Below are 461373 nucleotides of genomic sequence, written 5' to 3' on the forward strand. Positions count from 1 at the left end.
GGTCCCCAAATAGATATTAAGTTGATTTTAACGATGTGAGGATGCAGTGACAGCTAGGATGTTTGCTTGGAAGCAGCAATTCATTTAAAGAGTGCGTAACAGCTCACTAGTCGAGCGTTCTTGCGCGGAAAATAATCGGGCATCAAATATCTTACCGAAGCTTTGGATACCAGTCTAGGACTGGTGGTGGTAGGGGAGCATTCTAAACTGCAGTGAAGGTGTGTCGTGAGATGCGCTGGAGTGTTTAGAAAAGCAAATGTAGGAATGAGTAACGATAAAATAGGTGAGAAACCTATTCGCCGTAAGACTAAGGATTCCGGGATCTATGTTAATCAGAACCGGGTTAGTCGGGGCCTAAGGTGTAGCCGAAGGGCGAAGCCGATGGGAAACAGGTTAATATTCCTGTACATGTATCAGCTGTGATGGGGTGACGAAGGAGCGTAAGGTTCGCCCACTGACGGAATAGTGGGTTGAAGGGAGAAGGCGTTGAAGATATAGGCAAATCCGTATCTGAGCTGAGACCTGATAGTACACAAGTCCCTTGGGATGAGTGATAGTGACTGTAAGCATACTTCCAAGAAAAACCTCTAAACTTCAGGCTGACACATCCCGTACCGTAAACCGACACAGGTAGTCGAGGAGAGTATCCTAAGGCGCTCGAGTGATCCGTGGCTAAGGAACTAGGCAAAATGGTCTCGTAACTTCGGGAGAAGAGACTCCCCTCGTGAGAGGGGACGCAGTGAAGAGGCCCAGGCGACTGTTTAACAAAAACACAGGACTCTGCAAAATCGTAAGATGAAGTATAGGGTCTGACACCTGCCCGGTGCTGGAAGGTTAAGGAAGGGGGTTAGTGCGTAAGTGCGAAGCTCTTAACTGAAGCCCCAGTAAACGGCGGCCGTAACTATAACGGTCCTAAGGTAGCGAAATTCCTTGTCGGGTAAGTTCCGACCTGCACGAATGGTGTAACGATCTGGGCGCTGTCTCAGCCACGAGCTCGGTGAAATTGAAGTATCGGTGAAGATGCCGATTACCCGCAACGGGACGGAAAGACCCCGTGAACCTTTACTACAACTTCACATTGAGCTTGAATACAGGATGTGTAGGATAGGTGGGAGGCTATGAAGCTGTCACGCTAGTGATGGTGGAGCCGACGTTGAAATACCACCCTTCCTGTATTTAGGTTCTAATCCCTAAAAGGGAAACAGTGTGTGGTGGGTAGTTTGACTGGGGTGGTCGCCTCCAAAAAAGTAACGGAGGCTCGCAAAGGTACACTCAGCATGGTCGGTAATCATGCGAAGAGCGTATTAGTATAAGTGTGCTTGACTGAGAGACCGACGGGTCGATCAGGAACGAAAGTTGGCTAAAGTGATCCGGTGTTTCCGCATGGAAGGGACATCGCTCAAAGGATAAAAGGTACTCCGGGGATAACAGGCTGATCCTACCCAAGAGCTCATATCGACGGTAGGGTTTGGCACCTCGATGTCGGCTCGTCACATCCTGGGGCTGGAGAAGGTCCCAAGGGTTGGGCTGTTCGCCCATTAAAGTGGCACGCGAGCTGGGTTCAGAACGTCGCAAGACAGTTCGGTCCCTATCTGTTGTGGGCGCAGGAATATTGAAGGGAGCTGATTCTAGTACGAGAGGACCGAATTGGACGTACCGCTAGTGTACCGGTTGTGGCGCCAGCTGCACCGCCGGGTAGCTATGTACGGCAAGGATAAGCGCTGAAAGCATCTAAGCGCGAAGCCATCCCTAAGATGAGTATTCCAGCACGTAAGTGTAAAGGACCCCAGAAGACTACTGGGTTGATAGGTTATAGGTGGAAGTGCAGTAATGTGCGTAGCCGAGTAATACTAATTGTCCGACAGCTTCCTTTTTTTTAATTACTCTTTAATCATTCATATGTAAGCTCAATGAGCTCGAACAGAACGAAAAAATTACTTCCCATCTATGTCATTTAGCTTTTAGTCTTTAGCTGTTGGTCTTTGGCCAAACCAACTAAAGACCAAAGACTAAAGACCAAAGACTTTATAAAAGAACAACATCAAACGAACGCGTTTGAGATAAGAATTTCCGGTGATTATAGCGTAAGGGTTCCACCTTTTACCATTCCGAACAGAGAAGTTAAGCCTTACTGCGCCGATGGTACTGCACTTCGTGTGTGGGAGAGTAGGTCGTTGCCGGATCAACATAACTAGCCTTGTAGTCGTAAGATTGCAAGGCTTTTTTGTTTTGTACACTTAGTGGCCCTTAGAACCTTATCGTTCAGACAGCTTGCAAGCTGTCTCTCTCAACAAAACAATCAAGTTGGTATTGTTTTTGATTCATATTTATCTATCATCTTGTGCCTCTGACCATTGGCCCCTTCATTCATCATCCAACATTCATCATCCAACCTTCAACATTTTTTTCAATCTCCTTTGCAGCGTTTCTCAAGTTCCCATACTCTTAACTATAACACAAATTATTTCTTACTCAATTTGTATTCAAATCACAGGAGAATAGTCAAACTTTTAATAACTTGCTCATTAGTATCTAATGGGCAATTATTTTTTAGCATATGAACCGAATTATACTTTTTACTCAGGCGTTAATTTTTCTATTTGCTTGTGGCCTATATGCACAGCCTACTAATGGGTTGATAGCTTACTTTCCTATGAATCATATTATTGAAGATGTAATTGATTCTAGACCAGTTATAATGATGGGAAGTCCAGTTACTTCTATTGAGGATAGGGCCGGCAATGGATGTGCTTTGCATTTTGATGGAAACGCAACTGGAATTATTAAAAATGCTGTAGATTTTTCACCGTCTGCGACTCGATCTCGTTCTGTGTCTTTGTGGTTCAAGTATGATGATGTTTTATCGAATAGTTTTGGTTCGATGTATAGAAAGATTTCTGAAAGTGGGATGGAAGATTTTTCAATAAGTAGATATGAATATAGTGATTTGTTGTTTACTTCTATTGATTATAACCAATTGACTTATGGCTGGATGAATGGATTTATTGCAGATACTAATTGGCATCATGTTGTTGCAACGATTGAAGGCTATGCTAAGTCTATTTACTTTGATGGTCACCTTAGGAATAGGTATTATAACCTCGATTTAGGATATCAAGTTAATGGCGACCTGTTGATCGGAGAGGGATTCGTAGGAGGAATTGATGATATTTATGTTTATGATAGAATCTTGTCCGATCAAGAGATTTATGATCTGTATATTCATGCTAATACGTGTGCACCTTTAGATACTGTAAATAATAAATTAGTTATCGGCAAGATTTTTGAAGATTTAAATGGAAATGGAACCTTAGATCTAGGTGAATATGCTAAAAATGGTTTTGATTTTCATTTAGCACCTTCAGGTTTAGATTTTAGATCTGGTTCCGGGGGGAAATTCAGCATGTATGCAAAGAAATATCAGTTACAAACGATGGTAGCTTCTAATAATATTTCAGAGCAATATGAATTTTCATTACCACAATCTCCAATTGATCTGACAAATTATCAACCTTACATTTATGATTTGGGGTGGATAGGTGTTCATTCGAAACCTGCTGCAACAAAAGACGTTATCGGTATATTATTTTATGACTTTAATGGAAATAATATATTTGATGGTAACGATTATGGATTAAATGATTTTACGGTTGAATTTCAACCTTCAGGTGTTTCTGTAATAACTTATGTCATGGGAATAATTTCCCAAAGATTAGATTCAGGAACTGTTCAGACACTGACCATCCCGATATCAATGCAGGATGAATGGTTTTTTTCAGCTGTACAAAATCCTTTGAATTTAATAGGTTATCTACCAGATAATTATGAGTTAGGTTATATTGGAATACATAAAAAGGAATATCCCTTATCAAGTTTTATTACAACTTTCCCCAATACTCTTGCACATAGTCGTAATGGTGAGATCAGCATTAAGCTCATCAATCAGGGAAATATTTCTTTGAATGGATCATTGATCTTAGATATTTCGGGTACGCAACTTATCAGAAAATTTGTTTTTCCCACCAATTATACCGAGTTGATGTTAAATGATTCAACTATTAGATATAATTTTCCTATATCGGGCCTGAATCCCCTGGAAGATATAACTTCAGGTCTAACTGTCTTTTCGCAGGCAGCACCAGGATCAAGGGTGTTAATTAATTACACATATACTGATATAAGTGGATTTACATTGGCAGGTTCCGGCTTTATTACTATTGTCGCTCCCCATGATCCCAACTACATAGCAGTGGATCACGAAAAGATCTACAAACAATTTATTTCTGATCAAAATCAGTTAAGTTATACCGTTCATTTTCAGAATTTGGGAACTGCTCCAGCGGAAAATGTTGTGATTAGACAAATTTTACCTCAAGGATTAAAAAGCGACAACATTAATATCATAAGTTCAAGTTCGCCCACGAATTTTGAAAAAGTAATGAATGGAAATGAATCCGAATTGATATGGACTTTTGAAAATATAAACCTACCTTCTTTCTCAGAAGATAGTATTGGGTCCAGCGGGTATGTTTCATTTAGTTTGTTTCCTGAAACATTAGAAAAGAATGACTCCATTGTTTTGGATGCAGATATATATTTTGATTCCCAACCTGCCATCCAAACAAATGAGGCTATTACTTCTCTGATTTGTAAAGGAGAAGTTGGACAAAATATGGTCGATTTTATTTCTTTTGCAGCTTTATGTTTCGGAGATATAAGTGGTGGCGTGCTTATGAATGCGAACATTGATACAGCTTCCATGTCAATTATTTTCAATAATTTAGTACAAGTTCCCTACACTACAGATACACTTCATTTGCTAGCAGGTAATTATTCGGTATCAACTACTGATGAACTAGGTTGCTCACAAAGTCAATTCGTAATAATCAAGCAACCGTCAAAACTCAATTCTTCTATCATAGATCTTTCAGAAGATAAAAAGGAATTACTTGTGGGAGGAGGCACTCCGCCTTATTCAATACTATGGAATAACGGTTACACTGGTTATGAATTGGATAATTTACCTGTAGGAACTAATATTTATACTATTACAGATGCTAATGATTGTACTTTGGAAGGCTTATTTGATAAATCGATTCTTAATATTAATGAATCATCTGCATATCAGGATATTAAAGTTTATCCCAATCCCGTGAAATCATTGATCAGTATTGAATGGAAGGGAGTAGATTTTAAGTCGGTTATATTAGATTTACAAGGCCGGGAGATAAAATCCTTTGGATTGAGCAATAATAAAGCCGTATTCGATTTTTCAGAATTAGGCACCCAGGTATATTTGTTAAAACTAACATCTATAAAAGGGTTTAACAAAATAATCAGATTAATTAAAATATGATCTCAAGTTTCAGTTTTGATAATTTATTTGAACTTATTTACTAGACCCAAACATCTGAGATTTATTCTGATTTCTAACTTTTAATTTCTAACTTCTTATTGAGTAATATCAAAACTTCAAGGGTTTATTTCTAACTGCCATAACTTAAGATTTCTCTTTAATGGCAACCCATGTCTTCCTTTGATTGATAATCATTGTTTGGAAAACACATACCGGAATTAACACGCTCTGGTACATAACGCTTGAGATTGGCATCCCGAAGTCCATCTTTTAGAAATGCGACCAATTGCTCTTTTTCTACTTCTGATAAGTTGAGTGGTTTGAAGAATGGTGAAAGCTGGCTGGCAGGTACGCGCCCATTTTCGGGAACAGCATCATTAAAATATTCTACTACTTCCTTAAGTGTTTGTTTGCTGGATCCATGAAAATATGGCCCTCCATCTCCAAGATTATATAATTGTGGTACTCTGAATTTGTAGAAATCTTCCGCTTTATTAGTAAAGCCGCCGCGACCTTTATTTCTAAGATCATTGATATCTGTTTTTAATCCACCATTTTCAAATAGATCTTTAACGCCCACTGCTGCAAAGTTAATTGACCCAAGATTAGGTTCTGAATGACACCTTACACATCCGGCTTTTCCAAAAAACACGATTGCTCCTGATTTCTGTTGCTCAGTCATGGCATTTTTATCGCCCTTTAACCATTTTTGAAAAGGCGCCTGGTTGGTAAGTAAGGCTCTCAGATAAGCTGATAAAGCAAAACTAGCAGCTTCATTTGAATACCTTTGTTCTATTGGCATCTCTGGAAATGCTGCATCAAACATTTTTTTATAACCAAATGCCTTGATACGCTCTTCGGTATATTTCATTCTATGTGTGATAAGGCCCTCTATGTTCTGACTTTCCAAACTGCCATAATGGGTATTGTTGCGCGCAGTACCAGGGTCAGATACTCCCCATTGGTCCTCAGTTCCTATATTTACTCCTTTTGAGCCAAAGGAACCATTCCACATCGAATTCGTCACAAATGCGGTATTCAATACTGCAAGTGGACGAGCTCCCTGAGCATCTATTTCCGAATCGTCATAAATACCATTCTTTGTTCTTCCGTCACCAAAATTGCCAAAACCTACTCCTCCATCAGCTATACCCTGGAATCTTCCGGGTCTGAATCCTTTTTCTGGTACATGACAAGAAGCGCATGTATATGTATTTAGAGATTGGTAATGTTTTGGCTCGATTGAGAATGCTGGTTCGAAAAAGAGTAAATTTCCCAACTCAACCTTCTCTTTTGTCAAAGGATTTTCGGGGGACTGAGGTATATTCGAATAATCAGTTTCTGATGGCAATAAATATTTAGCCGGGTCCACTATGAGTGATGACAATTCATTGTCAAGAGGAGAAAAAACCTCCTCAAACATGCATCCTGCAAGCAAAATGCAGAAGGAAATGATAATAAATTTATGTTTCATTACAAGGATTAGTTATAATTGTCGCACAAAAATACATCATTTTAAATTGATTAAGGATACTTTTTTGTTAATGATTTAATTAAATGGTTACTTTAATACTTCTTCGCATTTAGTTGAACCTGTGAAACTTAGGTGTAATAGTCTTTTAGGGAATTCGGACTTCAAAACAAGTTGTTATTTTTAATTCAAAGAACCTATATTTATTGGGAATTTCATATAAATGGCCATAAGTAAGTAACATGGTTTAAGTTTTAACTTAAACATTGTTTATTAATGGCAAAACGTGTAACTTTGAAACTCTAAATAAACATGATTTTTAAATGGCAATTCCATTTTCTCAAGATCTACTGATAAAGGTTGATGCACTCAAAGCAAGATACCCTGACGGTAAGCAAAAAAGTGCTTTAATCCCACTTTTACATATTGCACAAGACGAATCCAATGGTTGGCTTGACGTGCCGGTAATGGATTATGTAGCCGAATTACTGGACATTACACCGATTGAAGTATATGAAGTGGCTAGCTTTTATACGATGTTCAATCTTCAACCTGTCGGTAAGCATATACTTGAAGTTTGCCGCACAGGTCCTTGTATGTTGAATGGTTCTGATGATATAATCGCTCATATCCAGAAACGATTGAATATTAAAAATGGTGAAACCAGTGAAGATGGAATGTTTACTTTGAAAACTGCTGAATGCTTGGGGGCGTGTGGATATGCTCCAATGATGCAATTAGGCAAGTTCTATAAGGAACATTTAACCATAGAGAAAGTAGATGCGCTGATCGATGAAATGGGCGGCCATAAATAATTAGATTTCCAAGCAGAAAAGATATTATGTCTCAAAAATTATTGCTGAAAGACGCACACATAGAAGGAATCAGGTTTTATGAGAGCTACATAAAACAAGGAGGTTACGAAGCTGCTGCGAAAGCACTTAAGATGACCACTGACGAAATCGTGGAAGAGGTGAAGACTAGTGGACTGAGAGGACGTGGTGGTGCAGGTTTTCCCACAGGTATGAAATGGAGTTTTCTTGCTAAACCTGAAGGTGTTCCAAGACATCTGGTGTGTAATGCTGATGAATCTGAACCAGGAACATTTAAGGACAGATATCTAATGGAATTCCTCCCACATCTATTCATAGAAGGGATGCTTATCAGTTCTTACGCACTAGGTAGCAACGTTTCATACATTTACATCCGTGGAGAATATTCTTGGATCCCTGATATTTTGGAAGAGGCGATAGAAGAAGCTAAAGCCAACGGGTGGTTGGGTAAAAATATACAAGGTACCGGATTTGATTGTGAGATCTATGTGCATAGAGGAGCAGGTGCTTATATATGTGGAGAAGAAACAGCGTTGATCGAAAGCCTTGAAGGCAAAAGAGGTAATCCAAGGATCAAACCTCCATTTCCAGCTGTACAGGGTGTATGGATGAGACCTACAGTAGTTAATAATGTAGAAACAATTGCTGCCGTAGTGCCCATCATTCAGATGGGAGGCGCAGAATATGCAAAAATAGGGGTAGGTAGAAGTACAGGGACTAAATTGATCTCGGCATGTGGCAACATAAACAAGCCTGGTGTGTACGAGATTGATATGACCATTTCAGTGGAAGAGTTTATTTACAGCGATGAATATTGTGGTGGAATTCCGAATGGTAAAAAGTTGAAAGCTTGCATTCCTGGAGGTTCTTCAGTTCCAATTTTGCCTGCTAATTTATTGTTGACAACATCTACAGGAGCTCCCAGATTAATGAATTATGAAAGTCTGTCTGAAGGAGGTTTTGCGACAGGTAGTATGATGGGTAGTGGTGGCTTTATAGTGTTGGATGAGGATCAATGTGTGGTCAGACATACGATGACACTTGCCAGATTCTATAATCATGAATCTTGTGGACAATGCAGCCCATGCAGGGAGGGAACAGGTTGGATGTACAACATTCTGAAAAAGATCGAGAACGGCCAGGGAGCAATGAAAGATATAGATCTACTTTGGAATATTCAGTCCAACATAGAAGGAAATACGATCTGTCCTTTGGGCGATGCCGCTGCATGGCCGGTAGCTGCTTCCATCAGACACTTCAGAGATGAATTTGAATGGCATATCTTAAATCCGGATGAATGTCTTGAGAGAAATTATGGATTGGCGCACTATGCAGATCCTTTGGAAATAGCGATACCCGGATAATTATAAAATCAATTGACCAATTTTAAAGTATTGGAAAGAAGATATGAGTGAGATAATAAATTATACAGTTACCATTGACGGAGAGACCATTCAGGTCCCTGCAGGTACTTCTATACTGAATGCAGCACGTGCTATTGGAGGAAAGGTAGTACCACCGGCTATGTGTTATTATAGCAAATTGGATGATACGGGTGGCAAATGTCGTACATGCCTGGTCGAAGTAAGCAAAGGTTCGGAGAAAGATCCACGCCCTATGCCAAAATTGGTGGCCAGCTGCCGAACCAATGTGATGGATGGAATGGAAGTACGTAATCAGATGAGCGATAAAGTCCAGGAGGCTAGAAAAGGTGTCGTGGAAATGCTGCTTATTAATCATCCGCTAGACTGCCCGATTTGCGATCAAGCCGGAGAATGTGATTTACAGGACCTAAGTTTCGAACATGGTCTGGCTCACAGTAGATTTGAATTTGAAAAAAGAACTTTCGAGAAAGAGGATATAGGAGCGTTTGTCTCTCTTCATATGAACAGATGTATCTTATGTTATCGTTGTGTATTTGTCGCACAGCAGTTGACAGATGGCAGAGTGCATGGGATTCTTGGAAGAGGTGTTCACTCAGAGATCAGTACCTATATATCAAAAGCGATTGAGAATGATTTCAGCGGTAATGTGATTGATGTGTGTCCTGTGGGCGCTTTGACTGACAGAACTTTTAGATTTAAGAGTCGTGTATGGTTTACTAACCCGATGAATGGGCACAGAGATTGCGATAAATGTTGTGGTAAAGCAACGTTGTGGATGGTGGGAGATGAGATCTATAGGGTCACTGCGAGAAAAGATGAGCATGGTGAAGTGGAAGAATTCATCTGTAATACCTGCAGATTTGAAACGAAAGAAACTGCTGATTGGGTTATAGAAGGGCCAAGACATATTGACAGACATTCTGTTATTGCTCAGAATCACTATGAGTTGAATCCCGGTATGCCTCAGAAACTAATACAATAAAACGTAATAAAATACAATTCCACCTATGACGGATTGGACGATAATAATTGAAAAGGCCATTTTAGTAGTATCCATATTTGGGATATCATTGGTAGTAGCCATGTATTCCACCTATGGCGAAAGAAAGATCGCTGCATTTTTTCAGGACAGGGTAGGTCCAAATAGAGCGGGACCATTTGGCTTATTGCAACCGCTTGCAGATGGTGGAAAAATGTTTTTTAAAGAAGAGTTTATCCCAGATAAGAGTACTAAGTGGCTCTTTATAATGGGGCCTGGTATTGCGATGCTCACAGCTTGTATGACGAGTGCCGTGATACCATGGGGGCCGGATGTGGTACTTGCTAATAGAACTATCAGTCTTCAGGTTGCCAATCCTGACATCGGAATTTTATACATCCTTGGAATCTTGTCACTGGGTGTATTTGGAATGATGATCGGTGGCTGGGCTTCCAACAATAAATACTCATTGTACAGTGCTATTAGGGCATCTTCACAGGTCATCAGTTATGAGTTGGCCATGGGACTTTCCATTATAGCCATCATCATGATGACAGGATCATTGAGTTTGAGTGATATCGTCGCTTCTCAACATGGTATTAATTGGAATATATTCTATCAGCCTTTAGGCTTCGTTATCTTTATGACAACTGCATTGGCAGAGTGCAACAGGGCACCATTCGATATGGCGGAATGTGAAACTGAGTTGATCGGTGGATATCATACAGAGTATAGTAGTATGAAGCTCGGATTCTTCCTATTCGCAGAATACATCAATATGTTTGTTTCATCAGCCATCATCGCTACGTTGTTCTTTGGAGGCTACAACTTCACTGGAATGGACAGTATTCACAATCCTATATTATTGTCTACCTTAGGAGCACTAGTATTCTTTGCTAAGATCTTCTTCTTCATCTTTGTATTTATGTGGATCAGATGGACGTTGCCGAGATTCAGATATGATCAATTGATGCACTTAGGATGGAAGATGTTGATTCCATTGGCAATAATTAATATGTTATTGACAGGGTTTTTTACACTGTGGTTTCATTAGAAAAATGCTATTAGCGCATTGCCATTGGCTTTTGGATCTCATCTAGAAGTTAGAATAGCCTATATCTTTAAGAATAGAAGGCGAGTAATTATTAAGGGTAAATCGATAGTTTTAAAGATTGAACTTTAGAGCTCACTCGTGGTATTTTAATTTTTAAGCCTCCTCCACTTAAAAAAATTCCATCCTCAATGAAATCATATTCCCAGCATTTTCGTTAACGGAAAATAGCTTAGGCATTAGGGTATCCCTTAATGTCAATTTTTAAACCATAAAATTAAAGTATGAAAGGATATATCGTTTTACTGATAGGACTCGTGTCGAGTGTGATTTTCTATGAATGTAAATCTCTTGCATCAGGAGCAAATAACCTGAATGCCTTTACAGTGGCTCAGGACAAAGAACTTGGAGATCAGGTGGCTGGTGAGATCGCCTCTAAACCTACGGAATATCCGATTCTACCTGAAGCGGGTAATCAGGAGATATACAATTATATCCGCGGCATGAAAAACACCATCATTAATTCAGGTAAAGTAAAATACAAAAACGAATTTCCATGGGAAGTAAAGATCATCAAAGACGATAAGACACTGAATGCATTTTGTACACCTGGTGGACACATCTATGTTTACACTGGATTGATTAAATTTTTAGATTCAGAAGATCAATTGATGGGAGTTATGGGACATGAGATCGCACATGCGGATGGAAGGCATAGCACAGAGCAACTTACAAAGCAATATGGTATAGCTTTCATAGCAGATGCCTTATTGGGAAATAAAACAGCCTTAGGCCAAATTGCTGAAACTGTTGTTGGTGGACTGGCAGGACTTAGCTTTAGCCGGGCCAATGAGTCGGAAGCTGACTCAAAATCAGTTGAGTATCTTTGCGGATCCAGTATCAATGCTGCAGGTGCAGCTGGATTTTTCAAGAAAATGGAAGGAGAAAAGCAACCACCTACCTTCCTAAGTACACACCCTGCACCAGCAAATAGAATCGCTAACATTGAGAAGAAAGCACGGAATTTGAATTGTGCCGGTAGCCTGACTAACACAAGTGTTTATCAGAAGATGAAGGCAAAGTTGTAGAAGAAATATTTGAAATTTAACAATATGAGAAAGCGCTCCGGAAGGGGCGCTTTTTTTTCGGCCCAAAGGACTTTAGAGCTTAACATTTAAAAAAGAGTTTGTATTCTTTTTTGATATTTTTCTTAATTTATAATAATGTCAACACTTTCATGGTTCTTCTAATTTCTCCACCCTTTATACTATCCTACTGGGTTGACATTATGAAAATCAATTAGGTAAAGTTCGGCAGGAAATTATTATATTGATAATCAGGGTTATAAATATTATTTATTTTACAATAATGTTGGTTGTGGTATTGAATATCAAGTTGTTAGGTTAAATTTTAAGCTTTCTAAGTATTTCAGAATTTCTTTATTTCGCAGAATAAATCATCAGAGTTTCATTCTAACTTTTGATTTCTTAATTCTAACTTTAAGTTGAATGGTCTTAATGTTTCATGGAAGCTTTTTTTTGCTTCGAAACTTGGGATACTTAATTAAACGGCCACTCTTTACTCATATTCGCTTTGATCATATACACGATCGTTCCGAGGAAGATTACTGTAACTCCTCCCAACATCATCGTCGGTCCGGTTGCCACAAATAATGCCAACCACATCGCAATGGCCAGATAAACCGGCACCGGAAAAAACGGCATTCTGTACGGAAAATCTGACTCCTTTCTTGACTTTCTTAACAAGATCAATCCCCATGCCTGGCTGACGAATTGGATCAAAATACGCATAGCTAGTATCGCACTAATTACATGGCTCAATTTGAACAATAAACTGAAGACGAAAGCTACTGCCCCTAGGAATAACAACGAGACATAAGGAAAATGTTTTGTCGGATGTAACTTGGCAAAAACAGGAAAAAATGCCCCGTCCACAGCTGCTGCATATGGTATTCTGCTATAACCAAGCGTTGCGGAAAATACTGATGCAAATGCCACCCAAAGAATTAGTAGTGTCAAAATATTGGCTGCAGTGTCACCCATCAGCTGCTGCATGAATACACTCAATACTGCTTCTGAATCTTTAGCGATATTCCACGGAATTACACTCACCACGCTGATATTCATCATCATATATAGAAAGGCAATACCGGCGATAGAGATAAACATACTCTTCGGAATATTCTTTGAAGGATTCGTGATTTCACCTCCCAGATGGCATACGTTGTAATATCCCAGATAACTATAAACGGATTTAATACACGAATATCCAAGAGCTGCCACAAATGCATAGTTGAGTTGCAGCCCGTCATTGATGTGTTTGATTGGTTCCAGAAAATTGCCATGAGCGATGCCTCCACCAATGATCCACAGCAATGCAATGATGACACCGACCCATAGAAAAACACTGATTTTTCCTATTTCTTCGATCTTTCGGTATAACAGCACCACGATCAGAATCACAACTCCACCACTTACCAATTTTGCTTCGATCGTAGAAAGAGGATATAAATATTTGAGGTATGCCGCGAAACCTATAGAAGCAGAGGCGATCACCAACGGAGCCTGAATCATGGTCTGCCAGACAAAAAGAAAACTCATGAGTTTACCTGCCTTGTTTTTATCGTATGCTTCTTTAAGGAAATTGTAAGATCCTCCTGCCTTTGGAAATGCAGCCCCAAGTTCACTCCAGACCATGGCATCCACGAAAGACAATACTGCACCGGCTATCCAGGCGTATAAAAAGTAAGGCCCATTCATCATAGATATCACCATCGGCAAGGTGATAAACGGTCCAATGCCGACCATGTCTATCATATTGATCGCAGTGGCCTGGGCAAGTCCTAATTTTCTCTCAAGTTTTATTTCGGACATGTGTCGAAGCTTAATAGAAATGGTTATAATTGTAAATATAATGCGACAGGTGCAATTAATATCTGTAATTTTAAGACTTCATTTCAAATCATTTAGCTTCTTATTACGTTCAAGTGATTATAAAATTAATTAGTTATTAATATGAGAATCGTCATAGTTTTCTTTTGTATCATATTTATGAGTCTAGGACTTACATTGGAGGCTCAAACTCAGCGTATAGACACCGTTTACTTCGGTGGTAAAAAAATGCTTAGAATAATTACTGAAAAGGGAGACACTGCCTATCTAGACCAACTGAATGAAGTATCGATTTCATCAAAGCAACAATTTTCGAGTAAAGAGGAATACGATAAATATATGCGCTATAGAAGGTATGCGGCCATCGTGTACCCATATGCCCTGGAAGCCATGCGTATCTATCATGAGTCAAAGGAATCTACTCGTGGTATGACAAATCGTGAACGTAAGAAATTCATGAAAACGCTCGAAAAGGAAATGGAGGATCAGTTTGAAGAGCCTTTGAAAAAATTAACCAGGACTCAGGGCATGATCCTGACCAAAATGATAGAAAAGGAACTCGACGAGCCTTTCTATGATGTCATTAAAGAGATAAAAGGCGGATGGTCCGCATTTTATTACAATACTACGGGAAGGTTTTATGGATATCACCTCAGGGATGGATATATAAGAGGTGAGGATGTCATCCTGGATATGGTATTGGATGATTATAGGCTGAGTGTAAAGAAGTAATTGATATTGGTTGACAATCAGTTATAAACCATTTTCCTAAAAGATTGTCTTACCTTTGTTTTTTATTACACAGACCATGTCAGATATTCGTCTTACTTCCCCTGAGAAATTACAGGACTGGCTTCTAGCCAATAATGAACCAAAATTCCGACTGGGACAGATCCAGGAATGGATATGGATGAAGCAGGCAAGGGGTTTTGATCAAATGTCAAATTTATCCAAAAGCCTCAGAGAAAAACTCTCTGCTGATTTTGAATTTAAATGTCTGACAGTGGACATGCAGCAAAATAGTAACGATGGCACCATCAAAACTCGCTTTAAACTATGGGATGGGAATCTGATCGAATCTGTCCTGATACCTGTTCCTGCGGATAATAGATTTACAGTATGTGTATCCACTCAAGTAGGATGTTCACTTACTTGCAAGTTTTGCGCAACCGGACGCATGGGCAGGATACGAAATCTTGACTATCCGGAGATTTACGATCAAGTCGTCATGGTGCAAGAACAATGCATGCAGGTATTCAATCATCCATTGACAAATATCGTATACATGGGCATGGGCGAACCATTGCTCAACTATTCCAATACATTACAAAGCATCCACTACATCACTTCTCCCAAAGGCCTTGGTATGTCACCTTCCCGCATCACCGTAAGTACTGCCGGCATCGCTAAGATGATCAGGAAACTGGCGGATGATGGAACCAAAGTCAATCTGGCACTCAGCCTGCATGCTGCCAATGATGATAAGCGCAATGAAATAATGCCAATCAATGATCAGAACGGGATCGACATTTTGATGGACGCATTGGAATATTTCTACACTAAAACAAAGAATCGGATCACCTACGAATATCTTGCTCTCGAAGGATTCAATGATAGCGTTGAAGATGCCAAACAGTTAGCTGCACTTACTAAAAGATTTCCCGTCAGAGTAAATGTTATCGAATACAATACAGTGGCAGGTATTGACTTTCATAAGACCAGTGAAAAGCAACTTAACCTATTTGCCAACACATTGACTCGACATGATGTCAATCTTACAATCCGGAAAAGCCGTGGAAAAGACATCGATGCAGCCTGTGGACAACTAGCCAATGCAGAGGTGGTGTGAATTAATCAGGATTTGATTAATAAAATCGCTTACTTTTGATTTTTTAAATTCAAGATCAACATATACATATTGGAAATTACTAAGAGTAAGGTAGTAGGATTGGAGGTATTATGGATATTGGTAGCAGTAATCATAGCAGCTATCGTCATTACGCCCATCTATTTTAATGCAGAGCACTTTCCATTTTATTGGACGAATGGCATCTTTGTCTTTGCATTTATAACTTATACAAGGCTGATGTTTTTCATTAATAGTTCGATGTTAACGCTGCATGTTAGTGTCAAACTTTTCTTTCTTGCCACCGCAGTTCCGTTTACTTTTCTTTTGATTGATATGTTCAATGACTTTCAGGTATATCTTGATAACAATGGTACAAAACCATTTTTCGGTCATTTGCTTGATCAAAAGCAGATATCAATGGAGATATACCTGCGCAATGAGATTTTGCTTTTTGGGGTAGGTGCCATCATCACTTCCATTATTTTTCCGGTCTTCATAGTCATAAGTATATGGCGATTCAGAAACAGGGGCAGACATATATGATTATTTGATGACAATGAGTCTATGCATTCTTCTGACGCCATTTTCATCTGTCAACCTTGCCATATAAGCACCTGATGGCACATCCTCCGCCCGGAAGCTATTGTTTTCAACCTTAAATTCATATTTAACTCCGAGCACATCGAACAATTCTGCTTTGACATATACTTCTTTGCTTTTGATAAATACAAACTCAATAGTTGGATTTGGATATAGCAGGAATCCATCAAATTCTTTATCAATAGTTGTGATAGGATTTGCAACAACCAAAGCCTTATTTGAAGCGGTTAGCTCTGATATTCTCCCATCAGCATCTATCTTTTCATAATTCGTGTATTTGAGTAATGTCTTATATTTTCCTTCAAAATTATCTTTAACTCTAAATTTTAGTATTCCAAGTGGTACATCATGAACAATAGCATTCACCCCAAGATTTTTAACAATGCCAAAGTGCAATTTCCCCTTTTCCTTTTCCAGTACAAAATTAGGAGGACTTTTTTTGTCAAGCCATCTCTTTTCAAAAACGACATCTGTTAAGGTCAGCAATGTTGTGTCGAATTCGACGGAATAGGCCATTCCAAAGAGCGAAAAGTTATTATTCTTAGCAAATATCATTTCCAGTTCAAATTCTTCCCCACCTTTTAAACTGTCTTCCAGATCACCAAAAGTGAGGTCGTTTCCTTCGACATTATATCCTCCCCAAGTAGAGTAAGTCTGATTCCTGGAAAAGAAATTATTAGTGACAGCATTAAAATCTTCTTGATTGATGCTGCCGCTTCCGTTACAATCTATGTGTTTATAGTTTAAATTCTGAAAAGTGTTTTTGGACCACTCATCAGAATAAAATGGATTCCAGAAATCTGCATATAATTCCCGCTTCGCTCCTGAACTTTTTAAAGCCGGTCCTATATTTAAAATGTCCAGATTATTAACTATTCCATTGTGGTCTGTGTCTCCCGGCCAGACGCAATCTCCTATGCATTTCTCATTATGCTCCTCTGAATCAAAACATTCATATGCAATATCTTTAATAAGTGAGATATTTGACAGCATAGTATCCACTCTGCTGAAATGATCAGTGGTAAGGTCCGCCTTATGATAAGTCATAGCAAAATCAAGTCTGATGGATTGGCCATTATTTAAAGTACCTAGGTCAAAATTCATGAATCCCCTGGGGTCAATAAAATCCTTACCAAGTGTCTTCATGCTCCATCCTGAGGGATTCGATGGGGAAGAAGGATAAATATATTTTGTGTTATTTGTAGAGTTGAGATCATATCCATTCCCGCCATAAGTGAGATTGACATTGTTTAACCATCGATTGCTGATATAATTATAAAAATTCAAGGGCGAACCGGGATCTGTCGCAGCTGCATTATTTGCCGCTTTATCATAGACGATCGTTCCGTCCATCCTTCTATTCAGGCAGGTAAGAGATGTCATGGGGGACTTCTCTCTATATGCATTGTAATGTGCTCCGGGCTCTACGCATGGATTTAGGTCGATTTCAGTCTTATTATACACATACACTGAATTCGTTGCAGAAGAACTTCCGATGTAATCATCTTTAATGCAACCCAGGTCAAAATCAAAGTAAATTCCAAATTTAGCATCCTTCACATTATTATTAGTATTATAAATAGTAATGGTAGAGAAGATCGTGTTGTTCAGTATGGGGTTTATGTCTGAGGCAAATGCAAAATTCAGCGTCTGAATTTCCATATTTGCATTGGCTCCATGATATAATGACCAATTCATATCACCGGGGATTTTATTGGGACATGCCGGATCAGGTATTGGATAATCACCTGAATATGGATCATAGATGCCATCTTTATTTTGGTCATAAAAAGGGGCCAGATCCCTATCCGGCCAAATTATACCATCGTAATTTTTGGAATATTTGTTGCCTCGTCCCGGCCAGGAAAGAATGTGATCGGAGGGCTTTGAATCAATTTTTTTATTGTCATTATAATCATCTATAAGAGCAAGGACTTCCCAGCTTCTGACTTGCCATATTTTATTGTATTGAGGATAGTAATCGCTCCCGTTTTCTACAGGTCCTGGTATATTATTAAATTTATTAAACGGCGGGACAATATAATCGTTATTTGTTATGAACATCCCTTTTAATGCGCCATCTGCATATCCGCCCAGGATGGTTGCAAGAGAAAAGATAGAACTTACCGGATAATCTTCATCATCTGAAGGGTTGATTACTAAACCCCCCTGACCATTATAAACGGGCAATTGGATCAATCCTCCTGTATTATTACTCCATGCTTTTACATGATTGCAATAAGTAGAAACAAATGTAGATTTTTTACCATAAGTTCCCAATGCGTAACTCATTATAATGCAAAATAGAATTAGTTTCATTCCGATGTTTATTTATGTATCACTAAGCGCTCAATGGATGTAGACCCGTCTGATTTCCTTAATTTAACGATGAAAGCGCCATTTGGCATCTGGTCTGTGGCGAAAGAGTTGTTTGTCACTGAAATGTTTGATTGTTTACCAAGATAGTCTATTAATGTAGCCTGCACAAAAGTATTATAATTATTTTTTATGAAAACCATTTCCTTTGCAGGATTCGGGTAAAGTATTAATCCTGTAAAGTTGTTTGGGGATGCAGTATTTGGGTCGTGTATGACTATAGATGTTGGAGAGGAATAAAGTGGTAAAAGCTCGCCACTGGCATTTATTTTTTCATAATTACTGTATTTGAAAATGGCTAAATGTCTACCGGTTATTTGTTTTTTAACCCTAAATTTTATTCTTCCCAGATCTACATTCTTTACTTGAACATCATTACCGAATTTTTTTACAACCCCAAAATGAACTTTTCCTTTTTCAGCCTTGACGATTGAATAAGGGCCTCCTTTTTTATCAAGCCAGCTAACTTCAAGTATGCCCTGCACATAGTCAAGCAATTCTGCATCATATTCTACTGTAAAACCAAGTCCATATAAGCCTAAATATTTATGTGGGCTAAGAATCAGGTCTAAGACAAATTCATCTCCGACATTGAGACTGTCATATTCCAATCCAAATGTAAGATCCTCTCCTTCGCTATTATATCCACCCCAGGAAGTATTGCTATAATTGGCTGAGAAAAAGTTGTTTTTCACTATTTCCAGATCGTTCGTCGTGATCGTCCCACTACCATTACAATCCAGATATTTCATATTTGTCAGATCAGGTGTAGTCTGATTCCAATCTTCTGCATAAAAAGGCCCCCACCAATCTGAATTTTGATTTCTCTTAACACCTTTATCGTTGAAATTGGCTCCGATGTTTAGTATGTCAAGATTATTTACGATACCATTGTTGTCAGTGTCACCCGGCCAGACGCAATTATTGTCGCATCTTCTTTCAAGATCATCAGAGTTGATGCAGCTGTTGTAAAATTTCTGGATCGAACTAATATCCACAAGCATACTGTCCACACGGCTCAAATGGTCAGTAGTGAGATCAGCTATATGGTATGAAAAAGCAAAGTCAAGCACGACACTTTGATTTTTAACTATTTTGTCAAGATTGAAATTCATAAATCCTCGAGGGTCATTCATAGCAGCACCTTGCGACATCATGCTCCAGCCGTTTTCATTTGATGGAGAATCAGGAAAAATATAATTAGTCAGAGAGGTTGAGTTTATATTAAATCCGCTGCCTCCATAGGTTAAACTTGCATCGTTCAAATATTTTGTACTAATGTATTTATAATATCCATCCGGTGAATTTGGGTCATTACTTCCTCCTTTTGAATCTTCCTTGTCATAAATAATAGAGCCGGTCATAGCGCGATTCAGACAAGTGATAGATTGCATTGGGGATCTGACGTTGAATGAATTGTAACTTTTTCCTCCGATATTGCAAGGGCTTTGATCAGTTTCGAATTTATTATACACATAGATCGTGTTATTTATAGAAGATGTTCCTATATAATCATCGAGCATGCAGCCCAGATCGAAATCATAAAACAGCCCAAATTTCGCGTCCTTTAAAACAAGATTTTGATTAAAAACTTTTATTCTGGCGAATATGGTGTTGTTCAATAATGGGATGTAATCAGAAGCAAATCCGTACATAAGGGTTTGTATTTCAAGATCTCCGCTGCTTGAGTGATAAAGAGACCAGGTCATTTCACTTGGTATCTTGGCGGCACAACTTGGTTCAAGGATAGGAAAGTCACCAGCATATGGGTCATATTTTCCATCGTTGTTTCTATCATAGAATGGCGCCAGATCTCTATCCGGCCAGGTAATTCCATTTAATTCTTTGGCATGATCATTTCCGCGGGCGGGCCATTCCAATACATTCAAAGTCGGCTCGTGATCTATAATTCCATTATCATTATAATCATTAATAAGGGATTGGACCTCCCATTTGCGGACAGTCCAAAACCTGTTATAGCCCGGATAGTATTTTTTAGCTGTTTCCAGAGGTCCTGGTATTTTTACAAATTGAAGGTAAGGATCGTTGACAAGATTGTTGCTGCTGTTAAATAGTCCCCGAAGATTTCCATTGGCATATCCGGCTACATTTGGAGAGATTGAAAAAATGGAAGAAGTTGGATTGTCTGTTTCATTTTGAGGATTGACGATGAATCCTCCATTGGCTGGAATATTGGAAGGTATTTGAAATAGTCCGCCGATGGTATTGCTCCATCCTTTGACTCCATTGCAATAAAACGAATTATATGCAGGTACCTGTGCATGTAAGCTGCACGATAGAATTGTTATAAATGTGATAAGACTTCCTTTCATGGCCCTCAAACTCTGTTGAAAACTGCAGGTATTTTTGACAAATCAAATTAGATATTTTGTTAAAAAAAACCTGCTTTAGCGAAGTTAATATAAATCACTGTAAAAATCTAATACTCAGTAGTTTAATTTGAGAAAACTAAATGTTAAAGTTTTTTAGATCATGGATGTTCATAATTTGCCAATTTATAATTGGTTGCTTGTTTGAAAAATTAAATTACTTTATTATAATTAATTTTCCAACGAATATCCTTCCTGACTCGTCTTTGGCATGTATAATATAAAAACCTGAAGGAATATTTTCCGTGGAATATTGATCATTGTTAAGTTTCATAATATAGCAATTGCCATAATTGTCAATTAATTTAATTTCATTAAAATCTCTGTTTGATTCTATGGTAAAGCTATTTGAAGTTGGATTTGGAAAAGTATGAAGTCTTGTTATTAAATTTTCTTTGGTAGAAATCGTTTTAGTAATAGAGATCGTTTTAGGCGATGCGGTCAATGGAGAAATTTTTCCTTCTGAACTGATCTGTTCATAGTTTGAAAATTTAAAAATTGAGATAAAATCTTCATTTACTCCATTTTTTGTAAGAAAACGCATTTTTCCAATATTCGCGTTTTTGAATTTGGCCTCCTGATTATTAGTTTTGACGAGAGCTATATGAACTTTGCCATCCTCCATCTGAATTAATTCGAAAGAATTGTCAGGGCTTCCAATGGACACGTATAGTTGGTTAAAAGTCATGAGTGTAAGTTTTGTTTCGTCGTATTCTACTGTAAATGCAAGACCTGCGAGGCTGATTGAATCTGTTTGCCCCAGGACTATATTTAATTCAATTATTTCAGAAGGTCCAAAAATATCTTTCTTCGATACGAAGGATAATTCATTTCCGGGGTCATTATATCCACCCCACTCGGTAAATTCTTTGTTCTTTAAATAGAAATTATCAACATTTATTTGATAGTCAATAGCATCAATTATCCCGTCACCATTGCAATCAAAATGTTTGTAATTAATGTTTTCAGCACTAATATTATTCCATTCTTCTGCAGTAAATGGAGCCCACGATTTTGTCGTATTGAGCCTCCTGATTCCTGCAGTATCTTTTGAAATTCCAATATGTAGGGCATCGAGATTATTTACAATACCATTGCGGTCAGCATCACCAGGCCACACACAATCTGATTCGCACGGTTGATGTAATTCATCAGAATTAAAACATCTTTCATAAAATGATTGAACCATTGGAATATGCTCCAACATACTATCTACATTGCTATAATGTGCTATTGAAGTATCCGCTGGATGGTGTGTATATGCCAGATCCACAATAGCTGGTGAATCTTTGTAAATATCTCCAAGATCAAGATTCACATACAATCTAATGTCCAATCCAACCTCTGCTAATTCCGCCATAGACCAGCCATTGGACTTGGTAGGTGATTCACTATATAGATAATTGATGAATTCTGTTGAATTCGGATTATATCCGTTTCCTCCATATGTCAGTGGTGTGCCGTCCGGCCATTTATTATTCATCAGGTCATATAATTTCAAATTTGTTAGAGTGTCTGATAAACTCAATCCATAAGGATTTGACATCATTGAGCCCAGCATTTTTTTATTTAAAATAGTAATTGATTGGTTTGGAGTCGCTTTTTTAAAAGATTTATTAGGGTAACAAGATTTCAAATCTTCACTTGTTAAATTATAGGCATAGATCGAATTTGTACTTTCCGAAGTACCTACCATGTCATCTAAGGGGCACCCAAGGTCAAAGTCATTGTATAGAGACATTCTGGCTTGTTTAAGAGTATCTAAATAACTATTAATAGTAAGCCGGACGAATAGTGTATTATTGATCTGCTCAATAGAATCAGATTGAAAAGCGTAAATTAATTTTTGCACTTCAAGACCTTCCGGACTTCCATAATCTGAGAAATAAACTGACCAAAGCATTTCATCTGGAATTTTTTCTTTGCAATTCATTTCCAAAACAGGATAATCTCCTTCGAACGGATTATAAATACCATCATTATTTCTGTCATAAAATGGTGCGTAATTATTTTCATTCCAATCTAATCCATCTAATTCGAGCGAGAGTGGATTCTTATTGCCTGGCCAGGTGAGTATGTTCAGAGAAGGTATATTGTCTATTTGTTGATTATCTTCATAGTCATTAATAGTTGATTGAATCTCCCATTTCTTTACAGACCAGACTTTATTGTATTTATAATTAATAGAGCCTTGATCAGAAAAAGGTCCGGGAAAACCTCCGGCCAAAAAAAAATCATCTGATCGAATACTTGTTGACATCACACCTAATTGGCCATCAGTAAATCCAGCAATATTTATTCCCGAACGGTAAATAGTGGAAATATAATCTGTCAACTTATTTTCGCTTACAGCAAATCCAGAAGAATTGCTTTTTTCAGTAGGGCAGAAAATAGCTCCTATAGAATTTGTATTAGCAAGAATGCCATTGCTATTAATGGTTATTATTGCTGGTTTATTTTGGGAGAAAATAGGCGCACTAAAGATTACTAGAAATAATGTGACAATTTTTTTCATGGTAGTATATTTTGCATTAATCCATAAATAAGCCATTCGATTAAAGGGCTTTAATCGACGGATTTAATAAAATTAAAAATTGTAGCCATAAATGTTTTATGGCATACTCGTGTTAGTTAATAGATGAAATTGAACTACTGATCTGTGTTATATATTTTGATAACGACCACAAAAAGTGAAACGCTGTTTATTATATTAATAAAAAGATCAAGTTTGACTTACAAACTTGAATCCTAATCTGATTTTAAAAGACTCGTGCGAAATTATTACTTAAAATATTTATCTATAAAACTTATAATCTTCACCAAATAATCCTGAGCATTCTCAGGTGACCAATTCCCATGTCCATCACCCATGTACATGGTAGCTTCTGATTCTACGCCATTTGCATCCAGTGCTTTTTGCAACAGAGACATCTGCGTGACGGGAATCAAAGGGTCCACTGAACCATAGAAAGAAATGGTTTTTGGGGAATCAGTTGTCACACGTTTGGCAGGACTTACCTCAGCATATAAAGCAGGGTTTTGGGAATAGGTGACATTTCCTACGAGTCCACCAAGTATTGCGTTATATATCGGATGATTTATATAGGCGGTATCTGTCAGATCAGTCGGCCCGACAGTATTACAAATGCCTTTTACAAAAAGATTCGGGTCGAATGCATAACCGTATAACATTGATAAATGAGCTCCGGCAGATGCGCCAAAGAGAAAATATTGCTTAGAGAGATTGTACTTGGGCAATTGAATTTCGTCTATTGCTTGCTGAATATCATTTATCTGCTTTGGATAACCCGGACTTCCCGGAGTAGCGAGCTGATAATTAAGGTTCATGACAGCATGGTCGGGATAAGTTGATTTTAGCCCATTGAAAAGGTCATTAAAGTCAGCTTTATCTCCTGCACTCCAGCCTCCGCCATGTATTAGTATGAAAACTTTGGTGCTGTCTGAGTTTCTGTTTACAGGCAGATAAAGGTCCATTTTTTGTTGGGAATGGATTCCATATGAAAGATCAGTGATTGTAAAAGATTTTTTCGGATCGTAACTAGTTACATTATTGATGGAATCTTCTTTCACGCAACCCAGAAATAGGGACATTACAAAAGAGATGGTTATTAATAATTTAGATCTAATCATTGGTTGGTTTTTCTGAAATAATGTTCCGAGTGATGCTCCCAATAGTTAATAACTTTCTTTCATGGTCAATAATTGTATCAGAAAAGGCGAAATCTGGAAAATTTATAATGGATAAAATGTAATTTAATATAAAAGTAAAATCAATTCTGGTAAAATATAATTTTTTCATCCTTCCTTTTCACCAAATATATTTTATAATTGATTAATATTTAATAAATTATGCATTATTTCTGCACAAAAGCGTACCTTTGCACCGCTTTTCAAAAATAGGCACTTAATGATAAAAGAAATCCGCAACATAGCGATTATCGCCCACGTCGATCACGGTAAAACTACCCTTGTCGATAAAATCCTACACCAGACAAATCAATTCAGAGATAACCAATCTTCCGGTGAACTGATCCTCGACAGCAATGACCTTGAGCGCGAACGTGGTATTACCATCGTTGCTAAAAACGTTTCTGTCATGTACAAGGGCGTTAAGATCAACATCATCGATACTCCAGGTCACGCCGATTTCGGTGGTGAAGTAGAGCGGGTATTGAAGATGGCTGACGGTGTGATCCTTTTGGTAGATGCATTTGAAGGCCCTATGCCTCAGACACGTTTCGTGACGATGAAAGCACTTGCACTCGGTCTTAAACCGATCGTAGTTGTAAATAAAGTAGATAAAGAAAACTGTCGTCCTGACGAGATCCACGAATTGATCTTCGACCTTTTCCATGCTTTGGATGCTACTGAAGACCAATTGGACTTCCCGGTAATCTTCGGTTCGTCTAAACAGGGATGGATGAGTGAAGACTGGAGAGTTAAAACTGATGATATTACTCCCCTTTTGGATTCGATAGTTGCAAATATACCTCCTGCGCCTTTTCAGGAAGGTACACTTCAAATGCAAGTTACTTCACTCGATTATTCAAACTTCGTAGGTCGTATCGCCATCGGCCGTGTATTGAGAGGTACTATTAAAGAAGGTCAGCCAATCACACTAGCGAAAAGAGATGGTAGAATGTTGAAAGGCCGTATCAAAGAATTACACACTTTCGAAGGTCTTGGCAGGGTGAAAACAACTGAAGTAATGAGTGGTGACATTTGTGCTGTTGTTGGCTTGGAAGGATTTGAGATCGGAGATACCATCTGCGACTTCGAGAATCCGGAAGCATTGGCAGCGATCCAGATCGATGAGCCTACGATGAACATGTTGTTTACGATCAATAACAGTCCTTTCTTCGGTAAGGATGGTAAGTATGTAACATCAAGACATATCAGAGAGCGTTTGATGAAGGAAACTGAAAAGAATCTTGCGCTTAGAGTAGAAGATACAGAATCACCTGATGCCTTCATGGTATATGGTAGAGGAATTTTGCACCTTTCAGTATTGGTGGAAACTATGCGCAGAGAAGGATACGAATTACAATTGGGTCAGCCAAGAGTAATCGTAAAAGAAATAGATGGCAAGAAACATGAGCCGATCGAGACATTGATAGTGGACGTTCCTGCTGAATTATCTGGTAAGGTGATCGAGCTTGCTACTCAGAGAAAAGGTGAATTGACCATCATGGAGCCAAAAGGTGATCTTCAGCATTTGGAGTTCAACATTCCTTCAAGAGGTATCATGGGTCTTAGAAACCAAGTCCTTACTGCTACAGCAGGTGAGGCGGTGATGAACCACAGATTCAAGGCATTCGAGCCATGGAAAGGTGATATCACAGGAAGAAATATGGGTGTATTGGTTTCTATGGAGACAGGTCCTTGTACGGCTTACTCGATCGATAAATTGCAGGATAGAGGAAGTTTCTTCGTCAATCCGGGTGAGGAGATCTATGAAGGACAGATCTTGGGTGAGCACATCCGTGAGAATGACCTTGTGATCAACATCGTAAGAGCAAAACAGATGACCAACTTCCGTGCAGCGGGTAAAGACGATGCTACGAAGATGCCACCTGCTAAGAAGTTCTCATTGGAAGAAGCGATGGAATACATCCAGGCGGACGAATATGTAGAGATCACACCGAATGCTCAGCGTATCCGTAAAATCGTATTAAACGAAAGCGAAAGAAAGAAAAACGCTAACCCGGCATTGGCAGGGATTAAAATGTAAGTTCGAATTATTATAAATTATAAAGGCGATGGGAGAGATTCTGTCGCCTTTTGTTTTTATGTGGATTTTTTAGGCTGTAGGCTGCAGGCTATAGGCTGTAGGCCGCTCCGTAAGAATTCTTGTGCAATAATGGTGAAGGTTTCCCATTGAATCCATTTCAACCCATTCTCGACTTCTTATCAGTCAATTTTCCGAAAGTGATAAATAAAGCAGTAAATATCAAATTTGCACGCTGGCGCCAGTCTATGACTGGTGACCTTGCGAAGACTTAATAATAACTTTAGGTAATGTCACCAGTCACAAAAAGGCGCGAGAGAGGAGCTGTCCGCTTTAGACAAAGATTTGCTAAAATGTATCGAGGACATCGAAAAGCTCGACCAAGATACCAAACAACATCTGTTTTTCCTCATTAACAATGTCATCCAAAACTATAAAACTAAACTCGCTTTCGCTAAATAAAAAAAGCCCCGCATCTGCAAGGCTTTTAATTAGCTTCTTATCCACCGATCTGATCAAATTCTTTATTCACCTCCCATCCCCGCAACTTCCACCAAATATATAATGAACCTATGGGTATGGCGGCGGCCGAATAAAAATCCTGGTAGCCAAGCATTAAATCACTTCCAAGGAAATAAAAACTTAATAACTTCCAGTCAAACCCGATATTCTTATCAGCAAAAAATGTTGGAAAATTGATAAATACAGGTAATAAATACTTCCACCATTTGTTGTAAATATTGGCCTTATATATCTTCCAAATTGTAAATAAGTTAAAACTTAAAAACAAAATGCCTAATAGTTTGACGATTAATACCATTTTTTCAAATTTTTATTCATAGGTTATGCCATGGCACTTAAATGGTATAACTAATACTGTATCTTTTTTATGAATCCATATTTTTAACTCCCCCTCCCTTTTGACAATTGTATCGCCTTTTTCTAAATATTTTTTGTAATATATCCCCCAACTTCCACCAGAATCATAATACTTTTCATCCCTACCTGTAACAGGACTAACCCCATAAAGAGTAAAAGAACGTCCTTGGATAGGAATCTTTTTTAAAATTAAATTAACTCGTTGATTCTTATAATAATTTACTGCATTTTCACACTCATCACCACAACCCGAGAGCACAAGTACCCATATAAAACTTAATAAAAATTTCATGGTTGAGGAAGTTTAGTGAATAATACCCCTGTTTTACTAATACTAGTTCTCGCCCCCAATGGAATCCCACCCCCTGCACCTATTCCTGCTGAATTAGTATGAAATCCTGGAGCTTTTTTAATTGAACCATTTTGAATTTGAACAGATCTAGAGTATCCGCCAATTAAACCCAGGCCAACTGATCCACCTGCAGCCGCACCGCCAATATATTCTAAAGAGCTTGGTCTGCTTAAATCCGTTCTTTCATGAATATTTATTTGCACTGACAGATCGAATCCTGGAGCTGAAACCCCTGATCCGCCACTTGCTCCCGCATGCTGGCGCCAGTATCCCATCAATTCCATTCGACCCATTCCCAATGTTCTTCCAATCAAATATCCGATAAATATAAATAAAACCACAAATATCTAGCTAGTACGCTGGCGCCAGTCTCTGACTGGTGACCTTGCGAAGACCTACAATCATTTGTTTTTAAGGAAAACTATAAGATCAACTTAGATTATCACCATTTAAAAACTGGCGCCAACAGCGTAATCTAAAAGTTCATCTACTTATAGGAAACATTAAGCTCTACTTTCATGTTTGTATTATAACTAGCGAAATTGTAATTTTGTATATTCGCTTAGCAGGATAATAGGCAAAGACTGGCTTTAGCGGGGGAAGTTACATCTGATAAACCAATTACAAGAAGACAAGAAGAAGAAAGCCTAATAAACAATGACATAATGCTGACTAGGCTTATTTTTCAGAAATTTTTTAATCAAAATTTACAAATTTTAAATTAAGTTATTATGTACACAACATATCATTTAACATCAGCACAGGAAGTAAGTACAGATATACTGGATGCCATAAAAGCTACCTTTAAATCAAAGCCCATAACCATTATTGTGGAAGAGGATGACAGCGATTTTGACCTTTCTGTGGATATGAAAGCCGTGTTGGACGAACGATTACAGGAAGATGAAAGCACTTATATCTCTGGTGAAGATTCTATTGACCAGCTCAATAAAAAGTATGATTTATAAAATCATCGTTTCTCCACGTGCTCAAAAAGAGATTGAAAACGCCATTGATTATTATGCTATGTACAGCGTAGATGCACCAATAAATTTTCTTGCCGTTCTGAAAGAAACCTATACCACATTGGAAAAAACTCCATTTTATAGAGTTCGTTATAAAAATGTCAGAGCATTAAAGATTAAAAGGTTTCCGCATTCCTTGTATTTTATCATCGATGAAGATAACAATACGGTTAAGATTCTTTCCTGCTTCCACAACAAAAGAAATCCAAATAAAAGACCGTAAATTTAATTAAAATCACATATATCTAGCTAATACGCTGGCGCCAGTTTTTAACTGGCGACCTTGCGAAGACATAATATTAACTTTAGAAATGTCCCTCGTTACAAACTGGCGCAACAGGGCAAGTTAAATCTTGTACCACTAACTGAAACATTAAGCCCTACTTTCATGTTTGTATTTTATCAATCGAAATTGTAAATTTGTTTATTCGATTCGATAGGTCAACGTTCACAGACTGGCGCGAGCGGAGAAACATTTCACTTAACAAACAAATGTTTTTGACATTCTTTGAACAAATTATTAAAACAGTAAAATAGCATGAGACACGTAACTGTATATACCACAGACAAAGAATACAACCACTTTTTAGAACTGGCTAAAAACCTGCATTACGTTAAAAAAATTGAGACGGATGATGAGTCTATAGAAGATAATGTTTTGGATAACATTAAGGCAGGGCTAAAAGAAGTAAGCCTTTTCAAAAAAGGAAAATTAAAAACTACATCCGCTAAAGATTTTTTGAATGAGTTATAGGCTTGAACTATCTGCTAACTTTAAAAAGGAAGCCAAAAGACTTAGCAAAAAATATCCTTCTCTTAAAAACGAGCTGGCAAAACTGTTTGCCGAATTGGAAGAAAACCCAACTATTGGCAAATCACTAGGCAATGACATTTTTAAAATCCGTTTAGCTATTGCCTCTAAGAACAAAGGAAAATCAGGCGGTGCAAGGGTTTTGTCTTTTGTAAAAGTTACACAAACTTCTGTTCTACTTTTCTCCATTTATTCCAAAGGCGAAAATGATAACCTAACAGACAAGCAAATACAGGAACTTATTAAGGATTATGTGTAGAGTGAAAGCCCATACTAGATCGAGCTTTGTGCTTTTAACCTCATTGGTGTCATTACACCTTCAATTCCTTTCAACCCATTCCCCATTTCTTTCCACACAATTTATCCAATAAATATAAATAAAACCATAAGTATCTAGCTTGTAAGCTGGCGCCATTCTCTGACTAGTGACCTTTCGAAGACTTAAAATCATAAATTTTTTGATTCGGAGCTTTTATTTTTAAAGGAAAGCTTTGATAACTTTATTTTGATAACAATTTTGTACTGTGATTCTATTTTAATAGTTTTGGCAAAAACTAAAATACTATGTTGCGCTACCTCATAATTATTTTTTGCATCCTTTTTATCTCTCAGGTCAATTTTGCCCAAAGGAATAAAAAAGAAGTTGTAAAAGTTGTAGATGCCTCTGCCAAAAGAGACACTACACCGAAAGATAAAAGTGCAAAAAGTGAAGGTCCAAAGCCTTATAAAACTGTCATAGACTCGTCCGCAGTAAGCCAGTATGGACTCATTACAGTGCACAGGGTCAAAGAAAAATGGTATTTTGAGATCAGTGATTCTATTTTAAATAGATCAATGATGGCAGTAACAAGGTATTCCAAGACTGCTGCTGGCGGAGGTATATACGGTGGCGAAGAAGTGAAAAGACAGATGTTACACTGGGAAAAAGGTCCGGCCAATAAATTATTTATCAGAAGCAATACCATTGTGGTGAATAGCCCCGACAGCAGTAAACCAATTTTCCAATCGGTGCTGAATTCCAATTCGGATCCGATTATAGCTTCCTTTGACATAAAAGCTATAAAAACTTCCGCCAATAACAAATCCTATGTGATAGATGTCACAGATTACTTCAACGGCGACGAACAGAGCTTCGGACTTGGTTCTGTTAGAAAGCAATTACTCAAATTGAAATCTATTCAAAAGGAATCCTCCTTTATCAATAGGATCTCCGCATACCCCATCAACATTGAGATCCGGACGACGAAGACTTATGACATCGTCCCCCTATCTATTTCATCTTCACCATCTCCATCTCCCGGAAATTATTTGCCATCCGGAATTGATGCAGGATTTGTGACTATGGAATTAAATACTTCTATCATTTTATTGCCAAAGGATGTGATGAAAAAGCGCATGTTTGACAACAGGGTCGGATATTTCTTCAATCAACGCGGACTATTCGATGAAAACTCTCAGAAAGCGGATAAAGAAACTTTCGTAGTCAGATGGAGGCTTGAGCCAAAGAATGATGCTGACAAACAACGACAGCTCAAAGGAGAGCTTATAGAACCTGCTAAACCAATAGTATTTTATATAGACCCTGCCACTCCGGTCAAATGGAGAAAATATCTGATCGACGGTGTAAATGATTGGAATGTAGCTTTCGAAAATGCCGGTTGGAAAAATGCAATTCGTGGTGAAAATTGGCCTGTAAATGATACGACGATGAGTCTGGAAGATGCACGATTCTCGGTAATCAGGTATTTTGCAGCAGACATTCAGAATGCCTATGGACCGAATGTAAGCGATCCCAGAAGCGGAGAAATCCTGGAGAGTCATATTGGCTGGTATCACAATATCATGCGATTACTGCGCAATTGGTACATGATCCAGGCAGGTGCTACTGATCCCCGAGCAGGAAAAATTGAATTCGATGATGAACTGATGGGCGAGTTAATTAGATTCGTTTCCAGTCATGAGGTCGGACATACTTTAGGCCTAAGACATAATATGGGCGCCAGTAGTGCGACACCTGTCGAAAAACTCAGAGATAAAAATTGGGTTGCAGCCAATGGACATACTTCTTCAATCATGGACTATGCCAGATTTAATTATGTCGCACAACCGGAAGATGGAGTTACAGATTTGTACCCGAGGATCGGAGATTACGACAAATGGGCGATCAAATGGGGTTACAGCAATATCAATTCAAGTAGTGAAGAAGATGAGCGCAGCCAGTTAAATAAGATGATCATTGAGGCCTACAAGAATCCAAGGTTACATTTCGGAACAGAAATAAGTCAATATGATCCCCGATTTCAGACAGAAGACCTGGGTGACAATGCGATGAAGGCATCAGCCTATGGTATTAAAAACCTTCAACGGATCCTACCAAAGCTGGTCGAATGGAGTAAAAAAGACGGTCAAAGTTATGCCGAACTAGAAGAAGTTTATGATGCTCTGATAGGGCAGTATAGAAGATATATGGGTCATGTGGCTAAGAATGTTGGTGGTGTTTATGATGATCCTATGACATCAGACATGGTGGGTCAACCTTTTAGACCTGTCCCTAAAGCGACACAGAAAGAAGCGGTTTCTTTTCTTAATAAATATGCATTTACAGCGCCATTATGGCTCATGGATATGAACATCATCAGCAAGATCAGGCCGGAAAGTGGTATTGAAGTAATCAATTCAATACAAGAAAGTGCCCTCAATACCGTGCTTTCACCTGATAAGCTAATCAGGCTAATGGAATTTGGTAATAAAGATGGATACTCTGTGGATGAATTATTGACTGATTTAGAATCCACGATTATTTTAAAAGGTGGGGAAACAAACATTTATGATCGGAATCTTCAGAAAATATATATTTCTAAGATGATAAGTTTATTGACGCCGGGCAGTCAATCTTCTATCGGTATTAGTGTTGGAACACCTTCCGGAAGGAAACCACTCACTGTCAATCTTAATGATTCAGATGTACCTTCCATCGTCCGAGGGCATCTTACAAAACTCCGAAAAATTGCAAGTGCGAGGGCCATTGAGCCGAGGAGCGCTGTCGAAAAATACCACTACGATGACCTTCAGATGAGGATATATAAGGCATTGAAGGGAGATAAGGGTGATTAGAATTCCCCTCTCGAGGGGTGGCCAAAGGCCGGGGTGGCTTTTAATCGTCTGTGAATATTTCCTAATCGGAACTATTGATTCGACTGTTTATAAGCTTGTTGACGATATTATCACACGTCCTATCTAACAACTTATACACCTCCTGAAATCCGTCATATCCACCAAACCATGGATCTGGAACGTTAACGGAATTGCCCTCGTTCAATTCATTTAGAAAGAACCGGACTTTGGAATTATGAATATCGGATTTAGCAAGGCGCATCACATCAGAATGGTTTGAGCTGTCCATGACATAAATGATGTCGAAATCATCAAAATCCTTGGTTTGAAATTGCCTTGCTTTCAGATCACGAATATCGAGTCCATTTTCTGCTGCTACTTTGATGGTATACTTGTGTGGTGGTTCACCAACATGATAATTGGCAGTGCCGGCGCTATCGACTTGGATGTCGAGACCCGCTTTTTCAATTTTATCACGAAGAATCCCTTCAGCCATTGGGCTTCTGCAGATGTTTCCGAGGCAGACGAGGAGGATTTTCATAGGTTCATAGGTTAAAAAGTTAAGAGGTTAAGGGGTTAGAAGGGTTGGAAATAAGAATATTCAACTTTCTTATGAGGCCGGCTAGCATACTTTTAATGTAGTTTAGTTTTTTGAAAACTTCGGAATTAGTGGCTTCAAAAACTTTGCGTTTGTAGTAATTACAGGTCTTGCAACAATTCTAATACCTATAACTCTAACGCCACTAATTCCTGGCCCAATTTATGCAAGGCAAATTCTATTTTTTTTATTTGTTCCTTTCTGGGTTTTCTGTGTCCTGTAGAATAATGTTGAATTTGTTTTTGATTTATTCCGGTAATTCTCTCCAGAGCTGCATTTGTAAATATCTTGCTGTAATAGTTTAAAAAACTCTCCAGATCATACTTATAAGATAATGAATATTCACCTCTCAGGGCTGTCGGTATATTCTTATCTTCATTTAATTCTTTGATCAAATTAATAGATTCCAAAATTGACTCTTGAGCTTCTTTAGGCGTATCACCCATTCCATATATGCCCTTAATATCAGGGGCATAAGCAGAGAAGCCTTCAGCACTTCGTTCGATAATAATTTTGATTAATTTCTTATTGCCCATGTATATAAAGTTTATTTTTTCCGCCCTACTTTTTCAGTCGTAATATTTAATATAATTTATGTGCAAGCATGTGCCTTCCCCTCTCGAGGGGTGGCCAAGGGCCGGGGTGGCTTCCCATGTCTATATTTTTTCCTCAAACCTTCTCCCATTTCCTTTGAGCCATGAAATGGCACAACTCTAATGACACTGTCCTTTACATAAATATAATGACTTCCCTTTATTCTGTCAAGTGTCCATCCATTCCTTTTAATAATACGGTGTACTTCTGAAGACTTCATAGTTTTCAGCTTTTTAGTTGATTCAAAGATAGTATAATTACTATCATTTAAACGCGTTTTTATTAGAAATGTTTAAAAAATTAGTTGAAGATTAGCGATATGAGGCATAAAATTATTCCTAGTCTGCAGGGGGTGTTATGGTTTTGTTCTTTTGGTTTGGACATTAGTCGATTATGAAAAGAATCTATTAGAAATAATGGTTGGCCATGATAAGCCACCCCGGCCCTTAGCCACCCCTCGAGAGGGGAAGTCACAACCATCCCTTTCTTTCGTTGAAAATAATATTATTGATTTTCAATTATCTAACTGCATAAATTAAACTTAATTTTCCTCACTTTAAGCATTCAAAAAAATAGAAATATTCAGAAATTTAATTTATATATAAACAAGTTATACAACTAACGACACTGTCGCTTGGGATCACTGGTTAACTGGTGCACTATCCACTGGTGCACTATCTTTCTATCCTTCTAACCTCCTAACTTCTTAACCTCCCTCAAATACTCCTCCTCCTTCCCCCGCATCACCTTCACCTCCTTAGTAGTCTTATCCCCAAATCCACACAGATGTACACAACCATGGATCATGACGCGGTACAATTCATTTGATGGATCTGTTTTTTCTTTAGAGGCGTTGTCGAGGACACGTTCAGTACTGATGTAGATATCTGATTGAATTTCATCCTCGTCATAATCGAACGTGATGATGTCCGTGTAAAAGTCATGGTCGAGATGGTTTTTATTAACCTCTAATATGTATTCGTCATCGCAGAATATAATGTTTACATAATCAAGTGTCTTCGAATGATCCTTAAAGATAGCAGTGGCAACCGTCCTGAATGAAGCTTTGGAAAATTTGATCTTTGGGGGATTTCCTTCGATGAAGAAGTTGATCTTTGACATAATTGAAATTGAGAATTATCTGATGTTGAATATCAATTCTACTGTAGCACCATTATTCCTGAAATGTATGCTGTCACAAAGTGATCTCATGATCAATACGCCTCTTCCTCCTGTCTTTTCAATATTCTCTGCACAACAAGGATCGGGAACATTGCCCGGTTCAAAGCCACGACCTTCATCTTCAACACAGATTAATAGCTGTGTGCCTGCAAGCTTTGAATGCAAGACAACTTGCTTTCTTTCGTCTGTTTGATTGCCATGGATGATGGCATTATTGACAGCTTCAGTGACACTGATCAATATTTTTGGAAATACATCTTCATTGAGATTATATTTCTCTTTGAGTTCTTTAGCAAAAGGTTCTACCTGGCTAATGCTTTTAAGCTTACTCGATAGTCTTATTATCATTCCTCTACTCATTTGCCTGAAAGTTGGTTATAATATTGTTCTACTAAACGCTTATAATACGGAGTAAGTGCCGGATATACCGGTCTGAATTCATCTATGTTAGCTTCTCTTTTCTTAATGTATTCCTGCATAGAAGCCGGAACTTTACTTTGTTGCTGAATAGCCTGACTGGCCTTGCGTTTCTCATCTTGTTCCTGTGATCTCTGTGCGCGTTCTTCTTCAAGCAATCTCACCATGATCTGCTCTTGGCGAGTGATCATTTCATTGGTTAAACGCTTATTGACAAGGTCTTTCTCAATTTGATCCATGGCATCTATGATATCCTGGATCTCTTTCTTACCTTGTCCATTTTGCTTCATTTTACTATCGATATCTTGCAGCGCTTTCCTTACCTTAGCTTGTTCTGCCGCCATTCCTCCGAATCCTTCACTTCCGGGTTTCTCCCCTTTTTTCATCTTACCCAGCGATTCCTTCATCGCCTCATTCATCTTTTGTTGACCTTGGGTGATCTTATCCATCTGAGGCATATTTCCTTCTTTCCCTTCCTTGCCATCCTTGCCTTCTTTTCCTTCCTTTGGACTTCCTGTACCTCCCGGTTTATTACACATCTGACTCCCAGGCATGGAGGAAGAGGCCTGCTGCTGCATTTGTTCCATTACCTCACTAAGCATAAGAGCCAGATCATTCAGGTTGGTCATAGACAGTTGCTGATTGTTGGCGGCAACCGGCTTTAATCTCTCTTCGAGATTGTCCATACTTTGATCCAGATTGGTATTGATCTCACCTACCTTTTTTAGTATAAATGTTTCAATCTGATATACTCGCTTACTTAAAGCTACCAAACTGTCATCCACCATTTTAAAGTCATTTTTGATCTTCATCTGATCTCTGGTTAACGACACATATTTAGGAGTATTTATAGCGGTAGCATTGAACTGATTCAACAATCCTTCCTGATTGAACGAAAGACCTATGATGTTTTCAAGTAATTGACGGACGGCTTTCATGTCGAGTTCTATCTGTTCCTGATCAGAAGCGGCCATATCATTTTTCATGCTTTTAGCCATGTCCTTCATTTTCTTAGCAGCACTTTTCTGACTTTTTGAAGCAGATTTTTTATCCTTTTTATCTAGTGACTCTTCAGATTTTTGAAGATCCTGATCAGTTTTTTCTTGTTGTTCTTTTTGGTCATCCAGCTTCTTAGGAGCTTGTAATTCCTTATTTTCTTTCTGGATCTCCTCCATTTTTTTCTTTACATCTTCAAAGTCTTTTTTGACTTCTTCCTGCTCCTTCTTAAGTTGTTCAGCATCTTTCTTATCATTTTCTGCTTCATCTGCCAACTTTTCCTCCTTCTTAGCAAGTTCGTCCAACTTATCCGCTGTATCTTCCACTTTATTCTCTAACTCCAGTTGCTTCATCAATTCCATCAGACGGTCCAGATTCTTGTTCTTCTGTTCTGTTTGCTGAGACATCTTCTCAAGTTGTTGCATAGACTCTTTCTTATCGAGTTTGTCCATCAACTCCTTGATCTTGTCCATTATTTTCTGCTCTTCAGGATCCTGAAGTTCCTTGAGCATTTCGTCCAACTTGTCCTGCTTTTCTTTGATCTCAGGGCTTGGTGGTTTTATCTCCTCTTCATTCTTTCTCTTTTCTTCCAGTTTTTCCTGAGTTTCTTTCAACTTCTCTTGTAGTTCTTTTTGTTTCTCTAAAAGTTTGTTGAGCTGCTCCTTATCCTGCCAGTTAAGTGATTTTTGTTGAAGTAATTTTTCTTTCAATTTGTTAATTGCCTCATTGATCTTCTTAGATTCATTAAGTGTCTTCTGAAGTTCGCTTTGGATTTCCTTGGTAGATTGTTCAATGTTTTTTTCCATCTCTTTGACAGATGGTTTTTTGAAAGTCATGACTGATGTCTTGGAAGATTTTGCACCTTTCACAGCATCATTGTCAAAGACTTCAAAATAATAAGTCATGTCATCGCCCGGATTCAATTTTAATGATTCTATATCGAATAAATAGCTGTAAAATCCTTGTTTATCTTGTGGCTTTGGAATTGCCAATACGCGTGTCTTTACTTTACCATCTTCGGATCTGATCTGCTGCACCATGTTTAACTTAGTCAATCCGTAGTCGTCAGAAACATTACCACTCAGATAAACAAGTTTCTGATTGGTAGAATCCGCATATTTTTCCAAAGTGATTACGGGATATTCATCCTGTACCACGTGGATGGAATAGGCTAATGAGTCAGAATGGGGAAGTGCGTCGTTGCCGATTAATATTTTATAATTCTGATCGTTGAGGGCAGTCTTGAGGAAGGTAAATTTGTCAGCTCCTTCAGGTTGCGCATTTGCAGTAGCATTCCCTTCAAATGACATTGTTACTTTATTGGCCAATCTAGTCTGCACTTCCCAATAGATCTTCGTACCAAAAGGCACTACAAGATCACCACTTCCTTGCATGACCTCATCCTTACGTCCCACGTATGCCGGATAGTCTAGCTTGATCTGCAGATTGGTCAAACCAGCTTTTTTAAGCACATTTAACTCATAAGGTTTACTGTTAAATCCTGCTGCTTTAAGTTGGAAATTTATATCATCCTGAACATTCGCAAAAGTATATGAAAACACTCCTTTGCTATCTTTAGTCAGGCGATAGGGTGTTTCATTATACACTACGTCCAATTGGTCAGGGATGGCATTTCCCTCCAACTTCACCTCAAGTACATAAGAGTCAAACTCTGCTACATTCAAATTTTTATTAACTAAATTGAAAGTAAAAGGAGCCTCTCTTTCGAATTCTTTATTATTTTGTAATAATCTATCTACCGGCTTTCTGATCAAAGAAGGCGCAGCAAATAGCAATACTAACAATGCTAGCACAGGTGGCACTGCGTACTTAAGATATCTGCGATTATTATTTAAGTCAATGGCATTTTTGAAAGAAACAGGCTGAAGTTCTTTTGTCTTTTGTTCAATTCCGGCAATTATAAGTGCGGAATCAGAGCCAGAATGCGCCTGAGAACTCAACTGCAATACGTTCAATAATTTATCCTGAACGTTGGGAAAGTGACTGCCAATGATGGTTGCAGCTTTTTCTTTAGTAATTGTTGCTCCAAGTTTGAAGTATTTCGCTCCGGGAACCAATATCCATTTAAATAAAGTAAATAATGAAGCTGCAAGGAATGAATAAAATAAAACTTTACGACCGGTGGTGCCGAAATAGAAATAATTTTCCAGCAAAGCTATGGTAATAAAATATACGGTCACAAATCCTGTGAGGTATAAGAACCCTCTGATGATCTGGTTCAGATAATACTTTCTGATGAATTGATCCAGGCGCTGGATCAATAAATTATAGTGCAATGCCTCTTTTTCCATGTTCTATTTTCCAAATTAAGCAACCGCATTCTACTGCGATTCGTTTCAACTATTACTAGTTTAACGAATTTGTGCTCAATAAGTTAGTTAAAATTACTTTTTAGCCATTCTTTTACGCGTATCCTTGTCGAAAAGCTGAGACTTACCTTTAGTAAACTTACCGTTTTTCTTCGGTTTGGACACAGCTTGTTCATTCATAGGACACCCGGACTTTCTAGCGCAGGAAGTAATCGATGTCCCCATCACTGTCAAAGCCATTACAAAACTCAAGTATACAAAAAATCGCTTCATATTATAATAAGTGTTTAAGCTCAAAGATACTATATATCTTTAGTAAGCAAATTTTAAACCATTCAAAGTTGGAATTGGTTCAGAATCAGGTGTTTTTATCAAATACTTTTACATTTGAAAGTCAATGTTTTTGGTAGTATGGCGACTAGGTAGTTGCGAATATTGGCGAAGAAGGGGCATTTTCAAAATTACATTGTAATAAGGGATAATTCATTTTATCTCAAAAAGATAAGCTAAGATTAAATAGAACTTAAATAAAACTAAAATTGGGAAAAAGGATACAAATACCCTTTTCCCCAATCTAGAAATTAATTATTTTTATTCAATTAAATTATTTACAAAATAGTACGCTTTACTCCGATATTAAAACTCAATGTACTTGACTTTGTTGTAAGTACACCAGGTGAATCACTTCCTGCGAAATTTAAATTATCAAAATAAACTTGACTATAAGTAGAATAAAAATAATATTGATTGAGCGTATTAAAATATATAGCCCATTTACGGCTCAATGACCTTTCAATCGTAAATCCATAATCCAGAGATACATTATTTGACCTTATATTATGATAATAAATATCATAATCAAGAACTGCGTCCTGACCAGTAAATTTTTTTCTAGTCATTCTACCGCTATGCCCACTGAATGCTTCTGTATCATTCATTATAATACAATATGCTCCCCCTAACACAGGTACAAAGGACCACTTGTCATTAATTTTTATATTATAATTAATTGCAAAGGGAATTCTTAATATATCATAGTACGTTTTTATTTTAGGGAAATTTTTTTCAATTCCAGTAAGCAAAGCACTATCATACCTATACGATGAGGCCATTTTTTGATAACTGCAACCCGCCATTAGTTCAAATTTACCTTTAAATAAAATATAGCCTACTCTTAATCCAATATTTGGCTCATAAGAATAATTGGTATTTTGCGACCCTTGATGTATATCCGTCTGCTGCGTCCCTATCAAAGAAGTTCCACCTTCTATACGAAAATTTAAATTTTGAGCATCTAAAGTGTTTAGTGATGTAAATAGGAATACAACTATTAAATATTTCATTGGTTAAATTTTCCTGATTCTAACTTGAATTTTATATTAGCTAAGTCAAAAATGATAGGATATTCTTCCAATCCGACTTCAATGTTAGAAAAGTTATCATAAGGAATTCCGTAATATCCAAGTTCATTGAATCCACCATAAATTGGATTTTTGCTGTAATACACAACAGTTGTTTCTCCTCCTGTAGGACAGCTTATAACAGTATAAGTTTTTCTATTCTTTTTCTTTACATTATCTTTTTCATAGAACATTATATGCACAAATTCACCAGGAGTAATAAAATTTTGTGGTGAACCAAATGCAAATAACTGGGCTAGACCTTCACTTTTAAAATCTTTTATTGTATACCATACATTTCTGTATTTAGCCTTTAATAATGGAGTAGCGGCCAAAATAAGATCTCTGTTACAATTATTTCTTAAATGCAATGCTATGTATGAAACTTCAGCTTTTCCATTCCAAAAGTTGTCAAAACGTAATTTCAAATTAACAGCTTTTATTTTAGCAATTTTGGTATCGGTTCTTATTTCTAAACTTTCATCATTAATATGAGAATCTACGACGGTTCCTTCATCATTGACCGTTTCATTTATTGAAACTACCCAAACTAGATTACTTTTTGCGTACGTACTATCTACATTTACCAGTTTCACATATCCATTGGCTTGAATTTGATATCCAGGTATATTATCATCATCAAATTCGTCATATCCAACTACGATTGTAGGTTGCTGGTTTAGATTTACTGTTTCATAAAAAGGAATGTAAATTTGTGGATAAAGTTTTGCCCCGTTATACGAATACCCATTGATCATAGAATCAATCTTGACTTATGAAGTATAAACAGGCATTGTTGAATAGAAATTTTTTAACAATGCAGTCTGCGTTATACTATTCTTGTGAAAATTGATGCTTGAATTTAGTTGCGAAGAATTGTAACCAGAAAAGGGTGTAAAAAGGTCTTTAAAAAGTACATTATCATCACCATCAAATTTTAAATTAACCTTATTATGAACGAGTGTTCTAAATGATGAATTTTTTGATAATTCAACAATGCCTAGTGCCAAAGAATTAACGACTCCATCATATTCCTGGTCTTGATAAGTTGCTAAATCAAATGCTGGATCTCTAATTTCAATATTGTCACTTGATTTGATTTCTTCACAGTAAGGAAGAGAATTTTCCTTATTACAAGAAACTAATGCCATGCAGAGCATCATGCCCACGGCTAATTTTAATTTAAAATAGTTCATACTTAAAAAATTACAAAATTTATAGATTTCGCTACTCTTTTAAAGGTATTTTCACTTACAACTATTCTTTTATAACTGGGTAATTTAGGTAATTGGGGAGAGGTAATTCCAAGCCATATTTTTCTCAGTGACTAAAGATTTGAAATAAAGAAATAAAGAAATAAAGAAATAAAGAAATAAAGAAATAAAGAAATAACGTTAACGCGTTATTAACATATGGGTTCAAAACTTATTAATTACAATTTCAATCAATTTGCTTTCTAATGCGGTACAATATTATTATATACATAAATTACACATTATCAGTACAATTATCGATACGTAAAATTCATCAACTCTTTTTTTTACTGTTATTCAGCACTTTATGAGAATTATTTTATAAAATTTTCAGAATTATATAAACTACTTATTGGAATAAAAATTACCTTTGCGCCTCATTATTCAATAACTATATAAAAACAAGTCGTGAATACACTAAGTTATAAGACGGTTTCAGCTAAAAAAGAGACTGTTGAAAAAAAATGGTACGTAGTCGATGCGGAAAATGAAGTAGTTGGTCGTTTGTGCTCTAAGATCGCTCATGTATTGAGAGGTAAACACAGACCTGACTTCACTCCACACGTTGACTGTGGCGATTTTGTAATCGTGATCAATGCTGATAAAGTAAGATTCACAGGTTCAAAATGGCAGCAAAAGGAGTATGTAAGTTACTCTATGTACCCGGGTGGGCAGAAAAAAGTGAAGGCTCACAATTTGCATGAAAACAAACCAACGAAAGTTGTAGAAGCTGCTGTAAAAGGAATGCTTCCTAAGACTAAACTTGGTAATGCAATGATCAAAAAATTATTCGTCTATGCAGATGACAACCACAAACACGCTGCACAGAAACCTGAAACATTTAATTTCTAAGTAAACTATTCAAATGGAAATCATAAACGCAATAGGTAGAAGAAAGGCAGCGGTAGCTAGAATTTATCTTTCTAAAGGTGAAGGTAAGATCACTATCAATGGCAAGGACTACAAAGACTATTTCCCTCAGCATCATATTCAACTTAAAGTCGTAGAACCTACTGGAACTGTAGAAGTAAACGGCATCTATAATATCAAGGTGAATGTATTCGGCGGAGGAATCAAAGGACAGGCAGAAGCTGTAAGAATGGCTATCTCCAGAGCTTTAGTGAAAATAGATGAAGAGTTCAAAAAACCTCTTAAGTCTAAAAAACTATTATCTCGTGACCCGAGAGAGGTAGAACGTAAAAAATACGGTAAGCCTAAGGCTAGAAAAAGCTTCCAGTTCAGCAAACGTTGATCAGGATTATTCAAAAGATCATTATACAACCTATTCTCGTATAAAAATATTTCAATGGAAAAACCATCATATAAAGAACTATTGGATGCCGGAGTTCATTTCGGACACCTTAAAAGAAAATGGAACCCTAAAATGTATCCTTACATTTTCATGGAACGCAAGGGTATCCACATCATCGACCTTAACAGAACAGCTGATTGCTTAGAAACTGCTGCTGCTGCGATGAAACAAATGGCTAAATCAGGTAAGAAGATCCTTTTTGTTGCGACAAAGAAACAAGCAAGGGACATCGTCGGTGATGCAGCTAAAAGTATTGGTATGCCTTACGTTACTGACCGATGGTTGGGAGGTATGATGACCAACTTCTCTACGATCCGTCGTTCAGTGAAGAAAATGCACAACATCGAGCGTATGCTAGGTGACGTAACCCTTACAAGCGTGACTAAAAAGGAGCGGTTACTTATGGGACGTGAGAAAATAAAAATGGAAAGAGTATTCGGTGGTATTGCCAACCTTAACAGACTTCCATCAGCAGTTTTCGTTGTGGATATCGGACATGAGCACATCGCGATCTCTGAAGCACACAAACTTGGAATGAAGACATTTGCTATGGTAGACACCAATGGTGACCCAAACCAGGTAGATTATCCTATCCCAAGTAATGACGATGCTTCAAAATCAATTTCATTGATCGTAAACTATGTTACCAGCGCTATCAAAGATGGTTTGGAAGAACGTAGAACAATGAAGTCTGAAAATGAGGGCGAAGAAGAAAGCGAAGGATAATCAATAGATTATTTCCCTTTCTCTAACCTATTTTAAAATATTAAAACATAAAAAATGAGTGTAGAAATAACAGCTAGCGCAGTTAAACAACTACGTGACATAACCGGTGCGGGTATGATGGACTGCAAGTCAGCCTTGATCGAAGCAAACGGTGATTTCGAAGGTGCTATTGAAGTTCTTCGTAAAAAGGTCAGAAATTGTCGCTTAAAAGAGCTGACAGAGAAGCGAAAGAAGGTGTAGTTATCGCACTTGTAGCTCCTGACAACAAAAAAGGTATTGTAATCAAATTAAGCTCTGAAACAGATTTCGTTGCTAAAAATGAAGACTTTATCAATCTTACTAAGAAATTCGCTGAGGCAGCATTGGAGAACTTCCCTGCTACTAAAGAAGAATTGCTTGCACTTCCATTCGAAGGCATCACCATCGGTGAGAAAGTAATCGAACAAGTAGGTGTCATCGGTGAGAAAATTGAATTGGCTAACTACGAGACGCTTACAGCAGATCAGGTAGTTTCTTATATCCACAGTGGTAACAGAGCTGGTGTATTAGTTGGTCTTAATAAGGCTTCTGATGCGAACGCTACTGCAGGTAAAGACGTCGCTATGCAAATAGCTGCTATGAAACCGGTAGCTGTTGATAAAGATGGTGTCAATGCTGACATCATTGCTAAAGAGATCGAAATCGGAAAAGAAGTAGCACGTTCTGAAGGTAAACCTGAAGAAATGTTGGAGAAAATCGCACTTGGTAAATTGAACAAATTCTACCAGGAAAGCACCTTGTTAAACCAGTCTTTTGTAAAAGGAGATGGGAAGCAATCTGTTAGAGACTATCTGGCTTCTATAGATAAAGACTTGACCGTGACTGCATTTAAGCACGTTGCACTAGGTTAAAAAAATTAAGCGAATGAATTTTCATTCGCTTTTTTTTACCCTTTTTTGAACGAAAAAATGCTACGGAGACTTTCCCCCTTCGGAGGGGGGTAGGGGGAGGCTTCTCCAACCATCAATTTTATAAAAAAAAACACAAACATGGCCTTACCATACAAAAGAGTCCTAATAAAACTCAGCGGAGAATCACTCATGGGTGCACAGGGTTTTGGAATAGAATCTGAGCGTCTCTCTCATTATGCGAATGAAATAAAATCAGCAGTTGATCTCGGAGCCGAAGTGGCTGTCGTCATCGGAGGAGGAAATATCTTCAGAGGCCTACAGGCTAAGTCTTCCGGCATCGAACGTGTCACAGGCGATTACATGGGTATGCTTGCCACAGTCATTAATGGCATGGCACTTCAAAGCATGATGGAAACCAAGGGTCTTTATACCCGATTGGTTTCTGCGCTGGAGATCCGCGAAGTTGCCGAACCATACATCAGAAGAAGAGCGATCCGTCACTTGGAAAAGCGCAGAGTAGTAATCTTTTCTGCAGGTACCGGAAGTCCGTACTTTACAACGGATTCAGCGGCTGCATTGAGAGCGAACGAGATTAGCGCAGATGTGATACTTAAAGGAACACGTGTCGATGGCATCTTCACAGCTGACCCGGAAAAAGATCCGACAGCTACGAAATACGACAACATCACCTTTGATGAAGTTATCAGCAAGAATCTGAATGTGATGGATATGACGGCATTTACGCTATGCCGTGAAAATAATCTTCCTATCATCGTATTCGATATCAATACACCGGGCAATCTTGCCAGGATCTTGAGTGGTGAGAAATTAGGAACGTTGGTATCGAATTAAGTTTTGTAATTATTGATTAAAAAAATAGAGAGGTAAGAATTCGTTTTTGCCTCTTTTTTTTTGTGAAGTGCTTTGGAATGTACGCTATTGTTGGTTGATCGTAATATTGCAATATTACAATTGGAATATTTCAGTTGTTACTTTTTCACCTAATTCAAGAAATCTTGAAGCCATTTTACATTTTTATTTATTTATGCCTCCAATTTTAATTCGGTTAATTTTTGGTTAAAATGAACAACTTAAGATAGTATTTTTTACTTTTAACTGTCTTATCTAAATAAGGTCAGGTTTTATTAATAAAGCAGTCATGTCCAGTTTAACCACACACGGTGTCAATATTAATGTCAAAGTTTCCTATCACACAGTCTCCAACTTTGAAGGCAGGCCAGGTTATGTTTTCATTTATCACATCGTCATCAGTAATAATAATTCTTTTCCAATCCAGCTTAAAAGTAGGAAATGGATCATCTTCGACAGTGAAGGGACCACAAGGTTTGTAGAAGGTGAGGGCGTTGTAGGTTTACAACCTATTATACAACCCGATCAAAGTTTCGAGTATTCCAGTTTTTGCAATTTGAATACCCAACTAGGCTCTATGTCCGGCTCCTACTTCCTCGAAAACCTGGATGACAAAAGTTCATTTGAAGTTACCATTCCAGTATTTGAACTGGCGACACCGGGGATAATGAATTGAATTAGTATTACATTTTTGAAATTTTATAAAACATTCAAATTATCAACCTCGCTAAAAGCCCACCCCGCCTTTCCGCGCCCCAATGTCATTAAGTTAACCAATTGAAATCAATAATCTATTACATACAATATTTCGGTGCGCTGCACCTGATAGGCTATCTAATTTATTTCTATAAATATCCCTGTGCGCTGCACCTTTGCTTATCTGCCAGGTGCAGCGCACGACTATATTTATAGAATTCGTATTAAGGTTGCTCCAAGGTGCAGCGCACCGAGATATTTTGGATGAACATATGGCCTTAACTTAATGACATTGTTCGGCACCCCTACGAGGATGGGTCGATTCATCGCAGATTTCGTTTCCTATAAGCAGTTCAGTTGGTTGTTATTTCCCCTTCTTCCACCAATTCCATTATCTTAGTTGAATTAAATGAATAATACTATTACGATGAAAGGAATTTACTTAACCTTGGTATTACTTTTTTGTGGAGCATTTACAGTTATTGGTCAGCACAATGTCAGAATCATGATCAGCTTGGATCCAAAAGCAATTATTGTCAACCGCGGTTTGGATAAGGGTATGACAGGAATTTCGGCTATTAATGAAGTAAGCTATAAGAATCAAATTCAATCTATTGATAAACTATATACAGGAAAGATAAGCCACCGGAATATATTGTTATTACAATTTGGAGCGACAACTAATACTGACATACTTTTAGAAGAATATAATGCACTTCCTGAAGTTGCAAACGCAGAAATAGATCATACCGGTAGTACCGCAGGAGTGGAAGGGTTCACACCAAATGACGCTAATTATCCTAAGCAATGGGGCATGAATAATGATGGAACCTTTGCCAATGCATTCTCTATTGCCGGAGCTGATGTCGAAATGCAAAAGGCATGGGAAATAGAACAAGGGGATCCTAATATCACCGTATGCATTCTCGACAGTGGCGTCAAGCTTGATCATCCGGAATTTCAAGGTCGTCTCTGGACAAATACTAAGGAGATTGCAGGCAATGGATTGGATGATGATGACAATGGACTAATCGATGACTTCTATGGGTGGGACTTCGTAAATAGTGACAATGATCCAACAGATGATCTTGGTCATGGAACCAATGTGGCGGGCATCACAGCTGCATCGGGCAATAACAATATTGGCTATGCCGGAGTAGATTGGAATTGTAAAGTCATGGCAATTAAAGGTATTGACGCAAATAGTTCAGGGTTTTATTCCTGGTGGATATCAGGCATTTATTATGCAGTGGACAATGGTGCGAATGTTATCAATATGTCTTTGGGGGGAAATTCCAATTCCACCATCTTGAAAGACGCTATTAATTATGCAGTGGACAAAGGAGTAGTAGTGGTGGTTTGTATGATGAATACTAATTCTCAGAATTCCTTTTATCCTGCAGCCTTCCCTGCAGTAATCGCTGTGGGATCGACTGATCCTGATGATACAAGAACGGCACCATTCTTCTGGAGTGCTTCGAGTGGTAGTAATTATGGTGCGCACATCTCTGTCGTTGCTCCGGGTAATTTTATATTTGGACTGCACTATAAATCTAATACAAATTATACTTCGTATTGGGGTGGAACTTCGCAAGCGACGCCCTTAGTAGCAGGAATAGCCTCTCTACTATTGGCGCAGAAACCATCAAGGACACCTGCGGAAATAAAAAGTATTATCCAATCTACTTCAGAAGATCAGGTGGGAGATCCACTGGAAGATATAGAAGGTTGGGATAAATATTATGGATACGGCAGAGTAAATGCATTCAAAGCTTTATCCCAAATATTAAGTCTAAAAGACCCATTAGCAAAAAACGAACAGGCATTCGTTTATCCAAATCCTGCAAAAGAAACCTTTAAAGTTGATTTTCCTTCTGGCGCAGAACATGTTCAAATCATTAATTTCTTGGGTACAATAATACTGGAAAAACATCTTTCAGGACAATTATTAGAAGAATTTATTATAACCCAAACAGGAATGTATTTTATTGTGATCAGCCTTGGAAATCACATAATCACCACCAAATTATTAGTCACAAATTAATTTTATTTTAAATAATGAGATACCTATTTCTATTCTGTATTCTAATTATTTCCGGAATACTATTTGCACAAAATAAATCAACTTTTATATATTCAATTAAGGGCTCGGACACCCTCCGCATGGACGTTTATTCCCCTTCCAACCTTGATAATAATGATAGTCTGCCTGTCTTATTGTGGATGCATGGAGGAGGATTTTCCGGAGGTAGCAGGGACAATGGTGATGAAGTAAAGTTGGCCAAATATGCCGCTAATCATGGCTATATTGGCATCTCTATTTCTTACAGACTTACCAGGAAAGGAAGCGAAACTGGCTTTGGATGTGATTGTCCCGCGAAGGATAAAATAGAAACTTTCAGAAATGCAACTATTGATTTTCTTGATGCTGCTCAATATTTAATTGATCATAATCGAGAACTCAAAGCAAATGTTAATCAAATTATTGCCGGAGGCAGCAGTGCAGGAGCAGAGGGGGTGTTGAGTGCTGTTTATATGAAAGATTATTATGTCACAGACAAATCAAAATATCAGGATATTCATTTCGCGGGATTATTGTCCTTGGCAGGTGCAATGGTAGATCCGTCATACATTTCACTAAGAACAGCTGTTCCAACAGTGCTTTTTCATGGTTCGGAGGACAATTTGGTTCCCTTTGCCAAAGGCGCACATCACCAATGCTCAAACTCTAAACCCGGGTTCTTAATTCTTTATGGATCTGAGGTTATATCAGCAAAATTATATGCCCTTGATAAATCCTTTTATTTCAACGAAGTAAAAGGAGGAAAACATGAAATATCCGGAATTCCATTCGATCAATTAGATGATATTTTTACGTTTTTTAATGAAACTATTTTCAGAAAAAACATTATTCAAACTAAAAGAATAATTGTTAAATAAATGATAGAGAATGAAATAGGACGAATAATTATTTCTGAACTGAAGGCAGATCATTCAGCATTCATCCTTGAATTAGTAAATTCTTCAGGTTGGAAAGAATTCATAGGTGAACGTAATGTTCATTCTATAGAGGATTCAAAAATTTATATTATTAATATTTTGGCAAATGATAATATAAAATACCATGTAGTTTCGATTAAATCAGAAAACATTCCGATTGGGATTGTGACATTTATCAAACGTGATTATTTGGATCATCACGATATAGGATTTGCATTTTTACCTGAATATTCCGGACATGGATATGCTTTTGAAGCCAGCAAGCATTTATTAGATATATATAAATTAACTCATCCAATAATTCTTGCAACTACGAAAACGAGCAATAAAAAGTCTATTAAATTACTGGAAAAACTAGGGTTCCTCTATTCGCATGATATAAATCAAAGTACTGAAGACGATCCACTGATTGTCTACCAGGTTTAAATCGCATAATTGTTCATTAAAGACTCTTTCAGCTATTTCTTAACTAATTTACCTTCTCCAAGAATCCAGCTTGGCTTCACAGGTTGAATTAATTTGAGTTTAAGGTCGTTAGCTGCGAATTTAGTAATGTGATTTACTACTTCATCGAATGAATCAGAAAAAAGAATTAATTCCAGATCTTCTTCACTGATGGTTTTTTCTAATCGCATTACTTCGATATGTTCCTTGATATCTTTGTAAAATTCTGTACCCATCACAATTATGGGAAACTTGTTGATCTTTTTTGTTTGAATCAAGGTTACTGTTTCGAAGAACTCGTCCAACGTTCCAAACCCACCGGGCATAATGATGAAAGCAAATGAATATTTCCTGAGCAATTCCTTTCTCACAAAGAAGTAATCCAGCGTTACGAATTTATCTAGATATGGATTGGGTGCTTGCTCGTGTCCTAGTTGGATATTACATCCTACGGACAATCCATTCGCATCTCTGGCTCCACGATTCGCAGCTTCCATGATTCCCGGCCCTCCGCCTGTCATAATAGTGAAACCCAATTGAGATAATCGTTTGCTCACCTCTCTCGCCATTATATAATAAGGATGATCTTCTTTAAATCTTGCAGATCCGAAAACTGTAATGCATGGCCCATTAAAATGGAGTACTCTAAAGCCTTTTATGAATTGCATTACGACGCCCAGCGTGTATTTTAATTCGCGCCATCTGGCACGTGGTCCTTGCATGAAGCTTTTCTCTTCTCTATAAAATGGTCCTGTCATTATTCTTTATTTATTAGTACCAATTGCTCAAATATTTCAATAATCAACTCTAAACTTACAAAATCAATACTATTCCAATACCATAGAAATTTTAATAAGTATTATCTTGTGAAATTATTAACGCATTTTATTACATCCTTTAAATTATTTAAAATTGAAAACGATAAAATTTATAAGGCATCATCTATTCTTTATTTTGCCTTTTTTGCCAATATTATTTTTGTTTAATTCCTGCAAAACAGCTACTTATACCAATGTCGATAAGGTTCTTCCTGCAGTATATACGTTGCCCGCACAAATGATGACCTTGAATTTAATGGATAGATCCATTATTGGCAACGGTATTACACCGCCCAAATATGGAAGTTCGCTCTCAGTCATTGATAATGCTCGAAATACCATGATATCTGATATCAAAAACGGCATGCCAGTAAGTAATGCTAAAATACTTGCTGCCAGATTAGATGGACATCCAACTAGAACAGCAGATATGATTAAGCCCAAAAATATCACTGCTTATTCCAACAATTCCGACGGCTTATTTTGCCTTGAACAATTTGATTTTCAGGAGCAAAGAAACTATAAAGATATTCGTAAAAACCAATTGGATAAGGATGGTAAATCCTATACTATCGATGCTGTTTCGGCGACAAGGCTTATTTACTTGCGCACTTTTTGGAGGCTGTATGATGGTAAGACCGGGCGGATCCTTATGGAAATTCCACAATATACAGAAGATAAATTCGAAACTGAAGGGCTCAGCCGGCAAGGAGTTAATGCACATCTTGATACAACACAAACAGTTACAGTATCTACATTGTCAAGGCAACTAAGCAGAAGTCTCATCCAGGACATCAATCCTAAACAGGTTACTTCAAGTTGGACTTATTATAAAAAAGGAAATTCGATCATAGAATCCTCTGCAAACATGATTAAGAAAGGTGATTTCAGAAATGCAACCACTTATCTTGCCAACAATGTAAAATCGATTTCTTCTGAAAAGTTAAAGTTTCGCGCTAATATCAATCTTATCACTTCGTATTTTTTTAACAAGCAAAAAGATGAAGCTTTGCAACTAGCCGCATTTGAATATAATCGGACTAACAAACGGGAGTTTAGAGAATTGTATGATAAGATTTATATTAGGTAGGTGTGTCACCTGGCTTATTTTCAATTATTAATCCTTGAATAAATAACTTGGATTGGGCCACCCCCGCTTTGCATACCCCCGCCTAAAATGTCGGGCAAGCCTCCAAAAGAGGGGAAGTTTCCGCATATTTTTGTTTAAAATTGATAGTTCATCGATTCTAGAAAACAATAAGTGAAAAACACCAAATAGAATACAAGTACATTGATCAAAATCTCCCTTAAATATAAGTCTGTCAAATCCAGACTTCCTCCTTTCCCATATTTTAGTTAAATTACGTCATTATTATCTTTTCAATCCATTTACCATGGTAACCTCTCTGAAAATTATTTTTAGTATTTTAATGCTTTGGATCATATACGTGGTCATCACTACGAGTTTACAAAGCAGCTTATTCGATCAGTGGGATTATCTCAGCTCCATACCTTGGATGCGGGCGACGTTGTGGGATTTCTACGCAAATGTTTTCGTGATATATTGTTGGATCTTATATCGCGAAAAGAGTATTGGAATTAAATTAATTTGGCTTATTTTGTTGGTATTTCTCGGTAGTATTGCGAGTTGCGCTTATGTACTTATAGCACTCTTCAAACTTAAGCCTGGCGAAGGTGTCAGAGAGTTATTTATTAAAAATTAATTTTAGATTATGTGGTGGTTAGTACTTTATTCTTTACTGGCTTGTAGCTTCATTATGTCGTTAGTTTGGCTATGGGCAACTAAGAATAAAAACGCTGGTGTTGTAGATATCTTTTGGTCATATAATTTCCCTGTCATTGCATTCATTCTTTTGTGGATGGCACCAGGATATGAGATGCGTAAGGTGCTGTTTTGTTCGATGGTTATCATTGCCGGATTGAGATTGGGCACATTTCTAGCATACAGGATATTTAGTCACATCGATGTTGAAGAAGGTCGATATCAAGAATTACGTAAAAATTATGCTCCAAATGTTAATAGAAGGTTTTTCCTTTTCTTTCAGTTTCAAGCCGTCTCTAATGTCATTCTTGCATTACCATTTTTTATAATTACAATAAATCCTAATCCCGATCTATCTTGGTTGGAGTATACCGGATTTGGTATTTGGATCATCAGTATTTTGGGTGAGACGATAGCTGATCAGCAACTATCCTCTTTTAAAAAGAATCCAGATAATAAAGGAAAAGTTTGCCAAGAAGGACTTTGGTATTACTCAAGACATCCCAATTATTTCTTTCAATGGTTGATGTGGGTTTCTTATTTTGTTTTTGCATTAGCATCCCCATATGGATATCTGGCGATCATAAGTCCTGCCATTATTTTACTTTTAGTATTGAAAGTGACCGGTATTCCTCCTACCGAAGCTCAAGCAGTTAGATCTAAAGGTGACGCATACAAGGAATATCAAAGGACTACAAGTGCATTTTTTCCGTGGTTTAAGAAGGAATAAGAGTTTGTTTTTTGAAGTTTGAAGTTTGGAGTTTGAAGTTTGAATTTTTTGAAACATTAAGGAGTTAAGGGACATTAAGATTTGGCGTTTATATTTTCATTCGTTAATGATTTTGAAATATTTGTTCTGAAAATAAACCATCTTCATTTAATTAAGAGTATAATAGAGTATTATGCTCTACAAATTAACTCGGCTAATTTTATTAAAAATAAAATAATCTAAATATCCTTTATTTTCGTACTTATTGCGAATATAAATTACAAAAAAAGTACGAACGGATTATGTGGTATGATAAAATGCTGGAGCAAGATAAAATACCTGATATTTTGCTTCGAAAACAAATTAGAAAATACGTTAGACAGAGACTAGCTGACGAAAACAAAGGAAATGTCGAAGCCCAACAGCTGCATTTATTAGAGTTAATTGACTTTCTTAAATCATCTCCAATAGCGGTAAATACATCTGACGCAAATGAGCAGCATTATGAAGTGCCTACAGAATTTTACAAGTATTGTTTAGGTAAAAATTTGAAATATTCTTGTGCCTATTGGGATGATGGAGTTACATCACTTGATGCTGCTGAGACAAGAATGTTGGAATTGTCATGTGAAAGAGCAGAATTAAAAGATGGTCAGAATATTCTGGAATTGGGCTGTGGTTGGGGTTCTTTATCCTTGTTCATGGCTGCCAAATATCCATACAGCAAGATCACGGTAGTTTCTAATTCTCAAACACAAAAAGAATATATTGATGATCAGGCTGATGAAAGAGGATTGAAAAACCTGAAAGTAATTACTGTTGATATGAATATTTTTGACACGGACGATCGTTTTGATCGAGTGGTTTCTGTAGAAATGTTTGAGCACATGCGCAATTATAAAAACTTGCTAGCCAAAATTTCAACATTTCTCAAGCCGGAAGGAAAACTTTGGATTCATATATTTGTACACAAAGAATACGCTTACCTGTATGAAGTTAAAGATGAAAGTGACTGGATGAGCAAATATTTTTTTACCGGGGGTATCATGCCCAGCGATGATTTGATGTTATACTTTAATGACGATTTGGTAGTGGAAAAACATCTTCATGTCAAAGGTACTAACTATGGAAAAACGGCTGAAGCATGGTTGGCAAATATGGATATGAAAAAAAATGAAATTATGCCCATTTTCGAGCAAACTTATGGAGTTGACCAAGCAGTGAAGTGGTGGGTATATTGGAGATTGTTCTATATGGCATGTGCTGAATTATTTTTATATAACGACGGCAACGAATGGTTTGTTAGCCATTATTTATTTCATAAAACGAAAGCATGATACGATTAATCTTATTGATCTTACTTTTTCTGGCTTCATTGCTCACTGTATTTAGAGCACCTACAAATCTGCTATGGATGACGGCGATAGCAGTTTCTGAATATTGTTGGATACTCATATTCGCTACATGTCTGATTTTGACTTGGGGATTTATCGACATGCCTTATAAAACTATTGGAACTGTATTGGGGCTCATTGCGCTTTTATTATTTATTTCACCAATCGTGAGGGCTACTATAGTATCAACAGATCTGAAAAGTGAACTTACACAATCTCTAAAATGCAGCGACTCAGATCTTCCTGAAAGAAGTGCCTTTTCAGTTGCAAAATTATTTTCAATAAATAAAAAAGTTGAATTCCAATCGTATGTCTATCAGAATGATAGCGGACAGGATTATAAATTAGATTTTTATCCAAGTCAGATTTCCGGAGAAAGACCATGTGTCATGGTGGTACATGGAGGTTCCTGGAGTAGCGGTGACAGCCAACAATTACCTGAACTCAATAGTTACTTGGCATCTATTGGATACAATGTAGCTTCGATTAATTATCATTTATCGCCAAAATATCGCAGTCCCAGACCGGTTAACGATGTTAAACTAGCACTTAAATATTTAAAAGAAAATTCAGATAAATTTAATATCGATACGTCCAATTTTGTATTAGTTGGACGTTCAGCAGGTGCACAGATTGTTTTGATGGCTGCATATACACTTAATGATACCGCCATTAAAGGAGTTGTTGACTTTTATGGTCCGGCTGATATGTCATGGGGATACACCATTCCAACTAATCCACTTGTGATGGATTCGGAAGGAGTCATGGAGGATTATCTGGGCGGAACCTTATCAGAAGTTCCAAATGCTTATGCTGAAAGTAGTGCAGTGAATTATGTGAATAAAAATTCCACCCCAACATTAATGTTACATGGTAAGAATGATGTTTTGGTGGCTTATGAACATTGCGCCAGACTTGAGAAAAAATTAATAGCTTCCGGTGTCAAATATTATTGGTTGAAACTTCCATGGGCGACGCATGGATTTGATTACAATCTTCGTGGCCCTGGCGGCCAACTGTCTACTTATGCGACAGAGGCTTTTATTAAAAGTGTAACAAAGAAGTAGCTGAAAATTGCAAATAACGAAAAGGTGTTTGTGAATAGGCTGTTTATTTGTCTATTAGTATACTAAATTTTATATAGCATATTTTTGGCCAATTTAATAATTACGTTTCGTAAAAATTCTCTTAAATAAGAAAATTAAATTTTCTGTTAACCAGTTAATTAAGTTAAGCGCATCAATGACTCTTCCCTTTGCCACATCTTTTTTATTAAATTAAGAACATGCTAGCCATTGGTTTTTATGAAAAAAAACTCTAATTTCTCTAGCCACTAATAGCACGAATTTGCACGAAAAAATTCGTGTTAGATTCAAAGCATCATTCGCGTAGTTATCTCCGATGCTACTAGCGCCTTAGTGGCTAACAATATTATTTCTGAGCGCATTCCCAAAAGAGAGTCTAAAATTTAAGCCTTAGCTTTTCGAAGAGGGATTTGTACTGTAAGGCATTTTATATCGTATTTGATCATAAAATATCTGTGTCATTTGCGTTTCATTTTTCTCAAGTTATCTTTTTGATTTTTGAAACAAACCATTTCAGGTAAACTAATTTCTAATTTGAGAATGAGTAATAGTTATACTTTTTGGTTTAATTCTAACTGCCTAAACTTGAGTAAATAAATTATCTTTGGACCTATTCTTAAATAGAGAAAGATGAGATATATTTTAATAATAATAATAGTTTTGACAGGTCAATTAATTGCTGCACAAAGCTATAAATCCTATTTCACTGGCAATAACGCTGACAAAGAAACTCAACCTTCAGGAGGAGTGTGCATGATGGGTGGATCTTCTGAAGATGACAATGCCATGAAGTGGTTTTTATCCAGAGCAAATGGTGGAGATGTACTTGTATTGAGAGCAAGTGGTTCTGATGGGTATAATAAATACATGTATTCAGATCTTGGAATAACAGTCAATTCTGTAGAGACAATCGTCTGTCTCAATAGCGCATCTGCGCAAGAATCTTACATTCAGGAAAAAATAAAAAACGCTGAGGCCATCTGGTTTGCTGGCGGAGATCAATATGATTACATCAGTTACTGGCAACATACGGCCATTGATAGTCTTATTCGCCAGGGAATCAAGGAAAGAGGAGTTGTCGTCGGTGGTACCAGTGCCGGAATGGCCATCATGGGTGGTTATATGTATTCCGGTCAGAAAGGCTCAGTTACTTCAGATGTGGCGCTCGGAAATCCATACAATAGTAAAGTCACCATTGAATCCGGTAGATTTTTAGAGAATAAATTTCTTGAGGAGGTAATTACTGATACACACTATGATAACCCTGACAGAAGAGGCCGACAAGTGACATTTCTTGCAAGAATATTAGAAGATACGGGAGTAAGGGCTAAAGGTATTGCTTGCGATGAATATACAGCTGTTTGTGTCGACACCACTGGAATAGCGCGCGTATTTGGTGAGTACCCGAGCAGTAATGACAATGCATATTTTATTCAATCAAATTGTGGATTATCTGAATATACACCCGAGACCTGTAAAACTAATTTACCACTAAACTGGAATCGGAATAATAAAGCGATGTGGGTATACAAGATAAAAGGGACAAAACTTGGTGAAAACACCTTTGATCTTAACGTCTGGGCCACAGGACAAGGCGGTGTGTGGGAGGATTGGTATGTCAATAACGGGGCACTAGGAATGAAGGCGAGCGCTCAGGTGGATTGCAGTATTTTGGCGAATGAGGAGATAAATACTCCGAACACCATAAATGTCTATCCGAATCCGGTGAAAGACGAATTAAATATCGAGTTAAATGTTCAGACAGTTTTAGGAGTCACGATCTTTGATTTGAGTGGCCACATTATCTTAAATAATCAAAACAATAGACAGGGAAAAGTTAGAATAGATTTATCTGAACTTAAGCCCGGAGCATACGTATTACAAATTCTTGGATCCTCTGGTTTGCATACTGATAAATTGATCAAGTTGTAAAAGTCTAATGGCCAGCCTTATTGTTGCTAGTGATTCTCTTTTTGCGGTCTTACAGATTTCTGACAGCTTTTACTACACACGCTCATGAAAAAAATGTATAGAAAATGTAGCCTAAAACGCGAACGAAGACTGTCGTAATGTATTATTATTCAGCCTATTGTAAACTTAACGGTTCGCAACGGTTAGGAACGGTTCCGAACGGTTAATGACACGTATTACTGAAAGCCAGTCATAGTAACCCTCTTGACAAAAAATGCATAAAAAAGTAGCCAAAATCGTAAACGGCGACCGACCTATAATACTGTTATTCAGTCTATTGTGAACTTAACGGTTCGCAACGGTTGGGAACCGTTCCGAACGGTTAATAACATTCACTTCTGAAAGCCAGTACTAGTAACTCTCTTGACAAAAAATGCATAAAAAAGTAGCTAAAATTGTAAACGGCGACCGACCTATAATACTGTTATTCAGTCTATTGTGAACTTAACGGTTCGCAACGGTTGGGAACGGTTCCGAACGGTTAATGACGTTCACTTCTGAAAGCAAGTCCTAGTAAATCTTTTGACAAAAAATGCATAAAAAAGTGGCCAAAATTGTGAACGGAGACCGCCCTATAATATTGTTATTCAGTCTATTGTGAACTTAACGGTTCGCAACGGTTGGGAACGGTTCCGAAAGGTTAATGACATGTACTTATGAAAGCAAGTCCTAGTAAATCTCTTGACAAAAAATGCATAAAAAAGTGGCCAAAATTGTGAACGATGACCGCCCTATAATATTGTTATTCAGTCTATTGTAAACTTAACGGTTCGCAACGGTTGGGAACCGTTCTGAACGGTTAAGTATTGATCATATTCCAAACAACATTTAGCTATGATTCCTTTACAAATAGTATGACGATTTACATTTAATCCAAAACATTGATTTCAACAAATAAAATTTATTGCCGACCTTGCGTCGACATTTAACTGAAGAAATTATATAATACCTCCAATGGATCTCGAACAACGCAAACAAAATTCCGAAACACGCATCTTTAAAGCTGTATTTCCGAATACCACCAATCATTACGATACCTTGTTTGGAGGCACTGCCATGCAACTCATGGACGAAGTGGCCTTCATCGCTGCCACCAGATTCAGCAGGCAGAGGATGGTCACGGTCAGTAGCGATCGCATAGATTTTAAAAAACCGATTCCGGCAGGCAATATCGTCGAACTAATTGGTCGCGTGACTTACATCGGCAATACAAGTGTCAAAGTGAAGGTGGAGATATTCATCGAACAAATGTATTCAGAACACAGAGAGAAAGCAATCTCAGGTGAATTTACATTTGTGGCCATTGATGAGCATAAAAATCCAATTTCTATTTTGAATAATTAAATTAGTTTGCTGTATTTTATGTATTTTCAATATGTTGTGCGCTCACTGCTACAATAATTTGGATAAAGAACTAAAATGAAAAGAATAATTTATATAATTGCTATCAATACAATTGGATTGTGTTCCACTTTTTCTCAAAATATTGATTCTTTTAAATGGTTGGAAGGTAGTTGGAAAATTGAAACAGGAACTGGCACTAATCTTGAAACATGGAAGATTAAAAACGACAGTACCTTATCGGCACAAAGTATCTTTGTCTATGGCAAAGATACAGTTCCACAGGAGAAAATCGAATTGAAGTATCGTAATGAAAATTGGTATTACCACCCTGTTCTTGATGGTCAAGATGAAACTAACTCAGTCCAGTTCAAAGTAATTTTAGTGAAGGGAACAGAGTTTATAAGTGAAAATCCGGACCACGATTTTCCGCAAAGAATTTCCTACAGAAGAATTAAGGACCAAATTTTTGCAAGTATTGAAGGAAAGAATGATGGAAAATATATGAAGCAAAATTTCGACTTCAAGAGGAATTAACGTTTTCACTTCATGATTTTTATCTCATTTTGACCCTAGTATTATGAAATTGTTCAATTGTTAGTTGTGACTTAAAAAAGCCACCAGGAGTTGCTTAGACTCCCGGCAACCAAAGTAAGGTTGATGCTAATTTAATATCTTTATAATCAAGTGAGAATTTCTAATACCCTTTTCAAAAAGGCCCCTTATGTGAACTAAAATGTAAATCAATTCAGAATTATACGGCTCATTAATGGTCAAATAAATAATTCTGTTTCACATTATTTGTTCTAAATTCCATGAATGTGAATTCAAGTATGTAACACAACAATGCATATGACTTTGAGAAATGAAATACTTAATGAAAGTGGAGCTTGAAATAAAAAATTGCAATCAAGGAGATGCATCTGCCAAAGATGGCGAATTATTTCTAAAGATAAATAAAATTAATTTTACTCATGGATATATTTTTGATTAAGTTCATTGATATAAATGATCTTGTGATTTTTTAGGAATTTTCAAGTAAGAAACATTTGGTAAGAATCTGAGAGTTGGAATAAATACAATAAAAGCAGTACCAAAGACGCTTCCCTGGCACTGCCTTTTTAAAAATCCACCAATTTTTCTATTTAAATTGTTCTTAATTGTTAAAACTAACCTTGATTGTAAAGTGCCATATTTGAAAGTGCTTTTATAATTTGTAGCAAACTTCATATTTTGCACTAGTAAGCATTAATGTCGAAAACATCTTTCTACACCTTTTTCGAGCCCAGCATCATAACTTCTGATACCAAGATCTCAGTGATGTAGCGCTTTTCGCCGTTCTTATCGGTATAATTTCGATTTACGATCTTACCTTCTACTGCGACTTCTTTTCCTTTGAAGATATATCTCTCAATGATGTCGGCTGTCTTACCCCATGCGACCAGATTATGCCAGGTAGCTTCATCGACCAATTCTCCGGATGAATTTTTATATTTTTCGTTGGTCACTAATCTTAGATGGGCCACTTTTTTGCCACCATCAAGTGTTTTTACTTCCGGATCCAGACCGACGTTGCCGATCAATTGTACTTTGTTTTTTAGTGCATTCATGTTGTGAATAATTTAAAGGTTTAAAATTCTGGCTACAAGCCGTTTATTATTAAAAAATTAGAAATTAGAAATTAGAATGAGTCTCCGAAAGTATACTTGCCTTACGAATCACCCGATCACCAATAAAAGGTAGAAGTTAGATTTTAGAAGGTAGATGGTTGTTTCGTAAAATATCCACATCACTTATCACTTTATTACCCCATCACCCGATCGCCCAATCACCTGATCACTCTTTTCCAACTCTTAGCAAGAATGCTAATTAAATAAATCGTTTCCTCCTTTGAGAAATTGTTTCTTGCCATTTGACATTACAAAGATGAGGAAGCTGTCAAGACTTAATCGGTAGTTAAACGTTTGTAGTCGGAAGTAAACGTTTGTAAGCGTTTGTACACGGAAAGGATTGGAATTTTTATTTATTAATTGTTAATTATTATTTGGGGAATTCGTTGATACCATTGACTATTGTGGAATTTAGTAAATTTTTTCAGAACTTTACTTGATTTCGGAAACTAGAATAACTTTGAAAAAAAATTAAATGTTTCGTAGATTATTTACTTTTATAGGATCACTTTAAGTATTAATTGAAATTAAAAAATAAAGCATTATGTCAGTTTTCGACCGCCGTTCCTTCCTAAAAACTTCAGGTGCCGGAATTATTCCGGCCTTTATTCCATTTCATGGTTTATTTCATGGACACCTTACACCAGGCGATAATAATACACGAACCGTAAAATTCTTCGGAGATGGTGAGATGTTCGAACCGGCAGAATATTTACAAGAGTTACAAAATGCGAATGCAAAATCAATCATCGTCAAAGACAGATATGGCACCGGTGGGGCAGTTGAACAACTTGAGAAGAAATTCGCAGAACTAACGGGCAAAGAAAAGGCGATCTGCTTCCCAAGTGGAACCATGGCAAATGAATTGGCGATAGATGTATTGTGTGGTGATAAGACGAAGGCATTTGTACCTGAAAACAGTCATATTTATCGAGATGAGGCAGATTCAGCACAACAAATATTCGGAAACAGGTTGATGCCATTGGGTGAAGGACACCACTTTTTCACACTTGAACATTTGAAAGATGCAATTTCAAAAATAGACAAAGACGAAGCTTTTAAAACAGGTGCAGGAGTCTTGACGATAGAAAATCCTGTGAGAAGAGCTGATGGACGCGCCGTACCACTGGAAGAAATAAAAAAAATAAGCGAATATTGCAAAAGTAAGCAAATCAAAATGCACCTGGATGGAGCGCGGATATTTATTGCTTCCGCATGGACAGGAGTTCCGGTAAAGGAATATGCATCATATTTTGATACCGTTTACGTCTCATTGTATAAATATTTTGGTGCTTCAGGCGGTGCAGTTCTCTGTGGCAGTGCCGAAGTGATTGACAAAATGGCACTTTTGATCAAAGTTCATGGAGGAACGATCTATAGCAACTGGCTGAATGCAGCAATGGCCATTCATAGACTGGATGGATTCGAAGAAAGACAAAAAGAAGTTATCGTTCGTTCAAAAGAACTGATTCTAGGACTGAATAATATCAATGGGCTGCAAATGTCAATGTTGGATAATGGAACTAATATTCACTTGCTTAAGTTGCCCAAATCAATTGATGGAGCTAAATTTCAAGATAAACTCTTGAAAGAATTTAATATTAAAATAGGTCGTCCCGATGAACAGAATGAATTAAAAATGACTATGAATGAAACACTTTTGTATATGGATGTGAAAGATATTGTGGATGTATTTAGAAAATTTATTTAACTAATAAATCTTCCCTGAAGTCATAATGAAAATATATGCTGAAACAGAAAGACTAGTTCTAAGAGCGTTTGTAGAAGAAGACGCAATTTCATTTTTTGAAATGGACTCAGATCCATTAGTCCACATTTATTTGGGAAATAATCCGATTACTACAATAGAACAAGCTGCGTCGACCATTGCCAATATCCGCAAGCAGTATGTCGATTTTGGAATAGGGAGATGGGCTGTTATTGAGAAATGTAGCGGTGCATTAATAGGTTGGTCCGATTTAAAGTTTATAGATTACAAAGATAATGAGCATATCAATTTTCATGATGTAGGATACCGTTTAATGCCAAAATACTGGGGCAAAGGATATGCAACAGAATCGGCTAAAGTTTCTATAAAATATGGCTTTGAGGCAATGAATCTTGAGGAAATCATTGGCACTAACCACGTCGATAATCTTGCCTCCAGAAAAGCACTTGAAAAATGCGGCTTAAAATTTGTTGAAACCTTTGATTGGAAAGGAAATCAGTGTAATTGGTTTAAGATAACTAAAAGTGAGTATGAAGATGAGCATAACAAATAACTATTTTTTTAGCAAATTAAATTCATATTAATTATCAAGGTAAATTACATTTAAATATGGGTAAAGAACATCATTTTAATCTCACTACGTTCTGGCAAGATACAGATGGTCAAGGAACAGCTAATGTTAGAAAATATTCCCGCAATCATACCGTTTCTATTAACGGCAAACCTGATCAGCATCTCACGACTGACAATGCTGCAGTGGGCGACAAATCAAAGCTCAATCCTGAAGACTTACTCGTGACTGCCATTTCTTCCTGCCATATGTTATCCTATTTATATTTATGCTCCTTAGAAGGAATTGTAGTCCATAATTATATCGACCATGCATCCGGAATTATGATTGAACAAAAAGAAGGCGGTGGCCAGTTTAAAGAAGTGACATTAAATCCTGAAGTAATTGTCACCGACGATTCGATGATTGAAAGGGCTATTGAACTCCACCATAAAGCCCATGAAATATGCTACATTGCTAATTCAGTTAATTTCGAGGTGAAGTGTATCCCTGTTTGCAAAATTATGCAAGTGCAATAAAAATCTGTGTAATCAGTGTAATCGATACAATCCGTGATTCAGACAAAAAGTAAGGTTCACGCAAAGGGGAAGAAAGAAGCGCGAAGACAATGACATTATGATGAAAAGTAGAACACAGATTTTTAAGATTGTCATGGTCCGGATATGATTTTTATAGCCTCTGCGTCCTTTGCGTGTCTTCACTTAGCGCCTTTGCGTGAACCTAAAATCGAGCTAAATATTGTTGAAAGATATTGATATTGGTCCGTGTCATCAGTGTAATCGATACAATCCTTGATTCAGACAAAAAGTAAGGTTCACGCAAAGGGGAAGAAAGAAGCGCGAAGACAATGACATTATGATGAAAAGTAGAACGCAGATTTTTAAGATTGTCATGGTCCGGATATGATTTTTATAGCCTCTGCGTCCTTTGCGTGTCTTCACTTAGCGCCTTTGCGTGAACCTAAAATCGAGCTAAATATTGTTGAAAGATGTTGATATTGATCCGTGTCATCAGTGCAATCTGTTTAATCCGTGATTCAGACAAAATTAGGGTTCACCCAATGCGAAAGGAAGAAGCGCTGAGGACGCTAAGCATGGATTTCAATTTATTATATGATGATGAAAAGTAGAACGCAGATTTTTAAGATTGTCATGGTCCGGATATGATTTTTATAAGCTCGACGTCCTTTCCGTGTCCTCACTTATCGCCTTTGCGTGAACCCAATACATTCCTTATTTCTATCAACGTACCGCAGTCTTACATGATGCACGTTTCTTGAAAGAAGTTAATGCATTTAAAGAGATAAAATTATAAATTGAATTTTGAAGTTTGAAAAAATTAATTTAAAATACTTACATTCTAAAGGTGATATTTTACCATATTTATACTCATAGTAATAAATACATTTGCTCATGCATGCAGTAGCTGAAAGAAAGGAAACAAATCAATTGAATGATATCAGAAATTTTTATCTGGAATTGTTCCCGAAATGTGCTTCCTATATTGCCTTACGGGGCGGCAATTTAGAAGATGCTAAGGACCTATTTCATGATGCGCTGATATTGTGGATGGAGAGAAGAACTGCTGTTAAAGATGTAATTCAAAATGATGAAGCTTATATAATGACACTGGTTAAAAATCTGTGGTTCAGAAAAAATAAAAGAGAAGAAAATGAATTGAAATCAGCTCAAAATACATCCGGTCCCTTGATGGAAGATGACTTTTATGCGAACAAGAAGCAATTAAAACTAATTAATTTCTTATCCATTACCGGCAGAAAATGTATGGACCTCTTGCGTTCATTTTATTTTGAGGATAAATCAATTCAGGAATTAGCGAAGGAATATAAATTTGCCAGCCTTCATTCTGCAAGTGCTCAAAAATACAAATGCATAGAAAAACTAAGATCAGTTGTAAAGGAAAAATCAATACATTATGACGACTTCGAATAAGATAACAAAACGTATCGAACGCTACATAGAAGGGAAGATGCCTGAACTCGAAAGGTGGAAATTTGAACTTGATTTATTACTCGATCCTAGGCTCAATAAATTGTTTAAAGAACAATTGTTCGTATTAAAACTTGTAAGACATTTTCATCGAAATGAGTTAAAAAAATCATTTGATAAAATCTATTTTGATCTATACAATGATTTAAAAAATCCGGAATTCAGAAATAAAATCAATTCAATTTTCTAAAATTTAATTCACATGATAAATATGGGATTAGTACCCATGGTGATAGATCATTCCACCATGGGAGAGCGAGCTTATGACATCTACAGCCTATTACTGAAGGAGCGGATCATTTTCCTCAGCGGGCCGATCAATGATGCTATGGCGGGATTATTAGTGGCCCAATTATTGTATTTAAATAGTGTTGAAAGTCACCGTCCGGTCCACCTATATATCCAAAGTCCAGGTGGTATAGTCTATTCCGGTTTTGCAATTTATGATACTATGAGATCAATGGCTTGCCCTGTATATACTTATGCAGTGGGATTTACAGGGAGCATGGCAACTTTTTTGCTTAGTGCGGGCGTAAAAAGATTTGCTCTTCCGCATGCCACTATCCACATGCATCCGACCGGTGGAGGTGCGCAGGGTTATACAGAAGATGTGCGAATAGCGACGAGGGAACAGGAACGTTTACAAACTCAATTATTTCACCTGATGGGTCAACATACAGGCCATAGCTGGGAAGAATTGGAAACATTTTTTCTCAGGGATAAATATTTAAATGCACAAGAGGCTTTGGAATTTGGGTTGATAGATGAAGTAATGGGCGATTCGAGTCAATTATTGAAGGTGGAAAGCAGAACACATTTGGTGCATTTTACCAAAAAGTAAAAGAAATAATTGTAATTACACAATTAATTTATTTTGAAGTCAAATACAAATTTCAATAAATAGATTTACTTTCCGACCTCTGACTTCTGACTTCTAATTTCTGACTTCTAATTTCTACTTTAGAATGAGTAATAATAAATAAATCAGCGTTCACATATAACTCCGAAACTTCAATTATTGGCAGTATCTTTAAGGCAAATGCGCAAATTATTATTTGAATTTGAGGATCTTTCCTGGTTTCCTGATACGATCAGAGAAAGTATGACCGATTATCTGCGTTATTTTTTGAAAGTTACGAAATTCTATAAACCTGTAATTCCATTTATCTCGGAGATTTTAAAACAGACAAACCTTCAGAACATCATTGATCTTTGTTCAGGTAGCGGAGGACCAGTCGAAGAAGTTCTATCCGGATTAAATGCTACAAGTGAGGGAAACATCAAAGTAACCTTGACAGACAAATTTCCTAATATCAGTTCATATACTTTATTACAAAACAAATATCCAAAAAGTATAAGCTTTGAATCTACTTCCATAGATGCGAAAAATGTCCCGGAGGAATTGAAAGGTCTACGGACAATTTTTTCAGGTATTCATCATTTTGATGAGGTTAGTATTGGCGAAATCATTCACAATGCTATTCAAAACAATGCGCCCATAGGTATCTTCGATGGTGGTGATAGAAATATATTTATGATACTCGGCATAATTCTTTTTCATCCATTATTATTCTTCCTATTTACTCCATTTTTCAGACCCTTTAGAATTTCAAGGTTAATTTTTACTTATTTAATTCCGATCATTCCTTTTTGTACAGTGTGTGACGGTATCGTATCTATCACCCGACTTTATGCACCCGAACATTTAGAGCGAATAGCGAGAGTACATGATGAAGCAAGATATACATGGAAATCAGGAAAGGTCAAGAATTCATTGGGAATGAATGTTACTTATCTGATTGGTAGCCCCAAAAGATAATATTTTTATATATTTAGTAATTAAATGTATATAACATTTAATTAGATGACTATGTGGGCAAAATATTTATGGGAGTTGGGCTCCCTTATCCTAGCTTTTATGACTTCAGGCCATTTATATGCTGCTTTTTTGAAAGATAGCTTTTCCACTCTTGACCCAACATTAATGGAAGATATGAAGAGGGCTCATCCGAAGTTATCCAAAGATTTAAACATGTGGGATTCGTGGATTAGCTTTAATGCGACTCACAGCAGTGGAGGCATGTTTATTGGTCTGTTGAATTTCTATTTGGCGCTCAATTATTTTGAAATATTCGGAAAAGATCATATTTATTTATTATTCAATTTGATAACCATCTCTTTATACTTTCGGAAATCCATGAAGTATTGGTTTAAGCCCATCAGAATTGGCATTACAATGGTTTTCGCATACAACTATATAGCTTACCCGATAATTTTATTGAATTAAATCCTTTTGAATAAATTAAAATATGACATTACACATTTAGCTATTGATATTTTATCTTTGAGCATTAAATGATATTTAAATAACATGGAAAATGTTTTTTCTATCAGGCTGGTAGATAAAAAAGATGCTGAAGGAATTCTGGGAATATATGCTCCATACGTGCGTGACACCATAATTTCTTTCGAATATGATGTACCAACATTGGATGCATTTTCAAAACGTGTAGAAAATATTTCAGAAGAGTATCCCTGGGTTGTTTGTCTATTGGGTGATCGTATTATTGGATATGCCTATGCAGGTCTTTATCGTTCAAGAAGGGCTTACCAATGGGGTGTAGAATCGACGATTTACATGGAAGAATCATTTCATGGGCGTGGTATTGCCCGAATTTTATATAATACATTGTTTTCAATTTTAAAGATTCAGGGTATGCTGAATATTTATGCGGTGATAAGTTTACCTAATGAAAAAAGTACCGGATTTCATAAAAGTTTAGGTTTTAGCGAAATTGGAATTTTTAAAAATGTAGGTTATAAATTCGATTCATGGCATGACGTTCAATGGATGGATCTATATCTTGGAGCGCATACCGGGAATCCTCCTAAAGTAAATAAATGGTCATTAATAAGAGATTCCAACGAAATAAGCTTGCTGTTGAGAAATGCAAATCTGGAATTTCAAAAACTGTGAATTTTATTTTTTAATAATTACAAATTTAGCTATTTATGACTGAATTTAGACGAACAAATTCTGAAAATATTGATTTCCGCAATTTGGTAAAAGAGCTGGACAAAATTCTTGCTGTGCTGGATGGAGATGATCATGCCTTTTTTGATCAATTCAATCAGTTGGATACAATAAAATATGTAATTGTAGTTTATCTTGAGGAAGAGGCTATTGGTTGCGGAGCCATCAAGGAATATTCAGAGGGCATTGGCGAGTTAAAGCGAATTTATGTTCTTCCGAAATTTCGTAGTAAAGGTGTTGCCACATCTATTTTAAAGGAATTGGAAACCTGGGCAAAAGAACTTAATTTTGAAAAAATAATTATGGAAACCGGCTTTAGACAAGTTGAAGCAATTCAATTATATATAAAAAATGGATTTCATTCAATACCGAATTATGGTCACTATGCAGAAGTTGAAAATAGTTTTTGCTTTGAAAAAATTATCATTTAGAAATAGAATATTAATATACCCTTAATCTTTTATAACAAAATGATGAAATCCAACTATTATATACTCATCCTAATTTTATTCTCCTCCACCCTGACTTTTGCGCAGAAAAAAATTGCTTTGGATAGTGTTTATACTATTCAGGATAGTGTGATGATTCCGACAAAAAGTGGCATTAATATTTGTGCTGTAATTGTGCGGAAAAAAGGAAATTCCCAACCATTGCCTTCCATTTTATTTTACACTACGTATTATCAGGGGAAGGGCGATACTTTATTCGGAAAAAAGTCTGCTGACCATGATTATGTAGGCATCATAGCTTATGCAAGGGGTATTCGCACAGACCTGAGGTATTATGCACCATTTGAAAATGAGGGAAATGATATTTATGACATCATTGAATGGATCAGCAAACAATCCTGGTGTAATGGCAGTGTCGGAATGTATGGCGGTAGTTATACTGGATTTGCTCAATGGGCTGCTACCAAAAAGTTGCACCCTGCATTAAAAACCATTGTACCGCAAGTTGCGGTGATGCCCGGTTTTGATTTTCCAATGGAAAATAATGTTCAGATGAATGCCACACTTTACTGGCCAAATGATAATATTTACAAAAATCAACAGATAAAGCGAAGTTTGCCTTTCGAATGGTTTAAGCAGGGTTTATCATTCCGAAGTTTGGATAGTTTGTCCGGTATAGAAAGTCCTATATTCAAAAAATGGATCAACCATCCGGCTTACGATTTTTATTGGCAGTCTGTGGTACCTACTCCGGAAGAATATGGAAAGATCAATATCCCTATTTTAACAACCACAGGTTATTACGATGGCTCACAAATCGGCGCAATTCAATATTTCAAGCAACATACTTTTTATAATAAAAATGCTGATCATTATCTTGTAATAGGTCCTTATGATCATTGGGGAGGCCAGCGTTATCCATCCAAAAACTTAATGGGATATAAAATAGACAGTGTCGCCAATGTTAGTATGAGTGAATTGGCATATGACTGGCTCGATTATATTTTAAAAGGTAAACAGAAACCTGAAATCCTACAAGACAAGGTAAATTATGAGGTGATGGGAGCGAATGAATGGAGACATGTGATCAATTTGGATGCAATGAGCAACGATTCAATTACAATGTATTTGAGTAGCGAAAAATCTGCCGGCAATTACAAATTAAATACCTTAGAACCGGGAATGGATTATGTTAGCCAGAAAATTGATTTCACTGATCGAACCACAGAAAACAATTTTTATACGCCTGATATTATTTTTGATTCTCTTGATGCTGGTAATGGTTTAATATTCAAGTCGGGCATTTTTAACCAGGAATTTGAAATAAGTGGTTCGTTTACCGGCCATTTATTTGCTACGATCAATAAGAAAGACATGGATATTTCATGTGCATTATATGAGCAGAAAGCAGATGGGACGTATTTCTTCCTTACACGCTATATCGGTCGTGCCAGTTATGCAAAAGATAATTATGAGCGACAGTTACTAACTCCCGGCCGAAAAGAATCAATTTTATTCTATAATACCAGGATCGTTAGTAAAATAATTGAACGAGGAAGTAGATTGGTCATTTTATTAAATGTCAACAAACATCCATTCGAGATAATTAATTATGGTTCGGGGAAAGAGGTCGCTGACGAAACGATCCATGATGCAGGAGCGCCTTTAGAGATCAAGTGGCATACAGATAGCTACATTCAAATTCCAATATTTAGAGATTGGAGGCCGAAGAAGAATTTTGAAAGATGAAGAGGATGAAGTCTGAGGATAGAAGTCAAAAATAAGATATACCGGTAATTATCTTAATGTAATTGACAAAGCAGCTTTCGCAATTTGCACTTTTACTGATCATTGCCATAAGTTTACGTAAAATAAATAGGTTTGTATTTGGAAAATTTAAATTACCTTTTCAAATAAATCTCTTTAAATGAAATTCCTACCTATACTCTTTCTTATGATTGCTTTAAATTCACCAATTTATGCGCAGAAATTAAATTTTTCATTCAACCATGTAGCCATTTCTGTGACAGACCTCGAGCGCTCATGTACATTCTATAAAGAAGTTTTGAAGTTGGAAGAGATCACAAATAAAACAAAAGTAGAAGGAATTCGATGGTTTACCACCGGTAATGGAATAGAGTTGCATCTTATATCGACTATAAAAGAAAGAGTCAAAATAAACAAAGCTGTACATTTTGCTTTATCAACTAAGGATTTCGATAAATTTATACAAAACCTTGATGGTAAAAAAATACCTTATTCAGATTGGCCCGGAACTCCTCAGAAAATAAATGTTCGGGCAGATGGTATTCGTCAAGTATTCCTGCAGGATCCTGATGGATATTGGATCGAAGTAAATAGTGTGTCTCAGGAATAGCTGTTTTAATTAGTAAGTATGACATTCTGATCTGATTTAAATTTGTCTATAAATAGTTATATTTTTATGAATTTAACAGGCAAAAAAAAATTACCAATTGACAAAATATTAAAGTTAAGTAACTTAAAAACTAGGATTAAAAATGAGGTTTCTTTTGCTGTATTTATTTGTATTCGCCGGGTCAATTGTTTTTTCTCAGGGGAGTTTGTCGTATTACATTTTAGCCGACAATGTAAATATGCGTTATGGAGCTTCATCCTCATCACAAATTATTGAAACTGCAGAATTTGGAAGAACATTTCAGTCGCCTGTATTTGTTACATCAGACTGGCTTGGATTTTATTTTGACCAACTAGATGATACAATATTTATAAACAGGAAGTTTATTGGGCTCGAATCAGATTTTTTGTGGACTATAAAATCTAAGCAATCAATAAGTGGACGTGGCAAGTATGAGTTACTAAAAATAAAATTACGAAATGATGATTATGCAGGAAGTCAGGAACTGCTATTTGATATACTTAATAATCATCCGGAATTCTTGAATACTTTTAGTGAATCTTGCGAACAACTGAATGTGCTGGCATTAGAGATGTATTTCAATGGTTATCCTAATTCAATTCAATCAGAACTCATAAAAAAAGTTATAGCTGATGTAAAAGATAAAAATATAAAGGCGATGGCTACATACATAGCCCTGAAGTATTCTTTACTTCAAAAGCAATCATTTTTAAGTGAGTTTTACATCAAACAAATTATCGCCGGAGAATTACCAAATTTATATTTAAAAGGATGTGACTATTCCACCTATTTTAGCACATATCCAATTATCGAATCCAAAAAAGTAATCTGTGCTTTTTTTCTCTTTTGCAACGAAGATCGTGGTAAGTTAATGATGGATTATATTGAGAGTCAAATAACAAAAGAGAAATCCTTAAAGTCTGACTTCTGTTCAGATCTGTTAAAATCAATCAATGGGAATAATTTTGATCAACATTGGGAATACAAGAACAAATGATTCCAATTGTTAAACAATTTACATTGATTTTAAGTAGACCCATGAAAGTCTTTTATCATTTTGCATTAATTTTATTGTTTACTACCAACTATTTATTTTCACAAGAAATTCAAAATAGCTCTTCCAATGCCATAACTGACACCCTAACGGAGGTAATAATCACGGCTTATCCAGGTAAATTATCCGCCTTCACAAGTCCTTCTTCTGTGGCTCTTCTTGATTCATCCATCATGAAATACCGATTACAAAGTGAATTACTCCCGGTAGTCAATTCTATTCCCGGAGTCCGCATGGAGGAGCGTTCACCTGGAAGTTACCGGTTTTCTATACGCGGAAGTTTATTGCGTTCCCCTTTTGGGGTTAGAAATGTAAAAGTTTATCTCGAGGAATATCCGCTCACAGATGCCGGAGGAAATACTTATTTGAACATGTTGGATTTTAACGATCAAACTTCTCTGGAAATCATTAAAGGCCCCGATGGCAGTCTTTTTGGGGCAAATACCGGAGGAGTTGTTCACATTCTTCCTACAGGAGTAAATACGGATACTCCCTCCGAGATAAAGCTTTCAACAGGCTCTTACGGTTTATTCACCGAACAGTTGTCAGGTAGTGAAAGGTTCGGACCCCATCTAAGATCTATTCAACAGTCTTTCCAAAGATCGGACGGATACAGAGATAATTCTGCAATGCGTCGGGCCACGATCCGCCTATCAGATAGATGGCAATATTCAGAAAAAGGAACTTTGAAATTATTCTTGTTTGCTGCAAATATGCATTATGAAACTCCGGGTGGCCTTAATCAAATACAACTTGAATTTAATCCAAGATCGGCAAGATATGCCACACCGACATTGCCCGGATCGGAAGCACAAAAGGCAGGCGTATATCTCAAATCTATCTTCATGGGAGCGAATCACCGATATGAATTTAATTCGAGACTGAGTCATAAAATTTCAATATTTGGGTCCAGAGTTGACTTCAAAAATCCATTTATTACCAATTATGAAATCCGTGGAGAAAATACATACGGATTGCGTACGAGTATAGAATTGGTCAGTAAATTGAATTCAAAAAGTCTTTTAAACTGGAACTGGAATACAGGACTGGAATGGCAACAAACAGCTGCTGAAATAAATAATTATGATAATAATGGTGGTGAAAAAGGAAATCTGCAAAGTGGAAGTAGTATTCTAAGTACCCAGCATTTTTATTTCACAAGATTTCAAAGTATCTGGTTTAATAACTGGGTAGTGGAAGGTTCAGTAAGTCTTACCAATGCCCAGCATGTATTCAAAGAAGTTCCAAAATTAAAAACCGATTTTGATCCGCAATGGATGCCCAGACTGGCCAGCAGTCTAAGATTGGGAAGGCAGGTATTACTAAGAGCATCTGTGAGCAGGGGATATTCTCCACCTACTACAGCTGAAGTTCTTCCTTCCAATAATTTCATCTATCAAAACCTGAAACCTGAAAGTGGGTGGAACTATGAGGCGGGTCTTCGATTTAATAATAAGCGGTTAAAAATAGATGTGGCTGCATTTCATTATCAATTGGAAGATGCAATTGTCAGGCAGGTAGATAGTTCGGGAGCAGAATTTTTTATCAATTCGGGAGGAACTAATCAAAACGGAATTGAATGTTCGATTAATTATAAATTAATTAAATCGAGTATTTCGAGGACGCTAATTCATTCAGTTTCTCTTTTTAATTCAACTACAATTAATGATTTTAAATTTAGAGATTACTTCTCTGGCGAGGATAATTTTTCCGGAAATAAACTGACCGGAGTACCTGATAAGGTTATTGTCTCAGGGATATTTATCGAATTTCAGAAGGGATTTAGTTTGTCTATGATGCACACATATGTAGGAAGTTTACCACTCAATGATGCCAATTCTGTATCTGCCAAATCTTATGATTTGCTTCAGGTTAAAATAGAAAAAAGTTTTAAATTTGGTAAATCAGTAATTAATCTCAATGGAGGTGTAGACAATTTATTGAATGCACGATACAGTTCCGGCAATGATATCAATGCTTTGGGAGGACGTTATTATAATCCGGCTCCGGGGCGAAATTTTGTAGTTAGTTTGAAATTGAAATTGTGACAATGTGGTTTGGAGTTTGTTGTTTGATGTTTGTTTGATATATTCGTAAAACATTTTAAAAAATATATTTATGAAAAGGGCAGTTTTAATTTCTGGGTTGGTACTAATGACCTCTTTACTATTCCATGCCTGCAGCGGACCTTCAAAAGAAAAAGTAGCAGTTGTGTCAACAGATACACTTCAGGCTGAAGAGGAAGTAATGTCAGAGGAGGAATTAAAAATCAAAGAAACAGAGTTATGGGAATTCCTCATCTCAACAGAAGGCACATACGGCTGGGAAACAAAAACCGATAAAATATCGCTCGACTTTTTTGAAGACGGTAGATTGCATATTCAAGGCCCTGATGGAGAAGCTACTATGTGGGAAGGCAGTTGGAAGTTGAAAGGAGACAGATTGTCGATGGTGCGGCCGGATTTGAAAAGTACGGAAACGGAGAGTGTGAGCAGAGATGGGGACAAACTGATGATTGGTGCGGTGGAGTATACAAGGTATAAGGCGGAGTAGTAATGGGTAATGAGTAATAAGTAATGGGTAATACTCACGGAGCGCCATTCTAATTTCTAACTTCCAATTTCTAATTTTTTATAAGAAATATAACATGAATGATGAAATGAACCCACTTAAATCTTCCTTCCTTCCCATCTCAAATCATGACGCTGAGATACTGATACTTGGTTCGCTACCGGGAGAAAAGTCTTTGGAATTGCAGGAGTATTATGGTCATGCGCAGAATAAGTTTTGGAAGTTAATTGCGGCAATAACAGAGCATGAATTACCTCAGGATTATGAGGAGAAAGTCAAATTGTTGAAGATATCCAAAATTGCACTTTGGGATGTGGTACATTCAGCGCATCGAATTGGAAGTCTCGATACCGCTATATTGAATGAAATCCAGAACGACCTTGAAATTTTTATTAATGATCACCAAAATCTAAAAATCATTGCTTTTAACGGGAGAAAGGCAGAATCACTTTTTAATAAATATTTTCAGAAGAAGGACGAAATAAATTATGTTTTATTGCCGAGTTCCAGTCCTGCGAATGCTAGGATGTTGATGGACAGGATGGTTGAGCAGTGGAAGGAGAAGTTGTTTGGCGAGGGTTGAATTATAGAAATTGAAGACTGCTTGCCTCTCATTATTAGAAATTTGAAGTCGCTGAACTAACTTCGCAACTTGTTGCGAAGTTATAAATTCCATACATAATAAAATATTTTTCAGAAATGTCCAGTTTTTTAATTAAAAAACTGGACATTTCTATTACCTTTGTGACTTAATGAAAGTCATGAAGACCACTGATATTATTACATCGAAGCTCAATAGATTTCCTCAGGGTTATGTCTTCACCTATGAGGACTTTCATTTGGAGGTGGAAAGAAAGGAAGCTGTAATAAAAGCACTCAATAGGATGGTTGCCTCCGGCAAAATAGAAAAGCTTTCAAAAGGTAAATATTATAAACCGGAAAGGACACCATTTGGTGATCTTCAACCTAACCAGGAGCAAATTGTGAAAGACTTGCTGGAAGATGATGGCAAGCTTATCGGATATCTGACTTGTTTAAGTATCTATAATAAGTTGGGATTGACGACACAGGTGAGCAATACTATTCAAATAGGAAAAAATGTTACCGCCCCGGCTTTCAAGAGAAACAGATATAATATTTCATTCATTAAACAAAAGAATACGATTACCAAAGACAATATTCCTATGTTTCAAGTACTGGATGCAATTCGTTTCATTAAAAAAATTCCCGATAGCACCATTGAGCAATCACTCAAAAGATTAATTGCAATAATTGAAGAAGTGCCTGCTTTGGATCTATATACCATAGTAAGATTAGCACTTAAATATCCTCCTGCAACAAGAGCATTACTTGGAGCCATTCTTGAGGATTTAGGACATATAGGATTTATACTAGGTTTGTACAAATCTTTAAATCCTATTACAAAGTATAAAATAAAAGGAGCAGATAAAATATTACCTAATACCCAAAATTGGAATATAATATGAATCTCCACGAAAATAAAAAATTATTCAGACAAGCTGTTCAGACAACGGCACAGCAGAAAGGAATTCCTGAAATTTATATTGAAAAGGACTATTGGGTGACACATGCGTTGTACACCATTTTCACAGATCCCCTTGGAGCAGATGCAATATTTAAAGGAGGTACAGCTTTGTCCAAATGTTATAAATTGATTGATCGCTTTTCAGAAGACATAGATTTAACTGTACTAAGAAAGGATGGAGAGTCTGACGCACAAATGAAAATCAAGATAAGAGAACTTGGAAAAGTTTTAACCGCTCAACTACCGGAAGTAGAGATTGGAGGTGTAACGAATAAAAAGGGTAACATAAGGAAGACTGCTCATACTTATGAAAAAGAATTTCAAGGAGCATACGGACAGATCAGGGATGTAATCGTTTTGGAAGTCACCTGGTTGGGTAATTTTGAGCCTTATGAATCCAAATTTGTTCGGACGTATATATCGGAAATGATGGAAAGCACGGATCAAGGAGCCTTCATTGACCAATATGGATTGAGACCATTCGAAGTTAAAGTGTTACATCCCCGTCGTACACTGTGTGAAAAAATCATGAGCCTTGTCCGATTTTCGTATTCAGATGATGCTATAAATGATCTTAAAAAGAAAATCAGACACGTTTATGATATACATCAACTATTGCAAAATAAAAAGCTCAATTCATTTTTCCAAAGTGGAGATTTTGAAGAAATGCTGAGTAAAGTTGCCCAGGATGATAAGACTAGTTATAAAAGCAATAATCAATGGTTGAAAAATCATCCGAAAGATGCGATGATATTTAAAGATCTTGAAGATATATGGAATGGATTAAGTGAAACCTATAATGGTGATTTTAAGAATTTAGTTCATGGTGATTTACCAAATTTCTTAGATGTGCTTGCAACGATGAAAATGGTTAAAGAGAAAATTGGTTCTATTGGCTGGCCGATTAAAGTGGAAAAAATTTAGGAGTGTCGAAAGAATAATATTTTTTTACTTTAACATATTAAGATCAAATTTCATCATGTACAGTAATAGATAGGTTGATAATAAAGACTTCTTATTGGGCTAATTATTTATATTCTTAATACAATAATAATGAATTACGCAGAGCAACTTGAGACCGTTGAATGGAAAACACGAAGAAAGCTGATACTTGAACGAGACAATATGACATGCCATAAGTGTTTGAACAATAGTTATCATGAAAATTTAATGTTTGGAGTGTTGGAAGCGCAAACAACTTTCAAATCAAAAATTTGGGATTATATAAATGCTAAAATAATATTTTGTAATACTCCTAACCGACTTGATTTTAAGCAATTAAGTGGGAAAATCTGTTTTTACAAATTTGAGGATAATCATCAAATATTATTTAGTGTAATCGATATTGATTTTCCTTTTCAACCTGAGCAAGTAAGAAGTAGTATAATTACATACGCTTCGATTTATCATAATGAAGAGAGATATAGCTTAAAAAATAATATATCTTCTGCTTTTAAATATTCAACACTATCAAAAGAAGATATCAACCAACAGATGGATTTAAAGAAGTGGCTTTATTTAAGAAACTTAAACATCCATCATAAATATTATCAGGAAGGCAAAATGGCGTGGGAGTATCCTGATGAGGCCCTTGAAACTCTTTGCTGGCCATGTCATGAAAATCTTCATAAGAATTCGGTTATTGATATTTTAGACATCAATGGAAAATTGTTGTCCAAAAGGGAAGTTTGTACAAGATGTTATGGTGCAGGTTGGTTTCCACAATATAAACATGTAGAAAGTGGAATTTGCTTTAAATGTAATGGGTCTCGCTTTGACTTTTATTGAAAGAAGATGAAGTGTTTTGAAGTATAAGCTCCTTAGTGTCTATGACCTAAAACATTTTTATTACCTTTATTTTCTTTACATCATATTAAGCGTCAAATGGCCAAACAAACCAAAACAAAATCAATCGAAGAAACCCTGTGGGATTCTGCCAACAAACTAAGAGGCAGTGTAGAACCGGCAGAGTATAAACATGTCGTCCTTGGATTGATCTTTCTCAAGTTTGCAAGTGATAAATTTGAGGCGCATAGGAAGGAGCTGATTGCGGATGGTAAGGAGAAGTACATTGAGATGGCTGACTTTTACAATATGCACAATGTCTTCTTTCTGGATGAGATCTCCCGTTGGTCTTACATCATGATGAATGCGAAACAGAATGACATCGCACTTAAGATAGATACTGCGCTGCACAATATTGAAAAAAACAACAACGCGCTAAAAGGAGCTTTACCGGATAATTACTTCTCGCGTCTTGGACTTGACATCACAAAGCTGTCATCCTTACTCGATACGATCAATGAAATAGACACACTCAAAGACAAGTCTCAAGATATCGTCGGAAGGGTGTATGAATATTTCCTTTCGAAATTTGCACTGGCAGAGGGCAAGGGAAAGGGAGAGTTTTATACTCCTAAAAGTATTGTGAATCTAATTGCAGAAATGATCGAACCATATAAGGGAATCATCTATGACCCTGCCTGTGGTTCCGGTGGTATGTTCGTTCAGTCCATTAAGTTTATAGAAAATCATTACGGGAGTAAAAAGGAGATCTCCATCTATGGGCAGGAATATACCAATACCACCTATAAACTTGCAAAGATGAATCTCGCCATCCGGGGCATATCAGCAAATCTTGGAGAAAAAGCAGCAGACACATTTGGTGATGATCAACACAAAGACCTGAAAGCTGACTTTATCATGGCCAATCCTCCATTTAATCAAAAGGACTGGCGCGGTGCAGATGAACTCAAAGACGATCCACGCTGGAGAGGATATGAAGTTCCTCCAAAAAGTAACGCCAATTATGGCTGGATCCTCAATATGGTCTCCAAACTTTCGGAAAATGGAGTTGCAGGTTTTATCCTTGCAAATGGTGCGCTCAGTGGAGGTGGTGAAGAGTATAAGATTAGGAGGAAGTTGATTGAGAATAACATCGTTGAGGCTATTATGGTATTACCGCAAGATATGTTTTACACCACGAACATCAGTGTAACTGTATGGATTCTTAATAAAAACAAACAAGCTCACAGCAGAAGTATTGGAGATGAAGAGAGGCATTATAGAAATAGACAACAAGAAATTCTATTTATGGATTTGAGGCAGATTGGTGAGCCTTTTGAGAAAAAATTTATCCAGTTTAGTGAAGAGCAAGTCAAATTCATCGCAGCTACCTATCATGATTGGCAACAGGAGAATAACTCATATACTGATGTTCCGGAATATTGTTATTCGGCAAGCATAGAAGAGGTTATAAAAAAAGATTTTTCTTTGGTGCCGAGTAAATACATTGAATTTGTAAACCGGGATGAGCATATTGATTTTGATGAAAAAATGAAATCTCTTCGATCAGAATTCAAAGATCTTTTTCATCAAGAGGAAACATCCAAGCAGGACTTATTAAAGGTATTTAAAGAGCTTGGATATGAGTTATAGTGCTTTTGCCAAAAAGACAATTTATAAAAGAATAGGAGATTTTATTCAATTAGTTGATATAAGAAATAAGGGATTAAAAGTTCAAAACCTTTTAGGATTAAGTATTTCAAAAAAATTTATTCCGTCAGTAGCTAACATTATAGGTACCGATATGGAAAATTATAAAATAATACTAAAAAACCAATTTGCTTGCAGTACAATGCAGGTGAGGCGAGATAAGAAAATGCCGATTGCACTTCTTAAAGAAGTTAACGAAGCAATAATTTCTCAAGCTTATCCGGTGTTTGAAGTTGTTGATTCTTCAATGTTAGATCCTGAATATCTCATGATGTGGTTTTCCAGGGAAGAGTTTGATAGAGAAGCTTGTTTTCATGCAGTTGGTGGCGTGCGAGGTAGTTTAGAATGGGAAGATTTTTGTGACATGAAACTACCTGTGCCCTCCATTCAAAAGCAGCGAGAAATAGTCAAAGAGTACAATGTCATTCAGGATCGGATACAACTAAATAATCAAATTATAAAAAAGTTGGAGGAAACTGCGCAGACGATATATAAGAGGTGGTTTGTGGAGTTTGAATTTCCTGATGAGGAAGGGAAGCCTTATAGGAGTAGTGGTGGAAAGATGGTATGGTGTGAGGAATTAAGAAAGGATATTCCTGAGAAATGGGAAATTAAGCATTTTCATCAAATTATAGAATATTTTATTTCTAAAAGAGGAAAAAGTAAATCGATATTGAATTTACAAAATTATAGTGAAGAGTTTAAATATCCTGTTATTTCAGCAATGAATATTAACAATGGCAAAATTGTTAAACATGATACTATTCCCTATGTGAATAAGATAAACTATAATTCATGGATGAACCCAGAACTAGCAGTCGATGATGTTATCTTAACTTCAGAAGCACCACTTGGAGAAACATATTATTTGGCTATTAATTCCAGAATTGCATTAAGTCAGAGGCTTTTTGCTATCCGAACAAAAAAACAAATTATTTCAGGTTGGTATTTACATTTATGGCTAAATACGCCCCTTGCAAAACAGGAGTTAGAAGGTAGGTCATCAGGAACCACAGTTTTTGGAATTAAGTTATCGGAATTAAAAAAAGTAGCTATATTAATTCCTATCAGAAATATTGAAGAGAATTTTACTAACAAAACTATTGCGATAGCAAAAATGAATGAAACAAAAAGTTCACAAAATCAAAAATTAAATGATTTCAAAACCTTTTTGCTTTCAGATTTAACTAAATTAGAAAATTAATCATATGAGCCTTAATACCAGTTTAAAAGGTCGCTTAAGAAATACAAATCTTCCTTTGACCCATGCTCTTCATCCGCTTTTTGAGGCAGTCGTCAATTCCATCCATTCTATTGATGCAGCAATAAATATGGGTACTTACTCTTCAACTGTTGAAGGAAATATCACAATTAGTATAATAAGGTCTCCTCAATCTTCCGCATTTGAAGATACAAAATCTGATATTATTGGCTTTGAAATTATAGATAATGGAGTCGGTTTTAATTCAGATAATCATAAATCATTTCAAATTTTAGACTCTGAACATAAAATCTCGCTTGGCTGTCGAGGGGTAGGAAGGTTATTATGGCTTAAGGCATTTAGCCAAGTATGTGTTAAAAGCTCATTTGGAGAAAATTTACAAATTAAAACTAGACAATTTGATTTCAATGTTGATAATGATATCCATAATGAAAATATCGATATCACACCAAACGCAAAAATTGAAACTTCAATTAAATTGAAAAATATTCGCAAAGAATATTCAAAATACTTAAAGAAGTTGCCTCAATCAATTGCCCATGATCTACTAGAGCATTGTTTATGGTACTTTATTAGAGAAGGGGGTGCCCCAGAAATAATTATTGTAGATAATAATGAAAGAATTTCATTACAAAAGGATTATGAGAATTTAATGATAAATGCATCTGACAAAGATTCTTTTGAGATTAAATCAACTGTTTTCGAAATTACTCATGTTAAGTTGAAATCCTCCTTACAAAACAAACATAGTATTAATTATAGTGCTGCAAGTAGAGTTGTTAAGGAAGAGAATCTACAAGGGAAAATCCCTGGCTTATTTGGCATTTTGAATGATGGAAATGAGAACTTTGCCTATTTGTGTTTTCTTACTTCTAGCTATTTAACAGAAAAAGTGAATCCAGAAAGGTTTGGATTTAATATTTCGGAAACAGTAGAAGGAATTTACGCTGATTTAGAAATATCATTTAACGAAATTAGAGAGAACGCTTTAGTAATTATAACAGAATATTTAGATAAATACTTGCAAGAAAACAAATTAATAGGTATCAAGAGGTTAACGGATTTTGTTCATTCAAAAGCACCTAAATATAGGCCAATATTGGATCATATATCTGAAAAAGAAAAAATTGTTGATCCAAATATCACGGATAAAGAATTGGACATTAAGTTGCATCTACTTCTAATGGCATTTGAAACAGAATTACTAGCAGATGGGCATGATTTAATGGTGCCAAATGGCCTTAAAAAAGAAGATTATAATAAACGTATTGATAAATATTTATCAAAAGCAAGTGATTTAAAAAGATCAGATTTAGCAAATTATGTAGCGCATAGAAAAGTTATTCTTGACATACTTAATTATGCAATTCAAAAAGGCAAAGATGGTAAATATTCAAAAGAGGAAGTTTTACACAAACTTATCATGCCTATGCAAAAGGTAAGTGATGAAGTTAGGTTTGAGGATAGCAATTTATGGCTTGTAGATGAACGTTTGGCATTTCACAATTACTTAGCTTCCGATAAAACTATAAATTCTATGCCAATCACTGACTCAAAATCTAATAAAGAACCTGATATACTTGGTTTAAATGTGTACGATAATCCCTTATTAGTCAATGATGGAGACAGTTTGCCACTTGGAACTATTACAGTTGTTGAGATAAAAAGACCTATGAGAAATGACGCAAAAGCGGGTGAGGAAAAGGACCCTATTGAGCAAGCTCTAAATTATTTGAATAGAGTTAGAGAAGGAAATGCAGTTACTGCTGCAGGAAGACCTATTCCAGATTCTAAGCATATCCCGGGTTTCTGTTATGTTATTTGCGATATTACACCTACGATTAAAGAAAGATGTGATTTTTTAGATTTGAGAATTACATCTGATAAAATGGGATATTTTGGACATCATAAAAGATACAATTCATACATAGAAGTTATATCTTTTGATCGTTTATCAAACATGGCAAGAGAGAGAAATAAAGCATTTTTTGACAAGTTAGGGTTACCTTCATCATAAATATGAAATTCACCGAACAAAAACTTGAAAATGCTTTTATTGAACTCCTTTCGCAGGAGGGGTATCCGCATTTTACCGGTGATACCATTATTCGAGCTCCGGAAGAAGTAATTATTGAAGCTGATTTAATAACCTATTTTCTCAATCGATATGAAAGCAAACGACTGACCTTGAATGAAGCAAAATCTATCATACTTCAACTTAAATCCCTTCCTTCATCAGATCTTTATGAAAGCAACAAAAAAATAATCAATTGGCTTTCAGATGGCTTCATCCTGAAAAGAGCAGACCGCAACGACAAGGATATTCATATTGAGCTGATTGATTACAAAGGACTGGATGAACAATTCGTCAGTAATGATCTGGATGTCATCGGTGATCCAAAGGTGGCTACGACTTCAGATTTTAATATTTATAAGTTTGTTACCCAATGTGAGATAGTTGGTACGGAAAAAAGAATTCCTGATGGCATCGTGTATATCAATGGACTTCCATTAGTAGTATTTGAGTTTAAGAGTACGATCAGAGAAGAAGTCAATCTGGAAGATGCTTTCAAACAATTAACCACCCGCTACAAAAGAGATATTCCGGAATTATTTAAATACAATACGTTTTGTGTCATCAGCGACGGTGTCAATAGTAAGGCAGGTTCATTTTACGCATCCTACGATTTTTATTATGCATGGAGACGAGTAGATGGTCTGGCAAAAGATGTCAATGGCATAGACAGCATGTTTACCTTGATAAGCGGCATGTTCGATAAAAACAGATTGAGGGACATCATCCGCAATTTTATTTATATTCCCGATTCTTCAAAAAAGAATGAAAAGATCGTTTGCCGATATCCCCAGTATTATGCTGCTAAACGACTTTTTGATACTATAAAGTCCGCTCAGAAACCGGAAGGCAATGGTAAAGGTGGGACTTACTTCGGCGCTACCGGATGTGGCAAGAGTTTTACGATGCTGTACCTCACGAGGCTGATCATGAAAAGTATTCACTTCAACAGCCCGACCATCGTACTCATCACTGACAGAGTTGATCTGGATACTCAGCTTTCTGAACAATTTACGAATGCTAAGGGATTCATCGGAGATAATACGATCATTAGTGTGGAAAGCCGTATGGATCTGCGCAAACATTTGCAAGGAAGGCAGAGTGGAGGCGTATTTCTGACCACCATCCATAAGTTTACCGAAGATGCGGCCCTTCTTACTGACCGAAGCAATGTCATCTGCATCTCTGACGAGGCGCATAGAAGCCAGGTCAATCTCGATCAGAAAGTCAAAATCACTTCAAAGGGTGTGAAAAAGACTTTTGGCTTTGCTAAATATTTGCATGATTCATTGCCCAATGCCACTTTTGTAGGATTCACAGGTACTCCAATAGATGCTACGCTGGATGTATTTGGTAAGGTGGCTGATACATACACCATGACGGAATCAGTCAATGATGAGATCACAGTGCGCATCGTCTATGAAGGCAGGGCTGCCAAGGTCGCACTACACAATACGGAGTTGGAGAAAATAGAACAATATTATGCAGAAGTTGCCGCTGCAGGTGCCAATGAATATCAGATTGAAAAAAGCAAGGAGACAGTCGCCAATATGAATTCTATTTTGGGTGACCCAAAGCGTTTAAAAGTATTGGCGGAAGACTTTGTACATCATTATGAAACTCGTGTTTCAGAGGGATCTACAGTAAAGGGAAAGGCAATGTTTGTTTGTAGTACGAGAGAGATCGCATACGATTTTTATAAAAATGTAATAGAACTATTAAGTGCGAGGGTCCTGGGAGAAAAGAGCTCCGGCTCTTTTCCTGATGCCAACTACGCGGACTCCTTCACCACCAACTTTGGTTTTCCGGAAGAATGGCACACAGGTAAGTTACCCCATCGAAACAAACTAGGCCTGATACAATTCATTACATTCAGGTTAGCAGACAGTTTGCATCAGGAAGCATTAAGATGTAGTGAGGAAGAATTAAAAAACTTTAAGGGAGATGATTATGAAATCCAAAAAAGAAAAAAATATGAAAAGTATTTAGATCGAGGATTGGGTAGTTGTGCATTAGCCCATCCAGAAATGGCCCAAGTAATGCAAGACGCGCTAATGTTTCACGATGGTGATCGATATAATCTTCTGGCTTGGAGTATTATGCCTAATCATGTACACGTCCTGATTAAAGACAACAGCGATCTATCCAAGATCCTCCAATCCTGGAAATCTTTCACTGGAAAATGGGCGCTAAAAAACAATAAAAAATATGGTTTAAACATCCCAAAAGATGCTACAGAATTTTGGATGTCGGAATCCTGGGATCGATTTATAAGAGACGGCGATCATTTTAACAATACTATCAATTATATTTTGAATAACCCGGATAAGGCGCATTTACCGGCTGGAAGTGCGGCGTATAGATTCAGAGGATGCACGATAAGGAGGGAAGGAAAGGAGGAAGTGGGGGGAGATGGGGTGAAGCAGGAGCAGGAGGATAAGTGGATGAAGCTGGAGCAGGAGGATAAGTGGATGAAGCTGGAGCTTCATCCTTCCCAGGTGAGGATGGTGATGACGCGTGATAAGGATGATGATGAGGTTCTGTATAATTTGCTGGGGACGAAGGAATATAAAAAAGAACTTGATCGGCAATTTAAAGATGAAAACTCGAATTTCAAAGTTGCAATTGTGGTGGATATGTGGCTGACTGGGTTTGATGTTCCATGTTTGGACACTATGTATATAGATAAGGCGGTTCAGCAACATAATCTTATCCAGACGATTTCCAGAGTTAACAGGAAATACAAGAATAAAAATAAGGGATTAATAGTAGATTACATCGGCATCAAAAACCAGATGAACATGGCCCTGGCCAAATACAATACAGGGGACAAAGATAATTTTGAAGACATTGCAGAGTCACTTATTATCGTAAGAAATCATCTGGATCTGTTAAATAAGTTGTTCCACACTTTTGATAACATCAAATATTTCATTGGCAATACAATGGAACAGCTGAATACACTCAATCTCGCTGCTGAATTTATTCAAAAGACCAAGGAAGAAGAAACCCGGTTTATGGGATTGGTCAAGCGGCTGAAGGCAGCGTATGATATTTGTTCCGGAAGTGAGCTCGTAACTCAACATGAAAAAGACCTGACACATTTTTACATAGCTGTGAGGTCTATCGTATTTAAACTCACCAAAGGAGATGCTCCTGATATTTCTCAGATGAATGCAAGAGTCAGGGAAATGATCAAGGATGCACTGGCCAGTGATGGAGTGGAGGAAATACTGAAACTCGGTGAAGATGGAACACAACAAGATATTTTTGATGCTGACTACCTTGCTAAGATCGACAAGATAAAATTGCCAAATACGAAAATAAAGTTATTGCAACAGCTCCTTGCAAAGGTGATCAAGGAGATGAAAAAAGTCAACAAGGTAAAAGGTGTTGACTTTACCAAAAAAATGCAAACACTCGTGGATCGCTACAATCAAAGAGATGCCAACGACATCCTTCGCAGTGAGGTTTATGAAGAAATGGCTGAACAATTGACCAATCTCATCATGGAAGTACACAAAGAGTTCTCAGCAGGTGAGGCGTTGGGTATTGACTTTGAAGAAAAGGCATTTTACGATATCCTTAAGATGTTGTGTGCCAAATATGACTTCAACTATCCGGAAGACAAACTCATCGTTCTCGCAAAAGCAGTTAAAAATCTAGTTGAAACTCAGGCTAAATTCCCTGATTGGAATAAAAGGGAAGATATTAAAGCAACATTGAAAGTAGGTCTAATCCTGTTGCTTGATGAATTTGGCTACCCTCCGGTGGCACGCGATGAGGTATATGTGGAGATCTTTGAGCAGGCGGAGAATTTTAAGAAGAATAAGTAATTAAGATGGAGTTTATAGATAACTTAAATAACTTAATAGAAGAAGAAAAAGTGCTTGGAATAAAATCCATTGATAAACTTAAAAGCTTGGGTCATAATTTTGATGTAGTTTATCTTCCCAATTTCATGCCTACGAAAAAGGTGGACTATTTCTTTGTAGCAATGGAGCCATCATTTGGCAAATGGGGTACAGTGGATAACGCAAATAAATTAATTTCCAAAGGTTTCAGAAATTTCATTTTTTCGAAAGGAGACTACTTATTACATTTTGCCATAAACAAATATTTAACATCTAACTACCATATTACAGATGTCTCGAAGTCAGCGATGAATATTGATTCTGCCAATGTAGTCCGAAAGGTAATGTATAATTTTTGGAGACCCCATCTAAAAAAAGAATTCGAAACTCTAAAAACTGATTCTGCTAAAATTATTTCAATTGGAGATAAACCAGAAATTGAATTACAAAGGATTTTTCCTAATAGTGATATCCATAAAATCATTCACTTTTCTGGTGCTGCTCAAAAAGCAAGGAAAGAATTTGTTGAAAAACATAATGATGAATTTCAATTATTTGCAGCTAGCTTTATTAAGGAGGAAGTTCAAATTTTTAGCCAAGAATTATTTAATTCAAAAATTGAAGATAATGAAGTTAAATCCTTTATCCAAAAACATAGCTTCAAAAGATTAGTAGATATTAAGGAATCTGATTTAAAGCTTCTTTTTAATTATAAAATGAATTTTGAAAAAATAATAAAAAATTAATATGAAATCAACAGAAAGAAATGAAGTATTAAAAAATGCTTTTGAAACTAAAATTCCTCAACTTAAGAAACTGGTTAATTTTCTCGTTAATAATTCTCAATTTAATCATGATTATCAACTCAATAATTTAAAAGGTAGTCTAAATCCTAATGCTCCATTTGGAGACAACTTTCGTCGAATACTTCTTGAATGTTTATACACATCATCCCAACCAAGTCTGAAATTAATTGGCAAGGCAATGAAAGATTTGGAACCACTTTTTATGGAGCTTAATTATACAAAAAAAATAAATCAAAATACTTTTTTTGCAATACTTGAAAAGCATTTCAACACCACAAATATGGATGAAAGAGTACTTTTTGAAAGTTTGTATTCGATTCCAGGGATGGGTCTCAAAATAGCTGCACTAACAGTTCGAAATTTAAACCTTACATTCAAATACGATTTATTAGAAATGGAAGGATATAAATTTGATGAAAATAAACTTATGATAGCAGTAGATGTGGTAATAACATCTGCCCTAAATCAAATTTTAGGCTTTCACGGAAAAAATATAAAGTTTGAAGCAAGTAGAGACTTTTATTTGTTAAATGAATTGTTTAGAATGAAATCATTAAATCCGGATAGTCCAATTATATTTGAAGATTTATGGTTTTGGGGATTTTACAATCAAACTAATGGTTCGGACAAGGTAAGGAACTTCAATAAATTTAATCCAGATAAACTATACGCTGAGAAATATAACTTCGCTCGTGATTTTAAGGAAATTGAATCTCTTTCAGAAGAGTTTAGGGCAATAATAAATCATGAGCAATAAAATTGATTCTTTTGTAAATTATTTTCAGTCTACTTGATAAAGCATTAATTTAAAAGGAATTATTCTTTAAAATTAATGCTTTACATTACAATTATAATTTACTTTCATGAAAAATATAATTCTTATTTTAACATTTGTTACAACCGGCTGTACTCATAAATACTTTTACCCGCTCACACCGAATGTCCCTATGCATAGTGGCGCAGGAGAGTTGACCTTAGCCGGAAATTATTCATTTAATGATCGCATAGACGGAGTGGAAGGACAGGTAGCGTATTCAGCGACAGACCACATTGGTGTAATGGGTAATTTTATTTATGTAAAAGGTGTGGAGGATAAAATTAATGATTATGGCTTAGGTAAAATGGGTGAAGTCGGGATCGGATATTTTACAAATAAAGGTAGATTACATCTTGCAGTTTACGCCGGCGGAGGTTTGGGTGACCAGCATCACCACTACAGATCTGATAGCATCGGTTATTACCAGGCTGATATGAATTACAACCGGATTTTTATTCAACCTTCCATAGGTTATAAATCCAGAATTTTTGAAAGTGCTTTTACGACGAGATTCAGCAGGCTGGATTACAGTAAATTTACTTCTGACATTGATCCTGTGCTTGATCCATACAATTACGATCTTGTGAACCTATTGAATTCTGATCGCCCATATTATTTATTTGAACCGGCTCTTACTATTCGAATTGGATCAGATAGGATTAAATTCCAGGGAAATCTGGGCTTGTTGTATGAGTTAAGAGACAAAGGGACTTTTGTAAGGTCGGCGCTGAGTGCCGGGATTCATGTAAGGTTGGGCCGTAAAACTTAATAATTCTAATTGAAATTTAATACAACATTTATTTTCTAAAATATTGTCTTCAATAAGAATTAATATTTCTTTTTTATATTATTGTCGACTTCCTTAATTCTATATTCAGCGGATGGATCTCTTCCAAATCATTTTTTTCGACATATTCGACGATCATTTCTCCAATAGTGGAGGTATAGTAATTATTGACAGGGTCGATGTCCTTGGTGACAAATTTATGTTCAATCGTCCAACTTACCGCCTTTCTTACCAGAGCCGCTTCTTCCGTTAATTCAAGATGATCCAGCAACATGGCTGCAGATAATATTGAACCAATCGGATTGGCGATATCGAGTCCTGCTGCTTGCGGATATGAGCCGTGAATAGGTTCAAACAAAGCAGTTTTTACTCCAATAGATGAAGATGGCAATAGTCCGAGGGAGCCACTGATGACACTCGCTTCATCGCTAATGATATCGCCAAACATATTTTCTGTGAGAATGACGTCAAATTGTCTCGGATTGAGGATGATCTGCATCGCAGCATTGTCCACATATAAATAATCGACAGTTACATCAGGATAAATGGCAGACAAATATTGAACGACTTTTCTCCATAACCTTGATGTTTCAAGGACATTGGCTTTGTCAACGAGTGTTAATTTCTTGCGACGTTGTTGAGCAGCTTTAAAAGCTAGATGAGCTATACGTTCTATTTCTGCACTCGTGTATACACAGTCATCTGAAGCACAATCTCCTGCTTCATTTAATTCCTTTTTTCCAAAATAAATACCTCCCGTCAACTCACGATAAATTACAAAATCTACCCCTTCTATAATTTTAGTTTTCAGAGGTGAGAGAAAATGCAAACTGCTATAACTTGTCACAGGACGGATATTGGCAAACAATTGGAGTGCTTTTCTTAGGCCCAAAAGACCTTGCTCCGGTCGAACCTTAGCTGTAGGGTCGTTGTCATATTTGGGGTGTCCAATGGCGCCAAATAAGATGGCATCACTGTCCAAACAAATATCCAGAGTAGCTGCGGGTAAAGGATCTCCTGTTTTGTCGATGGCGTGTGCACCTATCAAGCCCTCAGCATATTCAAATTTATGGTTGAATTTTTCAGCGATGGCATTCAGCACTTTTAATGATTGATTAGTCACTTCAGGACCGATGCCATCACCTTTTAAAATGGCTATTTTCTTAAACATAGTTTAACTTTTTAAGCTGTTTGATTTTCAAACTGGATAATGTCCTCTTTTATTGATAACAAATAGTCTATGTCATCATAGCCATTCAACATACATTCCTTTTTGTAATGATTGATTTCAAAATTTTCAAATTCGTATGTTGCATCAATTGTAATTGTTTGATTTGGTAAATCAATTGTCAAGGTTGATTCGTTCCCCAAAGAAAATATTTTGTCAAGAAAATCTTCACTGACTGTCACAGGTAGAACGCCATTATTAAGTGCATTATTCTTAAATATATCAGCAAAAAAACTGCTGACCACTACTTGAAATCCTGCATCCAAAATAGCCCAAGCTGCATGCTCTCGAGACGAACCACATCCGAAGTTTTTTCCTGCGACAAGAATTTGCCCTTTAAACTTAGATTGATTCAACTGAAAATCTTTTTTTGGTCTATTTACATCATCGTTTTCATACCTCCAATCACGGAATAAATTTACTCCAAATCCATCCCGGGTAGTACCTTTCAGGAAACGTGCGGGTATAATCTGATCGGTGTCGATGTTCTCGATGTTGATTGGGACAAAGGTGGAGGTGATGGCGTTTAGTTTGTTCTTAGGCATGTGTTTGTGATGTAGATATTTGTATTCTTGTTGATGAGGATAGCCTCCCCCTAGCCCCCTCCAAAGAGGGAAATCAGTGCTCCGAAAGCAATTATTCATTATTAATTAATTGACTTACGTCGGTGACTCTGCCGGTAATAGCAGCAGCGGCGGCCATTAATGGGCTTGCCAAAAGTGTGCGGGCACCGGCGCCTTGTCGTCCTTCGAAGTTGCGATTACTAGTGCTGATGCAATATTTTCCGGCAGGAATTTTGTCTTCGTTCATAGCAAGGCAGGCACTGCAGCCAGGCTGCCGCAATTGAAATCCGGCTGCTTGAAATACCTTGTCAATGCCTTCTGCAATTGCTTGTTGCTCGACTTGTTTGCTACCCGGAACGATCCAAACTTCGACATCGTCAGCTTTTTTCTTGCCTATAACAAACTCAGCGACCAAACGAAGATCTTCGATCCGACTATTCGTGCAGCTTCCGATAAAGACATAATCGATCTTCTGTCCACTGATGGCTGCGCCGGGTTTTATACCCATATATTCCATCGCTTTGACAAAAGATGCTCTGTCTTTTTCATCCACTGATTCCTTACTTGGCACAAAGTCATTGACCCCAATACCCATCCCGGGATTAGTTCCGTAAGTGATCATTGGTTCAATATCAGCAGCATCAAAGAAGAACTCTTTATCAAAAACTGCATTTTCATCACTGAAAAGCGACTTCCATTCTAACAATTTTTGATCCCATTCTTGTCCTTTTGGAGCAAAAGTTCGTCCTTCCACATAATCAAATGTAGTCTGATCAGGAGCAATCAATCCGCAACGAGCACCCATTTCAATACTCATATTGCACACAGTCATTCTTCCTTCCATCGAAAGGCTTTTGAATGAATCACCTGCATACTCTACTGCATATCCGGTAGCGCCACTTGCAGAGATCTTTGATAAAATGTACAGCACAATGTCCTTGGATAAAACACCCGGTCCTAATTTCCCATTTACGTTTATCCGCATTTGTTTTGGCTTTGTCTGCAATACACATTGTGTGGCGAAAACCATTTCCACCTCGCTTGTTCCGATGCCAAAGGCTATTGAGCCAAATGCACCATGCGTGCTTGTATGACTATCTCCGCAAACGATAGTCATCCCCGGTTGGGTAATGCCCAATTCCGGACCTATTACGTGCACAATACCTTGATAAGGATGGCCAAGACCGTACAACTCAATGCCATGATTTTTACAGTTATTTATCAAGGTATCCACCTGAATACGTCCAAGTTCTTCTTTGATGGGTAAATGCTGATCCTTGGTCGGTACATTGTGATCCGCTGTGGCGACTATACTGTCCGGCCGAAAGATCTTTAATCCACGTTTTTCTATTCCGGCAAATGCTTGTGGGCTTGTGACTTCGTGAATGAGATGTTTATCGATGTATAGGACTGAGGGGCCATCTTCGATGGTTTTGACTAGATGTCGGTCCCAGATTTTTTCGAAAAGTGTTTTGGACATTGTGGGTTAATTATTTACGTAAGGTATGAATAGTAGAACCATTTTTAATTGAAAAATATAATAAATTTCTGATAAGTCCACCCCCTTGGCCCCCTCCAAAGGGGGACATTCGTACTGATTCATATTTTGTGTTAAATTAGGAACTTTAGACGGCTTGGCGGGAAAAGATTTTGGCAAGATTGCTAAGGTCTTCGTCGTTGACTTCTTTTTTGAGGTCGGCAACTTTTACAAATTCATGATATAAGTTGTCCACCTGATCCCTGTCAAACTGGAAACCAAGTTTTTGAAATCTGAATGCCAAAGCACTTCGGCCACTTCTGGCGGTCAATAATATCTTGGAACTGTCAGCACCTACGTCATCAGGATTGATACTTTCGTACGTTAGGGCATCTTTCAGGAAGCCATCCTGATGAATTCCTGAGGAATGGGAGAATGCATTACTTCCCACGATCGCTTTGTTTGGCTGCACCGGCATGCGCATGACATCGGAGATGATGCGGCTCATCGGATTCAGTTGACGGCTGTCGATGTTGGTGTGAAAACCAAGGGAACGGTGTTGTTGAATGATCATGGCAACTTCCTCCAATGAAGTGTTTCCGGCTCTTTCGCCTAATCCGTTGATGGTACATTCGATTTGTCTGGCTCCTGCTATTGCGCCCGCAATTGCGTTAGCAGTTGCCATCCCAAGGTCGTTGTGGCAGTGACACGAGATCACTGCTTTGTCGATATTTGGCACATTATTGGCCAGATATGCTATTTTTTCTCCGTATTGATGTGGCAGGCAATAGCCTGTAGTATCAGGAATATTAACTGTAGTGGCACCTGCTTTTATAACAGCTTCGATGACCCGAGCGAGGTATTCATTGTCAGTGCGGCCGGCATCTTCTGCGTAGAACTCTACGTCGTCTACAAAGTTTTTTGCCCATTTAACAGCCTGAATAGCTCTTTGTAAAATCTCATCTTGAGTAGCGTTAAATTTTGCTTTTATGTGCAGGTCAGAAGTGCCGATACCTGTATGAATTCTTGGACGATGTGCATATTTCAATGCTTCTGCAGCAACTTCAATATCTTTTTGGACGGCTCTGGTAAGTCCGCAAACTGTTGCATTTTTAATTACTTTAGATATTTCCTTTACAGATTCAAAATCACCCGGAGAGGAGATCGGGAATCCAGCCTCTATGATATCTACACCAAGGCCTTCTAATTTAAGAGCCAGGTCTATTTTTTCTCTACTGTTCAATTTACATCCCGGTACTTGTTCGCCGTCGCGTAGCGTGGTATCAAAGATGAAAATTTTATTTGTTGCCATTTATATTAATATTAATGTTTAAAATTGTCTGATCGTAATCAGTAGGTTGATCTTTGAACGACGAAAATAATGGTTGTTGCCAAGTCTTCGAAAACATAAACTTGCTGAAATACGATATTTAAAACACGAATATTTTGTCAAAAGCTTTGTAAACAGGGCATAATTAAATTCAAATTTTACGATGTCAAACAATATAAATGAACCGATTTTCATGCTGATCATGTCGCTTTCAGCAGCAGAAAAACGGCATTTCAAATTGTACATCTCCAGAAATCAGGCAAATGAATCAGCAAAGTTTGTTAAACTCTTTGATGTAATCGATGGCAGTGCGTCTTACAATGAAGAGCATATTTTAAAAAAAATACCTGATATAAGTCGACAGCAATTGCCCAATATTAAAGGGCATTTGTATGGTGAGATTCTGGTTGCACTGCGATTGCTCCATACTTCCAAAAATGTAGAGATCCAGATCAGGGAGCAGATGGATTTTGCTAAAATATTGTACAATAGAGGCTTGACGCAACAGGCTTTAAAGATATTGGCCAAAGTAAAGCTCGTAGCAAAGGCACATAGTCATTTTATTATTACCCTGGAAATTCTCCAATTCGAAAAAGATATCGAATCAAGACACATTACCAGAAGCCTTAAAGGACGAGCTGAAGAGCTTATTGGTGAGACTAATTTTGCAATTAATCAGATAAATGAGGTGACAAATTTATCAAATATTGCTTTGAAACTTTACGGATTATTTCTTGAAAATGGTCCTGTAAAGGATGAAGTTCAAAGTCGGGAAATTGAACGACAATTCAAGGATAATTTATTCAGCATTAAGGAAGATCAAATCAGTTTTTATGGCAAGGCATACCTGCATCAAAGTTATTGCTGGTATTATATGATCACGTTGGATACGACGCGATATTATCGTCATGCTGAAAAGTGGGTTGATCTTTTTACGAAACATCCGGAGGCAAAAAAAGAGAATCCTTTTTTATATCTCAAAGCAGTGCATAATCTCCTGAATGCTTTATTTATTCTGGGAAGGCATCAAAAAATGAATCTAGAAATAGAGAATTTAGAGCAATTTTATGCCCAAAGTTCTACGTTCAATGAAAATCTGGAAAAGCAAACTTTTGTGTATTTATATACTGCAAAATTAAATAAGCATTTTCTGGAAGGAACCTTTACGGAAGGCTTAGAATTAATCAAACCAATTGAAACGAAACTCGGTCAATACCATCAATATATCGACATCCATAGAGTCTTGGTCTTTTATTACAAGATCGCCAGCCTTTATTTTGGGTCAGGTGACAATGAACAAGCAATAGAATATTTGAATAAAATAATTAATTTGAAAGTAGGACATCTGCGCAGTGACATCCAATGCTTCGCAAGACTACTTCACTTGATAGCTCATTACGAATTGGATAACTTACAGTTGGTAGAACATTTGATTAAATCGGTGTATAGATTCCTATCCAAAATGGAAAGCCTTGATGCCGTTCTTACTCAGATCTTTGAATTTCTAAAAAAATCTCTTTCATCTAATCCGCATGATGTAAAAAAATCTTTTGTTGAGCTGAGAAATAAATTGGAAATAATTAGCACCAGTAAATATAACCGTCGATCTTACCAATATTTAGACATAGTAAGTTGGTTAGACAGCAAAATTGAGAATATGGCTGTCGAGGAGGTGATACGGAGGAAGTTTATGAAAGGATGATAGGTTGATAGGATATCAGTATATCAGTATATCAGTATGTCAGTATATCAGTATGTCAGTATATCAGTATGTCAGTATATCAGTATATCAATATATCAGTATATCAGTATGTCAGTATTGCAGTATGATGGTATGCAAGGATGATGATTGGGTATTGAGCACGTGGCTAATTGTCTAGTGTCTAGTATCTAGCTTCTGACAACTGACCTTTGACCTTTGTCCTCATTTTTTTAGAACAATTGCCGACAATCACCTTAATTGACTGATGGCTTACATACATTCGATGATTTATAAAGTATAAGTATCTTAGCACAAATAAGTAGAACAAAAATCAGACCAAGCGATCTAAATTGGTTCGCTTGGTATGATAAATTAAGACATATAAACGAGTTAGCACTCACCCTAAAAGACCGACACGACAGTAAATTAACGAAATAAAAATGACAGATGAAAAGCCAACGCATAGACAAAATCAAAAGAGATGCAACCAACAGCACAAAGCCAACGCTTTGCAGCACATTTGCTTTTGCCCCAACCGCAACCGACAAGCATATTCTGACTTATTTATCTTTAACCTATTTTGCAATATTGCTAGTTAGAATATGAAAATAAAAAACATAAGAGAATTTCGGACTTGGGTAAAAGATGACGACCCTGATACAAAAGGCAATAATAAAGTTGACGAAAATTTTCTTGGTCTATATGATGAACATAAGACTAAATCTGGCTTTTTCAAGATAATTCATGGTAAAATTGACAATGGATTTGACAACAAACTCAAAGGATTATTAAATCTTGCACAAGATACACAAGGGGTGTATGAATTTATACAAAATGCTATTGATTGCGAGTCTACAACCTTTGGTTTATTCTATGATAATGAAAATCTTATTGCATTTAATGATGGGCTATCATTTAAAAAAGAAAATGTTATAGCCATTCTTAATGAGGGTGATAGTAATAAATCAGAAGGTGATATAGGTAGATTTGGAGTTGGGTTCAAAATAATTCACAGATTAGTAGGTGAACATGATGGATTTGAAGAAATAAAACAGAATGAAGGTCCAATTATATTCAGTTGGAACAACAAACAACAAATCGCCAGTTTCATTGATGATGATGAGTTGAATTTAGAATTTGACGATAGCATTGAAAGTGAATCACCTTGGCTATTTAAAATTTTGCTGACCTGTTTTCCAACACAACTTAACGATACTGTTTATGACCTAAAGAACAACGAAACGAAAGAATTACTAAAGAAATCAGAAGTAATTAACCTTGTTAAATTTATTAAGTACTTGTTAGTTCAAAACAACTTTGACATAAAAGATTTTTCAAGAGGCTCGCTTTTCTATATTAAACTTGGCAAAAATAAAAGTCAAAAATAAAAGATGACTTACAAAAACTTGAAAAAGGAATTCAATACACATTAAACTTTCTTCAACATAGCACAAAAAATCGCCCATTTTCAAAAATTTTCTTGCAAAGCGATGTATTAGAAGTTAGTAAATTAAACACTGAAATAATCGAAATTGATTCAACCAATGAAATATACCGCCAAATTATTGATTATAATAGTACGACACCGATTCAAATAATTTTTGGTTACGAATCTAATCCACAAAATGAAGTATTAAAAAAGAAGACATCAAACTTTTTTAAGTTCTTTCCAATGGAAAAGGAAGCTGTTGGTTTTAATTTTATTATTCACTCAGATGCTTTTATAATTGAAAAAAGTAGAAGAGAACTTCAAGGTGATAGTCGAAACAACTTACTACTTAACTATCTCATATCTGAACTTAAGGTGAAATTATCCGACTATAGAGTCAACAATATTGAAAAGTATAGACAAATATTTTTGTCTATTTATTTGTCAAAAAAACCAGAGCAAACACCTGAACATTTTTCAAATCTTTATCAAGATTTAGTATCAATTACAAAGGATTTTATTCCAAATGATGAAGACGGTGTTAGTTCATCAATTGAAATTGTTGCAAAAAATGAAAATGTAAATATTTCATTTAAGCTAAGTGATTGGGGAATAAAAAAGAAATTCTTCCACTGGCAGGGAGAGGGCAATAAAAATTTACTTTATATTACAGTCTTAAAGGAATACAAAATTGAAAAATGGGATTTAATAACTTGCATTTCAAATGCAGATGAAGTTTCTTTCAACAATTGGTTCGTTAGATTATCAGCAAATTCCCAATCTGAATTTCTTGCTGAATTGGAGGTTTCTGATTTAAAAGCTGTATCAAAATTAAGTCTGCTAAAACTTTTCAGATTCTCTGACAATGAATTCTATTCTGCAAATGATGATGCCTCAAAAATTGATGGAGCAGATTCAGAAGAAAAACCACAAAATCTTGTATTCCATTCTACAACCACTTTCAAAATTAAAAGCGAATTAGAAAAATTAGAACATGTAACATCAGAAATTGATATAGAAAAAACTTATCCAAAATTATTCCAATCATTGGGGCTAAACTTGAAGCAGCCAGACCTTTTCAATGAAGTCAGAGCAAAATCACTAATCATTGAACTTGACAGCCATGAAAAGAAAAATGTTTTTCAAACATTTTCATCGCAACCAATTCCGCAGTTACAGTCAGAAAAGTATTTTAAAAACAGTTTTGGATTTGAGAGTTTGAGTAACCTATTAAAACCAAACAAAGAATATCCTGCATGGCTTAGGAAATTCTCCATACTTGAATCCGAATATTATCCCGAACTTGATTCATTCTTAATTAAAGACGATGTTCAGATTTTCAGTTTCATTTACGGCAACTGGGCAAGCATAATTACACTTGAAGAAGTAAAGAAAGATGTAAAAGCATTCTACAATAAAGTTGAAACATATAAAATTCTTTCTTCAAACCCGACACTGTCCTATACTAATCTTTCAATTGTTTTTGTGAATGAAACAATCGGCTTCCAAAATAGCAGTGCGGTTTACTTTCATAAAACTCTTAGCGATTGTCAATTTGAAAAAATCAAGAATGCTATCAAAACAATTTTTGATATGGAAATACCAAGCAAAAATGCTTTGGAATTTCTTTCAAAGGAAGGCGGAGTATTTAGGATTAGTGATAATGATAATTTATTGACAAGAACACTAACTTCTAAGACACCTATTGAACTTACCAAGGAAGATGTAATTGAATTTGTCAATTTTTCCATTTCAAAAATTCACGAAGAATTTTTTAAGCATTTCATAATTTCAGTAAAGGAGAAGGAAATTTATTTGATTGAACAAAGAACATCGGAGATTTTTCAAGTAAACAAAATTCGAAAGGAAGTTGTTGAACTTATTAAATCAACAGAATCCCTAAAAGCGAAATACAAAATTTTACCCTATGCTTTGAAAGACAGTTTCAGGGAAACAAAAGAAATTCTCACACAACAAAATGGTTTTTCCTCACTTCTATTAAAAGACAAGGAACTATTAACCAAACCAACAGAAATTTTCAAATACCTATCTGATTCAACTTCACAGAAAGAATACATCAGTGAGCAAAGTGAAATTCTGATTCCGATAAATACCGAAATTGATATTGAGAGTTCAGTTTATAAAATATTGGAATGGTGTTTAGGCACAGGAGAACATAAAGGGGTTTTTACAATTGAAGAAATCCCATTGGTGAGAAACAAATTCAAACTTCAAGTTGGTGAGAAAAAAATTGAAGTGGCAAAGTCCAAAGGCGAAATTACAATAGGGAATAAAGTATTTTCCTTAGCTGATTTAATTCCGAATAATATAGTAGATATTAGAAATGAATATACTTCTCATTTCTTAAAGCAATATTCCAAAGTAGCAAATGAAATTAAATTGAAATCATTTTTTGGGATAGAAGAAGATATAATGCCTCAAGAAGTTTATGATTCAATATTAGATTACAACACTAACCCTTTAAACACTAGGCAGGTAGAATTTCTCTTAATTTATTCTGTGGAAAGTAGCAGTGTTGATTTAACCTCTTTTGCTGTTGAAACTATTAGTGAAAAACAAAATCTAAGTAATCTATTTTACAAAAAATTCATTTCATTTATTAAACCAACTCAAATTCTACATGAAAAATATGCTGACATAGAAATTCAATATTGCAAAAGCACTATTTTATCGGAATATAAATTATCTGATAAAGGCGAATTGGACACTTCCTTTTTCAAAGAAGAACTTAACGATGCAGAAAAAATAAGTTTGTTGGAATTTGTGTTTGATGTTTGGAAAGCCGACAAAGAAAAATTTGCAGCATTAAATATTGACAGCATCTACAACTTTTTAGGATTTCAGAAGAATGAAAGGTTTTTAAAAGATGACTATACAGTAGCAAATGAAAAACTTCCTTCTTTTTTCAAAACATTTTTAGCGGAAGATGCTGAAAAGATTACTTTCAGCATTGTCATCGGAATTAACAACAAAGACAATTCAGCAATTGAATTGCGAAAATATTTTGAAAACAATACACCCGAAAAGTTATTTGAGGATATTCAAAACATAAGTTCCAAATTGCTTCATAACACTTTGCAGTGGTTACAGGAGAAAGGAATTGTTTTAAGCAAGGTGTTCCATCTTGAAGCATTGAAAATCATTTACGCACAGATAATTCCAACAGACAACACTCCCTTTTTATTCATTGATTCATTTGACACCGAAAGCAATCTTTGTTACAAAATCAAACAAGCCGAAACAGACAATTATTTAATTGGTGATTCAGAACTTGCCAAACTCAACGATTATGAAATTCCTTTGGAAAAGATTTTTAAACTTCATGAAGAGTCCAGTAAGAATTTAGTGAACCAAAGTAGTTATCCGCCAAGTTTTGTTTTCAATGAGAGTTTCAAACAATTGCAAATACCCGATGCAATTATCAGTATTGCCGAATTACAAAACCTAGAAGAATGGAAAGAGCAATACTTTATAGAGTGGAAGAAAATTAATGAGAAGTCAATTCTGGTTTATTTATTTGATGGAGAAATACCACGGCATATCAGTTTTGAAAACGAAAATATCTCATTAGAAAGGAAGGGTTATGAATTTGAATCAGACGGATTTTACTATATTTCTAAAGATGCCGATAATGTTTTGAAGTCATTAAAAAAGATATTGCCTCAAGATTTATACGAAGGGCTTGCAATTTTTAAAAGTGAATATGAACAACCAAAACCTGAAGATGAAAACAGTTTAGCCAAATCATTTTATGATGAAGTAAACGAATTCTTAAATGATTTTGAATCGGACATTGAAAACCGTTACTCATCAGAAATTATTGCAGAACTCAAAAATATGGCGTTAGGGCTTTACAATGAATCCAACATAACAGCAATGATGAATCTTATTGTCAAACTAAAAGTTTGTAAGAAATTGAAAATTGACTATTCAAAAAATTGGGGATACAACTATGTAGAAAGTAAAGGCACGAAGTATATCGTTTTTAGTGCAAGACGGGCTTTTGCATATATACACCCTGCTAAGATTATTGAATTGCGTGATAACAACAGTAAAATCCTTATTGACTTTGGAAAGAATTTGGAATTAGTTGAATTCAATTCATTAGAAGAATTATTTCGCTACAATACTGACCATCTGTTTTTTTACAGTGGAGAAAGAACTCCTGCTGAATTAGAAGCACTATGTGAGCAGAATCAATCAAGAAGCGGTTTTAGATTATTGTTGGTAGATAAAAATAAAGAGATAAGTGAGTTGACTGCTTTGTTTCAAATTACAAATCGGGAAACATATGACTAAAGTAAATCACAATAAGCATATTGAACTTATCCAATCAGAACTTATCTATCAAAAGAATGAGTTTGAAAAATTGCTTAAAAAACAAGCTGCAAAACTGTTCGTTGAAAACCAACTTTACTTATGCAGATACCAAGGGTTTGATGAAGCAAGAGGAAATTTAATTGTAAAATTTGACCACAAAATTTGCAATCCACCAAGGAAAAATGAAAACCTTCAATGCTTTGTTTCTGAAATGCAAAACGATGATGTGAAAAATTGGGGAGGCATTTCATACCAAAATATTAGAAGCAAATTCACAGCACAATTTGAATCTAAAACAGTTTTTTTCACTTTTGAAAATGGCCACACAATTGTTGGCTTATCAGGTGTCAAAATTGAAGATGTTCCAAAATATCAGAAAGATACTTTGGTGTTTTTAGCACCAACCGACCCACCTTTAGAATATCTTTTTAATCTTCAAAATTTTCTCAAAGAAACTCAACCAAGCACGAATGAGATTTTAGATTTAGAAATTGGAACGCTGAATTGGAATCCACAACCTTTGACAGTTGATGAAAGTATTGTAACACAAATTCAAACCGACCTAATTGAAAAAGAAATAATAATTATTCAAGGACCGCCAGGAACAGGCAAAACTTTTTTAATGGCACAACTTTGCAGTGCATTCTTAAAGACCGATTACAGAATTCTTGTAACCGCTTTGACAAACCGAGCATTGATTGAGTTGGCTGAAAAGGAGCATTTGAAAACGGCATTGAGTGAAGGGAAAATTTATAAGTCCACTTTGACTGCTGATGAAAGCAAGAACAAAAAAATAAAGGGCATTAAAGCATTTAAAAGTTTGAGCCAGCAACAGCCTCAAATGCTGTTAGCAACTTACTACATTATGAGCCAAATTGCAGCAAAGGCAATTCAGGACACTCACTTTGATTACATAATTATTGAAGAAGCAAGTCAGGCTTTTTTATCAACCATTGCTTTGGCAAGGAAACTTGGAAAGAAGTGTATCATAATTGGCGACATCAAACAACTTGAACCAATCTTTCACAAAGAGTACGCACCTGAAGACACAAATAATTATCATTGGATGATTTGCGGATTAAAAGCAATTAGTTTCTTTCTTCCAACTTCCAAGCAATACATTCTAACTGATTCTTACCGATTACCTCAAAACAGTGTTGATGTAACCAACTCATTTTATTCAGGCCAATTGAAAAGTAAATCAAGTGCAGAATTGCCTTTGAACCTTTCAAATTTTCCTTTGCTTAACGAATCCTTTCAAAGTAGTGGCGGAACTTCTATTCGAAAGTTTCAACTAGCTGATGGAAAAATTCCTTCAACAGAATGTTCTCAATTTATTATTGACCTTGTGAATCAACTCAAACAATTTGATATCAAATCAGAAATTGCAGTGTTGGCTTTCTATAGAGATTCAGTTCGCTTTCTACAGAAAGAAATCTATTCCAAATGTGCAGACACCGAAAATGTGTTGGTTGAAACTATTGATAGAATTCAAGGGTTGACAACGGACTTCACTATTTTCTTTATTCCGACAGAGAGTATTCCGTTTGCTTTACAAGCAAACCGTTTTAATGTGGCAACTTCAAGAGCTAAACTATGCACACTTATTATTACAGATAAAAACATCAACTCATTTTATCCACACATATATAATGATGTAAAGACCTATTTACAAAAAATAAAGGAGGTTTTTTCATCAAATCAATATTCTGCAACAACTCAAAACAACAATAACATTGAACAGGAATCAGAAAACAAAACAGGCTTAAAAGTTCTTGGAAAAATAGACCTTTCAAAGTTTGAAAAACCAAAAAAGGAAATAAACAAAGACAAGAAAAATATTTACATCATCGACACAAATGTTTTTGTTGACCAACCAGACATTATTTCAAAAATTGACCAAAAATATAGTATTGTACTATCTGCAAAAGTCATTGACGAATTAGATTACTTGAAAATATCGTTGGCAGAAGAGCAAAAGAAGAATGTTCAAAGGGCTTTGAGACTAATAAACGAGAGCATTGAAAAACGAAATATCAAAATGGACACAGCCGACCTTACCTTACTACCAAACGACTTTAACAAAAAATCTCCAGACAATTTCATTTTATCAGTGGCCATAAAATACAAAGACGAGAACCCAATTATGCTGACATCAGACAATGGTTTACAGATTAAAGCAAAAGGACTTTACATAACCACAATAACACTAAATGAATTTTTGAAACAATTGAAATATTAATGCCAACGCATTTGGTGGCACATTTGTATTTTTTCAACGCACAACCCAACGCTAATAAAATCCAAAAGAGCCACCAAGCCAACGCACCAAGACAGACACGAAATGATAACAAACAAACACGACAGAAAAGAAGGGCGAAGTGCTAACAGTACCTACCAAAAGGCGGGGCTTCGTGCTTTGCAGACACATTTGTGCAAGCCGAAAGTTCGGTACTCCGAATGAAGTTTTGTGGTAAAAATTCCGCCCTTCGGGTAGCCGCTAACCGCTATGTTTCATTTTAGAACCCAAAAGATTACAAAAAATTCGACTTATGTTCAAGTTTATATTACCTCTATGTTTAATTTTATCGCTTAATTCATTTGCTCAAAATTGTAATTGTGACAGTGTCTTTATAAAGTCCAAACAGTTGGTTGAAGAAAATTATGCAGGTTGGTTTGACAAAATTACTGAAAAGAATCGACCAGATTATATCATCTGGTCGGAGAAAAAATTTAATGAAATAAAAGGGGTTACAAATGACAGCATTTGTGCAAAGCAATTGCAAAATTGGATTTCTTATTTCAACGACAAGCATTTAAGAATACAATTTACAAAACCAAAATCGAATACAACTCAATCGAAAACTAGTGCTTTAAAAATATTGACTCATAACTTATCTGTTGATGAAGCTAATGATTATTTTATGAAAACAAAATCGCCCGACCCAATTGAGGGGATTTATAGTCATCCAAGTTATCAATTGGCTATTACTAAAATTAAACCCAATTTGTTTTATGCAACCATACTTTCTACAACCAATGAAAATTGGAAACCAAATGAAGTGAAATTAACCATTATAAAAAAGGGAAAAGAGTATTTGGGAACCTTTTATGACGGAGATAAATCGGATTTTTCCACGCATAAAGTAAAATTAGAGGACAATATTTTGGATTTTGATATTGCGTTTTTTGAAAAGCAATCACCCAACGTAAAAAACAAATTAGACTTAACAGAATATGAAATAAGCAAGGACAAAGATGCACCAAGCCTTCATTTTAAGGAAAATGTTGCTATTTGGAAGTTCCCTACATTTTATAGTAATTCCGAAGAACAAACGGCATATTTATTAGAAAAATACAAAGTACAATTAGAAAACACATCAGAATGGATCATTGATTTAAGAGGAAATGATGGTGGTGATTATAGAGTTGGGTGGCAATTGATTAATTATATTTATACAAAGCCTATCATTAAATATAATGCCGAAAGTCGCTTGACGAAACAAAATAATGAAATGTGGTTTAATTCTTTTATGAAATCATATTATGAACAATCCGATGATAAAATAAAGAAAGTAATAGACGAAGAAGTGGCCAAAATGAATCAAAATATTGGGAAAATGTATAATGGAAGTAATCTTCCATTTGAAACCATAACTATAAACAAACCATTCATAAATCCAAAGAAAATAGCGTTGTTAATTGATGAAAACACGGTGAGTAGTGGCGAACTTTTTACAATGCTTGCAAGGCAAAGCGACAAAGTTGTGGTAATGGGTAATAATTCCGGTGGAATGATGGATTATGGAAATATACTAAGATATAAAACCCAATGTTCAACCATTAGAATACAAGTGCCAATGGACAGAATGTTATGGATAGATACAGGTTTTTTTGTTGACAAAGAAGGGTTAAAACCAGACGTATATTTGCAAGTAAACAATTTGATAGAACAAGCAATTGACAGACTTAAAAAATAAAAAACGGAAATTTGCATCGTTTGGGCAATATGACTGACTTTGAGCTAAAATCAAGTTAAATTTTCCAGTTGTACTTTAGTGTAAAGTTGAAATTTTCTGATTTCATATCCGCCACCTTCACTAAGCCGTAAAAAGATGTATTCAATTTAAAAAAATAAAACCATGAGCAAATCCAATTCTAACTTGTCCGAAAGAGGAAATATTTTGGCAAATAACCCAGCAAGAGTGGATGATGATTTGTTCGCGAAAGCATGTCAAAATCTTTACTGCCCGGATAAAAACCCAAATGGGTCATTTCCTTTGAACGTTGCTGAAAACCATCTAATGGGTTCAATAATTAAAAGCCAACTGGGTTCAATTATTCAACAATATGAGATTCCTGATTGGGTACTCAATTACACCAATACTTTAGGTCACCCTGAGATACGAACTGAAATAGCAAAATTCATGGAGCTGCACCTTTGTAAATGCAGTATTCCTTATGATACCATTGGTCTGTCTGCAGGAGCTTCGGCCATTATCGAAGTTAGTTCATTTATGCTCGCCAACCCTGGTGACGTAGCCGTAATTCCTGCTCCATCTTATCCAATGTATACCAATGACCTTGGCGTGAAAAGTGGAATTGTCCGTTTTGATCTTCAGACACATTTTGAGATTAAAGAAATAGGATCGGAGGCACCTGTAAAGGTCGAATTACTAGACAAAACCTTGGATGAGTTGAAGGTTCAAGGAAAGTGTTTTAAGCTATTAGTACTTAGTTCTCCAGATAATCCAACCGGATGCATTTATACTGAACACGAATTGAGAAAGCTTGCTAAGTGGTGTATTCAGCATGAAGTTCATATGATTGTCAATGAGATTTATGGACTTTCCTTGATTGATACACAAGATGATGTTCTTAAGCAAGACTACAGTATGGAAGGAGCTTATTCTTCCTTTGCTAAATTGATGAACGAGTTAAACAGTGATTATCTGCACCTTTGGTACGCTTTTTCCAAAGATTTCGCTATGTCAGGCCTTCGGATTGGTATTGTACATTCTTTAAACAAGGCTTTTATGAAAGGGCTTGGAAATGTAAACATTCCCCATATGGTTTCAAATTTCACACAGTGGTTGGTCGGAGCAATGTTAAAGAATACCGATTTTATTGAAGAGTACATTTTGGAAAATAAAAAGCGTCTCACACAAAGTTATAAGCTGATGGTGACGACCCTGAGAAAACATGATATTCCTTATGTCCCAAGCCGAGGAGGTTTTTTCTTATGGATGGATTTGTCTAAATACCTTCATGAGGACAGTGATCATGGAGAAAAACAACTTTGGTTAGACCTTTACGAAAACACGGGTGTTCTTTTAACGCCCGGTATTGGTTTCCAACATCAAAAAAAGGGACTTTTTAGAATTGTATATACAGCGATATCCTTTGCTCATCTAGAAATAGCAATGGATCGAATGACCAATTACCTTATTAGTAAGGAGGCAAAAACTGACTATAAAATATAGTCGATCCTTATTTAATCATGACTGCTCTTCACCCACCTAGCATTGGACTTCGTTCCGTTTCACTTCCTTGAGAAGGTCGCATTTGCACCTTATCTTCATCGTTCACCCTCAGAAGGGGGAAATTCGCCCATCAACATTATAAATCATATATATCAGCATTACCTGCGTTCCATTTTCATCCAATTATCTTTTTGATTTTGGAAGCAAAACATTGCAGGTAACATCTTGGAGTTCAATTGCCTTTGACTTCAGTTAATGGATAAAGAAAATGAACATAATTTGATTTAACTCAATTTTACTTGCCAATATCTATACAAATACATCAATCTAAACGTTTCCATTATTTAACGTATTTTTGGACGATGAACAAGATCTGGATGCATATCTCTATTTGCCTCTGCCTACTGATGACTTTTACAGTCACACAAGGGCAAAACAGGTGTGGTTCAGAATATGTAGAACACCTATCAGCATTACACAACCCCAATTTTATTCAACAAAAAGAAGCTACAGAAAGGGCAATAGCCGATGCTATTCGGAATCCTTCACTCTCTCTTCGCAATGAATTGTATATCCCTATAGTGGTTCACGTGGTTTATTATGAAGATTTTGAAAGGATCTCTGATGAACAGATAGCCTCTCAGATAGAATTATTGAATGCTGATTTTTCTGCATTGCTCATTCCGGCCGGCATTCCTGATGAATTTGCAAATCTGTATGAAGATGTTGGAATTAGATTTTGCCTTGCCAAAAACGACCCGGAAGGTAACCCAACCAATGGAATAACGTACAATACGACCAATATTAAAAACATTGGTCTAAAAGTGGACGAATCCGGACGTAAAAAAGTGCAGCATGGTTTTCTTGGAGGTGCAGATGCCTGGCCTACTGACAAGTATCTAAATATTTGGGTATGCAGACTCGATGAATTTCTTGGATACGCAACCAGGCCGGGTGGTTCATTTTTTTCAGGAGAAGATGGTGTTGTAATTAATTATACAAATTTTGGAAATATAGGAACTGTTAACCCCAAAGGTCCATACAACTTGGGGCGCACCACAACTCACGAAGTTGGTCACTACTTTGGGTTATTGCACTTATGGGGCGAAAACGCTAATGGCTGCGGAGACGACCTTGTGGAAGATACACCACAGCAAGGAACACCTCATTATGGTTGTCCAAATTACCCACAGCTATCTTGTATGAATTCCAACATGTTCATGAATTTTATGGACTATACAGATGATAAGTGTATGTTTATGTTTACCCCCGGTCAGGGACAAAGGATGAGGGCTACGCTGGAAAGCACCAGAAATTTATTGTTGAATGGAGAAAACACTCATTGTGACCAGTTCAACGATCCTATAGAAGGACTGGCTAAAAGGATGAAACTATTTCAATCAGTAGTAAAAGATGAAGTTATATTGGTGCAGGACGCCGGTTATAAGGAAGTGATACATGTGACTATATATGACATGTCCGGTAGAGAATTGAAAAAACTAGTGAAGATATCCCAGCAGAAAATAATAATTGATCTTGAAAATGAATTTGCACCTGGAATGTACATTTTGAATGTCAGAACTAAAAAAGAGCACTTTGCGTTTAAGTTTTTAATAATAAAATAAAAAGCATGATCCATAAAATTTTGTCCCTTTTTCTATTTGCAAGTATCCTATTTATGATGTCTTGCAATTCAACTAAGAAAGTAGTACAAACCACTCCAACAGGTCCGAAGCCAACTGTGACAAAAGAATTTACTATTTCACAAGGTGCTTGTTTTGGAAGATGTCCGGTTTATGATGTGACATTGATGAGCGATTCTACATTGAAGTTGGTAGGTAAAAACTTTATGAATTATATAGGTAATTATGAAATGAAATTAAATGCGGAGAATTATACTGCGCTACACGAACTCTATAAAAAAATAAAACAAGATACCTTTCAGGACAGATACTCCAGTGATATAGTTGATTTGGCTTCAGTGACATATTATTTCTTCGATGATTATAATATAATGAAGAAGAAGGTCGTCACTCAGGGCATTTATCCTGAACCACTTCAGAATTTGGCCACCGAGGCTAGAAAGTATATCAATAGCATGAATTGGGTCAAAGATGTCACTGCAGATACTGTCAATCCGGATGAGCTCATTGTACAGATGAAGGCAGGTAAAAAGATTGATCTGATTATAGATGAACATTATAGATACAAACTATTCCTTAAGGAAGCGCTTGGTAAAGATTCAAATATCTACCTAATAGGATTCGATAAAACTACTATAGAACAAAGCCAACTCCTGAACCTATTGAAGAATAATCCAAATGTTATGTTTGTAGAGAAAAATAATAAGGTAGAATTAAGAAGCAGGTAAGGCAGATTATGAGCTTTGATTTGAGGTAGTTCACTTAAATTGTTTACTCAGTCAAGGGATCTACATACTAAATCAAAGAATTAAATGACGCACACAAGTCTCAGGCTTTTTATAATCTCTGAGCTAGTTGTAAGTTATTATTTGCCAGTAATTGATCGTAAATGATCCTAATAGATTAGACTCACAAGTTTGAAGTAAAGGCAATTTCACAATAAAAAAAATGGAATTTCAATAACATTGAAATTCCATTTTAGCAGGATTTTACTAGATATGCGTTTTTCCATGACTATTTTAAAAAACGCTTGGTATCCAGTCAAATATTTCAAATTGCGGTCATAAAATATTTGACTTTTATAAATCTGCCTATGTTGATTTGGGATTATACGGTAAAAAGGGAATTTCATATATTTATAAAATTCCCTCTAAAAATTTATTAAGCATCACCTTTTTTAGATTTTAATCTAGAATAACAACTTTTTGTCTTCTTTGATAACGTAAAGATAAATTCACTTTTGAAGCTATCTTTCATGCTTTACTGCTAATTTAATTTTTGGTTGTTTTACTGTATCCGTAGTTCATAATAAAAGCATTTTATCCAAAAATTGTTGGCCTTAAATTAAATTTTAACAGCAATTTAAGAATTTCACCTTTCAGTTTCAAATATTCACCTGCAAACATTTCTTGATCTTTAAATGAGGTAGTGCAATAGTAAATCTCCTCAAGAAATTTAATCTATCTCACCTTTTAAACTCCTAACTTCCTCACCTTCTCATCACTTCACTCTAAAATAATAGCCAAGTATGGCGCCAATGCCTTCATTAGGACTTACATTTGCAATATTAAAAACAGCCTTGTGAATATTAAAGTTCTTTATAAATCTTTCCGGCCATTTCAGAACATGTATGCAGTGCTTGTGGCAAGGCTGCTTGCGATGATGCTACTTTTTAGCATCTCCCGCTTTATATTTTATGTTATGAATATTGGGTTTTTCAACAACATGACTTTATCTCGTTACGCCCTAATTGAATTTGGAGGGTTGCGCTTTGATCTTACGGGTATTTTATACCTTAATAGTTTATTTATCCTGCTATCCATTCTACCTTTCCATTTTGTGTATCAGAGGATATATCAAAATGTATTGCGTTGGATTTTTTACATCACCAATGGAATTGGACTTGCTGCCAACATGATCGACTGTGTTTATTATCCATTTACTTTAAGAAGGACCACTCTGACTATCTTTGATCAATTCGAAAACGAACACAACAAAGGAACTTTCCTTTTTAGGTTTTTACTTGATTACTGGTATGCCGTTTTGATATGGGTAGTTTTGATTTTTGTCATGACGTGGTTATATCGACGAATAAAAATGGCAGGGCCTCAATTGAAGAATAAATATGTTTTTTTCTTCTCCGGCTTGGCAATGATTTATCCTCTTTTATATCTTTCTGTGGTAGGAATTCGTGGGGGATTCGCACACAGCACCAGACCCATAACGTTGAGCAATGCTGCTGCCTATGCCACGGATCCTAAGGATGTAAATATTGTGCTGAATACACCATTTGCTTTTCTAAGGACCTTGCAGGTCAAGGTCATAAAACGCATGGAGTATTTTAAAACAGAAGAGGAGTTGAATTCCGTCTATGCACCTTTGCATCCAGCAGGTTTGAAAGACTCTATGGACAAAAAAAATGTTGTAATTTTTATCCTTGAGAGCTTTAGTAAGGAATTCTTTGGATACTATAACAAAGACCTTGATGATGGAAAATACAAAGGTTATACACCATTTCTTGACAGCCTTCTGGGTCAAAGTCTTGCTTTCAAATATTCTCTGGCGAATGGAAGAAAATCCATAGATGCCATGCCATCCGTATTGTGCGGCATTCCTTCCATTGAAGTTCCGTATGTTTTGTCTCAATATTCCAATGATAAAGTTCAGGGTCTTGCAAACGTGCTGAGACAAAGTGGTTATTACACAGCCTTTTTCCATGGTGCACCGAATGGGTCTATGGGATTCCAGGCATTCTCCAAAACAACTGGTTTTAATGATTATTATGGAATGACAGAATATGGCAATGATGATGATTTCGATGGGCTATGGGGTATATGGGACGAGCCATTTCTGCAATATTATGCAGATAAACAAAGTTCATTCAAGCAACCTTTTTTTACCACATTATTTACAGTGTCTTCGCATCATCCCTATGTTTTGCCGGCGCAATATGAAAATACTTTCAAGGGTGGTAAACTTGAGATATACCGCACTATTCAATATACGGACTATGCATTGAGAAAATATTTTGAGAAAGTATCAAAGATGCCTTGGTTCAAAAACACCCTTTTTGTCTTCACAGCAGACCATGCATCAGCACAGATACATTTTGATAAATTCAATACTTCTTCAGGCTTTTTTGATATTCCGATCTTTTATTATGAACCCGGTAATGATTGGCATGAATACAGACAAGAGTCTTGCCAGCAAACAGACATCATGCCTTCCATTCTTTCTTACTTGCATTATGATAAACCATTTCTTGCTTTTGGAAGGAATGTGTTTGATAAGACCTCGGTGCCATTCGCATTTAATTATTTGAATAATAACTATCAGTATTTTGAAGGTAAATACATGTTATTCTTTAATGGCGAAAAATCCGTCGCTTTGTATGATTATCAAAACGATATCTATCAAAAGAATAATTTACTTGATCTGGAAAAAGAAGTTGTTGCAAACATGGAGAAGAAGGTCAAAGCTTTTGTGCAGCAATATAATAATCGGTTAATCGATGATAATCTAACTCCCGAAGGACCGCAAGCGCCAGTTAGTAAATAATAATCAGTGATCAGTGGTCAGTGGTCAGTGGTCAGAATTCAGTAATCAGTAATCAGTAATCAGCAGTCAGTAATCATTATAGTATGGAATAACCTTCTAACTTTAGATAAGTAATGGGTAATGAGTAATAAGTAATTGGCACAGATTGAATGAACTGCTTAAATTATTATAGGTAATCAGTGGTCAGTGGTCAGTGGTCAGTAATCAGTATAGTAGGGAATATCCTTCTAACTTTCTCACCTTCTCACCTTCTCACTTTAGATAAGTAATAAGTAATGGGTAATGAGTAATAACCTAATCGGAAAGATTGAACGAAATGCTTAATTTTTATCAGTTATCAGGGGTCAGTAGGGAATAACCTTCTAACTTTCTCACTTTAGATTAGTAATGGGTAATGAGTAATAAGTAATTGGCACAGATTGAATGAACTGTTTAAATTATTATAGGTAATCAGTGGTCAGTGGTCAGTACGATAATCACTTTCTCACTTTCTCACTTTCTCACCTTCTAACTATCTCACCTCCTTACCTCCTCATAAACCGAGATTGTAGATCTCAATAATACTTCCCAATTCTTTTTCAAAATTAATCTTAAGGTCGGTCAATTTGCCATTGCGGATGTCTAAAACCCAGCCATGCACCACCAAACCGCGCTCCCTATAAGCCTCTTGCACTGCAGCAGTTTTAATGAGATTCACACATTGCTCCTGAACATTCAGTTCGACTAGTCGGTCATATCTGCTATCCATATCTTCGATGGCATTAAGTTCCGTTCGATGAAGTCTGTAAACATCCCGTATGCTTCTAAGCCACGGATTTAAAATGCCCATATCAGCAGGCTGCATGGCAGCTTTTACTCCTCCGCAATTGTAATGTCCGCAGACTACTACATGATTTACTTTCAAATGTCGAACGGCGTAATTTAGCACTGACATCACACTTAAATCTACATTGTTGACGAGGTTTGCTATATTTCTATGGACGAAAGCCTCACCTGGTTTCAAGCCCATCATATCTTCAGCAGTTACCCGACTATCTGAACATCCTATGTAAAGGAACTCCGGATTTTGACCTTGTGAAAGTTTTTCAAAATATTCCGGGTCCAGATTTAATTTGTCTTGTATCCATTTTTCATTATTCGCGAAGACTTCTTTTATGAGCATAATATCAAAATTTTTGTTTAGCAGATTTTAAATTAAATAAAAGGATTTTCAATTTGTTTAGATGATTTATTATTTTAATTACGCTGGATCAATATCATCTTTCCTAAGTTATAAATGTAATTCACTTAAGTTTCGGTAGTCAAATTTTCATTTTTGAAGAAATAATTTAAATTTTAATAAAATGTTAGATGTTAGAAGCTTGTCCGCCGAACAAGGCGGGGTAGATTTTAGGTGGCTTTCCATCAATCACATGGATATTTTTTCTAATAAACCTATTAAAGAAGAAATATGAATCAATTGACTAAGCTCCATCTAACATCTAACATCTACCATCTACCTTTGTTTCTTAACCGCCGAAACTTTAGTAATTCATTTAATGTTTTTCTTATTGAAGCTATTTAACTAAATATTAAGCTGCTATACTAAAACTTTAGTTGTAAGTTTGTCGTTAATAACTAAAGTAAATTTTATATCATGAATGATTTAAGGCAGTTGACCAAAGCAGAAGAAGAAATAATGCAATATTTCTGGCAAATGGATAGATGCACCGTGTCAGATATTATCGCTCAGATGGATGAGCCAAAGCCTCCACATTCATCTATATCTACGATCGTTCGCATACTGGAGAGAAAAGGCTTCGTTGGTCATAAGGCCTATGGGAGAACCTATGAATATTTTCCACTCATCACAAAAGAATCTTACTCTAATCAATCTTTAAATAAATTAGTTAATGATTATTTCGAAGGATCCTTTTCGGGTCTTGTTTCGTTTATAGCTCAAGAGAAAGACATCGATCTCAAGGAAGTAACAGAGTTGATGGATATTTTGAATAAAAAGAAGTAGATTATTATGACTATTCTCACCATTGCATTAGTCGCTATATCAGTTTGGATGATCCTACTGATTCCTTATGGGATTTGGTTGAGGAAAACAACTTTTTTTTATGCTCAAAGGACCTATTTGCTTAGTTCTATCATAGTAGGAATACTAGCGGGTATCTTCAAAGCATACGGATTAAATTTAATTGGAAGTGGTTCACGAGGATTAATGAATGGTGATTTATTAAGATTCTCTCCTGAAATCATTTTTAGTCAGGCCAATAAAGCTTTCGATACCGGAGGGATGGTATCCTCTATAGTGAGTTCTCCTTTATTTACCTCTATTTATTTATTGGTATCACTTGGATTATTAGCCATTCTGATTTACAAGATTATCGAACTAATCACTATGGTGAGAGGCAATAGTGTAAGTAATATACAAGGAATGACTATTGTCGAATCTCCAGCGCTCCATACGCCTTTTTCATTTTTCCACCTTATTTTTTTAAGCAAAGAGAGGCAATTGGATGACGATTCACTTAGGACAATTATAAAGCATGAATCAGTGCATACAAAGCAGTTGCATAGCCTTGACATATTGTTGGTTGAATTTCTGCTGACCTTTACTTGGTTCTTTCCCATTCTTTTACTCTATAAAAAATACTTTAATACGCTCCATGAATATATTGCTGATGATATAGTAATTCGTGATATTACGACTCAGCAGTATGGGCTACTGTTGATATCCCAACGTATGGGTGACGGGAAGGCACTAACCCACAATTTTGCAAAATCTGCACTAAAAGACAGGTTCTTGAAAATGGCACAGACCCGAAGTAATAAAATGCAAATGATTGGCTTTTTGTCTTTTTTTCCTTTGATCCTTTTCTGTGGTGATTTGTTGAATAAATGGCAATTGTCAAATCTTGGTAAAGTTGTAATTCATCAAGAATTAAATGAAGATTCTTCTACTGTCAGGGAATTGTATTTGACACCTGGCGGAGAACTTAAAGTGGTGCCAAAAGTCACTAGATTCGGAGATGAATTTACACCGCAATATCCAGGTGGAGAATTGGCACTGACCGAATATGTATCGGAAAATCTAAGAATCCCAAAACACATAGACATGAAGGGCCAAAAAATATTTACCAGATTAAATTTTGACGAAGATGGAAAGATTATTTTGATTACCTATTTGAATAAACTAACACCTGAGGTAGAAGAAGCTATGGACAAGGTTTTTAGAGATATGCCTCTGTGGGAAGCTCCTATTGTAAAAGGTAAAAAATATAGGTCAGAAGTAGTTTTTCCAATTTCTTTTGGAAATTGATAACTAAATATAATATTGAATTGAATAGATCCGAACTTATTGATGAATTGTACAAAAATCATCAATTATTTAAAAACTACCTACTTTCCCTGAACGAGGAAGAGTACAACTATGCACCACCTGAGAAATGGACTGCTGGTCAGCATCTGGATCACCTCATCAGAGCAATCAAACCACTGACTCAAGCGATGATGTTACCTAATTTTGTATTAAAAACAATGTTTGGAAAGGCAAATAGGCAAAGTAAAACTTACGCAGCACTGGTTCATAAGTACCAGGATAAACTGGAAGAAGGAGGTCGAGCCTCTGGAAAATTTATTCCTCCACCCCAGACATTTGAAGACAGATCAAAATTAATTAGCCAATTTCAAAACCTTGTAAGCAAACTTAAAAAGCAGATCGATGAATATTCTGAGGCTTCGCTGGATGAGTTGATCCTTCCACATCCGTTATTGGGAAAGTTGACACTTAGAGAGATGTTGTACTTCACAGCATACCATGCTACACATCACCAAAGATTGGTAGAAAAATACCTTAGCTATAAAGGATAAATGCATTACATTGCTTTTAAATTTACATCTTAATAAAAGCATATGCAATATTTATTTAGGTTCTTTTTAGTACTCAGTGCAGTGGTCATTATCCAATACAATCGCCTGGAAGCTCAAGATGCACGACCTTTGAGTATCGGGGAGACATTGGAAATTAATTCAGATATCCTTGGTGAAAAAAGAACACTTAATATTTATCTTCCTCCCGGATATGATAATTCTCAAGATGTTTCTTATCCAGTTATCTATCTGCTCGATGGAAGTTTGAATGAAGATTTTTTACACATAGTTGGTCTGGTTCAATTTTTTGAAATGCAGATGGGTTTTCCTAAAACTATTGTAGTGGGCATAGGTAATGTAGACAGAAAAAGAGATTTTACATTTCATACAGACATAGCTTCTTTAACAAAGACGTACCCAACTACCGGAAAATCAGCTTTATTTATTGATTTTATTGAAAAGGAATTAAAACCATTTATTCGGAATAAATATAAAACAGGAAAACAGGAGATACTCTTAGGGCAGTCTCTTGGAGGATTGGTAGCAACTGAAATATTCTTTAAAAAGCCCGGATTATTCAATAATTATATCATCGTAAGTCCAAGCCTTTGGTGGGATAATGAGTCGCTCTTGAAAGCTGGTAAGACTTATTTGGATACTCATTTAGATAGTGAAATTAAGGTTACCGTGATCGTCGGCAAAGAAAGGAAACAAATGGAAGATGATGCTCAGGCATTGGCAGTATTACTTCAGAATTCTAAGCAAAAAAAACTTAAAGTGGACTTTATTACTATGCCCAAAGAGGACCATGCAACTATTCTTCACAATGCGATTTATGAAGTGTTTCTGCGAATGAACAAAGAGTTAAAAAAAAATAAGTAAGGAGCTAAGGAAAATTAAATCTCTATGATTTGAATAATTCATTATTTTTAGTTTTCTAATTTTAAATCGATCAAAATTATACATCATGGCTTCTTTCACTTCTATCAAATACTATTCATTAACACTCTTCTTCTTTACTATAATTACGTTTGGACAATTAAATGCCCAGACAATACCTGCTCCAATCTGTGGGTATAAAATGATGATGGATCAAATGGAAAGTAAGTTTCCCGGATATAAAGCTGCCGAACAGAGATCCTTTGAATATGCTCAATCAAATCCTGCTTTTGAAAGGAATGGTGAGGTATATAGAATTCCTGTTGTCTTCCACGTCATCTATAATAATGATAAGCAAAATATACCGGACGAATATATTTTGGATCAGCTCGATATTCTCAATCATGCATTTAGAAATAAGCATAATGATGTAGGACAGACAAGGCCTATTTTTCAGCCATTGGCGGGAGATGCTGAAATAGAATTCTACTTGGCACCTAAAGATCCAGAGGGTAATCCGACATCCGGTATTACCAGAACTAAGACTGATATTGAATATTTTGGAGATTTCAGCGTCATTTTGGGAGGGTTTGATGTTGAAAGTTTTGAGCGGATCAAGTACACTGATAAGGGAGGATATGATGGATGGCCTTCTAATAGGTATCTTAATATTTGGATCGCTGATGAAGGATTTGATTTTTTTGGGATATATATTCCAGCGGTTTTGGGGCTTGCTACTCCTCCGACTTTTCCTCAGTTACCGGATAATTGGCCGGAAGGCGCTGTTGATGGAATTAAAGATGGTGTCTTCCTTCAGTACCAAACCATAGGAGCTAATAATCCTTATAAAGATGACCTTATGGGTCTGGTGAGTCAGGGGAGAACAGCTGTGCATGAGATCGGACATTATCTAGGTCTGCGACATATAGATGGGGATGAAGGGTGCGGTACAGACGGCATAGATGATACTCCTGTCATGGATCTATCCACACAGGCAGCCGACTGCCCTGCTACTGATGTGAATACTTGCGAAGTAAATGAGCCCAATGATATGCCTGATATGTGGGAAAATTATATGGATTACTCCAATGATATATGCCAGACACTTTTTACAAAAGGTCAAGTGAGTCATATGCGAAAGGTGCTTTCCATACAGAGAGATACACTTATCAATGGAGCCCTTTCAGTTAATAAAGAGGTTCGTTATAAATTATCAATTAATCCTAATCCGGCAATGAATGAAATCTTGATTAATAACATTCCTGAAGGGGGGCAATTATCTATTTTTGATATTTTTGGTAACCGTGTAATGAATATCGAAATTTTAAGGACCAATAGGCTGGATATTTCGAATCTGTCACAAGGTATTTATAACGTTAGATACGTTGATGGTATTAAAACGTGGGAATCTAAACTAATTGTTGTTAAATAAAGATGAGATCAGCTCATTATTGAAATTGCCGGACCTTTTACCTTTGAAATAATGTCATTGTAGTATGATTCATACTGAGGGAGAATAATATTTATATCAAACTTTTTAGCTTGCTCTAAAGCATTCGCTCCAAATTCTTTTAACATCTCTGGGTTGGTTAGGAGCTTGAGTGCATTTGATGCCATATCATCCACATCACCAATATTGCTAAGGTATCCTGTCACACCATGGATATTTACTTCAGGTATTCCACCAGCATTTGAACTAATGACCGGCACTTCGCAAGCCATAGCCTCAAGCGCAGCAAGACCAAAACTTTCTTTTTCTGAAGGCATTAAGAATAGATCACTAATGGCGAGAATTTCTTCTACGGCATCCTGTTTACCCAGGAATCTAATATGTTCATAATTAGACCTTTCCCGCGCCATTTCTTCGAGTTCAGAACGCATTGGTCCATCACCAATCAGCAAAAGTTTACTCGGTATTTCCTTTTGAATTCTACAGAAAACATCTAAAGCATCTGCTACTCTTTTGACAGGCCGGAAATTGGAAGTGTGTGTGATGATCATCTCCCCATTTGGCGCTATGAGTTTTTTGAAATGATCTTTATTGCTTTTTTTGAATCTGTCAAAATTTATAAAGTTATGGATAACCCTAATTTCATGGTCTACATTAAAATTTTCTAAAGTTTGTCTCTTTAGGCTATCTGATACAGCAGTGACGCCATCGCTGACATCTATGCTGAATTCGACGATAGGAGCAAATGTTTTATTAATTCCTACCAGGGTAATATCCGTCCCATGAAGCGTGGTGACTACAGGTATCTTAATACCTTGACGTAATAGAATTTGCTTGGCCAGATAAGCAACGGTCGCGTGAGGAATAGCGTAGTGCACATGAAGGATATCCAGCTTTTCATATTTTACCACATCGACCATCTTAGAAGCAAGGGAGGATTCGTATGGCGCATATTCAAACAATGGGTAATCCATCGACTCCACCTCATGGAAATATATGTTTTGATGGAAAAAATTTAGTCTGACAGGTTTTTGATAAGTGATGAAATGAACTTCATGGTTATTATTAGCAAGGCCAATACCTAATTCAGTAGCTAAAACTCCGCTTCCTCCATAGGTTGGGTAACATACAATTCCTATCTTCATTACAAAACAAATTTAAAAGGTCAATGTCCAGGGTGTGGTTTATTAAATCCTCTAAGGATAAAGCTTTCGCATATTTAGCCATGTAAACAATTTCTTATACACAATGTTTCAAAGTATCAAAGTTGCGTAATAAAATTAAAATATTCTGTGGGTTTATATTCAATCAAAGACCTTTCTCAATTAACATCTATCAAAACTCACACCATTCGGATGTGGGAGAAGCGGTATGGTATATTAAAGCCTAAGAGAACCGAATCAAATAACAGGTATTATTGCGAGCCGGAAGTTACTTTACTTGGCAATATTGCTCTTTTAAATCATGAGGGATTTAAAATAAGTAAGTTAGCGGCCATGACCGATCAAGAGCTGAACACTCTGGCAGATAAGTTCAGAAGTAGCAAGGATGAAGAAACATCGACCATGGATAGAATGACGACGGCTATAATGCAGTTTGATGAAGTTTATATCACCGATTCCATCAATGCTTCATTGAAAGAAAAAGGAGTGCATGAGACCATGTTACATTTATTATTTCCGGTATCAGCGAGACTGAATTTACTTTCACTTACCGGGCATATCCAACAGATACATTTGGGGCATTATTTCAATTTGATAAAGAATATCTTTGTCTCTGAGACTGGAAGAATAGAACATAAAGTCCTTCCGGATGCTCCCCACCTTGTCATCTTTCCTTACTCCAGCAGTAAACAGTTTGTGAGTGTTGCTCTGCTAAATTATTGTCTAAAAGTCAATGGTATTCGTTGTACTGAACTCGGTCTCGATACGCCCCCGGAAGAGCTACAAATAGCTTATACTAATTTAAAACCTAGTGCATTTATCACCATAGTTAATGAACAAATGGCTAAGCAAAAATTTCTTAAATTGATCAATGACCTTGTGTCCTATATTGGAAATACGCCTTTATATATTATAGGTACTGAAAATGGTGAAAGTTCTATTAAATTCCCAGCAAGTGTTAAGTTTTTCCCAGACATTAAAAACCTTGTTTTGTTTGCTCAGTCTATGTTTCACACGGAAACAGTCTAAGGACTCAATTTTTTCATACTAAATGGTATAGATTGACATATTATACAATATCTTTACTAAATTCTATTAATAAAAAAAAGCTCATTGAGGCAGCTTTAATGTTCAATACAAATTTAATCTAATGAATAAATTAACTTCATTTTGTATGTTTACCGGTCTTGTAATAGGTATGATATCCTGCAAGAAAACTGAGTCCGCAGTTGTATCTAAGGTAACCGAAGATACTGTAGTGATCGAAAATACTATACCGCCTCTAGATACGAATGCTGATAAGGAGGTCGATATTAATACAGTAAATGGTGTTTTTAATTTAGAAAATCCTAGCACGGTCAACTGGACTGCTAATAATCCAACTTCAACGCATGTCGGAACCATAAACGTAAGTAAAGGGAGTCTGGAATTAAAAGCCGGGAAGATCACATCTGCTACCTTTGAAATTGATATGAAATCTATTCTTTCAACTGATCTTAAATCCGATGATAAAGAAAAGCTGGAAGGACACTTGAAGTCTGCTGACTTTTTTGAAGCGGATAAGTATCCTACGGCAATTTTTACTTTGAAGAAATCTTTGTTGATCAAAGGCAATGATAAAACTAGACATCATATAACCGGTGATTTAAAAATTAAAGAAGTAACCAAAACTATTGAATTTGATGCATATGTCATTGTCTCCAATAATGGAACTTTACTTACAGCCACCACTCCTTCCTTTGAGATCAATAGAGTTGACTATGGTATTAAATACAAAAGTGGCGTAATTAATACCGTCAAGGATAAGATCATTAGCGATAAAATTGGAATGGTGATCAACATCAGAGCTAAGAAGGCGTAATCAATAGATAGTTCGTGCATTAGGTGCAAAAAACCTTTACTTCTGTCATTTGAGGGTTCTCCCTTGTTGGCTATGAGTGTAGCAAAGGGTAGGTTTATTATGCAAAGTTTAAAAATTTTTTTTGGTTTTAGGTTTTTGTGGGGGGGTAAAGTAAAGTGGGCTAGTCCCAAGAAAATGATTTATATGGCTGAAGCCAAATTTTGTCTTTTTAGCTAACACTTCATAGAAATACCTTCATAAATTTGTAACTATTCGCTTGGTTTCAGATGATTTATTGGGACTTAAGTCGAAATAATTTAACAAATACAGTCCGTTGGCTAAAACCAACGGCAATTTATTTACAACAATAATTCCCTTTTTATCTTTTGATAAATTAAAAAGGAGGATTATTCTTAAAGCTTGATTTTTGATTTTTGTTAGAAGTTTGCTTAGGAAGAAGCATAGGAAACTTCATAACTTTTTATTGCGCCAAAACACTATATTTGTATAAAGCGCTTCGTATGAAGGTTACTTCAATTATACCAAATCTAATATGTGTATTAATATTGCACACTTGTGCACTTAGGACTCAAGGACAATCATCATGGGAGTTTAAAACTAATGTTAATGTCGGTGCTAATTTATTCTTAACAAATATTTTCGATAAGGCCGGTAGCAATGGATATAAATTCCCCGGAACAAGGATATATGTGGCTATGGGCGCCAGTGCTCAGAAGGGTAGGTTAATGCTCAATTATGGCCCTTCATTTTCCATTTATACCAAAACCATCGGTAGTAATCTCAACAAATTCGTCGATGATTTCCAGATGGATTTCACCAATTCAATAAGTATCGGTTATGGTTCGAAGGAACGCACCGGTTATTCAAAGCAGATACGCACATTGCACAATGGTGACTATTACAATATTGTTTTTAACAATAAATTTTTGGGATTCTTAACCACTAACATCATCTTAAATAACCACAGAAGGCACCAGGTAGTAGGTGCTATAAATCTTAGTTATGATCATGTTTCTATAAATTATTATAATGATGGGCCACCGTTCAATTCCATTGGATTAGGAGATGGGTTTGACAGATATTGGACGGGTGGAGGCCACATCATTTATCATGGCTCCCGGAATCAAAATATCATAGAATTTTCTTACGATCAGTTTACTGGATATGCCCCATTGTTGTATGAATTGTCCAATATATTAGGAATAAATGTGCCTATTTATGAAAGTGAAACAGGAGAGCAAAAAACGATTCTTAGAAACTATAATACATCAGCTTATCATGTGAAGGTGAATGGGGGTAGATATTTTAATTTTGATGCAGGAGTGATTGGAAATCTTGCCTCTAAGAATGGAAGATATTTCGGGATACAAGATATAATTCATTTAAAGGGGAGGTTGTCTCTGCACCCGAATAATGACAGAAACAGATTTTTCATTGGCGGAAGCTTTAAAAATAACTGGGATGTCAAGTTATAAGATACTAGCAATAATTGCACTATTTGTTGTCTCTTCTTGTAAGTCACCAACTTTGTCTTTTAAGAAGAATCAGATCAACGGTAATTTTATTAATACATCTTTTAGTGCCTTATATGGATCTATGGCCAAATTTCTGGCAGACTCTATAGCGAATGATACGATAAAATATGAAGCAAGATTTGAACAAAGATTGGTCAACATAGATAGAATTGGACAATTTAAAATAACCAATAGTCTTTCAGAACACAAAAGCCTAATTAAATCCATAGGTAGTTCACATATCATCTATTTGTATTTTTATGTCAATGGTGGTGTAGAAAAAGTTTTGTTTGTTTCTTCTTATTTCAATGAGAAAAAAGTATGTGTTTCAATTGGCCCAGCATATACAGGTCTAGTCTCCAGAGACAATATTCAACTGCTAAAAAGGTATAACATTAAAAAGAAAGGAACTCAGTTTTATTTGAGCCAAAACCATGTTACAGATGTAGATATAAGATTTTATTCTCAGGCAAAATTCAGAGATGAGGAAGGGAGATTTACAAATACTATAGTTTTCGATCAGGTAATCAGAAAAAAGGATATTTCTCCTGCCGAGTATCTGGTTTTCGATATTCCTCAGGTATTTCAGGATAGTTCAGCACTCAAATTTTCAATACAAAAATAAGTTTTATGGGACGCAGACATAAAAAGGTGAAGATCATTGACCTGGCTTCAAAAGAGTATGAAAATCGTTATAGACTGCCTCCACCTCGTCAACAAAGAGCTGCTGTCTCAATGGATTTTAACGATATATCCACAGTGCCGCTTGACTCTGCACCAACGAATCCTACAGCACCGACGATACCCATAGTTGTTGTATCTTCTGAGCCTTTGCCATTGTATTCGGAGGATGAGTTATTCATGGGTGACTTAGTTGATGGCATTTATCAATGTTTTGAATTGACCGATAGTGTTTATGTTTCACATTTTACTTGTGATACCTATTATCAATTGAAAAATCATATGTTTTTCGTGCATGCTTGAAGCATGGGTAATGGAAAATGAGTAATGGGCAATAAGTAAAGGTGTAAGACGAGATAATTGCTTAATTTCTGGACATTTTAAATTAATTGAATTATTGAAATGACCGATCAATCTCTAACTACAATTCAATAATATTAACTCGGTGCAAACTCTATTTTTTCTCTGTGCAACTCTGTGATATTAATCCATTAATCTTTGTGATATAGCTTTGGATTTGTGTCAAGGAAGTTGTATCAAAGAGTTTCACGGAAGTTTTTGGTGGTTGTTCCATTCTGCAGTTGCTTTAAATTTTTAAAACACTTTGCTATTTTACAGTTTTTGAGATTCACAAAGAGATTTGACTATTGTCAAATGCTGCACGGATCAATCTCTAACTACAATTCAATAATATTAACTCTGTGCAATCTCTATTTTTTCTCTGTGCAACTCTGTGATATTAATCCATTAATCTTTGTGATATAGCTTAGGATTGGTGTCAAGGAAGTTGTATCACAGAGTTTCACGGAAGTTTTTGGTGTTTGTTCCATTCTGCAGTTGCTTTAAATTTTTAAAACACTTTGCTATTTTACAGTTTTTGAGATTCACAAAGAGATTTGACTATTGTCAAATGCTGCACGGATCAATCTCTAACTACAATTCAATAAAATTAACTCTGTGCAAGCTCAATTTTTTCTCTGTGCAACTCTGTGATATTAATCCATTAAAATCTCCCCAAAACAAAAAAAGGGAATGTCGATCTTTATCGATATTCCCTTTTAAAATTTATTAAGCATCACCCTTTCCAAAATATTCATCCTGAGATAATCAGCAGGATCAAAATCTACACTTTCTTTAAGTGCGTTTTGATAATGTAAAGATGAGGTGATTATTACATTCATCCTTCACGGGATTCAGCCATATTATTTTTTGGTAGTTTTTCTGTATTGACAGATTAACCGCTTTTCTTTTTAACTTAAATCTGAGGTTGAATTTAACTGTCTATAAATGAGCTTTTTTTTAAAAGCTCGAAATGAAGAAAAAATTAATTAATTTTTAAAATATTAGAATTAAGAAATAAGCAGTAATTTCTAAAAATAATATTTTTTAATAGATTAATTAATTTGTAAATTAAGAATTAATAATTCAAAAGTAAATCTACTCAGACATAAAATTTTAGACTTCTTTTTGTAGATGTTTAGCTACAAAAAAGAAGCTAAAATATTACATAATTTACATATATATATAATTGTAATTGTTAAAATATTGATTAGCAATATTAAATACATATTCACAAATTAGATTCATTGATATTTTGAGGAGAATATTAAATATAGAAAATTAACAAATATAAGTTTATTTAATATATAGTCACGTATAATAATTAAAGATAGCTTTAGGACATTGAGCTTAATTAAAGTGATAAAATCAATTAATACTAGACCGGTTTTAAAACTGGTCTAGTATTTTTTATGAATCTTTATTGGGAATTGAATTTCAATTGAATGATTTAATAACTCAAGTTTCGGCAGTCAAATTTGTTTTTTTAAGGATAAATTTGAATAATAATAATTTTAGATGGTAGAAGGTAGATTTTAGATGGTTTTCCATTAATAATATGAAAATTTTGTCTTATAAATCAATAAAAGAAAAATTATGAATCAATTGACTAAACTCCATCTAACATCTAACATCTAACATCAGCCATCTGCCTTTGTTTCTTAACTGCCGAAACTTAAGTTTAATAATTAAAAAAAGCACCTCAGATGTTGGTCCGAGGTGCTTTTTTATATCAGAAAGCGGTTAATTATTTTATAATTCACTTTTTAAACTCACAATATTTGCCAAGCTATCAGCTAACTTCTTACGCTCCTTCTCAAGTACTTCTGCCGGTGCATTGTCTACAAATTTCTGATTTTCCAATTTCTTATTCAAGGAAACAACAAAACCTTCAAAATACTTGATTTTCTCAAGGATTTGTTCGCGCTCTTCCGATTTATTACCACTGCCTTCAGGTAATTCCACGAAGATTTTGATCGTGCTGATAAGCGCAGTTACTGTTTGTTCCTGTATTAAATCATTTTTGTCCTTTACTTCAACGAATGCGATACTTTCAATTAATGACTTGAATCCATTCAATGCAATATGCTTGTCATGATCTCCTTCGAAAAACACCGGTAGGATATCTCTTTGCTTAAGACCGTTTTTATTGCGGATGTCTCTGATTTGACTGACAAAATCTTTAAAGAATTTGAAACTTTGTTGCAAGCTTTCATTTTTTTCAATTACAGCCGGGTAAGTTGAAACGATGCAATCTTGCTCTTTTTCTGCATTGACATTTTGGAAAATTTCTTCAGAAATGAAAGGCATGAACGGATGCAGAATGATCATCAGATCACTTAATAATTCCCTGGCTTCCTTTAAAGTTTCGCTATCTATCGGGGCCTCAAATGCAGGCTTGATCATTTCAAGGTAGTAAGCACAAAAATCATCCCAAATCAGTGAATAAATAAGAATAAGGTTTTCTGAAAGTCGATAGGTGTCAAAATTGGATTCAGTTTGAATTAATGTTTCGTTGATCGCCTGCTTCATGAAATCATAGGAGAGTCTGTTTTTAGCCCGAATGGTTAAATCCAATTCTGAAGTTACTTCCCATGAAGTTACCAGACGAAGTGCATTCCACATCTTATTGCAAAAGTTACGACCTTGTTCGCACAGTTTTTCATCAAAAAGAAGATCTCCTCCCGCCGGAGATGACGACATCATTCCAAATCGCACTCCATCAGCACCATATGTATCTATTAGGGCCAGTGCATCGGGAGAGTTGCCAAGAGATTTACTCATTTTACGGCGTTGCTTATCCCGAACCATACCCGTGAAATAAACGTCATTAAAGGGTTTTTCTTGCTTCCATTCATAATTCGCCATAATCATTCTTGCTACCCAGAGAAAGATAATATCCCATCCGGTCACCAACACACTTGTGGGTACATAGTAATTATATTGCTCCTCATCATCAAAGCCATTAAATACAGTGATCGGCCACAACCATGAAGAAAACCATGTATCCAATACATCTTCATCCTGACGCAATAAACTTATATCAAAATCAGCCCCAAACTTGGACTTCGCCTTAGCATCAATTTCTTCTTTATCTAATCCTACGAATACATCCTCTCCATAATAATATGCGGGAATTCTGTGTCCCCACCATAATTGCCTTGATATACACCAGTCACGGATATTATCCAACCAATAAGTATAGGTATTGACTTGATTTTTTGGAAAGAAATTTATATCCCCTGATTTTACACCATCTAAGGCTGGTTCGGCAAGAGACTTCATATCTACAAACCATTGAAGGCTTAATTTAGGTTCTACTACTGCATTCGTTCTCTCAGATCGGCCGATATTTGTTTTATAGTCTATCGTTCCATCCACTAAATCTGCTTCTTCCAGGAGTTTTATTATAGACTTTCTCGCTTCAAACCTATCCTGTCCGATCAATATCTGCGCCTTGTCATTTAAAGATCCATCATCATTCAATATGTCGATGACTTCAAGATTGTGTTTTTTGCCGAGTTCGTAGTCATTGATGTCATGGGCAGGAGTGACCTTCAGTGCTCCGGTTCCAAATTCAATATCTACATAGTCATCGATGATGATGGAGATAGGTTTATTGATTAGTGGGATAAGCACGCGCTTACCAACCAAGTGTTTATATCGTTCATCATCCGGATGAACTGCAATAGCAGCATCTGCCATTATGGTTTCCGGACGTTGGGTAGAAATGACAATGCTTTGGGAGGGATCTTCCTCCAGTACATATTTTAATTTGTAAAGTTTGGCGTTTTCTTCACCATGTATTACTTCTTCGTTGGAAAGTACAGTCTGAGCCTGGGGATCCCAGTTGATCATGCGCAATCCACGGTATATCTTGCCACGATTATAGAGGTCCACAAAGGCTTTCAAAACTCCTTTGCTTCTCACATCATCCATCGTAAATGATGTCCTATCCCAATCACACGAGGCACCAAGCCTCTTTAATTGATTTAAAATAATGCCACCATATTTATTTGTCCATTCCCAGGCGTATTTCATGAACTCATCACGTGAAAGGTCGGACTTCTTTAGCCCCTTTTCTTCTCTTAACCATTTTACCACTTTTGCTTCAGTAGCGATGGATGCATGATCAGTGCCTGGGACCCAGCAAGCATTTTTGCCTTTAAGTCTAGCCCTTCTGATGAGGATGTCTTGAATAGTGTTGTTGAGCATATGTCCCATGTGCAGGATGCCGGTGACATTGGGCGGGGGGATGACGATTGAAAAAGATTCCCTTTCATCAGGTTCCGAATGAAAATAACCTTTAGATTCCCAATATTGGTACCATTTACCTTCTATCTCTTGCGGTGTATATGTTTTGCTTAATGAAGACATTGCTTTTCTTTAATTAAGGTGCAAAGGTAGGATATTTATTTTTTATAGTTTAAGCCCCTGCCTTCAATTAATATTAAAGAAAAAGGCAACAATGCTTTTGAACATTGTTGCCTCATTTTCAAATATGTGCATCAAGTAATTACTTTCTACGAGTAGGTTATTTTTGTGTTTTTTTAACAGTTGTTTTTGTGGCTTTTTTTGAAGCTTTTCCAGATTGTTTTTCTTCTTTAGAAATAAAACCATCTTTGTTAGTATCCAACTTTTCAAAGTTGTTTATATAATATTGGTTGCCACTTTTGTATGCTTCATCGTGGCTTATCTTGCCATCATTATTGGCGTCAAGCTTAGGATTGCTGTCTTTATTTTTCTGTGGCTGAGGAGTTGTATTAACATAGTTTTTTGAAGACTTAAGTTCTTCTCTGGACACACTGCCATCTTTATTGGTATCTATTCTATCAAAATTTCCAGTAAACCTTTCATTATTACTCTTCATAGCTTCATCCTTACTGATCTTGCCATTCTTATCCAGGTCTAACTTGTCAAACAATTGGCCGTTATTACTTTTTACAGGTTTTACGCCATGGTTGGTGTTTGATGGTTTGCCTTCCGCGATTTTTGTTTCCTGAGCAGATGCAACATTTAAAGTACCGGCGATTAAAACTAAGAATAAACTGTTTTTTACTACTTTCTTAATCATGTCTTTTAATTAATTTTTAAAATTCAAATAAAGGTTCCATCTTCTTAATGGTTGCCTTTTGAGGATAATGAACGTTTCGATGTTTTGTGAAATTTCATTTTAAATCACAATGATACGTTATCAAGTTTGAATACCAAATAGAAATGATGGAATTGTTAGATTTGTATCCGTAAATTTAAACATGAAAAATAAAAGGCGATGGTTACTGATTTGTCTGGTTATGACGCTGTTCGGTTTTTATTTTATACTCCCTGCGCAGTTGTTCAAACCAAAATATAGCACTATTCTGGAAGATAGGTCAGGCAATTTACTTGGAGCCCGAATAGCAACTGACGGACAATGGAGATTTCCTCCTGAGGCGGGAAGAGACACAATAGACCTCAGGTACATACAATCTGTAATCCAGTTTGAAGACAAAAGTTATTATTGGCATTTTGGGGTAAACTTACGGGCACTAATGAGAGCAGTAGTGCAAAATATTCGTCATAGGAGATTTATATCAGGAGCTTCTACGATCTCAATGCAGACCATTAGTTTGTATCGTGGGCACAAAGCACACAATATTTTAGACAAAATTTGGGAAATAATTTTGGCGATCAGACTCGAGTGCTCTTATTCAAAAGAAGAAATACTCAAAATGTATGCTGCTCACGCACCTTTTGGGGGTAATACAGTGGGTTATGGAGCTGCAACATGGAGATATTTTGGAAAACACAACAAGATTCTCACATGGGCTGAAGCTGCACTATTGGCTGTATTGCCTAATGATCCCGCACTAATTCATTTGTCTAAAAACAGAAATGCATTATTATTAAAGCGAAATCGTTTGTTAATATCAATGAGTGAATCCGGCATTTTAGATAAGGCCAATCTTGAATTATACCTTGAGGAGCCATTGCCGGACCGACCTTTTGACATGCCCAATATTGCACCACACCTTTTAGCTTCCATGAAGAAAGAAATTGGTAGGGATTATCTCAAGACTAGCTGTGATATTCAAATGCAGAAAAAACTATCTGCTCTCTTGAAAACAAATAGCAGTAGCTTACTCGCCAATCAGGTCAATAATGCCGCCATACTTGTCGCAGAAATAAATACAGGAAATATAATAGCCTATGTAGGCAATATCGAAGGAACAGGTCAGGATCATGGTGAACAGGTAGATATCATTCAATCCAACAGAAGCACCGGAAGCTTACTAAAACCATTTCTTGCCATGCTGGCGATTCAGGAAGGTAGAGTTACCACTAGAACATTGTTGACCGATATTCCCATTAATATCGATGGATTTAAACCTGACAATTTTACTTATGATTATGAAGGTAGTGTACCTTTAGCAGATGCCCTCCGCAAGTCGCTCAATATTCCATTTGTGTTATTGCTCAAGGACTATAATATCAGCAGATGCCTTCAGGGCCTGCGTAATTTAGGGTTGACAAAGTTAAGTAATTCAGCTGAGCACTATGGTCTTTCTCTCATTATCGGAGGAGGAGAATCCAGCTTGTGGGAGCTATGTGGAGCCTATGCTTCATGCGCCCGCATCCTTAAAACATTTACTTCTTCATCTGGAAGATATAGTTCTCATGACATTCATCCACTTATGATGTCTGAAAATAAGCAAAAATATGAAGCAGTGGAAAAAAGCCCAACGGTGATGGATGCTGGTGCTGTTTGGCAAGTCTTTGAAGAATTAAGCCAAAATACAAGGCCCGGAAGGTTTGAACAGTGGAAAGAAACTAATAAGAAAACAAAGATCGCATGGAAAACTGGAACTTCCATAGGATTTCGAGATGCCTGGTCCATCGGTGTTAGTAGTAATTATGTGGTAGGAGTATGGATCGGCAATGCTGATGGAGAAGGCAGGCCTGGAGTCATCGGACTTGAAACTGCAGCGCCATTGTTATTCGAAACCTTCAACATCCTTCCAGCCAGCGATTGGTTTGTAACACCTTTTGACGCTTTAAAGAAGAATGTAATATGTGCTAAAAGCGGATTGTCTCCCAACGAAGCGTGCAGCATAGATACGATTTGGACATGTAAGCACATTCAGCAACTCCCTGTTTGTCCTTATGATCAATTCATTTCTCTGGATGAATCCGGAAAATACAGAGTAAATGGCAGTTGTTACGATCCATATAAGATGACCAAGCAATCATTTTTTATTTTGCCGCCATCGCAGCAGTTTTATTATGCAAGAAAGCATCCCCAGTATAAGCAGCCACCCTCATTCATGGAAAACTGTCTCGATAGGAATCCTGTTTCTCACCATCAAATGCAATTTATTTACCCCAATAATGTTAAAAAACTGTTTTTACCGATGGATCTGAATGGTAAATTAAATCCGGTTACCTTTGAAGTGGCACATGTCGGGAGCCATTCTACCATCTTTTGGCACCTGGATAATCAGTTTCTTGGGACAACCAAAGATGACCATAAATATACGCTTGTTCTGCCGTCTGGCCATCATGAAATGACCTGCGTCGATGACAAAGGAAATAGCATCAGCACACGGTTTGAAGTATTGCTGTCCACTGGAAAGTAAAATTTAACATAATTTTATATTACGATTAATCATAATATTACATACCTTTATATAATAAAGCTAGATAGACATCGTTAATTATTTCCAATGCGTGTCGTTCTTCTCATCACCTTTCATTTTTATTTCCATCACTTTTTTGGACAATAAAGTATGCATTCATCAAATTTATTTTAGGGCATTCATCCTTTCAAAAAACTGTAATTTTTTAACCAAACAAATCGATTTATTATGTTCAAGAGTAAAGTTTTTATTTTTCTAAGTCTTATGTCTTTCGCCATGGTATCATGCACCCCTGATGCGGACGAGATCCTGGAAGCAACAAGTCTTCCAATGAAAGGCACCCAATCTGTGCCAACTAATACCTCAACAGGAACTGGAATCATCAATGCCAAATTCAATAAATCAACAGGTATTCTGGACTATACAGTTACCTGGAATGCTTTAACAGGTCCTGTGGTAGGAATGCACTTTCATAAAGCAGCTCGTGGCTCTAACGGACCGGTAGTTAAGAATATCCAATCTTCAGGAAGTGCTACAGGCTCAGTAACACAATCATGGACTGTGCCTGATTCACTGCAAACAACTTTAGAACAAGGTGGCTTATATGTCAATATACATACTGATGGTTATCCTGACGGAGAAGTACGAGGACAGGTGGAATTCTAAATATCAGAGCCTAGAATCTAGACAATTGACCATTAAAATCTATCTATAAATGTAATATAGAGAGAGATCTTAGATTGAGTAAATAAAAATGGTGAGCTTTTTGACTCACCATTTTTATTATTTTTCTTTAGCTTCCTGATCTTTTAGAAACTGATAATGTGTGGGAAAAGCTGCACTGCCGTTATGATAAAACTTGCCTGAGTAGGTCAAATTCATCTGATAGTTCTTGATGAAGTTGATAAAAAAGGCATTGAGTTCTTCTGTTTTGATATTTCTAGAGTTCGGTTTAAGATAATACCCTATATAATCAATTTTACCATTCTTGTTCCAGTATACATTCATCCACAACTTTATGCCTTTGATATCATAATCTAATTTAATAGCATAAACTTCCATCTCGGCTAACATATTCATCCATTTGTCATATGCAACATCCATATCATTCTGGCAAACCTTCATAAGGAGATTGGGATAGTTTTTATTGAGCGTGTTCATCATATCTTCATCATCTCCCAATAAGAACACCTTTGGCCCCAATGAGTCAACTGCAATTGATGCGTGACCTGATCCGATCGAAAAAACACTTAAAAGAAAGGTTAATAAAATCAGATGTTTTAATTTCATTCGATAATTAATTTAGGGGAAAACAACAAAGATAATAAATACAAACTTAATATTCTATTCAGCAACTTAAACGCTGTGTAGTCAAGAATTATCACATTGTGGTAGTTATATTATAGTTAAAAGATGGGCTTTAGATTCTAGACGCTAGAGATAGACACTAGATGCTAGAGGTCAAAGTCAGAGGTCAGACACTAAACCTATTTCCGTTGAGTGAATACAATTCAATTGTGTATTATTCTATTGAAAAAATAAAAACACTTTTAAACAGCCAATGGCCAAAAGCCGAATGCTACTTCACCTGTTCCGAAGTCTTCCCAAATCTACGTTCCCGATTCTGGTAGTCATTGATGGCAAGGTAGAATTGTTCTTTACCAAAATCCGGCCACATCACGGGCGTGAAATAAAACTCTGTGTAAGCCATCTGCCAGAGCAAAAAGTTTGAAACTCTGTGTTCACCGCTTGTTCTGATTAGGAGTTCAGGGTCAGGAATGTCATGGGTATATAATGAGGTGGATATCAGATTATCATTTATTTCTGATAATTGAAGTTTTTCCTCCTTGACAGCTATCGCAATTTTTTTAACCATAGTTGTTATCTCCTCTCGACCACTATAATTGAGGGCAAGAACCATAGAGAGGCCTGTATTATTGCTTGTTTCTTCTATACCTTTTTCTAAGGCTTTTCTACTAGCGGAAGGTAATCCATCGAGATTGCCGATAGCCTTAAGCGATATATTATTCTTCATCATAGTGGCTATCTCCTTATTGATCGTATCCACCAATAATAACATGAGTGCCTCTACTTCGAATTTAGGTCGGTTCCAGTTTTCTGTTGAAAAAGCATAAAGTGTGAGATATTTTATGCCCAATTCAGCAGCAGCTTCTGAAACTTGTCGCACGCTATTGACGCCATTTGTATGACCGAATACTCGTGCTTTGCCATGTTGCTTAGCCCAACGGCCATTCCCATCCATGATAACAGCTACGTGTTGAGGTAGTCTGGATTTATCAATAGAGTTCAAAAGGTCGCTTGCTGACATAGTTTTAAATAAATTCTTTCGGCAAAAATATCATTTTATATGGGTTTGAGGCGTTATCTTCATGTTCAAAATCAAATTTATCGACAAAGGAGTTGACGCACCCGTGATTTTCAACATGCATATTTTATTTCAAAAACGATTTTACCATATTTAAAAAGAAAAAATGAAGATTTTTCAGATAGTTATTTTTATTGTTTTAGCTGCGCTGGTTTATTTCATATATCAATTCATGTATATGAAGCCTACTTTTATGGTAGGTGAAAAAATTCCAGATTTTCAAACTAAAACCATTGATGGCAAAAAGTTCTCAATGGATGAATTGAAAGGCAAACTTGTACTCATGGAATTCTGGGGCACCTGGTGCGGACCTTGTAGAAAACAAATGCCGGAATTGTCTAAACTATACCGGACTTATCGCGATTCTTTGCATGGTACTTTCGAGATAGTAAGTCTAGCTATGGATGATGACACGACGGTGTTAAGAAATGTGATTAATCAAGATACAATGATTTGGCCATATCACTTGCGCGAACCACAGAATGGCGGTGAGATCACCAGCTTATTCCAAATCAAACAAATACCAACTTCTTACCTACTTAACGATCAAGGCCAAATCATTCGTGTAAATCCAACAATCGATGAATTGAAAGATCTTTTGATGAAAGTGGATAATGTACATTATAGTAAGATGAAGGCGAAGAAGAAGGAGGAGGAAGAGGGGAGAAAATAGATGCTAGAGGCTAGTGGTCAGTCTTCAGTGGTCAGTCTTCAGTATTTAGAAACAAGTAGTCAATAATCTCCGCAAAAAAAATAATAATTAACATTAACAATTAACAATTAGAATATTGATTTTAAAAGAAATAATAGCATATCTGGAAGATCACGCTCCGCTGAATTATCAGGAGTCATATGACAACAGTGGTCTGATCGTAGGTGATATCTATTCAGAGGTCACAAGTGCAATCGTGAGTCTTGATGTTACCGAAGAGGTAATAGACGAAGCTTTGGAAACAGGTGCTAACTTAATCATAGCACATCATCCGATTGTATTCAAAGGATTGAAGACATTTACCGGAGATCATTATGTGCAGCGGGTGGTGATGAAGGCAATAAAAAACGATGTCGCCATTTATGCCATACATACCAATCTGGATAATGTTTTGTTGGATGGGGTTAACAATAAGATCGCAGATAAAATTGGATTATTCGATACTTATGCTCTAGTCCCTTATCCATCCTTGACTGTACCTGAAAGACCAAGGGGATCCGGTCTGATAGGTGAACTGAAATCCGAAATGGAGTGGAGTGTGTTTTTACATACTTTAAAACAAAAGATGGAGATCAATGTTATAAGATACACGAAACCAATAAGTTCTACGATAAAAAAAGTGGCAGTTTGTGGTGGATCAGGATCATTTCTGCTTCCTCAGGCAATTACAGCAGGTGCCGACGTGTTCATCACTGCAGATTTTAAATATCATGAATTTTTTGAGTCAAATGACCGGATAATGATCGCAGATATTGGCCATTATGAGAGTGAACAATTCACAATTGAATTAATTAAAGACTTGATAATCAAAAAATTTAGTAATTTTGCGGTTCGTTCGACTAGAATAATTACAAATCCAATAAATTATTTATAAATATTATGGCAAAAAAGGAATTAGGCGTTAATGAAAAGCTTAGATTGTTATACGATCTTCAACAAATTGATTCCCAAATTGATGAAATTAAAATCTTAAAGGGTGAGCTTCCAATGGAGGTAAGTGATCTTGAAGATGAAGTTGCCGGGTTGGAAACAAGGGTGACTAAAATAGAAACAGCCGTTAAGGGCATGGATGATGAAATAAAAAATCATCAAAACAATATCAAAGAGTCAGAAGCACTGATCGCCAAATACGAAAAACAACTGGATAAAGTTAAGAATAACAGGGAGTTTGACGCATTGAACAAAGAGATCGAAATGCAAAGACTTGAGATGCAATTGTCAGAGAAGAAGACCAGAGAGATCAAGACCCAAAAAGATCTTAAAGCTGATACATTGGTTGGCGCAAAAGAACGCAAAGAAAATAAAGAGAAAGATCTTCAACAAAAATTAGTTGAGTTGAAAGAGATCATCTCCAAAACTGAAAAAGATGAAGATAAGCTTCAGGTTGTTTCAGAAAAACAACAGAAGAAAATCGAAGAGCGTCTGCTTAAGGCTTACCAAAAGATAAGAAATACTTATCGTAACGGTCTTGCGGTAGTTAGTGTAGAGCGTAATGCATGCGGTGGTTGCTACAATGCAATTCCACCTCAGGCTCAGATGGAGATCGGTCTTTCCAAGAAAATTTTGGTGTGTGAGCACTGTGGACGTATCCTAGTAGATAAGGCGACGATCCTTGCTGAAGAAATGTCAGAAGCATAGTCTCTGTATTTTCATAAAACATTAAAGCCTCAAATACATGAACTAATACTTGTGTTTGAGGCTTTTTTATTACACATCCTTTCTGACAATATATTCATCAGCTAATTTCACTTTACAAAAATTGCCAGATATTAAAGGTTATATATATTTTTTGATCCTGACTTTAGGAATGATGGCTCCCATGCCCATTTATTCCCAAACTAAAGTAATTAAATTTACTCCTGATGCCACCGCTGCCTATCAGATGGTCATGCAGCTTCGACTCAATGAAGCTCAACAGAAGATCAATCAAATTAAAAAGGAGGACCCCAATAATGCTGTTGTCTACTTCTTGGAAAATTATATTGACTTCTTTACCATATTCATCGGTGAGAACAGCCCAGACTTCAAAAAACTAAAAGAGAATAAGGACAAACGGTTGGAGATGATTAGTAAGACTGACCCAAAGTCTCCTTATTATCTGTATTGCAAGGCAGAGATCAATTTGCAATGGGCACTCGTCCGCTTGAAATTTGAGGAATATACAAAGGCATTTTTCGAAGTGAAATCTGCCTATAGTGATCTGCAGGACAATTCACGAAAATTTCCAGGATTTGTAGCCAATAAGAAGAGTTTGGGTGTGCTTCACGCAGCCATAGGTACCATACCTGATGAGTATAAATGGGGTGTATCCTGGATCGGTGGCATGAAAGGCACGATAGATCAGGGTATTGGAGAATTGGAAGCAGTGATCAATTACGGCAATAAAAATGAATTTTTGTTTAAAGATGAGTCCGTCGTCATGTACGCCTTCGTCATGCTTCACCTTAACAATAAACCTGAGAAAGCCTGGCAAGTGATCTCTACAAGTAAGATAGATCCTAAGACGAGCCCCCTGGCTTGTTTTGCCATAAGCAACATAGCTATCCGCACAGGAAGAAATGAATTGGCGATTAAATACCTGACTTCAAGACCAAAGGGAGCTAAATATTTCCCATTTTTTTACCTGGATTTCATGTTGGGTGTGGCAAAACTACATAGACTGGATGCAGATGCGGCGGACTATTTGGAGATTTATATCAAAAATTTTAAAGGTAGAAATTATATCAAGGAGGCCTATCAAAAACTTGCCTGGAGTTATCTGGCTAACGGTAATCTGACAGGTTATACGTTGAATATGGCGAATGTACTTAAGTACGGAAAGGATCAACTGGATGAAGACAAAACAGCTCAGAAGGAGGCAAAAAGTGGTATTTCGCCACATCCACTATTGTTGCAGTCACGACTTTTATTCGATGGTGGATATCTGGTCAGGGCATATAAATTATTGAATGCGACGAATGAATCCTATTTCAAATCGGTGAATGACCGGCTCGAATACAACTATCGAAAGGGGAGAGTAGCGCATAGTTTGAAGAATTATATCGAAGCTTTACAATATTATACTCAAACGATTGAAAAAGGAAAAAATTCATCGAGTTATTTTGCCTGCAATGCAGCCCTCAATGTGGGATTGATCTATGAGGCCCAGAATAAAACTTCCCTTGCTAAGCAATATTACAATTTGTGTTTGAGTCTTCAGCCATCGGAGTATAAGTCTAGTTTGCATCAGAAGGCGAAGGCGGGGTTGAATAGGATGGAGTAGGGGGAATTGTTAATTGTTAATTATTATTTTGATATTTCGTATAGAAGGGTAAGGTTTAAAATTTCATATCAAACTGTCCTTCTGTTATATTCAACAATCTTCAGTCCTTATCTGGGCTACCGATTTTTAATACAACTGTCCCAAAAAATTCACCGCTAATTATCCTATTTTGTTCATCAAAGTGATTAACTTTAATTGAATAAGGATGAGAAGAGTCTAAGCTATATCTACCAGTAAAATCCGAATTGAATTCTGAACCTCTATAAGCATCAAATAGTAAATTTCCACTGATTCCATAGTAAAATTCACCTTCTCCGGCGGGGCTAAGTAAAATTTGAAGTTGTTCTTTGACGTCATTTATGTATCTAAATCCATTTACTTCCATATGATTGTGACCTTGGACATTGTCCCATAAAATATATTTATTACCACCATTGGTGATGCCATCATTGTTTTCAGTGCATGTGGACCATGGCTTTCCGTCTATCTTGCAGCTGATGGTCATAGCTCCGGTATTAGTGACGGGAAATTGACTTCGGCATCGGTCTGGTTCTTTTTCACAACTAAAAAATAGTAATGAAAGAAGAATTGGTAAAAATAGTATTGCTTTCATGCTAAGAGAGATTTTAGGAAGAAAAAAATGGGTGATTTGAATTTCTCAATATTGAATTCTACTACTGGTAAATTTCCGACATATTAAATCTTTATCCAAATCGACCATTCTACGATTCTTTACAAATCAGCTGTTTACTGTCAAAATGCACCCATTAGTCTACATATATTAACTTTTGTAATCTATGAAACTTAACTAATGGCAATTAAATCCCACTAAGTAGAGTTTTTTTCACGAAGTAGAGCAATGATTCTCAAAGGTTGAGATAACAAGTACCACTGAGTTGCACGGAGAAAAAAAGAGTTTCACAGAGATTCAAAAGTTGCATACTAAATAGGTAGCCACCTACGGGGCAAGTCTTCATATCATGATTTGTTGTTACAAACAGGGCGGACCTACGGCCCAAATACCAATAATTATTATTTTGAATAATCAATGTCTAGGAAGAAGTATGAATTTATATGGGTTCTGGCGTCTTTAGGCGTTAAATGTTTGTAATTAATGTAAATCTGATGGTTCCATGCCCCGTAGGTGGCTACCTTTTTACCCAATGACATATGACTTGAAATAAATACAATGACACTTTTTTCGTTCTGCCTGAGCGGAGTTGTATTTTGCTCTAGTCCATTTTCATCATTTCTAGAACATCACACAAATTCATGATTTCAGTGATTTTACCGCTGTAATGGTAAAAATACCGTTGTTTTGACCATTACATTGGTAAAAAATACGATTTCCAGAACTCTATCCTTTAAAGGAATTAAGCTTTTTGGCACAAATGTTGGAGCTGTATTATTATACCTTTGCTTCATTCTACCTTCTGAACCGCACTCCTTTCCGACACCCCATTTTCATTCACCGCCTCAATACTGAAGTAATACGCTTTCTCACTATCCATCGCTTTGTAATAATATTCATTGGCATCGTGGACCATGATGCAGTTGTAAAGTTTGTCAGGCGATAATCCTGTGTAAATATTATATGCATAAGCGTTGGCAACGGGTGTCCATTTTATCCAGGCGCTTCGTTTATCCTTTTCAGTCCTGAGGACGATCAATTGTTTTACTTTACCAGGTTTGTCCCCCAGACCATTTCCAAAGACTCTTAATCCGCTGATGGCAAATTTACCTGTTGGCATGTGGATATTTTCAAGTTTGATATACCGTGCCCGAATAGGTTTTTCTAATTGTACGAAATCATGGGGAACATCTGTTTTATTTTGACTCTTGTCGACGATGACATTCCATTTTTTGCTATCCAAAGAAGCATAGATCTTATATTGATGAAATACGCCTAGTGATTTACCTAAAAACTCTGCTCCAACATCCTGATCCGCATAATTGACCTGAATGGCATTCACTTCTGAAATATTTCCAAGATCGCTTGATATCCATTCACCAGAATTAGCTGTTGCGGCGCTCCAGTATGTCCGTATACTTTCATCGACTACATTATTCGCTGTGTAGGCGCCAAGTGTAGAGGATACCATGACCGGTTTCTTATAATTCAGCAACATCCAACCGGTAAATCCACCGTCACCATTTGGTGAATAATTATCTGCTCTCGGCCCATCTGCCATAAAATGCGGATAGTCGCCAAACGCTGTATTGGTGTACATCATGCCATCCTTATCAAAGCCTGTTGGCCATAGGCCCAATCTTCTTTCGAAGTTATTCTTTACTGAAATAGCAATTGTTGAGGTGTGCCAATAATTGCCGTATTTATCTTTCAAAGTACTTCCATGTCCTGAACCACGTGCAAAACCACCCGGTTTGTAGCTGAAAGGATCAGATTGTGGAAAGAAAGGACCAAGCGGCATATCTCCGACGACCACGCCATCGGCATATCCGCTAAATTCTGTGCCGGGAGCGCCATATTGCAGATAGTATTTACCATTATGTTTGGTCATATGTGCACCTTCGATAAATGCATCAAGAAAGGTATTGTCCATGTATTCACCGAAGCGTTGCCAACCATAGCGCCATCCTTCGAGGAGGTACATCTCTTTTCTTGTCCCTTTGGGCATAAGTGTTTTTCTATTCAACTCTATACCATACAATGGAAATTTATTACTACTACCATTGTACATATACAACTTGCCATCATCGTCCGCGAAGAAGTCAGGATCCCATCCACCGATGTCAAATGAATCCACAGCTACTTTCCAGACATTATTTTTAGGATCTGTGCTCATCCAGATGGAGAAATTATTAGAATAAGTGGAGCCGAAGACGATCATCGTATCTCCCATGACTCCGACGGCCGGAGCGCACAATTCGTCTTTTACATTATTCCATGGTCTGAGAAATTTCTTTGGAATAAAGTTCCACTGAAGCATGTCACTACTCCACCAGTAACCCCACTGATTGGTGCTAAAGAGGTAATACTCATTTTTATAATTGACCATTACAGGATCGGCAGTGGCGCGATGTCGGCCCCATTCGCTGAAATTCTCGAAAGGCGTGTAACCATAGTCGAGGTTCATGGGATTGCAGTAGGTGGTCTGTTGGGCATAAGTCATCTGTGAAAACAGAAATAACAGCGTACAAAGTATAGAGGAATATTTCACAAAGCGGTATTTTTTGAATAAGGATTAAAAGTAAGAAAGTAAGGGGATTTGGGGAAGGAAAAAATTGGGTGAAAAAATATGAAGTAGGCGCACTGTCAATAAATATTTATTAGTATATTTACATACCCAAATTTTAAATCATGGAAACAAAATTCAAAAGCCTTTCTGTCTTTGCATTTCAGACTAAATTTCCTTCTGAACAAAGTTGTTACAAATATCTTTCTGAGCTCAAATGGTCTGCTGGATATCAGTGTCCTAAATGTGACAATCTTAAATATTGTAAAGGAATAAATGAATTCGATCGGCAATGTACTAAGTGCAGTCATCTTGAGAGTCCAACAGCCGGAACGTTATTTCACAAAATGAAATTTTCGATTCTTAAAGCTTTTTGGATCATTTATTATATTTCAACAAACAAAAAAGGAATCGCTTCGACTGAATTAAGTCGAAAGCTTCAACTTAGACAAAAAACTTGCTGGTTGTTTAAGCAAAAGGCAATGCAGGCAATGGAAAGCAGCGATAGACATCCGTTAGAAGGCAATGTTGAAATATGTAAATTTACTATAGGTTCCAAGAAAAGGATTGGCAAAAACAAAGCAAAAGAGACATCTAGATTAATTGTAATTGGGATTGAAAAGAAAGCAAAGGGTGTTAGCAGGATATATGCAAGGGAAATACCCAGGATATCTAATTCAGCGATTAAAAATTTTGAAGAGGATAAAATTTCAAATGATTGTTTTTCAATAAGAATGAAGACAAATAATAATGGAAAATTCGACCTCGTAACGAGAGTAGTTGACGGTTTAAAATCCTGGTTAAAAGGTATCCATCACCATGTGTCCTTACTTCAAAACTACCTTAATGAATACTGTTACAGGTATAACCGGCACTTGATGAAAGAGGAAATTTTTGATGATTTGCTTGTTCGGATGGTTAAACATGAGCCCAGGACTTATTCTGACATTGTTAACTATGTGCCTAATTCGTGAATTTTGGATACCTCTTGCCAATCAAAACCCCTTTCCCTAAGAAAATTAACATTTAACATTATTTTGCATTCTTCGCCATATTTTCCAAATCTTCTTCCATCGTAGCACAATTGCTTAATTTTTATAAAGCAAAGCCATCAGCCATCAGATTTTGGCTCTCAGCTATAGGCAGTAAGCATTAGCCGTGGTAACAACATTATACTACTCAACATGCTGCACCATATTTTCAATTGTCCATTTTCAATTTTCAATTCAACCCTTCTTTTGGAAGAAAACAATTCAGCCTTCCACAGCAGAACCATTAGCTATTAGCCATCATCCATAGACTGTATTCCACCTTCTCACCTTCTCACCTTTATTCCTTCATTTTTTATTTAGAACCATTCTAATTTACTTACGTTATGATACTAAAGTGTATCTTAAATCCTATTTTTGTTCCTATCAATTTTTAATAAATAGTAGATGACATCAGCAGCATATTGGCCCATCCTCATACAATTAATCGTAGCACTCAGTTTTGTAGTGGTGACGTTGTGGGGGACTCACATGTTGGGCCCAAAAAGGAAGAATAAACTAAAGGATTCCAACTGGGAATGCGGTATCGAATCACAAGGCAATGCAAGGCTTCCGGTTTCGATTAAATACTTCATGACAGCCATTCTCTTCGTATTATTTGACGTAGAAGTAATCTTTTTCTATCCTTACGCTGTTAATTTTATTGAGATGGGCATGGAAGGTTTTCTTGCTGTGCTTATGTTCATCGGATTTTTCATGATCGGATTCATTTATATCTGGAAGAAAGGTGCACTTGAATGGGACAGATAGTCCGTTATCATTATTGAACAAATTAAATATCTATTTAGATGTCTGATATAAAATTAGTAGATGCACCACCAGGAGTTGAAGGACAGGGATTCTTCGCGACCTCACTGGATAAAATGGTAGGTCTCGCCAGAGCCAATTCATTATGGCCTTTACCATTCGCGACATCATGCTGCGGCATCGAATTTATGGCGACAATGGGTTCCAACTATGACTTAGCCCGTTTCGGGATGGAAAGGATGAGTTTCTCTCCACGCCAGGCCGATATCCTCATGGTCATGGGTACAATTGCAAAAAAAATGGGTCCTATCCTCCAACAGGTTTATGTACAGATGGCCGAACCCAAATGGGTGCTTTCTGTAGGTGCATGTGCATGTAGTGGTGGCATCTTTGATACATATAGCGTATTGCAAGGTATAGACAAGGTCATTCCGGTAGACGTATATGTGCCCGGTTGTCCTCCTCGACCCGAACAGATCATGGATGGCATTCTGAAGATCCAGGAACTCGCCAAGAACGAATCCCTGCGCAGAAGACATTCACCTGAATACAAAGAATTGATGGAAAAATACAACATCAACTAAGATGACAGAATTGAGCAGCGAAGACATATTAAATGGCTTGAAATCAAAGTTTCCGGCTTTAGAAATTCCTTTTGCCGAAACATACGGTATGTTGACCATTGAAGTGCCAAGAGAAAATATTATCGAGGTGCTTCGCCATTTGAAAGATGACCCTGAAATGGGATACAGCTTTCTTACCGATTTGTGTGGCATACATATTCCAGCTGATGTAGAGAAGGAAATGGGAGTGATATATCATCTGCACAACTGGCAGTCTAACAGAAGGATTCGTGTGAAGACTTTTTTCAAAATTGGTGACCCTTCCGTCGACAGTGCCACTGTGCTTTGGTCCGGAGCCAATTGGATGGAGCGTGAAACATACGATTTCTATGGCATTACATTTAATGGACACCCGAATATGACGCGTATCCTCAATGTAGATGAAATGGACTACTTCCCGATGAGAAAACAATATCATTTGGAAGATGCTACTCGTGAGGATAAAGAGGACAAGTTCTTCGGCCGGTAAATTTTACTTTGGAGCGTTTCACTTTCTTCATAAATCATGTGGAGGATTTCAAAATTAATTCTGAACATTTAATTATTCAGACAACTGAAAAAAATATTATGAGTGTTGAAAAATGGCAAAATATAGGTCTAGATGGTAAAACCCATTCTTATGATAGCATCGAAGGAGAATTAGCAACGCTCAACCTTGGGCCTACGCACCCTGCGACACACGGTATTTTTCAAAATGTCCTCAAGATGGACGGGGAGCGCATACACAGTGCTGAGCCTACAATAGGATATATACACAGAGCCTTTGAGAAACTGGCAGAAAGACGACCATTTAATCAAGTAACTCCTATTACCGATAGGTTAAATTATTGTTCCTCTCCCATCAATAATATTGGCTGGCATCTTACGGTAGAAAAACTGGCTGGTATCACTGTCAATAAACGTGTTGATTACATGCGGGTCATCATAATGGAATTGGCAAGAATTACTGATCATTTAGTTTGTAATGCCGTCATAGGAGTTGATACGGGTGCTTTGACCGGTTTCACTTATATGATGCAATGGAGAGAAAAAGTATATGAATTGTACGAGGAAGTTTGTGGTGCCAGATTGACTACAAATATCGGTCGAATAGGAGGCTTTGAAAGAGATTTTAATCAGACATTTCACACGAAGTTAAAGGCGTTTTTAAAAGAATTTCCAAAAGCCTTTCAGGAGTTTGCGAATTTATTGGAGCGCAACAGGATCTTTATGGATCGGACGATAGGCGCAGGTTCTATCTCAGCTGAAAGAGCATTGGCTTATAGTTTTACAGGCCCAAATTTAAGAGCCGCCGGCGTTGATTACGATGTCAGAGTAATGGATCCATATTCATCTTATCAAGATTTTGACTTCAGCATTCCTGTAGGTGAAAGTGGGGATACTTATGACCGTTTTATGGTGCGACAGGAAGAGATTCTTCAAAGTTTGAAAATAATACAACAAGCATACGATAATTTGCCAGAGGGCAACTATCATAGCGATGTTCCCGAATACTATTTACCTGAAAAGGAAGAAGTTTACAGAAGTATGGAGGCGCTTATCTGGCACTTTAAGGTCGTCATGGGGGAAACGCCCATCCCTAAAGGTGAAGTTTACAATTGCGTCGAAGGTGGTAACGGTGAATTAGGTTTTTATCTTGTAAGCGACGGTGGACGTACACCTTACCGACTCCATTTCCGCAGACCTTGCTTCATTTACTATCAGGCATTTCCAGAGATGATCACGGGCGCTTTTCTATCGGACGCTATTATTACTATGAGTAGTATGAATGTGATAGCGGGGGAGTTGGATGCGTAGGTGAAATATTTTTCATTGATTTGTAAAGTTTACAAGATATCTGGTATCCTCTTTCTAGTATTGGTAAAATAATGTGCAATTTCCACTTTATTGCCTTTTGAAATGTCTGATAATAAAATTACTTTAGGAATATTGGCTTTTGCATACAATGATAATTCTACTCTAACTCTTTCTTTTTCCTTTCCATCAGCTTCCTCGCCGAACTTTCACTCACTACTTTTTTACCAGTTTTTTCTTCAATTTCTTTTCGTGTATTGCCCGCAATGGTGCCACCTTGATTTGCTATAATTTTATTTTCTGCAAATGTTGTAGGCTTCTTTTCTTTACTTATTTCCGTCGTAGTGGCTTCTGCAAGCATATTAAGCACCAATTCAAGATTGGTCATATTGTCTCTTAGATTTTCCTTTTTAAGGTCTTTATGCTTTTTGTATTCATTCACGGAAAGTCCACTCCAAGCCTTTGTGATTTCATCTGTAAGAATGGCGTATTCTCCTCCTTTTTTAACACCTCTTTCATCCCATTCATCAGTAAGCTCTTTGCGAACTTCTATACTTTTCAGTCTTTGATTTATCCAATCCTTAGTATATCCTTTTTTAAGATAAGTTTCCATTAGTCTATCGATACCAATTTCAGGATCTGCTATTTCGTCAATACGTTCGCGAGCTACCTTGGCTATCCATAATTTGAAAGGCTCTGCTTTGGGAGAGGGCACACTTTGAATTAGCCTGATTAATTGTTCAGTATCAGCTACATCTGTTTTATAGAATTTGCCATCAGAAGATTGCATTTTCAGTTGGTTACAATTTGTAACCAACTCACTTCCTTCTTTTGTAAGCCTATGTTTCAACACTTTCCAATAATTGTTTGGATTGGAGCTATCAGTTAATATACTTACTACATCCACAATAGAAAAGTACCACTTTTCTTCTTCTTCATTCCACACAGAGCGAATTTGTTTTTCTTCGAATAATTTGATGGCTTGTTTCTGTTCCATAAGATTGTAATTTTAATTAGTGATTTATTTATGTTCATTTAATTTTAAAAGTGGAGAATCTGATGCATAAGGGACCTTTCCTGAAGGAACTACTTTGGATGAATCAGTCAAATGAACCTCTTGATCATCGAAAAATATGTGAGCTCCAAACGCCTTTAAGACAGCATCTTTGGAAAGCCCTCCTAAAAAATATGCTTCATCCACATAAACACCCCATTTGCGAAGTGTCTTTATGACTCTCATGTGGGAAGGGGCATTCCGGGCAGTGACGATGGCGATTCGTAAAGGAGATAGTTCGATTGTTGTGGGCAATTCTTCCTGAATCTTAGAAAGTTTTATAAGCAACTTTGCGAAAGGTCCTTCACCTAATGGCACGTCCTGATGTTCTTGTTCGTATTTATGAAATGCTTCAATTCCCTCAGTTTTGTACCTGTGCTCTGAGTCATCAGAAAACAAAACTGCATCTGCATCAAAGGCAATTTTAACCATATTGTCTGTTGGTTTAAATTCAGTTGGTGGTTCATAGATATATGCTGCAGCACATTTTTTTGAATCAATGACGCTTTGAACATCGTTCATATCTTTGCTTAGAAATAGATCAATATCGAACGCATCTATATAAGGTGCCAAGGACTCACCGCCACTGAATGCCATTCTGGTGATATCTAAACTATACTTTTCTACGGAGTTCATTATCCTTACACCTGTTTCAGGACTATTGCGTGACATTACGATCACTTCAACAATTCTTTTATTCGCATTTTTGCTTAAATGAAGCAAACTCTGAACAAGGTGAAATGCTGTGCCCGGCTCCAATGGATCTTCTTCATGCTCCAATTGATATTTTCTAAAGCCTGAAATTCCTTCAGTATTAAAAATCTCATTTTCTTTTTCAAGGTTGAATAGTGCTCGACTGGAAACACCCACCACCAATATATCGGTAAACTCTATTGCCATTATTTATTGCTCTTTTTATTATATCTAATTTTTTCTTCTGCGACCTGCATCGCCTGTAGAGCAAGATCTTCGTCTAGCACCTGATAGTAAAGCTTATCAGAGAGCCAAGCTATTAATATTTCATTTTTTTGATCCTCATAAAAGTTAGCAAGAGATCGCACCTGGTCTTTTGTTGGCATTCGCTTGTCCTGCTCAATTTTACTCAAAAGTGCTGGATCTATGGACAGTTGTGCTCCAACTTCCCTAAGTAATAACCCTTTGATTTCTCTCAATTCACGCAATATAGCACCTATTGTTTTATTCATTTTCTATTGCTATTTGTAGAATTTTTAGATATTCTATATTTATACATGTATTATATTGTCTTGACAAAGATTGTCAAATATACAAATATTATTTTATTTTTCCTCAAAAGTTTCTGCTATTTTTTACATTTGAAGAAAACCCACCAATTCAATGTATTTAAATTAACTATTTAATTCTTAAACACTTTATTTGATGGTTGAAATTAATGATCTGGACGCCCTTACATCTGTGCTTAATAAACTCCAAGATGACACTCCGGCTGTCTGGGGTAAGATGTCTGCCCAAAATATGATTGAACATATTTCATCAATCGTTCTTTTTTCAAATGGAAGAAAATCAATACCCTTATTATTTCCTGAGGAAAAAGCTGCTTCCTTAAAAGCTTATCTTATAGATAGTGATAATGAGTTTCCAAAGAATTTTAAAGCACCATTAATTGGCGAAGAACCATTGGCGTATCGTTTTGAAAGTTTGGATGCTGCTAAAGCTGCCTTGTTTAAAGAACTTAAAAATTATTCCAATTACCATAACGAAAACAATGACGCAGTAATAATGCATCCCACCCTTGGACTTTTAGATCAGAGGGAATGGACCATATTTCACAACAAACATTTTACCCACCATTTCAAACAGTTTAATCTGATCTGAGATGACAAAACACACGACTAATTATTACAATACATTTATAGAAGTTGCACCCGACTATACTAAAAGTGAGAGTTTAGTGCCACCTATCAAAGGCGACAAACAAACTGTGGCCAATATCCAATTTGACATGATCCGTTCACAACCTTATACTTTCACATCGGACGATGTCATTTTCAATACATTTGCTGTGAAAAATGATATAGCCAATAGTGAACTCGTAAGTGAAAGGGAAAAATTCTTCTCCAAAGGCCAACCCTGCATGCGCGCCAGCCCATTGACCAAATCCTACGGATGGGGAGTGCATTGCAATATTGATGGCAAATTAGCATTGATCGGCATGGAGACAGATGCATATGAACAGTTTGTAAAAGATGACACGCTAGGTCATGTGAAGGCAATGCGGTCGAAGAGGGGATAGGGGTGGTTGTCTGAACCACTGATTGTCACTGATTAAATGATTTCACTGATCTTTAAGTAACGTAAGAAAATCAGTGTCATCCGAGCAATCCTTTTAAATCCGTGATTCAGACAACATAGGTAATGGGTAATCGGTAATAAGAGCTGGCTGAATTTCACGGATTAGGAGGCAGGCGATTTTGTTGATGTTGGATGTTGAATGTTGAATTTTGGATGAAAGAGCAGACGGAACTTCTTGATATGGATATCCGGCGATTATTGTGCTGTAAAAAATAAAGTCGATTACCGGCCTAAAGCTTACAGCCTAAAGCTAATTAGTGAATTCGCAATATCGTATCTTAGAAGGCCATTCTAATCCCGAATAAGATTATCTACTCCTTTTAGTCGTGATATTCTAGCTCGGGACTTCCACTACGCTCCAGTTTCTAACTTCTAACTTCAAATCAATGATTCAGACGATTATTTTTCCTACCTAATTACCATATAATGAGTATATTGCATTACCCTAAGTGATTATGAGGCCAGAAAGTTTGTCAAAGAGGATGGCAGGGATGATTTTATTTAGCAACAATTTTAATCATCATACAAATTCAATGAACATGAAAAATACTCAACAATTAAAAACAAGCTTTCTCTTTTTATTTATTTTTATTTATTCTTTCCAATTAATTAGCGCTCAAAATCCAACCTTATTTACAGTTAAAGGTCATGTGTCAGGATATGGTAATATCGGAGTGCCTCATGACGTAAGAATTTATGTCAATGGTATTCTTAACGATGCCGTCATAACAGGAAATGGCAATTTTAGTATTATCACGTCCGATTCTAACATCAAGGTGGAATTGAAGCAAGGAACTGACTGTCTGAATGGTGTCAATGTGGGTGATATCATTAGAATGCAAAATCATATAATAGGAAAAACGCAGCTAGATGAACCAAATAAATTATTGGCAGGTGATGTAAATCATGATCTAAAGCTCTCAATATTGGACATTATTATGATCAGAAGTCTTATACTGGGCAAAAATGACATATTTGTCAATAACCGCTCATGGTCTTTTGTTGATGCTGACTTTCCTATCAATACTTTAAATTGGAATCAGGTGAATCACTTCATTCAAGTAAATACTTCGGATCCAAAAGTTATTGAGTTTAAGGCGATCAAATTGGGTGATGTTGATCTTAATGCTCATGCTGATTAAAATTTCGACCTGATTAAAATCAAAGTCGCGCGGGATGGTTGAGTAATTATTGGATTTAAATTTATGGTTCAATTGATCGAGCTATAGGCTAATTATAAAATATTTTCTATTAGCATTTCTTTAAGAATTTAATTGCACTTGCTTGCAGGGCAGGACCATCAGCTATTGGCCATCAGCCATTTCACCATTTCAAATATTGCCCTTGATTAAAATCATGGGCTATTGAACGCGAAGGATGTAATATATTTAATAAATTTAACTGCGCTCGCTTGTTGAGCAGGGCCATCAGCCATCAGCTATTGGCCTTTTTACATCAGCCATATCACTCTCCCTAAATTCAAAATCAAAAATCCCCGCCCAATCTGTGCGCCATTTTCAATTTTCAATTTTCAATTCCTCAAATGAGGAATTTACCTCCTCTTAAACAAATCTCTTCCCGGGAAGATGCCACTCTCCAACAATTCCTCCTCGATGCGAAGTAATTGATTGTATTTAGCGATCCGGTCAGAACGAGATGCAGAACCTGTTTTGATTTGACCGGTATTCAATGCGACAGCCAGGTCAGCGATCGTTGTATCTTCTGTCTCGCCTGAACGGTGACTCATTACAGAATTAAAACCTGCTTTTGTAGCCATTTGAACTGCTTCAATTGTTTCTGTAAGCGTACCGATTTGATTCACTTTGACAAGAATAGCATTGGCTGCTTGTTCTTTGATACCTCTGCTTAACCTTTCTGTATTGGTGACAAAAAGGTCATCTCCTACGATTTGTACTTTTTTACCAACATCAGCAGTGAGTTTTGTCCATGACTTCCAGTCATCCTCTGCAAGGCCATCTTCTATTGAACAAATCGGGTATTTTTTAACCCATTTTTTCCAATAATCTACCATTTCATCACCGGAAAGTTTCTTTCCATCAGATTTTTTGAAGTGGTATACTTTATTTTTTTCATCGTAGAATTCCGTTGCAGCAGCATCCAATGCGATCATCACATCCTCGCCAGGAGTATAACCTGCTTTCTCTATCGCTGTTAATACCATTTCTATGGCTTCTTCATTTGATTTGATGTTGGGTGCAAATCCACCTTCATCACCTACATTCGTGGAATATCCTTTATCCTTAAGAACGATTTTTAAATTGTGAAATATCTCAACACCCATTCTCAATGATTCAGAGAAATATGGCGCTCCGATAGGCATGATCATAAATTCCTGAAAGTCAATGCTATTGTCAGCGTGGCTTCCACCATTCAAAATATTCATCATTGGTACAGGAAGTGTGCATGCATTGATACCTCCGATATAACGATAAAGTGGTTGACCGGATTCCATAGCAGCAGCTTTTGCTACAGCAAGAGAAACACCCAAGATGGCATTTGCTCCGAAATTTGCTTTATTTTTGGTACCATCGGCATCTCTCATCACCTGGTCTATCTCTCTTTGTTGAGAAACGTCCATGCCTACTACTTCCTCTCGGAGTTCATCATCAACATGTTTGCAAGCATTGATAACGCCTTTGCCAAGATATCTCTTTTTATCGTTATCTCTAAGTTCTACAGCCTCATGTTTGCCGGTAGATGCCCCGGATGGCACCGCAGCGCGACCTACAGCACCTTCTTCCGTTAATACTTCAACTTCTATGGTCGGGTTTCCACGTGAATCCAGGATTTCTCTTGATCTGATATCAACTATTGCACTCATTTTGCTATTTTTATTAAATTATAAAGTGAAAGTATGAAAAATTATCAGACTTTCCGAATACTTATTGTTAATTAAACACTAACCGCTGCTTCTTTATTTGAAAGGCTAGCGATCAATTGTACGAATTCATCGAATAAATAACGGCTATCAAATGGCCCGGGACTAGACTCCGGATGATATTGCACTGAGAATACAGGTTTATTTAACCATTTCAATCCTTCTACACTATGGTCATTAAGATTGATGTGTGACGCCTGAACTTCCGACTCAAATGACTCGATTGATGACCTGACAACGCCGAATCCATGATTCTGGCTGGTGATCTCACCAAGGCCAGTATTCACATTCAATACCGGATGATTGATACCTCTATGACCGTATTTTAATTTTTCTGTCTGCATACCTTCTGCCAAAGCCAATAATTGATGCCCCAGACAGATACCAAATACAGCTTTGCCGGAAGCCATTATTTTTTTTGAAGTTTCGATGGCATAATCCATAGAAGCAGGATCGCCCGGGCCATTGGATAGAAAATAGCCGTCAGGATTCCAGGCTTGGACCGCTTCGAATTCAGATCTGGCAGGAAAGACCTTCATATAGCAACCTCGGGCAGCCAATGAATCAAGAATGTTTTGTTTGCATCCGTAATCCATCACAGCCACTTTGAAAGGTGCATTCGGATCTCCTGCGTAATATGATTCAGGAGTAGAAACGGCACTTGCCAGTTCGCAGCCGTCCATGGAAGGCACTTGCTGCAACAACCCTTTTAGTTTGTGCTCATCCATCTCAGTGGAAGAAATAATGCAATTCATAGCACCTTTGCTTCTGATATGTCTTACAAGTGCTCTGGTATCGATGTTGGAGATACCTACAACTCCGTTTTCCTCCAGAAAATCCTGAAGAGAATTAGTCGCCAACTTTCTGGAAAAGAACTCAGAGAAATTTTTGACAATAAGCCCATTGATCTGGACTTTTCTCGATTGATTTTCGTTGGATGCTGCACCGTAGTTGCCTATGTGCGCATTGGTCATGGTGATGATTTGTCCGGCATAAGAAGGATCTGTAAAGATCTCCTGATAACCGGTCATTCCTGTGTTGAAGCAGATCTCTCCGGTCGTAATGCCGGCTTTGCCGATGGCATATCCTTCAAATTTTCTTCCGTCCGCTAGCAATAAGATGGCCTTTGGATTCTGTTCGTATGGTATCATTGGAAAAATTTGAACGCAAAAGTAAGCATATAATCAGATATGCGATAAAAGATCTCAAATGTTTTGAAATAAATTGAGTGACCCTTCTTTAAATACGGTCCTTAATAATTAAGGCACTATCCTTGGGTATTCTATTTTTACTATCCCAGAAAGCACTAACATTGGTTATCTTCCATGAACTATCATGATAAATCATTAGCCGGCTTTCACGACTTACACCATAGACTGGCTTATCGGAATATTCATTGTACTGCACCCAGGTAAGGTATGCCGCAGTGTCAGATAAAAATCTTGTATGTATTTCTTTGCGAAAAAAACTGGGATGAATAACTGTCTCGCCACTTTTATAATATTTTTCGATCCAACTTTTTCCTTGTCGATCGATCGCATTCCAGCCCTGTGCAGAACTGAAACTCCCATCATCATTATTCCAGGTCTGACTACTTATGGTGTCATGCAACCAACAATTCTTCCATCCTTCATAGTTACTGGCATAGAAATAAGCAGTTTCATTATCGATCACATGCATAATGGAATCAGTTTGCGATGACCAATAACTTTTATCTTTAGCTTCCTTGCTAGAATTTTTTTCGTCCGAACAAGAAATAAATATAGTGATAGTTAAAAGAAGGAAAAGGAATTTCATAGCCGAATTTTCAGCTAAGCTAATAATTTAAAGGATAAAAACCAACAAGATTGGGTAAATTGACCAAAATAATTAACTACAATGAAATCACCAGAAATGAAGATATACATAATGAAAACAGAAATCAAACACTAACTGCAATTGATATTGGATTAGATCGTCTATGCAGTCTGGAATTGATTTTTCTTCATCGCTAAATAATCTTCAAAACTTGCAAGACTCTCTTTAATCCCACTTGGCAAGATCTCTATAATTCTGTTAGACACCGTCTCCATCAATTGATGATCATGACTGTTGAAGATGATATTTCCCTTAAAATTCTTCATCGCATCGTTCAATGTGATGATAGATTCAAGATCCAGGTGATTGGTAGGATCATCCAATAGCAATAAGTTTGGATGTGAAAGCATCATGCGTGAAAGCATGCAACGTACTTTTTCTCCTCCACTTAATACACTCGTTTTCTTGAACACTTCTTCTCCTGAGAACAACATTCTACCTAAGAATCCACGGATAAACTGTTCGTCTTTTTCTTCTGAAAATTGTCTTAACCAATCTATCAAACTCATATCATGCACTCCTGTGAAAAATTCTGAATTATCATTCGGGAGGTAGGCATACTGGATGGTCTGACCCCAGGCGATCGTCCCTGAATCTGGCTCTTCCTTACCGGAAATTACATCGAAAAAGGCTGTCATAGCAGCTGCCCGATCACAGATAATACCGACTTTTTCTCCTTCATTCAATTGGAAGTTGACCTTTTCAAAAAGCATAACGCCATTTTTATCTTTCTTGCTCAGATTGTCAACTTTAAGGATGATGTCACCAGGCAGTCTGTCAGGAAGAAATGCGATAAATGGATATTTACGCGTGGAAGGCTTTATCTCGTCTAAATTGAGTTTTTCTAGTGCCTTTTTACGACTGGTAGCTTGTTTGGACTTGGATGCATTGGCGCTGAATCGCGCGATGAAATCCATTAGCTCCTGACGTTTATTTTCAACTTTTTTATTGTTTACATCTGTCTGACGCTTCATGATCTGGCTGGTTTCATACCAGAAAGTATAGTTACCGGAGAAGATGTTGATGGCGCTGTAGTCAATGTCCACAACGTGTGTACACACCATATCCAGGAAATACCTGTCGTGAGAAACTACAATAACTATATTTTTAAAATCTGCAAGGAAGTCAGACAACCAAGTTATCGTCAAAGCATCCAGGTCATTGGTAGGCTCATCCAATAATAAAATATCCGGATCACCGAATAGTGCCTGTGCAAGTAAGATCTTGATCTTATCCGGACCTCTCAGTTCGGACATATATTTGTGGTGTAGGACTGTTGGAATACCAAGATTGCTCAATAATTCTCCGGCATCACTTTCTGCGGTCCATCCGCCCATTTCACCGAATTCTGCTTCCAGGTCAGCAGCTTTTAAGCTTTCCGCTTCGGTCGCATCCGGATCCATGTAGATATTGTTCTTCTCGATCATGATGTCATACATCTTCTTATGACCCATGATGACTGTGTCGAGGACAGAATAATTGTCAAATTCCTGATGATTCTGGCGAAGAACTGCCATCCTTTTTCCTGGTTCGATATGAACGGTGCCGCGATTGGCCTGTATTTCGTTGGAAAGAATTTTTAGGAAGGTAGATTTACCGGCACCGTTGGCACCAATGACTCCGTAGCAGTTGCCTTGAGTAAACTTGACATTGACATCTTCAAATAGGATCCTCTTTCCGTATTGGAGTGCGAGGTTTTGGACTGTTATCATTCAGTAAGAAGGTTAAATTTGGCGCAAAGGTACGAAAAAAAGAGTATTAAAGTATTGGAGTGGATAGTATTAGAGTATTAGAGTGGGGATAGAATTTGGGGCTAGAATACTCCTAACTCTGATACAGGTTAACTCCAATACTGATCAACTATAATATTTTCTAAAATCTATTTTTCGCTCCATTTCTTCGGATTATTGATGATCTAATTTGAAATGCTTGGATATGCCCTTTCATCTCTGATAATTTCATCATCATAACTTCTCAACCAAAGCTTTCCCATCTGCTGATTTTTTGATTTATATATTTCCAAACATCGACACGCCACGATTGATTTATATGCACTCATCATATCCGAAATGCTTGCCGCACGGACAACCCTTGCGGTTGTCCCTGCGCGAACCGGAACGGTTTGCGCCCCCACCACCACGATGCCATGCAAATGATTGGGCATGATTTGGAAAACATCGAAATCACAATGGGGATAACGGGCTTTTAATTCCGCCCATTCATCATGCGCTATTTGGCCGCATTCATTGAATTGCATTACACCATTTATAACTTTACCAAAACGATGTCGCATTTCTTGGCAACAAATTGTAATAAAATATGCTCCCTCTCGGGAATAATCATTTCCTTTTAAACGTAAATCTTTACGGTAAGGTAAATGTGGGTTGGTTCTCATCTTGGGTAGATTTGATTGAATACAAATTTAAATTAATTTTCTTTAAATCTTACAATAAAGAGAAATTTTTTCTCAGTCCCGATATCTCTTCAACAAATCCCCATAAGCATCAATCCTTCGATCTCGCAGAAATGGCCATATCCTTCGGACATTCTCACTGCGCGACAGATCAATTTCGACAACCGTATTTTCTTCCTTTTCATCACTTCCGAGATGTAATAATTCACCTTGTGGTCCGGCAACAAAACTCTGTCCCCAGAATTGAATACCATTTGTCACGTCTGTCCAGTCAGGTTCAAGGCCGACACGATTGACAGTGATGATAGGAAGTCCGTTTGCCACAGCATGTCCTCGTTGAACGATCTGCCAGGCATCGTGCTGTCGATTTTTCTCTTCTTGAGTATCTGTACTTTCCCAGCCAATGGCAGTGGGATAGATCAATACTTCCGCTCCGGCAAGTGCCATGAGGCGAGCCGCTTCAGGGTACCATTGGTCCCAGCAAACGAGGACGCCAAGTTTGCCGACGCTTGTTTGCAATGGTTCGAAACCGATATCTCCCGGTGTGAAATAAAATTTCTCATAATAAGCGGGGTCATCAGGGATGTGCATCTTTCGATATTTGCCAACCATAGACCCGTTAGATTCGAAAACGACGGCTGTATTGTGGTAAATGCCGGCAGCACGTCTTTCGAAAAGGGAAGTCACGAGCACCACATTGCATTCTTTTGCGATAGCAGAAAAAGCTTCAGTAGATGGTCCGGGAATGGTTTCAGCCAGATCAAACATATCGGTTTCTTCTGCCTGACAGAAATAAATTCCGGTGTGTAATTCCTGAAGGACGACCAGTTGAGCGCCATTGGCAGCACATACGCGAATGCCGGCGATGCTTTTGGCGATGTTGTTATCACGGTTGCGGTCGCATGATTGTTGGACGAGGCCTACTTTGAGTATTGACATGATAGTTTTTTTAGACTATATAATTGTGAATTGGTCAAAGACTCCCCCTTGGCCCCCTCAAAAGGGGGATATGTGGAAAATTTGATCCTTATTCTATCTAACATACAGTTGCAAATTAATTATTATTCGATAATCCCCTCTGGGAATTGCATGGTAATACAGTGCAGCGAACCATGTTGCAAAATAATCGAATTACAATCGATGGCATGAATTTCTCTATCCGGAAAGCAGACTTTCATCGCTGCAATAGCTTTTTTATCCTTTTCTTCATCACCATATATCGGTAGTAACACTGCGTCATTTATGATCAAAAAATTGGCATAGGTAGCAGGAAGTCTGTGTCCGTCCTCATGATGATATCTGGCAGGCGCCATCGGAAGCGGTACTAAATTATACGGACTGCCATCTTCCTGAGTAAAACTCAATAACTGATCTTCCATCCTTTTTAAAGAATCATAATGTACGTCTTCAACATCATCACATTGAACATATGCGATCGTATCGGGTGAACAAAATCTGGCGAGTGTATCTATGTGAGAATCCGTGTCATCCCCTTCCAGATATCCATAGTCTAGCCATAGGATCCTATCAATACCCAATATTAATTTTAAATAGGTCTCAAGGACGTTTTTTGTAAATTGAGGATTGCGGTTTGGACTGAGTAAACATTCAGTAGTTGTCAATAAGGTGCCAGCTCCATCACTTTCTAAGGCACCACCTTCTAAATTGAGACCAAGTGATTGAACAGGAATGGACCCAAAAATACCTTGCTCTTTTAAACGTTTTGTGATCAGATTGTCTTTGTCTGCCGGAAATTTAAGTCCCCAGCCATTGAACATAAAATCCAGCAATAATGGTTGGCCATCATCAAGCACTGTGATAGCGCTGTGATCTCTTGCCCATGTGTCGTTGGAAGGTAATTCTATCAGGATCAGGTTTTTTTGGTTGGCATTTTTAAGTAAAGGGCCGACTTCTTCTACATTTTGACACACCACCAATGCTTTTTCGTAAATAGTCACAATGCTAATGATCTCCACGAAGGTCGGAATGACTTTGTCCAAATCATCAGCCCAATCACTATCCTTGTGCGGGAAGGTAAAAGAGATCGCACTTTGAGGCGCCCATTCTGCCGGAAAAACTCTGTTCATTGAATATTAATATGATTGGAGGTATAAAGGTATATATAAATATTAAATGAGGAAATTATCATAATTACCGGGATGAATAAAATGCGTTTCGGCCTCCGGGTATGCGTTTGTAAATGATTTTGAAATTAAGCCTTTAGCTTTTTGATTCCACTTACATTCAAAAGCAGTAATTTTATTGTTTCCTACTTCTATTAGGTCAATTTCCTGTTGAGCCAAAGTTCTCCAGAAATACAGGTTTTTTTTCTGTTTTGTATTATTCAGATATTTCCTTCGTTCGCTAACAAACCAATTTTCCCACAATTGTCCATTGTCGTTTCTTAGTTCAATTGAATTAAATTGATTGATTACAGCATTGCGCATACCATTATCATAAAAATAAATTTTATTACTTTTTTTCAATTCGTTCCTAAGATTTCTGCTGAAGGCCGTCAAACGAAATACTATAAAAGATTTTTCCAGTAAATCAATATACCTTTCAACAGTCTCACTATTCAATCCACATAATTGCCCTAATTCATGGTAGCTTACTAATTGACCGATTTGTAATGCCAGGGCTTGAACAAGCTTTTCTAATTTATCAGGTTTTTGAATTCTCTCCCATGTCAATAGATCTTTGAATAAATAACTGTCTGATAATTCCCTTAATAGTTCTTCTTCCTGTCCCGGGTTATTGACGATTTCGGGATAGTAACCATAAATAAGCCGCTGACTTAATAGCCTTTTTTCTTCTAATAAACTTGTCTCTCCGACCATTTCTGCAAAAGAAATAGGATAAAGGTTGTATTCCCACTTTCTTCCTGTCAAAGGTTCATTTATCTTATTAGATAGCTCAAAAGCAGAGGATCCTGTTGCTATTACTTTTACATTTTCCATGTTATCATAGATGAGTTTTATGCATAATCCTATATTTTCAATTCTTTGGGCTTTATCAATTATAATCGTTTTGTTAGACCCAATGATATTTTTTAAAAGAGTAGAAGTTGGGTCTTTTAGCATCGCTCTTATATCGGCCTCATCACCATTCCAATGCGCTACAGGGCTGTTTAACTCTTTTTGCATGAGTTTTAGTAATGTACTTTTGCCAACTTGTCGTGGACCTAAAATAATAATGACTTTTCTGTCTTTTAACTTTTCTGAAATAGTATATTGAAGAGTCCTTTTTATCATATTTAGTTATTTATCCGGTAAACATGTTATTTTTCGGATCGAACCGTAAAATTAATACTTATTTTCGGATTTGACAGAAAAATTAATACTTATTTTTCGATTTTTAATTTAATCTATAAAGTTTCCCTCTCTTAAACAAAAATGCCTTGAAAAATTTTATCTTTCAAGGCATTCTCTAATCTAGTATCTAGTGTCTAGCTTCTGATTACAACATATCTATACCCAAAGCATATTCCAGCACATCCGACATACGCTCCGCATAAATAAACTTGATACCATCAACATATTGTGCAGGGATCTCCATGACATTTTTTTCATTGTCCTTACACATCATTATTTCTTTCAAACCTGCTCTTTTGGCAGCAAGCACTTTTTCCTTAATACCACCTACCGGCAATACCTTACCTCTCAAGGTGATCTCTCCTGTCATGGCCAAAAATGGACGAATTGGTTTTTTAGCGAAAGCACTGCAGATCGCAGAAAGCATTGTAACACCTGCAGAAGGACCATCTTTTGGTATGGCACCTTCAGGTACGTGAATATGGATATCATTTGTATCAAAATCGCTATCCTTGATACCTATCTGCTCAGCATGCGCTTTGACATAACTTAGAGCAGTATTAGCAGATTCTTTCATGACCTCACCAAGATTACCTGTCAGAATTAGTTTGCCTTTTCCTTTGCTAAGACTTGATTCTATAAATAGAATTTCACCACCAACAGATGTCCATGCCAATCCGATAGCGACTCCGGCCGGCTGCAGTTCTGTATAAATATCATTACTAAACCGCTGAGCTCCAAGTATTCTACGGATATCTTCAGGAGAAACACTTTTATCAAACGGCTCTTCCATAGCTACCTTAAAAGCATAATTTCGCATTACACTGCTGATCTTGTGCGATAATGATCTTACACCTGACTCACGTGTATATTCACTGATCAAGGTCTTTAGCGTTTTGTCATTGAAAGTCAATGATTTTGGCTTCAATCCGTGATTAACCATGATTTCAGGAATCAGGTGTTTAGAAGCAATATTTATCTTTTCTTCAACGCTATATCCGCTTAGGTCTATGATCTCCATTCTATCCAATAAGGCTGGCTGAATGGTATTTAAAGAGTTGGCAGTTGCGATGAATAGAACTTTTGAAAGGTCATATTCTACCTCAAGGAAATTATCATTGAATGAATTGTTCTGTTCCGGATCCAATACTTCGAGTAAGGCTGACGATGGATCGCCTCTGAAATCTTTACCTATTTTGTCTATCTCATCCAGGATAAATACCGGATTGGAAGACTGAGCCTTGCGCATGCCTTGGATGATTCTTCCAGGCATGGCGCCAATGTAAGTTTTCCTATGTCCACGGATCTCTGCCTCATCATGTAATCCACCAAGAGACATTCTGACGAATTTTCTCTTCAATGCATTGGCAATAGATTTGCCCAAAGATGTTTTACCAACTCCCGGAGGACCTACCAAACAAATTATCGGCGCCTTCATGTCCCCTTTCAATTTTAATACGGACAAGTGTTCAAGAATTCTTTCTTTCACTTTTTCCAATCCAAAATGATCTGTGTCAAGGACCTTTTTTACTTTTTTCAAGTCAAAATTATCCTTAGTGTATTCTCCCCAAGGAAGGTCAAGAAAAGTTTCCACATAGTTGATCTGTACACCATATTCAGACATCTGAGGATTCATGCGTCTCAGTTTTGCAAATTCCTTATCAAATACGGTCTTTGTTTCCTTTGACCATTTCTTAGAAGCGGCTTTCTTCTCAATGGCCTTGTATTCTTCCTCAGAACCATTCTGGCCAAGTTCCTCCTGAATTGTTTTTAATTGTTGTGATAGGAAATAATCTCTTTGTTGCTTTTCAAGGTCTGTTCTGACTTTGGATTCAATTTGTCCTTTTAAGCGCAGTAAGTTAAATTCTTCGTCCATCTTACCCAGCAACATATTAGCGAAGTCAGGCAAGTAGGCTGTTTCAAGCATTTTTTGCTTCTCTTCTACAGAAGCAGAAAGATTAGATGCAATGAAATTCATCAGAAAAGTATTGCTTTCGATATTTCGAAGCATTACTGTCGCATCTGATGGTATGTTAGGTGAAAGTTCTACGATTTCTTTTGCAAGATCTCTGATCGAACTGATCTGTGCGTCGAATTCAAGATTGTTTTCTGCAGTTATATACTCCAGCAGTACAAATCTACTTTTGAGATATGGTTCAGTTTGATCGAATTGCTCGACCATAAATCTTGACCTCCCTTGAATGATTATCGTGACAGATCCATCAGGCATCCTAAGCATCTTGTGAATCTGTGCTATCACACCTATATTGTATATATCTTCAGGTTTTGGATTTTCCATATCCTGATTCTTCTGAGTGAGGACACCAATCATTTTACCGTTGGCATATGCATCTTCTACCGCTTTGATGGACTTATCCCTATTGACAGTAATCGGAATGACGATACCTGGAAAAAGCACCGTATTCTTGATTGCAAGAATCGGTAATTGCTCCGGGTAATCAAATTTCTTATCGATGTCACGCATGTCTATCTGGATGAATGGATTATTATCCGTTTCGTCTGCGACGCCTGATGCGTGGTTAAAATATTCAAACATATGCTATATTTTTATTGCCTTAAGGCATTTTATTCTTCTAAATGTAAGTGTTCAAATCTAATTGCAAATGATATGCCATTCAGGAATAGGCGTCAAAAAGACAGGGGACATTAATGAAGGACGAAAAGTAATCAGTAATCAGTAATCAGTAATCAGTAATCAGTAATCAGTAATCAAGTAAACAATTGAGGTCATAGATATTGTTCAAAGCAAATCTCACAATAACAAATAAGTTAAGCAAAGCTCATAATAAAATAAAAGTTATCAAATAAACCTGTATTTCAAGGGAAAGATATTTTTCATTTTTCACCTTAATCTTAAAAGCGCCATTTTGACAGTAGAACGTTATTTACATCCCGGATGTATGCCCAAAATATAATTCTTGACGATGTCGAGTTTGTCGCTTTGTTCTGATCCGGCGAAACCATCAATGAGTTGGTCGTTAATGATGGCAGCAGCTTCATGTGTATATTGGAGGGAAAGCGGGAGGTAGGTCCAATGCCATTTTTCCTCTTTGTACCCTGCTGGTCTGTCCTTTGAATAAGCGGTGTATGGTTGATAATAGCCAAATTTGGAAGCATTTTCGGTCATCCATTCATACCATTCCTTACCTTCTTTATCGAAATAATCATTGTCCAATCCGTTGATGTCGATGTCGGTACCCCAATGATGACGGGATGTTCCGGGCATTGCAGAAAATTCAAGGATCTTTTTCGCTCGGGTCAGTTCATTTGGATAAGTAGTGCAGGCGTCGATGGTCCCATTTATAGGAAAGATGCCGTACCATTTATTCTCCCAAAGATATTTCTGATAGGCAAAATTCCTGGTTGCAGAGAGAATACAAAAAGAATGTCCATCATCTTCTCCAGCAGCAGCCATTTTTAGAAAAGCCTCGTACGCCTCTGACTGCATCAGCATGCTGTCTTTGTCTGCATATTTTTGCTCAATAATGACAAAATTTGGGTCATCCAGTGGGTCAAACCTACCTCTTAAAAAATCTTTGCGGCTTACTGATTCTATTGACATATAGGTGGCTGGCAATTCATTTTGGCAAGAACAATGCGTGACAATGCAAATGGAAAGTAGTAACCTGATGAAATAACTCAATTGTATCCAAATTTACATTGTATTTGACAAAAATTAATTTGTAATCTTAAAATTCTCAAACTTCCCTTCCGTGACATCATAGAATACTGATTGGTCTGCTTTATTGACAATTTTAAAATTAAAAGTTCCTGAGATTCTATTGTTGCTGTGTTTCGTGATTGCAACTTTTGAACCGGCAGCATATTCCAGACTGGCAATACCGAAACCATAAGTTAATATATCACCGTTTTTTCCATCAAAAATACCAAGTGCTTCGCCGGCTTTAAGGTTTAAAATGTCTGATGCAAAATTGTAAGATCCTACCATATTTGACTTATTGGTAGTTTTGATAGCCATCAATAATGTTGATTGATAATTAGCAAACAAAGCCCCTGCTCCCATCATCAAAGAGTCGCCAGCAAAGGTCGCCACAGGCAATGAGTCGATAGATGGATATAGTTGAGTAATTAATGGATTAGCCAAAGATTTGGTGGATGTCACTGAAGTTCCATTAACCTTATATGTCATAGAAAAGATGGTATCCTTTCCATCTGTTCCGGGATTAATTGGATCATCTTTGTCGCATGAAACGAATGATAATAAAAAACCAAAAATTAATAGGTAGATAGGGAATTTTATATCCTTCATTTAAAGTAAATTTTTAATTAGTTAAACTTGATTTACGCCGGCTTTATATCCGAAAAACGATTTTTCTTTAATCAAAGATATAATTTTTTCAGGAACATACTTTTCCCATCTATGATCATCATTTTGTATCATTTTCAATACTTTTCTGGCACTGATCTTGAGATCCGCTTCTGTATAATGGGCTATATCAACGATCTGCTTGGTAGCAAGTAAATGCTCGTATAGATACTTCATGTCCGGATCGATCTTAATACCACGAGCGTTCATCAATTCTTTGGATCCCGGAAATCTCGAAGGATACACATATAATCTTACATTGCCGGGAAACATGCCGCTCAGTCCTTCGAGTAATTTTCCACCTCTAAATTTCTCAATTGTCTCATCAATATATCGCGCCATGTATCCTGCTGTAAGCGCCAAGCCAATCTTTGGAACTTTAAATTCCTCCATGTATTGGATCAGTTTCTGTTGGTTGCCACAGTTGGTAATACATACAATCATTCCCACATGATTCAATGCTGTCGCGCGTTCCAGAAAGTCATTTTCATCCGGTTCACCTTTTTCACCAAGGATATCGAGTGTGATCTCTGTCATTAATTTGACTTCATCATCTTTTAAACCTTCGTCCTCCAAAAATTGCTCATGGCTGGACCTGATAATGTCATAACTTGCGTATGTGATAGGTCTGAAAGCACCGCGAACTAATAACACATTTTTTTTGTATAAAAATTCTGATGGGTGAATATTGGTGCCATTAGCGTCAAACATAGCCACGTCTGAAAGCCCAAGTTTTACCAGTTTGAAACTTAATGCCCTATTATCAACATCTTTGAAAGAAGGCCCATTGAGCCGGATCATGTCGATCATCACCCTATTGTGAAGACCGTCATTCAACGATTGGAGCATAACGTCCATGTCATCTGAAAGAAAAAAACATGCGTACAGCAGGTTTACACCAAGGATACCGACTGCCTGCTGCTGCAATCTGTTGTCATTGTCAAGCATTTTTACATGGATGACTAAATCGTTAGGTGGACTATCAGGACTCTTTTGGAAACGTACACCCAACCAACCATCACCAGGAATGGTTTTGGCATAATTTGTAGCAGAAACGGTATCGGCAAATGCAAAAAAATTCGTGTTTAAGCGTGTTTTACCCAATCTGGCCACTAAAAGTGAAAATTCATGATCCAACATTTTGTATAGCCGGGACTCGCAGACATAACGGCCGCTTGGCTCTGTACCATAGATCTCATCAGAATATGTCTTGTCGTAAGCGGACATGGTCTTAGCGATGGTGCCTGCTGCTGCTCCTGCTTGAAAAAAGTACCGTGCGACTTCCTGTCCGGCACCTATTTCCGCAAAAGTACCGTAAAGACTGTTGTCGAGATTGATCTCCAAAGCCTTTTGCTCGGCTTCTAAAAATTCGTGTTGCATGAATAGTGGTTGTAGATGGCGCAAATATAACGCTTGATAAGTTGCAATCATTTAAATGTCGAGAATTCAGACCTTTAATTGCATATTTTAGTCTAAAAGGGAATTGGAATAGTTTTATCCGCTATACTTTTGCTGCAATGGAAACTCAACCTATAATTAAATACACCGCTTATGTCGATCGAATTTATATTTTTGCATCCTAATTAATATTCAACGTGAGTAAAACAGTCAAAATAATTCTGCTTGTATTGGGCGTACTTCTGATCGATCAGGTTCTAAAAATATATATAAAAACCAACTTTCAATACGGGGAGGATATGCCGCTCTTCGGCGCGAACTGGGCATATTTCAACTTTGTTGAGAACAATGGCATGGCATTCGGTCTTTCTCTTGGCGGTGAATATGGAAAGCTTGCATTGAGCCTCTTCAGGATAGTGGCAGTGGTATTTCTTTGGATCTACATCCAAAGACTTATAAAAAATAATGCTCATTTTGGCCTTTTGGTCTCTTTTGGTTTAATATTCGCCGGAGCAGTTGGCAATATCATCGATAGTACTTTCTATGGATTGATTTTTTCAGAATCTTTTTACCACGGTGGCTTAGCTCAGATGTTTCCTCCTGGTGGAGGTTATGCGGGTCTGTTGCATGGTAAAGTCGTGGATATGTTATATTTCCCAATCATCGATACGCACTTTCCAAGCTGGTTCCCGTTCTGGGGCGGACAGCGATTCGAATTTTTTAAACCTGTATTTAACATTGCTGATGCGTCCATAAGCACCGGTGTGGGTATTCTGTTAGTTTTTTATAATAAATTCTTCAAGGAAGAACCAAAGACACAATCAGAGGACACTTTGAATACTGCAGAAACTAAAACAGAGAACCAGGAATAAATCAATTTAATCGACTTCAAATAAATAAAAAAAGGGCATTGACCAATTAAGATCGATGCCCTTTTCTAATATAATCGAATAATTTTATTTCACGATAACCAGCTTTTTGTATGCAATGGCATCATTACTACTAATCCTGATCATATACACACCGGCATTCAAGCCATCGGTATCAACTCTGAATTTATTATTTCCGGAAATATCTGCATTCAGTGAAGTCTGCTCGCCATTCATTGAGACAGCTACGATCATTGAAGTCAACTTAATGTCTTTTTTTGATTCCAGATAAAAATATCTGTCTGTAGGGATTGGGAATATCTTGACACTATTCGCCAGCGCATCCACTTTGTGTGTGGCTACAGTCGTTGAAATCAAGTAAGGTCCGAATTCAGATGCACATCCACCGCTATCCGTTACAGTAAGTGTATAGCTGCCCAAACTAAGGCTGTCCAAGTCCTCTTCAGTGGAAAAGAATAAACCGTTTTTCTCCCAATTGAAAGTATAAGGTGCTATTCCTCCAGTCGCAGTTATGTTTATAACTCCATCATTCAGATCTGTCTTGACAGTGATCGAATCCACTTCAATACTTAACTCCGGTATTGGTGTATAAGGAATACTTCCCATGCCTGAGCAACCATTTGAGTTTGTCACCATAACGCTGTATACTCCCACCGGAGCCTCTGAGACATCGATACATGCATTGGTCCCACCTGTCGACCAAAGGAATACATATGGTGCTGCTCCTGTAAGGCTATCAATACAAATTACTTCATCACAATTAGCCCGAATGTATGATAAATGAACAGTAACCACTTCATTTACTATAGAACCTTGAATTACGACAGAACAATTATTAGCATCTGTGACAGTCACTGTATATGTTCCTACCGAAAGACTGTCTAAAGAATCCTCATTACTTCCATCAGACCATTCATAAGAATATGGTTCAGTCCCTGCGACATCGAAAGCTACTGTAAGTGTGCCTGTTGAATCTCCTTGGCAGCCCTGATTGGAAGCAACTAAGTGTGCATCAAGGGCACAAGCGCAGTTCTTCACCTGGATCACTATTGAATCTTCATCAGTACAACCTGATAAGTTTGTTGTACTATAATGGACGACATAGAACCCAATTGGAAGAGTAGAAGGATTAAACTGACTTCCTAATACACCCTGACCGGTCCACGTTCCTCCGGCAGGCGTCGCACTCAAATCTATCGCATCTCCATCGGTACATTGTGCATCAAGTTCATTAATAACTACCTCAAAAGAGTTATTCGTTACGACCATTTGATCTGAAAATGCAGTACAGGGCCCATTTCCATCAGGGTCACCCGCAGTAAGTGTCAAAGTGACGGTTTTGGCTATTTTATCATTTGTGCCCCAGTTATACTGAGTAACCACATTATTTGGATTGGCAAATGTCCCATCTCCTGAAGTTGACCACATTGGTGTGCTGTTAGCACCGCCTGCCAACATAACAGAATTGAAGTTACACACAGATTGATCAGTACCTGCATTGGCAGAGGCTGGATTAGTGCATCCACATGGACTTACATTGACTGTAATCGTAGTTGAAGAAATACATCCCGCATTGTTCGTGAAAGAATAAGTCAATGTGAATGTACCTGCACCCGATGTACCGGGATTAAATGAATTGTTGCTAACTCCTGTTCCTGTCCAAGTGCCACCTGCCGGTAAACCTTGGAGTGCCACTACAGGATCTGTCGTACATAGGTCCGGGACTATTGTTGCCTCTACCACTGCAGCATCCACTACATTATAGTTACTACTGGCTTCAGTGGTACATCCGTTTACACTCACTGTATAGGTCACAATATGATTGCCAAGGCCTGCCTGCTCAGGAAATATTTGATTTCCAATGACTCCATCTCCAGACCAAAAACCACCACCAATATTAGCACTTAAAGTAAACGGACCTTCATTTATACAGATAGTGCCTATGTTGTTGATTGTTACATCAGCTACATTGATGACTGTTATGTTGATGTCATCTGATACAGTGCAGCCCATTGATGTATAAATATAGGTAACCACATGTTGACCTGGTCCCGCTACTGAAGGGTTAAAGGTATTTCCTGTGACTCCCGGACCTGAATAAAAACCGCCAACTGGACTTCCAACTAATGTGACAGGCGGGTCAAATTCACATTGCTGTGGAACAGCATTAAGCGTAACAATCGGAGGATCAACTTCAGTGATTGTAATAGCGTCGCTTGTTTGACAGCCTTTGTTGTCAGTGACGGTTAATGTATAAGATCCAGGATCGAAAACTGTTATATCTTGTGTGATTGAGCCATTAGACCATAGATAAGTGTAGGAAGAGGTGCCGCCAGAAGCCACACCACTTAAGGCGATTGAAAGATTATTGCAATCTATTACAGTTCCGGGTGCAGTGACATCAACTGATAAAGCACTTGAAGGTTGTGTAACCGTATATGAACCGACTGTAGTGGAAGGAGTGCCATCTGTAACAGTTACAGTATATAAACCCGCAGCAAGGTTTGAAATAGTAGCTGTGTTGCCACCATTGGACCAGGAATAACTATAAGGTGCAATACCACCAGCCGGAATAGCTGTAGCTGATCCTGAAGTATTTCCAAAACAGTTAACATTAGTTCCGGCCACAGTAACTGTCAAAGGATCAGGAAGTGGAGCGAAAATACCTGAAAATTGTGCAGTAGTGATCCAGTCTCCATCGTCATTGTCATTGTTGTTTGCTATATTAGCAGCGGCATAAATTTTTATTGTTTGAGCTGATCCTGTAGCAGGTGAAATCCAATTAACCGTCCAGATAGCTTCATCCATGCCATTAAAAAGTTGTGCCGGATTGTGTTCCACATAATCCCTATTATTTTGCATCGAAATAGTGCAAGATGCAGAGGGCAAAATGAATGTACCAAACTTCTGATTAGAAGCATTGAGGATTGTAAATTGAAATCCTGCTTTACTTGCAAACCCATTTGGGTTTGAAACTTTGACAATCAAAGGGTAAACAGTATTGGGAGTAATTGAAGCCGGAAACCCTGTGATTTCTATTCCTCCGTCAAAATTGCCCGGATTATCACTGTTGTGACAATCAGTACACAGCCCATCACCAGGAGCTCCTGTTTTGCCATTCGGTGGATTGTCAGAGTATGACATAAAGACAATCGCTGCTATGAGTATGGAAATTATTCCTTGTATTTTCTTATTCTGAAAATTAAAAATCATATTATTAAATTAGAAAAGATAAAAAACTATTTTGATCCTAAAATTATTCAATTCAAAAAGAATTAATGAAAGCTTAGGTCAACCAGGACTAAATATTTTTGAAAGGGGGGAATATTTAATTTGATAAATATTATACTAAGAGTATATTTGAAAGATCAAAAGTCAGAACTTTCTTTCATTATTTCTAAATTATTTTTTGAAATGAAAAAATTAATAAAACTTTCTAAAATATCTACTCGAGCTCCAAAAGGTGCGAGTAAAGAGGAGTACGTCGAAAGAACTCTTAAGCTTTATGAAGAGATCGGCTATCTCCAGCACATTCTATATGCTGAAAAAAAACACAGTGTGCTTATAGTTTTTCAGGGAATAGATGCAAGTGGTAAAGATGGGGCTACGAAAAATGTGTTTTCGAAAAGCAGCCCACAGGGCATACGTGTTGAAGCTTTCAAAAAACCAAGCGAAGAGGAAATGAATCATGACTTTCTTTGGAGAGTGCACGCCAACGCACCTGAGAAAGGGTTTATCCAGGTATTCAACCGTTCTCATTATGAAGATATTCTGGTTCAAAGGGTGCATGGCTGGATCACTGAGGACCGTGTAAAAAAGAGAATGGCAGCCATTAATAGCTTTGAAGAACTTTTACAATTTGACAATAATACAGTTGTTCTCAAATTTTACATGCACATAAGTAAGGATATTCAACTCAAAGAGCTTAAAGAAAGACTAGAAGACCCTGCAAAAAATTGGAAGCACAATCCAGGAGATTGGGAAGAAAGGAAGCTTTGGGACGAATACATGGCAGCTTATGAATATGCTATAAATGAAAGTAATATTCCTTGGTTTATCGTACCCGTGGATCAGCGATGGTACAGGAATTATTTCATAGCAAATGTCATAGTTCAAGAGCTGGAAAAATTAAATATGTCGCTTCCACTTTTGGACAAAAAAACAATTCAGTTAGAAGATCATAATGAATAATAGGTCTAAGGAATGGCGGCAGTAAGTGAAAAGACAAGAATAGATAAATGGCTCTGGGCTATAAGGTTTTTTAAGACCAGGAGTCTGGCGACAGATGCCTGCAGTGGAGGTAAGGTTAAAGTCAATGGAATCAATGCTAAGGCGTCACAGTTAGTGAGACCAGGAGATTTAATCTTTTGTAAAAAGGAACACATAAATTATGAGTTAAAAGTAGTCTCTATCATCGAAAAACGTGTAGGGGCGCCAATTGCAATTACTTGCTACGAGAATCTTACACCTCCCGAAGAACTCAATAAATTTGAAAATTGGTTTGTAGGAAAGGTTAATAACGAGCACCGTGAAAGAGGTGCAGGAAGACCGACAAAAAGAGAGCGAAGGGAGATTGATGAATATAAGGTGAACCTATTTGACGAAGAAGGTGATGATGGTGCTTCAATTGATGCCGGTGATTCCGCACTATAACTGAATTTCTCTTGGTTTTTTCACTTCATTGGTGCTATTTATTTCAAAGATATAATTCAATCCAACTGCATAATAGAGATTGAATTTTCCTGTTCCATAACTCTTAAAAGGATAAAATTCAACGCCACTTTGAATTAACCAATTAAATGGCCCTGAACCCAATTTGATATCATAATACGGTTGTAAAGAGAAAAGTTGATCCTCCTTTCTCCTGAAGGAATAATCTAACTTTGTCATGATCGGTACTTTCTCCCCATACCAGGTGTACATCATTTTCATTCCTATACTGGCGCATATTACCTTGGATTTTAGGCCTATTGCTGCATTTCCCAAAGCTGACCATGGATCATAGCGATAGACTGTATATTTTCTCAGAGAAAACTTGTCAGTATATTTATTAAAGCTCTTCATGACTCCAGAACCATATTGAAGATAACCGAGTCTGCCAATCTTATTAAAACCATAAATAGATGCTTGTATTGCCCCTCCTTTGAGTTCAAAGTCCTCTGATGCATATGTGTAAGGGTCACCACTATTATCTGTGTCGATGTTCATGGGGTGGAGTTCTGAGCCGTATATACTTGTGCCTAAATGAATTCCTGTTCGGTCAGTGATGGCATAATTCCCATTCATATTTAGTCCTAAATCAGTACGCGATATATCTGCATTAAAAGATGTACTGAGGTCTCCTTTTGCATCGAGATAACCAATACTCTGTTGAATAATGTGAGAAGAGCTTGAGTAGGAGCAGCCGGAAAAAAGCTGAATAATCAGTAATAGTAAAATGAGGGGATATAATTGCTTCATAGAATGTGGATTTATCTTATTTTATGTTTTGTCTGAATATACTACCTTTAAGCTTTGACAAACTTAATCAAAGTAAGCGCATTGGAACACATTTTAGACGTTAATCCGGACAATCTGAATAGCTGGTTGCGCAGCTTTGATCGATTTATCCGGCTGGATTCCAATCAATACGCATATGATAAATACGCTTCCGCTGAAGGAATCGTTGCCTGTGGTATTGAAAGAGCTATAACAATCGAAGATTTTTCAGATAAAAGTTCAGTCTCAAGTCTCAAAAATTTCTTTGATGAAAATAAAGGACAATGGATCTTTGGCCACATGTCCTTTGAAGCGAAAGACCTTTTTGATATTACTAAGACAAATGCCAGTTCTTTTATTGATGTGCCTTGTGTATCTTTTTTTGTGCCCACACATGTATTTAAACTTCTAAATGATAAACTAATCATACTCAAATCAAATCTTCCTGTTATAGAATTGCAAAATCAGTTGGACCAAAGTTTGACGGCCGCCCAGCCAATTATAAAAACAAAAGGAATTTTGAACTTTGGTGTGGACCGTTCTCAATACATTGAACATGTGAATGAGCTATTACAGCACATACACCGTGGAGATATATATGAGGTCAATTATTGCCAGGCACTGCAATACAAAGGAATGGTCATGGATCCATATGCACTTTATACAAAAATGCAAAGTACATCTCAAGCACCCTTTGGGGCATTTTATAGAAATGGTGATGTATATCTTTGTTCAGCAAGTCCTGAGCGTTTTATGGCTAAAAGAGGCGATCAACTTATCTGCCAACCTATTAAAGGCACAAACAGAAGGTTGGATAATCCAGAAGAAAATATTGTACAGCAAGCCAAACTCAAAAGTAGTCTCAAGGAACGTGCTGAAAATGTCATGATCGTAGACCTTATGCGCAATGATATGTCCAGAATATGTCTACCCGGTTCAGTCCATGTAGAAGAACTATATGGTATCTATGCATTCAGGCATGTCAATCAAATGATCTCGACCATCTCCGGAACAGTAGATCAGGATATAAATTTTGTTGATGTAATATCTGCTTTGTTTCCAATGGGTTCTATGACAGGTGCTCCTAAACTCAGTGCGCTAGCGCTTATAGACGAATTGGAGCCATATCAACGGGGTTTATTTTCAGGAACAGTTGGATATATTGACCCTAATGGCAATTGGGATTTTAATGTGGTAATTAGGTCCATCGTTTATGATGATGCACATCAACTTGCTTCTATTTCTGCCGGGGGAGCTATCACTGCTTTGTCTGATGCAGCGGAGGAATATGAAGAAAGTTTATTGAAAATGGAAAGCCTGGTTGGAATTATAAATGGTGAATGACAAATTATAAGTGATAAGTGATAAATGTGGCCGGCATTTGTCGATTCTTGCCCATTTTTCGGGAGAAACTTTGTGTTCTGCTACACTGGCTCTCTGGAGTGAGACTTCGTTTCGTCTCACTTCCTCAAAAAAGACATTAGCCTTTGGCCATCATCCTTAATTTACAAAACAAAAACCTAACTTCAAACAAGACCGTCCAGCCTTCGCCCCATTTTCAATTCTCCATTCTCCATTTTCAATTTCTCTTCCTTCCTTTCTAACTTTTTTCCTACATTAGCATCACGTTATTTAAATGAAAAACCAAATTGAACTTCCCTGGATAGAAGCAGGGTACCAGTTATTTTCGAAAGAAGGACCAGCCGGATTAAAGGTGGATATTCTAGCACGTACTGTCGGTATTAGCAGGTCGTCATTTTATCACCTATTTGGTGACCTTGATATATTTCAGGAAAAACTATTAATGTACCATTCTGAAATGGCCTCCAATGTTGCAGAAAGTGTAAAATTGTGTAAGAATATAGAACCTGATTTTTTGTTGATGATGATAAAGTATCAGGATTATTTTTTTTTCAATAGGCAGCTCCGCATTCATCGGGAGAATGTAACTTTTAGAAAGGGATTTGAAGATGCGATCTCTAAAATACAAAAAGAAGCATCTGCGATATGGTCGGATATGGTTGGCTTGGAGCACAAACCAGAAATGGCAAGAAATATTTTTAGAATTGCAGCGGATATTTTGTTTCACCGCATTACCAGGGAAACTATGAACTATGAATGGTTGCTCGGGTTTTTGAAAGAAATAAAACTATTAATAAAAGGCATGGACAAAGAATCTAAATAGTAAATCAAACATCTTATATTAACTCAAGTTTCAGTAGTTAAAAAACGAAGGTAGATGGTTGATGTTAGAAGGTATTTAGTTAATTAATACATATTTTGTCTATTATTGATTTAAATGACGAAATTTTCATTTTATTGATGAATAATCATCTAAAATCTACCTTCTACCTTCTCCAGTCATCGCAAAACATTGTTAATCAATAATATGTAAATAATAAAATTATATATATCAATAACTCCCCCTTGGCATCACAGAAGCATCTTTTCGTTTACTGTCTCCATTCTTACGGCAGGTAAACTTAAGATGTTCTGACTACACTTTGTCCCTCTATCGTGGGACTTCGTTTCGTTTCACTTCCTTGAAAAGGTCGCTTTTGCACCTTTTCTTCGTCGTTCACCCTCTTGCAGAAGGGGATATTGTGCTAATCGACTTTTTTTCATAAATATCATAAATATCATCGGCATCTGCGTTCAACTTTATTTAAGTTATCTTTTTGATTTTGGAATAAAATGAATTACATCAGAGCTACCTTCTAACATTTTTATTGAAATTTAAATCTATCCTTAAAAGAAACGAATTTGTCTACCTAAACTTCAGTTATACTAATTTCGATCTTTGTACAGCACTGACTAAAATTGGAATTAAGGAGAATTTAATTTTGCCGCATATTTGGTAAAATTCATTTTAAAAGACTTCTTAATACAAATTTCATGAAAAAAAACATTACTTACTTAGTTCTGGTATTCCTAGTCCAGGCAAATTTTATTTATGCCCAATTTATAGTTAAGGATATCACCTTTGCATGCAATAGTGTGTCAAACGGAGGCGCGGTATCAGGATATAGCTTTCAGACTGGACCATATAGCATATGGTTTCCTGATTCAAATAATATTGTCACTGAAATTGGAGGTGTTGCTCCTGGATCTGGTGTAGCTGGTCAGGCCCGGTTTAGCGAAGATGGTAATATCCTATGTGGCACCAATTTAGGAAATGCTGGAGCCGAAATGGCCCTATTTAACAGAACAACTAATAATTGGACTAATTTGGGGAGCCTTGGTTATCAGGTAGATGGCAACGTGAGCGGCGGATTCGCTATTTCAGGTGATGGAAAAACGGTTGTTGGTCTTTCTTGGGCTGATACTACGGGCAACTTGGCATTTGCTCATGCAATCGCCTGGAATAATGATGAAGAGATCATGGACCTTGGAACCCTGTTTTTTGGAAGAAGCACCAGGGCGAATGCTATAAACGGTGATGGAAGTATTGTGGTAGGTTGGCAAGATTTTAACGGACCATGGAAATCTGCAGTTTGGAAAAAAAATCCTGCAGGTGGATACTTCCCCAATGAATATATTCTCTTAAATACGGATGGTGATCCAAATGATGAATTCAATCAAATGGGTGAATGCAGTGCCATTTCAGCCGATGGCAATTGGATAGGAGGTTACGGCGATTATGCCAATGAATACCAACCATGGATATGGAGTGAAGGGTCAGGTGTTATTAATTTGGGGACATTGCCAAACGTTGGTAGTGGTTATGTGTCAGGCATGTCAGCAGATGGCTCTATTGCAGTGGGATGGTTTGATGGACAATTGTGGGGTGATCCCCAGACGCCCTTCATCTGGACAAAGACGGGCGGAATTAGAGACCTGAATGAGTACATTAATACAGAATTAGGAGAATCTACTGATATTAACCACACTTATACAGCTGAAGCTATTTCACCTGATGGTCATTTTGTCGCGGGCTATGGTGTAAATAATAATACGTTTCAATATTTTGCATACCGAATTAGTCTTGAAAACACATCTGCTGTGAAGGAAATAAGTAAATCAAATGAAATAACTGTTTATCCTAATCCGACATCCAATTTAATTACAATTGAAAATAGCAATAATTCAACTTTGTCTATTACAAGTGCAGAAGGTAAAATAATCTTCAGAGGTAAAATAAATGGAAGATTTGTATTCGATTTGTCTAAGTATGCATCAGGAGTCTATGCTCTTAGGTTACAAACTGATGAAAAGGTACAAACACAAAAGATTATAAAGAATTAATTATAGTGTGTCATTAGAAGTTTGATTTTAGAATAACGGTGCATTACAGCCAACAAATTCTAAACAAACTATTTCAAGCGCAATGTTAGACAGAGTGAGCCCTTACGAGTCGACATTGCGTTTTTTTTTTTGCTTATTTCATTTCCTACAATATTTTGAAAAGAAGAGTTGTATGCGCTAAAATTAATACCATACTTCTCTATTCAATTTCTGATTACTCATTACTGACCACTGACCACTGACTTCTGACTTCTCACTTCTGACCACTGACCACTGACTTCTGACCACTACCCCCTCTTAGTGTATTTTATACACAATTCTAAACACTGTTTAATTATAATACATTACTTTTGACCTCTAAAATTTAATGCAATGTGCGGTATACTAGGAATATTTGACCTCAAACAATCGACAGACGAATTAAGGCCACAAGCCCTTCAGATGTCTAAAAAACAACGTCACAGAGGACCCGATTGGTCAGGTATTTTCGTGAGTAATAATGCAATACTGGCACACGAAAGACTTTCTATTGTGGATCCAACTTCCGGGAAACAGCCACTTTTCAGCAATGATGGTGTACTGGCCCTGGCAGTAAATGGTGAAATATACAACCATAAAGCACTCAAGAAAAATCTTAAAAACCCTTACCAATTCCAAACAGAATCTGACTGTGAGGTCATTCTGGCATTATATCAGGAGAAAGGGATCAACTTTATTGAAGATCTAAATGGCATCTTTGCTTTTGCATTATATGACCATGCAAATGATGCGTATCTGATCGCAAGAGACCACATGGGCATCATCCCTTTATATATGGGCTGGGATGCTCATGGCAACTTCTATGTTTCATCAGAATTGAAGACCTTAAGTGGTGTTTGCAATAAAATTCAGGAATTCCTGCCAGGCCATTATCTATTTTCTAAAGACGGTGAAATGAAGAAGTGGTATGATCGTGAATGGAAAGATTTCGACGCTGTAAAAGACAACGAAAGTAATATTCACGACCTGAAAGTAGCACTGGAAGAGGCTGTCCACAGACAATTAATGTCTGACGTACCTTATGGTGTGCTCTTATCAGGTGGATTGGATTCGAGTATCATAAGTGCTATAGCAAAGAAATACTCCGGTAGGCGTATAGAATCCGAAGATCTAAAAGATGCCTGGTGGCCTCAATTGCACAGCTTTGCAGTAGGACTTAAAGAATCTCCGGATCTCAAAGCCGCAAGAATAGTTGCTGACCATATTGGCACCATACATCACGAGGTTAATTTCACTATTCAGGAAGGACTCGATGCACTGTCTGATGTTATTTATCACATAGAAACTTATGATGTCACCACCATTAGAGCGAGCACTCCAATGTATTTACTTGCACGTGTTATTAAATCGATGGGTATCAAAATGGTACTTTCCGGCGAGGGCGCAGATGAGATCTTTGGTGGATATTTATATTTCCATAAAGCTCCAGATGCTTGTGCTTTCCACGAGGAAACTGTAAGAAAGTTAAACAAATTGCATTTGTATGATTGCCTTCGTGCCAATAAATCACTGGCAGCATGGGGTGTAGAAGGGCGTGTGCCTTTCCTTGACAAAGAATTTATGGATGTTGCCATGACAATCAATCCACAGGATAAAATGGCAGGCAATGGTAAGATGGAGAAATATATTCTGCGTAAAGCATTTGAGGATTATCTTCCGGCGGAAGTGGCATGGAGACAGAAAGAACAATTCTCGGATGGTGTAGGTTATAGCTGGATCGATACATTAAAGGAAATGACTTCTGCTCAGGTGTCAGACGAACAATTGAAAAATGCAGCTCACCGTTTTCCAATTAATACTCCGAGATCTAAAGAGGAATATTACTATCGTTCCCTATTCGCGAGCCATTTCCCAGGCAATGAGGAAGCAGCCTGTGTTCCCTCTGAACCTTCAGTAGCTTGCAGCACTGCTATCGCATTGGAATGGGATGCAGCCTGGAAGGGTATGTCCGACCCGAGTGGTAGAGCGGTGAAATCGGTGCATGAACAGGGGTATGAGTGATGAATAACGAACAGTGACTAATGAATAATGAGAGCAGGCAGGGTCGCTAGGTCTTGAATGTAATCGATTTTCGGAATGTTGAATGTTGGATTTTGAAGGTTGAATGAATTTACAAATTGAGGATTCATAATTATTAATAATGGATTGAGTATTTAGCTTTTACAGGAAAACATCAATCTTCGCGTTCAATAGCCTATGACTTTAGTCAAGGTTCTAAAATGAATAACGAACAGTGAATAATGAATAATGAGAGCAGGCAGGGTCGCTAGGTCTTGAATGCAGGTGATATTTGAAATATTGAATGTTGAATTTTGAGGTTGCTTATAATTTAAATGAACCATTTTACTGAATTCTCATTACTTGTCGTAATTTTGCGCCTTAATTCTAAAAAACACTATGGATCTTACATTTTTGAAAGAACTTGGCTTACAGGAAGTCAATGCAGGTACTTCAACAGGACTTCATTGGGTCGCTGCAGATAATTATATTGAAAGTTACAGTCCCGTTGACGGTAAATTGATAGGCAAAGTTGGCGTGACTACAGAGGCTGATTATGAAGCCGTGATCGTAAAAGCTCAGGAAGCTTATAAGCTATGGAGAAATATCCCTGCACCAAAAAGAGGAGAAATAGTTAGACAATACGGAGATACTTTGCGCACGCACAAAGATGCATTGGGTCGCCTTGTATCATACGAAATGGGCAAAAGTCTTCAAGAAGGTTGGGGTGAAGTTCAGGAAATGATCGACATCTGTGACTTTTCGGTTGGACTTTCAAGACAATTATACGGTTTGACGATGCATTCTGAGCGCCCGATGCACAGAATGTATGAACAGTGGCATCCACTGGGTATCGTCGGCATTATCAGCGCATTCAACTTTCCTGTGGCAGTATGGTCATGGAATGCAATGATCGCGTTGATCTGTGGAGATGTATGCATCTGGAAACCTTCCGAAAAAGCTCCTATGAGTGGAGTCGCATGTCACCTGTTATTAAAAGAAGTTTTAGAGAAAAATAATGTTCCTGAAGGGGTAGTCAACTTGGTAAATGGTGATTACAAAATCGGTGAAATGCTTACCAAAGATGGCAGAGTGCCTTTGATCTCTGCTACTGGTAGCACGAGAATGGGGAAAGTAGTTGGTGCCGCTGTTGCAAACAGATTAGGTAAATCACTTTTAGAACTTGGTGGAAATAATGCCATCATCATCACTCCAAATGCAGATCTTGATATTACGCTGACAGGTGCAGTGTTTGGGGCTGTTGGAACAGCAGGACAACGTTGTACTTCTACACGAAGGTTGATCATTCATGAAAGTTTGTTTGAAACGGTCAAGTCAAAACTTAAAAATGCTTACGGTCATCTGGTCATCGGCAATCCATTGGATGCAGGTGTTCATGTAGGACCATTAATCGATAAGGATGCTGTAGATCTATACAGTTATTCATTAGAAAAAGTTATTGAAGAGGGTGGTTCTTTTGTCGTGGAAGGTGGTGTGCTTTCCGGTACAGGTTATGAAAGTGGATGTTATGTCAAGCCTTGTATTGCTGAAGTAGAGAATAGTTACAAAATCGTGCAACACGAGACATTTGCACCTATCCTTTATTTGATTAAATATTCTGATCTTAATGAGGCAATAGCTTTACAGAATGACGTACCGCAAGGACTTTCATCGGCTATCATGACTACTAATATGCGTGAAGCAGAGTTGTTCCTTTCGAATAACGGTTCTGATTGTGGTATCGCAAATGTCAATATTGGTACCAGTGGTGCTGAGATAGGTGGTGCGTTCGGTGGAGAAAAAGAAACTGGTGGAGGTCGTGAAAGTGGATCAGATAGTTGGAAAGCTTATATGAGAAGACAGACCAATACGATCAATTACAGCACGGAACTTCCGTTAGCTCAAGGGATTAAATTCGATCTTTAACGAATATTTATTAAGCTGATATGGAATTGTTTACTATTTTTGTGTAATAATTCCATTTACATAACTACCATTACTTTTTGTGGTATACTTTTTGAAGTAAACATTCGATATCTACAAGGTCTCGCGTTGGAATTATGTTAAGAAAATTTTTACTATTAATTTGCTTTTACATTTGTTGTCACAGCTATGTGTCAGCACAGCAAGTATTTGTAGTAAAAATCCCCGGATATACAGGTTACGCTATACCATCTCAAAAAGGGATAGAATTCGACGATTTGGTCGGATGTACTGAGTGGACAAATGAAAATATTACATTACAATACAATGTTAGAATTGAAGCTAAAGGTGATCTGGGCATCAGACTAATGCTTTCCAATGACGGCAATGAGCCGGCATTCCTGAGTGTGAAATTTGGAGATAGGACGAGAGAACTTAAAGTACCTCCTACTGGTGGGAAGGCAAAGTTTCAAATGGTGGATGCAGGTGTATTTACAGCGGATTATCCTGGTTTCTATTCAGTATGGATAAAACCTATCTCAAAATCCGGTTTGTTTTATCCCGGCATTATGAATGTTCAAATGTATGCTCCTTTTGCTGACAAAATATCTTTTCCATCTGTCGCTGAGCGTAACGCATCTACAGTCAACCTTACTTATATATCAGGTCAAAACGAAAAGATCAATGGAATGTGTGTAAATACAACCGTTCCAAATAACTATGATTATCAGGGAACAAGAATCTCAGCCATAGCTAATGAAGTATTTAAAGTTGGTCTCGCCAATGAGGAATCCGGTAAATATCTATACGTTACCTGGAAAAATGTCAAGGGATATGTGAAACCAACTTTTCAATACAGTCAGTTTAAAAACTATTCAATTGATTCCAGCATGGAAAAAATGAGTAGGTTTATTGTTCCATATAATTGGGCGCCTGATCAGGTTATTTCACTTTCACTGGTTCATAAAGTAGATTCCTGCACACTAGCAGAATCATGGGAGGCTAGGATCTATAATGAGAAGAAGAAAAAATGGAATACAATAGCCGTCCTAAGTGGCGGCAATACTTCCGGTCTTGTCAAGGACTGGTATAGTGCAGTAGCCAATTCTGATCCCAATACAGGCAATGTAGAACACAAAGCTATGTTTTCTAGTCCGGTGGCATGGCTCTCCAATGGAAAGAAGAAAAAGATCACTCAAGCGCGCTTTGGTCACGATATGAAGGGGAAGGTGGAAAGAAAGGATTATGGTGCCGGGGTAGAAACTGATACTTTTTGGCTGAGTACCGGTGGGTTCTCTTACTCACAGGCTACCTTTGGCAAGATATATGAGACCAAATCCAAGGTCAATAGTGTCATTGATGAGCGTTTTTCTGCTAGTTTTTGATAACTAACGTGAATAATGGTTAAGCAACATTCAAATATACCTCTTTGGAGAGTTCGGTCGTGCTTAATTTAATGCTAGGTTTTTTAGGAAAGAAATGATATGCACAGAGGGCAGAAATCGCATTGTTCAAAAATCCTTGCAGAGCTCTATGTCTGGTGTGCTGTATGTTACATTGGTTTTTCAATTCGTCATTGACACATTCTATTAGGGCTCGTTTTCTCAGCAGCACCTTATCGTTATCAGATAAGTTCATAGACTTCATGTTTTTACGTCTTTTAAAGATCAAGTCTACACCATCATTCCATAGGAATTGGGCTAGTTTATCAGATATATATCCTCTGTCGCCGAAGAGTTTTCCGAAAACTTCTTTTACCATTACGGAGAGAATGTCTTGATTCCTGTCATCTACATTTGCCTTGGACAGGTAGAAGTTCAACAACTCACCTTTGTCATTAATGATCAGGTGAAGTTTAAACCCAAAAAACCAGCCCATTGTGCTTTTAGATTTAGTCGCAAAACCTTTGAAAACCTTGTTCTGCTTTTCTCTTTTTATGTGACAAACATTTAAGGTTGTTGAGTCAATAAAGCTAATTCCGGTGCATGCTCCCAAACATCTGTTTTTCAAAAACATCAACAATGGAACAAAAAAGTCGGTTTTGTGTCTGATTAAATCGCTCATATGTAACCAATCCAGGAAACAGATCTCTCCAATGAACTAAAACCAATTCATTATAGTATCTTTTAAAATTGGTATAAGAACTCAAATGAAAGCAAATGTAAATCGTCATCTTTTCTGATAGACACATTGATGATTTTCGATTTCTGAATTTCTTATTTCCAGTTGAAATAGCCCTTTTGCACTCAATTTCATCAAATCCTTTGCAAAAATCGTCAACAGTAATGAAAATTTCTATAACTTTGTGCTTATCCATAGGAGAATTATTTGATTTATATCGTTGTTTGTCAGACACTAATATATTAAATATTCTCCTATTTTTATAATATTTAGCCTTTTTTCTTATCCATTATTCACGTTAACTATTCTTTTTCCAATGCCCCCCTCGTTATATAATACTGCGCCAGCATATAAGTGGACATAATTATTATACCTGAATAAGCATACGACTTAGCAAACTTGTCAATAGCGAGTGCCGTATCTGATACAAGAAAAAAGATCGCACCCAGGAAGATCATTATAAAACTGACCCTGCTAACCATTCCATATCTATTCATGGCGAAAATGGCCATAATCGAAATGATTATCGCATAGCACAATACTGGTATTTTCAGATCACCAAGACCAGGAGACAAATAATTAAACAATGAAATGCAGAAGATACCAAAGACCAAAACTGCTATCAAGAATAAGACTTTATTATGAGTTATTTTTTGCTTAAAATCAAGGTAAAATGCAGTTATATAACTTAATTGAGCCAATAAAAATGCCACTAATCCTGCAATGAAAAAATTGGGATTCTTATCCACCATCATTAATAAAATATCGCCAATCAATGAAAAAATTAATCCTGCAAAAATCCTTTTTTGAAAAGCATTTGACAGATGAGTGACATTATAAACATAAAGTAAAAGTGATCCGGCGATCATTGGTTTGGTGATGCTGACCAACATAGAATATTCCATAGCGATGCCGCTAAGGTGCAGGACGAAAATGAAAGCAAATAAAATGCTAAATGAGTTGTGTTTCAACATGTTTTTGATTTTGAATTCGAAAGAACCAGATTAGCGATATAATCTGTATTATGATGAATAAAATTGAAATAAGAATAAAATTTGGAATGTTTAAGAACACAAATATTAGTGAAAGAGAAGAAACCAATCTTATTATTTCGAAGTGTCTCAGCCAAACATTCCGCTCGAAAAGTGCGCCACAACTGATGAGTGTAGCCATAATAAATATTGCACTTAATACATTTTGAGCAGCAGTCATTTTTTCAAAAAGAAATAACATAGCTGAGCCTGCAACCAACGCTACCACGAACTGAAGTAAGCTGTATGCCGCCCAATTATTGCCCGACCAAGCATCGTATTTCTTATAATTCTCTTTGTCTATCTCTGGTGCTGACTGATATCCTCCCAGGTATTCAGGCTGCCAGCCAGGTGCATGTACATAGACACCAATTTTATCTTTAAACCCTTTCGCTTTAGATGACATTCTGAACAGATCAATCCAGTAGTGAAAATTAGCCCATACCGGATTCCAACTGTCAAGAGGTTTTGTGATTCCATAGTAAACAGCCTCCTCTTCTTTCTGAAAAGTACCGAACATTCTGTCCCAAATAATAAGTGTGCCGGCATGATTTTTATCAATGTACTTTGGATTGGAGCCATGGTGCACTCTGTGATGCGAAGGTGTATTGATGATATATTCCAAGAATCCCATCGACTTAATAGCCCGGGTATGAATCCAGAATTGGTAAAGTGTATTAAATGAACTGATGGTCAGGAACATGATAGGGTCAAAGCCAAAAAATGCCAGCGGCAAGTAAAATACCCAGGAGAACCACCCCTGAAACCAAGATTGTCGTAGCGCAACTGACAGATTGTATTCTTCAGATTGATGGTGCACGATGTGTGAAGCCCATAGTCCGTTCACTTGATGACTCATTCGATGAAACCAATAATAGAAAAAGTCAACACCAATAAAAAGAAGTATCCAGACAAGAACGGTAGAAGGAAGATCAAAAAAGCGTAGATGCTCGTAGATATATTTATATCCAAAGAATACGGCAGTTTTCATGAAAATTCCAGTTACTTGCTGTCCTATGCCCTGGCTAAGATTTGAGATGGAATCGTTTAGTCTGTAATATTTTAATTTATGAAAATAGGTGTAGGCAAGCTCAATTCCGATTAACAGGAAGAAGATCGGTATGGAAAGCGCAATGTAATCGACTTTCATTGAATGAATGTTTTTTTCAAAAATACTCAATTCTTTCAACTTAAGTTATTAATGTGTTTGCCACAAGAATAATTCATATTTTTGTCTAACTTTTATTCAGTTTTATCGTTTAATCTCCATGGAAAAGAATATCCAACAAAATCTTATTTTATTTGATGGTGTATGCAATCTTTGCAACGGTTTTGTGCAATTTGTCATACGTCATGATAAGAAGAAAAAATTTAAATTTTCATCATTGCAGTCCTCCTTTTCTCAAGCATTGATCGCAGAAAATTATCCGGAATTAAAAGAAATGAAGACCATCGCATATATTACAAATGGGGAAATGATGGTCAGATCTACCGCAGCGTTATATATATTAAAAGACCTTGGAGGCATTTTTTCGTTGACTTTTGGTGCGATGATCATCCCTGCTTTTATACGAGATTTTTTCTATAATTGGTTGTCAGCGAGGAGGTATAAATTTTTTGGAAAGTCAGCTGTATGTATGGTTCCGACAGCAGAATTGAGGGAAAGATTTTTTTGAGGGAAATGAAAAATTTCAGCATATAATTTGTTAGCAATTTACGCTCTCCAAATTATTACTTTCAGGGAGCAAACAATTATACCGACCAAAAATAATAATTATGATCTTCATCCAGTTTGAATCCTGCTTTTGGATAAAGAGCATTTCCAGGAATATTTGTTCTAGCTGTTTCGAGCGAAATACCAATAACTTTCGTTTCTAAAGCAAGCTGCTTTGCTCTATCTAATAGCAAGTTAGAGATCTTCAATCCACGATAGTCCGGATGTAAATAAAGATCATTTAGCAACCAGATTCTATTCATATTAGTAGAGGAAAAAAGCGGATATAACTGAGTAAAACCTACCATTATTCCTTTTGTACGGGCGATATAAATTACAGATTCTTCCTTTATGATTCGCTCTGATAAGAAGAATGCTGCACCTTCCAAATCCGTTGCTTTACCATAAAATACTCGATAAGCGTCGAATAATAATGATAGCTCCTCCAGATCAGCAATATTTGCTCTTGTTATCTCAGTCATATTGATACTTTATTGCCTTTGAAGTAAAAGACTTTTGTCGATCCGATCTTAGTTACTCAAGTTTCGGCAGTTAAGAAACAAAGGTAGGTGGTTGATGTTAGATGTTAGATGGAGCTTAGTCAATTGATTCATATTTCTTCTTTAATAGGTTTATTAGAAAAAATATCCATGTGATTGATGGATCCCGCAGTTGCGGGACTAAAATCTACTCCGCCATCACTTCGTTTGTCGGACAAGCTTCTAACATCTAACATTTTATTAAAATTTAAATTATTTCTTCAAAAATGAAAATTTGACTACCGAAACTTAAGTTAGTTACCTAAGTTATTTTTTGAGTTTAATTAATTTTGAATTATTCTTTCAATTAAATAACGACCAATTAAACACATCCATTTCGCCAACAAATTCAAATCCTACTTTTCTATTTAAACGCCAGCCTCATCTCCTCACCTTTATCACCCTGCCGCCGCTTTGGCTTTGGCAGGCAAGCTTCTCACCTTCTCACCTTCTCACTTTTTCACCTAAATTTTTACCACCTTCACAACTTTCTGATAATTGATTTCCAAAATGTAAACTCCTGGTGATAAATTTGATGTCGAAATAGTTTTGGAACCATCATTGGAGGAAAGCATCACACGGCCATTTACATCAATAATTCTTAAGCTATTTATTTTATGTTCACTGTCGACCGTGATTTTATCATTAAATGGATTTGGATACACATTCACTCTAAAGTCATTGGAAGTTTTCGTCGCCAGGCTCACTGTATTTTCAGCATTGTAAGTTGGATCGAGTTCTGCAAAACTTCCTGTTCCATTAGGATATCTGCCATATGTTTTTTCTTCACCAAGAATAGGAAAAGTTACTTGGTCGAGGACAGTTCCATTAGCATCACTCAAAGCTACAGATTCACCTGATGCAGATAATTTGAAATTACAATGCAGCCCGGCCTGCTCCTGATCTTCATCGGCCCAAATAATCAGGTAAGAATTCGGAGCAATAGTGGCTGAAGGAAAAGTCCATTTGTCTAAAGCATCCAATTTATCACTCAATTTATAGTTTTCAAGATTGATAGTCGCATCACTATTGTTATACAATTCGATCCAATCATCATATTCTCCATCCTGATCTTGAATAGTTTTAGTATTAGAGGCCATTATTTCATTAATGACCAAACCACCTGCACTTAAAGTTATAGAGTGAAATTCATGCTCTGCGCGCACTGGTGAAAAGATACCTGCATTATCGTTTTCTGAATAAATGTAGAATTGAATGGGTCTGCTGATGCCATTGCTAAAGACCTTACCGAAAATACCATCTCCTGCCATGCCATCATCGTTAAGACCATCATCTAAAAGCTGAATTTTGGTAAATAATTCAGATCCATCATGTCTGTATGCTACAAAGCTATTTGTCGCGTCAGAAATATTAGCAATAATAGAAAACGCAGTATTTGTAACAACTTTTGAAGGGAAGAGAAGATCCGTGATTGCAGGAGGCAGAGCCGTAAATGCTGTATTTGTTTCTAAATAAGCTTTTCTTACTTCCATTAATTCGGTGATACCGCAAAAACTTTGGCCACCGCCGCCGCTGCCACTTATTGAGGTATTGAGGTTATTCAAAAATTTAGTATAAGAATAAGTACTGTTAATATCTAATTTGACATCCGGTGCAATTAAATCCTGCATGACCTGACCTCTTTGTGCATACAATCCTGAAGTGATCTGTTCCTCCAGCATCGTTTTACAATGGGCTATATACATTCTTTTATAAGTAGGATTGGTGAAAAGTGTATTTACAAGTGGCCAATTGCTGTCATTTTCTCGTAAATAAGGTGTCATATTCTGCATTTTAGTCAAACTATTACCACCCTGGCCACCGGTGCTGATCATGGAGAAAGCTCCAAAACTCATATTGAGATCCCAGATGACCGGTTTCATGCGCCCTAAATAATCCTTGATCATATAGTAATTCTGTCTGAATGGTCCAGTATAACTATCCAGATTGACTACGACATTATTGAAAGCCAGCATCCAAAGCGCCCTATCCACATCAAGGTATTTATCGATTTCTCCACCATCTTTTGAAAGATGATTACAAAATCCAGCCAGATCATTCCAGCCATAATCAGACTTCATTTCATAATAACTGAAATAATCTGAGCTGTCTTCAGAATAATATTTTAAAGAAGACCCATCCCCAAATACTGATAACGGATTGCACTTGACCCTTGTATTATCGTCATTAGCATATAAATATCTTTCCTGAAAGTCACCATCGATAGACTCTGAAGAGGAGAATACGCCGTAAAATTTATCATTGATGTAAACCCTTGCAAAATTAGAAAGAGGTGCTTCTGTGTAATTGCGCAGTAATTCATAGGATAAAACTTCTCTCAAAGCACTTGGGTCATTGCGTCCGCTCGCTAATTTAAGTGTCTCCCATCCTTGATAGTTCTGTTTTTTTACATGATCCAATTTTATATTGAGTGGATTTTTTGCATTTGAGGGGTTATATGTACTATTTCCTTTAAACTGCACACCGCAGCTATCCATGTTAATACCATTAATACTTACTGTACCTATCAGTCTTTCATCTAAATCATTGGAATAGTTTGCATCCATGATTTGATCCCAGTTGTTTTCGACAAATGATATACGGATCTCTGTGATGTGCGCTACGTCATAAAGACCCTGAGCGTTAGAACGGAAGAAAGAAATACATAGAAGTAAGTAAAGAAAATGCTTCATAAAAATGATATTTTTAGAAATTAGGCGATCTTTTTGGGCCTCCTTTTTTTCTGGTTTTTAAATTGTCGATATATAGTTTTTTCTGATCAGCATTTAGGATGCTTAAGATTCTTCTATGATGGTCAAACATTGATTTTTCAAAATTAACAGAATTTGCAGAAGCATGCCATAAAGAGTCACAATTATCTCCATTAGTCAGGCAAATCATCATTTTATCCCTGATATCATCAGAATTCTGGAACAAGGAGTCTCTCTGCTTTTCATGTTTTTCAAAAATCACAGTAAGTTCTTCTCTCTGTTTTGCATCAAGTTTCAGTTTTTCTGAAAGCCTGTTTATAATCATTTGGGCGGGAGGAGGACCGTCACGTCCTGGTCCGCGGGGCTTAATTAAAAGGAATATCAGTGTTAAGTTTAGCACAACCAGTACAAAAAAGCCGATTTTAAAAAAAGAAAGAGAAGATCTCATGGATATTGTATTGTGACATCAGAAGTAAGTTCCTGATGAGTTGTTTCAATATAGGTAATATAGGTATTTGATGTTTTATCATTTGATTGCTCAAGTACTTCCACAGCCACAACTATATTCAGTAAAATTACGATAATCATAGCCGCCCATGCCCATCGGAATTTTTTTCTTTCATTCTGCCTATTGTTCAGAGTTGCAATGATTTGATCCTTAAGGTCGATTTCCGCTACTGGAGCAGGCCATTGTTCCAGCAGATTGAATATATTTTTTTCGTGTTCCATATTTTTGGGTTTTAGCGCATTGTCATTTTTTAAAATTGGCGATTTGTAATCAGTAATCTGTAATCAGTAATGTGTAATCAGATTTTTCCCAAACAAAGTTATAAATAACCCCCCTCACCTCTTAACCTTCTCACCTTCTCACCTCCTTTAGTCTCTCTTTTTACCCTTTTCCCTCATTTCGGGATAAAATTTTGATATCTCTTCTTTTAAGATGGCTTTAGATCTTGTCAAAATTCCTTCGACCGCCTTTTCCGTAATATCCATAATTAATGCTATTTCTTTTTGAGATTTTGCTTCCATATATTTCAGAACAAACACAGTTTTATATTTGTCTGGCATTTTATCTAATGAGGTTGCTATAATTAAAGCATATTCTTTATTCTCTAGATGTTCGTAAGGGTTGAGTTGATCTTTGGTAGCTATGCTATCTTGAATAGAAAATATGGACAGAATACCTGAGGATTTGCGCTTTTTTGTTTGCTGTGCCCTTAATGCATCTAAACAGCTGGAGATAGCAATGCGATATATCCAGGTGGCTAAACTACTTTGTTGCTCAAAATTATTGATGGAATTAAAAATGGCGATAAATACTTCCTGTGTTTGATCCTCTGCCAAAGTACCATTCTTCAGAAAAGAATAGCAAGTATTATAGATCCGCTGCTGATATTTTTCGACAAGGATTTCAAATGCCGGAGGATGTCCGGATTGAAGTTCTCTTATGAAATCAGCTTCTTCTGACAGAATATTCAGATTTAAATTATCAACGTATTAAGTGGTTAAAGTTATGAAAAATTGGAGATTGTTAGAGATATTAAATGTACTCAAATACTTTCAATGCTTTTGCCGTCATCTCCTGCATCGCTTTGAAATAAATTAAATTATTCAAGCTGCTATTTAAAAACAAGATTCCTAAAAGTAAACAAAGGAAAAATATTATTTTGTTTCGTTATCCAATTTTCATTGATTTTTATCCAGATCTTTAAAAATAATATATTTAGTAAATTCAAAGGCATTTTGTAAAGCATAAGCATATTCCTCTGCACTCGGTCTTTTCTTCCATTCGCCTGTAATTGCGGAAGTAAACCTACCTTTAGGAATCGTCAATCTCCATAGATATTGATTGCTCTTTCCTTCAACTATGTATGGAGACGCATTAATATATGCATATAAGTCTTTGCCTGAGCCCCATAAACCATATTCTACTACATCAATGACAAGCAATTCATCGACTCCATTTGCTTTACAATAATCTTTTATAAAATAAGGGTAGAAATTACCTTCTACTTGGAGACTTACTAATTCCTCCACATTTATATTTCCTTGGATAATTTTTACTTTCTTTCCTCGTGCGCCAAAACTTTCCGCAAGACTCTTCTTCATTGTGATAAAAACATCAGAGATTAATATTGAATCGGAAATGTTTTTATTTCTTTTCTTCTGAACGCCATCTTCAATCAAATTTCCTGCAGCTCCCACAGCACTGAGACCATAATTATTATTTGGGTATTGACCAAATTTTGGTAAAACCGTAAATACAATCCCTAAAGTAGTTGGTTTGTCATAATAACCCTTTTGCATGGGTCTGCTAAAATTGCATGAGCTAATTAAGAGCGGAATTAGTAATAAAACAATTAACTTCATTGATTACAAATTATTCATTTTAATGCCGTATTGATTGTCATAATGTCACCGCCTTCGGGGTTCTTGAAAGAATTACATTCTATTTTTCTATAATAATGTCAACCTTTCAGGTTTTCAATTACGTATTACCTTATCACCCATAACCTATCACTTAAAGCTGTTAGCTATTGGCCATTGGCTATTGGCTCTGATGTGGAAGCGAGATAAATTTGTTGTTAAAGTAAAGATTCTGTGTAAAAATTGAATTATACTAAAGTATTTATCATTCATTACTCATTACCCATCATTAAAAGCTGTTAGCTATTGGCCATTGGCTATTGGCTCCGATGTGGAAGCGAGATAAATTTGTTGTTAAAGTAAAGATTCTGTGTAAAAATTGAATTATACTAATGTATTTATCATTCATTACTCATTACTCATTACCCATTACCCATCATTAAAAGCTGTTAGCTATTGGCCATTGGCTTTTGGCTCTGATGTGGAGGTGAGATAAATTTGCTATGAAAGCGTAGACTCTTTGTACAAATTGAACTATGCTTATGTATTTATCACTCATCACCTGATCACCTGATCACCCCATCACCTCATTAAAATTCTACCCCTTCGGCGCTGCATCCCTTATCTCCTGAGCAGCTTCATCAGCAAACTTGGCAAAGTTCTCATTGAAATCTCTTGCAAGCTGTGTCGCCTTTTGATCATAAGCTGCTTTGTCTGTCCAGGTATTTTTAGGATCCAGTATCTCAGAAGGCACGTCAGGACAAGATACCGGTATATTCAGTCCAAATATTTCATGTTTGTGGTAAGCTACATTGTTTAACTTTCCACGGATAGCCGCAGCGATCATAGCTCTTGTATATTTGAGTTTCATTCTGCTCCCTACACCGTATGGTCCACCTGTCCAACCGGTATTGACCAACCAGACATTGGCACTGTAGCGTTCCATTTTATCTCCCAACATCGCTGCATATCTGGCAGGATGTAATGCCAAAAATGGTGCGCCGAAGCATGCAGAGAAAGTGTTTTGTGGTTCCTTAATACCTGCCTCTGTTCCTGCCACCTTAGCGGTATAGCCGGAAATAAAGTGGTACATGGCTTGACCTTTGGTTAACTTAGAAATGGGAGGCAATACACCGTATGCATCACAGGTGAGGAAGAAAATATTCGCAGGGTGAGGCCCTTTGGATACTGGAAGGGCATTTTCGATGTGGTGCATCGGATAAGAAACCCTTGTGTTTTCAGTGATTGAAATATCCTCAAAGTCCGGCGTTCTGGTCCCATCAATAAAAACTATATTTTCGAGAATGGCGCCATGCTTAATAGCTTTATAGATCTCAGGCTCACTTTCTTCACTTAGATTGACCGTTTTAGCATAGCAACCACCTTCGAAGTTGAATACACCTTCGTTCGTCCATCCATGTTCATCATCTCCAATTAGATTACGTTCAGGATCAGCTGAAAGCGTGGTTTTACCTGTGCCACTTAAGCCAAAGAATATGCTCGTATCCCCTTGTTTCCCGGTATTTGCAGAACAGTGCATTGGAAATACACCTTTGTCCACAGGTAATAAGAAGTTAAGTACTGAAAATATACCTTTTTTTATTTCTCCTGTGTAGCCCGATCCACCTATTAGTACTTTCTTTTTAGTAAAATCTATAATTGAAAAATTGTGCTGTCTTGTACCATCTGTAGCCGGATCAGCGAAAAATAGCGGGGCGCAGATAATGGTCCAGTCAGGAGCTTGTCCTTCTTCATTGCGATCAGGTCTGAGAAACATATTATTTGCAAACATATTGCTCCAGGGGTATTCTGAAATAGTGCGGACATTTAATCTGTAATTCTCATCTGCACAGACGTAATTATCTCGGATGAAAACGTCCTTGCCATCCAGATATGCCAGCATTTTTTCTTCCAATTGTTGAAATTTGCCTGCATCGAACCTTGTGTTGAAACCGCCCCAATTCACTTCTGATTCGGTTTTATCATCACTCACGATAAATTTATCTTTGGGAGACCTACCCGTATATTCCCCAGTTTGGATGGATAGAGCACCTTTGTCAGATAAGAATCCCTGACCTCTGAGGATAGTTTCTTCTATTAGTAATTCTGGTGTGGCATTATAATATACCTTGCCTGGATTCTTGATGCCTATTTTATCCGTTAAGTTTTTTATATTGTTGTTTTCTTTATTACTCATATTTCTTTTTTTTTATCAAGTAGCCGTAAAATTATATGAAATATATAGAAAAAACAAACATAATTATGGTTGAAATCAGCGATCGAGGTTATTATTTTTAAATTTTAATGATTACTTTGCGCCCCCTAGCATCAATATATTAAACGGTCACAGGGATCTTTTCCAATAGAAAAATTTACTGGAAAAGTTTTTAATCTTTCATTTAAGAACAATATTCAACATGGGTCGAAAGAATTTAAGCGTCATTATCATCCTCCTTGCACTATTCATAGTTGGGATATTACAACTATCTCTTTCATACTTTGGGGCGAATATTCATTCTACCATCATCACTTCTTCCCATATTCTGGTCATGGCAGCATTCATTTTTTATGCCATACAGAAGAAAAATCTTACTACATGGATTTTAGTTTCTATGGTGATTGGTGCTTTAATCGGACATGAATTTCCTGATGTTGGTCAGAATATGAGGGTGCTTAGTCAGGTCTTTCTTAAACTGATAAAGACCATAATCGCACCCATCTTATTTTCAACACTAGTAGTAGGAATTGCCGGACATTCAAACCTAAAGCAAGTGGGAAGAATGGGCTGGAAGTCCATTTTGTATTTTGAGGTTGTAACTACTTTTGCTTTGATAATAGGTTTGATAGCCATCAATATATCCCAAGCTGGTGTAGGTATTGTTTTACCGGAAGGTATGCATGAGACGCTGCCCGAGGTGACAGTTTCTACTTGGCAAGACATCATTTTACACATCTTCCCTGAAAATATCGCCAAATCCATATACCATGCGGAGGTGCTGCCAATTGTGGTCTTTAGCGTATTGTTTGGAATCGGGCTTGCCATGCTGGATGAAAGGAAGAAAAGACCTATGCTTGAATTCTGTGAAAGTCTTGCAGAAACGATGTTCAAGTTTACAAATATCATCATGTATTTCGCACCTGTAGGTGTAGGGGCGGCTATCGCTTACACTGTAGGACATATGGGATTGGGGATTTTAGTAAACCTGATTCAATTATTATTGACACTTTATGCAGCATTGATCGTATTCGTGCTCGGAGTGCTGTTGCCAGTGGCATTGATAGCCAGAATTCCTGTCATAAACTTTCTGAAAGCCGTTATAGAACCTATGTCAATTGCTTTTGCAACTACTTCATCTGAATCTGCCCTGCCTAAAGCAATGCAGGCAATGGAGAGACTTGGTGTGCCAAGGAAGATAGTTGCTTTTGTTATTCCAACCGGTTATAGCTTTAATCTGGATGGAACCACCTTATATCTTTCACTTGCTTCCATCTTTGTCGCTCAGGCGGCTGGCATGCATATGGACGTACCAACACAAATATTATTGGTATTCACATTGATGCTTACCAGTAAAGGTGTGGCAGGTGTGCCAAGGGCTTCTTTGGTGATTTTACTTGCTACAGCAGCTCAGTTTAATCTTCCGACATGGCCTATACTAGTCATTTTGGGTATAGATGAATTGATGGATATGGCGCGCACTTCGATCAACGTAATGGGCAATTGTCTGGCATCTTGTGTAGTGGCAAGATGGGAAGGCGAATTCGTTCCGAGAGACCCTTCCTTGCCGTTGGAATCTGAACAAATCATTACCACTTAACTTATAATTCAGTAATCAAAATAACTTCATTTAAAGGTATTTTGAATTTTATTAAAATGTTAAGCGTTGTACAAAATGCTAATATAAATGACGCCATATTTTTTCAGAATTAGAAGCTTTCCGACGGAGGCATTGATAGCTGACTAGTATTTAGTCCCAAGCGAGCGAGATCCATCAATAAATTGAAAATGATAGGTTGTTATCACTTAAAATAAAAATTATGATTCAATTAGTTAGATACCAAATAGTTTCAAACATTAACCAATTACCTTCGTTGCTTAAGTGATAAAACTTGGACCAACTCGCTTTTTTAGTTGACAATGTTTTGGCTTAAAAACTAACTTCAATAAAGATATTTACGAAATATAACTTCACATAAATTAAACTGTTTTATGAAAAAATTATTATTAGTGTGCTTATTGACTTTAAATTATTTATCGAATATGACAGCACAAACTCCGATCCTGGACAGGGATCTTTTCTTTGGTAATCCACAGATCGCCGCCGGGCAATTAAGTCCGGATGGTAAATGGATCTCCTTTATGAAAGAATATAAAGGCATCATGAATGTTTGGGTAAAGGCTTTCAATGAGTCCTTTGACAAAGCGCGTCCATTGACTGATAGCCAAAGACCATTCAATGGGTATTTTTGGACAGATGATAGCAAATACATCTTGTATGTAAAAGACAAGGATGGCGATGAGAATATCAATGTTTTTGCAGTGAATCCAAAGGACCAAGGGGTAGATGGTAATGTTCCTGAATCCCGTAATCTTACACCATTGAAAGATGTGGCAGCTCAGATATATATGGTGAGTGATAAAGATCCTGACAAATTGATGGTGGGGCTGAATGACCGCGACAAGGCTTGGCATGATTTGTATGAACTTAAAATCTCTACAGGTAAACTTACGTTGAAATATGAAAATAAAGAGCGTGTCACAGGTTATGACTTTGACTGGGATGAAAATCTAAGGTTATTGTACAAGACCGATGAAAAAGGCAGTACGATCATGTATAGAATAGATAAGGATGGCAGTCTGGCACCTATCTATGATTTCTCAGTGACAGAATCTGCATATGTGAGCTCTTGGAATGAGGACAATACAAAGGCTTATCTGGTGTCAAATAAGGGTGACCTCAATCTATCGACATTATTCTTGATGGATCCATTGACTTCTAAATTAACCAAGATCGAAAGTGATCCAAAAGGTAAGGTTGACTTTGGTGGTATTCAAATAGACAGGAATACAAGAAAGATCATCTGCACGAATTATGTGGCAGATAAAACTGAATATATTTGGAGAGACAAAAATTGGGAAAGTAATTATAAATTTCTTCAATCCAAATTTCCGGGGAGAGAGATTAGCTTCCAAAGTTCTACCAAAGATTATTCAAAATTCCTTGTAGGAGTTGGTGGAGATAAATATGCTTCTGAAGCTTACTTTTTTGATGCTAAAACTAAAGAAACTATACATCAATATACTCCCAGACCGGAGTTGAAAAAGGTTGAGAAATATCTGACGGAAATGAAGCCTATCAGTTACAAAAGTAGTGACGGACTTATGATTCCCGCTTATCTAACTTTACCTCCGGGCGGAAAAACTAAAAATCTTCCTGTAGTGATTTTGGTGCATGGTGGACCTAAAGGACCCAGGGATTATTGGGGATATAATCCACAAGTTCAATTCCTTGCCAATAGAGGTTATGCTGTTTTGCAGCCAAATTTCAGAGCAAGTGGTGGTTATGGCAAAGCATTTCTAAATGCAGGAGATCTTCAATGGGGTAAACTTATGCAAGATGACATTACTTGGGGTGTTAAACATCTCATCAGTACAGGAGTTGCAGATAAAAATAAAGTCGCTATCATGGGTGGAAGTTATGGTGGGTATGCTACGTTGGCGGGACTTGCCTTTACTCCTGATGTCTATGCTTGCGGTGTGGATATCGTAGGCCCTAGTAATATCTTAACCCTACTTGGATCCGTACCAGCATATTGGGAAGCCGGAAGAGCATTCTTATATGGTATGGTAGGTGATCCAAATACCGAAGCCGGAATGGCAATGATTAAAGCGGCAAGTCCATTATTCAGTGCTGACAAAATCGTTAAGCCTTTGCTCATCATCCAGGGTGCCAATGACCCAAGGGTTAAAAAGGCAGAGGCTGATCAGATCGTAATTGCATTACGTGATAAAGGTAAAAAAGTTGATTACTTATTAGCTGATGATGAAGGTCATGGATTTGCCAAACCTGTCAATCGCATGGCTATGTATGCTGAAGTAGAGAAATTCCTTTCTACGGTACTTGGTGGAGTATATCAAAAAGATATGCCTGCAGATGTGACTAAACGTTTGGCTGAATTAAGAGTAGATGTTAAGAGTGTCACCTATACACCGAAAGAAGAAACAGCGGTTAGTACAAGTCTACCGGCAATCGACAATAAATTTGCCGCTACTTCGACTGACTATGATCTTGTTATAGAGGTTCAGGGACAGACTATTCCGATGGCAATGAAACGCACCATTACTCAAAAGGGCGATAACTGGATGATATCTGATGTAGCAAGCGGTCAAATGGGTGAAATGAAAGATGAGATCCTGTTTAACTCCACCTTTACTCCAATATCCAGAAATGTTGAGCAAATGGGCATGAAAATCCCTGTGACCTATAGCGCTAACAAAGTGGAAATGGAAGTACAGGGCAAGCCAATGTCTATGGACTTCAAAGGAGCTATGATTACAGATGGTGCCGGGATGGACATGATCATAGCAGGTCTGCCACTGAAAGAAGGATATACAATAAATGTTGAAATGCCGGATATGTCTACCATGAAATCTAAGCAAGTTACTGTTAAGGTAATTGGTAAGGAAATGCTTAATAATATCGAGCACACCATGGTAGAGGTCGTATCAGCTGACAATGAAAATGATAAAATTACATTGTGGATAAATCCTGCGACGAAAAGCGCAACGAAGATGGTTCAAATCCTGCCTGCTATGGGCAATGCGAAAATGACGACGACGATGAAGTAAATTGTTTTGATAAAATATGAGTCCCGGTTGTGTGTGCATGGCCGGGATTTTTTTTGTGAAGTGAGGAAGTGAGGAGCTTGCCTGCCAAAGTCAAAGCGGCGGCAGGGTGAAAATGGAAAATGGAAAATTGACAATGAGGCGAAGAGTGAGGAGTTTTTATTAATCTGGTCAGAATTATTTTTCAAAAAAGGGCTTCATGTTATAAAAATAAGGCTCGCAGAAGTTTTTGTTCAGAATATAGTTAAAGATTTAGGTAGCCACTTACGGGGCAATTTTTCTTATGATTATATAGTGTTACAATCAATCATGCCCTGCGGCCCAATGCTGAACGCAAACATATTTTAATATGTATAGAGGAGGGTAAGTTTCATTATGTTGATGTTGGCGCCTTTAGGTGTCACATGTTTGTAACAAAGTCATTTTTTTGCACAAATTCTTAACATAGGTTAATAAGTTTCAGATTTTCACATAAAATATGAACCCGAAAATTGCAATTAATAGAATTAAATATTATATTTGATTTCTAACCTATATTAATTACAATTAAAAACTTTGCATGATTACAATTTCACTTAATTACATTTAAATTTTACTAATTTAATTAGAAATTAATTCTGATTATATAATGCACTTTTCTAAGGATATCCCTTAGATACTGGTTTTCAATTGCTCTTAATAAGGGTTTGAGGTTTAGTTTACCCAAACTGCTTATGAAATATTTTAAAATTATATTGCTACTTTTTATTCCGATCTGCCTTGCTGGTCAGGATGTGGAACAAGAATTCAATTCTTTTAAAGATCGATGGAGTAAAGACCCTCTTAAATTATCAAGCAGCATAGGATTCAATTCTACCTTTTCCGGATCAAATGATGACAACAGTTACCGCATCCCTTTTGGTTATAACATATTTGGTAATATTAATTTTGATTTTCTTGGCATTCAAGCTCCACTAGGTTTCTTTTACTCCAATCAAAACACACAGTTTAATTTACCTGCTTACAGATTCATAGGCATAAGCCCTTCTTACAAAGGATATACCCTACACTTGGGTGATAGAAATATGCAATTCAGCCCCTATACTTTTAATAATATTGGATTCACTGGTGTAGGAATTGAAGCAGATAACAATGGATTGCATATAAAGAGCTTCTATGGCCGAATTCAGCGTGCCACGATCAAGGACATTAATACACACAATAATTTCACGAGTGCATTCAAGCGGATGGCTTGGGGTGCAAACGCTGAGTATAAGATCAAAAATAGCTTATTGGGACTGCAGTTATTTCATGCCAGTGATGATGTAAATAGTATTCCAATTGCGAATCCTGATTCTATAAAACCTCAGAGCAACTCAATTCTTGGTTTAAAATTCGAACAAAAATTTGGCATTATTAGCCTTAAATCTGAATATGCATTTAATGCTTTAAGTAGAGACGCAAGTTTGGAAAACACGAATGATAACAAACATTTATTGTCATTCGTAAACAAAGACAATAACTCTACCGGTATTTACAATGCATTTCGCTCCGCTATTGAGGTAACTATCAATAAATCCTTTGTCGGCTTAGATTTCGAAAGGATTGATCCCGGATACGAGTCTCTGGGAACCTTGTTCTTTAATAATGACATGGAGACTATTTCTTCCTTTCTGAGGATGCCGTTTTTGAAAAATAAATTGCAAACTAATTTTCGTTTTGGACTCCAAAGGAATAATCTCAAAAAAACTCGAATTAATTCCTACAGACGTTGGACGACCTCTGCTAATATAGCCTATCAGGCGAGTAAAAAAACTTCATTTAATGTTAATTTTAACAACTTTCAATTCGATCAAAAGACATATATAAATCCTACACCCTTTTTAGATGTAGATACCATTTTTATTACGCAGAATAATCTCAATGCAGGACTTGGATTTAACCATAATATTAATGACAAAAACAAGATCCTTATTTCCTTATCATACAATAATTCCAACTCAAGAAAAAATGATATTATTCAACAGAATGCTGATGTGACCAATATCTTGGGCAATGCCATGTATATGGTAAATTCAAGCAATGGGTTGAACTATGGTTTTACTTTAACTTATAGTAATCTGAATTATGCACTTGGAAATACCACATTAATAGGCCCATCTGCACAAATGTCAAAGGATTGGATCAAAGAAAAATGGTCTTCTTCATTTTCAGCCTCTTTTTTTTCCGGAAATGCTAATAAAATGAAAAACCAAATTCTTAGATTTTATCTCACTAATAGCTATTCATTGACAAAAGAATTGAAAACAAATTTTCAATTAATGTTTAATCACATTAAGAATAAAAATGAGACGCCAAACAATGACTTGTTCCTTAATCTAAGTATTAATTATACGATGGAAAGTAAAACCATAATCAAATCATTCAAGAAAAAGCAATTGAATAATGAGATATAATTACTCTGTATTTTTTAGAAACGTTTGTCTTATAGGATTGCTTCTTATATGCTATGTCTCGCGTGTGGTTTCCCAAAACACAAATGACGATAATAGCAGAAAGATTTCCCCACAAGATTATGAAGTAATATCATTTTTCGTAGATAATAATGAGGCTGTCAAAACTGCTAACGAGGTGATCAACAAAGCATTAAGTGTTGGAAAAGTTGTCGCTAATTTGTCTGCTGAAGATTTACTACATCCTCCAATTTTACTTCTGGATGAAGAAATAAACAATGTAAGATATGTGTTGGCTGTGGACGATATTCGCATACGTCCCGGAGGCATCGTGATGCAGGCATATGCTAAAATTATTGGGCCTAAAGATTCCATTTATTTTGGTGCACCAAATCTCATGTTTTCCGGAAGTGGTGGAATAATAGGTGATATGAAACTTGGACTTTTGTCGGATTATACTTTTGTGGTTGGGAAGGATAAAGCCCATGTGACTTTAAAGCAGATAAATAAAAATGAAGGTTGTTTTATTACGTTTGACTGTGATGGATTTAAAGAATTAGCTCTTGATGCTAATGTTAAATTTAATAGAAATATCATGGTCCCAGTGGATGCTAATGGTAACCCCAATAAGACCGGGACTGTGACAACTTCATTTGCTATGTATATTCGTGATTTTAATGACTGGATCGTAGATATTTCTATTCCTGATTTTGCCTTGACAAAATACCCCAAAGTTGCTTTTTCAATCAGGCACGCGATAATAGACTTTTCAGATTCGACCAATGATCCCGATATTATGTTTCCAGCCGGCTATCTTGATGATATGGACACACCTCCTGCTACCATAACTCAGGAAATTGGGTTACCAATGTTTGGGGACGAGAATGGTGGAGTCGCTGGCAATAATTCTGGTAATAGTAATGGTTCAAATAATAATTCAGGTAATAATTCTCAGCCAGGTGGTGTAAATGGAGAACCCAATTCAGAGAATGGACCTCTGGGTGGACAAATAGCACAACCATGGCGTGGATTTTATATCAAGCAACTTAAAGTCGTGTTGCCAAAAGAATTTATGAAAAGAGACGATGACACGCGTATAGGATTTGAAGCGAGAAATTTGCTCATAGATCGAACAGGAGTAAGCGGAGCATTTGCTGCCATTAATGTGCTCACATTGGAAGAAGGTAGAATGCAGAAATGGGCATTTTCTGTGGATAAATTTGAATTGAATGTTCTTAAAAGTTCACTCGTCGGTATGAAGATCCTTGGTCGCGTAGAATTACCTGTTGCCAAAGAAACACAGACATTGGCGTATACCGGAGAGTTTAATAAAATGAAAAACAGGTATGCTTTAACGGTTGGCTTAGTAGATGATTTACAGTTTCCCGCCTTTAGTGCTGTTGATGTAACGTTTACAGCGGGCTCTTTCGTCAGAATAGATATCATTGATGAAGAGTTTTATCCAAGTGCTAATTTGAGTGGCAGCTTGAGATTATTAAAAGTCGATAGTTCAGGAAAGAAAGATATCGAAGCACCCGGGTTAATATTTGAAGAGTTGGCGCTTAGTTCATTTGCTCCACATATAAATTTTAGGAAGTTATCACTATCAGCTTCTGTCCATATCAAGGGCACACCTGTTACTATCAAGGAATTAGGTTTTACCAAGAAAGATGATTTAGTTGGAATTTACTTGAGTGTTGATTGCAATTTGGATGGTGATTCCAGTGGTATTCAAGCAAGTTTAGGGTGCAGTATTTATGGGAAACTTGTAGAAACTAATGATAAACATAAGTTTAAGTTCGATCATTTGGATTTGAAAGATGGGGCACTTGGTGGCAAATTTCCCGGATTTGAATTTTATGGTAGTTTTAGGCCATTTGAGGGGAATGCTGAATTTGGAACCGGCTTCGAAGCAAAGTTAAAACTAGCTGTTCAAATGAAGCCGGGAAAGCCTGAAGCTGGTAGCGGTGATTCTGAAGGTAAAAAAGGTTTTTCTTTCGAAATAGATGCGTTTGGTATTTTCGGTGGTGTGAATGATTATAGGTATTGGGCCGTAGATGTGAATACTGATTTTACCCCTTGCATAACATTATCTGCGCTTTCAGTTTGTGGTTTTTCAGGTGGAGCTTATCGGCGGATGGCTATAACAGAAACAGGTGCTGACCCAAGTAAATTGGGAGTATCCATGCGCGGCAATCAGTACAAACCAAAACAAAATGTAGGATTGGGTATTCGAGCCGGAGTCAGGGTGCAGTTTAGCGGAACCAAGTCTCTTTCCGGATCAGCTATGTTTCAGTTTCAGTTTTCAGATCACGGAAGTCTTCAATTGGTATTTTTCGAAGGAAGTGTGGAGTTCCAGGTACCTATGGACAAGGTACCCGGCTTAACTAAAGTAGTTGGTGCAATATCTAAATATGCCAATTTAGGTGTTGACGATGTTGTTAAAAATCTAAAAGGTAAAAACGAATCAGACATATTAAATAACTGCGTAAATACTGCAAAAGCCACGGCAACAATAATGCTCAATTTTGAGGAAGAAAGATTTACTTCCGCCCTGGTATTTACCATCAGCCTTTACAATGGTTTGCTGGTTGGGTCGGGAAAGGCAGATATATTGGCAGACTTTAAAAAGAATGAATTTCATTTTAATATTGGGACCTACAGCGATAGAGTTTATTTAGCTGCAAAATTAGGTAACTTTAAAGCAGAGGTCAATACGTATACAATGCTGGGAAATGACATCACAGGTTTCCCTCCTTTAGATCCTGCCATAGCATCTTTTTTAAAACTCCCGGCTAATAAAATCGAATTAGATGCCAGATCTCATGAGCAGAATATAGAAACTGGTTCCGGCATGTTATTTGGTGCCGGGGTGAAAATAAATTATGAAGATTGTAAATGGGTTGGGGTAAATGTCCGCGCTAAAGTCGACTTTCTGGCTGGATTTGATGCCGGCTTTTTAAAATTTGATGATAGTAAAAGATGCAATGGAGAAAAATTTGGGATAGATAACTGGTATAATATGGCGCGTTTCTATTTACTACTAAATATGGAAGTTGGACGGCATAAAAAATGCAAGAAAGATTATCATCATTGGGGAGGTATTAATATCGGTGCTTTCTTAGAAGGCCAATTCCCAAATCCGGTTTACATAGAAGGAAAATTCACCTTCAGAATGTGTGGTTTTAATTTAGGTTATAATTTTAAAAGCGGCGAAAGATGCAATCTATAAAGTTCTTCATACTTATCACCGGAATCCTGGCATACCAGTCACTTATTGGTCAGGAATCAAATTTCAGAATCTATAATAAGGTTAGTGAAGAGGGTGTTATTATTTCACGAGTAGTGACCTATGATTCTCTGGATGTTATGGCGCTTAAAAAGGGTCATTTACTCTACGAATTATTATCTAATGGCAAAGTAATAAAATCGAGAGAATTACACATGGGTGATACTTCTCAACTCAGAGCACTTTTAGTCAAAAATCCGGAATATTACCTAAATGAAATGGTTGAAGTAATGCTCGACCCAGATCAACCTACCACCATTGATGAGGCTTATCCATTTTTAATTTTTCTATCATTCTACACATTTGAAGGTGCAAAATGGCTGGGTCTGGGAACAGAAGATAGAGTCACACCTCGACAGCAATATACGGTTAGATATACACTTATAAACAAAGCCGGAAAGAAAAGAAAATTAGGCGAAAAGCAGATAGGCCGTGACAAATGGCCAACGAAATATATGGTGCCGGATCCTCCATTACTTACCTGTGGAAATCATAGTGTTGAAATTAGATTGGATGCACAAAATACAAATGGAGTTTACTTTGGATTCAATGCACAAAGAAGAATAAAAGGTGAAAGTGAGTGGAATTATATCTCTGATTTTATCACCATCAATCCTTATTATGAATCCAAATATGGAAAATATAGGTATACGTATAAAATGATGGATACCCTGGAGGAAAATCATGTCCTTTACGAATATAGAATGGTCGGAATGGACTACTTTGGCACATATGGGACTCCCGGAAACAGTAATGAATGTCTGGGATGGGAGCCATTGACAAGTGATGCTGCACCTTATTTATATCGTATGGTCAATGACTCTACTGCAAATCTCGAATGGAGGATCGACGAATCTGTATTAAGTCAGGTTAAATCCATTGATTTGATGATGAGTTTGGAGTCTGAAACAGGTAAATTTAATACCTATATTTCCAATATTGATCTCACAAAAAGGGAATTTCAGGCAGCTATACCTTATCCTACAGGTTATTTTAAATACAGGACCATACCTTTCTATGGCGATACATTATATTCTGTGCCTTTTGTGATCCAGAGATGGGACAATGTCGCACCTGCGAAACCTCAAGGGTTTGAGGGGAAAATAGATTCTAACGGTATTGTAAAACTTAAATGGAAATTAAATAAGGAATCTGATTTCTGGGGTTATCGTATATTTTTTGCCAATAATAAAACTGATCAATTTTCATTACTCACTTCCACCATAGTGTCAGGAAATTCATGGAAGGACACCATTGATCTGAATAATTTAACTCCGGAGATTTATTATAAAATAGTATGCCTTGATTGGCGTGGAAATTTTTCAGAATTTTCAGATATTTTAACCATTGAAAAACCCGATACACTGCCACCATCTCCTGCTTTTATTAAACAAATAAAACAATACAAAAACTCATACGCCATATTATTATTGGCTGTCGGCGGAGGAAGTGCAGATCTGGCTTACCATGTCCTGTATAGAAAGGAGCCTGAATCAAAATCGTTTCAAATCATAGACACACTTGGCATTATGTTAGCGGATACTGTGCTCTATGATCCAAAAACAGAATATGAAAAAATATATGAATACTGTATTCTGGCAGTCGATAAACATGGTAACAAACGTTGGTCAGACACTGCATCTATTGAGGTGATCATGAAAGGTTTGTTGCCAAATTTAAAAACAATTGAAGCCGTTCAGGACACTACTTTGAATGAAGTTTTATTTACATGGACTAATTTAAAAGCACCCGATACTGAATTAGAAATATACAGAACGAATGAAAAAGGTGCTTTTACTTTATACAAAGTACTTCCTCTGAGTTTGGAAAAATTCACAGATAAACTATCTACCACGAGAAGGCATACTGATGCTTACAAAGTAAGGGTAGTGTATGCAGATGGTTCATTTTCGAAAATTAAAGATGTACCGGTAAAGATTAAAAGTTGATTAAAGATTAATTGAAGTGAAAGTCAAAAGCAGAAAATTCATGGAATTAAATTAGACAAATATGATCAGTCATCTTCTTAAAATAAATCGTCTAATTAGGCAGACTCAGCCCTACACAGTAACAGTGAAGGAATTAAATAAGTGTTTTTGCAATGGAAAATTAGTTATTGCTTTAATCTTTCTATTAAACTGTACAATATTCAAGATCAATGCTCAAGTTTTCCCGGTTCAAGCCAATATCACTGTTTCACAACCATTGGGTGTCAGTATCGCAGAATTACAACAAAGTACGACTCCCAAGATCCAAGCCTCATTTCTTCTTGCCGATCTTAATAAACCTACATATGCTGTTAGATTAAAACTAAGCATAGAGGGCAAAGGAATTATTATAAAAACTAAACCAAGTGTGGCACTTCCTCCTGTTAATTTATTCCCTGGAATACCTGTCATAATCGACCAACAATCTTTGGATCAATACCTTCAAATTGGGAACCTTGATATAATCGGAATCGACCCGGCCAAATTTATTCAAAGTGGATTGAGACTGCCGGAAGGAAGTTACAATATTTGCATAGAAGCATATGACTTAAACAATCCAAATGGACTACCAGTGTCGAACAAAGCATGCAACATTGTTCAGTTCGTCGAGTATGATCCTCCATTATTAATGCCACCCGATTTCCAAAATACGATCCTTTTTGAAAGCCAGCCTCCTGTATTTCAGCAAGGTTTATTTACATGGCAACCTATGCATTTTGGATTTTTTCCGGTAGAATATTATTTAGAAATATTTCGAGGATTGCCTGCAATGAACATGTTGCCCGGAGGAGCCATCATGAACCAAACTGCCCCATATATATCTATAAGGACGATGAATACCTTTTATTCATTAAGCCCTTTAGATCCGCCGCTCTTGCAAGAAGATGACTATTATGCAGTAGTCAGAATAGTTCCGATCAACTATCCTGCAATTTTTAAAAATAATGGAAAGTCACAGTTTGTCTTTTTTAATCTAAGAGATAATGTGGAAGAACAATGCACCTCACCACAACAATATAGAGGTGTCATAGAGCGACCGGGTATAGCCCTTAATTGGAGCGCATATAAGAATTGTGATCGATATGTAACAGAATACTACGATGAGGATATAGGTGAAAGGCAGTATCAGGAGTTGGTTATAAATCAGGGGGACAAGCTGACAGATACGATAAGGGAAGTTTACAGCAATCGCACCTACATCGTCAGGACGGGTTGTCGTTGCCAGGAGGATACTTTATATAGTGATACCATAAGACTTAAATATATGAGACCTCATGCTCGGGTGCCGGAGTTTGCATGTGGGATTCAGAACGATTCTGTGGTAGGTCTACCGCAGCTCTTACAGGTATTAAATGAAAACGACACTTTTGTAGCTGCGGACTTGGAAGTCATTGTGAGAAGGGCAATAGGAAGCAATGGCACATTTAGTGGGATAGGACATATTGTCGTGCCTTATTTTAAATATGCCCGTGTCAATACAGCTTTTGAAAACATAAAAATCAATGACGAGTACCGCATGATTGCCGGTGAGATACAAGTTATTGGAGTTGGACAGAACATCTTAAGCGATGATTTCCTGGAGTTTTTGGATAGTTTGAATAATACTTTGGAAGATTTATCTGAAATTATTGGAGATTTGCCCGATAACCTTGATTCTATTCAGGCAATGAAAGACATTTTAGCAAATGATATGCCGCCTTGGCTCATCGACTCCATTGCCATTGTAAATGCAGCCATAGCAAATGCCAGCAGTGATGCGGAGAGAAAAGAACTGGAGGCGCTCCTAGAGGCATTGAATAAACAATTGCAGGAATGGGAGTTGATGTATGTGAATATAATAATAGCAACAATAGAGGATTTGAGTGAGGACTATGACGCGAACAGAACTCAAATAACAAATAATTATAATCAGCAATTTCAGAGTATACAATCTGTGGCAATACTTTTGGATTCTGATGGTAGTGGTATAGGAGAAGAGGAAGAAAGTCCGCCAGGCAATGATGACTTTTTTAGCGGATTCACAATGATAGAGGCTGAGGAGTCAATTACTTTAGAAGAATATCGTGAGCAGAATCCTGAAGTAGGTCAAAAACTTATAAATTTTTCAAAAATAAAAGAAGATTATAGCAATTTAATAATTGTAGATAAGCTAAAGGAAGAATTAGGAGGTGACGTTGTAGGATTAGGTGAGGTAATCAGAAGCGGAAAAGTATTATTACTTGTCGGTATATTCATCAGGGTTGGAGAAGACATCGTTCCGAAGATAAAAGCTGAGTTCGAAGAAAGAAATTGGGATCTGGATTTAATAGCTGATAGTGAAGTTGTCATCACGGACAAAATCAAACAATACGTCGAGAAGGCCATCAATACTGTCTATTGGAATTTAAAATAAGGACAATGAAAAAAATCAATTTATACCATATAATGAGTTTTGTAATTGGGCTGATCTTTTTATTAAGCCCTTGCAGTGCATGGAGTAATAAACCCATTGGAGATAGTACTGCTGTTCCAGAACTGAGTAGCCCAGCAACAAACACAGAAGCAAGAGGTGAAAACGATTCTCTAAAACTCAATTTCGAAACTGTCATAAAAGAAATCTTCGATAAAAAGAAAGAAGAATTCAAACAAACGGTATTGAGCAATGAGCGCTTGAGGATGAGTGGCAGCAATACTTCAGGAGATTATATTTTTGATTTTAATTTTAATGAAGAGGTAAAGAAGTATATTTTATTTTATAAAAAGAAGCCTAATACAATTCCTGAGGTTACCAATGAATTTGATAGCATACAGGCTTTTAAATTGTTAAATCTCGAAATAAATAACTGGTCGAAACAAAGTCTTAATCCAGATATATACTGCGTTTATATTAAAGTAGACGAAAAAATGTTATGGACTAGTTCTTTAGATGCTTACAATTTAGGTAATAAAAACGAATCAGCAGTAGTTAAGTATCTAAAAGAAAATCTTGAAACTGATAGTAATATAGTGGTTCTTACGACATTTTATAAACACCTGACAGACTATTACACTTTTGCAGAAGAATTCTTAAATTCTAGATCAACAAGTGGAAAAGGAATTTTTTTAAATACTTATTTCTGCTATGATAGACTTTACAAAGACTCAGAAAACAAGTCTGACAAAATTTTACAACAGGGTTACTATAATTTATTTGCCAATGAAATAATTGACACCACAAAACATAAATGTGTGTCAATTCTTGCTGCATCAATGCGGAATGATTTTAATGGATTACCTGAATTCAAATGCTTTTCAGCTTTTGTGAATGCCATTATGATTGTCTTCGATGATAAAAATAATTACAAATGTGATGAGCCTATAGATAGTAGTGGAGGTAATTCAAATTCTTCAATAATTGTACACAATTTCACGAGTGAATCTATAGATAGTTTATTAAGCAATTTATTTGAGGGAAGAGAAAAAAAGGAATATGATGATGTAGGGTATCGCAGGGATATTAAGGCGGTATTAATTTTAACAGATAATGAAGATGATTTTGCAGCAGCAGATAGTGTAATAATTCCGAATGGATATAGGAAAATATGGATCCATAAAGAGAATAGTGTTTATTCTATCAAAAGTTTAGATGCAGATAATTATCCTGGATTTGAACCTCTACTTGGGTATTTAGGTATATCAGAAGCTTTGATTGTAGGCAATTTTATTATGGAAGCCAATTATGGCAGTATAAATGAAGTTGCAACTCAAACATATCTGTTCTTAGATATGCTAGCTAAAGGAATTCGAGGATTAAAAATACCTGATAAGTATTGGAATTGTGACAAACCTGAGATCTACAATGTATACTATCAGGATATTGCTTCTTATTTAATGAAGCCATATGTTTTACCTCGCCAATATTTATTTAACAAATTGGATTTGTTAAGTCCTAAATTCAAAACACTTGTCGATCTTCAAACTGATGAAGCGCAATTTGCATTTATGTGTGGTATGTGGGGAGGATTGTTAGAGATCTTAGCTGCTATACCCGATGTGCTAAAGATAGTGCCTGCAGTTTTGTCAGAACAGGGCCGTGATGAGATGGCAAAGGTTTGGAATGCACTCTCCAATTACTCCAAAGTGGATTCTGTAACCATGGAAAAAATCCACCAGGGATTTGGGTGGGCAATAGTAGATGGATTGTCAGATCAATTTGACCCCACTAAGCCTTGTAAATTTTCATACAACGTGGCGGAATTAGCCGTGCCAATAGTTATTGCATTGATACCGGGTGGTCAGGGTGCTGGTGTATCAGTGGCAGGTAAGATCTTGAATACTTTCAAGTCCATCATAAAATTCGAAGACAAGATCAATTGCATTAGCTTAGTTCTTAATAAGACGGGAAGTGTGGCGGTTCGTGTAGTTCGGAGGACAAACCGCCATATAGCTGAGGTCACACCATCTAATTGGTTTAAGAATATCAGAAAAAAGGTAGACGGCAAATTAGAGGAAGAAACAATTGATAACGATATTTTTAGAGCCGAATATGACGAACCATCAAACACGATAAATGGGGAAGAGTTGATGGATTTGAACAATCCAATTGTCAGAAACTTTTCTATTAGCAATGAATTAATCGACTTAATCAGGAGCAACTCAAAAAAATTCTTTTCCCCCGATGTCTTACGTCAATACAATGACTTAATAGCAGCCATCAAAGGTACTAATAGTATCAATGATTTTGATGATTTTCTCGATCAATTGGAAGGAACATATCCTCAGCTTAGGCAGATGATGGAAGAAGGAAGGCCTTTTACAGAGCGTTATTTCAAGTACAAATATCTGGATCAACTCGAAGAGTTGGGTATTTCCCAATCTCAACTAACAAGTTTAACAAATAAATTTCCGAATAAAAATTTCGAGATAGAGATATTATTATGTAATATTGATCCGACTAATGCAACGGCACTAGTAGATGATTTGATGACGGCTTCAGTTAGTTTTACTAATAAGTTGATGGGTGATGGGAAGTTGGTAAAGGGGTGGGAAGGCTTAATAGATTTTACTCATTTAAGAAAAGATATTGATATTCTTACTTCAGTTTCTAAAATTCTTGATAATCATCCATCATTTATGCAATCCCAAAATGATAAAGTAAAAAGCATTATTGATAAGTTAGGTGAAGCAGGAGCAAAATGTAATAGCTGCCCACCTTATACACAAAATCTAGTCAAACCATACATGAAAAGCATAGATCAACACTTAGATGATTTTGAGTACATGATTGCAAATTTTGGTGATAAAGAAGGTTTCACAGGAACAAATAGTCTGATTAATGAAATGGCAGCTTCCGGCCCGAAGGCTGATGGAGGTTCATTTTTGATGCACTATATAAAAAATAACCATTCAGAATTTCAAGGACTAACAAGGTTTGAATTTCGATTTAATGATGATTTGCTAAATAGGGCGGATGTTTTGGTTGGAAATATCAAATATGAAATGAAGAGTTGGTCAAGTGGAGGAAGTACTTGGAATTCATTTTTTGGAGGTACAGGAAATTCCTATCAACAATTTTTAAGCTACCTTAAAAACACGAATAGTTTGGACAACTTGAAATATGTCTTCCATGGTATTAAAGCATCTGAAACTCAAGTAAAAAATGCTTTTAGTGAATTGATTTCTAATGTTTCGAAAAAAGAAGAAATATTTAATTCTATGACATCGGAATTAAGACAGAGTTTGAATATTGAATTTGTGTCAGATTTGACTTCTTCTAAAATCGAAGAGATTGTAAATTCTATAGTGCGCATTTAAAAAAAGATTATGTTTAGCTTGAAATTAATTAATAAAATATCTAATAACGTAAGGAGTTATGTAGTTTTAGAAAACTCTTTTTTATGGAACAATTCCCTTGAATTACATAAATCAGAATGCCTAGAAGATTTTGAAATATTAAAGTCACCAAATAGTTTACAAGAAATAAAATACGAAGAACCTTATTTCTACATTAATGATTCCATTGGAAACTGTTACATTGGAATCACTGATATGCAACTTTTGAATAATTTGCATGTCAAAAGGATTCTTGGACTCAACACAATACTTGTCTCATATGAGGGGGGGACAAATATTTATGATTTAAAGTCATATGAAAATAAAAGACTTTTAGATTTTAAAATTTTTACTTTTCAGGTTGCAAATGACATGCTTTTCTATGTAAAAGATTTTGAAATAATAATGCATGATCTGAGTGATAATTTATTTACTTGGAGCTACTTATTAAAAGTACTAGGTTTATACTCCAGTATAACTAACGAAGAAAAGAATTATGAAGTCCGTAAGTTTTTAGGCATATATGATAATAAATTAATCATACAATTAACTAACGCTACACTATTATTTTTAGATATAAATAATGGAGATGTAAAACAACTCTTACAATTAAACAAAACGATAGCATTACCAAAAGGCGTTTTCTATGATGATAATTTTCCACCTTATATTGCTAATAATTATTTGGTTTGGTTAAATAATCAAAGGTTGTTAAAGATAGATTTGGATAGCTATGAAATAGAAATAATAAAGGATTATTTCAATGTTCCTAAGGAAGAACAATTTAGGTTTATGCATAGTACTTACTTTGAAGATAAAATTTATTTTGTAGCAGACTATGGATGGCAATATGTAACACCAAGTAGAGTTGGTGTAATGGATGTGAACACAGGTGGAGTTATTTGGCAGCAACAACTGGAAAAAACAGGTGGATTACCCGAACCTCCTAAAGTTACTAAAGATAAATTGTACATAAGAACTGCCAAAGGAGAAATATACATTTTTGAAAAAGAATCTTATTCGACATAAGCATTTTTTTATCATATCTCTGATGACCTCTCGGGCGCCAGTTTCTAACTGGTGACCTTATGGATATACTCTTCTATAAGTAAATAATCCGGGCACTGTTTGGCACATTTATAGCCTTTTAACTCGGAATAATTCTTAATTTTACAAATATCAACCCAAATCTACTCAAATGGGTACCAAATACAAATTTCTCAACCCATCAGGCATTTATTTTATTTCGTTTGCTGTAGTCGATTGGATCGATGTATTTACGCGGAATAAATATAAAGATATAATAGTTGAAAGTCTGAGGTATTGCTTTGAAAAAAAGGGAATGGTCTTATTTGCCTGGTGTATTATGACGAGTCATGTTCATTTGATTTTTGGAGTAAAAGGGAATATCAAACACAGCGATTTGATTCGGGACTTTAAGAAATTCACTTCAAAGGCGATTATCAATGCAATAATTCACAATACGCAAGAAAGTAGAAAAGAGTGGATGCTTGAAAAATTCGTAAAAGCCAGAACTAACAAGACAAATATATCCGGATATCAATTTTGGCAACACGACAATCTTCCGATTGAAGTTTTTACGCCTACGGTAATTGCTCAGAAGTTATACGAAACGGAATTAACTAATTGACTAACACCTTGCCGGATAATGCCGAGCTTTACAATTCCGAGCTAGGTTTCGTTTTGATCTGCCAGAGCAGAGCAAAATTAGGAAACACTATTCTGCATGAAAGTAGTTTGGCCATTTTTATTTGGACTATTACGAATTTCCATTCGGTATAAGAATGGATTGATTTTGTATATTTGGCTTCGAAAAGGCACGAGTTGCAAACTCGCGCCAGCGGGGGGAAAATGGGGAAAGAAGACTGACGGAATTACAGATGAATTTCAAGACATAGTTGTCATTGAAAATAAACTGAGTGAAGGTACAAGGTTGACCACTAATCAGAATGGAGGTAAAGCCGCAAGTTCTTTAGAAGTAAGAAGTATTAATGCTATAAACCAAAGCCCAGTAAGTGGTCTTCCACTACCTCAGAACTCAGTTATAACTACAAATAATAAATGGATGAAAATATTTGATTCCGAAAATGGGGACGCAATTTCTGATATTATTAAACTTTGATAATGGATAAGAGAGAATTAATTACAGCATTAAAAGATTTCCTGAAAATTGAAGGATTTAGAATGAATGCATCAGGAGCAGGTGCAGTTTCTTTAGTTAAAGAAGATGATTACTCAAAATGCGAAATAGTATTTTCATATCTTAAATACCCTGGTGTTTATAATATAGGCCCTTATATTACCGCCTGGAAGTCTTTTAAGCAAGTCGAAAACATTTTAAAACCTTACTTCGTACAATATAAAATAGGGTTACAAGATATTACCATATACTACAATAGCCGAAGAAATGAAGAAATGAGTAAGGTAGATATAGCAAAGCCAGAAGATATAGAAAAAGTATTACCAGAATTAAGAACTATGGTTTACGAGGATATATTACCATTTTTTGAAAAATATAAAACCTTGAAGGATGTAAATCAAAAGTTGGAAAGTTTAGAAATGGCAGAAATTTCTAAGTTTATTTTTCATCAGCCTATTCCGAGAATGATGATAATAAAACGTTTATGTAATACCTCTGATTGGGATCATTTTAGTAATTGGGCAATAGATGTTTATAAAAAAATGAGTGATGATTCAAATGAAAATCGAATTTATTTTAATATGTATAAGGCCTTGTACGAAGAATTAAAAAACACTGCACCGGTGGATTAAAAGAAATCACCTTGCTTGTGCGAGTTTGTAACTCATGACTTTCAAAACGAATTGTTTTCTTAAACTAATGCTCCCAAACCAAATCCACCTCACACATAACTACTAAATACAAGGCTCTCAATTCTCCCGGAATTTATTTCATATCATTTGCAGTGGTGGATTGGAAGGACGTTTTTACAAGTATCGTCATAAAGCTCCATCACCATGTTTACAACAGTGCTTCTATCTATTATTCAGGAAAGGGACTACTTGATGTGGTTATAACAGAATTCCCAATCAGTATGGTAGGATATTTAAGAATGGACTGATTTTGTATATTTGACTTCGAAAGGGCACGAGTTAAAAACTCGCGCCAGCGGGATTATGCTTACTTGAATAGTGGGAATAAGTTTGAATACTATTTCAGTGATGGATTAAAGGAGACTATGAAGGCAAAATTTCAAAGTATCTATACAAACTCAATGAAAGCTACTGAGTTATTCGATTTGAATCCCACATATTTTACAAATCAAGGAATTATTGACGATGTAATGTTACACGATTTAGCTGTTCAAGGTGTCTTAGTAAATCATCCTTCATTTATGAATTTTATAAAGTAGAGATCATGCTTGACTTAGTAATTAAAATAGAAAAAATAACGAGTTCCTATACAGTAATTCAAAACAATGTATGGTGCTGTGTAGATGGATATCTGACCCAATTTAGCCTTGTCGCGTTAGATAGAATAAAAAAAAGTGATGTTTGTCAAAACTACCAAACAATATCATTTTACAATAACACAATAGTTGCAATATTCAATAAAGGTATTCATTGCTACAATTCAGAATTGGAATTAGTTGATAGCTTTGACCTAAGAATAGGTACATACAATATTAGTCAAAATGGCCATGCAGTTGTTAGTGTAGAATATGATTATATATCATTTTTAGGTACAAGCGGAATATTTGATCTTACAGAGAAAAAGATATTATGGACCGGAATTAAAGGAGATAATCTAAAATTGGTAAACGACCAAATCTTTGGAGTATCAAAAAACAGAGTGTCAAATTTGAGTCCAATTGATGGATCATTAAATTGGTCTTTTGAATATGAAGAAAAACAAACAATTCCCGATATTTATTATGGAAATGAAGGAAATGTATTAATAGGTTTTGAAGGGAAAAATGAATTAAGTTTGATTAATGGTAAATCAGGCCAAATCGTTTGGTCTATTGATTCATTTAATAAAGGAGTTAAGGTTGATTATAGAAATAGCCTTATACATCAGTTTTTAATTGGTTACGTCAGATATAGTTTAAAAACCGGTGAGGTACTAAATAGAAATGTAAATCGTGAATATTATTCTGAAATAGAAATAGAATCGCAAAGGTCAAATTATGCATTAGGTGTAGATCATATATATACCACTGATTGGAAAAAGGGTATAATTGGAGCCTTTTGCCTAAATAAGCTGAAATTTGATTGGATTTATAGGATTAAAACAGGAAACTTTCCTGCCACTGCGAAATTAGTTTGGATAACACCCTATTTATTAGTGAAGGATTCAAACAACAATTTGTACGTCTTTAAAGAAAAAGATTCAACGCTGCTACAAGTTTCTAATTCGTAACTTTCAATAACAAATTATTTTCTTACCCCCAAGCTCACAAACCAAATCCACCCCGCATGATTACTAAATAAGAGTTCCCAGTTCTTTCGGCATATATTTCATGTCATTGCAGTGGTGGATTGGAAAGACGTTTTTCACGCATCGCCAAAAAATACTTCATTCTGAATCACGGATTCAAATAATTACACAGATAACACGGATTATTCCTGCCGACTTCAGTGAAATCCTTTAATCCGCTTAATCCGTGATTCAGAAAAAAAGCGAGAATTCAAAATAATATTAACTCCTCAACTTAAATGACAACTTTCAAAAAAGAATTATTTTCTTACTCTTAAGGTCCCAAACCAAATCCACTCAGCATGATTACTAAATACAAATCCTCAATTCTACCGTTCTATATTTCATATCATTTGAAGTGGTGTATTGGATAGACGTTTTTACATGCGTCGTCAAAAAATACTTCAGTCTGAATCACGCTTGTCTGCCCACTAAGGCAGGGATTCAAATGATTACACAGATAACAAGGATCATTCCTGCCGATTTCAGTGAAATCCTTTAATCCGCTTAATCCGTGATTCAGAAAATCTTAATAAATCTTAACTTTCCCACAATAGCCGGTTTTTACTGCTGGTCTTTCGCCTTGGCAGTTATTAACTAACCCTAGCATGAGTTATTACTCACATCCTACAACAGCAGATAATTTTTTATCATACGATATCAGCACAATTATCCCTATTTCCCAAAACAAAATCAACTCGCTAATTCAATTTTAAATAAAAATATTATTTTTGTTAATAATTATAAATTACAAAATATTTTTTTTATCTTTAAATTCTATTTAGGCTAGTCACTTATTCCTTATATTTTTATTCATCTGTAAACAATTAATTATGAAACAATTTATATTTTTTCAATCAAATATTTAGTTAAGCTTTAAGTTATCAGCTTAGTTTGAGTAATTTTTAAGAGGGTTTTATTTCACCATCTAATAACGCCAGTGCTATTTTTCTTCCGAACTTATGATTCAATCATAAGCGCTCAATCATATAATCAAATTATAAACTTTAAAATTAATATTATGAAAAAATTATTACTTTTTGTTGTCGTATCGCTATTTTCTACATTTATCACAAATGGTCAGAAATTAACTGTAATGAATGATTTGGAATCAGACAATACAGATTTAGATACTGAATTTCGCCACAGCTTCGATGGTGGTATTTTGTTCAGTTTTCGCAAAAAGTTTGAAATAGAAGACACTTACTGTACTTCCGATGGAACAATAGAAAACACGAAAGAAACGACAGAGAATCCGGGTGTAAACTATAATTCCGATCTAAAAGGGAATTACGATGTTGGAGATGGGTATATATACTATAAGCAAAGAATTAACACAGGTTCGAAAATTTATAGACTAAGTAAACAGACTTTAGATCTTGAATTATTTACAATCATTGATTTGCCCAGTAATACTTTTATTAACGATATTGACTATTATAATGGCTATTTCTATTACACAGTAAAGTCAAGTTTATATCGTATTAGCTTGGTTAATAAAGAAATAGAACTAGTTTCCAAATTAGGGTTTTATGAAGCAAAAGGTGTAAAGGTTTTTAAAGATAAAATTTATTTACTTGCAGATAATGATGATGGAAACTACGGCTTATTTGAATGTACTGGAACTGCTGCGTCTATAAAACTCATAAAAAAATTAAAGCCATTTAATGGTATATCAGATCAAACTATTCATTGGTTTGAATTTAAAGATAAATTATATTTTTCACTCTATTTTACGACAGATGAACCGGGTTCAATATATTTTACTGATGGCACGGAGAATGGCACCGGTAAATTGGTAGATTTGCATTATAATTCATTTAGTGATTTTTACAATTTATTTAAAATTGGAAATGTAGGTGACCGTTTTATCTTTTTTGAACATGTTCCTGATGGAGGCATTGTTAGCGTTAGGTTGTATGGCTCGGATGGCACACCACAAGGAACCGGAGAACTCCTGCCGGGCACTGTTTTGAAATTTCTATCATATAATTTTGAAGTTGTAAATAATGAATGTTATTTCATCAGTGAGAATACTCTTTATAAAACGGATGGCACAAAGAGTGGCACTGTTCAAGCACATAGCGAAAATATTAAAGAGTTTAATTTCTTGGAGGAAACATTATATTATGTAGCAGATGATTTTTCAGTTTATCGGGAAGATAAAGATGGAAATTCAAGCCAGGTAAAATATAATGGTTCAAGTTTTACTACTTACGAGAAGTTATTTAAATCCGGAAATAAATTATATTTTACCTCTTCAATTAGTGGTGATAGACGTTTGATAGCATTGGAAGAAACTTCAACAAATGCAACAGTTGAACCAATTACTAATAGAATTCTCATTTCACCTAACCTTATTTCTAATCAATTAACATTGGATGAATCCTTAGTTGGATATGATATAATTGTATATGATAATTTTGGAAATCAAAAATTGCAACAACCTATTAGTCAAGCTTATTTGGATTGCTCCGCCTTACCTTCCGGCATATACTTCGCCATATTTTTGGATAAAAAGAACAATAAAATATTTAAATCAAACTTTACCAAAATGTGATAAAAATTGATTGTGCTATTGTTCATTTAAAAGTATTGCTGATTCGTTAGTAAGTAAAATACATAGATATTCTATTCATACTTTACAGTTGGTGCCAGTCCATGAGTGGTAGCCTTCTGTAAAAGTATTAATCCCAATTGTTTTCTGCTACAACATATTGTTCCAAATTTCATGAATTTTTACTGAGCAATTGCTTTTTGGATGAATCACGCTGGCCTGTCCACAATGAAATTCAAGCGTGATTCCGATGAACTTGGAATATCTTAGGGCACCTTTGTCCCAAAGTAATCGAGAATCTAAAGTTGGGCACTGGTTATTGGAAACTTATCACCCACTACTGTGTTTAAACATAAAATGATTATATTTGTCTAATGGAAAAGTTGAACAATTATATACACATAGATGCATCCATTAGATTTGGTAAACCGGTGATCATTGGAACAAGGATCACGGTGGATGATATTCTGTCTTGGTTATCTTCCGGTATGACGATTGAAGAAATTGAAAGTGACTTTCCCTACATAAAAAGAGAACATGTTCTTGCAGCATTAGCTTTTGCTGCCAATCGGGAACAATCGCTTAGATTGTTGAAAGTAGTATGAAAATTTTAATTGATGCGAATATTTCATGGAGATTAAAAGAGGCTTTAAAGGATTTTTTTGAAATATGTACTCATGTAGATTCCTGTGAATTGAAAGTACCCGCATCTGACTTAGAAATATGGAATTTTGCTTTTGAAAATCAATACACAATTCTTACAAACGACCTTGACTTCATCAGACTATCTAATCTTTATGGTTTTCCACCCAAATGTATAATTATCCGTACCGGAAACCAATCATCTAAGTATATTTCAGAATTAATCAGACACAAAAAAGAGGACATAAGGAATTTTGAGAGCCATATCGCATTTGGAGTATTAGAGATTTATTAGTATAATAAATCTCAGGATGCCGGCATTTCAACGCACTTAAACTATTCAAATTAACTAATTCAATCTGAATCACTGATCAATCCGATTACACTAATTACACGGATTCTTTAACTACCCATGGTGAAATCCTTTAATCCGCTTAATCCCAGCCTTTAAGGGCAGGCAAGCATGATTTAGAATTTAAATTATTCCCACTCGCCACTGTTTGCAACTCGTGACTTTCATTTCGTATGTTTTTTAACCCTAAAACTCAATTCCTCCATTCAGCAAAGGATTTGATCAATCTTATTAAAATATAATCTCCAATAATTATCTTCGGATTCTGACTTCTGATTTCTCCTATTTAACTAATTGCAAAACATTGTTAATAAATTATATGTAAATAATAAAAAGTATGAACATCAAAGACTGCCCCTTGACCTCCTCTTCCAGAAGCTAAGGTTTATACACATCTTTTTTGTTTATTTCAAAGTAAACTTTGGCGACACCCCGACGTAGGTTAACCTACGCCGAGCCTCACGATCTAAGTTTTTACTTTAAATTTTGTACATCATTCGCTATGAAGTGCTGAGCGTAGGTTAACCTATCCCGAATCGTTCCTCTCGGGACTGTGAGCGTTCGGGTGACTGCAAATTTAATTTTGCTTATCAGCAACTCAATAACAAACAATTATATTAATATTCTAATTAAGCCTTTTATTGAAAAAATAATTATGTATAAACCCCCTATTACAAAAGGGGATATTGTGCTAATCGACATTTTACATATCACATTTTACCTTATCAAGTTATAATTTTGATTTTGGTAGCAAAGCAATACAGGTTAACTGACTTCAAATTTCTGATTTCTGACTTCTGACCTCTGACAACTGACAACTGACTACTGACCACTGACCACTGACCACTGACCACTGACTTCTAATTATGCTTCGCTGCCATCTCAAACACCAATTCCCCACCTTGCAATATCATACTGTGTCTGATGTATTTTTCCTTCCATGGGTATCCCTGCCATGTAATACTTTTGACATAGACATTTTTTGGACTTTGATTTTTAACCCTAATGGAGAATGTTTTACCATTTTCAAGTTTGATATCTACACTTTCTACCAATGGACTTCCTAATTGATACTCGTCTGAACCGGGGCAAACAGGATAGAATCCCATCGCAGAAAATAAATACCAGGCGCTCATCTGACCACAGTCATCATTTCCACTTAGACCATCAGGACCATTTTTATATTGATTCTTGATGATCATGCGGACTTTCTCCTGTGTTTTCCAGGGACTGTCTGTCCAATTGTATAGATAAGCAACGTGATGAGAAGGCTCATTGCCATGTACATAATTTCCTATGATGCCATCTCGTGTTATGTCTTCTGTTTGAGCGAAATACTTATCCGGTAATTCTTTGTTAAACAAATCGTCCAGATACTTTTCAAATTTTTGCTTTCCACCTAAAAGACCCATTAAGCCTGGAACATCCTGAGGAACATACAAACTGTAATTCCATGAGTTGCCCTCTATGAATCCCTGACCATCCGTGTCCAATGGGTCGAATTCTTTTTTAAAAGTTCCATCAGCTAGTTTAGGCCTCATAAACCCAACAGAGGGATCAAAGACATTTTTGTAATTATTTATTCTTGCAGAGAATTCTTTTAAGATATCATATCTGCCTAATTTTTTTGCCATCTCGTGAATACACCAGTCATCATATGCAAATTCAAGCACTTTGGAAACAGAGGCCCCGGACTTGTCCTCCGGTATGTAATTCATGTCGATATAATAGCCAAGACCATCAAACTTTCTATTTCTTGCTGTGGTCACACATGCCATAAGTGCTACATTTGGATCTCCTTTGTAGGTCTCTTTCATGATAGCATCAGCGATGACGGATACACTGTGATAGCCGATCATACACCAATTTTCATTGGCATAGTGACTCCATACCGGCAACATGTGCATGGCACTTTGTGAATAATGAGCCATCATAGACTGGATCATGTCATTGTTGCGCTGCGGCTGTATGATATTGAAAAGAGGGTGGAGTGCGCGGTAGGTATCCCAAAGGGAAAATATGGTATAGTTCTTAAAATTTTTGGCATCATGGATGTTCTGATCGATACCTTTATATTTTCCATCTACATCCTGGTATATAATAGGAGTGAGTAAAGAGTGGTAAAGCGCTGTATAAAAATTGACCATATCATCTTTGGCACCTTTCATTTCTACTTTGGCAAATTCTTTTTCCCATAATTTTCTGGCATTAGAACGAACTTCTTCAAAACTTTTACCACTGGTTTCTGCTCCTAAGTTTGCCAATGCGCCTGCAGGGCTTACTGACGATAGTGCCATTTGTACTTCTATGGACTCACCTGCTGCCATGTCAAAGTCGAAATACATACGGAGTTGTTTGCCTGCTTGTTCCGGGAAGTTATTTTGTTGGTCAAATTTCCCCCAAAAACCTCTGTAAACATCACTTTTATCGTATTTTCTACAACCATAATTAGCAAATGGTTTAGAAAATCTCATTGCAAAATTCACCGTCCTGGATCGTGCCCAACCATTAGTTTGTCGATATCCTACCACCGTATATTCATCAATGACTTGAACGAAGGTCCACACATTTTTGCCCTCATAATTGTATATGCCATGCATCAGATCCAGAATGATGTGAGACTTTCCTGCCTGATTGAAGGTGTATTTATGCACACCTACTCGCGGTGAAGCGGTCATCTCAGCCACTATGTCATCATCGTCCAGTTTCACTTTATAATACCCGGGAGAAGCCACCTCATTAGCATGGGAAAATCTTGACCTGTAACCGTCTTGAGGGTTTTGTGCAGTGCCGGGATTTAATTGCAACTCACCTTGCGTCGGCATGATGAGGAAATCACCCAGATCTGAATGCCCGGTGCCACTGAAGTGAGTATGACTAAAACCAACTATCGTCTTATCATCGTATTGATATCCTGCGCAATATTTATAAACATCAGGATTGTATTTGCCATCGACAGCATACTGCAACGTATCGGTATCGGGACTTAATTGTACCATACCAAAAGGTACCGTGGCCCCCGGAAATACGTGACCCATACGCTGTGTTCCGATAAAGGGGTTGACATAATCATATGGTATCATGTCAGAATTCTGGCCGATCAAATTATTGCAGGTTAAGAGTGTGAAACAGAATAGAAGGTAGCGCATACATTTTTTTGTAAAGATAGGAAAGATGTAAGAAAATTTTAAAATGGATATTGTAGGGACAGGTCGCGACCTGTCCTTACAATATCCATTTTAAAATTCATGTCACATGTATTGCTTTTCTTCCAAAATCAAAAAGATAACTTAAGAAAAATTAAAAGCAGGTGACGCAGATATTTTATGATCAATTATGATATAAAATGCATTATTACACAAATTCCTCTTCGAGAAGCTAAGGTTTAAATATTAGTTATTCAGCTTAAATATAAGAGTCTCTTTTGGGCATGCGCACAAAATAAATATTATTAGCCACTAATTCCACGAATGATGCTTTGCATCTAACACGAATTTATTCGTGTAAATTCGTGCAATTATCTGCGATGCTGCTACGCGGTCGTGGCTAAAGAAATAAGAGTTTTAAAAATGGTAGGAAATTTGACAGATCAATATCATTTTTCACATGGCAACAAATTAGTAAATAGGGCATTAATTTAGTTGTAATGAAGCGTAAAAAGCATAAATTAACTACCATGATTTTCAGGAAGTTGCGATTGGTTATAGAAGATGAAACTTCGATCATTGAGCCTAGTAAATAAAAAACATTTAAATAGATATAAAAATTTTAATAACTATGCTAACTAGTTGATATACAGTGATATAATTATTTATATTCACAAATTATATATTTATATTTTTGATAACCAAAGCAATAAACAACTCCGAACCTTTAGTTATTAAAAAGGGGTGATTATAATTTGCTTTTAATTCCTCATTCCAAAAAACCATATTCACTCAAAAATGCCGGAAAAGATCACTCTCTACCGGCATTTATTAGTTAAATTAAATAATTCATATTTATTGCAGTTGATAGAATCCTCGGGTAATTAAAGCCTCCCCTTCATCGTGCTATTTATAGCATCCATCTCTCTGGCTTTTTTTAATTTCTGATTGCCAAAATTATAGGTGACTCTTACATTCATCTGCCTGTTAAAATCATCATTCTCTACATTATTATAATATCCATCGCTTTGTTCGCCGGTTATTTTTTCAACATTAGTCCTTAATATGTCCTCAATTTCCACCATGAACGTCCAGGATTTCCATATCTTTTTGACATTTACATCCAGACTTTGCAAAGTTGCCAACTTGCCCAATTCTATTTGTTTCGGAGATAAATACCAATAATTAATTCCCAGAAATAAGTCTTTCTTCGAAGTAAGTCTGATATTATTATTTATTTGCAGAAAGAGATTGGTATTGGCATTGTCAACACTATAAGGAAACAATGTCTCAGTGATTCCTTCTTCCGGTAAATATGTAGGATCGCTAGTGACAGTGCCTTTGAAACTATCATATTCTAAAGCCGCCATATAATTGGCACTCCAGATGCCATCAAACCAGGATTTATTCATGCCTAAAGACAAACTAAGTTCTTCTTTGTTGCCATAATTGGTCCTTATATAACGCAAAAACCTTGTCTCCTCCATTGTTGCATTATTGATCTGAATTCCTTGCATCGGAATCTGACCTGATGCATCTTTGACTATTTGATATTGTACGATGGCATAATATGCATTTTTGAACATGTAATTCAACTCCTGATTATAATTTTTTGATGCAAGAACAAATGGATTATTTTGGAGATAGTTATTGGGTGTAAAATATCGTCTTATCGGATTTAATTCCCAGAATGTCGGCCTGCGCACCCTACTTGAAAATGAATAGGTTAGACTATTGTCCTCATTTATAGAATAATTTACATTTAAATAAGGTAATATATTGTTGTAATTTCTTTTGAATCCGATCGCCTTATCCAACACTCTACCTTCACTGTTTGTATTCTCAAATCGTGTACCTACTTTTGTTGAGAATTTTTCATTCATGGTCAATTCCACAGTGGCATAAAGTCCAATGATGTTTTCTTCGTAGACAAAGTGATTGGACCGTGCTTCATTGTTGACGTAGCCATTTTCTGAGATCATATCTTGCTTCGTATCATTATCCGTCTTCGTATTGTTATAACTACCCCCAAACATCCACGTGGTCTTGCCTTTGGTTTTGTGGACATAGTCCAGAAGCGCACCCACGTTGTCGATATATTGAGGAACAGATTGGTGAAAAATACTTGGTATTCCCCCGCCTGCAGGCGCGGATTCATTCGTACTGTTCATCTTACGTTCATACTTTAAAAATGAAATATTAGCGGACAATTTACTTCCAAGAGAATCGGTTTTGATCTCATAATTTAAGTTTGCAGAATGATTTCTAGTTAGAGCATTTTCCTTATTGGTGGTTCTGTTATCCAGGATTCCACTGGAATAGTTGTCGACTTCGAGAAGGGAATTGTAACTTTTATTGAACCTGAAATTATATGTCATACCAAGAGATTGCCTTTTCGTCAATGAATAATCGGCACTAATATTAACTCCAAAATTCAAATTTGGATCAGTTGAACTCCCGAATGTTTCATTTCGGAATTCATCATTGCCATTGGAAAGTGCATATTTTTCCTGGTCTTTAAAAGAACCTGCATTAATGCCTGTATTGATCGCCAACTTGTTTTTTCGAAAGTTGAAATTGGCTCCTGCCCCCGGATTGTTGTAATATCCTTGATTGTCTGATAATTTTAAGGTACCATTATAACCGTCACTCAATTGTTTTTTCATGACGATATTGATGATGCCGTCATTGGCTTCCACCTGAAATTCACTTCCTGGAGTGGTGATGACTTCGATGCGCTGGATCTGTTCAGATGGAATATTTTTAAGGTATTCCGTAATTGCCTCGGCATCCATGTTGGTTTTTCGACCATTAATATAGATGATGGCACTTGACTTACCCAGAATTTTTAAAGATTTTCCATCAGTACTTGATACCAACGGGGTCTCTTGCAATAAGCCAAATGCATTATTTCCTTTGGCCTTTGATGAAATAGAAACATCATAAACGAAACGATCAGATTTCTTTTGAAAAACTTTCTGTCGCACGACGACTTCGTTCAATTGTATTTCTTTGATCTTTATTTTGAGATTTTTTTCAAGATCTGATTCAATTTCGATACTCTGATTATAAACTTGTTCAAAATTGTAATTGACTATTAATTGATACATTCCCGGAGCTAAGTTTTCAAAAATATATTTACCCTGCTCATCCGATAAGTTGCTCCACTCATTGTCTGGACTTTTCAATATTATTTCAATGTAGTCCAATGGAGCAGAGGTAGTTGAGTCTGTCACTTGGCCATTTAAGCTGTATTGCCCGAACGCACGAAAGCTGCTCATTGCAATGAAAAGTAGTAGTAGATATTTCATATTATTCGTTTTAAATGTATTTGATCATTTATTAGGCGTGTAATGCTGTTGATTAGTTACATCCACTTCATACACTTACTGTTATTTACATAGTACTGCAAACATAATACTACTGTGTAAGACATAGTACATTGTTTGGGATATATTAGATAAGTTGGCTTATTCTAAGGCATGAATGGAGTAAAAATGAGGATGAAAATTTTCTTGGTATTAGGTAAAGAAGTGGATAATAAATAGACAGAATATCATCGTTCGAGATTAAAATGATCGTGTAAAAAAAAAGTAAGAAATTAGAAGTCAGAGGTCAGAAGTCAGTAGTCAGTAGTCAGTAATCAGTGTCCTCTCATAATATAGGTTGACAAGCTACTACCTAAAGCCTAAAGATTGTTAATAACTTTTATTGTTATTTAGTTGGCAGTAATTTAATTTTAATAATCAAGGTCAAGCGGAAGTGAGCAATGCTGGGGAGCAACTCACCAGGAATAACCTTGTAGGACAAAAAATGTCTTATAAATTGGGCCTCCTAATCTTTTTTAGGAGGTCTTCTTTTTGTGCTAAACCAAAGATATACATTTTTGGACTTTTTATGCCTTTATAAACCCATTGTCTAAATGTGTTTGATAGTTAAATATTTGCATCTCTGTTCGTATTTTTTGCTCACTAATCTCATTCTCAAACTCAAGCGGCGATTTCCATCCCAGCCTGTTTTGTTTTCTATTTGTATTATATTCATACTGTATCTCAGCTAACCCTTTGTTAAATTCTATTTCGTTCCGTCCTCTTTTGAGTGGTAGAAAATGATGCTTTATCATGCTGTTTCTTTGCTCAGCATAAGCATTGTCCAGACAATTGCCAGATACACTTATTCTCATTTTAACAAAGTCCAACAAGTCCATATAACGGTTTGAAAAATATTGTGACCCTCCATCCGTATGATGAATGCAATATTTGATTGCCTCAATGCCCCTTAAATTAATCAACTGCTCTAAAGGTCTTATGCCCTCAATAGCCCGCATTCTCTCACCTCCATATATCCCAACCATCATTGCACTATACAGATCAAACAGGCTGAATACAAAATATCTCTGACCGTCTTTATATACATAAGTTAAATCACCCACTATAACCTGATTAATATTATTGACTTTTAATCCGGCAACAAGGTTAGTATATTTTTTACTTCTTGAGCTGGCTTTGGTAGTCACTATTCTTGTATAAACCGGCCGGAGTATCAGGCCATAGTCGCTCATCAGCTTCTCAAACTTATTGACCCCGATATTATATTGCTCTTTAATATTGAGATTATAATACAAGGTACGGGATCCTGCATTTGCATCCTTTGTGGAGCGGTATTGATCGACTTGACTTTCTACTACTTCCATTGTAGCCTTCAGCTTACCCATTCTGGCCACCGCTTGAAAATAACCCTGCCGGCTCTTGCCAAAATAGGCGTAAACCTGTTCAGCTCGGATCTGTGCATCAGACAATCTGCTTAGCACATTTTGCATGATTTTCAATTCGTTTTTTTTTCGAACCTTTCTCCAAGCCTTTCCTTTGCAAGCTTTGCTAACTCTTCAAGATGAAGGATCCTGATCTGCTGTTCACCAATGATGGTTTTAAGCTTTTTGGCCTCCTTTTCTAGTTCCAAAACCCGATTGATTTCTGCAGGTTTTTGAATAAGAATCTGCACAGGAAGAGGCTCTTTACCATACTTCCGTATCCAGTTTCTTACATTTTCAGCTTTGACAAAATATAGTACACTTACTTCTTTGACAGAAATGGCACCTGATTCAATTTTGAAAACGATTTCTTTTCTAAATTCTTCACTAAATCTTCTACGTCTCCTCTCTTCTATTGTCATTTTTTAGTACTTTTATTCAAAGTTACTAACATCTTTTCTGTCAACGTATTTCATGAGAGTACACAGTGTCAGTCAGTAGTCAGTTTACCTGTAATGTTTTGCTTCCAAAATTAAAGAGATAACTAGGGAAAAAGGGAACGCAGATGACGCAGATTATTTATGATAAAGGATGTCGATATACGAATTTCTATTTTTTGAGGGGGGTAGGGGGAGGTGTCATTGACACACATAGCTTAACTGATTAATTAGCAGCGAATTAAATTTAGTTATTTAAGAGAATGAAACACCGAATCGAATGCGCTGTAAATTTATCATTTATCACTTATGAGAAAATTAGAAATTAGAAGTTAGAAATTAGTTAACCTGGAATTCTTTGCTTCCAAAAATCAAAATAGATAACTTGATGAAAAGGGAACGGAGATGACACTAATTTTTATAATGCATTAAAACTCCATATATTTTAGCCACTACCGCGAAGCAGCATCGCAGATAATTTCATTAATTTTCACGAATAAATTCGTGTTAGATGCAAAGCATCATTCGTGCAATTAGTGGCTAATAATTCTTTTTTGGGCGAATGCTCAAATGAGAGTATAAAGTTTAAATCAAAACAACTAATGTCAAATACTTCAACTGTAAAAACTTAGTTTTAGTTATATAGAAGAATGACGCTCCGAAGTATTGCTGATTACATATTACCGGTATTACTCATTACCCATTGCTTATATTAACATCATAATCCTTCAACGATGTCTCCAAATGCTCCGGTGAGATAAAATGAATTACATGGTAACCAAGGGATCTTGCCGCATCCGCATTTCTTTTATTATCATCGATAAAAAGAGTTTCTGAAGGTTCCAGCCCATAGCGGTCGCGAAGAAGATGCCAGATATCAGGGTTTGGTTTGGCCATGCCTTCTTCGCCACTGATGAGGCGGCCATCGAACCAATGAAGGAAGTCAAATTTATTTAAAGCAATTGGAAAAGTCTCTGCGCTCCAATTGCTCAGCGCATATAACTTGAATAAATCGAGATCTTTTAATTTTCTGAAAACCTCAACTGTGCCATGTATCCTATCGCCAAGCATTTCTTCCCAACGACCATAGAAATCGCGGAGGGCTTGATCCCATTCGGGAAAGAGTTCGATTCGCTCCTCTGTAGCTTGAGCAAGAGGCTTTCCTGCGTCCTGCTCTTCATTCCATTCGAATGTTGCGACTTCATTAAAAAAAGTATCCTGCCTTTCTTTTGATTCGAAGTAGTTCTCATAGACATACATTGGATTCCAGTCGATCAGGACACCTCCGAGGTCGAATACTATAGTTTTTATCATGATTTGAATTAAAGTTAAAGATAGTGGTCAGTGGTCAGTGGTCAGAAGTCAGTAGTAAGTGGTCAGTGGTCAGTGGTCAGAAGCCAGTGTCCAACAAATAGCATCGATAGCGGGCTTGCCCGACTAAAGAAGTGACGGCAGGAAAATTCCGATAGTAATGTCCCACAGATCAACATATTTGAGGAAATTCTAAATTCTAACTTTCTATATGATAATCAATATTATACAAATAGATATACATTACAGAAAGTGCGAGCTCAAAAGATATAATTAATAGAACCGACAAATACTATTTAGTCAGTAGTTCCTCCGTACTGCTTGTATCATTGCCGGTAGCTTTACCCAAGGCAATAGCTTTTTCGGCGGTTATTCTTGCATTTTCTTTATCTCCAGCTTTGAAATAAAGCCATGCCAAGGTATCATTGTTGGCATACTGAGATAGCTTGTTTACAGATGCCTGAGCCCAAACAATGGCTTGTTTGATCTTTGCAGGATCATCAAATGATTCATAAGCATACCAAGCAAAACTGTTCAATTCCTGAGAGTCAAACTTGTCTACATTTTCAGGAGTAAGATATTCGGTCAGTGCCTGATTATACTGCTCTGTTTCTTTATTTTTCTTGTGATAAAATGTAGCCAGATAGAAAGAAAGAATACCGCGCTCTTCAGGATAAACTGCGCTTAAATGTTGTTGAGCTGCAGGCAAATCAAGCTTTTTATTATAATCGCTTTTGAAATAATTGTATGCAAGATTACCAAGGAATTCGCTGTGTAATTTGGCAGTAATAGCCTCTTTGTTCTCAAGTAAAGTAGAATGATTCACCGAATTAGGATTGATGGCAAAAGCATTTAACCATTTTATATTTTCATCAGTGGTCAAATCTTTTTGAGTTTTGAAATATTCCTGAGCTACTGCATCTCCTTTTGGATCGCCAGTCTGATACAATAGATTGAGATAATTCGACAGGAGTGTTGCATCTCTGTCTCCGGCCTCAAATTTAGTTTGTAGAGTGGCATATTGCTGTTTGGGATCATTCGCTTGTTTGCCCAGGGATACGAATTCTACTGCATCCATGTAACCAAGACTAAGGTGGATCAATTTACCGCTTCCATCTATAAATAAATGAGTTGGATAAGCATTGACTTTGTAAGTTTTGGCAAGTCCGGTTCCCTCACCTTTTTCCATATCTATCTGAGCATTCACAAAGTTTTCATTGAAATATTTACCAACCTGAGCATCAGGAAAGATACTTTTTTTCATCATTTTACAAGGACCACACCAGGAGGTGTAAGCATCCAGATAAATCAACTTTTTCTCTTTTTTAGCTTTTTTAAGAATTGATTCCCAATTGCCTGTTTCGAATACTATGCCTTGCCCAAACATTGTGAATGAGCCCATAACTGTTAGTAGTATGAAAAGTATTTTTTTAGACATGATGTAAGTTTTGAAAGTTGAAAAATAATTATTTGGAATTGATCCTCAAGATGGTGTTGTCATATTTTGTGGTGTCCTGATTTTTTTTCTCAGCTTCAGATTTAGCCTTTAATGCTTCCTTTAATGCATTGTCTTTATCTTTGGACCAATCCAGAAAAATAGCATATTCAAGTCTTTTTGATGGATCGTCACTTAAATCCGCCTGTTTGCTATATAATAAAGCAGCTGCTGATTTCATATCTTTTTCACCAACATACAAAGTTGTTAGAGATTTAATGATAGGATCGATGTCGATGAAACTTTTTTCGTTAAGTGCTTTTCCTATTTCGCTTGCTATTGAAACATATTTAGGGCCATCCTTCGCAGCATCAGCTTGAATAAGAGTTGATTCCAATTGGAAGATCTTATTATTATCTTTATCAAGTACTTTTTTAGCAGTTTCTTGTGCAGAAGCAAGCAAGTCCGGGCTTTCGTATTCAATTGATTTGCGCACACTGGCTATAAGTGCAGCATACTTTCTTTTATTAAAATCTTGTTGAGAATAAATCTTTACGATCTTTTTTTCATTTGCTATTAATTGATCGAAAGGTTTTGAATCACTTGAAGTTGCTGCTTCATAAATGATTTTATAGTGAATATCACTGCTACCAGTCTTATTCTCATTCAAATAATCATTTGCTACTTTCAAACTGGATTTGTTTGCAGCATTCAATGCTTTGATGTAGTCCAAAATAAGTTGAGGACTTTTATCACCCTCCTCGTACTTTTTAGCATAGACCGGACTTCTATCAAATTTGTTGACTGCAGCAGTAGCCATTTGGATAAAGCCTGCCGCATCTGATCCTCCAACCTTATTAAATACCAAATTGCCTTCACCATCTATAAATACGAAAGTGGGATATGCTCTAATACTATATTTCTTTGCGAAGGCAGGTCCCTCACCTTTCTCCATGTCCAATTTGAAATTAATAAAATTCTTATTGAAATAGGTGCCGACTTCTGGTTGTGGAAATATATCTGCTGCCATTCTTTTGCAAGGACCACACCAGGAGGTATAAGCATCCACGAAAACCAATTTATCAGATTCTTTGGCCATGGCTTTTGCCTCGTCCCAACTCCCATGAAAAAATTCAATACCTTGACCAAAAAGGTTAAAGCCACTAAAGGTGATCAGAGCCAAAAGAAATATTTTCAAATTCATTATTATATTTTTAAAGAAAAGGGATGTATTATTATTTTCTGTTTTTTCTTTCAAATTCTTCTATGAGCTGTGCATCAGTCTTGTCCAATGTAGGTATAAGTAGTTTTATATCTTCGGCTAATTTATGATTAGGATAGGCTTTTAGAAAATCTTCGTAATATTTTTTAGCAAGTTGTTTGTCATGAAGATCATTGTCAAAAGTAAAGGCTTTCTGAAACATTGCATCTGCAACCCATTTTGAGTCAGGATATTTTTCAGAAATCAAGCTCCAGATACCTATAGCTTTAGCTGGATCTTTCCTTCCTTTGACTAGCGCGCCAGCTTTGAATAGTAATTCAGGTGTGGTGCTGTCTCCTTTTATTCCATTGGACATCAGCTTTGCATCTTCATAAATTTGTTTTGTGCTATAAGAAGAATCTTGCTCGGCAGAGTTAGTCAGAAATACACTATCTATATATTTCTGCACTCTTTCATGAGCGGCAGATGAGGATTCACTCCCCAGATTATTTCCATCTGGTACTTTTGGTTCCGGACGACATGCTGATAAGCAGAAAACTATCGTTGCAAAAGTAATTATCAAATATTTGTAAATCATGAACCTCTATTTATTTTGCAAAAATAGTCAATTTCAAAGTATTACTTGTTGGCAAGCTCTTTGATCTTCTCTTCAAGTTCATTTTCATCACCCGGAACGTAGCCTGAATGTGTCCAAACAATTTTCCCACTTTGATCTACTAAAAAAGTTTGAGGCACTGCCTGGAAGTTAAATGCCTTCTGCAACTCTTGATTGGGATCTGACAGTATAGTATATTCCCAGCCTTTTTGTTCTACCATAGGTTTGATCTTGGAGGATGATCTTGAATCATCAGTAGATATTGCAATTAATTCTACACCATAAGTTTTTTGCCAATCTTCATATAAATCATTAATTGCGTCCAGTTCTTTCTTGCAAGGTGCACACCACGTCGCCCAAAAAGAGATAACGGTAATTTTGCCGTCCTTAATATAATCTTTTAACGTGACGTTTTTACCATCAAGAGATTTGATTTGAGTGGTAGGAAGGTTTGATTGTGCAGATAGAACACCAGAATAAAATATTACAAGTGCAATAAAAAATAAGTTAAAAATTTTTTGGATTCGCATGAATATGATTTATTAGAATTTTTGATTTAATTATTGAGTTGCAAGGCACTATAACATAAAGGAAATACAATTTATAATAAACATCACTCTATTTAACTAGACTTTAACCATTATGATAGTGAAAATACCTTATTATGATTTTTAAGCCGCAAAACTAATTTATTTTTTACCAATTATTTATTGTTTGAATCGCTCATTTCAAAAAATAAAAATATACTTTTGCCTCAATATTTAAAATATTCGCAAACCTCTATATGCAAAAAGTAGTTTTTACCCTTTTCCTAATGGTGTTGTTTTGGAGCAAAAGTGATGGTCAGGGCATTACTGCCGGCAAGATCTCTGGAAGTCTCCAGACTAACCTGAATTTCTTTATGAAGGATGAGTCAATCAATGCTGCAAATACGCCGCAATATGAGACTCAGCTTTACGGTGCGGATTCCTGGCTCAATGTCAATTATAATGTCAAAGGCTTCGATGCGGGCATTAGACTGGACGTTTTCAATAATTCATATCTTTTTAATCCAAATGGAGGTTCTTACACGGCGGTCGGTATCGGAAACTGGTATGTCTCCAAGCAGATAGATAAATTGAACATAAAAGGTGGATATATATATGATCAGATCGGCTCAGGTATAATATATCGTGCTTATGAAGAAAGACCATTGGCCATAGACAATGCGCTATTCGGAGTGCGGGCAGTATATGAAATAGCGCCGGATTGGAAGATCAAAGGATTCACAGGTCAGCAAAAATTTCAATTTGATCGTTATGGAGCTATTATTAAAGGAGCAAGCATCGAGGGTTACTTATCTACTAATGATACTACAGGTAGGGCTTCACTTTCTATTTCTCCGGGAGTGGGCATTGTAGCCAGAACGCTCGAAAATTCAACTACTGACGCTATTAATAATGTATTAAAATATTATGAGCCTAAAGACAGTATTCACTCTTACAAGACGAATACTTATGCGATGACATTATATAATACCTTGAATTATGGTCCGATCAGCTGGTATGTGGAAGGTGCTTATAAAACAGCAGAGATCATGAGGTCGCCGACAGCGTTCCAGCATATTGGACAGGATTCTTCTGCAGGTAAATTCATTAAGGACGCAGGGACTGTATTCTATTCAAGTTTTAGCTATGCAGATCATGGACTGGGTATTTCGGTGGAAGGTAAGAGAACAGAGAATTTTTCATTTAGAACAGATCCAAATTTACTACTCAATAGAGGACTTGTTAACTACATCCCTGCGATGTCTAAGGTCAATACCTACAGACTTACTTCGAGATACAATCCAGCCACACAATTCATGGGAGAAGTAGCCTTCCAAGTTTGATGTTCAATATAAGTTCAATAAAAAGGTGAGTGCTTTGGTTAATTATTCACATATTAACTCGCTGGAAGATGTCAAGCTCTATAGAGAGATTTATGGTGAAGTAACTTATAAACCTAACAAGAATAATAACTTTATCATTGGGTTACAAAGACAGGTTTATAACCAGTTTGTCTATGAAGGTAAAGTCAATGCTCCGAATGTAGAGACTTATGTGCCTTTCTTGGAGTATCTTCATAAATTCAATAAGAAGACAGCTATTCGATTGGAAGGGTCAGCCATGTTCACTGATCAGGATTACGGAAGCTGGGTATATGGCCTTGCAGAGTTTACTATAGCTCCTCACTGGAGTTTTGTCGTCTCTGATATGTATAACTACGGGTTCAACTCTGAGAAAACCAAAAAGGCAAATAATTATCCTTCAATCGTTGCCTTTTATAACCGTGGACCTAATAGATTTTCTGTGGGTTACATCAAGCAGGTGGAAGGAATTGTTTGTACAGGTGGTATTTGCCGATATGAGCCTGCATTCAGCGGTGTTAGAGCAACATTATCTACCTCATTTTAATATTATTATAATTAAATAATGATGATCAATATTTTTAGACTTTCATGCTTCCTTTTCATTGCCGTTCTATTTAATGGTTGCTCAGAGACAGAAATAATAGTGCCAAAGGCGGGTGAAATTATTTCAGACAGAGTTGTTCTAATTGAGGATTTTACTGGAGTAAAGTGTCCAAATTGTCCAAATGCTGCTAGAGAAATCACTTCTTTAATGGGTAGATATCCCAAGAATGTTGTGGCTGTTGCTTATCATACAGAGTTTCTTGGATCCCCGATCACAGAACCTGCTGAGTACAAAAGTAAATATGATTTCAGAACTACGGATGGAGAAGCTCTTGAAGGGCAAATGGGATTCTATTTGGGTAAACCTGCTGTAAGTTTGGACAGAAAGATCTATAATCCATTGGAAGATTATATTCTTACGAGCACTGCAGTGCTGGGAAATATTGAAAATGAGCTGCGATCTATACCTAAAGCAAAGATCACGATCAATAATACTTATGATTTCAATACAAGAAAGCTAATAGCAAATATTACCATAGATCCGGTAGTTCAAACTTCCGGAGAGTTCAGAATACATGCACTTGTGACCGAATCGGATATCCTTGATTCTCAGGAAGATAATATTATTTTTGTCAAGGAATATCAACACAATCATGTATTTAGACAGATGCTGACTGAATTGGCAGGTGATCCTATCGGTTTGACACTTACTCCTGGGTCTCAGATTAAAAGAACATATGAATTTACCCTGCCTCCAGAGAATGGATGGTGGGTTGCTAAGAATTGTCAGGTGGTCGCATTCATTTCTGATCTTTCACAGAAGACTTATTCAGTTGGTGCTATCGTGCAGGCTGCAGAGCATCATGTAATTGATTAATAGTTCAACTTTTTTTAGGTTGCAGGGTATTTGAAATTAGAAGTCAGAAGTCAGAAGTCAGAAGTTAGAAGTCAGAAGTCAGAATGAGGCTCCGATGGTTCTGTCCAGCAATTGATGTAGTTTGGAATCATTGGGGTGGATCTGCCTTGATAACTGGATATTGCACTTTATGATATCAGTCTTACTTAAGAGCATAAAAAAAGGGAAATATTTCTTCAAATATTTCCCTTCTAAAAATTTATTAAGCATCACCCTTTCCGTAGTTGACATCGAATAATAAAACAATCTTTTATCTTTTAAAAAACTGGTGTTTTATTTTCCGTTTCGATATGTTACAAAGATGACATCATATATTCAAGAATATCTCATCCTTTTCAGCCATATTGAAAATTAGTAGTTTTACTGTATGTTTTGCGAAAGTAATCACATGGATAGTGGAGCTCTTTGTCTATATTTGAAGAGTAATAATGAATAGATATTCTTGTTGGGACAAAAGAATTTGTTCAGAAAAGAGTTCAAATTGAGTTATACTGCGAAATAGTTGTCAATTAAGTATTCGTATTTCGAATAAATAAAAAGAATGGGTCGTCTAAGTGCTTGGATTTTGAAAATTTTGGGTTGGAAGATACAGGGTTGGAACCCTTTATTACTCCGACAATATATATTGATCGTAATCCCTCATACATCCAATTGGGATTTTCCACTGGGATTGTTGACCAGAAGTGCGCTTTCATGGCACATTAATTTTGTAGGAAAAGATACCCTCTTCAGATGGCCATTTGGGGCAATCCTCAGATGGATGGGTGGATATCCGGTAGATCGACGCAAGAGTAATAATTATGTTGATGCCGTTGCTGAGGTATTTCGTAATAATCCTGATTTTCGACTCTCTATCGCTCCTGAAGGAACACGAGGAAAAGTAGAAAAGCTTAAGTCCGGTTTTTATTATATAGCTCAGAAAGCGCAAGTACCCATTATTTTGGTAGCCTTCGATTATGGTAAAAAAATTGTAAAAATTGGCGAACCAATCTCTCCAAATATAACGTATGATGAATTGTATGTTCTTATGAAGCAATTCTATCATGGTGTAACTGGCAAAAATAAAAATTTGGGCTTTGATTTTCAATGATAAATTTGTGATTTACAGCGTTTTTTGCTCTTTTATGTGATTATAAAGTCATCTTTTTGGATTTATTTGAAGGATTTCTAATTTTATTTATTTTAAATTATATGCAGCGAATTGACTTTGCAGAGCATCTTATCCAAGAATGAAATGGTTTATTTCCATTCATTTAATTTATTTCACAACATTAAAATAGTCAATCAATGTTTAAATCTACAATCGGAGTCCTTACTATCGGCTTAATCGCCATGCTCAGTATGAGCAATATGGGAGGCCGGGCAAAACAAGGAGGCGAAGGGAATACCGGAGCTCCGGGAGATAAGTCTTACAACTGCTCGGAATGCCATTCCGGGGGCGCCTACAATGTTTCTACAGCTATCACTCTTAAAGATGAGGAGGGAAATGTGGTGGATAAGTACAAACCATCTACGCTGTACAAACTTAGTTTTAGTTTTACTACCATTAGCGGATCCAATCCAAAAGGATATGGCTTCCAATTAGTTAGTATTGTGGATGGAGCTAATACCAATGCAGGTACGATGGCAAATCCAACAACAGATGCACAGGTTACCTCAAAAAATGGCAGAAGTTATTTTGAACACAAAAAACCATCTTTCAACTCTACATTTACCGTCGATTGGACATCTCCCGCTGGTGGAAGTGGTAATGTCGCTTTTTATGGTGTCGGGAATGCCAATAATACAAATTCCAGCACTTCCGGTGATGTAATCAAAGCAGCGGATCCTTTATTTATAACAGAACAATCTGCCTCATCCGGCTCTATCACGCTGTCGAAGCTATTCTTATTTCCTAATCCGGTTTCCAATGAATTAAGATGGAACGCACCCAGCGGAAGGTCTGACTTAAATTACACGATATACCGCCTAGACGGGACAATTATTGAAGTACCTCTGAGTAGCGCAGCAAACGGAAGTTTTGATGTAAGTAAATTTTCTCCGGGGTACTATATTTTAATGGCAAAAACAGCACATGGTGAAACTATAGCGAAGAATAGTTTTATAAAAATATAGTCGCAAATCGCCTATAAGAAATTTTGAAAAGAGATAGTTCGTTGTAACTATCTCTTTTTTTGTTAGTAACTATGAATTTATGATCCTCAAACCCTCCTCATATTCCTTATATTTATTAATATTGTGCTCTATTGCAGAAAAGCGATATACTACAGATTTAAGAAAATATGGGTGCATTAATAGTGATTTTTACCGGAGCCTTGGTCGTTTTATTTGCAGGATTATTTGCAAAAAGATCCATACTTCAGGGAATTGGTTTAGTTACCGCACTTGGCGGACTTGTACTGTCTTTAGTGGCATTAAACAGTGAAGTCTTTGACCTACGGCATATGTTGATCTTTGATCATTACGCATTGGCCTTTACAGCTTTAATGTGCCTGGCGACCTTTCTTGTATTTTTAGCTTCAGGATATGGATTCAGGCAACTTGGGGAGACACTTGGCGACAATTACGGCTTGATCCTATTCTCTTTGTGTGGGGGGATTTGTATGGTCTCTTTTCAAAATATGGTAATGTTATTCCTCGGAATCGAAATACTCTCTATTCCATTATATGTATTAGCCGGAAGCAGAAGAAACGACCTGGGATCAAATGAAGCCTCTTTAAAATATTTTTTGATGGGCGCATTTGCCACAGGTATTTTATTGATGGGTATGGCTTTATTGTATGGCGCTACAGGTACATTTGACGTCGTGGCTATGGGTGAAAAGTTGACTTCCGGAGGCCTCTCAGGATATGGATATATTGGATTCATGTTGTTAACTATCGGACTGTGTTTCAAAATTTCAGCTGCTCCTTTTCATTTTTGGAGTCCTGATGTGTATCAGGGAAGCCCTACGATCATCACTGCCTTCATGGCATCTGTTGTCAAAATTGCAGGATTTGGAGCATTGGTAAGAATATTTAGTATATCGTTTGTTGGTGTTGCCGGAGAATGGATGACGATGCTGGGAGCAATCGCTTGCCTCACTATGACTGTAGGCAATTTTGGAGCACTTATGCAGAGCAATTTCAAAAGGTTATTGGCTTACTCTTCTATCTCTCATGCGGGCTACCTTTTATTAGGTGTAGTCTCCCTCCAATACAATAGTGTGAGCAGTGTATTTTATTATTTAACAGCGTATTCCATAGCAACCATAGTAGCTTTTACAATTTTTATGTTGATAAGCGAACAAAAAGCTTCTGAGAACATTTCTGTGTTTAATGGCTTAGCTAAACGAAAACCATTGTTGGCATTTGCAATGACGGTAGCCTTGCTTTCAATGGCAGGTATACCTCCTTTAGCAGGATTTTTTGGCAAATATTTCTTGTTTACCAAAGCTTTAGAGGCCAATCCTGTCATGGTGATAGTAGCTGTCATCAATTCTGCCATAAGTATAGCATATTACTTCAAACCTATCACAGCTATGTACTTTACGAAAGAAGAAGATGTAGACAATGAAGTCCTTTTACCTGGCTTGATAAAGACTTCTATTGTGCTTTCACTCTGTCTGCTCGTCATTATGGTAATATTTCCGGGTTGGTTGCAAGGTCTAGTAGGATAGAAATGTTGAATATTGAAGGTTAAATGTTGAATTAAGCATGATTGAGATTGAATCGGCGATGCATGATTATTTTTATACTTTACCGGGAACTTTCATTCACAATTACGAATTTTGCCTAAAGCCTAAAGCCTAAAGCCTAAAGCCTAAAGCCTAAAGCCTAAAGCCTAAAGCCTAAAGCCTGTCATTTATCTAGCTATTGCCTTAGTTTGTAGAATTAATTTTACTACTTAGAATATCAATAGTATCATTACGAAAATATTGAATCAGATGTACAAATTGTTGATATTTCTTTTGATCCCTTTCGTTATTCCGAATCAGGCCATTGCTCAAGAAGTATGGACATTGGATCGGTGTATTAATGAAGCAGTGCAGAATAATCTCCAGCTAAAGCAGTCTGATCTGATGATTCGAAGGGATGCTATTAGTTATACCACGGCTAAGGCGGGAAGATTTCCTGATCTTAATGGTTCAACTTCCTTTTATGAGAGTTTTGGACGACAGATAGATCCGACTACCAATAGTTTTAACAATCAGAATTTCGGAAATCAATCATATAATCTACAGTCAAGTGTTACGCTGTTTAACTTTAATAGGATCAATAATACGATCAAACAAAGTCAATCTAACCTCAACGCTTCTGAAGCTGACAAAGAACAATTAGTCTACGATATCTCACTTAGTGTGGCCCAGGCATATCTTATTTTGTTGGTCTCAAAGGAAAACCTCGAAGTAGCGAAAAAGAGTATGGATCAAATTACTGAACAACTTCGGGTGACAGATAAAATGATTAATGCAGGTTCGAAAAATAAAAATTCACGCCTTGACATACTTGCTCAACAAGCTCAGAATGAAACCCAAATTATAACTGCTGAAAATGATATTGCGAATGGATTATTAAATCTGAAGCAACTAATGTTTGTAGATGCAAGTGTTAATATCGATGTAATAGCGCCTGCTGTGCCTATTCCTGTGGAGAATCCGGATATGATCGATTATGAACTGCTAGTCGCCAATTCATTGAAGACACAACCACAATTTCAATCATTTTCAAGTCAGATCAACAGTGCTTTATTGGGAGAAAAAATTGCAAAATCACAAGGACTCCCTAGTCTTGGTGCACAAGCATCTGCCGGAACTAATTATTCCTCTCTTAATCAACGAATCCTTAGTTTTAGTACAGTAGAACAACCTGTAAAGGTTAAATTTAATAATGAATTTGTAGATTTTGCAATTATCAACGATGTTCCTATCACAGGGAATAACCCCTACTTTTCTCAGTTAAATCAAAACTTTGGATATGGTATTGGAGTTGGATTACAGATACCTATTTACAATAAAAATGCTGCACGTTCAGCTATACAAAATGCAAAATTAAATACCGAATCCATACGAATTCAGGATACACAGGCTCGTCAGAAACTCAGAAGTGATATAATGAAATCCTTAACGGATGCACGTGCAGCAAGAAGAACGTTGGACGCATCTATTCGCAGCCAGGAAGCATTGGAAGGTGCATACAATGACGCCCAGAAAAGATTTGAAATCGGTACAGCCAATTCATTCGAATTAATATCCGCTAAGAATAATCTGGACAATGCTGAGCGCAGCATTATTATTAATAAATATGACTATACCTTCAAGATGAAAGTATTGGATTATTATGCTGGAAAACAAATTACATTTAACTAAAGAATACAAGCTAATAAATGCCTAGAAATAACAAAAGAAAATGGTGGATCATTGGTTTGGTCTCCCTTGTCGTCATCCTCATAGTTGCAGCTGTAATAAATGGAAAGAATAAACCTAAAGGCCAGGCTGTGACCTTTGAGAAAGTTTCGGAAAGGACCATCAAGGAGATAGTTTCTGCTTCGGGGAAAATTTTTCCTGAGAATGAGGTAAAGATCAGTTCAGATGTGTCAGGTGAGATCATTGCGCTTTATGTGAAGGAAGGAGATACCGTCAAGGCTGGACAATTGCTTGCTAAGATCAACCCAGATAGCTACCTGCCTTCTGTGCAAAGAGGACAGGCTTCTGTCAAAAGTTCAACTACGCAAGAGGCAGTTTCTCGGTCGCAAATTAACAGTGCCAAAGCACAGATAGAGGAGGTGAATGCCAGGTTGACCAATGCCAGACAAACTTATAAAAGAAACAAACAGCTTTTCGATGACGGTGTCATTAGTAAAGCTGACCTTGAAGCATCTCAGGCATCACTGGATGGACTTATAGCTAATGCCAAATCTGCTGAGGCTGGCTTAAAACAAGCTCAGGAAAATGCCACTGCCAGCAAGTATGGTACACAAAGCGCAAAAGCTTCACTGGATGAATTGAAGACGAGTCTAAATAAGACATTTATTTATGCACCTGTAGATGGTGTCATTAGTTCACTGAATGTGGAAAAAGGTGAACGCGTCGTTGGAACAATCCAGATGTCGGGTACGGAAATGATGACCATAGCCAACCTGAATGTCATCGAGGTTCAGGTAGAAGTTTCAGAAAATGATATTGTCAGAGTAAGTAAAGGCGATCTTGCAGAGATCGACGTAGATGCATTCTATGGTAAGAAATTTACAGGAGTGGTAACTGAAATTGCTAACAGTTCATCGACAGCATCTACTGCTGCAGCATCATTAAACAGTGATCAGGTGACTAATTTTGTGGTGAAGATTAGGATGGATTTTGATTCGTATAAAGATATGATTAAAAAAGGTCAGCCATTTCCATTCAGACCAGGTATGTCCGCATCTGTGGAGATAAATACTAATACGGAATCAGGCATTGTAACAGTTCCAATTCAATCAGTTACAACCAGAGAAGACCCTAAGATGAAAAGTGATACAGCCTCTAAAAAGAAAGCTAATCTTGTAGAAGTTGTTTTTGTTCAAAGTGCTGATACTGCCAAAATGGTGCAGGTTAAAACCGGTATTCAAGACGACGAATTTATCCAGATTCTCGAAGGATTAAAAGGAGATGAGATAATCATCACCGGACCCTATAGCACTGTTTCAAGGATACTAAAGCAAGGTGATAAAGTACATAAAGAAGAAAAGAAGACGGAAGATAAGGATTTTAAGAAGTAATTTTTAATTTTTAATTATTACTTCGCTGCAGCATTATTGATTGTTCATTATTCATTAAAAAAGTCCACTCCCTAACCCACAGAAACACAATTTCGTAACCTGCCTTCATGCTTTCGGCAGGCATGCTCAATTGTGTTCTGACTTCACTTTGTGCAAGTAGTGACTTGCACTTCGTTTCGTTTTACTTCCTTAAAAAGGTCGCTTTGGCACCTTTTCTGTGTCGTTCACCCTCTCCAAAGAGGGACATCTGCAGCTTATCATAGTTTTGATTAATGATGGATAAAAGTAAAATGTTCAAAGATAGCCTGATACAAGCATCTTGAAAAATTACAGGTTCGTCTATTTTTCATTTTTCAATAGAAAAGCCTCCCTCTACCCCCCTCCAAAGCTAGGGTTTATACACAAATATTAACAATGCTCATAAGTGATTGATAATTAATTAGATACATTGATATATTTCAGTATTTTTAGGATAATTTAATTGCTTTACTTACTTTTTTTTCTTGGCAAAAAAAAGTAACAAAAAAACCCAAGGCTAGACACCCCGCCTTCGGCACCCCTCTGCCAGAGGGGTAGCAAAATTCTTAACGCTCACTCACTCCGCAAAAGCTCAAAAAATTACGCAAAACCCTACAAGGCTTCGTTCCTCGCTGTGTAGGACTTTGCTATTTTTTGGCATTTTCTCCATTCATTCACTAAATTTTATAAGGCCACAGCTACACCGTTCAGTCATTTTTATAATGCAAACTATTTACTTCATAGTAAATTCTCCAGTTTTAATGCCTTCTGAAAAGATATGTATAAACCCTAGCCCTCCAAAGGGGGAAATCACTGTTCCTCATCATAATTTTGCTACTTATTGAATGGCATGGAGTGTTCAAGAATAGCCTGCAGTTAAGATCAAGCGTTACTGCGTGCTCTCATTATTCATTATTCATCAATCATTGTTCATTACTTTACCGCTTTTTCCTTCAGTAGATTTTTCAACCTCTGCGAAGCCTGTTCGGCCTTTACAAATTTTGGACTGATAGTTGAAGCTTGAGAATATTGCTTCTGAGCTTCAGCCAGCTTACCTTGTTTTTCTAAAACTATTCCCTTCGCGTAATATGCTTCTGCATAGATCTTATCCAATTCTGTAGCAATGGTCAAGAATTCAAGGGATTTATCCAGGGAGTCCATTTCCTGATACAATACACCAATATTAAAATAGGGCTGTGCGGTCTTTGGGAACACCAAATTCATCTTCTTATACCATGTGATGGCTTCATCGAGGTGGTTAAGGTTCTGATGGTGCATAGCCATTGCATAAAGTGCCTGATAAGAAGTAGAATCTATTTTTAGTGCAGTTTTGAAGTATTTCTCAGCATCTTTTTCTTTTATTTCGTCTGATAATGCTCCTGCTTTTATCCAACCATCTATTAGATAAGGATCGATCTCTGTTGCTTTTTTGAATGCGAGTAAAGCGCGCTTTGAATCACCTGATTCGTTCAGAACTGATCCCATTAGTAAGTAAGCATCAGCATTTTGTTTGTCTTTTTCCAGGATGGTTTTAATCGTCTGCATTGCTTCATCGTATTGCTTTAGGATCATTTCGTATTCGGTCAGTTTTAGTAAGGTCCGAATACTGTCAGGAAACATTCCGGAAGCTTTCTGCATCGTCAACAGCGCCATTCTAGACTGATAATAGTCCATATACGTATCTGCCAGTAAATGATAATATTTTGGCTTCAAGCTATCTATTTTCATTGCTGATGACAGGTCCAATATAGCTTCGTCATAACCCTCAACGTCGTAATAATACTGTGCACGGTTAAATAATGCATCAGCATTATTAGGGTTCTTTTCAACTATTTCATTGAGTGCATCCAGCTGTGGATCAGGTTTGGCTTTAGGCTTGTCATCTACTTTATCGCTTTTACAAGCCACCAGACTTAAAAGGAAAATGACAAAAACAGATTTAAATAGCAAAGTAATATTTGGCATAAAAGTATATTTCAATTTGAATAACGAAAAAAAAGTAAAGATAGAACCTTTCCAATAAAAATTAATTTTCAGAAATAAGACTGTCATTCACACGCACAAGAATAGCCCATATATAATAAAACAGTATATTTGACAAAAAAAGTCATGTATTTTACAGAGGAAATAATAGAGAAAATATTCGAACAAGAGATAGAGTCAGACAATGACCCGGTAATGGAGTTGGAGAATATCGCTGCCGATCAGCCGGCGCTGATATCTTATCTGGGTCAGGAGAATCTTGAACTGTTAACTGAAGAAGAATTTGATTATTGCGCTTTTCTGGTCACCATTATCTATAAGACATATGCACAGAGTGGTCTTGAAATGGCCATGATCGAACCTGATCAAATCGATGCAGCTGAAGAATTGAATTGGGAGAAAATCAATGCCTCGGAAGGAAAAAAATTCAAACAACGCATTGATTCTCTTTTTGAAGGATTCTCACAAGAAGATCTACTTGCCTTTGTGGAAGACGCACTCGAAGCGGATGACCTTCCCATCGTAACGAATGAAGGCAGGGAACCGATGTTCATAATATTAAAGACGATCATTGATGTGCTGGAGGAGAGTGTGAAAGTAAGATAGTATATCAGTATTTCAGTATAACAGTACAACAGAGCCTCAGTTGAGTAGTCGTGAGTATGATACTAGGTAGAATATCATTATGATAATATCGTTATGCACAAGAACTTTTTAGAAATGAGCTAGTAGAAATCAAAACTAGGCTAATTTACGTACATAGCTAAAACGCAAAGTACTAAAGTGCCAATCCGCTCCTTCTAACCTCTTAACCTCCTAATTTCCATGCCTCGCAAGCCATTCATAATCTTATCCATATTCCTACTTTCCTGGCTCGTCACGGCGCAGAGTTGCATGAAGATGCGTATCAGTGATACCAAGGCTGTTCAGGAGTTTAGAGAAGCGGGCGTTGTCCTGCATATTGAAGACTTTGATGTGGATGGATTTAATTTGCATGCAGTCCATACGGGCGATGATACGTTGCCGACATTATTTTTTATCCACGGTTCACCGGGGAGTTGGTATGCATTTGAGGTTTATTTGAAGGATAAAGACTTGCTCAAAAAATATAGAATGTATTCTATTGATAGGCCGGGCTTTGGTTATAGCCAGTTTGGCAATGATATGAATATGGAGGACCAGGCGAAAATCATATATCCATTTATAAATTCAATCAAAAACGGCAAGCCTCTTTACATTATTGGACATTCGCTTGGCGGTCCTATATTAGTAAAACTGGCGGCTGATCATCCGGATGATTTTAAAGGAATGGTCATACTAGCAGGTTCAATAGATGCGGACGAGGAGCCAAAGGAATTATGGCGTGGATTGTTGTATTATACTCCACTGCAATATTTCATGCCGGGTGCGTTTCGACCTAGCAGCAATGAGATTTGGGCATTCAAGAAGGAATTAAAAGACCTGGACGATGAGATCAGAAATATATCTTGCGATGTCTATGTGGTGCATGGTGACAAGGATACGTTTGTGCCTGTTGGCAATGCTTACTATGCTCAAAAAGCGATGATAAATGCCCGTTCATTTCATTTGAAAATATTAAAAGGGGCGCCACACTTTATTCCCTGGGAGCCTTGGTATGGGGAGGTGAAGGAGGTGTTGATGAATATGAATTGATTTAATTTTAAACTTGTTGGAAATAGAATTGTCCACTTTTAAAATGTATTTCTGATAATGTTTGAAGTTTGAAGTTTGAAGTTTGTCAAGGGTGTTATGATTGTTTTATTTCGACAATACAACTTTCATAAATCTGCCGAAACTATTCCCTTTTTTTATAAAAATTAGTGAGATTCCTTCTAATCATATTAAGGTTTTATTCTGCATTATCTTTTGCTATGAAAACTATTGACTTTGAGACAAATTCTGCAATGTTTGAAGAAAACTGTACAAAGCAATCAATCTTTCGCTTTTAGGCGTTTGATTTAATTTGTAATAGTTACGATCGGTTCTGTAAATTGTATCTGCCAAGGTAAAATATATTTCCATCTCAGGCGGTATAGGAATACCAAGTTCTTGCAATTCTTTTTTGCATCTTGATATATATTTATACACTTCATATTCTGCAGTGACATCTCCTCCTGACTGATTGTATTCGTTTATTTTGGCGCCTATCATCTCTACCTGTGAAAGGATACTTTGTTTATGACCTAATTGGGATTTATCGTATGATTTCATCATTGCGCCCGGAGCTAGATAAGCTTCTTTATTAAAGAAATTTGCCTCCATTTGTTTTGCAGATATTAATTCCGCAAGAATTGGTTTGTCACGATCGGATGCCTTGTTATACCTTACCTCCAAGGCATCTACTTCCTGAAGCAATTTATAATAATTATTCCTGTCATTGTCTCCGAGTTTATCAGCCCATCTTTGAATAAGATCAGTGTCCAGGCCTTTTATTAACCGTTCAACGCGTATCATTTCTGCAGGATTACCTTTAGCATGGTGCAACATTCTCGCATACATGAGAACTTCACTCTTGGCATGGATTCTTGCATCTATACCTGCAAAAGCTTTACTGTCCTTATGGTTCGCATATTTGGTAAGGCGACCTGCATGTGTAAATAAAGAAACTTTGAAGATTTTTTCATAATTGCTTCCATACATTTTGCGAAGCTTTGAATCCAATAATACTAGCATACGACCGGCATTTTCACTGGTGACATTGAAATCCAGGTCACTTGTAGGTGTACTGGATGCATCTCCCAATAATTCAGCATTATAACTATCCAGATCCTGAACTATTTTTTTCCTTATTCTTGTCATCCGATCGAGTATTTTCTTGCCTTCCGGAGTTTGATTTAGGAAATTATGAATTTCATCCCATGTTCCAATTTGTTCCAACCCAGCTACAATCTCACGGTCGGTATAAATATCCAAATTCTTTGGATCAATTGGGCCAGTGCGCTCTGGTGCTGCGCCATGACCATGAGGAGGGACGACGTCCACTTGTGTATTTTCATTGTCCTTAAATTCATTTTCATTGGGTTGTTGTTCAGTGGCCGTTTGGTCAGAAAGAAGATCTTCCGGTGTCACAGCCTTATGTTTGGCAGTAACCTTGCTGCTACTATGAAGTTTGGCCTCCTCGTTTTCTTTTTTATTCACTAATTCATTGTACTCTTTTTCTTTTCTATTCACAATTAAATCAGGGTCAATCGAAAGTGAATCCCGCGAACCATCTCTTTTGGTATATTCAATTTTAAATTCCCACTTACCATTTCCTGAGCTAGTTGCTATAAATCGGCTTTCCAGGATTTCGCCTGACTGATGTGTAAGAATGGAGGATTCCAGATATTGAGGGTTTTTTGGACTTTTTCCTCTAATCAAATGCCGAAAATCACCCATCGAAGCAAGTGAATCCAAGACGGAGTGTCCTCTGGAAGGATGAGTATGGTGCACTAAATCATAATTGCCATGACTATTAAAATCAACATTGAATGAAGATCCCTGCACTACAAAATATGTAGGAGGGTCAGTATTGTTATCTCGCCACAGTCCAACTTCGCGTTGGGGGTCATTATTGAAGACATCTTCCATAGTTCTTTTTCCTTGTGATTCGGATCTGATCAAATCCCCACCAGGATCCAGATATATAGCCCCTTCCGGAACATCATGCAGAATCACTTCCTCTCCGGAGCGGTATAGTTTCATATCACGAATATCGCGTAAGGCTTGTTGTGCCTCCAGCACAGTGTCCCTGGTTACTTCATTATTCAGCAGGGCATAAGCCTCCTCGGCGGCTTTTTGTTTTTTCGTTAGATCATGCAGATCTGCTTCCATAGATTCCAACTCTTTACGTTCAGAGCGTCCAGGTTTTTTTCCTTTTCGGGTCATTTCGTTTTGAATGGCATTGATTTTAGCCTCGATTGATGTTTTTTCAATATCTATGTGTGTTAATTCTGATGTTAAGGAATCTGACAATACGACAGGATCTGTTTGGTAATGAATTGGATCGCTAATTGCGCTGCCATGCTGCGGCATATCAGTATGTAATGTAGCAGAAGGTTGTTCGATTTGACCATTTGTGGAATTGACCGTATTTCCGTCATGCGCAATGACTGAAGGGTCTACGACGTCATTCTGATGAGATAATGTATCTGATGACGTGTTTTTAGGAGGAACAATTGTTTTTTTAACTGAATCCAAAGCCTTCTGATATGGTGCAGTTACTCTTGATACAACCATACTCTGGAACATTCCTTTAAAGTAATTTTCAAAACTTTCACCAGGTGGTACTCCTTTAGCGATATCAATACCAAGAGAATGGATACTTCCCAAAGCTTGTTCAGCAACTTCATTGATGATTTTGACCTTCATCACCTGTGCTGCAAACCCTGTACCTTTAGCAATTTTAGCAATACCCTTCGTGGCGAGTCCTCCCATCATCCCATCGACCATACCTGTGACAAAGTCCATGCCACAATTATTGAGATCATATCGCTCATTTTTCATAATCTTGTTTGTAACTACACTTGTAGCTCCACTGATTAATCCACTTGCTATGATTCCTCCCAAACCCGGCAATAATGCAGAGGCCGTAGCTGCCACCAATGCCTGAACGATCATGGTAGCAATTCCTTCTACTTTATCCCTTGTTTCTTCAAAATTGGCTCTGGTTTCTTTTGCATTTTTAATACCTTCTTCCAGCCCTGCCATTTCTTCCTTATCGATAGTGCCATCATCGAATTTTGCAATTTCAAGATCTACTTCTACCTCCCTCATTTCATTGGAGGCACTTAGGCCCGCAGTGCTTCCCATATTAGTAAGAGTGGCACCTAGTCCGGAATTTGCCTTACGCAATAACCGTCTATCCTCTTTGATGCGCGCTGTAGGGTCATCCCACAAAAGATCCTCTACATGTCTAAGATGTTTTTTGTCAAATACGTAAGTTTCTCTTTTGAAATATTCCCAATGTGCTTTGAAAACCTGTTTTCTGTTTTCCGGCAATAAATGAAGCAAATAATGAGTGGCCCACTCTCTATCTTTACTATTGATGATGTGGAGAAAAAACTGTATGTCTGATTCAATTTTCAAAAGATTTAAAAATTCATTTTTATCCTTTTCCTTGGAAGGCAAAAACATATAGACCAACATTTCTTCAAGATAATCATTTCCTTTTAATGACTTACGTAAAACATTGAAACTACCTTGAGATATACTATATCGTACATAACTTTTAAATGAATCGTAATCCCACAGCGAGCCTTCTGTTATTAATTGAAACCCTGGGTCGTTGGAATATTGGAGATTGTATACGACTTTGTATTTATTAAGTTTATCGTCATTGTAATTAATTTTTATGAAAGTATCTGTTACCAACTTTTTAGCGCTCAGGTCCATTTTGCAGAAAATTGGAAAGGCTTTTTTTTCATCTGTTTGAAATACATGGACAAATCTTTGAACTAGACTTTCTTTTCCCGAGAGAATATCGTCTACTTTTGAAAACTCTGACTCAATTTTTTTACCTTTCTCTTTGTCGCCAAAAGAGTAATTGAGTTCTTTTGTGGAGTTATAGAAGTCTTTGATTTCCTCTTTCAAGCTCCATCCAGATTTTGTTTTTTCTGCATTACCAAACGATTTCGTGTATTCTCCTTCTATTTGTTCTCCTGTCATTCCCTCATCTATTCCTTCCCTTATGGCATTTTGCAGGTCTGTTATGTTTTTGTCTCCAAAAAGTGCCATCCGAATTTTGTCTACAGGACGCACTCTGCCGTAGCAAAGTATTGCCTTGGCTTTAATGTTGTCATCCGACGTCCAGTCCATGTCATCATCGATACGTCCGGCTATGTACCAATTATTGACTGCTCCTGTGATAGGAAGCGCCCCCTTGCCTTCAGTGTCTGAAGCATAGTCGGTACTATATTCTGTTTCAAGTTTTTGTATACCTATGTCATATGCCTGCTTCATCGAGAAGTTCACATTTCCTTCATCGGTGCCTGCACCTTTTACAGCGATATAAAATTTATCTGCAGGACGAAGCTTTCCTGCTTTCAGATAGGCCCTTGCCATAGGCCATGTAAAGTCATCAAACTTAGTTTTTTGTTCAACAAATGTTTCAAGATCTTGACTATAAAGTTGATTAAATAAAGCGTTTCTTTCTTTTGAAAAAGGGAAAGTCATTTGCAGTAATCTGTACAATGGATCTCTTGCAGCGGTTAAGTTTATTTGATTTGCAACATTGCTGGTAGGAAATAGGCCATAATAACTACTGGCTCTCTCAAAATTCAATAGATCATGGATGCTTACCACCCAACCTGCCATATGTTCTCCGATTTTCTTTTTATATGCATCAAATTTTTGATAGCTAGCAAAACGTTCGGCCAATGAATTTGCAGCGATGGTATAATTTCCTTTCAACTCTGCCTTTCCTTTTTTGCTTATTTCATCGTAGATCGAAGCTTCTGATTGGATAGCCGCCTGTGTTTGAACATAATCAACAGTATTTGGCAAGTCAATTTTGAGAAAAAATGCATCAAAGATCCTGGCTTTGCCTTCATCGAGATACTCTTTATATTTAGCCAAATTCTGAACGACACTTTGGTGTTGAAGCTTTATTTCAGGATCTACAATATAATTGCTTTCTTCTTCTTTTGTTTGTTTTCCCGCCGTTGCAGCAGGAGTTGCTATTACTTTGAATTGAACTGCGGGCATGGCTGCCGCTCCATTTTCTAATTCAACCTCATGGTCTGCATCAGTTGCAACAGTAATTTGACGTTTACGATATTGTTTGGGCCGATAACTTTGCATTCCAAATACTGCTTTTCCAGCAATTTAGTGTTTTAATCAACTGAATTGTTACTTGCAAATGGCAAGATCTTGAGGCAATGGAATATTAATCTGCTTCAAGATTAAAAGTAATTGGAAGGGAATATTGAACCCGAACAGGAATACCATTTTGCATTCCTGGAGACCAGTCCGGCATAGTTTTAAAGAGTTCATAACAAACTCCTGTAATAGAATTGCAAAGTCCTCTGATGACCTTAATATCTGTTACTTCGCCATTCTTTTCAATTGTAAATTCCACGATGGCTTTACCAGTAATTCCATGTTTTTTTGCATCGTTTGGGTACTTTATGTTTGAATTTAAATATTCGTAAAATGCTCCTTGTCCCTTCTTAAATTGTGGTTTGGTTTCAGTGACTTTGATAATAGATTTGCCATCCTTTGCGATCACATCTTTTAGAACATATTCGCCTTTAATATACAAAACACTATCTTTTTTAATTCCGGTAGAATCATAGTTAAACGTCCATCCATTCAATTTCCCGTGTTCATACATTTCTGTACTTAACAATTCATTGAATCCATTATAATTTTCCCATAAACCGTCTTTTTCACCATTCAAATAATAACCGGTTTTGCCATCTACCAACCAGAGTCCTGACTGAACATTGTGGGAATATCTTCCATTCACATAAAGTGTCCCATCATCCAGCCATTCTTTATATGGCCCATGCTTTTCATTTTGATGAATAGAATTGTAGGTAATTAAGTGTGTAATTTGCTTTGTTTCCGGAAAATATATTTTTCGGATTAATTGGCTATCTGATAATTTTTCAAAAGTGGTATAATACGTTTCATCCAAAACTAAACTTCCAGGATCTAAATTACTTTTGAATTTACCGGCAAATTTACTTTGAGCGTGTAAAGAGTTGATCAGAATAAGCAGAATAGCTAGTATTCCCATGGGTGTTTTTGAAATTTTAAAACTCATTTCTATAGCTTTTTAAAAATTGAATACTTTTAATTTGGCTGAAATATAATCGAATTCAACTTTTTACCCCTTATCTTTACCATTCAAAATTCAAAATTTAACATTCAACATTTCCATGAAACTGCACAATAGAGTCAACGGCCGCGAACTGAAAGCAATATTGCAACAATCCGACGAAAAGCGGACTACCCTCTCTTTCTATAAATATTTTCATTTCGCCAATCCGGAACTGGTTCGAAATCATCTTTTCCTCACCTGGGATAAGATCGGTGTCATGGGTAGAATATACATCGCGCACGAAGGCATCAATGGACAGATATCCATACCGGATGCCCGAATGGAGGACTTTAACGCCTCATGCAGCGAACTGGAATTCATGAACGGCACCCGACATAATATCGCCATCGATGATGACGGTAAGTCTTTCTTTAAACTAAAAATTACTGTTCGCAAGAAGATCGTTGCAGATGGACTCGATGACTCCACTTTTGATGTCATGGATAGCGGAAAACATCTATCAGCTAAGGAAATGAATGCTATGCTGGCAGCAAAGGATACCGTTGTAGTAGACATGCGCAATCATTATGAAAGTGAAGTAGGTCACTTTGAAGGTGCCATCAGACCCGATGTGGAGACATTCAGAGAGTCGCTTCCAATCATAAGCGATATGCTGGCGGAGAATAAGGATAAAAACATCGTAATGTATTGTACCGGCGGCATCAGATGTGAAAAAGCAAGTGCTTATATGAAGCATAAAGGCTACCAAAATGTGTTTCAACTGGATGGTGGCATCATAGAATATGCCCGTCAGGTCAAGGAACAAGAACTCGTAAATAAATTCCTCGGCACGAATTTTGTTTTCGATGAAAGGCTTGGGGAAAGGATCTCCGAGGATATAGTATCCAAATGTCACCAATGTGGTGATGCTTGCGATAAGCATACCAACTGTGCCAATGACTACTGCCACTTGCTCTTTATCCAATGCGATAATTGCAAATCGGAATACGAAAATACTTGTTCATCCCTCTGCAAAGAATACTTACATATGCCGATCGAAAAGCAGATAGAAGCCGGAAAGAACAAGATTTTTAATGGTTCGAAGTTTGGAAAGGGGAGATATAATCCAAAAGTTGTCGGAGAAAACAATTTATTGAAGGCGTAAAACATTGCATTTGTCGACAAGTTGTATCCATTGGAAACTATTATGCATAACAAAGTAGTTTACATAGAAAATTAAACAAAACTCACATGGAATACAAACTAGCTTCATTATCAAAACGTTTCGTCGCCCTTTTCATTGATGCCACCATCGTCAGCGCATTGACAAAATTGGCTTTCTTCCCTTTTGGATTCAGTTTTAACTTGTTCAGCGATGGATTTAACTTCTGGAATGTTGCTGAATTTTCAGGAATGACAGCCTTCATCGGCTTAATTTACTTTGTTATCATGGAATCTTCTACCCGAAATGCAACGTTCGGCAAACAAATAATGCATCTGAAAGTGTATGATGAGGATGGAAATGGCCTCAATCTATCCAAAGCCATCATTAGAAACCTAGTGAAGGTAGTTTGTGGCAATACTTTTATCATCGGATACATAGTAGCAGCATTTACCAAAGACAAGCAGGCGGTTCATGATCTGGTAGCTTCGACAGTGGTAGTAGAAGATGCACCGGTGGCAGTATTAGAATGAAACAGTAGTGACGAGGCTTGCCCTTGTCCCTATCACATGAATTAAAAATATGAACCACTGCAAGGACAGGTCGCGACCTGTCCCTGCAGCTAGTGTTTAAACACGTCTTTTTTTTGTATATTTCAAAGTAAACTTTGATGACACCCCGACTTAGGTTAACCTAAGCCGAACCTCACGATCTGTCCTTATAGCTAGATTTTATACACATCTTTTCAAAAGGAAATATTATTGGAGAAAAGACAATGAAGTAATCGGTCTGCATCAAAATAATGACTGAACGGGGCTTGTCCTTGTCCGTATCTCATATTTTATGACTTGAGTTTCGAAGTTGCCTATTGCAATTGAGATCAATTCAAATAATTGGATCAACTTTAATTTTCTTAAATTTGTATAATCGGTTTCATTCGCTAAATTCAAACTTCGAAGCATAATTCTGACTTCTACCTTCTAATTTTTAGTGTTTCACAACAGCCTTCGGCAATCTAATCGTAAATGTTGTTCCTTTGCCTGGAGAAGTTTTTTTCACAAATATCTTTCCACCATGGTATTCTTCGATGATACGTTTGCTTAAGGAAAGGCCTAGTCCCCAACCTCTTGCCTTAGTGGTAAAGCCTGGTTTGAAGATGTTTCCTGCTTGTTTTGACGTCATACCTTTGCCCGTGTCTGATATATCTATGAAGACATTATTTGGATCTTCGTAGACTTCAGCTCCTATCACTCCTTTACCTTCCATTGCATCGAGGGCATTTCGGATGAGGTTTTCAAGTACCCAGTCAAACAAAGGAGCATTGACACTGATCTTGATTAGCTGGTCATTTGGAAATTGTGGAAATACAAATTCAACTTTACGGGGCGCCCTTTTACCCATATAAATCCTTGTATTTTCCAAAAGCTGGTACACATCGTTTTGCGTAAGCACAGGGATAGAACCTATTTTTGAAAATCGATCAGCAACTCTTTCTAGTTTTTGAACATCATTGTTGAGTTCGCTGAGAACTTCCATCTGATCAGGATCATCTTCGGCCATCACTTTAAGATGCTCTATCCATGCGATGATAGCTGAAATAGGAGTGCCAAGTTGATGCGCTGTTTCTTTAGCCATACCGACCCACAATCTGTTTTGCTCTGATTTTCTAGCAGCCGAGATGCCCAGATATCCCATGCCAATGAAGACAGAAAGCAGCAGAAGTTGGATGTAAGGGAAATAGGTTAAATAGGTGTACAGCCTGGAATTCTTGTAGTAAACCTTTTGGTTCACGAATTCATCTTTAATGTCAATAGGTTTGTAGCCGTTCGATTTAATCTCTTTCAATTGGTCTTTGAGAAATAGTGTATCTTCATTTAATTCATCTGAAAAATTCACTGCAGTAATGATATTGTCCTTATTATCCGTTAGGATGGCCGGGATTTTAAAATCCTGTGTTAATTGTAGAGATATGTCATTTGTCACATCAGAGGCTTTGGTCAAATCCTCAATGGCACGAGCATATAATTGTACACTTTTTTCCTCCCCTTCCTTGAGTTTGGTTGCAAGAAATGTAGTATACAACATAGAAATGACCAACACCAAAATGCCAATGATGATGAGATATGTTTTCCAGTAGGTCCTGAAATCAAATATTCTAAGCAAAAGAATTATTTCTTAGTTAAGATAAAGAATAGAACACTCCAAATGTAAATAATATTTTGTGAAAGCAGGTTTTTTTGAATGTAGGTGTGTAATTCATAGCAATGGAACGAAGATGAAAATAAAAATGGAACGCAGATGACGCTGTTAAAAGGGATTTCGCTGATAAACATAAATTAAGCATTGACAATAGAAAGTTGCTTACCGTATTTATATTAAAGGAGATTAGATTAAATAAGAAGTTGTCCAAATCTGCTCAATCTGCGTCATCCGTGTTCTATCCCATGTGTCTTATCCTCTGCCATTAAATTCAAAAATCCATCCATAATTCATCCCGAAAAGAAATAATATCTAATTTCGCCGGTGAGTAAAGGTTCATTTTAAAGATATTTGCACAAAATTCTCTATGAAAATAGCTGTAAACACAAGGTTTCTCATCAAAGGTAAAATGACCGGACTTGGACATTTTACTTTTGAATTATTGAAACAATTGGTGGTGCAACATCCTGAAGATGAATTTATCTTTTTATTTGACAGAAAAATTGACCCTGACTTTGTTTTTGCTTCGAATATAACACCTGTCATGGTCTTTCCACCTGCCCGAGCTCCTTTTCTTTTCTATTGGTGGTTTGAGTGGGCCATTCCTTCAATTGTCAAAAAATATAAGGCTGAAGTATTTCTTAGCCCCGACAATTTTATGTCACTTAGCTTGAATATACCAACAGTTCTCGTCATTCATGACCTTGCTTTCGAGCATTTCCCTGCAGATTTATCATTTAGTAATAGATGGTATTATAAACATTTTATGCCGCTTTTTGCCCGGAAAGCTGCGAAGATTGCAACTGTTTCATTGGCAACTAAATTGGATATTATTGGCCAATATAACATCCCTTCAGATAAGATCGAGGTAGTTGGTCTTGGCTTGAATGAAGGGTTTGAACGGCCAGAAGAAGGTATTGAACCGGAAGATTATTTTGTGCACATAGGAACAATTCAGCCAAGGAAAAATATAGTCAGGCTGCTGGAGGCATTTGAGGCTTATAAGATGAAAAGCGGAAATGCCACCAAATTGATCTTCATTGGCGGCAAAGGTTGGAAGGATGCCCCGATCTATGAGTATCTTAACAAAATGCAGTTCAAAGAAGACGTTATTTTCGAAGGGTATTTGACTAATCAGGAAATTTCTGAAAAACTACAAAAAGCAATCGCTTTGCTATGTGTCTCCTACTTTGAAGGATTTGGAATGCCAGTTATAGAAGCCCAGCAATGTGGTTGCCCGGTGATATGTTCGAATATTAGTTCGTTGCCGGAAGCTGCAGGAAGTGGTGCTTTGTTGGTTGACCCTTATGATGTCGCGGCAATAGCTGATTCAATGGCACTTTTGAAAAATGATGCAACTTTAAGGGAGACATTAATTCAAAGGGGGTTTGAAAATGTTGTAAAATACTCCTGGAAGTTGACATCCAAAAAGGTATGGAACTGTTTATCATCAGTTATTAATCAAACTGTTTTGTGAAAATAATGCTCGGAGGCTCGGAGGCTTGTCGAAGTTTTTAACTTCGATACAATATTTAGAAGTTTTAACTTCATCATAATATCTTTAAAGAGAATCCTCAAATTCAACTGAAATTATATCGCTATCAAAAAAGAATTAAGTTAAATTTATTCAACCCACTCCGGGGTTGTAAGCGTGCGCTATCTCCCCCCCGAGTTGCAATCGGGGCTATTGTCATTCAACCCCCGCCGGGGTTTTAAGTTATTATTGCATCAAAATCATAAGCTTTACGACAAAGGCATTTTACCAGAAGTTTTAAGAATTTTCACAAAATTTTCACAAATGAATTAGTATTAGATGTGAAGCATCATTAGTGCAATCAGTGGTTAAAGATATTATTGTTTTTAAAAGCTTGTCGGTGTTTAACTTGATACAATAATTAGAAGGTTTTAAGTTCTTCATAATACCTAGGAAAATGCCAAAACTTTCATATTCACAGCCTAATTAACAGGTTATCAGCCATTTATTATTAAATTCTTGGTATTAATTTAAACGTTTCTTCACCCTGGTTCACACCTGATTCACAACTTGATTTTAAATAAATCAAATAATTCTTCCATCATTTCGGCTTCAAACATTCTATATTTGCAAGCAAAAAATAGCCGACATGAGCCAGATATTAATAGAATGTGTTCCCAATTTCAGTGAGGGACGTGATATGAATGTAATTAATGCCATCGCTGATTCTATCAGAGCCGTGGAGGGGGTGACCTTACTGGATGTTGATCCCGGAAAGGCGACAAATCGTACAGTGTTTACCTTTGTTGGTCATCCGGATGCTGTGTGTGAGGCTGCATATATAGCTATTGGCGTCGCTGGCCAACTCATCGATATGAGTAAACACAAAGGAGCTCATCCTCGCATGGGTGCGACCGATGTTTGTCCACTCATCCCCATAGCCGGAATAACCTTGGATGAATTAATTCCTTATGCTCAGAAATTGGGACAACGAGTAGCAGAAGGACATGGCATACCAATATATCTATATGAGGCAGCAGCTGCTTCTCCTGATAGAAAAAGCCTGGGCGATATCAGAAGTGGTGAATATGAAGGGTTCGTGACAAAGATCAAAGACCCTCAGTGGAAGCCGGACTTTGGTGCAGCAATATTCAATGAAAGGTCAGGTGCCACCGTAATCGGGGCCAGAGACTTCCTGGTAGCTTACAATGTCAATCTCAATACAACTTCTGTTAAGAAAGCTAACGGCATTGCCTTCGATATTCGTGAAAATGGTCGCATCATGAAAGTCAATGGAGAGCCGGTCCTTGATGACAATGGTGAACATATCCGTCAACCCGGCAAACTAAAAAGTGTCAAAGGAATTGGGTGGTTTATAGAAGAATACGGCATCGCACAAATCTCTATGAACCTCACTAATATCAATGATACACCGCTGCATGATGCTTTCGAAGCATGTGTGGAAAGTGCACAAAATCGGGGTATCAGAGTTACCGGATCGGAACTTGTTGGTATGGTGCCAAAAAAAGTATTGATCGATGCAGGTAAATATTTCTTGCAGAAGCAAAAAGCATCTTCCGGACTTTCAGAATTGGAATTAATGAAATTTGCTGTAAGATCGATGGGGCTGGAAGAAATTGCTCCATATCCTCTTGACAAGAAGGTCATCGAATATGCGATTGCCAAGAAGGAAGACTCCAGACTTGTGAATCTTTCATTGACAGAGTTTGCTAATCTGACAGCATCAGAATCTCCGGCACCGGGTGGTGGATCTGTTTCGGCTGCTGTTGGGGCATTCGGCATATCGCTGGGGACGATGGTTGCAAATCTTACAGGAAGTAAAAAAGGTTTTGAAAAAAATTGGAAAAATTACAGTAAATACGCCGTAAAAGGACAAGAGATAAAACAAAAATTGCTTCAGCTAGTAGATGAAGATACCCAAGCCTTCAACGGTATTATCGAAGCAGTAAGAATGCCCAAATCCAACGAAGAGGAAATAGCTGCAAGAAAAGAAGCTATGATCTCTGCAACGAAACACGCCATCGAAATACCTTATGAAGTAATGAAAACAGCTGCGTTGGCCATTCCGATCATAGCTGCCATGGTAGAAAAAGGCAATCCTACCAGCCTTTCAGATGCTGCTGTGGGTGGACTTTGTCTTCAGACAGCCGTGACAGGTGCTTACTACAATGTAAAGATCAACTTGCAAGGTTTGGATGATGCGGATTACAGTGTGTTTATGACGGCGCAGGCTACCACATTGTATAGAAAGTCAATGGATGAACTTAGTGAGATCCAAAAGTCAGTGGAAAAGGTACTTTGATTTATGTCTGAAAAGAAAAAAGTGCTCGCCATTATAGGCAGTACCAGAGCTAATTCTTCCAATTTAAGATTGGTAAAATGCATCCAGCACATGACTGCTGATGTTTTTGAAATGAATATTTTCAATGAGATCGACACGCTGCCTCACTTCAATCCGGACCTTGACAAAGAAAACCCTCCTGAAAGCATTGTGAATTTCAGAAAACTGATATCGGAGGCAGATGGTGTGCTGATCTGTACGCCTGAATATGTGTTTACACTGCCCGGCAGTCTCAAAAATGCTTTGGAATGGTGCGTTTCTACCACTATTTTCTCTCAAAAGCCTGTTGGGCTAATCACAGCTTCCGCCAATGGAATGATGGGACACGAATCCTTACAATTGGTGATGAGAACCATTGAAGCTAAGTTTGCAGAAGATACCACACTCTTGATATCAGGTATCAGTGGAAAGATCAATATGGAAAATGAGATCACACATCCTCAGACAGCTTTATTGATTAATAACTTTATAGAATCTTTTTTAAAGTTTTTCGTTACCAATTAATTCTGGTTATAAATATGTTCATTATTCCAAAATGAAAAACCAAAATTTAATAACCTGAAATGAAAAGGTCCATTTTATTATCTTTACTTTATTGTACGAAAAGTTTTAAATAATTAAGATAAGTTGGCTTTTTACTACAATGTAATGAAACACCACTTTAAAAGACCAATATCAAAAAAATATGTACACATACAAAATACATTTAAGAAAAGAAGCTGAAGGCGGTTACACTGTTTCGGTTCCTGTATTGCCTGGTTGCATTACATACGGTGAAGATGTTGACGAGGCTATAGCAATGGCTAAAGAAGCGATTGAGCTTTTTATTGAAGAATTACAAGAAAGAGGCGAAGTTATACCTGATAATAGCAATACGTTGGAATTCTCTTTAACCCTCGAGGCAACATGAACCTATCCCCAAATCGCCTCATTATTTTTTTAGAAGAAAACGGCTTTATTTTCAAACGATCCAAAGGCTCACATCAATTGTATTACAACCCTGATTCAAAAAAAACGATTATCGTGCCTTTTCACGGTGGAAGGGACATGAAAAAAGGTACTTTTTATGCTATCATTAGACAAGCTGGACTTGATAAAAATGATTTAGTTTAAATTTATTCAATAAACTTATATCACCCATATAATTCAGAAGTTCAGATTTTTTAAAATCACATATTGGCACTTTTGTAAAGTTTAAATAAGGAAGTTTTTTGGTCGAAGCAAACCATACTTTCAGCGAAAACCTAAAATAAAATGGGTATTTTTCGTAAATTGCGCATCTTTTTTCAATCTAACCAAATTAATATATGAATAAAATATTTATGAAAAAGCAGTTGAAAGCAATCCTTATAGCAGGAGTTTTCGCTTGCGCCCTCCCTTTCGCCATGCAGGCTCAGGTCGAAGGCATTACTAAAGGGGTTACTGTGGAAGGCATCACAGAATATACAATTGAGAAAAATGGCATGAAAGTGTTGCTTTTCCCTGAACCATCCAAACCTACAATTACTGTAAATATCACTTATCTGGTAGGTAGCCGTCATGAAGGTTACGGTGAGACAGGTATGGCGCACCTTTTGGAGCACATGGTGTTCAAAGGTACTCCTAATCATAAAGATATTCCTGCAGAATTAACTTCTCATGGAGCGCGTCCAAATGGTACAACATGGTTGGATAGAACGAATTATTTCGAGACTTTCTCAGCTAAAGATGAAAATCTTGAATGGGCACTTAGCCTTGAGTCTGACAGAATGGTTAATTCATTTATAGCGAAAGAGGCACTTGAAAGTGAAATGACTGTAGTAAGAAATGAATTCGAAAGTGGTGAGAATGATCCAACCAGCATCCTGATGGAGCGCGTGTTGTCCACATCATTTCTTTGGCATAATTATGGTAAATCTACCATTGGTGCAAGAGCGGATATAGAGAATGTTCCTATCGAAAGATTGCAGGCATTTTATAAAAAATACTATCAACCGGACAATTCAGTATTGGTGGTAGCAGGTCAGATCGATGTGGAAAAAACATTGAAAATGATCAAGAAATACTTCGAACCAATTCCGAAACCGAACAGAAAAGAAAATCTTTTGTATCCGACTTACACTGCTGAACCTACTCAAGATGGAGAAAGAAGTGTCGTGCTTAGAAGAACAGGTGATGTACAGGCTGTCATGGCTGCATATCACATCTGCCCTGGTGCACATCCTGACTACGCAGCATTGGAAATGCTAACTTCTATTCTTACAGATAACCCTGGTGGTATAATGTATAAGGAAATGGTAGAAAGCAAAAAAGCAACTGACGTATTTGGCTTTAGTTTTGAATTAAAAGAGCCGGGAGTCATGATGTTTGGTGCATCTATACCTTTAGATAAATCATTGGAAGAAGCTAAGGCAACATTTTTAAGCAGACTTGACAAAGTATCAGGTATGACTTTTACACAAGAAGAACTTGATCGTCAGAAACAAAAAGCTTCTAAAGGCTGGGAAATGGCTTTCAATAACGTAGAAAGAGTTGGAACGAATCTTAGTGAATATATCGCACAAGGTGACTGGAGACTAACTTTCATCGGTCGTGACAATATTAAAAAAGTGACTTTAAATGATCTTAAAAGAGTTGCTAAGTTATATTTCAAAAGTTCAAACAGAACTTTTGGAGAGTTTATTCCTGACAAAAATCCTGATAGAGTAGAAGTACCGGGCGTGGTTGATTTTGCCGCTATTGTTAAAGATTACAAAGGAAATGAGGCAGTGAGCGAAGGTGAAATGTTTGACCCTTCTCCATCTAATATTGATAAAAGAACGAGTATAGCTAAAGCTAAAACAGGTAATTTTGAAATAGCTATGTTGCCAAAGGAAACCAGAGGTGATGTCGTAATAGCTAATATAACATTTAGAATGGGTGATGCAACAACCTTAAAGGGCAAGGCTGCTACTGGTGACCTCACTGCTTCTATGTTGAATAAGGGAACTAAGACGATGAGTAAGCAACAGATCTCTGATGCTTTCGATAAGTTAAAATCCAGAGTTTCCATCAGTGGAGGCGCATCTAACTGCAATGTTAGGGTAGAAACAACAAGAGAAAATCTTAAACCGACTTTGGCTATTATAGCTGATATCCTTAAAAACCCTGCTTTCCCGCAGAATGAGTTTGAAATACTGGTTAATCAGGAAGTAAGTGCTATCGAAGCTCAGAAAGGTGATCCTCAGGGTCTTGCCAGTGTAGAATATTCAAGAGCAATCGCAAATTATCCGAAAGATGATCCACGTTATACTCCTACGATGGATGAGAATATTGCAATGGTAAAAGCTGTTAAATTGGAAGATCTTAAGAAATTCCATACAGACTTCTATGGTGCTACAGATGCTACTGCTTCAGTAGTAGGCGATTTCTCGAAGGAAGAGATCGAAAAAATGATGATGGAAACATTCGGTACATGGAAAGCTAAGAATCCTTACAAAAGGATGGCAAGTCCATTTCAAGCTGCTACACCGGGTGAGAAAAACATTAATACTCCAGATAAATCCAATTCACTTTATCTTGCTGGTTTCAATGTAGAATTGAAAGATTCTGACCCTGAATATCCGGCTATGGTTTTAGCGAATTATATCATGGGTGGAGGATTCCTTAATTCAAGGCTTGCTACACGTATTCGCCAGAAAGATGGTTTGAGCTATGGAGTTGGTTCTCAATTTAGCTCAAGTGCTATGGACAAGGCAGGTAACTTTACTGTGTATGCGATCAGTGCTCCTGAGAATACAGAGAAAGTAAATGCTGCTGTCAAGGAAGAGATCGCGAGAGTTAACAAGGATGGATTCACTGCTGAAGAGCTTGAAGCTGCTAAGTCTGGTTTGTTGCAATCAAGACAGGTTAGTCGTGCGCAGGATGCTTCTTTATCAGGTACATTGAACAATAACCTATTCATAGGACGTACAATGGAATTTGATGATAAAATTGATAAGGCGATTCAGGCACTTACACCTGCACAAGTTAATGCGGCATTCAATAAATTCATTTCACCATCGAAATTGGTTGTGATCAAGGCGGGTGACTTTGAGAAAAATGTGGAGAAAAAACCTTAGTCAGTTGAATGAAGGATGAAAAATATAGCATTTTAAGTTAGTTTTGAATTCTTACATTTTTCTTTGATATAAATATAAAAGAGGAGGGCTGAACTGGTTCTCCTCTTTTTTTTAATATCAATTAAGAGGATGATTTTGTGTATTGACCCAATGTCTTTCCTATGAGTTTTAATTAAAAATAAAAAGATTAGGAGCCTGGGACTAAAGTCCAATCATACTTATCCTTCGATCCGTCGGTTAAAACCGACGGTAAGATATTGGTGGTCACCAATTGTATTTATCAGATGATTAGAGTAGCTTTTGAAGTAGTATATTCTATGATTATATAAACAACCATACCACTCTAAGCCCAGCAGGCTTGCCTGACTGTCTAGGCAGGGGAGACATACATCAGCGAGGTACGCAGTGCCTCGCATATTTCCAACAATCTTTTCAGAGAGGGCCAAAAGACCTTTGTAAGTGAATATTACAGAGAATTACCTGAAGTTTAAAGTTAAAATCACAATTTTTTGGCAGCATATTGGACAAGCTCACCGTTTACTATTCCAAGCTAAATCATTGACCAAATTTATCTTTCAATCTGTTTATATCAAAGCAATTTCTTGAGTCGTTTCACGTTTGTAAAGCGCCGTAGATATATATTAACAGATTGCAATGGAGGATTTTAGGACAATAATTAGTAAACTACTCAAATAAAATCTAAATTTGCGCCTCAAAAAATTGATTTTCAATAGATTGAAGGTCATTGGTTTTTGAACTTAAATTTCAAACATCCATTTATAATAATTTGATACAGATGCATTTAAATATTAAGTTTTTATTCACCTCATTTCTTTTTATAACAGCTTTTCTATCCTTTCAAAGTAATACTTTGGCTCAGGAAGACAAAGATAAGATGTTCGAAATCGGATCATTGAAGGTGGTTGGAGCCAAATTCAGTGATGAAAACGCTATTATGACCATCTCCGGACTCAAGGTCGGTGACATCATACAAGTACCGGGTCCAAAGATTTCCAAAGCAGTTAAAGCTTTATTAAATCTTAAATTATTCTCTAATGTCGAGATAATTAAAGAAAAAACAATCGGACAGGTCATCTTTATCGAAATAAAAGTAGAAGAGCGACCAAGGCTTTTAGGTTGGTCTTATACCGGTATTAAGAAGTCATATCACGAAGATCTTAACAAAAAAATAGATGGCTACCTACTCAAAGGAGGCATCGTCACAGAAAACAACAAACTGAACTCTATCAATGCCATCAAGGACTTCTTTATTGAAAAGGGCTATCTGGATGCTACAGCCACTGTCAGAGAGATCAGTCAGGACACCGCATTGAACCAAGTTAGACTAGTGTTCAATGTAAAAAGAAATTCAAGGATAAAGATTCAGGATGTCACATTTACCGGCAATGTCAATGCAAAAGCAAGCAAGTTGCGCAAGAAGATGGGCGACACAAAGGTCAAAAGAAAACTTTTCTCCTCTTCCAAGTTCAACAAAGATAAATATGAAGCAGATAAAGCTGCCGTAATAGCCTACTACAACACATTAGGATACAGGGATGCCAAAGTAGTTTCTGATTCTGTATGGAGAGAAAAAGACGGAGATATTCGTATAAATGTAAATCTCAGCGAAGGCAATAAATATTATTACAGAAACATCAATTTCAAAGGCAATACTTTGTATACTGATGAGCAGTTGAACAATCGCCTGGGTGTAAAGCTTGGTGACACTTACAATCAGGAAAAACTAGATGGTAGACTTCGTTTCAGCATGGATGGATCAGATGTAAGCTCACTTTATCTAGATGATGGATATCTTGCTTTTAATATCGATGCAGTAGAAACAGCTGTGGATAATGATTCTATCGATCTTGAAATGAGGGTCTTCGAAGGCCCTCAGTTTACAATTGATAAGGTAATTATCAAGGGAAATGACAGAACTAATGAATATGTCATCAGAAGAGAATTATATACTAAGCCTGGGCAAAAATTCAGCAGACAAAATCTAATCAGGTCTCAAAGAGAAATCGTCAATCTTGGTTATTTTAATCAGGAAGCCATTGGTATCAATTACCCTGTGAATCAAAAAGCCGGAACCGTAGATATTGAATACACTGTAGAAGAAAAACCAAATGATCAGCTTGAATTGTCGGCAGGTTATGGAGGATATCAGGGATTGATAGGAACACTTGGGGTTACGTTCAATAACTTTTCATTGAAAAATATAACTAAGAGTGAGACCTGGAGACCGCTGCCTCAAGGGGATGGTCAAAAATTATCTCTCAGAGCTCAGACTAACGGACGATTCTATCAATCTTACAATGCTTCATTTACGGAGCCTTGGCTGGGAGGTAAGAAGCCTACTTCATTTACAGTAGGTGGATTCTATACCAGATATGCCAATATAAATGGCTCAACGGGCGAAAGTGTTGGGTATTACTCTATCGTTTCAGGAACTGTGGGCGTAGGTACCAGACTGAAATGGCCGGATGACAACTTCCTGGTGAATGCATCTGTGAATCTACAACAAAATAAACTGCAAGATTATGGTGGACTATTCACGGTGTCAAGTGGAACGTTCAACAACTTTAATTTAAGGTTGACCTTAGCCAGGACTACTATCGCTGATCCGATCTTTCCTAGAGATGGTTCAAGGATATCTCTGACCGGACAGTTCACTCCGCCATATTCATTATTTTCAAATAAGGATTATGGAGCTCTTGATATCGCAGATAGATTCCAATTTCTGGAATACCACAAGTGGAGACTCGATATGGAATTTTATAAATCCCTTATAGGTAAGCTAGTACTTAAGGTTTCCGGTAAAATAGGTATGATAGGTTATTATAACGAAGATGTTGGACTCTCTCCATTTGAGCGTTTTGAATTAGGTGGTGATGGTCTATCCAATGCCAATACCGGTATCGTAGGTAAAGACATAATCTCTCTGCGTGGATACAATGTGGAAGATGTAAGAAGAGACAACAAAGTGACAAGTGATGGAGCTGCAGTATTCGACAAATTCTCACTGGAGTTAAGATATCCGATATCTCTCAATCCTGGTTCATCTATTTTCGTCCTCGGCTTTTTGGATGGAGGAAATGCATGGAATAAAATTAGAGATTTTAGGCCTTTCGACCTTAAAAGGTCTACCGGTTTAGGTCTTAGAGTTTTCCTTCCTATGTTTGGTATACTCGGTTTTGATTACGGTTTCGGATTTGATAAAACTAACCTAATCAATGAAGGAGCAAAATGGACGCAATTCGGTAAGTTCAGCTTTATACTTGGTTTCGAGCCGGAATAGAGGAAAAAGTATTAGAGTAAGATAGTATTAGAGTATGATAGTGTTTTCAAAGATCAACTGTAGGGATAGGTCGAGACCTGTCATCACAGTTGATCTTTGAAAATACGGAATAGGAGGAGCGTATTATTGTAGATAGTATAATAGTATGAGCGTAGGGATAAGGCTTGCCCTTGTCCGCATTAAGTTTAGCAACACAAATATCAGAAAGACAGAAGGTATGATTCGGGGACAGAAAGGGGGGGGGGGCTGCCTTTTCGAATTATATACATCATAAGGTCCGAAAGTCGTATCAATTAGGCCTGCCCTTGTCAACAGAGACAATAATCCATTCGACCCTGGCGTGAGCTTCTAATAAAATAAAATAACCATATTTCAATTTGAGATCAGATCTATCAGTAGTCATCATCGCCAATAATGCTTCTCTGCGCATTGGTGAAGTTATAGGCGCTGCACGAAGAGTAAGCAATGATATAGTTGTATGCGATTCAGGAAGCGATGACAATACTGTTGATATCGCAAATGATCTGGGCGCCAGAGTGATTCATCAAAACTGGAAGGGATATAGTGCTACCAAAAATATTGCAAATTCCTATGCCGAACACGATTGGGTGCTTTCACTGGATTCGGATGAGGTGATGAGTGAAGCATTAATTGACAGTATTGAAGGTTTGACATTTGAGGATCATAAAGTTTACTTACTTAATCGTTCTAATTATTTTTGTGGAAAGCAGATCAGATTCTCCAATTGGAGTCCTGATCATATTCCCAGACTTTTTAACAAGAAAGTGGCAAGTTGGACCGGAGACTTTGTACATGAAAAACTGAGTTTTGGGGACAATGTAAAGAAAGAGCTTCTGAATGGGAGACTTGACCATTATTCTTACGAATCTTATAGCCAAAGAATGGATAAGGTATTTAATTATGCCAAACTTTCTGCTCATGAAAGATTCCAGAAAGGAAAAAGGACCAATCTGATATGGACTATTCTGACTTCTATAAGTAAATTTATAATAACATACTTTATTCATCTTGGCTTTCTGGATGGGAAAGCTGGTTTTCAAATAGCACTCACTGATGCACTTGGCTCCTGGAAACGCAATAGAATCATGATGGAACTACAAAATAATAGGGTGCCGGAATGTTGCAAATGATATTTTAAGTCAATAATTTTAAGACATGATTTAATTAAACGTTAAGGAACAATTAAATCAAAGGTTCTATTCCGCTTAACTTTACTATATTATTCCAAATATTGTTTGCTTGTGTATCTTTGCACCTTAATATTTTAATCTTATCTATTAGGCATGAAGAATCTGTTTTTGATTTTCTCTTTTTTTGCATTTATTTTTGTTTCGAATATCAATGCACAGATCTATGACCCCGTGAAATGGAGTTCCAGCTCTAAGCAAATTAGTGATGACGAATTCGAACTCACATGGACTGCCAAAATCGAGTCAGGTTGGTATATTTATAGTCAATATATAGGTCCGGATGACGGTCCGAGTGCCACAGTAGTTGCTTTTGACAATCCAAAGGCTATTAAACTGATAGGTAAAAACATAGAAGGGGGGCATCTGAAGAAGAAATTCGATGAAATATGGGGTGTTGAAATCTCTAAATTCAGTGAATTAGCCACTTTTAAGCAAAAAATAAAAGTCCTGGATGACACAAAGCCGATAAAGGGCTATGTCAATTTCCAGACATGTGACAATTCCAAATGCCTTCCTCCAACAGATTATGAATTTAGTTTCAATCTGAAAAATAAGAAAAGCACTGGAATCGTCGGCCCAAATACTACTAAGGATGAGAAAGTAGCCGGGACTGATTCCAAAAGCGGAGATCCAGCAGAATTAGCAATAAAAACACCTGAAACACAAGTTGAAAATTCAGGTATCATGCAACCTGTAAATTGGACAGCTTCCATTTCTAAAGATGGGTCAGGCAATCCAGTCATAAGATTAATTGCGTCAATAGACAAAGGTTGGCATATCTATAGCCTTAACAATAAGGAGGATGGTCCTATTCCTATGAGTTTTATGTTGGACAAAGACACAAAAGGAGAAATAGATAAGAACATCATTGAAAATGCTAAGGATAAAACTAAGGCATTCGATAAGTTTTTTAATGTCAATGTCACTACTATTGATAACAGTGCAGAATATATTCTTACTCTGAAAAATACCGAAGAAGGAAAAATGATCTTTGGTACGGCTGATTATATGTCATGCAATGAAAAAACATGTGTTCCTTTGAATGCTTATTTCAGAATCTCGGCTGATAGAAACACAATTGAGATCATGAATAGCGAGTTTTCTGATGAGGACAAGAAGCCGGTCGTTTCAGGCGCTGATGCCGGTATTTTTCCCATCAACAACATACAATTGGACAAGCCATTATCCAATTGCACTACTTCGGCAGAATCTGAAGTCGCTAAATCTAGTTTACTTAACATTATCCTATTAGGATTCATCGGTGGATTGATCGCGCTTCTTACACCATGTGTGTTCCCAATGATTCCTTTGACGGTGAGTTTCTTCACGAAAGGAAGTAAAGACAAAAAGAAGGGCTTGACGAATGCGTTTTTGTATGGATTTTTCATTTTCGCAATCTATCTTCTACTAAGTCTTCCCTTCCATTTATTGGATTCTATCAATCCAAATATTTTAAATGATATTTCGACGAATGTATGGCTGAACGTGGCATTCTTCATCATCTTCATGTTTTTTGCATTCTCCTTTTTTGGATATTACGATATTTCTTTGCCAAGTAGCTTTTCCAACAAAGTAGCATCTGCTGAAGGCATAGGTGGATTTTTAGGTATATTCTTCATGGCATTGACACTGGCTCTCGTGTCATTCTCTTGTACAGGTCCTATTCTTGGGTCTTTGCTTGCAGGAGCTCTGAGTTCGGATGGTGGCGCCTGGCAGCTGACAGCAGGAATGGGTGGCTTTGGATTAGCCCTGGCTTTACCTTTCGCTCTATTTGCGGCGTTCCCGGGTTGGATGAATTCTATGCCTAAATCTGGTGGATGGTTGACGACAGTGAAAGTAGTGCTAGGCTTCCTTGAGCTTGCTCTCGCATTTAAATTCCTATCGAATGCAGATCTTGTAAAGCATTGGGGATTATTAAAAATAGAACCTTTCCTTATCATTTGGATCCTTGTCGCACTTGGTATGGCAGCATATTTGTTCGGTCTGATTAGATTTCCGCATGATACTAAGCTTAAAAAATTGTCTCCGGTAAGAGGAGGGCTGGCTGTTGTATCCTTAATATTTGCTATTTATCTGATGTCAGGTTTCAGGTATAATGAAGATACAAAGACCTTTACCTCACTTTCACTATTGAGCGGTTTGGCACCTCCTGTAGGGTATAGTTTCATCCATCCAAAGGATTGTCCTCAGAATCTAAATTGTTTTCATGACCTGGACGAAGGACTTGCTTATGCCAAAGCGCGTAACATGCCTGTATTCCTTGATTTTACAGGTTATGCCTGTGTGAATTGTCGTAAAATGGAAGAACATGTTTGGGTCAAAGAAGATGTTTATGCTATTCTTTCCAAAGAATATGTGGTCATCTCCCTTTATGTGGATGACAAAACAGAGCTTCCTGAAAATGAGCAGGTGACACTCACTTTTAAGACAGGCGGTCAGAAAAAGATCCGCACCAAAGGTGACAAATGGGCCTTCTTCCAGACGGACAATTTTAATAATAACTCTCAACCATGGTATGCACTTTTGACCAATACAGGTACTTTACTTAATACACCAGTTGGGTATACTCCTGAAGTGAAGGATTATGTAAACTTCCTTCAGTGTGGACTAGATGCATATAAGGCTGCAGAGGGGAAGGAGTTGATTGGGAAAGTAGAGAAATAGTATAATAGTATTGTTATGGGGTAGGGACAAGGCTTGCCCTTGTCCGTAATGAATAGAAAAACTATTTCTTTATATTAGTATTTCAGATGATCTAAGGCTTGCCCTTGTCCGTTATATATTTTTACCGTATTTTCAAAATGCCGAAGCTGCGCCGCTCGGGGCTAAAAGCATTGTAAAACATAGCGATACCCGGAATATCTGATCCTTCAAAATCGAGAAGAATTTCGCTGTTACTATACCTCTTAATTACTTCATCTATAAGTAATGAAGGTCCTGATAGTTTTTTGAATTCAGGATTAGCAAATTGGAGTAGGATAATAATCCGCTTTTCTGTTTTCACATAAAGCAAGCCGGCAAATATTTCATCTAGGTCATTTTTTGAAAGTAGTATATTGACAAGACCTTTTGAATTTAATAAGGAAAGATAGTCCTGTATGTAATTAGGACTTAGCTTTTCTGATGCAGAAAACTTGGAAAATGTGTATTCAAAGTAATATTTTAGAAAAGTCGTGATTGAGGAATCTTCACCTAAAGAGATATTGAACTCGTCTTTTTTCTTCAACACTTGCTGAAGGTTTTTTTTATAGTTGGACCTAAGTTTATCATATGGACCATTAAGCTTTAGCACAAAGTTAGTTTTATCCTGATGGAAGATCTGAGGAGCATATCCATTCATTTCATTGAATGCTAGTTTTGCCCTGATACAATGCTTGCTGATCATTTTATTTAACAATAACAAAAAAGATTCAGAGCTTTCTACATCTCCTATTACACCGAGCTGCTGTATCAAGTACGGAGTATAATACTGTTTGAAGCCACATATTTTTCTGTTGTAAGGCAATGGTAAAACCCATGTATAATCCTCACTAATGATCGCATCCCACTGCTTTCCGGCCACTTGATCCAATGACCAACTATATGCATAGGGTAGGCCTTGTCCTGATTTGTTTATCACCCCATCCCATCTGACATCATCTATATCGTCTCTGGTTAAAAAGATCATATCTTATTTTTAGTGATCCAGAATAAACCATCACGAATCGGTAGAAGCAACTTATTGACCTCCTTGTTATCATGTATTTTTTGGTTGAATGCTTTTATAGACAATGTGGTAGCATCATCGTATTTTTCTCCCAATACCTTTCCTTTCCAAAGTACATTGTCCGCTAAAATGACGCCACCTGGTCTTAATTTGGGCAGACACATATCGAAGATCGCAGCATAATCTTTCTTTGCCCCATCAATAAAAACCAGATCCAATGACTCTTCCATAGTAGGAATAATCTGTTTCGCATCACCAAAGTGAACCTTTATTTGATCTTTATATATACTCTGACCGATAAATTTATCATGGGTATCCGACAATCTTTCATCAATATCAATGGAGTGGACCAAACCTCCTTCCGCAAGTCCTTCTGCAAAACAAAGGGCTGAATAACCGGTATATGTACCAACCTCCAGAACGATCTTCGGTCGCAACATCCTGCTGATCATTGCTAGAAGTCTTCCTTGAAAAGCACCTGATATCATGGTAGCTCCATGGTGGTGCTGATGAGTATATTCGTCTAATTCTGTCAGTATTTGAGGGACCTCATCACTAATTGATCGGCAATATTCTTCTATTTGTTCAGGATCCCAGCCCATACAATTTCTTCTTTTTATAATTCTTAGAAAGAGGGTAGAGAAATACTGCAGCTAACAATATCGACATACCAAGATAAAAACCGCTATTAAGCTCTTTGTCTTCATGGAGGATTATGATGGCTAATATAACTCCATACACAGGTTCCAAATTGATAGATAGATTCACAATAAATGGGGTAAGTGCCTTCAAGGCTATGGCAGTAAAAACAAATGCCATTGCAGTGCAAACCACAGATAGCACAATCAGATATATCCAGTCATTTCCTGTTGGGACAAATATTTCCAGCCAACCCAATCCTTTGAATAATGGCAGCATCAAAGTTATGATGATGAGACCGAAAGCAAGTTGGACGAAAGAAAGCATTTTGACAGGCAAGTTGTCTACCAGTTTTTTTGAAAGCACTGTGTATATACTTGAAAGTAATGCAGCGAGAATTCCTACCCAGACACCAGCCTTCATATCCATCGCCGTATTGTTAAATATAAGTGCCATACCGGGGATGATGAGCAAGGCTACCACCATTTGCTGTATTTGAAACTTACTTTTGTTAATAAGTGGATCTAAGATCGATGTAAAAAAAGGCATTACTGACAATACAACTACTGCAATGGATGCATTGGCGATCTTGATTGAAGTATAGAAACATACCCAATGCAAGGCAATGATGACACCAGTCAATGCCATCATAGGCCAATAAGAACGATATTTAATTATCTCAGAAAGTCTCGGTCTGAAGAAAAACATTAACGCAACCAGCGTCATTATTAGCCTCCACCATACCAACGCCATCGGGCTGATATGTATCAGTGCTCCTAGGATAGCAGTAAAGCCATATGCCAGGACAGCTATATGGAGATAAATATATGCAGCTAAAGGAGTTGTTTTTTTATTCATTATTGGGGGTGAAATTAAGCAATATTAAGTTATTAAAAAATGCGGCTTTTGGTCAAGGATATTAATCCTAGATGCGCCCCAAGAATGTTGAAGTCTTAGTTTGAAATTTACCAGACAATCATTTCATTTTCTGAATACCAGATCAAATCTATAAAAATCACATAAGTTAATGACGTGCAGAAATAAGTTAAAAATTAATAATTTTGATGCGAAATGATTTATCTTTGCATTTTGGAAATCGATCTTCTGATAAGTGTCATTTATTCTTTTAATCGAAATTCCAAAATGAACAATATTATCCTATTAATACGACTTATATGAGTACTTTTAGTTTTTCTTCTTACGAATCTGAGGAAGTTTTATTAGATGAAACTACTACTATTGATCAGCAGGAATTGATAGTATATAATGATGATCACAATACTTTTGAATGGGTGATCAACTGTTTTGTTGATGTTTTACGTCACACACAGGAGCAAGCAGAGCAACTTTCCTATATGATCCATTTTACTGGAAAAGCATCGGTCAAGATCGGCTCTTATATTATGCTAAAGCCTTTTAAAGAAGCACTTACTGACAAAGGACTTTCTGTAGTCATCTCATAAAACACCTAATTGTCGCCTCTGGATAATTATAAATTTCATTTTACAGATCAATCTTTTCAACATCCATCTACTGCTAATGATAGTGGCTTAGTAGGTGTTTCATTTATATTGACATTGGAAGATCTTATCTGCGCATACCGTTTCGGTATTTTTCCTGTCAATGATCCTGCAGATCCTATCGCCTGGTGGAGTCCCAATCCCAGATGGGTGTTAGATCCTGTGAAAGTCAAAGTCTCTAAATCCATGCGCAAAGTGATTCGTGATCAGCCCTGGCAGATGACTGTAGATACCTGCTTTGCAGATGTCATGCGCCTATGTGCTCAAAGTAGGAATAGAAAAAGTGGCCTGGATACTTGGATCACGGAAGAGATCATTGTTGAATATACCAAATTATTTGAGATGGGTCGCGCTCATAGCTTTGAGGTTTGGAATGGAGCAGAATTGGTTGGGGGGTTTTACGGTGTCCTGACTGGAACCATTTTCTCTGGAGAGAGCATGTTTGCACATGAATCTAATGCGAGCAAATATGCCTTTATCATTGGATGTCAATTTTTTGAACATCTTGGCATAGAATTAGTTGATTGTCAAATGCACTCAGAACATTTGGAAAGTCTTGGTGCGTATCCTATTGATCGGGATATTTACCTTGACCTAATCAAGAGGAAAGGTTTTGAAAATAAAGGGTTGATTGGGAGCTGGACGGAGGTATTTCAAGGTTTTTTAGGACAAGCGTAAAATGGATACATTTAACGGAAATATTTCCATTTGAGCAGTTTGCCCGTTATTGGTTAGCCGCAATACATAAACTGAAATTGCATTTCACTAACTCAAAATCGAAATCAATCTTTGTAGCGTATGAAAAAGGTGGCGATTTTCAGCAAAACTGTTGATAGGTAGAACTATACATTAATTGACCACAAATGTGTTTAATGATCTATAAATCACCACTTATGCAGCGGGTCGTTATTATTTCTTCGTCAGTTTATATCTCAAATGTGTAGTAAAATCTGATGGAATTACTTCTACAATTTGAATATCATATTTGTCTTTGTCAATGCCGTCAAACAGTCGAATGCCACCTCCTAAAAAAACCGGTGCAATGTGAATGAAAAATTCGTCTACAAGTCCAGCGTTTAGAAATTGTTGAATTGTGTTCGCCCCACCTTGTATTCTTATGTCTTTCAGTTCTGCTGATTGTTTTGCTTTCTCCAAAGCACTTTCAATTCCGTCGTTGATGAAGTGAAAAGTTGTCGTTCCTTCTTGAACCCAAGGCTCGCGCTTTTCGTGTGTCAATACATAAACATCAGCTTTATATAGGTCATCTGGCCAACTAGCTTCGCCTTCCTCAAACATCCGTTTTCCCATAATGAATGCACCTGTTCGTTCAATTGTCTCTCTAATAAATTTTCCATCTGCTCCATCCTCTTTGCCTCCTTCAAATCCTAAGTATTCCCAGAAAGCTTTTTGATTAAACATCCACGAATGAATTTGTCCTGAAACACCACCCATAGGGTTTTTAGGACTTCTGTTATCTCCTGCGAAAAAACCGTCTAAGGATATTCCACTATCAAAAATTATTTTACTCAAATTTTTATTTTTCTTTTGTCTGTTGGTTTATACGAAACGCAAATATAAATAATACCGAGCGGAAAGTCGATTAGGCCCTAAGTTTCGGGAGTCTATTACGAATTTCCATTCTGTATAATTATTGATCCTGAAGTTTTACAATCCCCGATATCAAAGTAAAATGCGCAATCTACGCTACCTTTCCTCCTCATAACAAATCATTGAAGAATGCAATTTACATCTTATCCATCTTTAGCACTTGAAGTTTGTCCCTTACCATTATTTGAATAAAATAAACCCCTTTAGGTAAGTTGCTTTTGAATAATTTAGATGCATGTCCTTCCTGCTTCCATTCATAATGTTCCATTCTCTGTCCGAATAAGTTAATCACATCCGCGCTTACCAAAACTCCATCTTGGATACCGGATAACTTGATGTTGTAATGGTCGCTAGTGGGATTGGGATAAAGTATTGCAAACTTTTCAGATGCACCATTCTTAGTTGCAATGGTCTCATTACCCAGAGGTAATTTATTTTCAATACCTCCAGTATTAATATAAAATTCTGAAAGCCCACTCGTTTCGAATTCAATATAGTATCCATTGCCATAAGGTACTAGATCACTATTTTTGAAATTATAGAAATAATAAACAGGGTCGATCTCATTGCCGAACATTCCATCTTCTTCCGCAGAACTGATTTTTGTCACACCCAATTCATAGGCAGTGCTTGGTTTGTCATAGCCTTCCGGTGCATTCCGGCTTCTTTCACATTCTTCATCAGTGAAAAACAATCTAACTTTCAACGTGCCATTTGTCAGTGGTGATTCTGTTGAAATCTTAAAATTTCTGTCAAGATAATATTGAAGCTCGTCTTTCCTTTGTTCTGAGTCCGGATTGAAATAGACATTCACAGTTGTCTCACCTATGGCATTGTCTCCTGTGTATTTGAGAGAAGCCACCTTGTCGCCATTAATATTGAAATCTGTCCAATCATTTGTCAGAAGTTGACTTACTAAAGCATCACTGCCTTGGTATATATTCTGAGATTCATATATATGTACATCATCTATAGACAGACCCTCTGCTGTCATACTTTCGTCTGAACGCATAATAAATCTGAACTGAACACTTGATCGGTCGGCGATATCAACCAGATGAACTGGTATACTTGCCACATGCCAATAATTATATGTGCTGTCCCATTTTTCTTCCTTATTATACCAATTGGTGCCTTCCAGCATAGTTCCTAGAGTTTTCCACTCAAATCCGTCTTCGCTATATTCGACGCTGGCTCCATCATATTTGACCTCCAAATCATAGGCAAAAGAAAAAGATAACATTGGATCATTAGTGAAAGCTGATAGATCAAAACAAGGAGAAACAAGGTTTGACCGTTCGAATGCCAAATAATTATCTGTTAAGTTAGTAGTCCAGGCTTTATCACCATTAGCGGCACCTTTCAACTGATATTTCTGAGGAAGCCCCCATTCCCAGGTGCTTCTTTGTCCATCCGAATACCAATGCCCATTGTCAGTTTCAAAGGATTCGAGATAGGGGAAATTATTAATGTAAATGTTATTAGTAAATTTATAATTGTCAAGTGTATCATTGGCTCTGTAATTGTCTGAACCTGCATTTACCCAAGCCTTCAATTCATATTTTCCAGCTAAGGAAAGATCTGTTGGAGGAAATGAGTATGTCAAAACTTCATTACCCTCAATACTTCCTACAGCAAAAGGACCCTGAATGGCGCCATTGTTGATGGTATACCATGCTTGAATATTTTCAGCTTTGTTGACATCTGTATTTTCTATATTGATGACAATTCCTTCAGTTTTACTCAATCCACACACATTCAAACCTGGATGTTGTATATTTTGAATACCGATGTCATTGTTAGCTATATGCAGCGCCATATCATCAAAAGTATATCCTCCATAACTATTGATAGCAATGGCAGGACCACTGACCTCCACGTCAAATCTGATTTGACAAGAAGAAGAAAATTGCTGACCAGCTGCATAGAGTATTTTAGTCAACGGGATACCCAATACTTTTTTATAACTACCACCATTGGCCTCATTTGCATATAAATCATAGATCTGTATCCATTCGTCCAAGTCACTTCCCCTCGCCCATACTTTACTTGCGGCACGCTTAAGTGTGTCTGCATTGTGATTGAGGTAAGAGAAATCGAATTTAATATTATCATTTCCTTTATAATTAGACATATTGAGTGTAGCCATCAATTGATTGATGATGAGTGATCCATCATTTTTTCGGTCAATAGTCAAAGATTTATTTCCATTTTTATTAAAATCTCTCAAAACAAATGTTCTTGCCCTTCCCTGGATATCTTCAGTCAAAAAATCAAATCGTTCGATTCCGTCCAATCCAAAAGATGTACCCTCGTAAGTTGAGGTATTTGCATTCTCAAAGTCAACTTTAAAGGTTGTATTCAAGTCATTGGTGACCAATATTGGTTCGTTAGGCAATTGTCGAATAGTCTTTGACATGGTGTTATTGTCTAAATATGGAGTGTCAATATCACCTATTATTCCTGCAGTAATATTATACGTTCCTACATTAAATACATTTATTGGATTGGCAAAATTAAATACTTCGGAACTGCCCGGGGCCAGCACACCATTAAAATCCTCAATGATATTTCCAGCACCTGCATTATAAAATAGCTTGAAATTTGAAATCTCTGAAGTTCCCAAATTGCGAACGATCACTTTCACAGTTTCATTATTTGTGAGCGCTGTTGAGGTGTTTTGCCTTCCAGTTTGAGATAAGTTGATTTGCTCTATAACGAGATCTCTCGCCCATGGACATTGATTTCCATTAGCATTTACAAATAAGGAAAGACACCTTCTACCTACTCCGCCATCTGCCAGGACGGCAGCAGCAGAGATTAACTCCTTGCCATCTGGATCTAGTCCATCAAGTATATAAGTAGTGTCTGTTGTCTCTGCCACTTCTACCATGTAGAAACCGGATTTTTTATATATTTTGTAAGCTACAGCATCAATGACAGGAGACCAGTTTAATTGGGCGTTTCCACGACATAACGGAACTACTTTAAAGTTGGTCGGAATCGGACATATTGTAAATCTGCCACTCGTATCAGACTCGAATCCTTCCTTACTGACCATCAATCTTGCCTGGCCAGTCCTTACTTGAGCCATGTCGAACCTTATGGTTCTAAGGCTGTCTTCTTTATTAGCCAACAATTCCCAATTTTGCCCATCGTCATAAGAAATATTTATGTCGAAGGGCTTACCATTATTATATGGACATTCCCATTGGAAATATTCAAATTCGCCTGGTATATACTTTTCGCCCCCAAACGGTCCATTTATTAATATTTTTTTGCTTTCGGTACGGTAGGCTAATGCATAAGATTGCTCTCCCTGAATGGATCTTCCTTTTACCCTGATCTTATAATCTCCAGCCTTTGGTTCTATCCAACTGATCTGTTCGAGATTGTTTAGGCTATCTACTCCTCTTACAGCTGGCAGTGCAGCTTGAGAAGGATTAGGGTCAAGTGTCCATGGCAAAATAGTCCCTTCCGGGCCTATCAACTCAAGATCTAAATCATTAATGAGTTGATCCACCACTAGTGCATTACCAGAAGGATCGACCCAGCATAGAGTAACTACTGCCTTGGCTGCATTCGGCGGTACATGAAAAGTTATTTCATTCAAACCGTCCTGACTTATCTTATCTAAAGTATGCTGCCCACTAAGTGCTTCTCTGGCAGCTTTTGCAATATTTACCTTACCATACCCATTTGAGAATTCAGGTCCTTCAGTCAAAAGATCGTCAGCAGTATTGGTTAGAATAGCCTTGAGGAGATCCGATTTAGGATAAGTGCCTCCATGCGTTTTTTTGTAAGCTTCCTGCATTGCCGCAATAGCACTTGTGATGCTTGGGGCTGACATTGAAGTGCCTGCGGTAGTATAATAGTTGTTGAGGTCTCCAGCACTGGTCGTATTAGTTCCTTGTGATACAATTTCTGGCTTTATTCGACCATCATCTGTAGGGCCCTGACATGAATATTCAGTCACTGGAGTACCTTCTCTTCTCCAAATAGAACCTACTGTGATACCATTTTTAGAACATTGAGGCCCAGAAAGCACCGAGTTAAATGCCAATGGCACTCCTTCGCAAATCAAAGCGCCACTATTGCCACTCGCCCATACATGAATAAGGTCAGGAAAATGAACTGTGCTTTCATCAACTTCCTGAGCAAAAAGGTCATATTCTCCCATTCTTGTGCAATCAATCGTTTTTTCTATTGTTGCATAAGAATTATTAGTAACCCGGATATTATAATCTCTATAGAATAATTCAGCATTGCTTATGATGTCAAATGCATCTGCATTTACAATGGTTGCTTTATTTAAAAAACCTCTGTGTTTGTCCTGCACATTACCCGCTCCGATCATTGTACCTGCCGTATGTGAAGCATGAGAACCTTCATTAAATCTTGTAAAATTAATAACTCTGTCATTCAGATCTTCATGGTCGAATGCACCACTATCCCCATGCCCTATGACGACGCCTTCACCATTCAGTCCCAATCCACCACTTTCTATAGAGGCATTGGCCCCCTGAACTGCTTCCAAAGATCTTTTATAAAAATTTAGAAAAGTATAATTCCTGGGGCACAATTGAATGGATTGGACTACATCTTTTTCTGTGATGGCCTCACATGTGATAAGATCTGTATCTGCTATAATGTAAGTTTTATTGTCAAAGCTCCTACTCTCCACTACTTTTACGTTTGGAAATAATGCGGCTATTGATTCCTCATTATGAATTCCATATAAACATAACTTGACCCGCATCTTGGATTTATAGCCAGAGTCGATAACTTCACTGCCGATCTTGTATTTTCCAGGGATTTCAAATATGCTGTTGATGTGGGGCGAACTGATCAGTTTTTCAAGACATTCAGATGCTATTTGAACGACATAAGTTCGTTTGTCGAGCCGGTCCATCAAATGAATTTCACATTTTAATTCACCAGCTAAAGCACTTATAAGAGTTCGGTCAGCAATTTGAATGGTTATAATAAGATCTTTAGTGATACCTTTTGCAAGCTGGTAGCCACTCTTAGCAGGAGGGATATATGTTCCGTTTTTGAATAGAACCGGCTGATTTACCTGTCCTATTAATGGTAAAGGAAGGATAAAACATAATAGAGTATAGATCTTGTAGAACTTGCGCATCTTAATTCTTTTAAAAAATTAAATATACGCATTCAGAGAATAAAACAATATGGTCTGGTGCTACTTTAACAAAGCAATCTCTGAAATATTTCCTGAGACGACCTGATCCATTGTTACAAGGATCTCCGCATTGAGAGGAAGGTAAATATCGACTCTGGATCCGAATTTAATAAAACCCATTTCATGTCCACGTTTGACTTCATCTCCTTCTTTGAGATAATTTACGATCCTTCTAGCTAGGGCACCAGCTACTTGTCTGATCATAATATTACCTTTGTCATGCTGATAAACTACCGTAGTTCTTTCGTTTTCGGTAGAAGATTTGGGATTCCAGGCAGCAAGATATTTGCCAGGATGGTATCTACTAACGATGACTTTACCGGACACGGGATTTCTATTGACATGCACATTGATAGGCGACATGAAGATACTGACGAGCATTCTTTCATCCTTAAATATCTCACTTTCAATCACTTTTTCAATGACAACAACTTTTCCATCTGCAGGAGCGATCAGGATATTTTCATCGATATTGGGAGGCATTCTTTCCGGATTTCTGAAGAACTGTAAAACAGTGACCATCAAAAACAGAATTAAAGCATATGCGATCAGAATAAACCCTGGCAAGTACATGCTGAAAAGCCACCAGACAATAATACTGAATATAATCGAAATAAGAATGGTAGCCTTACCTTCTTTGTGTATTCTGAACATAGATTTTTATATAAATTTAGTGTAAAGGTAGATAAATGATATAATAAAGAGGAAAGAGTCGAAACGATCCAAGAATCCTCCATGGCCGGGGAGAAAAGTCCCGGTATCCTTAATATTGTAATTTCTTTTAAATTTGGACTCGATCAGATCACCAATTGTTCCTGCTACACCGATTATCAAAGCGATGAAAAGCCATTCCTTCCAATCGAACGCATTATTTAAAAGCGACATTGGATATGACATTATCATAGCAGTTAATATACCACCAAGTGTTCCTTCGACGGTTTTTTTGGGAGATACAGCTGGAAAAAGTGGTCTTTTACCAATAGCAGAACCTACGAGATAAGCCCCGGTATCATTCGCCCATATCAATGGAATTATTCCAAGTAATGGCAAATATGAGAATCCACCATCTTTAAAACCAAGTTCATAGGCAAACATACATGGGAATCCAATGTAGACTAACGCGAATAAACTATAAGAGGTCTTTTCTATAGGATTTTGTGTGGCCGAAAGCAGTTCGCTCGCCAAAATGATTAAGATCCAGCATACCAGACATGAGATCATTACTTCAGGAGCTACCTGGAGGTATTCCATTCTTATTAGAATCCCAAATACTACCGGCATAAAACAATTGAGCAGGGCTAGCCCGAATCTTAATTTATTTTTAGTATCGAATACTATTTTATAAAATTCATAACCACATAACAAACTTATTAAAAAGAATAATAATGTATACGACCATTGGGAAAGGACAAGGCTTCCTATGACGAAAAAGGTAAAAAATATCGCAGTATATAATCGTGTAGAAATATCCTTGATCATGAAAGTGCTTTATTTTTTATAAAATACTTTTGAAATAGGTGTGTGCTTAAAGCAAGGACCACCACGCTTCCGATGACCAACCAAATAGGAACATTGTAATTGTCCATTTTTTCCAACCTTGTCGCATCGTTCCTCACCGTATATTGCAATATTACTTGTACTGCATTGTTGGTAAAATGGGCTATCATTGGATAGATTATATTGCCCGACCACATCATCAGATATCCCAGAACCAGCCCTAGGATCATTCTAGGAAAAAATCCTTCAAATTGGATGTGGATAGCGCTAAATATGATGGCTGTCAACCATACGGTCACATGTTTGTGAAAAATTAATTTCTTTATGATAGTTTGTAAAAAACCCCTGAATATAAGCTCCTCACCAATAGCGGGAATTAGTGCAATTAAAAATACATTCACTAAAAGTACAAGTATGGAATCATTGTTGAGCATTAACGATACCAACTTCGCAGTCTGGTCTTCCATATTACGCAGGACGTCTGGAAGTGGAATCATTTTATTGACCTCAGAAGAAAATTGAACCAAAGGGTAAGAACACATTAATATGAAAACACCTATTAAAGCTGCATTCAAGTTGAACTTTGGAGAAAAATTAAAAAATACGTCACCTTCATGTCGCTTATAAAGTCGCATGGCTAAGAGCGCAGGTAGAATAAAAGCAAAAAGGTGCTGACTGAAAACGATGAGTCTATAAACCCATGCTACTTCGTTTGTTTTTGCTTTTGAAAGTCCTTCAAAGTTCATTACACCGATCTGCACTTTGGTTACCTGGCCTATCAGAGCAGACACACTTGCTGCGCATAAAGCACCGACCACTATAAAGGCAAGAAGAATCATCATCCATTTAAACCAAAATATTGGTTCTCTTAATGGTAAGGGACCTGTTTGTGATGTCATGATTTAGTTAAAATAAGCTAGATATCTTTTTTGATAGAAGACTTAATGCAAACTTGCAGTAAGGTATCTTCTGAAAACAAAGATAGAATATTACCTTTACCTAAGGTATTATTTTAAATGTCTCAAAAAAATCTAGCAGACAAGCCATGAGCTCAACAAAACTAAGTGTCAACGTTAACAAGATAGCCCTTATCCGTAATTCTCGTGGATCAAATTATCCTGATCTTTTGCAGATGTGTCTCGACCTGGAAGCATATGGCGCTGATGGGATCACGGTGCACCCTCGTCCTGACCAAAGGCATATTAGATATGACGATATTCCATTATTAAAGAAAAATATCAGAACTGAACTGAATATTGAAGGATATCCCTCAGATGAATTTATTCAATTGGTTATTGACAATACACCTGCGCAGGTCACCCTCGTTCCTGATCCACCGGGTGCACTCACATCTGATCATGGCTGGGATTTTGTAAAGAACAAAGATTTATTGGCAAATGCGATACCATTATTTATAAATGCAGGGATAAGAGTTTCATTATTTGTCGATGCTGATGAGGATGCTTCAAGCAGAGCCCATGATGCAGGAGCTGACAGGATCGAGCTTTACACTGGTCCATATGCGCATCAATATGCCAAGGGCGATAAGCAATCGATCCATGGACATATAGCTGCTTCTGCCAAAGCCAAGGCTTTAGGTCTCGGTGTGAATGCGGGCCATGACCTCAATCTGGATAATCTTGCATTTTACAAAAGCTCCTTAGTATTATTAGATGAAGTATCCATTGGCCACGCTCTTATAGTTGATGCTATGTATTATGGATATTCAAACGCCATAGCAATGTATCTTGACAGGTTGAAAAACCCCCAACATTATCATTTTCCAAAGTAAAATTCGCTAAAACATTTTGTGATCTTTAAATGATATTTCATTTAATACTGGATTATCTATAAATTCTTTTCTCAAATTGAATTTTAAGTTTAGTATTATCAATTTTAGATTTTTTTAATCTTATGGTTAACTTATAGGATATTACTAACTATCTATTTGTCAATAGAAATAACTGATTTGTCGAGGAAAATTAATTTATTATTCCTCTATTGTTAAAAAAACATTAATATTTATTTTGGGATTACAAATTAAGTTTCCTACTTTTGGAATTCTTATAATAATTAGTTAATTAAATAATCAAAATGTTCAGGCATGAAAAAAACAATGTTTACACTATTTATGCTGGTATTTGGACTCAGTGCTGCAATGGCACAACGATCCATTTCCGGTACAGTAGTTGACGCGAAATCAGATCCACTGATTGGAGCAAGTATACTTATAAAAGGTACTTCCAGTGGAACTGTCACAGATGTCAATGGAGCCTTTCAGATGAATGTTCCGGAAGGATCAGTTCTTGTTGTATCTTATACAGGATATGTCTCTCAGAGTATTACTCTTGGTGCTTCTAATACCATGGTTATTACTTTACAAGCAGATCAGCGTCTTTTGGACGAGGTAGTAGTTACTGCCTTTGGTATAGAAAGAAAGAGGAATGACCTTTCTGTTTCTGCTCAGAAAGTAACTGGTGACGAAGTCAATCAGGTAAGAAGTAACAACTTCGTCAACGCCTTATCAGGTAAGGTAGCCGGACTTGATATCAGAACCAACAACAACATGGGTGGATCTACCAATGTTGTATTAAGAGGTACTAAATCTATCACTGGTAACAACCAGGCATTATTCGTAGTAGACGGTGTTCCTGTCTCTAACTCAACTTTAAATACTGGAAACACTACTACTGGTAGAGCTGGTTATGACTATGGATCTGCAGCAGCAGATATAAATCCGGATGACATAGACCAAATTACAGTATTGAAAGGAGCTGCGGCAGCACTTTACGGAAGTAGAGGTGCCAATGGAGTTGTCTTGATCACTACAAAAAAGGGAAGAAAAGATAGATTCTCTGTTACTGTAAATACTGGTTTGACTTTTGGTAAAATCGACAAAACGACTTTTATCACACATCAGAAAGAATACGGAGCTGGTTACGGTCAAGATTTCTATGATTATGAGCCAAATCCGGGTTTCTTATCAGGTGATCTTTTCACACCTGGAGTACAGGCGCCTTATGTTCCGTTCACAGAGGATGGTTCAATGGGAGCTAAATTTGATCCTAATCTTCAAGTATATGACTGGAAGTCATTAGATTCAAAATCTCCAAGTTTTGGAAAAACAACTGCTTGGGTAGCTGCAAAAAATGATGTTTCAGAATTTTTCGAAACAGCAGTATCAAGTAATCAGAGTGTTTCTATCGAAGGTGGTAGCAATACTGCATTGTTTAAATTGGGATATACTCGTAATGATGAGAAAGGTATGTTGCCTAATAGTAATTTAGCTAAAAATATTATCAACGTAGGTGCAACAATAGAGCCAACTGATAAATTTAAGGTTAGTACTTCATTGAACTTTACAAATCAGACTGCAACAGGTAGATATGGTTCTGGATATGATTCTAGAAACTTGAATACCATGTTCAGACAGTGGTGGCAAACAAACGTAGATATTCTTGAGCAAAAAGAGGCTTATGAAAGATTTGAACAAAACGCTACGTGGAACCCTTCAGGTGTTGAAGTAGATGCTTCTCCAATTTATTGGGATAATCCTTATTTCTCTCGTTACAAAAACTACCAAAATGACTCTAGAAATAGGTTCTTTGGTAATGTTCAAGCTCAATATAAAGTCCTTCCTTCACTTAGCATAGTGGGTAGAGTAGGTGGAGATTTAGCTTTCGACCAACAAGAAGAAAGATTGGACAAGAAGTCGGTAGATAGAGGTGCTTACAGCATTTTTAATAGAAACAATAAAGAGTTTAACTATGACCTTTATGCTAATTACAACAAAGATCTAAGTTCTGATCTTAATTTGAATGTAGCAGTAGGTACTAACATCAGAAGAAGTTACCTAAGTTCTATATTCAGTACTACAAACACTGATTTGGTTGTTGATGGATTATATTCTATTGGAAACTCTGCAGGTGTTCCTGTACCTCCGGTAGAAGTTTATCAGCCTATCGGCGTAGATGGACTTTTTGGAACAGCATCTTTTTCATTTAAAGATATGCTTTTCGTAGATGGAACAATAAGAAGAGATCAGTCAACTACACTTCCTGAAGGAAACAATACTTATGTATATCCTTCAGTTTCTGCAGGTTTTTCTTTTGCTGAAGTGTTGAAGCAAGATTGGTTATCTTATGGCAAGATCAGAGCATCTTATGCTGAAGTAGGAAACGATGCTCCGGCATTGAGTATCTTTAGTGTTTATGATAAACCAACAGCATTTGGAAGTATTCCTTTCTTCTCTCTTCCAGCAACTAGAAATAACATTGACCTTAAACCTGAAAGAACTAAATCTACAGAATTTGGTTTGGATATGGCTTTCATGGATAATAGATTCGGATTTGAATTTACTTATTATAATGCTTCTACTTTTGATCAGATCATTCCGATCCAAATCACAGGTGCTACTGGTTATACTTCTAAGTTTATCAACTCAGGAGAGGTAGTAAATAAAGGTATTGAGGTAATTGCAAATATTACTCCAGTTAGAACTCAAGACTTTACTTGGGGACTTTCCTTTAACTTCTCTAAAAATAACAACGAAGTTATTTCTTTATTTGACGAGAACACAAAACAGATCGTTATTGCTACATTCCAAAGTGGTGTTAGCTTAGTTGCGCTTCCTGGTCAGCCTATGGGTACTTTGAAAGGTACTGGATTTGTTTACAAAGATGGCAAGAGAACAGTAAATGAAGATGGTTATTATGTTCAAGCAAAAGACCAAGTAATAGGAAATACTACTCAAAAATGGTTTGGTGGTGTCGGTACTAGTTTAACATACAAAAACCTTAGATTGGGTATGTTAGTTGATGCGAAAATAGGTGGTAGTATCTATTCTTTGGATCAGGCTTACGGTCAATACACTGGTCAAACAGAAGAAACTGCTGGATTAAACGATTTGGGTAATCCAAAACGTGCTCCTTTAGCAGAAGGTGGTGGAGTTATACTTGATGGTGTTAAAGAAGATGGAACTCCAAATGATGTTAGAGTTAGTGTAGAAAATGCTAACGATACTCCATTTGGTATTGCTAACAATCCAAATGAAGCATTTATATATGATGCAACATATGTTAAATTGAGAGAAGTTAATCTTACATACTCATTTAATAAAAACTTATTCGGAGCGAAGTCCTTTATCAAAGGAGTAGATGTGTCATTGGTTGGTAGAAACTTGTGGATTATTCACAAAAATCTTCCTGGTGCAGATCCTGAAGAAGTATATAGTGCTGGTAATATCTCAGGACACCAAGGAGGAGCATATCCTACTTTGAAAACATTTGGATTTAACGTTAAATTGAGTTTCTAAAAATTAAATAATGATGAAAAAACTATTAATATTCGCTTTGATACCGGCTTTCTTTTTGGGGGGCTGTGTCAATAGCTTAGATGATTATAACATTGATACGAAGAAGCCTTCTAAGGTAGATGCGGCACCTTTGTTTTCTAATTCAACTAAAGGATTGAATGATGTTTTGAACAGTGTCAATGTAAACACAAACGTGTTTAGATTTTATGTTCAGCACTTGGCGACGACCACCTATTTGGAAGAACCACGCTATAACATGGTTACTCGTACTATTCCTCAGGCTTTGTGGAATGCAATGTATGTGTCTTCACTTGCGGATCTGAAAGAAGCTAAAAGCATCATTGATGCCAACCAGATTCTTAATGCTGATGTCAAAAAGAATCAGATTGCTACCATAGATGTTATGCAAGTATATGCATATTCTGTTTTGGTTAATACATTTGGCGATATTCCTTACTCTGAGTCATTGGATATCAACAATCCTCAACCGAAATATGATGATGCTAAAACTGTCACTTTAGATCTATTATCTAGATTGGACACAGACATTGCAGCTATGAATGGTGATGCTGACGGATTTGGTACAGCTGATATCATATACGGAGGAAATGTAGGTAAATGGCAAAAATTTGCCAACTCACTTAGATTGAAATTGGCGATGGTAATTGCTGATGTTGATCCAGGTACTGCTGGTGCGAAGATTGCAGCTTCAGCTGCGCTTCCATTGATCACTGCCAATGCTGATAATGCTTTATTCAAATATGTAGGTGCACCTAACAATAATCCACTTTCTAATGATGTTCCGCCTAGAAGCGCACGTCAGGATTTTGTAATGGCAAATACTCTAGTTGATGAGATGAATACTTTGAATGATCCAAGACGCGCGGCGTACTTTACTACAGTAGGTGGTGAGTATGTAGGCGGAAAATATGGATTTTCAAATGTTTATGCTAACTTTTCAACTTTTAGTACTAAAGTTACTGCAACCACATTCCCTGGAAATATGCTAGATGCATCTGAAGTTAATTTCCTTCTTGCGGAGGCTGTTGAAAGAGGTTTCATCACTGGTGACGCAAAGTCATATTATGACGCAGCTATCACTGCTTCTTTAGCATATTGGGGTGTAACTGGTGTTGAGGATTATCTTGCGCAGGCTACTGTTGATTACAGTAATGCAGGTTCTGGAGCTTCTTGGCAAGAGAAAATTGGTACTCAGAAGTGGATTGCTCTATATAATAGAGGATTTGATGCATGGACTGAGTGGAGAAGATTGGACTTCCCAGTGTTAGTAGCACCGGATGCTTCAGGTGTTCCTCCTATTCCTAAGAGATTGATCTATCCGATCATTGAAAATTCTTTGAATGCAGCTAATACAAAAGCAGCAGCTGCTGCCATAGGTGGAGATGATTCAGCTACAAGATTGTTCTGGGACGTTAAATAATATTTTTCGTTTTTGAAATAAGAAAAGGGGTGGTCATGAAAATGACCGCCCTTTTTATTTATGTACATTTGCCCATTATTGTAATGCAAAAAGTATATATTTGTGATTATTAAATCAACTAAGATATGAGCCAGCGCGCCATTCCCCTCGTCGACCTAAGTAAATACAATGAAGGTTCGGCAGAAGATAAAAAACAATTCGTTTCCGAACTTGGCAGAGCCTTCCATGAAGTGGGCTTCGTCGGAGTGGTGAATCATGGCATACCCAAAAGCTTAGTCGATGAGTTTTATGCTTCGGCAAAGGCTTTTTTCGCACTTCCTGTCGATGTCAAACGAAGCTATGAGGTCAATGATCTTGCAGGGCAAAGAGGATATACTTCATTCGGTAAGGAACATGCCAAACAATCCAATGTAGGCGATCTGAAAGAGTTTTTTCAGATTGGCCAGACAGTGACAGATGGAGATGCCATTAAGAGTCAATACCCGGATAATGTGCATGTTATTGAAGCAGGAGATTTTAAAGATAAAGGAGATGAGCTTTATAAGGCTTTTGAAAAAGCAGGAAGTCAATTGCTGGCAGCTATCGGTGATTTCCTTGGACTTGGAGATGATTACTTTGCAACAAGGATTCACAATGGCAACAGCATTTTGAGAGCCATCCATTATCCGCCGATTACTTCTGAACCTGAATCTGCCATTCGGGCTGAGCAGCATGAAGATATTAATCTGATTACATTGCTTGTAGGCGCATCTGCGGGAGGACTGCAAGTACTAAACTTGAAAGGAGAATGGTTGGATGTAGTTCCTGAAGCGGATGAGATCGTAGTTAATGTAGGTGATATGCTTCAAAGACTCACTAACAACTATCTAATATCAACTACACATCGCGTCGTCAATCCACCTCGCGAAGAATGGCACAATCCTAGGTTGTCAATACCTTTCTTCCTGCATCCTCGCAGTGAGATGGATCTTACCTGCCTAGACAAATGTGTTACAGAGGATAATCCTTTGCAGTATGAACCAATTACTGCCGGTGAATACCTTAACGAAAGGTTAAGGGAGATCGGTTTGAAAAAATAATTGCTTTACTTTGATCAATTTTACAGCTTCAAACGTTCATATTTTACAACTTTAATAATATCGTAGCAATACGAAAAATATATTCAATATGTTATTAACATTATTATTATTAGGAATGGGGATGCCGGAAGGAATTCTAATTTTCTTTGCCTTATTATTATTATTTGGTGGCAAAAAAATTCCTGAACTTATGCGTGGCATGGGAAAGGGTATTAGAGAGTTCAATTCAGCAAGAGCCAGCATCGAAGATGAGATAAAGACTGGTATGAAAGATGCTGAAAAGCCAAAACCAGAGAATTGATCTGAATCTTTATTATTTATTAAATACGTTCAAGTACAACTGTATCATACTATTACTATGTTTCAAAAAATATTAATTTTAACCATCCTGTTTACAGGAAGCTCTATCACTTCAATTTTTGCGCAACAAAAATTCGGTCATCTCAATTCTGGAAATATGCTTGAATTAATGCCGGAAGTAAAAGAATCCGACAAGAAATTAGCAGTACTTGATGATTCATTAGGGGTTCAGTTAGATACGATGACAGCAAAATTTAAGCGCCATTACGATGCAGCTCTGAAAGCTGTGAATGAAGGCACAATGACCAAAATTCAGCAATCAACTACCGAACAACAATTGAATGAAGAGCAATCTTCCATAACTGAATTTCAAAAGGTAGGTCAGGTTATGTTGACTCAACGCAGACAAGCTTTGCTTGCGCCCGTTTTGGACAAACTTAACGATGCAATTGTCGCAGTAGGAAAAGAAAAAGGTTATTCTTTTATTTTTGATGTGAGTGGAGGTTCCATGTTGTATGTGACGGAAGCTGACGATGTCAGTGCTTTGGTTGCATCTAAGCTTGGTCTGACTCTTCCTCCTGCGGCTAAATAATTTAATTCAGAACGATCCGATTGCCTGGCAATTGAGATATTAGACCTTCCATAGTCAATGCCAGTAACATAGCTGCGAATTCACTATGTCTCATATCAAGCTTTTTTATTAGTTGATCGACATTGATTTCTCTATCAGGTAATAGTAGATTTATAAGAGATTGTTCCTTTTCTGATAAGGTCCTGAATAACTGTGTTTGAACTGAGCGGCTATGACCAAGCGTCTTGTCGTCCCAATTCATTTCCTCCAATACGTCATTAAAATTCTCAACTAATACGGCTTTGTTCTTTTTGATCATCATATTGCACCCACGAGATGCCTTATCATTTGGTTTGCCTGGCAGAGCCATTAGTGACTTATTATAGCTGAATGCATATTCTGCTGTGATGATGCTTCCTCCCTTTTCAGCTGATTCTACCACAATTAGGCCATCGGAAAGTGCAGCAATAATTCTATTTCTCATTGGAAACCTTTGACGGTCAGGGAGAATATCAGCGTATGCCTCAGTGATGAATCCTCCTCTGTAACACATCTCATGCATATATTGCCTGTGTGCTGCAGGATAAATATATTTATATCCACCAGCCAAAACTCCTACAGTTGGGATATCCATATTTATACAAGCTTTATGTGCAGTGATATCGATGCCGTAAGCAAACCCACTTATAATAGCAATATTTTCATTTTTCAAATGTTCAATTAAATCTTGAGTCCATTTTATACCAAAATTTGAAGGAGACCTAGTACCTACTATGCCTAGGGTTCTGCCTGGGTTTAAATCGACTGTGCCTTTGGAAAATAGCAAGAATGGACTATCATTGAAATTTAATAACCTTTTTGGAAATAATTTGTCCGAATAGAACAATGGCGTAACATCATGTTTTTCAATGTATTTTATCTCATTTTCGACCAGATGAAATTCATTAAAATGTCTTATTTTTTCAATGATAGAGCTTCCAATACCCGGTATTTTTGAGAGAGAAGCTGATTTAGATTGGAATATATCTTTAAAACTACCAACATAACTAAGTAATGTTTTGGCATATATATGTCCAATACCTGGAATCAAGCCTAGGGCTAAACCATAAAATACTTCTTCTTCTTTTTGTGAGAGTGGTTCGAGTGACATGAATTGTGGGTTTGGTGATTAAAGCTCAAATTTAATCTTAATTTTGCATTTAACTGATTGTATTAACAATGAAAATAAAATTATTTTTCTTCTTCTTATTATTTGCCTTTCGAATGTCCGGGATTTATGGCCAACTAGCCATAGATGTTGGATATATGGGTAGCACTTTTTCAAGTAATAAGTTCCGACCTATTATTAAAGCGTTCAATAGTTATCTTCCTAATTCGTCTAAAGCAATGAAGAAAATGAACTACATGAATGGTCTGCATTTTTCAATAAGTTCTACACAACTACCTGTCAATATCTATGCTGAGTACAATGGTACTTTTGTTTCTTTGAGTGGAAAACGCCTTATAAATAGCTCCAATAACCAGTATAATTATATTTTTAATTATTCTGACAATGCAGTCGGGGCAGGTCTTCTTTCAGGCAATGCGAACATAGTTAAGGTTGGTGCCAGCCTTTTATACAATTTTGTTTCGATTAAACAATACACGACAGATAATAGTAAAAGGCTTCTTTTGAAGGGTGATAATTTTTTATCTTTTAAACCTTACTTCGACTTTCGTTTGGGTGCAGAGGAAGACAGGGTCAATGCTTCTTTGAGACTTTTCGCCAATATCCCTTTAAAGAAAACAGATATTTCAGGAATTTCTACTGCAATGGATCCTGAAAACCGTGCTGGATTGGATCAAAGTGACCTCAATCAAAAATTGACTACTTTCGGTATCAGTTTTATCCTTCATAATAAGCGATATTGAGAATATGAGATATGTGAAGGAATGGTTCTTAGTTTTGTTTTTGATGATGATTTCTTTTTCAACCAAAGCCCAACTATTTAAATCTTCAGACACGCTCATCAGGACACGAGTCGCAGCGATCACAGCTACAGGCCTTACTGGATATGGTATTGGAATGGTACTGCTGAGTAAGGCTTGGTATAAAAACAGTTTAACTTCTGATTTTCATTTTTTTAATGATAATGGTGAATGGTTACAGATAGATAAAGTCGGTCATGTTTACAGTGCCTATACAGATAGCCGGATTGTGTATAATATGTACAAATGGGCTGGTGTAAGGGAGTCGAAGGCAGTTTGGTTGGGAATAGCCGGTGGTACTCTTGCACAAGTGAGCCTTGAAGTGTTTGATGGTTTTTCAGATAGGTGGGGTTTCTCATGGGGCGATATGACCGCTAATTTGGCCGGTTTGGCATTATTTGGAGCTCAGCAACATATTTGGCGGGATCAGAAAATTACTTTAAAAGTATCTTCGGATTTCAGAGCGTATAGCCATATACCTATCACTGGATCACAAAGTAGTGTTGATTATTTGGATAGGAGAGCATCCGATCTGTATGGGGATGCTATTTTTGCCAGATTGTTGAAGGATTACAATGCACAGACTAATTGGTTAAGTGTCAATCCAGCCGCATTTATAAAATCTAAACCTGCCTGGTTTCCTGCGTTTGTAAATGTTGCTGTCGGATACAGTGCTGAAAATTTATATGGTGGATTTGGTAATGCATGGGAGTTTGGGAGTAATAGTTATTTCTTGAATGAAGAGGAGTATCCAAGATATCGACAATATCTATTGTCGCTGGATGTAGATTTTACAAAAATACCTACAAGATCTCCATTTTTGAAAACGGTATTTCAAGTGCTGAACATATTCAAGGTGCCGGCACCTGCGTTGGAATATAATGGGCACAATGGATTGCAATGGCATTGGCTGTTTTTCTAGGTTTGAATTTACTGATGGATTAAATAGTGAGGAAAAATATAGCGTTAATTTGAGAATGAAAATTAATTTGAATTTATCGAGAATGTAATATTGCAATATTACGATGAAGGTTACTCTCGCGTGGATTTTGGAAGAATCAACCAGTAGTTGACCTAGTAAAAGTTATGATTGAACACAATGAATTATGTATTAGATATTAATGCTAATGTAATATTGCAATATTACGATGAAGCTTACTCGTGTATGACTTTCATGAGAGCAAAAAGCAACCGGTTGGAATAAATATAGGTTTTTAGGATTTGGATTGAATTTTTTTTCCTTATAAAATGTAATATTGCAATATTACGATGAAAGCTTTACTCTAGCATAGCCTTGTACCTAATGGCCAAACTACTGTTACTACCCCTAAGCAATCTCAAATGCTATTTCAACCCTTAGGCTTTTAACTAGTAAAAACTCGTTTTCTTAAATTAAATACCTCTGTTGTTGGTTTGATGAAATTATTCTAACTTTAATTTTGTTAGAAGCATTAAATCAGATTGAACATGCGAAGGTTTATTAAGCGTTTTTTTATCATACTATTGCTTGCAGGTGCAGGAATACTAGCTTTATTTACATTCACCAACTACAGTGATGGGGAGAGAGCCGGCAATATCACCAAATTATCTCGAAAAGGAATTTTAATTAAGACATGGGAAGGATCACTCGACATGGGCATATATCAAGGAGCAAAACCTAAGATTGGCAACGTCGAAAATACGATTTGGGATTTTTCTGTTGCGAATGCGGAAGTCGCCAGAAAGATTCAGGATGCAAATGCCCGTGGCAATAGGGTAGTGCTTCACTATGAAGAAAAATATATGAAGTTATTCTGGGTAGGCGATTCTAAATATGTCGTCACATCAATGGATGAAGTAATGGAACCTGGAACACTTAATCAAGTGCCAGCAAATGTTCCGCCACAACAGCAAGCACCGCAGAGACAGGAAGGTCTTGGTCAGCAAGCTCCTGCTGATAGGAAGGTGCAGGGGGAGAATTTGTGATATAATACTATTTTAATTCAAATCCTGATGCAATCGGTATATTCTGATTGAGAATACTTAGGATTATTACTCTTGAGGTAATCCACCCTCTAAATTTGCATCTATCCATTCTTGATTTATAACCATATTATCAAAATCTTTCCATATACGTTCATCGCCTTGGCATGAATAAGTGCTGCAAACTTTGGGCCGATTGGAATATATAGAGCATTCTCCTTTTTCACCTCTGTGACAGCAAAATCCATCCGCTTTATGGCGAATATAGTATGGGCGGCCCAAATCCCATTTTACATGACCACCCTCCACTTCTTCCTGATTTAACGGAAAAACTAATTTGCAGCAGATCGCATTGCATATATGAAGTCTTTCTGCACAATTAACTGGTTGAAACATAGCGGCTGCTTTATCGCTTCTCAGAGCAATACCTGCGTCCATGACATCGTTGGAGTCCATCATGTTTTTCTTAACTGACTCAATTTTTGAGTATAAAAATTTTGAAGAAAGAACGCCTTTTTCAATGAGCGCATCGTTAATTCCGAATATAAATGCTTCCATATCATTGATTCTCCCACTAATTTTAGATAAAGTACTATGTGTAAGAAGTTGACCTCTTATCATTTGGTGTTCAATATCGTTTTTGTTTTCTTCGCTCATTTCTGAATAATTAATTAACTAAAATCTTTTTACAATCAGGGTCATTTGGATCGAAAGGAATATTTACAAAAGAAATTTCAATTGGATCCATATTTTTAACTTTTATGGTGATTAGTGGCTTTTGCCATTTTTTTCGGAGACAACGGTTGTCCCATTTTTCTTTTAATGTATTTTTTTTTCTTGTGAAATTTTCTGACCTGTCTTGCTCTACTGCGCTATAAACACCTATAGGTAATTCAAAATAAAAACGTCCTTTTTCGTCAGTGTTAAAATTTGCAAAAGGTGGTTGCCCTTTGTATACATTTCCGATCACCAACTTAAAATATGTATCATATACAGCTTGGTGGTGAATTTGATGATTCGTGGATTCTGTAATAATCCCTCTTACCTCTGCTTTTGTTTTAATATATTGCATAGTTTGAGCATTAAGATTTATGAATGTACATAACAAAAAGGCAAGAGCTATTATTTTCATCGACTTGATATTGATATTTATCCTTTAGTAATTTGCCAATCTACTTGAGCACTTGTTTTCTCATCTGTTGCAATTTGTTTCAGTCTTGTCAAAAATAATGAATAATGTCCGACACCTACTGTATTTCCTCTATTCATAATAGATTCGGAATTATTTTCAACTCCATGTTGTTTCACTGTGTCTTCTCCTAATCCGGCATCTCTGATATGTTTGCTGGTTCTATTAGCTTCATCACCTTCATATTTTGGCAATGTGCCTTCGGTCCCCACGTCAGAATATTCATCTCCATAACCCATTAAGTGGCCAGTTTCGTGTGCCATTGTATGCTGATTTAAGGCAGCTCCCGTTGTATTTCGGAAGACGACTTCAACCCTTCTAAACTTCGAGCTAGCATCTGTCTTCCCAGTACCTGCTTGGGCAAAAGCAATGCCCTTACCTAATCTGTTTTCAAATTCTTTATTGACGGTTGCTGCCCTCTTCAAAGCTAGTCTTTGATTAAGAGAAGCAGAACCGGTTGAATTCGTGCGTCCTGTAACGGATATTTGCCAAGTAGGAGTGGGTGTTTCACCTTTATGGTCTTCTTTTATTTTATTGATTTGAGTTACCATCTTGTCGATCTGTGTAATCATAGCAGGTGTAGCTATTGAACTATTATTGTCAAATTCTCCGATCTGTTCTGCCATATAATTATGTGAAGTTCCATTGTTTTGTGTGCTCCCAAATGTGCGTGAGTCATGCATTCCGCCTAATGCCCCTCCCATGTAAGAGCGAATTCTATCTGGTCCTAGTTCATCAGGCATTTTTACAACTGTGAATTTATGATGCTCTCCCTTATCGACAAATTTTAGTTCAAAATCATTTTCTACATTGTATTTTTCGTACTCTGGGTTATCAAGTTTGAAACTTAATTTAGAGCTTTTTGTTGGCCACACTTTGTCAATATCTGATTGATAATCTTTTTTTACTTTCTCCTTTTCTACTGCACTCCATTTTAGTTTTTCTGGACTAGTTTTTTGTAGTTTTTCAATTGCCTTTTTCCAAGTTTTTAAACTATCTCCATCAGTACTTAGCACATGTTTTTCCTTACTTCCATCTGCTCGAGTTTCTGATCCGGAGAGAAAATCATAGGTACAATCTTGAAAGTTGATCTTAATATTCATCCATGTATTCATCCTTCCTACTGCAGGCGCAGGCCCATTTATTTTAATATCAGACGCAAATCCATTCCCTGATTGGCCTGTGTCTCCTATTATTGTGGCATTGCCTTTTACTTTTTTTAAATCCTTACCTTTTTCCGTTGGAGCACCACTATCAGCGGACATGTCCTTTCCTGTATGCCAGGGCCATTCCCATCTTTGTATTGCATTGGAAGGAATCATGTAAGTATCAGATCGGATTTCAGGATTTTCATTAGGATTCGATTTCCTTTGTGCCGCCTTAGCCCCCATATCATCCGCTTCCTTTTCCAATCCCTTGTCATCGTTGAGCGGCATTCCATTCACTTCATTATTAGCTTGTACCCGACCTTCTCTCTGTTGTTGTACATGGGTTAGTTCGTGCCCTAACAATTCCTGACCACTCTGAGATGATGGATCATATTGTCCGGGAGCAAAGTGGATGTCATTGCCTTGTGTATATGCCAAGGCTCCTGCATCGGTAGCGCTTTTTGAATCTGAATGAATATTGACATCTGAGAAGTCAGTTCCAAAAGAACTAGACATTTTGTTGAGAGTCTCGTCCGGCATACCTGATGCTGATGAACTCTTGAGTTGAAATACAGGTGGCTGTGCCTGACTTAATTGGTTAGGGTTATTCTTGTCTCCAGGTGGACTAGCATCACCTGTGTCATATTTATGAGTAGAGAGGCTTTCCTGTGAATTTTCAATCGAATCCTCATCTTGTTTTAATTGAGGAGGTAAATTAATTTGGTTGTTTGCCTGTAATTGAAACAGAGGTGCATTGATTGCAGAGCCTGACTGCTGATTTGTTTCAGTCGACACTTCATTTTGCTTATTTAGATTTTCTTTTTCCACCTATATTTACTGGAATTAAGATTCATTAAATTAGTGTATTTGGAAATTATTTAGTTACTAATAATACAGATAAGTGTAGTTGTGGAAACAATAGGTTTGCCTTGTTAGTATAAAAGAAAATCTGTAATGGTTGATTTGGCCAAGATATAATTATAAATTAGGAATTGGTAATGACCCATTTTGCTACTGGATCAACACTTGTAGAGGCGTTATTTAGTTTTTCTAAGATATAAACATAATTTCCTTTAGATACTTTTGAGCCTTTGTTCATGACATTATCTTCATTGTTTTCAATTTTCGATTTTTCGGCTTCGTCTTCTCCAATTATTTCTTTTATTTTATCGTAGTCTTTGTTTTTCCCGCCTAGTGATTTGTTGGAGGCTCCCTTCGTATCTTCATCTCTGTATTGGTCATCTAGCCCCATGATATGACCTGTCTCATGTGCAGCGACATTTTGTGATAATTCTTTTTCAGCTCCTGTTTTAACTGTCACTTCCACTCTTTGATATTCAGCTTCATTCTTTGCATCTTGTTGACCAAAAGCGAAAGGTTCAAATTTTATTTGGGATTTAGTTTTTTCATTTAGTCCTTTTGCCACTGTATTTGCCCTGTCATTAGAAAGCTTTTCATTGAATTTGGCAGATCCATTCTTAGATGCCCGACCAATGGCAAATCCTATTAGGTCAGGACACTTGTCTTTAAATTCGGCCTCCAGTTTTTGATTGACCCTTCCCGCTACCCTGTCAATATTAGATTCAACTGAACTATTTGGAGCCGATTGGGCATTTTCAAAAGTTCCTACCTGATCTGATAGCACTTTAACTTTTTTCTTTCTTTTTTCGTCATCACTTACATCTCTGCTGTCAAATGTGGCCTCTTCATCTCCTACAAATGATCTTAATCGGGGAAGAGAAGCAGCCATTTTTACAGAATTTATAACCTTATGAGGTGTTTCTGAACTAGCATCAGGAATCACATTTATCTTAAAGATGGCAGCTAACTTATGCTTTTCATAATCATTATTATTTAATTCAAACATTAGCTTTGTATTCTCAGATCCCCATGTTTTTTGCACCACTTGCTGATAATCGGCTATAAATTTTGTCTTCTGTGCATCACTCCATTCTTTGTCTTCTTTAGTTAGTTTGGCAGCCAATTTTTTAAATTTCTTTGGATCGTCAAATGATGCAATGGCGTCATCTTGACCCTTGGTCCTTTCTTTAAATATATCCATTGAAAAATTAATAAAGTTAATTTTGACATTTATTTTTACCTCCATACTTCCTGAATTTGGTCCATTCACTTTTATTGAAAGATCAAAATGAGATCCAAAAGAAGCAGTATTCATCTTCAATTCCTTTTTCTTGTCTGCGGTAGTCGGATCACGTTGAATGGTATTGGATGTGACTGAATGTAATTGTTTTCGTTGAATAGCTGTGGAAGTAGAATGAAACACTCTTTGCCCTGCGAGTTCATGACCTACCTCTTTTCTTTGGCTTACCTTGCTACCCATTTCATCTGCTTCCTGCTCCAAACCCTTATCATCATTGAGTGGCAAACCATTTACTTCATTATTGGCCTGCACGCGTCCTTCCCTTTGTTGCTGTACATGTGTCAATTCATGTCCAAGTAATTCCTGGCCACTCTGTGATGATGGATCATATTGTCCTGGAGCAAAATGAATATCATTACCTTGAGTATAAGCCAAAGCGCCCGCATCTGTGGCCCTTTTAGAATCAGAATGAATATTTACATCTGAAAAGTCAGAGCCAAAGGATGCCGACATCTTATTGAGTGTCTCATCTGGCATGCCTGATGGTGAAGAACTCTTAAGTTGAAAAACGGGAGGTGCTGCTTGAGCTAATTGGCTTGATTGATTGTTATTTTCGGTTGGAACGGCATCACCTGTATCGTAATTAAGTGTTGAGAAATCTTCTTTAGAATTTTCTTGCTTGTCCTCATCGGTTTTTAATTGTGTAGGATGTTGAGTGATAGATGAGATTTGCAAATTAAATGAAGGAGCATTAATAGCCGATCCAATTGCATTATTAGATTCAACCATCGCTGTATCTGTCCTTACTAGATTCTCTTTTTCCACCTTTGCATGAGGTAATTAGGTTACTTGAATTAGTGTTGGGGTGAATTTTTTAGTTCCCTAGGTTGCGAAATCAATCAAATGACTCAATTCTTGAAGTAGAATAGCAAACATTAGTAAATTTGTGTATAGTCCAAATATGCATCCTAACTTCAATTCCTCTCAAACTAGACTTTAAATTTTTTGAGTCTCTTTCATTTTCTTTCAATTGAATATTACTTCTAAAAGGAATGCTAAGTGCTATTGTATGGGAGCAGCAAAAACTGATGGATCCGCCATTGATCTTTCTCTTATAATTGGTAGGGTCTCATCAATGAAGGTTTGTATATCACGGTACAGTCCTGTCAGGTATTGGTCAGTCACTGGATTTGCATTGCCTAAATCCTGTACACGATCAGTTACCCTCGTCCTAGATTGAGCATGATATGGCCTAACGGGGTCTCTGGCAGCTGTGTGCATATGTGAGGTTGTCGAATTCGCTACGCGATCGGTACGGTACGAATGATTCGCAATAGTCTCATAGATTTCAATGTTCCTGCTTTCAACGCCAGCATTTCTTGCTGCTTGGCAATAGCGCTCCACATATTTAAAAAACTCATAATCCCTTAATGCTGTGGCAACGTCACCTGCTTCATGGATGATATGTTCCATCTCAGCTACATTAGAAATTGCACTCTGATAAGCTTCGGGACCACGAACTGAAACCCCACTGACTACTTGTCGGCCGGCTCCAGGACCAATGTAGGCCTCTGGTGTATGAAAGTTGGCTTCAATTTGCCTTGCGCTAATTGCCTCAGAGAGTTCTTCTATCATTGCTGGAGTCACATTTGGCGAATTAAGTTCTACCATCATGCGGTCAACTTCAGTCATCAAACGATTTCTTTGTGTAACATTTTGAGCTGGAGTTAAGGAAGCTAATCTTCGAATTTCTTCGAGATCCGACCTATTTCCAATTCGCGACATCACCCTTGTCATTGCAGCTTCGTCGTGTCCAGCATAACTTATCATTCTGGCAAAATTGTATCTTTCTGTCAATTCGGTCATTCTTATCTGCAATCGAGAACGCCCCGCTGCGCTCAACTGTGCCATAATTCGTTCATATTGAGATAATCTACCAGCTTCAGTATAGAAATTCATCCGTAACATCTGACTCCAGTTTTCGCCATACACAGCTTGCATGTACCCTTCTGCTCGAATCAGGTTTTCTCCTGCCGCATTGCCAACCACATTAAGATCTACGTCGCTGATAAGTTCAGTACTTGCGGTACCCACTCTTTGTGCGCCATATCGTTCTTGTAGCACAACCAAAATCTGCTCCCTATAGCTGGATATACTTCTGGCGGCATTTTGGAGCTCAGGAGTAGCATTGCCCAATTGTTCCATCAATTGCCTCCAATTGCCGTGATCCTGAAGTAATTGTAGGATTGCAGATTCGTCATGTGCTATTATACGGGCAACTAGAGGGTTGTTCGGCTCCATGAGGCGAGCTAATACTCCAGCGCGATGAGTAGCTGCTTCAATGTTGGATATCATATGTTGCCGTGCAGAGGACATAATTCGTTGAATGAAGACCTCTTGCGTCATTCCATCTGCAAACTGCCCTGAGGACGCAAGCGTTTGTGCTTCACGCCGAACTACTACTTCAAGCTGTTCTATACTTCTTGCTGCTCTAATATCTACTCTTATAGCTCTGAAAGCTGCTGCTGCACCTCCTATATCAGCCGCAGCTCCTACAATACTGATTGCAAGCCAAAACAAAGAAGGGTCTTCACTGGAAATCGCTTGAGCTGGGTCTAGTGCTGAGCCGCTAGCGGCATTTTGGTTTTGAAAGTTTTCGATGTCATTAAACGCTTGTCCAATACTCAGTCCAGCACCAGCCACTCCAGCTGCTAAAGCCAATCCTCCTGTACCCATAGTTGCAACTATGGCTAGTCCAATTTGGAATGCGGCCATCATGCCTTGCTCTATGGCATCTTGGATTCCTCTATTTATGATATGTTGGGACATGAGGATGTTAGCACCCGATTCTGGGGCAAATCCCATAGCTTGTTTCGTGGGTTCAATCATGAAGCCCATGTTCCAGATTTTTATTTCGTTGCTCATCACTGCCGCTCTCGCAGTCATAAAATTTTGTAATACTTCATTGGTAACCCCAGCTACATTGTTTCCAACAGTATCAGAATTGCCCGTAGCGATGGCTGATAAATTAATTGATTCCGACATTAGTATAGGGTAAATCAACCCTAATTCCCTTTTCCTTGCATCAAAGCGCTGACGCATGGCTTGAACTTCTCGAAGGATGTTCTGTCGTTCAGCGATATTACCACGCATGGCAAACCTTGACCCTGGTTCGCCTAACGGTTCCCGAAGATTATCTGCATCTTGCTGTCGGCTTTCATAAGTTGTCTTGAGGCTTACAAGGTCCCTGGCAGCTTGTCTGAGCCCATCCATTTGTCCCTGATTTGCTTCTCCTTGATATCTTGACTGCTCACGATGGGCGATGCGTGCATTTTGATTTAGAGTGTATAAAAGTACTTGTTTCCCTTTTGCTTCGAATCGGCTCGGCAAACTGGCTACAATTGAATCAAACTCAGCTTCAGTGTGTAAATTTACACTTTCCAACAAATTCTGTATTTCGCGATTTAGTACTTCTCTCCTAGCCCTAATCCTTGTCACTTCTTCTGGTCGTTCAGGTCCACGACGGGGTCCACTGACAATCCCCCCTGGGCCTCTGTCTCCGCTATAGGAATCTAAGTCGAAGCCAGTGCTAGCTTCATACTCCCCGGTCTGCAAGGATATTTTTTCATTTCGTTTAACTCTCAATTCTGGCCAAATACTCAATTTTCGTGCTATATCAGTATCGTCGGATGTTGGCGTGGGCCGCTCCATATTGGTGATAGTCGTTGGATCAAAAACAAATGGAGTTCGAGCAGCGTCAGCTTGGTCGGCCCTTGCCCCCAAGTCCTCATCTGTAATCATTTGAATAACAAATGAGGATTTCTTTTGGATAATATTAGATTGAGTGACTAGTTTGGAGGCTGTTTTTATGGAATCTTCTTTCATTTGCACAGCCATCCGACCTCCTTCATCCGCCTCCGCTTCCAATCCCTTATCATCATTCAAGGGCATACCATTCACTTCATTATTTGCCTGCACGCGTCCTTCCCTTTGTTGCTGTACATGAGTCAATTCGTGCCCAAGTAATTCCTGACCACTCTGAGATGATGGATCATATTGTCCCGGGGCGAAGTGGATGTCATTGCCTTGTGTATAAGCCAAGGCTCCAGCATCTGTGGCGCTTTTTGAATCTGAATGAATATTAACATCGGAGAAGTCAGTGCCAAAACTACTGGACATTTTATTAAGCGTTTCATCAGGCATACCTGAAGAAGAGGAACTTTTGAGTTGGAATACCGGTGGCTTCGCTTGACTCAATTGGTTCAAATTATTTTTGTCTCCAGGTGGATCGGCATCACCCGTGTCATAACTAAGTGATGAAAAGTCTTCTATGGATTTTTCTTGAACCTCTTCCTCTTTTTTTAATTTAGCTGGAGTATTATTTGTTGGATTTACCTGAAGTTGAAAGATGGGCGGATTAATAGCTATGCCAGACGCCTGATGCTGATCAGATGTTACTTCTGCTTGCTTGATTAGATTATCTTTTTCCAAAAGGTACTCTCAGGTAAGTGCTTTAATTAAACGAAGCAGAATTAATTATTTTACTATTATTTTGCCTTATGATATTTGTGTTCAGGCTATTTACTAGGTTACCAATTTAAATCAAATAACTAAAGTTTCGGCGATATAAATATTTTCTAAAAGTTTTGCTATGACTTAATCTAAGGTAGAAATTAGAAATTAGTTAATCTGGAATTCTTTGCTTCCAAAATCAAAATAGATAACTTGATGAAAATAGAACAGAGATGACACTAAATTTTTATAATAGATTAATACTCCATATATTTTAGCCACTACCGCGAAGCAGCATCGCAGATAATTTCACTAATTTTCACGAATAAATTCGTGTTAGATGCAATGCATCATTCGTGCAATTAGTGGCTAATAATTCTTTTTTGGGCGAATGCTCAAATGAGCGTATAAAGTTTAAATCTAAACAACTTATGTCAAATACTTGAACTGTAAAAACTTAGTTTTAGTTATATAGAAGACAATAGAAGCTTGCCCGACAAAGCTTTAGCGGCGGCGGGTCAGAATAAAACTTCGATGGTTGAACCCAGCAAATGAAACCATTTAAAATAAATTGAATAAAATAGAGAATTGAATTAACTGTTTAGAAATCAATATTATAGGTCTTTATATATTACAATAGTTATATATTTACACTATTGTTTACCAATGGTATAATCAACTCCGAAACTTCAATCAAATAAAAAAGGCAGATCTTATGACCTGCCTTCAATTTTACTTTTTACCTTGAGTTTTACTTCTTAGCAGATGGTTTCTTCGTAACACCCTTTGGAGTGGTTTTTGCACCTGTAGGTTTGCTTTTAGGATGTACTAGCTTCATTTCATCCACAATATGCTTCGCGTCACCGTATTTATCGATGATAAACAATACATATCTGATGTCAACCATGATATTTCTGCAAATAGATGCGTCGTAGTTATAATCACTCATCGTGCCTTCCCACACTCTATCAAAGTTCAAACCTATAAGATTGCCATAGGCATCAATAGCCGGACTGCCGCTATTTCCTCCGGTAGTATGATTAGTTGCTATGAATGCAACAGGTATTTTTCCATTCTCTGCATAAGGACCGAAATCTTTCTTTTCGTACAATTCAATTAATTTTGGAGGAAGATCAAATTCGTAATTCCCCGGTATATATTTTTCCATAACGCCGTCAAGGTATGTTTGGAATTCATATTTTACAGCATCACGCGGCGCATAACTATTGACCTTTCCATAAGTCACTCTAAGAGTTGAGTTGGCATCAGGATAAAATTTTCTGTCCTTAAATACTTCCATCTGAGCAGCCATATATCGCTCCATGCCAGAGGTTACCTTCCCTTCATACAAAGTAACATTTGGTGCAACCTTTACATTGTACTGGTCGATCATCTCCTTGTAAAAAATGTATGCAGGATCAGATTTGATTGAATTGGCCAAGTCTTCAGGTTTTTTTATCAACAATTCGTTCAATTTTTCTTCAGAATTGAGATATGATGCGTCAAACAATGCCTTTACATTTGCAGTGTATTGATCTGAGTTTGGAGCCAACGACTCCAGGCCTTTAAAGATGTATTCTTTATCTACATCATTATAATACATCTGTAGAAGAGCAGCAAATGTCTCTTCATCGATTTTTCTTTCATAATTTTTGAAATAGCCTGGTCCCCATGATTTTACAGCATCGGCTTTTTTCATCATTTCTTCCCCACCATTTTTCTCAAACGCATTTACCAGAGCGTCTAGTTTTGAATAGTATCTGAGCATCTCAATGTTTGTGCGAAGTATCTCGAGACTATATTCACGTATTTTAACATAGTCATTAGACTTTATCACATTGGCATTTAAGTCCTCCAAAACACCTCCATATTTTGCTTTTAATGCGGCATTGGAGTTAAGTAATCTATTATACTCCGCTTCGTACTTCTGCTTTTTGCCAAAGGCATCCGTTTTCTTCAACCCTTCCATTTCGCCCTGCCACTTTTTCCAACCATTGGATATTCCGGCAGCTTTAGTAACATATTTGATCTTGACAGCTTCACTTGCCACCATATATTTATGCATGATGTCAAGTGCTCTGGTTCGCAATGCCACTTTAACAGGATCGCTCAGGTCAGTGATTTGCTTTATAGATTCTGAAGGCAGATATTCATTGGTTGATCCTGGGAATCCAAAGACCATTGTAAAATCCCCTTCCTTGATACCATCCATGGATATTGGTAGAAAATGGCGCGGTTTGAATGGTACGTTGTCACTTGAATAATCGGCAGGCTTGTTGTTTTTATCAGCATAGATCCTGAACATGGAAAAATCACATGTATGACGCGGCCAGATCCAATTGTCTGTATCTACTCCGAAATTTCCTATTGAAGAAGGTGGAGCGCCAACCAATCTTACGTCCCGATATGTTTCTGTTACAAAAAGGTAATATTGATTCCCTTTATAAAATGAACGGACCAATATCTCCTGATAACTCTCCTTTGCGTAATTTTTCTTTAGTTGCTCCATGTTTTTGTCCACCATACTTTGCTTTTCTGAAGCAGACATTTTATCAGTTACACCTTTAAGAATTGAAGTGCTGACATCCGCCATCGAAATGATGAAAGTTGCCGTCAGACCAGGATTGGACAATTCTTCCTTTTGAGACTTGGCCCAAAATCCTTTGTCTACGTAATTGTTTTCCAAAGAAGAATGGCTTTGGATCTGACCATATCCACAATGATGATTGGTCAAAAGCAAACCGGATCCAGATATGATTTCTCCTGTGCAACCTCCGCCAAATTGAACTATGGCATCCTTCAGGCTTCCTTTATTGACACTATAAATATCTTCAGCTGACATCTTCATACCCATGGATTGCATTTCTTTTTCATTCATTTGTTGAAGTAAAAATGGCAGCCACATTCCCTCTCCGGCAAATATTGGAAGACTGGAAAAAACAAAAAGAAAAGTTAAAATTATCGACTTGATCATTCTATTATATTTTAATTGCCCAAACTTAATAAAATGAAAGTATTTTTGCCGGAAATTTGAAATAAAATATGAGTAAATATATATTAATCTTATCCATTAGTCTATTAATGTCAAGTTGTGCGAAACCAATTGCCGACTTTAGTATTATATCAAGTAGTAAAAAGGTGATCACTGAACAGAAGTTTGAAAATAAGTCTTCTAAAGCGACCTCTTATACATGGGATTTTGGCGATGGCAATACATCTACAGAAGTTTCTCCAGCGCATAAATATACACATAGTGGAAAATACGAAGTAACCCTTAAAGCAAGTGACGGAAAAAAATCAACAAATAAAAAGATGGAATTAAATATTGAACCGCCATTGCACTGCCAGGTGCTAGTGGAGACGGAATTTGGAAATATGTTAATACAATTGTCTGACGCGACACCATTACACAGAGATAATTTTATCAAATTGGTAGAAAGTGGTTTTTATGATGGATTGGCATTTCACAGAGTGATAAAGAATTTCATGATCCAAGGAGGTGATCCAAATTCTAAGGAAGAAAATGGACAGAATCTAGGAAGTGGTGGTCCAGGCTATACTATACCCGCAGAGTTCGTAGACTCTTTATATCATTTAAAAGGCGCATTAGCTGCCGCAAGAACCGGTGGTCCAGGCAATCCTGAAAAAAGATCTTCAGGTTCGCAGTTTTATATCGTGCAAGGCCTTCCTACTGATGAATCAGTGCTCACATCCAAGGAAGCACAAGGCAATTTCAGATATCCAACCAGCGTTAAAGAAGAGTATGAAACTATCGGTGGTACACCTCATCTTGACAGAGAATATACTGTATTCGGGAGAGTAATAGAAGGTCTTGATGTGATCGACAAAATAGCTGCTCAGCCCACAGCCCCTGGTGATCGTCCAATGAAACCTATTAGAATGAAGATTATTTCAATAAAATAAACTAACTTTACACAAATTTTTACGCTATGTCATCAGTGCACGTTTTTCCTAAATTTCCTCACGTTCGAAAATCACTTCATAATGAATTAAGGAGTCGTGTTCAGGAGTATTTTGAAAAAAATAATATCAAACAAACAGGTAACAGACCTCTTTATTTGAAAGCAATAATCTTGCTTTCTTTATTTGGTTTGACTGTATTACACTTATTTATATTCCAGCCTCATTGGGCTATCGCGTTGACAGAATGTGTAATTTTAGGTTTGTTAATTGCTGCTATTGGTTTCAATGTAATGCATGATGGAAGTCATGGTAGTTTCAGTGGAAGGAAGAATAGCAATAAATTGGCAGCTTATACCATGAGTATGCTTGGTGCCAGTCATTATTTTTGGAATATTAAGCACAATCTTATCCATCACACTTTCACAAATGTGGATGGTATAGATGATGATATCGAAGTGGGTAAATTAATGAGATTTGCTCCGACTCAGGAAAAATTTAAGGCACACAGATTCCAACATATTTATTTTGTTGGATTATATATGTTGATGTATGCTTATTGGGTATTTGGATCTGACTATAAAAAATATTTCAAGAAAAGAATCGGAGATTTTCCATTAACTGATATGACTACCAAAGTACATGTTAGATTTTGGATGGTAAAGATTTGGCATGCGCTTGTATTCTGTGCATTACCTATCTATTTATTCGGATTCTTTCCTTGGTTACTTGGTTTCTTGGTTATGAATATCGTAGCAGGGTTTATGTTAAGTATCGTTTTCCAATTAGCTCATACTGTAGAGCACACTGACTTTCCGGTGGCAGATGCAGATACCAATAAATTTCAGGATGAATTTGCAGCGCACCAAATTAAAACTACTGCCAACTTCGGCACTAAGAATAAGTTTGTGAGTTGGTACGTTGGAGGTTTGAATTTCCAGATTGAGCATCATTTATTTCCTAAGATTTCTCATACACATTATCCGGCTATTAGTGGTATCATTAAGAAGGTGTGTGACGAATATGAGTTGAAATATATCGAATATAAGACGGTGGCATCTGCTGTCCGTGCTCATGTAAACTTTCTTAAGCAAATGGGGACTGCAGGATAGTTTAATATAATTCCTACGTTGGCCTTGCAATTTTTATGTACTTTTGAGGGATTAAATATCTGTTGATCCTTAAAAATAGTACATGAATCCTAATCATATTTTAGGTTTTGATATCGGAGGCACCGGAATAAAAGGTGCTATTGTCGATGTTACCACCGGCGAATTAGTAACAGAAAGAGTTAAGGTGCTAACTCCGGACCCTGCCACGCCTGATGCCATAGGTCATGCAGTCCAGACTATTACAGAGCAATTTGAATACAAAGGAATTATTGGTTGTGGCTTTCCTGCCATCGTTAAAAACGGAATTGCTTTATCAGCTTCTAATATTGATAAATCCTGGATCAATGCGAATGTTGAAAATCTTTTGTCCAAGTATTCTGCATGTCCTGTTTACGTGGCGAATGACGCAGACGTAGCCGGTATGGCTGAACAGGCATTTGGATTTGCAGCGAATCAACCCGGTGTTGTCATCGTTCTCACCATAGGGACAGGTATTGGAAGCGCTTTGTTTTATAATGGAGTGCTGGTCCCAAATACTGAATTCGGTCATTTAAAATTCCACAAAAGCATCGCAGAACATTATGCTTCCAATATTGTAAGAAAAGAAAAACACCTAAATTGGGAAAAATTTGGTGGAAGGCTTGATGAATTTCTCAACCATCTTCAATTTATATTTTCTCCGAATCTTTTTATTATTGGTGGAGGCATAAGTAAGAAGTTTGACTTGTATAAACAGTACTTTACTTTAGAAACAAGTATTGTTCCGGCGAAATTTCAGAATGATGCCGGTGTCATCGGAGCAGCGCTGTATGCGCACCGAAAAAAGGAAAATTGAGTATAGTTAGTTAAGAATTTTAAACATTACTCATTACTCATTACCCATTATTATTCATTATTCATTATTCATTATTCATTACATCAGATGCGGGAAAAAAACCCTAAAAATGCCCCGAAAAGGTCAGGAAGTAGAACCACCACTAAACCGGAAGGTTTTGACAAATTCAGAAAGCAGACGCCTAAGCCATTTGAAGAAGAACGTCCTGAAAAAAGAAAATCTACTGTTCGCAAGGATGCATTGAAGCCAGCCTCACCTAAGATCCAACCTGTTGAGAAGGATGAAGATCCTACCCCTCGGCTCAATAAATATGTCAGCAATTCAGGTGTTTGTAGTAGAAGGGCCGCAGATACTCTCATAGCCAATGGTGAGGTCCAGGTCAACGACAATGTAATAAAAGAGCCAGGTTACCGAGTTCAGGAAAACGATAAAGTATCCTACAAAGGAAAGGTGATTAAACCAGTTGAACTGAGGATCTATATATTGTTAAACAAGCCACGTGATGTCATCACTACTCTTTCGGATGAAAAAGGTCGTAAAAGTATTCAAGACATCATCAAAGGAAAAGTCTCTACTCATGTGTTTCCTGTGGGAAGACTAGACAGGGATACGACAGGTTTGCTGCTTATCACCAATGATGGTGATCTCACAAAACGACTTTCCCATCCTTCTTATGAAGTCAAAAAGATATACCATGCTACGCTCAATAAGCCATTGGAAGAAGAGCATTTTGAACAAATTAAAAAGGGCATTCAACTCGAAGATGGCCCGATCAAAGTCGATGGAATCTCATATGTCAAGGGTGCTCCGCTTAATGAAGTCGGCATCACATTGCATTCAGGTCGTAACAGGATCATCCGTCGCATCTTCGAATTTGTCGGTTATGAAGTGGAAAAACTTGACCGCGTCTACTATGCAGGATTGACCAAAAAGGATCTACCCCGCGGTATGATGCGTTTCCTTACCAAAGAGGAGGTAATCAGATTGAAGCATTTTAGGGTATAAGTATTATAGTATTATAGTATTATAGTAGGGATAATGCTTGCCATTGTCCGCCATTAATGGTAAAGTTTGCCAGTATTAATAGTTAACCAGATTTTAGTGCACCAGTTAACCAGTTTATAGTTAATCAGTATTAGATTATTATAGTAAGATAGTATTTACAAAGATCAACTGTAGGGATAGGATGAGACCTGTCATCACAGTTGATCTTTGTAAATACGGAATTAGGTATTAAGTACTTAAATATAATTGAATGTCGGCAGGGATAAGGCTTGCCCTTGTCTGTAATACATTGAATAGTGCACCAGTTAACCAGTGGAAAGTACACCAGTTATACCGGTTGACTTTTTTATATTAATATTAACACCCATCAATTTGTAAATATCAAATGATGTAGAATTTTTTCTATACTTTTATTTTACAAAAATTAAAATTATGCATCATCAAAACTTCAAAGTAATCATCGCGTGTATGATTTTCCTTCAATTAATATCGACAACGTCGAATGGTCAACAATTGAATTATAAGGATTATCAATTTCCTAAAGTTGATTATAAAAGCTTACAATTAAATGAAAATTTAAATCTTGGAAACAATGCTTCAGCTACTGACCGCTCCACCAGGTTTTCTAATTCATTATTTTTAAATGGAAGTAGATATATCAACAATGATAATAAGCAATATTATAATAGCAGGACTTTTTCCAGCATAATAAATACAGCAAGTGCTTCCAACGCATTCAATACCACAGCTATATCAGACGAGATATTTAGAAAATATAGAGGTGACAATAAATTTTTTGAATATGGGTATCATGCAGGTATCTACAATAATATTCGTACAAAAACCAATGCATATAATAATCTGAGTGCTTATCTCAATATACCATTAAAGGTCGGTGTGGGCAGGATCAATATACTCAATGAAGTAATGCTGGCAGAATTCATCATCGATGATCTTAGGAGAGAGGATATACTGACAGACACAATCAGTCAGGATATGATATTTGCATTTGCAGGCGAGATTGCAAAGTTTAACTTTACCAGAATACTTGACAATAGGAATTTCAGACTTCAGGTTCTGAGGAGTCTCAGTATCTGGTTAAAGAGTAATTTTCCTGTTAAAGCGGCGTCGGATATAGAACTAACTACGATATTGATCGATAATTATTCTTTCGCAGGGATAGGATTTCGGTCGATAGGGTCCAGATTTGCGGTGGGTATTGACCCGAATATTTCGTATTCTAAATATTTTAAAGATGGAGAATATTCATTTTCATCTGGAGGTGCCCTTTCTATGGAATTCTCAGTGCAGAAACCTATTTCAAGATATTTACAATCTAATTTTTACACAATAATTAGTTTGGACATTAATAAGTCTAAGAATACTTTTTATGATTCAAAAGAAGCAACAATATCAAATGTTATAAGCCCTAAAGTACTGGTAGCTTACAAAATGGGTTATTATCCAAATTCAAGAACAAATGTTGAATTGACCACCTTGATGAATTATATATTTTATAAAATGGATTATGAAGATCAGCGTATTCTTGATATAAAAAGTACCAGTATTGCCCCCAAAATCATGCTTCAATCTTCTTATTTTATTAATTATAAATTAAGGCTATTTGCAAATTTTGAAGTTGTATACTTTCACTCATTTGTCAAAGATTTTCTAAATGATCCAAATATGAATTTTATCCCTGATGATTTTTCATATAACGTGTCAGATTGGTATATAGGGAGGACATTTGATCCATCTTTAACTGATAGGAATGGACTAGGAACTAGACAACTTCAGAATAAAGTCTCTTATGCCTTCAATGCCGGCTTCGTATTCAATATTTATTAATACATATATAACAAAAAAAGCCGTCGCATTTCCACGACGGCTTTCCTTTTATTATCAATCCTGATCGAATCAGGTATAAATTTATTGGATCACTAATCTCTTAGTCGCCATACCTTCATTCGTTCTCACGATAGCAGTATAAACACCAGGAGTCATACCTTTGATAGAGATCGGCAAGTTGATCTTACCTTGCTGCTGACCAAAGTCTTTCACCAGAACTGTTCTTCCTTGAACGTCTACCAATGATATTTCAACATTAGAAGATCTGTTTATCGTCAACTCTACTGTAGTAAGATCTTTAGCAGGATTCGGATATACATTAAGATCTGTATTTAAAAGGATTTTTTCTGTAGCAGAAATAACGAATCCTTCAGTGGTTGCATCTGCAATTGTTGCATCATTTGCATTCGATACCTGACCATCTTCATTAAGTAAAACGGCAGCTATCTTTAAGTTTTCTATATTCCAATCACCATTCAATGCTATATTGTAATTATATACATTCTTATCATCGATAGATGCAGAAGGCATATTCTTCAAAGAATTATCAAATGTTCTTGCGACATGCTTGTAAACCATTTGAGCTGCCGGAACAGTTCCTGGTAAACTTTCATAACCACCCATTGGGCCACTTGCTCCACCTGCATAATAGTTAGATTGATTGTACTCAGAAGTTGTACCTCTTACTTCTGATTCAATTACAGTAATATACATACTATAACCAGAAGGAATATCCTGAAGGAAATCTGCAGTAACAGATACATCCATTGTTCCTGCTACAGCGCCTTCACGTGCACCAATAGTAAGTACAGCTGCCGGTTCTTCTCTCAAATAGTTTAATCCTGGAGGCAAAGCAGCAGAAGGATCTACTACTTCTCTTCTGTCCACGATCATACCCGGGAAACCAGTAAAGCCATCAAATGAAGTAACCACATTATCATAAGGAGCTACGGTCATTACGTCTCCATTGTGTACAGCTATCGGAACGAAGTAATCATCATAAGAAGGAGAAATAGCGTCAAGGAATACTGCACCTCTTGGGCACCATCCGCACCATGTTCCTGTACCTTCTTCCAATACTACTTTTCTGTGAGTAGCCGGAAGTACAGCATAAGCTGATCCAACTATTTTATTATTACATAGCATTGAGTCCAAAGCACCATTAACCTTTGTAAGCTCTAAAACTATATCGTTAGCTCCATCTACTAATTTAACTTCAACAGGGATAGCAATAGATAAATTCTTTTTAGGAGCCAATTTAAGTCCCTCCAAAGTTTTAGTTTCAGATCCACTACCACCAGAGATAGTGTATTCAATGCTTGTGATAGTATCTTTTCCAACATTATATAATGTTGCAGCAGTTTTAATATTAGTTCCAGCGATTTGTAAGCCTTCAGTAACGACCAAATTCAACAAACCAGCCTCACTTCCATTATATACTTTAATGTCCGCAGCATCTGTAGTAAATGATACATCATCGATGTAGTACTTGTTACCTGAGTTTGCAAAAAAGTCAACTGAAGCTACAGAAGAAAGTGCACTTCTGAATGTTGCACCGCATTCGCCATCAATAGATATTGCCCACATATTATTAGAAATATCTATGTCCGCAGCAAAATTAAACCATTCTCCAACCGGGAACTTAAGTTTGTTGCTATAAGTAACTGCACCGGCTACTACTTGTAGGTCACCTTCAGGACTAAAATTAAAATCCATAGCCCATCCTGTACCCGCAGTAGTAGTAGACTGGAAATTAAAATATCCGCTATAACCCGGTTCTACATACATATTCCATTCAGCGTGGATCTTACCTTTATTGACATTGTTGCCAAGTTTTAGGATAAGGTCCATAGGACCACCAGCAGCTACCTTAGCTTCAATGATGAAACTATTAGCTCCACTTGCTGCTTTTGCATCTGTGATGAAAGCGTCGTCAGCAGCTCCACCAGTAGTAGATCCCCATGTTCTCCAATAGGTAGGATTATTTGTTACGACTGTTGTTCCGGCAGTGTACGCATCGAAATCATCGGTGTAAGTGACCTGTGCATAAGTGAACTGTAACGCCAGGACAGAAAATAATAATGTTAGAAGTCTGTTTCTTGTCATTTGTTTGTTTGTTATTAATAAATTAGGAATGAGGCGCTAAGGTAATAATTTTATGAATAAGTAAAAGAGAAAAATATAATTCGAAATAAAGTTGTCTTTACCCAATTAAAAATCGTAATACCTTCCATGCAAAAGAACATTTTAGAAGATTATTTTAATTTTTGTAATTTCGTCAAAATCCATTCAAAATAATATGATTATTAGATTACATATTTTTGTTACTATCATTTTTTCAATTGTTTTGTATTCTTGTAAAGAAGACCCAGTCAACATCAAACCTGAACTTTTTAACTTGGATATTAAAGGAATGGACATTTCTTTTTTACCTGAAATAGAGGCAACGAATACAATTTTCTATGATTCAGCAGGTGTATCAAAGGACTTTTTGGATATAATTAAAGAAAATGGTGTCAATACGGCAAGGATTCGTCTATGGAATATAGAAGGTTCTGCGCATTCGGGTTTGGAGGAAGTTTTACAACTTGTGGCTAAATGCAGATCACATGGCTTTAAAATATTTCTGGACTTCCATTATTCTGATACGTGGGCTGATCCCGGTGCACAAGCTATTCCTAAGAACTGGATTGGATTGAATGTGGAGCAGCTGGAAGACTCTGTCTATACTTTTACTAAAAATATCATGTCTAAAATAAAACCCGAGTATGTTCAGATTGGCAATGAGATCAATGGCGGAATGCTATGGGACCTTGGAAAATACACTAATGAAGGAAATTTTGTCAAACTTCTGAAAGCTGGTGTCAGAGGCAGTCGTGAAGCTAGTCCTGAATCGAAGATCATCATCCATTTTGCAGGATTGGAAGGAAGTGATTACTTCTTTAATATAATGAAAAACGCAAGTTTGGATTATGATGTTATAGGTTTGTCTTATTATCCTGTATGGCATGGAAAGTCATTAGCACTTCTGGAAACTACCATTGAAAGACTGCAAAAAGACTATAACAAGAAGGTACTGATCGCTGAAGTTTCTTATCCTTTTACATTACAGTATGCTGATTATACTAATAATGTCTTAGGTCTGGAAAGTCAGTTAGTCAATGGCTATGCAGCTACAAAAGTAGGTCAGCAAAATTTTGTTAAAGAGATCAGAAGCATTGTTGAGCGAACAAAGTCTATTGGGTTTTGCTATTGGGGTGGTGAATGGATCGCATTCAAAGGTGATAAAGCTACGGATGGCTCATCCTACGAAAATCAGGCCTTATTTGATTTTCAGCACAAAGCTTTGCCGGCATTTTCAGCTTTTCATTGAAAATTCATCTAACTTTGACACTTCGAAAATAAATTGAATGAATAAGTCAAAGCTGTTTTTACTGTTAACTATAGTGGCCATCTTCGCCATAGGTTGCAAGGAGGAGTCTGTTCAAACTCCCAAGCCCCGCTCTTTTCCTAGAGTAGTGTATCCTGAAAAAAATTATGTACAGTTTGATACTTCATTCTGTGAATTTACTTTTGAATATCCGGATTATGCCACTATCGTTCAGGACACCTCATTCTTTGGCGAAAAGCCTGAGGATGCCTGCTGGTTTAATATTTATGTCCCACAATTTCAAAGCCTTATATTTTGTACTTATTATCCTCTTGGTAAAAAGAATTCACTTAACAAGGTGATCAATGATGCCTATAAATTAGCCGGGGTGCACAATAAAAAAGCAAGTTTCATAGATGAAATACCTGTAAGCAGACCTGATCATGTCAGTGGGACAATATTTGATATTGAAGGGCCTGTAGCGTCTACTTATCAGTTTTTTCTGACAGACAGTACGACGCATTTTCTTAGAGGTGCTTTGTATTTTAATGTCAGAACCAATCAAGATTCATTGGCTCCGGTGATAGAATTTATGAAAAAAGATGTTCAACATATGATCAGTACTTTTAAGTGGAAGAAGTGATCCGGATCAGAAATTTAATTTTTTAATAGCAATTAATTATTTATGAATTTAAATACCACTAAAGGAAAGTATTCATTATTAATTAAAACATGTATTATTCTATTATTCGGGGTAAATAATCTGACAGGTCAAATCATTGCTATTCCTTCATCAGAACCAACTAAAGCCATCATCGAACGACTTATGATGAAGGTTGAAAATGAGAAATCTTACCATTCTTCCCACCAATATTTTACGAGAGCTCAAGTATTACAATTAATCAAAGATCTGGAAGGGAATAAAAACTTAAGTGCAAAAGATCATGAGGATATTCAGTTTCTAGTCAATGAATGTAAGGAAAGTGAGCAGCTTACGAGTGTTTTGTATGAAGAGAAATCAACTTCAGGCAATAGAAATTATCTCGATTCAACACGTACTTTTTATTCGCCGGATGAGAATGATTTAAATAAAACTACTCCAGCCTCAGAAGAAAATAAAAGACCCATCTTTGGATTGTTTTATAAAAGCCCTGCCAATTTAATTGAAGTTAATCAACAAGATTTCTACATTAGAATTAATCCGGTATTTAATTTTAATATTGGTTCTTCGAATAACAATGATGTGGGTAGTACTACTTTCAAAAATATTCGTGGTGCAGAAATACGTGGTGGCATTGCAGACCGGGTCTTTTTTTATGCTAATATACATGAAACACAAGAAGCTTATCCATCCTATGTCAATGAATGGAGAGGTAAGTTTGGCGCTGTACCCGGTGCCGGATTTAATAAAAGCTATACGCCCTCATTTCTTAAAAATGTAAATGGAGTAGATTATTTAAATTCACAAGGAGTATTGGGATTTAAAATAATTGACCAGATTGCTCTTCAGTTCGGTCATGGAAAGAACTTTATAGGAGATGGTTACCGTTCGTTATTTTTATCTGACGATGGTGCTAATTATTTCTATTTAAAATTAAATACAAAACTTTGGATCTTTGATTATCAAAATATATTTGCTGAATTAAATGCTACTGGTCAAAGAGGCGGTGATGAGTTAATTCCTAAGAAATATATCGCTGCGCATCATCTAAGTTTAAATTTGACCAAATGGCTAAATGTCGGATTGTTTGAATCTGTAGTTTTTAGTCGAAATAATAATTTCGAATTACAATATTTAAATCCAATTATTTTCTATCGCACAGTAGAGCAGATGGTAGGAAGTCCTGATAATGCCATGGTCGGTGCAGATTTAAAAATTAAATTGGGCAATTCAGTTAAATTATATGGACAAATATTGTTGGATGAATTACAAATAAAAAATATTGTCAAGCAAAATGGTTGGTGGGGAAATAAATACGGAATTCAAGCAGGAATGCAATATTTTGATGTAGCCGGAATTGATCATTTGGATATGCGGCTTGAGTATAATTTAGTACGTCCATATACTTACACTCATACTGATAGCTCGTCCAATTATACTCACCATTTGCAGCCGCTGGCGCATCCTATGGGCGCTAATTTCAGTGAATTTCTAATTAATTTCAGATACGTTCCAATTAAAAATTTAATTGTCCAACCACATTTGATGTATGCCATGATTGGAGAAGATCACAATGGAGTAAATAACGGCAGCCAGATCCAATTGCCTAATACTACAAGAACCATGGATTTTGGAATTCCCTTGGCCCAAGGCGATAAAGCAAAAATTCTATTAGGAGGAATAGATATTTCGTATATGTTATATCACAATTTATTTGCAGATTTAACGCTAGCCTATAGAAAAAAAGATAGCGTCCTCGATGAATATGACACGAAGGAAACCATGTTTTCGGTTGGGTTAAGGATGAATATTGCGCAGAAAAAGTATGTGTTTTAGGTGAGAAGGTGAGAAGGTGAGGAGGTGTAGTTAATATAAAATTAGAAATTAGAAGTCAGAAATTAGAATGGCGTTCTGGACGCATTACCCATTTGTCTGAACCACTGATTTTAATTGATTATTCTGATTGGGCTGATTACTTTCTAAATTTAGAAGTTAGAAATTAGAATGAGGGTCCGTTGCATTACTCATTACTTATTGGTTGTCTGAACCACTGATTTAATTGATTATTCTGATTGAGCTGATTACTGATTATTTTTGTAAGGATGGAATTGTAAGTTTTAATTAAATTTTAAGATCATAACTGTAATGACAGGTCGCGACCTGTCACTGCAGTTATGATCTTAAAATTTCAACAACGATTTAACACTTCATATGATGTTGGATTAATTACCGATTACTTATTGGTTGTCAGAATCACGCTTGCCTGACCATAAAGGCAGGGATTTAATTGATTACGCTGATTATTTTCTAAAGTAAGAAGTTAGAAATAGGAAATTAGAATGATGTTCCGGAAAAGTAATTACCAATTACTGATTACTGATTTGTCAGATACCCCATACTCTCCCTGATAAGCCCATTCGGAATATCCTTATTAATAGAAAAACTACCGATTCCATTCAATAATGAGAATAAAATCTTTCCTGATTCATTTTTCTTGTCATGTTGAAGATAATTGAATACTTCATCAAGATCTATATCTCTGATTCTAGAGGTATCGCATATGCTTTTTAGAAAATGTTGAATTTGCTCATGATGGTCTTTCAATATTAAACCGGTCTTGTAAGATAGATATGTTTCAGCTATCATACCGAATGCCACAGCTTCTCCATGAGTGATGGGTTGTTCATGCTTTAATTTGTAGGATTCAATGGCATGACCGATGGTATGACCGAAATTCAATGCTTTACGGACACTGCTCTCAAATGGATCCCGCTCCACTAGAGTCTTTTTGACAAGAATACTTTGATACAATAATTCTGTATTAATGAGTGGTCTAGAGGATGAAGTTTGAGCTTGCAGCAATTTAAATAATACACTATTGGCTATTAATGCATGTTTGACGATTTCAGAATAGCCACTCCGCATCTCTTCATCCGACAAAGTTTGGAGAAATGGAAGGTGGATAAATACTGCTTTAGAGTTTCGGAATAATCCAACTGCATTTTTCACATGATCGTAATCTATGCCAAGTTTACCGCCGATACTAGAATCTGTCATGGACATGAGGGTCGTCGGCATATGCACAAAGTCAAGTCCCCGCTTATAGGTACTGGCGATGAATCCTCCCATGTCGCCGACTACACCACCTCCTAGCAGAATAACCAATGATTTTCGATCTACTTTCAACTCCAGCAATTGTTGCCAGATATTACTGCAGGTTGTAATGTTTTTTTGAGATTCGCCTGCCGGAAATTTTAATACGTGAGTATCGCTTGGGCAAAGATCCCGGATCAATGGATAGCAATAATGTATTGTATTTTCATCCCCTAAAATTATATAAGAAGAATAGGAGCGATTTGCTAAAAAAGCTTTGAAATGACTCAACTCCTGATCTAGAAATAAAGGGCATCCGTCAACATTTATTATATCTGGTTTCATGCTGTAAAGATAGAATTTAGATGGTTGATGTTAGATGATATTTTGTTATTTGATTCATATATTCCTACAATAAAGTTTAAAGACAAAAGTATAATTTTATTGCTGAATCCTTCAATTGTGAATTCAACGTGTATAAAGATTCCTCGCTTCGCTCGCAAAGACGTTAAGTCGATGAGGTGGGATCAGAGATTCTGTCAATCCTACTGAAGGGAGAAATCTATTAAATAAAAATCAATTACTTTATTCGTATCCATCTTTTTATAAATTATTTATTAAAATATATAAGTTGTTTCGCAATTAGTTTTAAACACAACTCAACAATCGGAGTTTCATTCTAATTTCTAATTTCTAATTTCTAACTTTTGACTTCTAACTTTTGACTTCTCACCCCAAAAAGGAGGTCAATAAACCTAAAGTTGAGCAACTATTTCCGTTGACCATGCTTCCGCTCTTGCTTCAAATAATTGTTTTACATAGCTCCATGTCTCTTTGAATAATTCAGAATTTCTGTAATTTTCAAGATCTTCAGGGGTATTCCATTTACTGTATGTAAATAAAATATTATCCTTATCCACAGATCTGATCAACTTCAGCCCATTACAACCCGGGAAATTTCTAATTTTTTCTTTGATACTGTGAAAGTGTTCTAAGAACTCATCAATTGCATCCGTTCTGAAGGTCATTTTGACAATCCTTTCAATATTGTTAGCTGATTTCATTGTTAGATTTTTGCGCAGTCAAATGTAGGAATTAATTAGAAATAATATTGAACGGTAAGCAATAGGAATAGGCTTTAAGCCGGAAACAAGATTTGGTATTACTAACAACTTAAATTTTGCAAGCCAGCATTCTATATTTAATACCTAAATATTCTTTTTTGTAATAATGAGCCATCAGCCAATAGCCAATATCGATTTTATTGTAAATTTAAATCAATTACTCCCCCTTGGCGCCCACAGACAAGCTATGGTTTATACACAAGTATTTTTCCAAAAAGGGCCATTTCTAAAATAATAATATAAATATTTGATTATTAGTGGATTAAGAGCAAAATGAATTTGCCGAACCTAGGTTACCTACGCTCAGCACTTCATAGCGAATGCTGTACAAATTTAAAGTTAAAACTTAGATCGTGAGGCTCGAGTTACTTTAAACAAAAAGTATGTATAAACCCTAGCTCAGACAAGGGGGATATTGTGCTAATCGATATTTTACATCATATTTGATCAAAGATATCTTATAACTTTTCTCACCTTCCTATCAACAATAATTGCCTCAAGTCCAATCCGTGAGATTCAGTCCGCTCACCTTCTCACCCTCTCACCTTCTCACATCTCAAGAACTGCACGACAACATACTGCAACCCACCTTATGCCTCGCCCACTCGGGTCGCTTAGCAAACCACTTTTGATGATCCGGTTGCTCAGCATAAGGTTTTTTTAGCAACTCATATAATTCAAAAATGATGGAATAATCTGCCTGATCAGCAGCATCTATAGCGAGCTGAGCCATGTAATTGCGAAGGACGTATTTGGGATTGATACTGTTCATTTTTTCCATGCGCTCGACATAGGAAAGAGTTTCCTTTTGTAATCGAAATGCATAACTTTCAAACCAAAGTTGCCATTTAATTAATATCTCGCCTTTTATCTCTTCCAATTTGTAAAAGGCAGGTTCAATTATTTCATTAAATTTACCAAAAGTCGTTTTCGAATTAACGAAACTTAAATTGCGAAAAAAAATAGTCATATCAGTTTCGCTGAGTTGAAGCACTTCTCTAACGTCATCTACCAACTTTACATCTTCCTCATTCATAGAAAAAATACCCATTTTGGACAGCATCATTTTATTGAAAGCAGGTTCATATTTATCTTCATAATTTTCGAGTATTTCCTGCAATGGTTCGCCTTCCCCAATCACTGTAAATAGCGCATTTGCCAATTGATATAAATTCCAAAGTGCTATCTTTCCTTGCTGTCCATATCGATATCTTCTATGTTGCCGGTCTGTAGTATTAGGCGTCCAGTCTTCATCATAGGGTTCGAGCCAACCGTATGGTCCATAGTCGATCGTGAGGCCAAGTGCAGACATATTATCCGTATTCATGACGCCATGAACAAAACCTACACGCTGCCAATGAATGACCATATCAAGTGTTCTATCGCATAATTGGCTGAAGAAATCAAGGTATTTTTGAGCGCCCTCAGATGTTATGTCTTTGTAAAAATGATGAATCACATGATCCAATAACTTCACAAGATTCTCCTTGTCTTGCTGGGCAGCAAAGATCTCGAAGTTGCCGAATCGAACAAAACTTGGACTCACCCTACATACAATAGCTCCTTTTTCCAAAGCCGGATGACCATCGTAAAGCATGTCCCGATTGACCATATCTCCACTCAAAATTAAGGAAAGTGAACGGGTAGTGGGCACTCCTAGTGCATGCATTGCTTCACTACAAAGATGCTCTCTGACAGACGATCTTAGCACTGCTAGTCCATCTGCATTGCGTGAATAAGGTGTTTCACCTGCTCCTTTCAACTGGACTGCCCAGCGTTTTTGATCATTCACTACCTCAAATAGATTAATTGCTCTGCCATCTCCTAGCTGTCCGGCCCAATTACCGAATTGATGCCCGGCATAGCACATGGCATAGGGATCCGTGCCTTCATAAATTGAATTGCCTACGAATAATTGAAGAAACTCTTCACTATGGAGATCTTCTTTGCTTAATCCAAGTAATTGACCTACTTCTTCGCTTGCATGGATGAGTAGGGGAGCAGTTGCTTTCTTAGGTTTGACATATGAAAAAGCAGCATTTTTGACCTGGCGCCTGGAATTTTGTCTTTCAGGATCCGAAGGCAATTCTACTTGAAAGGTATTATCGATATTAAATTTCACAGAACTCAAATTTTGGTAATCAAATTTTCTTTATTGAAGGATGAATTTAAACGTTAATAAATGTTAGATGTTAGAAGCTTGTCCGACAAAGGTATAGCTAAGGCGGGGTAGATTTTAGTCCGTCATGTGCGGGATTCATCAATCAAATGATTGTTTTGCTTTTTAATTCAAAAAAAAGAAAAATTAAGATTCAATCACCTATCGACCATCTAACATCTAACATCATCCATCTACCTTTGCTTCCTAACTGCCGAAACTTGAAACACAGAACTCAAACTTTCAGTTTATCTGAATAGGAGGCTCTTAGTTTTTGCACTTTTGGATCAATAACGATCCTGCAATAACTTGCGCCCAAATTGTCATTGAAATAGTTTTGGTGATAATCTTCAGCCACGAAAAAAGTACCCAGCGGACTCACTTCTGTCACAATTGGATCAGGAAATGTATCTTTCAATTCTTCCATGACTTGCTCTATGATCTCTTTTTGTTCATCATTATGGTAATAGATCACTGACCTGTATTGCGTGCCACGATCTGCACCCTGCCTGTTAAGGGTGGTGGGGTCATGAGTAGTCATAAATATAGTAATCAGATCATGATAGCTGATTGTATCTGCATCAAAAGTGACTTGAACTACCTCGGCATGTCCAGATAAGCCACCACAAACTTCTTTATAAGTTGGATTAGGAAATCTTCCGCCGGAATACCCTGATTCCAATTTTTTGTACACCTTTTAATCGTTGGATTACAGCTTCCACACACCAAAAACATCCACCTCCGAAGGTGGCTATTTGAATATTTGACATAAGATATTTAATTTTTGTATTGATTAAATAGGTAATGGGGTAATTTAGTTCAAAAATTTTAATACACAAATTAACAAATATGACTTTGTGAGTCAATTATTGGAATTAATAAACTATTGTTTAAAGAAATCATTGAAAAATTTAATTTTAGGTTAATTTATATCAGAAAGCACATGGAACGTTACTTCAATGGAGGATATTTTTTAATAAAATCAAAGCCAATTGACTTTGGTTCGGATATAGGCAAAGTTGTAAGTACTTGTAGCGGTTGCATTAACTTTTCTGTTTTTGACAATTGGTGCTTGAGTTGGATGAGTTTTAAACTTGAACAAAAAGAAAAGATTGAGCTTGGACTAAATGACAAGAAAATTAAAGAAATTGAAGAATGGACTGATAGTCGGTTTAATAATGGATCTAATGTCTTTCCCGATATGAAAACTGCAACTGAGTTTAAGGAGTTGTTTTTTGATTCAATAAACGATATATAAATTTTTAGTTTATCGTTTTCTGAAACAGATGCTGATTTATTGATTAGCGATTTCGCTGAGGGAAATAATACAGAAGAATTTAACTTTAACAACGGAGACTTTGGGCTTAGAAAAAATTTACTTTTGAGGATAGAAGAAGACCAAAATATTAGTGAAGAATTCTTAGGGTATGATTTTATTGGTATAGAATGTGATGGTTCTTTCCATTCTTTTTATTGCCACGATATTACAAATAATCTTGTCGATAAATTCTCTTTGAATCTAAATTCATACGGATTATTTGAAAAATTAGAAAAACCAAATGAAATTAGAGAATACTTGAACAGCGAAGAAACAGGACTTGAACCCGTTCCTTGGTACATAGTAAAAGTTAAGCGACAAAAGGATTCAAGAAAGTAAAATAAATTTAAAAGTTCACGCCGGCGCGAGTTTTTAACTCGTGCCCTTCCGGTCCCCCATCTTCGCCTTCAATAGCCTGGAGTTTTAACTCAGGCAAAAAAATTCGTTCACTTTACCATACCTTTGGATTACAACTTACGTTACTTAGTTATGAAACAGAATTTTCTCCTACTACTTTTATTTTCTGTCATTGTTTCGATGGCTTCCTGTGACCTCTCAGAATCCGGTCCGCCCGATAGCGTTTCCGGTTATGCACCCGTCTATTTACAAAAGGTTGGTTCTGATACTATCCGATTTCTGCCTCCTGAACCCACAGTGAAAGGCGGGAAAATATACATTAAGGATGATATTCTTTATCAGGTTGAGCTCTATAAGGGTATTCACATCATTGATATATCAGATCCGGAACACGCCGAAAAAATAGGCTTTTACGAAATATTTGGTTGTACTCAAGTAACTATGCAGGACAACTATATGTACGTTAATTCATCAAATGATTTCCTGGTGATTGATGTTTCTAATATGATGGATCCAAAAGTAGTCGATTATAAAAAAAATTATTTTAAAGGTATTGCCTTTCCTCCACCGCCTGAAGGAGGGTACTTTGAGTGTATAGACCCCTCTAAGGGAATCGTAATTGAATGGAAAAGGGGAACACTGCAATCTCCTAAATGTAGGTTTTAATTTTAAAAACAAATCTTATGAAAAATATTGTCTTTTGTCTTTTACTCTCCCTTATGCTGTCGTCTTGTGATAAAGATTCATCATCAGAGTATCTGGGAAATAGCTCCGGCTCTGGTGTTGCAGGTTCTACTGCTACGATACTTACCTATAAAGGGTTTATTTACACAGTAGATAATAATTACCTTAGAACCCTAAGTCTCCTTGATCCCTCGCATCCTGTGGAAGTTTCGAGTATATTTTTGGGTGAAGGGATAGAAACCATATTTGCATATGAAGATCATTTGTATCTGGGAACGCGCAATGGTATCCAGTTGTACAACATTTCCGATGGGGCAAAGCCGGTATTCACAGGTAATTCCTTTCACTTTCCAGCCAGAGATCCTGTCGTAGTAGATGGTGTATTGGCTTATTCCACAACCAATTGGGGAAGTGAGGACGGAAATGGAGGCGGTACGCTTTCTGTCATAAGTGTTGTAAATAAAAATAATCCAATCACTATCAACCAACTTAATCAGGAATATCCTTGCGGACTTGGATTGAGCGGAGACATATTATATGTGTGTAATGCGCGTTATGGCCTAAATGTCTATAGGACCAATTCCAATGGTGAATTGAATTTCATTAAGAATCTGCCGACTGATCCCGTCTATGATTGCATAGCTTATGACAAACTTTTAATCTGCCAGACGAAGTCGGGGATCTGGTTATTTAATATTGAGGACAAGGCCAATCCGGTCTTTGTTCAGAGAATAAATAATTAAACAGAAATGAGTGGTCAGTGGTCAGTGATCAGAAAATGGAATAAGTAACCAATATTATGAAGAGTTTCGAAACTTTAAAAACTAATTAATTCCCATAACGAATTCCTGATGAAACACATATTCATAGCAACAATATTTACCCTTTTTTACTGGCAAGCGAATGCGCAGGATGGCATGAGATATTCAGAAGATAAGGTGATTCGTGACGGATTTCACATATCTCCGATCATGCCTACCACTAAAGGGTTTTCATTTGGTGTTGGATATTCAAGGCCTGTCAGATCCAAGCTTTTATTTCATGGGACGATAGCGTATATTCCTCAAAGTCAGCTGGATGGTGAGTCGATTGACGCCACAGGGTTTAGCATTAATCCATCATTATTATATTTTCCGGATCGAGTTGATAATTATAAGGGCATTGTATTTGGAATAGAAATGCCAATTCTCTACTACAAAATGCAAAGACATGATTGGAATTGGAGGACCTCTACCGGAGATGAAGAGACCTTTGTATATCAGGAATATCAATACACAAAGGCACATGCCCTACAGGCGGGACTCGGCGCCAAGGTTGGTTTCAGGACTCACAAGAGGAATTATCGATTATTCTGGCAGCCAACGATTACTTTTGGAGCTTTATATCAGAAACTTTATGGTTATACTGAAGTTGCACAAGACCAATTCAATGACTTTAATGCTATAGATGCGCCTTATGCGGGTCAGAATACCGGAATTACAGGTTACCTGAAGCTTGAACTAAGCTTTGGCTTGTATCGATATAAGAAAGAAACAATTAAAGTATTACAACTTTGATCTCGCTTTGCACTTGGTTGATCAATTGAAATATAAAAGTCTTGTTAAGGTTCGGTTAGATATGTCCGGAATATTTACATTTGTAAATGATGAAACGGTACGTATATATTTTAATTCTGATAATAGCTTCAAATGTATTATTTAGTCAGAAAACTCAGACTGTAATTACCAAAATTGCATTTGGATCGTGTGGTGACCAGTCCAAACCTCAGCCTATCCTAAATCTTGTGACAAAATATTCACCTGATATATTTTTATATTTAGGGGACAATATATATGCGGATACCAAAGACATGGACGAATTAAAAGCAAAATACGATATGCTTGGTGCCAAACCTGAGTTTAAGAAGCTCAAGGCTTCTACCAAAATTCTTGCTACGTGGGATGATCATGATTTTGGTTGGAATGACGTAGGTCGGCATTATCCATTTAAAGAAAAATCGAAAGAACTATTTATGAATTTCTTTGAAGAAGATAGCGCCTCAATAAGGCGTCAGCACGAAGGTATATACAATTCCTATGCTTATGGTCCAAGAGGAAAAAGAGTTCAGATCATTTTATTGGATACAAGGACGTTTAGAGATAACCTACGACCATATGCTGGTGAATTAAAAAATGATTCTCGATATTTCTACGAATTGGATTATGCTCCAGAGATATCTAAAGATTCCACATTGTTGGGCGCAGCTCAATGGAAATGGCTTGAAGAGCAATTTAATATGCCCGCTGACATTAGAATTATAGGCAGTAGTACTCAATTTGGGGTCGAATTTAATGGTTATGAATCCTGGGCAAATTTTCCCAACGAACAGAAAAAAATGCTGGACCTGATAGACAAGACGCAAGCGGGCGGTGTCATATTTCTTTCAGGAGATGTTCACTATAGCGAAATGTCAAGAATAAAAAGAGATGGCACCTATCCGATATATGACTTTACATCAAGCGGAATAACTTCAACATGGCATTTTGCCACTCCTAATAAAAACCGTATAGAAGGACCTGTAATGGAGAATCATTTCGGTTTGATGACTATCAATTGGAATCCTGGCCAAACAACAATCAAGATGGAATGTATAGATGTACATAATAACCAGCGTTTTGAATATAACATTCCTTTGAACTCTATACAACCTGGATTAGAGTAGTTTTGGAGGGACAAATTTAGCGCTGCATATCCGCAGCAATTTTTATAAGATTCTTTCGTATTCCATAACAAGTAAAATTTATTTAATAAAAAAAACTCCGATTGAGCGTCGTCTAATGGCTCCAAGTCATCTTACGTTTACGTTTTTTCATTAAATAAATTTCAGGAAAGCATTGGTACCATTTGCTTCATCGTAATATTGCAATATTACATATATGCACGCCAAAACATCCGACAACGCATTAATTTTCGGAAACTAGAATTTTGAGATTAGAAATATGGTGGAACTGATACGTCGGATGGCGGTCATTAGGATATGCTATGGACTCGGATTATAAGCTTTATCTCTGTGTCTATGAATGCAATTTATTTGCCACCAATTACACTAATGATGCTTCGCATCTAACACGAATTTATTCGTGAAAATTCGTGAAAATTCGTGAAATTATCTGCGTTGCTGCTTACGAGATCGTGGTTAAAAAAACAACTAAATTGGAGCGTTGTCATATGGCTACAATACATCTGAAGGCTTTGTTTTTCACTTAATAAATTTTATGAAAGCATTGGTACCATTGGCTTCATCGTAATATTGCAATATTACATATCAGCCAAAACATCCTACCATTGCATTAATCGAAATATTGCAATATTACATATATGCACAAATTCGCACCTGAAGCTTTTTCCTATAACCTTTATGAAGACTTCTTCTCTTTGTGCAACTTTGTTAAATCAATACTAGATTTCATTCAGAAATTAAAAAGTAACTTTTAACAAAGATTGCTACAAATTACTCTCTCCAACTCTGTGAATCCGTATCCTATCTCCCTTTGTGTTTTGTCACTTGTACAACACCTTCCCATATAATTTTTTTCATAAAATTACATTCCGCAGGCAACGGATTTATTTCTTCAAAGGTCTTTAGGGTATAAAAAGATAACTCTTAATTTTTCTGAATTGAGCTACTTTTAAACATAATTCAATAATAATCTATAGTGCATTGAATTATCAAAAAAAGCAGTCATTCAGGCCAAACACAAAATTTCAACAAATGAAAAAAATAAATATTATTTGGCTTTTTGCGCTCATAGCCTTAGCCTTTTCCTCTTGCCACAAGGATATCAATGAATTTATCCCGGACAAAGAAGGCCAAAACTTCAAATCCTCCTTATTTGGTTCAGTGGTAGAGACGACTATCACCATAAGAAATATTCTGCTAGAAAAATCTTTTGATAAATCCTTTGAGAGTACTACGGCTGCTTCTTTGAAAAAAGGTGCTGTGACACTTGATTTTCCTGCAGATGCAATTGCGATGGCTTCAAATAACACCCCTTATTCAGGTACAGTAATGGTCGCCATGAAGTATCTGGACCCAAATCAATCTTCCATATACACTCAGATGCCGGGAGATCTGGTAGGGATCAATGCTGCTAATCAAATCGCAGCGATGACGACTTCTGGCATGGTAGCTGTAGAATTACAAACTCCCTCAGGTCAACTATTGCAAGTGGCTCCAGGAAAGAAAGTCACCATGTCCAACAAACTTTCTGCTGTTATGCTTTCAAAGGCACCTTCTACTGTGCCACTTTGGTACTATGATGAAAATCTTGGCTATTGGAAGGAAGAAGGTGAGGCGAAATTAATTAATGACACATATGTTGGTGAAGTAACACATTTTACTTACTGGAACTACGATTCGCAATTGCCATCCATCATTTTGAGTGGTAAAGTAGTGGATCAAAATGGCAATCCGCTCGCAGGAGCAGATGTTTGGATGATAGCTAGGAGGCGACTTTGGCGGAGGCCATGGCATGACGAATCAAGATGGCACCTTTTCAGGTGACAAGGATGCAATACTGAATATAAAGGTTTCATTATACATCAATGGATGTACTTTGACTGAAGTATATAATGGCCAGGCGGGACCTTTTTCCTCTGATGTCACCATTCCGGATATTGTCTCTACTTTAGGTAATATCAACAACATCCATGTCACTGCCAATGTGGAGATTGCATGGAACCTGTGGAAAATGGTTACCTTAAAAGTGTCTACAGGGGGCCTGTCATATCATTCTTACACATCGTGAATGGGGTGGTGAATAGCACGGTGGTTAATTGCAATACACTTACCACTATAACTTTTGTTCCGATAGATATCGATGCGCTTATCCAGGGAGATCCAGAGACATCATCACAGTGGCGACTAATCTGATATAGATCTGGGCACAATCATGGCTTGTGGCAATATTCCGGATTTTCTGACAGTAAAGGTACCAACACTTTCCTTGATACCACATTCCTAATTGGTACTTAAATCATATCTAAGGCAATTCCTTATAGAAATAAATGCCAGGAATGGATCGGATTCATCCTCCAATATGAATTTTATTTATCTGGCAGGATAATACTCCAAATTAGTTAAGCCGGGAACTCTACAATTTCTTTCCAAATGAAACGAATTTTACAGCTGAAACACCTTTTAATACCCAGATCTATTATCCAGCAATAAATGGGGCACAGTAACATTGTTCAAGGAGGAAGTCAACCTGGAGATGTGATCACTGGAACATATGAATATATAGGGACAGAGGCTGGAACCACTATCACTCATCAAGTGAGCGGCTCCTTCAGACAAACGCTACAATAACTGATAAATCCATTAATCATCATTGGAAGATTCCAAACTCATAACACAATGTTTGCAACACGACAGAACTAGTCAAAGGTTGCTTTACGATCGCTTTAGCGGGCAGATGTACTCCATCTGCCTTCGCTATTGCAGAGATGAGTTCGATGCCCAGGAATCTTTACAAAATGGATTTATTAAAGTATTTAAGAATCTGGCATCTTTCAAAGGCGACTCGGCGCTTTATTCGTGGATCAAAACTATTATCATCCGAAGTGCCTGGATCAGATTCAAAGAAGGAAAAAAGATGAAGAATTATTTGTCGGGGATGAAATAGTATCTGATCAAGTCGGTGGTGAAGATCCTGAAAGCATGACTTACGAAGAGATGCTCAAGATCGTCCAAATGATGCCATTAGGATACAAAACGATCTTTAATATGGCAGTAATAGATGATATGTCGCACCTCGAAATAAGTAATGTCCTCGGTATAACAGAGTCCACTAGTAGATCTCAGCTCATGAAAGCTAGAAATTTCCTCAAAAAACAAATGCTCACGAAGCAAAATCATTACCTATGAAAAAGGAGAATTGGGAAAATAAATTTAAAGAACAGGCACAAGGACATTCTGTGCCTCCTCCTCCCCAAATATGGGACAATGTCGAATCAACATTGGAAAGAAAAAAGAAGCGCTTCGGCTTTCCTTTTTGGCTTCTAGGCATCATATTGGCATTTGTCGTAGGTTTCGGACTTGTTCAAATGAGCAATAATTCCGAAGTCCCGCTTGCTGAAATGGTCCAGGCGACTCCACCGTCCTCAGATATGAATGCTGAATTAAATGGAGACAATACCGGAAACAAAAAGGTAGAAGCAATTATACAAGTCCATTTAACAGATAATGAAGACCTTAGAAATCATAATTCCGAAATTGACGCAGTAAATGTTAATACCACAGCTAAAAATGCTACAAGAGCAACAACGATAAGATCAGGAAGCGACCAACGCAAGATTTATTCATCACAAACATTTTCGCCTTCAAATTCTAAAATCAATAATACAATAAGTAAGGCTACCATATCGGACCATAACCAGCAAAGGAGAGATGAAGGTTCTGCCGATGGTCATAACGCTTCAACTGCACAAGACAGAATTGAAAATGTACAAACTAATGTGGCTACAGGCAAAAATATAACTGAGCCAAAAAAATTAGCTAACACTACAATCAACAAAGAAATCTTAGAGCTTTCCTCCAACACCGCTGAAGATAAAATAACAAAAAACAATACCGCCAACCAATCATCTGACATAAAGAATGCAAGGACAGCAGTGTTGTCACCGGAAGAAGTCGCTTCTTTATCTGCAGATGAGTTGGAAGTAAAAGACCTCACTCTGGAGCCATTTCATTTTCCAAAGAATGTGAAATGTCCTACTTTCAGTAAAAAACGAATCATACCATTTGTACAGGTCGAAGTCGGTGCAGGGCCTTCGATGCGTCATTTGACCGCAGAAATTGAACCATCTAAAATATATATAAATAAGCTGGCTACAGAGCGACCATTTTATGTTTGTAATGCCTCTTTGCATGCAGGATTGATCCTCCGAAATAATATTACCGTTCATACCGGAATTAATTACACAATGGTCAAAGACAGATTTGACTATGAGAAAAGCGGTCTGACGCAGATCCTTATTACATTCGATGCTAACAACAATCCGATAGATACGATGATAAGAACAGGTACCCAAATAATTGAAGGAGAAAACAGGTTTCATCTGATCAATATTCCAGTTGGAGTAGGATATCAAAAGAAAATGGGTCGTTGGATGTTGGCAGGGGAAGTTGGCGTTGGTGTGAATGTTTCATTGAAGACATCAGGGAAAGTATTGTATAGTGATAATGCCGTACACAATTTGGATGAAGTAGATAATTTTTATAAAAAGAGTTTAGGTTTAAGTTTGAACGCGGCTCTGGCTATTCATTATTCACTTGGAGACCGGACATCAATATATTTAAAACCGCGTTACGACATGTTTATGAATGATTGGACATTAAAAGGTGCAGGATTTAAGGCATCATATGATTTATTGAATGTCAATATCGGTATCAGGAGGTGTTTTTAGTTATTTAATAAACTTAGGAAAGCGAGAGGTTTTTACATTGTAAAGACCCCTTTTTATATTTTGCCAATTAGGAATAAAAATATAATGATTGGAAATAGAAATCTCCACTTTGAAATGAATTTCACACTAATGTTTGATGTTTGTTGTTGATGCTTGAAAGTCAAGAAAGGTGCGAAATGTCTATATCACAGAGATTCACTGAGTCTTTTGATTGTTCATTTATTTTAGAAATTGGCAAGAATTTGGATTATACTTCGATAAAGCATTTTTTGAGAAACACAGAGGTTTGATCTGCGTCAAAAACTACATCGATTTAAAAGTAACTTCAATTGGAATAATTTTATCTCTGTGTATCTCCTGGTCTTCTCTGTGAAACTCCGTGATACCTTTTATCAATTCTTTGTGAAACTTTGTGAATCCTTTGTGATAATACTCTTTAACCAACTCTTTTTTTCATGAATCTTTCAAATATTTACCTTGCTAAAAAATGATAAAATTAAATTGACATAAAAAGCTATCCTTGTTATAAAATAGGTTTTATATTAGCATTCCTGGAAAAGGGAACCACAACTAAGTAAATATTTGTTTGTTTGAAGAATTAAATAAAATAAAGGAGATTAAATCATTGAGTGAATTAGTATTAACTATCGACGGAGTCGAGCCATTAGACTTTTTGGGAGAGAATAATTCCAAATTGAATTTTATAAAAACCAAATACCCGGATCTCCAGATCATTTCGAGAGGTAATTCGTTAAAAATAACTGGAGACAAAAAACAGACGCAAGAGCTAAAGGCAAAGGTTGAAGTGTTGGTTCGTTATTTGAAAGAGCATAAGGAGCTTCCGATGTCAGCCATGGATACGATCATGGCTGGAATGAATCCTTTTGACAATAAGTCAATAGAAACTCCCTCTTCCAACGGGAATATCATCTTACATAATAAAGATGGTTTCCCTATTCGTGCCCGTACAGTCAATCAGAAGAAACTGGTAGATGCCTCTGAAAGGGCAGATATTGTCTTCGCGGTAGGGCCTGCAGGTACAGGAAAGACTTATACCGCAGTCGCGTTAGCTGTAAAGGCATTGAAAAATAGGTTGGTTAAAAAGATTATCCTTACAAGACCGGCAGTCGAAGCAGGAGAAAATCTTGGATTTTTACCCGGAGATTTAAAAGAAAAAATAGATCCATATCTAAGACCTTTGTATGATGCTCTGGACGATATGATTCCTGCAGACAAACTTGCAAAGTTCATGACGGATAGGACTATTGAAGTTGCTCCACTGGCATATATGAGAGGAAGAACGCTGGACAATGCATTCATTATTCTTGATGAAGCACAAAATACCACTTCGCCGCAGATCAAAATGTTCTTAACAAGGTTGGGCCCGAGCGCCAAGATTATTGTCACCGGTGACCTTACTCAAATAGACCTTCCTTACAGTCAACAATCCGGACTTAAAAGAGCACTCGCACTGTTGACTGGAATCGAGGGCATAGCTCAGGTATTTCTGAACGAAGAAGATGTGGTCCGACATCGACTTGTCAGAGATATCATAAAAGCATATAATGCAAGTGATGAGGAGATAAGAGTTCGAAAAGACAAGGAAAGAGAGGAAAGAGAACAACAAAAGCTTGCTGCCCAAGATGCAATTCGAAAGATTGAACCAAACTGATCATATCTAATTTATTTATTATGCGTTTACTTTCTTTAACTTTCTTTTTATTGATGACCTTGGCTGGTTTGGCTCAGGAGACTAAATTATATGATGTCGAAGCTGATGCCTCAAAACAGATTGCTGCTGCCATTAAAGAAGCAAATGCTCAGAATAAAAATGTAATGATACAGGCTGGCGGAAACTGGTGTTCGTGGTGTATTAAATTTAATAAATTTACAATCGCTGATGCCCAGATTGATTCAATCATTAAAGCAAGTTATGTTTTAGTTCACCTGAATTATAGCAAGGAAAATAAAAATGAGGCTACTTTCGCAAGTCTTGGTTTTCCACAAAGATTTGGTTTTCCATCATTTATTATACTCGATAAAACTGGTCAGCGATTGCATACCCAGAATTCCTCCTATCTGGAAGATGGCAAGGGAAGCTATGATAGAAATACTGTTTTTGAATTTCTACAAGCTTGGACGCCATGGGCATTAGACCCACAGACATATCAAGCTACTAAATGAAAAATTTATTTACTTCATCGTTCAAAAAATAATTCTAAAGCTATGACATCAAAAGTTATCTATAAAGGAGGTCTTGAGACCGAATGTATTCACTTAAAGTCAAATGATTCAATCAGGACAGACGCACCGATAGACAACAACGGAAAGGGAGCTGCATTCTCACCTACAGATCTCTGTGCCACATCTCTGGCTACGTGCATGCTTACTGTCATGGGTATTTGGGCCAGAGATAATGAGGTTGATATGGATGGTGCATATGCTGATGTTACAAAGCATATGGGCAGTGACCCAAGGAGAATTACAAAGATCGATGTTAATTTGTTTATGCCAGATCATGAGTACACATCAAAAGTAAAATCCATTCTTACTCATATCGCGCAGACATGCCCAGTAGCGAAAAGTCTTCACCCTGATCTGATTCAAAATATAGTGTTAAACTGGAAATAACAGAAAACCAATGATAGATATCGCAACGATGCATTTTCTTGTCGATCTGAGTTTGAATAATTCAAAACAATGGTTTGATGAGCATAGGAAGGAGTATGATCTGGCAAAGTTGAATTTTATTGAGTTTGTTCAGCATGTGATCGATATGCATGGTGTGAATGACAAAGCGATTCGCGATATCAAGGCAAAAGATTGTTTGTTCAGAATTAATAGAGATGTGCGCTTTAGCAACAATAAATCTCCTTATAAGACTAATTTTGGAGCAAGCATAAGTATGGGAGGTAAAAAAGCTATGCGAAATGCAGGATATTATTTTCACCTGGAACCTGACAATGCATTTATGGGTGGAGGACTGTATGGTCCGGATGTGGACGTGCTTAATATTATGAGAAATGCTATTAGTAAAGATCTTAGTACTTTTGAAAAGATAGTGAAAGCCCCAAAATTTAAATCTATGTATGGGGCACTCAATGATAAAGATGAATATTCGTTGAAGCGGGTGCCAAAAGGATTTGATGCTGCAGACCCAGCCGCAGCATACCTAAAGCTGAAAGGATATGTAGCGATGGCTAAAATGGAGGATCAGGATTTACTTTCCAAAGATGCTGTTAAAAAAACTGTGGAGTCTTTCAAGGCCTTGCAGCCATTAATTGAATATATTAATCAGGCGGTTATTGTTTAAATCTTAAGTTTAGGTTGTTATAAGTAAACCCTAAAATACTCAATCAGAAGTCAGAAATCAGAAGTCAGAAATTAGAAATCAGAAGTCAGAAGTCAGAATAAGACTCGGATGGTTCTGTCCAAGAAATACATCAGATTATTCTATATGAAAAGATTCCTAAACCTGAGTAACAAATTGACATCTAATAATATAAATAATTTTATTTTTAATATATAGATTATATTTCATTGATTTTAAATACTTAAACTTGAGTTTTCATGATTTGTATTTGAAGAGCACCGAGGCTTTAATCTTAACCATACTTGATTTTCTATTATATAACGCCATTGGATATTTAATTATAGAATACAGTTTTGGTGAAAGAAATGATTAAGAAATCTCAAATCAATATTAAATTTAAAGTATTATAAAAATTGTTTGAAAAAATATAAATTTTACCCATTTCTACAATTTATAATTATCAATATTAACATAAAAATATTGGCATACAATTAGAATAATATTTTGCAATATTTGGATTTATTAAAATAATACATAAGAATATTACTTTTAATAGGTCATAATTTTGTAATTTTGTATCTATAAATATTCTAATAGAATGCATTATCATAGTGAAGGTAAAATTCCGCAAAAGCGGCATACTCAATTCAGACAACCAAATGGAACTCTGTATAGTGAGGAGCTTTTTTCAACAGAAGGTTTCCATGATAAATACTCCATTTTGTATCACATCAATCCTCCCACCAGAATAACCCAGGTAGGCGATCCAATTGATGTGGCCCCGGTCAAAGCTTCGAATAAAGAGTTAAAACACAGATGCCTGAATGGCTTTAAGGTTGCTCCTGTGGATGATTATTTAGAGTCTCGCAAGGTTGTCTTATTCAATAATGACTGCAGAATGTCACTTGCCGCACCTAAAACAGGTACAAAAGATTACTATTTTAAAAATGCAGATTGTGATGAGGTTATTTTCATACACAAAGGTAGTGGAACTCTTCAGACGAATTACGGAATACTCAAGTTTTCATACGGTGATTATGTTGTCGTACCTAGAGGAACAATTTATCAGATAAACTTCGATACAGAGGACAACCGTCTTTTAATAGTCGAATCTACTGCACCGATTACAACCCCACAGCGTTACAGAAGTGAATATGGACAGTTGATGGAACATTCCCCATTTTGCGAAAGAGATATAGTTAAACCAACTTTGCCGGAACCAATAGATGAGAGAGGCAACTTTAAATTTTTCATTAAGAAGAAGGATAAATTATATCCATATGAATATCTGGATCACCCTTTCGATGTCGTAGGATGGGATGGGTATCATTATCCATATATCTTTTCGATACACAATTTTGAGCCGATCACAGGAAGGGTACACCAACCACCTCCGGTACATCAGACATTTGACACCAAGGGTTTTGTCATATGTTCTTTCGTCCCTAGGTTGTATGATTATCATCCACTTTCAATTCCTGCACCTTATTTTCATTCAAATATTGATAGTGACGAAGTACTTTATTATGTAGATGGAGACTTTATGAGCAGAAAGCATGTTGAGCAAGGTATGATCACGCTGCATCCCGGAGGTATACCTCATGGTCCTCATCCGGGAACTATTGAAAAAAGTATTGGGGCCAAAGGTACAGAAGAATTAGCCGTGATGGTCGATACATTTTCGCCATTATTTATGACTAAAGACGCAGTCTCCATAGAAGATCCATCTTATTATAAAAGTTGGCTGGATTAAATAACCACAATTTTAATTGACTACCTAATAATATAATTACAAAATAATCCAATGGATACATTAACACAACAATCGACTGAAGTTGAAAAAGATTTATTGCCATTAAATGGCACTGACCACATTGAGTTTTATGTGGGTAATGCCAAACAGGCAGCTATTTATTACCAGGCAGCTTTTGGCTTTGAAATGGTTGCTTATAAAGGACCTGAGACCGGCGTTAGGGATATTGTATCATATGTGCTGCAACAAGGTAAGATACGCTTTGTGCTTACTTCTGCTCTGCATGCTGATCATGAGATCGCAAAGCATGTTGCATTACATGGCGATGGAGTCAAAGTTTTGGCTTTGTGGGTGGACGATGCAGTTGCTTCATATGAATTGACAGTAGGAAGAGGTGCAGAGTCTGTTTTTGAACCTGTCACGCTGGAAGATGAATTTGGTAAGGTAATCATAGCCTCAATAAAAACCTATGGCGAAACCATCCATACTTTTGTTCAGAGAAGTGAATATTCAGGAGCTTTCATGCCGGGTTTTATAGCTAAAAATTCTTTGCGTAAAGTCGAATCTCTTGGGTTATTGTTTGTAGATCACTGTGTTGGAAATGTTGAATTGGGCCAAATGAATAATTGGGTTAAATATTATGAGGATGTGATGGGCTTTAAACTTTTGATCACTTTTGACGACAATGACATTTCGACAGAATATACAGCTTTGATGAGTAAGGTCGTCTCTAATGGTAATGGATATGTCAAATTTCCAATTAACGAACCAGCAATGGGTAAGAAAAAGTCACAGATTGAAGAGTATCTTGATTTTTATAAAACTTCAGGTGTTCAGCACATTGCTGTTGCTACCAATGACATCATAGGCACCGTAGATGGCCTTAGAAATAATGGTGTTGAATTTCTTGTAGTTCCCAATACTTATTATGAGGATCTATTTGAAAGATTAGGTGAGATAGATGAGCCGATTGAAGAACTTAAAAGATTAAACATTTTAGTTGATAGAGATGATGAAGGATATTTGCTTCAGATTTTCACAAAACCTGTCCAGGACAGACCAACTGTTTTCTTTGAAATCATCCAGCGAAAAGGCGCAACTTCCTTTGGTAAGGGGAATTTTAAGGCTCTATTTGAGGCTATCGAAAGAGAACAAGAACTAAGGGGGACACTCTAATTAAGCAATGAAATATTAAAATGCTCTTCCGTACAGAAGGGCATTTTTTTTGGTCATTATCTGAGCATAAGAACTAAATATTTTATACAAAAAGCAAACCTAAGAGAAACCAAAGATTTTCTGTATAACCTGTATAAGAATTCCGTTAGATCAATTTTTCTTGGCAATAATGGTTTTTTTGCATGGCTATTTCAAAAGAGGGAGGATATAAGCGGACAAAGAGTTATTTATCTCTCTTTTTGCCTAAAATAAGTGATAAATGGGATTCAAATAGAGTAGTTAATCTATTAGTTTAAATTTTAAAAATGGTCATATAGAATTGAAAATCAGTTTAATATTATTTGTCCGCGATTTGTCCGCCCTAAAATAGTATAACTTCAAGGGCTAAAATTTACATTTGACTTATAGATTGATAGTCTTTTATAAAATTGATTTAACAGTCATCAATTAGATGACAAATTTTAATTCCTTTTAATGTTACTTTTTTCATCCCCATATTTAACAGGTGGAAGGATTGGAACAGATTTTAAATCATATTCCAGTCCCTAAGCCACTAGATTTGATCATTACCGTAATTTACACACACTTACTTATGAATAAGGCACTCTTTTAGTGCCTTATTTTTTTACAATGGTTTTTGTCTTTAGAGCGTAAAATGTTATCTTGTTGTTCTCTAGGTGACTAATCATTTGAGCATAATAATACCATCATATACGCTTACTAATTTGAAGTACAATAATATATATATTTTTTTCCTAATACTAATGATGGGATGTGATAGTCCAGATAAGGAGATAAAATACTACATCGATACTTGGAAGATTGAAGGCAAAATGCAAACAATTGCGTCAGATCAGGCTTATTTCAAGTTATTTTCATTGGATCGAAAGGAAGTGCATAAAATCATCTCCAAATGCAAAGAATACAATAAAAAATATCCTAATGAGAGGGTTCTGATAAGATTGGCAATCATAGAAACTTATTATATACGCTATGGTAAACAGATTCCAGACATGGAAGACTACAGAAATTTTTTAGTATTACTTCCTAAATGTCAGAAACTTGGAGACCAACAACTTCTAGCAGAACTATATACAATTATCTCTGATTATAGCCCGCTTAATGAATTCATGAATTATGTTCTAAAAGCTAATAGTCTAATGGAGAAGATTGGTATCCAATATTTTCCTGGATATAAGCAGCGATTATACTCGATAGGGTTTACATTATACCTAAATCAGGAATATCGCCAATCACTTATTTATTTGCAAAAGGCTTTCAAAATCACCAATAGCAATCTCAATTATAACTATAATGCTTCTTATGTACTTGTTAATGATTTGACTGCAGCTTGTTATAGAGAACTCAGTATGTATGACAGCAGCCTTTACCATTATAAATTGTTGCTCCAAAATGCCAACCTTCCTGTTCATGCTTCTAATCGTGAGATTCCTTTATGGCAAGCTATTACCAAAGGAAATATTGCGTTCCTATTGGCTCAGAGTGGATATAGTGAGTTGGCAAAGCCATACTTGCTCAAACACCTGCAGCAATCTCGTCAATACGAAGACAACCACAATATTGCAATAGTTTATAACAGATTGGGACAAATTGATTTATTTGAAAATAGATTGAATGGAAGTCTAGAGAATTTTCAAAATGCAATAAAATTTGCAAAAACTACCAGGTTCCTAAAACAAAGAAAAATTGCTGCCAAGGGATTAGCTGATATCTATCACCGTGTCCATAATACTGATAGCCTTTATAAATATTTCTACATTTATAAAGCATATGATGATACAATTAATGAAATGAAGGTAGCCTATAATCTGGAAACAGCGGAAGCAAAGCTAGCTTTTGATGCTGCTAAGGCACGACTAACAATTGCTAATAGTGACATTAAGAGTATGCGCTTAATTAGAAATTTCATTATAGTCTTTGTCATTATGATATCTATCATTGCCTATCTATATTTTACCAGAAGGATCTTTGAACAAAAGGACAGAGCAGAAAGATTGGAAAGTGACAAGACTAAAGCACTTAGTGATACAGAAAAGGCACTTGGAGAAATCCAAATATTTAAGAAGAAGATCATTGAAAATGAGGCCATGATCAGCAAGTTGCATGATCATATACTAGACAAAAATGATCTGCAACCTGAGATGGACCGAATAATTAAATATGCATTGATCGATAAAAACGAATTAGATAAATTCAATCTTGAATTTGAAATCGCTAACCCTCAGGTATTGCCTGGTCTGGATGGGCAATCGAAACCACTTTCACCTGCTGAAAGGCGCTTGGCTGCACTTATCTACCTTAAGTTAAACAATGAGCAGATCAGTCACGCGCTAGGTATTAGTAAGGATAGTGTTACAAGAAGTAAAAGAAGGTTGAAAAATGCCCTAAAACTCGACGCAGATCAGGGACTAGAAGATTTTATACTTCAATTCTGATTTTTATTAGGAAAAGATATTATCCAATTTTTCACTACATGATAAAGAGCAAAGGGTCTATTTTGTTATCTCCTTTTGATCATTTCGGAATATCCTTTCGAAATTATACACCAGCAAAATCAATAAGTTTACGCCTGTAGACAGAAAGTACTTTCGATTTTGAGACAAAGCCCAGATAGATACCGTTCTCGCAAACCGGAAGATTCCATGCACTGCTACTTTGGAATTTATCCATTACCTGTTCCATAGTATCTGAAGACTGGATGATCTCAGGAGCTCCATGCATTATTTGTGATACTTTGAGGTCGTATTGTGTTTGGTCAAACATGATGGTCCTGATGTCATCCAGAGTAACTACTCCTAAAAAATGTTGGGTGTCATCCAACACTGGATAAATGTTTCTTGTTGAATTTTCTACCGCAGTGAATAACATTTCTTTCAATGTCATATCCGGATTAATAGGAATAAAATTTGTCTCTATGACTTTGTCAAGTGCCAGCATAGTAAGCACAGCCTTATCTTTGTCATGTGTGATCAGAAACCCTTGTTGAGCTAGTTTTTGCTGATATACATTATATTCTGTGAAGTATTTATTTATACTGTAGCTGATAGCGGCGCATATCATGAGCGGCAACATTAACTCATATGTTCCTGTCAACTCAGATATCATGAATATGGCAGTGAGTGGGGCATACATTACGCCTGCCATTTGTGTGGCCATTCCTACAAGTGCAAAATTTGTTTCAGATACAAGGCCGATATTTGTGTAGTTGATCAACATTGCAACTCCATAACCCATGCAGCAACCTGTCACGAGGGATGGTCCAAATATACCTCCAACTTTTACCGCTCCTATCGTAGCGGAGGTAGCAAAAGCCTTGAGAGCCACAATAGTAAACATCAGTCCCGCCACCAGTAACTTATTTTGACTTCCAAACCAGCTATTATTGCCCATAACTATATGATGCTTACCTATAAGTAATGCCTTGATCGTTGAATATCCTTCACCATAAAGTGAAGGAAACCAAAATACCAATGCACCTACGATGCCAGCCCCAACGACAAGTTTCACCCATTTTTTCTCAATGTTTGCAAACATTATACCCATTTTTTTGTATACCGTCACGAAGTAAAGAGAAGTGAGGGAGCCAATAAGGCCGAGTAGGATATAAAAGGGAATGTCTTTAGGGGCAAATTTATCTTGTATAACAAATTTAAAAATAGTATCATCTCCATAGATCCAAATCGACGTGATAGCCCCAGCTGAAGATGCTAGGAGCATAGGCACAATACTTGCGATGGTGAGATCCAAAGAGAATATCTCAATAGCGAAAATGATAGCTCCTATCGGCGCATGGAATACAGAAGCAAGTGCGCCTGCTGTAGCGCAACCTATCATTAAGTTAACTGTCTTTTGATTTAAGTGAAAAAGACGGGCTAAATTAGATCCGATGGAGGATCCCATAAATACAGTTGCTCCCTCGAGACCTACTGATCCACCAAAACCTACTGTCAATGGGGCTGTGATCATTGGAGAAAACATTCCCCTACGGGACATCTTTCCATGGTTCTTAGAAATGGCAAATAAGGTGTCTGAAATACCTTGACCTGCCATTTTTCCTAGAATAAACTTAGAAGCCAAATAGGTCATTGTAAGTCCAAAAGCCGGAAAAATAAAGTAGAAAATTGTGAAATAATTCTGAACAAACTCTTGCTGGACTATCCATTTGATCTCATAAGTAATGTTCTTGATCACTACAGCACCCAATCCACTCACTAAACCAATTAGGACGCTGGCAAAAAGCACGAACTGCCTTTCTGGAACATGTTTTATTCTCCAGATCAGAAAAACTTTAAGCCAACTTTTTAGATACGACATTAAGGATTATAAAATATGTAACAAATATGCGTTATTTAAACGAATAAATGTCAAATCTATTGGATTTATAAGGCTATCCAGTCACGTGGATGTTGACAAACTTTCAATAATGTTTCCTCTGCACTTCCAGACACTGGCTGGTAGTCATAGTCAAAGCGCACCCTGGGAGGGAGGCTCATCAGAATACTCTCTGTCCTTCCATTGGTTTTCAACCCAAAGATAGTGCCTCGATCGTGTATTAAGTTGAATTCAACGTATCGTCCTCTTCGAATTTCCTGCCAATATCTTTGTTCACCTGTCCATTCTAAGGCTTTCCTTTTTTGAACGATAGGAATATAAGCCTCTATAAAGGAATTGCCATTAGCTTTTTGAAAAGCAAAAAGGTCATTTACTGCCAGATCCTTATCAGGTTTCAGATAATCATAGAATACACCGCCCACTCCTCTCATTTCATTATTTCTGTGACTGTTGACAAAATATTGATCACATTGATTTTTATATTTTGAATATAGTGAAGGACCAAATTGATCGATCGCCTTCTTGAGTGTGGAATGAAAATGGACAACATCCTCTTCAAATAGATAATAAGGAGTCAGATCAGTTCCACCACCGAACCATCTGTCAATGACCAATCCTGTATCATCATATAATTCAAACATGCGCCAATTCGCATGAACTGTAGGAATGAAAGGGTTTTCCGGGTGTAAGACCAGACTTAAACCACAAGCAAACCATGAGTGTCCGCTAATACCTAATTGTTTTTCCATTGCTTCGGTCACTAAGCCTTCGACAACAGAAGTATTTACCCCTGCTTTTTCAAATATATTCCCCAAAGACATGACGCGTGTTCTACCTCCACCTCCTTCAGGCCGCTCCCAAAGATCTTCATGAAAAGAAGCTCTTGCATCCTCTCCTTCTAAAGCTATGCATATTGTATCCTGAAGTCCATGGATATAATTTATCCAATCTTCTTTGGTAAAATAAGGCTGCTGCTCGTCAGTTATCATTTTTTATGCTATAAAGTGGAATAATCAAATTCTTTAACGGTATCGACGAAGGCACGTGCTGAATCTACAGGTACAGTAGGAAGAATACCATGCCCAAGGTTGGCGATATATCTTCCCGGACCGAAATCAGTGATCATTTTCTTCACTTCTCTTTTTATTACATCGACAGGTGCATATAGCTTTGCCGGGTCAAAATTTCCCTGAAGCGTTATGTTGTCACCTGCGAATTCTCTGGCAGTTTTCGGTGGAATACACCAATCTATTCCAAGACCTGCAGCTCCTGTCTCTGCCATCGCGCCAATAGATGCCCATGCACCTTTAGCGAATATAATAGTAGGAGCAAGGTCTTTCACTGCATGAACTATCTGACGTATGTATTGTAAGGAAAACTCTTCAAAATCCACCGGACTCCATAATCCACCCCATGAATCGAATATTTGAACTACATCTGCACCTGCTTCTATCTGACCTTTTAGATAAGAAATAGTGGTATCAGTGATCATTTGTAATAAATGGTGAGCGACTTCTGGTTGTGTATAACAAAAAGATTTTGCCTCATCGAATGTCTTGCTTCCTTTGCCTTGGACCATATAACAAAGCAAGGTCCATGGCGCTCCTGCGAATCCGATCAAAGGGACTCTGCCATTCAGCTCTTTTTTGATCATTTTGATCGCATCGAATACATATTGCAGTGTTTCATGAACGTCAGGTACCCTGACCCGACTCATATCTGCAATAGACTTAATTGGATTCGGTAGTATCGGTCCCTGGCTTTCTATGAGCTGGACTTCCAGTCCCATGGCTTGCGGCACGACAAGGATATCTGAAAATAAAATTGCCGCATCAACGCCTATAATGTCCACTGGTTGCAAGGTGATCTGGCAGGCAAGTTCCGGTGTTTGACAGCGTTCGAAGAATCCATATTTAGCTCTCAATACCATATATTCAGGAAGGTATCTTCCTGCCTGGCGCATCATCCAAACCGGCGGTCTGCTAGTGACTTCTCCTTTTAATGTTTTTAATAATAAGTCATTCATGCTTAAAATATTTTTTTATTTTCTCTAAAAATGCAGCCTGATTTGGCTCATCATTTAAGATGATTTCGTTCCTACTGTATGTTTGCAAAGCTTTTTTAGTGCTTTCGCCAAATGCAAAAAGTAGGGTTCCTACTTCATTTGGATTTTCTGAATAAAAGCTTTTGGCAGCACTTGGGCTAAAGAAAAGAATGCCCGAATATTTTTCAGTAATTGTTTTTTTTATTTTTTCATTTTTGTAAACAATAACTTCTTCGAGCTGCACTCCATGTTCTTTTAAATAATCCGGCAGCACATCCAATCTTTTATTCCCGCAAAAAAAGAATTTTTCAACTCTATCTCCTTCATTGACCAGACCCTTTGCTAAGGACAACCCGTCGTGCCCTGTGACAGTATTTTTCTGTGGCCCAAAATAGGAGGCGGCACTTTTTAATGTGCGGCCTTCTAAGGTTGAATAGGACCATTCTGGCGGCTTTGGAAGTAATTCTTGCAGTGCTTTCACTGCATTTGAACTTGTAAATATTGCCCTTATCTTCTTGTTGGATATTGAAATTAATTTTTCATTAAGATCAGTATCCTGCAAAGTTGTAATTTGTATGAAAGGAATGCATTCAATATCTATATCCGACGCCTTTGCATCTAAAATGATATCCGCTTCTAATATTTTAGTACTAAGGAGTTTAATCGGTAAGGTCTGCATCTCGGATTTCTTTGACGATAGCCAAGCCACCATTTTCTAAAACTTCTTTTCCCGCCAGAGTTCCGAGGTCAAGTGCTTCAAAAGCATTGATACTTTTACTTACTTTCACTATCTTCTTACCATCTATAGAAAGTATATTTCCATCGAAGTGTAACATATTACCTTCAGTTCTGGCATAAGCACTGATTGGAGTAGAACATCCTCCCATTAGTGTCTTAAGAAAGTCTTTTTCGACCTTGGTGCACAAAGCGGTATTGTCATCGTCGAATTCTGCACAAATAGTGCCTATTTCGTGATCTGTCTCTCTAAAAACTATAACAATAGCTCCTTGTGCAGGAGCAGGCAGCATCCAATCCAGTTCAATATGATCAGCGGGCAAAATTCCAAGTCGCTCCAGCCCTGCTTTCGCAAATATTGCTCCGATCCAGTTACTATTTTCAAGTTTTTGTAATCTCGTTTGGACATTGCCTCTTAGATTTTCGATTGTATCTTCAGGGAATTTATTCAACCACATTGCAGATCTTCTAGTCGAGCCCGTACCTATGATTCTCACTTTTTCCTCAGCATTTTTACCTTTAATAAGCACATCTTCATGCGGTCCCCTTTTTAGCACAGCACCCTGAGCGATACCCGCTGCCAATTGGGTAGGGACATCTTTCATCGAATGTACGGCAATATCTATTCTATTATTTAGTAATGCTGCATCCAGGGTTTTTGTAAATATCCCTTCGACACCCATAGCATACAATGGCGTCACTAGATCAATGTCACCTTCACTTTTGACTGGCACGAGTTCACATTTCAAGCCGAGGGATTCGATGAGTGACTTAACAGTATTGGCTTGCCACATTGCAAGTTTACTATCGCGTGTACCTATTCTGATTGGATTCTTAGTCATGAAATATATGGAGTTGGAATAAAGTTGTTGATAGAAAGCTACTATTTAGCAGTAATATTCATGAATTCGTTGATCGCTTCAAGATATTGACAACCTCTTTGATTCTTTTCTTTCAATTTATATGCCATTCCATTGACTACTTTTTGGATTATTTCATCATAACAAGGATCGGCCTTTGCTGTTTCGCTCAAAGCAAAGACAGGGTTATGGCTTATTTCGTAAAGTTTACTTTTAACTTCGTTAAGTACACTGGTTTGTTTGCGCACTTCATACCATTTGAAGAATTCTGCTTTACTTGATTCTATGATCTCTTGTGCTTTTGGTATCTCTGCAGCACGTTGCATCATGGTTTGATTGGTCAGTGAAGAAAGTTCATCTACATTGACAAGTGTGACGTTTGGAAGATCAGAGACTTTAGCCTCAACGCTAAAAGGAATTGAAAGATCTATAATGAGCTTAGAGGCAGAAGCATTAAGGTCTTCTTTTTTAATAGTTACATTGCCATTGGCAGATGAAACAATGATGATATCTGCTTTCTGCAGTTCTTCCTTCAATAACTCATAAGTAGCATACTTAAGTTTAAGCTCTTTCGCTAACAAAGCGGCTTTTTCTACAGTACGATTGATAAGTGTGATTTTGCTTATTCCAAGATATTGGACAAGGTTTTGGCATGTAGATCGCCCGATGTCTCCTGTGCCGACCAATAAAATATTTTTATCAGCATAACCATCAACATTTTCTTTGATATATTGAACGACTGAATAAGAGACAGATACTGTGCCATCGCTTAGTCCTGTATTGTTCTTGATTGATTTGGATGCTTGCATCATGTAGTTAAAAAGGCGCTCTGTAAAGGAAGAGATAAGACCTCTTTTTTTTGAAGACTGCACAGCTTTTTTGATTTGGCCGACTATCTCATAATCTCCCAGGATCTGAGAATCTAAGCCACTTCCTACTTCAAAGAAATGTTTAATAGCAGAAGCTCCACGTTTTACGTAAAACATCTGACGAAAGGCCACCTCTGATCCGGTGGATTGAGAGAGGATAAGTTGAACGAAAAGTTCAATATGATGAACACATCCGTATATCTCTGTCCTGTTGCAGGTAGATAAAACAAAAAAATCATTTAGCCCTAATGCCGGTGCAATATCAAGAATGATTTTATATTGTTCCTCGTTAATAGTGTAATGACCTCGTACATCAGCAGCAGACTTCCTGTAGTTGATTCCAACTACTGTAAAATCTTCAATCTGATTCACATAAAGGCCATTACTTAGCATTAAATCTTATTTTCTTTATACATCCTATGTACGTAACAGGTTTTAAATCGGATTTATTAACCGGATACGAATTTGCATTTATTCCAAAATATTTAATTTCACAAAGAAATTGCTTGTTAAGGATCGCAAAAGTAAGACACTTTGTAGTCACATCCAAGCAATATGTAGAATCGTATACTTTTATTGTTGTTAACAATTTGCATTTTATTTCAAATTGGGGTTTTTTAGATTTTATGGTCCAATAAAAGGGACATCCTGCTTAGTTAACGAGTAATTTTCAAAGGTTAGTGCTACATTGGATTGCTACATTCAGATTAAATCTATCTTTGTCAAATATAACTATAGAAATGAAAAATAGCGCAATACTTTTGATGAACCTTGGATCACCTGATAGCACTGATGTAAAAGACGTGCGAAGATATCTGAATGAATTCCTTATGGATGAAAAGGTAATAGATCAGCCATATTGGAAGAGGTTTCTTTTGGTTCGAGGCATCATTACGCCTTTTCGAGCTCCAAAATCTGCCCATGCTTATGAAAAAGTATGGACCTATAAGGGTTCGCCACTTGTCGTGATTACGGAACAGTTAAGAGATGCTATAGCTCAGCTTACTGATATACCGGTAGAAATCGCGATGCGTTATGGCAATCCAAATCCCAAAATTGCCTTTGACAATTTATTAGCTGCTAACCCATCTTTGGAAGAGGTAATTGTAGTGCCGCTATATCCGCATTATGCTATGAGTAGTTATGAAACAGCGGTCGAGCACGCAGTCAATATTCACGGACAGCATGAATATCCTTTCAAACTCAATATTGTACCGGCTTTCTATGATAACCCAAATTATATCAATGCATTAGCTGAAAGTATGAAGGAGTATGTCGAGCAGCCTTTTGATCACTTGCTTTTTAGTTACCATGGTATTCCACAAAGGCACTTACACAAAACTGACCCAACTGGCAATCATTGCTTTTCTAATTTAAATTGCTGCAATATGCCTTCCATTGCACATAAAACCTGTTACCGGCATCAGGTATTGGAAACTACACGATTAGTAACAGAAAAATTAAATCTTCCAAAAGACAAATTCAGCGTCTCATTTCAATCAAGATTAGGCAAGGGATGGCTGGAACCATTTACAGATTTTAGATTAAAAGAGCTCCCTGGAGAAGGTATTAAAAATCTTTTGGTAGTAAGTCCTGCCTTTGTCAGTGATTGTCTTGAAACACTGGAAGAATTAGTTATGGCAGGGAGAGAAACTTTTATGGAAGCTGGTGGAGAGACGTATAAAGTCATTCCATGTATGAATTCTCAAGAGCCATGGGTTAAGGGATTAATGAAGATCATTGAAGAAAATGGGGAATTGAAAATGGCTAATGGCTAATGGCTATTGGCCTGTTGTTTATTCCGGATTAGTTATATTTTATAGATTACACATTACCGATTACTGATAATGATAGCTACTGGCTGATGGCCGATGGCTTCGATGTGGAAAATTGATAAGTCCCATTACTTATTGCCCATTACACATTACCCATCACCAAGGGCATCTCACATTTTACATTTTCCATCTTTAATTACGACGCTTTCGTCTAAAAGACAACATTATATATGCTACTTTGGCTTTGAACCAGTATTTTTATCAATTAATCATAAAAATTATTCAGTGAAAAAATTATTTTATCTACTTCTTATACTTGCAGCAGCAGGACAGGTTCAGGCTCAAAAGACTTTTGACCTTGACGATATCTTCAAAAAAGGTACTTTCAGAACGAAAAGCCTTCCAGGATTTGCTTATATGAATGATGGCAAGTCTTATATCATCAATAAGGGCAATGCATTGGAAATCAACAATGTAATTGATGGAAAGAATATTGGTACTTATATCAATGAAGATCAGCTCACAATGATGACCAATAATAAAGAAAATGGAATTGAAGAATATCAGTTCAATAGTGATGAGTCTAAGGTGATGATTTATACTAATTCAGAAGGTATTTATCGCCACAGTTCTAAAGGAAGCACCTTTGTTTTTGACAAGAAAGGTAATAGTGGAGTAGCTATATTTGAGGGAAAGCCAATCAGTAATCCAACTTTTAGCCCTGATGGAAATAAGGTTGGGTTTACTTTTGAAAATAATCTTTATTATACTGATCTTTCAACCAATAAATCAACACAAATCACTAGTGATGGAAAATGGAACAACATAATTAATGGTATGTGTGATTGGGTATATGAAGAAGAATTTAGTTTTACCAGGGCATTTCAATGGTCAGAGGATAGCAAAAAAATTGCTTTTCTTAGATTTGATGAGTCGAACGTGAAGGAATTTACACTTGAATATTATAAAGATGAAATGTATCCAGAGCCATATTCTTTTAAATATCCAAAAGTTGGCGAGGAGAATTCAACTCTTGAGGTTAAGATCTATAGTCTCGACAATAACAAGACTGTTTCAATTGATCAAAAAGTGGATAAAGAAATATATTATCCAAGGATAAAGTGGACTAAGGATGTTAATACGCTTTGTGTTTTCAAAATGAATAGACATCAGAATAAACTTGAGTTGCTTCTTGCTGATGCCAATACCGGTAAGACCAGCCCGTTGATGACAGAGGAAAACAAATATTATATTGAGATCAATGACAATCTTACATTTCTTAAAGACGGCAAACATTTCCTTTGGGTAAGTGATAAAGGCGGATTTAATCAGGCATTTCTGTATGACATGAAGGGCAATATGGTTAATGCGATTACGCAACCAACCGCTGACCTCGCAGATATCTATGGATATGACGAGAAGAATAAAATGCTTTATTATCAATTAATATCGCCAACGCCGATGCAAAGAGAAGTCTATAAAGTGGGTCTGGATGGAAAGAAACCTGTATTGCTTTCTACTAAGACAGGAACCAATAGTGCTCAGTTTTCTCCCACATTCGAATATGCTACGATGATGTATTCCAATATAAATACTCCTATGTCATATGCACTGTACAATAGTAAAAATGCGTTGGTAAGAACGCTCGAAGATAATGATGCCGCTATAGAAAAATTCAAAGACTATAAAGCCGGAAAGGCGGAGTTTTTCAAATTTAATACCTCTGAAAATGTAAGTCTGAATGGATGGTGGATCAAACCAACTGATTTTGATCCGAATAAGAAATATCCGGTTTTCATGTTTCTTTATGGTGGTCCCGGCAGCCAGCAAGTTTTGGATAAATGGGGTGGAGGACAGGCTTGGTGGTTCAAAATGATCTCAGAGCGCGGTTACATCATAGCTTGCGTAGATAACAGGGGTACCGGCGGTCGAGGGGAAGAATTTCGCAAGATGACCTATCTGCAATTGGGTCACTATGAAACAATAGATCAGATCGAAGCTGCCAAATACCTTGGTTCATTACCATATGTAGACAAGACCAGGATTGGAATTTTTGGCTGGTCATATGGTGGCTACATGTCGTCACTTTGTCTATTTAAGGGCAATGACGTCTTCAAGTCAGCTATCTCTGTGGCTCCGGTGACGAATTGGAAGTGGTATGATTCCATTTATACAGAAAGGTATATGAGGACGGAAAAGGAGAATCCTGAAGGATATAAGAATAATAGTCCGGTATATTTTGCCGACCGATTAAAGGGAAATTTGTTTCTGGCTCATGGCATGGCAGATGACAATGTTCACTTTCAGAATAGTGCTGAATTGAATAAAATGTTGATCAGAGCCGGTAAATCTTTTGATTTTCACATGTACCCGAATAGTAACCATGGCATATACAGTGAAAACGCCACTCCACAACTTTATAATCAGATGACAAACTTTATATTTGAAAAAATATAAGTAACTTTACAATACATCTTTAAATATAGTTTATAATGAGTAGAATCAAGCCCAATGCGCAGATGGTCCTCATGTATGCATTGGGCCTGGTTTTGACAGGTATTCTGACCATTTTATCATGCAAGCCAACCCAGGATGTACATGTGGCATCACTTCAAAGCGTTAATTGGCTGCAAGGCCGGTGGACCAGCTCTCTGGAAGGTCAATATGAAAATTTTATTTTGATTGATGATAATTTCATTGAACGAGTTATATATCAGGTCGAAGATGGGCAACCTGTTATTAGCGAACGTGGGAAGATCTTTGAAAAAGATGCTACACTAGCGATGACAACCACTATCTTTAATACGAAGAATAATGAATTTTCTAAGTTTGAATTAATCGGACAAAACATCAATAGGGTCACTTTTAGAAATATAGAGGAAGATGATCCATATTTGATCATTCTCCAACTCATGGACGATGGTAAATTAGTCATCAGCGAAATGAATCAATTTGAAAGGTTGATCAAAAAGTATGAATTAACAAGGAATAACCTTCCATAGGATACAAGCTTTGAAAATTGAGAAATCAAGAAAATTCGAAATAGAACAAATGAAAGAAGAATCAGAAGCGAAGGTTTTAAGTAATAAAGCAGAGCCAAGAGGGAAGTTTCCACACATTAAAAGGGCGGGTGATTTGTTATTTGTTTCAGGCACTAGTTCGAGAAGACCTGATAATACGATAGCTGGTGCTGATGCGGATCAATATGGAGCTGTAACACTGGATATCAAGGTTCAGACTATGGCGGTCATAGAGAACATAAGGGACATACTTTCTTCTATGGGCGCAGGCTTGGAGGATTTGGTGGAGATGAGTGTATTTTTGGTGAATATGAATGACTTTAAGGTTTATAATGAGACATATGCGCAATACTTTGATTCCAATGGGCCGACGAGGACTACTGTCGCGGTCCATCAGCTTCCTCACCCTCATTTATTGATAGAAATTAAGGCGATTGCTTACAAAAAGGTGAAATAATCTAAATATAAGTTGATTTTTTTGCTGAGATCTTTATGGCAGTAGGGTTCATCGTAATATTGCAATATTACAATTGATAGGATCTGACCATAAAATTTTCTTAGATAAATTCTTGCTGAGCTTTATGATTATTTTTGGTGAGAGTGTTATGGTAGTAGGGTTCATCGTAATATTGCAATATTACAATTCATAGGATCTGATCATAATATTTTCTTTGATAAATTCTTGCTGATTTTTATGATTATTTTTGGTGAGAGTGTTATGACAGTAGGGTTCATCGTAATATTGCAATATTACAATTAAGAGCGTATGATCATAAAGTTTTCTTTGATAAATTCTTGCTTATCTTTTTAGTGTTTTGCAGAGACAAATATCATTAAATAAAATCAGAAGGCCTATTTATACAATATCTCTATATTAAATACTCCAAATCTTTCTCCCACAAAAAAAGTTAACAGCCAATGACCAACAGCTAAAAGCCATACTTACCTCACTACCGTCACATCTCCTTTAAACGTCTTTGTCTTCCCATCCAAAAATTCTACAATAGCAAACCAGGCAAAGACGCCACCTTCAACTTCCTTACCGCGAAAACTACCATCCCAACCCTTGTCATTCTCAGGAGCAAATTGCAATTCTTCAAAGACCTGCGCACCCCAGCGGTTGTAAACTTTGAACGAAAGTATCTTAGTAACTTCAGGTCCTGCCACGATGGAAAATATGTCATTGATGCCGTCATTGTTCGGGCTGAAGACATTCGGTACGAAAACCCTGCGGCTTTCATCCACTCTGATGGTCAGTGAATCTGAAGTGACACAACCATCTATTGAAGTGATGCTTGCTACATAAGTGGTTTGAAGGAAAGGTCTTGCCACAGGATTTGGACAGTCATTGCAACTTAGACCTGTTGGTGGATTCCATTTGATGTCATCAATAATAATATTGGAATTCGAAGCGAGTTGTATTTCATCTGAAAGTTTGATTGTGACATCATCATTTATAGACAATGTAGGGATGATCTTCCCGGTCAACAAGGCCTGTGTCGTATCGATACAGCCATTGCCGTCCTTCATTGAAATAAGGTATTGTCCGTCCTGCAATCCTTCAAAAGTCAATTCTTTTTCGAAAGTCCCATTGTTCAATTTAAACTCGTATGGAATGATGCCGCCCGCAGAATTAACTACTTTGATTGAACCAGTATTCAGTCCATCACAATTGGGATCGACCGTTGTAAATTGTAAAGATAAAGACGGTGGTTCATTAATATTAATCACGTAAAACAATGGACATCCATTGACATCTGATAGAGTCACATTATAATCTCCTGCTGCGAGTCCTGATATATTTTTCGTCAAACTTCCATCTGGCCAAAGATAGGAATATGGCTGCGTACCGCCAGTCATATTTACATTAATCGATCCGTTTTGGCCTCCATTACAACTGACATTATATCCACTGAAATCAGAAACATCTGCAGTCGCAGCCAACGCTAATGGTTCGTTAACTGTACCGATAATAATTACATCATTGCCGAACCCATCTGTAACTGTTATAAGATAAGTACCAGAACCAAGTCCTGTGATGATCTCATCTTGATTGATATTTACCAACATGCCTTGTCCATTGATAGTGCTATTAACTTTCCGCCAGTTATAATCAAATGGTGGAGTCCCTTGCTGAATAGAAAAAGTAAGCGTTCCGCTATTATCTCCAAAGCATTTGGCTGATTCCGGAACTGATGAACCTTTCATTTCACAAACTACTAAATTTAAACTCAAATTGACGATGGAGTCGCATCCCTGATCATTTTGTATCATCTCTGTAAAATCACCTGTCTGAAAATAAGGTGTCGTTCCGATATATATACTGTCACCGTCACAAATATTGAGAGCTATATTAGCAATATTGGCATTCGTCTGAGTTAGAGAAATATGTACCAAACTATCGCAACCGTGTTGGTCAGTGTATTTATAATCATATTCACCGGGTGCATCTACTTGCGTATTTTCATCGACAATATAAATGCCGCCTTCACATATTGTTGCATCGATATTTGTATTGACATTTCCCATCACAGTTACCGTTTTGCAGGATGGTGGAGCCTTGTCGCAGACGTTGGAAGCGGTCACACAGACTTCATACATGCCTTCCTTAGGCCATGTAATATTGATATCCTGTCCTCCATTTGGGATGTCAACACCATTCACTGTCCAATCAAAAATGGTAGCACCGACATCTCCTGAAGTTGTAAAATGGTCCAACTCATTAAAACAAGTAACACTCGGCCCATCGATAACACCTGAAGTAGAAAGGGGGGCCACTTGTGTGCTTCCTTCCAATACATCAAAAGTCCAGTCACAAACCGATCCATTACTTCCATCCATTACGATGTAATAATATTGCCCTATGGTCAAAGGGACAATATTCTGAAATATGGCGGAAGTATTTTCTGCCACAGCAGTATTCGCTCCTCCTCGGCAATTACTCACCAATTTATAATTTTTGCAATCAATCCCTTCATAGATGCCTAATTCAAGACCACGTTTCTGCGTACAATTCGAGACACTCATTCGGATTTTGAGATCTACGCTGCCTGCTATAAACGCGATCCACTTTGCATTGTGTAAATAGGTTGTACAAAATCCTGGAGGTGCTTCACCTTGGCCTCCTGTGCCATTTCTGCCTGTATAGCCATCTATATCACAAATGATGCACGCTTGTTTGCAGAATGAAGTCATAGTGGGAGGGTCTGTACATGGCTTGGGTTGGGCGAATGCTATTGATCCTTGTATTAGAATAATGAAAAGCAGAAGTATCTTGGTAATCGGATTGCTGGCCAAATTAAGATTGCAAGAATGCATAAAAAATATGTTTACGTTCTAAAAATCGAAATGGTTATAGAAGTAATTGCATGCTGTGTGTTAAAAGTAACCATTTTTAAAAGCTTAGACGGAGTTTTTATGTTTTTCCTTCAATAAATGATGATAATGTGTAATCAGTAATCAGTAATCAGTGGTCAATGGTCAGTATCGGTAATCAGTAATTGGTAATAACGCCAAGATTCAAATTACTTTTTACTCTATTTTTTATGCTTATAAAATCAGTGTAATCATGAAATCCTGTTAATCCCTGCCTTTGTTGGCAGGCAAGCGTGATTCTGAAAGATGGATATCATTCAACAGTAATCAGAAATACAAAATTAAAAGTAGGGCTTATTCATTCAACATTTAATCCTGTATCTAGAGCTGGACTTCCGTTTCTCTATAGCATCCAACATTCAGCATCCAAAATACTGCATTTCTAAAATCATTGCCTGGCCACCAGACCTTGCGCAACTGCCAATTCTTACTGTTCGCTGTTTACAGTTTGCTGTTCACTTCTAATCAAAATGCTGCCACCCCTGCGCCTTCAACCTATGAAAATTCCCCCCCGAAGTCTCCAGCATTATGCCATCTTTCTCCGGTAAAATTGTGCCTATTAAGTAAACATCATCCAGGAATTGAAGCTTATCTATATCTTCAGGGTCCAATGTGAAAAGTAATTCATAGTCTTCACCACCATTCAAAGCGCAAGTGATAGGATCCATCCGGAATTTCACTGCAAGTTCCTCCGTCATGGTATGAAGCGGCACTTTAGCTTCCTCAATCACCGCACCAACCTTAGATTGTCGACAGATGTGGAAGACCTCAGAAGCAAGGCCGTCAGATATATCGATCATAGAAGTTGGCTTGACACCGGCTTTTTTGAGCATATTGATGATGTCACCACGAGCTTCAGGCTTTAATTGTCTACCCACAACATATGCGTTGTCGGCAAGTTCGGGTTTGATTCCGGGATTGTCGAGGAACAATGCTTTTTCTCTTTCTAAGATCTGAATTCCTATAAATGCTGCACCAAGATCACCTGTCACACATATTAAATCGCCTAGTTGCGCAGTATTTCTATATACAATGTCTTCTTTTAATGCCCTTCCGATCGCAGTGACACTTATGATCAGTCCTTTGTTTGAAGAGGATGTATCGCCTCCTACGAGATCTACTTTGTAGTGTTTACATGCAGCTTTAATTCCGTCATACAGTTCATCCAGGCTTTCAAGACTGAATCTGTTGGAAACACCTATAGACACCGTGATTTGTTCTGGTATAGCATTCATGGCATAAATATCAGAAAGATTGACCACAACTGCTTTATATCCCAGGTGCTTCAATGGTGTGTACATTAAGTCGAAATGTATATTTTCGATCAGCAAATCTGTACTAACTACGATCTGCCCTTCTTTATACTCGATCACTGCTGCATCGTCTCCGATGGACTTGACAGTGGATTCATTGACTGTTTCAAATCCTTCCACTAGTCTGTTGATTAATTCAAATTCACCGAGTGAACCAAGTTCTGTCCTTTTTTCTTCTGGCATCTATTTTTTGTTGATGAATTCATTACACGCCTGCCAAAGTGAATCTTCGGGCAATGGTGCTTCGAAAGTATTTTCTTCATTACTCACCGGATGTTTGAAAGATAGTTTCCAGGCATGTAAACTAATGCTTCTGTCTTTATTTCCTCTTCGAGCTCCATATTTCACATCGCCTTTGATCGGACAGCCGACTGATGCCAACTGTGCCCTGATCTGGTGGTGTTTTCCGGTGACCGGCTTTAACTGGACTAAAGTATAAGTAGTTGTCTTGCCTAAAACTTTATAATGCGTCACAGCAAGATTTTCAGTGTCTGCGTCAGCATCTTCTTTAGTGTGGGATTTATTATTCTTTTTTGGAGAAGGGTCTATTTGATGGATCAGCGTTCCTTCTGTTTCGGGCATTTCCTTTTCTACCAATGCAAGATAAGTTTTCTCTACCTTCCTCGTTTTGAATAAATTGCTCAATTGTGCTGCAGAAGCAGGTTTTTTCGCAAGCAATATTAATCCGGATACTGGTCGATCCAACCTATGCACCAAATATAATTTATGGTGAAAATATTTTTCTGACATGTCGAGGAGGCTGGTATCACCCGTCTTATCAGGTTGTACCGGTTGGCCAGACAGTTTGTTAATCACACAAAATTGGTGATTCTTTACTAAAACTTGTTCGCTAAATTGCATTATTTGATTTCTTCGTAATCTGTGTATTCTTTGCCGGATTTTCCGGAAGAACTGTTTTGTTGTGGTGCTTGTTGGCTTCTGCGCTCGATCTCATTCTTTGCACCATTGAGTAATCCGATCTTATATAGTCTATAAAATGTATAGATAATGGCAAATAAAAATAAATACTTCAAAATGAATTATTATAGTGAAATACAAATTTAACCCTATTTAATCAAAACAGTTGACTTAAAGCTGAAAGTTATTTTTATCAACTTCTGTAGGACTTCCAACTAAGCTGGGTTTTTTCTTAAATCCTGCCGCCAATAATTTGATTTTAACTTTTTCGGAATGCCATATCAATGCAGTAAATGCAAGAATGAGAATCAGTCCAATTATTAGAAGAATTACAAGGTGTGGAGCCCAAATACTTCTTATTTGCCAGAATGCAAGTTGCATGACGACTGCCACTGCCAACCAGAAAAACATGAGTCCAATTTGATAAGGAACTGCCATATGTTTTCTGCCTGCGATGTAACAGATCAATGTTATTGAAAAATAACAAATCAATGTTGCATAAGCTGAACCAATATAACCAAGTCTAGGGATAAGTAGCCAATTAAAGAATAATGTGAGAATAGCCCCAACGATAGCGATAAAGGCTCCGGTCAGCGTTTTGTCTTTTAATCTGTACCAAATTGAAACATTGAAATATAAACCTGAAAAGATATTTGCCAAGAGCAAAACTGGCACTATAGCTAAGCCTTCATAATATTTAGGGCCAATAAATATTTTAAAAACATCTATAAATAAAGTTACCGCCAGAAAACCGTAAAGGCTAAATATCAAATAATATTTCGCTACATCAGCGTAAGTCTTGGTTGAATCTTTGTTTGCGGATTCTCTGAAAAAGAATGGTTCAGCAGCATATCGAAATGCCTGGGTAAATAGTGCGATCAACATTGCCAGTCTGTAATTGGCACCGTATATTCCAAGTTGGAATTCATTTTCGGCTAGTGTGCCGTTGAGAAACCATTTTAAAATGATTCTTCCAAACATTTCATTGAACATAGCGACGAGGCTAACGATGACGAGCGGCCAGGAATATTTGATCATGCGATTCAATAATTTCCAGTCTACATTTCCAAGTCCTTTGAAATATTTACCCAATAAAATAGAGGAAGTAAGTGAACCGAAGACTTGAGCAAGAAAAATATAGGCAATGATAAATTCTGGATCGAACCAGAAAGTGATTAGACTTACATTTTTGGCATAAAGCCATGGGCAAACGATGACGAAAAATATATTAAAAACGACATTGACAAATATATTGAACAACCTCGTCGTCGCGAATTGCTTTGCCTTCCCTTCAAATCGTAATCTTGAGAGTGGTATTTCACAAAAGGCATCCAACATCATAATGCCTGCCAATAATCTGAAATAAACTTCCTCTCCGGCATATCCAAGTGCAGGTGCTATCCATGGTGCAGCAAAGAAAATAATCAATGCCAAAAATATAGATATACTAAAAACTGTGGTGAGGGAATTGTCGAAGGCTGCCTTATCATGTTCCTTTTCTTTACCAAACCTGAAGTAAGATGCCTCCATTCGGCAGGTAAAAAGTATGAGCAGCATGCCGGTATAAGCCATCAACTCTGTAAGATGGCCCATTTTAGGAATGTCAATGATGACTGAGTAAGTGTACATCGGTGTCAGAAAAAAGCTGATAAATCTTCCGACAATACTGCTTAATCCATAGTAGATGGTTTCTCCGGCTAGCTTTTTTAATACTGACATTGTGGGTCAAAGATATAGAAAAAGACAATCTATGATACTGATGCAAACGAAAACATCCGACGCCGTAATCGAAGATACGCAAAGGAGTGTCGTTTAATGGGTCAAATAAATCTTACGGCGATGTTAATTTAGGTTGATAAAAATTAGGAAAATCGTTGTTATTATTGGCTTCATCGTAATATTGCAATATTACAAAAGAGCCTTCTAAAGTCATTTGACTTTTATATTAAAAAGTGTTTCTGATGCACGCCAAAACATCCGACGACGCTTGAATTTTCAGCAGCTTAATTTTTGAGATGATAAATATGATGGAACTGATACGTCGCATGGCGTTAACATTGATAATCATGCGTTTAAATTCACGATGAACTCCGAAGAGTCGTTTGATGGCTCCAAGACATCTGACAGCTTCATGATTTGTAAAGCTAAAGTGTTGCTATCATTGGTTCATCGTAATATTGCAATATTACAATTGAGTTAATAATAATTTATTTCCAAACAAACTGATAATTCCCCGATTCCAATTCCAATCTATCTACTTCAACGATCTTTCCATTTAACCACACTTTTTTGTTTAAAATAAGCGGCAATTGCAATGAAGCACTGGAATTAGGCGGAATCTCCACATCATAAATAATTTCTTTTCCAACTTTCTTCCAGGATGAAACAATCTCGCCATATGGACCGGTATGTTTTGCAGAAAATCGATCCAACCCTTTGACAAAATTTGGTTTCAATAACACATTCTTAAATCCGGGCTGCTCAGGATCCGGCTTAATCCCACCAAGTCCCTTATACATCCATGCACCTATCTCACCAAACATGATGTGGTTCATTGAAATATGCGAATCAGCATCTATCGGCCAGTTTTCATACAATGTTGTTGCACCATTTTTGATCCACCAACCCCAGGATGGATATGACTCCTGTGATGCTAAGGTATAAGCCAGATCCGCATATCCATTTTCGCTCAAAGCATTCAAAATGGCTTTAGTTCCCAATAAGCCAACGTCAAGATGAGATCCATCCGCCACCACTCTTTTGGCTAGATTGGAAGCAACTTTTTCTTTCATTTCATCAGGGACTAATCCCCAGTATAGCGGTACACAGAGTTCCGTCTGAATCCCGGAACCATATAGACCAGTCTCTTTCTTTAGAAATTTATTATTGAAAGCTGTTTTAATCTTCACCCCAAGTGTTGAGTATTTTTGATGATCATCTGCATGGCCTAATAATTTCGCCATTTTTGACAATATCATGACATCTGCATAATAGTAACAGGAAGACGTCAATTCTGCGGAAGCTTTTGATTTGACCGGCACCCAATCGCCCAATCCCCAATCAGTGAGACCATCCGGACTTATTGAAGTGATGTGATCGACATATCTTACCACAGCTTCATAATTGTCCTTTAGGATTTTTGTATCTCCATAAAATAAGTAAACATTCCATGGAATAATGGATATTGTACTCGTCCAGTCAGGACCATTGCCCCATTCATATCCCCAACCATTTGAGGGGATGATACTCGGTAATACACCATTTGGTTGTTGCTCATCACGATGGTCAGCCATCCATTTTTCATAGATCGTAATGCCGTCAAAATTATAAAGACCGGTTTCTATAGCTATTTGTGCATCTCCGGTCCATCCATTTTTCTCTCTTTGAGGACAGTCTGTTGGGTATCCAAATAAATTGGATAAATAAGAATTATTCGTAGCAGTCCAAATCTTATCAAGGACAGGATTTGAAGAAGATATTTCGCCTATTGGCGGCACATCACTATGCATAAAGTATCCGGTTAGGTCTTCCTTTTTCAACTCCAAAGGCTTACTGCTGATCAATTCCACATACTGGAAACCTTTATAATTAAAATGCGGCATAAATACTTCCTCACCTTTTCCAATGAGTGTATAAATGTCAGTTTGAAATGGATCTTTACCATCCGTCGGACGAAAGTGGACATCAATATTCGAAAGATCAGTGTGCCCATCCTTATACAATCTTTCGCTATGTCTAACCTTGACTGCAGTACCTTCAGCCCCTTTTAATTTAATTTTGCTGACACCTGAGATATTCCTGCCAAGGTCGAAAACCCAACATGTATCGTTGATCTTATTCATCGAAATGGGATTAATCGTGTCCACATTTCGAATGGGATGCATGGTTTGTGACACTATATTATCCGAAGGGGCAGATCTTAAAATGACTTCTTTCCACTTTGAATCATCAAATTCAGGCTTATTCCAGCCAGGTTGTTCTAGTCTGTTGTCGATGTGTTCTGCAGTATAAATACTATTAAAAATGACGGAACCTGTTGATGTCTTCCAGTTTTTTCCTGAACTTATTGTTTCTATCGAACCGTCGTCGTAGGTAAGTCTGATGTCTATGCAGAATGCAGGTCTCGCACGCCAAGGGGCCTCATGAAAGTACCATACTGCCGTGGATTGATGATTGTACCAACCATTACCTAATAAGACACCGACAGTATTTCGTCCTTTAATTAATTGATCTGTAATGTCATAAGTGACATATAAATTCCTTCTATCAAACCTTGTGTACATAGGATCAAGGTGGTGGTCTCCCGTTTTGTTTCCATTAAAATACAATTCATATAATCCAGCACAAACAATATAAGCTCTTGCTGATTTGACTTTTTTATTTATGTCAAAATTTGTCCTGAAATAGGGGGCTTCCTTTTTATCGATATTTCTTGTGTCGCTGATCCAGGCGCCTTTCCAGTTGGACATTTGCATCATGCCGGTTTCGAAATAGTTAATATTGGAAATGGAAGAAATACCATTTTGATCCCAAACTTTAACTTGCCAATAATACCGGGTAAAAGATTTCAATGCATCTCCTCTGTAATTAAATAATTGAGCAGCATCATCAATTATTGGTGTGTGAAATACTTCAGATTTTTGATTGTTTAGAACGTTCGAATCAGTTGCAATAAATATTTGAAATGCGCTCTGTTTTGAGCCTTGCCGAGGATCGATTATTTTCCATGTTAATCGTGGATGAGGGGAATCAATGCCAATGGGATTATTTAAATATTCACACTGCAGCTCCTTTGGAATCAATGTTTGTTGCGCTTCAAGAAAAGGCATTATGCAAAAGAGGAAATAAATTTGGAGACATAATGCTCTATTTAATGTAAAAGCCGGCATAAATATTTTTAAGGACAAGATAAATAAAACTCAATACTCACAAAGACCGTTATTTTCTATAAAAATTTATTTAATGATAAATTTATCCATCTATTCGGTAAAGAAATCAATGCCCTCGTCCTTGAAAGTTAAATTTATTTAATAACATACTTTATATTCAACTCTAGATTTAATCCTTTAAATGTTAAAGTCAGACCATGGATATAAATACAATCATTTCTATTGAAAAAAGAAAAAATGAGTTACCTGCGCTTTCTGATCATACCTTTTTGCGCTATTTCAACTTCATTGCACTTTACCTCGCTCAGGGTATACCGGAAGGTATGTTATACTTTGGCTTACCTGCATGGATGGCTGTTAATGGTAAAAGCCCCGGTGAGATCGGCGCATTTGTTGCTGTGGTGACGACTCCATGGACATTCAAAGTGCTGATAGCACCGTTGATGGACCGCTTTACGTATTTACCTATGGGCAAGAGAAGACCTTGGGTATTGACAGGTCAACTAAGTTTAATGGTATTTTTTGTGCTGATGTCAATAGTGCCGGATCCACTTAATAATATGACCTTATTTACTTTGGCAGCATTTATGGTGAGTTTTTCAGGTGCCTTGCAGGACGTGTCCACTGATGGGATGGCGATTGATATTATTCCAATAGAGCAACAAGCAAGAGCAAACGGATTTATGTGGGGCTCAAAAACCATTGGTATTTCTGCTTCGCTTTATATCGGTAGTCATCTCATTAATTCATTCGGATATCATACCGCAATACTAAGCCTGGCCTGCGCTGTATGCATCATCATGATCGTTCCTGCCACATTGAAAGAAAGACCTGGTGAAAAAATTCTTCCCTGGACCAAAGGAATTGCTTCATCAGTCAACCTATTGGCAAAGGTTAATAGTTGGTCAGAAATTGGCAAATCACTTTTAAGGGTAATGAAATTGCGCAACAGTCTGCTCATGATCTTCCCATTATTTTTTGCGACAACAGGCTTTGGTTTAATGAACACGTTATTACCCATTTTTACAATTCAGCAATTAGGTTGGACTAATATTCATTATTCTGAAATCAATGCTACTGCCTCATTAGCAGGTGGGATAGGTGGAATGATGATTTGTGGTATTTTACTTGATAAGTTCGGCAAAGTAAAAATGCTTAGCTTCTTTCTTGTTTTATTGATGCTGTTGCCGCTATCTATCATTTTACTTAAAAATTATTGGAATACTCCTGAATTCATTAACATCTATATTTCAACATATAATTTTCTGTATGTATTTTCCACGATTGGAATGTTTGCAGTGGCAATGAAGCTTTGTTGGAAAAAAGTTTCTGCAACACAATTTACTTTATTCATGGTGGCTGCCAATCTGGGATTGATCGCAGGGCCAGCAATAATTGGGTTTCTGAAAAATAAATTCTCGTGGGATTATATCTTTTTGACATTTTCCTTAATGATGATCATAACATTAATTTTGGTCCAGTTTTTAAGAACGGATGATCAGTTGCATGCGATCTCATTGATGGAAGAGCAAGAGCAAAACATTGTTCACGTATAATTTAAAACTAAAACAATATCTTTTTTATCCGAATTTATGCCCTGAGTGTTTGCAAAACAATTGTTTATATTCAAATTTTACTAAATTTGATCGACAGGCACACACAATGACATATAAATACAAAATATTGATAGTCGAAGATGAGATGATTATCGCCGCAAATATCTCTCTTCAATTAACTACACTGGGCTATGAAGTTACGGGTATTATCCCCAGGGGCGAAGAAGCTCTTATGCATTTCAGACAAAATAAACCTGATATCGTCTTATTGGACATTCAGCTGAAAGGTGATTTAGACGGCATTGAAACGGCGAAATTAATGCAGAAGGAAAGTGAAATTCCAATTATATATTTAACAGCCAATGCAGATGAGGCCCACTTCAATAAAGCTAAATCTACCAATCCGTATGCTTTTATTTCCAAGCCTTTCAAAAAATTAGATTTACAACGAGCAATAGAATTAACGATCAACCGAATTGGAGAGAAAAACACAACTGAAAATCAGGCACATTTAGATTCGGAGCAAGATCCCTTCATAATGGAAGATAGCATTTTCGTAAGGCATCAGGATAAGATGGTAAAGGTCCAGATCAAAGATGTCTTGTACATCGAAGCAGAACGAAATTATAGCAGAATATACGCCCAGGATAAGGAATATCTTCTGGTAATGACACTGAAAGACATTGAAGAAAGAATGCCTCAAAAATACTTTTTACGCATTCACAGATCATTCATCGTAAACATATCACATATCACTGAAATCGCTCCCACTTATGTGGTGATCGGCAAAAAAGCAATTCCTCTTAGTACTGAAATGAAAAAAAACCTGATGATGAGGGTACAAAAACTTTAAGGTCAGAGATCAGAAGTCAGAGATCAGAGTTCAGAAGTCAGCGTTCAGAAGTCAGAAGTCAGAAGTTAGAAATCAGAAGTTAGAAATTAGATGGTAAATAAATGTTAAGAAGGATATTTAATGAACATGTGAAATACAATGTAATTAATTATTACCCATTACGCATTACGCATTACCAATTACCAATTACCCATTACCAATTACCCATTACCCATACCCATTACCCATCAACCGATTACACATTAACTATCACATAAAATGAAGTATTTATTAATTTTTATATTATTCTCAGTTAAAATACTAAATGCTCAGAATACGGCTGTGGATAGTTTAGTTAAAGCAGTAAAACTTGAGAAAAGAGATACTGCTAAATTACGCATTTATAAAGAACTAGTGGGTCAATCCTCCAATGTTGATATTGCGTTGAGCCTGAAATATGCCAAGGAAGCAGTTGCGCTGGCTGAAAAAACAAACAATGCTGAATGGAAACCGGTCTTTTATGAAGCGCAGGGAAGAAATCATGCTAATATGGTAGAGCTGGATTCTGCAATGGCCTTTTTTGATAAGGCCTCAGCAGGGTATAAAGCTATCAATAATACAAGGGGAGAGGCAACAACAAAATTTAAGATCGCATGGGTTTACAAAAGAAAAGGTGAGGTCGATAAGGCGCTGAATTATGATCTGGCTGCGCTGAAATTGATGGAATTACTCGATGACAAAAGAGGAATATGCGATGCTATGTCAAGGGTCGCCGATGATTTGATGAGAATGGACAAATTAAAAGAATCCAAAAGTTATATTGAAAAGGCAATTGCTATTTGTGAAAAATACAACCTTGAATCTGAATATTATTTTGTCTACATGCAAGCAGGTGATTTAGCAATCAACTCTGGCGAGTTCATAAATTCATTGAAATATTACGATCTGGCTAAAGCAGAGGCATTGAAAGCACCTGATGATTTAGCTCAGTTATCAGATGTGGGCAATGCAAGAGGGAATGCTTTGAAAAAATTGAAAAGGTATGCCGAAGCCCTCAAAGAATATTCCTCCGCGCTAGCTTCAGCCCGAAAGGTAAATTATCAGAATGCCGTCTCAGCTTGTCTTGCTAATCTTGGCGAAGTAAATATGATCATTGGAAATTATGAAGAAGCGCTGAAATACCAATTGGAAACCATCAAACTCATGGAAGCCGGAGAGGAATTTACCAACTTAACTGAAAATTATCTTCACATTAGTAATACCTATGAAAAACTTGGAAATCTGTCAAAAGCGCTGGAATTTCAAAAAAAGGCCTTGGATAGTAGAAATAAAGCTGCATCTATCGAAAGCGATGCCGCAATGGCAAAAATGCTAACGCAGTATGAAACTGAGAAAAAAGAAGCCCGGATAGAAGACCAGGAAAGGCAGATCCACCAACAGCAAATTGTCCAATGGTTGGGTTTAGGATTTTTGATCCTTTTAATAGGTTTTATAATTTTCGGATTTATCACTTTCAGAAATAGTAGAAGAAAAAGTAATTTAATTGCCAGTAAGAATGCTGAAAATGAATTATTACTGAAGGAAATACATCACAGAGTAAAAAATAATCTTGAAATCGTATCAAGTTTGCTATCACTTCAATCTGCCCAAATAGACGATGACAGCATTAAAGATGCGATGATGGAGAGTCAAAATAGAGTGAAAAGTATTGGAATAGTGCACCAGAAATTATATCAGGGAACAAATTTGGGCGCAATTGAAATGAAAGATTATTTCATTAATTTAAGTGAAAGCATTCTCGATAGTTTTGGCGCAGAAGATAGAATTACACTTGAATTCGCGATGGATTCACTCGATATCGATATCGATACAGCAGTGCCCATAGGTCTTATTGTAAATGAATTATTGACTAATACTATTAAATATGCTTTTCCACATAGTGAAAAAGGCAAAGTACTGATCAAATTAGAAAAAAGTTCGACAGGAATTTTACGTCTTGAGGTTACTGATAATGGTATAGGAAAATCCGGTGTTATCCAAGGAACCGGCTTTGGAGGACAGTTAATTTCATTATTAACTCGTCAATTAAATGGTACAATGAAGGAATCGAACAATAATGGAACTCAAGTTATTTTCGATTTTGCTCAATTGAAATCGGCATGATTTTTATACTATTTTAATGCTTTGCTTCAAAAATCGAAAATATTAATTGAAAAACATGCAACGCAGATTACGCGGATGATGCTGATTTTGAAGATCAATTATGATATATATATTGTAGGGTTACGATTTTCCACTTTAAGCAAAGGATTATGCATAAGTTATTCGGCTTCAATTTTTTGACCCTTTTTTGGACATTCACCAAATTTAAATATTATTAGCCACTACCGCGTAGCAGCATCGCAGATAATTGCACGAATGATGCTATGCATCTAACACGAATTTATTCGTGCAAATTCGTGCAATTAGTGGCTAAAGAATTAAAAAGTTTAGAAATAAGAGTTTATTCCAAAGTTCTATTTAATTTTTCACATTACAATAATTCGATTAATAGCACATTAATTTTAGTTATATAGGAGAAGGTAGAAGGTAGATTTTATATGGCAATGCATCAATAAAATGAAAATTGCGAATCCTGCCTATCTGGGACCATCTACCATTGTTTCTCAACTACTGATACTTTAAATTATTATTTTAATCTTCTTTACAAAAGTCTCTGATAAGTAAATTAACCTTGTCGGACAATCTTTTGCCATGTTCGTCCTACATAGCCAAATGTTTATCTAATTTATTAGTTATTTAGATTTGAAATTAATTATAGTTTCAATAAAATAATTAAATAAATGAAACGAATTCTATTGCTATTAATGTTTGCCCCAATTTTTTTAATAGGCCAAACTCCACCAGCTTCGATGTTAAGCGTCAGCGAAATTACAGTAAAAATGGGCCATGAAGCTCAATTTATTCAAGGTGTTAAAATGTATAATGAATGTTATGCCGCAGCTAAAGGCACGGATAAATGGAACATATACAGGAGATATCAAGGCGAAGGTATAGTCTATCTAATCACCAGTTTTTACAAAAATTGGGTGGATATGAATAAAGATGACGCTGCAAGTAATTCATGTAGAAGTATTATTACTAATTTCATTATGCCCCATATGGAGAAGAACAATAGTATGGTCGCCAAGACCATGCCTGAGGTTAGCAAAACCAAACCGGTTGATTTAAAAATGATTTGGGTTACTACATATAGTGTTCACGATGGTATTGGCTTTGAGGCAGCATTGACAGACTTTTCAAACGTGATAAAAACTGCCGAAGGTGATACAAGATCCTATTGGTTTAAGCTCGTAGGAGGCTCAATGGATGATGGAGATTATGTTTCATCAGTGCCTTTTACCGGATATGAAGATATGGATATAGTTCGCGAAAATACCTGGAAAGTATATGAAAAATCTCAGGGTAAGCAAAAATCGGATGCTTTGCGGACTAAAGTTCTTGGGCTGATCGAAAATAGTTGGTCTTATTTATATGAGTTGAAAGATGACCTTAGTGTTAAATAACATAAGTTTCGAAAAAAATAATTTCTATAAAAAACCTTGATATCACTTAGATTAAAGTTAGAAATTAGTTAACCTGTAATGCTTTGCTTCCAAAATCAAAAATAACTTGATAAGGTAAAATGAGATATGTAAAATGTCGATTAGCGCAATATCCCCTTCTGCAAGAGGGTGAACGACGAAGAAAAGGTGCAAAAGCGACCTTTTCAAGGAAGTGAAACGGAACGAAGGCACGAAGAATGAGAGCCAAAGTGAAGTCAGAACATTTGAGAGGTACGATCAAATGCTTCTGTGATGCCAAGGGGGAGTTATCGATATGTATAATTTTTATTATTTGCATGTTGTTGATTAACAATATTTTGCAATGAGTTATATAAGAGAAATTAGAAATTAGAAGTCAGAAGCTTGCCCGACAAAGTAAAGCAACGGCGAGGAAATTAGATGTTTGAGTAGTGCAAATGAAACCAGGCAGATACTCATTAAAATTTGCTCCGTAATTTATATTAAATAGCTTTTTAGAATTTCAATATTCAATGAATAATTTATAGAGTAACATTTTGAATTTTTGAAATTAATTTATTACTAAACATTTACTCCTTCAAGCCCTGCCTCTTCATTGCGGATTGGCAGGGTGTTTTTCACAAATTAAATTTTATACCATGAATAAAAAAGTAGGTATTATCGGTGGTGCAGGATTCATAGGAAGTCAAATTACAAATGTATTCCTCGATAATAATTTTGAGGTAAAAGTGGGCACTACAAATATTTCTATGGTGGAAAAATATCAACACCTGATGAATTTAAATTCTTCCCATAATTTGCACATCAGTGAGCTTGATGTAACGGATAAAGAAGTACTTAGGACGTTTGTATCTGATTGTGATATTGTCATACACAGTGGAACTCCTTTCATCCTTGATGTGGAGGATCCTCAAACTCAATTATTTGACCCAACGATCAAGGGCACAGAAAATTTCCTTGAAATAATTCACGCAACTCCGGGTATTGGAAAAGTCGTATTCGTAGCATCAGTTGCTTCCTATAATACCAACTTTCCTATGCCGGCAGGAGGACGGGATTTTTATGGAACATTCGATGAAAACTCGGAGAAATTTACAAGCATAGAAAGTCATCCATATGCTCAGGCCAAGTTTATAGCAAATCAAGTTGTTGAAAAATTTATTGCCGAAAACAAAGATTTGAACTATGAGATAAGCTCTGTATCACCGGTTATGGTCATGGGCAAGTCCTTGTCTGGGCGGGAAGATTCTACTTCCGGGGGACTTCAATATTTAATTAAAAACATGATTGCACCGGATGCTTTTATTCAGTCTCTTTATGATAATGATGTTCCATTTTCGATAGTTGATGTGAGAGATGTCGCGCAGGCAATATTTAATTCAGCTATTACAAAAGGTCTTCATGGAAAAAATCATTTACTCGCAAGTGAAACATACAGAGTTTCAGATATTCATTCTATGATGAATGGCAGAAATGCTGCACATGGACCGACAAAAGTTTATAATAGTGATTTGGCCCAGCAGGATCTTAATATGAACTTCAGACCAGTCATTGAGACACTCCGCTACTGTTGTGAATAATTAAACAAAAATTTAAATTAATACGGATAAGCCGAAAACCGTTTAGAGTAGGCACAATAAATATAATTATAATGAAAATCAAAAACTATTTACTTTTCACTTCATTTTGTTTTATTGCTTTGTTTTTAATCATAGGATGTAACGCTCCTTCTGCAGATAAAGCAGCCAATACTAGTGAAGATTCAACAGCCCAGGTGGCTCCACTTGTCGACATGGAAGCTGTGAAAGCAGAAATTCAGGCAATTGAAAATACTTATGCAGCAGCTTACACTGCCAGAGATGCTAAGGCTGTAGTAGCTTTGTATTCAGAGGATGCAGTAAGTTTGAAGAATAATGCACCGCTAATAAGAGGAAGTGCAGCTATGTTGAAAGATCTTGAAGAAACTTTTGCAAAACCTTCCAAAGGTAATACTACCAAATTTGATGTAATAGAAGTTTATGGTGATGCCAAGACTGTGACAGAGATCGGAAAAACAACTGTAGTGGATTCCACAGGAAAGGTAACTTACTCAGGAAAATATATGGCAGTTTGGGAAAAAAGAGATGGCAAATATATATGCCTAAGCGATATCTCAAATGATGATGCTAAAGAGAAATAATCAGATTATTTAGAATTATAATAAGGCAGTGGACTATTTCCACTGCCTTATTTATTACAGTTGCAGAACAAAATAAATTTCCATAAAATCCCTGATATCATTCAATTTAAAGTCAGAAATTAGAAATTAGTTAACCTGTAATGCATTGCTGCCAAAATCAAAAATATAACTTGATGAGGCAAACTGTGATATGTAAATGTCGATTTGCACAATATCCCCTTCTGCAAGAGGGTGAACGACGAAGAAAAGGTGCAAAAGCGACCTTTTCAAGGAAGTGAAACGGAAAGAAGGCACGAAGAATGAGAGCCAAAGTGAAGTCAGAACATTTGAGAGGTACGATCAAATGCTTCTGTGATGCCAATGCGGAGTCTTTGAAGTAATTGCATTTTATTTTTTTTACGAATTATTGACTAACAATATTTTACGATTAATTATTTAGAAGAATTTAGATATTAGAAATTAGAATTTTTTTAACCTATAAATGCTTTACTTCCAAAGCAAAAACAATAACCTGAAGAGTATAATATTAAACGCAAATGCCGTTGAGTAGATTTCCCCCTTTTGGGGTAGGGTCATTCAGTTCTCCAAAATTTTAATATGTAACTCATTGATAAATTATTTTTGATTTGCTGCCAAAACCTATTTGTTTAAGCGACATTCGACACCCTGGTTACCGCCACCCCTCTGCCAGCTAGGGTTTATACACAAATAATTTTCATAGAAAATCCATTTGATTGTAGAGAATACATCTGATTGATTATTAGCTGATTATATGCAAAATGAATTTTGCAGACACACGAACTTAGGTTAACCTAAGCTCAGCGTTTCATAGCGAACGATGTACAATAATTAAAAATTAAAATTTTGATCGTGAGGTTCGGCGTAGGTTAACCTACGTCGGGGTGTCATCAAAGTTTACTTTGAAATAAACAAAAAGGATATGTATAAACCCTAGATCTGCCAGAGGGGAAGTTGCGACATCTTTTCTTCTTTTATTGAACGTATTGATATTCAGTACACTATATATACTAATTAAATAGAAGTGAATGACCCTGGCTTTTGAGGGGGGCAGGGGGAATCTTTTATATACCATCTTTACAATTAATTGACTACCGGCCTATTAAATTTAGTTATATAGAAATTCGCGTGTAATCCTTTACTTCCAAAATCAATTATTTAACATAGTTTCTTAATCACCTAAACTTTAATCATGTCTTATTCTCGATCGATTTGAACATATCTCTGTTTAAAACATTTAATATTGCCAATATTCATTTGTGTAGCTTTACAGCTTTTTTTATTACATAATTTATCTGAGGATTTAAATACCATATGCCAAAAGCAAAAGCAAAGAAACCGGAAGAATTTGTCCCAGCAAATAAATACGACAGATTTAACATCATTATAAAAGGAGCCAGGACTAACAATCTCAAGAATGTAGATCTGACTATTCCAAAGAACAAGCTCATCGTGGTGACAGGTGTATCGGGTTCAGGGAAGTCTTCTATCACAATGGATACACTTTACGCGGAGGGTCAAAGACGTTATGTCGAAAGCCTTTCTTCTTACGCCCGTCAATTTCTTACACGTGTGAAGAAACCCGATGTTGATTATATCAAAGGAATCTCGCCAGCCATAGCCATCCATCAAAAAGTGAGTTCGGCCAACGCCCGAAGCACCGTTGGCACACTGACGGAAATCTTTGACTACCTGAGATTATTATATGCAAGAATAGGGCGGACTTACTCTCCTATTACGGGCCTTGAAGTAAAAAAAGACACTGTTTCTGATATCGTTAATTTTATAAGCGAACAGGAAGAAGGCAGTCGTTATTCTATATTAAGTCCTTTTTATTACAATGAAGGTCATGAGCCATTAAAGGCAGTACTTGATCGTTATGAACAAAAAGGCTTCAATAGAGTATTTATTGATAGTCAAATGACGCGCATAGATGAGATCGTTCACGAAGAGGTAAAAGGAAAAAAGAAAACAAAAAAAGCTGAAGACAGTCTGGGGTTCATTGTCGTTGACAGGATTATTGTCAAAAAGGAGGACGAAGAGAATTTTAAAAGAATTGCCGATTCAATAGAAACAGCCTTGGCGGAAAGTATTGGACGATGTACCCTGTTGGACGAATCAGGAAATATTCGAGAATTTAGTACAAGATTTGAAGAAAATGGTTTTGTCTTTGAAGAACCATCTGTTGCATTGTTCAATTTCAATAGTTCTATTGGCGCATGCCCTGTTTGTGAGGGATATGGACTCGCTATCGGCATCGATGCAGATAAAGTAATTCCTAATAAGCACAAGACTTTATACGATCATGCTGTGGCTCCCTGGTCAGGCGAAAGAGGCAAAACTTATTTTACGCACATGATTCGAGGTGCTGAGAAAGTAGGCCTTTCCATACATAAACCTTACAATCAACTCAGCCAAAGAGAGATCGATATGGTCTGGGAAGGAACCAGGGAATTTGCAGGAATAGATGCTTATTTCAAAGACCTTATTTCATCCAGTTATAAGATCCAGGATAGGGTAGCGCTTGCCAGATATCGAGGCAAGACAGTTTGCCCCGAGTGCAAAGGAAAACGATTGCGCAAAGAAGTTTTGTTCATCAAAGTGAATGGTAAAGACATCGCCGATCTGGGTAATATGGACATTAATCAGTTGTATGATTTTTTTGCCAATATTGTTCTAGATGAACAGGATCAATCAATCGCCGCGCGCATCCTGATGGAGATCAATAGTAGATTATCCACCATGGTTTCTATTGGTCTCGGATACTTATCACTTCAAAGACCTGCCTCGACACTTAGTGGAGGAGAGACTCAAAGAATCCATTTGACCAGATTACTCGGGAGTAACCTCACCGGATCTATGTATTTGCTGGATGAACCATCTGTTGGTCTGCATCCGCGAGATACCGCCAACTTAATTTCTGCATTAAAAAAACTTAGAAATCTTGGAAATACAGTCATCCTAGTCGAACACGAAGAAGAAGTCATAAAACACGCCGACTTCCTGGTAGATATGGGTCCTGAAGCCGGCATCATGGGAGGGGAAGTAATATTCACAGGAAATTATACAGACATTGAAACTAGTCCTGTCAATAATAGCCTGACGATTGACTACTTACTTGGAAGGAAAAAGATAGAAGTTCCATCACAAAGACGCGTCAGCCGCAGTTTTTTGAAGATGGAAAAGGTCAACCTGCACAATTTGAAAGATGTCGATGTCACCATTCCTCTAAACTGCATCGTATGTGTAACGGGTGTTTCCGGTTCGGGCAAAAGTTCACTAATTAAAGGTGTACTTTACCCAACTTTGGAAAATGCAATTCAGAATGATTTAACTGAAGCTTCTACCAATTTCATTCAGCGACTTAGTGGTGATATCAAGCGGATCAACAAAGTGGAAATGATCGACCAACAACCGATCGGGAAATCCTCAAGATCCAATCCTGTTACGTATGTCAAGGCTTATGATTATATCCGGGATCTCTTTACATCACAACCGATGTCAAAATTGCGTGGTTTTAAACCGAAACATTTCTCCTTTAATGTGGAAGGTGGAAGATGCGAAACTTGCAAGGGCGAAGGAGTCACGGTAGTGGATATGCAGTTCTTAGCAGATGTAACATTAGTCTGTGAAGAATGTAAGGGTATGCGTTTCAAAAATGAGGTACTCGATGTCAAATACAAGGACAAGAATATTTTTGATGTATTGGAGATGGACATCATGGAGGCAGTCACCTTCTTCGAGGGCAATAACGAGATTATCAACAGGATAATGCCTTTATATGAGATCGGCCTTGGTTATGTTAGGCTGGGACAATCCTCCTCAAGTCTTTCAGGGGGTGAAGCACAAAGGGTTAAACTGGCAAGTTTTCTTACCAAGGAAAATAAAGTAGCACATACACTTTTCATATTCGATGAACCTACGACAGGTCTTCACTTTGAGGACGTCCGAAAGCTGCTCATCGCCTTCAACAAACTCATCGAAAAAGGCAATTCCATCATCATTGTCGAGCACAATATGGAAGTCATTAAATCGAGTGATTATCTGATCGACATTGGACCTGAAGGTGGTGCTGAAGGCGGGGAAATACTTTATCAGGGCGTGCCGGAAGGACTGCTGAAGGTAAAGAAAAGCCATACGGCGAAGTACCTTAAGGTTTGATGAAATTTTGAATGCTGAATGCTGGATGTTGAATGTCGTGAAAATAAGCAATCTACTAAAGGTCAGTTGAGAAATGCGCTGAGAAAAGAAAAAAAGCTCAGCGAAATCTGCGAGGAATTTCTTTTTTAGGTTCTCGCAAAGGCGCCAATGCCGAGATAATTTCAACACACATTGTTATGCATATAATTTACAAAAAAATAAGTCCAGAGCTCTGGGCCGTAGGTCCTACCTATTTGTAATAACATATGATGATCTGATCACTTGCCCCGCAGGTGGCTACCTACATCCGAATCAAATTTTTAGTGAAAAGAAAACTTGTGCTCACTCAAAAGCGAAAAGTATTATTGAGTCAGCCAAGGCAAGTTAGTCTCATATTAGAGTTCAAACTTATTCAGTGAAACTGAATGAACGTTGTATCATTTGACGCCGGTAAAATCCTTTTGTGACCTTAAAAAAAATTACTATTGAAACACTATTTGGAAAACAAAGTAAGTCACTTTCTTATGAATCAAAATCAAAAAACCTTTGTGTTCTTATATGTTTGTGTAAAAATCCTTCATTGACTATTATCTAAAAATCAAAAAAATTTCCCCATCTTTGTATGACAAATCGTCTCAATGAAAAAGAAAGCAAAACTCAAAAAATCCCGCACCCGCCTATACAATCCCCATGACGGCAGCACTCGCCCCGCTATACAAATTCATGAAGACAAGCGTAAGAAACAGAAGTACAAAAAAATTAATAAATTCGTTGATCCTGACGAAAACGGATAGCTTAAATGTATGGATTAGGTAAGCTGTAGCCGATAAATTTATTTACTATTTTCTAAGAAATCAATTACAGGTTTCAAGCTTTCTTTTGGGCTTTCCTCCATCGGCACATGACCACATTTATCCAGGAGAAATAAAGAATTATTTGGCAAATCTTTTTGGAATTTATAAGCATTTTCTACCGGGATTAATAAATCATTCTCACCCCATATAATTAGTGTTGGCTGTACAATATTCTTAATTTTTATATATGCATTTTCATCATCTTTCATCTTGAATCTATCCACAAATGCTTGGCGATTGCCTGCTCTTAATGTAAGATCAAAGTACCTGTCAACCAGCGAATCCGTTACTTTTGATTTATCGAAGTACACATTTTCAACACTGGATCTAACTATAAATCGTGGAGTTATAAATGTAAGTATTTTATTCAACACCGGCATCCTACCTATTTTAAATCCAACGGGAACACTCTTAGATTTTAATGGATATCCTGCAGCATCAATTAGAATCAATTTTTTCGCCATTTCCGGTTGCTCAAGGGTGAAATTCCATGCTATCTGACCACCCAATGAATTACCTGCCAAGACACATTGTTTAATGTTTAGTGCCGTTAAAAATTCTTTTAAAAATGCGGTATAATGTAACATCGAATAGTTACCATCTGGAAACGGCCCCGTCAATCCGTAGGCCGGAAGATCCATTCTTATTACTCTATTTGTTTTCTTCAAAATCTCAGTCCAGGCATCAAAAGTATGCAAACTGGATGCGGTGCCATGGATAAGTATGATTGGAATAGTGTCATTCAGGTCTCCTTCGTCGCGATAATGCACCTCCATGCCATCTACTAAAATGAAGGAAGAAGCTTTATTAGTATATTTAGGTTTTAATTCATTTAAGGAAATATCCCGATGACCAAATAAGAGAATTATTCCTATTATTATTAATGAAATAAAGATCAAAATAATCTTTGAAATTCTCATTAAATGACTTTTCAAGTTGTAATTATTCTGTTCCATCTGACTCATTTTTAAATGGAATTTGGTGCATTGCATGTTCTGCAATGGCAGCTATTGATAAGGATGGATTTACACCCGGATTTGATGAAATCATAGAACCATCAATAATATAAAGGTTTTTATATCCAAAGATTTTATTGTTTTTATCAATCACACCTTCTGAAATGTTTTCGCCCATGACAGCGCCTCCAAGTATATGGGCAGTTGAAGGAATACCTGCTAGCGTTTCCAGAGCAAAAGAAGTACTTACGCCATTTACAGCATTACTATATTCTTTAATTAATTTAACTGATTCCGGAATAAAAGGCGTTGGTTTTTTACCAGAACTCACGGATGAACTCATAAAACCAAATGCATTTAATTTAAATTTAATCGTGCTATCTAGGGTTTGCATAAATAGGAGAACGACTGTTTTCTTTGCCCAACTATTAGCAAAATAAATTTTAAAATATTTTATGGGAGATTTTATTAGTGATACTAGCACCATTGCCAATCGAGTGAAGACATTACTGCCCGTGACATAAGGAAGATGTACGAGCTTCCACGCATTGGAACCTTCAGAATATCTGCATATTTCCAAGTGACTATTTTCATCTGTGTCTAATATGCTTCCAATGGCGACACCTTTGGAAAAATTTGTTTCTTTTTCAAGACTAGATACACTCACCAGGGTCTCATTATTGGTTCGTATATCATGCCCTATTCTATCTGAAATATTGGGTAACGAATTAGTTTTTAATTTGAGCAGAAGTTTTATTGTGCCTAATACTCCTCCCGAAAAAATTACTCCTTTGCTCTTTAATATTTTACTTTTAGTAAAGAGTTTCGTACTTGTTTTTATGGACACTTCATACCCATTTTCACCATCTTCGGAATCTATTGGTCTGACATCAAAAACTTCATGTTCGGCTAGTATTTCAGCACCATATTTTTGGGCCAGGTATAAATAATTCTTATCCAAAGTATTTTTAGAATTATTTCTACATCCGGTCATACAAGCACCACAATAGTTGCACCCTGTTCTGTCGGGTCCCATGCCTTCGAAATAGGGATCCTCTTTGGTGACATTTTCTTCTCCAAAATATACTGCCACATTGGTAGCGTCAAATTTATCTTCCATCCCCAGTTTTTGTGCCACTTTTTTCAAACCTAAATCCCCGTCAAACAACTTCGGGTTTTTGGTGGCACCAAGCATTTTTAAGCTTTCTTTGTAATGCGGAGCTAGTTCAGTTTCCCAGTCTAAGAGTTTGCTCCAACTTCCTGTTTTGAAAAATGTTGATTTAGGAATGGGCAATGTATTAGCATATACCAATGAACCGCCACCGACTCCTGTTCCTGACAGAACAGCCACATGTCGGAAGATGGTTAATTTCATTATACCGAAGAAACGCACACTAGGCAACCAAAGCCATTTTCTGAAATTCCAGTTTGTCTTTGGGAAATCCTCTGCCTTGTACCATTTTCCTTTTTCGATCACTAAAACCTTATAACCCTTTTCGGATAATCTTAATGCACTGACCGAACCGCCAAAGCCACTTCCAATAATAATATAATCGTACTCCATTTTTTGTCTTGTAGTATTATTTATCATAACTCTAACACTGGTTAAATATAATAATTTAAGTTTCAGTAGTCAAGTTTTCCTTTTTGATGAAGAAATTTAAATTTTAATAAAAATGTTAGATTTTAGATGGCTTTTCATTAATAGCATGGAAATTTATTCTATTAAACCTATTATAGAAAAAATATGAATCAATTGACTAAACTCCCCGGCGTCACTTTGGCTAGTCGGGCAAGCATCTAACATCGAACATCAGCCATCTACCTTTGTTTCTTAACTACCGAAACTTGAGTATAATAATTTATAACCATTACCTTTGTGCTTTCATAAACATAACCTCCATGTCCAAAGATCAGCAGTATAATACCAAAAAGTCCATGGGGCAGCACTTTCTCAATCGGCAGGACATTGCTGATAAGATCGTAGATGCACTTGACTATAAGACCACTCAGGGCAGGGTGATGGAGATAGGTCCCGGGCCTGGGATTCTTACAGAATTACTTATTGGCAAAGGTGCAAAGTTGAAATGTGCCGAATTGGACTTTGATATGGTGGCGGTATTGGAGAAAAAATTTCCAAAACTAAAAGATCAAATTATTCAGGGTGATGTGCTGAGACTTAATTATAATGACGTATTTGAAGGAAAGGATTTTAATATAATCGGCAACTTCCCTTACAATATATCTTCACAGATCGTCTTTCAGATCATTCAATATAAAGAATTAATTCCTGAAATGGTCGGCATGTTTCAGAAAGAAATGGCAGAACGCATCATTGCTCCTCCTGGTAGCAGGACTTACGGTGTCATTAGCGTGCTGACGCAGGCATGGTACATTGGCACAAGGGTCATAGACGTGCCTCCTTCTGCATTTACACCTCCACCGAAAGTAAATTCTTTAGTCATCAAATTGACGAGGAGGACGGATGATAATGGAATTCACGATCCAAAAGCATTCATTCGGGTAGTCAAACAAAGCTTTGGTATGCGGCGTAAAATGCTGAGAAATAATCTTAAAGCACTATTTATAGATCAGAGTTTACTCGAAGGAGAGTTTTTTAACAAGCGTGCCGAGCAACTTTCACTTGAAGATTATGTTAACCTGACGAATTTATATTTATCACAAAAAGAACAATAAAACTATAGTAATATGACCTTGGAAGAAAAAATAAATGAAGATCTTAAAACTGCTATGAAAGCAAAGGATGCGGCAGGGCTAAGAGGTGTTAGAGCTGTCAAATCAGCTATTTTAATTGCTAAGACGGATGGTTCTGGCAATGAAATCAATGAAGAGAAAGAAATTCAAATACTCCAAAAATTAATCAAGCAGCGCAATGATTCTTTGGAGATCTATGAAAAACAAGGTCGTGAAGATCTAGCAGTCGTCGAAAGTGAAGAAATCGCTGTCATTATTAAATATCTACCTGCGCAGCTTGAAGGTGAAGCACTTGAAGCCGAACTAAGGGCTATTATCGCTGAAACAGGCGCCACCTCAGCCAAAGATATGGGCAAGGTCATGGGCGCAGCAAACAAGAAGCTTGCCGGAAAGGCCGATGGGAAGTCGATCTCAGAAGTGGTGAAGAAATTACTTTCTTAAAAAGTTAATATTAAAATATGGAAAGGGGAATGAGTACAAATTGTATTTATTACCCTTTTTCTTGGAAAGGCAGAAATTAGAAGTCAGAAATCAGAAGTTAGAAGTCAGAAATTAGAAATTAGAATGATCGTCCGTCGAGAATTTTCGTATCACCTGATCACCTATCACCTGATCACCTGATCACCTGATCACCCGATCACCCGATCACCCATCACCCGATCACCCGATCACCTGATATAGAATCATTTACAATTTATAACTCACCATTTACAATTTTTCCAAATTCTTGTTTAACTTAGTTGCCATAAATACACAAAGATGGATGCAACGCAGACAAAATTAGAAGGCTTATTGCTTGAATATGGTTCAAGTCATCAGAACGCGCTCAATAAATTTATACACTGGATATGTGTTCCTGCCATCATGTTTAGCCTTGTTGGTATCTTGATGTCAGCTCCAGTACTTTGGGGTGCAAAAACTTGGTACAATAACCTTGGTGCCATCGTTTTATTTATAGCATTGTTTTATTATTGGAATTTATCAAAACCACTCACTATTTACTTTGTATTTATATCTTTGGCATTATTGTTTGGCAATTGGAAGCTATTTGGCTGGTTGGGATGGAATACCCAACATTTATTTTATTATTCGATAGGAATATTCGTGGTCGCATGGATCGGACAATTCATAGGGCACAAGATCGAAGGAAAAAAACCATCATTTATCAAAGATTTACAATTTCTTCTCATAGGTCCTGCTTGGTTGCTTAGTTTTATTGTCAACAGAAAAGGCCTTTAACCGGAATTAAGGATTTAACCTCCTTTATTGGGGCTTGCCCAACAATAAAGGCGAGATTGGCCTAAGGTCGGGGTGTTTTTATCATATTTTGAAAATAATTTTTAAAAAACAAATTTCAACACCATGAATAAAATTGGCATTCGACAGTTTGTAATATATTTTTCAATTTTCATTTTTCAATTTTCATCAATTTTTGGCCAGTCCAACCCACTTAATCTCCCTCAAAAACTTTACTTCAACCAGGCTTATATTTATGAATATTCCTCCTCCGTGATTCCCGAAGGTGAATATGGACATTCGGGGCAGATTACTGTGTATTTTAATGAAAAGAATAATTGCTGGTTGTTTACAGATGAAAGTTATGGTGTAGGATATGCGGAAGTACAATGGGTCGTGGGTTTCCCAAATGGGATCTATCTTACTGCTATATCTGATGATTCAGGACAAAAAAGCCTATTAAGTGACACAATTAAATTTTCTAAAAAAATAGAAGAGCGCCTTAGTGAAATTGGTAGTTTCGAGGAAACTCATAAAAATACCGGAGAAATGCGCACCTATGGAAAGGATGCAATGGGTTTCCCGCTTTATAATGCCGATCATTATACAATAGTCAATACTAAGAATCGCGATGTCATTGATCAGTACATCACTAACAGCAGGATTATGGCCAATTCGCTTTATTTCTTCAATGATCGTAAGGCTGAATTAAAATTACCTTTAAAATTTCCTACGGATATCCCTATGGGCATGCTTGTATTGGAAGAAATAACTAAAACTATTGATGGTGAATTCCATTTAAAGCTCAAGGACGTAAAGAATATTGATTATGCAATTAATTTAAAAGAGTATTGGTGAAGTAACAGTGTTTAGTTAACCAGTACATAATGATTAGTATATTTTCAAAATAAACCAATCACTAAAGACTATCCGACAAAAAATTGCCGTGCAGAATTTAATCATGTTTTCGTGGCCCAGATAAAATGCTAATGTGCTAACGAGCTAATCTTCTAACTTGCTATTTTCCTTAACCATTCAGCTTGAATAATCCTTGCTTCAACATCAACCTGCAACTTTCTCCTTAAGAAAAATTATATTTGCAGACTAAAAATTCAAAAATGACTATACCTAAGATAGGTTTTTCAATAGGTGATATTAATGGCGTGGGTCTTGAGGTAATCCTCAAATCCCTTGTCAAATCTAATTTTTCAAACTATTTTGTACCGGTTATATACTGTTCTTCTATATTAATCCAGGATTATAAAAAATCGCTTGGCTTGGACGATAACCTTTTTTATTTTATGAAAGATGAAGACAGTCCGAAACCTAAAAAGATAAATGTATTTTCATGTTGGAAGGAAAATGTGGTTATCACTTATGGAGAAGTCAATGAAACTGGTGGTAAATATGCAGGGATTTCGCTGGATGCAGCTCTGGATGCAGTTAAAAATAAGCGTATTGATGCTTTAGTTACCGCTCCGATCCATAAAAAGTCAATGGAAATGTCAGGTTTTGGATTTCCAGGACACACAGAATTTCTGGCAGATAAGTTTTCCGGTAATAAAAGTCTGATGCTCATGGTCAATGATGATCTTCGTATAGGGGTGGTCACAGGCCACATCGCATTGCAAGATGTTGCAAAGAGTATCACTAAAGCCGCTATTATTGAAAAAACACAGATGCTCACCCAAACACTTAAAATGGATTTCGATATTCAACGTCCTGTCATAGCTATTCTGGGGCTTAATCCACATGCAGGGGATCAAGGTTTATTTGGTGATGAAGAAGCCAAAGTAATCCAGCCTGCTATCGATGAACTTAAGAAAGCAGGTCATCTGATCATGGGTCCTTATCCTGCTGATGGATTTTTTGGATCCGGTCAATTCAAAAAGTTCGATGCCATTCTTGCAATGTATCACGATCAGGGACTCGTACCTTTCAAAACACTAGCTTTTGGTGGTGGTGTGAATTTCACTGCAGGACTACCCATTGTTCGCACTTCACCGGATCATGGTACCGCTTTCGACATAGCCGGGAAAAACCAAGCTTCTGAAAGCTCCATTCGTCAGGCTACCAATCTGGCTATCGATATCTGCCGAAACCGCACAGAATTTCTTTCGCTCACCGCTAATAAACTCACTGCGCGCAAAGGAAAACTTGACGGTGAGGATGAGATCATCACGGATATGGAATAATTCTCAAAAAGAAAGATGAAAATTGAAAAATGGAAAATTGCCCACAGGATAGTTTCCAATTCTAATTTAGTTTCTATAAATCATAAAATGCCAACTGTAGGGACAGGTCGCGACCTGTCCCTACAGTTGGCATTTTATGATTTTCGTATATTATACTAAAAGGAATTATGTATTTGACCAATATTTTGCCGTATAATACCGAGCTGAAAGTCGTTTGACCATCCCGAAACTTCGGTATGGACTATTACGAATTTACATTCGCTATTATTAGCATCCAGTACTATAAAGGATATTGAATCAACTTGTCTTGCCAGGACATACTCGCTGAAATAGTAGAGAAATTGGGCTATTAAAATAAAAAAAAAGTCCAACCGATTAAAATATAAACATGTGCATGAAATCTGTTTTTGGGACTATCGGTTGGACAGAAACTGATAATTAGGTTAAATATTCTACAATAATACATGCAAAACATATGCCAAAAATCAATAATTTATATCTATTTGGTAATTAAGTTGCTAAATTTAATATAATTTTTATTTTAAATATGTAAACTACTTATATACAGTAAATTCCACTCTTCTGTTTTTAGACTTTTTTTCTTCAGTTGAATTATCATTTAATGGCTCACTTCTGCCTTTGCCCTCCGCAGTAATCCGCTTAGGATCAATTCCACCCTTTTTTACCAGATAATCTTTAATAGCAGTGGCACGTTCGAGGGATAATTGAATTAAACTCTGTTCTTCCCCCACATTATCTGTATGACCTGATATTTTCATTTTCAGGGCCGCATTCTTATTCAACACTTGAGTTATAAGATCTAAAGACTCATAAGATTCATCTTTTATTATAGCCGTAGACTGAACAAAATAAATATTATTAAGGGTAAACTTTTCCTCTTTATCCTTGGGTTCAAGATACAACGTAATTTCCTGCATTGTAATCTCATCTTTGTATAATTCAGAAAGTTTTACATCTTTATTTACACCTGTATATCCTAATTTTTTGGCTTTAATCATTATGTCATCTTCATCGGTAAATGAATAATAAATAGTACCATCGATGGTATTCAGCGTCTGTGTATAGAATCCATCAGATAGTTTACCATAGACTACCTCTCCATTTATTGGTTGGCCGGTTAGTGAGTTGACGACTCTTATGATCAAAGTTTTCTTGCGCTCATTTTCCTTCATTGGGTGAAAAGCGGATCGAAATATGTCACTGGTCCCATCTCTCTTACTAGTAAAATAAATATATCCGGTAAATTCATTGACAAAAGGCTGAGAATCATCATATACAGAATTGATTGGAGCGGGTAACAAACTAGGTTCACTCCAGTTTTGCCAACTTTCATCCAACCTTCTGGCTACATAAATATCATTGCCACCATAACCATCCGGCTTATTGGAAGAGAAATAGATAAATTGGCCATCTCTTGAAATAAATGGTGTGGTCTCTCTGTATATCGAATTGATCTTTGAACTCAACGGCAATGGCGAAGTAAAAAGATTGTCATCCACCTTGAAGCTTACGTATAAATCATTACTTCCAAGAGAGCTTTGTCTGTTCAATGACATGATTATGACCCTGCCATCTTCACTCATAGTAAGATTGACATCAGGACTCAATGAATAGTAATCGTATATAAACAGCGGTCTGGGAAATTGCCAATTGTTATCTCCCACATGTTTGATCGTAGAGAATCCTTTGTACATACTCCCATCCTTGTAAAATTCATTGATGACGATCAGTTCATTATTGTTAGGAGTAAGTGAGCAAACGCTGTTAGGAAGGGCACTGTTGAGTGGATAGTCTGGATGCTGGATATTGTTAAAATCTCCATTGCTCCAGGTGGCTACCCATACGTCCTGATTGAAAGCATTATCAGTGACACTGCTGACTTTTTTTCCTGAGAGCGTCTGGTAAATATTTGACAACTCATTTTGATAATCATTAAAGCTGAGTGAGGTGCTTAGATCAAGATTCTCATCCATCAGCGTCCTGTTGAAATCAGGATGTCCTACCCTCGTAAAATAGATTGTGAGCCCATCTTTACTAATGACGGGATTGATCTCATCGTATTTGCTTGAATTAATCTTTGTGTTAAGTTTCTCGACCGGACTCATTTCATAATCAGCGTTGGTAGTCCAGGGAAACACCAGACTTTGAAGCAAAAAACAAAGACTTAATAACATTATGTTATTTTTAAAATTGAAAAAAATAGAGAACAAATATATAAATAAATAATAATATGTCAGCTATTTTACAAAGCTACATTAATTTGTCCTATCACTCAATTCAATTGTAATTTAATATTATGATACTATGAAAGGGGGTGCTATTTAGCTTACGAGAAAAGGAACAAATATTCCCTCCCACATCAGAAAATAAACCTTGTTCCCTTTTTCATGTTAAATCATAACTTTGAAACAAGAATTTAAAAGCTTTTCCTAGAGTAAGTTCGACAATAGGAACATAATATTATTGTCGATGTTTTGGATTTATTGTTAATGATAAATAATTTTCAATTTGTCAACTACTCTTTCAAAGCATTAATTATCACAAATTTATATAATTAGAAATATAGTGTCAATCAAAATAAAAAAGAAAAATCCCCTCTTATCATTCACCGTCATTTTGTTACCCTTTGCCCTATTATTTGGATTGATCGGTATCATACGTAATGCACTTTATGATACAAAAGTGATCCGTCCTGTCAGATTTTCTGTTCCTACTATTGGTATCGGCAATCTGGTAGTGGGAGGCACAGGCAAATCACCTCACATTGAATACCTTGTTAAATTATTATCACCTTATATCGATGTAGCTTCTTTAAGCAGAGGTTATGGCAGAAAGACAACAGGTAATAGGGAAGTTCTTCAAAATTCTACTTCCGAAGAGGTAGGTGATGAAGCATTAGTGTTAAAGATGAAATATCCCGACCTTGGAGTTTTCGTTGGCGCTCAAAGAGCATTAGCCATTCCTGAGGTGATGCAAAAACGACCGGACACGAATTTGATACTCTTGGATGATATCTTTCAACATAGATCAGTCGTGCCTTTTGAAAATATATTATTGACAGAATATGATCTGCCATTTTACAATGATTTTTTGCTTCCTGTAGGAGCATTGCGTGAAATATCCAATGGTTCAAAACGGGCGGATACAATAATTGTAACTAAGTGTCCTCCTTCTATCAGCCAGGAACAAGAAGAAATGATGATAAATAAGATTAAACCGCTTCCCCATCAAAAAGTCTTTTTCTCAGCATTTAATTATGGCCATCCTTACAGACTATTCAATCCTAATCAAAGGGTAGCACTTACAGACAAATTGGATGTAGTTTTATTTTCTGCAATTGCAGGTACAGATTACCTTATGAATTACCTGAAGACTAAAGCCGGGACTATTCACTCATTTGAATATCCTGATCATCATTTTTTTACGAGTCAGGAGATGGGTACCTTAAAACAGACATTTGACGACTTGAAAGCTGACCAAAAAATTATACTCACTACAGAGAAGGATGCAGTAAGGCTCGCATTACATCGTAAGTATATAGTTGATAGTCAACTACCTATATTTATCTTACCGGCTGAAGTTACCTTCATTGGTTCAAACGGGAAGGAATTTGATGGGCATATCAAAAGTAGGCTTATGGAGTTTAAAGTATAAGTTAGATGTCAGAGGTAAGAAATCAGACGCTAGACGCTAGATAATGGGCCTTAGAAGTATCAACTTTGATCGATTAGCATCAACTAATACAAGAGTATGAATCTCATAAAGGTTCAATTATGTTGACAATCGATTACCGATTACCCATTACTCATTACCGATTTTAGCGTCAACAGCGCCACCGCTTCAATATGATTCGTCTGAGGAAACATGTCGACAGCCTGTAATTTATCAAGTTCATATTTTTCTGAAAGCAATTGAATATCTCTTGCCTGAGTAGACGGATTACAACTGATATAGACTATTTTAGGACATTCAAGTTTCAATAGTGTTTCTACGACATTTCCGTGCATACCCATGCGGGGTGGATCTGTGATGATCACATCCGGTCGTCCATATCTTTCGATAAATGAATCATTCATGACGTCTTCGACGTTTCCTACCACGAATTCAGCATTATTGATATTGTTCCAGATGGCATTTGATTTGGCATCTTCTATCGCTGGTTCAACATTTTCAACTCCTACTATCTTTTTACAATGTGCTGCGGCATATAGGGCAATACTCCCGAGGCCGGTATACAAGTCATATACGTTGTCAGTTGATTTCAGGTCAGCAAAATCAAGTGCTATATTGTAAAGATTGATGGTCTGGTTAATATTTGTTTGGAAAAATGATTTTGGGCCAAGCTTGTACTTGACCTTACCCAACATTTCTACGATATAACCCGGACCGTAATACGTGATGCAGGGAAGATCAAGGAAAGTATCATTTGCTTTTTCATTAATGACATAAAGTAGGGTAGTAATATCATCAAATCGGGCGAGCATGGCATCGAGTAACAATTTTATAGCATCCTGATCGTCATAGTGGAATGACACCATCACCATTATTTCTCCAAGTGAAGAGGTCTTGATCAATAAATTACGCATAAAACCTTCTCTCGCTCTCACATTAAAGAAAGGCCATTCCTGCTCTTTGGCAAACCATTTTACGAAATTACGAATCTCATTAGAAGGGTCTGGTTGGAGATAGCAGTGATTGATGTCTACGATCTTATCAAAGGCGCCAGGTCGGTGAAAACCTAGTCCGGGCTCTTTTAAAATGTCTCCTTCCAGACTCATCTCGTCTTTAGTCAGCCATCTTTTATTCGAAAATGTATATTCTAGTTTATTACGATAGTAATAAGGCTCCTCACAACCCAAAATAGGTAGAAATTCCTTTGGTTCAGTCTTGCCAATACGCAAAATTGCTTGTTCTACTTTATTCTGCTTTTCAGCCAACTGACCTTTATAACTGAAGTTTTGCCACTTGCATCCACCGCAGATACCAAAATGTTCACAAACTGGTTCTACGCGTTCTGGAGATGGAGTGATAAGCTTTTGCATGACTCCAATCAAAAAACCTTTTTTCTTTTGGAGCACCAATACATCCACCACATCACCTGGCACAGCACCCTCTACAAAGCAAACCTGTCCATCATCAGTTCGACATACTGACTTACTATCCTCTGCTATCCCTGTGATCGTCCTGCCTGTCAATATAATCGGATTGAATCTTCCTTTTCCTCTGCCCATGGTATTTTTTGATTGAAGGGTCAAAGGTAAGGGTTTAGGATTAGAAATGAGTATATTAGTCTTTGGTTCGCTTCGCTTTGGACTTTAGTAGAGCGCATTTGCGTATTTGCGTTTTGGCACTTTGTGTATTTGTGGAAAATTTCAGATTCATAATTCATATTTTCTATTTGAATTTCGACTGTAATTATATTTAGTAAAATAGCTTATGATGCATTTATTAATTCGCAAAAAACTTTCGCAATTTGCTGGGTGGAGACGACCTTTCAGGCCTGTCTGTTTTTTGTGTGCGATTTTTTTCCCTGACTAAAGCCAAGGGTTATTGAACGCGAAGATTTTAAGAAGGCTATGACTGGTAAATTACAACACCTTCTCACTTTCTAACCTCCTCACTTTTTCACATTGCAATTTTTAATTATCGCCTGCAGACCAGACCTGGCGTATATGCCCGCTCTCATTACTCATTACTCATTACTCATTACTCATTACTCATTACTCATTACTCATTCCTCACTAATTCCTCCCGATCGCACCCAAGATCGCAGCCATATTAACACCCACTACAAATCCATTCCTCTTATATCCATTTTGATCAAAGCTCCAGTACCAATCTGCTCTGAATATCCTGAATGCTCCAAACCCAAGGCGGTCTAGTCCTGCTCCTATCTCATAAACTGTTTTTGCTTCAGGTGTAATGAGTCCATTGAATGAAATGATTTCGTTGAAACCGGTCTTATTCAGCAATGGAATTTTCTTAAATAAAAATCCTTCCAGATTCCATTCAGCGAAAATAGTAGCATATTTGTCATTCGTACTATACTCATAGTAAGAGAGCCTTTTAAAGGAAGAAAGATAGGTGTCCAGAGGCTTGATGTCTACCTTATTTCCAGCGAAATGTGCAAAGTCCATCATATATTGAGGCTTATCGCCATAGAATATTCCTGAGAAAATATTCGCCTGGATATTGCCCAATACAATTAAAGGAATTCTGATATTTTTAATGTTGAAGTTAATTCTGTTGAATTTGGCATCACCAGACTTAAGTTTCCATGCATTGATCGCAGTCAACTCAAATGTTGGATAATCAGATGATACATTGAACTCCTCATCCGGCAATTTAATGATCTTATTACCAGGTTGCCAATTGACAGTTACTTTTGTAGTGTAAGCATTACTCTCTTTATCTATTGTAGTTATATCCCATTCATCCGGGTAATTAAACTTGTAATCACGCTCTTTCAATCTAATGCTGAAATTGGTATTATTCAACAATGTGGTCCTGTTCTGCGCTGTGATTGTTCCACCGGCACTTAGTCCGGGTGCGAGCGAATACCATCCATTCAGGCTTACATATTTATTATTGTAAAATCGACCGTGATTTTTCTTGTAAACCAAATTGGTAAAACCATTGGCTAATGGTCTTATTGGTTCGAGGGTATTGTAATTGTCCACATCGTTGCCTGACATTACACTTACCCGCCAACTGTGTGCACTGCGATGCCGCCAAGTAGCTTCGGAAGAATATCTTAATTTATTTTCTGAAAAACCATAGCTTGGGGTTAGCTTTAGATACAATTGGTCGTGGTATTTTTCCCATCTTTTTTGATATATCAGATTCGGATGGAAATAGAATCCCTGAACAGTATTAAACATGATTGATGCGAGCGTATTTGTAAGTCCAATACTGTAATTTCTATAAGAATTTCGGAAGGTATAACCGAGAATATTCTTAAATTTAAACTTATTAGCGATCCTATCCATTGAATCCAGATAAGGTTTTGATTCAAGAATAATTGCCAAACTATCCCGTTTTTGATAATCGAGCAACTCACCGTTTGTCAGTGCGATCGGCCGGAGAGAATCCCAATATTCATTTGATTTTTTTCCTGCCAGTTTGTCGAATTCAATGACCGTTTTCTTGTCCGGCATCACGGCATCCTTTGGCAGTAACTGATAGTCGTTGTACATGCCAATAAATGAACCTTCGAAGTTTATGCCAAAGAATCCCGCTTTGAAAGCCATAGATTGAGCGAGTGGCATCCACTTTTCAAAACCATCTATTTTCTGAAAAGTTTGTTTGATTATAAGGCTATCCATGATCTCAATACCGACGTTCGGGCCTTTTGTAAATAAATCCACCTGCTTCAAAGTGAAATATTCATCAGCAATGTAAATAGATCCAAAGAAGACCGCCTCTTCCTTTCGTTTAGGTTTGACAATAATTTTATAATATTTCTGAAGACCTTCATAGTAACTACCCTCTAGCTCATAGTCGTAATATTGAAAGGCAAAGTTGCCAATTGGGTTGACCACATTTTTCTGAAAAATTATATAGTTTTCTGTAAAATCTATGTTGAAAAACTGCAGAAAATTAAGTGCTATGCCTTTCGTATCGCCACTTCTTCGTGAGGAAAGGATGTTTTCTTTCTTATCAGAACCAATTTTTGTGTAATCTGTAACTGATTCAGCCAAATATAGGATTACATTGCCTGCAGAATCTCGTACCTCTGAACTATCGACGATGCCCATAGTTTTAAGCCTCGAGAAGCCCGCCTTGCTAAGCACGATTCCTTTTGTATAAGCTTGCGTTTTAAAATGGTCCTTTGTATCAGCAAGCTCCTTTCTTTTCTCCATTGCTTTTCTTATGATGCGCAATGCCGGATTTTCACCGGATTTGATGACCACCTCTGCGAATTCTATGATCTCTTCTTGCAGTGTAATGTTCAACCTTGCATTTCGTTGTGTGCTAACAAACTTGGTTTTACTTCCTACATAACTGATCACAAGGGTAAAAGTATCCGGTGTCGAACTTATGTTAAAATAACCTGATGCATTTGTGGTGACACCTTTGGTGGTATTCTTAAAGACGACTGAGGCTCCCGGTAAGGATTCGCCTTTATCATCCAATATTCTACCTGAGACCTGAGCATTTATCGCTGACACCACTAAAAATAAGGCCATAACCAAGAAAGTGGTCCAATACTTCATAAAATTCATATTTCTAATTGGCGGCAAGATAGTTATTTAAGGATTAATGTTGTTTTACAAAAATTGCGAGGTGTGTTTAGCAAATTGCACAATAAGTTGAGTAAATGAATAAATATTTATAAAAAGAGAGATAAGTATAAAGTAATTGATTTTTATTTGGCGGATTCCTCCCTTCAGTCGGAATGATAAAACTTTTGTTTAGAGGGGTATAAAATTAGCGTCTCCTAGCGAAGCGAGGGATTTGGATTTGCTAAGTCTTTTCTTTTTCTCTTTTTGCAATATGTTATACACAATATCACACCTTAATATTCTCAAATCAAATTTCTAAATGCTTATAAATACTTAGTGTAAATATGTACTAAACTAAAAAAGTACTTGAAAAAATGTATGTTTTTTAACTAAAATCTTTTACTGAAGGCTCAAACATAATCGTTTATAAATAATTATTAAAGGAGGAAGGGCATTTTAGTATCATAATAAATACTACCTTTGCGCCCTTATTCAAAAAATAACCATGCTCATGGCACATACAGAAGATAATTTCCTGAAAGATCTTATTGATGCAGAAGGACATCACTTAAGTCCTGTTTTACCTGTAGAAATTAAAAACTACTTGATTGACATCGATGGAACTATCTGTGATGACGTGCCCAATGAGGAACCTGAGAGAATGGTCACCGCACTTCCTTACTTTGACGCCCTTGAAATGCTCAATAAATGGTACGATGAAGGGCATATCGTGACTTTTTTTACTTCCAGAACTGAAGTGCACAGGGAGATCACAGAAGAATGGCTAGACCGTTACGGCTTCAAATATCATGGTATCCTTTTCGGCAAACCACGTGGCGGAAACTACCATTGGATCGATAATCACATAGTCAAAGCGACAAGATTCGAAGGTAAATTTACGGATTTGGTGACGGAAATGAAGGAGATCGAAGTGTTTAGGAAGTGAGAAGGTGAGAAGGTGAGATATTCTTATTACCAATTGCTATTTTTGTCTGAATCACGGATTTAAAGGATTACGGAATTTCACTGATTTTGTAATACATATGTGACATTGGTCTCTGCAAATAATGGAATTTTCTAAGGTTTTGGTATTTCGTGACATATTATTTTTTGCAAAAGCTTTCGCAATTTGCTGGAAGAAAACGACCTTTCAGACCTATGAATTTGGTGAAAAGGTGAGGAGGTGAGCAAATTTCCCATTGTTGAATCAATTTTCGAATAATCGCCTTTGTTTTAATCTAAACAAGAATTCCAGCTCTTTATTCAAAATCCAACATCCAAAATCCAACATTTCAATCATCGCCTGCTGCCCGGACCTGGCGCATCAGCCCGCTCTCATTACTAATTACCCATTACTCATTCCCTCACCCACGTCTCCTTTTCCAAATGTACCAACTCCACCTCTACGCCATAGGTAGCGACCAAATATCCATTCATCCACTCTGCCGCATACACACTGCGATGCTGGCCACCGGTGCAACCGAAATTGATGGTGAGATTGGAAAAACCACGCTCCAAAAAATTGGTGACAGTAATATCTATTAGCCCTTTGACATGCTCCAAAAATGAAGGCATTTTAGTTTTATCCTCCAGGTACGTTTTGACTTCGGCAGTCTGTCCGGACAATACCTTCATATGTTCGATCCTGCCTGGATTGTCCACTGCACGCATATCGAATACAAAGCCAATGCCATGGCCTGTATCATCAATTAAAGTCCTTTTTTTGTAAGAAAAACTCCTGACAAGAATTTTTAAACCGGTATCAGACACAATATTTCAGATTTATTTTGAACAATTTTATCAAGCAGCGTATGCAGATAAGGGCTTTTTTCAGCAAAATTTACATCTTCTGTGAAGATCTTGAGATTGTCTAAGGCGGGATCAATACTGGAGATGAAATGCGGCTTTTGCTCCACAAGACCTCTTAAACCATAAGCACCTAATACTTGGAGTAATCGCACGATCTTGATGGCATTAATATCCTCCTGAAGTTGGTCTACGGTATACCCGGATTGACTGGCGATTTTTTCGAGATAATATTGGATCAAGGCTTTTCTATTTCCCTCATCGAGTTTAAGTTTAGCCTGATATAACAAAGAAATAATATCATACACACCGGGCCCTCTGCGACCACCCTGAAAGTCAATAAAAGTCAATTTATCTTCTTGCACCATGATATTCCTCGACTGAAAATCCCGGTACATAAAGGTCAGAAAGTGAGCATTTGTAACACCTGTGGCAATATTTTCAAACTCTCTTTTTAATTTTTTTACATCATAACCTATGCCTACCTGACTGAGAAAATGTCTTTCAAAATACCTCAGATCATACAACACGTCACTATAATCAAAACTCGCTGATGGATAACATCTCAGATAATCGATACCTGAAGAAGCCTTAATATGAAGTTCGACGAGATCATCGATGATCTCCCTGAGCAACGCAACTTTTTCCTCCGTTTTAGCACCAATAAGCAAACTATAGGCATCCATCGAACCGCAATCTTCCTGGAGATATATCTTCTGATCATCACTAATAGCAAGGACTTTGGGAACATGGATACCTTTCTTGCTCAATGCATCTGAAAGGTAGAAGAATGCCTGATTTTCAGCAACATTTTCATTGAAAGTGCCTATGACGACTGTATGGATAAAAAATAAACGGACATAAACCCGGTTACTCCCGGCCATCGGCAATAACGTTACACGGTCAGGATCGAAATTGTAAAAATCAGTAGCAAAGTCCCTGATAGCGATCAACCCTCCCATTTATTCCTCTTCGTCGCTTTGGTAGTTATTGGTATTGAGCAAGGACCATATCGTATCCTTCAATTCGTCTATACCTTTTTCTGTCACTGCTGAAATAAATACAGTCGGAATACCCGCAGGCAAGGTAGGTGTCAACCATTCCTTCATTTCTTCATCGATGAGATCCATCTTCGTGACGGCCAGCATGCGCGGCTTATCCAACAATTCAGGATTGTAGAGTTGCAATTCATTCAGCAAGACATGATATTCCTTGCCGATATCTTCGGTCTCCGCAGGAACCATGAATAAGAGCAGCGAGTTCCTTTCTATATGCCGCAAAAACCTAATCCCAAGTCCTTTTCCCAGGTGCGCATTCTCAATGATACCGGGAATATCCGCCATGACAAAGGAGCTATGATCTCTGTATCGGACGATGCCCAGATTCGGTACCAACGTCGTAAATGCATAATCCGCAATCTTAGGTTTGGCAGCACTGACAGAAGCGAGCAAGGTAGATTTACCGGCATTTGGGAAGCCCACGAGACCGACATCTGCAAGCAATTTCAACTCCAGAACATTCCACACTTCCTGACCCGGTTCGCCCGGCTGAGCATATTTTGGAACTTGTTTGGTGGCAGACACGAAGTGCGAGTTGCCCAATCCACCGCGTCCACCTGAAGTGAGGATTACCTTTTGACCATTTTTCGTTATCTCACAAACTTGTTCGCCAGTTTCAGCATTCTTAGCCACAGTGCCAAGAGGAACTTCCAGGATGATGTCCTTGCCACTTCTGCCGGTCCTGTTGTTTTTAGAACCATTGACGCCATCTTCGGCAATGATGTGTTTGCGATATTTCAGGTTGATGAGGGTCCACACATTACTGTTGCCCTTGAGAACGATATTGCCACCACGGCCTCCGTCACCACCGTCAGGACCACCCTGAGAGTTCATCTTGTCTCGAAAATAATGGTGAGAACCTGCACCACCCTTACCTGAGCGACAACAAATTTTCACATAATCTATAAAATTCTGATCTGCCATTGTGGTGCAAAGATGCAAAATATTTTTTTGATGTGGGCGTATCCCTGCGGGTCGGGCTTCTGTGGGGTTCCGTACTTCGCTGCGCTGCGTACCGCCTCCTGTCGTCGTCGCCCTCCGTATCCCTTACGCTTAGAGGTCTGTGGGGATTTTGTTTTTCAATGAGGACTTAAGAATTAATTCAAATTTACATATTCGATTCCCTTGGTAGACCTGATATCCTGGGAAATATTATCATCATCTTTCATTAATATCCGATACCCTTTTTTTTGGAGTTCCAAAATTATTTTGGTTTCAGGCAAGTTTGGATATACAGTGAGATCTGTATAAAACATTGCTTCAATAGGTTTTGGATAATTAAATAAGACTCCTCTAGATATATTTCGTTCATTTAATTTCTTTAAATTATCCACATATTTCGGCTTTCTTTCCGAATTGTCAAATGGCTTAATTCTTTCTATTGAATATCTTATAGGTAGTGCAATTAATAAAAACAGTATGAAATTATAAAACCATTTTTTATAGCCATTTTTTTCAGCTGAAGATAGGACATTCCAAAATTCCGCAGTAATTAAAAACAATGCTGGCGCTATGAATAAAATATATGCTTGCATTTTGGTTTTTACAATTGTGAAGAAAATTAACGGTATAAAAATCCAAATTCCAATTGCCCACCAATTTTTTCGTTTATTTTTAAATATTTCCCAGGTAAACCAAGCAAGCGGTAAATATATTAATTCGCCATAATTAATTCTGATCTGGTTAAAAAAATAATATAATGGTTTTTTATGGTCATCAAGATATTCCGTAATATGCTTCATATTATAATGAGATTCCCAACTTGCCTCTATCGGAAAAACCTTGAATATATAAATCTGCCAAGGTAAAAATACCGAAATGCAAACCAGCACCATAATCGCAAAATACTTTACAGCTTCCAAGAATTTAAATTGTCCCGACTGCCATATGATTAGCACCCAAATGGGTAGTACGATAAGGGCTGTCAACCATTTCGTAAGAATTGCAAATCCGATTGCCACCCCAATAAGCACATTATAGGCAGGTTTTTTATGTTTTACAAAGCAAATAGTCAAGAATACCGCTAATTCAATAAAAAACATAAAGAATATATCTATGTGATCAGTGGCAAATCGGCCGCCAGCCATTTCAATGATCAGCCCATTGATGGAAAAAAAGAATGCTGCAAGTAATCCGGTTTTTTCACTGAAAAAGTATTTACCAATATAAAATATCAATCCAATTCCTATTGTTGAAAGTAATATGGATGGCAGTCTTAGCGCTATTTCGTTAACTCCAAATAAACACATACTTGCCGCCATTGTCCATAATGGAATTGGCTGCTTATGAACCCAAATATGATTCATATTCCAGGCTTTGAAATCGTATGGAAGTATTGGGTTATCGTAAAGCGTCGGAATCAATGGGTGCTTGATCAAATTTTTTGCAACAAGTGCATGAAATTGTTCGTCCCATTCATGTAAAAAGAAATCGTTTGCAACAAAAAGGCGTAAGATGAGGCCACAAAGCATTATGATAATTAACGCAAATTCATAATTTTTCCTCTTGTATTGTTGCCAAGAATATAAATATCCAACTATACAAATTGATAAAGTAAATATGCCAAAAATCATGAATGGTAATTAATATATAGATAACTCAAAGCTCACTTCGAAGATATTAAATATTTATTCATTTTGTGAGTTTTCAAAAATACCTTTTTTCCCCCTCTTGAATTTTCCCTCACAAGGATTTCCGCCACTTTGTCACAACTCCATGAATATCAATGACATAATTGCTTAACTTAATATTATCGTCTGACAATTCTGCATCTAACCTCAGCTTCCTTATATTTGGCTTGCTTTTTGATTTACCTTAAAAAGAAAAAACGAATAATATGACTTTAGATAATTTCACAATAAAAGCGCAGGATGCCATTATCAAAGCGCAGCAACTAGCCGCTGATAATAGTCAGCAAACAGTAGATACTTCACACGTCTTAAAAGGATTGATTGAAACTGATGCCAGCGTCATCAACTACCTGGTAAATAAATCTTCTGCCGATCTGAATCAGATCAAGGCCGACAATGAAAAACTAATCAACCTTATACCTAAGGTACAGGGCGGTGATAAACAGTTTCTATCCAATGACGCCAATGCTTCCATAGCAAAAGCTAAAACAGCGATGAAAGAATTCGGAGATGAATTCATCTCTCTGGAACTAATCTTACTTGGTATTCTCCAAGGTTCAGACAAGACTTCCAGGCTCTTAAAAGATGCAGGAATCACAGATGCCGGTTTGAAGTCTGCCATCGCTGAACTACGTAAAGGAAGTAAGATCGATTCTCAAAGCAGCGACAGTACGTACAATTCTTTGAATAAATTTGCACTCAACCTCAACGAGAGAGCCGAATCGGGCAAGCTTGACCCCATTATTGGTCGGGATGAAGAGATTCGTCGGGTAATGCACATTTTGTCCAGGAGAAAGAAAAACAATCCCCTTCTAGTCGGTGATGCCGGAGTGGGAAAGACAGCTATCGTGGAAGGGATCGCCTGGAGAATCGTCAAACAAGACGTACCGGAAAACTTAAAATCTAAAAAGATATACAGTCTTGATCTTGCCTCTTTGGTAGCCGGTGCTAAATACAAAGGTGAATTTGAAGAAAGACTCAAGTCCGTCATCAAAGAAGTTACAGATAGTGATGGCGAGGTCATCCTATTTATAGATGAGATCCATACCTTGATCGGTGCAGGTGGTGGCAATGGTGCCATGGATGCTGCAAACATCCTGAAGCCCGCCCTAGCCAGAGGAGAATTGCATGCCATCGGAGCGACTACTTTGGATGAATATCAAAAGTATTTTGAACAGGATGCTGCCTTAGTAAGACGTTTTCAAACTGTCATGGTCGACGAACCATCAGTAGAAGATACGATTTCAATCCTTAGAGGACTTCAGGATAAATATGAAGTTTTCCATAAGATCGATATTCTCGATGAGGCGTTGATCGCTGCGGCGGAATTGTCACACAGATATATTGCAGACAGACAGTTGCCGGACAAAGCTATTGACTTAATTGATGAAGCTGCTGCCAAGCTAAGATTGGAACTCAATTCCATGCCTGAAGAAATAGACGAATTGGATAGAAGAGTTCGCCAGTTGGAAATCGAGCGCGAGGCCATCAAAAGAGAAAAAGACGAGAAGAAACTCAACGCTATCTCTGAAAATATTGCCAATGCTAAGCAGCAGTTAGATTCTGTTATGGCTAAATGGAAAAATGAAAAGTCTATCATCGACGATATCAACAATCTGAAAGCCTCTATCGAAGAACTTGAGCGCCAAGCTGATAAAGCTGAACGTGAAAGCGATTTTGAAGCAGTTGCAAAGATCCGCTATGGCCAACTCCAGGAAAAGGAAGCAGAACTGAAAGATGCTGAAACTAAACTCAATGAAATTCCTGAGGACAGCAGATTTACTGCACAACAAGTCACAGCCAATGATATCGCCGATGTAGTAGCAAAGTGGACCGGAATTCCTGTTTCCAAATTACAACAAAGTGAAAAAGACAAATTGCTGAATATGGAGGCCGAGATCGGCAAAATGCTCGTCGGTCAGGCTGAGGCCGTTACAGCGGTAAGTGATGCGGTGCGTAGAAGCCGGGCAGGGTTGAGTGATGGCAGAAAACCTGTAGGATCGTTCATCTTTTTGGGACCTACCGGAGTTGGAAAAACAGAATTGACAAAAGCACTTGCAGAAGTTTTATTTGATGACAAAGATGCCATCATCCGGATCGACATGAGTGAATATATGGAGAAACATTCGGTTTCAAGATTGCTTGGTGCGCCTCCGGGATATGTGGGTTATGAAGAAGGTGGACAGTTGACAGAAGCTGTCAGAAGGAAGCCATATTCTATTGTGCTATTGGATGAGATAGAAAAGGCGAATCCTGATGTATTCAACGTATTACTGCAAGTATTGGATGACGGACATTTGACAGATGGCAAAGGTCGTCAGGTCAATTTCAAAAACACCATCATCATCATGACTTCCAATCTTGGTTCAAATATCATTCTTGAGAATTTTGAAGATCTGGGTGAAATAGACGTCAAAAAGCGGGACGAAGTTTTGGAAACAACGAAGATGGAAGTTTTTGAATTACTAAAACAGACCATGCGTCCGGAGTTCCTGAACAGGATCGATGAGACGATCATGTTCCTACCATTGACGAAGGACGAAGTTGAAAGAATATTATTGATCCAGATGAAAGGTATTAATAAATTGCTCAAACTTCAGGACCTCACGTTGACACTTACAGAATCTGCCATCGACCTCTTAGTAGATCTTGGTTATGATCCACAGTTTGGAGCACGTCCATTGAAAAGAGTTATGCAGAAGGAGCTCATTAATGAATTGTCTAAGCTTATTCTAAAAGGAGAGTTCATTGCGGGTGATACGATCGAAGTGGAAGGGACTAACCTTGGTTTGAAATTCCACAAAAAAGTGGGTGATGAGATGCAGGAAATGTTTACCGCGGATGTAGAGCGGCCGATGAAACCAGGCAAGAAGAAGTAATTGTTAATTATTATTTATTAATTGTTATTTGCGAAGATTGAAAGATTGGAAGAATGATAAATTATGAATGGTGAATTATAAATTTGGCTCGCCAAAGCGCAGCGGCGGCGGGGATAAATGGTTCGGAGAGAGTATATTTCTTCGGACCATTTTTGTCTGCCCATGATTAAAGTCAAGGGCTATTGAACGCGAAGAACGTAGGATAACTATAATTTTTAAACAATCCAAACCTTCTAACCTTCTCACTTTTTCCCCATTATTAAAATCAAGGGATATTGAACTCGAAGAATGAAGGGTGGATCTAGTTTGTTAAAATAATCTAAGCTAACTTTGAATCAAGCGCTGCCGCAAAATCCTATTTTGTCTTAACCGTTTTTTATCAATATCTAGAACGATAGTGACAGAATATCGCCTGATATTTAGATCTGGAATAAATGCCCGATCTCATTATTCATTATTCATTATTTATTATTTTTCCCAAGATTAAAATCAAGGACTATTGAACGCAAAGAATGAGGGATAGATCTATTTTGTTGAAATAATTTCAGCTATCTTTGAAATATGTGCTCCTGTAAAATCATTCTTTGCCTTTTTTATATTTTATCAATATTTAGAACGATAGAAACAGAATATTGCCTGATATTTAGATCTGGAAAAAATGCCCACTCTCATTATTCATTATTCATTGTTCAATATTCATTATTTCCTCCCCTTAAATTGAACCAACTGAATTCAATATGCATTTGCAATAATGTAACTTAAAAAGCAAGCAGTGAAAAATATAAATAAAAAGAAATTTTGGAATAAGCTCGGCAAATATGCAAAACAGGCAGGCGCTAAGCTAGTTTACGCAACATTATTAATGTATTATGCTTTTAAGCGAAAAGAGACGCCAACGTGGGCGAAAACAGCAATCCTTGGCGCTTTGGCGTATTTTGTTTCACCTATAGATTTCATCCCGGATCTGACCCCCGTGTTGGGCTTCACAGATGACTTTGCTGTCATGCTCACCGGTTTAATTACTGTTGGGACATATGTCGATGACCATGTGAAGCGTCAGGCCAAAGCAAAAATGGACGCATGGTTTGATGAGGAGGCGACATTGATTGCAATGGAGGATGTGGATAAGAAGTTGGAGAAAGGCTAGATTCTAGGTACTAGATACGAGATGGAATTTTCGATAGAATACTAAGATTCTTTTATCTATAGTTGGATTAAAAAATAGTCACTGTAGGGACAGGTTGCGACCTTTCCCTACAGTGACTATTTTTTAATTTGCTCATTTTACATTGTTGAAAAAGTATTGGAATATTGTCATTCTCTAATGCTCTAATACTGTATCCTGACATACTATTTAATTTTTCCTTACCTTAGTATACAATTGTTAGTTACAAAGCACAACCCTAATGAATATTTCAGATTCAGAACTTTTTGCTCAAATAAAGGCTGGTAATGAAAGCGCAGTAGAAATTGTATATAAACTGCACCGGGCAAAATTTACTTCATGGGCACTATCAAAATTTAAGGTTAGTAGCCAAGACGCAGAAGATGTTTGGCAGGATACAATCATTGTTTTCTTTGAAAATGTTAAGAATGGTAAACTTCTTGTATTAAATAGCAAATTGGGTACTTATCTTTTTGCTATAGGTAAGTATATTTTACTAAATAAATTGAAGAAAAATCAGAAAATGGAATTCCCAGGTTCCTTTGAGGAGGAAAATTTTGGTTCCAATGAACTTCAAGATTTTGATTTTCAACTCGACGAAAGTGATAAGACATTAAAGCCAAGTTTTGAGCAACTCGGGAACCAATGCAAAGAACTATTAATAAAAAGATTCTATTTAGAACAGTCAGTTGAAGAGATAACTTTGGCTTTTAAGTTTAGCAATAAAAATGTAGCTAGCGCATCATTGAGTAGATGCCTTAGTCAACTAAGAAAAATAATATCAATAAGCAAAAAGGGAAATGACGATGTCGAATAGGGAAAAGATAGAAAAATATTTTAATGGCGAATTAAATCCTTATGAGCTAGAGCAATTGTTAAGGGAGATACAAAGTAATGCTGCACTAAGTAAATTGTATCTGGAATATCAAACTGCCATTCAATCAATACAAGAAGCTGGCAAAGCAACCTTAAAAGATCGATTGGATAGCATTGGGAAGCAGATCGATAAAAGAAAACAAATTAAGAAAGCCTTTATTTCAGCAATTGTAATCTTGGGTTTTGGTTTTTCAATTTACCTATATATTGATTATTCAAAAAATATAAAAGAAGAAAGTCCCGGCACTCTCGAACCCAAACCAGAGAAACAATTAGAAATAGCTTTGATCGACAGCTTAAACGTAACTGATAGTTTGCAGGTTGATCAACTAAAAGAATCCAAAGAAAGGATTGCTTATCAACAGTCTAAAGAGGTCCAATCACCTACAAGCAATAATGAAAAATATGATAAATTATATAATGAATTCTATACACCATTTCGTGACGAATCTCTTGAACCCAGTGCAAGAGGAGATATTGATACAGATCCAATCATGAAATTTAAACAGCTTTATTGGAACGAAAAATATTTTGAAGCCACTATAGCTTATGAGAGGCTGCAAGAAGCGGCAAAAAACAATGACAACTTGAAGTTTCAGTATGCAATGTGTCTTTTAGAAATAAAGAGCTACAAGTTGGCTGAAAGTGAATTACATCATATAGTTAAAAACGAAAACACCCGATATTATGAGGAGGCGCAATATTATCTTGCACTGGTGCTCATCAAAAACCAAAAAGTAAAAATGCCCAAAATGATACTTGATGAAATCTCAAACAATAATCTGAATCCTTATCGCATTATGGCGAAGTCAATCCTAAAAAAATTATAGCACCTAATTTGACAGATAATGAATATCCAAAAAGTCACTCTTATTCTTTTTATCCAGTTGTTCGTTATATCATCAATATTTTCGCAAGACACAAATGATAGAGTGGTTTTGGATGCTTTGGATACCCTTAGGTCTCAATATTTAAGTTTTCAAAAAACTAGAACTTATTCAAGCTCACTCAAAGTACTACTGAGTATGGATTCGGTTATTTCTAAAAATCAGTTAAACGATTCCTTTAAATTAAAATGTCATTACTCATTAGGTCGAACATACTACTTTTTAAATATCGGTGACAAGGCAAAAGAATATTTTTTGAGGACGACCAAAGAATCAGCGCAATTACTTGATAGTACTAAAAATATACTTTATTTAAAATATTTTCTTTATTCTCAATATTTTATAGAACAAATGATTCTTAATGATAAAGTTGAAGAAGATATGATAATTGTCTATAAAACAATCAAATCAGACAGTTCTTTGTACCATAATTATGAATTGATTAATGACTTCTTTTACTCATTTATTATGTGTTATCAAGATAAGGGTGACTATGAATCAGCATTGAATATCACAGATGAGCACATTTCCTATTGTTGGCGCTTCTTCCCTCCCACAGACAAAAAACATGCGTATTATGAATTATTAAAGGCAGGGAGTTATAAACATTTGGATCAGACAAGTAATGCTGAAAAAGCTTACCGGAAATCAAAAGAATTGTATGAAAAAATAGGTGACCATTCGGCTTATTACCAAACAACTTTGAGAAATCTTGCTCTTTTGTATTCTGATTTAGACCTTTTGGCACTCAGCAAAGATTATTCACTAAAAAACTTGCAATCGGAGAACGATCAAAAAAACCGTAACTATTATAACATTATTGAATTGAATGAAATCATCGGAGGCTATTACCTTAAATTAAATATGCTAGACTCTGCATTGTTATTTTATACAATTGCGGATAGTATAAAAAGGAAAGAACTTAATGAAGCTATGTTTAATATTGGATTATCAACGTTATACGGATTGGCAGAAGTAAATTTTAAATTAGGCAAATATGCGAAGGTGTCGATACTTGCAAATGAATTGAATAATATTTTTTCAGTCCAAAAACTGCCATTTAATTATGATCAAGTTATGCTAAATTTATTAATTGCCAACACTCATTTGAATCAAGGAAAACTTGACTCCGCTCAAATATTATTTTTAGATAGCCAAAACAAAAGTGAAGATGCTCTAGGTAAGGGAATATATTATTATGAAAGTGTCTTTGGTTTAGCAAAGAGCCAATTTTTCAAAGAAGATTTTATAAATTCAAATGATAATTTTCTTTTATTTTTTGACTACTATAAAAGAAAAATTACTGAAGCTTCCTTTTTTCTCTCCGAAGTTGAACTTCAAGGTTACATTGAAAAATTTGAATCAGTTAATGACTATCTTTTTTCTCTTGGGGAAAATGTAAAAAAAGATTCAATTGTGTCAGGAGCCTATGATGCTTGGCTTTTCAAGCAAGGATTTGTCTTAAATACTATCCGGAACATCAAGTCCATAAAGGATACCGATCCAGTGATCCAATCTAAATACGAGGAGCTGGTACAAGCACAATCTGAATTGAGTAAGGAGCTTTCCAAACCAGTCAAATTTCAAATCAAACTTGATTCTGTGATGAATGTAAAAAATTTAAAGGAAAAGGAATTAGCTGCACTTTCTAATAATGTGGCCAAAGAGCTAAAACAAATTAGCCATTCTGACATCCTAAAGACACTCAATCATTCTGAAATATTGTTAGAATTTGTCACCTACAAATTTAAGGAAACGCCTTTGATAGATCAGGGCCGTTATGGTGTTTTTGTTTTGGAGCCGAATGCAAAAAAAGTGAATTTCATTTCCTTATGTTCTGCCTCTTTGCTTGATTCCATAGCCGGACAAGCTTTGGATTTCCTTTCAGTCAATGCACTTTATGACAATCCGAAACTTGTCAATCTTGTTTGGAATAAAATACTTCCATATTTAAAAGACAAAAAAAGAATTTATATTACAACATCCGGCATGTTAAATAAAGTAAATATTTCAGCTCTCAGGTTAAATGTCAATCAAACAGTTAGTGATCTTTTTGAGATTACCTATCTCAACTCATCCAAAGATTTACTATTTTTAGATCGAAACCAAAATACTTACACCTCATTTACCTCGGCAGTCCTTTACGGAGACATAGATTACACAAATTCTACAAGTGCATCTGAAGGAATTTATGCAACCGGTACGCTCAGAGGTCTTAATTATTACGATTTTTACATGACCGACCCTGGCGCTCGTAAAACAAAATGGCAAAAACTAAAATATTCAAAAGCCGAGATTGATTATATCTCACAAAAATTAAAAAATAAAGATTGCGATGTAAAACTTTTGGATCGAAATAATGCAAACGAAAATTATATAAAAAGCCATTATGGTCCTTTAAATAAAAACTATTCGCCTGAACTATTCCATTTTTCAACTCATGCCTATTTTCTTCCACAAAAGAAATCTAAAAGTAATACTGATGGCATATATACTACTTACCGTAGGATGGGAGATTTCTCCCTCATCCAATCCGGCATAGTTTTAAGCGGCGCCAATAAAAATTGGAGTGTGACTGATTCTTCTTATTATGATGATGGAATACTGACTGCCTTTGAGATCAGTCAATTAAATCTTCAGAAAACAAAATTGGTAGTTTTATCTGCGTGCGACACCGGTGTCGGCGAAATATCCAATTCTGAGGGAGTTTACGGTTTGCGAAGAGCCTTTAAAATAGCAGGAGTCGACAAAATCCTTATGTCACTTTGGTCAGTTGCGGATTATCAAACGATGGAATTTATGAATCTATTTTATGAAAATTTGTGCACTAAAAAACTTTCTCCCAGATTGGCCCTTTGTGCAACTCAGAAGACCATGAGACAAAAGAAATACGAGCCTTATTATTGGGCAGGATTTGTGCTTATTGAATAAACAAATTGAAATACTAATTAAGCCACATAAATATGAAAAAAACTTTGCTTTTCCTAATGATCTCTATTTGCATATTCTCAAAACTATTTTCCCAAGAAGGGCAAGATACTATTATAAAAAAACAATTAGATTCCTATTTTAATCAATCTTACGAATACCAGAAAACGCAAGATTACAATAGCTCATTAAATATTCTTCTTAAGGCAGACTCAATTATTTCAATGCAAAAATCTTTCGAAGTCGAAAGAATCCAATGTTCATTAAAGATAGGGAAATCTTATTATTCATTGAATAATATAGAGAAGGCAGCTGAGTATATATTATTGACCGCTAAAGAAGCGTCTGTAAAATTAACTGAAACACATGATAGCATATATTTGAAATATTTTATCGATTGTCAGTATTATTTTAACCAATTATTGTTACAAGCTTATATAGTTGATGAAACAAAAAGTGTTTATAATGCTATAAAGTCTGATAGCATATTGTATAATAAGTGTGATTTAGTTAATGCTTATATTATTAACTTTATATTCTTTTACTGGGGTTTGGGTGACTTTGAAAGTGCGAAAATTATAATAGATGAACATATAAATTATTGCGACCGATATTTTCCTAAATCAAGTGAACTTCATGCTTACTATAATATGCTCAAAGCAGTTTGTTTGAAACATTTAGATCAGATAAATAACTCCGAAGCTTCTTTTAGGAAGTCAAAAGAATTATATGAGGGCCAACCAAATAATATTTCATCCGCATATTATCCAACCGTTTTAATAAATTTGGCTAATATATATGCAGATATAAATTTGTTAACTAAGTATAAAAATTGCAATTTGAATATTTTGCAAACTAAGTTAAATAATTCCTTAATCAACTACTATGCTATTTTTGAATTGCAAATGGCTATAGGCTACGGGTACCTTAAATTTAATATGTTTGATTCAACTTTGTTTTACTATAACAAAGCTATAGAAATAAGGAGTGCCAATATACATGAAGTTATATATATGTACGATATCTTAGTACTAACAAGCTTTGCAGAATTATATTACAAAATGGGAGACTATTCAAAAGTACATGAAGCTTTGAATAGGGTTTTAAAAATATTCGATAGTCAAAGTCTACAAATGAGTATTGACCGTGTAACGGCTAACTTGTTAAATGCAAATACTTTTTTAAATGATACAAAGTATTCTTTGGCAATTAAGGAATTTTATAGCAATCAAATTACGTGTGATTCAGCCTATGGTAGAAAAAAATATTATTTTGAAAATATTTTTGGAGGAGCCAAAGTTCAATATTTTATGCAAGATTACGGGGTGGCGTGCGACAACTTTTATCAATATTTTGAATATTATAAAAAGAAAATAAATGATGCTTCATTTTTCCTCTCCGAAGTAGAACTTCAAGGTTATATTGAAAAGTTTGAATCAGTTAATGATTATCTTGTTTCACTTGCCGAAATTGTTCACGAAGACTCAATTGTCTCAGGAGCTTATGATGCCTGGCTTTTCAAGCAAGGGTTTGTCATAAATACGATTCGGAAAATCAAGTCAATAAAAGATACTGATCCAGTGATCCAATCTAAATACGAGGAGCTGGTGCAAGCTCAATCTGAATTGACTATGGAGCTTTCAAAACCAACGAAATTTCAGAGAAAACTTGACTCAGTTATGAATATCAAAAACCTTCGAGAAAAAGAATTAGCGGCACTTTCCAAAAATGTTGAAAAAGAACTAAAACAAATAAACCATTCTGACATACTGAAATCATTGAGGAATTCAGAAATATTGTTAGAATTTGTCACCTACAAATTTAAGGAAACGCCTTTGATAGATCAGAACAGATATGGTGTTTTTGTTCTGGAGCCTGGCACAAAAAAAGTGAATTTCATTTCCTTATGTTCTGCCTCTTTGCTTGATTCAATTGCCGGACAAGCTTTGGATTTCCTTTCAGTCAATGCACTTTATGACAATCCGGAACTTGTCAATCTTGTTTGGAATAAAATACTTCCATATTTAAAAGACAAAAAAAGAATTTATATTACAACATCCGGCATGTTAAATAAAGTAAATATTTCAGCTCTCAGATTAAATGTCAATCAAACAGTTAGTGATCTTTTTGAGATTACCTATCTCAACTCATCCAAAGATTTACTATCTATGGACCGAAGTCAAAATACTAAAACTTCATTTGCTACAGCAACCCTTTATGGTGACATAGATTATTCTCTTTCCGCAAGTGCAAGCGAAGGGACTTATGTAACCGGTACGCTTAGAGGGCTTAATTATTTCGATTTTTTCATGACTGACCCTGGCGCTCGTAGATCAAAATGGCAAAAACTGAAATATTCAAAAGCCGAAATTGATAATATCTCACTTAGATTAAAACATTATGGTTGCGAAGTAAAACTTTTAGATCGAATTAATGCAAACGAAAATTATATAAAGAGCCATTATGGTCCTCTAAATAAAAACTATTCGCCTGAACTATTCCATTTTTCAACTCATGCCTATTTTCTTCCACAAAAGAAATCTAAAAGTAATACTGATGGCATATATACTACTTACCGTAGGATGGGAGATTTCTCCCTCATCCAATCCGGTATAGTATTAAGCGGAGCCAACAAAAATTGGAATGTTACAGATTCGTCCTATTATGATGATGGTATACTCACAGCCTTCGAGATAAGTCAGTTGAATCTTCAGAATACAAAACTAGTCGTGCTGTCAGCTTGCGATACCGGACTCGGAGAGATATCCAATTCTGAGGGAGTTTACGGTTTGCGAAGAGCATTCAAAATAGCAGGAGTCGACAAAATCCTTATGTCACTTTGGTCAGTAGCTGACTATCAAACCATGGAATTCATGAAAATATTTTATGAGAATTTGTGCACTAAAAAACTTTCTCCCAGATTGGCCCTTTCTGCAACTCAGAAGACCATGAGACAAAAGAAATACGAGCCTTATTATTGGGCAGGGTTTGTGCTGATTGAGTAAGTATAACCTCCAGTAAAATCTTAGGTTTCTAGTTGCTTCTATTCTTTAGTTCACCTTCGATGAACTCTGATCTATTTCATCATATTAATAATTAATTGTCAAATCGTGTTAAGATTTGATAAATCAAAGTTATTAACCATATACAATGTCTAATTGCTCCTCGCATTTTAGATATAATTTATATGGACAATACATTTGAAAGTTTAAACTTTGACCGATGAAATTTTTATCTTCTATTTTTCTACTCGTGAGTTTTTTAAATTTGAATGCATCTAAAATCGCACCCTCGAACTCCTTATATTTTACGGAAAATAAGGGACAAGTCATGTATCAGAATGGTTCGAAGTCAGATGATATTAAATATAGTTTAGTCACTGAGAATATGAGAATTGACATTAAATCGAATTCCATTCACTATACTTTATTTCATCGAACTTTTGATGATGTGCAAGATGACTTTACATCCAGGAAGCAAGGTAAATCAAATTTACCAGAGCTTAGTTCCTCTGAATCCTACAGAGTAGATGTGATGCTAGAAGGATCGCGTTCAGCTGTAGAAGTAATTCCTTCCGTAAAATTAGATTATTACGAAAATTACTATTTGGAGGGCTGTGGTGTTGAGGGTATAACTCAAGTGGCTGCATACAAATCATTGCTGATAGAAAATGTTTACCCAGGCATCGATTGGAAGTTATATATAGATGGGAGCAAGTTTAAATATGATTTTATTGTAAGGAAGGGTGCAGATGCTTCATTAATTAAACTGAAGTATATAGGCGCTGTGGGTTTATTAAAAGACGCTGATGGAAATATTGAGGTTTCAACGCCTTTTGGAAGTTTTAAAGAAAATCGGCCTTATAGTTATGAAGACGATTCTAAAAGAGAAATTAATTCCGAGTACCAAATAAACGGAAATCATATTTCATTCAAGACCGGGACTTGTTCCGGGACAATGGTTATAGACCCTGAGATAGAATGGTGTACTTATTATGGTGGATTATTTGAAGATTGGATAAGTCAAATTGCATTCGATGAAAACAATAGTTTACTAATGGTCGGACAAACTTCCAGCCAGAATAATATTGCTACAATAGGCGCTCATCAAGTGAATTATAGTGGTGGATTATATGATGGACTTATAGTGTGTTTTGATGAAAAAGGAGTTAGAAAATGGGCTACTTATTACGGAGGAAGTGGTTCCGATATCTTTGCAGCTGTTCAGTATCATCAACAGGAATTTATTTTGGCGGGAATTACCTCTAGTAAAACAAATATTGCAACACCCGGTGCCAATCAGACTGTCCATGGAGGTGGGGTTTCAGATTGCTTCTTAGCAAAATTTGACCAACAAGGGTTAAGGCTTTGGTCATCCTATTTTGGTGGTGCAGATCTTGATGGTACTTATCCGGGATATCCTACAGAGATTTATTTAGGAATTACACTGGACCAGGATGGAAATATCTTTATGTGCGGTACTACCGCCAGTCAATTTGGGATAGCTACAGAGGGTACACATTCGCCTCTTTATCAAGGAGGTAAATGCGATGGATTTGTAGCTAAATTCAATAATAATGGTTCGAAACTATGGGGAACATATATAGGTGGAGTAGATGACGATGACCTTTATGCAATTGATCTGGATTTAAATAATAACATACTTGTTTGCGGAGAAACCAAAAGTGTGGAAGGAATTGCAACAGCCGGAACTCATCAGACCACTTTTACTGGTGATTATGACGCATTTATAAATAAACTTGATCCGGATGGAAACCGACTTTGGGGAACGTATTTTGGTGGCACAGCTTATGAGGCTGGAAATAATATTAAGGTTGATTTAGAGAATAATATATATTTAATCGGTACAACTACCAGTAGTTCTAAAATTTCTACCCCAAGTTCTTTTCAAACTGCAATTGGGGGAAACAACGATGGATATTTACAAAAGTTCAATTCTGATGGAGCAAGGCTTTGGGGGACTTACATTGGTGGTGCAGGTAATGATTATTTTTTTGGATTAAAAGCTGATAAAGAGAACAACATTGTATTATCGGGTATGACCACATTGGCTTATGCAAGAGTAGTAAAAGGCAATGCCCTCCAAACTTCTTATGGCGGTGGAACATTTGACTGCGTTATTGAAAAACTAGACAAGAATGGCAAACAGCTCTGGGGTAGCTACTATGGAGCAAACGGAAACGATAGGTCCTGGAATTTAAATATTGATTTATCGGGAGATATTTATGTCGGTGGCGGAACTTCAAGTTTGACCAATATATCAACACCAAATGCACATCAGACACAATTTGGTGGCGGCTTGGGCGACATTCTCTTGTTGAAAATATCGGATGAAACCCTTAAAAATGATGAAATTATTCAAAACCCGAAACTTACATTGTATCCAAATCCTACTTCAGGAATAGTTCATTTGATTGGAAATCAACAATTGAATCAATCAAGGGTGAAGGTCTATAATTTTTCCGGCAACCAAATACCAGTAAGGATTTTGGCTAATTCAATTGATTTTTCAGGGCTGCCTTCGGGGGTGTACTTTGTAAAAGCCTTTAAAGAAAATGAAAGTTATAGTGTTGGAAAAGTTATTAAGCTGTAGTCGCTATTTAGATGCTCCTCTAAAGGTGTAAATAGCTTCAATTCTGCTTTAAAAATAAGTGCTATTAAGTTCAATTAATTGATCAATAATTTTCTATTTAACTACCCAATTCCGTTAATTAACGGAGCCTAAATAGTTAATTACCTGATCTTAATTTTACTTAAACAGGGTAATTTTATGGTGACAATTTTACCAATCAATCTGAATTCTAATTAATGCTGAGTATAACTAATTTGAGGACATCAATACTGATTAAAACAGAAATATCAATCTTTTATTCTTAAATATTTAATAGGTTATTTATGAAAAAGTTAAGCTTAAATTATGCATCTTTTTTATTGATTTTAATAACTAATTGTACCGATTTTTATGCACAAAAAGGCATTGTCGTAAGCGGTGCAAATGTTTCTACATCGAGTGGCAGTATAAGTTCATCAATAGGTCAGGTTGATTATCAATCCTCTTTTACTGACAACAACCATGTTTCTGAGGGAATGCAGCAACCATACGAAATCACTGAAATTTTATCCACAAAGAAAATGCTACAATTAGAAATTAAACTGTATCCGAATCCAACCTCTGACATTGTAATCATTGAGATTATTGATTTACCGAAAAATACAATAAAATATGAGCTCACTGATATCGAAGGAAGATTAATATACAAGGGAGTGCTATATGGTAGTAACTCAATAAGCTTGAAAGAGGTGATTCCCTCCACTTATATCTTGCGAGTATTTGATAATAAATCATCACAAAAAACATTTAAAATTATAAAACAATGAAGCAGTTAATTATTGTATTAAGTTTCCTTGCCATAGGTCTCACCCAAGTATATGCTCAGGTACCACAAAAAATATCTTATCAATCTGTAGTTCGTGACGGAGATGGCAAGTTATTGAAAGAAACTGAGATTGGGATCAAGACCACTTTAAGAAAAGATAATCCCGATGGAGAAGTTGTTTATCAGGAAATTTATAATCCCAATCCTAAAACAAACATTAATGGTCTACTGACTTTTGAAATAGGCAGCGGCCTTAAACTAGCAGGGGAATTCTCATCTATAGACTGGTCGACAGGATCTTTTTATATACAAACAGAAATTGATCCAAAAGGAGGAACTTCATATTCTTTATCCTCTATAAGCCCGATCAATAGTGTGCCATTTGCGCTTTATTCGGCTTCTGGCGTAAAGGGAGATAAAGGAGATGCGGGAGACCAGGGAACAAAAGGCGACAAAGGTGATCCGGGCACAGGTGTCAAAATCGTTGGCTCAATATCTTCAGAAATTCAGCAACCAGGCAATTATTCAGGAGACATTGGAGATGTTTACATAGCTCAGAACAGTGGTCATGGTTGGATGTGGAATGGATCCTCTTTCATTGATATTGGCGAGATTAAAGGACCCAAGGGAGATAAAGGGGAACAAGGGATAGCCGGAATTCAAGGTCTTAAGGGAGATAAAGGAGACCAAGGAATCCAAGGACAACAGGGCAATACGGGCGCTCAGGGGGTACAAGGCGAACAAGGTCCTCCGGGTAATGCAGGAAATTATGTAGCCGGTTCCGGTATCAACATAGCAAATAATACGATAAGTGCATTAGACAATAGCACTACAAATGAAATCCAACAATTATCACTTTCAGGAACAGTTTTGTCACTTAGTCAGGGAGGTGGTACAGTCACACTTCCATCTTCAGGGGGTGGAGACAATTGGGGAACACAAACCGTCGTCGCCAATGCCACATTATCAGGAAATGGTACATCAGGCAACCCGATAAGTATAGCCTCCCAAGGAGCGACCAGTGGTCAGGTCTTAAAATATAATGGTACAACATGGACACCACAGAATGATCTTAATACTGACACAGATGCTCAAACTTTAACACTTAATGGACAAGACCTAAGTATATCAGGAGGTAATTCGGTGACATTGCCCGCAAATACAGGTTTACAAGGGAGTGGCGCAGAAAACAAGATAGCGTTATGGACAACCGGCAACACTTTGACCAATAGTTCAATAGCAGAAACTGTCGTTTCTGGTTCTAAAAAAATTACAATAAACCTTAATTATGCGGATGCAAAATTAAGTGTTGGCGGAGGGTATGACAACCATGGTATATATGGCCATACCTATTCTAGCGATCATTCTGGAGTTTGGGGTGCTGGCGCAACTGGAGTTACAGGCTATAATGGTGGAGACGGTATCGGAGTAAAAGGTAAAGTAAACACCGGTGGGATTGGAGTTATGGCAGAAGCCAATAGCGGAACAGGTTTATTTGTTCAGGCTTATAATGGTGTTGGAATAGATGTAAATGTTGCAGATGGAGGCACTGCCTTTAGAACTTTAAATGGAATGGTAGGAATTGGCACAAATAATCCAACTTCAAAACTCTCAATTATAGCATCAAACGGAACCGGAATTAATGTAGATGTTCCCGCGAATGGCGTTGCTTTTTCAACACTTAATGGCAGGGTTGGGATTGGCACTTCCAGTCCTTCAGCTTCTTTAGATGTTGTAGGGGAAGTTCAAATTGGTAATGTCCTTCTTCCAAATATTGGTACATTATCATTAAGAGATGGGGTCATTTATATGGAAGGCACACATGTTACTGCGGGACTTCCAGGCACTATTGAAAGAACTTCTACAAATAACATGGAAGTAGGATGCAGTTGGCTTCCAAATAGTAATGCAGGAGCGAATTTAGGATCTTCATCTAAGAGATGGGCAACAGTTTACGCTACTAATGGTCTTATAAATACATCTGACGGACGTCTAAAGGAGTCTATAAAGCCTTTAATTTATGGCTTGAAAGAAGTGATGCAAATGAAACCTGTGACCTACAAATGGAAGGACAAAAATATTGATCAATCAACAAAGATTGGATTTATTGCTCAGGATTTGCAGACCATTCTTAAAGAAGTTGTAAAGAGTGAAGAGGTAACTTTTGACGAAAATCGCAATCCCAAAATAATTGAATCTGAATATTTAGGAGTTTCTTATACTGAGATAATTCCGATTTTGGTCAAAGCTATGCAGGAGCAGCAGGACTTAATTACAGAATTGAAAACAACTTTGGCTGATCAGTTTACTTCTTTAAACGACATTCTCAAGATTCAGCAAGAAATGAAAGCTGAAATTGAATCTCTCAAGTCAGAAAAAGCAAAATCGGTTTCAATTAAATAATAAAATTAACCTCAATCTATTTACAATTAAATTAATCAAAAATGTATAATTTAAATTTAAACCCTGCACTTACACCTATCCGACCATTTAATTATTGTGACAAACTCAACTTACTCATTTTAGATTTAAAAAATGAAATAATGGGCATCCGTATAGAAATTTTGGAATTGCAAGCTCAATTGCATGATGCCCCTCCTCCACCCAAAGAGGATATAATCCAACAAATTAAAGAGCTGCGTGAACTACTGAGAATTAAAAATATTGAATTAGCAAAATTGAAAGAAAAGTATGAACCATGTCTAACAATGGACCAGGTGTTAATACCATGATTTCAATCCAATCGTTACAGGCATATAAATAAATTTAGACCTCTTTGAACAGAAGCAACAAGTGTATGCCAATCAACTCATAAATACATGAAGAAAGTACGCTATATTTGGACTATTTGCAACTTGCTAATATTTACAAATGGTATTTTATCGCAAACTATTATCGTTAACTCTATTGATGATGTTAATGATGGTGTATGCAACACTGTACATTGCAGTTTGAGAGAGGCGATCATGCTGGCAAACACCTACACCCAGCCTAATATAAGTTTCGAGATCAAACCTGCGACGCCAATGCCATGGACGATCCTACCGAAAACCAATTTGCCAGATATTAAAAATGAAAATAGCAATTTTCAATTTAGTATTATTGATACATATGGCAGTTCTATTGCTATAAGTGGCGAGTTGCTGCCTGGTAAGGTGACAGGTAGCGACTTTGGTCTCCAAGTAGATACGAAAGGAAAGGTGGACATCAAAAAATTAGTTTTTAAGAATTTTAGCACAGGCCTTATCTTGAAAAGAGTAGATACATTAATCATTGGAGGTGGTATAATGCCAGGGTTGGCTGAAACCGGCAATGATTTTTTGCTAAATCAGACCGATGTTTTACTTGATGGTTCATATAGTTTATGTTTGTTTTTAGGCAATTGTTTTGGAAGCGATAGATTACTGACAGAGGGTGTTGGCTTTGGAGAAATCGGAATAAAATCTAATACAAGCAATAGCAATTCAGGAAAATTAATCATTGGAAATAATGATATTTCAAACTTGCAATGTAATTGGTTCTCAGGACACAAAGATGCAGGGTTAAAATTAAATGGGCTGAGAAATGTTGAAATAACAGGCAATTTTTTTGATACAGATAGATCGTCAAGCCCACTAAGACCTGAAAGCATAAAAAACATTCAATTAATTGATTGTGAGCAAGTATTAATCAAGGAAAATTATCTTGGAGCCAATACAGAACAGATTACTCTGAAAAATTCGAAGAATGTACATATTGAGAGTAATTATTTTGGGTCTATTAATTATTACTTTGAATATCCAATGAGTTATGGCATTGTTCTGGATAATTGCGATGGAATCACGATAGGCAAAACAGAAAGTGATGGCGCCAATCAGTTTCATGGTCACATCGAAGCATCCATTAGCGCTATAAAAAGTAAAAATATTTCTATCATTTATAATCAAATTGGTCTTTGGAATGGTCAAGCTTCTGTTCCCACAATAAAAGACGGTATCCTCGTTGATGAATCTGAAAAGTTAGAACTATCCGGCAATAAATTTATAGGAACTACTGAGAATTGTATAAAAATAACAAAAAGCAACTTACTTAATATCTACAAAAACGATTTTACCGCATATCAGCAATTACCAATAGGAAACACAGGCATCTCAATATTTGAATCCAACAATATAAATATAGGAGATTCTGATGGACTGAAATCCAATATTTTTTCTCGACTTAATAAGGGTGTATCAGTTTCTCATTCGAATAGCAACTTAATCTTTAATTATCAAAATTCTTTTTATTGCAATACGCTTAAAGGTTTTGAATTGAACGATGATTCTAATGGTGCCATCACTCTCCCTTCAATTTATAAGAGAAAATCAAATATTGTATATGGTAGATCAATACCAAATTCTTTAATACAAATATACATTCATGGACCGGATTGTATAACTAACCCTTGTCAGGGAAAGACTTATAGAGGTTCAGTAAGTACAGATAATTTAGGCTATTGGGAGTATGATTTTAATAACTCCATGACCAACAGTATTACGCTTACGGTCACTAATAGTAGCCAAGGTTCATCTGAATTCTCTGATTGTTTTATCCCTATTGACATTCCGGAGTTGACAATTATTTTGGATCAAAGTAGTTGCGACTTGTCTGACCTGACCTCAAATATCATACCGAACCCTAACAATTGTTCGTATAAATGGACAGGCCCAGATTCGTTTTCTGATGAAAACAAAAATACAAAAGTTACAAAAGATGGGTGGTATACACTATCAATAACAAATCCAATTTGGGAGTATGTATTATATGATTCCATTTATGTCACATTGAATGAATCTACCTATAAGTTAATTGAACAAACTATCTGTGAAGGAAATATATTTGTAATAGAAGGTCATCAGTTTGATAGTTTTAATCCTGAAGGAGTTTTTATTTCAAACTATAAAAACTCAGTAGGGTGTGATTCAATTATCACCATACAGTTAAAATTCATACCTCAAATTGAAGTGCACTATTCTCCTTTAATTTGTCCATCAGAAACTATTAAAATTGGGGACACGTTCTTCGACTACAATCATCCTGCTGGAATAGTAACAATTGAATCATTAAATCCAAACCAATGTGATTCGATAATATTTGTTAATCTTCAATTCCTAGAAAATGGGATTTTGAAATTAGACACTACATTATGTGCCGGTGAAGAAATGTCGATATTTGGAGAAAAAATATCGGAAACAGAGCCGCAAAAGTTAATCAATCTGGAAATGTTATCTCAATCGGGCTGTGACTCACTTGTATTAATTAATGCTCATTTTCAATATAATAAAATATCTTTCTTGGATCAAGACTCAATTTGCCCAGGAGCAATCAATGGCCGAATTGAGATTAAGATTGATGCCTCAGGAATTGGACCGTATAATCTGTTCCTGGATGAAGTAAATATTGCCACTTTTTCTGATAGTATTTATGAAATCTCTGGTTTAGAGGGAGGGTCTTACACAATTAGTTTAACAGATGTTCGTGGCTGCAGAAGTGAAGTTGATACCTTTGATATTATAGAGTTCCCAATCAATGTTATAAGCACAGATGATCTCATAGAAATCGAGTTGAACCAATCTCATCAAATAGAAATAACTTCTTTGATACCTATTCAACAAATTACCTGGTCTCCACCCGATCACCTAAGTTGTACAGATTGTATTTCGCCATTTCTAATAGCTAAAGAAGATCAAATTTATACTTATCAAATTTTGGACTACAATGGATGCTTCACAGATGGTTCAATAGAAATCAAAGTTACTAACGAAGAAGTAAGTTCAGTTTTTAATCCAAATATTTTTAGCCCGAATGGAGATGGTATTAATGATCTTTTAGAGCCTAGTTATAAAAATGCTGAACTTGTTAATATGACTGTTTTTAATCGTTGGGGAGGAGTCGTGTACAATTCAAATGTTTTGTTTAGCTGGAATGGCGAAATAAATTCAGTAGATGCTGATGTGGGTGTTTATGTATGTTTAATCAGTTACAAAAACATGGAAGGGAGATTGCTAACAATTAAGAATTCAGTCACTCTAGTAAGGTAAAAAGTAAAAAAATGAATAGTCAAACTAAGTGCCAAAAAATATTCTATATGAAAATATCAAAATATCAAATAAAAAATAATTTGATAATTATCTTATTAATCATTACAAATATATGTTTGGGCCAACCAGGAGAAATAGATTTAAGTTTTAACTCAGAGGATACAGGATATTCTCTAGGAAGGGGATTTAGCAATGCCAATGTTCAATCTACCGCCTTACAAAGTGACGGAAAAATAATTGTAGTTGGCCAACTTCAGGGCAATACTTACAATGAAACCTTGATAAATAGCAATATTATACGCCTCAATCAGGATGGCTCAATAGATAATACATTTTCCAATTCTGGGATTCCAAATAATAAAATTAACGAAGTAGTTATTTTGCCAGATGATAAAATTATTATTGCAGGTCAGTTTACAACATTTGGAGTGCAAAATTGTGGTCGTATCGCGAGACTGAGTTCCAATGGAACTATTGATTTGTCATTCAATTCAATTGGGGTCAATTCAAGTATTGAAGAATTGGTACTTCAAGATGACGGAAAAATTATAATAGGAGGAAGTTTTTCTACTGGAAGCTCCAGTAAAGTATTACGATTAAACGGTGATGGAACTATAGATACAACTTTTAATTCAGGCACCAATACGAATAACACTGTGACAAGTATTGCTATTGATGAATCGGGAAATTATTATGTGGGAGGTCAGTTTACGACATTTAATGGGGTTGCAAAGAGTAAAATAGTCAAACTATTAAGTGATGGAAGTATTGACAACACATTTGCCATAGGATCTGGAATTACGAATGGCAATGTATATGATTTGATTATCAATAAGCAAAATGCCATCATGGTTCTTGGCTCTTTTAATGCTTATAATAGTTCGTCAGCCAATAATATTATAGCTCTTAACCCAAATGGAACAAAAAACGTGGGATTCAATAGCCCTTTTTCATCTGGTTTAGAAAGATATTTATATTCAATAGTTCAATTAGATGATGGGAGTTACATATTCGGAGGGTTTTACAGTAGTCCGGCTTCCTCATTTTTGTATAAAACATTTGAGAATGGCATTTTCGATTTGAATTTTGATGAATTTTTTCAAATATCAATAAAAGGGGGTGTTTTTTCAGTTAAAAAAACGGCCGATGAGGATCTTATTATAGGAGGTAGTTTTGAGAAATATAGAAAGTGGATCGGAAACGGCATCATAAAAATTAGCCAAAGTGGACAGAAATACATCAATTTTAATGCAAATAAGGGGATAAATGGGCCAGTGTCAAGTATTCGCGCTGTAACTAAAGACAATAATGGAAAATACCTTATCGCTGGTAATATACTTCAATATAATGACAAGTCATGTAGGGGCTTGTTGAGAGTCGATGAAAATGGGCAAGCTGATTCTGCATTTGATATCGGAGTTGGCGTGGACCTTGGAGAGGAAGATTTAATTATTTCGGTTGATGTGCAATCAGATGATAAAATAATAGCAGTAGGATCTTTCTCGCATTTTAATTATATATTAAAAAAAAATATCGTTAGATTAAATCCGGATGGAAGTATCGACCCAAGTTTCATTACAGCTACTGGAACAAATTCGTCAAACAATGGATTTGATGGACCTGTAACTACCGTTCATATTCAAGCGGATGGCAGAATTCTTTTAGGTGGTAGCTTCACTAAATATCGAGGTATCAGTTGTAAAAATATGGTTAGGTTGTTATCAAATGGAGACATTGATAATTCGTTTCTTATCGGATCTGGCTTTAATTATCCTGTCCAAATAATTAAAGAATTAACAAATGGTAATATTATGATAGGTGGTAGCTTTTCCTCCTATAATGGCACTACTTGCAATAATCTAGTCATACTGACTCAATCTGGCCTAATAGCTCCGGGGTTCAATTCAGGTCAGGGATTATCAGGAGCTTATAGTATTTATGATATTATAGAATTACCAACTTCAAAGTTTTTAGTGGCTATTCAAGGGGATACTTGGAACAATCAGAATTTAGATGGTTTAATTCGCTTAAATGCTGATGGATCAGTTGATGCTTCCTTCGATCTCAGTGCAAAATTTGATGGATCAATTAAAGATATTTCATTATTGGCCGACAATAAAATACTAGTAGGCGGCTTGTTTAATAAAAAGGGAATTCAATTTTGCAAAGGATTGGTCAGGCTTGAAAGCGATGGGCAAATTGATTTATCATTTGATACCGGTGCAGGTGTTGGAGTTGATCCTTTCGATTATGGAAATACTGGTGTAAGTTCAATGCAAGTCATGGATGATAACTCCGTTATAATAGGAGGCAATTTTTCTTCTTTTAATGGGATTGGGAAAAACAGGCTGGCCAAAATAAACCTATCTTCTGTTGGGTTACCCCTCACTTTAATTTCCTTCACAGGTCAGAAAGAATTAAACTTTAATCAAATTAATTGGACATCCTCTTTTGAAGTTTATTTCAAAGGATATGAAGTACAAAAAAGTAGAGATGGACATAATTTTGTAAAAATTGGGTTTGTGCTTAGTAAACATGCTAAGGATAATGAACAGAATTATTTATTTAGTGATACTCAAGTTAATGAAGCACTTAATTATTACAGGTTAAAAATGGTTGATGAGGACAATAGTTTTTCTTACTCTAAAATATTGTCAGTTTCAAATCTCGAGGAGGAACCAATATCACTTTTTCCTAATCCGGTTATAGATGATTTATTCATTTCGAAAGGTTACGAAAATAACAGTTTTTTAATATTAAATGCCAATGGGCAATTGATAAAAAAGGGAATTTTAGTCAATAATAAAATTAATCTAAAAGAACTCAATGTGGGCATCTATTATCTTCAGGTAAATTCTAATAATGGCAATAATTCCTATAAATTTGTAAAAATCTGATTTCTAAACTTATCTCTATTTGCAGCGTTGTAAAAACTGTTTAAATAACAAATCATGCAAATAGGCATCAGCACATTCGGAGAAGTCACTCCCGACAACCTCTCAGGCAAAGCGCTCAACGCTCATAAAGCCGTACAAGACATCCTCGAACAAATAAAACTTGCCGATGAAGTCGGTCTCGATGTATTCGCAGCAGGGGAGCATCACAGAAAGGACTTTGTCATCTCTGCACCGGAAATGATTTTGGCTGCTGGAGCTGCCATTACAAAAAATATCAGATTGTCAAGTGCTGTGACCGTGCTTAGTTCAACTGATCCTGTGCGGACTTTTCAGAACTTTGCCACCTTAGATTTAATATCCGGCGGGCGGGCGGAGATCATGGCAGGTCGCGGATCTTTCATCGAATCATTTCCATTATTTGGGCAGGATCTGAATGATTATAATGAATTATTTACAGAGAAATTAGGTCTTCTCATGGCCATCAATGATGATGAAATTATAAATTGGCAAGGAAAATTCCGAACTAGTCTAAAAGATCAAGGTGTCTATCCAAGACCCATTCAAGAAAAATTGCCCATCTGGATCGCAGTGGGCGGCACGCCCGAATCTGTCGCTCGAGCAGGACGATTAAATTTACCATTGACAATGGCCATTCTCGGTGGACCACCTGATCGATTCGCACCGTTAGCTAATCTTTATAGAAAATCAGCCAAAGATGCCGGTCATGATGTGGATGCTTTGCAACTTGGTATCAATGTTCATTTCTACGCTGCTGATAATTCAAAACAAGCCGGCGATGAGTTCTTTGGACCTTATGCCCAACTTATGAATCGAGTAGGAAAAGAAAGAGGTTGGTCGCCGCTGGATCGTTCGCAATTCGAACAATCCCGAGCATTCGGACCATTATTAGTCGGCAGTCCGGAGCAAATCATTGATAAGATGGTAGGGATGTATGAAATATTTGGAAATACCCGTTTTCTGCTACAAATGGTGGCCGGAGATTCCATTTCGCAAGAACAAATATTGCATTCAATTGAGCTATTAGGGAAAGTGATTGCACCGGAAGTTAGAAGAAGGGTAGCAGAGTTGAAGGCTAAATAAAAAGTTGGTTTAACTGCAGGGAAAGGTCGCGACCTTTCCTTACAATTAAACCAACTTTTTATCAGTCAACAGAATGCAACCCAATCTTCACAGAATAAAGCGCCAGCGCCACTCTGGTCTTTACATGAAGTTTTTCGAAAAGCGAATCTCTATAGCTCTCTACTGTTCTGGGACTACAAAACATTTTCTCTCCGATCTCTTTGTATGTTAGCTCAGTACAGGAAAATTTTAAAAATTCTTTTTCCCTTGCCGAAATACTGATTTCATCTGATGCCGTATCATTGCCTGAAGTGATATTTCGCACCAATGATGTTGTCGCCCAATCCGGAAAATAAAAACCGGTTTCTATGAGTTTCGTAAGGCCATTGTGCAATTCCATCGGATGAATATTCTTGTGCAGATACCCTTTGGCACCATTTCTGATCATTTTCACCAGAGATGTTTCATCATTATTCATCGTGAGTGCCATAACTTTTACAGAAGGGTGATTTTTGTGAAGCCATTCTGCTGTTTCATAACCATCCATTACCGGCATTGAAATATCTAAAAGTACGATGTCCGGAATAAGCTGTTCTGACTTGAATCTTTCGGTTAGTTTTTTACCGTTTTCCACTTCATACAATACCTCAAAACCATCAAAATCATTTATGATGCTGGTAATAGCTTTTGCGATCAATAAATGATCATCTACTATGACAACTTTATTCATTTTTCACGCTGTTATGTTCTTTAATGGAGCTTTGATAGTTAATTCAGTTCCAAGACCTGCAGCGCTCTTCAATGTTGATGTAGCACCAATCATTTCAACCCTTCTGCGGATACTTTCCAATCCGATTCCGGTATATTCTTTATTTAATAATTCGAATCCAACACCATCATCCTTTATAGTTACAGTCATGATTTCTTCGGCTATCTTGATCGCTATATTTATGTTTTTGCAATTGGCATGTTTTAGACTATTCTGAAGGAATTCCTGGATGATTCTTAGAAAGGAAGTTTTGGCCTTAATTAGTAATTCCGGAACAGGATCACTTTTAAATTGAGCGGTACACATACCGGATTTATTTACATTTTCACATTCATCAATGATCAAAGATTCCAGGCTATTATTATTCATTAGATCTTCGGTCAGATCTTTCGAAAGAGCTCTCAACTCCATTAATGCATTAGACAAAATATTATTAATATCTGTGATTTCCGAACCCGGATCAATTTCTTTTTTATCGAATTTTAATTTTTGCAAATAAATAGAAGCAAGAGTTAATTTTTGTGTGACGCTGTCGTGAATTTCTCTACCGATATGCTCAGCTGTTTCTCTTTGGCTAATGATTTGTGCTGTCAAAAGGTCCAATTGATGTTGCTGTAGAATTGTTTCTTTTTCTGCAATATCTAGTAAGCGGCGCTGCCGATATTGAATTACATAGGTAATGATGCCAATAATTAAAGCAGCTATTACAATACATATCGTGATGAAAAATACTTTTATTTCGGCTGTCCCCATATGAAAGCAATTGTAAATAAAAAGTACATTGAACAGCATAAAAAATACTGAATACTATTAAAAGTATAAAACAGTTCAGGAAATACCTCAAATAATGGTGTTCTCATTCCAAAAAAAGGTAAAGTACCAATGTAAAACAGCAGCACTCCTAGGCTAGTCCATAACATCATATTTTTTTTAAAGTCTATTAGCTCTTCTGACTTTGTAAGACTTTTAATATATGCAAGCAAGAATATCAAAAGCATTATACATCCTGTTGAATAGGCTAATGTCCCAAACAAAAGCTTATTCTCTCTAAGCCAGATTTCTTCTACAATCCACAATATCACGAACAAGCCAGTTCCCACAAAAGGCAAATATGAAATCTTACTATTTTTAAAATATTGATAGTATAGCCAAAAGAAGAAGAAGAACTGTATTGGTATTCCCCAGTATCGGTATATATCAATATTTATAATTAATTCCTTAAAGTAATGCAGATAAATTACACCTATTATATCTGTAACAAAAACGATTGCGAGATAAATTGGGAAATATTTCCAATAAGTATTTTTAATTTTTCCCCAATAATAAAATCCAACTAAGCTGGACATTAGTTCGAATACATTTAATACAGATGCATATTTAAGCCAAATCATATAATTCCAATTATAAAATTACATGCCAATTGGAAAAGTTCCCGGTGATGGAGGTGGGCCTAAGCCGCCATGATTTTTGCCACCATTGGTTGGCTCCATGAATAATGTTGCCTCAGGCTTTTTATCTTCCTTTGTTTGTGCTGATCTCTCAATTGCGTCAGCAGTCATTTTTGGTATGCTGGGATAGCAAACATCACTACTGGACGTCCAAGGGTTATAGTCGATCCATTTATCTTTCGCTTTGTCCCAATATGCAGGAACCATTGCCAAAGAATGTTTATTACGATAAGTACTATCCAAATTATCAAGGCCATCTCCCTCATTCCGTCCTATTCTAAGATCACCCGGATATTTGATAAAATAATATCGAATACCTAATTCAATATTGTCAGCACATTTATTTAGACATCTTTTGGACTCCATCATATAGACCAAAGCTTTTATTTTTTCCAGATCAAATACGACATGCAATGCGTCCTCTTTGTCCGTAAGTATTCCGGTCGTATCATATATGTGAGCTTTGCCTTTATCCTTGGCATATGCTTCAGACATTTTTTGGATGATGGCAGCGGTCAATGTAGAATTAATATCGTCTGCGCTATATTCTCGGCAAAGCTGTTCCCTGCAATTGTTATCGTCAGGCTTATCTTGAAATGGATTAAACCAATACATTATTGCAGTAGCAAGTAGAAAGCCGAAAATAAAAGATACGATCTTCATGATGTTTATATTTAATCTTTAATAAATTTTGTTAAATGTACCGCTATTTCTTCTGCGCTCCCTCCGTTAATTAACGGTAATTATATAGTTAATTATCTGTTTTCTTTAGTCAAATACCCATTGCTATTCAGTCCCACACCAACGCATATTTGTATGGTAATCGATCTAATGTTTAATGCGTCTTTAATCCTCCATCACTTTCTAATACACTGAATTGACAAATTCAAAAATACAGAAAATATTGTGGATTGGATATACTCATTTCTATTATCAAGTATTGATTAAAATTTATTTCTATAACTGTTATTTAAACATGTCCATATGAATGCGCTAATGAAAATTGAAACTTTGCCTTGCCACAAGTTAAGAAACCCTATTGGAGAAAATATCCCTATTTATAGGATGCAGTTAGGGTTTTCTATTGGAAATAAAACTAAGAACAAAACAAAAGGGTCTATATTTGTACTTTTTAATGCGGGAGATAAACCATTTTATCTGGAGAGGAAAATTAGCGAACTTGAAATTGGCCAAACATATTATTTTGATTTTCTTTCCTATAAAGTGAAGGAAATTAAGGATATACAATTCTTAAAATTAGCCATGACTGGCAATGGCAGTATTTGTTTTTCAAAGATTGAATTATTGATCAATGGTATAAGGAAGCCAATTTTTTCAAAAATATACGGAGCAAATGGACATTGTATTGATATAGATTCCGGAATTAATCGAAATGAATTAATCATAACCGGACCGGAACTAAGGCTCTCTGCGAATTGGAAGGAATTAATTATTTCAAATAAGATCTGGTTGCCAATTAAGTCAATTTCAAAAGAGATGATCGTCAGTCTTGTTGAATCAGCTGTTGGCAATCAACTACATTACATGTCCGGGTTTTCAAGAAATACCAATGGTATGATAGATACATTCCGAAGCCCTGCAATTGAAGTCAAATTTGTAAACTCAAAAACACTGCACTTTGAACTAGATCTTCAAAAAAGATTTACAATAGGGGGAGGTACTAACGATGTGCACTTCGATCTCCAATTCGCTTGTAAAGAAGGCATCATTCGAACTACTTTAAATAACCTGGTCATTAATAATAAATTTGAAACCGACATCCAGGAATTAATAAGAGCAAGAATACCTGTTCTTATTGAAGAATTATTTGGTAAAATGCCTTCAAAAGGTATGGAAGAAGGCCATCATATGAGTGGCTTAGTAAGTGATTGGCTCGCTTATGCCATTAATATTTCAACGGATGAGATGGATTTGCCACAGAGCTGTAATTTAATTAATGTCACTAGTGATTGTGAAGTATTAGTGCATTGATAATATACTTAAGTTTCGGTAGTCAAAGATTCATTTTTTTTTCTATTCAACTTATTAAAGAAAAAATATGAATCAATTGAATAAGCTCCCCGCCGTCACTTTCGCTAGTCGGGCAAGCATCTAACATCTAATCCCGCAGCTGCGGGACCATCTACCTATATTTCTTAACTACCGAAACTTAATTTTTATACTTTATTCAAGTTTATTTATTCAAAATTATTTAAGCAACGAAAACCTAGTATTATATAATAAAAAAAACTCCTTTTTTGTAGTAACGAAAAAGGAGTTTTTTTTATAACCAATATAAAACCTATTGCTTAATTATCATATTATTAAATGCATTCTGCAATTGCTCATTCGTTTCATTTTTCTTGAAATTCTCTACCACAGCATTAGACTTGCTTACCATCTCTTTACTTTCGGATTCTGAAAATTCTTTATTCTCCTTTGAAGATGAAGCAATGTCAAATATTGCTTTAGAAATAGCAAATTTCTTCCATTGTGATATTGACTCATTTTGCGCCAATATCTGAAGTTTCTCAAAGCCGCTTACCAATGTTGCTTTATCAGAACTTAATAACAATTCTGTATATGTTCCAAATAAACCAAATGCTTCGAATCCTTCTACATCATCAAGCTTACCTTCTATTAGTGTTAAAGCTTTCGGGTCGCCATTAGCCATATAAATCGCAGATATTGCATTTGTCATCACGCTGCTTTCTTCTTTTTCATATTTAGCCACTAAAGGTCCTGCTTTCTCTTTATTCATTCTGTTCAAACCAGTTAATGCAGAAGCCAAAACGGAATAACTAACTTCGTCATTTATATTCTTGATGAACACAGCTTCGTATTCCGGCTGAGGATTTTCAGTCAATAACTCAAGTGCATTTGCACGGACACCCGGATCTTTATCTGAACTAGCTAATTCTATAACTTTCGATTTAAATGCTGGATAAGCTGATAAGTCCACCTGGCTTAGTGCTTTAGATCTCATCACAGGGGATTTGTCAGAAAGGAAGCCCAGTATGATAGCATCAACTTCCGGAGTGAGTTCTGATTTAATTTTATCCAGCGCGATGATCCTGTCATTCAAAGTTTTGTTGTGTGTAGCCTGGTAGATAAATGCCTCTTTTGGCTTATCATATTTAATTTTTCCAAGAATTACATTATCTGCATCGAAGATTATATTCAACGGTTTTGATGGAACATCAAATTCAAATGTCTGTGTTCTTTTATTTACAAAAATTGATTTCCTGATTGGATTGTTATTTCCAGCCAAATAAATATCAACATTCACTGGCAATTGGAATATATGTTGCTGCTGCGGACCGCTTTGAGTTTGGTCAACAGAGAGAAAGATTTTATTTCCTGCAGCATTTACACTATCCTTTACAACCAATTCTGGTTGGCCACTACCAAAGTACCATTGATTGAAGAACCAATTCAAATCCTGACCCGAAACTTCTTCCATGGCAAGTCTTAGCTGGGCTGCTTCTACTGCTGTATATGCATTTTTCGTCAAATAAAGATTTAGCCCTCTAAAGAAAACATCGTCTCCAAGATAATTCCTCATCATATGAAGGACCAATCCTCCTTTATTATACGAATGTGCGTCGAACATATCTTCTCTATTATCATATGAATAATTGATTAGATCATGCATATTGCCTCTGGTAGAAGCCATATAACCAGCCAGTTCATTCAATCTGTGATAATCTGCAGCCTCACGACCGTTTTTATGTTCCTCCCATAGGTATTCACTGTAATTGGCGAAACCTTCGTTCAAAGTAAGATTTGACCAGCTTTCACATGTCACATAGTCTCCAAACCAATGGTGGAACATTTCGTGTGCTACAATACCTTCATTGTCACCATCCAATAATTCACGACTAGTTTTCTGACAAAATTCACCAAAAACTACAGCAGTTGTATTTTCCATAGCGCCAGACACATAGTCTCTTACAATCACTTGTGAGAATGTCGGCCATGGATATTTGACACCCAAAAGATCTGAAAAGAAAGTCAACATTTCAGGCGTGTTACTATAAATTGCCTTTGCATCCTTTTCGTATTTAGGTTCAACATAGTATTTCAGAGGAATGTCTCTCCATTTATCATTCACCACTGCAAATTCGCCAATAGCCATCATGAACAGGTATGGTGCATGTGGCTGTGTCATTTTATAATGATCTGTTCGGGTACCATTTGCATTTTTTTTAGAATCGAGCATTGTTCCATTAGAGAGTGTTTTGAAATTGTCACCAACTGTGATATACATCTCCTGAGTACATCTCTGATTCGGTACATCAATAGTTGGAAACCATTTGCTGTTGCTTTGTGTCTCACCTTGTGTCCAGATTTGGCGAGGCTTATTTTTGTCTTTTCCGTCAGGGTTTATAAAATATAGACCTTTGTCCGAAGTTATGGCTGCACTACCACCAACTTTTAGGTCATCAGGTTTAGCGACGTATTCAATCTTCACTTTTGTGGCTTTTCCGACAGGTATTTCTGCTCCAAGATCTATATCAAGTTTTGCATTATCATATTTATAGGTGAGCTTTTTACCATCACCATTAACGATTGATTTTATATCAAAACCTTTAGCGTCAAGGACTAATCTATTTCTCTTTTTTCCAACAGGACTTGCAGTGATTTCTGCCGTGCCAAGACAATGTTTTTTATCCCAATCGAAGCTCACCCACAGTTTGGTGTCTATTAGGTCAAATAATGTTGCTTCAGTAGCTTGGTAGGAAGGCAAAGTATCAGGTAATACAATATTGTTTGGAACATTGAAGGCATCATATTCTTCATCTTCATTATAATCATATCCGGAATCCACATCTTCCATTCCCTCTTCAGAATCAACCGCAGGTGCTATAGGTGCGACTGCAACTACAGGAGGGGTTGATGGCGCTTTGGATGTATTACAGGCAGCTAAGGATGTGCATGCCATTAGGCAAATTAATAGTAATTTATTCACTGAATTTATTTTAATTTAAAGTAAAATCTAAGATATATAGAACGCTCTTCGAGCAATAACGTTTTTAACCCGCTACATTGTATTCACGTAAAGCGCTATTAAGGCTGGTTTTTTTATCTGTACTTTCCTTTCTTTGACCGATGATCAGTGCACAGGGCACCTGATATTCGCCAGATGGAAATTGTTTAGTATAAGATCCGGGAATAACTACAGATCTTGGTGGAACATAGCCCTTTATCCTTTTCTCTTCAGGCCCTGTCACGTCTATGATGTAAGTGCTCTGAGTTAATACAACATTTGCACCAAGGACTGCCTCTCTGCCTACTCTTACACCTTCTACCACAATACATCGTGAACCAATAAATGCATCGTCTTCTATGATAACGGGACTTGCCTGAACAGGCTCCAATACACCTCCAATGCCTACTCCGCCGCTCAAGTGTACATTGCGTCCGATTTGTGCGCAAGAACCAACTGTCGCCCAGGTATCTACCATGGTTCCAGAACCAACATAAGCCCCAATATTTACATAAGAGGGCATCATAATAACGCCACTTTCCAGGAATGCTCCATATCTTGCTACTGCATGTGGCACAGCGCGTACACCTTGTGCTGCATAGTCCTTTTTTAAAGCCATTTTATCATGCCATTCAAAAGGTCCAACTGTAATGGTCTCCATTTGTTGGATTGGAAAATATAGAATAACCGCTTTTTTGATCCATTCATTGACTTGCCAGTCATCACCGATTGGCTCTGCAACTCGCATGGTACCTTTGTCCAAATGTTCTATTACAGTTCTGATAGTTTGCTTTACCTCTTCTTGCGCCAACATGGATCTATCTTCCCAGGCTGCTTCTATAATCGATCTTAATTCGTTCAATTTCAATTGTTTTATGCCGCGAAGATAAGTCTTTGAATATAAATAAAAAATTAGTTGTCCGAATGAAGTTTTAATGCTGTTAAATGAGTCGAAAAAGACGATGAAAAAGTATAATTCTATAATAGTAGATAGTATTAGAGTATGACAGTATTAGAGTATTAGAGTGCAATAGGATGATTGCGGGGAAAAGGCTTGCCCTTGCCCTTTTACATTGTTTAACTCTAATACTATTTAACTATTTTACTGGTCAACTATTTTACTGCCATACTGGTTAACTCTAATAACTATTTAACTAATAACAACTGACGTCATCGTCAGAGATCCCATAACCGCTTCATCATTAAAAAAGGCAGTGTTTTCATCTTTTTCCTGAAGAGCAAGTGCATATAATAAGGGTAAGTAATGGTCCGGACTTGGAATTGCAAGGTTAAAAGCTTTCCCTTGTTTTTCATAATTGATCAGAGGCAGATGATCCTTATTTACAATGAATTCTTTCATTGCATCATTTGCTTCGGTGGCCCAGTCGTATGCATAATTAGCTTCATTCATTTTGTCCCATGCAACCATGCCTAGATTGTGGACCATGTTGCCAGATCCTATTATGAGAATACCTTTTCTGCGCAAGGCATTTAACTGTTTTGCTAAGTTATAGTGATATTCTGCAGGCTTGGTATAATTTATACTCATCTGTATAACGGGAATGTCAGCATCAGGATATAAATGCTTCACTACGGACCATGCACCATGATCGAGACCCCATTTTTCATCAAGACCGATTGTGGTTGATGTAATTGCTGTTTTAATTTCGTTTGCAATCTCAGGGCTGCCCTTAGCTGGATATTGCACATCAAATAATGCTTTTGGAAAGCCACCAAAATCATGAATAGTGCATGGATGAGGCATAGCAGTAACCCACGTACCATTGGTCTCCCAGTGCGCCGAAATGCACAAAATTGCTTTCGGACGTTCTATTTTACTCCCAATGTTGTTCCATGTTTTGGTGAAATTATTCTCTTCTATGGCATTCATAGGACTTCCATGACCAAAGAAATAAACCGGCGTTCGGTCAGATGGGTTAAGTCCTTCTCCAAATTTTCGTAAAGCATCAATCTGGCTGACGATGCCGGCTGTTGATAATAATCCCATGCTTTTTATAAAGTTTTTTCTGTTCAAAATATATCAGCAATTTTATCTCACAGAGAACAGTAAGTTATGTGGAAATGTTGATAATTACGAGCTTAAAGCCTCATTAGATAATATAGATTAATTAAAGCTTCGAAAGGTCACGAGTTAAAAACTCGTGCCAGCGTTGGAGGTCACGCGTTTAAACCTCGCGCCAGCGTTGGGGACATAATTTCCATAAAGGTTCTGTAGGGACAGGTCGCGACCTGTCCCTACAGAACCATTTTGGAAATTCATGGTAAATGCCAGAAAAATTAACAAGAAAAATAATATGGAATTTGCAATTATTCCAAATGTTTAATTTTTTTTAAAAATCATATTTGAAACATTTCCAACATAATAAATTAGCGTTCCATTTCATTTATATTAGCGTAAAGATTTCGCTATTCACTATTCCTTGTCTAAGCCATTTCATGCCTTTACATTTTATATTTGTTCATGAAAAAAGCAAAATGAATTTTGCACACACACGAACTCTCACAGTCCCGAGAGGCACGATTCGGGATAGGTTAACCTAAGCTCAGCCTTCCACAATAAAGTGATGTAAAATACTACGCTATACTCAACTCAGAACTGGCAATTCTGTCGGCTCTCATTATTCGCTATTCATTATTCACTACTTAAGCCATTTCATGCCGGATCGTGCTCATTCCTTTCTTTCCCTTATCCACGACTAAATGATATGGAATGCGCTCCTTCATAGCTTCTACATGGGTTATAAGGCAAAGTGTTTTATTGCCAACAGATCGGATCTTTTCTAAAGCTCCGATGGCCATTTCCAGCGTGTCCGGATCCAGTGTGCCAAATCCTTCATCTATAAATAAACTTTCGATTTTACTGGTTTCCGAAGCAAAATCGCTTAGGCCCAAAGCCAATGCCAGGCTCGCAATAAAGGTTTCTCCACCACTTAATGTGGCACATGAACGCAACCCATTTGGTTCGAAATCATCATATATCATTAGATCTGCCTCTTCCTTAGACCATAATTCCTTTGTATCGAATTTAAATTTGTATCGGTCATTCATCAAGGCTAGATGTTTGTTGGCAAGCACAGCCAGATGTGACAAGGTAATTTTTTGAGCAATGTTTTTGAAATGATGTCCAGTGGCAGAACCGATCAATGTATTAAGTGTCCTTACCGGAGACCACTCAATTTCAATGTTCTCGAGATCTTTTCTTAAGATTTCCCCATGGGCAACATTGGCCTCATGCAAAGCGAGCTGGGATCTGATGCTGCCCAATTCCTGACTTTCTGTAGTAATTTTTGTATTTAATTCTTGATTCTCTGATGTGTAAGTTTCAATATCAACCGTTAAGTCTATCAATGAATTCAATTCATTGATACGGTCTTGACTTGCCTGATGCAATTTTGTATTTATACTGATATTTTGTTGAAGATTTTCAATATTCTTTTTCCAAAGAGATACAGAATTTTGCAATACGAACACTTGTTCTAATTGTTCAATTGAAGCAATTTTGCCAGCAACAATAAATTTATTTATTTCAATTTCGAGCGTTTCAATTTGTTGTTGATTTCTGGCATAAACAGTTTCTTTATTGGATAATTCCTGAGCTATTCCTCTAACTTGATTTTGGATAGTTTCAAAAGAAGATTCAATGGTTTCTGACCATTTTTGAACAGGAATATCCAATGGGAATTTGGCTTTTAATTGAATATTAGTTTCTTTTTCAGTTTTTTCCAGCGCTTCCATCTCCACTGAATAATTTATAGCTTCGTCCAAATGAGGTAGCTCCTCATTGAGCTTAAGCAGGGATTTAACAGAAATAATTGACGAATTAATTTCCTCCATTTTAAGGATCAGTATCTGCGGATCGCCAAGCGATTCAGTTATATTTAAACCTTGTTTTTTGATGTTAATTTCTTCAAGAATGGAATCTAATTTATTGCTTGAAGATGCTAGGTCTGTATTTAAATTTTCTATTGTTTTTTGGATTCCGGCTAATTGAGTTTCATATCTGACAATCAGGAGGTTATTTTCATCCATGGCTTTTTTGGCTTTTTCATAATCCAATTGATAATCATCCTTTGCCAAGTGTTCATGATGCCTTAAAGGTCCATCTGCTGCACCGCACAATGGACAGTCCTCATCGGCCTTTAATTGACTTCGGTGTTGCTCCATGGACCTGATCTTATTCTGCTGTAAGAGAATAGTTTCTTTATCCTTACAAGTATTTTCCAGAACTGAGCGAAGCTGAATATTATCTTTTAGTGCATTGATCAACCTTACATTTTCCTTTTCGGCCTCATTCAGATTTTCTTTGCTTAGTTTGATCTGTTGGCTAATCTCTCTGTATTTTTGGGTTTGATGTTGTAGGGATTCTATTTGCCGCTGTCTTTGAAGTTGATTTTCCAGCAGGTCATCATTGATAATGCTTATGCAAAGTTTTTCTTTCAGATCATTCACCCTTTTAGACAACTCTTTATGACATTCCAATAGCGTTTGCGTAAATGTTGTTACATCCTGTTTTTGGAAATTTTGAATTAATGATGCCTCCTTAGTTTGAGCAAGCTCTCTTTCAAGATTTATTCGTACATGTTTTTTATTTGTTGAAATAGAAGTTAAATCATTTTCGATGACGAGGACATCGTCTTTAAATTTTCTTAGTTGTGACAAAAATTGATTTTCCTCATTAGAAATTGAAATAATTTCTGCTGTTTTGGAATATATTTCATCTAATTTTACTTGAATTCGTGCGCCTTCCTCCTTTAATGCTGAAATTGTTTCCGTGATATTGTTTTGTTCCTGTGATAATAGTCTTTGATTATCAAAGACTGGTTTGATTGTCATTGCAGCGTCGAACTGTTCAATATCCTGACCATGTTTCAATTGAATTTCTGCCAGTGCTGCTTTTTCGAGTTCTAATTTTTTTCCTATTGATTGAATTGAATTATTTTCTTTTGTAAATGTATTTCTATTGTGAATGATTGTATTTAATTCAGTCGATCTTGCCTGATACAATTTAACCTGACCCTCTATCAGATTTATTTTTGACTGAAGATCTAAGACTTCTTCTTTAGACTTTATCGATAAATTACTTAATTTATTTTGGATCTGATCAGCAACAGCTTTTAATTCATTATTTTTAACAAAAACTGCCTGACCAATTCTGGTATAATTTTCTGTACCGGTTATTTTCTCCAGTATGTCTGCTTTCTCGCTGAATTTTGATTTTAAAAATGATGCAAAGTCTCCCTGAGCCAACATAATAGATTTATTAAATTGATCAAAGTTCATTCCAATCAATTCAATTATTTTGGATTTTGCCTGACTTAATCCGCTTTCCATTACTTTTAAATCATCATCATAAATTGACATTTTTGCCGTTTCCCAGCCACTGCTTCTTGGCTTATGTTTTATTTGCCATCGGGATGTATACTTTTTATGATTGATGGTAAATTGTACGTCAACACTTGCCTCTCTGGCGCCATGTGTTACAATTGCTCCCGACTCGTCTATACTTCCTATTGGTTTATTGCCAAACCTTTTTACAATTCCAAAAAGACCAAGTGTAATAGAGTCCAGGATCGTTGTTTTTCCGGATCCGGTGGCGCCTACGATCAGATAGACTCCTTCAGACCTTTCATTTATGTCGTCAAAATCGATGGTATGTTCTCCCGCAAGAGAATTTATATTTTTAATTATTAATTTATTGATTCTCATGGACGTCGTTTTCTATTTTTTCAAATGCTTCCATCAGACTAATTTTTACATCCTCTTCATAATTATTAAATCCAAGTATATTTTGCATGATAACTTTAGGTTGAAGATCCTCTACCATGTATTTATTCTCTTCAGCAATTTCTGTAACATCAGCATCCTTAGTACTAAATGATTTTTTTGCAACAATTAATTCATCCGAATCTAATTCCTGAAGAAATTCATTGAATTGTGCATAAGCTGAACCATAATTGGAATCTTCCACGACCCTAACTTCGATCAGGTCTTTAAGTGAAAATGATTTTTGATGATTAATTATTTTGTCTTTAATCTCTTCCACACTCCCTGTCCAGCGGATAAACTTTCTGAACATTGGTACCTCTAATTTCTCCCATTGGATATTTTTATCTTTTATTTCCAGGATCATAACTGATTTCCGATCATTCATCTCACTGAAACTCAGGATCACCGGTGAACCAGCATAGCGGATGTGTCCACTTTCTGAAAGTCCCTGTGGACGGTGTATATGGCCCAATGCGATGTAATCAAAACCATGATCGATCTTTATCAAAGACAAGCCACCAAGGTTTCCGACATGGATCTGATGTTCTACATCTGACGCTTCAGTGCCTTGAATAAAAAGATGTCCCATACCTATTGTGACGAGCCCGGGATGCATTTCTCTTGCCATGGCGTGAGATGCTGAATATTTGTCACTCATGGCTTTATTGATATTTTCTGCTAGTTGTTCACTAGACATGCCCGCTTCGAAGACTGCAAGTTCGCCTTGACGAATAAAAGGAATTGCGCAGATAACTGCTTGTTGTAAACCGTTTTTATCATGTAAAAGTATAATCTCCTCCTCATGCTTTTCTGAGGTGTGTCCAATCACCCTAATGTCTAGATTCTGAAACAGAATTTTTGGAGAAGAAATAAACCTTCCTGAATCGTGATTTCCGGCGATGATTATGACCTGACAATTTAGTTTGATCATTTTTGCCAACCATTTATTGTACAGATCTACGGCATCCTGTGGAGGATGTTTAGTGTCGAAGATGTCGCCTGCATGTAGGATGCATTCTATATTTTCTTTTTCAACGATGTCAGCGAGCCAGTCCAGGAATAAGACCATTTGGTCGAGTAGGTCTATTTTATTGAGGCGCAAGCCCAGGTGCCAGTCGGCGGTATGGAGTATTTTCATATGTATATTTAAAATATAACATTGACAATATATGATATTTATAAAATTTGGGCAAAAAAAATACGACACTTATTGGTGCAGCATTTGTAAAGTATTATTTGTGTAAGGTAGCTAGTTCATAAATGGATAGATTTTACATCATTATTATTCAATGAAATATTCAACCCACTCCGGGGTTGGGAGCTTGAATTCGTTTACCCCGGGTTCAACCCGGGGTCATTATTGTTAACCCCTATTGGGGTTAGAATTGCAACTATATTGGATTACAAAATTTATTGGCTTGATTATAGTTTTTTGATAGGATAATTTTTTAGATTATTCTCCAGCGAACCCCATTAATTCCTTTTTCAAAAGTTAAATAATCGCCTAAAGTCTGGAACTAAAGAAACTACCAGCTCTCATTTATAATTGACCATTTATAATTTATAATTATTCCCGGTCATACTGACAGCATGCATGCAGCTTATCATATGCTTTATCATCCCCTTTCACTTTATCTGTATCATAACCTACAGAAGCGATTTTATTATGAATGTCAGTCAATTTTGCCTTTTTGTCATCGTATTTTACGGTGATCATTTTGGTATCTTTGTCCCAAACTGCTGACTTTACCCCTTTGACAGATTTAGCAGCTGTTTCGATCTTCTTTTTACACATATAGCAATTTCCGGAAACCTTGAATGTCGAGGTTATTATACCTTCAGGTTGAGGTGTGTAGTTAATTTGTTTAGCAAAACCCACTCCTTCTGCCTTAATCTCATCTCCAACCATGATCTGACGGGGTTCGTAACCTGCTTTTTCCACCAAACCTGTATATTTGTCTTTATCTACTTTGACACCTTTTGCGACATTGAATGTCACCATGCCTTTTTCCAAATCGACGTGAAGGTCTTTTACTTCTTTGGATTTAGAGAATTTTTTCTCTACACCATTAACGCAAAAGCCGCAGCTCATGCCGTCTACTTTAATCTGGACGGGGGTTTGTGCGTTTGATACTGCACCAATCAATAATAGGATTAAAATAATATTTATTTGTTTCATTGGTTTATTTTTTTAGAAAGTGAGAAAGTGAGAAAGTGAGAAAGTGAGAAGGTGAGAAAGTGAGAAGGTGAGAATGTGAGAATGTGAGTCCACCCCCTTGGCCCCCTCCGAAGGGGGACAGCTGCTGCTCATCAAATTACCTTCTATTAAATCAACGGAATTGCAATGTTCAGAAACAGCCTGCGGTTTGGAGCTTGTGAATCTGCTCAATCGTTTATTATTCATTATTCACTTTTCATCATTCATTAATAAATATAACGTATTCCTCCACCTAATGTTTCATTAGGATAGTAGTTATTATTGCCATTTTGGAAAACTGATTTTTGGTAAAATGCTTCGAAGGCTATTCTTCCAAATGCATATTGAATGCCCGGCGCGAGATAAAAGGAAGAAGATTTTGCATTTAGTTGATCTACAAATTCTGTTTCAAGAAATACATTCAACTGACGGATCGGGAAAACATGTTTGAGTAATGGAACACCAAAAGCCACTTTTCCCTGAAAAAAATTGGAAGTAATATAAGGTGCTATATCTCTCACAATGCTGATTCCAAAATCTCCAATGATACCGATCTTCAAAGATTCCATACCGGCAATGATTCCACCATACGAACCCCAGATTCCTGAGCCGACTGGTTTGATATGCGCGTGCTGTTTGGCTACATAGAAACTATGGGCGCCCTTTACAGCCAACCGAATAGTTTTGCCCTGTAGGTCCTGTTTGAAATATTGGTATTTTCCGGCGATGCCGACATCGGAAAGAATAAAACCGTTTTGTGCCGAGCCAATATATTTTTGAAGTGGCAACATTAATTCGAAAGATAATTTATTGCTTACATTGTAATCTACGGAAGGCATAATGAATCTGCCGTCCAATTTATCTGCTTGCATGTACGAATAAACTACTCGCACTGTACCAACTTGTTGGCCCAGCATAATAGGTTTGTCAGCAAGGATAGGTGGTCCCTGACAATATGCAGATGATAATAGAAAAATAAGTATTATAATTTGAAATAACTTTTTAAAAAGCATTAGTTATTGTTAGTTGCTTTTGTTTAATAAACTGCAAAAGATTATTTTATTCAAATAAAATTAAATTGATCAAGAGTCAAATATTTATCAAACGTATGAATATTTATTAATCGCTTCAAAATCTTCTCCTTTGGTTTCATTTAAATTTTCAATATCAAAATCATCCTGAAGTCCTAACCAAAACTTTGCAGAATTTCCAAAAAATTTACTTAGACGTAACGCAGTATCCGCAGTAATTCTCCTATTGCCTTTTATTATCTCAGAAATACGAGTTTGAGGAATACTTAATTCCTTGGAAAGCCTGTAAGCACTTATTTTCAACGGTTCTAGAAATTCGTAAAATAAGATTTCCCCGGGATGAATATTAGCTAATTTTTCCATATAAAAAATTTTAATGATAATCAATTATTGTAACATTACTCGCAAATCCAGCCTTCCATATGAACATTATTCTCCATTGTTTATTAATTCGAATGCTATAATATGACTTTAAATCCCCAGATAGCTTTTCAAGTCTGTTTGATGGTGGAATTTTTAAATCTGCTAGATTTTGTGAACTATTCAACATCCTTAATTTACGTCTGGCTATCTTCTGCATTTCAAAAGGGAGTGACATTACTCTAGATCCGTTATAAATCATTTGAGTTTCTTTCGACCCGAACGAAATTATCATGATTGTAAATTTACTAACGCCAAAGGTAAGCAATATGTTTTTCTTTTTTTATTCTTCTTAAAGTAATTGTTCTTCATCAAAAAAAACAATCCACCTCACCACCAAAATTCTTCTTTACTTTGCAACCATGAATTATCTTACATTAGAAAATATTAAGAAATCTTACGGGGACAAAATATTGTTCACCGGCCTTTCAATGTTCATCAACGAAGGTCAAAAGATCGCCCTTATAGCCCGAAATGGCACAGGAAAGACAACATTACTTCAAGTCATAGCCGGACTGGAAGGCAGTGAAGGTGAAAATGCAAAGATCCAGTTTAAGAAAGATCTCCGCATCGAATACCTGACTCAAGAACCAGAGTTTAATCCGGAACATACGGTGATGGATGCCATATTCGCCAGTGAAAATCCTGTACTTCAGGCTGTCAAAGAGTACGAAAGTGCCTTGTTGCATCCCGAAAATGAAGACAGGATGCAGAAAGCCATGAATAAAATGGAGGATCATGAGGCTTGGGATATGGAATCCAAGGTCAAAGAGATATTGACAAAGCTTAAGATCGGTGACTTCGAACTTCAAGTCAAAAACCTTTCCGGAGGTCAAGTCAAAAGGCTTGCATTGGCGAAAGTTTTGATCTCTGAGCCGGAACTTCTTATCCTCGATGAGCCTACCAACCACCTGGACATGGAGATGATCGAATGGCTGGAAAACTATTTGCAGCATCCGGGATTAACATTATTGTTGGTTACCCACGACAGGTATTTCCTTGAAAATGTGTGCAACCAGATCCTCGAACTGGAAAACGGAAACATATATAAATACGCCGGAAATTATTCTGAATATCTTGAAAAGAAAAATGAAAGAGCAGAGAATGATGGTGTAGTCCTTGATAAAAACCGTAAACTTTTCCTGAAAGAACTTGACTGGGTGCGTCGTATGCCTCAGGCCAGATCGACTAAGGCGAAGTCAAGAATAGATAAATTTGATGAATTAAAACAGGAGTTATCTCAGCAAAGAGATGCCACCATGCTTCAAATCAATATAAAGGCAAACCGCCTCGGAAGCAAAATTATCGAAGCGCACAACATCGGAAAAGCTTACGATGGTAAAAAATTATTCAGTGGATTTAGCTATAAATTCAAACGATTTGACAGAGTGGGTATTATTGGGCCTAATGGTACCGGAAAATCCACTTTTCTTCAGATCATCACAGGTGGATTGATTCCGGATGATGGCAAGATCGTCATTGGTGAGACTGTGGTATTCGGTTATTATACGCAGTCAGGGATGAAACTTAAAGAGGATAGAAGAGTCATCGACGTAATCACGGATGTCGCTGAATATATTCCGACTGAAAAAGGTCATAATATCACTGCCGCCTCCCTTTTGGAGAAATTCATGTTTCCAAGGGAGCAACAACAAGTCTTCGCATCACAGCTGAGTGGTGGAGAAAAAAGAAGATTATATCTCCTGACTATTTTGATGGCCAATCCAAACTTTCTGATCCTGGATGAGCCTACGAATGATCTTGATCTGGTTACGTTGAATGTGTTGGAAGAATTTTTGACTACATTCCAGGGTTGTGTTGTTCTTGTGTCTCATGATAGGTATTTTATGGACAAATTGGTCGATCATTTATTTGTATTTGGTCAGGATAATAAGATCATCGATTATCCGGGCAATTACACCCAATATCGTGCTTATCTGGAATTGGAAGAGCAAAATCTTCGTGAAGCAAAAAACAATCCAGTAGAGGTCGTTGCGAAACCTGCTGCTATAGTTTCCTATGAGGACAAAAAGGAGATCCAAAAAGTAGAGCGGGAGATCAAGAAGTTGGAGGAAGAAAAAGCATCTATCACTGAGAAATTTAATGACATGACAATGTCAGTGGAGGATATACAAAAACATTCTACTCGTTTGAAGGAAGTGGAAAGTCAAATCGAGGAGAAAGAGATGAAGTGGATGGAATTGGTGGAAGGGGTGTAGGGGTTAGATGCTAGAGACTAGATACTAGAAGTCAGAAGTTAGAAGGCAGAAATTAGAATGGAGTGAAAAACTAGAGTTGGATTATAACGACTGTAAAATGCAGATAATCTTATTCGGGATAAGAATTTAACTCCGATAATCATAGGCATAAAATAAAATCATTTAGAAAGATTAAGAAAAATAAGTAAGCAAACTTAATAATCGATATTCGTGAATTTAATTTTTGTTAGTTGTAAAGTATTAGATTGCATTATATGATGAAAGAACCAAATGATAATAATATAGCAAAAACTAAATTAAGATTTTATTCTAGTTTTGAAGAGGCCGATGAAGACAATATTAAGAGGATTTTACTTCAGGAACCTCTTGAACGCATTAGAGAAACTGTAGAATTAATATTACGTGTCTATAACACAGACCATGAGCAGTTAAAAAAAAGAGGAGGTTATAGAACATTCAAAATAAGCTTTACAGAATGAATTTATTTATAGATAAACATATTGAAATTATAAAGCAACTTCTTTCATCGGATGTAGATTTCATTATCATTGGAGGGTATTCTGTAATATTTCACGGGTATAAAAGAACTACTGGTGACCTTGATATCTGGTTAAAACCAGATAATTTAAATAGAGATAAATTTATACACATTCTTAGAAATAACAATTTTGAAGATGGTCAAATTGATGCATTATCTGAGCTAGATTTTTCAAATCATTTACTAATTTCAATGGGTGAGGAGCCGGAAAAAATTGATTTTATAACTATCATAAATTCAGTCTCTTTTGAGGAGGCCAATTCCATGAAAATATTTGCTGAGTTTGAGGGATTGAAAATTCCATTCTTGCATTTAAATCATTTAATTTTATCTAAAATGAATACAGGAAGATCAAAAGACAAAACAGATATCGAAGAACTTCAAAGAATTAAAAATATAAGTAATAAATAAACTCCAAAACATCACACCTAAGTGGCCCCCTTTAAACCGGAATCATTGGACCCCTTTGTCCGGAATATTTAATAGACAAGGCACTTTATGTTTTCACAACGGAATAATCTTTAATGCGAATTGCTTTTTATAATGTTCTTTGATGATACTGTTGTTACGGTCCAAAGTTAAAAAAATGCAAAATCAATTCACAAATGTTTAGCCAAATGAAATTGAAAATTGGGAGTTGTTACTGATCCAAAGTAATAAAAAATCAAAACCCTTATTAAGATGGTTTTTAAATTTTTTGCCTAATTTTATCTTTTTATATTGAAACAACATTATGATACTTTATAGATCAATTGGGACTTGCCTATACTGTAATGAGACATTAGGTCAAAAAGAATTAAAGACTCATTTAAACAAACATATTGCCGTCTTAGACGAGGATAAAAATACTAATGATAAACTTTCATTTCTCATCAAAGTAACCGGTGAATATAAAGATGATCCTCACTTTTTGTACCTGTTGGTGGATGGTGATACAGAATTTGACCTTTTAGATTCGTTTTTACGGGAGATTTGGCTTGAATGCTGCGGACATATGAGCTCTTTTTCACTAAATAAAAAGGATATTTCACAATTTAATTTTGATAAATACTTGGACTTGGATAGTAATGCAAATGAGGAGGATGAAGATGGCGACGATGATTATTACGGATCTTCTGATTTATTTCCGGGAGAAATTCCTTTCAATGTACCAGTTAAAGATGTTTTGATAAAAGGAAGAAAATTATCTTACACATATGATTATGGTTCTACGACATCGCTAAACATCATCACAGAATATGTTTATAAGGCGGAACGAAAGGAATTCATTGAATTACTTTCAAGAAACAAGGATTTTAATTACAGGTGCGATGTTTGTAAGGAAACAGCATTTCTGATTTGCACTTTCCATAGTTATAGTGACCAAGGATTATTCTGCATGAAGTGCGCCAAAAAGCATAAAAAAACATGTAGCGATTTCAGTGATTTTGAAATGCCCATTGTAAATTCTCCTAGAATGGGTGTTTGCGCTTATTCTGGCGGATCTATTGACACTAAGGGTGATGGACCTTGGCAGGGAAAATATGAAATGGAAGAAGAATAATCCAGAATTGTCAGGTTTTATTTGCAATACTTAGTCAAGTCTTTCATGAAATGCTTATATTGGAAAGTACAATAATTTCCATTGATCTCAATAAAAAAAAGAGAATTAAATTCCGTATAAGAATTTAATCCTCTTTATTTTTTAATAATATTTTTACGAAATTTTATTCTTAATTCGCATTTATTTTCACCACCTTTTCAGCTGTATTGCCCTCATGATCTATGGCTACTTTGAAAGTAATAGCCAATTGTCGTGGCGAAACTACATTGTTGACAAGAAATGTATCAAATGCCACACTATTGCCATGCACATGGTCACTTGAGGTAAATATAGTACTACCATTGCTTAGATCCTTTCCAGTCAACTCATAACCATGTAAGGATGCAGTGCCAGTGGCAGTGCCATGCATAAATATTGTATCTCCGTTAGCATATTCCTGATTTTCCACCGGACTATGGATGTCGAAAGTTACTTTATTTTCTACTTCGTGGTCTTCTTCATCTTTGGTGCAACTAATGATGGAAATAGAAACTAATATCAGAAGTATATATTTTAAATTATTCATGTTTTATTATTTTTTTAAAAGTTATAAATTAATGTTGTGGAGAAGTTTTCTTTTAATCGAACATTTCCGTCTGTCATATGCTGTGATACAGGAAGCTGCACATTGAATCCAAGAGCCATCCTTTTATAATAAAAATCAGCACTTAGAGATGCATTTACACTATTGCCACCAGTGCCATATATCTCCCCTTCTACATCACTATCAGGAGCAGCATACTGATAGTTGAGTCCTGCCGCAGGTAGAATAGAAATGTTTTTCCATTCCTGCCAGAAGAATAATTTCATTCCTACATGTGAACGGTCTCCAAACTGGAAATCGTTTTTGTTTTTCAGATTGAAAGTATAGTTGCCTTCTGTATTAAGCCCGATCTTATCCCTGCGAATGGTATAGATCAGGTTAATAGGAATTGCAAAGGCACCCGTTCCGGGTTGCACATTCATGATGATGCTGCCATCACGCTCAGGGATGTCATACCTTCCTGTCGGTATTTTTATACCGCCACCTGCCTGTAATGCATGTTTCCACGATTTTTCTTCCGTCTCTACAGTATTGATCAGGATATAATTAGCCATAAGGCTGATATCACCTAGCCCCGAATAACTATTCCTTTGGCCTTCTTCGAGTTTGATCGTTCGTTGGTATGGAACAAAATAGAACAGTTGAAGGTGCTTCACCGGATTCCATCTGCCCCAGATCTCTGCATTATAATAGTATTCCGTACTATACTCCGGAAGCTGAGATGCAAAAAGTGGAGGATGTTCTGAATCAAAACTTCTGTATTGCGCCCTCAATCCGATAAAATTACCGGAAAACTGTGGTAAAATACCGAAAGAACGCGCAGTTAGTCCGCAACCACATATGTCGCAGCTTAGAGCCATCGTTGAGTAAAAACTTAGCCCTATGATCATTAAATATTTAATCACCTTAGAATTTGTTTATCAGTTTAGACTTATTATATAGGTGGGTTTATGCTCTTTTTTCAGATGCAACTTTCTATAATAATTAAAACTGTATGAAAGAATTGTAACCGTATAACATTCGAAGCAACTAAAAAGCTTCGTGTAAGTATATTAAGCGATGGGAGGCTTAATTAATACGTCATTAAATGAAATTGAATGATGGGTTGAAGTAAAATAAATAGGATTTCTTGTTTTTTCTAAAGACATAAAAGACGCAGTTCGAATATCTTGATAATTATCAAAAACATCCACACCCATCTTCATAATAATGGTCAGTTGACCTTTGTTTGATTCCTGATCCTGGTGATCATATTTGTTTATTACTTTTATTAAAACACACTTTCCGCTGCACATTAGTGACTCATCAAAGCGATTCTCACATTGAGTGGCGGAGATCATAACACGATTCTCCTGCCACCAAGTGACGATAGTCAGCTTAACTCCAATAGGGCTTAAGAGCAGTAAAGAAAGAAATATAGAAATCGCTATTTTCACGGCGCAAAGATAGCTGTTTCTTGTAAGATTAGTGGAGTTATTTATTGATTTAAGATGATTATTTTAAGAAGGCATTTGATTCTGATCTATGCTTGTTAATAAAGTCGGACCAGGAGGATAATAGCAGTCCGTTGGTTAAAACCAGCGGCAACTTATTTGACTTGAATTTCAATCATTTTATAAATGAAAATGCTCTTCGGAAAGTCTTTTTGCTACTCTCCGAAACGCTAATTATTTTGATTATAAATTTATGAAACTCTTATTATAGAATTACAATTAAATTTAATTCAATACTGTTAATTTCTGCTGATATTTTTCACCATATCTATCCACGATAAATACGATATATTGTCCACTTACATAGTTATTTAAACTTAACCGGTAGATACTTCCTGAGAAATCATCCCAACGAAGTTTTAGCAGCTGTAGGTTATTACCTTTAATATCGGTCACCTCTACAGTATAAATATTCGAAGTGTCTTTATCATTTAGTCTGATATTGAACCAATCCTTTGCAGGATTAGGATAGATGCTCAAGTCGATACCTCTGACCTGTAGTTTTTCGAGATTGGAGTATTCGATTTTACCATCATTTTCTACCATTTTTACCCTGTAATAATGTAGTCTTCCTTGAGGATATTTGTATAAAAACTGGTATTCATATTTATTATCCACTCCTTCAAATACTTTTTCTTCTTTGATATCATCAAACAAAAATCCATCAGAACTGTGCTGCAAAACAAATTTTTGAACACCAACAGGATTTTTAGCATACCATGAGAGTGAATGATATCCAGCTTTGACAGTTTCTGCCTTCAGTCTTAACACCTCCACAGAAAGTGGTGGCAATAAACAGTCGTCTGCCACATTTGGATTGACTAATGGTAAGGTCGACCATGTCTCATCGAATACTGCGTTGATCTCCGCTGCCGGAGCACAGAACCAATCCTTGAGCAATGTGGTATAAACCTGCCTGTAATCAAATTGCATGGTTACATTGGTATTTGAATTTACTACTGTCGGTATTACAGGATTACTGCCGACTATGCCACCATTTACATTACTACCGAATAGCAACGTTGGCGCTGCTATTCCATGGTCCGTACCTAATGAATCATTTGATTTGACCCTTCGGCCAAATTCACTGAAAGTCATGCCTAAGACCCGCTTGTCAATTTGAAGAAATGAGAGATCTTTCTGGAAGGCATCTACTGCTTTGGAAAATTTCTCTAAAATATTTGGCATTGTTCCTGTGGTGGGATCTGTAGTATTTATTTGATTAGAATGTGTATCAAAGCCATTAAGTGTAACCAAATACAACCTTGTTTTCAAACCACCTTTGATGAGACGTGCCACGATCTTAAGGTGATCAGCCAGTGTGTTGGAAGATGGATAACCTGTATATTGCTGTGTAACATTGTTGGATGCAGTTTGAATCGCAGTAGCATAGGCATTGGCTGACAGTGCGACCTGCCTGATATATGTTAGTTCATCACCATAATAAGTATCCGGAGCAGAATCCTGGATTCCATTGATGAGATTGTAAAAACTACTAGTATTTTCTAATGAATAACCCAGGACGCCATCATTGCCCCAGAAGACTTGGGATACACTATTGCCTATCTGAATGGCAAGTGGATCGGTCATACTTGGATTTGGGTATCCATTGGGAGCTCCAGGATATTCGTTTTCAAGGTAACGTCCTGACCAACCGGTGTTCAAAACTTCACCGCTATCCGAACCTGACATCCATATATCTGTTGACCTGAAATGAGAAAAATTCTGATTGGCGTAGGCGACTGACTGCACGATAGAGACCTTGCCTTCATCATACATATTTCTAAATTCTGCCATTTTGGGATGCAGACCGGTGGCGTTGTTTCCATTCAATCCAAGAATTGAGGACTCCGGGATGATGATATTACTACGTGCATTGGCAAGATTGGTATATTGATCTCTTGGGAATACCATATTAAGACCATCGCAACCTCCGGCGAACTGTATCATGACGAGTACTCTATCTGTTTCTACAGCCGGTAGCATATTCAAGAGTGATTTGCTGGTGAGGGCATGCATAGAAAGGCCGGGAATAATAGCAGGTATACTTACTATAGGTAATGATTTTATAAAACTTCTTCTTTTCATTTTCGACAGGACTTTTAATAGATTATAAAAAAAATTACATCAGCTGGTATTCCGGCATGCTCATGATGTATTTGTAAAGATTGGTCAGTCTGGTATTGACTATGTTGAGGTATGTCGGATTGCTTGGAGCACTGATATAGTTGGCCCAGGCTGTTGTCCAGTAGTTGTCAGTTGTTTGTCCTGTCAAAAGAAAATCTTTGAGGAAAGTCTTTATTGTTGCAGAAAGATCTTCCCTAAGCATGATGTCTATGACTTCTTGTATGAGTGCATTCGGATCTCCCGGATTGGAAAGCGTCGCTGTAAAATTGAGAATGTACAATTTCATCGAGTATCCCTGCACCGTATAACCAGTAGAAGCCATTTTATCTGAAAACTTATTCCGTTTCTGAAGCGTATTGGCACTTATCCAGATGCGATGAAATGCCGGAGACTGATAGTATGGATTCCATCCTGCCACATTCGGTGGGTTAGTGATTTCCTGATCTTGCAGAATTGCCTCCGTCCTTATTCGATTGAATACTTCATAATACTGAGCTACCTGACTTGTGGGTGGTAGAGGCATTGAAAATTCTCTGCACATTCCGACAAGATAATCCACAGGGCTTTTGATCATTCCACCATTAGCCAATACGTCATAAAAATGTTGACTCTTGAATAAAGTTTTGAGCACAGGTGCGATCTCATAATTACCGTTTTTAAACATGGTAGCTAGAGGTACGATCACATTATTTTCTATTGTAGCATCAATGTTGTAGTGAACGAAAAATCGATATATTTCTCTACAAATAAATCTTGCTGTCTCATCTCTTGCGAAAATCATCGTTAATAAAGCGTCTATCTCAGCGAGTGCCGCAGCCTCCGTGGCGCCACCTGTGATGACGGTTCCACCATAAAAACCGGGAAAAGTCTTATTGTTAGTGTCATGTTTAGACGGATCAAAGTAATAAACATCACTTGGGGGATTGGTACTAATAGTTCTGAAACCTGTTAGTACTTTGGCAGCTTGCTGCACATCAGATTCTGAGTAACCTGCCCCTACACCTAGTGTAAACAATTCTTGTAGTTCCCTGGCGTAGTTTTCATCCGGAGATGTTTTGGTGTTGTAATGACCATTGAGGTAACGTAGCATTTGAGGATCCAATGTTGCTTTTTTGACTAGATCCTTGTAGTTTCCAAGACAATTTTCACGGTAAGTCTTTACGTTAATGTACATCCAACGAGCTTTTTCCACTGCTTCGAAGGAGGTAACAAGCAAGTTGTGAAAAAATAGCGTCATTTTTTCAACGATGGATTGATTTTGGTTGAACATCTGAGAATGCCACCAATTATTCAGGGAGGAATTCCGGCTATATTCCAAATCGCCAAAGTTGGCATTGACCCATGTCTGACCTGCAGGAACATCAGGATCATTTTGATTATATGCTTGGGTATAGTTGTTGAGAGGAGGATCAGGTTGAACAATTAGTGGTGATATTAGTATATCGACAGCTTGTGTTATTGTCATGTTGGCGAAAAAATCAACGTCTGACTTTTTAGCACCGAACATAGTTCGTTTAACTAGATGGCGGACTTGTTTCTTTGTCCATGGGCCGCTGTATTGTGCAAGGCCAGATGTTGGCGTTGGTGACATCTGCAAAGCAAGAAGATTGTCGAGTTCATCCAACTTCTGCTGATTGGGATGATTCGCTACTTCTTTGATAGATTGTGGAAAAAGGCGCTCTCGTAGTGACATAGCACATGATTTATTAAATGAAAGTATAATATGATCCAAGGCAATACACCTGAATCAAAACCGGTCAAAATTAAAAGTGTGTGTAGAGTGCAACCAAACTGCTGCCAATGAATGCTAATAATGCTTAGGTAAGATCAAATTTTCTTTGATTATCTTATCGTCAAATGTACACAATATATTGAAGTAAAAAAGTTTTCAGACTAAAAATACAGTAAAACCATTAGAAAATGAATTATATCTAAATAGTTATGAATGAGTGAGTTGTGGGGAGGAGATGAATAATGAATAATGAACAATGAATAATGAGAGTGGGCATTTGTGCCAGTAAGGTTCTGCAGGCGATAAGCGGAATATTGGATGTTGGATGCTGGATTTTGAATGAAGAGTGGACGGAGCTTCTTGAATTTATATGAAGGCGATTATTGATGATTGCAATGTGAAAAGGGTAGGAGTTAGAGAGTGAGAAGGAGTGGTAATTTAGCAGTTATAGACATCCTAAAATCTTCGCGTTCAATAGCCCTTGACTTTAGTCAGGGAGAAAAGAAAATCAGAAGTCAGAAGTCAGAAGTCAGAAAAAAAATCACCTATTTCGAAAAATTATTAATATAAATATTCAATTTCTCCTGCATGCCGGATTGAAATTTTACAGTTTTATCCTGACCAATTTTCTTCGCAAGTTTCAAGGCTTCGGCTGCACATGGTGATGTGCCGGGGATATTTATTAATCTTGCCACGATTCTGTTGGCGTCATATGTTTTACTTTCCACGGAGATGTTCATTTTTCTAAGTGTTTCTGTGCATTCCAACAATTCTTGCTTCTTTGTTATTTCAGTTATTTTCTTTTGAGCTGCTTCATAACACTTGCTTCTCTTTGGAATGTATTTTAGACTTGCAGATTGAACATATAATTTATCGTCCGGGTAAGTTTTGGACATTACCTGCTCACAATTTTGTACATACTTTTCATTGAGAATTGCATTTATTGAATCAAGCTGAGCGGGAAAATTCTTTGCGTTATTTGCGAATTTATTCCAGGCATCCTGCATCGCTTCCAACTGACTGGGACCCTTACCTTTTATGATTCTTTCTGAGGTATACTTTTCATCTCCGTAATTAGAATAAAAATTGGTCGTGTACTTATAATCATAGTAATAAATTGATTCCATCCCTTCTATTACTCTATTGCCAATCTCATTAAATCTAACATCAAGTTTTAAAGAACTATGGCCATGAAAATTAAAGACTTTTGAAAAGGACGGCATATAGTTATTTTTTCCACCGTGCTGACCATTATTGATAACACTTAGTGCAAGGGTAAATTTATTTTCATCCACTTCATCCTGAGCAAATAAAAAATTCAACGAAAAAAATAACAATCCTGCGGACAGTATGAGATGCTTCATTACTTAGATTTAATTGAAATGACAATATTGTTACCATTGTATGTGGTACTGGTCGTAAGGCCTACATTGTTTAAATATTTTCTAAAATCACCTGCGAATTTTGAAAGTCTGAAATTATTTCCTTCATCATCTCTAAGTGGAACCTTAACAATATCGAAGAAAAGTTTGGTCGATGTAATACCCTGGATGTGGTAATAATTTTTGAATGAATGAGCCTGGATCCATGTTTCAATTGCTTCAGATAATAGGTCACCATCTTTTCCTACCTCGGATTCGAAATTGAATTTTGATCCTTCTTCAATTCCAATATTCATCGTCACTGTTCTTCCATTGCTTACGATGTCATTGAATTTTGAGTTTATGGTATTTAGGAAATTTTCAATTTCTTTTTCAAGTGCTTTTTGAACTAATTGATCAAAATTGTCCGTATAGAATTTCTGTGAAGTGGATACTTTATTTGCAAATGATTCACCTGAAAAAGCATCATATGCTGTCATGATCACCGTTGCACTATTTCCTGTGGACGACTTGTCTTTTGTGGCTTCCACTTCGACATATATATCTGCACCGGAATTGCGGATCACATCGTCTTTGTCAGACTCTTCCTGGCCATCCTGAAGCGCTGCGGTATTGGCTGATTGCTTTAATTTTCCTCTTAGATCAATGGTGTTTACTCCTCTGGAATCAAATCCTTCTTTAACCTTGGTTACTGCTATCCGGACCAACTCGTTTTTTTCATAAGCATCTCTCAATTGCACACCTTTCGGTGCAAAAGGAATGACCATGATTGTTGGTTGGATATTTTTATTCATATCTGCCTGCACTTCATTTTGTGCATGAAGCAAATTCACAAAAGAAAATATAATTAAAAATGCAATTATTCTCATGAGTTTTATTTAATTAATTTGGATTAAATTCCGAACTTTCTGATTAATCCCTGACTTTCCAGGTCTTTTCTTAAAGCAGACAGGTCAATTGTAATCAATTGCGTGATGGCAGTTATGCCTTTTTGATTGTTAGAATTAAGTGTAGATGATTTTACAATATATTTGACGTAATTACTATTAATTAATTGGTCAAATTCAGCCTTGTGCTTGGACATGAATGTACCTTCATTTTCGATGAGTGGGGTACGCAAATTGCAATCAGGAATTCCTTTAAATAGTATATTCTCAAAAGCATTTCTTTCGGCGAAATATACAGCACCTGATAAGTCTGAAGCTCTTGCAGTCGATCTCAGTGTAATAACTGATGAAGTAAAATTTTCGCATTCAACTTCGCCAGTCCTGGTGAATTGTAATTTTTTAGCAGGAGCACAGGAAATTAAAAAAGTAATTATTACAAGATAAATTATTCTCATTTCAGACCATTTAATTTTCCAAGCTTACTATTCATGTTGTCTATTTTTCCAAAAATTCCAACTTTTTCTGAAAGTCGGACTACGACTTTTTTACCCGCTTTAATCGCTTCATATATTTCTTTGTCTCCATCTTTCACTTCTCTTCTCTCTGTCCTTCCTTTCGCATCATCAAAGGCTTCATTAGTGGCTTTTAACTCCCCGATCTTAGTTCTTCTTTCTAATTCTTTGCCATTTACCTTTTCTACATTTACTGAAAATACTTCAAGTTTTTCGACATGCGTAAATCCAAGTGGAGAGTACAATAACAATTCCTGAGCTTTTCCTTTCTTTTCCTTCGTGATCGTAATTACTTCAATGTTTAATTTTAAAGCATCTAACAATGAATTATAAACCACAGGGTAGCGGTCATCTGCATTGAACGAGCCAACGACGCTGCCATTTTCAACATTGGAAACTTCGATTTTTTCTTTACTGGCTGTCAAAAGGTAATTAAGACCTTGTTCTTTTACTTCAAATTTATCATTGATGAATTGCTCTGATTTATATTTCTCTCTAAATTTCCCAATCAATTCTTTGTTGCTGATGTCGTAAAGTTTAACTCCACTCATCTTATTAAAATACAATTCCATCGTTGCGTTGAAATCCGGATCCGGTGTGTTTACACCAAGATTCATTACATTTTTTTGATCAACGATCTTATCACCATAGCCTTGACTTCCGATCTCATAATACAATTGTTTGCCAGCTGCAATAGCTTCAGCAGCGTCCTTGCCACTCTGGAAAGGTGCACGGCTGAAAATAATGGATCCGTCTTTTTCTGTATTCCCTACAAACAAACTTACCATCGTGGAATAGATGTAATTATTTAAGGTGTCCAATGTAAATACTGATGTATAAGCAGCTACGTAATTGGATCCTTTTCTCTCAGGTATTATTTTGAATTTATTTAATTTTTCCTTTGAAACTTCAGGATTCTGGACTTTAGAATAGCTTTCATCCAATAAGTGCAATTGTTCATTGACGAAGTAACGGTTGATCACTTCACCTTTTTGTTTGAAGAAACCTTCCATCTTAGGGCTATGCTCCAGTATCAATTTATCATACAAAGCTGCATATCTTTTTGGATCTTTAGTCTTAACTGCGTCAGGATTACCTCCGAACAAAGCCTTCCAATTTGTTATATTTATTCTGCTTTTAAATGGTGTAAAATGATCTTCCTCCAGTTTCAAAGTTGCCTTTGAATTTTGAACGATCTGTGACGTTTCCAGGTCAGTTGTCTTAGAACGTACCAATATATTTGGATTTAATTGAAAGAATACTCCGGTTACATTTTTATTTGTATCCAAACTCACCAAAATATTCGGTTTGTAAGTTTCCAATAGATCGTAACTGAATTGTCTCAGATATTTAGCTGTCTTTTCTTCCTTATTGCCATTCAATTGAGGAAGATAAGTAAGTTCTTTTTCAACATTGTAATTGTAAAAATACAGGTCGTAGCCATAGTTTTTACCAAGTTCGGTGATCAGATTTTTATTTACTTCTTGCCAAGCTGGCCCACCGTGGGCTTTTGTGAAGACGTAGGCTACACTTTTATCCTGTGCCACTAATGACAATGTGAAAGAAAGGATCAATATGAAAATGAATGTAAATTTAGTGTTCATTTAGTTTTTTGGTATTAGTTTACAATTGAGTTGTTTTCCGGCATTCATGCGTTTTGAAACTTCTTCACCGCCTTCCATGATCTCCACCACAGAAAAATTATCGTCTTCGACTAGCAGGATTTCTGCCATGCCGACTTTTTCATTTCTTTTAAGGGTCTTATCTCCCAGTTTCTCTTCTACTGTTTCGAAGATTTCCATTTTATATCCTTTTCGGACGTTTTGGTTTTTGCCGACAGCGACGAGTACTTCTCTTGCTTTATCGCCTTTAGATTTTAATATCCGAACTAAAGGAATTTGAATGCCGAAACATTTATCATTAAGAGATTGAATGAGGACTGAAGAATAATAGTTAATCGCTCTGGCACCTTTACCTTTGATATCCGTCTCGGCTTTGCAGAAGACTGTTCCGCCCTCTACTTCATAGACGATGACAGATACGGAGTTAGTTGCAGCCAAATATTTTGGCATCATAATATAATCCATCCCTTCCTGCTTGCCTTGATTAATAGTATAACCATCCATGAAGGTTTCATTTTTCTGCCTTTCCAGTTCTTCGTTAATTACTTTTTGGTTGCGTTTGTCGATAATGACAAAGTCCGGATTTCCTGAATAGGCATATATAAGTTGGCTGGAAAGGGAAGACAAGCTGTTAAAATCTTCTGTATTTAGGCCGAGACCTGCTGCCACTGCATTGTTTTTAGCAGTATAGTCCTTGAGGTCTATTTCGTATATTCCGAGCCGTTTTGGAGTGGACTGTCCATTCGTGTGGAAATGTATTCCAAAACAAAAACAAAAAATAAATATATATATGCTACTTGAAATGAGCGATTTGTATTGAATCATTTGTTAATAAGTGTTAATAAAGAGTTTAAGGGCCGCAAATGTAACATAAAAAAGTTTGGAAAGGGCCTTTCGGTTCTTTATGACCAATATTTTAACATTTGAATGTTGTAGCTGGATTTGATCAATATTTATATTTAGAAAAACGCAGCCACAGAATTGAAAACATATATAGAGGATTTACGAAAATAACCATCGATGTTAAGTTGCTTTAACCAGGAATTTTTCCTTTAAGTCAATTCTTATCCAAAGGATCTCAATAAAATAATGTGTGCAATAAGCACCAGGGATAGCAGCGGGCACGACCGACGCAGGAGGGATGTAAAGCGGATAGTCCGGTCCGCAGGAGGTGCCGTAAATGTGTGATGTATGATGTTTGATGTTTTTTATAAGGAGATAAGCTTTATTAAATGTGTCATTCAATTTCCTCACTTGAAAGTTTTATCGGGTACTCAAGGTCACGAGTTAAAAACTCGCGCCAGCCTACAAAAAACTCACATCAGCCTGCGTTAAAAACTCGCGCCCAATGTCATTAAACTAAGGCCATATGTTCATTCAAAATATCTCAGTGCGCTGCACCTTGAAGCAACCTTAATACGAATTCTATAAAGATTGTGGTGCGCTGCACCTTGAAGAAAAGCAAAGGTGCAGCGCACGGGAATATTTATAGAAATAAATTTGATAGCTTGTCAGGTGCAGCGCACCGAAATATTGTCTGCAATAGATTATTGATTTTAATTGCTTAACTTAATGACATTGAACTCGCGCCAACCTACATAAAAACCCGCGCCATCATACTTTAAAAACTTGGACCATCATTCGTTAAAAGCCCGCTTCACCTTCCCTTAAAAACTTATATCAGCTTTCAATAGAAATTTTTGCATCATTCAATAAAAATTCAAATTATTGACCTCGAAAGTACGAAGTTGGCAAAACTCAATTCCCACAATACTTCACATACGATATATTTATATTATATATATACTTGTAAATAAATTATTTATACTTTGCGAAAATATATCATATAAAACACATTAGAAATAATTGTAATGTGTACCTTTGATTTTCGAAAGGATAAAAAGTGCATGTTTTATTCTTTCTGCCTCCCTCAACAGTAAAAAGAAAAATATCAGAAACGGTGTATCCGCTTCTGTATTCATATTTTTTAATCAACAATATTTCAGTCTTATGAAGAACACTACAATTTTTAGCTTCCCCGTGAAGCCACAAGACGGTTATCGAAAGTATTTTTTCAATCGGTATGCTATCTTTTTATTACTACTCATGTGCTCCCTGGCATCGCCCAAGGCAGCTTTCAGTCAGTATTACAATGTTAACACAGGATGCAGCAACGTGCCGTACAATGATATTTCATTGACAGGTACAGCATTAACGCTCAATCCTGACAATATTACAGCTGATTCTAAATTGCCTTTCGATTTTCAATTTTTCGGGCAAAATTATGTACAGCCTGATATAAAGGTTAGCACACATGGCTACATAATTTGGAACACAAATACCGGACTATTGGCGATTGATAATCAATCACTTCCTATTACAGATACAGATCTAATTCCTGGTGGAGGAATATTTCCAATGTGGGATTACATGGGTTATTATATAGCACCTGGTACAGGATTACAAACTAAGATTGATGGTATAGCACCAAACAGAACATTTACAGTTCAATGGACTAATTTATCTAAGTTTCTAGTTCCATTTGCAGTGAGTACAGGAACTGTAGGCTTCCAGGTCGTATTCTATGAAAGCACTAATGTGATAAAATACATATATAATGACACCTATTTTGGTGACACTTACGAAGAAGGTAGCGAAGGTAACAACGGTGCCAGTGCTACCATAGGATTACAAAAAGGTAATGCTCCGGGTAGTTATTATCAAACTTCTTACAACAACTCTATATTGCTTGAGAATACTCAATGCGTATCCTACACACCTTCACAGACAACTAATGGCTGCACAATGGCTTGTAGCACAAGTAATATAAGTATTCCGGCAAATTGTCAGACATCTTTGCTCGCGGAAGACTTTCTTACTTCTGCCAATAACTGTGCCACTTCTTACATCATCCAATTGCTTGCTACTGAGACTGGACCTATCCTCGAACAGGGAGTAGATTCATTAATAGCTGATGGTATAGATATCAATAATGTTCCTTATCCATTGGTAGGGCAAACCTATGTAATCAAGATCATTGAAAATCTGACTTCCGGTTCTCCAAACATGTGTTGGAACTATCATAATTTTGAAGATTATCTACCTCCGGTCATTAACTGCCGCAATGCAGACACAGTAATTTGTTATGAACCTGCTGTATTGTATTCTTTAGAAGGAATTTCTGATTGCTCAGGTGCTATTACTGCACATGTGATCGATTCAGTCTATACACCTTATACATGTGAAGATGATGACTTTCTATTGGGTCGCATCATCAGATCTTATTATCTGGAAGATGAATCAGGTAACCAAAGTGCTGTTTGTAATGATACTTTATACCTAGCACCTCCTTCTTTGGATAGCGTGGTATTTCCACTAAGCGTACTTGACTTAAGTTGCAGCGTTCCTTTTGCAGAAGATGCTGATGGACATCCGTCCCCTAGTCAGACTGGATATCCAGTGATAGGTGATGCGAGAATTCCAATATATGTCAATAATCTATCCCTTGTATGTAATATTACTGCATCTTATCATGACAATGTCGTGCCTGCCGGATGCAATACTAAGTACATGCGTACATGGACTGTCTACTATTGGAGTTGTGACGGTGAACAGGAACTTAACTACCTGCAGACCATCATGGTCAATGATCTGACGCCTCCTGTAGTCACCGCTCCTGCAGATGTTACGATTGCAGCCGGGCCTAACTGCTCAGCGAGCTACTTAATTCCACCTGCCAGCATTGTCGATGACTGCGGTCATTTAGGTACTACTGTCGTGACACATCCAAATGGTGTGACTCCACAAAACGGTGGATTTACGATCAATAATGTACCAGTTGGTATCTACAACATTATATACAGCGTCAATGACGGATGTGGACATATATCCAGAGACACCATGGTATTGACTATACAAGATCTAATATCTCCTGCAGCTATCTGCAAAAATGCTATTGTATCTCTTGACAATACAGGAAATGGAAGAATGTTTGCTTCTTCAATCAACAACGGTTCTCACGATAATGGTTGTGGAGGTGTGACTATAAAAGTGAAAAGAATGTTACCTGATTGCAATGGTTTGCCAAACCAATCAGATGTATTCGCTGATTATATCGACTTCTACTGCTGCGATGTGGCTAACAATCCTATCATGGTCATCCTGGAGGTGACAGATGCAGGTGGTCTGAAAAGCACTTGTATGGCAGAAGTGACTGTACAAAATAAAAATAATCCGATCGTAGCTGCTACATTGCCGAATATCATAGTTCCGTGTGGTACAGTATATGACGTGAATAAACTTTATCTGACCTTTGGCAAATATGTAATAAGCCAGGCTGCCAGAGATTCTATTATAATAGACGGCGTCTATAAAGGTCTTGATGGTTTGATCACCGGAGTATGTGACGCTAATATAGTGGAATTAACACCTGAGGTAAACATTGGAACATGTGGCTTTGGCACGATCATAAGAAAGTTCAGCTACTCAGGTAATGGCAATACGCCTATCATCATCTTCCAAAATATTACGATTAATTCAGCTGGAGTAGAATTAAAAGCAAGTGATTTCATTGCACCATTGGATTATACTTCTACTAATGACGCTTGTGATCCGGGTGATATCATCGATCTAGGTCCGCTTTATGAGCCAAGATTGAAACCGGGTGTTGAAGGTTGTTATAACTTAATGACTAATTCTGAGGATCAGGTTTTTGCAGGACAGGGAGGAGCATGCTTCAAAATCGTCAGAACATGGACTATCCTTGACTGGTGCCTTGCTGAGGCAAAAGGACTTGCTTATGCTCAGGAACATGCTATACATTTTGTGCACTCCATCGTCATCATGAATACGACTAAGCCAACTTTTGCACCACATGCAGATCAGGCAGAAACAACTTTGATCTGCGATGGAAAAGAAGTTACAGTGACTACATCTGCTACAGATGATTGTCCATCAAACTATCTTGTATATAACTGGCAAATTGACTATAATTTCAACAATGTTAATGCTACATGGGATGCATCAGGCAATGGTAATTCATTCACAAGATTCATGCCTATAGGTCATCACAGAGTTCATTTCGCTGTAGTAGATGGTTGTGGAAACTTGACGGATCAATTCTTCTTCGTGAATGTGGTCAATAATAAGCAACCTACACCGCTTTATAAAAATTTGGTTGTAGACCTAATGGCCAATTTGACAGTGGCAATACCGGCTAGATTGTTCAATGCAGGTTCTACTGGTGCATGTCCAGGTAGCACTCCGCTTAGATTTTCTTACACGAGTAATCCTGCGGATAGTATAAAAATATTTGACTGTTCATTCGGTGTCGATGTGCCGTTTGGTGTAAATATTTATGTAATTGACAATAATGGCTTAGTTGATTTTGCGACTCCAAGTCTTACATTGAATGACAACATTGTTCAGTGTCCTGACAACATAACGCTTATCTCAGGTAGAATCGTTACTGAAGGTGCACAAGGTATCCCTCAGGTAGATGTGAATGCTCAGGCTAGTATGATGAAGCAAACTGACTCTAATGGTGAGTATAGATTTAATAATGTACAATCAGGTACCACATACAGCATAGAACCATCTGATGATAAAGATCCGCTTAATGGTGTCACTACAGGTGATATTATTAAGATTCAGAACCATATTCTGAATAAGAAAGTATTGGATTCTCCTTACAAGTTGATTGCAGCCGATGTCAGTGAAGATAAGCAACTATCAGTTTCAGACATCGTCATGATCAGAAGATTGATCCTAGCTAAGATCGACCAGTTTAGCTCAGGTAAGAGCTGGAAGTTTATCGATGAATCTTATACATTCCCGAATCCTGCAAACCCTTTGAATGCTGATTACCCGCAATCAATAGATGCAGCAACAACCGGTATAAAGAACGATGTTAACTTCATCGGTATAAAAATGGGTGATGTAAACGGGGACTTTACATTAAGTCTTGATGGTGGAAGTTTAGAAGTGAGAGAGAAAGCTTCACTTACGATGGAAGATATCTCAATGGTTCCGGGTCAAACGTACAATGTGGCCATCAGCAATGATGATCTTAATAAGATCGCAGGTATTCAGGCAGCTTTTGAACTTAGCGCAGGGGTAAGACTTGAAGGAATCTCAAGTAATTTATTCACAGTAAGCAATGAAAATTATTCATTGAATGGTAATAGATTAATGTTGAGTATCGCGGATATGAGAAATAACGAAGCTAGTAAAGAAGTATTTACCTTCGAATTGAGTGTGGATAAACCGATGAAGCTTTCTGAAGCTATCAGCCAGAATACTGAAGCTACTTTAAAGTCAGAGATTTATAATGAAGTTGGTGATGGTACTGCTTTTGAAATCAAATTCACCGGCAATAAATCAGGCTTAATTGTAGAGCAGAACGTACCGAATCCATTTACTGATCATACACAAATCTCTTTCATATTAGATCAGGAAGATCTTGTGACATTGAAAGTATATGATATCAACGGAAGAATCTTGAAATCTTCGAAAGGAAATTACGCTAAAGGCAGAAACACTATTTCAATCATTAACAATGAATTGGATGCCAATGGAGTATTATTCTATGAATTGACCACTGCACAAGGTTCAGTGACCAAGAAGATGATCAAATTAAAATAATTGTAGTTTAAGTTTTTCTAAGTCGGACTGTAAACCGTGCTTGTGCAAAAAGCCTGGAAGATTTCTTCCGGGCTTTTTTTATATCTGTTATCAGATTCTAGATTCTAGAGTCTAGCATCTATTTCACGTGTTTAGTGCATTATTCCACTTTTTTCATACTTTTGCATGCCTTAAAGACAAATATTTTGGAGAAACAGTACACCAATTCTATAATGATGATCCGTCCATCGAACTTCATGTACAATGAGGAGACGGCCGTCACCAATGCCTTTCAGTCTGATGACGAAGGGGGAAAATCAAATAGTATAGGTAATGCAGCAGTCCAGGAATTCGACAATTTCGTTCTTCAGCTTAAAGCAATCGGTGTCAATGTGATCGTAATGCACGACACTTTGAACCCTATAAAGCCTGATGCGGTATTTCCAAACAACTGGATCTCCTTCCACGGCAACGGGACACTCATCACTTATCCCATGGCTACTGCCAACAGAAGAATAGAAAGAAGAGAGGATATCATAGATGCTTTAGGACTTATTTTCAAGGTCAACCATCGATATTCTTTTGAATCATCTGAGGACGACGACCAGTTTCTGGAAGGAACAGGAAGTATGATTCTAGATCGTCCAAATAAAATAGTGTATGCTTGTCTAAGTCCGCGAACAAACATATTTCTATTGGACAGATTTTGTTTACTCATGAATTATCAATTGGTATCCTTTTTTTCCACTGACCAAAACAACAAGGAGATCTACCATACCAACGTGATGATGGCCATCGCTGATAAGTATGCCGTGGTATGTCTCGAGAGTATTAAGGATGAGGATAAAAGAAATGAGGTGATTCATAGTCTTGAAAATAGTGGAAAGGAAATCATAGAAATAAGTTTTGATCAGGTGCTTCAATTTGCAGGCAATATGCTGCAGGTAGAGGGTAGTGGCGGTCAAAAATATATGGTTATGTCAGAGCGTGCATACAATTCACTAAGCAAAGAGCAGATCAATGCAATTGAAATGTATGATAAAATCCTTTCCATTCCGATCAATAATATTGAGAAATATGGTGGCGGAAGCGTCAGATGTATGATGGCTGAAGTATTCCTTCCTAAGAAATAATCAAAGAAATAGCAAAATTTAAAACAAAATATTTATTTTTATTTATAAATAGCGACCTGTCACAAACTCGTTGCAACAATTAACTAAAAGACAAAGCATGAATAGTATAGGAAAAGAGCAGGTTAAAACCAAGGCAGATCCGTATAAAATTCTTCTTACTGAAGACGAGATACCAACTCATTGGTACAATATACTGGGAGATATGAAGACGCAACCTCAGCCCACGTTGGATCCTGAGAATAATCAACCGGTCACGCGAGAATACTATTCGAAGTTATACTCTCAAGGCTGCGTAGACCAGGAATTTTCTACTGAAAAGTGGATCGAGATCCCTGATGAAGTGCGTGATTTGTACAAGATCTGGCGGCCAACTCCACTTGTGAGAGCCAAAAGATTGGAGAAGATATTAGGCACTGATTGCAAGATCTACTATAAGAATGAAGGTGTTAGCCCAAGTGGTTCACACAAGACTAACTCGGCTATACCTCAAGTATATTATGCTGCAAAAGATGGTGTCAAAAAAATCATCACGGAGACAGGCGCAGGTCAATGGGGAAGTGCAGTAGCTTTTGCAGCACAGTTATTCGGACTGAAATGTGAAGTATTCATGGTTCGTGGCCCTTATAATCAAAAACCAAGTCGCCGTCGTCTAATGCACTTATGGGGAGCACATGTGACACCTTCACCTAGTGATCAAACTTCAGTAGGTAGAAAGCAACTTGCCGAGAATCCTGATTCAAGAGGTTCATTGGGTACCGCCATTTCTGAAGCGATCGAATATGCTTCACGAGATGCCGGATCTAAATATGTAATCGGCAGTATCCAAAATTTTGTTTTATTGCATCAGACAGTTATAGGACAAGAATGTATCACTCAATTTGGCAAAGTAGATGAATTTCCGGATACCATTATAGCACCACTGGGTGGAGGTGCGAATTTCGCAGGTATTGCTTTTCCTTTTATGGAAAGTGTGTTGAACGGAAGTAAAAAAATCAAGTTCATCGCCAGCGAACCAGCCACCTGTCCAAAACTTTCAGAGGGAGAGTTTAGGTATGATTATGGTGATGTAGGCAAGAAAACGCCTTTATTCCCAATGTATACGCTTGGGCATGACTTTATGCCTGTGCCAAATCATCTAGTAGGCCTAAGATATCATGGTGCCGGATCGATCATTTCTCAACTTACAAAGGATGGCTTTATCACGGCACTTAATCACGATCAGAAAGAATGCTTAGAAGCAGGTATTCTATTTGCAAAGGCTGAAGGACTTGTTCCTGCGCCGGAGAGCACACACGCTATAGCCTCAGTGATCCAGGAAGTTAACCTTGCTAAAAAGGAAGGTAAGCCAAAAACTATTTTGTTCAACTTGTGTGGTCATGGTCATTTCGACCTGCATGCGTATGAGAGTTTTATGGCGGATAATTTTCAGATATGAGATTTAGATGCTAGAGGTTAGATGCTAGAAGTCAGAAGTCAGAAGTCAGAATGAGGCTTCTTGGAGCAATTACTGATTACTTTAGGACAACTTGTCATTTTCTAAAGCGTGAGGAGGAAGAATTCTGAATTTAAATCATTAATCGGTGCATTGATCATTGATAACACAAAT

Annotated in this window: 351 protein-coding genes, 2 rRNA genes and 3 pseudogenes (1 of these 356 only partly in view); 217 read left to right on the forward strand and 139 right to left on the reverse strand. The window is 36.8% G+C overall.

Annotated features, from left to right (window positions below; translation table 11 throughout):
* The 3 genes from IPI15_RS07980 to IPI15_RS07990 all read left to right on the forward strand — a co-directional run.
* Window positions 1-1874, forward strand: a 23S ribosomal RNA gene (locus tag IPI15_RS07980); it begins 1033 nt to the left of the window's first position.
* Window positions 1875-2069: 195 nt separating this feature from the next.
* Window positions 2070-2183: ribosomal RNA gene (gene rrf / locus IPI15_RS07985) — 5S ribosomal RNA — on the forward strand.
* A gap of 374 nt (window positions 2184-2557) precedes the next feature.
* Complete coding sequence (locus IPI15_RS07990; protein ID WP_287419812.1) at window positions 2558-5356, forward strand: DUF7619 domain-containing protein; 2799 nt, start codon at window positions 2558-2560, stop codon at window positions 5354-5356.
* A 157-nt stretch (window positions 5357-5513) separates the two neighbouring features.
* On the opposite strand, the gene IPI15_RS07995 is transcribed toward IPI15_RS07990, so the two are convergent.
* Window positions 5514-6830, reverse strand: coding sequence for a cytochrome-c peroxidase (locus IPI15_RS07995; protein ID WP_287401650.1), 1317 nt, complete (start codon window positions 6828-6830; stop codon window positions 5514-5516).
* 320 nt (window positions 6831-7150) lie between these two features.
* On the opposite strand from IPI15_RS07995, the gene IPI15_RS08000 reads away from it, so the two are divergent.
* The 5 genes from IPI15_RS08000 (at window position 7151) to IPI15_RS08020 (ending at window position 12163) form a co-directional block, all read left to right on the forward strand.
* On the forward strand, window positions 7151-7642 hold the full coding sequence (locus IPI15_RS08000) for an NADH-quinone oxidoreductase subunit NuoE family protein (RefSeq protein WP_287401651.1): 492 nt from the start codon (window positions 7151-7153) through the stop codon (window positions 7640-7642).
* A gap of 26 nt (window positions 7643-7668) precedes the next feature.
* Window positions 7669-9024, forward strand: coding sequence for an NADH-quinone oxidoreductase subunit NuoF (gene nuoF, locus IPI15_RS08005; RefSeq protein ID WP_287401652.1), 1356 nt, complete (start codon window positions 7669-7671; stop codon window positions 9022-9024).
* Window positions 9025-9067: 43 nt separating this feature from the next.
* On the forward strand, window positions 9068-10027 hold the full coding sequence (locus IPI15_RS08010) for an NADH-quinone oxidoreductase subunit G (RefSeq protein ID WP_287401653.1): 960 nt from the start codon (window positions 9068-9070) through the stop codon (window positions 10025-10027).
* A gap of 25 nt (window positions 10028-10052) precedes the next feature.
* Entirely contained in the window at window positions 10053-11078 is a 1026-nt protein-coding gene (gene nuoH, locus IPI15_RS08015) for an NADH-quinone oxidoreductase subunit NuoH (RefSeq protein ID WP_287419813.1), read from the forward strand.
* Between the two features lie 281 nt (window positions 11079-11359).
* Window positions 11360-12163 carry a M48 family metallopeptidase gene (locus IPI15_RS08020; protein ID WP_287401655.1) on the forward strand — a complete coding sequence of 268 codons (804 nt, stop codon included), beginning with the start codon at window positions 11360-11362 and terminating at the stop codon, window positions 12161-12163.
* Between the two features lie 471 nt (window positions 12164-12634).
* On the opposite strand, the gene IPI15_RS08025 is transcribed toward IPI15_RS08020, so the two are convergent.
* The gene (locus IPI15_RS08025; RefSeq protein WP_287401656.1) at window positions 12635-13969 is read right to left on the reverse strand and encodes an APC family permease; all 1335 of its coding nucleotides are present in this window, start codon (window positions 13967-13969) and stop codon (window positions 12635-12637) included.
* A gap of 141 nt (window positions 13970-14110) precedes the next feature.
* On the opposite strand from IPI15_RS08025, the gene IPI15_RS08030 reads away from it, so the two are divergent.
* The 3 genes from IPI15_RS08030 (at window position 14111) to IPI15_RS08040 (ending at window position 16379) form a co-directional block, all read left to right on the forward strand.
* Entirely contained in the window at window positions 14111-14719 is a 609-nt protein-coding gene (locus IPI15_RS08030; RefSeq protein ID WP_287401657.1) for a DUF4294 domain-containing protein, read from the forward strand.
* 76 nt (window positions 14720-14795) lie between these two features.
* Window positions 14796-15836 (forward strand): dual-specificity RNA methyltransferase RlmN, encoded by a 1041-nt coding sequence (gene rlmN, locus IPI15_RS08035; protein WP_287401658.1) that lies wholly within the window; start codon window positions 14796-14798, stop codon window positions 15834-15836.
* Between the two features lie 69 nt (window positions 15837-15905).
* Window positions 15906-16379: a hypothetical protein gene (locus tag IPI15_RS08040; RefSeq protein WP_287401659.1), complete on the forward strand. Its 474-nt coding sequence runs from the start codon at window positions 15906-15908 to the stop codon at window positions 16377-16379.
* Here IPI15_RS08040 and IPI15_RS08045 read toward each other — a convergent pair whose 3' ends face one another.
* From IPI15_RS08045 to IPI15_RS08060, 4 genes are all read right to left on the reverse strand, one after another.
* The gene (locus IPI15_RS08045; protein ID WP_287419815.1) at window positions 16380-18755 is read right to left on the reverse strand and encodes a T9SS type A sorting domain-containing protein; all 2376 of its coding nucleotides are present in this window, start codon (window positions 18753-18755) and stop codon (window positions 16380-16382) included.
* 8 nt (window positions 18756-18763) lie between these two features.
* Window positions 18764-21145 carry a T9SS type A sorting domain-containing protein gene (locus IPI15_RS08050; RefSeq protein ID WP_287419816.1) on the reverse strand — a complete coding sequence of 794 codons (2382 nt, stop codon included), beginning with the start codon at window positions 21143-21145 and terminating at the stop codon, window positions 18764-18766.
* A gap of 214 nt (window positions 21146-21359) precedes the next feature.
* The gene (locus IPI15_RS08055; protein ID WP_287401662.1) at window positions 21360-23717 is read right to left on the reverse strand and encodes a T9SS type A sorting domain-containing protein; all 2358 of its coding nucleotides are present in this window, start codon (window positions 23715-23717) and stop codon (window positions 21360-21362) included.
* Between the two features lie 266 nt (window positions 23718-23983).
* Complete coding sequence (locus tag IPI15_RS08060; RefSeq protein WP_287401663.1) at window positions 23984-24853, reverse strand: prolyl oligopeptidase family serine peptidase; 870 nt, start codon at window positions 24851-24853, stop codon at window positions 23984-23986.
* A 280-nt stretch (window positions 24854-25133) separates the two neighbouring features.
* On the opposite strand from IPI15_RS08060, the gene typA reads away from it, so the two are divergent.
* Entirely contained in the window at window positions 25134-26954 is a 1821-nt protein-coding gene (typA, locus tag IPI15_RS08065) for a translational GTPase TypA (protein ID WP_353738746.1), read from the forward strand.
* 496 nt (window positions 26955-27450) lie between these two features.
* On the opposite strand, the gene IPI15_RS08070 is transcribed toward typA, so the two are convergent.
* Genes IPI15_RS08070 through IPI15_RS08080 form a run of 3 tightly spaced genes read right to left on the reverse strand, consistent with a single transcriptional unit; the run spans window position 27451 to window position 28457 of the window.
* Window positions 27451-27771, reverse strand: a complete 321-nt coding sequence (locus IPI15_RS08070; RefSeq protein ID WP_287401665.1) for a hypothetical protein — start codon at window positions 27769-27771, stop codon at window positions 27451-27453.
* Window positions 27772-27783: 12 nt separating this feature from the next.
* Window positions 27784-28122 carry a hypothetical protein gene (locus IPI15_RS08075; RefSeq protein WP_287401666.1) on the reverse strand — a complete coding sequence of 113 codons (339 nt, stop codon included), beginning with the start codon at window positions 28120-28122 and terminating at the stop codon, window positions 27784-27786.
* On the reverse strand, window positions 28119-28457 hold the full coding sequence (locus tag IPI15_RS08080) for a hypothetical protein (RefSeq protein ID WP_287419818.1): 339 nt from the start codon (window positions 28455-28457) through the stop codon (window positions 28119-28121). Before IPI15_RS08080 ends, IPI15_RS08075 begins: the two co-directional genes overlap by 4 nt.
* Window positions 28458-28913: 456 nt before the next feature.
* On the opposite strand from IPI15_RS08080, the gene IPI15_RS08085 reads away from it, so the two are divergent.
* The 5 genes from IPI15_RS08085 (at window position 28914) to IPI15_RS08105 (ending at window position 33132) form a co-directional block, all read left to right on the forward strand.
* A complete protein-coding gene (locus tag IPI15_RS08085; protein WP_287401668.1) occupies window positions 28914-29150 on the forward strand; it encodes a hypothetical protein in 237 nt (78 codons plus the stop codon).
* The gene (locus IPI15_RS08090) at window positions 29140-29430 is read left to right on the forward strand and encodes a type II toxin-antitoxin system RelE/ParE family toxin (RefSeq protein ID WP_287401669.1); all 291 of its coding nucleotides are present in this window, start codon (window positions 29140-29142) and stop codon (window positions 29428-29430) included. The genes IPI15_RS08085 and IPI15_RS08090 overlap by 11 nt, the downstream gene beginning before the upstream one ends.
* A gap of 315 nt (window positions 29431-29745) precedes the next feature.
* A complete protein-coding gene (locus IPI15_RS08095; protein WP_287401670.1) occupies window positions 29746-29961 on the forward strand; it encodes a hypothetical protein in 216 nt (71 codons plus the stop codon).
* Complete coding sequence (locus tag IPI15_RS08100; protein WP_287401671.1) at window positions 29951-30277, forward strand: type II toxin-antitoxin system RelE/ParE family toxin; 327 nt, start codon at window positions 29951-29953, stop codon at window positions 30275-30277. Before IPI15_RS08095 ends, IPI15_RS08100 begins: the two co-directional genes overlap by 11 nt.
* A gap of 305 nt (window positions 30278-30582) precedes the next feature.
* Window positions 30583-33132 (forward strand): zinc-dependent metalloprotease, encoded by a 2550-nt coding sequence (locus IPI15_RS08105; RefSeq protein WP_287419820.1) that lies wholly within the window; start codon window positions 30583-30585, stop codon window positions 33130-33132.
* A gap of 61 nt (window positions 33133-33193) precedes the next feature.
* Here the strand turns inward: IPI15_RS08105 and IPI15_RS08110 are convergent, their stop codons facing one another.
* The 10 genes from IPI15_RS08110 to IPI15_RS08155 form a co-directional block, all read right to left on the reverse strand.
* Complete coding sequence (locus tag IPI15_RS08110; protein ID WP_287401673.1) at window positions 33194-33673, reverse strand: low molecular weight protein-tyrosine-phosphatase; 480 nt, start codon at window positions 33671-33673, stop codon at window positions 33194-33196.
* Window positions 33674-33858: 185 nt separating this feature from the next.
* Entirely contained in the window at window positions 33859-34266 is a 408-nt protein-coding gene (locus IPI15_RS08115) for a type II toxin-antitoxin system HicB family antitoxin (RefSeq protein ID WP_287401674.1), read from the reverse strand.
* 56 nt (window positions 34267-34322) lie between these two features.
* A complete protein-coding gene (locus tag IPI15_RS08120) occupies window positions 34323-34544 on the reverse strand; it encodes a type II toxin-antitoxin system HicA family toxin (RefSeq protein ID WP_287401675.1) in 222 nt (73 codons plus the stop codon).
* 470 nt (window positions 34545-35014) lie between these two features.
* Window positions 35015-35446: an rRNA maturation RNase YbeY gene (gene ybeY / locus IPI15_RS08125; protein WP_287401676.1), complete on the reverse strand. Its 432-nt coding sequence runs from the start codon at window positions 35444-35446 to the stop codon at window positions 35015-35017.
* A 15-nt stretch (window positions 35447-35461) separates the two neighbouring features.
* A complete protein-coding gene (locus tag IPI15_RS08130; protein WP_287401677.1) occupies window positions 35462-35854 on the reverse strand; it encodes an ATP-binding protein in 393 nt (130 codons plus the stop codon).
* An 8-nt stretch (window positions 35855-35862) separates the two neighbouring features.
* Window positions 35863-39231: a coiled-coil domain-containing protein gene (locus tag IPI15_RS08135; protein WP_287419821.1), complete on the reverse strand. Its 3369-nt coding sequence runs from the start codon at window positions 39229-39231 to the stop codon at window positions 35863-35865.
* Window positions 39232-39324: 93 nt separating this feature from the next.
* Window positions 39325-39522 carry a hypothetical protein gene (locus IPI15_RS08140; RefSeq protein ID WP_287401679.1) on the reverse strand — a complete coding sequence of 66 codons (198 nt, stop codon included), beginning with the start codon at window positions 39520-39522 and terminating at the stop codon, window positions 39325-39327.
* Between the two features lie 335 nt (window positions 39523-39857).
* On the reverse strand, window positions 39858-40592 hold the full coding sequence (locus IPI15_RS08145) for a hypothetical protein (protein ID WP_287401680.1): 735 nt from the start codon (window positions 40590-40592) through the stop codon (window positions 39858-39860).
* Window positions 40589-41407, reverse strand: a complete 819-nt coding sequence (locus IPI15_RS08150; RefSeq protein ID WP_287401681.1) for a hypothetical protein — start codon at window positions 41405-41407, stop codon at window positions 40589-40591. Before IPI15_RS08150 ends, IPI15_RS08145 begins: the two co-directional genes overlap by 4 nt.
* 15 nt (window positions 41408-41422) lie before the next feature.
* Window positions 41423-41845 carry a hypothetical protein gene (locus tag IPI15_RS08155; protein WP_287401682.1) on the reverse strand — a complete coding sequence of 141 codons (423 nt, stop codon included), beginning with the start codon at window positions 41843-41845 and terminating at the stop codon, window positions 41423-41425.
* A 465-nt stretch (window positions 41846-42310) separates the two neighbouring features.
* Here IPI15_RS08155 and rplM point away from each other — a divergent pair, with 465 nt between their 5' ends.
* The 9 genes and pseudogenes from rplM to IPI15_RS08205 all read left to right on the forward strand — a co-directional run bounded on the left by rplM (window position 42311) and on the right by IPI15_RS08205 (window position 49822).
* Window positions 42311-42754: a 50S ribosomal protein L13 gene (gene rplM / locus IPI15_RS08160; RefSeq protein ID WP_287401683.1), complete on the forward strand. Its 444-nt coding sequence runs from the start codon at window positions 42311-42313 to the stop codon at window positions 42752-42754.
* A 13-nt stretch (window positions 42755-42767) separates the two neighbouring features.
* Window positions 42768-43154 (forward strand): 30S ribosomal protein S9, encoded by a 387-nt coding sequence (gene rpsI, locus IPI15_RS08165; RefSeq protein WP_287401684.1) that lies wholly within the window; start codon window positions 42768-42770, stop codon window positions 43152-43154.
* A 54-nt stretch (window positions 43155-43208) separates the two neighbouring features.
* Window positions 43209-43940, forward strand: coding sequence for a 30S ribosomal protein S2 (rpsB, locus tag IPI15_RS08170; protein WP_287401685.1), 732 nt, complete (start codon window positions 43209-43211; stop codon window positions 43938-43940).
* A gap of 54 nt (window positions 43941-43994) precedes the next feature.
* Window positions 43995-44830, forward strand: a pseudogene (gene tsf, locus IPI15_RS08180) (translation elongation factor Ts).
* 138 nt (window positions 44831-44968) lie between these two features.
* Entirely contained in the window at window positions 44969-45682 is a 714-nt protein-coding gene (pyrH, locus tag IPI15_RS08185) for a UMP kinase (RefSeq protein ID WP_287401687.1), read from the forward strand.
* Between the two features lie 307 nt (window positions 45683-45989).
* Window positions 45990-46376 carry a Co2+/Mg2+ efflux facilitator ApaG/CorD gene (apaG, locus tag IPI15_RS08190; protein ID WP_287401688.1) on the forward strand — a complete coding sequence of 129 codons (387 nt, stop codon included), beginning with the start codon at window positions 45990-45992 and terminating at the stop codon, window positions 46374-46376.
* Window positions 46377-46823: 447 nt separating this feature from the next.
* Window positions 46824-48440: a S8 family peptidase gene (locus tag IPI15_RS08195; RefSeq protein WP_287419827.1), complete on the forward strand. Its 1617-nt coding sequence runs from the start codon at window positions 46824-46826 to the stop codon at window positions 48438-48440.
* Between the two features lie 14 nt (window positions 48441-48454).
* Window positions 48455-49336 carry an alpha/beta hydrolase gene (locus IPI15_RS08200; protein WP_287401690.1) on the forward strand — a complete coding sequence of 294 codons (882 nt, stop codon included), beginning with the start codon at window positions 48455-48457 and terminating at the stop codon, window positions 49334-49336.
* Window positions 49337-49822 (forward strand): GNAT family N-acetyltransferase, encoded by a 486-nt coding sequence (locus IPI15_RS08205; protein WP_287401691.1) that lies wholly within the window; start codon window positions 49337-49339, stop codon window positions 49820-49822.
* Between the two features lie 32 nt (window positions 49823-49854).
* On the opposite strand, the gene IPI15_RS08210 is transcribed toward IPI15_RS08205, so the two are convergent.
* Window positions 49855-50598, reverse strand: a complete 744-nt coding sequence (locus IPI15_RS08210; RefSeq protein ID WP_287401692.1) for a TIGR00730 family Rossman fold protein — start codon at window positions 50596-50598, stop codon at window positions 49855-49857.
* Window positions 50599-50803: 205 nt separating this feature from the next.
* On the opposite strand from IPI15_RS08210, the gene IPI15_RS08215 reads away from it, so the two are divergent.
* The 8 genes from IPI15_RS08215 to IPI15_RS08250 all read left to right on the forward strand — a co-directional run bounded on the left by IPI15_RS08215 (window position 50804) and on the right by IPI15_RS08250 (window position 59478).
* A complete protein-coding gene (locus tag IPI15_RS08215) occupies window positions 50804-51748 on the forward strand; it encodes a DUF6340 family protein (protein ID WP_287401693.1) in 945 nt (314 codons plus the stop codon).
* A gap of 304 nt (window positions 51749-52052) precedes the next feature.
* Window positions 52053-52382 carry a DUF1475 family protein gene (locus tag IPI15_RS08220; RefSeq protein ID WP_287419829.1) on the forward strand — a complete coding sequence of 110 codons (330 nt, stop codon included), beginning with the start codon at window positions 52053-52055 and terminating at the stop codon, window positions 52380-52382.
* Window positions 52383-52391: 9 nt separating this feature from the next.
* Window positions 52392-53171, forward strand: a complete 780-nt coding sequence (locus IPI15_RS08225) for a DUF1295 domain-containing protein (RefSeq protein WP_287401695.1) — start codon at window positions 52392-52394, stop codon at window positions 53169-53171.
* A gap of 281 nt (window positions 53172-53452) precedes the next feature.
* Window positions 53453-54487: an SAM-dependent methyltransferase gene (locus IPI15_RS08230; RefSeq protein WP_287419830.1), complete on the forward strand. Its 1035-nt coding sequence runs from the start codon at window positions 53453-53455 to the stop codon at window positions 54485-54487.
* Complete coding sequence (locus tag IPI15_RS08235; protein WP_287419832.1) at window positions 54484-55611, forward strand: alpha/beta hydrolase fold domain-containing protein; 1128 nt, start codon at window positions 54484-54486, stop codon at window positions 55609-55611. The genes IPI15_RS08230 and IPI15_RS08235 overlap by 4 nt, the downstream gene beginning before the upstream one ends.
* A 648-nt stretch (window positions 55612-56259) precedes the next feature.
* Window positions 56260-57561 carry a T9SS type A sorting domain-containing protein gene (locus tag IPI15_RS08240; RefSeq protein ID WP_287401698.1) on the forward strand — a complete coding sequence of 434 codons (1302 nt, stop codon included), beginning with the start codon at window positions 56260-56262 and terminating at the stop codon, window positions 57559-57561.
* A 993-nt stretch (window positions 57562-58554) separates the two neighbouring features.
* Window positions 58555-58944, forward strand: coding sequence for an acyl-CoA thioesterase (locus IPI15_RS08245; RefSeq protein ID WP_287401699.1), 390 nt, complete (start codon window positions 58555-58557; stop codon window positions 58942-58944).
* Window positions 58945-59019: 75 nt separating this feature from the next.
* Entirely contained in the window at window positions 59020-59478 is a 459-nt protein-coding gene (locus tag IPI15_RS08250) for a DUF6265 family protein (protein WP_287401700.1), read from the forward strand.
* Window positions 59479-60209: 731 nt separating this feature from the next.
* Here IPI15_RS08250 and IPI15_RS08255 read toward each other — a convergent pair.
* Window positions 60210-60551: a single-stranded DNA-binding protein gene (locus IPI15_RS08255; RefSeq protein WP_287401701.1), complete on the reverse strand. Its 342-nt coding sequence runs from the start codon at window positions 60549-60551 to the stop codon at window positions 60210-60212.
* Window positions 60552-61155: 604 nt separating this feature from the next.
* On the opposite strand from IPI15_RS08255, the gene IPI15_RS08260 reads away from it, so the two are divergent.
* The 26 genes from IPI15_RS08260 (at window position 61156) to IPI15_RS08385 (ending at window position 89009) form a co-directional block, all read left to right on the forward strand.
* Window positions 61156-62322, forward strand: a complete 1167-nt coding sequence (locus tag IPI15_RS08260) for a threonine aldolase family protein (protein WP_287401702.1) — start codon at window positions 61156-61158, stop codon at window positions 62320-62322.
* Window positions 62323-62347: 25 nt separating this feature from the next.
* Window positions 62348-62893, forward strand: coding sequence for a GNAT family N-acetyltransferase (locus IPI15_RS08265; RefSeq protein ID WP_287401703.1), 546 nt, complete (start codon window positions 62348-62350; stop codon window positions 62891-62893).
* A 56-nt stretch (window positions 62894-62949) separates the two neighbouring features.
* Window positions 62950-63429, forward strand: a complete 480-nt coding sequence (locus IPI15_RS08270) for an OsmC family protein (protein ID WP_287401704.1) — start codon at window positions 62950-62952, stop codon at window positions 63427-63429.
* A gap of 894 nt (window positions 63430-64323) precedes the next feature.
* Window positions 64324-64863: an RNA polymerase sigma factor gene (locus IPI15_RS08275; RefSeq protein WP_287401705.1), complete on the forward strand. Its 540-nt coding sequence runs from the start codon at window positions 64324-64326 to the stop codon at window positions 64861-64863.
* On the forward strand, window positions 64847-65110 hold the full coding sequence (locus tag IPI15_RS08280) for a hypothetical protein (RefSeq protein ID WP_287401706.1): 264 nt from the start codon (window positions 64847-64849) through the stop codon (window positions 65108-65110). The genes IPI15_RS08275 and IPI15_RS08280 overlap by 17 nt, the downstream gene beginning before the upstream one ends.
* A 12-nt stretch (window positions 65111-65122) precedes the next feature.
* Window positions 65123-65761, forward strand: coding sequence for a ClpP family protease (locus tag IPI15_RS08285; RefSeq protein ID WP_287401707.1), 639 nt, complete (start codon window positions 65123-65125; stop codon window positions 65759-65761).
* A gap of 177 nt (window positions 65762-65938) precedes the next feature.
* Complete coding sequence (locus tag IPI15_RS08290) at window positions 65939-66739, forward strand: hypothetical protein (RefSeq protein WP_287419836.1); 801 nt, start codon at window positions 65939-65941, stop codon at window positions 66737-66739.
* Between the two features lie 51 nt (window positions 66740-66790).
* A complete protein-coding gene (locus tag IPI15_RS08295) occupies window positions 66791-67207 on the forward strand; it encodes an LIC_13387 family protein (RefSeq protein WP_287401710.1) in 417 nt (138 codons plus the stop codon).
* An 84-nt stretch (window positions 67208-67291) separates the two neighbouring features.
* Window positions 67292-67897, forward strand: coding sequence for a GNAT family N-acetyltransferase (locus tag IPI15_RS08300; RefSeq protein WP_287419838.1), 606 nt, complete (start codon window positions 67292-67294; stop codon window positions 67895-67897).
* Window positions 67898-67932: 35 nt separating this feature from the next.
* Entirely contained in the window at window positions 67933-68385 is a 453-nt protein-coding gene (locus IPI15_RS08305; RefSeq protein ID WP_287401712.1) for a GNAT family N-acetyltransferase, read from the forward strand.
* A gap of 39 nt (window positions 68386-68424) precedes the next feature.
* On the forward strand, window positions 68425-70152 hold the full coding sequence (locus tag IPI15_RS08310) for a CocE/NonD family hydrolase (protein ID WP_287419840.1): 1728 nt from the start codon (window positions 68425-68427) through the stop codon (window positions 70150-70152).
* A gap of 178 nt (window positions 70153-70330) precedes the next feature.
* Window positions 70331-70780 (forward strand): VOC family protein, encoded by a 450-nt coding sequence (locus IPI15_RS08315; protein WP_287419842.1) that lies wholly within the window; start codon window positions 70331-70333, stop codon window positions 70778-70780.
* Between the two features lie 142 nt (window positions 70781-70922).
* Window positions 70923-71798: a hypothetical protein gene (locus IPI15_RS08320; protein ID WP_287419844.1), complete on the forward strand. Its 876-nt coding sequence runs from the start codon at window positions 70923-70925 to the stop codon at window positions 71796-71798.
* A 41-nt stretch (window positions 71799-71839) separates the two neighbouring features.
* The gene (locus IPI15_RS08325; protein ID WP_287419846.1) at window positions 71840-73903 is read left to right on the forward strand and encodes a TonB-dependent receptor; all 2064 of its coding nucleotides are present in this window, start codon (window positions 71840-71842) and stop codon (window positions 73901-73903) included.
* 70 nt (window positions 73904-73973) lie between these two features.
* Window positions 73974-74408: a hypothetical protein gene (locus tag IPI15_RS08330; RefSeq protein ID WP_287419848.1), complete on the forward strand. Its 435-nt coding sequence runs from the start codon at window positions 73974-73976 to the stop codon at window positions 74406-74408.
* Between the two features lie 94 nt (window positions 74409-74502).
* Window positions 74503-75009, forward strand: coding sequence for a DNA-deoxyinosine glycosylase (locus IPI15_RS08335; RefSeq protein ID WP_287419849.1), 507 nt, complete (start codon window positions 74503-74505; stop codon window positions 75007-75009).
* 178 nt (window positions 75010-75187) lie between these two features.
* Window positions 75188-75913 carry a type IV toxin-antitoxin system AbiEi family antitoxin domain-containing protein gene (locus IPI15_RS08340; protein WP_287419850.1) on the forward strand — a complete coding sequence of 242 codons (726 nt, stop codon included), beginning with the start codon at window positions 75188-75190 and terminating at the stop codon, window positions 75911-75913.
* Window positions 75910-76896, forward strand: a complete 987-nt coding sequence (locus IPI15_RS08345; protein ID WP_287419852.1) for a nucleotidyl transferase AbiEii/AbiGii toxin family protein — start codon at window positions 75910-75912, stop codon at window positions 76894-76896. The genes IPI15_RS08340 and IPI15_RS08345 overlap by 4 nt, the downstream gene beginning before the upstream one ends.
* Window positions 76897-77025: 129 nt before the next feature.
* A complete protein-coding gene (locus tag IPI15_RS08350) occupies window positions 77026-77760 on the forward strand; it encodes a hypothetical protein (RefSeq protein WP_287419854.1) in 735 nt (244 codons plus the stop codon).
* A 96-nt stretch (window positions 77761-77856) separates the two neighbouring features.
* Window positions 77857-79410, forward strand: coding sequence for a type I restriction-modification system subunit M (locus tag IPI15_RS08355; RefSeq protein WP_287419856.1), 1554 nt, complete (start codon window positions 77857-77859; stop codon window positions 79408-79410).
* Window positions 79400-80671: a restriction endonuclease subunit S gene (locus IPI15_RS08360; protein ID WP_287419858.1), complete on the forward strand. Its 1272-nt coding sequence runs from the start codon at window positions 79400-79402 to the stop codon at window positions 80669-80671. The genes IPI15_RS08355 and IPI15_RS08360 overlap by 11 nt, the downstream gene beginning before the upstream one ends.
* A 4-nt stretch (window positions 80672-80675) precedes the next feature.
* Window positions 80676-82706, forward strand: a complete 2031-nt coding sequence (locus tag IPI15_RS08365; protein ID WP_287419860.1) for a hypothetical protein — start codon at window positions 80676-80678, stop codon at window positions 82704-82706.
* Window positions 82707-82708: 2 nt separating this feature from the next.
* Window positions 82709-86599 carry an HsdR family type I site-specific deoxyribonuclease gene (locus tag IPI15_RS08370; RefSeq protein WP_287419862.1) on the forward strand — a complete coding sequence of 1297 codons (3891 nt, stop codon included), beginning with the start codon at window positions 82709-82711 and terminating at the stop codon, window positions 86597-86599.
* Window positions 86600-86604: 5 nt separating this feature from the next.
* Window positions 86605-87363, forward strand: a complete 759-nt coding sequence (locus tag IPI15_RS08375; protein WP_287419864.1) for a hypothetical protein — start codon at window positions 86605-86607, stop codon at window positions 87361-87363.
* A 1-nt stretch (window position 87364) separates the two neighbouring features.
* Window positions 87365-88180 carry a hypothetical protein gene (locus IPI15_RS08380; protein ID WP_287419866.1) on the forward strand — a complete coding sequence of 272 codons (816 nt, stop codon included), beginning with the start codon at window positions 87365-87367 and terminating at the stop codon, window positions 88178-88180.
* Between the two features lie 106 nt (window positions 88181-88286).
* Window positions 88287-89009: a hypothetical protein gene (locus IPI15_RS08385; RefSeq protein ID WP_287419867.1), complete on the forward strand. Its 723-nt coding sequence runs from the start codon at window positions 88287-88289 to the stop codon at window positions 89007-89009.
* 73 nt (window positions 89010-89082) lie between these two features.
* Here the strand turns inward: IPI15_RS08385 and leuB are convergent, their stop codons facing one another.
* The 4 genes from leuB to IPI15_RS08405 all read right to left on the reverse strand — a co-directional run bounded on the left by leuB (window position 89083) and on the right by IPI15_RS08405 (window position 93607).
* Window positions 89083-90198, reverse strand: coding sequence for a 3-isopropylmalate dehydrogenase (gene leuB / locus IPI15_RS08390; RefSeq protein WP_287419869.1), 1116 nt, complete (start codon window positions 90196-90198; stop codon window positions 89083-89085).
* A gap of 11 nt (window positions 90199-90209) precedes the next feature.
* A complete protein-coding gene (gene leuD, locus IPI15_RS08395) occupies window positions 90210-90800 on the reverse strand; it encodes a 3-isopropylmalate dehydratase small subunit (protein WP_287419870.1) in 591 nt (196 codons plus the stop codon).
* A gap of 91 nt (window positions 90801-90891) precedes the next feature.
* Complete coding sequence (gene leuC / locus IPI15_RS08400) at window positions 90892-92298, reverse strand: 3-isopropylmalate dehydratase large subunit (protein WP_287419871.1); 1407 nt, start codon at window positions 92296-92298, stop codon at window positions 90892-90894.
* A gap of 145 nt (window positions 92299-92443) precedes the next feature.
* Window positions 92444-93607, reverse strand: a complete 1164-nt coding sequence (locus IPI15_RS08405; RefSeq protein WP_287419873.1) for a 2-isopropylmalate synthase — start codon at window positions 93605-93607, stop codon at window positions 92444-92446.
* 181 nt (window positions 93608-93788) lie between these two features.
* On the opposite strand from IPI15_RS08405, the gene IPI15_RS08410 reads away from it, so the two are divergent.
* The 9 genes from IPI15_RS08410 (at window position 93789) to IPI15_RS08450 (ending at window position 111781) form a co-directional block, all read left to right on the forward strand.
* On the forward strand, window positions 93789-95327 hold the full coding sequence (locus tag IPI15_RS08410) for a hypothetical protein (protein ID WP_287419875.1): 1539 nt from the start codon (window positions 93789-93791) through the stop codon (window positions 95325-95327).
* A gap of 602 nt (window positions 95328-95929) precedes the next feature.
* Complete coding sequence (locus IPI15_RS08415) at window positions 95930-96715, forward strand: sacsin N-terminal ATP-binding-like domain-containing protein (protein WP_287419876.1); 786 nt, start codon at window positions 95930-95932, stop codon at window positions 96713-96715.
* Window positions 96716-96807: 92 nt separating this feature from the next.
* Window positions 96808-101076, forward strand: coding sequence for a hypothetical protein (locus IPI15_RS08420; protein ID WP_287419877.1), 4269 nt, complete (start codon window positions 96808-96810; stop codon window positions 101074-101076).
* Window positions 101069-103339, forward strand: a complete 2271-nt coding sequence (locus tag IPI15_RS08425; protein WP_287419879.1) for a PIN domain-containing protein — start codon at window positions 101069-101071, stop codon at window positions 103337-103339. The genes IPI15_RS08420 and IPI15_RS08425 overlap by 8 nt, the downstream gene beginning before the upstream one ends.
* Before the next feature lie 310 nt (window positions 103340-103649).
* Window positions 103650-105077: a S41 family peptidase gene (locus IPI15_RS08430; RefSeq protein ID WP_287419881.1), complete on the forward strand. Its 1428-nt coding sequence runs from the start codon at window positions 103650-103652 to the stop codon at window positions 105075-105077.
* Between the two features lie 162 nt (window positions 105078-105239).
* On the forward strand, window positions 105240-106580 hold the full coding sequence (locus tag IPI15_RS08435) for an aminotransferase class I/II-fold pyridoxal phosphate-dependent enzyme (protein WP_287401735.1): 1341 nt from the start codon (window positions 105240-105242) through the stop codon (window positions 106578-106580).
* Between the two features lie 362 nt (window positions 106581-106942).
* Entirely contained in the window at window positions 106943-108205 is a 1263-nt protein-coding gene (locus IPI15_RS08440; RefSeq protein WP_287419883.1) for a M43 family zinc metalloprotease, read from the forward strand.
* A gap of 5 nt (window positions 108206-108210) precedes the next feature.
* On the forward strand, window positions 108211-108951 hold the full coding sequence (locus IPI15_RS08445) for a DUF6438 domain-containing protein (RefSeq protein ID WP_287419885.1): 741 nt from the start codon (window positions 108211-108213) through the stop codon (window positions 108949-108951).
* Between the two features lie 853 nt (window positions 108952-109804).
* Window positions 109805-111781 (forward strand): LTA synthase family protein, encoded by a 1977-nt coding sequence (locus IPI15_RS08450; RefSeq protein ID WP_287419886.1) that lies wholly within the window; start codon window positions 109805-109807, stop codon window positions 111779-111781.
* A gap of 532 nt (window positions 111782-112313) precedes the next feature.
* On the opposite strand, the gene IPI15_RS08455 is transcribed toward IPI15_RS08450, so the two are convergent.
* Window positions 112314-112943, reverse strand: a complete 630-nt coding sequence (locus tag IPI15_RS08455; RefSeq protein WP_287401740.1) for a carbonic anhydrase — start codon at window positions 112941-112943, stop codon at window positions 112314-112316.
* Window positions 112944-113417: 474 nt separating this feature from the next.
* On the opposite strand from IPI15_RS08455, the gene IPI15_RS08460 reads away from it, so the two are divergent.
* From IPI15_RS08460 to IPI15_RS08480, 5 genes are all read left to right on the forward strand, one after another.
* Window positions 113418-113786, forward strand: coding sequence for a BlaI/MecI/CopY family transcriptional regulator (locus IPI15_RS08460; protein ID WP_287401741.1), 369 nt, complete (start codon window positions 113418-113420; stop codon window positions 113784-113786).
* A gap of 6 nt (window positions 113787-113792) precedes the next feature.
* Complete coding sequence (locus IPI15_RS08465) at window positions 113793-115091, forward strand: M56 family metallopeptidase (protein WP_287401742.1); 1299 nt, start codon at window positions 113793-113795, stop codon at window positions 115089-115091.
* Window positions 115092-115111: 20 nt separating this feature from the next.
* Window positions 115112-115642: a DinB family protein gene (locus tag IPI15_RS08470; protein ID WP_287401743.1), complete on the forward strand. Its 531-nt coding sequence runs from the start codon at window positions 115112-115114 to the stop codon at window positions 115640-115642.
* 42 nt (window positions 115643-115684) lie between these two features.
* A complete protein-coding gene (locus IPI15_RS08475; RefSeq protein WP_287401744.1) occupies window positions 115685-116524 on the forward strand; it encodes an alpha/beta hydrolase in 840 nt (279 codons plus the stop codon).
* A gap of 85 nt (window positions 116525-116609) precedes the next feature.
* On the forward strand, window positions 116610-117953 hold the full coding sequence (locus IPI15_RS08480; RefSeq protein ID WP_287419888.1) for a M43 family zinc metalloprotease: 1344 nt from the start codon (window positions 116610-116612) through the stop codon (window positions 117951-117953).
* Window positions 117954-117961: 8 nt separating this feature from the next.
* Here the strand turns inward: IPI15_RS08480 and bshA are convergent, their stop codons facing one another.
* Window positions 117962-119116, reverse strand: coding sequence for an N-acetyl-alpha-D-glucosaminyl L-malate synthase BshA (gene bshA, locus IPI15_RS08485; protein ID WP_287401746.1), 1155 nt, complete (start codon window positions 119114-119116; stop codon window positions 117962-117964).
* 147 nt (window positions 119117-119263) lie between these two features.
* Between bshA and IPI15_RS08490 the strand changes: the two genes are divergently transcribed.
* The 5 genes from IPI15_RS08490 to IPI15_RS08510 all read left to right on the forward strand — a co-directional run bounded on the left by IPI15_RS08490 (window position 119264) and on the right by IPI15_RS08510 (window position 123493).
* Window positions 119264-120163: a MerR family transcriptional regulator gene (locus IPI15_RS08490; RefSeq protein ID WP_287401747.1), complete on the forward strand. Its 900-nt coding sequence runs from the start codon at window positions 119264-119266 to the stop codon at window positions 120161-120163.
* A 121-nt stretch (window positions 120164-120284) separates the two neighbouring features.
* Window positions 120285-120995, forward strand: a complete 711-nt coding sequence (locus IPI15_RS08495; RefSeq protein WP_287401748.1) for a YceI family protein — start codon at window positions 120285-120287, stop codon at window positions 120993-120995.
* A gap of 500 nt (window positions 120996-121495) precedes the next feature.
* Window positions 121496-122470 carry a polymorphic toxin type 23 domain-containing protein gene (locus IPI15_RS08500; RefSeq protein ID WP_287401749.1) on the forward strand — a complete coding sequence of 325 codons (975 nt, stop codon included), beginning with the start codon at window positions 121496-121498 and terminating at the stop codon, window positions 122468-122470.
* A complete protein-coding gene (locus tag IPI15_RS08505; RefSeq protein ID WP_287419890.1) occupies window positions 122457-123134 on the forward strand; it encodes a hypothetical protein in 678 nt (225 codons plus the stop codon). Before IPI15_RS08500 ends, IPI15_RS08505 begins: the two co-directional genes overlap by 14 nt.
* 5 nt (window positions 123135-123139) lie before the next feature.
* Complete coding sequence (locus IPI15_RS08510) at window positions 123140-123493, forward strand: hypothetical protein (protein ID WP_287401751.1); 354 nt, start codon at window positions 123140-123142, stop codon at window positions 123491-123493.
* A gap of 1788 nt (window positions 123494-125281) precedes the next feature.
* On the opposite strand, the gene IPI15_RS08515 is transcribed toward IPI15_RS08510, so the two are convergent.
* Entirely contained in the window at window positions 125282-127906 is a 2625-nt protein-coding gene (locus IPI15_RS08515) for a valine--tRNA ligase (protein WP_287401752.1), read from the reverse strand.
* Window positions 127907-128063: 157 nt separating this feature from the next.
* Window positions 128064-128603 (reverse strand): EF-hand domain-containing protein, encoded by a 540-nt coding sequence (locus IPI15_RS08520; protein ID WP_287401753.1) that lies wholly within the window; start codon window positions 128601-128603, stop codon window positions 128064-128066.
* A gap of 181 nt (window positions 128604-128784) precedes the next feature.
* On the opposite strand from IPI15_RS08520, the gene pbpC reads away from it, so the two are divergent.
* Entirely contained in the window at window positions 128785-131145 is a 2361-nt protein-coding gene (pbpC, locus tag IPI15_RS08525; protein ID WP_287419891.1) for a penicillin-binding protein 1C, read from the forward strand.
* 228 nt (window positions 131146-131373) lie between these two features.
* Entirely contained in the window at window positions 131374-131811 is a 438-nt protein-coding gene (locus tag IPI15_RS08530; RefSeq protein WP_287401755.1) for a CHRD domain-containing protein, read from the forward strand.
* A 117-nt stretch (window positions 131812-131928) separates the two neighbouring features.
* Here the strand turns inward: IPI15_RS08530 and IPI15_RS08535 are convergent, their stop codons facing one another.
* Both IPI15_RS08535 and uppS read right to left on the reverse strand, forming a co-directional pair.
* Window positions 131929-132435 (reverse strand): hypothetical protein, encoded by a 507-nt coding sequence (locus IPI15_RS08535; RefSeq protein WP_287401756.1) that lies wholly within the window; start codon window positions 132433-132435, stop codon window positions 131929-131931.
* Window positions 132436-132724: 289 nt separating this feature from the next.
* Window positions 132725-133474 carry an undecaprenyl pyrophosphate synthase gene (gene uppS / locus IPI15_RS08540; protein WP_287419892.1) on the reverse strand — a complete coding sequence of 250 codons (750 nt, stop codon included), beginning with the start codon at window positions 133472-133474 and terminating at the stop codon, window positions 132725-132727.
* A 163-nt stretch (window positions 133475-133637) separates the two neighbouring features.
* Between uppS and IPI15_RS08545 the strand changes: the two genes are divergently transcribed.
* The 4 genes from IPI15_RS08545 to IPI15_RS08560 all read left to right on the forward strand — a co-directional run bounded on the left by IPI15_RS08545 (window position 133638) and on the right by IPI15_RS08560 (window position 137505).
* Window positions 133638-134204 (forward strand): TlpA family protein disulfide reductase, encoded by a 567-nt coding sequence (locus IPI15_RS08545; protein ID WP_287401758.1) that lies wholly within the window; start codon window positions 133638-133640, stop codon window positions 134202-134204.
* A 115-nt stretch (window positions 134205-134319) separates the two neighbouring features.
* Window positions 134320-135117 (forward strand): Nif3-like dinuclear metal center hexameric protein, encoded by a 798-nt coding sequence (locus IPI15_RS08550; protein WP_287401759.1) that lies wholly within the window; start codon window positions 134320-134322, stop codon window positions 135115-135117.
* A 5-nt stretch (window positions 135118-135122) separates the two neighbouring features.
* Complete coding sequence (locus IPI15_RS08555; RefSeq protein ID WP_287401760.1) at window positions 135123-135881, forward strand: zinc ribbon domain-containing protein; 759 nt, start codon at window positions 135123-135125, stop codon at window positions 135879-135881.
* A gap of 121 nt (window positions 135882-136002) precedes the next feature.
* On the forward strand, window positions 136003-137505 hold the full coding sequence (locus IPI15_RS08560) for a tetratricopeptide repeat protein (protein WP_287419894.1): 1503 nt from the start codon (window positions 136003-136005) through the stop codon (window positions 137503-137505).
* Between the two features lie 100 nt (window positions 137506-137605).
* On the opposite strand, the gene IPI15_RS08565 is transcribed toward IPI15_RS08560, so the two are convergent.
* Together IPI15_RS08565 and IPI15_RS08570 are read right to left on the reverse strand one after the other, a co-directional pair.
* Complete coding sequence (locus IPI15_RS08565; protein WP_287401762.1) at window positions 137606-138118, reverse strand: Riean_0653 family protein; 513 nt, start codon at window positions 138116-138118, stop codon at window positions 137606-137608.
* 808 nt (window positions 138119-138926) lie between these two features.
* A complete protein-coding gene (locus IPI15_RS08570) occupies window positions 138927-140639 on the reverse strand; it encodes a family 43 glycosylhydrolase (RefSeq protein WP_353738748.1) in 1713 nt (570 codons plus the stop codon).
* Window positions 140640-140827: 188 nt separating this feature from the next.
* On the opposite strand from IPI15_RS08570, the gene IPI15_RS08575 reads away from it, so the two are divergent.
* From IPI15_RS08575 to IPI15_RS08595, 5 genes are all read left to right on the forward strand, one after another.
* A complete protein-coding gene (locus tag IPI15_RS08575) occupies window positions 140828-141676 on the forward strand; it encodes a transposase (protein WP_287401764.1) in 849 nt (282 codons plus the stop codon).
* A 462-nt stretch (window positions 141677-142138) separates the two neighbouring features.
* Window positions 142139-142501: an NADH-quinone oxidoreductase subunit A gene (locus IPI15_RS08580; protein ID WP_287401765.1), complete on the forward strand. Its 363-nt coding sequence runs from the start codon at window positions 142139-142141 to the stop codon at window positions 142499-142501.
* Window positions 142502-142539: 38 nt separating this feature from the next.
* Window positions 142540-143082, forward strand: coding sequence for an NADH-quinone oxidoreductase subunit B (locus IPI15_RS08585; RefSeq protein ID WP_287401766.1), 543 nt, complete (start codon window positions 142540-142542; stop codon window positions 143080-143082).
* Between the two features lies 1 nt (window position 143083).
* Window positions 143084-143590 (forward strand): NADH-quinone oxidoreductase subunit C, encoded by a 507-nt coding sequence (locus tag IPI15_RS08590; protein WP_287401767.1) that lies wholly within the window; start codon window positions 143084-143086, stop codon window positions 143588-143590.
* A gap of 98 nt (window positions 143591-143688) precedes the next feature.
* Window positions 143689-144918 (forward strand): NADH-quinone oxidoreductase subunit D, encoded by a 1230-nt coding sequence (locus IPI15_RS08595; protein ID WP_287401768.1) that lies wholly within the window; start codon window positions 143689-143691, stop codon window positions 144916-144918.
* Between the two features lie 157 nt (window positions 144919-145075).
* On the opposite strand, the gene IPI15_RS08600 is transcribed toward IPI15_RS08595, so the two are convergent.
* Genes IPI15_RS08600 through IPI15_RS08610 form a run of 3 tightly spaced genes read right to left on the reverse strand, consistent with a single transcriptional unit; the run spans window position 145076 to window position 147174 of the window.
* Window positions 145076-145912, reverse strand: a complete 837-nt coding sequence (locus IPI15_RS08600) for a BRO-N domain-containing protein (RefSeq protein WP_287401769.1) — start codon at window positions 145910-145912, stop codon at window positions 145076-145078.
* 24 nt (window positions 145913-145936) lie between these two features.
* Complete coding sequence (locus IPI15_RS08605) at window positions 145937-146869, reverse strand: 5'-nucleotidase (RefSeq protein ID WP_287401770.1); 933 nt, start codon at window positions 146867-146869, stop codon at window positions 145937-145939.
* Window positions 146869-147174 carry a helix-turn-helix domain-containing protein gene (locus IPI15_RS08610; RefSeq protein ID WP_287401771.1) on the reverse strand — a complete coding sequence of 102 codons (306 nt, stop codon included), beginning with the start codon at window positions 147172-147174 and terminating at the stop codon, window positions 146869-146871. Before IPI15_RS08610 ends, IPI15_RS08605 begins: the two co-directional genes overlap by 1 nt.
* A 193-nt stretch (window positions 147175-147367) precedes the next feature.
* On the opposite strand from IPI15_RS08610, the gene IPI15_RS08615 reads away from it, so the two are divergent.
* The 3 genes from IPI15_RS08615 to IPI15_RS08625 all read left to right on the forward strand — a co-directional run bounded on the left by IPI15_RS08615 (window position 147368) and on the right by IPI15_RS08625 (window position 149442).
* Window positions 147368-147823, forward strand: a complete 456-nt coding sequence (locus IPI15_RS08615) for a hypothetical protein (RefSeq protein ID WP_287401772.1) — start codon at window positions 147368-147370, stop codon at window positions 147821-147823.
* Between the two features lies 1 nt (window position 147824).
* Window positions 147825-148241: a DUF6157 family protein gene (locus IPI15_RS08620; protein WP_287401773.1), complete on the forward strand. Its 417-nt coding sequence runs from the start codon at window positions 147825-147827 to the stop codon at window positions 148239-148241.
* Window positions 148242-148839: 598 nt separating this feature from the next.
* Entirely contained in the window at window positions 148840-149442 is a 603-nt protein-coding gene (locus tag IPI15_RS08625) for a hypothetical protein (RefSeq protein ID WP_287419896.1), read from the forward strand.
* Between the two features lie 410 nt (window positions 149443-149852).
* Here the strand turns inward: IPI15_RS08625 and eno are convergent, their stop codons facing one another.
* The 12 genes from eno to IPI15_RS08685 all read right to left on the reverse strand — a co-directional run bounded on the left by eno (window position 149853) and on the right by IPI15_RS08685 (window position 164511).
* Window positions 149853-151142 carry a phosphopyruvate hydratase gene (gene eno, locus IPI15_RS08630; protein WP_287401775.1) on the reverse strand — a complete coding sequence of 430 codons (1290 nt, stop codon included), beginning with the start codon at window positions 151140-151142 and terminating at the stop codon, window positions 149853-149855.
* Between the two features lie 71 nt (window positions 151143-151213).
* On the reverse strand, window positions 151214-152350 hold the full coding sequence (gene carA / locus IPI15_RS08635) for a glutamine-hydrolyzing carbamoyl-phosphate synthase small subunit (RefSeq protein WP_287419897.1): 1137 nt from the start codon (window positions 152348-152350) through the stop codon (window positions 151214-151216).
* 88 nt (window positions 152351-152438) lie between these two features.
* Window positions 152439-152996 carry a hypothetical protein gene (locus IPI15_RS08640; protein WP_287401777.1) on the reverse strand — a complete coding sequence of 186 codons (558 nt, stop codon included), beginning with the start codon at window positions 152994-152996 and terminating at the stop codon, window positions 152439-152441.
* 161 nt (window positions 152997-153157) lie between these two features.
* Window positions 153158-154768 carry an ABC-F family ATP-binding cassette domain-containing protein gene (locus IPI15_RS08645; protein WP_287401778.1) on the reverse strand — a complete coding sequence of 537 codons (1611 nt, stop codon included), beginning with the start codon at window positions 154766-154768 and terminating at the stop codon, window positions 153158-153160.
* 203 nt (window positions 154769-154971) lie between these two features.
* Window positions 154972-155451, reverse strand: a complete 480-nt coding sequence (locus tag IPI15_RS08650) for a transposase (RefSeq protein WP_287419899.1) — start codon at window positions 155449-155451, stop codon at window positions 154972-154974.
* A gap of 72 nt (window positions 155452-155523) precedes the next feature.
* Window positions 155524-156408, reverse strand: a complete 885-nt coding sequence (locus tag IPI15_RS08655; RefSeq protein WP_287419901.1) for a carbon-nitrogen hydrolase — start codon at window positions 156406-156408, stop codon at window positions 155524-155526.
* A gap of 122 nt (window positions 156409-156530) precedes the next feature.
* Window positions 156531-157556, reverse strand: a complete 1026-nt coding sequence (locus IPI15_RS08660) for an agmatine deiminase family protein (RefSeq protein ID WP_287419902.1) — start codon at window positions 157554-157556, stop codon at window positions 156531-156533.
* A gap of 42 nt (window positions 157557-157598) precedes the next feature.
* Window positions 157599-158723, reverse strand: coding sequence for an ATP-binding protein (locus tag IPI15_RS08665; RefSeq protein WP_287419903.1), 1125 nt, complete (start codon window positions 158721-158723; stop codon window positions 157599-157601).
* A gap of 205 nt (window positions 158724-158928) precedes the next feature.
* Window positions 158929-161340, reverse strand: a complete 2412-nt coding sequence (gene lon / locus IPI15_RS08670; RefSeq protein ID WP_287401783.1) for an endopeptidase La — start codon at window positions 161338-161340, stop codon at window positions 158929-158931.
* Between the two features lie 345 nt (window positions 161341-161685).
* Window positions 161686-162366, reverse strand: coding sequence for a M15 family metallopeptidase (locus tag IPI15_RS08675; protein ID WP_287401784.1), 681 nt, complete (start codon window positions 162364-162366; stop codon window positions 161686-161688).
* A gap of 114 nt (window positions 162367-162480) precedes the next feature.
* Complete coding sequence (locus tag IPI15_RS08680; RefSeq protein WP_287419905.1) at window positions 162481-163074, reverse strand: hypothetical protein; 594 nt, start codon at window positions 163072-163074, stop codon at window positions 162481-162483.
* 21 nt (window positions 163075-163095) lie between these two features.
* The gene (locus IPI15_RS08685) at window positions 163096-164511 is read right to left on the reverse strand and encodes a TonB-dependent receptor (protein ID WP_287401786.1); all 1416 of its coding nucleotides are present in this window, start codon (window positions 164509-164511) and stop codon (window positions 163096-163098) included.
* A 215-nt stretch (window positions 164512-164726) separates the two neighbouring features.
* On the opposite strand from IPI15_RS08685, the gene IPI15_RS08690 reads away from it, so the two are divergent.
* Entirely contained in the window at window positions 164727-165401 is a 675-nt protein-coding gene (locus IPI15_RS08690; protein ID WP_287401787.1) for a lipoprotein signal peptidase, read from the forward strand.
* An 84-nt stretch (window positions 165402-165485) separates the two neighbouring features.
* On the opposite strand, the gene IPI15_RS08695 is transcribed toward IPI15_RS08690, so the two are convergent.
* Window positions 165486-168632: a choice-of-anchor V domain-containing protein gene (locus tag IPI15_RS08695; RefSeq protein ID WP_287419906.1), complete on the reverse strand. Its 3147-nt coding sequence runs from the start codon at window positions 168630-168632 to the stop codon at window positions 165486-165488.
* 147 nt (window positions 168633-168779) lie between these two features.
* Between IPI15_RS08695 and IPI15_RS08700 the strand changes: the two genes are divergently transcribed.
* Window positions 168780-169610: a PPK2 family polyphosphate kinase gene (locus IPI15_RS08700; protein ID WP_287401789.1), complete on the forward strand. Its 831-nt coding sequence runs from the start codon at window positions 168780-168782 to the stop codon at window positions 169608-169610.
* 12 nt (window positions 169611-169622) lie between these two features.
* Window positions 169623-170072, forward strand: coding sequence for an RNA-binding S4 domain-containing protein (locus IPI15_RS08705; protein WP_287401790.1), 450 nt, complete (start codon window positions 169623-169625; stop codon window positions 170070-170072).
* Here IPI15_RS08705 and IPI15_RS08710 read toward each other — a convergent pair.
* Window positions 170067-170879, reverse strand: coding sequence for a hypothetical protein (locus IPI15_RS08710; RefSeq protein WP_287419908.1), 813 nt, complete (start codon window positions 170877-170879; stop codon window positions 170067-170069). The two genes, IPI15_RS08705 and IPI15_RS08710, sit on opposite strands and share 6 nt — an antisense overlap.
* A gap of 81 nt (window positions 170880-170960) precedes the next feature.
* Between IPI15_RS08710 and IPI15_RS08715 the strand changes: the two genes are divergently transcribed.
* The 6 genes from IPI15_RS08715 (at window position 170961) to IPI15_RS08740 (ending at window position 180487) form a co-directional block, all read left to right on the forward strand.
* A complete protein-coding gene (locus tag IPI15_RS08715; protein WP_287419910.1) occupies window positions 170961-172241 on the forward strand; it encodes an anthranilate synthase component I family protein in 1281 nt (426 codons plus the stop codon).
* A 292-nt stretch (window positions 172242-172533) separates the two neighbouring features.
* Window positions 172534-173082, forward strand: a complete 549-nt coding sequence (locus IPI15_RS08720) for a TetR/AcrR family transcriptional regulator (protein ID WP_287401793.1) — start codon at window positions 172534-172536, stop codon at window positions 173080-173082.
* 710 nt (window positions 173083-173792) lie between these two features.
* Window positions 173793-175142 (forward strand): T9SS type A sorting domain-containing protein, encoded by a 1350-nt coding sequence (locus IPI15_RS08725; RefSeq protein WP_287401794.1) that lies wholly within the window; start codon window positions 173793-173795, stop codon window positions 175140-175142.
* Between the two features lie 372 nt (window positions 175143-175514).
* Window positions 175515-177182 carry an asparagine synthase B gene (gene asnB, locus IPI15_RS08730; protein WP_287401795.1) on the forward strand — a complete coding sequence of 556 codons (1668 nt, stop codon included), beginning with the start codon at window positions 175515-175517 and terminating at the stop codon, window positions 177180-177182.
* Window positions 177183-177578: 396 nt separating this feature from the next.
* Complete coding sequence (gene amaB, locus IPI15_RS08735; RefSeq protein ID WP_287401796.1) at window positions 177579-179105, forward strand: L-piperidine-6-carboxylate dehydrogenase; 1527 nt, start codon at window positions 177579-177581, stop codon at window positions 179103-179105.
* Window positions 179106-179293: 188 nt separating this feature from the next.
* Window positions 179294-180487, forward strand: a complete 1194-nt coding sequence (locus IPI15_RS08740; protein ID WP_287401797.1) for a DUF3472 domain-containing protein — start codon at window positions 179294-179296, stop codon at window positions 180485-180487.
* 19 nt (window positions 180488-180506) lie between these two features.
* Here the strand turns inward: IPI15_RS08740 and IPI15_RS08745 are convergent.
* From IPI15_RS08745 to IPI15_RS08755, 3 genes and pseudogenes are all read right to left on the reverse strand, one after another.
* Window positions 180507-181419: pseudogene (locus tag IPI15_RS08745) on the reverse strand (IS982 family transposase).
* 106 nt (window positions 181420-181525) lie between these two features.
* Window positions 181526-182197 (reverse strand): lysoplasmalogenase, encoded by a 672-nt coding sequence (locus IPI15_RS08750; protein WP_287401799.1) that lies wholly within the window; start codon window positions 182195-182197, stop codon window positions 181526-181528.
* Complete coding sequence (locus tag IPI15_RS08755) at window positions 182175-183404, reverse strand: sterol desaturase family protein (protein WP_287401800.1); 1230 nt, start codon at window positions 183402-183404, stop codon at window positions 182175-182177. The genes IPI15_RS08750 and IPI15_RS08755 overlap by 23 nt, the downstream gene beginning before the upstream one ends.
* 118 nt (window positions 183405-183522) lie before the next feature.
* Between IPI15_RS08755 and IPI15_RS08760 the strand changes: the two genes are divergently transcribed.
* The gene (locus IPI15_RS08760) at window positions 183523-183930 is read left to right on the forward strand and encodes a thiol-disulfide oxidoreductase DCC family protein (protein ID WP_287401801.1); all 408 of its coding nucleotides are present in this window, start codon (window positions 183523-183525) and stop codon (window positions 183928-183930) included.
* 76 nt (window positions 183931-184006) lie between these two features.
* Here IPI15_RS08760 and IPI15_RS08765 read toward each other — a convergent pair whose 3' ends face one another.
* The 8 genes from IPI15_RS08765 to pckA all read right to left on the reverse strand — a co-directional run bounded on the left by IPI15_RS08765 (window position 184007) and on the right by pckA (window position 191782).
* On the reverse strand, window positions 184007-184450 hold the full coding sequence (locus IPI15_RS08765; protein ID WP_287401802.1) for a GNAT family N-acetyltransferase: 444 nt from the start codon (window positions 184448-184450) through the stop codon (window positions 184007-184009).
* 128 nt (window positions 184451-184578) lie between these two features.
* Window positions 184579-184704, reverse strand: coding sequence for a hypothetical protein (locus IPI15_RS08770; RefSeq protein ID WP_287419914.1), 126 nt, complete (start codon window positions 184702-184704; stop codon window positions 184579-184581).
* A gap of 267 nt (window positions 184705-184971) precedes the next feature.
* Window positions 184972-187200, reverse strand: coding sequence for a CotH kinase family protein (locus tag IPI15_RS08775; protein ID WP_287419916.1), 2229 nt, complete (start codon window positions 187198-187200; stop codon window positions 184972-184974).
* Between the two features lie 13 nt (window positions 187201-187213).
* Window positions 187214-187666, reverse strand: a complete 453-nt coding sequence (locus IPI15_RS08780; RefSeq protein WP_287401804.1) for a hypothetical protein — start codon at window positions 187664-187666, stop codon at window positions 187214-187216.
* A complete protein-coding gene (locus tag IPI15_RS08785) occupies window positions 187663-187947 on the reverse strand; it encodes a hypothetical protein (protein WP_287401805.1) in 285 nt (94 codons plus the stop codon). The genes IPI15_RS08780 and IPI15_RS08785 overlap by 4 nt, the downstream gene beginning before the upstream one ends.
* A gap of 147 nt (window positions 187948-188094) precedes the next feature.
* On the reverse strand, window positions 188095-188697 hold the full coding sequence (locus IPI15_RS08790; RefSeq protein WP_353738749.1) for an RNA polymerase sigma factor: 603 nt from the start codon (window positions 188695-188697) through the stop codon (window positions 188095-188097).
* A 207-nt stretch (window positions 188698-188904) separates the two neighbouring features.
* Entirely contained in the window at window positions 188905-189588 is a 684-nt protein-coding gene (locus IPI15_RS08795; RefSeq protein WP_287401806.1) for a hypothetical protein, read from the reverse strand.
* A 595-nt stretch (window positions 189589-190183) separates the two neighbouring features.
* Window positions 190184-191782, reverse strand: a complete 1599-nt coding sequence (gene pckA, locus IPI15_RS08800; protein WP_287419918.1) for a phosphoenolpyruvate carboxykinase (ATP) — start codon at window positions 191780-191782, stop codon at window positions 190184-190186.
* A 220-nt stretch (window positions 191783-192002) separates the two neighbouring features.
* On the opposite strand from pckA, the gene IPI15_RS08805 reads away from it, so the two are divergent.
* From IPI15_RS08805 to IPI15_RS08875, 15 genes are all read left to right on the forward strand, one after another.
* Complete coding sequence (locus IPI15_RS08805) at window positions 192003-193400, forward strand: dicarboxylate/amino acid:cation symporter (protein WP_287401808.1); 1398 nt, start codon at window positions 192003-192005, stop codon at window positions 193398-193400.
* 392 nt (window positions 193401-193792) lie between these two features.
* On the forward strand, window positions 193793-196432 hold the full coding sequence (locus tag IPI15_RS08810) for a S9 family peptidase (protein ID WP_287419920.1): 2640 nt from the start codon (window positions 193793-193795) through the stop codon (window positions 196430-196432).
* 710 nt (window positions 196433-197142) lie between these two features.
* Window positions 197143-198864, forward strand: coding sequence for a hypothetical protein (locus tag IPI15_RS08815; protein ID WP_287401811.1), 1722 nt, complete (start codon window positions 197143-197145; stop codon window positions 198862-198864).
* The gene (locus IPI15_RS08820; protein ID WP_287401812.1) at window positions 198854-202093 is read left to right on the forward strand and encodes a hypothetical protein; all 3240 of its coding nucleotides are present in this window, start codon (window positions 198854-198856) and stop codon (window positions 202091-202093) included. Before IPI15_RS08815 ends, IPI15_RS08820 begins: the two co-directional genes overlap by 11 nt.
* Window positions 202081-204099 (forward strand): fibronectin type III domain-containing protein, encoded by a 2019-nt coding sequence (locus IPI15_RS08825; RefSeq protein ID WP_287401813.1) that lies wholly within the window; start codon window positions 202081-202083, stop codon window positions 204097-204099. The genes IPI15_RS08820 and IPI15_RS08825 overlap by 13 nt, the downstream gene beginning before the upstream one ends.
* A gap of 61 nt (window positions 204100-204160) precedes the next feature.
* Window positions 204161-206530 (forward strand): hypothetical protein, encoded by a 2370-nt coding sequence (locus IPI15_RS08830; protein ID WP_287401814.1) that lies wholly within the window; start codon window positions 204161-204163, stop codon window positions 206528-206530.
* A gap of 5 nt (window positions 206531-206535) precedes the next feature.
* Entirely contained in the window at window positions 206536-209910 is a 3375-nt protein-coding gene (locus IPI15_RS08835; RefSeq protein ID WP_287401815.1) for a hypothetical protein, read from the forward strand.
* A 9-nt stretch (window positions 209911-209919) separates the two neighbouring features.
* The gene (locus IPI15_RS08840) at window positions 209920-210957 is read left to right on the forward strand and encodes a hypothetical protein (RefSeq protein ID WP_287401816.1); all 1038 of its coding nucleotides are present in this window, start codon (window positions 209920-209922) and stop codon (window positions 210955-210957) included.
* Window positions 210958-211126: 169 nt separating this feature from the next.
* Window positions 211127-211579: a transposase gene (locus IPI15_RS08845; protein ID WP_287401817.1), complete on the forward strand. Its 453-nt coding sequence runs from the start codon at window positions 211127-211129 to the stop codon at window positions 211577-211579.
* Window positions 211580-211675: 96 nt separating this feature from the next.
* Window positions 211676-212071, forward strand: a complete 396-nt coding sequence (locus IPI15_RS08850; RefSeq protein WP_287401818.1) for a hypothetical protein — start codon at window positions 211676-211678, stop codon at window positions 212069-212071.
* A 2-nt stretch (window positions 212072-212073) separates the two neighbouring features.
* Window positions 212074-212721, forward strand: a complete 648-nt coding sequence (locus IPI15_RS08855; RefSeq protein ID WP_287401819.1) for a hypothetical protein — start codon at window positions 212074-212076, stop codon at window positions 212719-212721.
* Between the two features lie 604 nt (window positions 212722-213325).
* On the forward strand, window positions 213326-214330 hold the full coding sequence (locus IPI15_RS08860; RefSeq protein WP_287401820.1) for a hypothetical protein: 1005 nt from the start codon (window positions 213326-213328) through the stop codon (window positions 214328-214330).
* 1078 nt (window positions 214331-215408) lie between these two features.
* Window positions 215409-216947: a hypothetical protein gene (locus IPI15_RS08865; protein ID WP_287419921.1), complete on the forward strand. Its 1539-nt coding sequence runs from the start codon at window positions 215409-215411 to the stop codon at window positions 216945-216947.
* Window positions 216948-217318: 371 nt separating this feature from the next.
* Window positions 217319-217549, forward strand: a complete 231-nt coding sequence (locus tag IPI15_RS08870) for a DUF433 domain-containing protein (RefSeq protein WP_287401822.1) — start codon at window positions 217319-217321, stop codon at window positions 217547-217549.
* Window positions 217546-217881, forward strand: coding sequence for a DUF5615 family PIN-like protein (locus tag IPI15_RS08875; protein ID WP_287401823.1), 336 nt, complete (start codon window positions 217546-217548; stop codon window positions 217879-217881). Before IPI15_RS08870 ends, IPI15_RS08875 begins: the two co-directional genes overlap by 4 nt.
* Window positions 217882-218798: 917 nt before the next feature.
* Here the strand turns inward: IPI15_RS08875 and IPI15_RS08880 are convergent.
* The 9 genes from IPI15_RS08880 to IPI15_RS08920 form a co-directional block, all read right to left on the reverse strand.
* Window positions 218799-221087, reverse strand: a complete 2289-nt coding sequence (locus IPI15_RS08880) for a GH92 family glycosyl hydrolase (protein ID WP_287401824.1) — start codon at window positions 221085-221087, stop codon at window positions 218799-218801.
* 881 nt (window positions 221088-221968) lie between these two features.
* Window positions 221969-224395 (reverse strand): TonB-dependent receptor domain-containing protein, encoded by a 2427-nt coding sequence (locus IPI15_RS08885; protein WP_287419923.1) that lies wholly within the window; start codon window positions 224393-224395, stop codon window positions 221969-221971.
* 584 nt (window positions 224396-224979) lie between these two features.
* Entirely contained in the window at window positions 224980-225903 is a 924-nt protein-coding gene (locus IPI15_RS08890) for a DDE-type integrase/transposase/recombinase (RefSeq protein ID WP_287401826.1), read from the reverse strand.
* Window positions 225904-225908: 5 nt separating this feature from the next.
* The gene (locus tag IPI15_RS08895; RefSeq protein WP_287404269.1) at window positions 225909-226256 is read right to left on the reverse strand and encodes a transposase; all 348 of its coding nucleotides are present in this window, start codon (window positions 226254-226256) and stop codon (window positions 225909-225911) included.
* 711 nt (window positions 226257-226967) lie between these two features.
* Window positions 226968-227585, reverse strand: a complete 618-nt coding sequence (locus IPI15_RS08900) for an HAD family hydrolase (protein ID WP_287401828.1) — start codon at window positions 227583-227585, stop codon at window positions 226968-226970.
* Between the two features lie 289 nt (window positions 227586-227874).
* Window positions 227875-229020 carry a thioredoxin family protein gene (locus IPI15_RS08905; RefSeq protein WP_287401829.1) on the reverse strand — a complete coding sequence of 382 codons (1146 nt, stop codon included), beginning with the start codon at window positions 229018-229020 and terminating at the stop codon, window positions 227875-227877.
* A 28-nt stretch (window positions 229021-229048) separates the two neighbouring features.
* Complete coding sequence (locus IPI15_RS08910) at window positions 229049-230221, reverse strand: thioredoxin family protein (RefSeq protein ID WP_287401830.1); 1173 nt, start codon at window positions 230219-230221, stop codon at window positions 229049-229051.
* A 31-nt stretch (window positions 230222-230252) separates the two neighbouring features.
* Window positions 230253-230816 (reverse strand): tetratricopeptide repeat protein, encoded by a 564-nt coding sequence (locus tag IPI15_RS08915; RefSeq protein WP_287401831.1) that lies wholly within the window; start codon window positions 230814-230816, stop codon window positions 230253-230255.
* A gap of 41 nt (window positions 230817-230857) precedes the next feature.
* Window positions 230858-231364 (reverse strand): TlpA family protein disulfide reductase, encoded by a 507-nt coding sequence (locus tag IPI15_RS08920; RefSeq protein WP_287401832.1) that lies wholly within the window; start codon window positions 231362-231364, stop codon window positions 230858-230860.
* 254 nt (window positions 231365-231618) lie between these two features.
* Between IPI15_RS08920 and IPI15_RS08925 the strand changes: the two genes are divergently transcribed.
* From IPI15_RS08925 to IPI15_RS08960, 8 genes are all read left to right on the forward strand, one after another.
* Complete coding sequence (locus IPI15_RS08925) at window positions 231619-232704, forward strand: DUF6029 family protein (protein ID WP_287419925.1); 1086 nt, start codon at window positions 231619-231621, stop codon at window positions 232702-232704.
* Window positions 232705-232738: 34 nt separating this feature from the next.
* Window positions 232739-233269, forward strand: a complete 531-nt coding sequence (locus IPI15_RS08930) for a DUF6029 family protein (protein ID WP_287419927.1) — start codon at window positions 232739-232741, stop codon at window positions 233267-233269.
* Between the two features lie 21 nt (window positions 233270-233290).
* Window positions 233291-234145 (forward strand): Omp28-related outer membrane protein, encoded by an 855-nt coding sequence (locus IPI15_RS08935; RefSeq protein ID WP_287419929.1) that lies wholly within the window; start codon window positions 233291-233293, stop codon window positions 234143-234145.
* A gap of 580 nt (window positions 234146-234725) precedes the next feature.
* The gene (locus tag IPI15_RS08940; RefSeq protein WP_287404265.1) at window positions 234726-235274 is read left to right on the forward strand and encodes a 1-acyl-sn-glycerol-3-phosphate acyltransferase; all 549 of its coding nucleotides are present in this window, start codon (window positions 234726-234728) and stop codon (window positions 235272-235274) included.
* A 197-nt stretch (window positions 235275-235471) separates the two neighbouring features.
* Window positions 235472-236299 (forward strand): choice-of-anchor V domain-containing protein, encoded by an 828-nt coding sequence (locus IPI15_RS08945; RefSeq protein WP_287404267.1) that lies wholly within the window; start codon window positions 235472-235474, stop codon window positions 236297-236299.
* 167 nt (window positions 236300-236466) lie between these two features.
* Window positions 236467-237843, forward strand: a complete 1377-nt coding sequence (locus IPI15_RS08950) for an NADH-quinone oxidoreductase subunit N (RefSeq protein ID WP_287419930.1) — start codon at window positions 236467-236469, stop codon at window positions 237841-237843.
* A 267-nt stretch (window positions 237844-238110) separates the two neighbouring features.
* Window positions 238111-239532 carry a TolC family protein gene (locus IPI15_RS08955; RefSeq protein WP_287401839.1) on the forward strand — a complete coding sequence of 474 codons (1422 nt, stop codon included), beginning with the start codon at window positions 238111-238113 and terminating at the stop codon, window positions 239530-239532.
* A 17-nt stretch (window positions 239533-239549) separates the two neighbouring features.
* Window positions 239550-240920, forward strand: a complete 1371-nt coding sequence (locus IPI15_RS08960) for an efflux RND transporter periplasmic adaptor subunit (protein ID WP_287419931.1) — start codon at window positions 239550-239552, stop codon at window positions 240918-240920.
* A gap of 951 nt (window positions 240921-241871) precedes the next feature.
* Here the strand turns inward: IPI15_RS08960 and IPI15_RS08965 are convergent.
* Window positions 241872-242903 (reverse strand): tetratricopeptide repeat protein, encoded by a 1032-nt coding sequence (locus IPI15_RS08965; protein WP_287419932.1) that lies wholly within the window; start codon window positions 242901-242903, stop codon window positions 241872-241874.
* A 129-nt stretch (window positions 242904-243032) separates the two neighbouring features.
* Here IPI15_RS08965 and IPI15_RS08970 point away from each other — a divergent pair, with 129 nt between their 5' ends.
* Both IPI15_RS08970 and IPI15_RS08975 read left to right on the forward strand, forming a co-directional pair.
* The gene (locus tag IPI15_RS08970) at window positions 243033-243527 is read left to right on the forward strand and encodes a hypothetical protein (RefSeq protein ID WP_287401842.1); all 495 of its coding nucleotides are present in this window, start codon (window positions 243033-243035) and stop codon (window positions 243525-243527) included.
* A gap of 219 nt (window positions 243528-243746) precedes the next feature.
* Window positions 243747-244595, forward strand: a complete 849-nt coding sequence (locus tag IPI15_RS08975; RefSeq protein ID WP_287419934.1) for an alpha/beta fold hydrolase — start codon at window positions 243747-243749, stop codon at window positions 244593-244595.
* 225 nt (window positions 244596-244820) lie between these two features.
* On the opposite strand, the gene IPI15_RS08980 is transcribed toward IPI15_RS08975, so the two are convergent.
* Both IPI15_RS08980 and IPI15_RS08985 read right to left on the reverse strand, forming a co-directional pair.
* A complete protein-coding gene (locus tag IPI15_RS08980) occupies window positions 244821-249722 on the reverse strand; it encodes a hypothetical protein (protein ID WP_287419935.1) in 4902 nt (1633 codons plus the stop codon).
* An 85-nt stretch (window positions 249723-249807) separates the two neighbouring features.
* Window positions 249808-250689, reverse strand: coding sequence for a TonB family protein (locus tag IPI15_RS08985; RefSeq protein ID WP_287401845.1), 882 nt, complete (start codon window positions 250687-250689; stop codon window positions 249808-249810).
* 115 nt (window positions 250690-250804) lie between these two features.
* Between IPI15_RS08985 and trhO the strand changes: the two genes are divergently transcribed.
* Both trhO and IPI15_RS08995 read left to right on the forward strand, forming a co-directional pair.
* Window positions 250805-251851, forward strand: a complete 1047-nt coding sequence (gene trhO, locus IPI15_RS08990; RefSeq protein ID WP_287401846.1) for an oxygen-dependent tRNA uridine(34) hydroxylase TrhO — start codon at window positions 250805-250807, stop codon at window positions 251849-251851.
* 86 nt (window positions 251852-251937) lie between these two features.
* Window positions 251938-252381 (forward strand): RDD family protein, encoded by a 444-nt coding sequence (locus tag IPI15_RS08995; RefSeq protein WP_287401847.1) that lies wholly within the window; start codon window positions 251938-251940, stop codon window positions 252379-252381.
* 454 nt (window positions 252382-252835) lie between these two features.
* Here IPI15_RS08995 and IPI15_RS09000 read toward each other — a convergent pair whose 3' ends face one another.
* Window positions 252836-254011 (reverse strand): sensor histidine kinase, encoded by a 1176-nt coding sequence (locus tag IPI15_RS09000; RefSeq protein ID WP_287401848.1) that lies wholly within the window; start codon window positions 254009-254011, stop codon window positions 252836-252838.
* Window positions 254012-254414: 403 nt separating this feature from the next.
* Here IPI15_RS09000 and IPI15_RS09005 point away from each other — a divergent pair, with 403 nt between their 5' ends.
* The 9 genes from IPI15_RS09005 to IPI15_RS09045 all read left to right on the forward strand — a co-directional run bounded on the left by IPI15_RS09005 (window position 254415) and on the right by IPI15_RS09045 (window position 269138).
* On the forward strand, window positions 254415-255524 hold the full coding sequence (locus tag IPI15_RS09005) for a glycosyltransferase family 4 protein (protein ID WP_287401849.1): 1110 nt from the start codon (window positions 254415-254417) through the stop codon (window positions 255522-255524).
* Window positions 255525-256170: 646 nt separating this feature from the next.
* On the forward strand, window positions 256171-257844 hold the full coding sequence (ftcD, locus tag IPI15_RS09010) for a glutamate formimidoyltransferase (RefSeq protein WP_287419937.1): 1674 nt from the start codon (window positions 256171-256173) through the stop codon (window positions 257842-257844).
* Window positions 257845-257847: 3 nt separating this feature from the next.
* Entirely contained in the window at window positions 257848-258387 is a 540-nt protein-coding gene (locus IPI15_RS09015; RefSeq protein ID WP_287419939.1) for an NADPH-dependent FMN reductase, read from the forward strand.
* A 181-nt stretch (window positions 258388-258568) separates the two neighbouring features.
* Window positions 258569-258793, forward strand: a complete 225-nt coding sequence (locus IPI15_RS09020; RefSeq protein ID WP_287419941.1) for a type II toxin-antitoxin system HicB family antitoxin — start codon at window positions 258569-258571, stop codon at window positions 258791-258793.
* The gene (locus IPI15_RS09025) at window positions 258790-258996 is read left to right on the forward strand and encodes a type II toxin-antitoxin system HicA family toxin (protein ID WP_287419943.1); all 207 of its coding nucleotides are present in this window, start codon (window positions 258790-258792) and stop codon (window positions 258994-258996) included. The genes IPI15_RS09020 and IPI15_RS09025 overlap by 4 nt, the downstream gene beginning before the upstream one ends.
* A 209-nt stretch (window positions 258997-259205) precedes the next feature.
* Window positions 259206-261962 carry a M16 family metallopeptidase gene (locus IPI15_RS09030; RefSeq protein WP_287419944.1) on the forward strand — a complete coding sequence of 919 codons (2757 nt, stop codon included), beginning with the start codon at window positions 259206-259208 and terminating at the stop codon, window positions 261960-261962.
* Window positions 261963-262758: 796 nt separating this feature from the next.
* A complete protein-coding gene (bamA, locus tag IPI15_RS09035) occupies window positions 262759-265263 on the forward strand; it encodes an outer membrane protein assembly factor BamA (RefSeq protein ID WP_287419945.1) in 2505 nt (834 codons plus the stop codon).
* A 377-nt stretch (window positions 265264-265640) separates the two neighbouring features.
* Window positions 265641-266414 (forward strand): glycosyltransferase family 2 protein, encoded by a 774-nt coding sequence (locus IPI15_RS09040; RefSeq protein WP_287419947.1) that lies wholly within the window; start codon window positions 265641-265643, stop codon window positions 266412-266414.
* A gap of 153 nt (window positions 266415-266567) precedes the next feature.
* Window positions 266568-269138, forward strand: a complete 2571-nt coding sequence (locus tag IPI15_RS09045) for a protein-disulfide reductase DsbD family protein (protein WP_287401856.1) — start codon at window positions 266568-266570, stop codon at window positions 269136-269138.
* A 121-nt stretch (window positions 269139-269259) separates the two neighbouring features.
* Here IPI15_RS09045 and IPI15_RS09050 read toward each other — a convergent pair whose 3' ends face one another.
* From IPI15_RS09050 to IPI15_RS09060, 3 genes are read right to left on the reverse strand one after another with little or no spacing between them, the layout of a single operon-like run.
* Window positions 269260-270141: a hypothetical protein gene (locus tag IPI15_RS09050; RefSeq protein WP_287401857.1), complete on the reverse strand. Its 882-nt coding sequence runs from the start codon at window positions 270139-270141 to the stop codon at window positions 269260-269262.
* Window positions 270138-270782, reverse strand: coding sequence for an O-methyltransferase (locus IPI15_RS09055; RefSeq protein ID WP_287419948.1), 645 nt, complete (start codon window positions 270780-270782; stop codon window positions 270138-270140). The genes IPI15_RS09050 and IPI15_RS09055 overlap by 4 nt, the downstream gene beginning before the upstream one ends.
* Entirely contained in the window at window positions 270766-271677 is a 912-nt protein-coding gene (locus IPI15_RS09060) for a DMT family transporter (protein ID WP_287401859.1), read from the reverse strand. Before IPI15_RS09060 ends, IPI15_RS09055 begins: the two co-directional genes overlap by 17 nt.
* Before the next feature lie 317 nt (window positions 271678-271994).
* On the opposite strand from IPI15_RS09060, the gene IPI15_RS09065 reads away from it, so the two are divergent.
* A complete protein-coding gene (locus IPI15_RS09065) occupies window positions 271995-272282 on the forward strand; it encodes an ATP-dependent Clp protease adaptor ClpS (protein WP_287419950.1) in 288 nt (95 codons plus the stop codon).
* Window positions 272283-272291: 9 nt separating this feature from the next.
* Window positions 272292-273017, forward strand: coding sequence for a leucyl/phenylalanyl-tRNA--protein transferase (gene aat / locus IPI15_RS09070; RefSeq protein WP_287419952.1), 726 nt, complete (start codon window positions 272292-272294; stop codon window positions 273015-273017).
* 231 nt (window positions 273018-273248) lie between these two features.
* Here the strand turns inward: aat and IPI15_RS09075 are convergent, their stop codons facing one another.
* The 5 genes from IPI15_RS09075 to IPI15_RS09095 form a co-directional block, all read right to left on the reverse strand.
* Window positions 273249-273869 (reverse strand): dihydrofolate reductase family protein, encoded by a 621-nt coding sequence (locus IPI15_RS09075; RefSeq protein WP_287419954.1) that lies wholly within the window; start codon window positions 273867-273869, stop codon window positions 273249-273251.
* Between the two features lie 214 nt (window positions 273870-274083).
* Window positions 274084-279090 (reverse strand): S8 family peptidase, encoded by a 5007-nt coding sequence (locus tag IPI15_RS09080; RefSeq protein ID WP_287419956.1) that lies wholly within the window; start codon window positions 279088-279090, stop codon window positions 274084-274086.
* Between the two features lie 60 nt (window positions 279091-279150).
* Window positions 279151-279804, reverse strand: coding sequence for a phosphatidylserine decarboxylase family protein (locus IPI15_RS09085; RefSeq protein WP_287419958.1), 654 nt, complete (start codon window positions 279802-279804; stop codon window positions 279151-279153).
* Window positions 279805-279810: 6 nt separating this feature from the next.
* Window positions 279811-280629, reverse strand: a complete 819-nt coding sequence (locus IPI15_RS09090; protein WP_287401865.1) for a phosphatidate cytidylyltransferase — start codon at window positions 280627-280629, stop codon at window positions 279811-279813.
* A complete protein-coding gene (locus IPI15_RS09095) occupies window positions 280626-281546 on the reverse strand; it encodes a CPBP family intramembrane glutamic endopeptidase (protein ID WP_287401866.1) in 921 nt (306 codons plus the stop codon). Before IPI15_RS09095 ends, IPI15_RS09090 begins: the two co-directional genes overlap by 4 nt.
* Before the next feature lie 146 nt (window positions 281547-281692).
* Here IPI15_RS09095 and IPI15_RS09100 point away from each other — a divergent pair, with 146 nt between their 5' ends.
* From IPI15_RS09100 to IPI15_RS09125, 6 genes are all read left to right on the forward strand, one after another.
* Window positions 281693-282439, forward strand: coding sequence for a pyridoxine 5'-phosphate synthase (locus tag IPI15_RS09100; protein ID WP_287419960.1), 747 nt, complete (start codon window positions 281693-281695; stop codon window positions 282437-282439).
* Between the two features lie 312 nt (window positions 282440-282751).
* Window positions 282752-285961: a SusC/RagA family TonB-linked outer membrane protein gene (locus IPI15_RS09105; RefSeq protein ID WP_287401868.1), complete on the forward strand. Its 3210-nt coding sequence runs from the start codon at window positions 282752-282754 to the stop codon at window positions 285959-285961.
* Between the two features lie 10 nt (window positions 285962-285971).
* Window positions 285972-287402, forward strand: coding sequence for a SusD/RagB family nutrient-binding outer membrane lipoprotein (locus tag IPI15_RS09110; protein ID WP_287401869.1), 1431 nt, complete (start codon window positions 285972-285974; stop codon window positions 287400-287402).
* A gap of 125 nt (window positions 287403-287527) precedes the next feature.
* Window positions 287528-288481: an isopenicillin N synthase family dioxygenase gene (locus IPI15_RS09115; RefSeq protein WP_287401870.1), complete on the forward strand. Its 954-nt coding sequence runs from the start codon at window positions 287528-287530 to the stop codon at window positions 288479-288481.
* 88 nt (window positions 288482-288569) lie between these two features.
* On the forward strand, window positions 288570-288782 hold the full coding sequence (locus tag IPI15_RS09120) for a Sec-independent protein translocase subunit TatA/TatB (RefSeq protein WP_287401871.1): 213 nt from the start codon (window positions 288570-288572) through the stop codon (window positions 288780-288782).
* A gap of 57 nt (window positions 288783-288839) precedes the next feature.
* Window positions 288840-289373 carry an OmpH/Skp family outer membrane protein gene (locus IPI15_RS09125; RefSeq protein WP_287401873.1) on the forward strand — a complete coding sequence of 178 codons (534 nt, stop codon included), beginning with the start codon at window positions 288840-288842 and terminating at the stop codon, window positions 289371-289373.
* Window position 289374: 1 nt separating this feature from the next.
* Here the strand turns inward: IPI15_RS09125 and dprA are convergent, their stop codons facing one another.
* A complete protein-coding gene (gene dprA / locus IPI15_RS09130; protein ID WP_287401874.1) occupies window positions 289375-290502 on the reverse strand; it encodes a DNA-processing protein DprA in 1128 nt (375 codons plus the stop codon).
* A gap of 68 nt (window positions 290503-290570) precedes the next feature.
* On the opposite strand from dprA, the gene IPI15_RS09135 reads away from it, so the two are divergent.
* The 3 genes from IPI15_RS09135 (at window position 290571) to IPI15_RS09145 (ending at window position 293285) form a co-directional block, all read left to right on the forward strand.
* Window positions 290571-291263, forward strand: a complete 693-nt coding sequence (locus IPI15_RS09135) for a hypothetical protein (RefSeq protein WP_287401875.1) — start codon at window positions 290571-290573, stop codon at window positions 291261-291263.
* 13 nt (window positions 291264-291276) lie between these two features.
* Entirely contained in the window at window positions 291277-292242 is a 966-nt protein-coding gene (locus IPI15_RS09140; protein ID WP_287419962.1) for a DUF2279 domain-containing protein, read from the forward strand.
* Between the two features lie 545 nt (window positions 292243-292787).
* Window positions 292788-293285, forward strand: coding sequence for a DUF8785 domain-containing protein (locus tag IPI15_RS09145; RefSeq protein ID WP_287401877.1), 498 nt, complete (start codon window positions 292788-292790; stop codon window positions 293283-293285).
* A 66-nt stretch (window positions 293286-293351) separates the two neighbouring features.
* On the opposite strand, the gene IPI15_RS09150 is transcribed toward IPI15_RS09145, so the two are convergent.
* The 6 genes from IPI15_RS09150 to IPI15_RS09175 all read right to left on the reverse strand — a co-directional run bounded on the left by IPI15_RS09150 (window position 293352) and on the right by IPI15_RS09175 (window position 305206).
* Window positions 293352-293939: a YkgJ family cysteine cluster protein gene (locus IPI15_RS09150; protein ID WP_287401879.1), complete on the reverse strand. Its 588-nt coding sequence runs from the start codon at window positions 293937-293939 to the stop codon at window positions 293352-293354.
* A gap of 10 nt (window positions 293940-293949) precedes the next feature.
* Window positions 293950-294414 (reverse strand): hypothetical protein, encoded by a 465-nt coding sequence (locus IPI15_RS09155; RefSeq protein ID WP_287401881.1) that lies wholly within the window; start codon window positions 294412-294414, stop codon window positions 293950-293952.
* A gap of 17 nt (window positions 294415-294431) precedes the next feature.
* Window positions 294432-296447: an eCIS core domain-containing protein gene (locus IPI15_RS09160; RefSeq protein WP_287401883.1), complete on the reverse strand. Its 2016-nt coding sequence runs from the start codon at window positions 296445-296447 to the stop codon at window positions 294432-294434.
* Between the two features lie 157 nt (window positions 296448-296604).
* Window positions 296605-298545, reverse strand: a complete 1941-nt coding sequence (locus tag IPI15_RS09165) for an eCIS core domain-containing protein (protein WP_287401884.1) — start codon at window positions 298543-298545, stop codon at window positions 296605-296607.
* Window positions 298546-298782: 237 nt separating this feature from the next.
* Window positions 298783-302211, reverse strand: a complete 3429-nt coding sequence (locus tag IPI15_RS09170) for an eCIS core domain-containing protein (RefSeq protein ID WP_287401885.1) — start codon at window positions 302209-302211, stop codon at window positions 298783-298785.
* Between the two features lie 772 nt (window positions 302212-302983).
* Window positions 302984-305206, reverse strand: coding sequence for a S46 family peptidase (locus IPI15_RS09175; protein WP_287419964.1), 2223 nt, complete (start codon window positions 305204-305206; stop codon window positions 302984-302986).
* A 68-nt stretch (window positions 305207-305274) separates the two neighbouring features.
* Between IPI15_RS09175 and IPI15_RS09180 the strand changes: the two genes are divergently transcribed.
* The 5 genes from IPI15_RS09180 (at window position 305275) to IPI15_RS09200 (ending at window position 310953) form a co-directional block, all read left to right on the forward strand.
* Window positions 305275-306156 (forward strand): peptidylprolyl isomerase, encoded by an 882-nt coding sequence (locus IPI15_RS09180; protein ID WP_287401888.1) that lies wholly within the window; start codon window positions 305275-305277, stop codon window positions 306154-306156.
* A 26-nt stretch (window positions 306157-306182) separates the two neighbouring features.
* Window positions 306183-307265 carry a fatty acid desaturase family protein gene (locus tag IPI15_RS09185; RefSeq protein WP_287401890.1) on the forward strand — a complete coding sequence of 361 codons (1083 nt, stop codon included), beginning with the start codon at window positions 306183-306185 and terminating at the stop codon, window positions 307263-307265.
* Window positions 307266-307347: 82 nt separating this feature from the next.
* Window positions 307348-308100: a polyphosphate--glucose phosphotransferase gene (gene ppgK / locus IPI15_RS09190; RefSeq protein ID WP_287401892.1), complete on the forward strand. Its 753-nt coding sequence runs from the start codon at window positions 307348-307350 to the stop codon at window positions 308098-308100.
* A gap of 87 nt (window positions 308101-308187) precedes the next feature.
* Window positions 308188-309105, forward strand: coding sequence for a pseudouridine synthase (locus tag IPI15_RS09195; RefSeq protein WP_287401893.1), 918 nt, complete (start codon window positions 308188-308190; stop codon window positions 309103-309105).
* A gap of 432 nt (window positions 309106-309537) precedes the next feature.
* Window positions 309538-310953, forward strand: a complete 1416-nt coding sequence (locus IPI15_RS09200; protein ID WP_287401895.1) for a hypothetical protein — start codon at window positions 309538-309540, stop codon at window positions 310951-310953.
* Window positions 310954-311034: 81 nt separating this feature from the next.
* Here IPI15_RS09200 and IPI15_RS09205 read toward each other — a convergent pair whose 3' ends face one another.
* Window positions 311035-313059, reverse strand: coding sequence for a T9SS type A sorting domain-containing protein (locus IPI15_RS09205; protein ID WP_287401897.1), 2025 nt, complete (start codon window positions 313057-313059; stop codon window positions 311035-311037).
* 193 nt (window positions 313060-313252) lie between these two features.
* Here IPI15_RS09205 and IPI15_RS09210 point away from each other — a divergent pair, with 193 nt between their 5' ends.
* The 3 genes from IPI15_RS09210 to IPI15_RS09220 are packed head-to-tail and all read left to right on the forward strand — an operon-like array spanning window position 313253 to window position 316820.
* On the forward strand, window positions 313253-314326 hold the full coding sequence (locus IPI15_RS09210; RefSeq protein ID WP_287401899.1) for a glycoside hydrolase family 53 protein: 1074 nt from the start codon (window positions 313253-313255) through the stop codon (window positions 314324-314326).
* Window positions 314327-314363: 37 nt separating this feature from the next.
* A complete protein-coding gene (gene gldD, locus IPI15_RS09215; protein WP_287401901.1) occupies window positions 314364-314966 on the forward strand; it encodes a gliding motility lipoprotein GldD in 603 nt (200 codons plus the stop codon).
* Window positions 314967-315008: 42 nt separating this feature from the next.
* Window positions 315009-316820: a capsule assembly Wzi family protein gene (locus tag IPI15_RS09220; RefSeq protein ID WP_287419966.1), complete on the forward strand. Its 1812-nt coding sequence runs from the start codon at window positions 315009-315011 to the stop codon at window positions 316818-316820.
* 537 nt (window positions 316821-317357) lie between these two features.
* Here IPI15_RS09220 and aroB read toward each other — a convergent pair.
* The 4 genes and pseudogenes from aroB to msrA all read right to left on the reverse strand — a co-directional run bounded on the left by aroB (window position 317358) and on the right by msrA (window position 322129).
* Window positions 317358-318422: a 3-dehydroquinate synthase gene (gene aroB, locus IPI15_RS09225; RefSeq protein WP_287401905.1), complete on the reverse strand. Its 1065-nt coding sequence runs from the start codon at window positions 318420-318422 to the stop codon at window positions 317358-317360.
* A 410-nt stretch (window positions 318423-318832) separates the two neighbouring features.
* Window positions 318833-319141 carry a putative quinol monooxygenase gene (locus IPI15_RS09230; protein ID WP_287419968.1) on the reverse strand — a complete coding sequence of 103 codons (309 nt, stop codon included), beginning with the start codon at window positions 319139-319141 and terminating at the stop codon, window positions 318833-318835.
* 616 nt (window positions 319142-319757) lie between these two features.
* Window positions 319758-321323 (reverse strand): protein adenylyltransferase SelO family protein, encoded by a 1566-nt coding sequence (locus IPI15_RS09235; RefSeq protein ID WP_287419970.1) that lies wholly within the window; start codon window positions 321321-321323, stop codon window positions 319758-319760.
* Between the two features lie 271 nt (window positions 321324-321594).
* Window positions 321595-322129: pseudogene (gene msrA, locus IPI15_RS09240) on the reverse strand (peptide-methionine (S)-S-oxide reductase MsrA).
* 173 nt (window positions 322130-322302) lie between these two features.
* Between msrA and IPI15_RS09245 the strand changes: the two are divergent.
* The 19 genes from IPI15_RS09245 (at window position 322303) to IPI15_RS09330 (ending at window position 339862) form a co-directional block, all read left to right on the forward strand.
* On the forward strand, window positions 322303-322617 hold the full coding sequence (locus IPI15_RS09245; protein ID WP_287401910.1) for a hypothetical protein: 315 nt from the start codon (window positions 322303-322305) through the stop codon (window positions 322615-322617).
* A gap of 39 nt (window positions 322618-322656) precedes the next feature.
* On the forward strand, window positions 322657-323016 hold the full coding sequence (locus IPI15_RS09250) for a hypothetical protein (protein WP_287401911.1): 360 nt from the start codon (window positions 322657-322659) through the stop codon (window positions 323014-323016).
* Window positions 323017-323166: 150 nt separating this feature from the next.
* Window positions 323167-323700: an LVIVD repeat-containing protein gene (locus IPI15_RS09255; RefSeq protein ID WP_287419974.1), complete on the forward strand. Its 534-nt coding sequence runs from the start codon at window positions 323167-323169 to the stop codon at window positions 323698-323700.
* 17 nt (window positions 323701-323717) lie between these two features.
* Window positions 323718-324461: an LVIVD repeat-containing protein gene (locus IPI15_RS09260; RefSeq protein WP_287419976.1), complete on the forward strand. Its 744-nt coding sequence runs from the start codon at window positions 323718-323720 to the stop codon at window positions 324459-324461.
* A gap of 108 nt (window positions 324462-324569) precedes the next feature.
* Window positions 324570-325274, forward strand: coding sequence for a hypothetical protein (locus tag IPI15_RS09265; RefSeq protein WP_287419978.1), 705 nt, complete (start codon window positions 324570-324572; stop codon window positions 325272-325274).
* Window positions 325275-325360: 86 nt separating this feature from the next.
* A complete protein-coding gene (locus IPI15_RS09270) occupies window positions 325361-326419 on the forward strand; it encodes an alkaline phosphatase D family protein (RefSeq protein WP_287419980.1) in 1059 nt (352 codons plus the stop codon).
* Between the two features lie 1050 nt (window positions 326420-327469).
* Window positions 327470-328261: a hypothetical protein gene (locus IPI15_RS09275; protein ID WP_287419982.1), complete on the forward strand. Its 792-nt coding sequence runs from the start codon at window positions 327470-327472 to the stop codon at window positions 328259-328261.
* Window positions 328230-328505 carry a hypothetical protein gene (locus IPI15_RS09280; protein WP_287419983.1) on the forward strand — a complete coding sequence of 92 codons (276 nt, stop codon included), beginning with the start codon at window positions 328230-328232 and terminating at the stop codon, window positions 328503-328505. The genes IPI15_RS09275 and IPI15_RS09280 overlap by 32 nt, the downstream gene beginning before the upstream one ends.
* A 422-nt stretch (window positions 328506-328927) precedes the next feature.
* Window positions 328928-329065, forward strand: a complete 138-nt coding sequence (locus tag IPI15_RS09285) for a hypothetical protein (protein ID WP_287419985.1) — start codon at window positions 328928-328930, stop codon at window positions 329063-329065.
* Between the two features lie 106 nt (window positions 329066-329171).
* Complete coding sequence (locus IPI15_RS19830; RefSeq protein WP_353845298.1) at window positions 329172-329381, forward strand: RNA polymerase sigma factor; 210 nt, start codon at window positions 329172-329174, stop codon at window positions 329379-329381.
* The gene (locus IPI15_RS09290; RefSeq protein ID WP_287419987.1) at window positions 329294-329623 is read left to right on the forward strand and encodes an RNA polymerase sigma factor; all 330 of its coding nucleotides are present in this window, start codon (window positions 329294-329296) and stop codon (window positions 329621-329623) included. Before IPI15_RS19830 ends, IPI15_RS09290 begins: the two co-directional genes overlap by 88 nt.
* Window positions 329620-331164 carry a hypothetical protein gene (locus IPI15_RS09295; protein WP_287419988.1) on the forward strand — a complete coding sequence of 515 codons (1545 nt, stop codon included), beginning with the start codon at window positions 329620-329622 and terminating at the stop codon, window positions 331162-331164. The genes IPI15_RS09290 and IPI15_RS09295 overlap by 4 nt, the downstream gene beginning before the upstream one ends.
* A gap of 625 nt (window positions 331165-331789) precedes the next feature.
* Entirely contained in the window at window positions 331790-332836 is a 1047-nt protein-coding gene (locus IPI15_RS09300) for a PhoH family protein (protein ID WP_353738751.1), read from the forward strand.
* A 20-nt stretch (window positions 332837-332856) separates the two neighbouring features.
* Window positions 332857-333348 carry a thioredoxin family protein gene (locus IPI15_RS09305; protein WP_287401927.1) on the forward strand — a complete coding sequence of 164 codons (492 nt, stop codon included), beginning with the start codon at window positions 332857-332859 and terminating at the stop codon, window positions 333346-333348.
* A gap of 42 nt (window positions 333349-333390) precedes the next feature.
* Complete coding sequence (locus IPI15_RS09310; protein ID WP_287401928.1) at window positions 333391-333795, forward strand: OsmC family protein; 405 nt, start codon at window positions 333391-333393, stop codon at window positions 333793-333795.
* 10 nt (window positions 333796-333805) lie between these two features.
* A complete protein-coding gene (locus IPI15_RS09315; protein WP_287419989.1) occupies window positions 333806-334477 on the forward strand; it encodes a DUF2461 domain-containing protein in 672 nt (223 codons plus the stop codon).
* A gap of 598 nt (window positions 334478-335075) precedes the next feature.
* Complete coding sequence (locus IPI15_RS09320) at window positions 335076-336230, forward strand: homogentisate 1,2-dioxygenase (protein WP_287419991.1); 1155 nt, start codon at window positions 335076-335078, stop codon at window positions 336228-336230.
* 51 nt (window positions 336231-336281) lie between these two features.
* The gene (gene hppD / locus IPI15_RS09325) at window positions 336282-337406 is read left to right on the forward strand and encodes a 4-hydroxyphenylpyruvate dioxygenase (RefSeq protein WP_287419993.1); all 1125 of its coding nucleotides are present in this window, start codon (window positions 336282-336284) and stop codon (window positions 337404-337406) included.
* Between the two features lie 689 nt (window positions 337407-338095).
* The gene (locus tag IPI15_RS09330) at window positions 338096-339862 is read left to right on the forward strand and encodes a helix-turn-helix transcriptional regulator (RefSeq protein WP_287419995.1); all 1767 of its coding nucleotides are present in this window, start codon (window positions 338096-338098) and stop codon (window positions 339860-339862) included.
* 103 nt (window positions 339863-339965) lie between these two features.
* Here IPI15_RS09330 and IPI15_RS09335 read toward each other — a convergent pair whose 3' ends face one another.
* The 6 genes from IPI15_RS09335 to hemA all read right to left on the reverse strand — a co-directional run bounded on the left by IPI15_RS09335 (window position 339966) and on the right by hemA (window position 346660).
* The gene (locus IPI15_RS09335; RefSeq protein WP_287419997.1) at window positions 339966-341741 is read right to left on the reverse strand and encodes a chloride channel protein; all 1776 of its coding nucleotides are present in this window, start codon (window positions 341739-341741) and stop codon (window positions 339966-339968) included.
* Window positions 341742-341806: 65 nt separating this feature from the next.
* Window positions 341807-342748 carry an oxygen-dependent coproporphyrinogen oxidase gene (gene hemF, locus IPI15_RS09340; RefSeq protein WP_287419999.1) on the reverse strand — a complete coding sequence of 314 codons (942 nt, stop codon included), beginning with the start codon at window positions 342746-342748 and terminating at the stop codon, window positions 341807-341809.
* An 8-nt stretch (window positions 342749-342756) separates the two neighbouring features.
* The gene (gene hemE / locus IPI15_RS09345) at window positions 342757-343785 is read right to left on the reverse strand and encodes a uroporphyrinogen decarboxylase (protein WP_287420001.1); all 1029 of its coding nucleotides are present in this window, start codon (window positions 343783-343785) and stop codon (window positions 342757-342759) included.
* Window positions 343778-344482: a uroporphyrinogen-III synthase gene (locus tag IPI15_RS09350; RefSeq protein WP_287420003.1), complete on the reverse strand. Its 705-nt coding sequence runs from the start codon at window positions 344480-344482 to the stop codon at window positions 343778-343780. Before IPI15_RS09350 ends, hemE begins: the two co-directional genes overlap by 8 nt.
* Window positions 344463-345380, reverse strand: coding sequence for a hydroxymethylbilane synthase (gene hemC / locus IPI15_RS09355; protein ID WP_287401943.1), 918 nt, complete (start codon window positions 345378-345380; stop codon window positions 344463-344465). The genes IPI15_RS09350 and hemC overlap by 20 nt, the downstream gene beginning before the upstream one ends.
* 41 nt (window positions 345381-345421) lie before the next feature.
* Window positions 345422-346660, reverse strand: coding sequence for a glutamyl-tRNA reductase (gene hemA / locus IPI15_RS09360; RefSeq protein WP_287420005.1), 1239 nt, complete (start codon window positions 346658-346660; stop codon window positions 345422-345424).
* A gap of 347 nt (window positions 346661-347007) precedes the next feature.
* Between hemA and hemH the strand changes: the two genes are divergently transcribed.
* The 4 genes from hemH to IPI15_RS09380 all read left to right on the forward strand — a co-directional run bounded on the left by hemH (window position 347008) and on the right by IPI15_RS09380 (window position 351519).
* The gene (gene hemH / locus IPI15_RS09365; protein ID WP_287401945.1) at window positions 347008-348045 is read left to right on the forward strand and encodes a ferrochelatase; all 1038 of its coding nucleotides are present in this window, start codon (window positions 347008-347010) and stop codon (window positions 348043-348045) included.
* A 282-nt stretch (window positions 348046-348327) separates the two neighbouring features.
* Window positions 348328-350499 (forward strand): S9 family peptidase, encoded by a 2172-nt coding sequence (locus IPI15_RS09370; RefSeq protein WP_287420007.1) that lies wholly within the window; start codon window positions 348328-348330, stop codon window positions 350497-350499.
* A 35-nt stretch (window positions 350500-350534) separates the two neighbouring features.
* Window positions 350535-351044, forward strand: a complete 510-nt coding sequence (locus IPI15_RS09375; protein WP_287420008.1) for a DUF6265 family protein — start codon at window positions 350535-350537, stop codon at window positions 351042-351044.
* 49 nt (window positions 351045-351093) lie between these two features.
* Window positions 351094-351519: a RidA family protein gene (locus tag IPI15_RS09380; protein WP_287401950.1), complete on the forward strand. Its 426-nt coding sequence runs from the start codon at window positions 351094-351096 to the stop codon at window positions 351517-351519.
* Window positions 351520-352004: 485 nt separating this feature from the next.
* Here IPI15_RS09380 and IPI15_RS09385 read toward each other — a convergent pair whose 3' ends face one another.
* The 6 genes from IPI15_RS09385 to IPI15_RS09410 all read right to left on the reverse strand — a co-directional run bounded on the left by IPI15_RS09385 (window position 352005) and on the right by IPI15_RS09410 (window position 361497).
* Window positions 352005-354380, reverse strand: coding sequence for a T9SS type B sorting domain-containing protein (locus IPI15_RS09385; protein WP_287420010.1), 2376 nt, complete (start codon window positions 354378-354380; stop codon window positions 352005-352007).
* Between the two features lie 518 nt (window positions 354381-354898).
* Window positions 354899-355933, reverse strand: coding sequence for a thiamine-phosphate kinase (gene thiL, locus IPI15_RS09390; RefSeq protein WP_287401952.1), 1035 nt, complete (start codon window positions 355931-355933; stop codon window positions 354899-354901).
* A complete protein-coding gene (locus tag IPI15_RS09395) occupies window positions 355934-356566 on the reverse strand; it encodes an RluA family pseudouridine synthase (RefSeq protein WP_287401954.1) in 633 nt (210 codons plus the stop codon).
* Between the two features lie 44 nt (window positions 356567-356610).
* Window positions 356611-356784, reverse strand: a complete 174-nt coding sequence (locus IPI15_RS09400) for a hypothetical protein (protein ID WP_287401956.1) — start codon at window positions 356782-356784, stop codon at window positions 356611-356613.
* Window positions 356785-356839: 55 nt separating this feature from the next.
* On the reverse strand, window positions 356840-358387 hold the full coding sequence (locus tag IPI15_RS09405) for a lipopolysaccharide biosynthesis protein (RefSeq protein WP_287401957.1): 1548 nt from the start codon (window positions 358385-358387) through the stop codon (window positions 356840-356842).
* 488 nt (window positions 358388-358875) lie between these two features.
* Entirely contained in the window at window positions 358876-361497 is a 2622-nt protein-coding gene (locus IPI15_RS09410) for an alpha-L-rhamnosidase (RefSeq protein ID WP_287401958.1), read from the reverse strand.
* A gap of 257 nt (window positions 361498-361754) precedes the next feature.
* Here IPI15_RS09410 and IPI15_RS09415 point away from each other — a divergent pair, with 257 nt between their 5' ends.
* From IPI15_RS09415 to IPI15_RS09450, 8 genes are all read left to right on the forward strand, one after another.
* A complete protein-coding gene (locus IPI15_RS09415) occupies window positions 361755-363113 on the forward strand; it encodes an MFS transporter (protein ID WP_287420011.1) in 1359 nt (452 codons plus the stop codon).
* A gap of 106 nt (window positions 363114-363219) precedes the next feature.
* Window positions 363220-363966, forward strand: a complete 747-nt coding sequence (locus IPI15_RS09420; RefSeq protein WP_287420013.1) for a LytR/AlgR family response regulator transcription factor — start codon at window positions 363220-363222, stop codon at window positions 363964-363966.
* 258 nt (window positions 363967-364224) lie between these two features.
* Window positions 364225-366108: a sensor histidine kinase gene (locus IPI15_RS09425; protein ID WP_287401962.1), complete on the forward strand. Its 1884-nt coding sequence runs from the start codon at window positions 364225-364227 to the stop codon at window positions 366106-366108.
* Between the two features lie 680 nt (window positions 366109-366788).
* Window positions 366789-367511, forward strand: a complete 723-nt coding sequence (locus tag IPI15_RS09430; protein ID WP_287401963.1) for a hypothetical protein — start codon at window positions 366789-366791, stop codon at window positions 367509-367511.
* Window positions 367512-368167: 656 nt separating this feature from the next.
* Window positions 368168-369109 carry an NAD-dependent epimerase/dehydratase family protein gene (locus IPI15_RS09435; protein ID WP_287420015.1) on the forward strand — a complete coding sequence of 314 codons (942 nt, stop codon included), beginning with the start codon at window positions 368168-368170 and terminating at the stop codon, window positions 369107-369109.
* 71 nt (window positions 369110-369180) lie between these two features.
* A complete protein-coding gene (locus IPI15_RS09440) occupies window positions 369181-369708 on the forward strand; it encodes a YybH family protein (RefSeq protein WP_287401967.1) in 528 nt (175 codons plus the stop codon).
* A gap of 1332 nt (window positions 369709-371040) precedes the next feature.
* Complete coding sequence (uvrA, locus tag IPI15_RS09445; protein WP_287420017.1) at window positions 371041-373887, forward strand: excinuclease ABC subunit UvrA; 2847 nt, start codon at window positions 371041-371043, stop codon at window positions 373885-373887.
* 617 nt (window positions 373888-374504) lie between these two features.
* A complete protein-coding gene (locus IPI15_RS09450; RefSeq protein ID WP_287401970.1) occupies window positions 374505-374660 on the forward strand; it encodes a hypothetical protein in 156 nt (51 codons plus the stop codon).
* A gap of 38 nt (window positions 374661-374698) precedes the next feature.
* Here IPI15_RS09450 and IPI15_RS09455 read toward each other — a convergent pair whose 3' ends face one another.
* Entirely contained in the window at window positions 374699-375676 is a 978-nt protein-coding gene (locus IPI15_RS09455) for an alpha/beta fold hydrolase (RefSeq protein WP_287420018.1), read from the reverse strand.
* Complete coding sequence (locus IPI15_RS09460) at window positions 375663-377240, reverse strand: GMC oxidoreductase (protein ID WP_287401974.1); 1578 nt, start codon at window positions 377238-377240, stop codon at window positions 375663-375665. Before IPI15_RS09460 ends, IPI15_RS09455 begins: the two co-directional genes overlap by 14 nt.
* A 338-nt stretch (window positions 377241-377578) precedes the next feature.
* Between IPI15_RS09460 and rsmA the strand changes: the two genes are divergently transcribed.
* The 5 genes from rsmA (at window position 377579) to pdxA (ending at window position 381822) form a co-directional block, all read left to right on the forward strand.
* Window positions 377579-378373 (forward strand): 16S rRNA (adenine(1518)-N(6)/adenine(1519)-N(6))-dimethyltransferase RsmA, encoded by a 795-nt coding sequence (gene rsmA / locus IPI15_RS09465; RefSeq protein ID WP_287401975.1) that lies wholly within the window; start codon window positions 377579-377581, stop codon window positions 378371-378373.
* A 12-nt stretch (window positions 378374-378385) separates the two neighbouring features.
* A complete protein-coding gene (locus IPI15_RS09470) occupies window positions 378386-378832 on the forward strand; it encodes a GatB/YqeY domain-containing protein (protein WP_287401976.1) in 447 nt (148 codons plus the stop codon).
* Between the two features lie 318 nt (window positions 378833-379150).
* Window positions 379151-379630, forward strand: a complete 480-nt coding sequence (locus IPI15_RS09475) for an Mpo1 family 2-hydroxy fatty acid dioxygenase (RefSeq protein WP_287401978.1) — start codon at window positions 379151-379153, stop codon at window positions 379628-379630.
* A 123-nt stretch (window positions 379631-379753) separates the two neighbouring features.
* Window positions 379754-380485: a hypothetical protein gene (locus IPI15_RS09480; protein ID WP_287401981.1), complete on the forward strand. Its 732-nt coding sequence runs from the start codon at window positions 379754-379756 to the stop codon at window positions 380483-380485.
* 260 nt (window positions 380486-380745) lie between these two features.
* On the forward strand, window positions 380746-381822 hold the full coding sequence (pdxA, locus tag IPI15_RS09485; protein ID WP_287401983.1) for a 4-hydroxythreonine-4-phosphate dehydrogenase PdxA: 1077 nt from the start codon (window positions 380746-380748) through the stop codon (window positions 381820-381822).
* Between the two features lie 554 nt (window positions 381823-382376).
* Here the strand turns inward: pdxA and IPI15_RS09490 are convergent.
* Entirely contained in the window at window positions 382377-384017 is a 1641-nt protein-coding gene (locus tag IPI15_RS09490) for an OmpA family protein (RefSeq protein WP_287401985.1), read from the reverse strand.
* A gap of 391 nt (window positions 384018-384408) precedes the next feature.
* Here IPI15_RS09490 and lpxK point away from each other — a divergent pair, with 391 nt between their 5' ends.
* Complete coding sequence (lpxK, locus tag IPI15_RS09495) at window positions 384409-385497, forward strand: tetraacyldisaccharide 4'-kinase (RefSeq protein ID WP_287401986.1); 1089 nt, start codon at window positions 384409-384411, stop codon at window positions 385495-385497.
* Window positions 385498-385637: 140 nt separating this feature from the next.
* Here lpxK and rlmD read toward each other — a convergent pair whose 3' ends face one another.
* Both rlmD and IPI15_RS09505 read right to left on the reverse strand, forming a co-directional pair.
* A complete protein-coding gene (rlmD, locus tag IPI15_RS09500; RefSeq protein WP_287401988.1) occupies window positions 385638-387074 on the reverse strand; it encodes a 23S rRNA (uracil(1939)-C(5))-methyltransferase RlmD in 1437 nt (478 codons plus the stop codon).
* A 510-nt stretch (window positions 387075-387584) separates the two neighbouring features.
* A complete protein-coding gene (locus tag IPI15_RS09505) occupies window positions 387585-390059 on the reverse strand; it encodes a DUF5686 and carboxypeptidase regulatory-like domain-containing protein (protein WP_287401989.1) in 2475 nt (824 codons plus the stop codon).
* Window positions 390060-390579: 520 nt separating this feature from the next.
* Between IPI15_RS09505 and IPI15_RS09510 the strand changes: the two genes are divergently transcribed.
* A complete protein-coding gene (locus tag IPI15_RS09510) occupies window positions 390580-391014 on the forward strand; it encodes an LNS2 domain-containing protein (RefSeq protein WP_287401990.1) in 435 nt (144 codons plus the stop codon).
* 410 nt (window positions 391015-391424) lie between these two features.
* Here the strand turns inward: IPI15_RS09510 and IPI15_RS09515 are convergent, their stop codons facing one another.
* The 4 genes from IPI15_RS09515 to IPI15_RS09530 form a co-directional block, all read right to left on the reverse strand.
* Window positions 391425-391838 (reverse strand): RapZ C-terminal domain-containing protein, encoded by a 414-nt coding sequence (locus IPI15_RS09515; RefSeq protein WP_287401992.1) that lies wholly within the window; start codon window positions 391836-391838, stop codon window positions 391425-391427.
* On the reverse strand, window positions 391820-392836 hold the full coding sequence (locus tag IPI15_RS09520) for an aminoglycoside phosphotransferase family protein (protein WP_287401994.1): 1017 nt from the start codon (window positions 392834-392836) through the stop codon (window positions 391820-391822). Before IPI15_RS09520 ends, IPI15_RS09515 begins: the two co-directional genes overlap by 19 nt.
* Entirely contained in the window at window positions 392837-393856 is a 1020-nt protein-coding gene (gene obgE / locus IPI15_RS09525; protein ID WP_287401996.1) for a GTPase ObgE, read from the reverse strand.
* Window positions 393857-394029: 173 nt separating this feature from the next.
* On the reverse strand, window positions 394030-395505 hold the full coding sequence (locus tag IPI15_RS09530) for an ArnT family glycosyltransferase (RefSeq protein WP_287401998.1): 1476 nt from the start codon (window positions 395503-395505) through the stop codon (window positions 394030-394032).
* Between the two features lie 263 nt (window positions 395506-395768).
* On the opposite strand from IPI15_RS09530, the gene clpB reads away from it, so the two are divergent.
* From clpB to IPI15_RS09595, 13 genes are all read left to right on the forward strand, one after another.
* Window positions 395769-398441, forward strand: coding sequence for an ATP-dependent chaperone ClpB (gene clpB / locus IPI15_RS09535; protein WP_287402000.1), 2673 nt, complete (start codon window positions 395769-395771; stop codon window positions 398439-398441).
* Between the two features lie 772 nt (window positions 398442-399213).
* Window positions 399214-399588 carry a YkvA family protein gene (locus IPI15_RS09540; protein ID WP_287402002.1) on the forward strand — a complete coding sequence of 125 codons (375 nt, stop codon included), beginning with the start codon at window positions 399214-399216 and terminating at the stop codon, window positions 399586-399588.
* A gap of 259 nt (window positions 399589-399847) precedes the next feature.
* Entirely contained in the window at window positions 399848-400423 is a 576-nt protein-coding gene (locus IPI15_RS09545) for an RNA polymerase sigma factor (RefSeq protein WP_287402003.1), read from the forward strand.
* On the forward strand, window positions 400413-401312 hold the full coding sequence (locus IPI15_RS09550) for a tetratricopeptide repeat protein (protein ID WP_287402004.1): 900 nt from the start codon (window positions 400413-400415) through the stop codon (window positions 401310-401312). The genes IPI15_RS09545 and IPI15_RS09550 overlap by 11 nt, the downstream gene beginning before the upstream one ends.
* Window positions 401313-401330: 18 nt before the next feature.
* On the forward strand, window positions 401331-404300 hold the full coding sequence (locus tag IPI15_RS09555) for a CHAT domain-containing protein (RefSeq protein WP_287402005.1): 2970 nt from the start codon (window positions 401331-401333) through the stop codon (window positions 404298-404300).
* A gap of 221 nt (window positions 404301-404521) precedes the next feature.
* On the forward strand, window positions 404522-407302 hold the full coding sequence (locus tag IPI15_RS09560; RefSeq protein WP_287402007.1) for a CHAT domain-containing protein: 2781 nt from the start codon (window positions 404522-404524) through the stop codon (window positions 407300-407302).
* A 217-nt stretch (window positions 407303-407519) separates the two neighbouring features.
* On the forward strand, window positions 407520-409910 hold the full coding sequence (locus tag IPI15_RS09565) for a DUF7948 domain-containing protein (protein WP_287402009.1): 2391 nt from the start codon (window positions 407520-407522) through the stop codon (window positions 409908-409910).
* 302 nt (window positions 409911-410212) lie between these two features.
* Window positions 410213-410695 carry a T9SS type A sorting domain-containing protein gene (locus IPI15_RS09570; protein WP_287402010.1) on the forward strand — a complete coding sequence of 161 codons (483 nt, stop codon included), beginning with the start codon at window positions 410213-410215 and terminating at the stop codon, window positions 410693-410695.
* The gene (locus IPI15_RS09575) at window positions 410692-413097 is read left to right on the forward strand and encodes a tail fiber domain-containing protein (protein WP_287420019.1); all 2406 of its coding nucleotides are present in this window, start codon (window positions 410692-410694) and stop codon (window positions 413095-413097) included. The genes IPI15_RS09570 and IPI15_RS09575 overlap by 4 nt, the downstream gene beginning before the upstream one ends.
* Before the next feature lie 41 nt (window positions 413098-413138).
* Window positions 413139-413426, forward strand: a complete 288-nt coding sequence (locus tag IPI15_RS09580; protein WP_287402013.1) for a hypothetical protein — start codon at window positions 413139-413141, stop codon at window positions 413424-413426.
* A gap of 87 nt (window positions 413427-413513) precedes the next feature.
* Entirely contained in the window at window positions 413514-416756 is a 3243-nt protein-coding gene (locus tag IPI15_RS09585) for a T9SS type B sorting domain-containing protein (RefSeq protein ID WP_287402015.1), read from the forward strand.
* A 47-nt stretch (window positions 416757-416803) separates the two neighbouring features.
* Window positions 416804-419653, forward strand: a complete 2850-nt coding sequence (locus IPI15_RS09590; protein ID WP_287402017.1) for a T9SS type A sorting domain-containing protein — start codon at window positions 416804-416806, stop codon at window positions 419651-419653.
* Window positions 419654-419707: 54 nt separating this feature from the next.
* Complete coding sequence (locus IPI15_RS09595) at window positions 419708-420754, forward strand: LLM class flavin-dependent oxidoreductase (RefSeq protein ID WP_287402019.1); 1047 nt, start codon at window positions 419708-419710, stop codon at window positions 420752-420754.
* Window positions 420755-420815: 61 nt separating this feature from the next.
* Here IPI15_RS09595 and IPI15_RS09600 read toward each other — a convergent pair whose 3' ends face one another.
* From IPI15_RS09600 to IPI15_RS09615, 4 genes are read right to left on the reverse strand one after another with little or no spacing between them, the layout of a single operon-like run.
* Entirely contained in the window at window positions 420816-421463 is a 648-nt protein-coding gene (locus IPI15_RS09600; protein ID WP_287402020.1) for a response regulator transcription factor, read from the reverse strand.
* A 3-nt stretch (window positions 421464-421466) separates the two neighbouring features.
* Entirely contained in the window at window positions 421467-422255 is a 789-nt protein-coding gene (locus IPI15_RS09605; RefSeq protein WP_287402022.1) for a sensor histidine kinase, read from the reverse strand.
* A complete protein-coding gene (locus IPI15_RS09610) occupies window positions 422237-422893 on the reverse strand; it encodes a hypothetical protein (protein ID WP_287402023.1) in 657 nt (218 codons plus the stop codon). Before IPI15_RS09610 ends, IPI15_RS09605 begins: the two co-directional genes overlap by 19 nt.
* A gap of 18 nt (window positions 422894-422911) precedes the next feature.
* Window positions 422912-423613, reverse strand: a complete 702-nt coding sequence (locus tag IPI15_RS09615) for a hypothetical protein (RefSeq protein ID WP_287420020.1) — start codon at window positions 423611-423613, stop codon at window positions 422912-422914.
* 321 nt (window positions 423614-423934) lie between these two features.
* Between IPI15_RS09615 and IPI15_RS09620 the strand changes: the two genes are divergently transcribed.
* Window positions 423935-424942 carry a hypothetical protein gene (locus tag IPI15_RS09620; protein WP_287402027.1) on the forward strand — a complete coding sequence of 336 codons (1008 nt, stop codon included), beginning with the start codon at window positions 423935-423937 and terminating at the stop codon, window positions 424940-424942.
* Window positions 424943-425252: 310 nt separating this feature from the next.
* On the opposite strand, the gene IPI15_RS09625 is transcribed toward IPI15_RS09620, so the two are convergent.
* The 9 genes from IPI15_RS09625 to IPI15_RS09665 all read right to left on the reverse strand — a co-directional run bounded on the left by IPI15_RS09625 (window position 425253) and on the right by IPI15_RS09665 (window position 437610).
* A complete protein-coding gene (locus IPI15_RS09625) occupies window positions 425253-427922 on the reverse strand; it encodes a M1 family aminopeptidase (RefSeq protein ID WP_287402029.1) in 2670 nt (889 codons plus the stop codon).
* Between the two features lie 64 nt (window positions 427923-427986).
* A complete protein-coding gene (locus IPI15_RS09630) occupies window positions 427987-428802 on the reverse strand; it encodes a 2,3,4,5-tetrahydropyridine-2,6-dicarboxylate N-succinyltransferase (protein ID WP_287402031.1) in 816 nt (271 codons plus the stop codon).
* A gap of 288 nt (window positions 428803-429090) precedes the next feature.
* On the reverse strand, window positions 429091-429948 hold the full coding sequence (ygiD, locus tag IPI15_RS09635) for a 4,5-DOPA-extradiol-dioxygenase (RefSeq protein ID WP_287402032.1): 858 nt from the start codon (window positions 429946-429948) through the stop codon (window positions 429091-429093).
* Window positions 429949-430604: 656 nt separating this feature from the next.
* Complete coding sequence (locus IPI15_RS09640) at window positions 430605-433667, reverse strand: AAA family ATPase (protein WP_287402033.1); 3063 nt, start codon at window positions 433665-433667, stop codon at window positions 430605-430607.
* Window positions 433654-434865, reverse strand: a complete 1212-nt coding sequence (locus tag IPI15_RS09645) for a metallophosphoesterase family protein (protein WP_287402035.1) — start codon at window positions 434863-434865, stop codon at window positions 433654-433656. The genes IPI15_RS09640 and IPI15_RS09645 overlap by 14 nt, the downstream gene beginning before the upstream one ends.
* A 429-nt stretch (window positions 434866-435294) precedes the next feature.
* A complete protein-coding gene (locus IPI15_RS09650) occupies window positions 435295-435906 on the reverse strand; it encodes a heavy-metal-associated domain-containing protein (protein WP_287420021.1) in 612 nt (203 codons plus the stop codon).
* 245 nt (window positions 435907-436151) lie between these two features.
* A complete protein-coding gene (locus tag IPI15_RS09655; protein ID WP_287402038.1) occupies window positions 436152-436937 on the reverse strand; it encodes a hypothetical protein in 786 nt (261 codons plus the stop codon).
* Between the two features lie 87 nt (window positions 436938-437024).
* A complete protein-coding gene (locus IPI15_RS09660; protein ID WP_287402055.1) occupies window positions 437025-437318 on the reverse strand; it encodes a HigA family addiction module antitoxin in 294 nt (97 codons plus the stop codon).
* Window positions 437319-437328: 10 nt separating this feature from the next.
* The gene (locus tag IPI15_RS09665) at window positions 437329-437610 is read right to left on the reverse strand and encodes a type II toxin-antitoxin system RelE/ParE family toxin (RefSeq protein ID WP_287402057.1); all 282 of its coding nucleotides are present in this window, start codon (window positions 437608-437610) and stop codon (window positions 437329-437331) included.
* Between the two features lie 127 nt (window positions 437611-437737).
* Between IPI15_RS09665 and IPI15_RS09670 the strand changes: the two genes are divergently transcribed.
* The 4 genes from IPI15_RS09670 to IPI15_RS09685 all read left to right on the forward strand — a co-directional run bounded on the left by IPI15_RS09670 (window position 437738) and on the right by IPI15_RS09685 (window position 441675).
* On the forward strand, window positions 437738-439594 hold the full coding sequence (locus IPI15_RS09670) for an ABC-F family ATP-binding cassette domain-containing protein (protein ID WP_287402059.1): 1857 nt from the start codon (window positions 437738-437740) through the stop codon (window positions 439592-439594).
* A 254-nt stretch (window positions 439595-439848) separates the two neighbouring features.
* A complete protein-coding gene (locus IPI15_RS09675) occupies window positions 439849-440073 on the forward strand; it encodes a hypothetical protein (RefSeq protein ID WP_287402060.1) in 225 nt (74 codons plus the stop codon).
* Window positions 440070-440543 carry a nucleotidyltransferase gene (locus IPI15_RS09680; RefSeq protein WP_287420022.1) on the forward strand — a complete coding sequence of 158 codons (474 nt, stop codon included), beginning with the start codon at window positions 440070-440072 and terminating at the stop codon, window positions 440541-440543. The genes IPI15_RS09675 and IPI15_RS09680 overlap by 4 nt, the downstream gene beginning before the upstream one ends.
* Before the next feature lie 322 nt (window positions 440544-440865).
* A complete protein-coding gene (locus IPI15_RS09685; RefSeq protein WP_287420023.1) occupies window positions 440866-441675 on the forward strand; it encodes a hypothetical protein in 810 nt (269 codons plus the stop codon).
* 169 nt (window positions 441676-441844) lie between these two features.
* Here IPI15_RS09685 and IPI15_RS09690 read toward each other — a convergent pair whose 3' ends face one another.
* The 11 genes from IPI15_RS09690 to IPI15_RS09740 form a co-directional block, all read right to left on the reverse strand.
* Window positions 441845-442240: a hypothetical protein gene (locus tag IPI15_RS09690; RefSeq protein WP_287402066.1), complete on the reverse strand. Its 396-nt coding sequence runs from the start codon at window positions 442238-442240 to the stop codon at window positions 441845-441847.
* A 14-nt stretch (window positions 442241-442254) separates the two neighbouring features.
* Complete coding sequence (locus tag IPI15_RS09695; RefSeq protein WP_287420025.1) at window positions 442255-443148, reverse strand: transporter family protein; 894 nt, start codon at window positions 443146-443148, stop codon at window positions 442255-442257.
* 162 nt (window positions 443149-443310) lie between these two features.
* A complete protein-coding gene (locus IPI15_RS09700) occupies window positions 443311-443694 on the reverse strand; it encodes a hypothetical protein (RefSeq protein WP_287420027.1) in 384 nt (127 codons plus the stop codon).
* A gap of 282 nt (window positions 443695-443976) precedes the next feature.
* The gene (locus IPI15_RS09705; protein ID WP_287420028.1) at window positions 443977-445839 is read right to left on the reverse strand and encodes a DUF1501 domain-containing protein; all 1863 of its coding nucleotides are present in this window, start codon (window positions 445837-445839) and stop codon (window positions 443977-443979) included.
* A 34-nt stretch (window positions 445840-445873) separates the two neighbouring features.
* Complete coding sequence (locus IPI15_RS09710; RefSeq protein WP_287402071.1) at window positions 445874-447571, reverse strand: DUF1800 domain-containing protein; 1698 nt, start codon at window positions 447569-447571, stop codon at window positions 445874-445876.
* 584 nt (window positions 447572-448155) lie between these two features.
* Window positions 448156-448974, reverse strand: a complete 819-nt coding sequence (locus IPI15_RS09715; RefSeq protein ID WP_287402073.1) for a hypothetical protein — start codon at window positions 448972-448974, stop codon at window positions 448156-448158.
* Window positions 448974-449861: a DUF6175 family protein gene (locus IPI15_RS09720; RefSeq protein WP_287402074.1), complete on the reverse strand. Its 888-nt coding sequence runs from the start codon at window positions 449859-449861 to the stop codon at window positions 448974-448976. Before IPI15_RS09720 ends, IPI15_RS09715 begins: the two co-directional genes overlap by 1 nt.
* Before the next feature lie 23 nt (window positions 449862-449884).
* Window positions 449885-450334, reverse strand: a complete 450-nt coding sequence (locus tag IPI15_RS09725; RefSeq protein ID WP_287402076.1) for a hypothetical protein — start codon at window positions 450332-450334, stop codon at window positions 449885-449887.
* On the reverse strand, window positions 450331-451995 hold the full coding sequence (locus IPI15_RS09730) for a hypothetical protein (RefSeq protein WP_287420029.1): 1665 nt from the start codon (window positions 451993-451995) through the stop codon (window positions 450331-450333). Before IPI15_RS09730 ends, IPI15_RS09725 begins: the two co-directional genes overlap by 4 nt.
* Window positions 451996-452838 (reverse strand): hypothetical protein, encoded by an 843-nt coding sequence (locus IPI15_RS09735; RefSeq protein ID WP_287420030.1) that lies wholly within the window; start codon window positions 452836-452838, stop codon window positions 451996-451998.
* 198 nt (window positions 452839-453036) lie between these two features.
* On the reverse strand, window positions 453037-453267 hold the full coding sequence (locus IPI15_RS09740; RefSeq protein ID WP_287402080.1) for a hypothetical protein: 231 nt from the start codon (window positions 453265-453267) through the stop codon (window positions 453037-453039).
* A gap of 756 nt (window positions 453268-454023) precedes the next feature.
* On the opposite strand from IPI15_RS09740, the gene IPI15_RS09745 reads away from it, so the two are divergent.
* The 3 genes from IPI15_RS09745 to IPI15_RS09755 all read left to right on the forward strand — a co-directional run bounded on the left by IPI15_RS09745 (window position 454024) and on the right by IPI15_RS09755 (window position 461202).
* Entirely contained in the window at window positions 454024-458655 is a 4632-nt protein-coding gene (locus IPI15_RS09745) for an NIDO-like domain-containing protein (RefSeq protein ID WP_287420032.1), read from the forward strand.
* A gap of 185 nt (window positions 458656-458840) precedes the next feature.
* A complete protein-coding gene (gene ctlX, locus IPI15_RS09750; RefSeq protein WP_287420034.1) occupies window positions 458841-459767 on the forward strand; it encodes a citrulline utilization hydrolase CtlX in 927 nt (308 codons plus the stop codon).
* Window positions 459768-459864: 97 nt separating this feature from the next.
* Complete coding sequence (locus IPI15_RS09755) at window positions 459865-461202, forward strand: TrpB-like pyridoxal phosphate-dependent enzyme (protein WP_287402086.1); 1338 nt, start codon at window positions 459865-459867, stop codon at window positions 461200-461202.
* The last annotated feature ends 171 nt before the right edge of the window (window positions 461203-461373 follow it).

Source organism: Candidatus Brachybacter algidus (assembly GCF_016707225.1).
In the GTDB taxonomy this organism is placed as follows: domain Bacteria; phylum Bacteroidota; class Bacteroidia; order Chitinophagales; family Saprospiraceae; genus Parvibacillus; species Parvibacillus algidus.

Excerpts from the sequence above, each read along its gene's own strand:
- IPI15_RS07990 (WP_287419812.1), top strand. The coding sequence starts at position 2,558 with ATGAACCGAATTATACTTTTTACTCAGGCGTTAATTTTTCTATTTGCT.
- IPI15_RS07995 (WP_287401650.1), bottom strand. The coding sequence starts at position 6,830 with ATGAAACATAAATTTATTATCATTTCCTTCTGCATTTTGCTTGCAGGA.
- IPI15_RS08000 (WP_287401651.1), top strand. The coding sequence starts at position 7,151 with ATGGCAATTCCATTTTCTCAAGATCTACTGATAAAGGTTGATGCACTC.
- nuoF (WP_287401652.1), top strand. The coding sequence starts at position 7,669 with ATGTCTCAAAAATTATTGCTGAAAGACGCACACATAGAAGGAATCAGG.
- IPI15_RS08010 (WP_287401653.1), top strand. The coding sequence starts at position 9,068 with ATGAGTGAGATAATAAATTATACAGTTACCATTGACGGAGAGACCATT.
- nuoH (WP_287419813.1), top strand. The coding sequence starts at position 10,053 with ATGACGGATTGGACGATAATAATTGAAAAGGCCATTTTAGTAGTATCC.
- IPI15_RS08020 (WP_287401655.1), top strand. The coding sequence starts at position 11,360 with ATGAAAGGATATATCGTTTTACTGATAGGACTCGTGTCGAGTGTGATT.
- IPI15_RS08025 (WP_287401656.1), bottom strand. The coding sequence starts at position 13,969 with ATGTCCGAAATAAAACTTGAGAGAAAATTAGGACTTGCCCAGGCCACT.
- IPI15_RS08030 (WP_287401657.1), top strand. The coding sequence starts at position 14,111 with ATGAGAATCGTCATAGTTTTCTTTTGTATCATATTTATGAGTCTAGGA.
- rlmN (WP_287401658.1), top strand. The coding sequence starts at position 14,796 with ATGTCAGATATTCGTCTTACTTCCCCTGAGAAATTACAGGACTGGCTT.
- IPI15_RS08045 (WP_287419815.1), bottom strand. The coding sequence starts at position 18,755 with ATGAAACTAATTCTATTTTGCATTATAATGAGTTACGCATTGGGAACT.
- IPI15_RS08050 (WP_287419816.1), bottom strand. The coding sequence starts at position 21,145 with ATGAAAGGAAGTCTTATCACATTTATAACAATTCTATCGTGCAGCTTA.
- IPI15_RS08055 (WP_287401662.1), bottom strand. The coding sequence starts at position 23,717 with ATGAAAAAAATTGTCACATTATTTCTAGTAATCTTTAGTGCGCCTATT.
- IPI15_RS08060 (WP_287401663.1), bottom strand. The coding sequence starts at position 24,853 with ATGATTAGATCTAAATTATTAATAACCATCTCTTTTGTAATGTCCCTA.
- IPI15_RS08070 (WP_287401665.1), bottom strand. The coding sequence starts at position 27,771 with ATGGTATTAATCGTCAAACTATTAGGCATTTTGTTTTTAAGTTTTAAC.
- IPI15_RS08075 (WP_287401666.1), bottom strand. The coding sequence starts at position 28,122 with ATGAAATTTTTATTAAGTTTTATATGGGTACTTGTGCTCTCGGGTTGT.
- IPI15_RS08080 (WP_287419818.1), bottom strand. The coding sequence starts at position 28,457 with ATGGGATACTGGCGCCAGCATGCGGGAGCAAGTGGCGGATCAGGGGTT.
- IPI15_RS08085 (WP_287401668.1), top strand. The coding sequence starts at position 28,914 with ATGTACACAACATATCATTTAACATCAGCACAGGAAGTAAGTACAGAT.
- IPI15_RS08090 (WP_287401669.1), top strand. The coding sequence starts at position 29,140 with ATGATTTATAAAATCATCGTTTCTCCACGTGCTCAAAAAGAGATTGAA.
- IPI15_RS08095 (WP_287401670.1), top strand. The coding sequence starts at position 29,746 with ATGAGACACGTAACTGTATATACCACAGACAAAGAATACAACCACTTT.
- IPI15_RS08100 (WP_287401671.1), top strand. The coding sequence starts at position 29,951 with ATGAGTTATAGGCTTGAACTATCTGCTAACTTTAAAAAGGAAGCCAAA.
- IPI15_RS08105 (WP_287419820.1), top strand. The coding sequence starts at position 30,583 with ATGTTGCGCTACCTCATAATTATTTTTTGCATCCTTTTTATCTCTCAG.
- IPI15_RS08110 (WP_287401673.1), bottom strand. The coding sequence starts at position 33,673 with ATGAAAATCCTCCTCGTCTGCCTCGGAAACATCTGCAGAAGCCCAATG.
- IPI15_RS08115 (WP_287401674.1), bottom strand. The coding sequence starts at position 34,266 with ATGGGCAATAAGAAATTAATCAAAATTATTATCGAACGAAGTGCTGAA.
- IPI15_RS08120 (WP_287401675.1), bottom strand. The coding sequence starts at position 34,544 with ATGAAGTCTTCAGAAGTACACCGTATTATTAAAAGGAATGGATGGACA.
- ybeY (WP_287401676.1), bottom strand. The coding sequence starts at position 35,446 with ATGTCAAAGATCAACTTCTTCATCGAAGGAAATCCCCCAAAGATCAAA.
- IPI15_RS08130 (WP_287401677.1), bottom strand. The coding sequence starts at position 35,854 with ATGATAATAAGACTATCGAGTAAGCTTAAAAGCATTAGCCAGGTAGAA.
- IPI15_RS08135 (WP_287419821.1), bottom strand. The coding sequence starts at position 39,231 with ATGGAAAAAGAGGCATTGCACTATAATTTATTGATCCAGCGCCTGGAT.
- IPI15_RS08140 (WP_287401679.1), bottom strand. The coding sequence starts at position 39,522 with ATGAAGCGATTTTTTGTATACTTGAGTTTTGTAATGGCTTTGACAGTG.
- IPI15_RS08145 (WP_287401680.1), bottom strand. The coding sequence starts at position 40,592 with ATGAAATATTTAATAGTTGTATTCCTATTTACATCACTAAACACTTTA.
- IPI15_RS08150 (WP_287401681.1), bottom strand. The coding sequence starts at position 41,407 with ATGATCAATGGGTATTCGTATAACGGGGCAAAACTTTATCCACAAATT.
- IPI15_RS08155 (WP_287401682.1), bottom strand. The coding sequence starts at position 41,845 with ATGAACTATTTTAAATTAAAATTAGCCGTGGGCATGATGCTCTGCATG.
- rpsI (WP_287401684.1), top strand. The coding sequence starts at position 42,768 with ATGGAAATCATAAACGCAATAGGTAGAAGAAAGGCAGCGGTAGCTAGA.
- rpsB (WP_287401685.1), top strand. The coding sequence starts at position 43,209 with ATGGAAAAACCATCATATAAAGAACTATTGGATGCCGGAGTTCATTTC.
- pyrH (WP_287401687.1), top strand. The coding sequence starts at position 44,969 with ATGGCCTTACCATACAAAAGAGTCCTAATAAAACTCAGCGGAGAATCA.
- apaG (WP_287401688.1), top strand. The coding sequence starts at position 45,990 with ATGTCCAGTTTAACCACACACGGTGTCAATATTAATGTCAAAGTTTCC.
- IPI15_RS08195 (WP_287419827.1), top strand. The coding sequence starts at position 46,824 with ATGAAAGGAATTTACTTAACCTTGGTATTACTTTTTTGTGGAGCATTT.
- IPI15_RS08200 (WP_287401690.1), top strand. The coding sequence starts at position 48,455 with ATGAGATACCTATTTCTATTCTGTATTCTAATTATTTCCGGAATACTA.
- IPI15_RS08205 (WP_287401691.1), top strand. The coding sequence starts at position 49,337 with ATGATAGAGAATGAAATAGGACGAATAATTATTTCTGAACTGAAGGCA.
- IPI15_RS08210 (WP_287401692.1), bottom strand. The coding sequence starts at position 50,598 with ATGACAGGACCATTTTATAGAGAAGAGAAAAGCTTCATGCAAGGACCA.
- IPI15_RS08220 (WP_287419829.1), top strand. The coding sequence starts at position 52,053 with ATGGTAACCTCTCTGAAAATTATTTTTAGTATTTTAATGCTTTGGATC.
- IPI15_RS08225 (WP_287401695.1), top strand. The coding sequence starts at position 52,392 with ATGTGGTGGTTAGTACTTTATTCTTTACTGGCTTGTAGCTTCATTATG.
- IPI15_RS08230 (WP_287419830.1), top strand. The coding sequence starts at position 53,453 with ATGTGGTATGATAAAATGCTGGAGCAAGATAAAATACCTGATATTTTG.
- IPI15_RS08235 (WP_287419832.1), top strand. The coding sequence starts at position 54,484 with ATGATACGATTAATCTTATTGATCTTACTTTTTCTGGCTTCATTGCTC.
- IPI15_RS08240 (WP_287401698.1), top strand. The coding sequence starts at position 56,260 with ATGAGATATATTTTAATAATAATAATAGTTTTGACAGGTCAATTAATT.
- IPI15_RS08245 (WP_287401699.1), top strand. The coding sequence starts at position 58,555 with ATGGATCTCGAACAACGCAAACAAAATTCCGAAACACGCATCTTTAAA.
- IPI15_RS08250 (WP_287401700.1), top strand. The coding sequence starts at position 59,020 with ATGAAAAGAATAATTTATATAATTGCTATCAATACAATTGGATTGTGT.
- IPI15_RS08255 (WP_287401701.1), bottom strand. The coding sequence starts at position 60,551 with ATGAATGCACTAAAAAACAAAGTACAATTGATCGGCAACGTCGGTCTG.
- IPI15_RS08260 (WP_287401702.1), top strand. The coding sequence starts at position 61,156 with ATGTCAGTTTTCGACCGCCGTTCCTTCCTAAAAACTTCAGGTGCCGGA.
- IPI15_RS08265 (WP_287401703.1), top strand. The coding sequence starts at position 62,348 with ATGAAAATATATGCTGAAACAGAAAGACTAGTTCTAAGAGCGTTTGTA.
- IPI15_RS08270 (WP_287401704.1), top strand. The coding sequence starts at position 62,950 with ATGGGTAAAGAACATCATTTTAATCTCACTACGTTCTGGCAAGATACA.
- IPI15_RS08275 (WP_287401705.1), top strand. The coding sequence starts at position 64,324 with ATGCATGCAGTAGCTGAAAGAAAGGAAACAAATCAATTGAATGATATC.
- IPI15_RS08280 (WP_287401706.1), top strand. The coding sequence starts at position 64,847 with ATGACGACTTCGAATAAGATAACAAAACGTATCGAACGCTACATAGAA.
- IPI15_RS08285 (WP_287401707.1), top strand. The coding sequence starts at position 65,123 with ATGATAAATATGGGATTAGTACCCATGGTGATAGATCATTCCACCATG.
- IPI15_RS08295 (WP_287401710.1), top strand. The coding sequence starts at position 66,791 with ATGTGGGCAAAATATTTATGGGAGTTGGGCTCCCTTATCCTAGCTTTT.
- IPI15_RS08300 (WP_287419838.1), top strand. The coding sequence starts at position 67,292 with ATGGAAAATGTTTTTTCTATCAGGCTGGTAGATAAAAAAGATGCTGAA.
- IPI15_RS08305 (WP_287401712.1), top strand. The coding sequence starts at position 67,933 with ATGACTGAATTTAGACGAACAAATTCTGAAAATATTGATTTCCGCAAT.
- IPI15_RS08310 (WP_287419840.1), top strand. The coding sequence starts at position 68,425 with ATGATGAAATCCAACTATTATATACTCATCCTAATTTTATTCTCCTCC.
- IPI15_RS08315 (WP_287419842.1), top strand. The coding sequence starts at position 70,331 with ATGAAATTCCTACCTATACTCTTTCTTATGATTGCTTTAAATTCACCA.
- IPI15_RS08320 (WP_287419844.1), top strand. The coding sequence starts at position 70,923 with ATGAGGTTTCTTTTGCTGTATTTATTTGTATTCGCCGGGTCAATTGTT.
- IPI15_RS08325 (WP_287419846.1), top strand. The coding sequence starts at position 71,840 with ATGAAAGTCTTTTATCATTTTGCATTAATTTTATTGTTTACTACCAAC.
- IPI15_RS08330 (WP_287419848.1), top strand. The coding sequence starts at position 73,974 with ATGAAAAGGGCAGTTTTAATTTCTGGGTTGGTACTAATGACCTCTTTA.
- IPI15_RS08335 (WP_287419849.1), top strand. The coding sequence starts at position 74,503 with ATGAATGATGAAATGAACCCACTTAAATCTTCCTTCCTTCCCATCTCA.
- IPI15_RS08340 (WP_287419850.1), top strand. The coding sequence starts at position 75,188 with ATGAAGACCACTGATATTATTACATCGAAGCTCAATAGATTTCCTCAG.
- IPI15_RS08345 (WP_287419852.1), top strand. The coding sequence starts at position 75,910 with ATGAATCTCCACGAAAATAAAAAATTATTCAGACAAGCTGTTCAGACA.
- IPI15_RS08350 (WP_287419854.1), top strand. The coding sequence starts at position 77,026 with ATGAATTACGCAGAGCAACTTGAGACCGTTGAATGGAAAACACGAAGA.
- IPI15_RS08355 (WP_287419856.1), top strand. The coding sequence starts at position 77,857 with ATGGCCAAACAAACCAAAACAAAATCAATCGAAGAAACCCTGTGGGAT.
- IPI15_RS08360 (WP_287419858.1), top strand. The coding sequence starts at position 79,400 with ATGAGTTATAGTGCTTTTGCCAAAAAGACAATTTATAAAAGAATAGGA.
- IPI15_RS08365 (WP_287419860.1), top strand. The coding sequence starts at position 80,676 with ATGAGCCTTAATACCAGTTTAAAAGGTCGCTTAAGAAATACAAATCTT.
- IPI15_RS08370 (WP_287419862.1), top strand. The coding sequence starts at position 82,709 with ATGAAATTCACCGAACAAAAACTTGAAAATGCTTTTATTGAACTCCTT.
- IPI15_RS08375 (WP_287419864.1), top strand. The coding sequence starts at position 86,605 with ATGGAGTTTATAGATAACTTAAATAACTTAATAGAAGAAGAAAAAGTG.
- IPI15_RS08380 (WP_287419866.1), top strand. The coding sequence starts at position 87,365 with ATGAAATCAACAGAAAGAAATGAAGTATTAAAAAATGCTTTTGAAACT.
- IPI15_RS08385 (WP_287419867.1), top strand. The coding sequence starts at position 88,287 with ATGAAAAATATAATTCTTATTTTAACATTTGTTACAACCGGCTGTACT.
- leuB (WP_287419869.1), bottom strand. The coding sequence starts at position 90,198 with ATGTTTAAGAAAATAGCCATTTTAAAAGGTGATGGCATCGGTCCTGAA.
- leuD (WP_287419870.1), bottom strand. The coding sequence starts at position 90,800 with ATGCCTAAGAACAAACTAAACGCCATCACCTCCACCTTTGTCCCAATC.
- leuC (WP_287419871.1), bottom strand. The coding sequence starts at position 92,298 with ATGTCCAAAACACTTTTCGAAAAAATCTGGGACCGACATCTAGTCAAA.
- IPI15_RS08405 (WP_287419873.1), bottom strand. The coding sequence starts at position 93,607 with ATGGCAACAAATAAAATTTTCATCTTTGATACCACGCTACGCGACGGC.
- IPI15_RS08410 (WP_287419875.1), top strand. The coding sequence starts at position 93,789 with ATGTCAAACAATATAAATGAACCGATTTTCATGCTGATCATGTCGCTT.
- IPI15_RS08415 (WP_287419876.1), top strand. The coding sequence starts at position 95,930 with ATGAAAATAAAAAACATAAGAGAATTTCGGACTTGGGTAAAAGATGAC.
- IPI15_RS08425 (WP_287419879.1), top strand. The coding sequence starts at position 101,069 with ATGACTAAAGTAAATCACAATAAGCATATTGAACTTATCCAATCAGAA.
- IPI15_RS08430 (WP_287419881.1), top strand. The coding sequence starts at position 103,650 with ATGTTCAAGTTTATATTACCTCTATGTTTAATTTTATCGCTTAATTCA.
- IPI15_RS08435 (WP_287401735.1), top strand. The coding sequence starts at position 105,240 with ATGAGCAAATCCAATTCTAACTTGTCCGAAAGAGGAAATATTTTGGCA.
- IPI15_RS08440 (WP_287419883.1), top strand. The coding sequence starts at position 106,943 with ATGAACAAGATCTGGATGCATATCTCTATTTGCCTCTGCCTACTGATG.
- IPI15_RS08445 (WP_287419885.1), top strand. The coding sequence starts at position 108,211 with ATGATCCATAAAATTTTGTCCCTTTTTCTATTTGCAAGTATCCTATTT.
- IPI15_RS08455 (WP_287401740.1), bottom strand. The coding sequence starts at position 112,943 with ATGCTCATAAAAGAAGTCTTCGCGAATAATGAAAAATGGATACAAGAC.
- IPI15_RS08460 (WP_287401741.1), top strand. The coding sequence starts at position 113,418 with ATGAATGATTTAAGGCAGTTGACCAAAGCAGAAGAAGAAATAATGCAA.
- IPI15_RS08465 (WP_287401742.1), top strand. The coding sequence starts at position 113,793 with ATGACTATTCTCACCATTGCATTAGTCGCTATATCAGTTTGGATGATC.
- IPI15_RS08475 (WP_287401744.1), top strand. The coding sequence starts at position 115,685 with ATGCAATATTTATTTAGGTTCTTTTTAGTACTCAGTGCAGTGGTCATT.
- IPI15_RS08480 (WP_287419888.1), top strand. The coding sequence starts at position 116,610 with ATGGCTTCTTTCACTTCTATCAAATACTATTCATTAACACTCTTCTTC.
- bshA (WP_287401746.1), bottom strand. The coding sequence starts at position 119,116 with ATGAAGATAGGAATTGTATGTTACCCAACCTATGGAGGAAGCGGAGTT.
- IPI15_RS08495 (WP_287401748.1), top strand. The coding sequence starts at position 120,285 with ATGAATAAATTAACTTCATTTTGTATGTTTACCGGTCTTGTAATAGGT.
- IPI15_RS08500 (WP_287401749.1), top strand. The coding sequence starts at position 121,496 with ATGAAGGTTACTTCAATTATACCAAATCTAATATGTGTATTAATATTG.
- IPI15_RS08505 (WP_287419890.1), top strand. The coding sequence starts at position 122,457 with ATGTCAAGTTATAAGATACTAGCAATAATTGCACTATTTGTTGTCTCT.
- IPI15_RS08510 (WP_287401751.1), top strand. The coding sequence starts at position 123,140 with ATGGGACGCAGACATAAAAAGGTGAAGATCATTGACCTGGCTTCAAAA.
- IPI15_RS08515 (WP_287401752.1), bottom strand. The coding sequence starts at position 127,906 with ATGTCTTCATTAAGCAAAACATATACACCGCAAGAGATAGAAGGTAAA.
- IPI15_RS08520 (WP_287401753.1), bottom strand. The coding sequence starts at position 128,603 with ATGATTAAGAAAGTAGTAAAAAACAGTTTATTCTTAGTTTTAATCGCC.
- pbpC (WP_287419891.1), top strand. The coding sequence starts at position 128,785 with ATGAAAAATAAAAGGCGATGGTTACTGATTTGTCTGGTTATGACGCTG.
- IPI15_RS08530 (WP_287401755.1), top strand. The coding sequence starts at position 131,374 with ATGTTCAAGAGTAAAGTTTTTATTTTTCTAAGTCTTATGTCTTTCGCC.
- IPI15_RS08535 (WP_287401756.1), bottom strand. The coding sequence starts at position 132,435 with ATGAAATTAAAACATCTGATTTTATTAACCTTTCTTTTAAGTGTTTTT.
- uppS (WP_287419892.1), bottom strand. The coding sequence starts at position 133,474 with ATGTCAGCAAGCGACCTTTTGAACTCTATTGATAAATCCAGACTACCT.
- IPI15_RS08545 (WP_287401758.1), top strand. The coding sequence starts at position 133,638 with ATGAAGATTTTTCAGATAGTTATTTTTATTGTTTTAGCTGCGCTGGTT.
- IPI15_RS08555 (WP_287401760.1), top strand. The coding sequence starts at position 135,123 with ATGGCAAAAAAGGAATTAGGCGTTAATGAAAAGCTTAGATTGTTATAC.
- IPI15_RS08565 (WP_287401762.1), bottom strand. The coding sequence starts at position 138,118 with ATGAAAGCAATACTATTTTTACCAATTCTTCTTTCATTACTATTTTTT.
- IPI15_RS08570 (WP_353738748.1), bottom strand. The coding sequence starts at position 140,639 with ATGACTTATGCCCAACAGACCACCTACTGCAATCCCATGAACCTCGAC.
- IPI15_RS08575 (WP_287401764.1), top strand. The coding sequence starts at position 140,828 with ATGGAAACAAAATTCAAAAGCCTTTCTGTCTTTGCATTTCAGACTAAA.
- IPI15_RS08580 (WP_287401765.1), top strand. The coding sequence starts at position 142,139 with ATGACATCAGCAGCATATTGGCCCATCCTCATACAATTAATCGTAGCA.
- IPI15_RS08585 (WP_287401766.1), top strand. The coding sequence starts at position 142,540 with ATGTCTGATATAAAATTAGTAGATGCACCACCAGGAGTTGAAGGACAG.
- IPI15_RS08590 (WP_287401767.1), top strand. The coding sequence starts at position 143,084 with ATGACAGAATTGAGCAGCGAAGACATATTAAATGGCTTGAAATCAAAG.
- IPI15_RS08595 (WP_287401768.1), top strand. The coding sequence starts at position 143,689 with ATGAGTGTTGAAAAATGGCAAAATATAGGTCTAGATGGTAAAACCCAT.
- IPI15_RS08600 (WP_287401769.1), bottom strand. The coding sequence starts at position 145,912 with ATGGAACAGAAACAAGCCATCAAATTATTCGAAGAAAAACAAATTCGC.
- IPI15_RS08605 (WP_287401770.1), bottom strand. The coding sequence starts at position 146,869 with ATGGCAATAGAGTTTACCGATATATTGGTGGTGGGTGTTTCCAGTCGA.
- IPI15_RS08610 (WP_287401771.1), bottom strand. The coding sequence starts at position 147,174 with ATGAATAAAACAATAGGTGCTATATTGCGTGAATTGAGAGAAATCAAA.
- IPI15_RS08615 (WP_287401772.1), top strand. The coding sequence starts at position 147,368 with ATGGTTGAAATTAATGATCTGGACGCCCTTACATCTGTGCTTAATAAA.
- IPI15_RS08620 (WP_287401773.1), top strand. The coding sequence starts at position 147,825 with ATGACAAAACACACGACTAATTATTACAATACATTTATAGAAGTTGCA.
- IPI15_RS08625 (WP_287419896.1), top strand. The coding sequence starts at position 148,840 with ATGAAAAATACTCAACAATTAAAAACAAGCTTTCTCTTTTTATTTATT.
- eno (WP_287401775.1), bottom strand. The coding sequence starts at position 151,142 with ATGAGTGCAATAGTTGATATCAGATCAAGAGAAATCCTGGATTCACGT.
- carA (WP_287419897.1), bottom strand. The coding sequence starts at position 152,350 with ATGATACCATACGAACAGAATCCAAAGGCCATCTTATTGCTAGCGGAC.
- IPI15_RS08640 (WP_287401777.1), bottom strand. The coding sequence starts at position 152,996 with ATGAAATTCCTTTTCCTTCTTTTAACTATCACTATATTTATTTCTTGT.
- IPI15_RS08645 (WP_287401778.1), bottom strand. The coding sequence starts at position 154,768 with ATGATAACAGTCCAAAACCTCGCACTCCAATACGGAAAGAGGATCCTA.
- IPI15_RS08650 (WP_287419899.1), bottom strand. The coding sequence starts at position 155,451 with ATGAGAACCAACCCACATTTACCTTACCGTAAAGATTTACGTTTAAAA.
- IPI15_RS08655 (WP_287419901.1), bottom strand. The coding sequence starts at position 156,408 with ATGTCAATACTCAAAGTAGGCCTCGTCCAACAATCATGCGACCGCAAC.
- IPI15_RS08660 (WP_287419902.1), bottom strand. The coding sequence starts at position 157,556 with ATGAACAGAGTTTTTCCGGCAGAATGGGCGCCTCAAAGTGCGATCTCT.
- IPI15_RS08665 (WP_287419903.1), bottom strand. The coding sequence starts at position 158,723 with ATGATAAAAAGGACTCTTCAATATACTATTTCAGAAAAGTTAAAAGAC.
- lon (WP_287401783.1), bottom strand. The coding sequence starts at position 161,340 with ATGTTTGAATATTTTAACCACGCATCAGGCGTCGCAGACGAAACGGAT.
- IPI15_RS08675 (WP_287401784.1), bottom strand. The coding sequence starts at position 162,366 with ATGTCAATAGAATCAGTAAGCCGCAAAGATTTTTTAAGAGGTAGGTTT.
- IPI15_RS08680 (WP_287419905.1), bottom strand. The coding sequence starts at position 163,074 with ATGAAGGATATAAAATTCCCTATCTACCTATTAATTTTTGGTTTTTTA.
- IPI15_RS08685 (WP_287401786.1), bottom strand. The coding sequence starts at position 164,511 with ATGCAACACGAATTTTTAGAAGCCGAGCAAAAGGCTTTGGAGATCAAT.
- IPI15_RS08695 (WP_287419906.1), bottom strand. The coding sequence starts at position 168,632 with ATGATTTTTAATTTTCAGAATAAGAAAATACAAGGAATAATTTCCATA.
- IPI15_RS08705 (WP_287401790.1), top strand. The coding sequence starts at position 169,623 with ATGGCGGCAGTAAGTGAAAAGACAAGAATAGATAAATGGCTCTGGGCT.
- IPI15_RS08710 (WP_287419908.1), bottom strand. The coding sequence starts at position 170,879 with ATGAAGCAATTATATCCCCTCATTTTACTATTACTGATTATTCAGCTT.
- IPI15_RS08720 (WP_287401793.1), top strand. The coding sequence starts at position 172,534 with ATGAAAAACCAAATTGAACTTCCCTGGATAGAAGCAGGGTACCAGTTA.
- IPI15_RS08725 (WP_287401794.1), top strand. The coding sequence starts at position 173,793 with ATGAAAAAAAACATTACTTACTTAGTTCTGGTATTCCTAGTCCAGGCA.
- asnB (WP_287401795.1), top strand. The coding sequence starts at position 175,515 with ATGTGCGGTATACTAGGAATATTTGACCTCAAACAATCGACAGACGAA.
- amaB (WP_287401796.1), top strand. The coding sequence starts at position 177,579 with ATGGATCTTACATTTTTGAAAGAACTTGGCTTACAGGAAGTCAATGCA.
- IPI15_RS08750 (WP_287401799.1), bottom strand. The coding sequence starts at position 182,197 with ATGTTGAAACACAACTCATTTAGCATTTTATTTGCTTTCATTTTCGTC.
- IPI15_RS08755 (WP_287401800.1), bottom strand. The coding sequence starts at position 183,404 with ATGAAAGTCGATTACATTGCGCTTTCCATACCGATCTTCTTCCTGTTA.
- IPI15_RS08760 (WP_287401801.1), top strand. The coding sequence starts at position 183,523 with ATGGAAAAGAATATCCAACAAAATCTTATTTTATTTGATGGTGTATGC.
- IPI15_RS08765 (WP_287401802.1), bottom strand. The coding sequence starts at position 184,450 with ATGACTGAGATAACAAGAGCAAATATTGCTGATCTGGAGGAGCTATCA.
- IPI15_RS08770 (WP_287419914.1), bottom strand. The coding sequence starts at position 184,704 with ATGTTAGATGTTAGAAGCTTGTCCGACAAACGAAGTGATGGCGGAGTA.
- IPI15_RS08775 (WP_287419916.1), bottom strand. The coding sequence starts at position 187,200 with ATGAAGCATTTTCTTTACTTACTTCTATGTATTTCTTTCTTCCGTTCT.
- IPI15_RS08780 (WP_287401804.1), bottom strand. The coding sequence starts at position 187,666 with ATGAGATCTTCTCTTTCTTTTTTTAAAATCGGCTTTTTTGTACTGGTT.
- IPI15_RS08785 (WP_287401805.1), bottom strand. The coding sequence starts at position 187,947 with ATGGAACACGAAAAAAATATATTCAATCTGCTGGAACAATGGCCTGCT.
- IPI15_RS08795 (WP_287401806.1), bottom strand. The coding sequence starts at position 189,588 with ATGAAGTTAATTGTTTTATTACTAATTCCGCTCTTAATTAGCTCATGC.
- pckA (WP_287419918.1), bottom strand. The coding sequence starts at position 191,782 with ATGAGTAATAAAGAAAACAACAATATAAAAAACTTAACGGATAAAATA.
- IPI15_RS08805 (WP_287401808.1), top strand. The coding sequence starts at position 192,003 with ATGGGTCGAAAGAATTTAAGCGTCATTATCATCCTCCTTGCACTATTC.
- IPI15_RS08810 (WP_287419920.1), top strand. The coding sequence starts at position 193,793 with ATGAAAAAATTATTATTAGTGTGCTTATTGACTTTAAATTATTTATCG.
- IPI15_RS08815 (WP_287401811.1), top strand. The coding sequence starts at position 197,143 with ATGAAATATTTTAAAATTATATTGCTACTTTTTATTCCGATCTGCCTT.
- IPI15_RS08820 (WP_287401812.1), top strand. The coding sequence starts at position 198,854 with ATGAGATATAATTACTCTGTATTTTTTAGAAACGTTTGTCTTATAGGA.
- IPI15_RS08825 (WP_287401813.1), top strand. The coding sequence starts at position 202,081 with ATGCAATCTATAAAGTTCTTCATACTTATCACCGGAATCCTGGCATAC.
- IPI15_RS08830 (WP_287401814.1), top strand. The coding sequence starts at position 204,161 with ATGATCAGTCATCTTCTTAAAATAAATCGTCTAATTAGGCAGACTCAG.
- IPI15_RS08835 (WP_287401815.1), top strand. The coding sequence starts at position 206,536 with ATGAAAAAAATCAATTTATACCATATAATGAGTTTTGTAATTGGGCTG.
- IPI15_RS08840 (WP_287401816.1), top strand. The coding sequence starts at position 209,920 with ATGTTTAGCTTGAAATTAATTAATAAAATATCTAATAACGTAAGGAGT.
- IPI15_RS08845 (WP_287401817.1), top strand. The coding sequence starts at position 211,127 with ATGGGTACCAAATACAAATTTCTCAACCCATCAGGCATTTATTTTATT.
- IPI15_RS08850 (WP_287401818.1), top strand. The coding sequence starts at position 211,676 with ATGAAAGTAGTTTGGCCATTTTTATTTGGACTATTACGAATTTCCATT.
- IPI15_RS08855 (WP_287401819.1), top strand. The coding sequence starts at position 212,074 with ATGGATAAGAGAGAATTAATTACAGCATTAAAAGATTTCCTGAAAATT.
- IPI15_RS08860 (WP_287401820.1), top strand. The coding sequence starts at position 213,326 with ATGCTTGACTTAGTAATTAAAATAGAAAAAATAACGAGTTCCTATACA.
- IPI15_RS08865 (WP_287419921.1), top strand. The coding sequence starts at position 215,409 with ATGAAAAAATTATTACTTTTTGTTGTCGTATCGCTATTTTCTACATTT.
- IPI15_RS08870 (WP_287401822.1), top strand. The coding sequence starts at position 217,319 with ATGGAAAAGTTGAACAATTATATACACATAGATGCATCCATTAGATTT.
- IPI15_RS08875 (WP_287401823.1), top strand. The coding sequence starts at position 217,546 with ATGAAAATTTTAATTGATGCGAATATTTCATGGAGATTAAAAGAGGCT.
- IPI15_RS08880 (WP_287401824.1), bottom strand. The coding sequence starts at position 221,087 with ATGCGCTACCTTCTATTCTGTTTCACACTCTTAACCTGCAATAATTTG.
- IPI15_RS08885 (WP_287419923.1), bottom strand. The coding sequence starts at position 224,395 with ATGAAATATCTACTACTACTTTTCATTGCAATGAGCAGCTTTCGTGCG.
- IPI15_RS08890 (WP_287401826.1), bottom strand. The coding sequence starts at position 225,903 with ATGCAAAATGTGCTAAGCAGATTGTCTGATGCACAGATCCGAGCTGAA.
- IPI15_RS08895 (WP_287404269.1), bottom strand. The coding sequence starts at position 226,256 with ATGACAATAGAAGAGAGGAGACGTAGAAGATTTAGTGAAGAATTTAGA.
- IPI15_RS08900 (WP_287401828.1), bottom strand. The coding sequence starts at position 227,585 with ATGATAAAAACTATAGTATTCGACCTCGGAGGTGTCCTGATCGACTGG.
- IPI15_RS08905 (WP_287401829.1), bottom strand. The coding sequence starts at position 229,020 with ATGTCTAAAAAAATACTTTTCATACTACTAACAGTTATGGGCTCATTC.
- IPI15_RS08910 (WP_287401830.1), bottom strand. The coding sequence starts at position 230,221 with ATGAATTTGAAAATATTTCTTTTGGCTCTGATCACCTTTAGTGGCTTT.
- IPI15_RS08915 (WP_287401831.1), bottom strand. The coding sequence starts at position 230,816 with ATGATTTACAAATATTTGATAATTACTTTTGCAACGATAGTTTTCTGC.
- IPI15_RS08920 (WP_287401832.1), bottom strand. The coding sequence starts at position 231,364 with ATGCGAATCCAAAAAATTTTTAACTTATTTTTTATTGCACTTGTAATA.
- IPI15_RS08925 (WP_287419925.1), top strand. The coding sequence starts at position 231,619 with ATGCAAAAAGTAGTTTTTACCCTTTTCCTAATGGTGTTGTTTTGGAGC.
- IPI15_RS08935 (WP_287419929.1), top strand. The coding sequence starts at position 233,291 with ATGATCAATATTTTTAGACTTTCATGCTTCCTTTTCATTGCCGTTCTA.
- IPI15_RS08940 (WP_287404265.1), top strand. The coding sequence starts at position 234,726 with ATGGGTCGTCTAAGTGCTTGGATTTTGAAAATTTTGGGTTGGAAGATA.
- IPI15_RS08945 (WP_287404267.1), top strand. The coding sequence starts at position 235,472 with ATGTTTAAATCTACAATCGGAGTCCTTACTATCGGCTTAATCGCCATG.
- IPI15_RS08950 (WP_287419930.1), top strand. The coding sequence starts at position 236,467 with ATGGGTGCATTAATAGTGATTTTTACCGGAGCCTTGGTCGTTTTATTT.
- IPI15_RS08955 (WP_287401839.1), top strand. The coding sequence starts at position 238,111 with ATGTACAAATTGTTGATATTTCTTTTGATCCCTTTCGTTATTCCGAAT.
- IPI15_RS08960 (WP_287419931.1), top strand. The coding sequence starts at position 239,550 with ATGCCTAGAAATAACAAAAGAAAATGGTGGATCATTGGTTTGGTCTCC.
- IPI15_RS08965 (WP_287419932.1), bottom strand. The coding sequence starts at position 242,903 with ATGCCAAATATTACTTTGCTATTTAAATCTGTTTTTGTCATTTTCCTT.
- IPI15_RS08975 (WP_287419934.1), top strand. The coding sequence starts at position 243,747 with ATGCCTCGCAAGCCATTCATAATCTTATCCATATTCCTACTTTCCTGG.
- IPI15_RS08980 (WP_287419935.1), bottom strand. The coding sequence starts at position 249,722 with ATGCAAAGTTATCGGCCCAAACAATATCGTAAACGTCAAATTACTGTT.
- IPI15_RS08985 (WP_287401845.1), bottom strand. The coding sequence starts at position 250,689 with ATGAGTTTTAAAATTTCAAAAACACCCATGGGAATACTAGCTATTCTG.
- trhO (WP_287401846.1), top strand. The coding sequence starts at position 250,805 with ATGAAACTGCACAATAGAGTCAACGGCCGCGAACTGAAAGCAATATTG.
- IPI15_RS08995 (WP_287401847.1), top strand. The coding sequence starts at position 251,938 with ATGGAATACAAACTAGCTTCATTATCAAAACGTTTCGTCGCCCTTTTC.
- IPI15_RS09005 (WP_287401849.1), top strand. The coding sequence starts at position 254,415 with ATGAAAATAGCTGTAAACACAAGGTTTCTCATCAAAGGTAAAATGACC.
- ftcD (WP_287419937.1), top strand. The coding sequence starts at position 256,171 with ATGAGCCAGATATTAATAGAATGTGTTCCCAATTTCAGTGAGGGACGT.
- IPI15_RS09015 (WP_287419939.1), top strand. The coding sequence starts at position 257,848 with ATGTCTGAAAAGAAAAAAGTGCTCGCCATTATAGGCAGTACCAGAGCT.
- IPI15_RS09020 (WP_287419941.1), top strand. The coding sequence starts at position 258,569 with ATGTACACATACAAAATACATTTAAGAAAAGAAGCTGAAGGCGGTTAC.
- IPI15_RS09025 (WP_287419943.1), top strand. The coding sequence starts at position 258,790 with ATGAACCTATCCCCAAATCGCCTCATTATTTTTTTAGAAGAAAACGGC.
- IPI15_RS09030 (WP_287419944.1), top strand. The coding sequence starts at position 259,206 with ATGAAAAAGCAGTTGAAAGCAATCCTTATAGCAGGAGTTTTCGCTTGC.
- bamA (WP_287419945.1), top strand. The coding sequence starts at position 262,759 with ATGCATTTAAATATTAAGTTTTTATTCACCTCATTTCTTTTTATAACA.
- IPI15_RS09045 (WP_287401856.1), top strand. The coding sequence starts at position 266,568 with ATGAAGAATCTGTTTTTGATTTTCTCTTTTTTTGCATTTATTTTTGTT.
- IPI15_RS09050 (WP_287401857.1), bottom strand. The coding sequence starts at position 270,141 with ATGATCTTTTTAACCAGAGACGATATAGATGATGTCAGATGGGATGGG.
- IPI15_RS09055 (WP_287419948.1), bottom strand. The coding sequence starts at position 270,782 with ATGGGCTGGGATCCTGAACAAATAGAAGAATATTGCCGATCAATTAGT.
- IPI15_RS09060 (WP_287401859.1), bottom strand. The coding sequence starts at position 271,677 with ATGAATAAAAAAACAACTCCTTTAGCTGCATATATTTATCTCCATATA.
- IPI15_RS09065 (WP_287419950.1), top strand. The coding sequence starts at position 271,995 with ATGAGTACTTTTAGTTTTTCTTCTTACGAATCTGAGGAAGTTTTATTA.
- IPI15_RS09080 (WP_287419956.1), bottom strand. The coding sequence starts at position 279,090 with ATGCGCAAGTTCTACAAGATCTATACTCTATTATGTTTTATCCTTCCT.
- IPI15_RS09085 (WP_287419958.1), bottom strand. The coding sequence starts at position 279,804 with ATGTTCAGAATACACAAAGAAGGTAAGGCTACCATTCTTATTTCGATT.
- IPI15_RS09090 (WP_287401865.1), bottom strand. The coding sequence starts at position 280,629 with ATGATCAAGGATATTTCTACACGATTATATACTGCGATATTTTTTACC.
- IPI15_RS09095 (WP_287401866.1), bottom strand. The coding sequence starts at position 281,546 with ATGACATCACAAACAGGTCCCTTACCATTAAGAGAACCAATATTTTGG.
- IPI15_RS09100 (WP_287419960.1), top strand. The coding sequence starts at position 281,693 with ATGAGCTCAACAAAACTAAGTGTCAACGTTAACAAGATAGCCCTTATC.
- IPI15_RS09105 (WP_287401868.1), top strand. The coding sequence starts at position 282,752 with ATGAAAAAAACAATGTTTACACTATTTATGCTGGTATTTGGACTCAGT.
- IPI15_RS09110 (WP_287401869.1), top strand. The coding sequence starts at position 285,972 with ATGATGAAAAAACTATTAATATTCGCTTTGATACCGGCTTTCTTTTTG.
- IPI15_RS09115 (WP_287401870.1), top strand. The coding sequence starts at position 287,528 with ATGAGCCAGCGCGCCATTCCCCTCGTCGACCTAAGTAAATACAATGAA.
- IPI15_RS09120 (WP_287401871.1), top strand. The coding sequence starts at position 288,570 with ATGTTATTAACATTATTATTATTAGGAATGGGGATGCCGGAAGGAATT.
- IPI15_RS09125 (WP_287401873.1), top strand. The coding sequence starts at position 288,840 with ATGTTTCAAAAAATATTAATTTTAACCATCCTGTTTACAGGAAGCTCT.
- dprA (WP_287401874.1), bottom strand. The coding sequence starts at position 290,502 with ATGTCACTCGAACCACTCTCACAAAAAGAAGAAGAAGTATTTTATGGT.
- IPI15_RS09135 (WP_287401875.1), top strand. The coding sequence starts at position 290,571 with ATGAAAATAAAATTATTTTTCTTCTTCTTATTATTTGCCTTTCGAATG.
- IPI15_RS09145 (WP_287401877.1), top strand. The coding sequence starts at position 292,788 with ATGCGAAGGTTTATTAAGCGTTTTTTTATCATACTATTGCTTGCAGGT.
- IPI15_RS09150 (WP_287401879.1), bottom strand. The coding sequence starts at position 293,939 with ATGAGCGAAGAAAACAAAAACGATATTGAACACCAAATGATAAGAGGT.
- IPI15_RS09155 (WP_287401881.1), bottom strand. The coding sequence starts at position 294,414 with ATGAAAATAATAGCTCTTGCCTTTTTGTTATGTACATTCATAAATCTT.
- IPI15_RS09175 (WP_287419964.1), bottom strand. The coding sequence starts at position 305,206 with ATGATCAAGTCGATAATTTTAACTTTTCTTTTTGTTTTTTCCAGTCTT.
- IPI15_RS09180 (WP_287401888.1), top strand. The coding sequence starts at position 305,275 with ATGAGTAAATATATATTAATCTTATCCATTAGTCTATTAATGTCAAGT.
- IPI15_RS09185 (WP_287401890.1), top strand. The coding sequence starts at position 306,183 with ATGTCATCAGTGCACGTTTTTCCTAAATTTCCTCACGTTCGAAAATCA.
- ppgK (WP_287401892.1), top strand. The coding sequence starts at position 307,348 with ATGAATCCTAATCATATTTTAGGTTTTGATATCGGAGGCACCGGAATA.
- IPI15_RS09195 (WP_287401893.1), top strand. The coding sequence starts at position 308,188 with ATGCGGGAAAAAAACCCTAAAAATGCCCCGAAAAGGTCAGGAAGTAGA.
- IPI15_RS09200 (WP_287401895.1), top strand. The coding sequence starts at position 309,538 with ATGCATCATCAAAACTTCAAAGTAATCATCGCGTGTATGATTTTCCTT.
- IPI15_RS09205 (WP_287401897.1), bottom strand. The coding sequence starts at position 313,059 with ATGACAAGAAACAGACTTCTAACATTATTATTTTCTGTCCTGGCGTTA.
- IPI15_RS09210 (WP_287401899.1), top strand. The coding sequence starts at position 313,253 with ATGATTATTAGATTACATATTTTTGTTACTATCATTTTTTCAATTGTT.
- gldD (WP_287401901.1), top strand. The coding sequence starts at position 314,364 with ATGAATAAGTCAAAGCTGTTTTTACTGTTAACTATAGTGGCCATCTTC.
- IPI15_RS09220 (WP_287419966.1), top strand. The coding sequence starts at position 315,009 with ATGAATTTAAATACCACTAAAGGAAAGTATTCATTATTAATTAAAACA.
- aroB (WP_287401905.1), bottom strand. The coding sequence starts at position 318,422 with ATGAAACCAGATATAATAAATGTTGACGGATGCCCTTTATTTCTAGAT.
- IPI15_RS09230 (WP_287419968.1), bottom strand. The coding sequence starts at position 319,141 with ATGAAATCAGCTAACAATATTGAAAGGATTGTCAAAATGACCTTCAGA.
- IPI15_RS09245 (WP_287401910.1), top strand. The coding sequence starts at position 322,303 with ATGGAACGTTACTTCAATGGAGGATATTTTTTAATAAAATCAAAGCCA.
- IPI15_RS09255 (WP_287419974.1), top strand. The coding sequence starts at position 323,167 with ATGAAACAGAATTTTCTCCTACTACTTTTATTTTCTGTCATTGTTTCG.
- IPI15_RS09260 (WP_287419976.1), top strand. The coding sequence starts at position 323,718 with ATGAAAAATATTGTCTTTTGTCTTTTACTCTCCCTTATGCTGTCGTCT.
- IPI15_RS09265 (WP_287419978.1), top strand. The coding sequence starts at position 324,570 with ATGAAACACATATTCATAGCAACAATATTTACCCTTTTTTACTGGCAA.
- IPI15_RS09270 (WP_287419980.1), top strand. The coding sequence starts at position 325,361 with ATGATGAAACGGTACGTATATATTTTAATTCTGATAATAGCTTCAAAT.
- IPI15_RS09275 (WP_287419982.1), top strand. The coding sequence starts at position 327,470 with ATGAAAAAAATAAATATTATTTGGCTTTTTGCGCTCATAGCCTTAGCC.
- IPI15_RS09280 (WP_287419983.1), top strand. The coding sequence starts at position 328,230 with ATGACGAATCAAGATGGCACCTTTTCAGGTGACAAGGATGCAATACTG.
- IPI15_RS09285 (WP_287419985.1), top strand. The coding sequence starts at position 328,928 with ATGGGGCACAGTAACATTGTTCAAGGAGGAAGTCAACCTGGAGATGTG.
- IPI15_RS19830 (WP_353845298.1), top strand. The coding sequence starts at position 329,172 with ATGTACTCCATCTGCCTTCGCTATTGCAGAGATGAGTTCGATGCCCAG.
- IPI15_RS09295 (WP_287419988.1), top strand. The coding sequence starts at position 329,620 with ATGAAAAAGGAGAATTGGGAAAATAAATTTAAAGAACAGGCACAAGGA.
- IPI15_RS09305 (WP_287401927.1), top strand. The coding sequence starts at position 332,857 with ATGCGTTTACTTTCTTTAACTTTCTTTTTATTGATGACCTTGGCTGGT.
- IPI15_RS09310 (WP_287401928.1), top strand. The coding sequence starts at position 333,391 with ATGACATCAAAAGTTATCTATAAAGGAGGTCTTGAGACCGAATGTATT.
- IPI15_RS09315 (WP_287419989.1), top strand. The coding sequence starts at position 333,806 with ATGATAGATATCGCAACGATGCATTTTCTTGTCGATCTGAGTTTGAAT.
- IPI15_RS09320 (WP_287419991.1), top strand. The coding sequence starts at position 335,076 with ATGCATTATCATAGTGAAGGTAAAATTCCGCAAAAGCGGCATACTCAA.
- hppD (WP_287419993.1), top strand. The coding sequence starts at position 336,282 with ATGGATACATTAACACAACAATCGACTGAAGTTGAAAAAGATTTATTG.
- IPI15_RS09335 (WP_287419997.1), bottom strand. The coding sequence starts at position 341,741 with ATGTCGTATCTAAAAAGTTGGCTTAAAGTTTTTCTGATCTGGAGAATA.
- hemF (WP_287419999.1), bottom strand. The coding sequence starts at position 342,748 with ATGATAACTGACGAGCAGCAGCCTTATTTTACCAAAGAAGATTGGATA.
- hemE (WP_287420001.1), bottom strand. The coding sequence starts at position 343,785 with ATGAATGACTTATTATTAAAAACATTAAAAGGAGAAGTCACTAGCAGA.
- IPI15_RS09350 (WP_287420003.1), bottom strand. The coding sequence starts at position 344,482 with ATGCAGACCTTACCGATTAAACTCCTTAGTACTAAAATATTAGAAGCG.
- hemC (WP_287401943.1), bottom strand. The coding sequence starts at position 345,380 with ATGACTAAGAATCCAATCAGAATAGGTACACGCGATAGTAAACTTGCA.
- hemA (WP_287420005.1), bottom strand. The coding sequence starts at position 346,660 with ATGCTAAGTAATGGCCTTTATGTGAATCAGATTGAAGATTTTACAGTA.
- hemH (WP_287401945.1), top strand. The coding sequence starts at position 347,008 with ATGAAAAATAGCGCAATACTTTTGATGAACCTTGGATCACCTGATAGC.
- IPI15_RS09375 (WP_287420008.1), top strand. The coding sequence starts at position 350,535 with ATGAGTAGAATCAAGCCCAATGCGCAGATGGTCCTCATGTATGCATTG.
- IPI15_RS09380 (WP_287401950.1), top strand. The coding sequence starts at position 351,094 with ATGAAAGAAGAATCAGAAGCGAAGGTTTTAAGTAATAAAGCAGAGCCA.
- IPI15_RS09385 (WP_287420010.1), bottom strand. The coding sequence starts at position 354,380 with ATGCATTCTTGCAATCTTAATTTGGCCAGCAATCCGATTACCAAGATA.
- thiL (WP_287401952.1), bottom strand. The coding sequence starts at position 355,933 with ATGCCAGAAGAAAAAAGGACAGAACTTGGTTCACTCGGTGAATTTGAA.
- IPI15_RS09405 (WP_287401957.1), bottom strand. The coding sequence starts at position 358,387 with ATGTCAGTATTAAAAAAGCTAGCCGGAGAAACCATCTACTATGGATTA.
- IPI15_RS09410 (WP_287401958.1), bottom strand. The coding sequence starts at position 361,497 with ATGCCTTTTCTTGAAGCGCAACAAACATTGATTCCAAAGGAGCTGCAG.
- IPI15_RS09415 (WP_287420011.1), top strand. The coding sequence starts at position 361,755 with ATGGATATAAATACAATCATTTCTATTGAAAAAAGAAAAAATGAGTTA.
- IPI15_RS09420 (WP_287420013.1), top strand. The coding sequence starts at position 363,220 with ATGACATATAAATACAAAATATTGATAGTCGAAGATGAGATGATTATC.
- IPI15_RS09425 (WP_287401962.1), top strand. The coding sequence starts at position 364,225 with ATGAAGTATTTATTAATTTTTATATTATTCTCAGTTAAAATACTAAAT.
- IPI15_RS09430 (WP_287401963.1), top strand. The coding sequence starts at position 366,789 with ATGAAACGAATTCTATTGCTATTAATGTTTGCCCCAATTTTTTTAATA.
- IPI15_RS09435 (WP_287420015.1), top strand. The coding sequence starts at position 368,168 with ATGAATAAAAAAGTAGGTATTATCGGTGGTGCAGGATTCATAGGAAGT.
- IPI15_RS09440 (WP_287401967.1), top strand. The coding sequence starts at position 369,181 with ATGAAAATCAAAAACTATTTACTTTTCACTTCATTTTGTTTTATTGCT.
- uvrA (WP_287420017.1), top strand. The coding sequence starts at position 371,041 with ATGCCAAAAGCAAAAGCAAAGAAACCGGAAGAATTTGTCCCAGCAAAT.
- IPI15_RS09450 (WP_287401970.1), top strand. The coding sequence starts at position 374,505 with ATGAAAAAGAAAGCAAAACTCAAAAAATCCCGCACCCGCCTATACAAT.
- IPI15_RS09455 (WP_287420018.1), bottom strand. The coding sequence starts at position 375,676 with ATGGAACAGAATAATTACAACTTGAAAAGTCATTTAATGAGAATTTCA.
- IPI15_RS09460 (WP_287401974.1), bottom strand. The coding sequence starts at position 377,240 with ATGGAGTACGATTATATTATTATTGGAAGTGGCTTTGGCGGTTCGGTC.
- rsmA (WP_287401975.1), top strand. The coding sequence starts at position 377,579 with ATGTCCAAAGATCAGCAGTATAATACCAAAAAGTCCATGGGGCAGCAC.
- IPI15_RS09470 (WP_287401976.1), top strand. The coding sequence starts at position 378,386 with ATGACCTTGGAAGAAAAAATAAATGAAGATCTTAAAACTGCTATGAAA.
- IPI15_RS09475 (WP_287401978.1), top strand. The coding sequence starts at position 379,151 with ATGGATGCAACGCAGACAAAATTAGAAGGCTTATTGCTTGAATATGGT.
- IPI15_RS09480 (WP_287401981.1), top strand. The coding sequence starts at position 379,754 with ATGAATAAAATTGGCATTCGACAGTTTGTAATATATTTTTCAATTTTC.
- pdxA (WP_287401983.1), top strand. The coding sequence starts at position 380,746 with ATGACTATACCTAAGATAGGTTTTTCAATAGGTGATATTAATGGCGTG.
- IPI15_RS09490 (WP_287401985.1), bottom strand. The coding sequence starts at position 384,017 with ATGTTATTAAGTCTTTGTTTTTTGCTTCAAAGTCTGGTGTTTCCCTGG.
- rlmD (WP_287401988.1), bottom strand. The coding sequence starts at position 387,074 with ATGGGCAGAGGAAAAGGAAGATTCAATCCGATTATATTGACAGGCAGG.
- IPI15_RS09505 (WP_287401989.1), bottom strand. The coding sequence starts at position 390,059 with ATGAAGTATTGGACCACTTTCTTGGTTATGGCCTTATTTTTAGTGGTG.
- IPI15_RS09510 (WP_287401990.1), top strand. The coding sequence starts at position 390,580 with ATGGCACATACAGAAGATAATTTCCTGAAAGATCTTATTGATGCAGAA.
- IPI15_RS09520 (WP_287401994.1), bottom strand. The coding sequence starts at position 392,836 with ATGGGAGGGTTGATCGCTATCAGGGACTTTGCTACTGATTTTTACAAT.
- obgE (WP_287401996.1), bottom strand. The coding sequence starts at position 393,856 with ATGGCAGATCAGAATTTTATAGATTATGTGAAAATTTGTTGTCGCTCA.
- IPI15_RS09530 (WP_287401998.1), bottom strand. The coding sequence starts at position 395,505 with ATGATTTTTGGCATATTTACTTTATCAATTTGTATAGTTGGATATTTA.
- clpB (WP_287402000.1), top strand. The coding sequence starts at position 395,769 with ATGACTTTAGATAATTTCACAATAAAAGCGCAGGATGCCATTATCAAA.
- IPI15_RS09545 (WP_287402003.1), top strand. The coding sequence starts at position 399,848 with ATGAATATTTCAGATTCAGAACTTTTTGCTCAAATAAAGGCTGGTAAT.
- IPI15_RS09550 (WP_287402004.1), top strand. The coding sequence starts at position 400,413 with ATGTCGAATAGGGAAAAGATAGAAAAATATTTTAATGGCGAATTAAAT.
- IPI15_RS09555 (WP_287402005.1), top strand. The coding sequence starts at position 401,331 with ATGAATATCCAAAAAGTCACTCTTATTCTTTTTATCCAGTTGTTCGTT.
- IPI15_RS09560 (WP_287402007.1), top strand. The coding sequence starts at position 404,522 with ATGCAAAAATCTTTCGAAGTCGAAAGAATCCAATGTTCATTAAAGATA.
- IPI15_RS09565 (WP_287402009.1), top strand. The coding sequence starts at position 407,520 with ATGAAATTTTTATCTTCTATTTTTCTACTCGTGAGTTTTTTAAATTTG.
- IPI15_RS09570 (WP_287402010.1), top strand. The coding sequence starts at position 410,213 with ATGAAAAAGTTAAGCTTAAATTATGCATCTTTTTTATTGATTTTAATA.
- IPI15_RS09575 (WP_287420019.1), top strand. The coding sequence starts at position 410,692 with ATGAAGCAGTTAATTATTGTATTAAGTTTCCTTGCCATAGGTCTCACC.
- IPI15_RS09580 (WP_287402013.1), top strand. The coding sequence starts at position 413,139 with ATGTATAATTTAAATTTAAACCCTGCACTTACACCTATCCGACCATTT.
- IPI15_RS09585 (WP_287402015.1), top strand. The coding sequence starts at position 413,514 with ATGAAGAAAGTACGCTATATTTGGACTATTTGCAACTTGCTAATATTT.
- IPI15_RS09590 (WP_287402017.1), top strand. The coding sequence starts at position 416,804 with ATGAAAATATCAAAATATCAAATAAAAAATAATTTGATAATTATCTTA.
- IPI15_RS09595 (WP_287402019.1), top strand. The coding sequence starts at position 419,708 with ATGCAAATAGGCATCAGCACATTCGGAGAAGTCACTCCCGACAACCTC.
- IPI15_RS09600 (WP_287402020.1), bottom strand. The coding sequence starts at position 421,463 with ATGAATAAAGTTGTCATAGTAGATGATCATTTATTGATCGCAAAAGCT.
- IPI15_RS09605 (WP_287402022.1), bottom strand. The coding sequence starts at position 422,255 with ATGGGGACAGCCGAAATAAAAGTATTTTTCATCACGATATGTATTGTA.
- IPI15_RS09610 (WP_287402023.1), bottom strand. The coding sequence starts at position 422,893 with ATGATTTGGCTTAAATATGCATCTGTATTAAATGTATTCGAACTAATG.
- IPI15_RS09615 (WP_287420020.1), bottom strand. The coding sequence starts at position 423,613 with ATGAAGATCGTATCTTTTATTTTCGGCTTTCTACTTGCTACTGCAATA.
- IPI15_RS09620 (WP_287402027.1), top strand. The coding sequence starts at position 423,935 with ATGAATGCGCTAATGAAAATTGAAACTTTGCCTTGCCACAAGTTAAGA.
- ygiD (WP_287402032.1), bottom strand. The coding sequence starts at position 429,948 with ATGGGATTATTATCAACAGCCGGCATCGTCAGCCAGATTGATGCTTTA.
- IPI15_RS09640 (WP_287402033.1), bottom strand. The coding sequence starts at position 433,667 with ATGAGAATCAATAAATTAATAATTAAAAATATAAATTCTCTTGCGGGA.
- IPI15_RS09645 (WP_287402035.1), bottom strand. The coding sequence starts at position 434,865 with ATGAAAATACTCCATACCGCCGACTGGCACCTGGGCTTGCGCCTCAAT.
- IPI15_RS09650 (WP_287420021.1), bottom strand. The coding sequence starts at position 435,906 with ATGAAACAAATAAATATTATTTTAATCCTATTATTGATTGGTGCAGTA.
- IPI15_RS09655 (WP_287402038.1), bottom strand. The coding sequence starts at position 436,937 with ATGCTTTTTAAAAAGTTATTTCAAATTATAATACTTATTTTTCTATTA.
- IPI15_RS09660 (WP_287402055.1), bottom strand. The coding sequence starts at position 437,318 with ATGGAAAAATTAGCTAATATTCATCCCGGGGAAATCTTATTTTACGAA.
- IPI15_RS09665 (WP_287402057.1), bottom strand. The coding sequence starts at position 437,610 with ATGATAATTTCGTTCGGGTCGAAAGAAACTCAAATGATTTATAACGGA.
- IPI15_RS09670 (WP_287402059.1), top strand. The coding sequence starts at position 437,738 with ATGAATTATCTTACATTAGAAAATATTAAGAAATCTTACGGGGACAAA.
- IPI15_RS09675 (WP_287402060.1), top strand. The coding sequence starts at position 439,849 with ATGATGAAAGAACCAAATGATAATAATATAGCAAAAACTAAATTAAGA.
- IPI15_RS09680 (WP_287420022.1), top strand. The coding sequence starts at position 440,070 with ATGAATTTATTTATAGATAAACATATTGAAATTATAAAGCAACTTCTT.
- IPI15_RS09685 (WP_287420023.1), top strand. The coding sequence starts at position 440,866 with ATGATACTTTATAGATCAATTGGGACTTGCCTATACTGTAATGAGACA.
- IPI15_RS09690 (WP_287402066.1), bottom strand. The coding sequence starts at position 442,240 with ATGAATAATTTAAAATATATACTTCTGATATTAGTTTCTATTTCCATC.
- IPI15_RS09695 (WP_287420025.1), bottom strand. The coding sequence starts at position 443,148 with ATGATCATAGGGCTAAGTTTTTACTCAACGATGGCTCTAAGCTGCGAC.
- IPI15_RS09705 (WP_287420028.1), bottom strand. The coding sequence starts at position 445,839 with ATGAAAAGAAGAAGTTTTATAAAATCATTACCTATAGTAAGTATACCT.
- IPI15_RS09710 (WP_287402071.1), bottom strand. The coding sequence starts at position 447,571 with ATGTCACTACGAGAGCGCCTTTTTCCACAATCTATCAAAGAAGTAGCG.
- IPI15_RS09715 (WP_287402073.1), bottom strand. The coding sequence starts at position 448,974 with ATGAAGCATCTCATACTGTCCGCAGGATTGTTATTTTTTTCGTTGAAT.
- IPI15_RS09720 (WP_287402074.1), bottom strand. The coding sequence starts at position 449,861 with ATGAGAATAATTGCATTTTTAATTATATTTTCTTTTGTGAATTTGCTT.
- IPI15_RS09725 (WP_287402076.1), bottom strand. The coding sequence starts at position 450,334 with ATGAGAATAATTTATCTTGTAATAATTACTTTTTTAATTTCCTGTGCT.
- IPI15_RS09730 (WP_287420029.1), bottom strand. The coding sequence starts at position 451,995 with ATGAACACTAAATTTACATTCATTTTCATATTGATCCTTTCTTTCACA.
- IPI15_RS09735 (WP_287420030.1), bottom strand. The coding sequence starts at position 452,838 with ATGATTCAATACAAATCGCTCATTTCAAGTAGCATATATATATTTATT.
- IPI15_RS09745 (WP_287420032.1), top strand. The coding sequence starts at position 454,024 with ATGAAGAACACTACAATTTTTAGCTTCCCCGTGAAGCCACAAGACGGT.
- IPI15_RS09755 (WP_287402086.1), top strand. The coding sequence starts at position 459,865 with ATGAATAGTATAGGAAAAGAGCAGGTTAAAACCAAGGCAGATCCGTAT.